A 461,373-nucleotide genomic window follows, 5' to 3' on the forward strand; every position below is an offset into this window, starting at 1 on the left:
TTCATATCCATCAAGTGCTATTGTGTTTACAGATGGAAGTGACGATACATATATCTATGATGCATTTGATACGGTGAATGTAGGCGATACAGTCATTATTGACCTAGATATTATTGCAGCAGACACAGTTGATGGAAAGCTTGTCTTAGATAATAAAGGTTTACGAAGTGATAAGTCAGAATGGGTTATTGGAAATGGAATAAAATCACGACATGTTGAGTTTACAGTGACAGAAGAGTTTAACAGTAGTGACCAATACTTAGCATTAATCTTTGTTGGTGGACAAACGGAAGATACCTTGGTCATTGACAACTTTGAGGTGACTTTTGATCGAGTAGTGATTGAAGAACCAGTGATTGAAGAACCAGTCATAGAAGAGCCGGAAGAAGATCCAGGTGTTAGTAGTTTCTCCGCTCGAAATATTGAATTTATTCAAGGGTCAGATGAAACCTTTGAAACAATTGATTTAACAGCAGCGCAACCAGGTGATACGGTTGTTGTAAAAATTACAATTGGAAGTACTGAGCGTGAGTTAAGTGAATTGTACCTAAACAACACAGGTCTAAGAGAAGGAACAGACTTATGGAAAATTGGCCATGGTGTAAAAACAAAAACATTTGATTTTGTAATAAATGTTGATGATTTAAGAGATTCTGATAAATTTTTGGAATTTATTATTGCCGATGGACAAGCTGGTGAAAGTATTTTTGTAGAAAGAATTGAAGTAACAATTAACTAAATAACAATCGTCAAAAGCCTACCAATTCATTGGTAGGCTTTTTCTTTACTTATAGAAATGAATGTGCTAATCTTAAATTATAAACCGATGGGTAGAAATGAGGGATATTTATGAATAAACGCAAAACAATATTGACGATAGTCTTTAGTTTTATCGGAGCGCTTCTTCTTATTATTATATTAACTTTTATATTTTCAAATACAAATAATATAGAAGGATCGGACAATAAAAAAAGTGAAAACCTTAATGAAGAAAAGATAGTTAGTGACTATCAAGATACTATAGCAGACAATGGGCTAACTTTGGATGTGGAAGTTCCTGTAGACAATACAATATCGCCAAGTGAAAAGCCTGAAAAAGTTGAAGAAGATATAAGAATGTTTTTGTTCTTGGGTATTGACCGTACAGAAGAAAGAGATTCACAATATAGTATTTATCGTGCAGATAGTATTTCAGTTTTGCGAGTGGATGTGGCTAATGCATGGGCAAAAGTCTTGTCTATACCTAGGGACACATATACCTATTTACCGATTAGGGAAAAAAATGATAAAATTAATCATGCGTACGCATTTGGGACATTAAAAGGGCGAGCAGAAGTGAGTATGGTAGAAGCGGTTAATTTGTTACTAGAAGAAGAAGAAATGCGTAAATATTTTACCCTTGAGATGGAACCGATTGCAACAATTGTAGATCAAATTGGGGGCGTATGGATTGATGTTGAAGTAGATATGCATTCACATGGAGCAGATTTGTCAAAGGGATATCAAAAACTTGATGGAGAAGAAGCCTTTGATTATGTACACTGGCGATATTCAGGTGATGGTGATATCGGGCGTATACGACGACAACAACAATTTGCAGTAGCACTCCTTAAAAAACTATCAGAAGAGTATAGTGATACAGATCTTACAAAATTCTTTATAAACAACAGTGAATATACAAATACGAACATACATGTTAACGAATTAGCTGAAGTGACGCTTGCTTTATCCAAAATTGAAGATATAGAATTTAAAACTTTGCAAGGAAGCTCTATAAAAATAGATGGAATATATTATTGGAAATTAGATGAGGACGAACTAGAAGAAGCACTGACATGGTTTTATGACAATAAATAAATATAGGGAGAGAGGATAAAGAAATGCAGAAAATTTTAGTAACAGGTGCGGTAGGCTTTATTGGGTTTCACTTATCGAAGCTTTTATGTAAGCAAGGATTTGAAGTTGTAGGTATTGATAATATCAATGACTACTATGATACGGCACTAAAGCAAGGGCGACTGGATATATTACTAGAAATTGAACAGTTTAGATTTGTAAAGATGGATGTAACAGATGATGTGGCTATTAATACACTTTTTATGGAGGAAGGATTTGATTATGTCGTTCATTTGGCAGCTCAAGCTGGCGTCCGATATAGTATTGAAAATCCAAAAGCGTATATTGATTCGAATATTGTTGGATTTATCAACGTGCTAGAAGCGTGCCGACATTATCCGGTTAAACATCTTTTATATGCATCATCAAGCTCTGTATATGGTGGAAATCAAAAAACACCTTTTTCAACTGAAGATAGCGTAGATCATCCAGTAAGTTTATACGCTGCTACGAAAAAATCTAATGAGCTGATGGCACATACATATAGCCACTTGTATAACATTCCAACAACAGGATTACGTTTTTTTACTGTCTATGGGCCATGGGGAAGACCTGATATGGCTTATTTTTTGTTTGCAAAAGCGATAGTTAATGGCGAGGCAATAAAAGTTTTTAATCAAGGAAAAATGGAAAGAGATTTTACTTATGTGGATGATATTGTAGAAGGAATATCAAAGTTACTTGAACATCCACCACATAAAAACAAAAAATGGAGTGAGACGGATGGAAAAGTGAGTGAAAGTTTTGCTCCTTATAAAATATACAACATAGGTAATAATCAGCCAGTCAAGCTTGAGTATTTTATCAAAGTTATTGAAAATGCTCTTGGCACAAAGGCTGAAAAGGTTTATATGGACATGCAGCCAGGGGATGTATATAAAACATTTGCAGATGTTAGTGACTTATCGGAGACAATTGGCTTTAAACCTCAAACAACGATAGAAGAAGGCATTAATAACTTTGTTCAATGGTTTAAAGAATTTTATAAAATACAGTAAAATATAGAAAATTAAAAGATTGCACCAAAGATATCTGACAATTAAATAACGCAATAAGAAATTGACAAATTCTTTGGATGGGGCTATGATAAGGTTATAGAGATAGAGAAGATTAGAGAGTAATTTAATGAGTACGTAAAGGTAGTGAGGTGGTAAGATGCTAAGGTGGAAGATAAGAATACGTAAACTTACCTATGTATTAGCAGACTTAATCTGCATTTTGGCAGCATATATTTTGGCAGAGATTGCATACTTGGACTTTCAACTCGGAGTATTGACATTGACAGGTTTAGAAAAAATATCGTTTGTAATGTTAGTTGCTTTTTTTCTAATTACTTTTTTCTTGATTTTTGATATATACACAATTACGATTAAAAATTATGGAAATATGTATGTTATGACAGTGTTGAAAATGATGATTTCTCTTCTAGGGACAAATATTTTGCTGGGTGCAGTGATGTTTTACTTAAAAGCAAATTTATCAAGATTGTTTTTGTTAGACTATATGATTGCGCTAATTACATTGGTATTTATTAATCGACTTATACTAAGAAAGTTTTCGTATATCGATGTTAAAGACTATAAACATAGTAAGAATATACTAGTTATTGGATGGTCAAAACGGGGCGAGACATACATCAATGAGATTAAAAGGCATAACTATTTAAATTTTAATTTAGTTGGCTATGTAAGTATCAACGAACCAAGAGAGTATAAAGAACTTAAGCACATTGCAACGCTTGAAGAACTTGATTATATTGTTGATCAGTATGTTATTGATGAAATTGCTGTTGCGCGTCCATTAAGTTATGATGAACGTCTTAGAGATGCATTACATATGTGTCAAGATATGGGGATTACAATAACGATGCTTCTTGATATTCAAGATACACACACGTCAAAAGCCCAAGTCGCAATGGTTGGAGATCTACCAGTTTTAAAATTTCATGTAGTCAGCTTAAATGAAAGCCAATTATTTGTAAAACGTATTATTGATATTTTTGGAAGCTTGATTGGTATGGTTTTATTTGGGCTTGCTTATATCATTGTAGGACCCCTCATTAAGCTTGAAAGTCCAGGACCTATTATCTTTAAACAAGATCGAGTAGGTCAAAATGGACGTGTCTTTAAAGTGTGGAAGTTCCGCTCAATGGGCGTCAATGCCGAAGCTGAAAAAAAGGCGCTAATGGCCTCAAATGAAATGCATGGACATATGTTTAAAATGACAGATGATCCAAGAGTTACAAAAGTTGGAGCCTTTATCCGAAAAACAAGTATTGATGAATTACCACAATTTTATAATGTGTTAAAAGGTGACATGAGTTTAGTGGGAACACGACCACCAACGGTGGCGGAAGTCAAAGCATATGAAAAGCATCATCGACGTCGTATAAGTATTGTTCCCGGAATTACAGGTAAGTGGCAAGTATCTGGAAGGTCCAATATTGAAGATTTTGAAGAGATTGTACGATTAGATTCGGAGTATATTTCTGAGTGGTGTGTATGGTTAGATATAAAAATTTTGTTTAAAACGATACTTGTTGTATTTAAAAGAGATGGAAGTCATTGACTTCCATCTCTTTAATTTTTGTATCAGGATAGGATTATTTGAATTTTGATTGATAGGTTTTAATAAGATGAACTAAAAAATCAACGCTTTCATCAATACCAATACTACTATCAAGAGTGACATGGTAGTTTTGTGATTTTCCCCATTTTTCTTGTGTAAAGTAATTATAATAGGAAGAACGATTTTTGTCTTGCTTATGAAGGTAGTCTTCCCAATTCTTTGCTGTTTCATTGTATTCATGCTCTAAGCGTTCAATACGTGAAGCGATGGGTGCATGAATAAAAATATTGATACAGTTTGGAAAATCCTTTAAAACATAATCAGCGCAACGACCGACAATAACACAAGAATTTTTGTTGGCTAATTCGCGAATTGTTTTTGACTGGGCTAAAAAGATTTGATCAGTTGCAGGCAGTTCTTGTTGGGTCATGTAAAGATTAGTAAAAAAACTAATGCTTTTCTTTTGCTCCATTTTGCTGACAAAACTTTCAGCATATCCAGTTTCATCTGCGGCTAAGCGAATCAGTTCTTTGTCATAAAAATTGATTTGAAGTTTTTCAGCAATTTTTTTTCCTATGAGTCGTCCTCCTGAACCGTATTGCCTTGCGATGGTCACAACATAATTTTTCATGATGATGTCCCCTTTCTTTGATATAAAAATACTATTGAATGAGTGCAGATAGTCGAGCAATCTCTATATCTGTACTGATTTTTGTCTGGAAGGATGCATTGTTAAGTTCAATATTCAATGTAAGTAGGTTTTCCATTGTTTCATCCGTTTGTATGGAGAAATCTTGAATATAGTCTAGCGGGATAAAGGTTTTTCGATAACCATAATCCGCATCCTTTTCAGATTTTACTTCTTGAACACGACTGAGAATAATCAGCTCTATTCCATTGGTTAAAAACATGGAATCTTGTAAAACCGGCTTGCTAATCAAATCGCTAAAAAAACTAAAGGCAGTTGTTTTTTGACGAATCAATTCAATAAAGGGTTGATATTCAATGAGTTTCACCTGATCTGAAGCCAGTTCAGACAATAAGATGGTTTTAAAAATAGGGGAGTGAATACTGACATGTTCATCAAGAGCTTCAATATCAAGGTGCTTAGGCTTATCATAATAACGTTTGCGAATATCCGTGACTAACTTTTCAATAATTTCATGTGACACAGGATTATAAATAATGGAATAGGCTCTATCGGAGGTAGTGATAATAAGTTCTCCAAAAAGCAATTCTTGAAGAGATTGTATCATTAAAATCTCAGATAGAAGAATCGAAGTTTTTTGGATTGTATTGGTTTCGGTTCGGTCAAGGAGTATAAGTTCATCTTGAAAAAATGTAACAACATGATCATATAAAGGCATTCCAGGCTTGGCGTTACGGCGTTCTATTGGGCGAGGAATCTTAAAGGCATATGTAGCTTTTAGAATAAGGTCTTTTTCATGTTCAAATTGGGGTGGTACTTCAGTAGAATCATTGATCATTGCTATCCAAGGTCCAAATTCGTTGTATTCTTTTTTTATAATATCCATATGAATCCTCCTTAATAAATCATAGTTTATATTATCGATAGCTACATTTAATTTTTGGATTATGTTTTGGATATATTGCGGATTAATATCTGTTTCAATAGAAGTAATTAAATACTCATAGAGTTTTCGCTTTTCAAGGTGACGTAAATGAATAAAGTCATGCCCTTTAGAAGTTGGAAGGATTAAGTAGGTTCGCTTATCATCTTGAGAAATCTTGCGTCGAAGATATCCTTGGGTTTCTAAACGATTAAGAACGCTTGTAAGTGTGCTGTTGGGTAGCGTGAGTAGTTGATTGATTTGTTTTACTGAAAGTTCATCATGATAAGTAAACAATTCAAGTACATTGGATTCGAGAGTGCCTAATTTTTTACGTCCCGAAACAGGAAATTGGGTTTCGATGGTTGTCTTGTAGAACGTATTGGTTTTGTAAACCAATCGAATGATTTCATCAATCCAATGCTTGCTATCAAAATCCATCATGTCGCACCTCTTTTCGAATAATAAATAATACGAATATCGTAATATAATTATAACACACCCTATACATTTTTTCAATGGAACAGAAAATAGCTTAACAAAAATAACTTTATTTTTAAGATATAAGATGCTATGCTAAGATAAATATACGCACTTAAGGAGGTCCTATGATTACAATAGATGAAATGGAAATATTAATAGAAGAAATAGTGGAGAGTTTGCCAGAAGATTTGTTTAAAGGCCTTAATGGCGGCGTTATTTTATTACCGGATGAAAAAGAAAATAAGAATAGTCAAAAGAATGATTTATTTATTTTAGGGGAATATCATTCAGGTGGGGTTATGGGAAGATATATTGCGATATACTATGGATCGTTTATGCGCCTATATGGACATCTATCTATAAATAGATTAAGAAAAAAACTCATGCATACTATAAAGCATGAGTTTACCCATCACCTGGAGTCACTGGCAGGAGAAAAAGATTTGGAGATTGATGATGCTGTAAAGATGCAAAAGTACCTGTCAAAACACAAAAAGGATGCTAACTAGCATCCAGTTCTTTATCCAGTTTATGACTTAATAAAAATGGAATAAAAACAAAAGCCGTAACGATAAAAGTAAAAGCATCGGCAATAAGTTGAGAGCTTAAGATGCCATCAGCATCAAAGAACAAAGGGGCAATAAAAATTGCCGGGAGATAAAAAATGCCCTGGCGAGAAATGGATAATATCAAGGATTCAATGCCTTTGCCAATGGCTTGATAAAATATGCTTATACAGTTGGTTACTGCAAGCAGAAGAATCGAACCTGCAAAATATTTAAGACCGCGTATACCATATGCTGTTACCGATGGCGAGGCTTTAAAGATATGCATAAATATTTCGCCCCCAAAAATCAAAAATAGACTAGAAATAAAAGCCAGAATAAGGCTGATGGACAAAGTGTATTTTAGAGCATCAAGAATACGCTTTTTGTTTTTGGCTCCAAAATTGTAGCCGACGACAGGCTGAAAACCCTGACCGATTCCAAACAAGATATATGTTGGAATCATTCCAATACGAAATACAATGCCTACTGCAGCCAATAAGTCGTTTCCACCATATAAAAATGCACGATTATTTAAAAAACCAATAGTGATGCTAAAGAGGGTTTGTCGTAAAAATGTTGGGATTCCAACTTTAAAAATCTCTGTATACATAGCAAGAGAAGGTTTAAAATTCGAAAGTTTTATGGAAAGAACAGAACGTTTCATTAAGTAATGTGACAAAAGAATTAAGAAGGAAAAACCCTGTGAAAGAGCGGTTGCAAACCCTGCACCTGAAACACCCCAGCCAAAGGTAAAGATAAACAGTGGGTCAAGAGCAACATTTAAGACTGAACCGGCAGCCATTCCAAGCATAGATAGCTTTGAACTACCTTCAGAACGCAAGATGTTATTCATAGTCATATTACCCATAGTGAATATGCTACCAATAATAATAAAAAATGCATAATTTTTTGAAGTCTCAATAATTGAATCATTGGCGCCGAAAAGATAAAGTAAATTCTCTAAATTAAGTAAGCTGACAATAACAAAGACTAGCCCTGCACCGACGGCAGTGAAAAAAGAGACGGATGTTGTGATTTGGGCTTTTTTCATATCATTTTGTCCAAGTAATCTTGAGACATAGCTTCCACCACCAATGCCAAAAGCTAGTCCAAAAGCTGAGGTAAGCATCATGATAGGAAGAACGACTTGGGTAGCGCTTGTAGCACTTGTTCCGAGCCATGCAACAAACATAGTATCAACAACATTATATATGGCCATAACAAGCATTCCTATAATAGCAGGAATAGACATTGTATTGATTGCCTTAGATATTTTTGTGTCACGTAGTAATACAATTCTTTGATCATCCATTCTATGTATCTCCTTTTATGCGATTGAGCTTTGTTGTACTTAACAATATGAAAACTAAACAAAGCAGAATAAATGGCGGAAATATGCTCATACTAGTGTTTTGAGCGATCACACCAAAAAGTGGAGGTAAAGTTGCACCACCTAAATATGCCGCAGCAATTTGATAGCCTATAATATCTTGAGAATGGGCTTTTCCAAAACGCTCCGGTGTTTCGTGAATTAGACTTGGAAAAATAGGCGCAAAGCCTAAACCAATAAAAACCAAACCTACAGGAATTACAAAATTAGGTAAAGGTAAAATAAGCATCAAAACGCCGAATAGACTAACAACAATACCGTAGAAAACGAGCTGTTGATTGGATAGTCTAAAAGAAATAAAACCGGAAATAAATCGTCCCAGGGTTATACCGCCATAGTACATGGCAATCCATGTAGCAGCCATACCAATGGAGATGCCTCTAATCTGAACAAGATAACTACTTCCCCAAAGACCAACAGCTGCTTCTCCAGCTACGTAAAACAAAAAAGCAATGAGAGCAAAAGGTACGCCTTTTATACGTAGTTTTTGGGTAAAACTTATTGAACGGTCGGGTTCCACATGCTCTTGAGTTGCATGTGTAGTGGTGTGATGCATCTTCCAAAGAGGGAGGCTAATCAAAAGGATAAAAGCCAAGATCAGCTGTATGGATCCTATAAAACGGTAGCCATATTGCCAGGTACTCATAAGAAGATACTGTCCCATAATAATAGGTCCAATGGTTGCGCCAACGCCCCAAAAAGAATGCAACCAGTTCATATGATGGGATTTAAAGTGAAGTGAAACAAAGTTATTTAAAGCGGTATCAACACTACCAGCGCCAAAACCTAAGGGGATTGCGAATAGAAAAATCCATGAAAAAGAAGGAGACACGGATATGCCAAGGAGTGCTCCTGCGGTCATAAGACAACTAAGAAATGTAACCTTTCCCGTGCCAAAGCGTGCAATGATGCGCCCGCTAAAAAGACTGGATAAAATCGTTGAACCAATTGTAACTGTAGCAATCATTCCTGCATAGTCTAGCGGAAGAGACCACTCTTCACGAATCATTGGCCATGCAACACCTAATAATGAGTCGGGGAGTCCCAAACTAATAAAAGCTAAATAAATAATAAATAGTAATAATATTGTCGTCATTTCGCACCTCATCTTCTAACCTTATATAGGTGCTATAGTAAGCTTTTTCTTATGTTTTGTCAAGTGATTGATTTGTATATTAAATTACGTCTGATTCATATCTGATAATGTCTTAAGTAACCACATTTGATTATGTCCCAAAGGGAAAGGATGTCGTATAATAGAAACTCACTAAACGAACGAGGTTATATTATGCGAAAAATTGAACTTAACATGAAAGAACATCACAAATATGAAATTATCAAGAAACTTGTTGAAACTAACGGTAACAAACTCAATGCTTCCATCAAGATCGGCTGTTCCGTTCGCCATGTGAACCGAATGATTGCCGGCTACAAAGCAAACGGCAAAGGTTATTTCCAGCATGGTAACAAAGGGCGAAAGCCTAGCATCACACTTGATGACGAAACCCGTCAGAAGATTTTGGATCTCTACCGCAACAAGTACTATGATGCCAACTTCTCACATTTCCAAGAACTCTTGGCAAAGTACGAACATATTCAGGTTTCTGCCACAACCATCAACAACATTCTAAGTACCGAATTCATCCTATCACCCAAGGCCAACCGAAAAACCAAACGAAGGATGAAGGAAAGGCTCAAGGCTATGAAAAAAATGGCAAAAGCGAAAAAGGACATCAAAAGAATCGACACTGCCTTGGTCGACATCGATGATGCCCATCCCCGCCGTCCCCGCTGTTCCTTCTTTGGTGAAATGTTGCAGATGGACGCCTCCATCCACCAATGGTACGGTCAGACAAAGTCCCAACTTCACATCGCCATCGATGATGCTACTGGCTCTATTGTAGGCGCCTATTTCGACGAACAGGAGACACTTAACGGCTATTACAACGTATTCCATCAAATCCTATCCAATTATGGAATTCCCTATATGTTTTATACCGACCGACGCACTGTTTTTGAATACAAACAAAAAAGATCCGCTTCTATCGAAGCCGATACCTTCACTCAGTTCAGTTATGCTTGTCATCAGTTGGGAGTTGATATTAAGACCACCAGTATCCCCCAAGCCAAAGGTCGGGTTGAACGGTTGTTCCAGACTTTGCAATCACGCCTTCCAGTCGAACTTCGACTGAAAGGTGTGACAACGACTAAGCAAGCCAACGTATTCTTGAACTCCTACATAAAAGAATACAATGCTCAGTTCGCAATAGACTCCAAGCATATCAAAAGTGTCTTTGAAAAGCAACCCCCTCAGGAAAAAATTAACCTCATTCTTGCCGTGCTTTCTGACCGCAAAATCGATAATGGTCATTGCATCCGTTACAACAAGCATTATTACATGCCAACAGGTCGAGATGGTTTGCCTAAGCACTTTTATAAAGGTACTAAATCTCTAGTTATCCAAGCTTTCGATAACCAGCTCTATACTTCAATCAATGATGAAACCTATGCCCTAAGGCTCATTCCTGAACATGAATACTCTTCGATTAACTTTGACAGCCTATCAAAAATATCCGAGCCTAAGAAGCAAACCATTCCCCCTATCAACCATCCATGGCGCCAGGCTACATTTGCGAACTTTGCAAAACAGCAACGCCATCGGATTGACTTTGAGTCTGCCTGCTATACGCAGGAAGTACTGTCCAACTAGGACGACTCCGGTGCCTGCCTTACGGCGAGGATGGGGACGAAGCACCATAAAGAAAAAAGCCATGCACCTGACAGTGCTAATTATTAATTTTTTTTGGGACATTCTCAAAAACGGTTGACAGTGATTGATTTGTATATTAAATTACGATATAATATTGCTATTCACAGGCATATATAATAAGTAGAAACTAAGGAAAATTTACGGTATATAAACCAAAAGGACAAAAAAAAGGGAGAAAAAAATGAAAATTACAATCGCAGGAACGGGATATGTTGGTCTTTCTAATGCAATTTTACTTGCACAAAATAATGAAGTAATTGCATTAGATATTATTCAGGAAAAAGTGGATATGATTAATCAAAGGCAATCGCCAATTATTGATCCTGAAATTGAAGACTATCTTAAAAATAAAGAATTGAATTTAACGGCAACAACAGATAATTTTTTGGCATATAAAGATGCTGAGTACGTCATTATCTCAACACCGACAAACTATGATCCGGATAAAAATTATTTTAATACGCGAACGGTAGAAGCGGTTATTGCAAATGTACTTTCAATTAATCCAAAAGCGATTATGGTTATAAAATCAACAGTTCCCGTAGGATATACAGAGACGGTTAGAGAAAAATTTGATACAGATAATATTATTTTTTCACCTGAATTTTTAAGAGAAGGAAAGGCTTTATATGACAATTTGTACCCATCCAGAATTGTTGTTGGAGAAAAGTCGAAACGTGCAGAAGTTTTTGCCGACTTGTTACAAGAAGGTGCCCTAAAAGAAGAAATACCTGTTCTATATACAGATTCAACAGAGGCAGAGGCGATTAAATTGTTCGCCAATACATATTTGGCTCTTCGCGTAGCATACTTTAATGAGTTAGATTCATATGCGGAAGTTCGTGGATTGGATACAAAACAAATTATTGAAGGTGTGGGGCTAGACCCTCGTATTGGAACGCACTACAACAATCCTTCTTTTGGATACGGTGGATATTGCTTGCCCAAAGATACAAAGCAGCTATTGGCAAATTATTCAGATATTCCCCAAAATATTATGTCAGCTATTGTGGATGCGAATCGCACACGCAAAGACCATATAGCGGATATGATTATTAAGAAAAATCCGGACGTTGTCGGGGTGTATCGATTGACCATGAAAATGGATTCGGATAACTTTAGGCAATCCGCCATTCAAGGCGTCATGAAAAGGATTAAAGCCAAAGGAATAGAAGTTGTTGTTTTTGAACCTGCATTACAAGAAGAGACGTTCTTTAAATCAAGAGTGATAAAAGACTTTGAAGAGTTTAAAAGGATTTCGGATGTTATTGTAGCCAATCGACTATCAAAAGAATTACTGGATGTAAAAGACAAGATTTACACAAGGGATTTGTTTTCTCGGGATTAGCAAGAGTTAGGAGAAGCTCATGGAACGAAAAATGTTTTGCTTTGATTTAGACAATACATTGCTCAATCATAAAAAATATAAGATATCCGAACGTATCCTTCATGCGTTAGAGAGGCTAAAGCAACAAGGGCATATTGTTGTACTAGCCTCAGGGCGGGATTTTGATACACCTAATAGTAAACCCTTTGCTGACATGATTAATCCTCAAGCGATTGTTCATGCCAATGGATTAAAAGTAACGGCAAATGCGGAACTGCTTTTTGAGCATTATTTTGATAAGCAGTTAATGAAAAAGGTGCTTGATTATGGAACGTATAATAACCTATGCGTTGGTGCGTCCATCGAAGGCGGAGAATACTATACACATTATGAAATTATACGTGAATTTGAAATCAACATGTATGGATATTGTCATAAGACGTATCACGAGTCTTATGAATTATTAAATCGACAGGTCCATTCATTGCATATTGTTGCCGATAAAGAAGAAATTCTTGAGTTGGTTCGAGAGATTCAAGGTTTACATTATTTTTTGTTTAATGGAAACTTTGGTGCAGATTTAATGGATGTTGTTTGGTCTAAAGCAGAAGGAATTCAAGTACTTCATGATTATTACGGCATGACGTGGGAAGATACGATTTGCTTTGGTGATAGTATGAATGACTTGTCAATGATTCAAAAGGCAAAGCGAGGTTTTGCCGTTGAAAATGGGACCCAAATTTTAAAAGATGCTGCGGATATGATTATAAAAAGTGTTGATGAAGACGGTGTTGCTTTAGCAATAGAGACTTTTTTTCTATAATGATATAGGCGCATTGATAGCTCAAGTCAAGAAAGTGTGAATAAATGTTTAAGAATAAATTTAAATTACGATACTGGATTTTGCCTATTTTTTGGATGGGACTTATTTTTATGTTTTCTCATCAACCGGCAACACAGTCAGGAAAACTTAGCTCTTCAATTACAGAGAAAGTACTTCAAGTACTTGAGAACTTTGTTCCAAATATAACATCAGAGCTAGACTGGTGGCATGGATTCATTCGTAAAAACGCACATTTTTTTATATATTTTATTCTAGGGATTTTATTAATGAATCCACTAAAAAAATCACAGGTGAAACGTCCCTATACAGCAGCATTTGTCATATCAGCATTGTATGCGGTTAGCGATGAGACGCACCAGCTGTTTATTGAAGGAAGAGTAGGAACGATTTATGATGTACTTATTGACACATCAGGTGCATTAACAGGGCTCTTATTGTATAAGACATATAAAAAAATTACGCATTAAATGTTATACTACGTCGGTGTTTTCGATACTCAGAAGGCGAAACACCGATATTTTTTTTGAAGATTTTTGAAAAATGGTAAGGGTTTTCATAGCCAATTGAGTTACCGATAGTTCCAATGGCAATATTTGTTGTCGCAAGTAAATATGTGGCTTGTTGCATACGATAGCGGATAAGATAATTTTGCGGTGAATAGCCGGTATATTTTTTAAAAAGCCTGGAAAAATAACTGCGTTCAAGATCGACATAGGAGGTAATATCATCCACACGAATATTTTGAGTATAGTTTTTGGCGATATAATTACAGGCTGAATCAACATAAGGATCACCTTGGGTGGATTCGCGTAATGCAATAAAGTCCGTTGAACCGTTGAGTTCTTGGAATAATTCATCAATAATCAGATGGAGTAACCCAGTGCTTTTGTAATAGGAGCTTAGTGCTCGGGTAGATAGATCGGTTAACTGGGTGATATATTGCCATAACATGTGGGTGTCATTAAAACTTAAAATGGGATGATCAACATCGATGCCAATATTTTCAAGTTGCCAAACGACATCCGTACTTTTAAAACCGACCCAGTAATAATGCCAGGGGTCAAAGGCATCGGCTTCATAGTAGGTGATCACATCAGGAAAAATAATAAAGGCCTGATTCTTTTTGACAAAAAAGGTCTGATTGTTGACGTGAAAGGTACCACATCCTTCTTTGATAAAATGTATTAACACATGGGTCCGGACAAACGGACCAAAGCTATGTTTGGGTGCGCATATTTCTGAGCCTTTATTAAAAAGCTCCAAAGGTTCGTGAGACATTTTCTCCTCCAAAATCACATAAAGACAAATTTAGGTCACATTTTTCAATGTTCATTTTACTCTGTTTTGATTAAAATAACAATAGATATAACAATATTCATTGACTAATAGGAGGAAAATGATGACAAAAATTACGTTTATGGGTGCAGGAAGTACTGTGTTTGCAAAAAATGTGTTAGGGGACTGTATGGTCACTGACAGCTTACGTGATGCAGAGATTGCATTGTATGATATTGATGAAAAACGCCTAAAAGAATCCGAGATGATTCTTAGAAATATTAATCAAAATTCAAATGCAGGTCGAGCAAAAATTATAACGTATACGCAACGAAAAGAAGCGCTTCGTGGAGCAAAGTATGTTATTAATGCTATTCAAGTTGGAGGCTATGATCCGTGTACAATTACTGACTTTGAAATCCCTAAAAAATATGGGTTACGTCAAACCATTGCTGACACATTGGGAATCGGAGGAATATTTCGAGCATTAAGAACGATTCCGGTGATGTTAGATTTTGCAAAAGATATGGAAGAAGTATGCCCAGATGCTTGGTTTTTGAACTATACAAATCCTATGGCAATGCTTACAGGTGCCATGTTAAGAGCCACATCTATAAAGACGATTGGATTGTGCCACAGTGTTCAAGTGTGCCCGCAAAATCTTTATGAAGGCTTAGGTTGGGAAGAAGATAAAGAAATACAAACACTTATTGCCGGAATTAATCATATGGCATGGCTTTTGGAGATAAAAAAAGATGGCGTGGATTTGTATCCAAAGATAAAGGAGCATGTAAAAAACAATGGATTACCTCAAAAAGATGCTGTTCGCTTTGAGATGATGCAAACATTTGGATATTATGTAACGGAGTCAAGTGAACATAATGCAGAATATTTGCCTTATTTTATCAAAAGTAAATACCCAGAACTGATTGAACGTTATCATATCCCATTAGATGAGTACCCACGTCGTTGTATAAAACAAATTGACGAATGGAATAAAACGCGTGAAGAACTGTTAGGTGATGTAAAATTAACACATGAAAGAACCCATGAGTACGGTTCTTATATTATCGAGGCGATGGAGACAAATGTACCATATAAAATAGGTGGAAATGTCTTAAATACAGGATTGATAACGAACTTGCCCTATGACGCCGTTGTTGAAGTCCCTTGTATGGTCGATGCATCAGGTATTTCGCCAACCTATGTTGGAAAGTTACCAGAACAATTAGCTGCGTTAAATCGCACCAATGTGAATGTGCAGCTTTTAACAATAGAAGCTGCACTGACACAAAAGCGTGAATATATTTATCATGCGGCGATGCTCGATCCCCATACGTCGTCGGAACTATCCATGGATGAAATCAAGAATCTTGTTGATGATCTTATACAAGCCCATGGAGACTGGCTGCCAGAATATAGATAAATATCCAAAGTATTAGTCATGTAATGTAAAAGGCATCGCATCATATGTGGCTGAGTTTGGACCAATCATAACAATAAATTGTCCGGGTTCAGATTGATAATCCATTGTAGCTGTGTAGAATCTAAGCATTTCTTCAGAAATGACAAATTCAACAGTTACAGTGGATTGTTTTTTTATATGGATTTTTTCAAATCCTTTTAATTCTTTTACAGGACGTGCAACGCTACCTGCACAATCTCTAATATAAAGTTGAACGACTTCGCTGCCATCAAATTTTCCGGTGTTGGTCACATCAATTGAAGCAGTGATGGTATCGGTATAGCCCATTTCACAACTGGATAACCTTAGGTTGCTATATTCAAAAGTTGTGTAGCTTAAGCCATAGCCAAAAGGATAGAGTGGACTATTTGGCTGATCGATATAGTGAGAGCGATAGCGAAGCCCAGGATCATATGCCTTGCCATATGTATAGTGCTCAGTTTCCAAAGGACGGCCTGTATTAAAGTGATTATAGTATAGAGGAATCTGACCGACACGGCGTGGAAAGGTCATCGTAAGGTGTCCGCTTGGATTGATATCGCCAAAAAGTATGTCAGCGATAGCATTACCGCCTTCAGTACCTGGAAACCAGGCTTCTATAAGGGCAGGAACGTTGGCATCAAACCATTCTAGGTCTAAGGGGCGACCATTGAATAATACGGCAACGGTTGGTTTGTTAATTTCTAAGATGACTTGAGCTAATTGTTGCTGTATATGGGGAATCTGGATATTTCCACGATTGGCGCCTTCACCGGACATATCTTGACTTTCACCTAACGCTAAGATGATAACATCTGCATCTTCAGCTATTTTTTTTGCGTCGTGAAAGGTTGGATCATCTGCTGTAAATATGTCACATCCTTTTGAAGTGGTTACAATCCCATCAGGTCCAAGTTGATTTTTGATGCCTTGAGTTAACGTAACGGTATCCTTATTATCACCAAGAGCGTTCCACCAACCGAGTAAATCACCAGAATCTGCATGGGGACCAATCACGGCAATGCGTTGTGTCGTCTTGGATAATGGAAGTATATTATCATTTTTAAGTAATACCATTGTCTCGCTTGCGACTTCTCTAGCTTCTGCGCGATGAGCAAGAGACAGGTGAAGTTTTTTTTCTTCTTTTTCGTTAGCAAAACGGTAAGGATTATCAAATAAACCTAGATCTTCTTTTAATTGGAGAATGCGTAAAACAGCAGTATCTAGAAGCTCAATAGAAATTGTTTTGTCCTCGACTAAGTTTTTTAATTGAGTATAATAGATGTTTGATGTCATCTCGATATCCACACCGGCAGTGATTGCTTTGTGGGCACAATCATAGCTATCTGTAGCTGCACCATGAACAAGTGCTTCATAAATAGAGTCCCAATCAGATATAATAAGTTTGTCATAGGCCCATTCTTTTCTCAAAATAGTTTGAAGAAGAAATGTGTTAATACTTGCCGGAATTCCATCATATAAATTGAAAGAAGTCATAATCATAGAACTGCCGGCTTCAAGTGCTGCGCGGTAACCGGGCAGATAATATTCACGAAGCCAACGCTCTGAGATATCGACTGTATTATAATCACGACCGCCCTCAGCAGCTCCATACGCAGCAAAATGTTTTGTGCATGCAACCATCGAATAGGGTGAAGCATATGTATCGGTTTGAAAACCTTTAACCGTCGCACTGGCCATTAATCCGTTGAGATAGGCGTCTTCGCCAGGGCTTTCCATGACACGTCCCCAACGTGGGTCGCGTACCAAGTCAACCATTGGGGCGAAGGTTACGTGTTGACCGCTGACACTACCTTCAATAGAGGCAACACGAGCACAGCGCATTGCAGCTTCAGGATTCCATGATGCGCTAAGGGCAAGGTTAATGGGGAAGATGGTCTTATACCCATGTATAATATCATACATAAATAATAACGGAATGGATAAACGATGATTTTTAATATAGTCGGATTGAATTCGAATCATATCAGCGGCTGTCTCAACTGAAAGAAAAGAGCCTACATTATAGAGGTCCTTTTTTTTCATAAGTACTTCACCGGTAGGACCTGTGAAATTTTCTGAAGCATCTTTTTTCCCAATAAGCCCCTCATATGTTGAAGGGTGAATTTGAATCATTTGTCCGATTTTTTCTTCTAAAGTCATTTGTTGTAGTAAGTCTTGTATGCGTTGACTAAACATAGCAACCTCCATTTAAAAATAATGTTATTTCGTTGGGTTTATGATATAGTAATATAGGAGAAAAACATATAAAATGTTCGCAAATGTTAAAAATCTTGTGATGAAAAGAGTGAGAAATATGCATATAAAAAATATTGTGATTGATGCGAGTGAACTGAATCCGACCCTCATGCGCATGTATTTTTTTAATCAATCTCAAGAGTATTTTCCAGGTGAAAAACTTGAAAAACGTCATGTTTTGGATTTTGAATTTGAATTTTTTACGGAAAGTACGGGAGGGATGTATATTGATGATACATATTATACGATTCAAGCGGGGGATGTTGTTTTAAAAAGGCCAGGTCAGTTTACACGTGCTGTCATGCCATATTCATGTTATCTATTAGGCATTGACCCGACAGATAGGGCACAAAAAATCCAGCAAAGTACGCCGTATATTATGAACGGATACTTTGTTCCCTATTATAGGCACCATATTCTTGATCAACTACCGACTCGAATGCATCCAAAACAGCCGCAGATTTTTGCAGGCTTATTTGAAGAAATATTAAAGGAACGTCTAAATCCTAGTAAAATAAGTACAATTAAAATCAAAAATCTGATCATGTCGATTATCATTCACATGTATGAAGAAACGGTTGAAAATAATGTGAATCAACCATCACCATATCGCAAAACATTTCAATTATTTAAAGAATATGTAGAAAATCATTTGGATGAGCAATTAACACTTGATCAAATCGCAAAACAATTGAAAGTGAGTCCGGCGCACTTTCATAAAATTTACAAAAAAACATTCCAACAAACACCGAATGAATATATTCTTCAAGAGCGTCTGAAAAAATCAAAAGAGCTGTTAATTCGATCGGATCAAAAAATTATAGATATTGCACTTACTATCGGCTTTGCTTCAGCAACATATTTTTCGACAGTGTTTAAAAAATATGAAGGGATGACGCCGCGAGAGTATAGAAAACAATATACATATTATTAATATACACAGAGAAAGGAGAACGTGATGAAAAAGAAAAAAGTCGCGCTTGTAGTAGGGGCATCCTCAGGGATTGGAGAAAAGGTCGCTCGGCGCCTTGCTACATCTAAGTGTATAGTTTATGGTGTGGCAAGACGAACCAAACGCTTAGAACACCTAAAAAAGGCAGGCGTACATATAGCTTATATGGATGTGACAAAGACAGAATCAATTGAAGCGGTTATCCGACATATTCTAGATCAGCATGGATATATTGATATTGTTATTAATAACGCAGGTTATGGGGAATATGGTATACTTGAAGAAGTGTCTATTGAGAATGCCAAGCAACAGTTTGATGTTAATCTATTTGGAGTAGCTCGTGTCAACCAGTGCGTGCTACCTGTGATGCGTAAGCAAAAAAGCGGACGTATTATTGTTGTTGCTTCATCAGCTAGCCACGTAGCCACCTTAGGCTCAGGTTGGTACGGGGCGTCAAAACATGCCCTAAAAGGATTGGTAGAAGCCCAGCGAATGGAAGTATACCCTTTTAATATTCAACTCGTTCAAATAGAACCGGGACCGATTAAGACGGAATTTGAAACAACTGCAATCGAGACATTAAATGCTCAAGAAGCTATTGAAGACTATAAGGAATTAAGATATAATTACATGTGGTTCTTAAAGCATATGTTTGCCAAGGCACCAAGTGCTTTTTCAACAGTGGATACAATTGTTAAAGCATCCCTAATCAAAAAACCTAAAAACACCTACCGTACGACAGGCTCAGCAAAATTGCTTCCCATCCTTAGAGGTATTCTTGGAAGTCATATGTATTTAAAAAGTGTTCATCATGTGATTTTGCGTAAAGGAAGAATAAAGTGACAGTGTTGCACATAGCTTGACAGACGGTTCATAATCATAAAGTTGAATGCGAGACAAATAAAGTTTTGTTATCGTACAAATAAGCAAAAAAAAGGAGTAAACAATGAAAACAAACAAATTAACAAGAAGTGCTATGTTACTTGCATTAACCCTCGTTTTTCAAATTGGTTTTAGACAATTTGCGCAACCTTTAGTCGGTCCATTAGTCAATATGATGCTTTTATTATCGACAATGATTGTCGGAATTCCAATGGCTATCGTCATAGGGTGCTTAACGCCTATCATTGCTTTTTTATCTGGAATAATGGGGGTCTTGCCTTTGGTTCCGATGATTGCTGTTGCCAATACAATATATATAGTTGTTTTTGGATTAATCATCAAGAAAAAAGAAGGCATACTATACGAAGCAATTGCTTTAGCTTTAGGGGCAGGGGCAAAGTTCCTCTTTCTATTTATTGCAGTGCGCACGTTACTTCCGTTATTTATTGCACAGGTTAAGCCACCAGTTATTGCGGCATTTTCATTCCCACAATTATGGACCGCGCTTATTGGAGGTCTACTAGCACTTGTTATTATTAAATTATTGCCTAAATCAATGCAATAATTTCGAATTCGTCAAAAATTCATAAATTATTCATATTAAGTTCATAAATCTAACATACCATGAAAATAAGTGTTTAATATCATAGGATGATTATGTGCTGTGTTATTAAAATGGTGGGAGGGAGACGAATGAAAATAATATTGTTTTATGCGACAAAAAATCCTGAAGCTATAAAATTGATTCAACACTTTAACGATAAAATCAAAGAAAAAGGACATGAGGTTACTTTAATTGAAGCAAATAAATACATGCAATTAAATGCATCGATTGATCTTTCTGAGCCGGATACAATGTATGGCTTTGGAATATCGGGTTTAGATGAAGCGTCTAAACGAGAAATTTTATGTTTGGCTAAGATGTTAAAGAATAGATATGTCAATAAGCCAGCGTTTATATATTCAGGAACACATAAGGATTTTCACAAAACGAAGCGTCAATTGCACAAGATTTTAAAAGATAAAAATTTTGATGTTGTCATTAGTCAAGTTAAGACATATAATTTGGTTGAAATGGAAAAAGTAATTGAACGATTACACGATGTATATCGAAAATATTATTTAAGTAAAAGCCGCCAAAGGGATAAATCGATATTGTCTTGCGACATATGTGAGGTTTGTACAGAAAAAACAGAATAAAAAATGTAAATTAAAATAGGCTGTCCACATTTGTGTGGGTGGCCTTTTGTGGTATAATAGTAAAAAAAGGGAAGAGGGAGATGACCATTAAAGAGATAGCGTCGACTATGTTTTTATTAGATGAACAAAGAACCGGACGATTAAAACATCGCATTCATTCATATGAGCTGACACCAGAGTTTTCTTTTACATTACGTGCATATCCACTCAAAGGGCCAGAAGCTTCACCGGTTTTTGATGCAGATGGCAATATATACTTTGCATCCCATGATGGATGCTTTTATTCAATTAGCAGCCAAGGCCAGTTACGTTGGATGTTTAATTCTGGGAAGACAAAAAATTATGGAAGCCCTTCGATATCAGAAAATTATGTGATTTTTACATCAGGAGAGGGGAATGTCCATTGTTTTACAACACAAGGGGAGCTAATGTGGACCTATTATTTGGGTGCATACTTTGATGCAATATCTAATCGGTACTTAAGAAAGATGCGCAAAGGGATTAATGCATTAGCTACATATGATTGGCATACAAAAAAGTTTCGCTTAAATAAATGCTGGTCTTCTCCCCTTATTAATAAAAACCAAATTTTGATTACAGGTTATGGTATCGGACTGCATTGTATTGACTTGATATCGGGTCAATGCGAATGGACATTTGATTTAGGCATGCCTAGATATCCATTAAGTGGTGTAGCCATAGACGAAGACAACAATATCTATGTGGCGGCAAATAGACATCGATTATATGGATTACATGCCAATGGACAAATGAAATGGGAGTATACACTTAAAGAAAACTATATGTTTTGGGGCAATCCAACAGTAGATATAGAACATCAAAGTGTTTATTTTACAGGAGGGATTGGAGAAGATCGGGGCATTGTTTTATGCTTGGGATATGATGGACAGTTAAAATGGAAGAAAGAGCTTGCAGGGGCCATTCGAGGAAGTGTAAGTATATCCTATGAAAACTATGTGGTTTTAGGGACATTAAGCGGCCAATTAATGGCGCTAAATAAAGAGGATGGTTCAATAATCTTTAGTCATCGCCTAACGCAAGCTAAAAGAGGTTTATGGACAACTCCAAGCATTGATTTAGATGGGCATATTCTAATAACAACAAAAGATAGTAATACAAAAGGTCGCATACTGATATTTAATTCAGAAGGAAAACAAAAAAGTTCTTTGGACATAGGAAAAGCCCTTTCCGTTCCTATTGTTGATCAGAAAGGTATTATCTATGTTGGCTCATGGAATGGAACGATGATGGCTATCAGCACAAAAAAAGGGTGAGCGTATGGATTTTAGAGTGACGATGTTGTTACAGGCGTTAAATCAAATCAAGGAGCCAAAGGTTGAATTGTCACATGAACAGTGGAATCAATGCTTACAATTTGCAGCGGAGCATGGATTAGAGTGTGTCTTCTTTGATTATTATCAACTTTTTTTTCCTGACGACTTTAAGCAATCGGATATTTATCAAAAATGGCAAGGAAAAATCATCCATCGTCTATTTTGGACAAAACAATCAGAAAGAAGAGCTAGAGAGGTTTTAGCACAGCTAGAGAAACAAGGCGTCTTTGCCATTGTATTAAAGGGGATTGACTGTGCTTCATATTATATAAAGCCTGAAAATCGTACCATGAGTGATATGGATATTTTTCTTCATTGGGATGATCTAGAGCAAGCGGATAAGGTTTTCCAATCATTAGACTATATACATGCGCAAGATCAAGATACAGATAAAGAATATATATATTATCCTAAAGAGGAAGGGTATTTTTTTGAAGTACATTTTGCATTGTTTAAGAAAGAGCTATCGGATTATACCCAAGCATTTGGGTATAATGCACTGCAAACAGCAGTTCGATCAAAAGATGGGGAATTTAATGTGTTGGAACCAACATTAGCGACAGCTTATATGCTCGTTCATATGGTGAAGCATTTGTACGGAACAGGAATAGGTTTAAAGGGATTATATGACCTGGCTCTATATGTGAGAGCACAAAAAGAGCATATTGATGAACAAAAGCTTAAGTTATATCTGACAAAATTTCACATGTTAAAAACAGGTGCATATATTTTAGCGTGTGCCAATAGATTTTTAGCAAGTGGGTTTGTTCTAGACTATGAAATACAAGATGCGTTTTGCAATAACCTTTTTGGGATTATTGCGCGTTCGGGTGATACAGGGATGCGTGAAGAGTATGTTATAGAACAACGTTATGAAGTTTTGGCTCAGGGACCTTATAAGGGAAAAAAAGATAAAATGCATCTGTTGACATTTGTTTTTTTACCCTTAGACCAAATGAAAAAAAGATATTCTAGTTTAAATAAGCATTCTTGGTTGCTACCTGTGTTTTGGGGCGTTCGGATTGTTCGAGTAGTTTTCAAATCGCGTCAAAATCTAAAAAAATGGATTCGACGCGATATTAATCACCGTAATATTATGACACATCAAGAAACCATAACTTTTTTAAAGGAGGAATAAAATGGAAAAAGGAAGAGTATTTAAGCAAAAACCAGATGTTCAGCCATCAAACCTTGGTGGAGAGCTAGCCATGCTAAATATTGACTCAGGGGAATACTTTGTCATTAATGAAGTGGGCAAAGATATTTGGGAATGTATTAATGGCATACGAAATGTTAGCCAAATTATTGAAGAATTAACACAAGTATATGCAGCAGATTCAGAAGAGATAGCAGATGATGTTATGCGTTTTATTCAAGAGCTTGAAGAGGCGAAGGTTATCGTAGAGGTTGCGTATGAGTAATCTACGATATTACAAACTGTTTGGTCTGAATGTAGAGGCCAATATCAACTTGAATATAATGGAATGCAAACCGTGTAAAGCGGATGTTATTATTGAAGTTGAGGCATGGGAGCCGGCGTGTGTTGATGATGACTTGGGCGAATTTCATATTCATGGAATAAATGATATTGGCGTAGATATTCATAATCTTGCGCGGTTTAGAATTCAAGATGGAAAGTCGATGCTCATAACGCCTCATAAACCAACATATTGGGAAAATGAGTTGGTAACATATATCGTTGGAGTTGCATTTGCAACACTTTTGTTACAACGTGATATTTTTTCCATTCACGGCAGTGCAGTTTGTGCGAATGATTTGGCTTTTATTATTTTAGGGGAAGCAGGTGCTGGCAAGTCTTCACTGGCACGGCAAAGCATTCGATCAGGCTATAAGCTTTTAAGTGATGATTTGTCCGCAATATCTACAAAAAATCAATTGTATGTCATACCAAGTTTTCCTACGCAAAAGATGTGGAAAGATACGATGGATGTCTATGAGTATTTACCAGACCCTAAGAAACAAATTTTCCCAAATGCAGAAAAATTTTATGTGGATATACAGGAGGATTTTGAAGAAACGAGTAAGCGCTTAGGGGCAATTATTTGGCTTGAAGCGAGTAATGTAGACCAAGTGACCTTAACTCGACTGAATAAGACCAAAGCACTCGAAGTGTTATTAACCCATGCATATATTGAAGAAATGGTAGAACGCTTAGCATTGAAGGCACAACAATTGAACCTGTTAAGTTATGTCCTGTCACATGTAGATGTATATCATCTTGAGCGTCCACGGGAAGGCTTTACTTCAAAGGAACAGTTACACTTAATTGAACAGGAACTGTTTTTTCATAAAAAAATGTAAAAAACATTTGAATAAAGTATGAACAAATTGTAAACTTTTTCTTGTGGTTTTTTTTCTTTGATGGTATAATAAACCTATAGCAAATACTTGCTAAAAGTAGTGAGTAACATTTTATTCGTTATAGGAGGTAATATTATGAAAAAATGGGAAGTTCCAAAAATCAAAAAATTAGACATTAAACAAACAGAAATGCGCCCAGGTAACGGCTATGGACGTACACATAGCAATTGGAAGTGGGGACGCGACTAATTATATATATTAAAGAGTATCTGATGATTCAGATACTCTTTTTTTTGATACTATAGGTGCGTTCAATAGTTCTAAAAAGTATGGCCAATAGTTTATATATTATTCGTATGCTTTGGCTGGGACTAATTGCTTTTCTTTGATTTCATAAATTTCATCACATATAGTTAGTAATTGAGTGCCATGCGTGATTGCAATCAATGTGGTATTCGGGTAATAATGGGTAATGTTTCGTATAAGCTGACGCTCGGTTTCACGATCAAGTGATGAGGTGGCTTCATCAAGAATTAAGAACGGTTTATTATGAACGAGCGCACGAGCTATATTGATACGCTGGGCTTGACCTTGAGAAATGCCAACTCCACGTTCGTGGATGAATGAATCAATGCCATTGTCCAACTGACGAATAAACTCGTCGCAGCATGCAGCAGTGAGTGCGGTTTGAATCTGATCAGGGGTTATGGTTTCGTTTAAAAAAAGGTTTTCGCGAAGACTTCCCGAAAACAGCGGGTTTGATTGAGAAACGTAGCTAAAGTAGTTACGTGATGCAAAGGTAAGTGGAAGCTTTTTACCTGAATCAAAAGAAATAAATAAGGATCCCTCAGATGGTTCTATCAGGGATAAGACTAAATGGATGAGGGTGGTTTTCCCACTACCGGAAGGTCCTATAATGCCGATGCGGCGTCCGGAGGTAATGGATAAATTAACCTTATCTAGTACACGGGTATTTTCATCATATGCAAAGGATAAATTATGAATATGTAGCCCGTTGATTGTTTCGTTTTCATTTATGGTATAATGATTTTGTGATGTTTCATCGGGGAGTGCAATAATTTCTTCGATACGTTCTAGAGAAGAAAGGGAAGAGATAAGTCGAGGAATCGAACGTGTCATTTCATGAATAGGTCCTTGTATTTCGCCAACAAGCTGTAAAAAAGCAGTAAATGTTCCAAAACTAATAGCTGATTGAGCTAAGCGATATGCACCTAATGTCAACGCAAAGAAAAAACCAACATTATATCCACTTTCAAGAATAACATTTGCCTTGATGCTTGTAATATTTTTATGTTTGATAAGTTTAAAGCGATTGTTTTGTAAAGTTGAAATCTGGAATAAGTTCTCATGAAGGAAATTGAAGGTTTTTAGTAATATAAGATTTTGTAGCGATTCATTAATTTTTGAACGTTGTATGCCATCAGCATTTTGAATCTTATATTGAATATCGCGAAGCTTGCGACCAATAATAAGACTAATAAGTACAGTAAAAGGTGTGATAAGAAAAGTAAGCATTGCCAGTAACCAGTCAAAATAGGCAAGCATCGCAAAAGCAGCAACAAATTGTAGCAAAAGGGCAATCATTGTCGGAATAATTGTCGTTATGCTTTGAATAACATGGCGGACATCTTCATATAGACGTGTTAATAAATCGCCAGTATTATATTGACTGATTGTTGCCCATTTTTTATGATAGATTTTTGTGAGTACTTTAAGCTGCAAGTCATTAATCATGGTATTTTCAAGTTTCACACTATTGTGTGATAAAAGGCTATACAGGCTTAAATCGATAATTAAAAGTAAGGCGAAAAATATTCCGCTGCGAAGTGCAGCAATGTAGTTGCCATCAATGGCGTAGTCAATCATCATTTTTGTTATAAAGGCAATAAGTACATTAAGTAAAGCCTGTAAAATGCTTAATGATGTGATCAGCATAATTTTTGAACGATATCCGTTGGTATATTGGTATAGTATACGATAGATATTAATATCGATTAACTTTTTTAACTTTTCCAGTGTTTGCATAGAACTCTCCTTTTCATCTGCAAAATATCTATAGTTCTATTGTATGTGAAGTTAAGGCTGGCGTCAATATATCTAAAAACAGGAGGTTAATATGGTAAAAATCAAGCTTGTGTTTTGGTATGGTATTATATATGTGTTGTCTTTTGGTTCATATGTTGCAATTAAGATTATCCCTTTTAAATCCCTCATTACAAGAGTTACAAATACTGAAAAAATTATTGCATCGGATTTAAGCTTAACAAAACGTCAACAACAGCGCCTACTTCGAGTGCAAGAAATCCTTGAACGTGTAAGTGAAAAGGTGCCATGGCGCGTACTTTGTTTTGAACAGGCACTTGTGGCTTTATGGATTGCAAGAGTACTAAAGCTTAATATGAATATATATTTTGGCATTAAACATGAAGAGGGGAACTTATTAGCCCATGCGTGGACTGAGGCGGGAAATCAAATTTTTACTGGGGAACAAGGAAGAGAAGAGTTTTTGCCTGTATATATTCGAGGGTATAAACGTGAGATTCCAACATTTGACAATGAGCCTAAAAAAAGGAGCTGAGCGTCAGCAAATTTTATTTGCTAACGCAACAGCTCCTTTTTGATTAATCGAATAGATCAAATGAACAACGGCTTATAGTTCGTTGAAGTATTTGATTGTTCTAACCATTTGGCTAGTGTATGAGTTTTCGTTGTCATACCATGAAGTTACTTTTACTAATGTTTTGCCATTTCCAAGTGGAGTAGCTTTAGTAAGTGTAGCGTCAAATAATGAACCGTAACGAATTCCGATAATGTCTGAAGATACAATTTCATCTGTAGTGTAACCGAATGATTCATTTGAAGCAGCTTTCATTGCCGCATTGATTTCATCAGCAGTAACTTCTCCGCTAACAACAGCAGTAAGTTCAGTTAATGAACCTGTTACAACTGGAACACGTTGTGCATTACCGTCTAATTTACCTTTAAGTTCAGGAATAACTAAACCGATTGCAGCAGCAGCACCTGTTGTTGCTGGAACGATGTTAGCAGCAGCAGCTCTTGCTCTTCTAAGACCTTTGCTGTGAGGTGCATCAAGTGTGTTTTGGTCATTAGTATATGCATGGATAGTTGTCATGAATCCTGAATCAATAGCAACTAATTTGTTAAGTGCATCTGCCATTGGTGCAAGACAGTTTGTTGTACATGAAGCAGCAGAGATAACTTTTTCTGAACCGTCAAGCACGTTTTCGTTTGTTCCGAAAACAACAGTCTTAAGATCACCTTTAGCTGGAGCAGAGATAACAACTTTTTTAGCACCTGCTTCGATGTGTGCTGATGCAGATTCTAATGAAGTAAAGAATCCTGTACACTCAAGTACAACGTCAACATCTAAGTCGCCCCATGGAAGATCTTTAGGATCTCTTTGAGCATAAATTGTGATTTCTTTACCATCTACAGTGATTGAATTATCAGAGCTTGTGATCTCTTTTTCAAATCTACCTTGAGCGGTATCATATTTTAGTAAATGTGCAAGTGTTGCTGCATCTGTTAAGTCGTTGATTGCAACCACTTCATACCCTTCAGCGTCAAACATTTGTCTGAAAGCAAGACGACCAATACGTCCAAAACCATTAATAGCTACTTTAGTCATTGTAATTCCTCCTAAAATTTAAATTTATCCCAAAGTGAATTGAGATTATTGTTAACTGTATCATATGATACGGTTGTCAACTATTCTTTATACATTACGTATAATCTTATTTAGGTAAATGGTTTTTAATTAAGACGTTTTGCTAAGCGGGCTTAAATTTATCCCAGCTGACGAAGTAAGTCCCATAATATCCTAAATAAATAGCATGCAAAGTCATTATTGAATTCACATAGCTCTATATAATTATAACATTAAGTCATCTAAAATCAAGCGAAAATGATAAAATTTCTTAAAATTATTTTTTTGAACCGATGTCCATAAGTTGGATATCGAAAATCATTGTTTTGAAGAATAATCAGTGATAAGATATAGGCGGAAACATCAAAAAACATCAAAAGATAGAAAGAAAATATGGACTGTATAGTTATTATGCAGTCGTAGAAAATAGAAGGAGAAAAAAGATAATGAGAATAGGACACGGTTATGATGTACATCGTTTAGTTAAGGATAGAGCATTAATTATAGGAGGCGTAAAGATTGACTACGAGTATGGATTGTTAGGACATTCAGATGCAGATGTTGCTTTGCACGCATTAATGGATGCGATTTTAGGTGCATTAGGATTAGGCGATATCGGAAGTCACTTTTCGGATCAGGATGAGGAATTTAAAGATATCGATAGTAAGGTGCTCCTAGAACGGGTAGTAGATATGATGAAGAAGACAGGATATCAAGTGGGAAATGTGGATGTGACGATTATTGCACAACGACCTAAAATGGCACCACATATTCATGAGATGAAAAAAATACTTGCGTCATATCTGGAAGTGGATATAACGCAAGTTAATGTAAAAGCTACAACGGAAGAGCATCTTGGATTTACAGGGCAGCTTGAAGGTATCAAAAGTCATGCTGTATGCCTTTTGATACCTCGTTAATATCTTAAAATGGAGCCGATTCAAAGAATTTCCATGGATTAACATAGACTCCATTATTGTACATAGAAAAATGAAGGTGAGGTCCGGTGGAAAAACCAGTGGAACCAACAGTTCCTATGACATCACCTTTTTCAACATAATCCCCAACACCAACATCAAGTGTTTCAAGATGATAGTACTGACTATAAATTCCAACACCATGATCGATAAAAATAGTGTTACCGGTGATGGCAAGGTGTTCGCTCATACGAACATATCCGCTTTCTGTGGCAAGAATAGGTGTTCCGGTAGGATTGGCAAAATCAATACCATTATGCCTAGAACTTTCAACGGCATCATTGGTATAACGTATAACGCCATATTCTGTGGAAATTCTGCCACCCACGGGTTGCAAAAAAGCGCCTGTCCACAAAGGTTGATCATGGTTTAACTCTCGAGCACGCTTGAAAGCTTCAGCTAAAGCAATTTCATTTTCATTTGAACGTATACTTGCTGTTGTTGAAGAGGTCTTTAATTGTTGAGTTGGAAATTCCTTATCAATAACTTCAATAGGTAATTGTGTTGTTTTTACAGTGTTTCCAGCACGTTCTTCATGTATTTTTAAGACGTACGCACCAGAAGATAACTTACTTGTCAGCGGCAGAAATAAATAATTGGCATCGTCTTGTTTAATCCATGTAAGTTCTTCATGATATATGTCGGATTCAAAAGTGTAGACAGCATCGGAACTTACATGATCTGCTTTTACGACAACAAGATCACCAGGTTCATAAGTGCTATGGTTAAGGGCGTAAGTAGTAGGTAGCTCAATACTAAAGGAAGTATTTTGAGTTAATGTCCCGTAATCCATTTGGGATGTTTTTGGCCAATTATAATCAATGGCTAAATGATAATTTCCATTGGTATTTGGTAATATAATGGAGGCTTTTTTGTTTTCAAAAAGGAGCGCTTTTTGTTCAATGAGATTTTGTGATGCATCATAGAGTGCATAAGTAGCAGAAGGTATGTCCAGTGTCTGGTCAGATTCTACAATGGATAACTCAATGGTTTGAGGTTCTGTTTCAATGACATATGCACTATAGTCTGGTGTTGCAATAAAATCATCGCTGATAATTTCGTGGGAATAATAGGATTGATATATATAATAATTCCATGTTCCGCTAAGCTGTGTATCAAGTTCCTCAAGATTATGGGAAAGGGTTATTTGTGGAAGTTTACGCTTAGGGAAAAAATATTCAAGTATTCCTGATTGAATAAGTTCATCAAAAGATTCATCAGAGTATATGAGCATATCCTTATCCGCAGTAATTTGAAAACGTTGCGTATTAAAATCAATGGCTACAGAATAATTATCATATTTTTTTTCACTGGAAAATGCATTCATCTTTAATGTGAATACATCGTTATCTTCATGAAGCTTGTCCGTTGCATCTTTTGATGGATAGCTTTCTTGGGAAAATGCATTCAATAATTTTTCTAAGGTTACAGATTTAGCAGCATCACTTGCATTACTTGCAACAATCGTTTCAAATAGTTCGCCACTATGATCATAGAGTTCATAAAAGAGGTAAGCTTCATCGGTGATGGAGGTTAATTGCTTATTTGAATTAGTGGTTGTGAAAAAGTGACAGGAAGAAACTAATAGTAATATGCTTACAAGAACAAAGAAAAAAAGGAGCCTTTGTCTTGGTGATTTAAAGTGCTTAGAAAAAAATAGTTTCATTGTAAATCCTCCGTTAAAATATTTGTAGCTGAAATACACCTATTATAGCAGATTTTGAAAGATAATAAAGTAAATAAACTAAATAAATTAGAATTGTTGTAAATTTCGTGATATAATAATCTGTGATTTATATTTACGAAAATTCATGGTTAAAGGAGTTTCAAGATGAGTAATAAAATAAGAACGCGTTATGCACCAAGTCCAACAGGGAAAATGCATGTAGGGAATTTACGAACGGCACTATATGCGTATTTAATTGCAAAACATGAGAATGGAGATTTTTTGTTACGTATAGAAGATACTGATCAGGAGCGATTGGTTGAAGGCGCAACAGATATTATATATAATACGTTAATTGATGCGAAGCTTATTCATGACGAAGGACCGGATAAGGATGGTGGCGTAGGACCATATGTTCAAAGTGAACGTCAACATCAAGGGATTTATTTGGAATATGCAAAAAAATTAGTGGAAAAAGGGGAAGCCTATTATTGTTTTTGCCAAAAAGAGCGTTTAGATGGACTACGCCAAGAGGCAGAAGAAAAAAAAGAGGCATATCGTTATGACAAGCATTGTTTAAATCTGTCAGATGAAGAGATTAAAGCTAAACTTGCAAATAATGAAGCCTATGTAATCCGACAAAATAATCCTATTGAAGGGACTACGGTTTTTTCAGATGTGCTTTATGGAGATATAGCCGTTGACAATAAAGAGCTTGAAGATATGGTTCTTATTAAAACCGATGGATATCCAACATATAACTTTGCCAATGTCGTTGATGACCATTTAATGGGGATCACACATGTAGTTCGTGGAAATGAATACTTGTCATCATCGCCAAAGTATAATCGTTTATACAATGCTTTTGGCTGGGAGGTTCCAGTATATGTACATTGTCCATTGATTACAGATGAAAATCACAAAAAATTAAGTAAACGTTTAGGACATGCTTCGTATGAAGACCTTATAGATTTAGGTTTTTTAAGTGAAGCAATTGTTAATTATGTGGCATTACTTGGATGGAGTCCTTCATCTAATGAAGAAATTTTTTCAATGGATGAATTAATTGAGTTATTTGACTATCATAATATTAATAAAGCACCGGCTGTTTTTGACATGAAGAAGTTTCGATGGATGAACAGCGAATATATTAAACGCATGGATCCAGATGCCTTTTATGAAATGGTGCAGGACCGTATAAAGAAAGTTGTACCAAATGAAGCGTTAGACCACAAGAAGATAGCAGCATTAGCTCAGACACGCCTTGAAACATTAGTAGACATTGATGATATCATCGACTTTTTCCAAGCTGTTCCTGAGTATGATAAGGCTATCTATACACATAAAAAAATGAAGACGAATCCGGAAAATTCATGTGGATTTATGCAGCAAGTCTTACCGGTATTAGAAGCACATGAAGACTGGACGGTTGAAGCACTACATGATGCGGTTATGGCATTTATAAAAACAACGGATTTAAAAAATGGTCAAGTATTATGGCCTTTAAGAACGGCGCTATCTGGTAAACAGTCAACACCAGGAGGTGCATTTGATATTATGGGGATTCTAGGTAAAGATGAATCGATTAAACGTATAAAGGCAGGAATTCAAAAATTACAAGATGAAATGGAGTAAAAAATGAGTAAAGTTTTTATGAATGATTGGCAAGAGCTTCTAAACGATGAACTTCAGCAAGATTATTACATTAAAATGCGTGAATTCTTAATTCAGGAGTACAAAACAAAGCAAATCTTTCCGAAAGCAAAAGACATTTATAATGCATTTCATTTAACACCATATCATGAGGTTAAAGTGGTGATTATTGGTCAGGACCCATATCATAATGATTTTCAGGCACATGGATTGTGCTTTTCAGTTCAAAAAAATGTAGATATTCCTCCAAGCTTACGAAATATATACAAAGAGTTGGCTTCGGATTGTGGATGCTATATTCCAAAACATGGAAACCTTGAAAAGTGGGCGAAGCAAGGCGTATTGCTTTTGAATGCAGTATTAACTGTACGGGCCCATGAAGCAGCTTCACACGCAAAAATTGGCTGGGAGCGGTTTACCGATCATGTGATTTCTGTATTGAATGCACGTGAAGAACCGATTGTTTTCTTGCTGTGGGGGAACTTTGCCCGATCGAAAAAGAAATTAATAACAAATAGTCAACATATCATTATTGAATCGGCCCACCCAAGTCCTCTTTCAGCATCGAGAGGATTCTTTGGGAGCCGACCATTTTCAAAAATCAATACCATATTATCAGAGCGTAATCAAGCAGTCATTGATTGGCAAATCGAGGATGAGTAACCTCTTGTGACTAAGAGGACCAAATAAAATGAGGAGACGGTAAGAGGAGGGTGTATCGTTGAAGGATGGAGAAAAAGAGACAATTGTCATACTAGATAACCATGAGGAAACACTTATTTGGTTATCGCAAATTTTTGAAGAAAATGGGTACAATGTAAATGTAGCAACAAATCTAGAACAATTAATGTTTTGCCTTGAAGAAGAAAAAACAGACTTACTTGTTATTAACTTTTGCTGTGAAGTGAAAAAGAAAAAGGAAATTTTTCTAAAGGTACGTGGAGAAGAAAGATATTTTCAAATTCCTATATTGGGACTTTTTCGTGATGAGCCTATAGAAGTAATAGACTTATACCTTGAATTAGGAGTAGACCATATTTGCACACATCCTTTTTCGAAGAAAAATATCCGTATTCATGCAGAACAGCTTATTGAAGCGGTGCAGACAAGAGAACTCATTGATGATTTAAATCAAAAAAACCTATTTTTGGAAAGAGAAAATGCATATCTAAAAGGAAAAATGGTTCGAAAATAAGAAGACGAATAAAAAGTAGCATTAAAAAGGGAGCTGAGCGTCAGCAAATTTCATTTGTTAACGCAACAGCCCCTTTTATTATTTTTAGAATATTAATATAAGGAACTCATATTGTTTAATGCATATGCGATATATAGTAGAATACTTAGTGTCGATACAATAAGTGAAATGACGAGTGAAATACTGATGTGATCAGTTTTTCGTTTTAAGCGTCGTGTATTGATGATTAATGAAAGTAAAGAAAAGAAAAAGAGTACGACAGCGACGATAAAAGAAATAACCATCATCTGTTCATCCCATACGGTTCGCCTGGATACATCAAAGAGACGATCAAAAAAAGTGGTTTGTTCCGGACGAGCCATGTCAGTGATTAGAAAAAAGGTGCCCAATAGAAGCCAAACGACAAAACTTGATACACGAATCCAGTAAACAAGGAAATCAGGGCCAATACGTTTTTCATAGAAATTAGACCTATGGCTATCCATCATAGTCATGACAAACCCTCCTTTAAAATAAAAACAATCTATGAACATATTATATCATAATTGTGAACAAAATAAAAGATAATATTAAGTGCGCTATAACGCACAAAAATTGTAAAAAAGTGTTTTTTGTCATTGTAAGTTCATTGTATATCTGATATAATGTCTGCAATGAAAGTGATTAAGGAGGTATACAGTGAATATTCAAGTGACTAGAGCAGACAAATTAAAAGAAAAACCCTCTTCAAGTAATCTCGGGTTTGGTAATGTTTTTACGGATCATATGTTTATTATGGATTATACAGAAGGACAAGGATGGCATGATGCTCGTATTGTACCTTATCAGCCACTAACACTAGATCCGGCAACGATGGTCTTTCATTATGGGCAAGAAATGTTTGAAGGGCTTAAGGCTTATAAAAATCCAGAAGGAGATATATTGCTGTTTCGACCAGAGAAAAATGCGGATCGTTTAAACATTACTAATGACCGTATCTGTATGCCGCAATTACCAGTAGAAGATTTTATAGAGGCGGTAAAGGCTGTTGTTGATATAGACCGAGAATGGATTCCAGAAGGGCTTGGCAATGCTTTATATATTCGTCCTTTTATTATTGCGACAGATCCTTTTTTAGGGGTACGTCCATCGTTGACATATAAATTTATGATTATATTATCTCCGGTAGGTCCATATTATAAAGAGGGGATTAATCCTGTTAAGATATGGGTTGAGCAAGAATATGTACGTGCGGTACCTGGGGGAATCGGATTTGCCAAAACAGGCGGAAATTATGTTGCAAGTATCAAGGCACAAGCCAATGCTAAAAACCGAGGGTATGCGCAAGTGCTTTGGTTGGATGGTATTGAGCGTAAGTACATTGAAGAAGTAGGAACAATGAATGTGTTCTTCAAGATTGATGGACGGGTCATTACGCCTAGTTTAACAGGAAGTATTTTAGCTGGAGTTACTAGAGACACAGTTATAGAGTTATTAAAAATGTGGAATGTTCCTGTTTCAGAAGAGCGTATCACTATTGAAGAGCTGATAGAATACGGAAAAAAAGGCCTTCTTGAAGAGGCCTTTGGGACTGGAACCGCAGCCGTTATATCGCCAATTGGTGAATTTAGATATAACGATCAGGTCGTGGTAGTTCATGATGGGATTATTGGAGAATTGTCTCAGAGAATCTACGAAGAATTAACCAGTATACAAATGGGAAAAATCGAAGATACATTTGGCTGGACAATAAAGATTTGATAGAGGTGTAAAGTGTAGGAACTACGTGTGAAAAGTATCCGTATAAAAAGTGCACCGACATTGACGTTTGAAAAGACAAGATATTAATTAGATCATTAGGGTATAGGGTTTTCATTGTAAGATGATAAAAGATTTGGATTTTTTTGAAGTAGTATAGAATTAAAATAAGAAATCGGTACACTTTTTATACGGATACGAAAAATTATATATTTCTGGTGCGAATAACACGTCCTACGATATGGCGACTTAGATTTAATAGGTCGCCTATTTCTTTTTGAGTCAGTTCCGACTCCTGATAAATTCTTCGAATCAGATGGTTACGTATGGGATTTGCTTCTTGAAGCTTATCATAGGATAGTTGATAGGTTTCTAATTCCTCCTTTAATATTTCTTTGGCTTTATTGACACGATGATACAAGTGATCTTTTATATCAAAATTAACAGTTTCATCCATTTCATGATGAATGCTGCTTAAAAGTCTACTGGCTTTTACTGCGTCATTTTTATCAAAAAAATCATAGATAAAATTCTTATGAATCATAGATAAACGGGACGGATCAAGATAATCTTGATAGCTAGAATAAGGATAACTTAATCCAGCGCATAATCCGAGACGCTTTGGCTTTTGGTGAATAAACCGCAAACGGCAAATGAGTTCTTTTCTTAAGTGAATGCTTTCGCTTTGATAACGGCCTGAAAACACAATACCATGGGATGCATATTTTTTTTGATAATATTTTGCGTAGAGTGAAGAAGTCGTTCTTAGTATTATTGGCAAAGAGTTCTTTGTCGTTTCTTCAATAAGAAGATGAATATGATCTTCGACTAAGCAATATGCATATAAATGAAAAGCGTATTGTCGTTGTTTTCCAGCAAGTATCTTTAGAAAAGCTTGATAGTCAGAGTCATTTCGAAAAAGGGATTGGTTTTCTGGTGCCTTAAGTAATATGTGATAAAATTTACTTGATGAGTAGTAGCTTGTTCGACGTGCCATATCGTCCTCCTGTACGTAGTTTTTTTGTTGCGATGAATGTATTATATTACATCTAAAAAAGCTTTTGGTCAGCTCGCAGCAGACAATGAAAAATTTTGTTGCTAAATCAAAAAAGCTATATTATAATTGGCATATAAATCATAGAGATTCTTTTGATTTAAAAAACTTGTAAAACATGCATTTGGAGGTTGTTATGTTAAAGAGTAATAAGAATCATTTTGTGCCTGAATTTGACAAACCAAAACACGCGATGAAAAATTTTGGCGGATATGATGAGTATGATCCGATGTCTGAATTGGATCCGATTGAACTGGGGTTAGAGAGAATAGAAGTAATTAAGCAGTGGCTTGTAAAGGAGAATCGAATTTTAGGTGCATTATTGATTGGCTCTTATGCAAGAAGTGAACAAAGAGAAGACTCAGATATTGACTTGATTTTTATTGTGGAAAACATTGATGAGTGGATTGATACTCCCCAATGGGTAAAACGTTTTGGCCCTGTAATGAGTCAAACCGACGAGGTTTATGAAGATATTAAGGCCTTACGTGTATACTATAAGGATAATGTTGAAATCGAATTTGGATTTACAAGTAAAGCGTGGCTGGACAAACCTTTTAAGGAAACCACAAAAGAAGCTCTTGATGGAGGATATGTAATACTTTCAAATAAACGACATCTTTTAGATGATTTGGGTTGATTTTTATCAACAGATACTTTATAATGCAACTTATCATAATTGAATAGTTCTCGTATAAATTTGACAATATGGGTCAAACGTTTCTACAAACTACCGTAAATAGTTATAGGCTACGAGTTTAATTCTTACACGCAAACTATTTGCGTCTAGAAGAGGGCTCTACTATATTTTAGTAGAGCTTTTTTATCTTTTTAAGGAGAAAGTCAATGAAATTATTACATGAACGTATTAAACAAAATGGTTCGGTTGTATCAGAAGAAATACTCAAAGTAGATTCATTTTTAAATCATCAAATCGATGCAAATCTTATGATGGAAATGGGAAAAGAATTCAAACGACGGTTTGAGGATGAAAAAATTACAAAAATTGTTACGATAGAGGCATCTGGAATTGCTATTGCAGCATTGGCGGCCTTATCCTTTCAAGTTCCCGTTGTTTTTGCAAAAAAAACACAAAGCCGGAATTTGGATGCGCAAGTCTATACCTATCCAGTATATTCATTTACCAAGCAGCAAACCTATGATATTCATATATCAAAAAAATATATTCAATCGACAGACCGTGTACTTATTTTGGACGATTTTTTAGCTAATGGGCAAGCTGTTGAAGGGCTTATACAGCTTGTAAATCAAGGTGGCGGTGAAGTTGCCGGTGTTGGTATTGTTATTGAGAAAGGGTTTCAACCAGGCGGAAAAACTCTCCGTGATCAAGGTGTTCGTGTAGAATCCCTTGCGATTATTGACCGTATGAAAGATGGAGAAATCCATTTTTTATAGATGTGTAGGGGTGACCCTATCAAATTATATCTATGTATAAATTCTAGGAGGAATTATGAAAAAAATCACAGCACTATTACTAATGTTAACAATGGTACTTATGATGAGCGCATGTGGAAATGATGCGCCAGCAGATCAAGCAACAACGGAAACAGGAGCCGGAGCGAATGAGACAGCACAGACAGAAGATGCGGCTGATGCAAGTGATGTAACCGTTGGATTTATTTTAGTTGGACCTGTTGGAGATGGGGGATGGTCATATTCTCACAACGAAGGTCGATTAGCACTTGAACAAGAGTTAGGTGTTAAAACACTATATAAAGAGTCTGTACCTGAAAACCAAGAAGTTGAAGGTGAGATTCGAAATATGATCGATCAAGGTGCAAGTATCATTTTTGCAACAAGTTATGGATATATGAACTACGTGGAAGAACTATCAAAAGAATTCCCAGATGTAACTTTTTTCCACTGCTCTGGATATAAACAAACAGATAATATGTCAAACTATTTTGGGCGTATCTATGAAGCAAGATACTTATCAGGTATTGTTGCCGGTTTAAAAACAGAAACAAATCATATCGGTTATGTAGGTGCATTCCCAATTCCAGAAGTTGTACGTGGAATCAATGCTTTTACTTTAGGGGCACGTTCAGTAAACCCGGACGTAGAAGTAGAAGTAGTATGGACATCAACATGGTATGACCCAGCGATTGAAAAAGAAGCGGCCATTGCATTATTAGATAATGGAGCGGATATTATTGCACAACATCAAGATACAGGTGGTCCTCAACAAGCGGCACAAGAGCGTGGTGCATATTCAATTGGATACCATACGGATATGTCAGATGTAGCTCCAAATGCAGTATTAACATCTGTTGTTTGGAACTGGAATGATTTTTATATTGATCGTGTATCCGCAGTTATTGATGGAACATATGAATCCGAAGCTTATTGGGGTGGAATGGACTCAGGTATGGTCGGCCTTACCGATATTTCTGATTTTGCAGCTGACGGTACACAAGAAGCATTAGATGCAGCGATTGCAGAAGGTGTTCACGTGTTTACAGGTGAGATCAAAGATCAAGAAGGTAATGTAAAAGTTGCTGAAGGCGAAACATTAACAGATGATGAACTTTTAGGTATGTCATGGTTTGTCGAAGGCGTTAAAGGAAAGATTCAATAATTGCCTTGTTGTTAATTTTATATTAGATTGGAGCCAATATGCATAAAGATATATTCGTAAAAATGGAAAATATCAGTAAGAGCTTTGGAACGGTACAAGCCAATGATGGAGTAAGTTTTGAGGTTCAAAAAGGAGAAATACATGCATTGCTTGGTGAAAATGGTGCGGGAAAGAGCACATTAATGAACATGCTGTCAGGTATCTACAAACCTGACAGCGGTTTTATTTATATCCATGGACAGCCGGTCTCTTTTCAAAGCCCCAAAGAGTCGATTCAAAAAGGAATTGGCATGATTCACCAACATGTAAAGCTTGTGGACGTGCAGACGGCACGCGACAACATTATTATGGGGTTAAAAAATACACTTTTTATTAATAAGAAGAAAGTGTCCCATGAACTTAAAGAAAAAGCAGCACATTTTGGTTTGGCTGTTGATCCCGATAAGAAGATATACAATATGTCCATTGGAGAAAAACAAAATGTTGAGATTTTGAAAGTTCTTTACCGAGGCGCGGACATATTAATTATGGATGAACCCACAGCGGTGCTAACACCACAAGAAACCAAAGAGCTGTTTGTCATCATGCGCAAAATGGCACAAGAAGGTTGTGCGATTATCATTATTACACATAAATTAAATGAAGTTATGGAAATTTCTGACCGAGTAACGGTATTGCGTCATGGACGTACTGTGGGAACGTTGGAGACGAAAAATACAACGCCTAAAGAAATGACCGATTTAATGGTTGGAGCGGTTACCGATTTATCTATTAAACGTCCTCAGGTAAAAAGAGGAAAACCTGTCTTAAAAATCAAGGATTTGGTGGCAGAAGACATAGACCATGTACCTGTTCTCAAGAATATTTCATTTGATATATTTGAAGGAGAAATTCTTGGCGTTGCAGGTGTCTCAGGAAGTGGACAAAAAGAATTATGTGAATCCATAGCCGGATTATATCCGATCAAACAAGGGGAGATTCACTATAAGGATGAAAATATTATTGGATTGTCTCCACGAGACATTATTCGTCGAGGCATCAGTATGAGTTTTATTCCTGAAGACCGATTAGGGATGGGATTAGTAGCATCAATGGATATGATTGATAACTTTTTACTCAAAGAATATCACAATCAAAAAGGACCGTTGATTCATCGAAAAACTGTAGAACCACATTGTGAAGACATGATAAAGCGGCTGGATATACGTACGCCGGGAATTTACCATCCTGTGAAGCAACTTTCAGGGGGAAATATTCAAAAAGTATTGATTGGACGTGAGATTGATACAAATCCACATGTTTTAATTACTGCTTATGCGGTACGTGGATTGGATATTGGTGCTTCTCATAATATCTATGATCTTATCAACGAACAAAAAGAAAAAAATGTAGGCATCTTATTTATCGGCGAAGACTTAGATGTTCTTATGGAACTATGTGATCGAATCATGGTGTTATGCGAAGGAGAGATTACAGGAATTGTTCATGCCGCAGATGTAACAAAAGAAGAATTAGGTCTTATGATGGCCGGAGAAAAAATGACGATTAAGGGTGGTGAAGCATCATGAGAATGATTCAAAGAACGAATATATCTAAGAAAAAAGTTATCATGATTCGTGTAGTTTCGATTCTTTTATCACTGCTGACAGCGTCTTTGTTTTTGCAATTTATGGGGCACAATCCTATTGAGGTCTTTGTATCCTTGGCTATCGGAGCTTATGGATCGGCATATCGACTAAGAGAAACGCTAACGACAGCAATACCCCTTGTGGTGACATCCATAGGGATTATGATTGCCTTTAAAATGAAGTTTTGGAATATCGGTGGTGAAGGTCAAATTCTCATGGGAGCTTTTGCGGCAAGCTACATTGCACTTAATTTTAGTACGCTTCCAAAACCTATATTGCTAATGCTCATGTTTATGGCAGGTTTTATTGGTGGTGGCTTATGGGCCCTTATTCCGGCGCTGTTAAAAGTCCACTTAGGTACGAACGAAACAATTATTACCCTTATGCTGAATTATGTTGCCATTAAATGGATTACATATTTACAATATGGTCCTTGGAAAGACCCAAATGGTATGGGGTTTCCACAGATTGCAACATTTGATCAAAATGCGCTTTTACCAAAGGTTTTTGGGATTCATATCGGTTGGATTATTGCAATTATCATTGTTGTGATTGTATCGTTTATTTTAGCTAAAACCAAAAAAGGGTTTGAAATTAGTGTTATTGGTGAAAGTATTGATACAGCAAGATATGCAGGAATGAATGTAAAGCATGTTATTGTATTGGCAATCATATTAAGTGGCGGTATTTGCGGTATTGTTGGCATGATGGAAGCGTCAGGTGTGAATCGAACCTTATCAAGTAATGTTTCAGCAGGATATGGGTTTACGGCAATTATTACAACATGGTTGTCAGGTCTTAAAGCATCTATTATTATTCCTGTTTCTATTTTGTTTGCCGGATTGATTAAAGGCGGAAGTTTTATTCAGACAGCCTATGGAATTCCCCAATCGGCTTCAGATGTGCTTCAAGCACTGATCCTATTTTTTATTATTGGAAGCGAATTCTTTGTACAATATCGGTTGGTGCGAAATACCGTGAAGGAGGCACTATAATATGAATACAAGTTTTTTAGTCGCGGCAGTCATTGCTTCGACACCACTTTTATTGGCAACATTAGGTGAACTACTTACAGAAAAAGCGGGACATCTTAATCTTGGTGTTGAGGGAATGATGCTTCTTGGAGCAGTGGCAGGATTTGCTACCGGATTTTATACTAATAATCCTTTACTTATGCTTTTAGGTGCTGGGGCAGCGGGTGGCTTAGGCGGCTTGATTTTTGGTTTTTTAACCATCACCCTAAGAGCAAATCATACAGTATCTGGCTTGACATTGACAATTTTTGGGACAGGCGTATCAAGTTTTGCCGGAACAACCTTTATCGGACAAAAGATGAGTAGTGAATTTATTGATTTTTTCAAACCGGTACCGATCCCTCTTTTAAGTAAAATACCTGTAATCGGACCGATGTTTTTTCAGCAAGATTTTTTTGTGTATTTAGCATTAGCGTTAGCCGTTTTTTTAGGAATCTATTTATATCGAACACGATATGGAATCAATTTGATTGCTATTGGTGAAAATCCGGGAGCTGCAGATGCATCCGGAATTAATGTTGACTTATATAAATATGTTCATGTTGTTGCTGGAGGAGCTTTATGTGGTCTGGGAGGAGCATATCTTGCAACCGTTGATGTTCCTCAATGGCAAGAGCAAATCACAGCAGGACGCGGTTGGATTGCTATTGCATTAGTTATTTTTGTGTCATGGAGTCCATATAAAGCGGTTTTTGGAGCGCTGCTATTTGGAGGATTAAGTATTGTAGGATTCCGCCTTCAACATTTGAATATTTCACAAAACTTATTAGACGCATTACCTTACCTGGTAACGATATTTGTTCTAGTGATTAGCTCGTTTAGACAATCTAAAAAAAATGCACCGCCTAAGGCACTAGGTGTTCCATATTTTAGAGAAGAACGTTAAGGATATTCAAGTAAAATAAATTTTAACTTCACAAATAGGCTAAAATGCGTTATTATTAGATGTAGAAATTAACGAAGGGATGTTTAAAATGGAAGAAAACAAGAATGAAACAAACAATGTTGTCGAAGAGACAATGGATGATTACAAAGATATGATCGATTCATCAATGATGAAATTCTCCACAGGTGATGTTGTAGAGGGTGAAGTTATTGGTGTTACTGATGAAGAAATACTAATGAACTTTGGATATATTGCTGATGGGGTCATTCCAGTTAATGAAACGTTTGCTGACGCAGAGAATCCATTATCAGCTCAATATCAAGTTGGCGATAAGATCAAAGCGGAAGTCATCCGAAAAGATGATGGTGATGGGAATGTACTCTTATCATTAAAAAAAGCGCAACAAGAGATTATCTGGGACCAATTGCAAGAAATCATGGAAGCAGACAAGCAAGTTGAAGCAACAGTTGTTGAAGTAGTAAAAGGTGGTCTTGTATGTAAAGTATTACAAACAAGAGGATTTATGCCTGGGTCAATGATTTCAACATCCTATGTTCAAGATTTAAATGAATATAGTGACAAAACATTTAATGTAAAAGTTATGGAACTTGATCGTGAGAAAAATCGTGTGATTTTATCCCATAAAGAAATCGAAAAAGTTGAACTTGCAAAACAACAAGATGAATTGTTTGCAACGATTAAAAAAGGCGATGCGTTTAAAGGAACTGTCAAAAAGAATATGAATTACGGTTCTTTTGTGAACATTGGATGTGTAGACGGACTTGTGCATATTAATGAAATGAGTTGGAAAAACATCTCTCATCCTTCAGATGTTGTTAAAGAAGGTGATGTTGTTAACGTTACAGTTGTTAACGTAGATTATGATAAGAAAAAAATCGGTCTTTCGATGAAAAATGCAGAAGACGATCCTTGGAATGTATCTAATGAAAGTTTAAAAGTAGGTCAATCCTATGAAGGGAAAGTAAAAAGAGTCTTAGACTTTGGTGCTTTCGTAGAGATTTTACCAGGCGTAGAAGGACTTGTACACATTTCTCAAATCAGTAACGAGCACATTAATCATCCTTCAGATGTATTAAAAGAAGGCGATACTGTAACGGTAAAAGTACTTGGCATTGATAATAAAGAACGTAAATTACGTCTTAGCATGAAAACAGATGAACAAGAGACAGTACGTGAAGAGTATGTTGATGTTAAAGAATATCAAACAGAAGAGCAAGCAACAACGAGTTTAAAAAATGTCTTTGCTGATATATTAAAGGACATGAAATAGTTTAATTAAGAATTTAAGCGAATAAAGTATAGATAAGGTGACTGCATGATGCAGTCACCTTATTTTTATACACGAGTAAAGATTGTCTTTGGGATAATGGATATGCTATACTTAGAAAAAACATGATTTTACTGGAGAGGACATATATGAAGAAAAGAAATAGTGTAATAATGACATTAGCGATTATTGTAATTTGTATAACAAGCGCCTTGATACTCTATATGTCTGTGTTCCATAAAACAGATGAAGAAAAGTTATCTATGGCTTTTCGCAATCAACGCATAGGTGAATCAATGTCCGTTGCAGGTGCTATCGGCTTTGAAGAACTAACAGTGGAACAAGTGCGTGTTTTTGAAAAAACAATTGTAGAAAATATTATAAAGAATATGCGCCTGCACTATCGATTAAATGTAAATGCAAAACGTACACAGATGGACTTGAGTGGAACATTGGAGCTTAATGGAAGTAATCTTTTGGATATGAACATATATGCAGATGATACACTTATAGCTGTAAGCATTCCCAAACTCTATCACAATACATTGTATATAGCTTGGGAAGATGTAGATGTGGTGCTGCAAAGGTATGGCATACTAGGCGATGAACATCTAAGTGACTTTCCAATTCAAGACATTCTATTTCCTGTAATTGAAGTAATCCTTGATGAGGCAAAAGTATATGAAGAGGAGAATATGGTTATAGCTTTAGACGAATTTATTCATGCAAATTTAGTGAATGTTGAAGAGGCAACGTTCGTATTCGATTCCAGATATATGCTAGAACCAATAAGCCTTGATACGAAAAACTATGTAGTGGAGTCTAGTGCAAAAGCAGCATATGATTTTTATGGAGGAATTGTCTTTCCTCTCTATTTAGATAAATATATGCATACACAAAACAATGTGTTAAAAACACTATATACTACAGAGGCGGTTAAGATGTATGAGGATTTGCTGCGGGATGTATTTGCGGATGCAAGACTTCGAAAAGAGTATAGTCTAATAAAAGGCGATGTGATTGGTAGCGCAGAGACGTTGCATGTGGATGAGACGATTTTAGATGTGCTAAATGGATACAATCCATTTATTGAAGAGCTTGAATTAGATGCAAGTCTTGTGCATCAAAAATATTATATTTATGATGCAGATGTTGTGTTTAAGCAAGTCGATGATCGAGCGATAGATATAGGCAAGGTTGAACCGATGGAGCTTATGAATATTTTTATAGAGATTCAATATAATATCGAACAATTGACGGGGCAGTTCAATTAGTTGACGCATGCGGTGGGGAAAAAGGATGAGTATGTTTTTATATTTAGTTAAAAAAAACCTAATGGAAATCCTACGTGATCTTAAAAAAAATATATTGCTTTTCAGTGTTCCTATTCTTATATTTAGCGCAATCTATACCTATGTTGAAGTTAGTGAAATTGAAGTGGAGTTTGTAAAACCCATTACCATTGGCGTGGTTGTAGAAGATGAATCGCCCTATAGTCAAATGTTGGTTAATGACTTCCAAGGGCAAAAAAACTTATCGGATTTTCTGCAAATTATTGAAGGAGAACCCAGAAATATACAAGATCAATTTGAAAATAAGGCGATAGATGCAATGGTTGTTATTCCCAATGGATATGTGGAAGCATTAATGCGGTTTGAGTACTTGCCAATGGACATACGCATACGCAATGAGGATCCGTTAAAAGCGATGGTTCTATATAATGGATTAAGAGGTTATGAAGCATATATAAGCAGTGTCGAACTAGGAGTGACTGCTTTTTATGATTTGATGCGAGACACGCTGGATGAAAAGACTTACTGGGATTATAATGATGGATTGTCTGTTGAGCTTATCATGACGGTATTACAAAGAAATCAAATCTATAATGATTACGTAATCACCAATATACCTAGGACAACATCGGGAACGTATTATTTTCTAGCCCTTTTGATGACATTCATTATGTATTTATCCTTATTTGGAGCAATAAGTCTGTTAAGAGAGAGCAAAACCATGAGCTATCAACGACTGATGTTGACCGATGTATCTGTTACAACATACCTGTTAGCTAAGAGTGTGACCTATGTAGTAGGCATTGCTTTTTTAACAAGTATATGGACAAATATATTTAATCTATTGATGACATCCGAGACCATAAATTATAGTATTGAATTTATCCTTTTTATTTTTTCAATAATTTTTGTGTCTGTACTTGCGAGCATGTGTTTAACTATTTTTATAAAAGAAGAGGAAGTTGTGCTGCTGTTTTCGGGTGTGTTTATTTTTTTTACGACGATTTTAGGTGGGGCAATCATTCCTATTCATTACATGCCCGAAGGGTTAAAAAACATCGGACAATGGACACCTAATTTTCATATGACGCGTATCGCTTTATTTTTAGGCCTTGAATATGCATATCCTGCGTATATATATATTCAATGTGGGATTGTCCTTCTAGGATGTATTCTGTTTTATATCCTAATTAAGCATTACAAAAAATTCTATATGAAGGGGACGTTATGAGAGTTTTTTTATCGATGTTAAAATTACGTTGTCTTTTGCTTTTACGGTCAAAAGCTTTTTGGGGAGTATATGTAATTATTATACTCAGTGTTGGATATATGTTGATAAACTTATATAGCCAAGTAGATAAAGGGATACTTATTCCGATTGCCATAGTTGACAATGATCAAACACAACTATCTAGGTATATTGTACAAGCAGTGCAAAGCAGTAGTCTATTGGCTGTACATGAAGTGACAGAAAATGAAGGGTTTGATATGCTAGAAAACCAAACGGCTGAATCGCTTTTTATTATTGTACAAGGTGCAGAGGAAAAAATAGATGCTGGCGATCGTCAGGGAATTATGGATGTCTACTCTCTTGAGGGAAATTACTTTTCGGCAATGCTTTCAGATATAGTGGCTGGAGAGTTTTTAGATGAGATAGCGATACGGATTGCGTCTTCGTATTATTATCAAGCGATGGAAAAAGAAGAAAATGTACTTCTTGATGAACAGATATATAATGCTCTATACCTACATGGGCAGACCCTAAAACAACGACAACGGACAAATTATTATTTGGATATAGCTTTTGAAGGCGAAGGAGAGCGACGGGAGCTTTCTTGGTATAATCAACAGCTTTTACTTGAAAAGATAACCACTGGGATTATGTATATTTTTGTAGCCTTCTTTATGCTATATGCAGGAATGTCTATATTACATGATCGAGAATCTTTTATTTATTTTCGGTTTCGGATGACAGGAATGAAGATATTTGATATGATGTTAAGTGAATACTGCACAATGCTAATTAGCGGTTTACTTGCCATACTTCCCTTATCAATTATCAGCATTTTATATGGTTCTAAGGTTATGCATACATTAGGCGTCAATGTGCTTTATATAATAGGGACAAGTAGTATGCTATATCTGTTTTTGCATTTGGTTCATGGAACATTATATTATTTGCTGACCGGATCGACATTGATTATTACGATGGGAATTTTAAGTGGAAGCTTTTTTTCCATTGATACACTGGGCAAGCAGGCAACATATGTTGCACGAATTTTTCCGGTATTTTACAGTATAAAAGCCTATTTTGATGAACCATTTATTAAAGAGTTATTGAATTATACGGTAATATATTCGGTATTAACATTGGGTATCTGTTATTTTTTAGCGAAGTATGGGATGATATTAAAACATTATAGAGGAGTCGAAAAATAGTTATGAAGCGATTTAACCATGTAATAAAACAATTTTCTAAAAAGTTAGATAATCATGAGTTCTCTAAAGAATTATATGAAGAAGTCATTGAAGAAAGTAAAATGAAACTTAACAATTTTCATATGTATTCACTAGGCTTAAAGTATTATAGTTTTTTAGAACGTGAAGAGGATATGGCTAGTGATATAGCAACACAAACATGTGAGCATGTCCACCATCATGATTATCATCATGACCATGATATGGATTTACCTATATCCAATGATGATGAGACTGCATTAGAAAAGAAGCTATGCCCTGAAATCATTGAGGTACAGCAACGTTTACAAGAGATTGTTGACCAATTTAGAGACACAATGATGATTCCAAGTATAGATGAGTTAGATGCCCTAAGAAAGAGTTTGGAAAATCAGGTATTTGCGTTAACCGCGTATGGTGACCAAATTTCCTTATTGGAAAATGTATACTATAAAAGCAGATATAAGAACACAACTATGGTTTCTATGGAAACAGATGAAGTGTTTGCTCGAAAAGTAACAGAGATGCTAATGTCTTTTGAACAATCGGCAGATATTCGAGAGCATCTTAAGTATATCTACCCTGAACTTCCTATGCGAATGCACAAAAATAAATTTTTGGGAATGATTGACCAATACTTTGAGAAGCTAAAAGGCATTGCATATGATGATTTGCATAATCATATAAAAATTCTTAAGGAAAGCTTTGACCCTAAAACAGTTGAAGGCTATGGATTAATTGCTCCAAATATTGCAACGGATTTAGAGAAAATTGAAAAAGTTTTAATTGAAGGCAGTGATGAAGAAAAAGACAGTGCATACCATCATATGTTTCACTTGACTGAGGACAAAAATATATGTCTTGAAAAAGCGCTGGACATTGCTGAGATCATTAACCATTTAATAGGGATTGTCTTGACTTATGACGAGGCTTATTTGAATGTGGATGTATATGAAAAGCTTAAATGTCTACTAACATTAGACACGTCAGAGGACGAACTGGCAGAAGTGTTTAAGCTAGTAGAAGAAAAATATGAACCCCTTGGTGAAGCGATGCTGCATATAGGGATGGTTATTGACCGCATTAACGAGCAGGACGTCTCAGCCCTAGATGATGAGCAGGCACACCTGTTTAATCAACTTCAGTATGCGTTTAACTTGTCAAAAGATGGCTACTTTATTGAACGACCATATGTCAAAGATATGACGGTGCCTTCATATAAAGAATTAATGATGATAAAAAATGATGTTGTCAATACGATGCAAGAACGATTAAATCAAGATAATCGCATGCTTCGCCGTTCAAGAATGAGCCTTATGATGGGAACGCTCCAGATTGTTCATGAAAACGGTCAATCGATATATGATCATATATATCATTCCATATCAGCATGCCATGAGATTGGAGAAAAGGTTATGAGTATGCAAAATATTTATAGCTATCTTAACGATTTTATTGAAGGACCTTATGAAAAATAAGTACGCTTGGGCATAAGGAGGATATATGCGAATAATTGATCCGTTATATTTTGGAGAATCTATTCAAAAGAAGAAATACAATGATATTCGACAATGCATTGAACAGGGACAGTGTTCAAAAATTAAGGGAATGTATATTATTGTTCTATACGATACTAAAGAGACACTATTTGAACAAATATCTACCAAAGAATTTGAACTTCAGTACAGTTTGGATAAAGAATTTGATGTCTTAGGCGTTGTAAATACTGATGAAGAGTTTCAGGAATTTACAATTCAAACGATGGAATTGTTAATGGGAAAATCAAAGGCGATTACCAAAAACAATCTAATAAAACATTACAGGGAGAACGACAATGAAGATGCTAAAATATAGTGGGTTCACCATATTAAATATTGCGCTGTTTTTTGTGTTGTTGTTTTCTTCGGTTCAAGTGATTTCCACATGGGATGCATACTATCGATGGCACTATCATGCCCACAACATTGAAGTGACAACAGCCATGGATGAAGAAAACTTCATGGACGTGACCGATAAAATGATGGATTATTTAATGGGAAAAAGGAATTCGTTGGACATGGAAGCGACCATTGATGGACAGACACAAGAAGTATTTGGTGAGAGGGAAAAAGCCCATATGATTGATGTAAAGGTGCTTTTTCAAAACGGGAAATTTATTCGCAACATATCTGCGTTAGCATTAAGTGTATTTATCCTATTATCTTTGATTAAATGGAAAAAAATATTTTATGAATGGATTAAAAGTTTAAAAGTTTTTTTTATCACAGCATTTATAATCGTCGTGGCTTTAGGGACATTATTTTATTTTAACTTTAGCAAGTATTTTATTGTGTTTCATGAATTGTTTTTTGATAATGATTTATGGCTCTTAGATCCAAAGACAGATGTGCTTATTAATATGGTGCCGGAGATTTTCTTTTTTCAAACAACAATGTTAATCGTTGGTTTATTTGTTATAATGGTTATTGGAACAATGATTCTACGCAAATTACTAATGAACCAAATGCTCAAGAACTGGAGGGCATAATGCTGGCAACGATAGGAACGATTTTAGTTTTCATATTAAAATTGATTGGTATAATTCTCTTATCTATATTGGGACTTATAATATTTGTACTTTTGGTGATACTTTTTGTTCCGTTTAGATATCAAGCAGAAGGAAGCTTTGATGAAAAAATACATATCAAAGTCAGATTTTCTTGGCTACTGCACTTGATTAATGGTTACTTTGTTCAGCAGGATAAAGAGAGCCAGGTTCGGGTTCGTATTGCTTTTTTTCAAATCTTTCCAAAGAAACCTTCTAAAAAAAAGGAAACAGTCCACACGACCTCTCTTCCTAAGGCGCCCGTTGTAAAAGAACAGGCAGCCCAGGCGCCAGAAAAAAAAGTCGTGGAAAAGCCTTCGGCAGATATAGAGATAAAAGAAAAAGAAGAACAGAAAAAAGTTATACAAAAAAAGGTTGAACCCAAAAAGGTCGAACCCAAAAAGGTCGAACCCCAAAAAGTTGAACCCAAAAAGAATGAACTTAAAAAGAATAAACCCAAAAAGGCAAAAAAAGAAAAAGCAGAGGACAAGCCTTCAGCGATTGATCAAATAAAAGAAGTTTGGGAGTTTTTGCAACAAGACAATAACAAGGGATTGTTAAAGCATGTTTTAAAATATGTTGGTCGCTTGATTCGTTGGATTTTCCCCAAAAAAGCCTATGGCAATATCGAGTTTGGTTTAGATGATCCTGCGACAACGGGATATATCACAGGTGCAACTTCACTGATTTACATAAAAACTCGAGGAAATTTTCAGTTCACACCAAATTTTCATGAGCAAGTCATTAAAGGCTCATTCAAAATTAAAGGTAGACTCTATCTTTATCAGCCACTTTATTATATAATAAGAATAATCATTGATCGACGTGTAAGACGAATGCTAAAGTTCTTGAGAAACAGATAATGACGATCATAAACCTAAATCACTAAATAAGGAGGAGAAATAATGGATTCAAACTTTAAAAACAATGTCGATTCCCTTATGACAGGCATGGAGGGATTTATTAATTCTAAAACAGTTGTTGGAGAACCGATTCACATTGATGATACAATCATATTACCCTTGATTGATGTGAGTTTTGGACTTGGAACAGGTGCATCTGAAGGAAAAAAAGCCGATGATCCTAAAGCAATGGGAGCAGGTGGTTTAGGAGCAAAGATAACTCCGAGTGCTGTATTGGTTATTACCAATGGGCAGACACGTTTAGTCAATGTGAAAAAACAAGATAGTTTGACAAAACTTATTGATTTGGTCCCAGATATTATGGATCGATTTAAGGCGCAAGATAAAGAAGCAAAATCTATAGATAACCAGGAGAAAAAAGCATGATACTGGTGAATACCGACTTTATAACAGGAAAAGAGATTGAAACGATTAGTATTGTTAAAGGGTCAACGATTCAATCAAGGCACGCGGGTAAAGATTTTATGAGCGGTGTTAAAACATTAGTTGGTGGCGAATTGACTGCCTATAATGAAATGATGAATGATGCACGTGCCTTGGCAACTAAGAGAATGGTTGAAGAGGCGGAGGCCTTAGGGGCAGAAGGCATTATTAACATCCGCTATGCATCGAGCGCAATTATGCAAGGAGCAGCAGAAGTCATAGCTTATGGTACTGCTGTCAGGTTTATCTATGGATAATCTTGTACAAGCTTTGGCCAAAAACCTTAAAGAGATAAGGGAACAGCGAGGGTTAAGCTTAGATAAACTTGCCTCGATGACCAAAGTCAGTAAGTCAATGCTCGGTCAGATTGAACGTGGAGAATCAAATCCAACCCTAGGCACAGTATGGAAAATTGCCAATGGGCTTCACATCGGATTAACGGAGCTTATTAAAGAAAAGCAAAGCGAATATGTTATCATTCGAAAAGGTGATGTGTCTTATTTTGAAGAAGATATGGGAAAATGTCAGGTGTTTCCATACTTTACCTATGAAGATGGACGACCCTATGAAGTGTATAAAGTGGATATGGCACCCAAAGGCTATATTCATGCAGAACCACATCCCAAAGGCAGTATTGAAATTATCGTGGTACATGAAGGGAGTGTGTCTATACGCGTTGAAGAAGAAGAGTTTATTCTCAATGAAGGTGATGCAACCCGTTTTTTGGCTGATGTAGAACATGTGTATCATAACACCGGTAATACAATAGCGCGACTAGGTGTTGTTATTTATTATGGACAATGAGAGTTTATATTATACAATGAAAAAGCAGATGCAATAGAATATCATGATATTCTATTGCATCTGCTTTTATAGTGTTATGTTTTATACGTTAAATCTAAATAATACAACATCGCCATCTTTGACAACGTATTCTTTACCTTCAATACGTACAAGCCCTTTTTCTTTGGCAGCAGTATAGGAGCCGGATGTGATAAGATCATCATAGGCAACGATCTCAGCACGGATAAATCCACGTTCAAAATCAGTATGGATTTTACCAGCGGCTTGTGGCGCCTTAGTACCTTCTGTAATCGTCCATGCCCGTGTTTCCTTTTCGCCGGCAGTTAGGTAACTGATCAGACCAAGTAGGCGATAGGATGCAGCGATTAATTTGTCTAGACCGGTGTCTGTAATGCCCAAAGCCTCCAAAAATTCTTTTTTGTCTTCTTCGTCTAATGTTGAGATTTCTTCTTCGATTTTTGCGCAAATGACAAAAACCTCTGAACCTTCTTCTTTGGCAAATTCACGAACAGTGGACACGTATTCGTTGGAGTCGCCATCATCAGCTAAATCATCTTCGGTAACGTTTGCTGCATATATAACCGGTTTAGTAGTTAAAAGGTTAAATGTATCAAGTAATGCGTGTTCCTCATCACTGTCAATCTCTAATGTTCTTGCGGACTGACCGTTTTCAAGAACTTCTTTGACACGTTCAAGGAGTTGAATCTCTTTTTGAAGAGATTTGTCACCTTTAACGGCTTTGGTTGATTTAGCTAAGCGGCGTTCAACTATATCTAAATCCGAGAAGATAAGTTCAAGATTTATAGTTTCGATATCTCGAAGTGGACCGATTTCACCGTCGACATGTACAACATTTGGATCGTTAAAGCAACGTACAACATGTACGATGGCATCGACTTCGCGTATATTGCTCAAAAATTTATTGCCCAAGCCTTCACCTTTACTTGCACCTTTTACAAGGCCGGCAATGTCAACAAACTCTATGACCGCGGGAATGGTTTTTTTTGAATCATATAATTCAGTTAATACGTCAAGACGTTTATCTGGCACATATACAATTCCGACATTTGGATCAATCGTACAAAACGGATAATTTGCAGACTCAGCACCTGCTTTCGTAAGCGAATTAAACAAAGTACTTTTTCCAACATTGGGTAGACCAACTATTCCTAGTTTCATAATGACTTCCTTTCGTTCTTAAGAATCTATAATCATCTCACATTATATCATAACTTGATGAAAAGTAAACAAATGAAAATATTGCTTTTTTTGATTTTATAGATTATTATGATATACGTGACACTAAAATTTCTGACAAAAAATAGGAGAAAAATATATGAATACAAAGAGCCCGGACATAGTGTTTCCTAATTTGGGAATAGAGATTCAACATATAGACCCGATTGCATTTACAATTTTTAATATTGATGTATATTGGTATGGCATCATTATTATCACCGGTGTTATTGCAGGGTTGCTCTTGGCAAGGTACCGTGCAAAAAAAAATGGAGAAGACCCTGAAATATACAGTGATTTTTTATTGTATGCTTTAATTAGTGCTATTATTGGTGCGAGATTATATTATGTTGCATTTGCGTGGGAAGATTATAAAGATAATTTAATGGATATTTTTGCCACACGAGAGGGCGGTCTTGCAATTTATGGAGGTATTATTGGTGCGGCAATCGCACTTGTCGTATATACACGTATAAAAAAAATCAGCTTTGCGCAGATGGCGGATACAGCAGTACCAGGTTTAGCTTTGGGGCAAATGATTGGGCGTATCGGGAACTTCATAAATATGGAAGCCTTTGGTGGCTATACAGATTCAGTATTTGCCATGGCTTTAAAAGCTAGTAAGGCGAAGATTCCTGCATCTATGGTAGAACATATTGGTCCCTTGACAGGATATGAAGGAAATTATTTGCAAGTGCAACCGACATTTGCTTATGAGTCGCTTTGGAACTTGGGTGTAGTTATTTTCTTGATGTTATACACAAAACATAAAAAATTTGAAGGGGAAATATTAGCGATGTATTTCTTGCTGTATGGATTGGGCAGAAGTTGGATTGAAGGGCTTCGAACAGACCAATTATTGATTGGAAGTACGAACATAGCCGCATCCCAAGTACTATCAATTGTTTTGGTGATTGCCAGTGCGGTTTTTATTGTATATAAAAGAAAGAAAGTTAACATATAGGACTTTAGTATCATTTTTTAAAAAAGTGTATATAAAAAAGTCTGTGAAAAGCTATATATAGAGGAAAATGAATGTTTTCCCTCTATATATAGCTTTTTTTTTACGAAAGATTACAAAAAGTAAATTAAACTGACAATTTGATTTTTTTTTTGCCCAGATTACTTGATTTCAGCAGAAAGATGGTCTAAAATAGACATAAGGTGTCAAAAAGTGACAAATAATGTCAAAAAGTGGGGAAAAAGTCAGGAGGTGACAACATGTTCAACGGTGAATATAGCCATTCTATTGATAGCAAGGGGCGTATTACGATGCCGGCAAAGTTTCGTGAAGAACTTGGTGAAGAATGTGTTGTTGCCAGAGGATTTGAAGGGTGTCTAAGTGTTTATCCAATACAAGAGTGGGAAAAATTAACAAACTTTTTAATGAGTGCTTCTGAGTTTCAAAAAGAAATTCGTCTGATGCGTCGAGCGATACTAGCGACGGCGATTTCTTGCTCATATGATAAGCAAGGACGGATTTTGATTAGTAATGAGCTGCGTTCTAGAGGAAATCTAACAAAGGAAGTAATGATCGTCGGTGTTGGACCTAAGATTGAACTATGGGATAAAGAGACATGGGAAGAGTTTAATGATATTAGCGACGATGACTTGTCTGCACTTGCAGAAGGAATATTAAATGGAAATCGATCCAGGGACGGAGGCATTTAATGGAATTTAAACACATATCAGTGTTATTAGATGAATGTATAGAAGGTTTAAAAATAAAAGAAAATGGAGTCTATGTAGATGGAACCTTGGGAGGTGCCGGACATGCAAGTGAAATTGCAAAACGCCTTTCAAAAGAAGGGGTTTTCATTGGATTTGATCAAGACTTAGATGCAATTGCCACATCATCGAAAAAATTTGATTCGATGCAATGTCGGGTGGAGTTGGTCCATTCAAACTATGAAGCAATGCGTTCAGAATTGGAGCGACTGGACATTAGCGGGGTAGATGGCATATTACTTGATTTAGGGGTATCCTCCTATCAATTGGACACACCAGAGCGAGGGTTTTCCTATATGCAGGATGCACCATTGGATATGCGGATGAATCAGACGTTAACAACGACAGCAAAAGATGTCGTTAATACCTATAGTGAAAAAGAGTTGACGCGGGTTCTAAAAGTGTATGGCGAGGAGCGATTTGCATCTAGAATTGTAAAGAAAATCATCGCAACGCGAGAGCTAAAGCCTATAGAAACGACAAAAGAACTTGTACAAATTATTGACGGATGTATTCCGACAAAATATAAAATCAATTATGGGCATCCAGCAAAAAGAACGTTCCAAGCACTTCGTATTGAGGTTAACCGTGAACTCGAAGTTCTAGAGAACACTCTATCTGACATGATTGATTTGTTAAAACCAAATGGACGACTATGTGTGATTACATTTCACTCCTTAGAAGATCGCATCGTAAAACATATTTTTAAAGACAATGAGGATCCTTGTACCTGCCCCAAAGATTTCCCGGTTTGTGTTTGTGGCTTAAAGCCAAAAGGGAAGATGAAACCAAGAAAACCGATATTGCCTTCAGAAGAAGAAATGGAGCATAATTCTCGGTCAAAAAGTGCAAAGCTAAGAATATTTGAAAGAGTAGGTGAATAATGTGGGGGAAAGGAAAAAAAATTATTCATATGCATATCGCACAATAGGTAGTAATGCTGTACAAGTTGTTCAGGAAGAGGAAGTTGTAGAAAAAAAAGTAAGACGAAAGCAAGTGTCGAATAAAACAGATGCAATCTACTTAGAAGAGCCTAAACGTCAGATTTCTGCTGACTCAATCAATCGTCTCTGTACTTTTGTTGTTGCTTTTGTTATAATTGCAACGTTAGGTGTATGTGTAACCTATCTTGAGACACAACTAAACATTAATCGATTGAATGCTGAAATCGATAAAGTTAAAACACAAATTTCAAAAGTAACAAATGAGAATAATCAATTGGAACAAGATATTGATAGTATGGTCGATTTGGATCAAGTCTATCAAGAAGCAACGAATCGTTTAGGTATGCGCTTACCAGGTCCGAGTGAAGTGTATTATATCAGTTATGAACCTGTAAGCTATACAACAAAATATAAACAAATTGAAAAAAAATCAGAAAATGTGACGATGGGACAAGTGCTAGGGCATATTTTCAAAGTTGGTGAATAATGTGTTAGAAAAAAGTGAAAAAGGAATGAAAAGAAAGGGTATGTTTCTTTTCATTGCCTTTATTTTAGGGTTTATAGCTTTAATTGGTCAGTTGACGTATATAGTGTTTGTCGAAGGAAAAAATTATAATCTCGCTGTTTTGCAAAATGTTGCTAGGCGAGAAGGTAGTGTTACTTTAAATGATAAACGAGGGCGTATTCTTGATCGCAATGGAATTGTCTTTGCAGAATCTGTGGCTACCTATGATTTAATATTCGATGCCCGATTGCTCAGTGGACAAGAGGAAGAGACGGTTGAAAAAACGATTCAATATCTTAATGATCATCTTGGATTTTCTAAAGCAGAGTTAAGGCAAAAATTAATAGATAATAGTCATAATAGCTATGATATTATAGGAAAAGGTTATAGTTATAATCAATTTAAACAGATCAAGGAAGATATAGATACGTATAAGGTGATCGGTATTTTTTATCGAGAACATTATGAGCGTAATTATCCCTATCCAACAATTGCATCAGATATTATTGGTTTTGTGAACAATGATTTTTCAGGAGCATATGGGATTGAACTTGAGTATGACAAGTTTTTAAAAGGTGACCCAGGTCGAATGTATGGCTCTGTGGGAGATGACAACATGGTCGAAGTGAATGAGGTTCCGGCAGTTAATGGGGATGATGTCACGCTAACGATTGATTATACGATTCAAAAGCATATTAAAGATGCTATTAATACCTTTAGGGAAGATATGGATGCAACGTTTGTCCAAGTTATTGTCATGAATCCAAATACCGGAGAGATTTATGGGATGGTCAATGATCCGGATTTTAGTTTGGAAAATCCATATGATTTGACAGCATATTATGAACCGGATATTTTAGAAGTGATGACCCAAGAAGAAAAGTCAGTAGCATTAAACAACTTATGGAAGAATGAATCCATTACCAATGCATATGAACCTGGAAGTACTTTCAAACCATTTGTTTTTGCTGCGGCGCTTGAGGAACAAAAAACAACCTTAGATCAGACGTATGAGTGTAATGGTTATTTACAGGTAGCAGACCGTAGAATAAATTGTTGGAAAACCGGAGGACACGGAACACAAACCATTGCTCAAGGTCTCGAAAATTCTTGTAACGTTGTGTTTATGCATTTGGGCGAGCAATTGGGACGCGATCTTTTTTATAAGTATCAGCATATGTTTGGCTTTGGAGCGGTGACCAATATTGATCTTAATGGAGAAACATCGGCCAGAAATTTGATTCATAAAGTTGAGAATCTAAATCAAGTTGAATTGGCAACCAGTGCCTTTGGTCAGACTTTTGGAATTACACCGTTACAATTGATTACAGGGTTTTCATCGTTGATTAATGGTGGAAAGTTATATGAACCGCATTTAGTTAAGAATATTCAAAATGAACAGCAGATTGTTGAGACCCATCAGCCAAAACTTGTTCGTCAAGTTATCAGTGAAGAAGTGGCGGAGATTACAAAGTATGCGTTGGCAGGCGTTGTTAATGAAGGTACTGGTCGTAAGGCATCCATCGCAGGCTATGAAATTGGAGGAAAGACAGGAACAGCGGAGACATTAGGACGCGATGATCAACATTATATAGTTTCTTTTATTGGATTTGCACCAATAGAAAATCCAGAGGTTATTACACTTGTTGTTGTGGATGAACCCAAATCGAGTGTTATTAATTCACGCTTTTCTGCGAGTATTTTTGTTGACGTCATGGAAGATGTCATGCCTTACCTACATATTTTTAAAGAGGTTGAACAACCTGTAGAAGAGGAGACAAATATAACAGATGAGGTAGATACTTCAATTACATCAGAATAGGAGGAACTATGAAACTAAAAGGATTGCTAGAAGGACAAAAATATAGAGTTATACAAGGCGATATTAATTGCAATGTCAAAGGAATACAAAATGATTCAAGAAAAATTGAAAAGGGATTTGTCTTTGTTGCTATAAAAGGATTTGAGCAAGATGGGCATGTCTATATTGGCCAAAGCATTATAAATGGTGCGAGTGCAATCGTATTAGAAGATGTATCACTCTATGATGGAGAGATTGCCCAGGAAGTGACAGTGGTGCAAGTTGATAATGCACGAAAAGTACTATCATCAATGGCAACGCATTTTTTTAATCATCCCTCATCACAATTTAAGTTATGTGGTGTTACAGGAACAAACGGCAAGACGTCAACCGTATTTTTGATTAATAATATATTGGAATATATTGGAAGAAAAACAGGGTTGATTGGTACGATATTGAACAAAATAGGTAATGAAAGTTTTGAAACGGAACGTACGACGCCGGAATCCATAGAAGTAAAACGGTTATTTAAGCAGATGGCGGATGCAAATGTTCAAGATGTAATTATGGAGGTGTCCTCCCACGCGCTTGACTTATATCGTGTGGCGTATACACAGTTTGATGTGGCGGTTTTTACGAATTTGACATTAGACCACTTGGACTATCATAAGACAATGGAAAATTATCGCGATGCAAAAATGAAGCTTTTTACTATGGCTAAAACCGGTGTCATCAATATTGATGATGAGGCGGGACGCTATATTTTGAAGCATTCAACATGTTCGCAGCATATCACATATAGTATACTAGATCCTAGTGCTGTCTTATATGCTTCCAATATCAAGAATCATCTATCTGGAGTAGAATTCATATTAAACTATAATCAAAAAATATATCCGGTGAACTTGCAGACACCTGGAGACTTTAGTGTCTATAATGGATTGGCTGCCATTGGTGCTGCCTTGAGCTTGGGTGTCCAAATAGAAGAGATTCTTAATGCGTTGGCGCAAAATAGTCGTATAAAAGGTCGGTTTGAAACCATCGAATCTCCAAAGGGATATAATGCAATTGTAGATTATGCACATGCACCGGATGGTCTTGAGAATGTACTAAAATCCATGAAAGGATTTGCTCCTAAGCGGGTTATTACAGTGTTTGGGTGTGGAGGCGATAGAGACAGGTCAAAGCGTCCGATTATGGGAGAAATTGGAGGACGATATTCGGATTATTGTATTATAACATCGGATAATCCAAGAACAGAAGATCCGGAATGCATTCTTGACGAAGTTGAGGAGGGTATATCAAAGACAACGTGTCCGTATCTAAGAATTGTTGACCGAAGAGCAGCTATCCAGAAGGCGCTTTCTATTGCAGAGCCCAAGGATTTGATATTGGTTGCAGGAAAAGGTCATGAAGATTATCAAATCATTGGCAAAGAAAAAATTCATTTTGACGATGCAGAAGAAATAAAAAAATATATCAAGGAGAATGAAGATGTCAACTAATTGGATAATTCCCCTTATGTTAACCTTTGTCATTACAGCAATCATTGGCCCAAGGTTGCTCCCGATTTTAAAACGCTTAAAATTTGGACAACATGTTCGAGATGATGGTCCACAAACACATCTGAAAAAGCAAGGGACGCCAACGATGGGAGGCGTTATTTTCATTATCGGTATCGTGATTGCTGCTTTTATATGGGGTAGACAGAACGGGGAAATGCTTATTGTACTATTAACGATGCTTTCCTTTGGCATTATAGGTTTTCTTGATGATTGGTTAAAAATAAAAAAACGACAATCCGAAGGTTTGTCAGCAAGACAAAAATTTGGTTTACAAGTTATTGTAGCACTTGCTTATTTATTTATCGGACTAAAAACAAAGTTGCTGACAACGGTAATTATTATACCTTTTGTATATGGTTATGAACTTAACCTAGGGCTGTTTTTTATTCCTATCATGCTTGTTGTAATTTTAGGGACAGTTAATGGAGTTAATTTGACCGATGGATTAGATGGATTGGCGACTTCGGTGACAAGTGTCATTAGTTTCTTCTTTGTGTTGGCGGCTATTATTTTAGAAACCAACCAAGAGCTTATGCCGGCTATTGTTACAGGAGCTTTAATTGCCTTTTTGCTTTATAATACATATCCGGCAAAAGTGTTTATGGGGGACACAGGTTCTCTTGCTTTAGGAGGGTTTGTAGCAGCAATGGCAATTAGCTTGAGAATACCGCTATTTATTTTACTCTTTGGAGTTATCTATCTAATCGAATCACTCTCTGTAATTATTCAGGTGGGATATTATAAAAAACATAAAAAACGTATTTTTAAAATGGCGCCGATCCATCATCACTTTGAATTAAGTGGTATGGCAGAGACACAAGTTGTAACATATTTTACCATTATCACGGTGATCATGTCACTGGTCGCACTATTGGCAATATAGTATTTTGCATGAACGATGAGGATATTCGATGAAAAGAAATAAAAAGAACCATAAAAAATATAATCGTGTATTTATGAGTACACCAACAGAATATAGTGTTATTTTTGTCGTATTGTTCTTGGTAGTTTTTGGAATTATTATGGTTTATTCATCAAGTTTTTATTCCTCTGTATCCGGTGATGCACTAGAACCTTACATGAAGCAAACGATTTATGCTGTAGTTGGATTAATCATTATGATGATTATATCAAGGGTTCAAATTACTTTTATGAATAAGTTTGTTGTCTTAGGATATTTAACGACGGTCTTTTTACTTGTGGCAGTACTTTTTGTGGCGGACAATGTCAAAGGGGCAAAGCGATGGATAGAAATTGGTAATTTTAATCTTCAGCCATCAGAACTAGCTAAGTTTACAATTATTGTTACATTAGCACTGTTCTTAACAATGTTTAAAAAACATTTAAGTGAACCCAAAGTTTTAGGATTGCTTGGAGTAATTGTATTAATTCCTTTAGCCTTAATTGCAAAGGAAGACTTAAGTACAGCAGTTGTTTTTTTGGCTATATGTGGTGCGATGCTTTTTGTCGCATATAGGCATATCATTAAGTTGTTTGTATTTGCGATTATGTTACTTGTAATGAGTAGTGGTTTTGTACTTTTGTCGTCTTATCGTATGGGACGGATTAAAACATACTTAGAAGGCCCGTGGTCAGATCCGGAAGGTGTAGGACGCCAAATCATTCAGTCGCTATATGCGATTGGCTCTGGAGGACTAACAGGAATTGGCTTAGGACAAAGTATGCAAAAGATGGGCTATATATCTGAAGCGCACAACGATATTATCTTTGCAGTCATTTGTGAAGAATTAGGCCTTTTAGGAGGCGTGGCAATCATCGGTCTGTATATGGTTCTTATCTATCGCATTGCCCAGATATCGATTACAGCCAAATCAATGGAACATTATTTGATTGGGGTTGGAGTCATGACACATATAGGGATACAGGCGTTTATTAATATCGGGGTTGCGATTAACTTAATTCCAACAACGGGAATGCCTTTACCATTTATTAGTTATGGAGGGGCTTCAATAATTATGCTGCTCGCTGAAATAGGGCTAGTTCTTAATATAGCGCGACATAATTATATCGAAGCAATGATTGGAGAGTGATGCTATGCGCTTAAAGCGAAAAATAATGCGACGAATAATTGTCATATCAGTTATTCTTATTGGGATTTTGGTGGTTGTTGCCATAAAAACACCCATTGAGGCAATTACCATTCAGGGAAGTACGTATTATACACGAGAAGAAATTATTGCTTTGTTGCCCTATAATGAACAAGCTTCTGTTTTTGACGTCATGCTTAATCGTGTCGATCGTATTACAGATAAAGGGTACATTTCTAGAATGGAAATCTCATATCCGGATTTGAAAAACATAAAGATTCAAATTTATGAAAAAGAAATTATTGGATATGTTGAATATCTAGGAAAATATTTGTGTATTGATAATAATGGTTATATTGTTGATTATACAGATAAACCTAGTGAAAAACCAATTGTTAAAGGGATTGATATATCAGAGTTTACAATATATGAACCTTTAGAAGTAGATAAAGCAATTGTTGATGCAGTATATACTATTTATAGAAACATGGAGGCATTTGACATACCTGTCCAAAGCATTGACTTTTCCTATGGAAAGGATACGCAGATATCTCTTGAATGTGGAAGTTTGGAGGTTTTTATAGGAGATATTGCAAGAATTGAAGAAAAATTCCAATTAATGCGAGAAATAATACATACTTTACCAGAAGGTGAAAGTGGATTTTTATCCATTGAAAATGTTGATCAAAATATCATATTTAAAAGTGATCGTACTACATCTTGAAAAATATTTAGAGTTATAGCATATATTGTATATTTATTACTTGCAAAAATTGCATAAAATACTTATACTAGATACAAAGGTAGAATAGAATAGCTGAATAGAAAAACACGTATATTAGAACGTGAGGAGGATATAAGTTGTTGGAAATTAAAGCAAATGAAACAAATACAGCAGCAAAGATTATAGTCGTAGGTATAGGTGGCGGCGGAAACAATGCAGTTAATCGAATGATTGAAGGAAGTTTGGAAGGTGTGGACTTTGTTGCAATTAATACAGATGCCCAAGCATTGCAGGCTTCAAAAGCACCTGTAAAAATTCAAATTGGAGAAAAATTAACTCGCGGATTGGGTGCGGGAGCAAAACCTGAAATTGGTTTAAAGGCAGCAGAAGAAAGCCGTGATGAATTAGCGGATATGATAAAAGATGCAGATATGGTTTTTATTACAGCAGGAATGGGTGGCGGAACAGGTACAGGAGCGGCTCCGGTTGTTGCGTCAATTGCTAGAGAGATGGATATATTAACTGTTGGTGTTGTCACAAAGCCTTTTGTATTTGAAGGTAAGGCGCGTATGACCAATGCAACAATGGGTATCGAGGAATTAAAGCGATTCGTGGATACACTTATTGTCATTCCAAATCAAAAGCTGTTAAGCGTCATTGATCGACGAACCACTATGCGTGATGCATTTAAGAAGGCAGATGAAGTTTTACAACAAGGTGTCCAAGGGATTTCTGACCTTATATATACTCCGGGTATTATTAACCTTGACTTTGCAGACGTTGCAACGGTTATGAGCAATAAAGGCGTCGCACACATTGGTGTAGGTCATGCCCATGGAGACAATAAAGCAGAAGATGCAGCGAAGCTGGCGATTTCAAGTCCGCTTCTTGAGACGACCATTGATGGTGCACGACATATGCTTATTAATATTAGTGGAGATTCAAACATGTCGATGTTTGATGCTAATGATGCAATACAACTTATCCAAGAGGCGGCAGGCAACAATGCTAACGTTATCTATGGACAAAGTATTGATGATTCGTTAGAAGATCAAATCATTGTTACTGTTATTGCAACTGGATTTGAAGAGACAGATGAGGAGACGCCAGTGGCAGTCCAACCAAGTCAAAGCGCCGCACAAGTTGAAGAAAAAGAAGTGGCAACAGAGCCAGAACAGACAGAGCAAGCAGATCAAACAACGGTAGAAAACACTAACGAACAAGAGGTGCCAAAGCCATCAAAGCCTACAGTAAGCAATACTTATGATCGAATAGAGATACCTGAATTCTTGCAAAAACGCAAAAAGTTCTAGGAGGTACGTATGAGATGTCCATATTGTAACAGTGATGCGATAAGGGTGATTGATTCAAGACCTTCTGAAGAACAAAATGCGATACGCAGGCGTCGACATTGTGAAGAATGTGATCGAAGGTTCACAACATATGAAACCATTGAAAGCGCTCCGCTAATTGTTATCAAAAAAGACCGTTCACGGGAACCATATTCTCGAGATAAGATATTGTCTGGACTGATTCGTTCATGCCACAAACGTCCTATTTCGATGTCACAAATTGACGCAGTTATCGATGCGATAGAAAATAACTTATATAATACGATGAAAAAAGAAGTCGACAGTGCATATATCGGCGAGCTTGTAATGGAACAATTGCGAAAGCTTGATCAAGTAGCCTATGTACGATTTGCGTCTATTTATCGTGAGTTTCAAGATATCAATACTTTTGTTAATGAAATCAATAAAATGATTACAGAAGAATAATGTTTACAAAAAAGATATGTATGTGCCCTGATGTTGTGATGTGCCCATATATATCTTTTTATTATACATAAAAGTCATTGGATACATAACTTATATGTTTAGTATGAGAAAAGTATTGACAAAGAATCTATTCCCTGATACTATAAGTAAAATCCTTTTAACATTCTATCGATAAATAATAGGATGTTAACTGAACCCGTTGATGCATAGATAAGGTGTATAGGAGGTAACAAAATGAATAAAAATTACAAGTTTGACACGTTGCAATTACATGGTGGACAAGAACCTGATCCAACAACAGGTTCACGCGCTGTTCCGATTTATCAAACCACATCGTATAATTTTAAAGATTTTGAACACGGAGAAAATCTTTTTGCTCTAAAAGAAGCCGGGAACATATATACACGTATAATGAATCCGACAACAGCCGTATTTGAGGAACGTATGGCTTTACTTGAAGGCGGTGTGGGTGCATTGGCTGTTGCTTCAGGTTCGGCGGCGATTACGTATTCTGTTATGAATATTGCAGGTGCTGGAGATGAAATTGTTGCTGCAAATACACTTTATGGCGGAACGTTTAACTTGTTTGCCAATACATTGCCACAATATGGAATTCAAACAGTTTTTGTAGACCCTAGCGATGTACAAAATTTTGCAAAAGCCATAACAGATAAAACAAAGGCAATTTTTATTGAATCGATTGGAAATCCCCGAGTGAACCTTATTGATATTGAAAAGGTTGCACAGATAGCTCATGAACATCATATTCCTCTTATTGTAGATAATACATTTGGAACACCGTATCTTATTCGACCCTTCGAGTTTGGTGCAGATATTGTTGTGCATTCAGCTACAAAATATATTGGAGGACACGGAACTTCAATTGGTGGGGTTGTTGTTGATTCAGGAAAATTTGATTGGACAAATTCTAATAAGTTTCCTCGATTTACACAACCGGATTCTAGCTATCATGGTATAGTATATGCAAAAGACGTCGGTGCGGCGGCATATATTACAAAAATGCGGGTAACGCTTCTTCGAGATACGGGTGCTGCGTTAAGTCCATTTAATGCCTTTTTGTTTTTACAGGGATTAGAAACCTTGTCGTTACGTGTACAAAGGCATGTTGATAATGCTCAAACGATTGCCGAGTATCTAGAAAAGCATCCGAAAGTCAAGTGGGTTAATTATCCAGGGCTACCTTCCAGCCCGGATTACGAATTAAAGAAAAAATATTTGCCAAAAGGTGCAGGCGCTATCTTTACTTTCGGTTTAGAAGGAGGATATGAAGCGGCAAAAACGTTTATCAACAAATTGGAACTATTTAGCCTTTTAGCCAATGTGGCCGATGCAAAATCATTGGTGATTCATCCGGCATCAACAACACATCAGCAGCTTTCGGATGAGGCGAAAAAAGAAGCAGGTGTTACGCAAGAGATGATTCGATTATCCGTCGGAATCGAAGATGTCGAGGACTTAATCGATGACCTAAAACAAGCATTAGAAAGTTGAGGGATATGATGACTATTCATAATAATATGATGGAATTAATTGGAAAGACTCCGTTGTTATACATGGATCGTATTGCAAAGGCGCATGGAGCGCTAGGAAGAATTGTAGGTAAGTTGGAGTTTTTTAATCCGGGAGCCAGTGTAAAAGATCGTATTGCATTAAATATGATTCTTAAGGCAGAACAAGAAGGAAAGCTAGACAAGGATACAATAATTATTGAACCGACAAGTGGGAATACGGGAATAGGCTTAGCATCCATTGCAGCAGCACGAGGATATAAAATCATTCTTACAATGCCTGAATCTATGAGTATTGAACGTCGACGCTTGCTAGGAAGCTTTGGAGCAAAGATTGTATTAACCGATAGCACTAAAGGAATGCGAGGTGCAATTGATAAAGCAAATGCGTTAGCTGAAAGTTATGCGAAAGTATTCATCCCTAGTCAGTTTGATAATCCGGCGAACCCGGAAATTCATCAAAAAACAACGGCGGTTGAAATTTTAAAAGACACGGACAAGAATGTAGCAGCTTTTGTAGCAGGCGTTGGAACGGGAGGAACGATTACCGGTGTTGGAAAAGTGCTCAAAGAACAACTATCAGATGTATATGTCGTCGCAGTTGAGCCTAAGGATTCGGCTGTTCTTTCGGGACAAGCACCAGGTCCTCATAAAATTCAAGGGATAGGAGCCGGGTTTATTCCGAAAGTAATGGATGTTCATCTGCTGGATGAAATTATACAAGTGAGCAATGAAGATGCCATTGCAATGGCTAGAGAAATTGCCCGTACTGAAGGTATCTTGGTGGGTATATCTGCAGGTGCAAATGTGTATGCAGCCATAGAACTTGCAAAGCGTGAAACGTTTAGAGATAAAAATATTGTGACCATTATTTGTGATACCGGAGAGCGTTATCTTTCTACAGGCTTATTTGATTAATTCATTGAAACATAGAGACTTTTCATAGTATGTAAAAAGGTGTATCAAAAGACGATGCACCTTTTTTTCGTGCTGAAATAGCCAAAAAGTGTGATTGTACATAAAAAAAAGTGTAGGTATAATCAGCTTAGGAGGACGGCTATGTATTGTAAAATTTTTTGTGGAACACTATTAGGAATTAAAGGGATGCTTATTGATGTTGAAGTTGATATTTCAGAAGGTTTTCCCAAATTAGATATCGTCGGAATGCCGGGCAGTGTTATCAAAGAGGCAAAAGAGCGAGTAAGAACAGGAATAAAAAACTCGGGATATACATTTCCGTATAAACGAATAACGATTAATCTAGCTCCGGCGCATATTCGTAAAGAGGGTGTGGGATTTGATTTGGCCATTGCTGTAGGCATTTTATGCTGTGAGCGTATTATTCCTGTTGCACATCTTAATCAAACGATTGTATTAGGAGAGTTAGCCCTTAATGGAGAGATTCGACCTATAAAAGGAATTGTCTCTTTACTTGACGAAGCAAAGAATGAAGGAATAAAACGTTGTATTATTCCAAAAGGAAATATACATGAAGCGATGCTGATTAAAGATCTAGAGATTATAGGCGTCGATGATTTGCAAGAAGTGGTGGCTTGCATTAAATCGAATTATCTAGAGCATCAACAGGTAATCCATAGTAGCTTATTAGAGAGCTTAGATGGGGGCGCAGAGCCATTAGAAGACTTTTCTCAAGTTATTGGCCAAGAGCATGCAAAAAGAGGGTTAGAGATAGCTGTGAGTGGAATGCATCATGCAATGCTAAAAGGTCCGCCGGGAATCGGTAAGACCATGCTGGCAAAACGGGTTAAAACTATTTTGCCTCCTTTGTCAGATAAAGAAATCATAGATTTAACCAAAATATATTCAGCTGCAGAAAAATTATTAAACAATAGACAGATTATTTATGGACGCCCATTTAGAGATCCCCATCATTCGATTACACGAGCAAGTTTTATTGGTGGAGGTTCATTGGCAAAACCGGGAGAAATTAGTCTTGCACATAAAGGGGTGCTCATGCTGGATGAATTTCCTGAATTTCGTAAAGATGTCATTGAGTCGTTGAGAGAGCCTTTGGAACAAGGCTATATTTTGCTGTCAAGAAATCACCATGTTTTTTCTTTTCCAGCAGATTTTATACTTATAGCGGCTATGAACCCATGTCCTTGCGGATATTATCCACATACAGACAAGTGTCAATGCCTACCTTCGCAAATTGAAAAATATCATACAAAAATAAGTGGAGCCATTATAGATCGAATTGATTTGCATATTGAGATGATGCCTATGAAATATCAGCAACTAAAAGAACATCAAAGTGGTGAATGTTCAAAGAAGATTTTGGAGCGCGTCAAGCAAGTCCATTCCATTCAATCTAAACGCTATAAAAATGAAGAGTTTATTTTCAATGCCAATATTCCCGTAGACAAGATTCCGGTATATTGTCAATTATCCTCTGTGGCCGATGAACTATTAAGAGAAGTCTATAGGACTTTAAATCTAAGTTCCCGCTCATATCATCGTCTATTAAAAGTTGCAAGAACGATTGCAGATATGGACAACAGTGAATATATACATGACCAGCATATTGCCGAAGCCATTTTGTTTAAGCAAGATGCTTGATAAATCTAAGGATTATCGTTATAATGACATAGTTAAGCTATAGATGAATGGAGGAGACAAATGCATCCGATTATAGAGGTGGATCAGAAAAAACTCATTGAGAATCTTGCAAAGGTTCAACGCATTATTCAAGAAAATGTAAAAATTATGGCGATTATCAAAAGTAATGCCTATGGTCATGGGATGTTGGAAATTGCAAAGGCCCTATCCTTTCAAGTGGATTCTTTTGGGGTAGGATTTTTTCATGAGGCTTTATTACTCAGACAACACGGGATTATACAGGAAATTCTTGTACTAGGACCTTCTTATGATTTTGAATTAGCCATTGAAAATAAAGTAACCATAACCATAGAAAGCACTGAACAGGCGATGCGTTTGTTTCAATACATAGAGGCCCAAGTAAAAGGGACGAAAAAAAAGATTCAGATACACCTAAAAGTGGATACAGGGTTTGGACGCTTTGGGCTTGATAAAGAAGGGGTCGCCTCCTTTTTAAAGCACTACATGATGTATAGTAATTATATTGTGATTCGAGGTGTATATTCGCATATATCCATGACAAAGAAAACAGATGCAACGTGGGTAGAGCAACAGAACAAATGTTTTTTAGCGTTTAAAGAACAAATTCAAGCGCAAATAGACACAAAAAATATACTTTTTCATTTAGCGAATTCAGAAATCGCCATTGATTATGCACAGTTACAATATGATATGATTCGAATTGGTAATGCGCTGTTTGGACCAGTGGGAAGTGAAAGACATATTGAATTAAAGTCTATTGCGTCAATAAAACTTCCAGTGGTAAGTGTCCATGAAAGAGGCAAGGGGCAACGCATTGGATATGGGCGACGATATCGCCTAAAAAAGGATAGTAAAATCGGCGTGGTTGAAGCAGGATTTTATGAAGGAATTGGCATTGAAAAAAGTCCGATTGGACAATCAAGAGTGCATCAGCTGCGTTTTTTTGCACGGCGTGTCATTAAAGCATTTTTGCGAAAAGAGTATATGCTTTATCAAGGAAAAAAGCTCCCTATTATTGGTATGGTTAATATGCAGTATACAATGATTGATATTACAGGAATAGATATGAAGATAGGGGACTTTGTAGAATATAAAAAATCACCACTATATTTTAAAGAGAATATTGAACGTCGACATATATTGGAGGAAGACAATGGAATTAGTAACAAATCTTGATCATCAAAGCTATAAACGCTGGAATGAAACACATCAGTATGGACAATTTTTACAGTCTGAAGAATGGGGACAGTTTAAAAGTAAAGGTGCATGGTCATATGAGCTTATAGGTCTAAAAGACCAAGGGGAGCTCGTTGCAGCTTGTATGCTGTTAAAACGTAAGCTACCTTTGATGAATGGTTACATGTATTATGCGCCTCGAGGATTTGTGCTGGATTATTCAAACACAACGGTGATTCGAGAATTTACACAAAAAATTGCTGCCTATGCGAAGGCGAATAAAGGGATTATGGTTAAGATTGACCCTTGTGTCATGTATAGAGAACATGACGCTGAGGGGCACCTTGTTGAGGAAGGGTTTAATCATGAGAATATTATAAAAAGCCTCTGTAATTTAGGGTATCACCACAAAGGGGTTACCCTTGATTTTGATGGGATACAGCCAAGGTTTGTTTATAGACTCCCATTGGATAGAGACTTAGATGAATTGATGAAAAAATTTCACCATAAGACTCGTTATAACATACGCCTTGCAGAAAAAAAGGGTGTCGAAATCTATGAGGGTTCTCGCGAAGAACTTGAAATTTTTGAAAAGATTATGCGTGTTACTGGAGAACGGGATGGATTTATTCCAAGACCTCTTGAATATTTTCAAAGTATGTATGATGTGCTCTATCCAGCCGGAAAACTAAAATTTTATATGGCAAGATATAATGTAGAAAAAGCCTTAAAAACCGTATCACAGCAACTTCAAAAAGAACAAGCAAAAGAAAAATATGATGAAAAACGCTTAGAAAAGCTCCTAAGAGAAGAAAAAGAATTGATGGAATTATCTAAGGAGCATCCAACGGGAATTATTGTTTCAGGAACAATTATGATCATTAATGGGAAAACAGCATGGTATTTATATGGAGCCAGTGATAATGCTTTTCGAAATATCATGCCCAACTATTTAATTCAATGGAAAATGATACAAGATGCTTATAAAATAGGATGTAATATGTATGATTTTCGTGGAATATCAGGTGATCTGAGCCCGGAAAATCCACTACATGGACTTTACCGCTTTAAAAAAGGATTTACGGGTGAGTTTGTGGAATATATTGGAGAGTTTGATTTGATTCTACGTCCAATACGATATAAGCTATTTGAACATGGGGTACCATTGGCTAAAAAAATTATTCGTAAACTAAAAAAATAATCGAGTTCGTCGTTCGTGAGGGAGAGGTATGAATAAGAAAATATATAACATTTGGTTAAGTCAAGCACCCGGGATTACACCTAGAGGTGCTTGGTATTTGTACAAAAAATACGCGTCGATTGAGAAAATTTACCAGATGCCGAGAGCTGAAATTGTTGATTTTTTTCAGTCGATTGAAGGGACATTAGGATCTGGATTTATCCGAAATCATGATGCGCAGGAATGGGAGCGCTACAAAGATAAAATTACAGAGGTTGAAAAATATTATGAAAAAATCTCTAAAAAAAATGTGCAGGTTTTAACACCGGATCAAGAGATATTTCCCAAACGCTTGCGTGAAATAGATGATTGTCCAATTGTGCTTTATGCAAAAGGAAAAGTGGATTTTTCTAAACCGGCGATTGGTATTGTAGGATCGCGAAGAGCAAGTGACTACGGAAAGGCAATGGCTAGGTACTTTGCGAAAGAATTGGCATGTTTTGGAATAAACATTGTCAGTGGTTTAGCATACGGAATTGATGTCAATGCACATATTGGATGTATAGAAGAAGGTTATAATACAACAGCGGTTTTAGGGGGAGGATTACATGCATGCTATCCAAAACGTCATGAGAAATACTTTAACGAGATTCAACAGATGGGTAGTGTTTTATCTGAAGAACCCTATGGAAGAAAAGTAGAGCCATATATGTTTCCAAAACGCAATCGGATTATTAGTGGAATAAGCGAAGGTGTCATCGTTATTGAGGCAGCTAAAAAAAGCGGATCTTTAATTACATCAGATTTTGCATTAGAACAAGGAAGAGAAGTGTTCTCTGTTCCGGGACGATTGTTTGATACATTAAGTGAAGGGTCAAATGCATTAATCAAACAAGGAGCGAAGGCGGTCTTTGATGTCGATGATGTACTTAATGAATTGAGTGAATATGTGCAAAAACAAGTAGGACAAAAAGAGGATTCGGAAAAAAAACTTGAAGAAATAGAGAAAATAGTATATTCTTGTATAAGTTACGACCCTGTTCATATGGAACAAATCCTTCAGCAACTACATGGACAAAAAAGCAACGAGTGCATGTTAAGACAGGACGAAATAATGATGATTCTTTTGAAGCTCGAGCTGAAAGGATTTATTGAAAAAAAATCAGGGTGTTATTATACACGTTTGGAGGTTTAGAATGGCAAAGAACTTAGTTATTGTTGAGTCCCCTGCAAAAGCAAAAACGATTAAAAAGTTTTTGGGTTCAAATTATAAAATTGAAGCATCGATGGGGCATGTACGTGATCTGCCAAAAAGTCAGCTAGGGGTAGATCCTGAAAATGATTTTGAACCAAAATATATAACAATTCGTGGAAAAGGTGAACTCTTGGCAAAATTAAAAAAAGAAGCCAAGAAATCAACAAAAGTATATTTGGCAACTGACCCTGACCGAGAGGGTGAAGCAATCTCTTGGCATTTATATAATGTTTTATCTCCGCTAAATGAAAAGATATATCGGATTACATTTAATGAAATTACAAAAGAGGCAGTAAAAGGTTCAATTAAAGCAGCCAGAACAATTGATATGGATCTTGTTGATGCACAGCAAGCCCGTCGAATATTAGATAGAATTGTTGGATATAAGATTAGCCCTTTATTATGGAAGAAAGTCAAAAAAGGTTTAAGTGCAGGACGAGTACAATCGGTTGCGCTTAAGTTGATATGTCAGCGGGAAAAAATGATTGAGCAGTTTATTCCGGAAGAATATTGGACGATTGATGCAACGATCAAAGCAAAAGGTGTCAAAGAATCTTTTGTTGCGGCTTTCTATGGAAACAAGGAAGGTAAGATAGCGCTTTCAAATAAAGAGCAAGTCGATAAGATTCTAGAGAATATTAATAATCAACCCGTATCCATTGAAGATATTAAGAATTCAGATCGGATACGTAAGCCTAACTTACCCTTTACAACAAGTACCTTACAGCAAGAAGCATCAAAAAAATTGAACTTTACAACATCAAAAACAATGCGTATTGCACAACAGCTGTATGAAGGGGTTGATATTCCAGGGCGCGGGACAACAGGTCTCATTACATATTTACGTACAGACTCTACACGTATTGCTACGCAGGCGCATAATGAAGCCGTTGATTTTATTCAACAAAATTATGGGGAAGAATACGTCAATAGTAAGCCGATTGCTGTGAAAAAAAATGAAGCGGCACAAGATGCGCATGAAGCTATACGCCCAACATATACAGAACTTGAGCCCTTGTCCATTAAGGCGTCTTTGTCTAGAGACCAATATCGTTTGTATCAGCTGATTTGGACGCGGTTTGTGGCTTCAAGGATGAAACCTGCAATTTATAATCGTCAACGTATTACAATGTATATACAAGATTATCAGTTTAGAACAAATGTGCAAACCATAAAATTTGATGGATTTTTAAAAGTATATAAACATGACGATGATGACCAAGATGCTGTGGCAAAAAAACAATTAGAGATTAATACAGATACAAAGCTTTCTATGGAATCTGTTGAAGGAATTCAACATTTTACACAACCGCCGGCAAGATACACAGAAGCCGCGTTAGTCAAAACACTTGAAGAAAATGGTGTAGGAAGACCTAGTACATATGCACCAACGATTTCAACGATTCTGGCCAGGGGATATGTGGGGAAAGAACAGAAAAAATTGTTCCCGACAGAATTAGGCGAGATAGTCTATGAAATCTTAAAAGGATATTTTAATGATGTCATTAATGTTGATTTTACAGCCAACTTAGAAAAAGAACTGGATCAGGTTGAAGACGGAGATATTCCGTGGAAGCATGTTTTAAGAGAATTTTATCCGGGCTTTGAAAAATTGGTCGAAACAGCAGAAGAGGAAGTTAGTAAAATAGAGATTCGCGATGAAGAAACAGATATCCCATGTGAACTTTGTGGACGTAATATGGTAATTAAAATGGGAAGATACGGTAAATTCTTAGCATGTCCAGGTTTCCCGGAATGTCGCAATACGAAGCCTTTATTGGAAAAGGTTGATGATGTTCAATGTCCTCGGTGTGAAGGAGATGTCTTGATTAAAAAGACAAAAAAAGGACGTAGATATTATGGGTGTGAAAACAATCCTGAATGTGAGTTTATGTCATGGAATAAACCTTCGACTGAGAAATGTGAATTGTGTGGTAGCATGATGGTTGAAAAAGGCAAGAAATTATTATGCATTAATGAAACTTGTAAGAACATTCAAGAAAAAAAGGAAGAAGACCCGGAAGATGTGTGAAATTTGTCTACAATTTCCTTGTCTTCTATTCTGGATTAAGATATAATAATGTTTAAGCGTGTAGCGAAATTCTAAGTAGGAGGAAAAAGTAGTGAGTGTTGAACTATTAGACCGCACCCGAAAAATCAACAAGCTATTACAAAAAACTGGAACGGAGCGAGTGGTTTTTCAAGATATTTGTGAAGTGATGAGTGACATTTTAGATTCAACTGTATTGGTACTTAGTAAAAAGGGGAAGTTATTAGCACAGTATTCGAAACAAACGATTGAACCTATTGAAGAGTTGCAAATATCCGAGAATGAGGAAATAATTGATTTGCAGCTGAATGAACGGCTATTAAATATTTTATCAACAAAGGAAAATATTAATTTTCTAACATTGGGAATAAAGAAAATATATACAGAACAAGGATATATTGGAATGGTTGCTCCTATTGATATAGCAGGGGAACGTTTGGGGACGCTGGTGATGTATCGTTTACATACATTTTATGATATTGAAGATATTATTCTAGCAGAATATGGTTCAACGGTAGTCGGATTAGAAATTATGCGCTCGATTAATGAAGAAAATTCAGAAGAGATACGAAAGAGCAATATTGTAAAATCAGCAGTTGGAACATTGTCCTTTTCTGAGCAAGAGGCAATTAAGCATATTTTTGAGGAACTCGATGGAAATGAAGGTATCTTGGTTGCGTCTAAGGTTGCAGACCGTGTAGGGATTACGCGAAGCGTTATCGTCAATGCCCTTCGAAAATTTGAAAGTGCCGGTGTAATAGAGTCGAGGTCTTTGGGAATGAAAGGTACATATATTAAAATTTTAAATAGTATTTTAAAAGATGAAATTGCAAAAATATAAGAAGAGATATAGAATCTCTTCTTCTTTTTGTAAAAAGTAAATTTTATTTACTTTTTACAAAAAAGCGGTTGTGTTCTTAACAATTAACTGATACAATGTATGATAGATTAAAGCGAAAGGAGTAAGGGGATGTCTTTTTTTGATTCTATGAATGTAAGTGCAACAGGAATGACAGCACAACGTTTACGAATGGATACAATTTCACAAAATATTGCCAATGTTAATACGACAAAGGGAAATGATGGGGAAGCGTATCGAAGAAAAACAGTTGTGTTTCAAGAATTAAATGACGGGAAGAATTTTCGCTCGCATTTAAATCGATATATGCAAAGAGGAAGTCAAACAAATACGGGTGGAGTAAAAGTACGACAAATTATCGAAGATAATTCACCATTAACACAAGTTTATGATCCTTCACACCCAGATGCAAATGAGAAGGGATATGTGGAGATGCCAAATGTTAATGTGGTTGAAGAAATGACGAATCTGATATCTGCTAATCGCTCATACGAAGCAAATATTACAGCGTTTAATGCAACAAAGGCAATGGCAGCTAAAGCGTTAGAAATCGGCAGATAATTTGAGGTGAGAATATGGATATACAAAGTATTAATAATTTGGTAGGTGGACTTCCAAAAGTGGGATTGCAACAAAAACAAGCAGATGCAACAATTTTTTCGGATATTTATCACTCGGCTATTAATATGGTAAATGAAACGAATACCTTGCAAAAACAAGCAGAACAATCTGCGTTGAGTTTTGCAATAGGAGATAGTGATAATATTCATGAAGTTATGATTGCCAATGATAAGGCGACAGTTGCTCTTCAATATACGGTTCAAATTAGGGACAAAGTCTTAGAAGCATATAATGAAATCATGCGAATGCAAATATAAATAAATTCAATGAGGTGTAAGAAATGCCCGAGTTTTTGAATCGGATATCAAATCAATTAACAGAATTTTGGAATAAATATTCAACGAAACAAAAAATACAGATGGCCACAACTATTGCAATTGGTATAATTGCGCTAGTTGTTCTTGTTGTGTTTTTAAACCGACCTAAATATGAATTGTTGCAAGGTGATTTGGAACCTTCACAGGTGAATGTTATTGTTGAGACATTAACGGCATCTGGAATTAACAATCAAGTCGGTGAAGATGCAAGAAGCGTGTATGTTGAACAAGGTTCTACACGGGATGCAACGTTGGCTTTGGCAGAAATTGGGATTTTATCAGGTAATGAACTGACGTATGATGATTTATTTGAAAGTTCAATTATGACAACAGAGTCAGAGCGTGCACTTAAACGAAAAGAATTTTTAAAAACAAGTTTGGCGAATACCATTGAGTTGATCGACGGAGTGGAGCAAGCAGAAGTCGAACTTGTTATGCCGGAATCAGATCGAACGATTTTAGATGATGCAAAAGAATCTAAAGCAAGTATACTCATTACAACGAATGAAAAGCTGGCAAGTGGAAGTGTTGAGAGTATTGCAAAGCTTGTTGCTACAGGCGTTGATAATCTTTCTTTGGATAACGTGACAGTCATTGACTCGACGGGAAGGTTATTGTTTGATGGGCAAACAGTGACAGACAGTATCGGTAATATTTCATCAAGAACAGAATATGAGATGCAAAAAGAACTCATGGTCAAAAGTAATGTACGTTCAATATTGCTATCGGCTGGGGAATATGATGATGCTATGGTAACGGTTGACTTAGTGATTGATTTTGATGAACTTGAGCAAGTGACGGAGCGTCATAGTACTCAAGATGGTAGTAATACAGGGATTGTAGTAGAAGATAATACTTATGCAGAAGAATCGACCAATGCAAGCACCGCAGGAGCGCCGGGAACGGATGCTAATGGTGTGACAGATACGATGATAGCTGATGGTAACGAATCAACGGTAACCATTGAAGAGCGAAATGTTGTCTATACATACGACACAGAAGTGGCGACTGCAGTAAAAGCTATAGGTGGAGTGAAGTATGATGACTCCACAGTATCGGTTTCTTTAACAAAGTATCGTATATACGACCAAATGATGCTGGAAAATCAAGAAGATGGTATTTTACAAGGCAGAACATGGGAACAGTTCAAATATGACATTACTCAACAGGGACGAACTAAAATTGAAGAAGTCGACGAAGATATTGTCGAAATGATTCGAATGGCGAGTAATGTAGATAATGTTATGGTATTGGCATATGAGGTTCCTAAGTTTATTGATCGTGAAGCAGAAGAATCCAATATGAGTGATTACTTATTAATTGGAATTATTGTATTGATGATTTTACTTCTTGGCTATGCGGTATATAAAGGAACAGAGCCAGTAGAAATTAAAGAAATAGAGCCTGAATTATCCGTTGAAGAGATGTTAGCTTCGACACGTCAAACTTCAGATTTAGAGGCGATTGAGTTTGATGGAAAAAGTGAGGCAAGAGTTGAAATTGAGAATTTTGTAGACAATAATCCAGATGCGGTAGCCTTGTTATTACGCAATTGGTTAAATGAAGATTGGGAGTGATGCAATGGCTGAGTATAAAGGAATACAGAAAGCGGCGATCTTATTAATTGCTTTAGGTCCAGAAAAATCTTCGCAAATCTTTAAGCATTTAAAAGAAGAAGAGATTGAACAGTTAACATTAGAGATTGCTAATACACGAAGTGTAAGTCCAGAAGTAAAGGACAATATTATCAATGAGTTTTACGAGATTTGTATAGCTCAACAATATATTGCAGAAGGTGGTATTGGTTATGCCAAGGACTTATTAGAAAAAGCTTTAGGTTCGGATAAAGCAATGGAAGTTATCGGACGATTGACGTCATCATTACAGGTGCGGCCGTTTGAATTTATCCGTAAAACAGAGCCAAGTCAATTGTTAAACTTTATTCAAGATGAACATAATCAAACAATTGCTTTGATTTTATCCTATTTGAGTGCGGCACAAGCTTCAATGATATTAGCAGCGCTGCCGCAGGAAAAACAAGCAGATGTTGCACGACGAATTGCCTCGATGGACAGAACGTCACCAGATGTTATAAAAGATGTTGAAGACATTTTAGAGAGAAAGCTTTCTTCCCTCGTAACCCAAGACTACACTATTGTGGGTGGTGTCGATGCGATTGTTCAAATACTCAACTCGGTTGATCGAAGTACAGAAAAACATATCATGGAAACTCTTGAAATTGAAGACGCAGATTTAGCAGAAGAAATTCGCAAGAAAATGTTTGTCTTTGAAGATATTTTATCTCTTGATGATAGATCGATTCAACGTGTTCTTAGGGAAGTGGATAATAATGACTTGGGAATCGCCCTTAAAGGGTCGGCAGAAGAAGTTCAAAATGTTATCTTTAATAACTTGTCTAAACGTTTAGGAACAATGATTCGAGAAGAAATGGAATATATGGGACCTGTTCGATTAAAGGATGTTGAAGAGTCGCAACAAAAAATTGTGAATATTATTCGTAAGCTTGAAGATAGTGGTGAGATAGTCATTAGCCGTGGTGGAGGTGACGAGATCATTGTCTAAAATCGTTAAATCTAGTTTTGTTTCTTTTACAGAACAAAAAAAAGAGATAAAGGTTATATTAAATAATGACCCTAAAATCTTGCAAAGTTCAGTGAAAGCTGTCGATAGAGAAGCAGAAGAAATACTTGAAGACAACCAAGAAAACTTAGAAGAAATTAAGCATCAAGTAAAACAAGAGGCATACGAAAAGGGCTTTGAATTAGGGCAGCAAGAAGGCTATGACGAGGGGTATGAAAAAGGTTATGCGTTAGGTTATGCTGAAGGTAAAAAGCAAAGTCAAGAAGAATGTATGCATAAGTTAGAACAAGAACGCAGTGTGCTGCATCAAGAAGCTGAGCATTTGCAGGAACAGATGGAAAAAGAACTGGCAGAAAGAACCGAGCGCCTTGAACCGAAGATGCTCCATATTATTGATGCCCTTGTTCAAAAACTTGTTGGAACCCAAAGTGTAAGTCAAGGAACTATTCTACATTTGATTCGTAGTGGAATGAATGAACTAGATTTGCATGGAGATTTAGTTATCAAAGTTTCGGCAGTAGATATTGATGAGGTGCTTGAGCACAAAGCAAAACTAACAGAGGGGTTAAGCGAAAAAATTGACGTGGAAATCCTTCTGGACCAACAGTTAGAGAAAAATGAGTGTGTTATTGAAACCAATATGGGAAGTATTGATTGTTCATTAGGGACGCAGATGGAGTCGCTTTTACAAGAACTTCGGTTAATCCGCGACAGTTTGGAAGGTGATGGAACAAATGCCGGAAATTGATTTCAATAAATATGAAAAGCTGATGACTAAATCCTATGTAAAGCAAATGGGACGTGTCGTAAAAATCGTCGGATTGACAATTGAATCTTTAGGACCCCAGGTTTCTGTCGGTGATGCGTGTATGATTACTTCGGTGAAGAATCATAAAAAAGTATTAGCTGAAGTTGTCGGATTCAAAGATAATCGAATTTTGTTAATGCCCTTGGATGATATGGAAGGTATAGGTCCAGGAAGTCATGTTGAATCCATAGGACATCCATTAAAAGTTTCAGTGTCTAATCAACTATTGGGACGTATATTAGATGGTCTTGGAAAACCAATTGATGAAAAAGGACCGCTATATACAGAAGAACAATATACAATAGAAAATGAAGCACCGGATCCATTAAAACGTGATCGCATAAAAAACATTTTACCGCTGGGAGTTAAAGCTATTGATGGAATGCTAACTGTCGGTGAAGGACAAAGAATTGGGATTTTTGCCGGAAGTGGCGTGGGAAAAAGCACCTTGCTTGGGATGATAGCTAAAAATACAAAAGCAGACATTAATGTGATTGCGCTCATAGGTGAACGGGGACGTGAAGTTCGTGAGTTTATTGAACGTGATTTGGGAGAAGAAGGATTAAAACGTTCTGTCTTAGTTGTAGCAACATCGGATAAACCGGCAATGGAGCGTCAAAAAGCGGCTAAGACTGCGACGGCGATAGCAGAATTTTTCCGAGATCAAGGCAAAAATGTATTATTGATGATGGATTCATTGACGCGTTTTTCTATGGCACAACGTGAAATTGGCTTGGCTGTTGGAGAACCACCCGTTAGTCGGGGGTATACGCCTTCTGTTTTTAGCGTGATGCCAAAGTTGCTTGAACGAACCGGAAATTCTGACTGTGGCTCAATCACAGCGTTATATACAGTGCTAGTTGATGGAGATGACATGAATGAACCCATAACAGACGCCGCACGTGGAATCCTTGATGGACATATTGTTCTTTCGCGGCGACTAGCTAATAAAAATCATTATCCGGCTATTGATATATTACAAAGTGTGTCTAGGGTAATGACAGAAGTGGTAACGCCGGAGCATAAAGAATATGCGAATTATTTAACTTCAATAGTAGCTACATATCGAGAATCAGAAGATTTAATTAATATTGGAGCCTATTCAAGGGGAAGCAACCCGGAAATTGATGAAGCGATTAATAACATAAAAGCAATTAATAATTTTTTGCAACAAAAGGTTGATGAGCAATTTAGTATTGACCAGGTCAAACAAGCATTGGAAAATATCTATTCGAATCGAACAAGCGAATGATAGGTGAAGATACATGGCTAAATTTCATTTTTCGATGGAAAAAATACTTCAAGTGAAAAAGAAATTGGAAAAACAAAAACAATTAGAACTTGGCAAAGCTATGCAAGCATTAAATGAGGGGCGTCTGCGCTTAGAATCGATGGAAGTTCATCTATATGAGGCAAATGAAGACTTTAAAATAAAAATAGGCAGTGGACGTGTCCATCATCTTGAAATAAAAAGTGCGCATGAGCGGATTCGATATTATCATGAATCAATCAATGAACAAAAAAAAGAAATACAAAGTCTTGAGGCTAAAGTAGAACAAGCAAAAGACGTGTTGAAAAAAGCCTTGCAAGAGAGAAAAATCTTTGAAAGTCTTAAAGAAAAAGCTTATGAGGCATACATTGAACAAGAAAAAATTGATGAAGCAAAACAGCTTGATGAAATCGTAAGTTATAAATATAGGAATTCATAATTAGGAGGCAGGTTATGGCAGAAGAGATATCACAGAAAAAGAGTGGAGGAAAGATAGGCAGTATCTTAATTTTAGTTGGAGTACTCTTGTTAATTCTATTCGGTATTTTTGTCGCGCTTCTTAAATTTGATGTCGGATCACTTGGAACCAAGGTCATAGGACCGAAGATTCAAAATATTCCAGGAGCTACGTTCATTCTTCCAAAGATGCCTAGTGAAACAGACGGTGAAACACTTACAGATGAAGGCTACCAATCTTTTGAAGAAGTTGTAGAAATATTAAAAGTAACAGAAAATTTACTTAAGGAAAAGGAGGAAGAAGCCGAAACACTTATTGAGCAAATTAATCAACTTCAAAATGAAAATAAACGTCTCAAGACCTTTGAAGACCGCTACTTAGAGTTTGATAAGGAAAAATCAGAGTTTGATCGTTTTATTGTTGAACAATTTGATTCTGAAAGCTATCCAACGTGGTATGAAAAGATGAATCCAGACAATGCAGCCAAGATCTATGAAGAAATGGTAGAAGAAAAAGTTGACAGTGAGCAGCTGCATCAGCTTATTACAACCTATGATTCTATGAAACCGGCAAATGCTGCAGCGATTTTATCTGAAATGAGTACAACACGTTTAGCGATGGTGGCTACAATCATTAAAAACCTAGATGCAGAACAAGCGGGAAAGATATTAGCAGCAATGGATACAAGCGTTGCCGCTAGGATTACAACCTATCTTTATCCCGAAGAATAAGGCAAAGGAGGGAATAAATGAATAGTATTGCTATGAACTTCGTAGCAAACATGTTAAACACACAGACATTTAATGAAGGACATTATGTGAATCGTTCAGAGCAAAGTACAAGCGGGACAAAATTTAAAGACGTCATTCAAAAAACTCAAGAAGGCATTACACGTTCTAATGATACGCAAAAGCCCACAAGAGAGCAAGAATTAAAGCGGTATGAACGCCCAAACGAGCGAACAACCCAATCTCTTGAGGCAAGAGTTGTAGAGAACGAAGAAAGTGTCGTGGGTGACAATGCGAACTTGGAGACGAAAGCAGATATCAAGGAAGTAGAAGTGCTTGATGAAAGCGCTCTATTAAAAGGTATTGAGCAGATGGATACCATTTCATTAGAAATCATGCAAGCCATTGCCGATTTAATGAATGTGTCTATTGATGAGATTCAAGCAACGTTAGAACAACTTGACATGAAAATTGAGGACTTGTTTGATAGTAATCAACTGATGAAGTTTATGACAGCTCAGATGGGATTAGATTCTTCAACAGAAGTATTAACGACTGAGGGAGCAATGACCCAATATAAGCAAGTAGCTTCGTTGATGGAAGAGTTTTCCAAACCATTTATGGAACTTAAGCAGTGGTTAAGCGAACAGGGTGTACAAATGACAGATCAAAGTAAAGAGCAAATTGTTCTTAATCCTGAAACTGTTAGCGAAGTGCAACCGGAGACCAAACAGTCAGATATGAATTTTTCCAAAGAAGAATCATCGGAATTATTTAGTTCAAAAGAGCTTGACAAACCATTGGTTGCGACAGGGACTGAAGATAAGAATGCAATGCCTTCAGGATTTGAAACAACATTAAATCAAGTGGTGACGGAAAAAGTTGAAACGTTAGTTATGAATGGTGAACTAAGAACGGTTTACACGGAAGTTACAACAAAAGATGTGTTTGACCAGATTGTTACAGGTTTAAAAGTAGAAGTTACACAGGGTAAACAAGACATTATACTTCAGTTACAACCTGAAAATTTAGGGAAAATTGCGGTGAATATTTCAAAAGAAAATGGCGTCATGACAGGACAATTTATTGCTGAATCAGAGGCGGTAAAGAGTTTGATTGAAAAAAATGTACCCATTTTAAAACAACAACTTGAAGCGCAAGGTATTGATCTTCGAGATGTGAAAATTGTTGTAGGCGATTCAAAAGCTTTTTTTGCCGGGAAAGATAGTGAACGTGATACACAGAATTTTCAACAGACAATGTCTCAAAACAAAAAACGACACACACGGATTAACCGGGTGGAGCAAATGCTCAATGAACAATTAGAGGAAAACGATGGCTTAGAACAAGCAAGTCATATAGATACTGAAATGAGTTCAATTGAGTTTCAAGCCTAGGAGGTGAATGTATGGCGGCAGTAGACGCAGTACAGCAAATGCTGGATAAATATGGACAAAAAGAAGTGGCCTCAACGCAATCCAATGATTTTTTGGGTAAAGATGCATTCTTAAATCTGCTAGTTACTCAGATGAAATACCAAGATCCGTTGGAACCAACAAGCAATGAAGATTTTTTAGCTCAAATGGCTCAATTCTCTTCACTTGAACAAATGAAAAACTTAAATACAACGGTACAGTTGTCACAAGCCAATAGTTTAATTGACAAATACGTCAAAGGTGTAGCTATAAACAATACATCAGGAAAACAAACAGAAGTTCTTGGAATTGTAGATGCAGTTAACCTGAAAAATGGAGTTCCGTATTTGGTAGTTGGTGAACAAGAAATTGAGTTAAGTAGCGTATCAACAGTTATTAGTGACTTTGGAAGTGAAACAGTTGCAATGATTGAAGCTATTGAAGCAAGTGGAGCTAAAATTGAAGAAATTGAAGCGTTATTAAGAAAGTTGCTTGGAGAAGAAGATCCTGATGCTGGTGATGGAACCGATACAGGTGATGGAACGGATACAGGCGATGGAACAGACACAGGCGATGGCAGTGAAGAAAATATAGTAGAATAGGAGTTGATCCTATGATTATTAATAATCAAATGGCAAAATCGATTCAACAGTTAGGACAAGTAACCCAGACAAATGCAGTGAAACCTACTGGACGTCAAATTGGTCAGGGTGAGTTCCAAAAAATTCTTAATCAACAGTTGGATCAAAAGAATGAATTAAAATTTTCAAAGCATGCAAGTATGCGTTTAGAGTCAAGACGTATCAACTTCAGTGCTAACCAAATAGAACGTTTGCAAAACGGATTGGAAAGTGCTAGAAATAAAGGGGTTAAGGAATCCTTAATGCTTGTTGATGATGTTGCATTGATTGTAAATGTTGAAAATGCAACGGTAGTGACTGCTTTGAATAAAGATGAAAGCAAAGAACACGTTTTTACAAATATTGACGGTGCTTTATTACTGTAGCTGGACCTTAATTAAGGAAGCAAAGCATTCTTGACTGATTGATAGAATGCCGGGTAAAGTCCGTTGACTTAGGAGGTCAATAAATTATGATGCGATCAATGTACTCTGGTGTTTCGGGATTGCGTATTCACCAGACAAAGATGGATGTAATTGGTAATAATATTGCCAATGTTAACACTGTAGGATTTAAGTCAAGTCGTGCGCTGTTTAGTGAGATCTTTTCGCAAACAGTTCAAGGGGCTTCAGGCGCTAATGCAAATAAAGGTGGAACTAACCCTATCCAAATTGGATTAGGTGCTTCACTGGGCTCAATTGATGTGAATATGACAGAAGGGGCATCTCAACGTACAGATAACCCACTGGACTTAAAAATTGAAGGTAACGGATTCTTCGTTGTTGGAGATGTAACAGGGAATAAATTTACTCGTGCTGGAGCCTTTACCATTGATTCAGTAGGAAATTTAGTTAGTTCAGGCGGTCTAAACCTTATGGGATGGGGTGTCGGAAATGACGGAGAAATTCAAAAAGAAAAAGTTCAACCTTTACGTATATTAAGCACGGATAATATATTTTCAGAGCCTGAGATGACCTCTAAAGCAATTATCGGAGGTAACATTAACATGAACGACCCACAGCTAGACCCAGCAGAAGGGGGCGTTCCGTTTACAATGACTATTTATGATTCACTCGGTTATCCATACACAGCTGAGATGCTCGTTCAAGAAACAGGGACACCGAATGAATATGATATTACCATGACAGATGTTACGAATGAAAATGGTGACTCAATTATTGGTGCAGCCACTGGTGCAGTTACCATTACCTTTGATGAAACAACAGGAAAAATCACGAATGATCCGGCGACATTTGATATTACTGGATTAGATACACCAAGCTCTGATTTTTCAGAAATTGAAGTGGATTTTAGTACACTTACAATGTTCTCTGGAAATACAACTGTTGAAGCAAGAGCAGGAGACAAAGATGGACTTGATTCAGGGAATCCGGCAGGAACGATTTCAGGATATGAAATTAGTGGTGACGGAAAAATCCTTGGACAATATACCAATGGGGCTACGAAGTTATTAGGCCAAATTGCAATTGCGGATTTTGATAACCCTGCAGGGCTAAAAAAAGAAGGGAATAATTTATTCTCAGCAACCAGTAACTCAGGAAGCTTTAATGGTATCGGGATTGATATTACCTCCAATGGAGGCGTTATCAACTCTGGAGTACTTGAGATGTCCAATGTTGATTTATCAACAGAATTTACTGAAATGATCACAACACAACGTGGTTTCCAGGCAAATTCAAGGATTATTACTTCCTCAGATGAAATGTTGCAAGAGCTTGTCAACTTGAAGAGATAATGATAAAATAAGGTGATTGTGGTGTCAGCTGATGACTGGCACCACAAATAACTATGGATTGAAGGTGTGTCAATATGATTTATATCACAAAATTTAACCATCAAAAGATTTTGTTAAATAATGATTTAATTGAGCAAGTTGAAGAAACACCGGATACGGTAATTACCTTGACAACAGGAAAAAAATTAGTTGTCACAGAGTCAATGAATGAAATATATGAAAAAGTCATGAAGAGTAAACAAATAGCTAGACAAGATGGGTTTATTACGGACTGACAAGAATACTTGACGCGAGGTGGAAATAGTGGATTTAGCAACTATAATCGGATTAGTTTTGGGGGTCTTCTTCTTTCTCTTTTCTATCATAGTAGATAAGGGTGTTGGTGGAATTGCTGACTTTTGGAATGTGCCTTCGGTAATGATTACAATTGGTGGAACAATTGCTTCAACGATGATTAACTTTCCTATGAATAAATTCGTCGGAGCGTTAAAAGCATCAGCAATTGCTTTTAAAGTTGTCTTGATGAATGAAGGAGAAGTAATCAAAGAAATTATTCGCTTGTCAAATGTGGCAAGAAAAGAAGGTTTGTTGGCCCTTGAAGAGGCGGCAGAAACTATCGAGGATGATTTCTTGAAAAAGGGCGTTCTATTGATTGTTGACGGAACAGATCCTGAATTGGTTCGAAGTATATTGGAGACAGAATTAACTTTTATTGAGACACGTCATAGAGATGTACAAGGCGTGTGGAACCAAATGGGAGCCTTGGCGCCTGCATGGGGGATGATTGGAACCCTTATTGGGTTAATTAATATGCTTGGAAGTCTAAGCGACCCATCAGCGATAGGACCGGCAATGGCTGTTGCCCTCCTGACAACGATGTATGGTTCTATATTAGCGAACTTTATATGTATACCTTTTGCTGGAAAGCTATCTGTTCGAAGCAATGAGGAACTATTGATGAAAGAAGTTATGATTGAAGGACTGTTATCCATTCAAGCGGGAGAAAATCCACGTGTGATTGAAGAAAAACTAAAAGCGTTCTTATCACCAGTACTTCGAGCATCATTATCTGATCAAAGCGCTGAAGGAGAAAGCGAAGGTGAATAATCATGGCTAGAAAACAACATACGGATGATGGACCTAAAGGATCACCGGCATGGATGTCAACGTATGGAGACATGGTGACATTATTGTTATGCTTCTTTGTCCTTCTGTTTTCCATGTCAAGTGTTGATATAGCAAAATTCAAAGCAGCAATGAGTTCATTTGCTGACCAAATTGATGTATTGCCTGGTGGTGAAGCGTTAACAGATGGAGAGTTGCTTAATAATGGAGTGTCGCAACTGAGTGATATTCAAATCATTATTCAAGGAAATATGAACTTGAATCAAAATCAAGATAACACGTTACCAGAAGACCAAGATACAGATATAGATGAAGATGTAGACAGTCTTGAAGAAAATACAGAAGAGTTTATTCGTGCAGGTAAGATTGCACAAGAGATTGAAGAACAAATTCGTAACGAAGGATATAATGCAGATGTCGTAGCAATATCATACACATCGAATTATGTTAAGATGACATTACAAGGTGAATTTTTGTTTGACAGTGGAAAAGCAAATCTTAGATCTGAAGCAGTAAGTGCAATAGAAGTTATTGCAACGATACTAAAAGAACAACAATACAATGCGTATGACATTCAGATTGAAGGGCACACAGATAACTTAAATATAAATAATGCGCAGTTTCCAAATAACTGGATTTTATCCTCATATCGTGCATATGCAGTTTTAGAAGAATTATTGGAAGCTCATGATTTTGATCCTGAAAAAGTCGCTGCGACTGGCTATGGAGAATATCGACCCATTGCAACGAATGAAACCCTTGAAGGGCGGGCACAAAACCGTCGGGTCGAAATTAAAGTAGTATTAGATTCTGATGAAATTCTTATAGGTGACTCAGTAGAAGAAGAAACTGTTATACAAGGAGCTCAAGAGACACCTAATACTGAAACGTTGGAATAAATAGAAAAAGAATGGAGAACAAATATGAGTAAACTTTTACCAATCATTAACGCCGCTTTAACTGGAATTATACTTGTGATTATGATTATTGTTTTAATTCAAGTCGGGAGTATTCGCTCCACATTGAACCCTGAAACTAAAATGGATGAAAATGGTGAGGTTGTCATTCCGTTATCACAACTTGAAGAAGTCAGCCTTGGTGAAGACGATGAAGATGAGCAGTTTATATTGAAATTGATGAATGAGGAAACTGGAAAGAATGCAAATGTGGTTTTAAAAGTTGGCGTTGCGCTTGACACAAAGAACAAAGGTGCTGAAGAATCACGTGAAGTATTAAAAAGCCAGGGGCGAATTATTCGTGATCGTATTTATTCAATTCTTGTAAGTAAAGACTTGTCTTATTATAAAGACATATCTAAGCAAGAAGAATTAAAACAAGAAATTGTTTTAAAACTTCATGAGCTCATAGGAAATGAAGCCGTTGCAGATGTGTATTTTAATAATTTGATTGTAAGCGAATAATAAACCATTAAATAAATTTGGCAGGAGGTGAGGATATGGGTGAGGTGTTATCTCAAAATGAGATAGACCAGTTGCTTAATGCATTAAATACCGGGGAGCTAGACGTTGAAGAATATAAGTCGAACTCCAAAGAAAAGCAAGTTAAAGATTATGACTTTGCTCGACCGAGTAAATTTGCAAAAGAGCACTTACGGACATTAGAAATTATTTTTGAACATTATGCAAGACTTGTATCAACGACGTTACCTGCCTACATGCGAAACTCATGTCAAGTTGATGTAATCAACTCAGAGGCAGTCGCGTATTCAGAGTTTTCTAATGCATTATCAAACCCTATTCTTTTAGGCATCGTTGACTTTTACCCGTTAAAAGGTAATGTGGTTCTTGATATGAGTATTGATATTGGGTATTCAATTGTAGATCGCTTATTAGGGGGCAAGGGAGATGCGCTTGATAAAGCAAGAGATTTTTCTGAAATAGAGTTAGCAATTATTGAAAAAATTATGAACATTCTCGTAGAGCAATTAATTGATCCATGGAAAAATGTTGTGGAGATAGATCCTAGGCTTGAACAGATTGAAACCAACTCTCAGTTTGCGCAGATTATTGCACCGAATGAAATTATTGCATTAATCACGCTTAATCTTCGAATAGGTAAAGTTGAAGGACTATTAAATGTATGTATACCCTACATGAGTGTTGAACCGATCATGGATAAGTTAAATACGAAATATTGGTTTTCATCTTTGCAAGATACAGATGAAGAAACATATTCGGATATTATTGAGCGACAAATTTCAAAGACCCAAATACCAATTAGTGCAGTACTTGGAAGAAGCCATATTAGTGTCGATGATTTTATTAACCTGCAATATGGAGATGTAATTAAGCTTGATGCCAAGGTAACAGATGAAATTGATATTTTGGTGGGAAATATTAAAAAATTCAAAGGAAATCCAGGTGTGTTTGATAAAAATAGTGCGGTTAAAATATCAAAAGTTTTAAGAGAGGAGGACGATTAGATGGATGATATGTTATCTCAAGAAGAAATAAATGCGTTGTTAAATGGTTTGGATTCAGATGATTCGGATTCGTCCAATACAAGCTCACATGTGTCTGTATCAGAAGAAGAAAAAGATGCAATAGGTGAAGTGTCGAATATAAGCATGGGAACAGCAGCAACAACTCTTTATTCATTGGTGAATCAAAAGGTGTTAATTACGACACCAAAGGTAAAAACGCTTCAGTGGGAAGAGTTTACTGAACAATATGAAACACCATGTGTTGCAGTTCAAATTGTTTATAAAGAGGGATTAGAAGGAACAAATTTACTTATTCTAAAAGAAAATGATGTTAAAATTATTGCAGATTTAATGATGGGTGGAGATGGATTATCACCAGATGAAGAAATTAATGACTTACACTTAAGTGCAATAGGAGAAGCAATGAATCAAATGATTGGTTCAGCTGCAACCTCTATGTCCTCAATGTTTAAGAAAAAAATTGATATACAGCCACCTTCATCATCGCATATTAATTTAAATGAAACTTTTGATCCAATTGAAGTAGCAGAATTCTTGACGGAGACATTTATTCAAGTATCCTTTCGGCTTCAGATAGGGGATTTGGTTGATAGTGAGATCATGCAACTTTATCCTATCGACTTTGCGCAAGATATCTACAAAGAATTTATGAATACAAATGAAGAAGTTGTTGAAAAAGCGGCGGGGACTGCTCAGCCTCAAGAGGCTACATCAGGACAAGCGACTCCACAAGTAGCACCACCACCGATTCAGCCACAACCTCAAGTACAACCGCAGCAACCAGCGATGAACTATGCCAATATGGGGAATCAAAATATGCCTATGCAAAATCAAGGAATGCCAAATAGAAATATCGAAGTACAACAAGCACAATTTCAACAATTTGATGTTGGTAGTGTAATGCAGCAGAAGGAAAATATCGATTTGATTATGGATGTTCAACTTGAAGTTACAGTTGAGCTTGGACGTACACATCGATCGATAAAGGATATTCTTGAATTTGCCCCAGGAACAATTATAGAGTTGAATAAGCTTTCAGGAGAACCGGTTGATGTTCTTGTAAATGGTAAAATTGTTGCAAAAGGTGAAGTGGTTGTTATTGATGAAAACTTTAGTATCCGTGTGACAGAAATTATGAAGGGAAAAACAATCCTTTAATAAGAATACATGGACGTGAAGGAATTGTCGTCAATTCTTCACAAAAATGTTGGCGAAAACAAAAAATGTATGCTTAATGATAGGATATATGCTATAATGATAAACAAATACTACATTGATAAGGAGCGATAAAATGGCGGGAAAAAATATACTAATTGTTGATGACGCAGCCTTTATGCGAATGATGATCAAAGATATTTTAGGAAAAAATGGATATAATGTTGTTGGAGAAGCTGAAAATGGAGTGAAAGCAGTTGAAAAATTTTCAGAGTTATCTCCAGACTTAGTGATTATGGATATAACTATGCCGGAAATGGATGGGATTGAAGCGGTAAAAGCTATTCGTGGAATCAAAAGTAATGCAGACATAATTATGTGTTCGGCAATGGGACAACAGGCAATGGTAATTGAATCGATTCAAGCGGGAGCAAAAGACTTTATTGTAAAACCATTCCAAGCAGAACGGGTTATTGAAGCTGTATCAAAAGTCATTGGATAGTGCTCTATGACGAATGTAGGTTTACTTGTATTGGGAGAACGTGATTCGTTAGAGATGCTGTTTTTATTGATACTCTTTTTGATTATTATAATAGCGGCTTACTATGTCACGTATGTCATTGCGCGTGTTCAAAAAGGTACTAGGACGAATAAAAATCTTGAGATTATAGAAGTCATTTCCTTAGGGCAGTCGAAATATCTTGAGTTAATTCGGATTGGAACTCAATATGTTGTCGTTAGCGTCACAAAGCAACATATTGAGACTGTTTTGACATTAACAAAAGAAGAATTGGTATTACTCGACGACAATCAAAAGCAGAAAATACTCCCTTTCCAACAAATTCTTGAAAAATATAAGACGGATAAAGAAAAGGATGTTAAGGATTGTGGAGACGAGAACGATGAAACAAATGATAAGTAAATATAGACCGATATTAATATTTATAGTATTTGCGCTTGTATGGTACAACTTTTCCATGACATCAATCATGGCGGTTGATGCCCAACAAACACCGATTCCTTTTTCTGTAGATTTAAATTTATCTGCAGCAGAAGAGCCGAGTGATGTTGTAAGTAGTTTGCAGATACTTTTTATTTTGACAATTATTGCATTGGCGCCATCAATCTTAATTATGATGACGTCATTTACACGTATTATCGTTGTTTTACATTTTATACGTAGTGCGTTGGGAACCCAGCAGACGCCGCCTAACCAGATTTTAATTGGATTGGCATTATTTATAACATTTTTTATCATGTCTCCAGTGATGACAGAAATTAATGAGAATGCGCTTGTGCCTTATTCGGCAGGAGAGATAAGTCAACAGGAGGCAATAGAACGTGGAATAGATCCGTTGCGTGAATTTATGATGGGGCAAGTCAATGATAAAGACTTGAATTTATTTTTGAGTATTGCTGAAGTCGATGCGATTGAATCCTATGAAGACATACCTACAGAAGTTTTGATTCCAGCATTTATTATCAGCGAGTTACGTACAGCGTTTATCATTGGGTTTATGATTTATATTCCATTTATTATTGTGGATATGGTTGTAGCATCAACCCTAATGTCAATGGGGATGATGATGTTGCCGCCGGTTATGATTTCTTTACCTTTTAAACTATTGCTGTTTGTTGCAGCGGATGGATGGACATTAATAATCAAGCAACTTGTTGAATCGTTCTATTGAGAAAGGGGTTTATTATGTCAGCCGAGATGATTACTGATTTTGCGAGAGAAGCAGTATTTACTACGATATTGTCAGCATTGCCACTATTATTAACAGCTTTGACAGTGGGACTGCTGGTGAGTGTATTCCAAACAATAACATCCATTCAAGAACAGACACTAGCATTTGTACCCAAAATACTGGCTGTTTTTTTAGGGTTGCTTATTTTTGGACCACATATAGGAAGACAAATATTGGAGTTTTTCACCAATACAATGTTGAGCATTAACCAATTTATTCGATAAGCGGTGTGAACATGGAATTATTATTTGCGAATCCATATACATATTTAGATACACTTTTACTTGTGTTTACTCGGACAATAAGTATCATGATTATGATGCCATTTTTAAGCAACCGAAGTATTCCGGCTATTGCAAAAATTGCGCTTGGTTTTTTTTGCTCCGTGATATTAATAAACATCGTTCCACCATTAAGTGTTGATGGAACTTTTACGCTTGTAGATTATGCAGTTTTGATCATCAAGGAATCAGCTACAGGGTGGATGCTTGGATTTGGAGCATATATTGTATTTGCGATATTGACCTTGGCAGGCCAATTTATTGACTACCAGATAGGTTTTTCTATGGTCAATGTGTTTGATCCAATGAGCCAAACACAACTTACGATTACGGGGAACTTTTATTACTTTACGTTTTTATTGATTTTTTTGGTGACACGTAGCTATGGTTATATTTTTCGGGCACTCAAGACAAGTTATCAATTCATTCCGATAGGTCGTATTGCCCCAAGTGATGCGTTGTATGTTTCTTTAATTGAATATTTTAATACATTTTTCTTATTAGCATTACAAATTGCAGCACCTATATTTTTTGTCATGTTAGTGACAAATGTTGTTTTGGGGATTTTAGCAAGAACGGTTCCCCAGCTTAATATGTTTGTTGTCGGATTTCCGATTAAAATTATTTTGGGATTATTTATTTTATACTTTACATTAGCACTATTTGACAACGTGTCTGAAATCATTATTCGAGAAATAAAATTAATGATGGATATGCTGATTCGAGGGATGGCGCCATGATAGAGACAAGTGAAAAAAAGATGCTTACGTTAAATCTTCAGTTTTTTGCCGAGGATTCAGGTGCGGGAGAAAAAACAGAAAAACCCACAAGCCGAAAGAGGGAAAAATCAAGAGAAGAGGGGCAAGTTGCAAAAAGTATTGAGATTACAACAGCATTTTTGCTCATCACCCTTTTTTATACATTAAAAATTATTGGACCTTGGATTGCTAAGCGTTTGATTGACATTATGCGGGAAGCCTTTTCACTTTTTAAATACGATAATTTGGATCAAGTGTTGGCACATCAAATCTACATGCATTTTGCAGAAAAAGTATTATTAATCATTCTACCTATTTTAGGGATATCATTCGTTGTCGCTTTTGTAAGTAATATTGCACAAGTTGGATGGAAACCAACATTAAAACCCTTGACACCTAAATTGAATCGGCTTAGCCCAATTCAAGGGATAAAGCGGATGTTTTCCATGCGTACATTGGTAGAATTATTAAAATCAATATTAAAAATAGTTATTATTTTACTCATTGTCTATTTTACAATTATCGATTTTGAGAATATGATTTATAATTTTTATCGATTACCTGTTTTTGAAGGGTATGCCATGATTATAAATACAGTATTGGATATGGCGATAAGAGTTGGAATGTACTTTATAATTATTGCAGTTATTGATTATTCCTATCAACGCTATAAGCATGAAAAAGATCTAAAAATGACAAAGCAAGAAATCAAAGATGAACGTAAAATGATTGATGGTAATCCAGAGATCAAAGGAAAGATTAGACAAAAAATGCGGGAAGCTGCGATGCGCAGAATGATGCAAGATATTCCAAAAGCAGATGTGGTTATTACAAATCCCACCCATTTTGCGATTGCGATTGCATATGATGAACACCAATTTGGAGCACCACGTGTGCTGGCTAAGGGGGCTGACCTTGTAGCTGCTAAGATACGTGAACAAGCTAGAGAACATAATATTGAAATTGTTGAAAATAAGCCATTAGCCAGAACGTTATATTATACAGTTGAAATTGGACAAGAAATACCACCAGAACTATATCAGGCGGTTGCAGAAGTATTAGCTTTTGTATATTCATTAAAAAATAGGAGTGCTGTTACATGAAACCAGGAGATATCATACTCGGATTATTTATATTATTAGCAATTGTAATTATGATTATTCCTATTGAAGGAGCAGTCATTAGTTTTTTAATTTCATTAAATCTTTTGTTGGCATTAATTATTCTTTTTAATGCCATGTTTGCGCGAGAAGCTTTATCTATGTCAGCGTTTCCTACAATTCTATTGTTTATGACAGTATATCGCCTTGCACTTAATGTGTCATCAACACGTGCAATATTAACAGGTGGTGAAGCAAAAGCTGGAAATGTTATAAAGACATTTGGCTCCTTTGTAGGTGGTTCGAGTCTAATTGTAGGTGTTGTTGTCTTTATGATTTTAGTTATTATTAACTTTATGGTTATAACTAAAGGTTCTGAGCGTGTTGCAGAAGTTGCCGCACGATTTACGCTTGATGCTATGCCGGGAAAGCAAATGGCTATAGATGCTGATTTGAACTCGGGACTGATTGATGAAGTGCAAGCCAGAGAAAGACGACAGAAAATTCAAGACGAAGCTAGTTTTTTTGGATCAATGGATGGTGCAAGTAAGTTCGTAAAAGGAGATGCAATTGCAGGATTGATCATTACATTTATTAATATTGTTTTTGGGGTTATTCTTGGTGTGGTGATTCAAGGCCAGACGTTAATGGATGCTTTTGAAGAATACACAATTTTAACAATAGGTGATGGTCTTGTAAGTCAAATTCCTGCACTGCTTATATCCCTTGCAACGGGAATGCTTGTAACAAAAGTTTCAAAAGAAGTCGATATCAGTGATACACTTATTCAACAGCTTTTTCAAATGCCTAAGGTTATGTTTCTTGCAGGTGGGGCTTTGACCTTTTTGGGAATAGTCACTCCGTTAAGTTTTCCAATCGTTGGTGGAACCGGAATATTGACGTTGATTGCAGGATATCAAATGCATAAGAATCTAGAGTTACAAGAAATTGTTGATGAAATATCAACGGAAGATGTTGAAGCAGAAGAAATCAGAAAGCCGGAAAACGTGGTCAATTTATTACAAGTTGATCCGATAGAGCTTGAATTTGGTTATGGTATTATTCCTTTGGCCGATGCATCGCAAGGGGGAGACTTGCTGGATCGTGTTGTTATGATCAGGCGTCAAATTGCATTAGAATTAGGTACAATTGTACCCATTATTCGTTTAAGAGATAATATTCAGTTAAATCCCAATCAATATATAATTAAAATTAAAGGCAATCAAATTGCAGAGGGTGAGATTTTGTTTGACCATTATATGGCCATGAACCCAGGGTATATTGAAGATGAAATTGATGGAATAGAAACCATTGAACCTGCATTTAACTTGCCGGCTTTGTGGATTACTGAAAGTCAAAGAGAACGTGCAGAAGCGATGGGATATACTGTTGTTGATCCGCCTTCTATCATAGCAACCCACTTAACTGAAATTATTAAAGGACACCTAGGAGAATTATTGACACGCCAAGATGTAAAAATACTTATCAATAATGTCCAGGAAAATCATCCAACTTTGGTCGAAGAGCTTGTGCCTAAAATCATGACTGTGGGAGATATTCAAAAAGTTTTAATGAACTTGCTTAATGAAGGGGTATCCATTCGTGATTTAGTTTCGATTTTTGAAACCCTTGCAGATTATGGTTTGGCAAATAAAGACCCGGATATTTTAACAGAATATGTACGACAATCCTTAAAACGAACCATTAGCAAAACGTTCTTTGATGAAGAGACAAACCAAGTGTTGACGCTTGATCCATCCATTGAACAAATGCTTATGGACTCAGTTAAGCGAACAGAACAAGGAATGTTTTTAAATTTAGAGCCAGATAAAATCGAAAAAATACTCAATGCGACACACGCAGCAGCGCAAAAGCAAGAAGCGATGGGAAGAACTCCTATTATATTGACATCGCCAATTGCACGTGTATATTATAAACGTTTAATCGAAGAAAGATATCCAGATATTGTGGTTATTTCCTATGGAGAAATTGATAATCAAGCAGAATTACAATCAGTAGGGATGGTGAGCTTTTAATGAATATACATAAGTATAAAGGTCAGACAGAAAAGGAAGCAATGACAGCAATTAAAGCTGAATTGGGACCAGAGGCACTTATTGTAAGTGTCAAACACGTTCGACCCAAAGGTATCTTTAAATTATTTAGAAAATCATTTGTTGAAGTGACAGCAGCCATTGATGATCGAAAAATATCTGAAGAAAATGTGGAAAAATCACTTCCTAAAATACGATTAAGCGCATCAACAATTGAAAAAAACAACCAAACATTTAATGGTCACGTAGACAATGATAGTGATGCCCAATTAGATGAATTTAAACGTTTTATTGAAAAGTTTTCTCAAAAGCAGGAACAGCAGGTTGAACAAGAACCCACAATCCAAGAAAATAAAGTGCAAGAAAAAGAGGAACCAATATCTTCTCCTATAAGTAAGCCATTAGATACTGTTAAGCTAGAGGCTATTCAGGTAGATACCCAAGAAGATACATGTGATACTACAGATATTCCCATGCTCCAAGTTATTTATGAACAACTCATTGATAACGAGATTGATGAAAAGTTTGCGAATGAACTGATGATGGGGCTAGTTGAGTATGTTCAAAAAAATGAAACCAATATTGATGATATCGTATCGATTATTTATAAAAGAATCGTTAAAAATATGTCGGATTATGATACAATAGATATTAACAAAATGAATAAAAATATTTTCTTTATTGGTCCTACAGGGGTTGGAAAAACAACAACCATTGCAAAGATTGCTTCGTTGTTTTCGCTTAATCATGGAAAAGATGTTGCCTTGATTACATCCGATACGTATCGTATCGCAGCGGTTGAACAGTTAAGGACATATGCAAATATTCTTGGCATTCCGATAAAGGTCGTTTATTCCAAAGAAGAAATGATGGAGGCTATTGAATATTTTTCGGATAAAGAGCTTGTGCTGATTGATACAGCCGGACGTTCATACAAAAATCAGGAACATCAATTTGAACTAAAAGAGCTTTTGGATGCAGTAGTTGATAAAGAGGTGTTTTTGACATTAAGTGTAGCAACCAAGTACAGAGATATGCTTAAAATGGTTAAAATCTATAAGGCTATGACAGACTTTAGAGTGATTTTTACAAAACTGGATGAAACCATAAGCTATGGAAATATTTTTAACATTCGTAAGGCAACAGGTATCCAATTGTCCTATATCACATTTGGTCAAAATGTGCCGGATGACATCAGTGAAATTAATCCACATGATATAGCCAAAAGTCTTTTAGGAGGTGAAGCCATTGGATCAGGCAACTAATCTCCGAAATATTGTTAAAAACAGTCAGCTTGCAAATCGACGTCGTGCAAAAGTCATAACAGTCACTTCTGGAAAAGGCGGCGTTGGAAAATCTAATATTTCTGTGAACCTAGCCATACAAATGCGAAAAATGGGAAAGAGTGTCGTTGTTTTTGATGCTGACTTTGGTCTTGCCAACGTAGAAGTTATTTTTGGCGTTGTACCAAAATATAATTTGTTTGATATTATATATAACAATAAAACCATTAATGAAGTATTAACCAATGGTCCTTTGGGCATAGAGTTTCTTTCGGGAGGCTCTGGCGTCAAAGAATTACTTAAGTTAGATAAAGTTCAAATTGAGTTTTTAATTAATAAACTGGCGGAGTTAGACCGCTATGCAGATGTTATTATCATAGATACAGGTGCTGGAATCAGTGATGCTGTACTTAGCTTTTTATCGGCTTCACACGAGGTACTTTTAGTTACAACACCAGAGCCCACATCGGTTACAGATGCATATGCGGTTTTAAAAGCGATTCGAAATAACAATATTGAAGAGATTCAAGGACACATCCATGTTTTAGTGAATCGTGTGCGCAGTGAAAAAGAAGGGCGTGAAATCTTCGATAAACTGGACAAAGTAAGCAAAAAGTTTTTAGATGTTGAATTAAGAACAATTGGATTTTTGCCTGAAGATCGATTTTTGCCTCGAGCGGTTATTGAACAAAAGCCAATTTCAATTTTATATCCGAAAGCTAATATAGTTAAAAGTTTTGAAGAAATAGCGTTAAAAATGATGGATAATTACGAGACAGAAGAAAAGACATCACGTGGACTAGGAAACATTTTTGCGAGTTTTTTGCGACATAAAGATTGGAGGTAAATTTATGCAGACTTCTATAAAACTTGGTGACAAAATAGAATTAGTAAAAAAGACGGATTTGCTGGATGCAGACATATATTTTAGTATGATTTATAGTATAGATGATGAATTGTTACGGATACAGGCACCTATTGAAAGTGGAAAAATTATTCCATTAGAATTTGATGCTACATATTATATGAATGTATATACAGAAAAAGGATTATTACGTGCTGAAACGGTATTAGAGCAACGTGAAAAAACGGAGCACCTTCATATTCTTGCGATGAAACCGTTAACGATGTTTAAAAAATATCAGCGTCGACAGTATTATCGATTAAATTGCACCTTAAACCTTATTTTTCAAGATGCTCAAACTAAAGAGGTTGGTGAGGGAACGGTACTTGATATAAGTGGTGGAGGAATGCGGTTTTCAACAGACAAACAACTAAGTGAAGAAGAAGTCATTACGTGTCATCTTTGCCTTCGACTTAAGGAAGAAACAGTCGACCTTGATGTTAAAGGCAAAATTATTCAAAGTAAAATAATTGAACCGGAAAAGATTGCATTTCAAAATAGGCTCGAATTTATTGATTTATCTTTAGAAAAACAAGAGACCATAATAAAGTTTATCTTTGAAGAAGAAAGAAGACGTCGTAAAAAAGAAAAAGGGATGTGAAGACATGGAAACTAAGAAAAAAATACTGGTAATTGATGACTCTGCATTCATGCGAAGGGTAATATCTGATATAATTAATGGAGATACAAGATGTGAAGTCGTTGGTACAGCTGCAAATGGTGAAGATGGTTTAAAACTTATTGCAGAACTTAAGCCGGATGTAATTACCTTAGATGTTCAAATGCCTATTATGGATGGCTTGACAATGCTAAAAACCATGAAGAAAAAATACAACATCCCTGTGATCATGATGAGTACATTAACAAAAGAGGGCGCCACAGAAACTATACAATCCCTTGAACTAGGAGCATTTGATTTCGTCGCCAAGCCAGATAATATTTTTAAAGTAAATTCTCAAGAGATTCGAAAAGAACTTATTGAAAAAATTATGGCAGCAACACAGTGTTGCGTAAAATATGAGGCGCCACAAAAATCAAGAGTAATACGTAAAATCGAACCATCACAAGAAGTCGTAAAACCGACTCAGCGTAAAGTATCTAATGACAAGGTATCAAAATTAGTCGCGATAGGAACATCAACAGGAGGTCCTAGAGCTCTACAGTACTTGTTGCCATATCTTCCAAAAGATATTGATGCAGGTATTGTTATTGTACAACATATGCCGCCAGGATTTACGAAGTCTTTAGCCGATCGGCTGAATAATCTTAGTCAAATTCAAGTCAAAGAAGCGGAAGACGGAGAACGGATACTAAAAGGGACTGCATATATTGCTCCAGGTGACCGCCATCTTGTCGTTAAACAAAAAGGACATGACTATGTTGTCCATCTGTCGGATGGGCCAAAGGAAGGGGCACATAAGCCTTCTGTCAATGTCATGATGACATCTCTTAGCGATATATCAATACAGCACTTGATCGGCGTCATTATGACGGGGATGGGTGCTGATGGACGCGATGGTCTTGCTGCCCTGAAACAAAAACGCGATATTCATGTTATTGCACAAGAAGAAACGTCTTGCGTAGTATATGGGATGCCAAAAGCAATCGTGGAGGCAAAATTAGCAGACGATATCATTCCTCTTGATCAATTAGCAAAAGTAATAACAAAAAAAGTGGAGGTGCTTTAAATGGATGTATCACAATATCTCGAAATATTTATTGAAGAAGCAAAAGAACATTTACAAAACTTAAATGAAGCCTTATTGGAAATGGAAAAGTCAGATGATAATAAAGACTTGGTCAATGAGATATTTAGAGTTGCACACACCCTAAAAGGTATGGCTGCAACAATGGGATTTAAAAAAATGACAGTGTTGACACATGATATGGAAAATGTACTGTCAGAAATACGAAATGGGAAAATCAATATATCCGCTGAGCTTTTAGATGTATTATTTCAATGTCTAGATGCTTTGGAGCAATATATTGATCAAATCATAGAGACGGGGACGGAAGGCGACAAAACAAATCAGCCGATTATTGATCGTCTAAACCTTATTCTAGAAGGAAAAGACGCAAAAGCATCTCAAGAAGACGAAAAGCCTAGTGAAAGTGAAAACTCGCAAGAGCCTCAAGCAGAAGCTCTCAAAGATGATCAAGAGACAATAAAACGTAAGCACAAAATGCTGTCATTTAATGAATTTGAAAAAAATGCAATTCTAAAAGCGCAAGAAGAAAGTTACAATGTATACGGTATTACTATTGTAATTTCAGAAAGCTGCGTTTTAAAATCAGCACGTGCATTTATTATCTTTAGAACGCTAGAGGGATTAGGTCAAATCATAAAATCCCATCCATCGGTTCAAGATATAGAAGATGAAAAATTTGACTTGGATTTTTCGGTTTTCTTAATTTCAAGTGAAAGCCAAGACAAGTTTTTAAAAGAATTAAATTCAATTGCGGAAGTTGAAGAAGTTTACGTAGATGAAATTCATCTTGAAGGAACGGTTCAAAATTTTGAAGCGAAAGAACATAAAGCGCAAGAGGGTGAACAAGAAGAAGATCAAGATGTAAAACCAAGCAAAGAAAAAGCTGATAACAAAGGACAGGCGCCAACGAAACCAAAGGCAAATAGAACCGTTCGTGTGGATATAGAACGCTTAGATAATCTGATGAACCTTGTAAGTGAGCTTATTATTGTAAAAAATGGTCTAGAGACTGTAGAAAATAACAATCAAAATATGAATGAACAAATTGAATATTTAGAGCGTATTACTACGAATCTCCACGACGCCGTTATGAAAGTACGAATGGTTCCTGTAGAGCGTGTCTTTAACCGATTCCCACGACTTGTTCGTGACTTGGCTCGAAAACTAAATAAAAATCTTGAATTGCATATGTCTGGAGAAGAAACTGAACTTGACAGAACCGTTATTGATGAAATTGGAGATCCTTTAGTACATTTAATTCGAAATGCATGCGACCATGGGCAAGAGATGCCTGCTGAACGTAAGAATAGTGGAAAAAGTGAAATCGGAAATGTATATCTTGATGCATACCAAGATGGCAATAATGTTGTCATTGAAGTTGCAGATGATGGTAATGGAATCGATGTTGAAAAAGTAAAAGCCAAAGCACTTAATAATGGTACAATAACAAGAGATCAAGCAGATGCCATGAGTGATCAAGACATTGTTGAACTTTTATTTAAACCAAGCTTTTCTACAGCGGACCAAATATCTGATGTTTCTGGTCGAGGTGTAGGTCTTGATGTTGTGAAGACAAAAATCGAAGCTTTGGGAGGAGATATTGAAGTTAAAACCAAACTTGGTAAAGGATCGAAATTCATTATTCGACTACCATTGACACTTGCGATTATTCAAGCATTGATGGTACGCTTAGAAGATGAAAAATATGCGATTCCACTAAATACCATTCAAAATATCGAAGATGTTAAAGTGTCAGATATTAAATATATTCAAAATCAAGAAGTGATTAACTTACGCGGTCATGTTATTCCTATTATTCGTTTAGATGGTCTATTAGGCATTGAAAGAGAAAGAACAGAAGAGTCTATGACGGTTGTTATTGTTAATAAGGGAGATAAACAAGCAGGATTTGTTGTTGATGGACTTATTGGCCAACAAGAAATCGTCATTAAAACATTAGGAAAATACTTGACGAACATAAAATTAATTGCCGGAGCGACAATCTTAGGTGATGGTGAAGTTGCGCTTATCCTAGACGTCAATTCACTAGTATAAACAGGAGGTGCAATCGGATGGAAACAAAACAAATGAAAAATGAAGATATCAAACAATTTATCGTGGTTAAATTTGGGCATGAGCAATATGGAATTAATATTCAAATTGTTCAAAATATTGTAAGAATGCCAAATATCACACGTGTTCCCAATGCTCCTGCATATATTAAAGGGGTTATTAACTTACGCGGGGAAATTATTCCTGTGATGAGTGTTCGCGTGAAGTTTGAATTAGAAGAAGATCAATTTACACATGCGACTCGAATCATTATTGTCAAAGTTGATGGCAATGCTATTGGATTAATTGTTGACGAGGTTTTAGAAGTTATACAACTATCAGAAGCTCAAATTGAAAAAATTGTCAGCGATGCGGATGATGAAAAGTCAAAATATGTATATGCAGTCGGAAAAGTAGGAGAAGAATTAGTAACGTTGTTAAACGTAGGTTCAATCATAGGGGTTGAAGAATAAGAAAGGTGAGCGAATATGAGCAATTTGGATTATAATAGCTTAGATAGCATGCACCTAGATATTTTACGGGAAATCGGAAATATAGGTGCTGGAAATGCAACAACAGCGCTTTCTCAAATGATTAATAAGAAGATTGACATGGGTGTTCCACAAGTCAATGTATTAGAATTTAAAGAACTAGCAGAAGTGCTGGGAGGAGCAGAGAATCCTATTGTCGGAATTCTTATAGGCGTTGAAGGTCAGATTAATGGAATGATGATGTTTGTCCTTGAACAAAAATCGGCCCATAATCTTGTCAATATGCTTATGGAAAGAGACATAGATCGATTTGAAGATTTTACGGAAATGGATTTGTCTGCTCTAAATGAAATCGGCAATATCATTGCTGGTGCCTACCTTTCATCTCTTTCGACACTTACCAATTTAAAAATTATTGGTACAGTTCCTAATATGGCGATTGATATGGCTGGTGCAATATTAAGTGTTCCGGCAATAGAGTTTGGAAAAGTTGGTGACCGTGCACTTTTGATTCAGACAGATTTCGGTGGCGAACTTGAGCGTGTGTTCGGATATTTTATATTAATTCCCGAATTAGATTCGTATGCTGAAATTTTAAAAAGTTTAGGGATTATTCCAGATGACAATGATTAAAGTCGGAATGGCAGATCTAAATGTTTGTAAGTCACCAGATGCCCTTACTACGCTCGGTTTGGGCTCGTGTATTGGAATTATTCTCTATGATCAAAGAACAAAAGTTAGTGGACTTGCACATATTATGTTGCCAGACAGTACACAAATTAAAAAAAATGAAAATAAAGCAAAGTTTGCAGATACTGCTATTATTGAACTCATAAAGGCAATGGAAAAAATGGGGGCGAGTAAATTACGATTAGTCTCTAAGATTGCAGGCGGGGCTCAAATGTTTTCATTTAGTGGCAATAATGATATGATGCGAATCGGAGAACGTAATGCAGAAGCGACACGAAAGATACTTCATGAATTAAATATCCCAATTCTTTCAGAAGACTGCGGGAAAAATTATGGAAGAACCATTGAGTTTTATGCAGAAACTGGAGAATTGCATATTAAGACAATAGGTAAAGAAATAAAAATTATCTAAGGCTAGGTGAAGATATGCGTATTCGTAATATAAACATAAGTTTGATGTTGATATCAGGTATAATTGTAGCAATATATAGTATTGTGTATAATTATTCGACAATTCGAATAATAATTACAATGCTTATTGTTATGATTTTATTTTTTATCATTGGAACGATAATACAATCTCTATTAAATACTATTATTGAAAAAAACACCTTGGAACAAACAAAAGGAATAAATGAAGAATTAGATGAGGAAGTCAAAGAATTAGAAAATATTACTCCTGATCCTGAGCAAGAAAAAGAGTAGGAATAACATAAGGAGGATAGTATGAATGATGCAGCAAAAAATCGATTATGGGAACAATATTCTAAAAATAAAAATCCACAAATTAAAGAACAACTGATTATTGAATATGCGGGACTAGTTAAACTAGTGGCGGGACGCTTAAGCATGTATCTTGGGAATAATGTAGAGTTTGATGACTTGACAGGGTATGGGGTATTTGGACTAATTGATGCCATTGATAAGTTTGATTACTCGAAAGGGATTAAGTTCGAGACATATGCATCATTAAGAATACGCGGGTCCATTTTAGATAATATACGAAAAATGGATTGGATACCAAGATCGATTCGCAAAAAGCAAAAAATGATTGAAGCAGCAAAACTAAAAATAGAAAACGATTCAGAAGAAAGCATTACAGATAGTCTCATCGCAGAAGAATTAGAGATATCTGTTGAAGAATTATATAAATGGCAAGATCAAACGAAAGCACTGAATCTATCCTCACTGGAAGAATTTGTAGAGCAAGGTGGCGAAGTAACATCGGATAAAGTGATGACAAAAAGATTTGATCAACCGGAAAAAGCACTTGAAGAAGAGGAAATGAAGAAAATACTGATCAAAGCGATCGAAGGACTAACAGAGAAAGAAAGAAAAGTCATTACATTATACTATTATGAAGAATTAACCTTAAAAGAAATTTCTCTCATAATGGAAGTATCAGAATCGCGAATCAGTCAATTACATACACGTTCATTAAAAAAAATGAAAGAAGTCTTAGGCGAGGATGTGGAGATATTCCAAACATGACGATATAATATATATATCAATATAAAGTTCACTGGAGGTTTTACAATGAGCAATACAGCGTTTGATGGATACTATACAATTATTGAAAAGACAGATGGTCACTATCTTGAGATATATGCACCCGTTGACGAAGGTAAGCCCGTAAATATAGAAGCGATTAAAGATGAACTACGAAAAAGTGGAATGCGAAATGTTGACTATGATCAACTTCAAGAAGAGATTAATTCCATGGAAGAAAAACTTGTGATTAAAATTTCAGAATCTGAAGATTTTGCAGAGATCAATGGAAAGCAAAATTCATATCGAATTGAAGTAACCGATAATTGGATGGAAGCATATATCACATTTTATCCGGATGCAGATACAGACAAGATTCCTCTAAATGATGTATTAGATGAGTTGGGACAACGTGGCATTAAGCATGGAGTCAAGCTTGAATATTTGGAAGAAGTACTGATTAATCATGAATATAATATTCCGTATGTGATTGCTAGAGGAGATGACGTAATTCCAGCAACACCAGGAAAAATAGAGATTTTCTTTAAAACCAATACGGATATGAAACCGGAAGTCGATGCCAATGGAAATGTTAACTTTCATAAGCTGAGTGTTATAAGCTTAGTTAAGGAAGGAGACCTGCTTGCGCGTCTGATACAAACTCAGCCAGGTATGCCTGGGATTAATATTAAAGGTCAAGAACTTTTGCCGGCAAAAGGGAAGCCAATACGTATACGCTATGGAAAGAATACGCGTATCAATGAAGAAAAAACAGAATTATATGCAGATAAAAGCGGACTTGTGAAAGTCGTCGATGAAAAAATCATTGTTAACAATATTTATGAAGTTGCAGGTAATGTGGGAAGTTCAACAGGGGATATAACCTTTGATGGATCTATTGTTGTCCATGGAAATGTTATAACAGGTTTTCGGGTTGAAGCGACAGAAGACATTGAAGTTATGGGTGGTGTTGAAGGCGCAACAATACTTGCAGGAGGCATGATAACACTCCATAGTGGGATTCAAGGAATGGGAAAAAGTAATATTCAATGTGGTGGCGACTTGCATACAAAATTCATTGAACAAGCAGATGTAGCGTGTGGAGGGAATATCTATAGTGAAGCTATCCTACATAGTAAGGTGTCTTGTAAAGGTGAGATTATAGTTGATGGAAAAAAAGGAATGATCTCAGGTGGAAATGTACGTGCAGGACAATTAGTCTCAAGTCGAATCTTAGGCTCCCACATGGGTACGGTAACAGAAGTTGAAGTGGGAATTGACCCGGCATTACTTGAAGAATATAATGAACTACGTAAAGGGTTAGGCAAGATAAAAGAAGAAGCACAAAACCTTGAAAAGGTAATTTTGCTCTTGAATAAACGTAAAGAAATGACTGGCGAACTGGATGAAGAAAAGGCAGAAATGTATAAATCAGCAGTACGTAATAAAGTGTTTTTGACGAATAAGATTACGAAAAATGAACGTCGAATTCAAGAATTAAAAGAAGAAGTAGAACACAGAAATTCAGGCTTAGTCAAAGTATCTGGAAATGTATATCCAGGTGTAAGAATTGGTATAGGAAATGTATATTACTTTGTTAAAGAGGAAGTAAAATACGCAGCGTTTTATAAAGATGGTGTTGATGTTCGCATGCGAGCATTATAGAATACGACGGGTAAGGAGTTGATGATATGTCCATAAGACCTTTAGACATGCAAGTTATGGTACCCAAACTTCAGGAGGTATCTCAAATTAAACATGCACAAAATCAGCGGTCAAACCTTGAACAAAGTCATATTGCTTCTCAAAATGAAAAGAATGTACAACACAATCAAAAAAGTGTGGTAAAATCTTTTGAGGACCAAAAAGCAGACCAAGAAGCGGATGCAAAAGAAGAAGGAAAAAACACATATGGATATCAACCACCAAACAAAAAACAAAAGCAGAACAAAGAAAAGAAAAAACCAAAAAGCTATCATAAAATTGATGTACGCATATAGTGAGGAGACGTGATGACAAGTTTTGACGGTTTACTATTCACATTAATTTCCATTGGTGGTTTGTTGATTGTAATTAGTTTTTTTGCCATACGCAGCAATAAAAAACAGAGCATAAAAAATGTGCAGAGTGCTTCTGAACAAGAGGAATCCACCTATGATGAAGTTCGCAACAAGATATTAGAATTAAATGAATACGGAGAATATCTTAAGAGTGAACTTGACGGAAAACATAAGGAACTTTTGTTCTTATATCAAATGCTTAATGAAAAAGATAAAGAGCTACGAGAAAAAAATCAACATGCTCAATCAACAGTGACAGAACATGTGCCAGGGCAAGCGGCAGAGCATGTGACAAAGCAAGTGACAGATATGAATCAGGAAAATGTAGAACAAGAAGATTTTGAACAAGATGAGATTGAGCAATATAGAGATATGCAGTACAATAAAAAAATTATTGAATTATCCATATCCGGATATTCAAATCAAGAAATTGCACGACAATTAAATATTGGAACAGGACAAGTTGAGTTAGTGTTAAATTTATTCAAATAAAGGCAAAAGGGATGAATGTATGAAGAAGGATAATGTTTTATGGTTGATTCAAGGGATAGGTATGGGACTGGTTTTAGCAGGTATCATCCTATTGATTTGGAAAGAGCCATTGGCAAAGAGTTTTCAAGACAACATATCCACAGAAACCATTAAAGAACGCGCTGAAGCACTAGGAATGATCCCTTTAAGTAAAATGGAAGATGTTTACCTTTCTGACGAAACGGTCATTGAAAAAGCAAAAGAGTTAGGGATGGAATTTATTGATTAAAAACTACTTGTGTTTTTTAGAGGTATGTGGTAAACTATCAGACGGGTAAAAAAGCACATATGATGATTTTTGGTAGGGTGCCGAATGGTTTGCCAAGAAGAAGAGTCATATGGAAGAAGATAACCAATGGAGGTAGAAAAATGAGTGTTATTTCAATGAAACAATTATTAGAAGCAGGTGTTCACTTTGGACATCAAACAAGACGATGGAATCCTAAAATGGCTGAGTATATTTATACTGAGCGTAATGGAATCTATATCATCGACTTACAACAAACAACAAAGCTAATTGATAAAGCTTATGATGTTGTTAAAGAAGTTGTTGCAGAAGGTGGAAAAGTTCTTTTTGTAGGAACAAAAAAACAAGCTCAAGAAGCAATTCAAAAAGAAGCAGAGCGTTGTGGAATGTTCTATGTTAACAACAGATGGTTAGGTGGTATGTTAACAAACTTCGATACAATTCAAAGCCGAATCAATCGTCTTAAAGAAATTGAAAAAATGGAAGAAGACGGTACATTTGACGTGTTACCTAAAAAAGAAGTTATTGGCTTACGTCTTGAAATGGAAAAACTTGAGAAAAACCTTGGTGGAATCAAAGAAATGAATGGTGTACCAGACCTTATCTTTATCGTTGATCCTAAGAATGAGCGAATCACAATTCAAGAAGCGCATATCCTTGGCATTCCTCTTATCGGTATCGTAGATACAAACTGTGATCCAGAAGAGATTGATTATGTAATTCCTGGTAATGATGATGCAATTCGTGCGGTTAAGCTTATTACTTCAACAATGGCTAATGCTGTTATCGAAGCAAATCAAGGTGCACAAATGAATGTTGATGAAGAGGCAGAAGTACCAGCTGAATAAGTTCATAACATTTGATATCAGGTTATGTATAATATAAAACTGAATGCTTCAACATATGTTGAAGCATTTTTAATACACATTATGTTTTTAATGGATTTTAATGAATATTAATGAATATATATGGAGGTAATGATTATGGCAGTAACAGCAGCATTAGTAAAAGAATTACGTGAAAGAACAGGCGCCGGAATGCTTGATTGTAAAAAAGCATTAACTGAGACTGACGGAAATATTGAACAAGCAATTGAAGTGTTACGTGAAAAAGGACTTGCAAAAGCAGCTAAAAAAGCTGGCCGTGTTGCAGCAGAAGGTATGGTTGCGGCAAAAGTATCTGATGATCATAAATCAGCAGTTCTTGTTGAAGTTAACTCTGAAACAGACTTTGTAGCAAAAAATGAGAAGTTCCAAGTATATGTTGGACAAGTTGCTGATCAAGCAATGAAAACGACTGCAGCAGACATTGATGCTTTCTTGGCAGAACAATGGATTGCAGATGAATCAAAAACAGTTCAAGATGAACTTAATGCTCAAATCGCAGTGATCGGGGAAAAACTTAGTATTCGTCGTTTTGAAAAAGTAACAATCGACAATGGTGTAGTTGCTTCTTATATTCATGCTGGCGGAAAAATTGGGGTATTAGTTGAAGCTGCAACAGATGTTGTAAATGATGATGTTCAAGAGGCTCTTCGTAATGTTGCTATGCAAATTGCAGCGTTGCCACCAGTATATCTTAGCCGTGATGAAGTGGATGCAGATTATATTGAATCAGAAAAAAATATTCTTAAACAACAAGCAATTAATGAAAATCCAGATAAGCCAGAAAATATCATTGACAAGATGATTATCGGACGTTTAAATAAGCAATTAAAAGAAGTTTGTCTTCTTGATCAAACTTACGTAAAAGACAGTGATTTAACAGTGCAAAAGTACATTGATCAAGTTGGCAAGAATGCTGGTACATCAATTACATTAAAATCTTATGTACGGTTTGAAACAGGCGAAGGTATAGAAAAGAAAGAAGAAAACTTCGCTGAAGAAGTTGCTAAACAAATGCAACAATAATTTGAACTGAAATTGTTGTCTTAGAGGAAGCACCTTGGTGTTTCCTTTAATTTTATCTAGTAATATTGTAGGAATTATGATAAATTATAAATGTGAGGTGTACGATGGAAAAGACCCAAAAAGTGTTATTAAAATTAAGTGGAGAAGCCCTTTCAGGAGAGGCTGGAAAAAGCTTTTCTGAAAAAAATGTACTTGAAGTTGCAAGACAGGTGAAAGAACTCGTAGCCAAAGGTATTCAAGTTGGTATTGTTATCGGAGGCGGAAATTTTTGGCGAGGTCGGACCAGTGAAAATATGGACCGAACAAAAGCAGACCAAATTGGAATGTTGGCAACGGTTATGAATTGTCTATATGCAGCTGAAGTCTTTAGAACCCTTGATTTAAAAACACTTGTAATGACTCCTTTTAAAGTAGGGCAGATGACAGTAGAATTTGACAAAGACTTATGTATGGAAAAACAAGAAGAAGGGGTTGTCACTTTTTTTGCCGGAGGCTTAGGGCATCCATATTTTTCAACGGACACAACAGCAGCATTACGTGCAATTGAAACAGAATGTGATATAATATTATTAGCAAAGAATATTGATGGTGTCTATGACTCAGATCCGAACACAAATGCAAATGCTACTAAATATGATCGCATTTCGTTAAAAGAAGTAATTGACCAAGAGTTGCAAGTTATGGATTTAACAGCAGCAATTATGTGCTTAGAGCATAAAATCAATATGAAAGTTTTCTATCTAAATGATCAAGATAGTATTATCAACGCAATGAACGGTCAAAATAAGGGTACTTTAGTATACGTATAATTTAGGAGGATATTTATGGAGACAGTATTAAAAGAATATCAAGGGAAAATGGAAAAAACAATCCATGTGCTTGAGGAGGAATTTAATAGCATTCGTGCTGGTCGTGCAAACCCTCATGTACTTGATCAAATCAAAGTAGATTATTATGGACAACCATCATCGTTAAATCAAGTGGGTAACATTAGTGTTCCAGAGCCACGTTTGCTACAGATTCAACCATGGGACAAGACAATGTTGGCGGAAATTGAAAAAGCTATTAATATGTCAGACATTGGTATACATCCTCAAAATGATGGAACATGCATCCGTCTATCTTTTCCGGAGTTGACTGAAGAACGACGTAAAGAACTGACAAAAGACGTGAAGAAAAAAGGGGAAGATGCAAAAATTGCTATTCGAAATGTTCGAAGAGATGCAAATGACCACTTTAAGCGTGAAGAAAAAGCAAGCAACATTACAGAAGATGATTTAAAAGAACTTGAAGATAAGGTTCAAACACTTACGGATAAATTTATCAAAAAAATTGATGACCATGTTGCAAAGAAAAGCGAAGAAATCTTAAAAGTATAAAATAAGCCCCTCGAAAGAGGGGATATTACTTATGTTCTAGAGGTGAGAAGATGGTGCCAAAACATATTGCATTAATTATGGATGGGAATGGACGCTGGGCAAAGTCAAAGGGCAAGCCCCGTACTTTTGGTCACAAACAAGGGAGCGAAACACTTAAGCAAATTTGTAAAGATGCGTATGACCTCGGAATTAAATACGTTACAGTTTATGCTTTTTCAACAGAAAACTGGCGACGTTCAAAAGAAGAGGTTTCTTTTTTAATGGGCTTATTGCGGCAGTATTTAAAAGAAAGTATACGAAATTCTCAAGAAAACAATATGCGGGTTCGTGTAATTGGACGACGAAGTGACTTAGATGATGATATTGTTCAAGCTATAGAAGCTTTGGAAGATGCCTCAAAAGATTTTGATGGGCTACAGCTACAAATTGCACTTAATTATGGTGGAAGAGATGAGATCTTACGTGGTGTACACGGTGTGTTTCAACACCTTATTGATGCAGATGCGACGCAAGAGATTTCAAAAAAAGATTTATTACTAGCAATGCAAGAATTAGATGAAGATAAATTTGCATACTATTTGGATACGGTAGGAATTCCTGATCCCGAACTATTGATTCGAACGAGCGGTGAACTGCGTACAAGCAACTTCTTGCTCTGGCAATTGGCTTACACGGAGTTTTATATTTCCGATGTATTATGGCCGGATTTTAATAAGGCAGAGTTAATAAAAGCTATTGATGCATATAATCGAAGAGAACGACGATTTGGAGGGGCAAAAAAATGAAGACACGTATATTATCTGCAATAGTTGCACTGCCTATTGTTATTTTGCCTCTTTATTTTGGGGGTTGGTTGACTACAGCCTTGATCTTGATTGCAATTTCCATTGGATTGTGGGAATTTAATCGGGCATTTAAGATGAATGAAGGGTTTATTTATGGGCTTCAACTTGTGATGACAGTAGGGCTTTTTATTTTACAGCAACAACAGCGCTTGGAATATGTGTTCGTAAGCTTGGTGTTAATGGTTATATTACCCTTTATTTATTATATTGTATGCTATCCAAAAGTTGAACTGCAAACAATTTTTATTGGAATGATTGGATACCTATATATATCCGTTATGATGAGCCATATTGTCCTGGTTCGTAACATGGAACAATATGGACATATTCTTATATGGCTAATATTACTTATATCTTTTGGAAGTGATACATTTGCCTATTTTTCAGGTGTCTTTTTAGGGAAACATAAGTTAGCTCCAAAACTAAGTCCTAATAAAACTATTGAAGGTGCCATTGGGGGAATTCTCGGTTCGGGGATTTTAACGACACTGTATACCTTCTTTTTATCATATACAAATACAGATATCAAAATGCATCATTTTATCGGATTTGCATTAATGGGTGTTATTGGGTCGATTTTTGGACAGTTTGGAGATATGGCTGCTTCTGCAATGAAAAGAGTGACAAAAATTAAAGACTTCGGTACACTAATCCCGGGACATGGAGGGATTGTTGACCGTATGGATAGTATTATTTTTGTTGCGCCGTTTGTGTATTATGCATCAATGCTAATTTTATCCATGTAAATGCACTGGATTATATGCTATCCAAATAGACATTACATAGGAATTATAGGATAAAGAAGATGAGGTAAAGATGAGAAAAAAAATTGGAATACTAGGCTCAACAGGCTCTATTGGTGTACAAACGCTTGAAGTCATTGATTTACATGATACGTTTGAAGTGATTGCATTAACGGCAAATACCAATGTGGATCGGTTGTTTGAGCAATGTCAAAAATATAAACCAAAGCTTGTATCCGTTATGGAGTTTGAAAGTTATAAAAAGCTATGTCAACGACTAGAGCAAGAGAGCGATTTGGATATTGAGGTTCTTCACGGTATGGAAGGATTGATTGCGGCTGCAACACATCAAGAGATGGATATTTTGGTGACGGCAGTTGTTGGAATGATAGGGTTGGTCCCAACGATTGAAGCGATTAAAGCCCATAAAACAATAGCTCTAGCTAACAAGGAAACACTAGTAACAGCAGGTGAAATCATTATGCCTTTGGCAAAGGCCAATAAGGTGGATATTTTACCGGTTGATAGTGAACATTCTGCAATTTATCAAGCGTTACAGGGAAATTTATACACTAAGATTGAAAAAATAATTTTGACAGCTTCAGGAGGTCCTTTTCGAGGAAAGGATAGCCAGGCATTGAAAAAAATGTCTATTGAAGAAGCATTGAAGCATCCGAATTGGGAGATGGGTGCCAAAATTACGATTGATTCGTCAACTATGATGAATAAAGGGCTTGAGGTTATTGAAGCAAAGTGGCTATTTGATGTCAAGCCGGAACAAATTGAAGTTATCGTTCACCCGGAAAGTATTGTGCATTCGATGGTGCAATACATTGATGGTTCAGTTATGGCACAACTTGGCGTGCCGGATATGCGATTGCCAATACAATATGCATTATTTGAAACGCAACGAGAATCAATGCCTTATGAACGATTGGATCTAATAAAATTACAGCATTTAACATTTGAAAAACCGGACATGGATACATTTCGATGCTTAAAATTAGCATATATAGCGTTAGAATATGGAGGCGTAATACCAACGGTTCTTAATGCGGCTAATGAGTATATTGTATCTTTGTGTTTAAATAGAAAAATTCAATATTATAAAATTGCCGAGTACATAGAAGAAGTCATGAATGCATATATTAAAGAGTGCTATGATTCTAAGTTAGAATTGACGTTAGAACAGATTTTAGATGCCCAAAAGTGGGTGGAAAATTATATTGAAAGCAGGTGGCATACATGAGTATTATTTTAGCATTATTTGTCTTTAGTTTTATTGTTTTTGTTCATGAATTTGGACATTATATATTTGCCCGACGAGGTGGCATTGCGGTGGAAGAATTTGCAATAGGGATGGGACCTAAGCTTTTTGGGTTTGAAAGAAAAGGAACACAGTGGACCATTCGTTTGCTTCCTATTGGCGGATTTTGCCGTATGCATGGCGAAGATGGACAAGAAAGCCAAGAAATCGAAGACACACAAAATAAAAAAGAACTCAATGGGGGCGCATTTTACGAGAAATCGGTGGGTGTGAGGATTTCGACTATTTTTGGTGGCCCTTTATTTAATTTCATATTAGCGTTGTTGTTTTCATTTATTTATATCGGAATGACCACAACATATTCTAATGTGATAAGTGAAGTTCCCGAACAATTACCGGCATATGAGGCTGGGATTCGCCCGGGAGATGAAATTATATCCATTGATGGACATCGGATTCTACGCTCAACAGAAGCTAGAATCTATATAAATATGCCCGCAGGAGACCCTCTAGATGTCAAGGTTCGACGTACTGAAAATGGAGATAAGAAAATACTGAATTTTACAGTTATTCCCCATGTGATCGAGCTAGATGAGACGGTTCCGCCAGAAGAAAGTGACAACTATTATGTCATCGGGGTCAACTATGAAAAAGTATCTAAAAATATATTGACAATTATAAAATATGGTGTATTAGAAGCAGCTTCTTGGATTAAAATCGTATTTTATTCTTTAGGTTTACTTGTTACAGGAGAAGTTTCTATGACCGCATTATCAGGTCCGGTGGCTATTGTTGATGAATTTAGTACAGGATATGAAGCGAGCTTAGCATATGGTATAAAAGCCGTTATTTCAAATATTGCATTTTTCATTGTATTACTAAGTGCAAACTTAGGTGTAATGAATTTATTGCCGATTCCGGCTTTAGATGGCGGACGTTTAATTTTTCTCTTCATAGAAGGTGTTCGTGGAAAGCCGTTAGCTCCGGATAAAGAAGGGTTTGTACATTTTATCGGTTTTGCTTTATTGATGTTGTTGATGGTCTTCGTGTTATTTAATGATATTCAGCGGTTGTTTAATTAAGAGTTGTCGGGAGGCTGATTCAAGTGGTTTTAAGAGATGAAACACGAAAAATTAAAATTGGTGATAAATATATTGGTGGAGGAAGTCCTATAGCTATCCAAAGTATGACCAACACCAAAACAGAAGATGTTGAAAAAACAGTAGCTCAAATTATTGCGCTTGAAGAAGCGGGATGTGATATTGTGCGAGTGGCAGTGCCAACAATGGAAGCGGCACAAGCAATTTCAAAAATTAAAGCTCAGATTCACATACCCCTTGTTGCCGATATTCATTTTGACTATCGATTAGCGCTTGAATGTGTTCGCCGTGGCATTGATAAAATCCGTATCAATCCGGGGAACATTGGGAGCCAAGAGCGTATTAAGGAAGTGGTTGATGCGTGTAGGGAACATAAAATACCGATTCGAATTGGGGTAAATGGCGGGTCCCTTGAAAAACATATCCTAGAAAAGTATAAGCACCCAACAGCAGAGGCGCTTGTAGAAAGCGCTTTGTATCATGTTCGAATTTTGGAGTCAATGGATTTTTATGATATAGCCATTTCAATTAAATCATCGGATGTATTGACAGCTGTAGAAGCTTATGAACGCATGGCGGATGCAGTAAGCTATCCGTTGCACTTGGGTATTACTGAAGCTGGAACTAGAGAAAGTGGAACCATCAAATCTTCAGTTGGTTTAGGGGTTATGCTTTCAAAGGGGATTGGAGATACATTAAGAGTCTCCTTAACGAGTGACCCGGTAGATGAAATTCACGTAGCAAGAAAAATATTACAAAGTTTAAACCTATATCCAAGTCAGATTGAATTTATCTCTTGTCCGACATGTGGACGAACTTCAATCGACCTCATACGCATAGCCAGTGAAGTGGAAGAACGCCTGGCTCATATTAAGGTGCCCATCAAAGTGGCGGTTATGGGATGTGCAGTTAATGGACCAGGAGAAGCTAGAGAAGCTGATATTGGTATTGCTGGTGGCAATGGTGTGGGTCTGATTTTTAAAAAAGGAAAAATCATAGGAAAAGTTCCAGAGGATGAACTGGTGGAGGCATTAATCAAAGAAATAAATGTAATGATCGACAAAGTATAGAAGGTGAGCGTAGTGAGGAAAAATTTATTTGATGTATTTGAAGGATTAATTGTAAGTCCAGAAAGTCAAAGTTATGTAAAAGATGCAATGGTTTCTTCAATTGTGATGAATAAGGAGCAAGGGACAGTCAGTATTTCCCTTGCTCTCACTACGATTATCCCTGCACAATATATTGAGCACTTAGAAGAAGCCATTTACCGACACTTGGGTTATCCAGAAGGTATAGCAATTCATATTAATGAGTCCTATCAATTGAATTATGAGTTGTCTTTAAAAGATTTGTATAAAGCATTTGAAGAAGGTTTACTATATAATCTTAAAAAAATCAACCCAGTTGGTGCTGCGGTTATTCGTAGTTCACAAGTAGATATCGGTGAAGCTGACCTAGTGTATCAGGTGAATAAGACAGGATATCACTATATTAAAGATTTAAGCTTTGATGAAAAAATTGCAGTAATGTTTAAGCAGAAGTTTGACCGAACGATTGATATAGAAATCCTTGAAGATGATGCAAATAGCCATATGTATCAAGAATTTATCCGTAATCGGGATTTGGAACAAAAGAATTTATTGAAAAAAAGAGACCGACATCTTCATATCGAAGAAAAAATAGTCATTCAAGAAGAAGATATTACCCAAGAAACATACGAAAATTTAATTCTAGGGAAAAAACCTATTGTTGGTGAAGTATTAAAATTGAAAAATTTTGATGAAGACACGACATATGCAAATATTGATGTTCAAGTCATTAGTAAACCCGATGCAAGGGAGCTTCGCGGGGGTAAGATGATTATGAAGTTTGATGTGACCGATTTTACGGACTCGATATCGGCAAAAGTTTTCGTGGAAAAGGATGACTATCCACGCGTCGAAGCTAATGTCAAAAAAAATAGTACGCTTCGTATACGTGGGCTATACAAATATGATGACTATGATCGTGCTAGAGTTTTTTTTGTCAATACAATCGAAACGATTGAAGCCAATCTTAAGATACAACGTAAGGATAATGCCAAAGAAAAACGTGTTGAGTTACACCTACATACACAAATGAGTGATATGGATGGGGTGATGAGTGTAAAAGACGGTATTAACCAAGCGATTGCATGGGGACACAAAGCCATAGCTATCACCGATCATGGTGTCGTACAAGGGTATACAGATGCCTTCCATTGCGTACATGATGACAATATAAAGGTGCTCTATGGTGTTGAAGCTTATTTGATTGATGATCAAAAACCTGTAGGTTATCATCTGGACAATCGTTCCTTTGATGATGTGTTGATTGTTTTTGATATCGAGACAACAGGACTTCGGGCTCAGAAAGATCAGTTCACAGAGATTGGTGCCGTCAAAATAAAAAATGGAAAGATTGTCGATCGATTTTCTGAATTTGTCAATCCGGGTGTGTCGATACCTCAACATATTCAAGAATTGACCCATATAACTAATGATACGGTAAAAGATGCACCACCGATTGAAGTTGTATTGCCTCAGTTTGTTGAATTTTGTGAAGGGGGAATTCTTGTTGCGCAAAATGCAGACTTTGATATGAGTTTTATTATTCATGCAATGCGTAACCTGGGCATTGACGAGCAGTTCACATATATAGACACCCTAGAAATTGCTCGGCGCTTGTTTCCGGATTTGAAAAATTATCGTCTTAATACATTGGCGGAAGCTCTTGAAGTCAGACTAGTGCAACACCACCGTGCTGTGTACGATGCAGAGGCAACCGCAGGAATTTTGATTAAACTGATAGATATTCTTCGAAGTAAGGGTGTTGAGCGAATGAAGGATTTTCACACATTCGAAAAACAATACTTTGCAAGTTATAAGAAGTTAAGGCCATCACATGCGATAATTTTGTGTAAAAATAGAGAAGGGCTTAGAAATATGTATAAACTCATCTCTTATTCTCATACAGAAACTTTTTTCAAGCGTCCGTTGATTAGCAAGACAATGCTTGATAAACATCGTGAAGGGCTTGTATTAGGCTCGGCGTGTGAGGCGGGTGAGTTGTATCCACTTGTGCTTGAAGGACGCTCAGATGAGGCGATAAAGCGTATTATTGACTATTATGACTATTTGGAGATCCAACCGTCAGGTAACAATGCGTTTATGATTGAAAATGGTAAAGTCAAAGATATCAAAGAAATCGAGGAAGTCAATCGACAAATTTGTGAACTAGGAGAGGCGAACAACAAACTGGTTGTAGCCACTTGTGATGTGCATTTTTTAAATCCTGAAGATGAAGTCTATCGACGGATTTTAATGGCTGGTAAAGGATTTAAAGATGCGGATAACCAGCCGCCGTTATATTTTAGAACAACCAATGAAATGCTTAGTGAGTTTGAGTATCTTGGTGAAGAAAAAGCCTTTGAAGTAGTGGTGACCAATACCAATCTTATTGCAGATTCACTTGAGTATATTGAGCCGGTTGAGCGAGATAAGTATCCACCGGTCATTGAAGGTTCAGAAAAAGAACTGGAAGAGATGTGTTATGCTAAGGCAAAAGCCATCTATGGCGAGCCACTTCCTGAGGTTGTCCAAGAACGCCTGGACCGTGAGCTTAACTCCATTATTAGCAACGGTTTTGCGGTTATGTATATTATCTCTCAAAAGTTGGTAAAAAAATCCAATGATGACGGATACCTTGTTGGTTCAAGAGGTTCAGTTGGTTCTTCCTTTGTTGCAACCATGTCAGGTATCACAGAAGTAAACCCATTATCGCCCCATTATGTGTGTCAAGAATGTAAATACAGCGATTTTGAATCTGAAGAAGTGAAAAAATATGCCGGAAGTTCAGGGGTTGATATGCCAGATAAAACCTGTCCAAAATGCGGTGCTCAATTATTAAAAGAAGGCCATGACATTCCCTTTGAAACGTTTCTTGGATTTAAGGGAAATAAGGAGCCGGATATTGACCTGAACTTTTCTGGGGAATATCAGGCCAAAGCACATAAATATACAGAAGTTCTCTTTGGAGAAGGTCATGTATTTAAAGCGGGGACGATTGGTACATTGGCAGATAAAACAGCATATGGATTTGTTAAAAACTATTTTGATGAACGTGAAATCCAAGTCAAAGAGGCAGAAATTAACCGGATTATTCAAGGATGTGTTGGTGTTCGAAGAACAACAGGACAGCATCCTGGTGGTATTATTGTTGTTCCAAAAGATCAAGAGATTTATACCTTTACACCGATTCAAAAACCTGCGAATGATCAAACTTCCGATGTTATAACGACGCATTTTGACTATCACTCCATCGACCATAATCTACTTAAACTTGATATATTAGGTCATGATGATCCGACGATGATAAGGTTTTTAGAAGATATGACAGGGATAGATGCGACAAAGATACCTCTTGATGAACCAAAGGTGATGTCCTTGTTCCGTTCAGGAAAAGCTTTAGGGGTCAAACCAGAAGATATTGGAGGCATTACATTAGGTTCTTTGGGGATTCCTGAATTTGGTACAGATTTTGTTATGCAGATGTTAATTGAGACACAACCAGCGACTTTTTCTGATCTGATTCGGATCTCTGGATTATCTCACGGAACAGATGTATGGACCAATAATGCCCAACAACTGGTCCAAGAAGGGAAAGCGATTATTTCCACAGTTATCTCTACGCGGGATGATATTATGACCTATCTTATTAATCAAGGACTAGACAAAGAGTTGTCTTTTACTATTATGGAAAGTGTACGTAAAGGGAAAGGACTTCGAGATGAGTGGGAAGCTCAGATGCGAAAGTTTGACGTGCCTGACTGGTACATCTGGTCGTGTAAGCAGATCAAATATATGTTCCCCAAAGCCCATGCAGCGGCTTATGTAATGATGGCTTATCGTATTGCCTATTTTAAAGTTTATTATCCACTAGAGTATTACACGGCCTTTTTTAGTATTCGTGCGTCAAACTTTGACTATGGATTGATGTGCAAAGGGAAAAGTGTTCTTGATGCACATATTCAAGATTATAAGAATCGCTTCAATGAATTAACAAAAAAAGAAAAAGATATGATAAAAGATATGCGTATTGTTCAGGAGATGTATGCAAGAGGGTATGAGTTTTTACCGATTGATATATATCAAGTGGATGCAAAACGCTTCCGAATCATTGACGGTAAAATCATGCCATCGTTGTCATCGATTAATGGAATGGGAGAAAAAGCAGCAGAAGGTGTAGTTGCCGGTCGTGCAGGCGGAGAATTTTTATCCTTAGAAGATTTTAGACTTCGAACTAAAACCGGAAAATCTCTCATTGAACTGTTAAAAAGCGAAGAAATATTAAAAGGACTTCCAGAGACGAATCAGATGAGTTTGTTTTAAAGAAAGGTGCAAAATACGATGAAAAAGATTGATATTTATACAGACGGAGCATGTCGTGGTAACCCAGATGGACCAGGAGGTTATGGCGCTGTGTTAAAATATAAAGATTCAGATGGCAAGGAACATGTCAAAGAATTAAGCGACGGATATTTAAATACTACGAACAATCGTATGGAACTTATGGGGGTACTTTTTGCAATCAAAGCGTTAAAATCTCCATGTTCAATACGTGTACATACAGATTCTCAATATATTGTGAAAGCATTTAATGAAGGTTGGCTTAAGAATTGGATAAAAAACAATTGGCGACGAGGTAAGAAAAAAGAACCCGTTAAAAATCAAGACCTTTGGGAAGCGCTTGTTGAAGCTGTAAAGCCCCATCAAGTTGAGTTTATATGGGTTAAAGGCCACGACGGACATCCTGAAAATGAACGATGCGATGAACTGGCAACCCTTGCTGCGGATAACGAACCACAAAAGGTGGATCAAGACAATCAAAGGAATATTTCTTAAAAAAAAGGAAATTAACGGTTGTTGTTGTATATATAGAAGTATGTATTAATGGTTTTTGTGAATGAACATCTCAGTTAGGAGGTTGTTATGAATTTACGAGAATTACAGGAAGAACGTGAGTTTGAAATTTTAAGCCCATATTCGTCATTTAGTCGAAACAGTCGTGGACGAGAAGTGGAAGAGACACCTTGTGATATACGAACAGATTATCAAAGGGATCGAGATCGTATTTTACATTCCAAAGCTTTTCGCCGATTAAAGCATAAGACGCAAGTTTTTATCGCGCCGGAGGGTGATCATTATCGCACAAGGCTGACGCATACGCTAGAAGTGTCTCAAATTGCACGTACCATTGCTAGAGCATTACGTTTGAATGAAGACTTAACTGAGGCGATTGCCTTAGCACATGATTTAGGACATACGCCTTTTGGACATGCAGGGGAATATGCATTAAACCAAATATCCGAATTGGGATTTAAGCATTACCGCCAGAGTATACGTGTTGTTGAAGTTCTTGAAAACAAAGGAAAAGGATTAAACCTCACCTGGGAAGTTCGGGACGGAATTCTTAATCACCCAACAAAAGGTAAACCGGCAACATTAGAAGGAGCGATCGTTCGTTTATCAGATAAGATTGCTTACATTAATCATGACATTGATGATGCTCTTCGTGGACACATCCTCAGTGAAAATGATTTGCCCAAAGCATTTACCGATGTTCTTGGATTAACATCTAAGGAGCGCATTAATATTATGGTTCATGATATTGTTACCAATAGTATGGATAAAGATAAAATCATCATGAGTGAGCATATTTTAAATGCAATGACAGGTATGCGACAATTTATGTTTGAAAATGTCTATATTGATTCAAAAGCAAAAGAACATGAAGAAAAAGCACAAAATATGTTGACACAGCTCTTTTTATATTTTAAGGAGCATACCCATTTGCTTCCGCCGGAGCTGCTTGTTATGATTGATGACAATGAGCCGGTTGAACGTGTTGTCAATGATTATATAGCAGGAATGACCGATCGATATGCTATTCGTAAATTTATGGATATTTTTGTCCCATCTTCATGGAAAGAACTTTAAAATAGAGGTTAGAAGCTGTGATAATGCAGTTCACCTAAGTGAAAAAGAACGGAGAATGAAAGGTTATGTTTTATCCTGATGAAATAATTGAAGAGGTGCGACTTCACAATGATGTTGTTGATGTCATCGGGGAATATGTACATCTTCAAAAAAAAGGGAGCTCACATTTTGGGTTGTGTCCTTTTCATAATGAGAAAACCCCCTCATTTTCTGTGAGTAAAGATAAGCAAATGTATTATTGCTTTGGGTGTGGGGCTGGAGGCAATGTTTTTAGCTTTATTATGGCCTATGAGAATTTTTCATTTGTTGAAGCGGTCAAACATTTAGCTGAACGGGCCCGGATAGAGTTGCCTGAGCCGGAAGTATCCGAAGAAGTAAAAAAAGCGATTAATTATAAACAGCGTCTATATGATGCCAATCGCTTAGCCGCAAGATATTACTATATGCTATTACGCAAAGAGATAGGCAAGCATGCCTTGACATACTTAGAACAGCGACGCTTAAGTCCGGAAATTATGAAACAGTTTGGTCTAGGTTATGCATCTCAATTTCGAGATGATCTCTATAAGCACTTGCAAAAGCAAGGGTTTTCCAATCAAGAACTCCTCGATTGTGGTTTGCTATTAGAAGATAAAAAACGACAAGGCGAATATTATGATCGTTTTTTTAATCGAGTGATGTTTCCGATTTTTGATGTACATGGAAAAGTGATTGCCTTTGGCGGACGTGTCATGGGAGATGGACAGCCAAAATATTTGAACTCTCCAGAGACCAAGCTGTTTGACAAGAGTAGAAATCTATATGGATTAAATATTGCAAGAAAATCAAGAGAAAATTATATGATTGTTGTTGAAGGGTACATGGATGTTATTGCATTGCATCAGGCAGGATTTGATAATGCAATTGCATCGCTAGGGACGGCGTTCACTAGTGGACATGGCCAATTGATTAAACGTTACGTTGATGAGGTGGTTATCGCCTTTGATAGTGATGGTGCGGGGGTCAATGCAGCACTGCGTTCGATTCCTATTTTAAAGTCTGCGGGCCTAATTGTTCGAGTACTTAATATGGAAACAGCCAAAGACCCGGATGAATTTATTCAAAATCAAGGAATTGAAGCATTTAACGAGCTACTTAAACATGCGACAGCAAGTTTTATGTTTGAAATCAAGCAATTAAGTAAACGTTTTGACTTGACTGATCCAGAATATAAGACGCGCTTTAGTGATGAAGTGGCTAAAAAGCTATTAACCATTGAAGGCAAAATCGAAAGAGATAATTATTTAGAAGCGATTGTTGCAGAATATAAAATGTCAAAAAATGGATTATATGAACTTATGGCCAAGCATGGGAATAATGTGGGGATTGCTCAGCGAGAGCCAAATGTGTTATCAAAAGAGTTGAAAAGTGGTTCCCATAAAAAACGTGAAGAAGGCACTATTTTAGCTCAGAAGCAATTATTAGCCATTATTGTCTCTAACTATAAAATTTTTGCACATATAAAAGACATTATACAACCAGAATATTTCACACAAGATACCTTGCAAAAAGTAGCGTATATTGTGTTTGATATATATAATACTAAACAAGAAATAGAACCTGCTGATGTTATGCGTCGATTCACTCAAATTGAAGATCAAAAAATGATTGCGAATATCTTTAGCGAGGAGTTAAAAGTCGAGAATCAGCAGCAACTAGAAAAATTGTTAAACGACACCATAAGAAAGATCAAAGGTGATTATCTAGAGCAAAAACGCATGAATGTCAATGATCCTGCTGGATTAATGTCTCTAATTCAAGAAAAAAAAGCGTTACTTAATTTTTATCTTCACCTAGATGAAATCGATAGAAGGGATTGAAAAACATGGCAGCAGAAGAAAATGTAAAAAGTTTTGAAGCAAAAATCTTAGAATTGGTCGCAGTAGCTAAAACAAAGAAAAACGTTTTAGAATATAAAGAGATAGAGGCTAGATTCAAAGATGAAGAATTAGAACCGGATAAAATAGAGATTATCTATGAGGTTCTTGAAAAGAGCGGTATTGATGTATTAGGTGAGGTAGAAGAAGAGGAAGAAGAAGAAGAAAAAGAATTAGATTTATCGTTGCCGGAAGGAATTAACATTGATGATCCTGTGCGCATGTATTTAAAGGAAATTGGGAAAGTCCCTCTACTTACCGGTGAAGAAGAGATTGCGTTGGCAAAACGTATGGAAGCCGGGGATGAGATTGCAAAGCAACGGTTAGCGGAAGCAAACTTGCGTTTGGTTGTTAGTATAGCTAAACGTTATGTAGGACGTGGCATGCTCTTTTTAGATCTTATTCAAGAAGGTAACCTCGGTCTGATTAAAGCGGTTGAAAAGTTTGACTATAATAAAGGTTTTAAGTTCAGTACGTATGCAACATGGTGGATTCGACAAGCGATTACTCGGGCTATTGCGGACCAGGCAAGAACAATCCGAATTCCGGTGCATATGGTCGAGACAATTAATAAGCTTATTCGTGTGTCACGACAACTCCTTCAAGAATTGGGTCGAGATCCGGTTCCAGAAGAGATTGCTGAAGAATTAGATATGCCGGTGGATAAGGTTAGAGAGATCCTTAAAATTTCACAAGAGCCGGTATCGCTAGAGACACCGATTGGTGAAGAAGAAGATTCCCACTTGGGAGATTTTATACAAGATGATAACGTTCCGGTTCCGGCAGAAGCCGCAGCATTTACCTTGCTTAAAGAGCAATTGGTTGAAGTGTTAGATACATTGACTGAACGCGAACAAAAAGTGTTACGTTTGCGCTTTGGGCTAGATGATGGTCGAGCAAGGACGCTAGAAGAAGTGGGTAAAGAGTTTAACGTTACTCGTGAGCGAATTCGACAAATTGAAGCAAAGGCGTTAAGAAAACTGCGTCACCCTAGTCGAAGTCGAAAATTAAAGGATTATCTAGAATAAGTATGCATAAAACCATGAATGATAACTATTATTCATGGTTTTATTGAAAGTGGGGATTTTATGGAAATTTCAAGACGTTTAGAATGGATTGCGTCATTTGTAAAACAAGGAGAACGCGTGGCAGATATAGGAACAGATCATGGATATATTCCTATATATTTGGCTCAAAATAAAACATCACCAAAGGTTATTGCGATGGATATTAACTTTGGACCTTTGGATAAAGCAAAAAATAATATTCGTGCTTACCACCAGGAAGATATTGTAGAGGCACGGCTAAGTAATGGATTAATGACCCTTGATGAAGGGGAAGTCGATTGTATTATTATCGCCGGAATGGGTGGTCGCTTGATTGATCAGATATTACGGGAATCAAAAGAAAAATTGATGACATACAAACGGTGGATTATTTCACCGCATAAAGATATAGATATCGTTCGAAAGACATTGCTTGAACTTGGCATTGCTATTATTGATGAAGATATGATGTATGAAGATGGGCATTATTACACAGTGCTTATTGCGATTACAGACACAAAGGATGTGGCATATTTACCTTATTCACCTAATGAAAACCCATTATTTTTTGTCTATGGTAAGTGCCTGGTTACAAAAAAACATCCATTGCTTTTGGAACAGCTCAAGATGAAAAACACTCGAGATAAGCAATTGATAGATATTTTAAAAGAAAAAGGAATCATTAATCGTATAGCAGAGCTAGAACATGATATAGTGATTCGAAATAAGGTGATTAAATGGATGCAATAACAGTTAAAGATATAATGGACTGTATTGAACGTCTTGCGCCCCAGGATTTAGCGCAAGATTATGATAATGTAGGATTATTAATTGGAGATTCAAAGCGACGGGTCAATAAAATTATAGTCGGTCTTGAAGTGACCAATAGTTTAATTGATGAGGCAATAAATAAGGCATGTGATATGATTGTTGTTCATCATCCGCTTATTTTTTCACCACTGAATAGAATCGTGGAACAAGATCCGATTGCGCATAAAGTTATTCGATTAATCAAGGCAGATATTAATGTTTATGTTGCACATACGAACTTAGATATGGCTCAACATGGGCTAAATGATTATCTGTGTGAAGTACTGGACATAAAGCCAAACATTGAAATAGGTTTTGAGCAAAACAGGTTACTTCGCATTTGTGATGTTAAGCAACAAGCCTTTAAACAGCTAGTTTGGCATGTGAAGGAGCGTTTAAACCTAGATACGATTCGCTATGTTGGGCATTTAGACAAACAAATTAAGCGCATTGGACTTTGCTCTGGAAGCGGGATGAGTTTTTTTGATATGGCTATCGAACAAGGTGTTGATGCGTATATCACAGGTGATCTAAAGTATCACGATGCGGTAAAAGCTATGGAGTTAGAAGTGCCAGTTATAGATGCCGGTCATTATGGTACGGAGATTATCTGTCGACAACTTTTTGAAAACATTTTGAAGGAAAACTTTCAAGAGGATATTCAGATTTTTCAACACAATGCATTTTTAGATCCAATTTGTACATTATGACGATGAGAACATTATACGCAGGAGGTATTTGAAGTTGACTTTGAAAATATTTTTAAAACATAATAATACAACCATTGAGGTTGAACAGGGGACATCTTTAAAAGAAATTGCAGCACAGGTAGAAGATGATTTTGATGCACCAATTACGCTAGCTATTGTGGATGGAAAATTAAAAGAAATCTATAAGCAGGTTAAGTCGGATTGTGAAGTGGAATTTTTAGATTTAACGAATAAAGATGGATACCGAACATATCAGCGTTCGTTGACATTACTTTTTATTAAGTCATTGCGAGATGTATATCAGGGATATGGAATCAACCATGTCGATGTTCGGGTACAATTTACAATTCAACGTGGTTTGTATTGTGAAGTGCTTAATGTTGAAGAAAAACCTTTGACGCAAGAGATTATTAAAGAGATTGAAGATCGCATGAAAGCATATGTAGATGAAGATGCAGTGATATACAAAAGTACAGTAACCACAAGCAAAGCGATTAAACTCTTTGCAAAACAAGGCATGAAGGATAAGGTCTGTTTATTAAAGTATCGTAGTGTTTCCAATACCAACATTTATGAGCTGGATGGATTTTACGATTACTATTTTGGCTATATGGTTCCATCTTATGGAAAAATAGGAAAGTTTGAGTTGCACCCACACGATGAAGGGGTCATGGTTCAATACGTATCAAAAGCTGAACCTAAAAAAGTCGCCCCATTTAAACCGGCACTTATGTTATTTGATACGCAAAAGGAAACTTCGCGTTGGGCGCAACTTATGGATGTAACTACTATAGGAGAATTAAATGAGCTTATTGCTGCAGGAGATATTAACGATTTACTTTTAGTGGCAGAAGCACTTATGGAAAAACGTATCGCATCAATTGCTGATGAAATTGTTAACAATCAAAATAAAAAACGCTTTATTTTCATTGCAGGGCCGTCTTCATCAGGTAAGACAACTTTTGCACATCGCTTAGGTATCCAACTTCGTGCTTTTGGTATGAATCCGAAAACGATTTCACTGGATAATTACTTTGTAAATCGTGAGCAGACGCCATTGGATGAATACGGGAACTTTAATTTTGAAACGATTGATGCGATTGATCGTAAATTATTTAATGAAAACATGTTGGAGTTACTTGCTGGGCAGTCTGTGGATATTCCTCACTTTAACTTTATCTCTGGAAAGCGTGAATATCGTGACAATCCGATTGAACTAGGCGATAATGGTATTTTAATTGTAGAGGGGATTCATGGACTTAATGATATGCTTTCCTATGATTTGCCAAAAGAAAATACATTTAAAATTTATATTAGTGCAATGACACAACTAAACTTAGACTATCATAATCGAATTCCGACGACGGATGGGCGCTTGTTGCGACGTATTGTTAGAGACTATCAATACAGAGGTGTTTCAGCGTTACAAACAATCCGTATGTGGGAATCCGTACGTCGTGGAGAAGAAAAATATATCTTCCCATTTCAAGAAAAAGCAGATGTGATGTTTAACTCTGCCTTGATTTATGAAATTGCTGTACTTAAACAATATGCAGATCCTTTGCTCTATAGTATTCCTGATGATTGTCCAGAACATATAGAAGCTAAGCGATTGATAAAATTCCTGGATTATATTCTTGGGGTCACAAGTGAACATATTCCTCAAAACTCACTCATTCGTGAATTTATTGGAGGAAGCTGTTTTAGAACATGATGGGTTACTGAAGGAGGCTATAAATGAAGATAACAAAATTAAAGAAACTATCAAATGGGCTATTTATTTTGAGTGTTATTTTTTCGGCAGGAGTATTATTTAAAAATTGGTTTGATCAGCGAAATCTTCCTGAAGGCGTATGTCCAATTGAAAATAATTCTGAATGGATGATTGCTGCTATAAGTTTATTAGTGATAAGTTTTATTGTAACTTCAATTATAGATTATCGAATTAAGAAGCTTAATAAGGGGGAGAATCCGTTTGAGGGAGAAGATTAAGCGATTAACGGAAAATATGGGGAAGGTAATTGTAGGAAAAGATGAGGTTATTGAGCTCATTACATTGGCATTTATGTGTAATGGACATGTGCTAATTGAAGATGTACCCGGCACGGGCAAGACAACACTTGCCCTTGCGTTGGCAAAATCCGTCGGTGGGCAATTTAGCCGAATATCTTGCACACCGGACGTTATGCCATCAGATATTACAGGTTTTAGTATGTATAACCCAAAACATGAACGTTTTGAATATCATGAAGGGGCGATTATGGCCAATGTATTTTTGGCAGATGAGATTAACCGTACGCCGCCTAAGACGCAATCGGGTCTTTTAGAAGCAATGGAAGAGCATCATGTGACGGTTGATGGCAAGCATTATGAGCTTCCATATCCGTTCATGGTTATTGCAACACAAAATCCTGTAGAGTATTTAGGAACGTATCCGTTGCCAGAGGCTCAAATGGACCGCTTTATTATCAAAATGAATATTGGCTATCCAACGCTTGAAGAAGAACTTTTGATTATGGAGCGATTTAAAGATGATCATCCTTTAAAAGACTTACAACCAGTACTTTCTTTAGAAGAAGTACAACAAATCCAACAAGATATTTTAAAGGTTAATATGGATCCAACAATTCAAAAATACATATTAAAACTAGTTCGACAAACCCGACAAGCCAAAGAGACCTTGCTTGGCATCAGCCCAAGAGGGAGTTTGTTTTTGGGACGCATGGCTAAAGCAAAGGCATATTTTTCTGGACGTCATTATGTGATTCCTGATGATGTCAAGAATGTGTTTATCCCGGTGTGTGCACATCGAATGATGATCAAACCGGAAATGAAATATGAAAATCAATCCAGTGAAGATATTCTTAGAGATATTCTAAAAAAAGTTGATGTTCCGGCAGGTGAGTTTATTGTATAAAAGATGGGGAGTCTATGGTATTACACTTATATGTAGTATGGTTTTTAACCGGAGTTATCCCGGCTATATTTCTAGTGTACTTTTTTATAGCATATTAATGCTTCCGATCATTAGCCTGTTGCATATGGGGTTAACATATACCGTATTTGAACTGTCGCATGATGTGGATCAGCGATTTGTCTCTAAAGGAGATACGCTGACCTATCGATTGAGTTTGTATAACTCTAGTTATTTGATTTTAGCACCTATGCGCGTACATTATATCTCTTCTGAGGACTTATTCCATCTTGACAAGGCATCCCAAAGTGAGTGGTTTGTTATATATCCAAAATCACAGCAAGATCTTCATAAACAATTAACGTGTTTTTATAGAGGAAACTATCCCGTTGGTATTGACTATATTAAAATACAAGATTTTTTTGGTTTTTTTTCAATCGTATATAAAGAAATAGAACAGCATAAGATTTTAGTCTATCCCAATCTTCTTGAATTTAAGTCGAGTGCTATTCGCCAAGTTCTAAGTGAAACAGCAGAGTCGATTGTTGGTCATGATATAACTAATTCAACGGTGTTTACAGATATACGACAATATATGCCGGGTGATGCGCTCAATAAAATCCACTGGAAGCTCAGCGCAAAAAAGGGAACGTGGATATCTAAAGAATATACGGGGCATATTACAAATACGACCTATTTCTTTTTAGATACGTGTGACTTTGAACTCTCAAATGAACAAAGAGTCATTTATGAGGACTATATGATTGAAGGCTCTCTGGCGATGATCTATTCTTTTTTAAAAGAGCGTGTACATCTTAAGTTGTATTATGATTACCATGGAATTAACATGGTTGAGACAAAGCGACAATCCGATTTTGACAAGTTTTACGATGTGTTTGCTCATTTGAGTTTTTATCACGAAAATGCATACTTTGATATGATTTCGAAAGTGATGGGACAAGACCATGAATCCGCGCACCTCATCTTTGCGACGCAGCAAATTCAACCCAATTTAGTGCACTATTGGGTTCAGCTAAAAAATCGTGGACATGAAATTACAGTCATCATGGTTCCTGTGTCGAGGCTAAATCTTCAAAGGTTGAAAAATGTAAGTGACGAGAGATTGCTTCAAGTACTTAATAGTTCAAGCATTCCTATATATTCTATGGGCATAGATGAGGGTTCGCTAAGACTGGAGGTGTTCTGATGGGAATACTTATTGTTTTAGTGTATTCAATGGTGGTGGTTATCTCAGCAACATTTGGCTATGTGTTAAATGAGGTACAGCTTTTTTTTATTGTAGTTGGAGTATATGCTATCTATCGGGTCATTACAACATATAAAAAAGGTGTTGTCATATTTTTAGCAACGGTTTTAAGTGTGTATATGGGCGCTTTGCTTTATTATTATCGACAAGAGCATGTGGAAAAACTTCTGCATCCGATTCGGGATTTTTTTAATGTATACTATTATTCGGTACGATTAGATGGATATTATATTAATACTTTTTATCAAGCCATTTTAATGGGCAGTATTAGTTTGATACTTTTTTTTGTCTATCATTTTTTTTATCGAAGAAAAAGATTGCAAGGCGTTCCTATTATTTTAGGGTTTGGGGTTATTTTCATAGCATTTTTTTCAGATATGTTAACCAGCTCAAAAGATTACCGTAGCTTTATAATTTTTGTGATAGGAAGTATCGTGTATTATTTTGCCATCTATGCTTCGAGAAATATTGAAAATATTCAACGAAGGCAAAGATATTATTTTTATGGAATGGGCATAATTTTTGCAATTGGCATTGTAGGTTCAAGTATGTTGTGGAATCATTACTTTCCAAGTCCTTTTGAAAAAAAAGTGACATCATCTGGTCAAAGCAGTCGTTCTGGAGATATTGATGAGCTGACATTTCAATTTGAACGGACCATTATTGAAAAAATATCGGATGACACATATCAGATAAATGATTCTTTTGAACATGAAGGTATTGCTTTATTTTCTGTGAAGGCAAACACATTAAAATATTATATGACGGACAGTTATGATATATATCAAGATGGGATATGGACGCAGTCAGAACAAGATATAGAGCCAGTGGTAGTAGAGTTTGATGACAATATTCATACGCGAGAAACGGTTGAGATTACTTATGGCAATATTCGAACGAATCGCTTGTTGGTAAGCCCTTACTGGGATACTATACATATTTCTGAGGATATGCAAGCTTTTTTTGATGAAGAGCAGGTATATCAGCGTGGTTTTAATTATACGTTAGAGGCTGTCATTCCAAAATATAGAACAAATGTTTGGATGCAAGCGATTATGCAAGGTGAAAAGGCACAAGATGTCCAAAAAATTGAAGGATACATGCAATTGCCAGAGCAAAGCGAACGTATTCAAACACTGGCAACGGAGATTACATCTGAGGCAACAACAAATTATGAAAAAGCACGACAAATTGAAGCGTATCTGTCATCAACGTATACTTATAACGAAGAACCCCAGTATTTGGGTACATCGGATATGGTTCAGGAATTTTTGTTTGAAGCGGAAGAAGGCTTTTGTCAACAATTTGCCTCGTCAATGGTTCTAATGATGCGAAGTGTAGGTATACCTTCACGCTTTGTTGTAGGATATGTCCTCGATATGGAAGCATATGAAGATATTCCGGATTCGTTAATGTATTCATATGGAGAGATTCCGGATGAAAAAATTATATATGACCATAACGCCCATGCATGGGTTGAAAGCTATTTTCCAGGTGTTGGTTGGGTGCAATTTGAGCCTACTGCAGGACAAAGCTTTTACTCATCAGATGAATCGGATACACTTGACATTAGGCAATATCAACAGATAGGGCGTGAAGGTGATAGCACATGGATAAACCGTACGGTAATAATTTGGGTGAGTATTGGTGTCATTATAGTCTGTATGGCAGTAGGTTTAATTCTTCTTATACAACGTCGCTATGCCAATAGAACCAACTATATAAAGCGTCTGTTACTAGATTATCAAGTATATCTGCTCTATGTACAAGACGCGTCTAGAAAAAAAGAACCGGGAGACTCGATACGTGAGTTTATAGAGCATCTCTATAAGGAGTTGCCATCATTACGCTATCGGTCAAAAGATTTTCTTGAAACCTTAGAGAAAGCATTCTATAATAGGGATGTACCGACCCTAGAAGAAGTTGAAGTATTTGAACAAGAAATTCAACACATGAAAAAAAGGGCAAAGCGACGTTTACCTGTGTTGACTTATTATAAAAAGCAAATTATTGAAATGATGACATATTATAGATAGGAAGAGAACATGGAAAAAAAATTAGTATTATTTGATGTGGATGATACCATTATTGATCATGGGGCGCCAAAATCAATTATACCCGAAGAAACAACATATGCCATTAATGCACTTAAAGAAAAAGGATACTGCGTTGGATTAGCTACTGGACGAAGTTTTCACCATATTACCTATGTTATGAAAGCACTTGATTTAAATACGGCGGTAAGCTTTGGCGGACATCTTGTTACCCATCAGGGTGAAGAGATTTTTAAACAGCCGATTGATCGAGATGAATCAAAACGGTTAATCAAGAAGATTTTTCGAACACCGTTTCCTATGTTAGCTATTGATGAAAAAAATATTTATATTAAAGATTTTTTTGGTCGTCTTCGTAAAGAACTATTCCGCCGTGAAAACATTTTGGAGGGCGAAGAACCTGTGACGCGCTTAACGCCTTTGAAAAAGCTTGACACGACACCAAGAGATTATTTAAGCATGATGATTTTTAGACAAAATATGCTGGATTCTACAGACTATCAAAAACTAGATTTTAATGCTTGGGGGAAAAAGGGCTTTGAAGTCTATGCAAAAGGTGTATCTAAGTTATCAGGGATACAGTTTTTAGCTAATCATTTGGAGATTCCTATGAATCAAGTGTATGTGTTTGGGGATAGTTATAATGATTTGCATATGCTTAAGCATATTGAAAATTCAGTTGCCGTTGGTAATGGTGTAAAGGAAGCTAAAGAAGTTGCATCGTATGTATCTCCTCCCATTAGCGAAGGTGGTATTTTAACAGCATGTTATCACTTAGGACTTTTGGAGGAAAAAGCATGACAAAATTTTTACTGTTTCTTAAAGGATTATTTATGGGAGCGGCAGATATTATTCCTGGCGTTTCAGGTGGAAGTATTGCCCTTATTACAGGAATATATGAGGATTTTCTTGAAGCCATACATTCCATTAACATCGACGTAGTCAAAGATATTTTTTCAGGTAAGATAATAAAAGGAATCAAGCGTATTCATTGGGACTTTTTACTACCATTATTTTTAGGCATCCTTACAGCAATTTTTACAATGGCAAAGTTAATGCACTATTTACTGGAGACTTATGAATTATATACATGGAGCCTCTTTTTCGGATTGATACTTGCTAGTGCATTTGTTATTAGTAAACAATGGGAAATGGAAAAAACCCGTTTTGTAATTTTTGTATTTGGTGGAATCCTTTCTTTTATCATTGTTGGCTTGGTACCTATACAGACACCCGAAGCGCTATGGTTTATTTTTCTTGCGGGAGTGATTGCTATTTGTGCGATGATTCTACCAGGAATATCGGGAGCGTTTTTATTACTGATTATGGGAAAGTACCACTATATTACAGGGATATTAAAAGATCCGTTTCGTATGGACCATATAGTTGTTTTGATCGTTTTTGCTTTAGGCTGTGGTGTTGGAATCATAGGATTTTCAAGAGTCTTAAGGTGGGTGTTACATCGCTGGCATAAGGGAACGTTGGCTTTTTTAACAGGGATGATGTTAGGGAGTCTTCGAAGAATATGGCCGTATAAGGTGATTTTGGAAGAAGAAATATTGGGAGACAAAGTTATTATACTTAAAGAGGCAGCTGTATTTCCATGGCAAATTGAAGGAAATTATCTTTTGAGTTTTCTTTTTATACTGATTGGAATGTTGCTTATACTGGGTCTGGATAAATTCTCAAAGAATAAAATGGGTTAACGGTTGAAAAAACCTGACTTCGGGTGTATAATAGGCATATAAAAGATACCTGAGATGTACGATACTCTCGATATTTTGAACCTACATATTGAATATGGGAATCTTATATTTTATCATTGATGCCATGCCTTAAGTGGAAGGCAGATGTGATAGTGCGGATACCCACCTAGCTACGCTAGGGATCAAAATTCGGGAAACGGCATTTTGGGTTGTAAAATGATGAATAATAAAAGCTGCTTGATAATCAAGCAGCTTTATTTTATATATTATACTAATAAATTTATATCCTCAAAAAATGAGGGATAGGAGATGTCAATGCATTGACTTGCATTAAGCTTAGATGGCGTGGAAGCTGCTAATGCTGCAATAGTTAAACTCATAGCAATGCGATGATCATGATAGGACTCAAGTTCAGCACCAGACAATTGTTTTGTTCCTTCAATAATCATACCATCTTCTGTAGCTTCAATATTGGCGCCCATCTTTTTAAGCTCTGTAACCATCGTATCAATACGATTGCTTTCCTTAACTTTTAATTCTTGAGCATCTTTAATATGCGTTTGGCCCTCGGCAAAACATGCCGCAACAGCAATTGCAGGGATTTCATCAATCAGTGTAGGGATAATGTCGCCACTAATGGTTGTACCTATAAGCTGACTAGAACGTACACGAATGTCTGCTCGGCGCTCTTCATTTAATGTTTGTTCATTGAGATATTCAATTGAACCATTCATCTGTTTTAACACTTTTATAATGCCATCACGTGTCGGATTGATTCCGACATTTTTTAGAATAATATCACTGTCAGGTAAAATCAATCCTGCAACTAGGAAATACGCTGCAGAGCTTATATCACCGGGAATATCTATGGATGTTGCTTCTAAGTAAGGATTAGGCTTAATTGTTACCTGAGTGTTTTGAGTGTGTATATCAGCTCCCAATGACTTAAGCATTAACTCGCTATGGTTTCTTGAGAGACTTGGTTCAATAATAGTGGAAGTCTGATCGGCATAGAGTGTCGCCAAGAGAATACATGACTTCACTTGAGCACTTGCAACCTTTGAATGATAGGTGATGCCATGAAGTTGACTTGGCTGTATGATTAATGGAGCAAGTCCATTGTTCGCCTTGGACGCAATATTTGCACCCATGGATTTTAAGGGTTCAATAATACGATTCATGGGTCGTGTTTGAATGGAAGCATCTCCGGTTAGGGTGCTTGAAAAAGTCTGACCGGCAAGGATTCCAGAGAGTAGACGCATGGTGGTACCGCTATTTCCGACATCTAAGATAGTATCTGGAGCTTTTAGTCCGTGAAGACCTAGTCCTTCTAAAGTTAATGTTGTCGGATTTTCAAAGTGCATTTGTACGCCCATATGCTTAAAAATCTGAGCAGTAGATAGACAATCAGCGCCATTTAAAAACCCTGAAATATGTGTAGTTCCTTTAGCTAGAGCGCCAAACATGATGGAACGGTGGGAGATGGATTTATCACCAGGTACTGTTACAGTACCATTAAGTTTTCCTACAGGATTAATCTGCATAGTGTTCACCTTAACTTTCTATTATTTTATAGTGTGCATTTTCAATGACGATAATAGCATTGGTCAGACTAAGTTCATCATAAAAAAGGATTTCAAGGACACCACCAAAATCTTCACGATTATTGTTGATGCCAATATTCTTAATACTGATACCTTGCTGACTTAAGCGAGTAGCAATATCAGCAATAACTCCCGTCTCATCATTGATATCAACAAATAAAGCGAGGGATTTGTCGATACTGCCTCTGGCTTTATTTTGAAAGGTATTTCTAAATCGTCTTGCTTGCTGAAAAAAATCAAAAATGGAGACGTCATCTTCATCGGTGACTTGCTTACGGATTGCCTTAAGCTGATGGATATATGCATCAAGAATAGAAGTAATGGCTTCATGATTTGCCACACATATTTGTTGCCACATATCTGGAGAAGAAGATGCAATTCGTGTAAAATCTTTGAAGCCTCCAGCGGCTAGAGTGTACATTTCTTTTTCAGGTGTGTCAAGTGCCTCGACCATATTCACCAATGATGAAGCCAAAATATGCGGGACATGACTGATGGCAGCTACGATAAAATCATGTCGCACCGGATCAAGAAGCGTAGGAATAGCATGTAATGTTGCAACTAATTGCGACATGGAATCGATATATTTTTGAGGTGTGGAAGGCTCTGGGGTCAAAACATAATAAGCATTTTCAAAAAGCTCAGCTTTAGTGGCATCAAATCCTGATTGCTCAGAACCTGCCATGGGATGACCGCCAATAAAATAGCCGCTATATTCATATTTGGATAGAGCATCATATATATCGTTTTTTGTACTTCCAACATCCGTTATGATAACATTTTCTTTTAGATAAGGTTTTATAGACTCAAAAAGTTGAATGTTGATATTGACAGGGCAGCATAAAACAATAAGGTCGCAATCTTCTAAATCTTTCCAATTATCTACCATAACATCAATTGCACCTACGTTTTTTGCCTGCATAAGTGCATCTTGATTACGATTATATCCATAAATAGTTGCTGGATAATTGTATTTTTTTAAAGCGCGAGCAAGTGAGCCACCGATTAATCCGAGTCCGAGTATTCCTATTTTTGCAAACATAGATATCCTTTCGTAGAACAGTGTGTTTAATATTACCCCTATATTACATTTTTTTATTAGGCAAGTCAATAAATTCATGCACTAAAGTGAAGACGGAATATTCTGACTATTAAAATAAAGAAGGAATTCTATTCATTATGTAGAATATTAAGAGTATTACCGAGAAATTTTGTTAAAATTCAACGAAACGCAATGCACAGTAATTTGTTCAAAAATCTTACGAATGGGGGAATCCTTATGAAAATTTATTCATCCGAACAAATCCGTAACATTGTCCTTTTGGGACATGGTGGCGCAGGTAAGACAACACTTGCAGAAGCCATGGCCCGTGTTGCAAATGTCACCAAACGACAGGGAAAAGTAACTGATGGTAATACAATTAGCGATTTTGACAAGGAAGAAATCAAACGAGGTTTTTCAATCAATACCTCATGTATTCCACTTGAATGGGAAGAATGCAAAATAAATATTCTTGATACTCCGGGATATTTTGATTTTGTCGGAGAAGCAAAGGAAGCGACTCGGGTAGCCGATAGCGCTATTATTGTTGTGTCCGGAAGATCAGGTGTTGAAGTAGGAACTGAGATTGCATGGGAACATGCAGATGAGATGGAGATTCCAAGAATGATTTTCGTCACCGATATGGATGATGATAAAGCAGATCTTCACAAAATACTTGAACAACTTCAGACATCTTTTGGAAAATGCATAGCACCTTTCCAAGTGCCTATACGTGAAGGTGATCATTTTGTTGGTTTTGTCAATGTCATTAAGATGGAAGGTCGAAAATTTGTTAAAGACCATGTAGAAGCATGTGATATACCACAAGCCCTAAAAGCGGAGATTGAACCTATTCGAGAGATGATTCTTGAAGCTGTAGCTGAAAGCGATGAAGAATTGATGGAAAAATACTTTGCAGGTGAAGAGTTTACATTGGAAGAAATCCAATCAGCACTTCACAATGGTGTCGTTGAAGGATCAATTGTACCTGTGTTATGTGGATCGGGAATAAACACAACTGGCGTAGGCGTACTTATGTCCTCAATCAATAAGTATATGCCGGCACCAAAAGAAGAACATACGGAAGTGATTGGCGTTAATCCGAGCAACGAATCTGAAGAGATTCATGTGATTTGTGAGAAGGATCAACCCTCATCAGCGCTTGTATTTAAAACAATTATTGACCCTTATATTGGGAAAGTATCTTTATTTAGAGTGTATTCTGGAATTATTCGTAAAGATGATGTCTTACTCAATGCAAATAAAGAAGAAAATGAAAAAATTCCTCATATATATCTATTAAGAGGAAAAGAACAAATTGAAGTGGATGAAATTCACGCAGGTGATATTGGAGCATTTGCAAAACTAAATAATGTCAGTACAGGCGATACGTTATGCAACCCTGAACGACCGGTACGATTGCCCGGTATAACGTTCCCGGAATCTCTTGCATATCGTGCGATTGTTCCAAAGACCAAAGGTGATGAAGATAAAATTGCATCTGGATTACATCGTTTAATGGAAGAAGATCCAACAATTAAGGTGTTTATGGATACAGAAAACCACCAAGAATTATTATATGGTGTGGGTGGTCAGCACCTAGAAATTATTACTAGCCGATTGGAAGAAAAATTCAAAGTCTCGGTAGAACTTCTTAAACCGAAGATTCCATATCGCGAGACAATAAAAGCGAAAGTGTCAGTGCGAGGCAAACACAAAAAGCAATCGGGAGGTCATGGACAGTACGGGGATGTTGTTATTGAGTTCGAACCGTCAGGAGACTTGGAGACACCATATGTTTTTGAGGAAAAAGTATTTGGTGGATCGGTTCCAAGAAATTATTTCCCAGCAGTGGAAAAAGGTTTGCAAGAGTCTGTAGGTAAAGGAGTCTTAGCTGGATATCCTTTTGTTGGATTAAAAGCAACCTTAGTGGACGGATCGTATCATCCTGTGGATTCATCAGAGATGGCTTTTAAAATTGCTACCCAAAATGCATACAAGGAAGGGATTGCAAAAGCAAAGCCGACGTTACTTGAACCTATTGCATCGGTCAAGGTTTTAATCCCAGATGATTATATGGGTGATATTATGGGCGATTTGACAAAGCGTCGAGGACGAGTTCTAGGAATGAATCCGATAAAAGGCAAACAAGAAATTGAAGCGGAAGTTCCAATGGGTGAAATGTATGGATATTCTACAGATCTTCGCTCATTGACCCAAGGGCGAGGCGTCTTTTCTTTGACCTTTAATCGTTATGAAGAGGCACCGCGAGAGGTTCAAGAAAAAGTAATTGCTGAACGCGAAAGCGATGAAGAGTAATCTTTGCTAAATGTTGTGGGCTGTTTGGAGTGACTAAACAGCCCACAATTTATGAGAGGAAAGATACTTAAGAGGAAGGAACATAAAAAATGAAGGAACTTAAGTTATCCATGCAACTGACAAAAACCGAAAAAAGTTGGATTATGTATGATTGTGGTAATTCAGCATACTCATTGGCGATTACAACAGCACTGTTTCCGGTATATTTTGCGATGATGAAGCAAGGAAACAGTATGGACCTTGGGTATTTTAATACAATGGCGAGTATATGTGTTGCAATGCTTAGTCCAATTCTTGGAACAATTGCAGATTATAAAAACTTTAAAAAACGATTTTTTACTTTTTTTGCATTATTAGGTATATGTGTCACTGGATTATTAGCGGTCATTCCAGAGGGGCAATGGCTTGTTTTAGCGATAGCCTATGTACTAAGCGCCATAGGATTTGCTGGTGCTAATATTTTTTATGATTCTTTTTTGGTGGATGTGACGGACAATGAACGTATGGATCGTGTATCATCTCAAGGGTTTGCATATGGATATATAGCCAGTGTCATCCCGTTTGTATTAACTTTAGTTGCAGTTTTTCTTCTTGGGATGGATAAGCAAATAGGATACCAATTAGGTTTTATCATTACAGCCCTTTGGTGGGGACTTTTTACGTTGCCATTACTTCGCAATGTCTCTCAGACACATTTTATAGAGCCGGAGGCAAAACCAATACAAAAAAGCTTCAAGCGTCTGTTTTTAACGTTTAAAAATATACGGCAATATAAATTAGTGTTTACTTTTTTGATTGCCTATTTTCTTTACATCGATGGCGTGGATACCATCATCAAAATGGCTGTGCCCTATGCTCAAACAACCCTTGGTCTAGACTCGATGGACACATTTATGCTCTTAGGTATTTTGTTAATTATCAATATCATTGCCTTTCCATGTGCGTTAGTCTATGGCATGCTTGCCAAACGTTTTAGTGCAAAAAAAATGATTGTGGTTGCGATTATGACTTATATAGGTACTACGTTTTTTGCTTACTTAATGACGGAACTTTGGCATGTATTTATTCTAGGAGGACTTATTGGTTCTGCGCAAGGAGGAATACAAGCCCTTAGTCGTTCATACTATGCAAAAATAATACCTAAACATAAGTCCAATGAATTTTTTGGCTTTTATAATATTTTTGGTAAGTTTGCAGCTATTATTGGACCGTTTATTATGGCGTTCACAACGACAGTAACAGGCAATGCAAGATATTCAATACTATCGATTGTCCCATTGTTTGTTATTGGATTATTTGTTTTTACAACATTACCTTCTGAACCTCAAAATATGATATAATATGGATGGAAGGAGTGAACATCATGCCAAGACCGACAAAATGTCGTAAAATAAGTTACGTGCCAAAGCACAAATATTTCAAGCCATCCGAAGTCGACGCCGTCGAAGAATATCAATTAAAATATGAAGAGCTTGAAGCCATGCGACTTAAAGACATAGAAAAACTCTCACAAGAACAAGCGGCTAAATTAATGCAAGTCTCACGTCAAACATTTCAAAATATCATTGAAAGTGCAAGATACAAAGTAGCCTTAGCGCTTGTTGAAGGCAAAGCGATTCGTATTGAAGGTGGTAACTATAAAATAAAGGAATGTAGGATACAATGCCTTCACTGTGGCAAAGAATATCGGCTAGAATATATGAGAGATAGACAATCGTGTCCAATGTGTGCTTCAAAAAAGATTCAATGTAAATCAAAAAAACAATGTTGTAAAATTGCTGAACAAGAGCAAGCATAACTTATATATGTATTAGTTTATTAAATGGAAAGAGGCTTTAGCCAGAAGCTCTTTTCATTTTTTTTTGTTTTTATTTGGAAGATTCTTGACATATAAGAAAAAAGGTGATAATCTATTTTTAGCTTAAATCCTAGTTATTTAGTAGGGATTAAGGAGGTGCGTTATGAGACTGTCAACGAAAGGTCGATATGGGCTTCGTGCAATGCTTGATTTAGCTTTAAATTCCACAACAGATGTGGTATCCATTAAGAGTATTTCTGAGCGCCAAAGTATTTCAGAAAACTACTTGGAGCAAATTATTGCAACATTAAAAAAAGCAAAATTTGTGAAAAGTACCCGTGGAGCCAAAGGTGGATATAGTTTAAACAAAGATCCAAAAGAAATATCTGTTGGTGATATACTTCGTGCATTAGAAGGGGATCTAAACCCTGTCGATTGTATAGCAGTAAATGAAGATAAAGCTTGTGATGAATCGGAAATGTGTGTGACCAAATACGTCTGGAAAAAGATTAGCCAAAGTATTAATGATGTTGTTGATCATATTACATTAGAAGATTTAATAAGGGAACAACATAAAATTGACGAATTATTAAATGAAGAGGTGTAAAAATGGAGAAAAAAATATACTTAGATCATGCGGCTACAACATCAACAAGACCTTCTGTTGTTGAAGCGATGTTACCATACTTCACAGAAGAATTTGGCAACCCGTCGAGTATCTATGAATTTGCGCAAAATGCAAAACAAGCAATTGATGATGCACGTCAGACGATTGCAAATGCTATAGGTGCTGAATCAGCAGAAGTTTTTTTTGTGTCTGGAGGAACAGAAGCGGATAATTGGGCGATTTCAGGTGTCATTGAAAACTATGCAAAAAAAGGGAACCATATTATAACATCAAAAATCGAGCACCATGCAGTACTCCACACATGTGAATATCTTGAAAAAAAAGGATGCGAAGTGACGTATCTTGATGTAGATGCGAACGGTATGATTTCACTGGAAGAACTAGAAAATGCGATTAAAGAAAATACAGTGTTAATTACAATTATGTTTGCAAATAATGAAATCGGAACAATTCAACCCGTTAAAGAGATTGGAGCAATTGCAAAAAAACATAACGTACTTTTCCATACAGATGCAGTGCAAGCGTTTACACATATTCCCATTAATGTCAACGAAATGAATATTGACTTAATGTCATTAAGTGGTCACAAAATATATGGGCCCAAGGGTATTGGAGCCTTATACATTCGTAAAGGTGTTCGTATGAAAGCTTATATTCATGGAGGCGCCCAAGAACGCCGTCGTCGTGGTGGTACGGAAAATGTTCCGGCGATTGTAGGCTTTGGAAAAGCCGTTGCAGAAGCGATGCCAAAGTTAGAGAGCGAAGCGTCACGTGAAGCTAACCTTCGAGATTACTTCATACAAAAAGTCATAGATACGATTCCATATGTTAAACTTAATGGACATCCTACACATCGACTACCCAATAACGCCAATATCAGTTTTGAATTTATTGAAGGTGAATCCTTATTAATTATGTTAGATATGAAAAATGTGTGTGCGTCTTCAGGCTCGGCTTGTACATCAGGCTCACTTGATCCATCCCATGTGCTATTAGCCATCGGACTTCCACATGAGATTGCACATGGTTCCCTTAGGATAACACTTGGAGAAAAGACAACACAAGAAGAACTTGATTATGTGGCAGATGAACTCGTGACAATTGTTAAACGATTAAGAGAGATGTCACCTGTATATGAAGATTACACCCAAGAAAAAATTGAATCTGTCATTGAAACCAAGTATAATCTAACATCAAAAATATAGGAAGAATAGAAAGGAACGATTCTATGTATACAAAAAAAGTTATGGACCACTTTACGAACCCAAGAAACATGGGTGAAATCGATCACGCAGATGGTGTAGGAACTGTTGGAAATGCAAAATGCGGTGATATTATGCGCATTTACCTTAAAGTTGAAAATGATATTATTCAAGACGTTAAGTTTAAAACTTTTGGTTGCGGCGCAGCAGTAGCAACAAGTAGTATTGCCACGGAACTTGTCATGGGAAAAACTATTGAAGAAGCGTTAAAAATAACTAATGATGCGGTTGTTGAAGCCTTAGATGGACTTCCAAAAGCAAAAGTGCATTGTTCATTATTAGCAGAAGAAGCTTTACATGCAGCTATATGGGACTATGCACAAAAGAATAATATTCAAATTGAAGGACTAGAGCCTCCACAAGATACAGATGACTATGATCACCATGTAGAAGAGGAAGATGATTTTGAATAAAAAAGTTGTAGTAGGTATGTCCGGTGGGGTTGACTCATCGGTAGCTGCTTATTTATTAAAAAAGCAAGGCTATGAAGTCATAGGTGTTACGATGCAGATTTGGCAAGATGATGATCGGTCACTTATGGAAGAAAACGGCGGGTGTTGTGGGCTCTCAGCAGTTGATGATGCACGACGTGTAGCTAATGTACTAGAAATTCCGTATTATGTCATGAACTTTAAGGAAGATTTTAAGCGGGATGTTATTGATTATTTTGTTAAAGAGTATAAGCAAGGGCGTACACCAAACCCTTGTATCGCATGTAATCGCTATGTGAAATGGGAGTCGCTATTGCAGCGAAGTATAGCCATTGGAGCTGATTATATAGCTACAGGGCATTATGCCAAAGTTGTTCAATTGGATAATGGGCGTTATACACTTAAAATGTCAAAAACAGCCAGAAAAGATCAAACGTATGCACTGTATAACCTGACGCAAGATCAATTAGCAAGAACGTTGATGCCCGTTGGGGACTATACTAAAGACGAGATTCGAGAGATTGCAGAAAATATTAGTGTGCGTATGGCGAATAAGCCAGATAGTCAAGAGATCTGTTTTGTTCCAGACAACGACTATGCAAAGTTTATTGAAGAGTATTCAGGAGATACATTTGAACCGGGTAATTTTGTCGATACACGTGGTAAAATTATTGGGCGACACAAAGGTATTGTTCACTATACGATTGGACAACGTAAGGGATTGGGTCTTAATTTGGGACGCCCAGGTTTCGTTGTGGATATTAATCCGGAAACAAAAGAAGTTATGGTCGGAACGGATGATGATGTATTTTCAAGTGGCTGTGTTGCAATGGATGTGAATTTAATGGCTGTAGAGTCAATTGAGGATGGACAGGAACTAACGGCCAAAATCAGATATTCCCACAAACCAGCTAAATGTAAAGTGCGTATACGTGAAGATCAAAAAATGGAATGCATTTTTGAGGAAAAGCAGCGCGCGATTACACCGGGACAAGCCATTGTTTTATACGATGATGATGTCGTGGTTGGTGGTGGAACCATTATAAAACGTATTGAATAATTCTCATGTAGCATAGAACTATAAACGATGAAAGTAGGGTTTTCTTTTCACATAAGTTGTGAAATAAGAAAAGCCTGCTTTTTTTAATAGTTCTTTTCCTTCATCAAAATGACGCATAATATCTTTTGGGGTATGGGCATCTGAACCAAGAGTAATAAGTTCTCCACCAAGTTCCCTATAGCGCTTAAGGATAGTGTATGAAGGATGGGGTTGCCCAAGACCGTAGCGTATGCCGGAGGTATTCAGTTCGATACCTTTTCCATGCTGGATGATTGTAGCTAAAATAGAATCTAAAAGTTCGCTATAGTCTGGATAATGGATATGTTTATTTTCAAAATCACCATAGCGTATGACATAGTCTAAATGGGAATAGATATCATAATCTGTATAATGGGTTACATTATAAAGCATATCTTCAAAATACGCTCTGTAACCTTGTTCTTGAGTTCTACCTTCAAAATATTTAGGGTCGAATGGGTCGACACCATCAGCCAAATGATTTGAAGCGAGCACAAAATCAAAAGGATATTCCAGCGTTATCTTAGATAACTGAGGATATATATGGGGTTGAATTCCAAGTTCAATGCCAAAAAGCAGTTGGATTGTGTCAGCATACTGCGCTTTGTATTTTTTGAATTGCTGATAATATGCATTGATATCCAAGGTGAAATCAATACCGACATCTGGAAAATCGATATCATGGTGTTCAGTAAAGCAAAGTCGCTTCATTTTTTTTTGAATGGCGGCTTCAATCATCTGTTGCATAGGGACATTACAGTCCCCACTAAAATCACTATGTAAATGGTAATCAGCTAACATGTTTTTTGTGCCCCTTTCTATATTTCGTGTTTTTAGTGAAAAACACAGCTTGTTTTTTGGTAAAAATGAACAGTTTTGATTCACTAATTCTATCATAATTTACAGAAATTAGGAAGGAAGTATTTCTTGAATTCTTCTTTTATGAATGATAATATAAGGAAGGACATGTTAACATGTCCTAAACACGTAACTAACGTAAAAATAACAAGATAACAGGAGAATGTTATGACGACAGAAATGCTTCATGATGTATTGTTTCAACTATTTTCTTTTTTAGGTGGATTTGGTATGTTCCTTTATGGAATGCATATTATGGCTGAAGGACTTCAAATGTCTGCTGGTAAAAAGATGAAATCATTACTCGCCATGTTAACATCAAATCGCGTTATCGCTGTTGGACTAGGGGCACTTGTAACGGCAATTGTTCAAAGTAGTTCAGCAACGACGGTTATGGTTGTCGGATTTGTTAATGCAGGACTGATGAATTTGTTTCAAGCAACAGGAATTATTATGGGTGCCAACATTGGTACGACAATTACTTCTTGGATTGTATCAAGTTCTGAATGGGCTGCTTTTTTAAAGCCGTCTGAAATTGCCCCTCTTGCAGTTGCAATTGGTGTATCATTGATGTTGTTTGGTAAAAATCAAACAAAAAAACAAGTTGGGGAAATAATTGTAGGGTTTGGTTTACTGTTTATCGGTTTAGAATTGATGAGCTCAGTCATTAAGCCTTATCGTGATAGTGATGTATTTAAACAAGCTTTTATTGTCCTTGGTGAAAATCCATTTTTTGGTGTCTTAGCCGGATTTGTAGTTACAGCGATTATTCAAAGTAGTTCGGCTTCAGTGGGTATACTACAGACATTAGCAATGAATGGTTTAGTTCCATGGGGGGCAGCTGTATATATTATCTTAGGACAAAACATTGGTACATGTGTGACAGCGATGTTATCAAGTATAGGAGCAAATAGAACTGCCAAACGTGCAGCTGTTGTACATTTACTCTTTAACTTGATTGGTACAATAGTCTTTGTCATAGGTACACTCATCTTCTTTAATTGGATCAATACATCGTTGGCCTCTGAAATTGTTAATGCGACAGATATATCGATTTTCCACACGATATTTAATGTGTCAAATACAATTATTATGTTCCCATTTGCTAAGTTTTTGGTTAAAGCGGCTGAACGTATTGTGCCTGGAACAGATGTATTGGATGAATCAGACGAGGCGATTACATTACGTCATTTAGATGAACGTATTTTAGAGACACCAAGCTTTGCGGTTGAAAACTCAATTAAAGAAGTTGTTCGTATGGGACGTATTGCCAAAGAAAATTTGATACTAGCTACAGAAGCACTTATACAAAAAGATATCTCAAAAATTGAGAAAGTTAAGGCGACAGAAAAAGATGTCAACAAACTAGACCAATTAATTACAGGATATTTGATTAAAATTAATAACACTCCGTTAACAGAACGTCAGCAGCTCGTAGTGACCCATTTATTTAATTCGGTCAATGACATTGAACGTATTGGTGATCATGCAACCAATATTGTTGAATTGGCAGAATATAATGTAAATAATGAGTTGGAATTTTCGGATATTGCCATCAAGGAATTGACAGAAATGTCCGAATATACCATTGAGACAGTTGAATATGCATTGTTAGCACGAGAAAATAATGATCAAAAATTAGTCAGTAAAGTGGAAGATCGTGAAGATGAAATTGATGCGATGGAAGAATCTTTACGTGAATCCCATATTCATCGATTATCTACATATGCGTGTCAGCCTCAATCAAGTGTTGTGTTTTTAGATGTCATTAGCAATTATGAACGTATCTCGGATCATGCGTTGAACCTGGCATACTATGTTAAAGATGAAGTCTTATTATAAAAATAGCTTGAAATTTCACTAAGAATTGTTATAATTATGAGAGAGATAATTGTTCTCTCTCTTTTTTTGTAGAGAAAGGGACTTAATTTGTTCGCTGGGACTTAATGGTCCTACAAGGAGAAAGATATGTTTCCCAAAATGACATTGTTATATAAAATAATCCCAAAAGAAATGGATATTCTTAAACGTAGATATTATATGTTAGCAACAATTTATTCGGTTCAACCGATTGGACGGCGTATGATTGCAGCAAAGTTAAATATCGGTGAGAAGATAGTACGCTCAGATATTGAGTTTTTTCGTAAAGAAGGCTATGTAAATGTTTCAACTAGTGGTATGATATTAACAGAGGCTGGTATCAATCTTTTAGATCAATTAAAAGAACTTATGAATGAACTTGAAGGCATTAAACGGTTACAAGAACAGCTAAAAACGGTGTTTGGTTCTACAGATATTCATGTGGTTTCCGGTAACTCAGATGAGGATCCACAAGCCCTTGGCAACATTGGACGAAGTGCTGCAAAATTATTGCAATCACTTATTACGAATACATCTGTGGTGGCTATAACCGGGGGCCATACGATGAAAAGTGTTGTAAAATATATTCAGCCCAATAATCAATCCTTAGAAGAAATGTTTGTCGTTCCGGCAAGAGGAAGCTTAGGCAATAATGTTGAGACACAAGCCAATACACTGGTTGAAGAGATGGCTAAAAAAATCGGCTGCCACTATAAATTGTTGAATTTACCGGATAATTTAAGTGAAAAAGCCATTATTAGCGTTTCAAAGGACCCAAAAATCAGCCAGGTCATTGAACAAATAAAAAAAGCAAATATTATTGTGTTTGGAATTGGTAATGCAGAGAAAATGGCCTATCGACGTGATTTAAATAAAGCAGTAATTGATGTGCTAACTGAGCGTAAAGCTGTGGCTGAGGCTTTGGGCTATTACTTTAATAAGCAAGGACAGATTGTATATGACTCTAAGACAATCGGTTTTCATTTAGATGAACTTAAGAAAAATGTTCACCCTATTGCAGTCGCAGGGGGAGAGAGTAAGGCGCTGGCGGTTTTATCCGTAAGGCATTTTATTCAAAATGGAAGTATTGTCCTTGATGAAGGTTGTGCAAGAAAGGTATTAATGTTATCCAAAGAACTAAATTTATAGATTAACTTTTAGGAGGAAAATTATGTTAAACAAAAAATCAGTAGACGATATTCAGGTAAAAGGAAAAAAAGTACTCGTACGTTGTGACTTTAATGTACCAATTAAAGAAGGGGTTATTACAGACCTTAACCGCTTGAATGGAGCTTTACCTACAATTAAAAAATTAGTAGGAGATGGTGGAAAAGTTATTCTTTGTTCTCATATGGGAAAACCAAAAGGAGAACCAAAACCTGAGTTATCCTTAGCACCGGTTGCAAAAAAGTTAGCTGAACTTTTAGGGCAAGACGTTGTTTTTGCGGCAGATGATACTGTTGTAGGCGACAATGCAAGAAAAGCAATTGATGCAATGCAAGATGGAGATATCGTTTTATTAGAAAATACACGTTACAGAGCAGAAGAAACAAAAAATGGGGAAGCATTTAGCAAAGACTTGGGTTCACTTGCGGATATTTTTGTAAATGACGCTTTTGGAACAGCTCACCGTGCGCACTGCTCTAATGTTGGAGTAACAGAATTTGTTGATACATGTGTTGTTGGATATTTAATGCAAAAAGAAATTGATTTCCTTGGAAATGCCGTTGCAAATCCAAAGCGTCCATTTGTAGCTATTTTAGGAGGCGCTAAAGTATCAGATAAGATTAATGTTATCAATAACTTGCTTGACAAGGTAGATACACTAATTATTGGTGGTGGAATGGCATACACTTTCTTAAAAGCACAAGGATTTTCAATTGGTAAATCATTATTAGAAGAAGATAAAATGGACTATGCTCTTGAAATGGTTAAAAAAGCAAAAGAAAAAGGTGTTAACTTATTGCTTCCTACAGACCATATTGTTGCAACAGAATTTAGTAATGATGCGCCATTTAAAGAAGTTGAAGATGCAGGCGAAGGTATAACAGGGGACTACATGGGACTTGATATAGGTTCACAAACGATTGCAAAATATGCAGCAGCTGTTAAAGATGCAAAAACAGTTGTATGGAATGGTCCAATGGGTGTATTTGAAATGGAAAACTTTGCAAAAGGAACTAAAGCAATTGCTCAAGCATTAGCTGAAACCGATGCAACAACAATTATTGGTGGTGGCGACTCAGCAGCAGCGGTTAATATCTTAGGCTTTGGTGACAAGATGACACACATCTCAACAGGTGGTGGAGCGTCATTAGAATTTTTAGAAGGAAAAGAGTTGCCAGGTGTAGTTGCGGCAGATGATAAATAAAACAACTTATAAACGAGGAATTTGAAAGGACAAAACTTATGAGAAAAATGATTATTGCAGGAAACTGGAAAATGAATAAAACACCTAAAGAAACAGTTGAATTAATTAATGAATTGATTCCTTTAGTAAAAACAGAAGAAGCAGATGTGGTTTTTTGTGTGCCAGCAGTATCGTTAATGGTTGCAACAGATTTAACAAAAGATACGAACATTGAAATCGGTGCTCAAAACATGTATTTTGAAGAAAATGGAGCATACACTGGTGAAATCGCACCAAATATGTTGACAGAAATCGGTGTAAAATATGTAGTTATCGGTCATTCAGAGCGCCGCGAATATTTTGCAGAAACAAATGAAACCGTTAACAAAAAAGTGCTTAAAGCTATTGAGCATGACCTTGTACCTATTCTTTGCTGTGGAGAATACCTTGAGCAACGTCAACAAGGCGTTACAATCGACTTGATTCGTCAACAAATCAAAATCGGATTAAAAGATGTTCAACCAGAAGATGCAAAAAAAGTTGTCATTGCTTATGAGCCAATCTGGGCAATAGGAACAGGCGTTACTGCAACAAGTGACCAAGCGGAAGAAGTATGCGCTGCAATTCGTGAATTATTAGTAGAGCTATATGGACAAGCAGTTGCAGACGAAGTACGCATTCAGTATGGTGGTTCAGTGAATGCCGCAAATGCAGCAGAATTATTTGCAAAACCAAACATTGATGGCGGTCTTGTTGGTGGAGCAAGTTTAAAAGCGGATTTTGGAAAAATTGTCAACTATAAATAGTTTGCTCTATAAGTGGATTAATTTATAGAAAAGGAGCAAAAGATATGAATAAGAAAACTACAGTTTTAATGATCCTTGACGGATATGGAATGAATGAACGTGAAGAAGGCAATGCAGTGGCAAAAGCAACTACGCCAAACCTTGATAACATGAAAGTAACATATCCATTTGTAAAAGGATATGCTTCAGGGATGGATGTCGGTTTGCCTGACGGACAAATGGGAAACTCAGAAGTTGGACATTTAAATATTGGTGCCGGACGTATTGTGTACCAAGAATTAACACGTATAACAAAATCAATTGCAGATAGGGATTTCTTTGAAAACCCTGCATTTTTAGCTGCAGTCGATAACGCTAAAAAACATGATAGTGCTTTGCATCTATGGGGCTTACTATCCGATGGTGGCGTTCATAGTCACAATGCACACCTTTATGCATTATTAGAATTAGCAAAGCAACAAGGACTTGAAAAAGTATATGTGCATTGTATGCTAGACGGACGTGATACACCACCTACATCAGGACGTGGGTATGTAACTGAGCTTCAGTCAAAAATTGATGAAATTGGTGTTGGGAAAATTGCTACGGTTATGGGTCGATATTATGCAATGGACCGTGATAATCGATGGGAACGTACCCAACTGGCTTATGATGCCATGACTAATGGAAAAGGTGTACATGCATCAGATGCAGTTCAATGTGTTGCAGACAGTTATGCAAACAATGTGAATGATGAGTTTGTTCTTCCGACAGTGATTACTGAAGATAGCAAGCCTGTTGGAACCGTTAATGAAAATGACAGTGTTATTTTCTTTAACTTTAGACCGGACCGTGCACGTCAGATTACGCGACCATTTTGTGAAGAAGACTTCACAGGGTTTGAGCGTCAAAAAGGATTCATGCGTTTAACATATGTTTGCTTTACCAATTATGATATTACAATTCCAAATAAATTGGTTGCTTATGAAAAAGTTTCTCTAGAAGGAACATTAGGTGAGTATTTGGCAAGTCTTGGTAAAACGCAATTACGACTTGCGGAGACAGAAAAGTATGCTCATGTGACCTTTTTCTTTAATGGTGGAGTTGAAGAGCCAAATGAAGGAGAAGAGCGCGTGCTTGTGCCCTCACCTAAAGTGGCGACTTATGATTTGCAACCAGAGATGAGTGCAGCAAAAGTTGGAGAAAACCTTGTCAATGCCATTAACTCAGGAAATTATGATTTGATTGTAGTAAACTTTGCAAATCCAGACATGGTTGGTCATACTGGAATTGAATCTGCAGCCGTTAAAGCAGTTGAAGCTGTCGATGCTTGTGTTGGAGATGCGGTTGAAGCAATTAAAAACAATGGCGGAACAATGTTTGTATGTGCAGATCATGGTAATGCAGAACAACTTATTGACTATACAACACATGAAGCCTTTACAGCCCATACAATCAATCCGGTACCGTTTATTCTAGTGAATGCAGATGCAGGCGTATCCTTACGTGAAGGTGGAAAGCTTGCTGATATAGCACCAACACTACTTGACATCATGAATATTGATAAACCAAAAGAAATGACAGGTGAAAGCTTGCTTATTAAAGGGTAATAGAAAACCCATATTGACAATATTATGAAGTCATACTACAATGGTAAGGATATTCAAAGCATTTGGATATCCTTATTTTTGTGCTACTCAACGTTACCTTAATAATGATGATGGGTAGTAAAAATCTTGATAATTGGAGTAATTATGGTCTTTTCAAGTTTGTTTTTCATATTTCTATTTTTACCAATATGTTTATTTTTATATTATATAATTCCTTCGAAAAAGTGGAAAAATGGTGTGCTCATTGTTTCTTCGCTTGTTTTTTATGCGTGGGGAGAGCCGGTATGGGTTGTTCTACTGTTATTTAGCTCGGTCGTAGACTATATTCATGGACGCATAGCTCAACGTTATCTACATCGATGGCAAAGTACAGCAGCATTAATTTCTTCGCTTATAATTAACCTAGGTATTCTAATCTTATTTAAATACTCTGGAATGCTTGCCAACACACTAGATACTTTATTTGGCTTGTCACTAAATTTCACAGGATTTTCCTTGCCAATAGGTATATCTTTTTATACGTTTCAGACAATATCCTATGTGTTTGATGTATATCGTGGAGAAGTAAAAGCGCAAAAATCTTTTTGGAAGTTTTTAATGTTCGTATCCTTATTCCACCAACTTGTGGCAGGTCCTATTGTGCGTTATAAAGACATCGCTAAAGAAATAGAGACACGTTCTTTTTCTGTTGAACAATTTGGAGAAGGCGTTCGTCGATTTATTATCGGACTTGCAAAAAAAGTGTTATTTGCTAATACAGCAGGTGCATTAGCAACGAACTTTTTAGATGGACAGTTAGGTGAACTAAGTATGGGTGGCCACTGGTTTGGAATGACCTTGTTTGCGCTGCAAATATATTATGATTTTTCAGGATACTCAGACATGGCCATTGGGCTAGGACGTATGTTTGGATTCACCTATCAGGAGAACTTTAATTATCCTTATATTTCAAAAAGTGTCACTGAATTTTGGCGCCGCTGGCATATGTCCTTAGGGAGCTTTTTTAGAGACTATTTATATATTCCCTTGGGCGGGAACCGTCGATTTCAATTTCGCAATTTATTTATTGTATGGTTTTTGACCGGATTATGGCATGGTGCAAGCTGGAACTTTGTCCTGTGGGGGTTATATTATGGAGCGTTAAGTGCTTTTGAAAAAATCCTGAGGTGGATTTTTAAATCCTTTCGACTTCCGGCAATGTTTAATTACTTATATATGTTTGCAGTGACAATTTTTGGTTGGACGTTGTTTTATTATGAGGACTTATATCGTGGGATAAGATTCATGCAAGGGTTGGTTAATGTGAACTTTCTTTGGGATACAACGACAGAAGTTATGCTCATGAATAATGCATGGTTTTTATTTGCTGCACTGATTGGAATGACACCTATAGTGATGCTTACCCTTAAAAAGATTGAGGCGGTTATAACCAAAAGCTTATTTAGACCGATATACTCAGTAGTACTATATCCTCTATCAATTATTACAGTATTTATTGTGGCATTTATCATACTTATTGGACAGACATATAATCCATTTTTATATTTTAGATTTTAGATTTGAGGCGAACGTATGAGACGGCATTTAGCAAAACATTGGATTCTTATAATTTTATTTGTGACTATATTGTATGGACTAGGAGCCATGACTTTATTGTCCACAAACACAAGCGAAGTGTCTGAACTTGAAAACAGGCAATTAGCGTCATTTCCAAAATTGAATAGAAAAGATCTTCTTAGTGGAAGGTATTTTCAAGGAATTACAGATTATTATGCTGACCATTTTACCCATAGAGAGAGGCTGCTTATGGTTAGTAAAACCATTGAAGCATATAGAGGAACACAAGGCGAGGATCAAGTAGAGATAGTCTTAGCATCTAATGAAGATGCATATAATCCACCCATAGAAGTACAAGAGGTTGTAATGCACCAAGAAGAGCATAAGCCTATTAGCAGTGTGTATGACTTGAATCAACGTGTGGTGAACTTTGCTTCAGAAGATATTGAGCGTTTTTCAGATATGAATCCTTTAGAAGTAGAAGAAGTTGATAACGACAAAATATTAGAACAGTTAAAGATTACCGATGATGATACGTTGGTTGGACAGCGCAAAAATAGTTTATTGATTATTGAAGATACGATTTATGAGATTTTTGGATACTCCAATAGCGCATGTGAATATTATGCATCAGCTATTAACCAATTTGCTGAAAGTTTTGATGATCAGATGAGTGTCTATTCTATTGTTGTACCTAGTCATATTGAATTTTTAAAAAGTGAAAAATACCGTAGTCTAGCGGATTCTCAAGCAGATGCAATTAATGCCATTAACCAAGCGTTTATCGACCCCATTATTCCTGTACATATTTATGATGCGTTAGGAGAACATATTGATGAATATCTATATTTTCGATCAGACCATCACTGGACCGCTCTAGGCGCTTACTATGCATATACGGTATTTGCTGACAAAATTGGGGACAATGCCTATGGGTTGGATCAGTTTGAAAAAACAGAAATCGAAGGCTTTTTAGGATATCTATATAATAAAAACTTTAATCGTAATGTAAAAAGTAATCCTGATACGGTTGAAGTGTATCATCCTTTTGTTGAATCAGAATATACAATAACAACTCAGGGTAACCGGACAATCAACCTTGATTTGATTAACATGAATTATGCCAAAAAAAGTAATAAATATATGGTGTTTTTAAGTGGGGATAATCCACTAGCTGTTATCGATACAAACCTTGATAATGGACGAAAAATACTCGTATTTAAAGATTCCTATGGAAATGCGTTTGTACCGTATTTAACATCACATTATGATGAAATTCATATCATTGACCCAAGGCATTATAAAAAAGGGGCTGTAACCTATGCAAAAGAGCAGGGGATTGATGAAGTTCTCTTTTTAAATTCCGCGGTAGTTGTCGCTGGGAACAAAGGATTTTCTAATCATATCAAACGTGTTTCTTATTAAGAATTTAAATGCGTAGTATATCTTGAGTAAAATAATAAAAAACTTGAATTTTTTTGTTTTACTGATATACTTGAATAGTAAGTGTTATGACATATAACACAATGAATAGAAGTTTATAATTTACATGGTTGAAAGGAGTTTTATATGAAAAGTTTTTTAGAAATTACAGATATTTATGCACGTGAAGTATTAGACTCAAGAGCCAATCCAACAGTTGAAGTTGAAGTTGTTATAGAAGATACATATGTAGGGAGAGCAGCAGTGCCCTCAGGCGCTTCCACAGGGGCCTTTGAAGCCGTAGAACTACGAGACGGTGGTAACCGCTACATGGGTAAAGGTGTGCAACAGGCCGTTGATAATGTCAATACTGAAATTGCAGATGCGCTTATTGGCTCTAATGCTTTAGACCAACGTGATATTGATATGCGTATGATTGAACTTGACGGAACAAAGAACAAATCTAAACTCGGTGCGAATGCTATTTTAGGTGTGTCCTTAGCAACAGCTGATGCAGCAGCAAAAGCTTTGGGAATGTCTTTGTACCAGTACTTAGGTGGGTTTAATGCATATACATTGCCAGTGCCTATGATGAATATTTTAAATGGTGGAGAGCATGCAGATAATACGGTTGACCTTCAAGAGTTTATGGTTATGCCAGTAGGAGCAACTTCTTTTGCAGAAGCACTTCGTATCTGTTCTGAAGTGTATCATAACTTAAAGAAAGTTTTAAATGATCGTGAACTTTCAACAGGAGTAGGTGACGAAGGTGGATTTGCGCCAGACCTTAAATCTTCTGATGAAGCGATTGAAGTTATTCTTGATGCTGTTAAAAAAGCTGGTTATAAGCCAGGTGACGATATTCGTATTGCTATTGATGCAGCAGCAAGTGAATTGTATAATGCAGATACAGGAAAATACTTCTTCCCAGGTGAGAGTAAGATGAAAGGCGAAGATGTCTATCGAACACGTGAAGAAATGGTGGATTACTATGAAGCACTTGTTGATAAATATCCAATCATATCGATTGAAGATGGTTTAGATGAAGAAGATTGGGAAGGCTGGGGGCTTTTAACTGAACGTATTGGTTCAAAAGTACAGCTTGTCGGCGATGACCTATTTGTAACGAATACAGAGCGTTTAGCACGTGGTATCAAAGACGGTGTAGCGAACTCAATCTTAATAAAAGTTAACCAAATCGGAACATTAACAGAAACGTTTGATGCGATTAAAATGGCAAATCGTGCGGGCTATACAGCAGTTGTTTCTCACCGTTCGGGTGAAACAGAAGATACGACGATTGCAGACATATCTGTTGCGGTTAATGCAGGCCAAATCAAAACAGGTGCACCTTGTCGATCAGACCGTGTTGCAAAATACAACCAATTATTACGTATTGAAGATGAACTAGCAGATGTTGCAGTATATCCTGGTTTAGACGCATGGTTTAATCTTAAGTAGAAAAAAAGTATTGAAAAGGGTTCTGCTTTATGCTAGAATACTACTGTTGTTATTTTAGGAGGTGTAATCATGGGAACAATGTTGGTTATCATTAAAGTACTCTATGTACTTGTATGTATAGCGCTTATCGGAGTTGTATTATTTCAACAAGGTAAGACAGCAGGTTTATCCGGAGCTATTGCCGGTGCAGGTGAATCATATTGGGGAAAGAACAAAGCAAGATCAATGGAAGGCGGCTTACATAAGCTGACTGTAATATTGTCTGTTGTGTTTATCTTCATGACCATGTTGATTAACATACTTGCAGAGATTGGATAAATCATCAATCACCATTCATTGTCCATGACTACGGCGAATGAGATACTGGTGAACAATTACATAATAAAGTAAAGAGTAAGGCTATATCTTTTTTGATATAGCCTTTTTTATTCTTCCCTAGTATATTTTTAGGAAATATATTATAATTAATGTAAAAGGTTGAAGGAGAATATGAATTATGGGAAGAATGATGAAAGGGAGCATCATCGCTGTTTTGTGCCTGATTTTTTCAATGACAGTTGCACATGGGGTTCAAGAGCCTAGTCAATGGGCTGTAACAGAAGTAGAGTCTGCGATTCAGGCAAATATCATACCTGAACAATTTCAAAACAATTATCAACAAAATATTAAACGACATGAATATGTTCTACTTGCACTGAGCATATATGAAAGTACATCAAAAAGGATTGAGGTGACAAAACAACATCCTTTTTATGATGTTATTGACCATCCGTATGAAGAAGACATTGTTAAGGCATATGCGGCAGGTCTTATTCGTGGCAATGGGGATGGAACATTTAACCCGGATGGGGAAATAACCCGTCAAGAAATTGCTTCGTTGGTTGTTCATCTGATAAAAAATCTGAATAGTTCCCTCGAGGTTAAAACAGAAGGTGTGCCGATATATGCCGATCAAGAGATGATTGCGCCATGGGCATATGAGTATATTGCATATTGCTATGAACAAGGGATTATCAAAGGTACAGGTATGGATAGTCAAGGAAGACCAATCATCAATCCTAGGGGAAAGGCAACACGTGAAGAAGCAATCGTCTTATTATATCGTTTATTTAATAATGAAGGGATAATGCATGAGAATTCATTGGGAACGGTGGAGGTTATTGATCCGATTCGTTCTTTAGAGTCTCAACGTATATTTATGCAGACAGATTTAATCCAAGATTTTGCATGGAATTTTGACAAGGACATAGCTCGACATGTTCAGCAACTAAGTCAGGAACAAGCATATACGTTATTGACAATAGATGAGACGTCACTTATTTTAGAACTGCCTCAACAGGCGAGCCTATCCTTAGCGATAGTCAATGATGTACGCTTATATAATCTTTCGTTTTTATTTTATGATGTTCAGGCAGAAAAAATCTTCAAAGAGACTGTTTCTAAGCGTATCGAACAACAGTCCTTATGGACTGCTTACGAACAGCTAAAAGAACAATTAAAAGTACAAGAGAGTGCAACAATACGTATTGACAATCGGTATACGCTTTTTGGACAAAAGGATGAAGTTGTAGAGAATATGTACCATATTGAACTAAGAGAAAACAAATAGGAGGGGAATCGGATGAGGAAAAATGCAAACAAAAAAATAATTGCATGGATGATGAGCTTTTTAATATGTATACTAGGGATGCAAGTGGACAGCTTAGCAGGCAATGTCAATGTGAATGTATATGATTATAAGACGATTCAAGGCTATAGCCTAGGAGATGCGGGAGCCTTTGGAATATTTGCCAATACTTATGAAATCGCTGGCTCGATTGAGTCGAATTTTGCGGCGCAGACGTTTATTCGCCAAGGAAATCATACCGTTGGGACTAAACTCAACAATGGAGTGGCGGGTAATACGGAAACCTACCTATATGTAGGCAACTTTGATGAACTTACCAATGCAGGAATAAATAGTGAATGGGTAGGTCCTATGAATCTTAATGCACCTGTCAGTGTGTTTAGCGTAGGCGAAGATTATGCAGTTGAAAAAAAAGCGGATGGAAAATATTATATTCGTGTACCCAATCATTCCATTGAAAACAAAATATCTGACCACCCGATAGAAGTTCTTGATAATTCCAATAGAACATTTGATGTTCAGATGGTACAAAGTCTTCGTCGCCTGGAAGCAGTTGCGCATAATTATATGCAGCTTGAAGCGACAGCTGGAACGATGTTTGATCGCTCTAGTTGGAACCAAAACAGTGAAGGTGTCAATCTAGAAGATGGAGTTAATGTTTTTCATATTGATGTTATGGATTTAACCAAATATCAAGACCGATCCTTTGTGTTTGATAATATTCACCGAGCAACCCAAGTCATCATTAATGTGAATATTCCAAGAGATTATGAAGAAACAGTTGTGTTGCGAAAGAATATGGATGCACTATCTGTCTATAGTGAAGAGGTTGGAAAAATTCTTTGGAACTTTGGGGATTTTGACGGAACGATTGAAATCGGAGCAATGCGTGGAACGGTTTTAGCACCAAATGCTAGAATAATAGGTTCTTCAAGCGCAACAGCAGGAAGCCTTATAGGAGAATATGTATACACACAAGGAACACATTATAAAAATGATTTTGTAAAGGGAGATTTTGAATTTGAGATTCCCACATTTGACTATAAAGCGACATTTGCAATGGATAAAACAGTAAATCCTTCGATTCTTGAGATGGATTTAGAGAATCCGGAGCTAAATACGATAGAAATCAACTATGAATTAAGTTTTGACCCTGTTCCGGCAGATGTTGTCCAGATAGCAAAACAAAAAGAAGTTGTATTAATTATCGATACCTCGGGAAGTATGGAGTGGGACATTCATGGAGATGAAACACATCAATATGCAAAGCAGCGGATGACTATCGCAAAAAATGCAGCCCACCTTTTTTTGGACTCCATGGCAGAAGATGAAAATACACAAGTTGGTATTGTGAGTTTTTCAACCAATGCTTCGGTACGTTCTGAGATTAAAAACGTTGCAGACAATTTGCAAAACTTAAAAGGAACAATTAATCAATTGCGCTCTGGAGGCGGAACTAATATAGGCGATGGACTTCGTTTGGCAAAAAGCATGTTAAATAATGGGAATGATGCTGAAAAGTATGTTGTTTTCTTAGGAGACGGGAAGCCGACGGGATTTTCTTATGAGCGATATTATACCGACTGGCAAAGTCCGCGGGTCAACTTATTAGTAAATAATCGACGCTGGGAGAGAATGCGCCTATCAGATGTTGACTATTATTATGGAGCCGGTGAGACCGAAAAAACATTGGTCAATAGCGGTCAACTTGATTATGGTAACTATGCTTCTGATTATGCGCGCGTCATGTCCGGTGCACTAGATACCCAACAGATTAAAGGATATTACATTGGCTTTACAAAAGATGCAGATGTAGAAGGCTTGATATTAGACAGTGATACAAAAAACAGTAGCTTCCATTATGCAGAAACAGCCAATGACTTGGAAAAAATATATCAAGAGATTGCTAATGAGATTAAGTCTTCGGTATATTTACAAGATATTATCTTTGAAGAAACGCTGCCCCATGGATTAAAAATTAAGACGATTAATTATTTATCCGATGAACCCAAATTATCGCGTATATCTGAAGACAAAAAAGAGATTCATGCAGAATTTGGTAATAGAATCTATGTTCTTAACGATGAGCAGACAGCATATGTAGCAGATCCGATACGATTTAGCATGATTGTAGATGTTGCGTCTACAGGAGACTATATTATAGGAGCAAATAATAGTTCGGCATTTCATTATATTGATTTTGATACATCCCCAGGACACCAATACTTTGATGAAATCGCTTTTAAAGCGGTTATGAAAAACACAGATAATGTACTTACTATTGATACGCACTTAGATGCACCTACAAATCTTGTGGAAGCAGATAATGATGGCGTATATATACGAGCGACAAGCCAATACTTTGATATTGCAGGGGTTTATGCGACTTATTCTACGTCGGACGATATTAATGCACAAGACTATGAACGCGATCAAGCCACTGGTAATAGCTGGCCTGCCATTAATCCTGCGACCCCTGATAATGTGTATAACGCTACGGAGGCAGACCCGGATAATAATCCGGACACACCAGCGCCGGCAGATGTTGTTATCGGACAAATCCCTGTGAATAAAACAGGATATTATACGGTTTATGCAGTGGACATCTATGGAAACTACACAATACAGACAGTTTATATCATTGTAAAAATTGATTTGCCAGATATAATTTAAACTGTTACAATAGAAAAAAAGAGCACCGTCAGGGTGCTCTTTGCCCGTTAGCAAAAACGAAAAGGAGTGCATATATGTACGAACAAAGAAAAGACATTTTACAAGATCATAAAAAACGTAAAAAAATTCTCATGGATATTATATCCAGTAATGAATATAAACCTTTGAAGCTCAAAGGATTTAAAATACTACTTGGCCTTGATGACCAAGAGGTAAAAGAACTGGAGTTTTTATTAAACGAGCTTGTTACCGAAGGAAAACTCATTGTAACAAATAAACAAAAATATATTCTCAATGAAGATAAAAACTATTTGGTGGGCACATTTGTCTCCCATCCCAAGGGCTTTGGGTTTGTTGAGATTGAAGGACGGGATGATGATATATTTATCCCAGTGGATTTTACCAACGGGGCTTTTCATGGTGACACGGTATCGGTAAACATTAAAGTAGAAAAGTCCGGTGAGCGTCGTGAAGAAGGGGAAGTTGTTCAAGTTCTTAAGCGTGGAATTGATACGCTTATTGGGACGTTTCAAAAAAGTAAAAATTTTGGTTTTGTTGTTCCGGATCATAAAAAACTGACCAAAGATATATTTATACAAAATGGAAAAACCAATGGTGCCGTTAATGGACATAAGGTTGTTGTGAAGATACTTAACTGGGGACGTGAAGGTAAAAATCCAGAAGGTGTTGTTATGTCGATTATTGGACATATCAATGATCCTGAGACAGAGATTAAATCCATAATGATGGCCTATGGTCTAGCGACAGAGTTTTCTCAAGAGTTGATGGAAGAAGTCAAGCAGGTGCCGGATCAATTAACCCAAGAGATGATTGACCAAGAAGGTCATCGAGAAGACTTGCGTCAAGAGATGACGGTGACCATTGATGGTAAAGATGCCAAAGACCTGGATGATGCGATTACCTTAAAGAAAATATCCAAGGGGTTTGAACTTGGCGTTCATATTGCCGATGTGACGCATTATGTGCGAGAAGGGTCAGCCCTTGATCAGGAAGCTTTAGAGCGCGGCACAAGTGTGTATTTGGTGGACAGGGTTATACCGATGTTACCCCATCGCTTGTCCAACGGGATATGCTCTCTTAATGCGGGAGAAGACCGGTTTGCCCTAAGTTGTATTATGGAAATTGACCAAAAAGGAAAAGTAAAAAAACATCGAGTGGTTGAGACCATTATCAATGTGAATGAGCGCATGAATTATGATGATGTCAAACAAATTCTGGTGGACCATGATCTTGAATTGAAAAAGCGATATCATCAGCAGATGGACATGTTTAAAACGATGGAAGAACTACAGAAGATTTTGCAAGAGCGTAGACGTCAACGTGGCTCCATTGAATTTGATTTTCCAGAGGCTAAGTTCAACCTAGATGACAAAGGAAGAATTGTTGATATCTATCCATATGAACGGAGTGTAGCGACCAAGGTTATCGAGGAGTTTATGCTTTTGGCTAATGAAACGATTGCAGAAGAGTTTCACTGGCAAGAGATTCCTTTCCTCTATCGAAGCCATGAAGAACCCGATCCAGAAAAGATTCGTAACTTAACGGAGTTTATCCGTAACTATGGCTATAAATTAAAAGGAAAGGAACTTGAACCGCATCCCAAGGAGATTCAAAAACTTTTGGTTGAGATCGAAGGAAGCGAACAAGAGACTATCATTAGTCGATTAGCTCTTCGATCTATGAAACAGGCGAAGTATACAACTACAAGTGATGGACATTTTGGTTTGGCAACGGACTATTATACTCATTTTACTTCGCCGATCAGACGGTATCCGGATTTGCAGATCCATCGTATTATTAAGGATGTCATCAATGGACGTTTGGATGACAGGCGCTATGAGCATTATGAAGATATTATGGATAAGGTCGCGGCACAGACATCCAAATTAGAACGACGTGCTGAGGAAGTTGAACGGGAAGTATCGAAGTTCAAAAAAGCAGAATATATGGAAGATAAAATCGGACAGATGTTTCGTGGTGTTATCAGTGGCTTGACCAACTGGGGAATATATGTGGAACTTCCTAATACCATCGAGGGATTGATTCCGATGAATCGATTGACCGACGATTACTATAATTATGATGAAAAACACATGACGCTGATTGGAGAACGTAGTGGACGAATCTTTAGGTTAGGCGAACCTGTTATAGTAGAAGTCCTATCCGTGGATAAGCGCATGCGTACCATTGATTTTGGCATTCTCTATGAAGATGTCGACGACGAAGAGTAAAGATGTAGAATTTAGTAATAAAACTGTAATATCAGAACACTTGCATTTTGAGGTGAGTATGCTATAATAAAATGCACGTGTTCTGACACGTTGTGAACATGTAAAGATAGATAAGGTGGTGAACATATTGGCTAAATCAAAAGATGCCTATCGTTTAGTAGCACAAAACAAAAAAGCATATCACGACTATTTTGTCGAAGAAAAATTTGAAGCCGGTATTGTTCTTGCTGGAACTGAGGTAAAGTCTATGCGACAAGGAAAGGCTTCAATTAAAGAAAGCTATGTCCGTATTCGCAACAAAGAAGTCTTTATCCAGGGAATGCACATAACGCCTTATGAAAAGGGTAATATCTTTAACAAAGATCCATTGCGTGAGCGTAAGCTCTTACTTAACCGTTATGAGATTAATAAGCTTGAAGGCGCTATTGCGACGAAAGGTTATACCTTAATGCCGCTAAAAGTATACCTCAAGGGAAGTCTCATGAAGGTCGAGATTGGCCTATGCAAGGGTAAGAAAATCTATGACAAACGTCAAGATATTGCAAAAAAAGATCAACGTAGAGCTGCCGAAAAAGACTTCAAGGTGAAAAACCTATATTAAATCTTTTGGGTAAAAAGCTTGCCAGTACGGGGGTGTACTGGTTTCGACGGGGATTTTGAAGTCAGGGAAGCCATTCGCAGTTCCGGCGTCTGCGTCAACAAGCTGGAAAATATTTAAACGCTGAAGATAATAATTTAGCATTCGCAGCCTAAGGCTGCGTGTCAGCCTCTAATCACCCGCTGTTAGAGAATCTGGCATCGACTTTGCGGGGCACTTGCATGCCTAAGCTTTGCGGCTTGTAAAGACTATCATGAAGCTACTGAAGCGATAAGCCTGTCGGCCGGCGTATCGTAGAGGGAATGTCAAAAGACCAACTATAATGGTAGAAGTCTGATGGACGGATTTTCGGACAGGGGTTCGATTCCCCTCACCTCCACTATCTATATCCCTGCCCACCTTAAAATTAAGATGGACAGGGATTTTTTCGAACTCAAGTATATATTGTAATCTATAAAGAGAGTGTGAGACGAGAATGAAAATACGCGTGCCGAGTTATTACAAGGAGTTTAAATGCATAGCATCAGCATGTGAAGATACTTGTTGTGCAGGGTGGGATGTTGTAATTGATGCTAAAACCTATCAGGCCTATCAGAATATGGACGGTGCCTTTGGAGAACGCTTAAGAAACAAGATGATTGTTGATAAAGAAGGTGACAACATTTTTGTTTTAGATGGTATACGATGTCCGTTTTTAGATAAGGAGAATTTGTGTGACATACATAAAAATCTTGGAGAACAGTATCTTTGCCACACATGTAAGCAATATCCACGATATAGAGAAGAGTTTTTTGGCTTAAGAGAAATGGGGATTTCCTTATCTTGTCCTGAAGCGGCAAGAATAATACTAAGAAATCCTGCAGGAATTGAATTTGAACTTAGCGAAGATAGTGCGGTTTCTAAAGAGCTAAATGAGGGAGAAGAAGATATATTGCAGGAGTTTTTTCGGTGCAGAGAGACTATTTTTCAAATCCTAGAGACCAAGGATATGCCCTTAGGGATTAGAGCAGCGATTGTGCTTAAGTTTGTACAAGAGATTCAAGATAGAATAGATTTTAGTGAACTGAATGTCTTGCCTGAACTTAGACAAAAATATGAAGATAGTCACTTTATTTCGGAATTGGTTCAAAAATTATGTGCTTTTATGGGAGCAGATGACATAAAGTATCATAACGTACATGCGTATTTTAATACATACAGTAAGTTAGAGCATATCAACAGCGAGGATCCCTTAGAGCTCAATAGGATTTTAAGTATATACTGGACAAGTACTAGAGCAGGTCAAGGGCTTTATATTCAAAAGCATAAAGAATTTAATTGGTATTACATGCAGAAGATGGATGCATTTGAAAAGATTTTGGTGTATTTTGTCTATAGGTATTTTATGAAGTCGTTTTACGACTATGATATGTTATCAAAAATTAAAGTGGCACTGATGAGTACAATTATGGTTAAAGAACTGGCTGTCATAAGGTGGATAGAGAAGGGAGAGCTGAGTGAAAGTGATATGGTAGACATAAGTCATACGTATTCAAAAGATATCGAACACTTAGAAGAGAATATAGAAACTTTAGCGACAATTTTTGAAACAGAGGACGTATATACTGTTGATAAAATTATAGAAACCTTGATACATGAATTTTAAGTTGAGCAGACAAGACTATCATTTTCAAAAAACTAGAAAAAATATGGAATTTACGATAAAATAGTATCAACTATAAAATATTCTATAAAAGTAATCCGAGGTTATTTAATGATCAATAAAATGTTTAGTAAAACACCCAACGTATATTCTTATGACATAACAGAAGAAAACATTCAGCAAATTGGGAAAAACATTAAAGCAATCAATTATAAACGATTAGTGATATTTAGTTTTTTAACAATGGTATTAGAAGTTCTGCTAATTGTGTTTAATGATATCCCGGCTTTGACAAATCAAAAACATGGAGAGGGAATTGATCAGGCATACTTTCTCTTGCATGGAATTATATTGATGACTAGTTTAACGGTACTTATTCTTCTTAAGGTCTATAATAATCGCCGTGATAGCTATGTGTTTGATTTTATTGCAGAAGGAACTATTTTCATAGGGATGACTTGCATGGCTTTTATTGGAGTACTAGATCAGCTTGTTGTGGGACAGATTACATCCTATGTAACAATGTTGATTATCTGTGGTATTGCAATTCTTATCAAACCGCCCAAAAATTATATTGTCTATTCGATTCCGCACTTTATTTTTTTAATGCTAACATTTAAATTTCAACAAAACCCAAATATGCTAGTTGATGTTGCTGTCAATAGCACATTATATTACATGTGCGTTTTAGTTATATCAAAAATTGTATATGACAATCAAGTAGAACATATGCTTAAGAACATGATGCTTGAAGCATCAAACAAGCAGTTAGAATATCTATCTAATTATGACCATCTTACAAATTTGTATAATCGGCGTTATTTTGAGTCAGTGATTATACAAGAGATTACCGATAATCCAGCTTATGCATCGAGAAATATTATTGTTGGTATTATGGATATTGACCATTTTAAAAAGGTCAATGATGCCTATGGACATAAGGCTGGGGACAAGGTGCTTCAGGAAATTTCTAAGAGGATTAAAAAACACATAACAGGCAAAAATTCGTCATCAAGATGGGGAGGAGAAGAGTTTAGCTTTGTATTTATAGATATGACACGGGAGCAATGTCATACATTAGTCGAAGAACTTCGTGTTATAATTGAAGATATGATTGTCGAGTTTGAAAAATATTCGATTCGTATTACTTCGAGTTTTGGGTTGGCAAAACTTCAAGGCGTTAGGGAACAAGATGTGTCTATAGGATTTATACAAGCTGACAATGCTCTATATATTGCTAAGGAAAACGGAAGAAATTGTATACAATGGACAGATATTCAGTTGTAAGAATATCTGACTAACAATAATACACTATAAACCAACAATTTTAGACTGATGATATACCCTCTATCTTTATATAATAGTTATATAACTTAAATCGAATAGGGGGTTTTTTTATGAAAAAAATGGTGGTATTTTTGGTAAGCATTGCAATATGTTGGGGATTTATAGGTAATATAACTTTTGGGCAAGAGAATATTGAATCGAGTAATGAGGTGACTGTTTATCCGCTTTCAGATCAAACAAATGATAGGTATTGGGTCCTAGATGAAAACTTATCCGATGAGTTCAACGACCAGGTATTAAATATGGACAAATGGCAACCGATTCCATACACTTGGTCAGGAGCTTGGCGTTGGGAAGATAAGAATGTAAGTGTCTATGATGGTTCGCTTAGGCTAAGAGCGCAGTTTGACCAAAATACTCTATTAGATGAGACTCCAAATGGCTGGAGTAGCCATAATATGTATGATGGAGATTCAATAAATGGAGAATACATTACTTCAATCTATGGAGCTAGATCAGGAGATAATGCGTTGGTATATAGCAATTTTTTTCCAATATGGGTAAGAACGGATACGGTAATTGAAGGACTAGATCCAACAAAAACATATCAATTTTCGGCATATATTAAAAAGAGTGGAAATCAACCTGTGACACAAATGTTTGCAGTCGATCCTTCAAACATTCAAACGGTGCGTACAGAAGGTGTTCTAAATATTTATGAAAGTGTGGATTACGTAAAATATACAATGATAGATGTAACTCCCAGTCAAGACGGAAAATGTAAGATTGGATTTGAGGTGAAGGCAGATCCATATTCAAAAACGATTATTGATGATGTTTTTTTTGCAGAAGAAGGCACAAATACAAATTTGGCACCTAATTCGGGATTTGAAGATGTTACACCAATGAATTACTCTTCAGGTGGAATAATTAGTAGACAATCAATGAAGTATGGTTACATGGAGACACGTGCTCGAGGAGCACAGGTGTTACCGGGAACTTGTAGTGCTATATGGCTTTTAGGACGTACTCAACAGTGGGGGACAGAGATTGATGTCTTAGAGATTGGACAATCAGGTGTTGTCAATCAGATGGAGTATGCACTTCATACATTTAAGACGCCTAATTCTGTTTTAACTCCGATTCAAGATGTGAATCCGCACAGCTCGATTGGTATATATGATCCAAATACTGGAGAAGATGGTTTTAATCCTTCATCAGATTATCATGTATATGGTCTTGAATGGGGACCGGGATATCAGAATTTTTATATTGATGGAAAACTTAATGGACGCTATTATTCATCAAGTGCAGGGCAAGAAGCGATTGCAGGAGATCCGGGATATGTCGGATGGCAAAAACAAACCGAGCATGCAGCTAATATGGATGCGATTCCTCAAAATTTATTATTGTCTTTAGGCTTACGTAATCCGTATTGGAATGTAGGAGACACAACTCCATTAGATACAGTGTTTGATGTTGATTATGTTCGAGTGTGGAGTAATGATAATCCAACAGCGACAGGAAATATTACAAGTATAAATGCAAAATATGGAAATATTGTTGTTCCATATGGAACAACAACAGAAGAACTTAGTACTAAAGTGGATAACATAGTTACAGTGATTCTTAATGATGACAAAGCGCTTGAAAATCAAAAGCATGTTCCGGTAATTTGGGATTTGACGGGATTTGACGGGACACAAGAAGGCACTATCTATGAAATGACAGGAACGTTAACTGACCTTCCAGTAGGCGTAACAAATACCAATGGCATTACAGCTCAATTGCACATATATATCCAACCCAAACCATTTATAGTCGATAAGGATACCTTGCAAATACTTGTTAATAGAGTATATGTCGAAGAAGAGTATAAAAAAGATTCTTGGGAAAATTATCAAATCAATAAAGGTGCGGCACAACTTATACTCGATTTGGAAAATCCAACAGTGATAGAAATTGAGCAAGCATATGAACAATTGATGTTGGCAATCAAGATGCTAGAGCGTTTGCCAAATCTAGAGGAACTTATTATTCAAGAATTTTATGAGGGGAACTATACATCGGTAAGTTGGAGTATATATTCTCAAGCACTGAGCGAGGCGAAAGTGGTAAATTCAAATGAACAAGCAACAGCGCTCGAGATTGAAACAGCATATAATAATCTGAAAGTAGCGATGGATGGACTGGAACGGTTACCAATGGGAACAAACCTTATATTAGGCAAACAAGCAACGTCAAATGTAGCAATAGATTATAGTATGGCTGCTAGTGATGGAAGCATTGATGAAACCCTCGGATGGGGTCCAAGTAGTGATAAGAGTGTTTATACAACAATCAATGCAGGAGTGGAAACAGGAGGAAGTGATAATGGTTATGAACAATGGCCGGGAGCATACCTCCAATATGATTTTGGTGAAGAAAAGGCAGTCAAGCAAGTGGAGGTCTACCGATTCTGGTATAATACAAGTCTAGATACGGTAACGTTTAAAGATTGTATTATTCAGTTAAGCACAGATTCGAATTTTGATCCGACGATGACAACAACAATTTTTGGTGGTGAAACAGGTCAAGACGTTATTATGGGAAGTGATATAGCACCCGATGGCTCGAATCGTAAGGCGCCTCAGATTATTACATTAGATACTCCTGTGCAAGCACGATATATTCGAATTATTGGAAAAGGACATTTCAATCCATGGAATATAAATAGTGCACGAATGAGCTATTCTGAAATCAAAGTATTTGAAGCTAGTAAATAAGGAGTGAATAATCCCAATCTATGGCATATGTGTGTAAACATGGTATAATGAAAAAGAATCAAGCAATTCAAAACACATATGGGAGGGATTATGATGACGATGAACGATGTAATGAAAAAATTAAAGGTACGTGATGCAGATCTTGTTATATATGAAAGATCATATACGCAATACCAACACTGTCAACTCCAAATGATAAGACTGAATAAAGAAAAATATATTGTTATTATAGGAAATGGAGAACTTAAAGATCAACTGGAAGGTGAGATAAATGATGGGTACAAGTTATGCCCATTGACGCATCACAATCGTCTGGTGCTTAATAAATATTTTGAATTTACTAAACCGATGGCATTTGGGCACAAAGGTGCGACCATTGGATTAGGTGATCGCTTGGGACTTGCATCTTCAGGACATATTCAAGCTATTGTAGATAAAAGGATTCATCCTGTGTTAGCGCAACAAAGCATCCGTGAACTAAACTTAACGGATAGGACATATGCGGATGTTCTTGATGCGGCGTGTTTTGCGGTTTTCCAAGAAGGCTATACCGGAGGGTTTGGTGCAGATGGAGACCATTTAAAAAAGGAAGACGATATTCAAAAATCTATTGAGTTAGGTATTAGCATGCTCACGCTTGATTGCACAGACTATATTGATGAACGTTTTAGTGAGACAACAGAAGCAATAATTAGAGCAGGCTTTATGGAACTTTCACAGGAAAAGCGATCTTATTATGAAAGTAAATATTTAGACCAGACATTTAACATAGAAGGGACAGCGCTTCATTTTAATGAGATTAAGCTCATGAAGAATAGCTTAATCTATGGAAAAGCTATTGAGTATATGGAATATATTTATAGAACATATATCCAGACAGCAGACCGAGCTATAGATTTTGAAATATCGATTGATGAGACGATGACTCCGACGACACCGGAAGCACATTTTTTTATAGCAAATGAACTGTATCAACATGGTATTGAAGTCAACAGTATGGCTCCCAGATTTATTGGAGAGTTTCAAAAGGCGATTGATTATATCGGAGATCTCAATGCTTTTGAAGAAACCTTAATCGTTCATGCGCAGATAGCGGATTATTTTGGATATAAGTTGAGTATCCATTCGGGTAGTGACAAGTTCCGTGTGTTTAGTTTGATTGGAAAACACACTCATGGACGTTTTCATGTAAAAACAGCTGGAACAAATTGGCTAGAGGCAGTGCGCTTGGTTGCACAAGAAAATCCGGCACTATATCGAAAAATGCACATCTATGCATTAGAACATTTCCATGAAGCAAAACAGTATTATCATGTGACGACAGATATACATGCGATTCAAGATATTCACCAGGTATCGGATATAGATTTGCCTGCATATATGGATGATGATAATGCAAGACAGCTTTTACATATTACTTATGGACTTTTGCTTCAGGCGAAAGATCAGAATCAAAATTTCATGTTCAAAAATGCGTTTTATAGAACGCTTGTAGAGAATGAAGATAAATATGCTCAGGGGTTAATAAAGCATATTGGTAAGCATATCGCTTATCTTGGCATCAAAGAAAAAGAATAAAATGTAATATATATAATTTATTGTAAAATACTACTAGACACCCAACTTTAATCCAAGAAAAGTTGGGTGTTTCAATGAAAACATAAGGGCTTCAACGTGACAAGTGTAAAAACTTGTGATAAAATATATAAATAAGTAAATACTATCATTGAACTAAAAATAGGATAAAATCATCAAGGGGACATAAGTAATAACCAAAGCAAATGACAAGAGGGAGTGATTTGTTTGAAGGTACTTGTCAAATGGCAAGAGAGAATTAATAAGGTGGTTGTTATTCCATATTTTTCATATCAATTTTCTTTTTCCATATTCGATACGCAAATATATAAAATATAAGACGCACTTGAGTTGTTGAGTGAACGTCAATTTAACTGAACCTTTTTCTGCATGTAAAAAAGGCGGTGAATAATAAGAGGTAACGGATTGAGGAGAGTATTTTGGGGAGCGAAAGGTCAACAAATCATAGATAGACAATCTCTAAAATTCCGAGCTATTTTAAATTTCATGAAGCAATAGAGGAAAATTCTTTTCCTTTATTTCGTGTACATAAAATTCATCAAAATTAAGGATAGGAGGAAGAAAATGAAAAGGTTAATGATTGTAGATGATGCAGCGTTCATGCGAGCAACGATAAAAAGAATGCTTGATAGCCATGAATATGAAGTGGTTGCTGAAGCTCCAGATGGAAGTGAAGCTGTAAAGCTATATAAACAGTATCAACCGGACATTACAACAATGGACATTACCATGCCGAATATGACAGGAATTGAAGCGCTCAAAGCAATAAAGCTATATGATGCCAATGCAAAAATTGTTATGGTTACCTCGATGGGACAAGAAAGTTTTATTCGAGAGGCAATTATGAACGGAGCCTCTTCATTTATTGTTAAACCATTCCAAAAGGAGAAATTGTTAGAAGTATTAGATGGTATAACGAAATAGGAGGAATAGCATGAGTAAGTCGTATATAGATGAACCGATGACAGAAGCTTTTGTTTATGAGACCTCGCAAATCGTAGAGACATTGGAAGAGGTTATTATAGCTAGTGAAAAAGTAGGAATGTTTAGTGCGGAGTCCATCAATGAAATCTTTAGATTTATGCATACAATCAAGGGCTCTTCAGCAATGATGATGTTTAATGATATGAGTACTCTTGCACATCGTTTGGAAGATATATTTTATGTTATTCGAGAAGACATGGAGATATCTTATGATTTTACGGTGCTTATTGATTTAATATTGGAAAGCATTGATTACTTTAAAATAGAATTGATGAAAGTGAAAAATGGGGAGAACCCCGATGGTGATCAATCTGTTTTATTAAGTCAAGTTTCAAGTTATTTAGAGGCAATAAAAACCCCGGATACGACCGTCGTAAAGCCAAAAGAAGAACCACAGCAAAAATATTATATCCGTCCAAACAAAAAAGACCAAAATGTTCAATGCTACCAGGCAATTATATGGTATAAGCCAGATGCAGAGATGGAGAATATACGTGCCTACACAGTTGTTCATAATATCGCTGATTTGGTTGAAGAAGTTGTTTATTCACCAGCAGATATTATTGAAAACGATAAATCCGCAGACGAAATTCGTCAGCATGGGTTTAAGCTTTTGATGCAGACAACCAGTACAAAAGAAGCCATAAAGTCCTATCTAGAAGGCACCATCTTTATGGAAAAGCTGGAGTTTGAATCTATTACAGAGCAACAGTACGCTGAATTTTTAGCAGCACAAAGCCAACCGGAAGAATCCAATGAAATCAAGATTCCGGAAACATCAAAAAAATATGTAGAAAGTCAAGAAAAAAAAGAAAAACAAGATATTTCAATCAATACAAAACAAAGCATGATTAGTGTGAATATCGATAAGTTGGATAAACTTATGGACATGGTAGGTGAGTTGGTTATAGCAGAAGCCATGGTCACTCAAAATCCAGAGATGATTGACCTAGAAATTGAAAGCTTTGATAAGGCGTCAAGACAATTGCACAAAATCACTGGAGAGCTTCAAGATATGGTCATGGCCATTCGCATGATTCCGCTTTCAAAAACATTTATGAAAATGCATCGCATCGTTCGTGACATGACGCGTCGATTAGATAAGCAAGTTCAATTAGAAGTTTTTGGTGAAGAAACTGAAGTAGATAAAAATATTATAGAAAAGATTGCTGACCCATTGATGCATATTATCCGTAATGCTATTGACCATGGGATTGAAAGTGCATCTGAGAGGATAGAGAAAGGAAAATCATCTCAAGGCAGTATTATATTAGAAGCAAAAAATTCAGGTAGTGATGTATTAATTTGTATAAAAGATGATGGAAAGGGTTTGGATAAGAAAAAGTTATATGACAAAGCGATTGATCAAGGTTTAATCAATTCTTCTTTTGGGGAATTATCAGATCGAGAGTTGTATCACTTGATTTTACATCCGGGATTTTCCACAAAAGAAGAGGTGACAGAATTTTCAGGAAGAGGCGTTGGCATGGATGTTGTTGCCAAAAATATTGAAAGTGTTGGAGGAACTGTCCTTGTGGACAGTGTCCCAGGGGAAGGAACAACAATCACCTTAAAGATTCCTCTTACATTAGCGATTATAGAAGGAATGAATATTAAAGTAGGTCATTCAAGATTTACCCTTCCTATCGTGACCATAAGAGAATCATTTAGACCTCAAAACTCAGAAATCATAAAAGATACACATGGACAGGAGATGATTATGGTTCGGGGACTTTGCTATCCGATTGTCCGTTTGAAAGAGGAGTATGATATACCTCATGGAGAAGAAGATGTTGAAAAAGGAATCTTAATCATGGTAGAAGAAGACAATAAATCTTGCTGCATTTTTGCCGATGAATTGTTGGGGCAGCAACAAGTCGTTGTCAAAGCATTACCGGAATATGTTAAAAAATATAAACAAATAAAAGGACTTGGAGGATGTACGCTCTTAGGTGACGGAAGTATCAGTCTCATACTCGATGTTGGAGAATTTAACTTGTCAAACGTTAATGCAAAAGTTCAAGTATAAAGAGGTGAAGACATGAATGAAGAAATGAATATCGTTCAAGAAGATTTAGAAGAGGATACTCAAAAAGGAAAATTTTTAACTTTTTGTCTCGGGGAAGAATCCTATGGGATTGATATCATGTATGTTACAGAAATCGTAGGTATACAGCCGATAACTGTTGTTCCGGAACTACCGGATTTCATTAAGGGCATCATTAATCTTAGAGGAACCATTATTCTAGTAATGGACGCAAGAGTCAAGTTTAAAAAAGAAATAAAGCAATACAACGACCGAACATGCATTATCGTTATTGATGTGTTGGATTTGTCAATAGGGATTATTGTTGATGCTGTCTCAGAAGTGTTGAATATTAGTGAAGAAAATATTGTCCCACCGCCTAATTTAAATGCGGGAGCCAGAAAGTACATTAAAGGTGTGGGAAAGAGCGAAAACAATGTAACATTAATTCTTGATTGTGAAACTTTATTGGATGAAAATGAAATTGATGAGATCAAGGGAAGTAATGAATAGGAGGATGTATATGAAAGGGTTCTTGAACATGAAAATCACAGCAAAACTTATTACTGCATTTGTACTTGTAGCTATTGTCGCTGGAATTGTAGGCCTTGTTGGTATTAATAACATGCGAACGATTGATGCCAATGGTCAAATTATCTATTCGAATATGACAGTACCATTAGCAGAAGCAGCAGAAATGGCTACGTTGTTTCAAAAGGTACGGGTATATACACGTGATATGATACTTGAAGATGATCCGGAAAAGATTGAAGAAAAGTATCGCACCATTACAACGATTGTTGATGAACTTGATGTAATATCAACCTCCTTTGGCAATAAAGCGGTGTCTCAAGAAATGAAAGATGCGTTTGAACATTTCTTACAGACACGAAGAGAATTTGGGGCTATACTACCAATGTTTTATGAATTGTGTATAGAAAATGAAGATGTTAAGGCATATGCCTTAATAAATGGGGATATGCGTATTGCAGCAGACAATGAGCAAGAAGCCATTGATGCAATGGTCGATATGAAGGTTGAAGATGCCGAGAAGAAAGCAGAAGAAAATAATGCGGTTACGCTAGGATCTATTACAGTAATGATGATACTTATTGGCGGAGCAGTTATATTAGCAATAGGATTAGGTATTATTATTGCACGTGTTATTAGTAAACCGCTGGTTCAAATGGTAAACGCCGCGAATCAAATAGCAGAAGGTAATTTAGCAATTGAGATCACAGTTGATCGAAAAGATGAAGTAGGAATGCTCTCAAAAGCGTTCAAAACAATGACGAAAAATATCAATAATGTTATGACGAACATTAATTCTGCGTCTGAACAAGTAGCTTCTGGATCGCGCCAAGTCTCTGATTCAAGTATGTCCTTGTCTCAAGGTGCTACAGAACAAGCAAGTTCCATTGAAGAATTGACAGCGTCAATAGAACAGATTGCTTCTCAAACACGACAAAATGCTTCAAATGCTGAAAAAGCTGAAGAAATGGCGACATCTGCACAAAAATATGCGGAACAAGGAAATACTCAAATGACGGATATGTTAAAAGCCATGGAAGAAATCAATGATTCCTCCAATAATATTAGTAAAATTATTAAAGTCATTGATGATATAGCCTTCCAGACAAATATTCTTGCATTAAATGCAGCTGTTGAAGCAGCGCGTGCGGGTCAACATGGTAAAGGATTTGCGGTGGTAGCAGAAGAGGTTAGAAACCTTGCGGCTAGATCTGCAAGTGCAGCCAAAGAGACAACTGCAATGATTGAAGGCTCAATACATAAAGTTGAAGGTGGTACAAAAATAGCAAATGAAACGGCAGAAGCACTTAATAAAATTGTTGAAGGGGTATCTCAAGCAACGTCTTTAGTTGGATCCATCGCAACAGCTTCCCAAGAACAAGCGTTAGGTGTAGATCAGATTAATCAAGGGATTTCGCAGATTTCAGATGTTGTTCAAACAACAAGTGCGACCGCACAAGAAACGGCTGCGGCAAGTGAGGAACTATCTGGACAAGCCGATATGCTAAAATCGCAAGTTGCAACATTTAAGCTTCGCAACATACAAAAAAGCGATGGCTCAGAAGCAATTGATCCCGAAGTACTAAAAATGCTTGAAAGTATGAAGAATAATGATGCAAATCATAGAGAAAAGAAAAGAAATCGAAAAATATCGCTTAGTGATACGGAGTTTGAAAAATATTAGAGGTACCTGATTATCCATAGCTTATATCCTGCCAACATGGAAAGGGGTTTGTTTATGATAAAAATATCGGATGATGAGTTTAGGGTATTAGCGGATTATATAAAAGAGCATAGCGGCATCCACTTAAAGGAGCAGAAAAAGGCGCTATTGGTGAGTCGTTTAAGCAGTCTCTTAAATGAAATGGGTATGGATAGTTTGATGACTTACTATAAGCATTTAAAAGAGGATCAGGAAGGTGAGGAGCTTAGCCGACTTGTCGATCGAATTACAACAAACCATACCTATTTTATGAGAGAAGCTGAGCATTTTTCTTATTTTTCAGAGACAGTATTACCTTTTTGGGAGAAAAATGCAAAGAATAAAGACTTACGCATATGGTGTGCTGCAAGTTCAACAGGGGAGGAACCATACGCATTAGCCATGTTGCTTGAGGATTATTTTAAAATGAAACCTGTTAAGTGGGATAAAAAACTTTTGGCAACAGATTTGTCCTTAAATGCTTTGTCCAAGGCAAAGCAAGGAGTTTACTCGGCAGATAAAGTAAAGACGTTGTCACGAATTTGGGTATTGAATTATTTTGATAAGATTACCAAAGATGATTATCAGATAAAGTCAAAACTTAAACAAGAAGTGATTTTTAGACGTTTTAATTTGATGGAGCCTGTGTTTAGCTTTAAGAAAAAATTTCATGTAGTCTTTTGTAGAAATGTAATGATATATTTTGACAATGACACCAAAGAGCGACTTATTAAAAAAATATATGATCAGATGGAATATGGAGGCTATTTATTTATAGGGCATTCAGAATCCATTAATCGTGAAACGACAGAGTTTAAGTATATTAAACCTGCAGTATACAGAAAAATATAACCGGGAGGACCGTATGAGTATTCGTGTACTAGTTGTTGATGATAGTCTATTGTTTAGACAAATACTTGCAAAAGGCATTCAAACGGATACGGAGATAAAGGTTGTAGCTACAGCAACGGATCCGTTTGATGCAAGAGACAAAATATTAGAATTTGAACCGGATGTCGTAACTTGTGATATAGAGATGCCAAAAATGAATGGGATTGAGTTTGTCAAACGTTTGATACCTCAGTATCCTGTTCCGGTAATCGTTGTTAGCTCTTTAAATGATAAAGTGTTTGATGCAATGGATGCAGGAGCAGTTGAATTTGTGGTAAAACCAAATGCCGGATCCCCAGAGAGTGTTCAAAAGTTTATTGTGAACCTTATTCAAAAAATAAAGGCTGCTTCCAAAGCGACAGTGGTTGTTCAAAACCCCAAAGACTTGGTTGAAAGCAAAGCAAAGCAAGTAAAAAAACATGAACTTATTGCCATTGGAGCTTCAACAGGTGGAACTGAAGCCATTTACTCAGTGCTAAGTCAATTACCCCTTGGTTTACCAGGGATAGTAATTGTTCAGCATATTCCGCCTGTCTTTTCAAGGATGTTTGCGGAACGTTTGAACAAACAAACACATTTTCATGTAAAAGAAGCTACTAATGGAGATATAATACAGCGTGATCATGTATATCTAGCACCTGGAGACAAACACATGGAAGTGAAAAAAGCAGAACATGGATATTTTCTTAAGGTTTTTGAAGGAGAAAAAGTCAACGGGCATTGCCCTTCAGTAGACATATTATTTCATTCAGTGGCGCAAACGCTTGGAGATCGAGCATTAGGTGTGATTCTCACGGGTATGGGCTATGATGGAGCTAAGGGCATTACAGTAATGAAGCGTAAGGGAGCTGTAACTTTGGGACAAGATGCAGCATCTTCTGTGGTATATGGCATGCCAAAAGCAGCTTATGAGCTTGGGGGAATATCTAAGCAGACGTCGTTAAGTTTTATGGGGCATCATATTATGAAGTTATTGCAATAGTGGTTATATAATGAATCAGAGGTGAGCGTATGTATGACCAGTTAGATTTCTATAAGGTTGTTGACACTCTTGGTGATGGGATTATTTGTGTCAATGATGAAAATAAAGTTGTATATATGAATCAACGGGCTGCAAAAATCATTGATGCCCCGCATAAAATCCAGAGTAACGCTTCGATTGAGACCTGTTTTAATATTTGCACAGAAAAGTCGGGAACAATCATTGCTGATATTATCAGTGATGTTAAGCGTACGATGAAACCACGTGGTTTAGTAAAGGATGCTTTTATTGTTAATCATGAACAGGAAAAAGTATATCTATCAGCGAGTATTTCTCCGATTGAGATGAAGGGAAGTCTATACATTAGCATTAATTTTCGAGAAATTACAAAAATAAAATTATTGGAATTGGAAAATATTGAACAAAAGAAAAACTTTGAGACGATATTTAACCGATTGCCTCTAGGAATTATTATTGTCAATAAAGAATTAAAAGTGCTGCAAGTTAATCCGTTTATGATTCATCATTTCCAAATTGATGTACAGCAAAATATGGATATTATTTTAGGAAAGTTATTGCGTTGCTCGAGAATTGGAGATGAGCGGTGCGGGATTGACCATCGATGTGAAGAATGTCTAATTAAGAAAAACGTGTATTTGTTAACGGAACAAGATGAAGAGTATGTGACAGGACAAGTCAAGTTTGAGCGCAATATCGATGACATGGATATCATTAAACATTATCAAATTGGGTTTGTTCGATTGCAAAGGAAAAAAGAAGAACAGATTATGTTGATTATCCAAGATATTACTGAATTGATTGAAAATGAAAAGCGGATCAATGATGCAAAAGAAGAAGCGGAACGTGCTAACAAACTTAAAAGTGAGTTTTTGTCCAATATGAGTCATGAAATACGCACACCACTTAATGGAATTATAGGGATGATTGATCTATCAAAACGCAGTGTAAAAGATCAAGAGGTCATCGATTATCTTAATACAGCAAAGACATCAAGCATAAATCTGCTTGAAATAATCAATAGTGTTTTGGATATATCAAAAATTGAAGCCGGTAAATTTGTGATTTATCGTAAAATGTTTAATTTAAAAAAAATGTTGGAAGAAGTCTATTTTGAAAATAAGGCGAAAATTAAAAGCACGGCAGTTGAATTACGTATAGATGCTTATAATTATCCAATTGAAGTGTTCAAATCAGATAGTCTAAGAATAAAGCAAGTCTTGAATAACCTTGTTGATAATGCAATAAAATTTACGGAAAAAGGAACAATATATATCGGGTATCAAATAGTAAAAAAGAGTGACACTTATGATTTTATGGTCACCATTAGCGATACAGGCATAGGGATGGATGCATCATATCAGGAAAATCTTTATGAAAATTTTTCTCAAGAAGATGGATCGTATACACGCCAAAAGGGAGGCACGGGCTTAGGATTAGCCATTTCAAAAAGTATTGTTGAAAAGATGCAAGGAAGTATTTTGTGTGAAAGTACGCTTGGAAAAGGTACGACGTTCACATTGCATTTTTATTTAGAAGAACAAGATTCAACGACATTGAGTATGCAAACAGCAGAGGATACCATTGAAGAAAAACCCATGCATATTCCGTCAAGAAAAGGGCGCATTCTTCTTGCTGAAGATGATCCCATAAATCAAAAAATAGTTAAGACACAATTGGAAAATGATGGGCATATAGTAGAAGTTGCAGTTAATGGCAAGCAAGCCGTTGAATATTATGAGAAAAATCAAAATTATGATTTGGTATTAATGGATATCCAAATGCCAGTCATGAGTGGTTTAGATGCAACAGATCATATAAGAAGTCTGCAGGAGAAGAAAAGAATTCCAATTATTGCTCTAACGGCATTAGCCTTAAAGGAAGACAAAGAAAAAATTATGCAGCATGACTTTGATCTATACATAACAAAACCGATTCAGCTTGTACAACTTCAAAATATTGTCATGGATATTTTAAATGTACAGGATATCGATTTATATGATCGGGCAAAAACCAATGACAAGGCTCAACTTTTGATAAAAGAGCTTTTAAAAAGTATGCAATACGAAGGGGAAACTTATGATTTCGTTAAAATTAATAATCAAGCAGAGATTTTGTTTGATGTGATCGATCAGTATCCTTCTGATCAACTAAGGCGCAATGCACTTCGATTAAAGATGAAGCTTAGAAAAAACAATCCAGAAAAAATGAAAGTGTTGCTTAATCAGATGCTGCTAGATTTAGAAGAGGATGTATTGCAAAAGTAGGCATTACAAGTGGACAAGGAGGACGTATATGTTGAAAATATTAATCGCAGAAGATGATATGGTTAGTCGAAAGTTGCTTTGGAAAGTTTTAGATGAATATGGAGAATGTGATTTGGTGGTCAATGGTCTAGAAGCTATTGATGCACATATGATGTCTATAGAAGATCAAGAGTTTTATGACTTGATTTGTCTAGATATTATGATGCCTAAAGTTGATGGCGCGAAAGTATTAAAGACGATTCGAGATCTCGAAATGCAATATGAGGTCAAAAAAAAAGCTAAGATAATCATGATTACAGCACTCTCAGAGACAGAGGTTGTTGATGATACCTTTAGCAAGGGAGCAGATGCATATGCGACCAAACCCCTTGATATTGATAAATTCGTTGAAGTAATGAAGAACCTTAAATTGATTGAGTAGAGGACACTATGAATAATAAATTTGTTGATTATTTTCAGTTATTAGAGGTACATATGTTTGCAAGTGAAGAAGCGATTCGATCAGCATATAAGCGCTTAATTGTAAAATATCATCCGGATAATGATGGAAATAAAGAAAAATTCTTGTTGGTTAAAGAAGCATACAAGACGCTCATAAATTATGAACAACGGCAAGAATACTTTGGAGTATGGAAATACAATGTGCTTTCTCAAGAAGATTGCTGTATGGTGACTACAAAGACATATGAAGATATGGCGTTTAACAAGGTATTAGTCACAGTAAATGCATATATGTTGTATCTAATGAATACACAGTATAAAAAAGCATATGAATTACTTTGCCATGAGTCACAGAGTAGAATTTTTTTGAAAGATTTTATACACTGGCAAGAGCTTGTAAGTGAAATTCATGAGATTACTAAGTTTAGCAGTTCAGTTGATACGGTTGAATTGGATGAGATATATGGGACGAAGGTTATCTGTTGGGTGAAAGTACGAGAGTATAATGTGTTGCTCAATCATTTTGAAGAAGATTTATTTCGACGTGTGTTAGTCTTTGAAAAAGGAGGGTGGAAAATCTATCTTCAAGAGATTAACATACGTCAAGTTATAAAAAAATACAAAAAAATTGTAGCAACATATAAGAAAAATGCTAAAAATAAAAGAGTTAATCTCAAAAATCACTATGTAACGAAGTTTTTAGATGAAGAATCATTTGTTCATAACCTTGAATATGAATTTTTAAGATATCAGCGTTATAAACGAACTTTTGGTTTAATTGGAATTGAAGTAGGAAATATAACAGTACAAAAAATCAATAAAGTTATCCGTAGTATTCATCTGTGTACGCGCATTACAGATTCTTTTTGCACAATAGGTCATAATAAAATCGTTGTACTATTACCTGAAACAGGTGATAGAGGAATAAAAGCGGTGAATCACAAGCTCCAAAATATATTTAATAAAGAAGGACTCTTAGAAATTCGCATTCAGATGGTTATAGTAGATACATCTTTTGAAAGCGTCAAAGAAATATTAAAAGAAACCATAGGTTCTTAAGCGCTTTTTGGGACAGGATAAGGACGCATACATTGACAATTGTCGATGTGTATGATAAAGTGAAACTGAAATTTAATGACCTAAAAAGTGAGGTATAAAATGAAATATAAAGTAGCATTTGTGTGTGTTCACAATTCATGCCGTAGTCAAATGGCCGAAGGATGGGCAAAAAAATTAGGGGCAGATATTTTTGAAAGTTATTCGGCTGGAACGCAAAACTATCCACAGGTAAAACCAATGGCTGTAGAAGTGATGGAAGATGCAGGAGTTGATATGGCAACCCATTACCCTAAGTTGCTATCAGATATTCCGGCTGAACTTGATATATTAATAACGATGGGATGTAATGTGGTGTGTCCACATGTTCCGAATAAGCATATGGAGGACTGGGGATTAGAGGATCCATCAGGAGGCCCGATTGAAGGATTTAGAGAAACGCGAGATTTGATTAAGCAAAAAGTGGAAGAACTTATAGAGCGGGTAAAAAGTGGTCAGATTGACCTATAAATCCAATTGACAAGAATAATGATATAAGATACAATGTTTGTACATCACTAGGGGAGCCGAAAGGCTGAGAAAGTGTTAACTGACCCTCAATAACCTGATACGGGTAGTGCCGTCGAAGGGAAGTGCAGTACAATCAGTTAATACTCCTTAGAATTATAAGGAGGTTTTTTTATGTTTAAAAATTTTACACAAGCACTATCAAGCGGTGATTTACAAGCTGTAATCACCTCAACTATTGGACAAATAATCATTGTAGCGATTGCATTAGTCTTACTGTTATTTGCAGTTGTTTTAGGTGATCGTCACAAGAAAATGTCAGTTAAGGCATTAACATATTCGTCCATTGCGATTGCAATTAGTTTTGTCTTATCGCAGATTAAACTCTTTAGTTTACCTCAAGGTGGATCCATTACACCGTTTTCAATGTTATTTATTATTCTGATAGGATATTTCTTTGGCGTGAAAACAGGTGTTCTTACAGGGATTGTTTATGGATTATTACAACTTGCCTTTGGGGGTTGGGTTATGCATCCAATGCAATTATTATTGGACTATCCATTAGCGTTTGGAGCACTAGGATTGTCGGGTCTATTTGCAAATCAAAAGCATGGGTTGGTTGCCGGAATCTTAGTGGGAAGCATGGGACGGTTTGTATTTCACTTTTTAAGTGGAATTATCTTTTTTGCATCTTATGCACCGGAGACATGGAATCCATTTGTGTACTCGCTGTGGTATAACTTTTCCTATATTGGTGTTGAAGGAATAGTTACAGCAATTGTTGTTCTTATACCATCAGTTGCACAGGCACTTAGAAGTGTAAAAAAAAGTGCAATCAATAATATATAAAAAAAATCGCTTTAGCTATTGGCTAAAGCGATTTTTTTTTGTAAAGAGTTCTGACCTTTACATGGGAAAAAGTTAGTGATAATATATAATGGCATATGCCAATTAAAATCTAAGAAAGGAAAATATAATCTCATTATCCACCAAAATAGAAAGTGAGGTTATACGAGATAAAATGAAATTTAGTTATGAATGCATTGGGTGTCATATTCAACAAATTCTGAAAGTGGCAAAGCTTGTTCAAATGGATGAAATAACAAAAGAAGCCGTAGTTCGAAAGACCCTGAAAAATTTGAGTGAGATGGATTATGATAAGACGAATCCTGAAATGATGAGCGTCACATGGAGGACAATACTAAGTGATATTGATAATAAAGATCCATATCAACACATTAAACGTGAATATAATCAAATGATGCTATCCGTTTATAATGAATTGTTATGCGATATTTTGTCTAGCAAGGATGCGTTTGCTAAGGCGTTGCATCTTGCTATTGAAGGAAATGTGATTGATTACGGTGCAAAGCATCACTTTGTCAAGGAGGGGTTGGTAGAGAAAATCCTTTGTGCTGAGAAAAATCTTTTGGCGGTAGATGAAAGTAATGCACTATATGATGCCCTAGAAAAAGCTGGAAAATTACTCTATGTAGGCGACAATTGTGGGGAGATTGTTTTGGATAAGCTGTTTATTGAAGTTATTAAAAATAAATTTCCGGATTTGCAGATTACATTTGGGGTGCGTGGTGGTGCGATACTTAATGACATTACCTATGACGATGTTGACCAAGTCGGATTGGATGAGTTAGTTGAGATTATTGATGCAGGAAATGATTATCCTGGACTTGTTATTGACATGGCGAGTGAAAAGTTTCGTCATGTTTATGATGAAGCGAATGTAGTTATTGCCAAAGGACAAGGGAATTATGAAGGTTTAAGCCAAGAAAAAGGGAAAGAGATTTTCTTTTTATTGATGGCGAAGTGCGATATGATTGCTGGAGATTTAGGGGTTCGCACAATGGATAAAATATGCAAAAGAGCAAAAAGTTATTGACATATGCCAATAACTGGAATAGAATAATATATAGCATATGCCATAAACGATAGAAAAGAGGTGAGAAGATTGTCAAGACCAAGTAAGCAAAGGTATATTTGTGAATTGCCAAAGTATGTTGCTTTCGGACCGCTAGGTCAAAAAGCATTGCGAGAATCGTGTATTATGATGACGGTCGATGAGTATGAGACGATTCGGTTAATTGATTATGAAGGCTATAATCAAGAAGAATGTGCTTTGCAGATGGAAGTAGCCAGAACAACGGCGCAACGCATTTATAATAGTGCCCGTCGCAAACTTGCGGCCGCACTTGTTGAAGGGCGAAGTATAAAAATTGAAGGTGGACATTATCAAGTATGTAGCGGCCAACGTCAGATGCGTCAAGAAACGAGACGTTGTCAACATAAATGCAGAAGACGCGGGAAAGAAGATTGATCATTATGAAGATAACGGTACTTGCTGAGAACACAACACAAGACAAATACTATGAAGCAGAACATGGTCTGTCTTTATACATTGAAACGGCAAAGCATAAAGTATTGTTTGATACAGGGGCGAGCTCTTGTTTTGCCGCTAACGCTAAAAAGTTGGGTGTCGACTTAAAAGATGTAGATATAACCGTTATTTCCCATGGGCATTATGACCACGGAGGTGGATTAAAGACGTTTATGGAAGTGAATGCCAAATCGACTATTTATGTGAATCATCTCGCCTATGGGCCATATTATTCGAGGACAGGAAACGTGAACCCCCGTTATATTGGTTTGGATGTAACGACAAGACAACCTGATCGAATGCTGTTGACTAAAGAAGATATGGTTATTGATAATGAACTGGAATTGTTTATGAACATTCAAGCGAAAAAGTGTTTTCCAAGTGTGAATCATCGTTTGTTAAAAGAAAAGGACGATGCGCTTGTGCAAGATGACTTTTTGCATGAACAAAGTCTGGTGATACATGAAGGAGGTTACCATGTTCTGATTGCAGGATGTGCCCATACCGGTATCATTAATATTATGGAGCAAATCCATGAACGAAGTCAATATACGATAACTCATGTTGTTAGTGGATTTCATATGTATAATCGTAAAGATAATACAAGTGAAGATCCTAACGTTGTGGATCAGGTGGGTGCATATTTGAAAGCGCATGGAGTGATGGCTTATACGGGACATTGTACAGGCGATAAAGCGTATGCTCAACTATCTGAAATTTTAGGGGAACAGCTAGTAAAACTTTATTCAGGTCAAATTATTAAGGTGTGAGTGCATGGAAAATAAGATTAGTGAAATTGAAAAAATTCTTCAAGAGCATAATTATAACTTGACGAAGCCACGTACAAAAATGATTGAACTATTTTTAAAGACATCAGAACATTTATGTCCGGAAGAAATTTTTAATAAACTTAAAAGTGAATCGATTAGTTTGCCTACGGTTTATCGAAATATAGCCATTTTTAAACAGTTGAGAATTATTAAAGAAATAAATATTAATAATGAGAATGTATATGAATTGAACATGTTTAGTGAAAAGCGACTGCATATGCACTTTCATTGTAAGAAGTGTGACCAAATTATTGAATATAATAATCGAGAGATTTTCAATCAAATGATTAAACAACAACGATATATTGAAAAGCAGTTTGGTGATGTCATTGAAAACTATTCCGTGGTTTTTGACGGGATTTGCCATTCTTGCTACAAACAGGAGGAAATGAAATGAAAATATTAATACCTGTCGATGCAAATATAAAAGAAACCGATGTATGCATGTCGTTTGGACGAGCGCCGTATTATATGCTGTATAATACAGAAGATTCGAGTTATGAATTTATTAAGAACACGGCAGCGACAAGTCCTGGAGGAGCAGGAATACAGGCGGCTCAGACCGTTGTAGATTTGAAAGTAGATGCTTTATTAACGCCTAGATGTGGACAAAATGCTGCGGATATTATATTAGGTGCAAACATAAAAGTTTATAAAACGCTACATCCATCTGTGCAATATAATATTAAGGAGTTTTTGGACAATAAACTAAACCCGTTAAGTGAGATTCATTCTGGTTATCATAACCACGGGAACAATTAAAATGAAGATTGCACTATTAAGTGGTAAAGGTGGAACCGGTAAAACGTTTGTCTCTGTTAATATGGCTTTCGTAGCAGAAAAAGCCATGTATATAGATTGTGATGTTGAAGAACCTAATGGTCATCTTTTTTTGAAGCCCCAAATAGAGGCTGTTGAAGAGGTGAAGGTTGCAATGCCGAAAATTGATCATGAAAAATGCACAGGATGTCGAAAGTGTGTAGAGTTTTGTCGGTTTAATGCGTTGGCGTATGTAAATAATGCGGTTAAAGTGTTCGAAGATGTTTGTCATTCGTGTGGTGGATGCATGTTGGTTTGCCCGGAAAATGCGATTGTAGAGAAAGATAAAACTATTGGCAAGATTGAAAAGGGGCGTTCAGGCGAAGTAAGTGTAAAAACCGGAATATTGAATATGGGTGAAGCGTCAGGCGTTCCAATTGTAAAACAGCTAATTGAAAACGTGAGCATAGAAGAGGCGTTGTCCATTATTGACGCGCCGCCAGGCAGTGCATGTATTGTTATGGAAGCTATTAAAGATGTTGATTATTGTGTGCTAGTTGCAGAGCCGACAATTTTTGGGACTCAAAACTTAAGCATGGTACATGAATTGGTTAAGCTTTTTGACATTCCCTATGGCGTTGTTTTAAATAAATGCTTGGATGATGAAAATCCGGCTGAAAAGTATTGTGAAGAAAATGAAATCCATGTTATAGGTAAAGTGATGTATAGTCATGATTTGGCACTTTTAAGTTCCCAAGGAGAAATCGTATCCCGCGTTGATTCGTCTTATTATGCCAAATTCAAAACGATGTTAGAACGAATTTTTGAGGAGGTGCATCATGGGACAACTTCTCGTGCTTAGCGGAAAAGGTGGTACTGGGAAAACGACGGTGGCAAGTGCATTGATTCAATTATCAAAAGTTAAGCATTTTGCAGATTGTGATGTGGATGCTCCAAATTTAGATTTGGTGATGCATCAGACCGTTGATCCGATAATAACGGATTATTCTGGGCTACCCAAAGCATTTATTCATGAAGAACAGTGTATCGAGTGTGGCCAGTGTCAAAGTCAATGCAGATTTGATGCGATTTCACATGATCAAGTAAAGAAAACGTATGTTGTTGATCTTAATGCATGCGAAGGATGCGGAGTGTGTGAACTCGTTTGTCCGGTAGGAGCTGTTCATTTAGAACCGATTGTAGATGGACACTTGCAGTTGTACAAATCAGAGAGGGTCTTTTCCACCGCTCAATTGAAAATGGGAAGTGGAACGTCGGGGATGCTAGTGACAAAAGTGAAAAGGCAGATGCTAGAGCATGGCGTCGAATCTGAGTGGGCTATCATTGACGGTTCCCCGGGAATCGGTTGTCCGGTTATTGCTTCGATTAGCGGGGTGGACTATGTATTAATTGTTGCAGAGCCTTCTTTGTCTGGTATAAGTGACATGGAGCGTATAGTAACAACTGCTTCACGCTTTGGTGTGAAAACATTTATATGTGTGAATAAATTTGATGTCAATATAGAATATACAGATAAAATTGAAGCATATGCAAAAGCGAAAGGGTTGGACTTTGTCGGTCGGATTCCCTATGATTCACAAGCGGTAAAAGTGATCAATCAAGGAAAAACTATTGTTGAGATTGATTGTGCGTCGGGCCGTGCAGTGCAAGGAATATATGAAAATATAAAAAAAGTGATAGATAATGGAGGAAACTTATGAAAATCGCAGTTGCTAGTGAAAAAAATCAAGTGACACAACATTTTGGACATTGTATCAATTTTAATATTTTTGATGAGGAAAATGGGTGTATCAACAATCATACATCCATTGACAACCCTGGACACCGTCCTGGATTTTTGCCGAATTTTTTGAATGATTTAGGTGTGAATGTAATCATATCAGGTGGTATGGGGGGAGGCGCGGTTGATATCTTTAATGAGCACCATATTGAAGTTATCGTTGGTGCTTCTGGAGATGCAAGAGAGGTAGCACAAGCATATCTTCGAGGTGAGTTGAAGTCAACAGGGTCCGTATGCCATGAGCATCATCATGCAGATGAATGCGGTGAATAATTCGGCTGAAGACAGGTTATAAAATAGTAACAGCCATAAAACAGGAGCATCTAAAGCTCCTGTTTTTGTTATGTGGATTTAGCCCGTTGAACTCACGAAGCATGCAAAATAAAAAACCACCCATTTTACGGGCAATCATGACTTTATGAAAATCCATATGTATATGGAAATCAGATAGATGATAATGACAAGAGGACAAAACAAAAGGATATTGATTTAAAGAATGAACATGTTACTATTAACATAATATATAAATTCTTTGAATTGGAGTGATGAGAGTGAATACAGAAATAAAAGTACAGTCCGTCAAAGTTAATGACCCCTTTTGGTCAAAGATTCAGGGATTGGTGACGGATGTTGTTATTCCCTATCAAGAAAAGATTTTGGGCGATGAAGTTCCTGGCGTAGAAAAAAGTCACGCCTTTGCAAACTTTGCGATTGCAGCAGGTGAACAAGAGGGGGATTTTTACGGTATGGTTTTCCAAGATAGCGATGTGGCGAAGTGGTTGGAGGCAGCAGCATATTCGCTTGCAATAAAGCCCGATCAACATCTAGAACAACGTATGGATAAGATTATTGACTTAATTGGAAAAGCCCAAGGTGCAGATGGATACTTGAATACATATTTTACGATTAAGCAACCCCATCATCGGTGGCAAAACCTACAAGAATGCCATGAACTTTATTGTGCAGGGCACATGATGGAAGCAGGTGTGGCCTATTATGAAGTGACGGGGAAAGATAAACTTTTAAAGATTATGGAAAAAATGGCAGATCATATTTTTGATCGTTTTGGACCAAACAAAGAATTGGGTGTACCTGGTCACCAGGAAATTGAAATCGGATTGATGCGACTTTATTTTGCTACTGGAAAAGAAAAATATAAAAATCTGGCAGAATTTTTTATTAATCAAAGGGGGCAAGACCCGAAGTACTTTGCCAAGGAACGTGAAAAACGTGGATGGGTTCATTTTGACATGGATCCAGCTGATCAAAGATACAGTCAAATTCATGCCCCGGTAAGAGCCCAAACAACGGCAGAAGGACACAGTGTTCGAGCAGTATATATGTATACAGCAATGGCAAGTTTGGCTGCAAATCAAGGAGATGAAACGTTAAAAAAAGCATGTGAAAGATTATGGGAAAATATAACGAAAAAGCGAATGTATGTTACTGGGGCAATTGGATCAACTGTTAAAGGGGAAGCTTTTACCATTGACTATGACTTGCCTAATGATACAATTTATGCTGAGACATGTGCGTCCGTCGGATTGATTTTTTTTGGACGACAGATGTTAGATATGCATACATCAAATGGCTATGCGGATATTATGGAACTCGCATTGTACAATGGCGTCCTTAGTGGGATGCAGCTTGATGGAAAGCGTTTTTTTTATGTGAATCCATTAGAAGTCAATCCAGAGATATCCGGTAAACTTCATAATTATGAACATGTTTTGCCGGAAAGGCCTGGATGGTATGCGTGCGCCTGCTGTCCACCTAATGTGGCAAGATTGGTAACATCACTAGCAAAATATGCTTGGGGAGAAGATGAAGATACAATCTATTCACATCTATATCTTGGAGGAGTGGCAAGCTTTAAAAAAGCGGATATAAATGTGAAAACGAACTACCCCTGGCAGGCCAATGTATCCTATGTAATTCATCCAAAGCAAGAAAAACCTTTTAGCGTCGCCATACGCATACCTGGATGGGCGCAAAAGACAGAGATACAAATTAATGGACAAAATGTTCAAGAAGAAAAGATACAGGATGGATATATATACATTCATCGACAATGGAAAGAAAATGATCATATACAATTGCAAATAGATTTGACAGTACGAAAAGTATTTGCGAATGTAGCTGTTCGTGAAGATGCAAATCAAGTCGCGTTAATGCGGGGACCTATTGTATATGCGTTTGAAGGAATGGATAATCCCTCAGTGTTGCAAGCATTACGCATTAAAAAAGATGGATGGATTCAAATATGTGCCAATGATAAAAAGCTTTTTAAAGATATGGTAACATTGAAAGTTGAGGGATGGCAGCTTGAAAGCGAGGAGGCATTGTATTCGTCAACGCGTCCGACATATATACCGACAACGCTAGAAGCAATTCCCTACTTTACATGGGGAAACCGTGGACTTAATCAAATGCGAGTATGGATGCATGAAGCATAGTTATCGTATTCTTTTGATTTTTAAACAGCTAGGTGTTACTAATATTTGCGTGGTGAGTTAAAATCAACAGGATCGGTATGCCATGAGCATCAACATGCTACAAAGTGCAATCATTGAATAATTTTATTGTGGGTTTTTTAGTATTGATATAAGCTTCAAATGGCTTATAGTTATAGTTTAGAACGACGATGATTGGGTTGCCGGATCGGTTGGTTATCTTGAATGAGGTCGTGACACAGACATCGTTACTTAGTCGAGAACGATACGGTTTTGTTACCCAATCCGAAAGTAAAGGATTGTGCAATCGCGTAAAATATTCTTCGTTACTATGAGAAAAACCTTTAGAATAAAGTCCGAAAAGTTCTTTGTTACGATTGCCAAAACTTGATGTATTGATAAATGAATGGCTCATTTGAATACCATTGGCATCAAGAAAATATGAACTTTCAATAAAATGATAGTTGTTGAGTAAGTCATTCATGACAAAGTCAAGATCTTGAGAACCGATATTTTCAAAAACCGTTTTTAAGTGGCTGTTAAAGTTGACAATATTAATGATGGCAGATTTTTCATCTTTTTCATATCGAGCATTTGTGATTTCGCCAACAGATGCGTAGTCAAAGGCCTCAATAATGCGTAGAATTTTGGGATAATCTAATGCCTCTGTTGGTGAAACATAATAGCCTTGTATCATTTGTGCACCTGCACGTAGAGCCTTTTCTAAATCATATCTTGACTCTATTCCGGTGGCGATGACTAAGATACCCATTTGATGAGCAATGGAGGTAATATGTTTAATCAATAATTTTGTGTAATCGCTAGAGGATAAGCGTTTTAACATTTGCTGATTGATTTTAATGATATCTGGATTAAAGAGCATAATTTTATCAATATTACTGTAGGTTTTTCCAATATCGTCAATTGAAATATAAAACCCTTTTTTACGATGGTGTTCAATGAATTGTTGCGTTAGTGGTAGATCTTTTTCATCGATAGAGAGATTGTCTATATCAATAACAATACGATCAGAAGAAACACCATGTTTTTTTGCGCAAGTTTCTATATAGTTTGATGTAATCGCCGGAACAAAAAAAGAAAGGTTAATGTTGATGTGCAGCATTACCCGGGGATTTTGATTGGCTATCGGAGCGAAGGCTTCGATGGTTTTGCACACGCAAAGCTGATCGAGTTGTTTGGCAACACCCTCTTTATGTGCTACAGAAAACAGTTCACTAGGTGAGATGATTCGTTGGTTTGACGGATCAACTCCGCGAACGAAGCTTTCCACACAAAATGTGTTTGAATCAATAGGAAGTAAAATTACTTGGAATAGTATTTTTATCGAATGGGTTTGAATTATTTTTTTTATATCTATCATAGATTTTTATACTCCTGCCTATCATCTTTTATAGTCATATTGTAACATTACATGTATAAAACATAAAGACCTATATTTTGTTATAAAGAGCAATGAAGCATTGATATGACTTGACGCACTAAGGCGTTTATAGTAAGATGACGGGGAATCTTATCAACAGAGTATACATGGAAAGGTAATAAACATGATTCGTCATTTTAAGCGTTTAAATGATAAGCAACAAGCAGTTTTATATATGATATTTTCAGCATTGGCGTTTTCGCTGATGGGTGTTTTTGTAAAATTAACAGGAGAAGTTCCGGTTATACAAAAAACATTGATTCGTGCAGCGGTTATCGCAAATATTAGTTTTGTAATGTTGAAGTTTCATCACATCTCGGTTTTTCCCATTCGACAACTTAAGTTATTAACCTTACGCTCCTTTACAGGAACGGTAGCCATTGTTATGAATTATTATGCGCTGGACCACTTGATTTTATCGGATGCAACAGTTTTATTCCGTTTAAATACAGTGTTTGTCATTATTTTTAGTTGGATTTTCTTAAAAGAACATATCTCAAAAAGGCAGTTTTCTGTTATTATTATTGCATTTATTGGTGTGTTGTTTGTGATTAAACCAGAACTGTCTTTTGATTTTATACCATATACAATAGCAATATTGGGGGCAGCAGGTGCGGCTTTATCCTATACGATGCTGCGAAAGCTAGGGGAAGGCACACACCCTTCAGTTGTGGTTTTCTTCTTTGCTATGTTCACGTTTGTCTCTTTGCTTCCGTTTGTTATTGCAAGTTATGAACCGATGACAGATATTCAGCTGTTATATGCGATTTTGGCAGGGGTATGTGCTGTTGGAGGCCAATATGGAGTGACTCTTGCCTATAAGCATGCGCAAGCAAAAGAAGTTTCAATATATAACTATTTTGGGGTTATTTTTTCAGCAATCTTTGGATTAATTATCTTCAATTCGCATCCGGACGTTTGGAGTGTTCTTGGATATATTATTATTTTTATATCAGCGGTACGTATGAGAAAAGTACAATAAATTATTAAGGGGTTATTATGTCATATATTGTTTTTGTTATTCTTCACGTATTATTGCCGATTTTTATACCTGTATTTGCAGGGTATTATTTTCATAAACGTTTTACATTGAATGTAGATACGTTAACAAAAATACAATTTTATATTATGATACCTGCTTTTTTATTTATGAATATGTATACGATAAAGCTCGAGGCCAATTTATTTATACAAGTGGTTTCAGTTTTGATCATGGCTTTTGTTATAATGTTTTTCATTGGAGTGATACTTGCAAGAGTTATTGGATATAATAAAAAACATAAAAGTGCCTTGATTAATGCATCATGCTTTTATAATAGTGGGAACTTTTGTATTCCGTTGATTGCTTTATTGTTTAACAATCCATTTGCCTCAGCAATACAGATTATCATTATGTTTATGCAAAATATTTTATTGAATATTTTTGGGATATTTAATACAAATATTGGGCATAAAAGTGTGCGCGAAGCTTTTTTAGATATATTTAAATTGCCAATGATGTATGCAATTTTTTTAGGTTTTGGATTACAAGTGCTAGATATTTCGATTTATCAACCGATTCAAGATGGACTTAACCTTACTGGAGAGGGGCTAGTTCCTGTAGCCTTGATTACGCTTGGTGCACAACTTGCAGATACACAGTTAAAGTTTCGATCAATGCGAGTTTATCTTGCGGGAGCCCTTCGATTAATCATTGCACCAGTCATTACAGGAACATTGTTATGGGGGATTGGGTTAGAAGGGATTCCGGCTCAAGTATTACTTATTTGTAGCGGGGCACCAACGGCAATCAATACAGTGCTTTTAGCTATTGAGTTTAAAAATGAACCGGAATATGCCTCACAGACAGTTTTTTTCTCTACAGCATGTAGTGCACTAACTGTTCCTGTTGTCATTTACTTTGCCCAATTACTGTTCTAGTTTTATAGGGCGCTGAATGGATAATGCCATGGATAGTGCGGCAAAACAAATGATAGACATTATAATAAAGACGGCGATATAATTACCGGTGATGTCATAAGAGAGTCCAAAGGGAATGGTTCCAAAAGCTGAGCCAAAGACAGTGAAAACAGTGGCGACACCACGAATACTTCCGAGGTGTTTACGACCAAAATACTTCACCCAAATAATGTTTAGGGTCAAGTTTTGTACATTTGTGGCACTACCATAGATTAACATAAAAGCTATAGCCATGAACAGGTTGCTGACGATAAGCATAAAAAGCAAATCAAGAGCAATGACAGACAAGGTGATAGCGATGATATACTTAGAGCGATAGCGGTCGATAATCAGTCCGGATACAAGAGGCATAAAAAAACCGGGAAGTGAAATAAGTCCGATGGCAAAAGCAGCAGTTTCTTCTTGGAGTCCCTGAAGGTTCATGATGGAAAAAAAGTGAAACATCATTCCGGTTGTAACCATAGGAACAATCATGCTGATGATGCCAATAAACCAAAATTCTTTGGTGCGCATAGATTCTTTTAATGTAAAGGACTCACGGTCAGTTTTTTCTAGTTCATTCAAAAGATCCTGATGAGAATGGACAGGGGTGTTATCTGGAAGCAACTGGATATCCTCAGGTTTGTCAATGACAAACAAGTAAACTAAAGGCAAAAAGATGAGAATAATAGCTAGACTCCAAAATCGCCATGTGATATCCCACCCATAATTTTGAATCCAATAGATATTTAAAGGAGGAACGATTACATTGGCTAATATGATTCCAAGGCTGGCTAAGCTTACTGCAAATGCTCGCCTTTTTTCAAACCATTGTGGCAAGAGGGCGTTTGGTATCAGTGTCATAGAACCTTGCCCAAGATAGCGTAATAAGAAAAATCCCAAGAAAAGCATGATGACATTTTGTATAAGACTATTAAAGATGCAAGCTATGGAGAGGGCAAGTCCGATAATCAGCGACATCTTGCGTTGTCCCAATTTATCGACATGACGTCCTACAATAAATAAAAGTGAACCGGATAGGACAGTTGCAAATGAATAAATAAAAGAAATATATGTGCGTGAATACCCAAAATCTTCAATATAATAATTGATAAATGTTGAAATGGAAAAACTCTGTCCAGGTGCAGAAAAAAACATGCTAACAGCAGAGATAAACACAATAAACCAACCATAATAAAAATAGGGGTTGATTTTTTTTGCGATTTTATGTGATAACATAGAAGCCTCCTTAAAATAGTCAATATGACTAATACTTTACCTTCTTTACTAAAAAATTGCAATGATTTTGTTGGAGATAAAAGTTGCAATTGACATTTTGTGATTGTATACTTGCATATAAAAACCATATAAATCGTCAAAATCCAAATAAAATCCCCGAAAAATGAAATTATCTATTGATTATCTTGCAGAAATTGTGTATTATTATACAAAAGGTTGTGAGTTTAGGAGGAATGACAAATAGATATGGATTTTTTTAAAGGAAAAACACACGAAGAATTAAAGCGTTATCAAAATGAACTAAAGCAAAAACTCGATCAGTACAAAGGAATGGGACTGAACTTGAATATGGCTAGGGGCAAGCCATGTAAGGAACAACTTGATTTGTCAAATGGAATGATTGATGGTACGGTTGATTATAGTATTAATATTGATTATCGTAATTATGGATTACTTGATGGAATACCTGAAGCAAAAGCTTTGTTTGCTCAAGGAATGAATGTATCTGAGCAAGAGCTTATTATCGGTGGTAACTCAAGCTTAAACCTTATGTATGATACGTTGGTTCGAACATTGCTTTTTGGAACAGTAGATAGCAAGAAGCCATGGAAAGATTACGACAAAATTAAGTTTTTATGTCCGGCACCAGGCTATGATCGACACTTTGGAATTTGTGAAGATTTAGGAATTGAGATGATTTTAATTCCGATGACAAGTGAAGGTCCGGATATGGATCAAGTGGAAGCCCTTGTTCGAGATGACGAGACGATAAAAGGAATCTGGTGTATTCCAAAATATTCCAATCCAACAGGAATTACATATTCTGATGAAGTGGTTGATCGTTTGGCTTCCATGGAATGTGCTGCTAAGGATTTTAGAATTATGTGGGATAATGCATATAACATCCATCATCTAAATAATAATGGGGATGAGTTAAAAGACTTATTAGAGGCATGTAAAAAAAATAATCATGCCAATCGTGTATATATGTTTAGTTCGACATCTAAAGTTACATTTCCAGGGTCAGGAATTGCAGTAATGGCCATGAGTGAAGAAAATGCAGATGACATACGTAAACATATGGGATATCAAACGATTGGATCAAACAAAATCAATCAGCTAATGCATGTTCGATTTTTGCCGACAACAGATGCTATTGAAGCACATATGATGAAGCATGCAGAGATTTTAGAGCCAAAGTTTAATAAAGTGCTTGAGGTAATGGAACGTGAAATCGGAGCATATAATATTGCTAAATGGAACAATCCTAATGGAGGCTACTTTATTAATTTGGATGTAATGGATGGATGTGCAAAATCCGTTGTTAAATGCTGCGCTGAACATGGAGTAACATTAACTCCTGCTGGAGCCACATTCCCATATGGAAAAGATCCAAAAGATTCAAATATCCGTATTGCGCCGACTTTTCCACCTTTATATGAATTGGAATTGGCGATCGAAGTGCTGACGACATGTATTCAATATGTAACGATTGAAAAAATTCTTCAACTTTAAGACAATCCTTATGATACAATCATAAAGTAAACCTGTGAGTAAAATCACAGGTTTTTTGAAAAGAAAATACTTTGACAATCAAAACAATTGACAAGTGCTGGTTTTTTCGATAGAATTTAAATCAAGAATGTTTATAGAGGAGAATTGAATTATGATTATAACACCAAAAGTAAGAGGTTTTGTTTGTACAACGGCACATCCAATTGGATGTAAAAAAAATGTTGAAGAGCAAGTCAATTATGTTCAGACAAATAAAAAAATAGATGGACCTAAAAATGTATTGATTATCGGCGCATCAACAGGCTATGGACTGGCATCACGAATTGTATCAGCATATGGATGCGGTGCAAGTACCCTTGGTGTGTTTTATGAAAAAGAAGCAAAAGGAAAACGTACAGCGTCTCCAGGCTGGTATAATTCTGCGTATTTTGAAGAACAAGCGTTAAATGAAGGCCTTTATGCAAAGAGCATTAATGGAGATGCTTTTTCCAAAGAAATAAAAGATGAAGTACTGGAGACGATTCAAAAAGATCTTGGAAAAATTGATTTGGTAATATATTCTTTAGCAGCACCGCGACGTATTGATCCAGTTACAGGGGACAAATATATGTCTGTTTTAAAGCCAATTCACGAACCATATACAAACAAATCGATTGACATACACAATAAGACAATTAGTATGGCAACAATTGAACCAGCCAATGAACAAGAGATTGAGCAAACCACTAAAGTTATGGGTGGAGAAGATTGGCAGCTATGGATAGAAGCCTTACTTGAGCATGATCTTTTAGCAAAAGGAGCAAAAACAATATCATATTCATATATTGGACCGGAAGTTACGCGTCCGATTTATCGTGAAGGAACGATTGGGCGTGCAAAAAAGCATCTTGAAAATACGGCTGCAGCCCTTAATGATTTATTACAATCGGTGGATGGACAGGCGAGTGTGGTGATTGCAAAAGCTTTAGTGACCCAAGCCAGTGCGGCAATTCCAATTGTACCTTTATACATGGCGGCATTGTATAAGACGATGAAGAAAAAAGGAACACATGAAGGGTGTATTGAACAGATTTATCGCCTTTTTTCGACAAAATTGTATGATGAAAATGTAACGGATATCTATGATGAAAAAGGACGAATTCGCATTGATGATTACGAAATGGATCCAGAGATTCAGAGAGAGACGTTTGAATATTTTGAACAGGTAGACTCAGAAAACATGCAGGAAATGATAGATATCGAAGCATATCAAAAAGAATTTTACAAGCTGTTTGGGTTCTCACGTGAGGATGTTGACTATGATCAAGATATTGATACGGATGTTTGTATCCCAAGTATAGACAATATATAAAGGCTACTAAATTTTGTGTCGTTTATATTGAATTAAATGGAAAGATGTGCTATCATAAATGATAATTATTATCATTTATGATTAAGGAGTGATCTGATGCTTAAAACATCTAAAAATTATACAGTTTATGAGATTTTTTTATTAGACATTATAAAAGAAGCAAAAAACACTTATACATATATTTTTACCAAACCCAAAGACTTATCTTGGGAAGAAGGAGCGCATACACATCTGGCGCTAAACCATTTTAATGAAGAAATGGGATGGTGGGAAAAGAAAAATGTACGCCATTTTTCAATTTGTTCACTGATGGATGAAGATACGCTTAGAATGACAACGCGTTTGCCGGAACCATGTACAGATTTTAAACGCGAGTTAAGAACAGCACGAAAAGGCGATGTGTTCTACTTGTTTAAAGTTGGAAGTCGCTTGGTGCTTCGACGTCAAGACCGCCCACTCATTTTTTTGTCAGCAGGAGTAGGTCTTGCAACCATGCGTCCACTCATCAAAAAATTTATACAAAACACACAGGGTATTTCTAGTGTAACGAGTTTAAATGTAGACTCGAGCACAGAATATTTGTTTTATGATGAGATGCAAGGATACATGAAGCAAGAACGAAAATTCAAGCAATATTATGTAGATTCACGACAGGGATTTTATACAACATTACAAGAATTATTTGTAGATCGCCCAACAATGAAGGAAGGTATATTTTATATTGTAGGTGGCGATGAGTTTTTGGTTCAAGTCCATCAGGAACTAAAGAAAATAGGCGTTAGCCCAGAAGATATGGTGTTTGACAAGAAAGAAGCATTTATTCTAGAAAATTTGTATTAACCTATTGACAATACCCCGAATGGGGTATATGATAGAGTTAGTTGTCTGACAACAGACTGCAGATAACAAAAAGAAGTTTTATTCCCCTAAAAAATTTCAGGGGTTCGTGATTTGTACTAGCTCAACAATAAACGGCCCTTGAAGCTCTCTAAAAACAAATCGGAGGTATTATAATGAAAAAATATGATACATTGAATGCAATCATCGATAGCGGTGTAGTTGCAGTTGTACGTGCAGAATCAAAAGAACAAGGATTAAATATTATTGAAGCTGTAAAAAAAGGTGGAATTAAAGCCTTAGAAATTACTTTAACGGTTCCAGGAGCTGTTGACATTATTAAAGATTTGGTTGAAGAATATAAAGATGAAGATGTTATTATTGGCGCAGGAACGGTTTTAGATCCTGAGTCAGCACGTGCTTGTATTTTAGCAGGTGCAAAATATATTGTAAGTCCATATTTTGATTTAGAGACAGTCAAGATGTGTAATAGATATGCAATCCCTGTTATGCCAGGCGTGATGACACCAAAAGAAGTTGTGGCTGCGCTTGAAGCAGGTGTAGATATTTGTAAAGTATTCCCAGGCAATGCATTTGGACCTTCAATTATTGGAGCGTTTAAAGGACCTATGCCTCAAGGAAACTATATGCCAACAGGTGGCGTTGATCTTGGAAATGCAAAAGAATGGATTCAAAAAGGTGCAGTGGCTATTGGTGTAGGTAGTGTTTTAACCAAAGGTGCAAAAACAGGCGACTATGAATCTGTTACAGAAACAGCAAAGAAATTTGTTCAAGCAGTTAAGGAAGCAAGAGCAGAATTATAATATTGGAGGACTTTTAATATGAAAAAAATTGTTACTTTAGGCGAAATAATGTTAAGATTATCTCCCCCAGATAAACAACGTTTTGTACAAGCACAAAGCTTTGATGTTGTGTATGGTGGTGGAGAGGCCAATGTAGCTGTATCTCTAGCAAACTATGGAATGGATGCAAGTTTTGTATCAAAATTGCCAGATAATCCAATTGGACAAAGTGCAATTAATCACCTTCGCAATTATGGCGTTAACACAGAACACGTTGTTCGTGGCGGTGACCGTGTAGGTATATACTACCTTGAGCATGGTGCATCAATGCGTGCGTCACAAGTTGTTTATGACCGTGCAAACTCTTCAATTGCAGAAGCAACAGCAGCTGATTTTGATTTTGATGCAATTTTTGAAGGGGTAGACTGGTTCCATTTTTCAGGAATTACACCTGCGCTTAGTAAAGAAGCGGCGATACTAACTGAAGAAGCATTAAAAGCAGCAAAACGTCATAACGTTATGGTTTCTGTTGACTTGAATTACCGTAAAAAGCTTTGGACTCCAGAGGAAGCAAAAGCTTGCATGACAAACTTAATGCAATATGTGGATGTTTGTATTGGTAATGAAGAAGATGCTGAAAAAGTATTAGGATTTAAACCTGGAACAACAGACGTTACTTCAGGTGAATTGGAATTAGATGGATATAAGAGTATTTTTAAACAAATGAAAGAACAGTTTGGATTCAAATACGTTGTCACAACACTTCGAGAAAGCCACTCAGCATCAGATAATGGCTGGTCGGCACTGATCTATGATGGAAATGAATTCTATCAATCAAAACACTACGATATTCGTATTGTTGACCGTGTGGGTGGTGGAGACTCATTTGCAGGTGGATTGATTTATGGATTGTTATCAAGTGATGACTTCAAGTACGCATTAGAATTTGCTGTTGGTGCATCCGCATTAAAACAAACGATTTTTGGTGATGCAAACCTTGCAACAGTAAGTGAAGTTAAAACACTTATTGAAGGCGATGCATCTGGACGCGTTCAAAGATAAGCTAGTATTTGACACGAACAGAAAATACATAGTATAATATCAGGCAGGCTTAATAACTGATATTGGGTCATGGTGCTCAATATCAGTTTTTTAATGCAAAAAGTATATAGAGAAAACTTTTTAAATATGAAGGCTATCTCTTTGAAATAACGCGATATAGTCGCTTTGTTCTAGCGATATATAAAGGGAGGAAAAGATGGGAATATATGATAAAGGTATTCTATCTGAAAAAGTTGCTGATGATATTCGACAAATGATTATGGAGAAAAATCTTGAACCCGGAGATAAATTGCCCAACGAGATTGAGCTATCAGAGGTCATTAATGTCAGTAGGTCAACCGTTCGTGAAGCAATTAAGATTCTTGTTTCAACGAATGTTTTAGAAGTTAAACGAGGGAGAGGAACATTTGTTACAGATAATCCGGGGGTATCGAATGATCCGTTGGGGCTATATTTTATGGAAGAAGATAACTTATTGCTCCATTTTTTTGAGATGCGCTTAATTTTAGAACCACAGATGATTCGACTTGCAGCAATACGAGGAACAGATGAAGAAATTATCCATATACAAAAGGCTTATGAACAAGTATGCGAAAAAATAAAAGCTGGAAAAAACCATACCGGTGCAGATATTCGCTTTCATAATTCTATTGCCCAAGCAACACATAACCCTATCATGAATCGTATCATTCCAATTATTAATAATGGAATCAAAGGTGGGTATGCCAAGACAAAGGATAATCCTGAAATGAGTGAAGTCGTTTTAGCGGATCATAAAAAAATTATGGATGCCTTGCTTGAACGTGACCCCGAAAAAGCATATCAAGCTATGGAACAGCATATTAAATATGGTATGGAACGGTGTAAGGTGCATTATTCATTGTAACGATGACAAGTAATATAAAAATGAAAATAGAAACCATCTGTTGACAAATAGGTGGTTTTTTTGTATTATTATTTTATCAGCACTCTAACGAAGAGAGTGCTAAAGAAAGGAGTGGTGTTATGAATACTGAAAAAATGACACAGAAATCATTGGAAAGCATCGAAACAGCACAAAAGATGGCTATAAAATTTAATCACTCGCAGATAGATACACTACATTTACACTACGGATTACTTGAAGATGTACATGGACTCATCTCCAACGTACTTAGCTCTAAAAATATATTTGTCGATAAATATAGAGAACATTTATTAGACGCGCTGGAAAAAGAACCTCAAGTGCAAACTAACCAAAGTGAACTTTATGGGTCAAGAGATCTAAACAAAACCTTAATCGAAGCAGAAGAGATTGCTAAAAAAATGCAAGATCAATACATTAGTGTTGAGCATATATATTTAGCAATTATTGATCATTCGCGGGGCGTTAATCGTAAGATAATCACTGACATGGGAATTACAAAAGATATATTTTTAGAAGGTCTAAAGGCAGTACGAGAAAACAAACGCGTTACATCGCAAAATCCTGAAAATGCCTATAATGCCCTTGAAAAGTTTGGACGTAATTTGGTTGATATGGCCCGTGAAGGAAAACTTGATCCGGTGATTGGAAGAGATGAAGAAATCCGACGTGCGATACGTATTTTATCTCGACGAACAAAAAATAATCCCGTATTAATTGGAGAGCCGGGAGTCGGTAAAACGGCTGTGGTTGAAGGCCTTGCACAACGCGTTCTTGCAGGGGATGTTCCCGAAGGACTAAAAGACAAAAGTATTTATGCACTTGATATGGGAGCGCTTATCGCAGGGGCAAAATATCGTGGCGAGTTTGAAGAACGCTTAAAAAGTGTGTTATCAGCTATAGAAGAATCAAATGGGAAGATTATTCTTTTTATTGACGAGTTACATACAATTGTTGGAGCGGGAAAAACAGAAGGGTCGATGGATGCAGGAAATTTGCTTAAGCCTATGTTGGCTCGTGGAGAGTTGCGATTAATCGGAGCAACAACCCTAGATGAATATCGAAAATATATTGAAAAAGATGCTGCGTTAGAACGCCGTTTTCAACCCATTATTGTCAATGAACCTTCTGTTGAAGCAACGATAGCCATCCTTCGTGGATTAAAGGAACGCTTTGAAATCCACCATGGTGTACGCATAACAGATGGTGCGATTATTGCATGTGCAAAACTATCGCATCGCTATATTCCTGATCGATTTTTGCCGGATAAAGCAATTGATTTGATGGATGAAGCTTTAGCAATGCTACGTACAGATATTGATTCAATGCCACAAGAAGTCGATGCGTTATCAAGAATGATTATGCAAAAAGAAATTGAAAAAGAAGCAATGGTAAAAGAGACGGACCAAGATTCGGCTCTTCGACGCGAGGAATTGGAACGTGAAATCTCAGCGCTAAAAGAGGAGTTTCATATACTAAAATCAAAGTGGGAAGTTGAAAAAGCCGCAATAACTAAGGAAAAAGAAATTAAGAAGCAGATTGAAGAAGTTAAGCACCAGATTGAACAAGCAGAGCGAAACTATGATTTGGAGAAATTAGCACAGCTTCGTTATGGTACTTTAGCTGAGCTAAATAAACAACTCGAAGATATTCAAATGGCTCATAAGCAACCCCAAAAAGATGCTCTGCTTAAAGAAGAAGTGACAGAATTTGAGATTTCCCAGATTATATCAAAATGGACAGGGATACCTATAACCAAATTAGCAGAAACAGAAAAAACCAAATTGCTTAATTTAGAAGATATTTTGCATGAGCGCGTCATTGGTCAAGACGAGGCTGTTACAGCAGTCAGTAATGCGGTCATACGTGCTAGGGCTGGTCTTAAGGATCCTTCCAAACCTATTGGATCATTTATTTTTTTAGGACCGACAGGTGTTGGGAAAACGGAGCTTGCAAAAACATTGGCAGAAGCGATGTTTGATGATGAAAACAACATGGTGCGTATTGATATGAGTGAATACATGGAACGTCATGCCGTATCTAGATTGATTGGAGCGCCACCGGGATATGTGGGCTATGAGCAAGGAGGACAACTCACAGAAGCCGTGCGACGTAAACCATATAGTGTCATTTTATTTGACGAGATTGAAAAAGCGCATCCAGAAGTGTTTAATGTATTACTTCAATTACTTGATGATGGACGATTAACAGATAATCAAGGGCATGTTGTTGATTTTAAGAATACAGTGGTTATTATGACATCGAATATTGGAAGCAACGTATTACTGGATTATATGGCTCAGGCAACAGCTGACCAAGACATACCTATAGAAATTAAAGAACAAATTATGAACCTTATGCATCAAACGTTTAAGCCGGAATTGTTAAATAGAATTGATGAAATTGTTCTCTTTACACCATTGACAATCGAGGCAATTAAAGGTATTGTTGATTTGGTGCTTGATCAATTAAGACATCGCTTAGCTGAACGACATATGACACTTGAAGTGCGCCCGGTAGCATTAGAAAAAATGGCACAAGACAGCTACAATCCTGTCTTTGGCGCAAGACCTGTTAAGCGGTTTGTTCAGTCAGTTATTGAGACACAGCTAGGTAAAGCGTTGATTGCTGACCGATTCAAAGAAGGCGATGACATAATTATTGATTACCGTGATGGAGACTATCAATTTACAATAAAGGAGTAAACGATGATTACAATTTATTGCTACCCAAAATGCAGTACGTGCAAAAAAACTTTGAAATGGCTTGATGAACATGCCATAGACTATGATGAAAAAAACATTACAACACAAACGCCAGATCAAAGTATGCTTATAGATATAATACAACGCAGTGGTTTGCCTATACGACGATTTTTTAATACTTCTGGTATGATTTATCGTGAACGAGGTTTAAAAGACATTGTAGACACGCTCTCTATTGAAGAAGCAGCAGAAATGTTGTCCCAAGAAGGCATGCTTATTAAGCGCCCTCTAATTATCGGTGAAGACCGTATTATATTAGGATACAAAGAGAAAGAGTTAATAAAATTATAATATTCTTTAGAAAAAGATATGTTATAATATAAATAATAAAAGATACGAGGTGATAATATGGGACGAAAAAATTTAGGAAAATTAGTTGTGTTAAGTTCAGTCTTAGGTGCAGCTGCTTGGGTATACAAAAAATACGATACGGTACGTACAATGTACAATAAAGTATATATGTTTAAAGGAGAACAATTAGTGTATGACCATTTTGATGGTAATGCAATGGCTACAATGTTCTCAGGCGTTGAAATCAATTTAGCGGATGCCCAATTTGAAGAAGATGAAGTATATTTAGACATCTATGCACTTTGTAGTGGAGTGAAGGTTATCGTGCCACCACATGTGGAAGTTATCTGTGATGGTCGTATTAAAGCAAGTGGAGTTCAAATTCATCAAGATGAGTTTACCGAAAAAACAGTGCAGTTATATTTGAATTATGATCTTACAGCGTCTGGCTTAATGGTTACGGATGCATCGTTACCGACAAGTGAAGTGGACATGCAATTAGATGTAGAAGAAGTTGTAGAAGATGCCGTAGAAGATGTTGAAGAAATAACAGAAGATATTGAAGAGGCTATAGAAGAAACGGCAGAGGAAATAATGCAACCAGAAAATAAATTAGACAAGTAGGTATACTATGAAGTTTTTAGATCGTTTACAGCGTAAGTTTGGTCGAGTGGCAATACCGAACTTGATGCTATATATTGTATTTGCCAATGCCGCCGTATTTATTTTAGATCGGCTAGACCCCACACCCTTGACCTATCTTTTGATGCTGATTCCTGAACGGGTGTTTGCGGGTGAGATTTGGCGAGTATTTACATTTATTATGATTCCACCAACAAGTAGTTTAATCTTTATTATTTTTGTGTTGTATTTCTATTACTTGATTGGCAACACACTTGAACATGCATGGGGAAGCTTTAAGTTTAATGTATACTATTTTACCGGTGTGATTATGCTGATAGCTACGAGCTTAATTTTTGGTATTACAGCAAGTTCTACATATTTGAATATGACATTATTTTTTGCGTTTGCCCGATTACATCCAGAGTTTCAAGTGCGAGTTTATTTTATTTTGCCGGTCAAAATTAAATATTTAGCATATTTTAGTGCGGGGTTATTAGCCTTCCAATTTATTATGGGGGGACCAGCGACTAAAATTAGTGTCTTGGCAGGGGTATCTAACTTCCTTTTATTCTTTGGTAAAGATATAATTACTAATCGCAAGACACATGTTAAGAATCAAGTAAGAAAACAGCAGTATGAAAGAGGTATAACGCCTAAATCTAAACATGCACATAAATGTACAGTATGTGGCATTACAGAGCATGACGATCCGACAATGGAATTTAGATATTGTTCTAAGTGTGAAGGATATCATGAGTATTGCATGAAACATTTAACAGAACATGAGCATATACAAGGGAACAATACTACTCAATAAGCGGTAAAGATAAAGTATAGAGGATGTCGTTTGTGTCTACAAGTGACATCCTTTGTTGTATGCTGTGAATGATAATGGTATCTCGTAGGTCCTTTGGATGTAAAGGATGGTGACCTGCATAGGTTAGAAGACGTTGAGCTTCTTCTAAGCTTGGGTGAAGAGATAAGATGATGGCGATGACCTTTGCCCGCGATGGATTTTTTTGTCCTGAAAAAATTTCATAGGCGTATTGACGCGATATGTCTGAACGAAAAATCAGCGCACTTTTAGACATATCGTATTTTTTTAATAAAAAATTGAGATAATCAGCAAGTGAAGGGCGATAGAGTTGATCAGAATTTTTTTCGATAAAACGATAGATATTGGAAGTTTCTTTTATTTCTTTAAATAGAATCTCTGTATCTTTATTAGTTAATTGTTTGTTTTTTTGATTGGCCATAGTATATTCCCCTCTTTGAATATTTATAAAAATAGTATATCATAATAATATATAAAGACAAAGAAAGGAAAGAGAAAAGTGTTAAAAAATGCATTATCAAATTTGTTAAGTCCAATGATTGACCCAGAAGGAGAACTTGGATCCTTTATTATTTTTGTTTCGTTAACCGTTTTAGCCTTGATTTTTGCCCTTATTATTGATCGCATAGCTACAACTGTTGTTCAGCGGGTTATACGTAAAATTGTATTAAAAACGCCGACAAAAAAAGATGAAATGATCTATGATAGAAAAGTCTTCCATTGGCTTGCCCATTTTGCAACGATTATTATTTTGTATGTTTTTAGTTTCTCCTACGGGGACATGGGGCGAGTTATCCGACATATTCTTGTCTATTCCGGAATAGCAATTACGGTAGTTGCCGTATTTAAGCTTTTGGATGCTGTTAATGATATCTATAATTTAGAACCCTATGCCAAGGATATGCCGATTAAAGGGCTTCTTCAAGTAGTTAAAATCGGAGTATTTATTTTTGCATTAATTATTGGATTAGTTAATTTTAGCAACAGTGGTTCTGCACTTGCGCTCCTTTCGAGTGTTGGTGGAATGTCGGCAATTCTTTTACTGGTATTTAGAGATAGCATATTAGGATTTGTTGCAGGGATACAACTATCGACCAATCGCTTGTTAAGTATTGGTGACTGGATTGAAATGCCGCAGTTTAGAGCCAATGGAGCCGTTATTGATGTTTCCCTTACTAAAGTTTCTGTAGAAAATTGGGATAATACAATTACACATATTCCCGCCTATAAATTTATTGAAGAAGCATTTACCAACTGGGAAGGCATGAGCAAATCTGGAGCACGACGGATATCTCGACAAATCATACTTGATGGAGGCGATGTTCGATTCTTAGATGCTGAGCAGATGAATGCATTGAAAAAGGTAGAACTGCTAAGAGATTACATTGAACAAAAAGAACAGGATATTAATGCGCATAATGCAAAGATTGCATCTACGCATCCACTCAACAAACGTGCATTGACAAATATAGGTACATTACGAGTATATATCAATGAATATTTGAAAACACATCCATCCATTAGTCAAGACTTTATTATTATGGTTAGGCAATTAGAATCTACGGGGCAAGGGATCCCTTTACAGGTTTATTGCTTTAGTAATGATATTCGTTGGAAGTATTATGAAGAAATACAAGCGAACATATTTGAGCATATATATTCGGTATTGCCATATTTCGGGCTTTCATTATTTCAGGTACCTACGGGGCAAGACTTTAAAAAGATTCAGAAATAAACTCTTGTAACGTATTGAAGTATATGATAAAATGTTAACAGTGTACGCGCGAGATATACGTATGTATTTCTGTGAGAAACTCAGACGCATTATTACATGAACATATAACGGCGTAGCCAACAAAATTCTGACAAATAGGAGTGATAATAATGGAACGTGTTTATAATTTTTCAGCTGGACCATCAACGTTACCTGAGGAAGTATTAAAAATTGCTGCAAGTGAGTTAGTCAATTATCAAGACTCAGGTATGAGCGTCATGGAGATGAGCCACCGATCAGCAGTATATAGTAAGATTATTGAAGAAGCAAAACAAGATTTTATAGATTTATTGTCAATACCGGACAATTATGAAGTGCTGTTTTTACAAGGTGGTGCGTCGCTTCAGTTTGCAATGATTCCATTAAATATTGGTAATAAAAATAAAAAAGCTCAATTTATTAATACAGGAGCATGGTCAAAAAAAGCCATTGCAGAAGCAAAAAAATATATGAATGTTGAGGTGTTGGCTTCATCGGAAGATAAAACCTTCTCCTATATACCAGATTTAGATAAGATTAGCATTGATCCAGACGCGGACTATTTTTACATTACGTCAAACAATACCATCTATGGTACGGAATTCACAAAATTGCCGGATACAAAAGGCGTTCCGGTTGTAGCCGATATGTCTTCAAACATTCTTTCAAAGCCTATTAATGTATCGGACTATGGCATTATCTTTGCCGGCGCACAAAAAAATATGGGACCAGCTGGTGTAACGGCTGTAATTATAAGAAAAGATTTAATTCAAGAGGTTCCTGAATCGGTTCCGACGATGTTAAGATATTCAATTCATGCGGATAATGATTCGATGTTTAACACACCACCAACATATAGTATTTATGTTGCAGGACTTGTGTTTAAATGGCTCAAGCAAAATGGTGGACTCGAAGCGATTGAAAAAACAAATATCCAAAAAGCGGACCTTCTCTATAATTATCTTGACTCAACAGATTTTTATATAGCGCCTGTAGATAAGCAAAGCCGTTCGAAGATGAATGTTACCTTTATTTGTAAAGAGGATGCATTAAATGCACAGTTTATTAAAGAAGCTGCAAATCAGGGCATGGTTAATTTAAAAGGACACCGAAGTGTTGGCGGCATGCGTGCAAGCATTTACAATGCAATGCCAATTGAAGGTGTACAAAAACTTGTTGATTTTATGAAAGCATTCGAAGCAAAACACGCATAAGACAATAAATCAAGAAAAGTGGAGGATATGATGTTTACAATAAAAACGTTAAATAAAATTGATGAACAAGGATTGAATTTGTTATCGGATCAATATAGAGTCATTGATGAAAACGCCGAAGGCGATTACGAAGGAATAGTACTACGAAGCTTTAAGTTACATGATTATACAATGTCAAATAATGTAGCTGCTATTGCAAGAGCAGGAGCAGGAGTGAACAATGTTCCTGTTGACCAATGTTCGCAAGAAGGGATTGTTGTCTTTAATACGCCAGGAGCCAATGCGAATGCGGTTAGAGAATTGGCATTGGCTGGTTTGCTTATGTCTTCACGGGACATTCCAGGTGCCATTGATTGGGCAAAAACGCTGAAAGATCAAAGCGACATCGCTAAAAAAGTTGAAGCAGGAAAAAGTAATTTCGCAGGACCGGAGATAATGGGCAAAACATTAGGTATCATTGGACTAGGTGCTATCGGAGCACTTGTTGCCAATGCGGCAATATCCTTAGGTATGGACGTATATGGATATGACCCTTTTATTTCTGTCGATGCAGCATGGGGATTAAAACGTGTCGTACATAAAGCAAGTAATATGGATGAATTGTTGGAAAAATCCGATTACATTAGTGTTCATGTACCTTTAATGGATGAAACAAAAGGAATGATTAATACAGACTTAATCGATAAGATGAAAGATGGCGTTCGTATTTTGAATTTTTCACGAGGTGAATTGGTGGATGATGATGCTATTGAATCTGCATTAAAATCTGGAAAAGTCAGCCGATATGTTACGGATTTTCCAAATGAGCGAACAATTGAAATGGACGGTGTCATTGCAATTCCGCATTTAGGTGCATCGACTCCAGAATCAGAGACAAACTGTGCAAAAATGGCAGTAGCACAATTAAAAGATTATCTTGAAAATGGTAACATATGTAACTCAGTGAACTACCCAGCAGCGGACTTAGGTGTATGTAATTCGATAGCACGATTGAGTGTCTTGCATAAAAACATTCCTAACATGGTCGGACAGATAACGTCTGTTTTGGCAAATGCCAACCTTAATATTTCGGACATGCTAAATAAAAGTAAAAATGGTAATGCATATACATTACTTGATTTAGAAGATGTTGTGACAGAATCGGTGGTTGCAAAACTTAAAGCGATTGAAGGTGTATTAAAAGTTCGTGTAATCAAATAGATTTAATAGGAGGCAATCATGGCAACAATCAATCCATTTAAAGCATTAAGACCAGCAGCGCATCTAACACAAAAGATTGCAGCATTGCCTTATGATGTGTATAACCGTGTCGAAGCGATGGAAGTGGTCAAAGCGAATCCATTGTCATTTCTTCAAATTGATCGCGGTGAGACGTTACTAGATAATCAAATTGATATGTATGATAGTCAAGTATATGAAGCGGCAAAAAAGCGTTTTAATCAAATGATACATAATGGGCAATTCGTTCAAGATGAGCAAGAACAGCTATATATATATGAACTTGAACGTTTTGGCAAGATACAAAGAGGAATTGTTGGATGTGTACTTGCAAAAGAATACCTTTCAGGTATGATAAAAAAGCATGAAAATACACGCGAGATAAAAGAAAATGATCGTATACAACATATAGATACACTTCAGGCACATACAGGTCCTATATTTCTAACGTACAAAAATACAAATACTATGCAGATGCTTTTTGAACAGGTACGACAAGAAGCACACGTTATATTTGAATTTACAGGAGAAGATGGGGTACGCCATAAAGGGTATGCAGTCAAGAAAACAGAAGATATAATAAAAATACAGAACGAAGTTCAGAAAATGAACAATCTGTATATTGCAGATGGGCATCACCGTGCAGCATCAGCGGCAAAGATAGCTCAAAAGTACGCTTTTGAAGGTGAAGCAGCACAATTTTTAGCTGTAGTTTTTCCGGATTCTGAACTTGAGATTCTTGATTATAATCGTGTGGTTACAGATTTGAATCAATTATCTGTGGATGAATTCTTATCAAAAATCGAACAAAACTTTTCGATTATTTCAAAGTCCATTAATCCCTTTTCACCACAGGAAAAAGGAACATTTGGGATGTACTTAGAGAATGTATGGTATGGACTAGCGTTTAAGAAGAAGGATACTATGAATAATGATCCGGTAAAGGAATTGGATGTCTCAATTTTACAAGATTACATTCTAGAACCAATTTTAGGAATTCAAGATCCAAGAACAAGTGAGCGCATTGATTTTGTTGGAGGTATACGGGGGTTAGGAGAACTTGAGCGACGTGTACATCATGATATGAAAGTGGCATTTTCAATGAAACCAACATCAATTCATGAATTGATTGATGTCTCAGATGCAGAACGTTTAATGCCGCCAAAATCCACTTGGTTTGAACCAAAGCTACGTAGTGGACTCTTTATTCATCGAATACATATAAACTAATAGACTAAAACTCGGATATGTGTCCGAGTTTTTTTTATTAAAAACCAGAATTCAATTTTATAATCTTATATGGCGAATCAATTATAAAAAAATAATAGGATTTTAATAGATAGACGTTGAGAGTATGATATAATAAATAAAGCACAAAAAAGGAGGAAACATAATGAACCAGCAATTTTACAATAAAGATGATGACAATGTTGTTGATATTGACATGCGGTCAATGCGTAAAAAAATCTTTACCATTGGACCGATTATTATCATTATAATTGCGTTAGCCTTTATTTTATTAAACAGCATTTACATGCTTGAAAACCAGGAAAATGCAGTTGTCCTACGTTTTGGTCGAGTCAATGAAGTAGTAACAGATCCAGGGTTACACTTTAAAGTCCCGTTGGTAGATCAAATTGAAAAAGTCGATGTTCGTGCCATCTACAATATGGAATATGGATTTAGAACGGATACGCCGGGGACAGAAAAAGCTTCTCCAGTACATTCAGAAGAAGAAGCGGAAGCACGAATTATCGTTGATGGGGCAAACAATAATGCATCCATTGCCTTAATTGAATTAGTTATTCAATATCGAATAAATAATCCGGTGGACTATTTATTTAAAGTCGATGATCCGGAAGGTACATTACGCCTTGCCCTTGAAGATGTTCTTCGCGCAAGCGTTCAGTCTTTAACATTAGATGAAGCGAAGACACAAAAAGAACTGATTGATGCTGCTGTTTTACCAGAATTACAGCAAAAAATGCAAGAATATGAATCAGGACTTGAGATTCTTTTAGTAGCAACACAAAATGTTCAGTTTTTGGACAATGTAGAAACGGCATACCAACAAAAAGAAAATGCAAACCAATATAAAAACGGTAAACGTGAAGATATTGAAAAGTATAACAATACAGTTATTCCACAAGCCCGAGCAGAAGCTACAAAGCTGGTCGAAGAAGCGAATGCGTATCGTGCAGAAGTTATTGCATCAGCTAATGCAGGGGTTGCAGAGTTTAATGCTTTATATACTGAGTATGTCAATAATCCGGATATTCTTAAGGAACGATATTATATTGACGCAATGACCGCATTTTTAGGTAATAATAAAATAATTGTTGACGGAGCCTCAGGCAGTGATGTCTATAAATTTTATAACTTGGATGATAGTGCAATTAAGCAATCTATTGTTGAGTAGGAAGGAGGAAAACGATGAAAAAAACAGGAATTATTGTTGCGATACTCGTTGTTGTAGGACTATTTGTATTAGCAAATTCACTATATATAGTTAAAGAAGATCAAGTAGCAGTGATAAAAACATTTGGAAAAATTAATGATGTTATTATTGCTCCAGACGATGAAGCTAAAGTACGCGAGAACTTGGAACGCAACAATTATAACAATATTCAAGTGATTTCAGAAAAAGGTTTACATTTTAAACGACCTTTTATTGATACAGTCAACCATTACTCAGCAAAGTATTTGACTTATACGTCAAACACCAAGCTGATTAATACAAATGACGAACGACGTATAGAAATAGAAATGTATGCACAATACCGTGTACTTGATCCGGTAGTCTATAGCCTAGCTGTAGGCAATAAATTTGAAGCGAATAAACGTATGGATGAATATGTCTATAAGACGGTTATTAACTCAGCTAATACACTAAAGTTTGATGAATTCTTTTATCAGAACACATTAGAGGAACTGCTTGATTCTAAAAAAGAAACATTAAATGAACAGCTGGTTTCTGAATATGGATTGTTTGTGACGGATATCGGGATTAATCGAAAAAACTTTCCTCAATCAAACATAGCCAATATTGAGGAAAAGATGGCAAAAGAGATTGAAAAAGAGTCTGAGAAGCTTATTGCAGAAGGTGATAGTGAATATATAAAGGCTCAATCAATGACTGATCGTCAGCGTGCTGAGATTATTAGTAAGGCAGTTGAAGAGGCGGCTGTTATTAAAGCGGAGGCAGATGCTGAATCCATTCGTATTTATCAGGAATCCTTACAAAAAGACTTAGAGTTTTTCCAATTTATTAAACGTATGGAGATTTATGAAAATATTAAAGGAAGTACTATTTTCCTTGATAATGATAATGCCATCTTTAATTATATCAGCGGATATCCAGAAGGTATTCAGCCCAATTAAAAAATTAAATGATGTTGCTCAAAAAAAGATGCTTTTATTTTTAAAAGCATCTTTTTTAGTTCGTCATTGCTATTTTATGGGATTAGAGATAAAATAAATATAGATAATAATTTCACTTGTTTGGACTAAGGAGGGGCCTTATGAAATCGTACATAAATATAGACGAAGTGCAAAGCATAACGGAATCACGTCATCAAAATCCACATCATTTTCTAGGAATACATCAGCTAAAAGATGGAAGTGTATATATTAATGCATATCAGCCTTATGCAAAAAAAATTGAAGTCATTGACATAGATAATGATGAAGTATACTCAATGTCTTCAATTAATGAATCAGGTGTCTTTACACTTGAATTGAAAAAAATAATTTCCTACAAATATAGATATACAAACTATGAGGGAGAAAGTTGGGAAAATTATGATCCGTATTGTTTTGAACCAACGATTTCAGAACTTGATATGTATTTATTTGGACAAGGAACCCACTATGAGATATATAACAAACTCGGTGCGCATCCATTAACCATTGATGGCGTGGAAGGTGTTGCCTTTGCTGTATGGGCGCCAAATGCTTCTAGAGTAAGCGTTGTGGGGCATTTTTGCGGATGGGATGGACGCATATACCCAATGCGCTTACTAGGGAATTCAGGGATATATGAAGTGTTTATTCCGGGGCTTGGCGTTGAAGAAGTATATAAATTTGAGATCAAAACACGTGATGGTGTTATTATTGAAAAATCTGACCCATATGCGTCTTATGCTGAGTTACGACCAAGAACGGCTTCAGTCGTGTGGGATAGCTCCCAATACACATGGAAAGACCAACGCTGGCAAGAAAATAAATCAACGACGGATAGTTTAAAGCAACCAATGTCAATATACGAGTTGCATTTAGGGTCTTGGAAGCGCAATAAAAGTGAGCATGGATTTTTAAATTATCGTGAACTAGCACATGAGCTTGTAGAGTATTTACAACAGATGCATTATACCCATATTGAGTTAATGCCTATCTTAGAACATCCATTTGATGGTTCGTGGGGGTATCAGGTTACAGGATACTTTGCACCGACCTCACGCTTTGGCAATCCAGATGATTTTATGTATTTTATAGACTACTTGCATCAACATGATATTGGGGTTATATTAGACTGGGTTCCGGCACATTTTCCTAAAGATGCCCATGGCTTAATGCGTTTTGATGGCTCTGCGTTATATGAACATGAAGATGCAAGAAAAGGTGAACATCCACATTGGGGAACGATGATTTTTAACTATGGGCGTAATGAAGTAAAAAACTTTCTTATAGGTAATGCTTTGTATTGGATTGAAAAGTATCACATTGATGGCTTAAGAGTCGATGCAGTAGCATCGATGCTTTACTTAGATTACGGAAAAGAGTCAGGAGAATGGATTCCAAACCCTCATGGAGGAAGAGAAAACATTGAAGCAGTTGAGTTTTTTAAACACATGAATTCGGTGATTTATGGCCGTAATCCGGGAATTGTCATGATTGCTGAAGAATCAACAGCTTGGCCGGGAGTATCTAGACCAACGAATATGGGGGGACTAGGTTTTGGGCTAAAATGGAACATGGGATGGATGAATGACTTTTTGCGTTATGCTTCAAAAGACCCGATTCATAAGCAATACCATCATAATGATTTAACCTTTAGTCTTGTCTATGCCTTTACGGAAAACTTTATTTTGGTGCTTTCTCATGACGAGGTTGTACATGGCAAAGGCTCGATGATTAACAAAATGCCAGGCGATTATTGGCAAAAATTTGCTACTTTACGCTGTTCATATGGATTTATGTATGGACACCCGGGGAAAAAGCTTTTATTTATGGGATCTGAGTTTGCGCAGTTTGATGAATGGAGCGAAGCAAAGAGCTTGGATTGGAATCTGTTAGAATATGATAAACATCGAGAAATACAATCCTATGTTGCAGATTTAAACAAACTGTATCGAGAAGAAAAAGCATTGTGGAGTGAAGACTTTACTGGACAAGGATTTGAATGGATTAATTGTACAGATGCGGTAGAAAGTATTGTGTCCTTTGTTCGAAAAGACGATCAAGATGATGAACATATTGTTGTAGTAAGTAACTTTACACCGGTTCCAAAACTTATGCACCGTATTGGCGTACCACGTGAAGGTAGGTATCAAGAGATTTTAAATTCAGACGATTTTAAATATGGAGGTAGTGGAATTGTAAATGAAAATCCCATACAAACCCATAGTCTGTCATGGGATGACAAACCCTATGCTTTAGATATTAAAGTGCCACCACTAGCAACGATTTACTTAAAACGTATATAAAAAAAGAGCGGCTATAGACATTCAGTCTATAGTCGCTTTGTTTTTATTTGAGTTATATGAAGATAAACAATGTTTGATTAAATTAAATACTTGGATAGTCACATAAGTATGTTGCGGCGTATGTATTGACTTTTTCCATCTGTTCTTTTGCAGGACCACCAATGACCTGACGTTTGTTGACGCATGTATCCAGTGATATGGCATCAAAAATATCTTCTTCAAAGAGTGGTGAGAGATTTTGATACTCTGACAAAGACAGTTTGCTAAGGTTGGTGTTGTTGTTGACACAATAGAGTACGAGTTTTCCAATAACTTCATGGGCATCTCTAAAGGCAAGTCCTTTTTTAACAAGATAATCGGCAGCATCTGTTGCGTTTGTAAATCCACCTTCGGCACCAGAGCGCATCACTTCTTTACGGACAGTCATTGTATCAAGAAGCTTCGTGAAAATAGGGAGACACATTTTTAGTGTATCAATGGCATCAAAGGTAACTTCTTTGTCTTCTTGTGTGTCTTTGTTATAGGCAAGAGGTAATCCTTTCATCGTAGTTAAAAGAGACATCAAATCTCCATAAACACGACCGGTTTTTCCACGAATTAATTCTGGAATATCAGGGTTTTTCTTTTGTGGCATTATAGAACTTCCGGTGCTATATGCATCGTCTAAATCAATAAAACGAAATTCATGTGAACACCACAAGATAATTTCTTCAGAAAATCGGGACAGGTGCATCATAATCATGGATAATGCGTATAATACATCAAGCAAAAAATCTCTGTCACTTACGGCATCCATGCTGTTTAAACAAATAGCATCAAAATCAAGAAGTTCTGCCGTCATATTTCGATCAAGAGGGTAAGTTGTTGTAGCGAAAGCACCAGCACCAAGAGGGGACTGATTCATTCGATGATAACTTGTTGCCAATCGGTCACGATCGCGTTTGAACATTTCAAAATATGCCATAAGGTGATGACTCAACGTGGTAGGCTGAGCTTTTTGTAAATGGGTATATCCAGGCATGATAGTTTCAATATGCTCTTGAGATAATTTTAAAAGTGTCTCAAGGAGTTTAAAGACATCTTGGTCGATGGCTTGCACTTCTTTTTTTATATAAAGGCGCATATCAGTAGCTACTTGATCGTTACGGCTGCGACCGGTATGCATTTTTTTTGCTACATCACCAATTTGTTGAATAAGTAAGGTTTCAATATTCATATGAATATCTTCAGCACTTATATCAAATTCGACTTCATTGTTTTCAATAGATTTTTCTAAGTCTTTGAGTCCGTGAATAATGGTGTCGCGTTCGCTTTCAGAAAGAATTTGCACTGCAGCAAGCATAGTCACATGGGCAATACTGCCTTGAATATCTTCTCTGAATAATCTTTGGTCAAAACGTATGGAAGAATTAAAATCATCAACGACCATATCTGTACTTTTGGAGAAACGTCCTCCCCATAATTTCATAGTGTCACCTCAACTATTCTTTATCGTTTAATTGCTTCATCATCGCACGTACTTTTAAAGGTAGACCAAAGAGATTGATGAAACCTTCTGCATCATGATGATCATATAGATCTCCAGTGGTAAAGCTTGCGATGTCTTCATTATAAAGTGAGTATGGGCTTGTTGCACCTGCAGGAATAATATTTCCTTTGTAGAGTTTTAACTTAACTTGACCAGTAACTGTCTTTTGGGTATCAGTCACAAAAGCTGTTAATGCCTCACGTAGTGGAGTGTACCATTCGCCGGAATATACCAATTCAGCAAACTTGATAGCCACTTGATTTTTGTACGCAATTGTTTGCTTGTCTAAACACAGATATTCCAATTCATTGTGTGCAAAGTAAAGAATGGTTCCACCAGGTGTTTCATATACACCACGTGACTTCATTCCAACCACACGGTTTTCAACGATGTCAATAAGTCCGACGCCATTTGCTCCACCAATTTCATTAAGCTTTTCAATCATTGTAGAAGCTTTCATGGCTTCGCCATTTAATTTTTTGGGAACACCTTGTTCAAAATCAATAGTTACGTAGGTTGCTTCATCTGGAGCTTGTTCTGGAGTGACGCCCATTTGCAATAACTCTTCATAATTAGGCTCATTTGCAGGATCCTCCAAATCAAGACCTTCATGACTGAGGTGCCATAAGTTACGGTCACGACTATAGCTGTCTTTTTTCTTCATAGGAGCTTCGATGTTTCGCTCTTCCAAGTAGGCGAGGGCATCTTCACGAGACTTGATATCCCAAATTCTCCATGGAGCAATAATCTTTAGTTGAGGAGCAAGTGCTTTAATGGTAAGTTCAAAACGTACTTGATCGTTACCTTTTCCTGTAGCCCCATGACAAATGGCTTCAGCGCCTTCTTGCAATGCGATTTCAACGAGACGCTTTGTGATGACAGGTCTTGCCATAGAGGTGCCGAGCAGATATTTTCCTTCATAAACTGCATTGGCTTGCACTGTGGGAATCACAATATCATCAATGAACTCATCTGTAATATTTTCAATATATAATTTTGACGCACCTGTTTTTAAAGCGCGTTCTTCTAAACCGTCAAGTTCTTTGCCTTGTCCAACATCAATACATACGGCAATAACCTCATAATCATAATTTTCTTTTAACCAAGGAATGATAACCGTTGTATCCAATCCACCAGAATATGCCAAAATAACTTTCTTATTCATAAAAATGCCTCCTTATTTCTTTGTTTTGATTGATTATACATTATTATTTATAAATATGCAAGGGCTTTTCTGTTTTATTTTTCTTATAGAACAGGTGAAAACAAGCGGGAGATTGCTTCTTTACATTTGATCCAAAAAGAGCGTTTGTCATAAACTGTTTGGGTTAATGGGCGGCAATAACGTAAATCTTCATCAAATTCTTTTCGAAGTCCAATGGCAGTGCGACGCTCATAGATAAAAGCATTGGCTTCAAAGTTTAGTTTAAAGCTACGAATGTCAAAGTTACATGAACCAACAGAGGCGATAGTATTATCTGAAACAATCATTTTTGAGTGTAAAAATCCCCGTTCATAGATATAAAACTTAACACCATAGGGAATCAAGTCACCACAATACGAATAGGTTGCCCAATAGACAAACGGATGGTCAGGCATTTGAGGAATCATAATTCGAACATCCACGCCTGAAGCGGCTGCGATTTTTAATCCTTCAAGAATACTTTCGTCAGGAATAAAATAAGGTGTCTGTATGTAAATATATTTTTGTGCTTTGTGAATGATTTGAAGATAACCTTGCTTAATTTGTTGGTTGATGTTATCAGGTCCAGAAGAAACAATTTGAATCGCTGTCTTTGAATTTGAAGCAACTTGACGCAGATATTTAGCGGTTGTTGCTAATTTTTCACTAGATGCATTACGCCAGTCAAGGATAAAGCGTAGTTGTAGGGATAAGACACTGTTTCCACATAGACGTAAGTGGGTATCTCGCCAATAGCCAAAGCGCTTGCTCTTGCCAATATATTCATTCCCAACATTTAATCCGCCGATATATCCGATGGTTCCGTCGATAACAACGATTTTTCGATGATTGCGATAGTTTCCTTTCAAGTTAAAATATTTTAATTTTGAAGGAAAGAAAAAAGCTAGTTGTATTTGACTGGCATTAATTTTTCGGATTAGCTTTCGGGAAAGTGTACGACCACCGACATGATCAACAAGCAGACGGACTTCAACGCCTTCAGCTGCCTTTTGAATAAGACGGTTGATGAGCTTATTGCCAAGCTCATCATTTTTTATGATAAAATAAAGTAAATGGATGTGTTCCTTAGCATTAGAAATATCTTCAAACAATTGATGAAACAAATCATGACCATTGTTGTAGATATCAACATGGTCATTGGTTGACAAAAGCGCATTAGATAAGCGGTTATGGAAGAGAATCATATCCTTATATTGATGCGTCTCATCATTGCTGTATTCAAATTGATCTTCGCTAATAGCATGTTTTTGCTGATTAAGGACTTTTCCAAACAAGCGTTCTTCTTCTTTAGAATAAGCAAAAATTTTTCGCTTGGAAATATTTTGTGACAAGAGGATATAGAAAAAAAAGCCAATACCTGGAACCAAATTCAAGAAGAAAAGCCAAGCCAAAGCAGCTGTAGAATTTTTGCGCTCCAATAAAATAACAATTGTTGATAAAACTAAATTTAATGTGATAAACAATGCATAGTCAAACGTAAATGATTGAATAAAATCCAGCATATCAATACCTCACCTCATGATCGATTTATATATTTTTATGAACTCTAATTGTACCATAATTCATTTGAATAGACAAAAAAAATCGAAATCAACTTGCATAATTATTAAATGAAATGTATAATAATAAAAAAGTAAAAAAGGAGTATGCGTTATGAAATGGATAAAAGATGGAATTACGGCACCTATAGGATTTAATGCGGCAGGTATTCACTGCGGAGTCAAACGGAAGAACAAAGATTTAGCAATGCTATTTTCAGATAAACCCTGTGCATATGCAGGTGTATTCACTAAAAACATAGTTAAGGCTGCTCCGGTTCGATGGAACATGGAATTATTAGAACAAAAAAAGGCAATTCAAGGAATCATCATTAATAGTGGGAATGCAAATGCATGTACCGGAGAAAAAGGGTATCAAGATACTAAGCTTATGGCGAAAGCTTATGCAGAGCATATGGGAAAAAATCAAGAGAATATTTTAGTTGCCTCAACAGGAGTGATTGGTCAAGTGTTGCCAATGGATAAGATTCTTGACGGGATTAAATCTATTACAGCAGACTATGGCACAGAGCGTGACTATGCATCTGCAGCGGCACAAGGTATTATGACTACAGATACATTTGTCAAAGAAAAATCCCTTCAGATAAAATTAGGAGAGAAAACAGTGACCATTTCTGGGATGGCGAAAGGTTCTGGAATGATTCATCCGAATATGGGGACGATGCTTTCTTTTATTACAACAGATGCAGCGATTGATCAAGAAACGTTACAAGTACTCTTAAAAGAGACTATTGATGATACATACAATATGATTAGTGTGGACGGCGACACATCAACCAATGATATGGTGCTTGTGTTAGCTAATGGTATGGCAAAAAATACGGCTATTTTACAAGGGACAAAAGAATACACTGTTTTTCAAGAAGCTTTTTATCAACTTAATCAGGAATTGGCTAAGTTGATTGTTAAAGACGGTGAAGGTGCAACCAAATTTATTGAAGTCACAGTAAAAAATATGCATGATAAACACGAGGCACGAAAGATGGCTCATGCAGTGATAACATCCAACTTAGTCAAAACGGCTTTTTTTGGAGAAGATGCGAACTGGGGACGAATTTTATGTGCTCTTGGCTATTCAGGGGCAGAATTTAATCCGAATTTAGTTGATGTCGATTACATCAGTGATGCAGGTGCCATAAAACTTCTTCAAGAAGGACAACCCATAGGGTTTGATGAAGAATATGCACTAGAGATATTAAAGGAAAAGGAAATCCGAGTGGTTGTTGATTGCCACCAGGGAGATGCACAGGTGACTGGATGGGGATGCGACTTAAGTTATGAATATGTAAAAATTAACGGCGAGTATAGAACATGATGGAGGATTAAGATGGAAAAACTTATTGAAAAAGCAAAGATTTTAGTTGAAGCACTTCCTTATATCAAACAATTTAATGGAAAGATTGTTGTTATAAAATATGGTGGTTCAGCAATGGTGGACGATAAGATTAAAGAAACAGTGATTGAAGATATTGTCCTTATGAAACTCGTCGGTTTTAAACCGGTGATTGTCCATGGCGGTGGAAAAGAAATCTCCTCTACTTTAAAAAGCATGGGTATAGAGACGGAATTTTTTAATGGACTTCGCGTGACAACACAAGAAGCGGTCGAGGTTGTTGAGATGGTGCTTAGTGGCAAGGTAAATAAAGATGTTGTGCAATTAATTCAAAATCATGATATTAATGCGGTTGGTATTTCAGGTAAAGACGGAAAGACGCTAAAGGTCAAGAAGAAATACGTAGAAGGGCAAGATATAGGCTTTGTCGGGGAAGTAAGTTCAGTAGATACAACATTAATCTATTCATTGCTGGACAATGATTTTATACCTGTCATTGCTCCGATTGGAACGGATGTGGATGGAGCCACGTATAATATTAATGCGGATTTTGCAGCAAGTGCTATTGCAGGAGCCCTAGATGCTGAAAAATTAATTTTTTTGACAGACGTGGAAGGCGTTTTACGCGATGTTGACAACAGTAATTCGCTTATATCAAAAATAAATATTGATGAAGTGGACCACTATATTAATACAAACGTGATTTCCGGAGGGATGATTCCAAAAGTCATGTGTTGCGTTGAAGGAATTGAAAAAGGGGTAAAAAATGTTCATATATTAGATGGACGAGTTGAGCATAGCCTATTGCTTGAAATTTTTACTAAAAATGGTGTAGGAACAATGTTTGGAAAAGACTTATAAGGAGGCGCCTATGGAAACGAATAAATCATATATAATGCACACATATAATCAATTACCAAATGTGTTCACTCATGGAGAAGGACTATATCTTGTAGATGAACAGGAAAATCGCTATTTAGACTTTGTTGCAGGAATTGCAGTTAATGCCCTTGGTTATAGCCACCAAGGACTAAGGCAAGCCCTTCATAAACAAGTGGATGAATTTTTGCATTGCTCTAACCTATATTTTAATGATGAACAGCTTAAAGCGGCGAAAAAAATAACTCAGGCAACACAAATGGACCGCGTGTTCTTTTGTAACTCAGGAACAGAGGCTGTTGAAGCATCGTTAAAGTTGGCGAGAAAATATGCTAAATTTAAAGGGAATCCAGAGCGCTATGAAATTATTACTATGAAAAATTCTTTTCATGGGCGTACCTTGGGAGCGATTTCAGCAACGGGGCAGACAAAATACCAAGAGGGACTTAACCCTTTGCTACCAGGTATAAAACACGTTGAATACAACAATATTAAAGCTCTAGAAGAAGCAATTTCAGATAAGACTTGTGGAATCATGATGGAAGTTATTCAAGGGGAAGGCGGCATAATTGCTGCTCAGAGAGAATATATCGAAGCTGCTCGTAAGCTGTGTGATAAAAATGGATGCGTACTTATTTTTGATGAAGTTCAGACGGGGATTGGACGAACAGGTGAGGTTTGTGCATATATGCACTATGATATTAAGCCGGATATCATAGCTTTAGCTAAAGGACTTGGCGCAGGGGTAGCGGTTGGGGCGATGTTAGCATCAGAAGAAGTTGCCAAAGGATTTAAGCCCGGAGACCATGCCGCAACTTTTGGTGGAAATCCATTAGCAATGTCAGCTGTAAATGTGGTCCTTGATAATGTCATGTCGCCAGATTTTTTAAACCATGTGCAGGCGATGGGGGCCTATTTATCCCAACAATTAAATAGGCTAAAAGAAGAGTTTGATTCAGTCAAAGAAGTTCGTGGAATGGGACTAATGCAAGGGATTGTTATTGATGAGCAGCCGAGTGCTATTGTAAAAAAAGCGTATGAAAAAAAGTTGTTGATTGTAGGCGCAGGTAGTAATGTTATACGTTTTGTCCCGCCATTAGTTGTCCACAAAGAACATATTGACATATGTATGCAGACCTTAAGAGAGGTGTTGTTATGATTGCACGCATAATGCTGGAAGATGGAACGCTTTTGGAAGGAAAAAGCTTTGGAAGCCAGGGGACAGTCTATGGTGAGGTCGTTTTTAATACAGGTATGACAGGGTATCAAGAAATATTGACAGATCCTTCCTATGCAGGCCAGATTGTGACGATGACTTATCCCCTTATTGGAAACTATGGAATTAATGCCAAGGATATGGAATCGACTTCGATTAAAGTTTCGGGTTTTATTGTAAAAGAATATAGTACCCATCCTAGCCATTGGCAGATGCAGACCGATTTGGCAGGCTATTTGGCTGAGAATAATATTATGGGGGTATATGATATAGATACCCGCATGCTTACTAAACGCATTCGAAATCATGGGGCAATGAAGTCGGTTATTACAACGGATGCTTCACTGAGTCTTTTACAGTTGCAAGAAGGGATAAAAGCCTATACGTTTCCAAGGGATATTGTTAAAAAAGTTTCAACACCATCGGTGATACAATATATGCCTACAAAAGGAAATGGTAAAATGCACCTGGGCGTTATTGATCTTGGTATAAAGCAAGGAATTGTTCAACAGCTTTTGGACCATCAATGCAAAGTGACGGTTTTTCCATCGGATATATCGATAGAGAACATTGAAGTGAACATGTTTGATGCCATTCTTTTTTCCAATGGTCCGGGAGACCCTAAAGAATGCGTTGAAGCTATTGCCTTAGCCAAGGCCTTAAAAGGTCAGATGCCATTATTTGGTATTTGTCTGGGACATCAAATTCTTGCGCTCAGTCTTGGCGGGGATACATATAAACTTAAATTTGGCCATCGAGGTAGTAACCATCCGGTACTGGACTTAAGAACACAAAAAGTATATATGACAGCACAAAATCATGGATACGCCGTTGATCGAAACACGATCCCATCAGATCTTCAATTGACTCATATTAATGTGAATGATGATACCGTTGAAGGGATAATCAGTGAAAAATGGTCAGTAGAATCGGTTCAGTTTCATCCTGAGGAAGGACCTGGACCGACAGATGCAACAGTAATTTTTAAAGAGTGGTTAGACAAAATCGAAAGGAAAAAAGCAGATGCCATTAGATAAATCGATTCAAAAAGTTATGGTTATCGGTTCGGGACCTATTATTATCGGCCAAGCTGCAGAGTTCGATTATGCGGGAACCCAAGCCTGTAAATCACTAAAAGAAGAAGGGCTTGAGGTTGTACTTGTCAATAGTAATCCCGCAACTATCATGACCGATGATAATATTGCAGACCATGTATATATCCAACCCTTAACCGTAGAAAGTTTAGAATATATTATTAGTAAAGAACGCCCGGATGGCTTGTTGCCAACCCTTGGAGGACAAACAGGCTTGAATATGGCGGTGGAATTGACGGAAGCCGGAGTCTTAGACAAGTATGGTGTACAACTGCTTGGGACCAAGCTTGAAGCCATTAAACAGGCTGAGGACCGAGAAGAGTTTAAAAATCTTATGATAGCCATTGGCGAGCCGATTCCTGGAAGTGAAATTGTAAGTTCTATTGAGCAAGGATTGGCGTTTGCAGAGACGATTGGATTCCCAATTATTGTTCGACCAGCATATACGATGGGAGGTTTAGGTGGTGGTATTGCCAATAATTTAGAAGAATTAAAAGAAGTGCTTCATACAGGGCTTATGCATAGCCGAATACATCAAGTGCTTTTAGAGCAATCCGTGGCTGGTTGGAAAGAAATAGAATATGAAGTCATGCGTGACAAAAATGATACGTGCATTATTATATGTAATATGGAAAACTTTGATCCGGTTGGGATTCATACAGGCGATAGTATTGTTGTAGCGCCATCACAAACACTAACAGATAATGAATACCATATGTTGCGTCAAGCCAGTGTGATAATTATTCGTGCATTAAAAATCGAAGGTGGATGCAATGTTCAATTAGCGCTTAATCCTAAAAGTAAAGAATACATCGTTATTGAAGTTAACCCACGAGTAAGTCGATCATCGGCTCTTGCTTCAAAAGCTGCAGGTTATCCGATTGCCAAAATCGCAGCTAAAATTGCTGTGGGTTTGCATCTTCATGAGATACCAAACTCGGTGACAAAAAAAACCAAAGCATCTTTTGAACCAGCGCTTGATTATGTTGTAACCAAAATACCTAAATGGCCTTTTGACAAATTTGATTACGCGAATCGTCGACTAGGAACTCAGATGAAAGCTACAGGCGAAGTCATGGCAATTGATCGAACCTTTGAAAGCTCATTGCTCAAAGCAGTGGTCTCTCTTGAAGGTAAAGAAACTGGGTTGAGAAAAGAATATATGTCGAATTGGTCGTTAGACATGTTGAAAAAAAATCTTGTTGATGTCGATGATGATCGTATCTTTGTTATTGCACAAGCTCTTCGACATGGATTAAGTGTAGATTATATTCATGAACTCACAAAGATCGACCCATGGTTTTTAGAAAAAATACACAATATAATTCGTATAGAGCAAAAGTTAGCAACTGAGCCGATGACGGGAGAACTTTTACAGACAGCAGAAAAAATGGGCTTTACAGACACAGAAATTATTGCATTATCGGGTAATACATATGAAATTATTGATGCCATTCGAAGAGCCCATGGAATGTATCCTGTCTATAAAATGGTAGATACGTGTGCCGCAGAGTTTGAATCATCAACGCCGTATTACTATTCAACATATGAACAAGAAGAAGAAAATGTCATCAGCCGTGGTGAAAAAATTATTGTTATCGGGTCGGGACCTATTCGCATAGGTCAAGGTATAGAATTTGACTACTGTTCAGTCCACGCAGTATGGGCGATTCAAGAACTTGGATATGAATCTATCATTATCAACAACAATCCTGAAACAGTGAGCACAGACTTTGATACATCAGATAAACTTTACTTTGAACCCCTGTTTATTGAAGATGTCTATAATGTTATACGTAAAGAAATGCCAAAAGGCGTCATTGTACAGTTTGGTGGACAGACAGCCATTAATCTAGCCCCAAAGCTGGTTAGCCGCGGTGTGCAGATTTTGGGAACATCTGTTGAAGCTATTGATGTTGCTGAAAATCGTCAACGTTTTGAGCGTTTACTTCGAGAATTACATATTCCTCAACCTAAGGGAACGGCAGTCACCTCAATCGCACAAGCGGTTGATGCAGCACAGGAGATAGGTTATCCGGTCCTTGTACGTCCGTCATATGTCATCGGCGGTCGAGCGATGATGATTGTCTATAACGATCGTGAACTATCAGAGTATGTTCGTGAAGCGACAGAACTATCGACGGAGCATCCAATTCTTATTGATGAATACATCGAAGGACTTGAAGTGGAAGTCGATGCAATTTGTGATCGTGAAGATGTATTGATTCCAGGGATTATGGAACATATTGAACGTACTGGCGTGCACTCGGGAGATAGCTTCTGTGTTTATCCGCCGCAAACGTTAAGTGAAGAAATTATTCAAACCATTGTTGAGTATACGAAAAAAATATCTATTGCATTGCAAGTAAGTGGACTTGTAAATATTCAATTTGTAGTTCGAGGCAAACATGTCTATATTATTGAAGTAAATCCTAGAGCTTCTCGAACGGTACCTATTTTAAGTAAAGTGACTAAGATTCCAATGGTGCGTATTGCAATGGATGTGATTTTAGGTAAACGCCTTCGAGATTTAACTTATGGAACAGGTTTGTTAGCGACCACTAATCTTGTTGCTGTAAAAGCGCCAGTTTTTTCCTTTGTCAAACTACATGATGTAGATGCAGCCTTGACACCTGAGATGAAGTCCACAGGAGAAGTCTTAGGGATAGATACATCCTATGAAAAAGCGTTGCTAAAGGCATTTTTAGGGGCAGGATTTTCGTTCCCGGAACAGGGGAATGTGTTGATATCTGTTGCAGACAAAGCAAAACCTGAAATGTTAAAATATGCTAAGGCGTTTAAAAAACTAGGCTTCGGATTAATGGCCACAAAGAAAAGTGCGGCGTATTTGGATCAACACGCTATCGAAGTCACATCGGTTGATGGAAGTGCATTGACAACGATTCAAGAGCTGATGAAAGACAAAACCATAACAATGATGATCAATATCCCGACAAAGGGAAAAGATGTAGGACGTAACGGCTTTAAACTCAGGAGTTTGGCAGAACACTTGAACATACCGAATTTTACATGTTTAGATACGGTAGAGGCATATATAAAAGCCTTGCAGACAAAACGTAGTCAACAACCAATCGACTACGATACGATTGACTTTTATCGTTGAATATTAAGGGACTATTGAATTCTTGAAATATTGGTGTTATAATTTGGGAAGTTAATAGGATAAAGGGAATAACGAAAGGAAATAAACATGTATAAAATTTTAGAAAAAGAAATTTTAAATGATGTCGTCCAAAAGATGGTCATCGAGGCTCCCTTTGTTGCAAGAAAATGCGAGCCGGGGCAGTTTATTATATTACGTGTTGCTGAAAACGGTGAACGTATACCACTAACGATTACGGACTTTGACCGAGAAAAAAATTCGGTTTCTATTGTATACCAAGTTCTTGGCTATACAACGCAATTGTTGGCACAAAAGCAAGTGGGGGATGAACTTATTGATTTTGTAGGGCCCCTTGGAAAAGCGGCGCCAATGAAAAAACATAAACGTGTCCTTGGAATTGGTGGAGGTGTTGGAAGCGCACCTTTATATCCGCAACTTAAAAAAATGGCTTCAATGGGTACAAAAGTTGATGTCATCCTTGGCGGACGCGATGAAAATCTTGTCATTCTCAAAGATGAGTTTAATAAAATATGTGATAATGTCTACTATGCTACAAATGACGGATCTTTAGGGCATCAAGGGTTTGTAACGGATGTGTTAAAACAGCTCATTGACAAAGGGGAACAATATGATGAAGTGATTGCGATTGGTCCATTGATTATGATGAAAGCTGTTGTTGATATAACTAAACCTTTGAACATACCAACAGGTGTTTCTTTGAATCCAGTCATGATTGATGGAACAGGAATGTGTGGAGGGTGTCGTGTTACGGTAGGTAATGAGACCAAGTTTGCTTGTGTTGACGGACCGGACTTTGATGGTCTATTAGTGGACTTTGATGAAGCAATGCAACGTCAAGCACATTTTGTGGCAGAAGAAAAACATGCATGTCGATTGGATGGTGTAAAAAATGGCTAATATGAAAATGACAAAAACACCGATGACAGAACAAGACCCGCTAATTCGTAATAAGAATTTCTTAGAGGTTGCTTTAGGCTATACATTGGAAGAAGCGATGGAAGAGGCCAATCGTTGTATTGAATGTAAACATCAGCCGTGTAAAAAAGGTTGTCCTGTAAATATAAAGATTCCTGAGTTCATTAAAGAAGTAAAAGCAGGCAATATAAAGGCTGCATATGATATTATTACTGAAGATAATGGGCTTCTGGCGATTTGTGGACGTGTATGTCCTCAAGAGAGCCAATGTGAAAGCGTCTGTGTTCGAGGGATTAAAGGTGAACCGGTAGGTATAGGACGTCTTGAGCGATTTGTTGCAGATTGGGTAATGGCCAATGCAAAACCTGAACCGCCACATATTCAACCGAATGGAAAAAAAGTGGCAATCGTGGGAAGTGGTCCGGCAAGTCTGTCATGTGCATCGGACTTATCACGCCTTGGATTTGAGGTAGTGATGTTTGAAGCTCTACATGAGCTAGGCGGAGTATTAATGTATGGAATTCCAGAGTTTCGATTGCCTAAAGATTTGGTTAAACGAGAAATCGACCTTGTCTTAGATCTAGGGGTACATGTTGAAAAAAATGTTATTATTGGAAAATCCTTAGACATTGAAGATTTATTTGATGATGGCTTTGATGCTGTGTTTATCGGGAGTGGAGCAGGATTACCGAAGTTTTTAAATATTCCTGGAGAAAACCTAAATGGGGTATATTCATCCAATGAGTTTTTGACTCGGGTTAACCTTATGAAAGCCTATGATTTTCCGAACAATCATACACCGGTAAAAATGGGGGATAAGGCCATTATCGTTGGTGGTGGTAATGTAGCTATGGATGCGGCAAGAACGGCGCAACGCCTAGGTGCAAAAGAAGTACATGTTGTCTATCGTCGTGGTATGGAAGAATTACCGGCAAGAAAAGAAGAAATTCATCATGCGATTGAAGAAGGCATTATTTTTGATTTACTTAACAATCCATTAGAGATTATTGGTGAAGATGCAAAAGTATCTGGGATGAAAGTGATTGAGATGGAACTTGGAGAACCGGATGCTTCTGGACGTCGCCGACCTGTTGAAATTCCAGGAAGTGAAAAGGTCATTGATGCAGATACGGTTATTATTGCAATTGGACAAACGCCTAATCCACTATTAACCGATGCAACACCTAATCTTGAATTGAATAAATGGAACTGCCTGCAAGTTAATGAAGAGACAATGGAAACAACTGTTCCCAATGTTTATGCAGGTGGAGACGCTGTTACAGGGGCTGCAACGGTAATCCTTGCCATGGGCGCAGGGAAAAAGGCTGCAAAGGCTATGTACAACAAATTAATATTAAATCAATAAAAGCTATTTAAAAAAGGCTTGTATTAGTAAATGAATTTACTAATACAAGCCCTTTTTTATGTATTCTTTTTTGTTTTTTGAGAGGTTAAAGATTAAACAGTTCTATAAAGTGTGGGACAAAGATGATTAATCCAATAATCACAGCAGCGATGGCGCTAATCAATACACCACCCGCACATATATCTTTAACTACTTTTACAACATCATGGTGGTTGGGTTCAAGCCAATCCAGAGTTTTTTCAATGGCGGTATTAAATATTTCAGAGATAATGACCAGCGCTGATACAAGATGCAAAAAAAGCCACTCCAATATACTAATGCCTAAAAACAAACTAAGAATAACCATGAAACAATAAACGCAAATATGGATACGAAAATTGCGCTCAGATTTAAAGGTGAATATAATGCCATCAATTGCATGACGCATACTTTTTTTAAACATAGGCGATACCTCTTAATTGGTGCATTTTTTTAGTGGGGAAGTACTATTGTCAAGTGAAGTGCTTTCATGAATAATAGTAAGCATAGAGTTAATTATAGTGTTCATGAATTGACTCTAACTCTTCAAGCCATAATGTTGCAACAGCATCACTTGGCATCCTTAAATCCCCACGTGGAGACAAACAAATAGAACCGACTTTTGGACCATCTGGCAAAGCACTACGTTTAAATTGTTGTGCAAAAAAACGTCGGTAGAACACAGATAGCCATTTATAGATGATCGTTGATGTATAAATATCTTTAAAGGCGTGGGTTGCAAGATACATAATTTTAGACGGGCTATAGCCAAAGCGCATCATGTAATATAAGAAAAAGTCATGCAATTCATATGGTCCGACGACTTCTTCTGTTTTTTGAGATATTTTGCCATCACTTGAAGGCGGAAGCAGTTCTGGAGAAACCGGTGTATTTAATATATCGCATAATATAAGTTTGGCTTCTCGAGTTTCTTCATGTAAAGAGACCCATTCGACAAGATAATGAACGAGTGTCTTAGGAATGGAGGTATTGACACCATACATGGACATATGATCCCCATTATAGGTTGCCCAGCCAAGCGCTAATTCGGATAAATCACCGGTACCAATCACCAAACCTTTATATTTATTCGCTAAGTCCATAAGGATTTTTGTACGCTCACGTGCCTGAGAGTTTTCATACGTAATGTCATGTGTATTAATATCATGATCAATATCTTTAAAATGTTGTGTGACAGCATCAGAAATAGGCACTTCAAGAATAGTAATGTGAAGAGCTTTCATTAAGTCCATAGCATTTTTATACGTGCGTCCGGTTGTCCCAAATCCCGGCATTGTGACACCAATAATATCTTTTCTTTTGCGGTTGAGTAAATCAAATGTTTTTACAGTCACAAGTAAAGCAAGAGTAGAATCTAATCCACCAGAGATACCGATAACAGCCTTGGGTTCGCCAATATGGTTTAAACGTTTTGCCAAACCATGTGTCTGTATATTAAAGATCTCTTCACACCGTAGTGTACGATCATGTTGGGATGAGGGTACGAATGGATGCTTTGGAATATTATGAATGATATCACGATGCATACCGCCTTGATCAAAATGGATGGTTCGACATACTGCCTCGGAGGTTAATGTTTTTTTACATTCTCTATACGTGCTAGAGTGTAGACGATCGTATCTTAAATGATCGAGATCAATATCGTGATATAGGAACTGGTTTTTAAGTTCAAAGCGATTATTTTCAACGAGAATTCTTCCGTTTTCTGCAATAAGTGCATGTCCGCCATAGACCACGTCTGTTGTAGATTCCCCATAACCGCATGATGAATAAACATACGAAGAAAAATGTCGAGCTGACTGACCTTTAACAAGATCGCGACGATATTCATATTTACCTATTCGTTCATTACTTGCAGAAAGATTGCCAATAACTAAAGCACCGGCTAAAGCAGTAAAGGTACTTGGAGGAACCGGTGCCCACAGGTCTTCACAAATCTCTATTGCAAAAGACAGATAAGGGGCTTTTTTACTCTTGAAAACAAGATCGGCACCTACAGGAACTGTTTTTTCATTATAAGTTAAGGTATCAATAGTTAGATGTTCTGCTCGACCAAACCAACGACTTTCATAAAATTCATTATAAGTGGGAAGGTAACTTTTTGGAACGATGCCTAGAAGTTCTCCTTGATATATTATGGCGGCCACGTTATACACAGATTCATCTATAAGCATCGGTAGACCCACAACAAGTATTGTATGTCGGCCAAGTGAGTAGTTGAGTAACTCATCAAGTCCTTTTTTTGCATGATTTAATACACTAGACTGATGCAGTAAGTCTCCCAGTGAGTAACCGGTTATGCACAGTTCTGGCATAATAATTAAATCGACATTGTGATTACATGCTTGATCATATATATTTTTTATTTGTTGAAGGTTATAGTTGATATCCCCTAATTTTATTATTGGAATTCCATTTGCAACACGAGAAAATCCATAAGAATTCATTGTACACCATCCTTTTAATTAACTAAAGTTAAATTCGTTCTTTCTCTATTATTTTAACATATTTTTATATAAATTGTTGTATGTAATTGATTTATTTTGTAGAATATAAAGGAGACTATTATTTATGATAAAAAGTAAAGCTATATTTGTCTGTGCCGGTTTATTATTCGTCTTGATTTCAGGGATTATATATATTATGATGGCATCGACGGATGCCGTTGTTTTTCAATCGGAGATTGAAAATGATGAACGTATAACAAAAGAAGGCGTTATTGATACGGATATTAATCATCTTGATGAGGAAAATGTGGATGCAGAGCTAGACATTACTCAAGAAATCGTCCATAATGATATTGTTGTCTATATATGCGGTAGTGTTACAAATGAAGGTGTATATTCACTTCAAGAAGGCGCGCGCGTATATGAGGCACTTGAACTAGCGGGAGGAATGACGCAAGAGGCGCAGCAAGGACATATTAACTTAGCCCGTGTACTTGTAGATGGTGAGAGTATATATTTTCCCACGCAAGACGAAGTCAAAACCATAGGGCTAACATGGAGTGAACAAACACAACCAGAAGATGCGCGAATTAATATTAATACTGCATCTGAAGAAGAATTAACACAGCTTCCTGGAATTGGTTTAGCAAAGGCCAAAGCGATTATCGCATATCGAAAAAACAATAGTATGTTTAAAAAAATAGAAGATATAATGGAAGTTCCAGGAATCAAAAAAAATACTTTTGAGAATATAAAGGAACAAATATCCATTTAAAATAGAATAAGGATGGTTATCATGAAAAAGAGAATTTTAGTGGTGGATGATGAAAAAACAATAGTAAAAGGAATACGATTTAGCTTAGAACAAGAGGGGTATGATATTGATAGTGCATATGATGGGGAAGAAGCCTTAAATTATGCCAAGAATCATCAATATGATTTGATTGTCTTGGATGTCATGCTTCCTAAAAAAGATGGACTGGAAGTGTGCCGTAATATTCGGGAATTTTCCACGGTTCCAATTATTATGCTGACGGCTAAAGGCGAAGATATGGATAAAATATTGGGACTTGAATTTGGCGCAGATGATTATATGACCAAACCGTTTAATGTACTTGAACTGAAAGCTCGAATTAAAGCGATTATTCGAAGAAACAAATATGTCAATAATGAAAGTGAAGATCAAATGAAGTCACTTCATAAAGGTGACCTTGAAATTCAAAAGGAAAGTCGACGTGTTTTTGTCAAAGAAAGTGAAGTGAATCTAACAGCAAAAGAGTTTGATTTGTTGGAATTATTCTTAACACATCCAAATAAAGTCTATTCAAGAGATCAGTTATTAAGCATTATATGGGATTATGATTATCCTGGAGATGCACGTACTGTTGATGTGCATGTGCGAAGGTTACGTGAAAAAATTGAAGAAGTTCCTAGTGAGCCTAGATACATTCATACTAAATGGGGAGTGGGTTATTATTATCAACAATAAGCGCTTTCAAAGTATACGTGTTAAGTTATTTATGAGCTTTATGCTTATAGGTATTATTACAACAATCGTCTTGTCAATTGCATTTATCTTTACAATACAACAACGCTATTTGACAGAAAAAAAACGTGAGCTATATCGACAAGCCAATACAATTGCTATTAGCCTTGTGACAACAGGCTATTTTTCTGATGAACACAATAATTCCTATTTAATGACTGTTCAAGCAAGTGTTAGTGGACGAGGAATGATTATTGACCGAAATGGAAGCATTTTGTTTGATTCGAATCATCTTGACGAAGGGAAGTCCCTTGTCAATGCAGAAGTGTTATCTGCGCTGCGTGGCAAAAGTTCATATACATTTTTAGAAGAGATGAATATTGGAGCTGTCACCGTTCCTATTGTTGATTTGGATTATCAAACAGTTTTAGGAGCCGTTGTTGTTTCAGATTCTTTTAATGATATTACATATTCGATTAAATATTTATGGAATATTGCACTGTTTTTCATTGTTGGATTAACGGTGATTATTTTTATGCTTAGTTATTATCTGAGCGGATCCTTTAACCGACCGTTCAGACAATTGTTAGATCATATTAACCGTATAACCGATGGACATATTGAAGAAAAAGTTCAAATTAAAGGGAATACAGAGATTGAAGAGATAACAACAGCATTTAATCATATGTTTGAACGCATTGAAGCGATTGAAAGTCATCGCCAAGAGTTTGTTGCCAATGTAAGTCATGAGTTAAAAACACCGATGAGTTCAATTAAAGTATTGGCAGAATCGTTAATACATCAACCCGATACCCCCATCGAAATTTATCAAGAGTTTTTATATGATATCAATGAAGAGGTGAATCGCGAGACAAAGATTATTAATGATTTGTTGACGTTGGTGACTTTAGATAAAAAGGATAATTCACTACGTATTAAAGAAGTGGATGTTAATCAGTTAATCGTGGATGTGATGAAGCGCTTAAAACCTTTAGCAGACTTAAAAAATATACAGATGCTTTTTGAAAGCTATCGAAATGTTCAAGCGGAAATAGATGATACAAAAATGGAACTTGCCATTACCAATCTTATTGAAAATGCCATTAAGTATAACAAGGAATATGGGTATATTAATGTGAGTTTAGATACGGATTTTAAAAACTTTTTCATTAAAATAAAAGATACAGGGGAAGGAATTTCTCAAGAACATATTGATCAAGTGTTTAGACGGTTTTATCGAGTGGACAAAACCCGGTCAAGAGATACGGGCGGAACGGGTCTTGGATTATCAATTGTTCAAAAAACCATATATATGCATCAAGGAAGTATAAAATGTAAAAGTGAGCTTGGTCAGTGGACAGAATTTATTGTGACGATGCCAATTAAACATATTAAACGAACGTATGAAGAGGAGTAAAAAATGGTAAAAAAAATACTGCTACTTGGATTATGTTTTTTGATGATTACCGGATGTCAAGCTTCATCTAATCGTTTTCTTCAATCCAGTAGCGAAGCACAGATTTATTTGTTTAATGAAGAGACGCTGGATATTGAACCGGTGGATTTGTATTTAAAAGATATTATTGATATTCAAAATGTCAATCAAGTGACACACTATGTACTTAACATGTTATCCCAAGGTGCCAAAAGCTCATCATTAAGTCCAACATTAAAAAAAGAAGTGGAGCTTGAGTACTACGTATTTAGTGAGGGGAATATGCTTTTGAATTTTAATGAGGCTTATGCTCAGATGAATTCGTTGGAAGAATTAATCGCAAGAAGTTCGCTGGTACTGAGTCTGACATCCTTTGATATGATAAGCTCGGTAGAAATTGTTGTGGGGGAAGAGGCCCTTATTGATCAAATGGGGAATCGTATTGGACGAATGCGAAATGAAGATGTCTATTTATCCATGTATGCATCGGCAAATACTACGGTGGATACTCAATTTACTATTTATTGTCCTGCAGATAATCGACGATATTTAAAAGAAAAAGAAGTGACAATAACGTTGCACCCGAACAAGCACAAAGAAGAGCTTATAGTAGAATACTTAATTGAAGAATCGTCATGTCAGTTTTTGCCGGAAGAGACCAAAGTATTGGATGTGCAAATTCATGATACGACATGCTATGTGAACTTTAACGAACAATTTTTAACCTCATACCTGCCTGAAGGCATTACAAGCCCGGTAGCAATTTATGGGATTGTTAATACACTGACTGAACTGAGTAATATTTCGAAGGTTCAGATTTTAGTTGAAGGTGAAATCGTTGATAACTTTCAAGGAACATTTCCTTTAAATGTACCTTTAAGCAAAAACTTTCAACTTGTTCAATAATAGGAGGTGATGTGAATCAAAAGATATATCCTGAAAAAGTATAGTATACATATTTTACTTGTATTATTATCTATAATTCGTGTATGGCAATATACGGATGCCTATTTTGAGGCACTAGAATATATTGAATCCATAGATTCAATAGAAATAGAAGTTCAAATAAATGATATCCGGCAAACTCAATATGGATATTCATGTCATTTTACAATTCTAAAGCCGATGAAGACCGCTTCTCTAGCAAATTATACCGGTTATTTTTATTTAAATAAACAGCAGCAATCTAAATATTTTCCAAATCTCAACCAAGAAAAACATAAATACATACATCAAAAATACCGTCTTCAGGGACAATTTGAAAAAGCATGGTATCCAAGAAATCCGGGGCAGACCCACCCGCTTATTTATTTGATGGGCAAAAAAGCTTTTGGGGCATTTGACTATGAGCATTTAGAAAAGATTGTAGTACAGCAAAGCTCAAGACAACATTTTATCAGCAGCCTGAAGAAAAAAAGTGCATTTATTCGATTGCGCAGTATTAAAAAAATTGAGCAACAATTGGCAGAGTGTTTTGGAAAAGTAGAGTATGGCTTGCTAAAAGCAATGATTTTAGGAGATAAGTCGTCATTAGATGCTGATATTGTAACAAAATACTCAAACCATGGATTGTCACATATATTGGCTATATCCGGTCTGCATATTATGATTTTTATTGGATGTCTGGAGTATTTTTTTAGAAGCTTGTTATTGCCAAAAACATATAGATTATGGCTGGTTTTTTTGCTCTTAGTTATATATATATGGATGCTTGGATTTATTGTTAGTGCTATTCGTGCCATTGCGTTGGGAACAAGCTTGATTTTTTCGATTGCATATGATTATACATATAATCGTCACCGTATGCTTCTTTTAATCTTAAGTGCTTTTCTTATTATAACACCTTATGTGTTGTTTTCTATAAGCTTTATGCTTTCCTTCGGAGCGGTGTTTGCTTTATTTTTTCTTTATCCGATTTTGAAGAGATCATATCAGTCGCTTCATACAAAATTCCTTATCCGTTTTATTCTAGACTCACTCAATGTTAGCTTTAGCATTTCGCTGATGACATTTCCCATTCTCCTATATTTTTTTAGAGGGATTTCCTTATCTAGTTTCATCGTAAATATTTTTGTGTTACCCAGTATTCCTTTGTTTTATACAGCATCGATAATCGCACTTGGAGCAAGTTTTATCCATCAGATGCTTGGACGCTTTTTGGCAGGGACGGCAACCATTTTTTCGTCTTATATATTAGCGGTTATTGAATTCTTTAATCATAAGTATAATTTTTTGAACCACAGAGCATTATCGTTACCAAGTGTTTTGCTATATTATTCGGGACTCATTCTTCTTATTTTTATTTGCCATATGAAGGGAGGAGAAGATGATTAAAGTTGGACGTCAACACGAGGACAAAATTCTCAAGAAAAAAACCTTGTACTGCTGCCGTATACTGTTAAAAATAATTGGGATATTCAGTGTTATTTTTATAATGATGCATAGTATCGTTATCATGTATCAAAAAGATACAACACGGCTGTTTTTTTTAGATGTAGGTCAAGGCGATGCATGTGTGATTACCCATAACGAACAGACATTTCTCGTTGATGGTGGAGGCAATAGGTATATGGATGAAGAAAACAATATGGGAATGCGTGTTATTTATCCGTTTTTGTTATATAAAGGGATTGATAATATAGATGTAGCTTTTATAAGCCACATGCATTATGATCATATCAAAGGCGTGTTAGAACTTTTTGATGAGATTAAGATAAAAAAAGTAGCAGTAAGTCATGTATATAAGAGCATTGTAGAAGATGAACAGCAACTTCAAGAACATGTACTTTTAAATGAACTAATCAAAAAGTGTAAACAAACAAATACAGAATTGATTTTTGTTAAAGAAGGAGATGTGTTTTTAGGTGATGGCATAAAATTTGTCTGTCATTATCCTTTTTCGGAAACAGAATATGAAGAAGATGAAAATAAAAACTCCATGGTTTTAGAATTAAAGACATGGCAACAACAGATATTATTTACGGGTGACATAGAGGCTGACGTAGAGGAAGCTATTGAAAAAAAGGATGTAGATATTTATGGAATGGATGTATTAAAAGTAGCACATCATGGCTCAGCAACTTCATCCTCGCAACAATTTTTAGAAAGGACACATCCGACAGTAGGCATTATTAGTGTCGGGGAGAATAGGCACGGACATCCTAGCCAAGAGGTCATTGCACGATATAACAAATTAAAAATTCCCGTGTATCTCACTATGGATTATGGTATGATAGAGGTTAGTATAAATCGTAAACATTTAAAAATAAAGACGCATTTAAGAAGGAATAATGATGAAACAGTTAAAAGAAGATATAAAAAATAGAATATTTCAACCAACATACTTATTTACAGGGGAAGAAAAATATCTGCTTGATGTGTATGTCAAAAGAATATGTGATAAAGTTTTTGAAGGACAAGATTCGATGATGAACCTTGATCAATATACGGTGGATCAAAAAGATTTTGAAGTGGTTATTGGAAGTCTTGAAACGTTGCCCTTTTTTGCGGAGAAACGTGTAGTGATTTTGTGGAACATGGATTTGTTTAACAGTAAAAATAAGGAGAAGGCAAATCAGCTAGCAGGCAAGTTGGATCAATTAGGGGAGACCGCAATTTGTATTGTTGTCGAAGACAAAATAGACAAACGCAGCAAATTATATAAAAAAATAAATAAGTTGGGAGCATTTTATGATTTTAAGCACCTCAATGAAAGTGCCCTGATTCATCATATAGGACGACGCCTGGCCAAAGAAAAACTAAAAATCAGTACAGGTGACGCAAAATTTTTTATTGAACGTGTAGGATATGAATTGAACACAATAGAGCAAGAATTATCCAAGGTGATTGATTATTGTGTGGGAGAAGAAATTGTCGTAAGAGAAGATATAATACAAGTTACAACAAAGCATATTGAGGCCAAGATATTTGAACTAGTCGATGCCATCGGAAGCAAAAAACGTGAAATCGCGCTATACTTATATCAGGATATGATTTCTTTAAAAGAACCACCAACACGTATACTTTTTATGATATCAAGACAAATGATGCTTATTCATAATATCAAACTTATGCTTCAAGGTAAAATGGGACAACAACACATGGCATCAGAACTTAAGATACCGCCTTTTGTTGTCAATAAACTTATTGGACAAAGCCGTCAATTTGATTTGGCAACACTGCGCCAAATATTGGCGCGTTTACTTGATTTGGAATACCAATTTAAACAGGGTAAAATGGACCTTACTATGGGAATAGAGATATTTATTTTAGAACAAAGTTGATTATACAGATAAAAAAGCATAATAAAAAAGCCACAGAAAATCTGTGGCTGATATTTATGTGCTTATTTTAATTCGTTAACAGCTTTAGTTAAAATAGAAATCTTTCTTGCTGCTGTATTTTTATGGAAAATACCTTTAGAAGTTGCACTTGAAATAGCTTTGATTGCTTCAGTAAGAGCTACGTTTGCAGCTGCTTTATCACCATTAGCTACAGCGACGTCAACTTTTTTAATAATTGTCTTTACGCGTGATTTAATGCTTTTGTTATGAGCTGTTTTTGTTGCGATAACTTTAATTCTTTTTTTAGCAGATTTAATATTAGCCATGATTTCACCTCCAAAATAAATTTCTTATATTATTGTACAAATAGAGGGTGAGTACAATAAGATAAACGCAAGAATCTAGTGGGGTAGAAACTTACGATACAATCACATTTGCATACCTACATATTCTAAGGTATAAATCACAAGAAGTCAACAGATATTTGGAAAAAGATTCAAATTGAAAGAAAATCCGTTCTGTGTTAATATAGGAATATACTATTTAAGGAGAAGATGTATGGAAACCTATATGTGGCGGGAGATATTGATTCCTTATGAACAAGCAGTCAATGAACTTGTTATAAAGTTTGAGAGTATTGTTAATGAAAGTCGCCGTCTTGGAACCTATTCACCAATTGAATTTGTAACAGGACGTGTAAAAAAAATATCTAGTATTTTAGATAAAGCAAAAAAGAAACAGTTAAATATGTCTTATATAGAAGAAGAAATTGAGGATATTGCTGGTATACGCATTATTTGTCAATTTGTTGAAGATATTGACCGTGTGGTGCAGTTAATTCATGCACGTAATGATATGGAAGTAAAATATGAAAAAGATTATGTCCAAAACACAAAAAAGAGTGGATATCGTAGCTACCATATTATAGTATACTATAATGTGCATACTGCATTAGGAGAAAAAAGGATACAAGCAGAGATACAAATACGTACCCTTGCCATGAATTTTTGGGCGACGATTGAGCATTCGCTTCAATATAAATATGGGCATAATATTCCGGTTGCTATTCAAAATCGCTTGATTCGTTCGGCAGAGGCAGCGCATATGCTCGATCAAGAGATGTCAAAGATTCGGGATGAAATCATGGATGCGCAGAGTTCGTTCCAGTACAAGTCAAATATTATTGCGGATATTTTGAATAATTTACAAAACATTAAGAAAAAGTGTGATGATGTGCATGAGCTTGATCAATTGCAAGATGAATTTTACCGGTTATGGGAAGAAGGAAATCTCGATAAGCTTGTTGCATTTAACAAACACTTAGATAATATTGCAGAAGTATATCGAGTGCAGAGTTTATAAAGCCAATGGACAATCCATTGGTTTTATATTTGGTTCAAAAGGACAAATGGAAAACGAGGAAAAAGATGAAAGAAAAAAATACAATAATGCGAATTGACAAATTCTTGAGTAATCAGGGAATTGGTAGCAGAAGAGATGTTCGAAAGCTTATTCAAAAAGGCAATGTTTATATCAATGGAACGTTAATTAATAAAATAGATGTGAAGATTGATGCTACTATTGACGATATAGAATGTAACGGACAAAAAGTGACGTACCAATCGGGAGTTTATTTGATGCTCAATAAACCTAAAAATTGTATTACAGCAACCGAGGATAAACACCATAAAGTGGTTATGGATTATATAGAACATCCACAAAGACGTCATTTATTTCCGGTAGGACGATTAGATAAAGATACAACAGGACTTTTGATTATAACAGATGATGGGCAATTGGCACATGATCTGTTAGCACCAAAAAAACATGTGAATAAAACATACCATGCAAAACTTGATAAGGAAATTACCCCAAGCATTATTGATGCATTTTATGCGGGGATAGAGCTTGATGATGGATACAAAACACAACCCGCCACGTTAAAAAAAATAGAGGATACGGAGCAACCATATGATGTTGAAGTGGTTATTCAAGAAGGAAAGTATCATCAGATTAAACGCATGTTTAGTGCCTGTGAATGTGAAGTGCTTGAACTAAAAAGGGTTCAGATGGGCAGTGTGAAACTCGATGTTCAATTAGCTGAAGGTGAATATCGCGAATTAACGCAAGAAGAAATATTGCAATTACGTGAAAGAAAATAAGAGGTGAAAGATGTTTGATAAAATAAAAGCGGCTATCTTTGATATGGATGGAACATTGGTTGACTCTATGTGGCTATGGAAAACCATCGATATAGACTATTTAGCCAAGCATAATCTTGAATTACCAGAGGATTTGCAAGAATCCATCGAAGGAATGAGTTTCTCAGAAACTGCAGCATATTTTAAAAAGCGGTTTGTCATTGAAGATGATGTTGAAACCATTAAAGAAGAATGGAATACAATGGCGGCAGACTATTATCAAAATAGAGTGCCATTAAAAGAAAATGTATTGGAATTTATACAACATTTGCGTGACCGAGATATTAAGTTGGGGATTGGAACAAGCAATTCAAAAGAGTTAGCACAAATGATTGTTCAAAAGTATGCACTTGAATCCCACTTTGATTCTGTTCGAACATCTTGTGAAGTCAATAAAGGAAAACCACATCCAGACATTTTCTTAAAGGTCGCACAAGATTTAGGTGTTCATCCATCGGAATGTATTGTTTTTGAAGACATACCTAATGGATTGTTAGCAGCAAAAAGGGCAGGAATGCGAGTTGTTGCTATTGATGATGATTTTAGCAAAGAACTTGTTGAAGAAAAACGTGAATTATCTGATTTTTTCATTTATTCATATAATGAAGCAATTCAGGTTTTATTGAAAGGAATATAATAGATGAATCGATTTTTACCAACAACACGTGAAGAAGGAAAAGAAAAAGGTATCGATATCTTTGATTTTGTTTTTGTAAGTGGAGATGCCTATGTGGATCACCCTTCTTTTGGGATTGCAATTATTTCAAGACTGCTTGAAGCCAACGGATATAGTGTTGGTATTATTGCCCAGCCAGACTGGAAAGACCCAAACTCAGTTACGATTCTTGGGAAGCCACGTCTTGCTTTTTTGGTTTCTGGTGGGAATATCGACTCCATGGTTAATCATTATTCGGTTGCGAAACGACGCCGAGATCATGATGCCTATACACCTGGAGGAAAAGCGGGGGCCCGCCCTGACCGAGCAACGATTGTTTATGGGAATCTTATTCGCCAAACATATAAGCAGACGCCAATTATTTTGGGCGGAATTGAAGCAAGTCTAAGGCGATTGGCTCACTATGATTATTGGGATAACAAACTGCGACGCTCAATTTTACTTGACTCAGCTGCGGACATTCTTGTCTATGGAATGGGTGAGAAAGCTATTTTAGATATTGCCTCATCATTGGACAATGGGATACCGATTGAAGAAATAGGATATATTAAAGGAACGGCTTATCGAAAAAAAACACTGGAAGATCTAGTGGACTATATTGAATTGCCGTCATATCCCAGCTTGCTTCAAGATAAGAAAAAATATGCACAAAGTTTCTTGACCCAAACCCAAGAGGGGAATTTTGCGCTTGGGAAAACACTTGTTGAATCGTATGATTCAAATAGCTATGTTGTTGTTAATCCCCCCATGGCTCCAGTAACGGAATCTGAGTTTGACTATTATTATAGTCTCCCATATACTCGAGAAGTCCATCCGATGTACACAGAAAATGTGCCGGCGATTGAAGAGGTACAATTTAGTGTGATTAGTAATCGAGGCTGCTTTGGAAATTGTAACTTCTGTGCATTGACCTTCCATCAAGGGCGTACAATACAGGCAAGATCGCATGCGTCAATTCTACGAGAGGCACAGGCAATCTCATGGGATGTGAATTTTAAAGGATATATACATGATGTAGGCGGACCTACGGCGAACTTTCGAGCGCCATCATGTGAAAAACAATTAACAGTGGGACCATGTAAGAATAAAAACTGCTTAGGTTCAGATCCTTGTAAACAAATGACCGTTGATCATTCCGATTATTTGCAATTGCTTAGAAAAATGCGCGAACTCCCGAAGATAAAAAAAGTCTTTGTCCGTTCAGGAATTCGATTTGACTATTTGCTCTACGATAAGGACGATACTTTTTTCAAAGAATTGGTTCAACATCATATTAGCGGTCAACTAAAAGTAGCACCGGAACATGTATCAAACCGAGTTTTAGATTATATGGGAAAACCACATCATAAAGTCTATAAAGAGTTTACCCAAAAATATAATCAATTAAATAAGCACTATGGCAAAAAGCAATTTATTGTACCTTATCTCATGTCTTCACACCCGGGGTCAACGATTGATGACGCAATTACTTTAGCAGAATTTTTGCATGCTGAAAACATTGTCCCTCAGCAGGTACAAGACTTTTATCCTACACCAAGTACTATGTCAACGGTCATGTATTATACCGAAATTGATCCGCGAACGGGACAATCCGTTTATGTGGCAAAAAATCCTCATGAAAAAGCTATGCAAAGGGCTTTGATTCAGTACCGGAATCCTAAAAATTACCGCCTGGTTCAAGAAGCGCTGATTATAGCTGGGCGAGAAGATTTGATTGGTTCGGCTAAAAAATGCTTAATCTATGCTAAAGGCAATTACGCCAAGAACATCAAGACAAATCAACGTACAGCCAAAACACCAAATAAAAAAGGGAAGAAAAAGACGATTCGTAATCTTCATAAGAAGAAAAAGTAGGTCTGTTGACGAATGTTAGCACCTCATGTATAATACTAAAGAAACCTAAGAAAAGAGGAAAATTATGATTAGAAGTATGACAGGTTTTGGACGGGGTGAAGCTGTCAATAATAATCGAACAATAACGATTGAAATGAAAAGTGTGAATCATCGTTACTGTGATATTAATATTCGTATGCCAAAAGTCCTTTTTCATATTGAAAACAAGTTGAAGAACATTATTAAAGAAGAAATTCATCGTGGTAAAATCGATGTGTTTATTAATTATGACGATCGAAGTGACAAAGCAAACAGTATTAGGTATAATAAAAATTTGGCTGAGCAATATATGGATCAGTTTAAGCAAATAAGCCAAGAATTTCACATTGAAAATGATATTAAAGTTTCGCATTTATCTAGATATCCAGAAGTGCTTGTTTTGGAAGAGCAAGATCAGTGCGAAGAAGAAGTTATCGAAAATCTAGCATTTGAATCGCTTCGAGTAGCATTAAGCAATATAAAAGAAACGCGATCTAAAGAAGGACAAATGCTAAAGACAGATTTAAAATTAAAACTAAATGATATGTTAGAATATGTTGAGCAACTTAAGTCAATCACGCCAAAAGTTATTGAAGATTATCGTATTAAGTTGACAGAACGTATATCTGAACTTACAGATCAAGCGCTTATCGATCCTGAACGCATTGCAATGGAAGTTGCAATATATGCAGATAAGAGCTGTATTGACGAAGAAATAGTTCGTTTGGAAAGTCATATAAAACACATGCGCGATACATTAGATGCCGATGAAGCCATTGGGCGTAAGTTAGACTTTATCTCACAGGAAATGAACCGAGAGGCAAATACCGTCTTAAGTAAAGCCAATAATATAGAAGTGTCAAATCATGGTATTGAGCTTAAAACCCTTATTGAAAAAGTTAGGGAGCAAATACAGAATATAGAATAATATTAGAACGGAGTTTGAAATGGAAAAAAAAGGATTGCTTTTAATTGTTTCCGGGTTTTCAGGAGCGGGAAAAGGAACAATCGTTAAGGAGTTTATTAATCGCAATGAGGATGTGCGATTATCTGTTTCAGCAACAACAAGAGAAATGCGCCAAGGAGAACAAGACGGTGTCCATTATTATTATATTTCACGAGAAAAGTTTGAACATATGATTGATAATGGAGATATGATTGAATATGCGTCATATGTTAACAATTATTATGGAACGCCTAAGAGTTTTGTTATGAAACAGCTAGAACAAGGGCATGATGTAATACTTGAGATAGAGATGCAAGGTGCATTGCAAGTGAAGCGTATGTATGAAGAAGCCATTTTGATTTTTGTTGTTCCACCACATGCAAAAGATCTTGAAGATCGTTTGTTTGGACGTGGAACCGAGACGGCAGAAGTTATAAAAAATAGGTTGCGACGTTCGTGTGAAGAAGTTGATTTGATACCACATTATGATTATATTTTGGTTAATGATCAGCTTCCAGATAGTGTAAACATGTTAGAAAATATTCGTAGTGCAGAACATTTAAAGGTGAAGCATTACGAAAATCTAATTGATAAATTGAAAAAAGAGTTACAAAGCATTATAAATTGAAAGGAGCATACCTATGTTACATCCATCTTATTCTGATTTAATGGGCGTTATCAATGATCGTAGTGAAGAAAGCGGTACAAAAGTAAAGAGTCGATATTCGGTGATTATTGCAACATCCAAGCGTGCACGTCAATTAATCGAAGAGAATCAATCATTTGAAGAAAGAGAAGATGATTTTAAAGCGAAGAAAAACCCAATGCGTATTAAAGAATTATCTTGTGCAGTTGAAGAATTATATGAAGGAAAAATAGACATTATATAGCTATAAGACAAAAAGACGCACATGCGTCTTTTTGTCTTATAGCTAAACGTTTAATAGGAGCGATATTTATGGAAAGCGTTCAAGTGATTATTGGTATATCAACCAAAGCTTTGGACAGACCATTTACATATATTTTACCCCCCAAATTAAAAGACCGTGTTGAAGTTGGGTCTGTAGTTTTAGTGCCATTTGGAAAAGGCAATGCGCTAAAGGAAGCATATGTAACGGAACGGGGATATCTGATAAAAGAACCTGATTTTGAACTCAAGGAAGTCTATGAAGTCATTGAAGATGTAAAAGTAGAAAAGGAACTTATAAAACTTGCCTACTGGATACATAAACGTTATGAATGCAGTATTACTTCGGCTCTAAAATTGATGGTTCCAACAGATGTCAATGCAAAAGTGAAGACAGAAAAGTTTGTAAGCATGTCAAAGATCCAGGCTACAACTGCTGCAAAAGACTTGCAATTAGAGAGTAAAGAAGGTTTGACAAAAAAAAGGCGCGAAATACTAGCGGCGTTTTTGGGTCAAATGGATGAACAGAACTTGTCGGCAATAAAACTTCCGATGAAACAAGCGTGTCAGATTATGGGAACGACAACCACATTATTAAAAACATTACAAGAACTTGGCTACCTTAGTATTTCAGATGATGAGGTGGGCAGGGATATTGGTGTACTTAAAAACCGTGCGATGGGCCAAGAGCTGATTCTTAATGAAGAGCAAGAAAAATGTGTCAATCAAGTATCTCATTCATTAGAAAGCCAAGGGACATTTTTGCTTCATGGAGTGACTGGAAGTGGAAAGACAGAAGTCTATATGCAACTGATTCAGCAAGTTTTAGAACAAGGGAAAAGTGTTATTGTCCTTATTCCGGAAATTGGGCTGACGTCCCTTACGACGCAAAGGTTTATTGAACGATTCGGTCAGGTTGTGGGAGTACAGCATTCAAAGCTGAATTTAGGTGAGCGATATGAACAATGGCTAAAAGCCAAACGTGGTGAGATTCAGATTATGGTAGGCGCGCGCTCGGCTATCTTCACTCCATTTACACGTATTGGATTGATTATTATTGATGAAGAGCACGAGCATACATATAAGTCAGAGCAAAACCCAAGATATCATGCGCGTGAGATAGCCATTAAAAGAAGTATGGACCATCAATGTCCGGTTATTCTTGGGAGTGCAACCCCTTTAATTGAAAGCTATTATAAGGCCCAAGCAGGTCAATATACACTGCTTGAACTTAATAAGCGGGCAGTTGTAGGTTCAAATCGCAAAGTTACAATGATCGACATGCGTCATGAATTAGAAAATGGCAATACAAGTATTTTGTCCCATGATTTAGAACAGGCTATAGCCAAAGCGCTACAAAAAAAAGAGCAGATTATATTATTTATCAATCGTAGAGGTTTTGCCAATTTTGTCAGTTGTAGACAATGCGGTTTTGTATATACGTGTAAACATTGTGATGTCTCGATGACATATCATGCCAATAACAAACGTATGATTTGTCATTATTGTGGTTATTCGCTTCCGGTTAACAAGACGTGTCCTGAATGTGGCTCGTCCTATTTAAAAGCTTTTGGAGCAGGAACCCAAAAAATACATGCATATATAAAAAAACAATTTCCAGAAGCCAATATTGCTCGGATGGATCAAGATACGACCCAAAAAAAACATGGACATGAGATTATTTTGAATGCATTTGATCAAAAGGAAATTGATATATTGATTGGAACACAAATGATTGCAAAAGGACATGATTTTCACAATGTATCTGTTGTAGGTGTACTTGCGGCAGATTTATCCTTGCACATAGATGATTTTCGTGCAGCAGAGCGAACGTTTCAATTAGTTACACAAGTTATTGGTCGAACAGGTCGAGGGGAAGTTGATGGACATGCCTATATACAGACATATAGTCCAGACCATTTTGCGCTTACCTATGCACTAGAAGAAAACTATTTAGGCTTTTATAATGAAGAAATTTTATTTAGGAGAGCAATGATTTACCCTCCGTTTTGTCATATACTGCAGTTGATTACTTTCTCAGAACGTGAAGAAATCGGAATGAAATTTTTGAATGAATGTCTAAAAATGCTTGAACACTACGGACAAAACAATGAGCAATTAGGTGACATTATTGTCTTGGGACCGGCAAAGGCAAGCATTGGAAAGGTTAAAGGTAAGTATCGACATCGTCTATTAATCAAAGGAAGTTCATATAGACAGTTGACGAATATTAGAAAAGAACTCTATAATAGTATAGATAGTAAAATTAAAAATGAATTGCAAATGCATGTGGATATAAATCCGATGATTATGTATTAATAGAAAAGGAGAATTAAGATGGCATTAAGACAAATACGAATAGAAGGCGATGAGATTCTTCGCAAACACGCAAGAAAAGTTGAAGAGATAACTCCAAAGATAAAAGAACTTGTTGAAGATATGATTGAGACAATGTATGATGCGAACGGTGTGGGACTTGCGGCACCTCAAATAGGTGTGCTAAAACGCATCGTTATTATTGATGTCGGTGAAGGGCCTATTGTTATGATTAACCCTGAAATCATTGAACGTGCCGGGGAGCAAGAAGGTGTTGAGGGCTGCTTGAGCGTACCTGGAAAATCAGGAATCGTTAAACGTCCAAACTATGTTAAGGCACAAGCGATGAATGAAAAAGGTGAAGTATTTACCGTTGAAGGGGAAGAGCTTTTGGCAAGAGCAATTTGCCATGAGCTTGATCATCTTGATGGTCGCTTATATATTGATATTGCCCAAGAGATGGTCGAATATGACCAAGAATAGGAGGCTGCAATGAAGATTATTTTTATGGGAACGCCTGAGTTTAGTGTTCCAACATTAAAGGCACTCATTGATTCAGAACATGACATTGTGGCCTGTTATACCCAGCCAGATAAGCCCAAAGGACGTGGGAAAAAAATGATGATGCCACCGGTTAAACAGGTATGTATCGAACATGATATTCCGGTATATCAACCGACACGCATTCGGCATTTAGAACATGTAGAACAGTTTCAAGCTATTGAAGCGGATGTAGCCGTTGTTATTGCATATGGTCAGATTTTACCTAAAGCTATACTTGAAGCGCCAAAATACGGATGTATTAATATTCATGCATCGTTGCTTCCCAAATACCGAGGCGCAGCTCCATATCAGTGGGCTGTGATTAATGGTGAAAAAGAAACTGGGATTACAACGATGCAGATGGATGTAGGGATGGACACTGGAGACATGTTATTAAAGACAAGCCTACCGATTGCTCCGGATGAAACGGCAGGTAGCCTTCATGATAAGTTAATGACTTTAGGGGGACCGTTAATACTAGATACACTAAAAAAAATAGAAGCACAGTCCATTACGCCTAAGGTGCAAGATGAAGAGCAAGCAACGTATGCCCCTATGTTGAAAAAAGAATCCGGCCAGATTGATTGGTCATGTTCTGCAAAGACAATAGAGCAACTCATTCGCGGATTAAATCCATGGCCTAGTGCGTTTAGTCATCTTAATGGTGCTTTGATTAAGCTTTGGAAAGCGGATGCTGATGGGGACAATGCAACACTTGATGTTGCTGCGTTTAAACCGGGAACTATTTGTCACATTGATAAAAAAAAGGGAATTGGCATATGCTGTGGAGAAGGAGTCCTTTACATAAAAGAACTCCAACAACAAGGGAAAAAGCGCATGAATGCAACCGATTACTTGAATGGGCATGTATTATGTGTGGGAGACCAGTTTGACAGTTTATAAGGAGAAGTGAATATATGTTTTATAATTATACATGGTATGCATCCTATATCGTTTTAATTCCGGCGATTTTATTTACATTATATGCAAGCAGTAAAGTAAACTCAACATTTAAAAAATACTCGAAATACGCCAACCGAAATGGATATACGGGAGCGGAAGTTGCGCGAAAAATTCTTGATGACCAAGGATTATATGATGTAAGAATAGAGCATATACCAGGAGATATGACCGACCATTATGACCCGCGAACAAAGGTGGTTCGTTTGTCGGATACGGTGCATAGCAAAAATTCGTTATCGGCAATTAGTGTGGCAGCACATGAGTGTGGTCATGCCATACAACATCAACAACAATATGTATTTTTATCCATACGACATGCCATTGTGCCAGGGGTTAACTTGGTCAATAAAATGTCCATGCCTATGATTATGATTGGTGTTATTTTGGGTGGATTTGGTGGCAACTCTTTCGTTGGGTATCTAATGATACAACTGGGTATTCTCTTTTTTGCGGGAGCTGTTCTTTTTCAATTTGTAACATTGCCCGTTGAATTTAATGCATCAAAACGTGCATTACAAATTCTGGATGCAGAGCGCATGCTAAGTGATGAAGAGATGGGACCGGCAAAAAAAGTATTAAATGCAGCGGCGCTTACATATGTGGCGGCAGCAGCAACAGCTGTCTTAAGTCTTATTCGCCTTATTTTAGTGTTTGGAGGACGGCGTGATGACTAATATAAATGAGCGTCATATTGCGCTGAAAGTACTCGAAGACGTTGAGGGAAAGGATGTTTTCGTTCGTCAAGTGCTGGATGGGTACTTTCAACAACAGGAGTTGACGAAGCCCCAGCGCAGTTTTATTTCAAAACTAGTTTACGGAGTTATTGAAAATCAACTTCTTTTGGATTATTTTATTAATATTTCTTCGAATGTGAAAAAAAACAAAATGAAACCGGTAATACGCCATATTTTGCAGTTAGGTATATATCAACTTCTTTTTTTAGATAAAATACCAAATCATGCAGCAATCAATGAGACGGTTAAGCTGGTAAAGAAACGAAAGATGTTTCAGTTAAAAGGATTTGTCAATGGTGTACTTCGTAACATTGAGCGTAATCAAGACGCGTTATTTGCAAAAGTTGAAGCACTACCGCTTAAAGAGCGAATGTCAATTGCGTATTCAATGCAACAAGATTTAGTTGACTATCTACTTAAGATGTATGAGCCACAAGAGCTGGAGGCATATTTACAAGAAAGTATGCAAGTAAAAGACACATGTATAAGAACCAATATTCATAAAATTGATCCCCATATACTTAAGGAAAAACTATCGAAAAAGTATACGCTACGACCTGGATATTTTTTTGAAGAAGCATTTTATCTGACAGGATATGATCGACTTGAAGAAGTTGAAGGATTTGAACAAGGATATTTTCAAGTACAAGATGAAAGTTCAATGTGTGTGGCTAAATTGGTTGGTCAAGATGCTACAGACATTATTGATGTGTGTTCAGCTCCGGGAGGAAAAGTCACCCATTTGGCTGAACTTAAAGGTGATAAGGCAAAAATCATTGCTTGTGATGTTTCAAATAAAAAAATTGAAAAAATTGAGGAAAACTGTAAGCGACTTGAGTTACATTCCATTACGCCACAGGTGGCTGATGCGACACAGTATAATCCTTCGTGGAAGGAAGCGTTTGACTGTGTATTAGCAGATGTTCCATGCTCAGGACTTGGAATACTAAGAACAAAACCGGATATTAAGATGCATATGTCCTTAGAAAAGATTGAGTCATTGATTAAAATTCAAAAACAGATATTGGATAATGTGCATCAATATGTTAAAATTGGTGGCGAGTTGATTTATAGTACGTGTACAATTAATTCTAACGAGAATGAAAAACAGATCAATTGGTTTTTAGATAAATATCCAAACTTTGAAAAAGTAGATATAGGTAAAGAAGGCTTAGGCGAACATATCAATAGTTTTGTCCAAGATAAAAACATACAGTTATTAACACATAAATCAAGGACAGATGGATTTTTTATATCTAAGCTGAGGAGAAAAAGTTAAGTATGAACACATATGATATTCAGTCCATGACAATCAATGAGATCAATGATGTTGTTACCCAATGGGGCGAAAAAGGATTTCGATCAAAACAAATTTTTCAATGGTTGCATGAGAAAAAAATAAACACATATGATGCAATGAGTAATTTACCGAGTGCGTTGCTGGACAAATTAAAACAAGCATATCCGATACAGCATCTTAAAGAAGTTGCAAAAAGTGAAGATGCAAAAGATCAAACAGTTAAGTACCTTTTTGAACTTGAAGATGGACAATTGGTTGAGACGGTTTTAATGGTCTACAAATATGGGTATTCTGTATGCATTTCTTCCCAAGTGGGTTGTCGCATGGGATGTACGTTTTGTGCATCAACTCTTAATGGGCTTACAAGGCAATTAAAACCTTCAGAAATGCTAGAGCAAATATATGTTATTGAACGTCAATTAAAAGAACCGATACACAGTGTTGTTATTATGGGAACAGGAGAACCTTTTGACAATTATGCGAATGTGCAACGATTTATTGAATTGATTTCTCATGAAAAGGGAAGGCATCTTTCGCGCCGCCATATTACGGTGTCAACATGTGGAATTGGAGATAAAATCATGCGATTTGCACAGGACTCACCGCAAGTGAATTTGGCGATTTCCTTGCATTCTCCATACCAATCCCAGCGTCAGACAATGATGCCAATTGCAAAAAAATATCCTTTGGATGAATTGATGAAGACGTGTCATGATTATGTTCAAATAACAAAGCGACGTATCTCTTTTGAGTATAGTTTGATTCACAATGTTAATGATACAAAACAGCATGCCATAGACTTAGCCCATCTACTTGAAGGATTATTATGTCATGTCAACTTGATTCCGATTAATCCGGTAGATGAGAAAGATCAAAAAGCTTCAGACATGCAACATGTCTTAGCTTTCCAAAAACAATTAAGCGAATATAATATTGTATCAACCATTCGAAGATCATTGGGGCAAAATATTGATGCGGCGTGCGGACAACTACGCAATCAATATCGCAATAATCGTCAGGATTAAAGAGGAGGAGCTATGCAATCATATGGTTTAAGTCATAAAGGATATATACGAAAAGTAAATCAAGATGCTTTTTTTCACCAAGATACGTCCATTGGCCCCTTAAGTAATTTATATGTTTTGGCTGATGGTATGGGCGGGCATCGTGGTGGTGAAGTGGCTTCAAAGCTTGCTGTGGATACAATTATTCAAAGTATTCAAAAAGCAAAAGATTCCATGGAACCGGCGCAAATTTTAGAACAGGCAATTTCAGATGCAAATCAGCGTATTTTTAATGAAGCAATAGAAGATTCAACATTATACAATATGGGAACAACTGTGATTGCTTCATGTATGATTGACCGAAAAATATATGTAGCACACGTTGGAGATAGCCGATTTTATGTTTACATCAATAATCGTTTAGAACAAATCACTAAAGATCACTCGTATGTCCAAGAACTCGTGGATGTAGGAGCCATTACCGCGGAAGAAGCAAAACATCATCCACAAAAAAATCAAATTACTCGAGCGGTAGGCATCAACGCTACAATTCAAGTGGATATATATACAATAGATTTAGATACAATTGACAATGTCATTGAATATATTCTTATATGTACAGACGGACTAACGAATATGGTTAGTGAATTGGAAATTATGCAGGTAATCAAAGAACAAAAATCTAACCGAGATATTTGCGAAAAATTGATTGAAGATGCGCTTAGTGCAGGTGGGACTGATAATATTACGTGCATAATTATTCAAAATAATTAAAGGTGGTGGAAAAATGTTACAACTCGGTTCAATTCTTAATGAACGTTATGAAATTATAGAAAAAATTGGCTCAGGTGGAATGAGCATTGTATATAAAGCAAAAGACACAAAGCTTGAACGATATGTGGCCATCAAAGTATTGCGTGAAGAATTTTGCTTAGATGAAAATTTCGTAAGAAAATTCAAAGTCGAAGCCCAGTCAGCTGCAAGTTTATCGCATCAAAATATTGTTAACATATATGATGTAGGTAACGAAGGGCGTACGCATTTTATTGTTATGGAATACTTAGAAGGCCAGACGCTTAAGGAGTATATTAAAGAGCAAGGGCAGATTCCGGAAGAGTACCTTTTAAAAATTGCACTCAGTATTGCATCGGCATTGGAGCATGCGCATGTCAATCATATTATTCACCGGGATATAAAACCTCAAAATATTATTTTAACAAAAGATGGAAAAGTTAAAGTGGCAGATTTTGGGATAGCGCGTATTGCAACAGATCAAACATTAGATGTGCCGGAAAATCCCTCAGGAAGCGTCTATTACATTGCGCCAGAACAAGCCCGAGGTGGATATCAAGATCATAAAAGCGACATATATTCTTTAGGAATAACCATGTATGAAATGGCAACAGGCAAACTGCCATTTGTTGGGGAAAACCCTGTCAATGTGGCGCTTAAACAGATACATGACCCCATGCCGAAACCTTCGGATATCAACCACAACATATCACCAAACGTGGAGACAATTATCCTGAAAGCAACGGAAAAGAAAACATCCATACGTTATCAAAATACACAAGAATTAATCGAAGATTTAAAGCTTGTTATGAAAAATCCGGAAGATATTCTTGTATATACCAATGATATAGCAATGGATGAGACGTTAGTACTTCGTAATGAAGAGATGAAACATATATGGAACAAACAAGAAGTTGACGCATATACAAAAGAAAAAGATCCGCTTGAAAAAGTCGTCGTTATTGGAGGTATATTGCTGTCGTTTATTATTGTGTCCATTCTTGTAATTTTTGTATACAATAATTTTGCAAAGAAAATGATTCCGGAAGAAATTGAAGTACCTAATATTAAAAATATGGAACTTAGCCAAGCAAGTGATACATTAAGTGAACTTCAACTAGATATTAATGTTATTGGAAATGAATATGACACTCAAGTAGAAAAGGATCATATCATTACTCAATCACCTGAAATGGGTACACTTGTACTTGCAGACACTACAATTGAAGTTACTGTTAGTAAAGGTATACAGTTATTTACAGTAAACAATGTAGTGGAGCAAATGTATGATGATGCAACAAAAATGCTTGAAAACAGTGGATTTGTTGTAGAAGTTGTTCCAGAATACAGCGATAGCGCTCCAACAGGAACGGTTATTCGACAAACACCAATGGCAAATGAATCAGTTGTTGAAGGAACTGTTGTTACACTTTATGTTAGCCAAGGACCAGAAGTAACATATGTTGAAGTTCCAAAACTAGAGAATTTGGACATAGCAGAAGCGCAGAATGTGCTTAAGAGCTTGAATTTGGAAGTGGGTAACATTACTTATATTCACCATGATACAGTGGAAGAAAATAAAGTGATCAGTATGTCGGTTGACGCGGGTAGAGAAGTTGCAGAAGAGTATGTCATTGACCTAGCGGTAAGCCTGGGACGTGAGATTGTACTTGAGACAAAATCTTTTGTAATTAACAATATTTTGGATCATAATCAAGAACAGTGTGAGCTTAAAGTTGTCTTAGCAATCAATGGCGAAGAAAAAACACTCTATAATGATGTGGTAACGGATACTGATTTTCCAATGACCCTTAGCGCCACGGAGACAGGCGAAGGGATTATACACGTCTATAATGATGGGGTGCAACAGTATGAATTTTTTGTACAATTCACACAAGATACTCCCAATACGAACACTCAAGATGCAAACGGAGGAAATGAATGATAGGAAAGATCGTTAAGGGTATTGCCGGATTCTACTATGTTGATGTTAATCAGGTTGGAGTTTACCAATGTCGTGCACGCGGTATATTTAGGAATCAAAAAATTAAGCCGCTTATTGGAGACAATGTGCGTATTGAAGTGACTCACGAACAAGACATGGAGGGAAATGTCCTTGAGATTTTGCCTCGAAAAAATGCTTTGATTCGACCGACAGTATCAAATGTTGACCAAGCCTTTGTGGTTTTTTCAGTGGCTCATCCTGAACCAAATTTAAACTTGTTGGACCGTTTTTTGATTGCGGTTATGTCCAAAAACATTGAAGCCATCATCTGTTTTAACAAAATTGATTTGTTAAATAGCTTGGATAATGAAGTTGTTAGTATGTATAAACATGCAGGTTACAAGGTAATTATGATGAGTGCTGTCAATGATGAACAAAGGCACTTGGAAAAACGTGTGGAACGCATTGAAGAGATGATGAAAGGCAAGACAACTGTTTTTGCCGGACCGTCGGGGGTTGGAAAATCAACGATTATTAACTTGATTCAAGAACATACGCATATGGAGACAGGAAGTATAAGTGATAAAATAAAGCGTGGAAAGCATACGACTCGTCATGCCAACCTTATTCCAATTGACCAGCAATCTTATGTCGTTGATACGCCTGGGTTTAGTTCGCTGCAACTTGATGACTTAGAACCAGAACAGGTAAAAGAGTACTTTATTGAATTTGCCAGCTATGAACCGATGTGTAAGTTTGCAGGGTGTAATCATATTAACGAGCCTAAATGCGGCGTTAAAGAGGCACTGGCTGCTGGAGATATTCACCCAGTACGGTATGAAAATTATTTGCATATTTATAATGAATTAAAAGAAAAACGAAAATATTAAACTAATGGTATTAAAAGGAGATAAACATGATTAAAATAGCACCATCAATATTATCAGCAGATTTTTCAAAATTAGGGAGCGAAATACAGCGTATTGATGCAGCCGGTTGTGATATGGTTCACATTGATGTAATGGATGGACAGTATGTTCCAAACATAACCTTTGGTCCACCAATTATCAAATCCGTACGTAAATATACAGAAAAAGTGTTTGATGTACATTTGATGATCGATCAACCAGAACGCTATATTAGTGAGTTTGTAGATGCAGGGGCTGATATTATTACAGTTCATGCAGAATCAACAACCCACCTTCACCGAACAATTCAATATATTAAATCATTTGGAGTAAAAGCAGGTGTTTCGTTAAATCCGGCATCGCCTTTAAATCTTTTGGATTATGTTATTGACGATGTGGATATGGTTTTAATCATGACAGTAAATCCTGGGTTTGGCGGTCAAACATTTATTCCTTCAATGTATGATAAAATTAAAAAAATAGCAAAAATTCGAGAAGAACACAAAAAAACATTTGATATACAAGTAGATGGTGGTGTGGGACTTGATAATTTAAAAAAAGTGGTTGATGCAGGTGCTAATGTAATTGTTGCAGGTTCTGCAATCTTTAATGCCGATAATCTAGAACTTCAAATAGAAAATTTTAAATCCATTAACTTATAAGAGGTCAAAAATGATGAAATGCTTAATTGTCAGTGGAGGAACCATTGAGGCGAACGATTTAGTTAATTATATAAATGCCCAAGAAGTAAAACCATATATTATCGGAGTGGATGGTGGATGCCAAGTTCTTTATGAGCTTGGCATCGTACCAAATACAATTCTAGGAGATTTTGATACACTGGATCAGCAGGTTAAAGGATACTTCGCTAGGCAACAAGTGCCGATTCATCAGCTTGATCCTATCAAAGACTACACAGATACACATGCAGCCTTTGAAGAAGCGAAAGCTCTTGGGGCAAATGCCATTGATGTCTTTGGTTTTTTTGGGTCACGCCTAGACCATTCATTAGGTGCTTTGCTAACAGCATTTAAATATTCCGCACAGATAACTATACGCTTTTATGATAAGCATAATATTGTTTTTGTTGTGGATGGGGCATATGAACTTACCATTTATAAAACATCAAAAAACTTGAAGCGTGACTTCAAATATTTGTCGATTATTCCAATCGAGAAATCTTACATTAACGAAACACGGAATTTAAAGTATCCACTTAAAAATGCATGGCTCTTTGCATATGATAGTTATGGTGTAAGTAATGAAATTATAGAAGAACAGGGAACAATAGATGTGCAGTCGGGACGACTGTTTGTGATTCAATCGAATGATTGATGCGTTTTTATAAGCGTTTACAACAATGAAAAAATAGGACCTGCAATCCTTATTGCATAAGCAATAGAAATTGCAGGTCCTATTTTATCGTTTTTTCAACTTCATATCCAGTAATTAAGCTCTTTCAACTTTGCCTGAACGTAAACATTTTGTACAAACGTCTAGCTTTTTAACACTACCATCAACGATTGCTCGAACAGTTCTTACGTTTGGTTTCCATTGTTTGTTTGATCGTCTATGAGAATGGCTTACTTGGTTTCCGAAGTGTACACTCTTATCACATACTGCACATTTTGCCATTGTTGCACCTCCTTACTTCTTCCTATATCAATACAACAATCCAATTTTAACAAAAAAAGCGTTAGAATGCAAGACAAAGATTTGGAAATTTTAAAAAAAGTTAAATTATAATTTGAAATCATAGGAAAAGATGATATAATGAAAAAACAGTATAGTGAAAAAGGAGGCTTACCATGGTTGGAAATATGGAAAATGCGCTTGGAAAAGTAGTTATTGAAAATGAAGTTCTTGCAAAAGTTGCTGGATTATCCGCAATTGAATGTTATGGCGTTGTTGGAATGGCTATGGTCAATTTTACTACAGGACTAACAAGATTACTTAAACGTGAGAGTCTTACCAAAGGAATTGACTTACAGGTTAATGAGAATATAATCTCAATAGAATTACATATCATTATTGAATATGGCGTAAATATTAAAGCTGTAACTGATAGTCTAATCAGCACGGTAAAATATAAAGTCGAAACGTTCTCAGGTATGGAGGTTGATAAAATCGATGTGTTTGTGGAAGGTGTTCGCGTAGACGAATAATAACTTGAAGGAGGAAGACCAGTGACTTTAGAGACAATTAATTCGAACGTAATTAAAAATATGTTCATAGCTGGTGCTAAATATTTAGAATCAAAAAAGAAATATGTGGATGAGTTAAATGTTTTCCCTGTACCTGATGGGGATACAGGAACCAATATGACATTAACAATTTTAGCTGCAGCAAAGGAAGTGGATAAAGCTGAAGGTTCAGATATGGCAGCAATTGCCAAGGCAATTTCATCTGGATCCCTTCGAGGTGCTCGTGGAAATTCAGGGGTTATCTTATCACAGCTTCTACGCGGGTTCTCAAAAGAAATCAGTGGACATGAAGAACTGGATACTATTATCCTTGCAAATGCCATGGAAAAAGGTGTTCAAACAGCTTATAAAGCTGTTATGAAGCCCAAAGAAGGGACAATTCTTACCGTAGCCAAAAAAATGGCGGAAAAAGCAGCAGAAGTAGCTGTGGAATCCCAAGATATATTATTCTTATTAGAAGAAGTTTTTGCCTATGGAAATGAAGTCCTTGAACAAACACCGGATATGCTTCCGGTATTAAAAGAAGCAGGTGTGGTTGATGCAGGGGGACAAGGCCTTATGTACATTATACAAGGTGGCATGATGGCACTAAAAAATGGAACGGATGTCACGCTTGAATTAGATGATGAAAGTTTATCAGATAATGAAGAGCCAAAAGTTTCTATTGTTCATGTAGAGAAAGAAATTAAATTTGGGTACTGTACCGAATTTATTATTGATACAGGCGATCGTCATACCCTTGAAGAAAATGAAAAACATGCCAATGATTTAAAACGGTTTTTAGGAACGATCGGTGATTCGATTGTTTCGGTAGCAGATGAAGATTTAATTAAAATTCATGTGCATACAAACGAACCGGGAACAGCAATGCAGCGTGGACTTGTCATTGGTCAATTAATGAATATTAAAGTTGATAATATGCGGTTGCAACATGCTGAACATGTCATTCAAAATGTAGATGGATATCTAAAAAAAGACGAAGCAAACGTTGAAGCCGTTGTTCAAGAAGAAAAACCTTATGGATTTGTTGTGGTATCTGTCGGGGATGGTATGAACACGATTTTTAAAAGCCTTGGAGCGGATTACGTTGTCACAGGTGGTCAAACGATGAATCCAAGTACAGAAGATTTTGTTAAGGCTGTTTCTGAGATTAACTCTAAAGTCATATATTTGTTGCCAAATAATAAGAATATTATTTTGGCGGCAGCGCAGGTCAACGAATTGGTCGAGGATAAAGAAGTATATGTGATTCCGACAAAGACAATACCACAAGGCGTATCAGCACTTATTGCATTTGATACAACAGTTTCGCCTGAGGAAAATGTTGAAGCAATGACACAAATGAGCCGTGATGTAAAAACCGGACAAGTGACATTTGCGGTACGAGATACAAGTATTGACTCAAAGCCGATTCAAGCAGGTGATATTTTAGGAATATCAGATAATGGAATTGCAGTGGTTGATAAAGATATCAAAGCATGTACCTTTGAACTTATAAAGACTATTGTTGACGCATCTAGTGAGCTTGTTACCATCTATTATGGCGAAGAAATTAATGAAGAGCAAGCAAATGCAGTGGCAGCTTACATAGAAGAGACTTATGAAGATGTAGAAGTTGAAGTGCATTATGGTGGCCAGCCATTATACTATTATGTTATTTCAGTAGAATAACAGTATATAAATGTTGATGAATGTTATTAAAATAGGTTGCCGATGGCAACCTATTTTGTAGTATAGGATAGTTGAAAGATAGACAAAAAAGGTGATTATAATGAATTTGCTTCTCAATGATGTTGAGACATTAAAAAAAGTAGGACCAAAATCTAAGCAAGCACTTAATCGCATGGGCATTTATCGGGTATCGGATTTAATTCACTATTATCCTAGAGATTATGAGGTTGTTGAAGGAATAAGAGCCATTGCATCACTTCAGCCAGAGGAAACTTGCTATGTAGAAGGGACTATAACATCGTCTGTTACACTTTCAAGGTTTAACGGACGAGTGATGGTGCGTTTTACCCTTAGTGATAGTACAGGGCGCATTCAAGTGATGTTTTTTAATCAACCCTATATAAAAAAAGTGTTACATCAAGATGAACGGGTGATTTTAAAAGGGAAATATGTCATCAAGAATAATCGTAGGATGATAACAAATCCAAAAATAATCAAACCAGAAGAATTTGAGCAATTATCTAAACTTAAGCTTAAACCGATTTATCCATTGTCAAAAGAAGTTAAACTAAAGCAACTTACAGGTTATGTGAATCAATCCCTTGAAATCATGAAACATCAGATTACAGATTATCTTAAAGAGGATATTCGCGAAAAATACCAGCTGGCAGCACTCGATTTTGCCTATGAAAAGATTCATTATCCAGTAGATGATAATAATTTAAAGATTGCAAAACGGCGGCTGGCCTTTGATGAGTTTTTTTTGTTTCAAGTGGCGATGCGTCGGGTACGCGAGAAAGTCAAAAAACAAAATAATGCATTTAAAATAAAGAAAAATCGAGAAATAGATCGCTTCATATCAGACCTTCCTTTTCGATTGACAGATGTCCAGAAAAAAGCATTGAATGATGTATTTGAAGACATGGATGGTCATGCGACGATGGTTCGACTCATTCAAGGGGATGTAGGAAGTGGAAAGACGATTATTGCAACTATTAGTATGCTAAATACAGTGCTTAGTGGCTATCAATGTGCAATGATGGCGCCGACAGAAGTTTTAGCAAAGCAACATTATCATAGTTTATCAAATCAACTTGCGGCTTTTGGGGTTACAGTGGGGCTGTTGACAGGCAGTATGACAAAAAAGCAAAAAGAAAATATGTCTCAACAAATTAAAGAGGCAAGTATAGATATTGTTATCGGAACACATGCACTGATTCAGGAACATGTAGAGTTTAATGCACTTGCATTAGTGATTACAGATGAACAGCATCGTTTTGGCGTTATGCAAAGAGAAGCTTTGGTTAATAAAGGAAGGTATCCCCACACATTAGTCATGAGTGCAACACCGATTCCAAGGACATTAGCCCTCATTGTTTATGGCGACTTGGACATAAGTATTGTTGATGAACTGCCAGCTGGACGTAAAAAAATAGATACGTTTTTGGTGCCGTCTTCTTATCGTGAACGTATATTTAACTTTGCACTTAAAGAAGTTCGGGCAGGACGAAATGTATATTTTGTTTGTCCGATGGTGGAAGAAAATGAAGAGATGCCTTTGGCTAATGTTGAGAATTATATAGAGACGCTTAAAGAATTTATGCCAGAGGATATTCAAATTGGCATGCTCCATGGACGGATGAAAGCTAAAGAAAAAAATAAAATTATGGATGATTTTTTGAGCTATTCTACACAAGTATTAGTATCCACAACTGTCATAGAGGTGGGCGTTAATGTTCCAAATGCAACATTAATGATTATTGAAAATGCAGAACGCTTTGGTCTGGCTCAACTTCATCAGCTTCGAGGACGGGTTGGGCGATCAGATTTACAATCCTATTGTGTGCTGATATCCGATACGCAATCGAAAGAGACGAAGAAGAAATTGTCATTCTTAAGAGATCATGAGGATGGATTTGAGCTGGCAGAATATGATTTGAAAACTCGTGGACCGGGACAGATTTTTGGTTTCGCTCAATCAGGGGTTCCATTTTTTAGGCTGGCAAATCTCTATGATGATAAAGAACTCCTAGAAATTACACAAGCATTGGTTGAAGAAATAGAGGTTGACAGAGCGATAGATGAACAGTTAGAATTATTTTATTATAAATTTGAAGGGAATATCGGGATATAAGGAGATGTTATGCGAGTAATTGCAGGAAGTGCCAAAAGATTGTTATTAGAATCACCACCACAAGGGGTTCGACCGACAACAGATAGGACAAAAGAAACGCTGTTTAATATTATTAATTATAGACTTTTTGATGCATATGTTCTTGATTTGTTTTCTGGAAGTGGTGCATTAGGCATTGAATCATTAAGTCGGGGTGCCAACAGTTGCGTCTTTAATGATATGAATAATAGTTCCATTGAAATTATAAAAAAAAATTTAAATCATACAAAACTTATTGAAAAAGCAAGGATTATAAAGTATGATTATGTTAGTGCACTTAATGCATTACATCAACAAGGAGACTGTTTTGATCTTATCTTTATTGATCCTCCATATAATCAAGGATATGAGATGGAGGCGTTAAAACAGATTGATATGCTAAAGTTGATACGTAATCAAGGGCTGATTATTGTTGAAAGTTCTATAGAAACAGAACTTGATGATAAATCTTTCACGAATTTAGAGATAGTACGTGAAAAAACATATCGTACAAATAAGTTCACATTTATAGAGTATAAGAAAGGTGAAATAGAATGAAAATAGGTGTATATCCCGGGAGCTTTGATCCGACTACAAATGGACATATGGATATAATCGAACGCGCGTCAAAGTTAGTGGACCTGTTAATCGTTGGTGTATTAAATAATCCGGATAAAACACCTTATCTTGATGTGGATCAACGTGTTTCGTTATTAGAGGATTTAACCAAAGATTTGGATAATGTAAAGATTGAGCCGTTTACAGGATTGCTTGTTAATTTTGTAAAACAAAAAAATGCGCAAATGATTTTTAGAGGTTTTCGTGCGATTTCGGACTTCGAATATGAATTGCAATTAGCTCAAACAAATCACATGCTAGATGAAACAATCGAAACTGTTTTTTTAGTTTCGAGAACAGAATATGCGTATATTAGTTCAAGTATGGTAAAACAGTTGATTCAATTTGGAGGCGATATTTCTCGCATGGTTCCCAAAGAAACTGAGTATGTGCTGCTAGAATCAATTAAGAAGCAATGACAGGAGGGGTAATATGGATTCGATAATGTTGTTATTAGATGAGATGGAAGGTTACCTGCAAGAATGTAATAATTTGCCTTTTTCCAGTAAAGTTGTCGTAAATATGGAAGTGTTATACGAATTTATGGCAGACCTTCGAATGAAGTTGCCGGAAGAAATTAAACGTTCAAAGCGTCTGATTGAAGAGAAAGATAAAATAATTGGAGAGGCAGAATCCGTGGCAACAGGAATCGTTGAAGAGGCTAAAAATCAAGCAGAAAGAATGCTTGATGAACATGAAATACGTCGACAGGCAATTAAAGAGGCAGAAGCTATGTTGGCCCAAACAAAACAAACGGCAAATGAAATAACAGAAAGCGCATATGAATATGTGGATGCAATATTAGCGCAAAGTCAGCAAGTTATTCAAGATATGCTGCAAAATAGTGAACAGCAATTTGCATCATATGATCAGTATATGCGCGATCAGCTTGAGGTTATTCATAACAACCGAAGTGAACTAAAAATCTCAGATAAATGAGAAAAGACTATAGAATGATTATTGGTTGAGAATAGTCATTCTTTTTTATATGATTGCTTTTTTGAAGAAGGAGTTCATTGTAGAGGTTAGTAAACTTCACCTCATCATGCAGCATTTTTTTACCATCTGCTAGGAGCTGTTTTTGATGATCGGCTACGTTAGTGATTAATGGTAGACGAGCATTGTTTTTTAGTAAAGCAAGTACAGGAGAGGCCGATTTTTTAAAGCCAAGAATTTTTATATAATGATGTAACTGAGTGTTGTTTTCTTGGATATTTGTCGTGGTTATATTTAAAAATTGATGTAACAAAGCACGTTGTATCGTTGTCTTAGTGTAGTTTTTGGATTGGGCAGCATCAATAAAGTGTGCATAGTTTTCGGATTGAAGCATGATTTTTTGGAGACGATTGTTAAGCTCAACAGGAAAGTCGTAAATATTTTCTACACTAGGGTTATTTATCGTTAGCAAATAACGATAATAGGGGAAATAATCTTCTGGATATATTGAAAAAACTGAATGACCGAGCGCATCAAGTAAATAGTCAAAACATGGAAGCGGTATAGTTGCATCAACAGCATTTGGGTTATCCTTTAATGCTAGGCGAATGGCCGTCGCAGAAGCGTAGGTTGACTGAAGTTTGGTTTCAAGGTAGGATGAACCTACACGTTTAAGTGTAAAGGGCGCTATTGAGGAATCGGATTGGAGTAAAGCCTTTAAGTATTCAATAGCTAAAATATTATTGGACCCTTTTAATAGCGTCTCATACTCTGGATAAAGGGTTGAAGTGGCTAGGCTTCTTGCTTTTGGGAAAGAAAAACCTTTTTTTAAATTGGCTTTTAGATGGTGCTGAAAATGAGGTGATTCATTTAAATAAAGCTGAGCCAGTGTAGTGAGTGGGTTTATATCTCCGTGTTCACTTCCAAAACTTAAGTAGTCAATGATATTTAATTGGTTGAGCAAATCAACTGCACCTTTTGCAAAAAGCTCGGCAGAGGCAGTCGAGTAAAGGGTCGGAAGCTCGATAACGACATCGACACCCCCAAGCAGGGCTAAACGCGTACGTGTCCACTTATCAAAAATAGCGGGTTCTCCACGTTGTACATAGTTACCGCTCATAATGGCAACGACAAAATCAACACCTAGCGTTTCCTTCGTACTACGGATTTGATACGCATGTCCATTGTGAAATGGATTATATTCTGAGATAATTGCAGCAATTTTCATGGTTTGACCTCCTGTATTTACTTAATACTATCGGTTTCAATGAGAAAGTGCAATAAGGAATCTAAAAAAAAAGCAAAAAGATATTGTATACAATGAACAATTTGTTTATAATGGAGTTGAAGGGTATGATTACATACACGAAAGGAGCAATAAAAGTGAGTTTTATTGAAAGAATTAAAGAAAGAGCAAAAGAAAACATTCAAACAATCGTATTACCTGAGTCACTTGAGTTAAGAACTTTGGAGGCAACAGACCAAATTCTTAAAGAAAAAATTGCCAAGGTTATTCTTATTGGTAAGGAAAAAGAGATTAAAGAAAAAGCAGGTGATTTAGATATTTCAGGAGCGACAATTATTGATCCAGATCGATTTGATGAAATGGATGATTACATTGCAACGCTTGTAGAACTTCGAAGCAAAAAAGGAATGACAGCTGAAAAAGCGCAGGAACTATTAACTCAAGATCCTTTATATCTTGGTGTAATGATGGTGAAAAAAGGCTTGGCAGGCGGTATGGTTGCAGGTGCTGTTAATTCAACGGCGAACGTATTACGACCATCATTACAAATATTAAAAACGGCACCAGGAACAAAACTTGTGTCTGCATTTTTTGTCATGGTCGTTCCAAATTGTGAGTATGGTGCGAACGGTACATTTATTTTTGCAGATAGTGGATTGGTACAAAATCCAAACTCAGAAGAATTAGCTTCTATTGCGGGAAGTTCAGCCAAATCTTTTGAAATACTGGTTGAAGAAAAACCAGTTGTTGGTATGCTTTCACATTCAACAATGGGAAGTGCTAAACACCCAGATGTGGACAAAGTGGTTGAAGCAACACGTCTTGCAAAAGAACAATACCCAGACTATGCAATTGATGGAGAGTTCCAATTAGATGCAGCGATTGTTCCAAGTATTGGACAAGCAAAAGCGCCAGGTAATGAAGTGGCGGGTAATGTCAACGTTCTTGTATTCCCGGACTTGGATTCTGGTAATATTGGATATAAATTAACACAAAGATTAGCTAAGGCAGAAGCATATGGACCTGTAACTCAAGGTATTGCAAAGCCTGTTAATGACTTGTCACGAGGATGCAGTTCTGAAGATATTGTAGGAGTCGTTGCAATCACAGCAGTCCAAGCCATTAACCAAAGCATATAGAAGGAGTCTATTATGAATATTCTCGTACTCAATTGTGGAAGCTCGTCACTTAAGTACCAACTAATAAACATGGATGATGAAAGTGTTTTAGCGATTGGAATTTGTGAACGTATTGGGATTGAAGGGTCACAGATAAAGCATGAATCAGCGGGAAAAGAAAAAATTGTTTTGAAAACAGAGATGAAAAACCATGAAGATGCAGTGCGCTATTTGATTAAGGCACTTGTTGATGAAACCCATGGTTGTATTCAGTCAATGCAAGAAATATCAGCTGTAGGACATCGAGTTGTTCATGGCGGAGAGTTTTTCTCGGATTCAGTAGTTATTGATGAAAAAGTTATTGAAGTTATTGAAGAGTGTGTAGAACTTGCACCGCTTCATAATCCTGCTAACCTTATTGGTATTCGTGCATGTCAAAGCATTATGCCCGGAGTTCCGATGATTGCTGTATTTGATACGGCGTTTCATCAGACAATGCCGGAAAAGGCATACCTATATGCAATACCATACGAATACTATGAAAAGTTTAAAATACGACGTTATGGATTCCATGGAACATCCCATAAATTTGTTGCTCATAGAGCGGCAGAAATGTTAGGCCGACCTATTGAAGAGCTTAAGATTATTGTATGTCATTTGGGAAATGGTGCGAGTGTGTGTGCAGTTGATGGTGGGAAATCTATTGATACATCGATGGGATTAACTCCACTAGAAGGACTTGTAATGGGAACACGCAGCGGAGATATCGATCCGGCAATTGTAGATTATATTGCTCAAAAAGAAAATGTGTCGGTACATGATGTTATCGAAATATTAAATAAAAAATCAGGAGTTCTTGGACTATCAGGAATCTCCAGTGATTTTAGAGATATACGTTCAGCAGCCAATCAAGGTGATCAACATGCTATTCGAACAATGGAAGTTTTTGAATATCGCGTAGCTAAATATATTGGCTCATATGCAGCGACACTTAATGGATTAGATGCCTTAGTATTTACAGCTGGTTTAGGAGAGAATAACATATCCGTACGTGCTAATATATGTAAACAATTAGGCTATCTTGGTATTGATGTGGATGATGAACTTAACGATTGTTCAGGTATTGAACGTGACTTTAGCAAAAAAACAGCGACATGTCACTCAATGGTTGTTCCAACGAATGAAGAGTTGATGATTGCACGTGAAACCCTAAAATTAGTATAAGTTTTATGAACTTGATATAAAATGGTTGACAAACAAATTGCTAATGGTTATAATAAATTTTGGTGATTTAACATCAGGCAATACCGAAAAGAAGGTGAATATATGTTACTACATTTAGTTGAAGCATTTATTCGAAGTGATCAAATAACATTACAGCAGACTTTTAATGATGTTGTTTTTGAAGATGGGTTACATGAATATCAAGTAGTCGAACCTTTGTCGTGCGACTTAATATTCAAGCGCATTAACGAAAAAGACATTTTGATAGAAGGCATAGCGAGCATAGGGTTGAATATTCCATGCGATCGTTGTACTGTGGATGTTATGCAAAATGTGAAGGTTCATATTCATAGATCCGTATCCCTTCATGACAGCGAAGAATTTGCCTACATACAAGGGGCAGAACTTGATGTGGAAGATTTTTTATTAACAGAACTGTTAATTGAATTTCCGCAAAAAGTATTGTGTTCTGATGAATGTAAGGGTCTATGTGAACAATGTGGCGCAAACCTCAATGAGCAAGAATGTTCATGTGAAAAAGGTCATGTTGATATTCGAATGGCTCATTTAAAAGATTTGTTTGAGAGCAAATTTAAGGAGGTGTAACTAAGATGGCAGTACCAAAAAGAAAAGTATCCTCAGCACGTAGAGACAAGCGTCGTGCTCAAAGCTGGACGTTATCAGCTCCAAATTTGGGAAGATGCAGCAAATGTGGTGAGTTAGTGATGCCACACAGAGCTTGTAAAGCATGTGGAACATACAAGAATAAAGTAGTTGTTGAAAAAGAGTAATATGATTTTTAAAGGCAGGAGGACCTATGGTTTTCCTGCTTTTTTTATGGCGGTTTGCTTGAAAAGTTTGCAAAAAAATAGTATAGTAATCTAAGAACTTATTGAAAGGGGTACGCTATGAAGCAAGTGAGTATTGCAGTTGATGCAATGGGAGGGGACCATGCACCAGATATTGTTGTTGATGCGGCAATTATGGCAATGGAACAAGAGCCGAATATCATATTGACATTATTTGGTAATGAAGCTATGATTAATGATAAGTTAAACGGACGAAGTTATGACCAGAACCGATTGCATATTATCAATGCAACGGAAAATATAGATAATAACGAATCGCCTGTCTTAGCTATTCGCAGAAAAAAAGATTCATCCATTGTTAAGGGCTTACGCTATGTCAAAGAAGGACATGCAGATGCCTTTGTGTCCGCAGGGAGTACGGGAGCGGTCTTGGCAGGAGGTACATTGATTATTGGGCGCATAAAGGGCATTGAACGACCGGCGCTTGGTTCTTTTATTCCTACTGCAAATGGAGTGACGCTTTTGATGGATTGTGGAGCAAATGTAGATTCAAAACCAATGTATTTACATCAGTTTGCTAAAATGGGATCAAGTTATAGCCAATCCTTTACAGGAAAATCCAAGCCAACAATTGGATTGCTTAATGTTGGCGATGAAGAGAAAAAGGGCAATAGCTTAACAAAAGAGACATATGCGCTTTTAAAGCAAGATACTTCTTTGAACTTCATCGGAAATATTGAAGGACGCGATATTGCTTTAGGAAAAGCGGATGTCATCATAGCGGACGGATTTACAGGCAATCTGATCTTAAAACATACAGAAGGTTTAGCGATGTTTTTACTTACTCAGATTAAGCAAGCAATTACGTCGACCTGGTATTCAAAAATAGGTGCACTACTTATAAAAGGTCCATTAAAGAAAATGTTAAAATCTTTTGACTACACTGAATACGGCGGCGCACCTTTATTAGGGCTTGAGGGGCTTGTTGTCAAGGCACATGGAAGCTCGGATGCAAAAGCATTTAAAAATGCCATACTACAATGTAAAACTTTTTCTGACGAAGATGTAAATAAAAAAATAAAACAACAACTTATATAATATGGAGGAAATACGATGGACGAAAAAAAACTTTTAGAAATTATTGCGGAATTTACAACATATGAAGCAGACGACATTGATGAATCAATGGATTTTGTAGATGATTTAGGTATTGATTCATTAGACTTAGCTCAAATTATCTTAAGTGCAGAGTCGGCATTTGATGTTGATCTTGAAGATGATATGATGGAAAATGTAAGTACTGTCGGAGATGCTATGGAGATGTTAAGAAACCGTATCGAAGAAATGGAATAAGGGATTAACGAACAAGTCGCCTTAGTACTTGTTCGTTTTTTTTGATGTGTTATATAATGAGGAGGAACCCATGAAATATAAAAAATTACATGAGTTTGAATCAGTAATTTCATATCCGTTTGAGAATATGAAATTACTGATTCAATCTCTAACCCATAGTTCATATGCTAATGAACATAATCTAAAAAAAATTGAAAATAATGAACGGTTGGAATTTCTTGGAGATGCAGTTCTTGAAATTGTAACAAGCGATTATTTATATCGAAAATATCCGGATAACCTTGAAGGTGAGTTAACAAAATTAAGGGCAAGTTTGGTTTGCGAACCGACACTAGCAACTTTTGCTAGAGAAATCTCGTTAGGCTCATACCTATTGTTGGGAAAAGGTGAAGACGCCTCTGGTGGACGAGAGCGAGATTCCGTTTTATCCGATACAGTTGAAGCGCTGATTGGAGCAATCTATTTAGATGGCGGTATTGATAAGGCTAGGACATTTATTGAGCGTACATTATTATCAGACATCCCGTCAAGACAACGTTTTGTAGACAGCAAAACACAGCTTCAAGAATATATTCAACAGTTTAGTGAGCAGCCTATTGAATATCGCGTGATGAGTGAAACAGGACCGGATCATGATAAACATTTTGAAGTGCATGTATATCACAACGAGGCGGTTGTCGGACAAGGATCTGGGCGAAGTAAAAAAAGTGCGGAACAAAGTGCGGCCATGGATGCGTTATCAAAAATCGAAAATAAATAAGAGGGTAGTTTTATGTATCTAAAAAGTATTGATTTATATGGCTTTAAATCTTTTGCCAACAAAATGATTTTTAAATTTGATAAAGGAATTACAGGCATAGTCGGTCCTAATGGCAGTGGGAAAAGCAATGTAGCAGATGCTGTTCGCTGGGTATTAGGAGAGCAAAGTGCAAAACAGTTACGTGGAAGTAAGATGGAAGATGTTATTTTTGCAGGGACTGAAACACGTCGAGCATTGGGATATTGTCAGGTAGATTTAACGATAGATAACAGCGATGGTAAAATGCCAATAGACTATCGTGAAGTGACTGTTTCTAGGCGCGTATATCGTTCAGGCGAAAGTGCATATTATATTAATGGGACTGCTTGTCGGTTAAAAGACGTTCATGAACTATTTATGGATACGGGTGTTGGGCGTGAAGGATACTCGATTATTGGACAAGGACAGGTAGATAAAATCCTTTCCTCAAAACCCAATGACCGTAGAGACTTATTTGATGAAGCCGCCGGAATCGTAAAATATAAAACGCGAAAACTAGCAGCAACAAAAAAACTGGAAAGTGGAGAGACCGACTTAGAACGGATTTCCGATATTATTGGTGAACTTGAGACACAAAAAGATGGATTAAAAGATCAGGCAGAAGTTGCAAGAGTCTATTTGGATTATCGTGAAGAACTAAAAAAGCTGGAAATTAACAGCTTTATTCGTCTTATTGATGAGTTTGAAGTAAAACTCAAAGAACTCAAAGAAAATGAGCAGCGCATTCAAAAAGAATATGAAGAAAAAAATGCAACGCATAAGCAATTGCAACAAAAGTATCACGAATATGAAGAACAGTTTAAAGTGATTGAAGAAGAGCTAGATACATATCGTGATGATATTACATCGACGTCTTTGGCTATTGAAAAACTGCAATCAACGATGCGTCTGTCGGAAGAAAAGACAAAAAACAGTGTAATACAAATTGAAAAGTTAACCAATGAGATTCAACGACTTGAAGACATGGAGATGCGCCGTCGGATAGAACTTAATGAAATTAAGGATTTAAAAGAAAAACAAGTACATAAGATAAAACTTCAAGAAGAAGTAATTAGTGAGCATCAGAAAGTCTCAGAGCATATACAGCAAGAAATCACGTCCTATGAAAATGAAATAGACACGATACAAACGGATATGATACAACGCCTTAATGAAGGGTCAAATATAAAAGGACAAGTGCACCGCAGCGAGGTCATGATAGAAAATAATCGCTCACGTTTGGAACAGCTGTCCTCACGTAAGGTCATTGCCATGGAAACAGTTCAAACATTGGCCCAGGAATTGACCAATGCACAACATGCTTTAGATGCCTTCGAAAAGAAACAACAAGAGTTGCTAGATCAAAAGCTTAAGATTCGAAGTGTCATAGGAAAAAACGAAGCAACACTTGTAAATGAAAAGAAAAAGGCGCAAGAAATCATCTATGAGCTTAACAAAAATCAATCCAAATTGGATGCAATTAAAGGTATGGAAGAACAGTATGATGGATATTTCTTCAGCGTAAAAAAAGTCATGGAGTTAAAAGATCCAGGAGCGTTGGGGGTTGTTGCAGAATTGATTCGTGTGCCATCAAAATATACGGCGGCTATTGAACTGGCATTAGGGTCGAATCTACAAAATATTGTGACAACCAATGAACAAAAAGCGAAGGGATTTATTGAGTATCTTAAAAAAAATAAATATGGACGAGGAACTTTTTTACCGCTTACGACAGTTAAAGGTCATTGTATTCAATCGTTTAAGAAAACAGATGGATTTATAGGGATTGCAAGTGAATTAATTGAGTGTGATGAAGCGTATAGACCAATTATACGTCAGCTTTTAGGGCGTATTCTCGTGGTTGATCATATTGAAAATGGTATAAAGCTTGCAAAGGCTAATCAACAAAAAGTACGTATCATAACCCTTGAAGGGGAAGTAATCAATCCTGGGGGAGCTATGAGTGGTGGTGCCTTCAAAAATGAAAAGGGACAATTGCTTTCCAGAAAGAATGATATTGAGTCCTTAGAAGCCAATATAAAAGCCATGCAAGAAACTGTGAACACAAAGCAAAAAGAAATCTTAAGTGCTGAAGATGAACTCCAATCGCTAAAAGATAACATTGAGTCTATACAGGCGCAAGAGCAAACGATGAATATCGAGCATCATACGATGATAACTCAGATGAATACCAACCAAAGCGAACATGTGAAGTTTCAGCAAGAATTAAAAAATATAAGTGCTGAAGTTGAGACGTTAAAAGCAGAGACAGAGCAACTGCGTGAAGAGAAAGAACAGCTGTCCTCTCAATTAAGTACTTCTCAAATTGATCATGTTGATGCGGAGTCACGCGTCGAAACCCTTAATGAGAAAATTCAAGTGCTTAAAGAAGACTTGAAGCTGATTATGGAAGACTTAACCAGCGATAAAATGGCATTGACAACGCTACAAGAACAAATGCGCCATTATGAGGAAAATATTAAACGCCTCATTGAAGGGTTGGAAGACCATACGGACTCCATTCAACGTATTCGTGAAGAAATTCAAGGGTATGAGTTAAGCAACTTAAAAGAAACCCAAAATCTTCAAAAAAGCCAAGAAGAACAAATAATAGAAAAAGAAAAATTACTTGAGTTAAATACAAAAGTTAATGAACTTAAGTTTCAACGTCAAGATATTCAAGTCCAAAAAGGACAGATGGATGCAAAGCGTGAGATGGCTTATGAAGAGTTTAATCAATTAGAAAAAGAATTAATTCGTATCAGTGGTAATATTGAGCGAAATGAAATGCAAAAAGAAACACAAATCAATTATATGTGGGATGAATACGAACTAACATATACAAAGGCATTGACGTTTAAAACAGAAATAGAATTAGCAGAATCAACCATTAAAAGTAAAATTGCATCGATTAAAAGTGAAATCAAGCAACTGGGTGATGTAAATGTTCATGCTATTGAAGAATACCGACAAGTAAAGGAACGCTATACATTTTTATCTTCTCAGCGTGAAGATTTGATAACCGCCAAAGAAAAACTCTTGGGGATTATTCAAGAGCTGGATGAACAAATGACCGCTCAGTTTCGGGAAAAGTTCAATGAAATCAATGCTCAGTTTAACACTGTTTTTAAAGAACTCTTTGGTGGAGGAAAAGGATTTTTAGAGTTGACAGATGATGAAGATATTCTGTCAGCAGGAATTACTATTATTGCGCAGCCACCAGGCAAAAAACTTCAAAACATGATGTTGCTCTCTGGTGGAGAAAGAGCGTTTACAGCAATTGCATTATTGTTTGCCATCCAAAGTCTACGTCCTTCACCATTTTGCGTATTAGATGAAATTGAAGCAGCACTTGATGATGCCAATGTAGATCGTTTTGCGACATATTTGCAAAAACTTACACATCAGACGCAGTTTATTGTTATCACCCATAGAAAAGGGACCATGGAAGCCGCGAATGCACTGTATGGAATTACAATGCAAGAAAAAGGCGTGTCAACCCAAGTATCCGTAAAATTAATACAAGATCAGCTTGATCATACAACAAAAGAATAGCGAGGTTTATATATGGCAGAAAAAAAAGGTTTTTTTAGTAAATTAGTAAGTGGATTAACCAAAACACGTGATCAATTTTTAGGTGGAGTTGAGGATGTTCTAAAAAATTTCAAATCGATTGATGAAGAATTTTATGAAGAGCTTGAAGAAGCATTAATTATGGCAGACTTAGGTGTGCCTACAACCATGACAATCATTGAAGATTTGCGAAAAAAAGTGAAAGAACAGAAATTGACCAATACAGAACAGGTGCGTCAGCTCTTAGCAGATGAACTGAAAGAATTAATGCATGTAGATCATGATGCCTATGCCTTTACAGAACAAAAAACAGTTGTTCTTGTTATTGGCGTTAATGGTGTAGGAAAAACGACATCAATTGGAAAGTTAGCAAGTCAATATAAGGCTGAAGGGAAAAAAGTCATGCTTGCAGCTGCAGATACATTCCGTGCAGCAGCCATTGATCAGTTACAAGAATGGGCTAGTCGTGCCGATGTTCCAATTATTGCTCAAGGAGAAAATTCAGACCCGGCAGCAGTGGTTTATGATGCTGTCCAATCAGCAAAGGCTAAAAATACAGATATACTTATCTGTGATACAGCCGGACGCTTGCACAATAAGAAAAATTTGATGGATGAGCTGAATAAGATTCATCGCATAATTGCGAGGGAATATCCGGATGCGCATAAAGAAGTACTGCTAGTCCTAGACGCCACTACGGGGCAAAATGCTTTGCAGCAAGCAAAATTATTTAAAGAAGTCGCAGATATTACCGGCGTAGTTTTAACAAAACTTGACGGTACGGCTAAAGGTGGAATTGCCATTGCGATTCAGTCCGATCTAAAACTACCTGTTAAGTATATTGGAGTGGGAGAAGGAATTGATGATATGCGCCCCTTTGATTCAAACGATTTCGTCGACGCTTTATTTAATATTGAATCGGATAAAATTTCTGTTGACAAATAGGTTTTTTATCTGTATAATACCGTCTGTAAAGTAATTGTACTTGACAGGCAAGGTGGAAGCAATGGATGATTTAGGATATAAAACAATGTTATATGATTTCTATGGAAATATGATGACACAACGTCAAAAAGAAGTCTATGAAGAATATTATCTTAATGATCTTTCTCTTGGAGAAATTGCTCAAAAATTGAATATTAGTCGGGCAGCTGTCCATGATAATATAAAACGCAGTGAAAAAGCACTTGTAAATTATGAACAATCTCTTGGATTGATACATCAGTTTCAAGAAAATCAGATTCTCTTGGAAAAGATTTTAGAATTAACTAAGGAAGAAGATACCAAATTTGCACTTGAATCAATACGTGGATTAGTATCCGAAGTTCTTAAAAATTTATAGTACTATAGATTGTCGGCATAGAAAGGATTACACATGGCATTCGAAAGTTTATCAGATAAATTTCAGAATATATTTGCGGGATTAAAACGTAAAGGAAAACTCAGTGAAGCAGATGTAAAAGCTGCTATGCGCGAAGTTAAGATGGCTCTTCTTGAAGCGGATGTTAACTTTAAAGTGGTTAAGCAGTTTGTTAACAGCATCCGTGAACGAGCGATTGGCGTTGAAGTCTTGGATTCGTTGACCCCTGGTCAACAAGTCATTAAAATTGTTAATGAAGAGATGGTCAAACTGATGGGTGATGAGACCGATGAAGGTTTGACATTTGCCAGTGAACCGCCAACGATCTATATGATGGTTGGATTACAAGGGGCTGGTAAGACAACATCAACAGCAAAAATAGCAGGTCTTTTAAAGAAAAAAGGGAAAAAACCTTTATTGGTGGCTTGTGATATTTATCGACCGGCAGCTATTAAGCAATTGCAAGTTGTCGGTGGACAAATTGATGTTCCGGTCTTTGAGATGGGACAGAATAATCCTTTAGACATTGCAAAAGCAGGAATTGAACATGGGAAAAAAAATGGCAATGATGTCATTATTCTAGATACAGCCGGACGTTTGCACATTGATGAAACGATGATGGGTGAACTAGTTGAGATCAAAACCACAGTAAATCCTCATCAAATTTTATTGGTTGTGGACGCAATGACAGGGCAAGATGCAGTTAATGTTGCCGAAACATTTAATGCACAGCTTGAAATTGATGGAGTGATCTTGACAAAATTGGATGGAGATACTCGAGGTGGTGCTGCTTTATCGGTAAAAGCTGTTACAGGTAAACCGATTAAATTTGCTTGCGTTGGTGAAAAACTTACCGACGTAGAAATATTCCACGCCGATCGAATGGCATCACGTATTCTTGGCATGGGGGATGTACTTACGCTCATTGAAAAAGCAAGTGAATCCATTGACGAAGAAAAAGCCAAAGAAATGGAACGCAAGTTTAAAAAAGCGGAATTTTCGTTTGAAGATTTTTTAGATCAGATGCAGCAAATTAAAAAAATGGGATCACTCAATGATCTTATGGGGATGATTCCTGGTATGGGACAACAGATGAAAAATGTCCAAGTCGATGAAAAAGAGCTTGCCAAGATGGAAGCGATGATTTTATCTATGACTCCGGCAGAACGCCAAAATCCTGATTTGATTAATGTGGCACGCAAAAAACGTATTGCAGCCGGGTCGGGTAATGAGATGGCAGCAGTCAACCGATTCATCAAACAATTTGAGCAATCCAAAAAAATGATGAAACAAATGAGTGGTATGATGAAAGGTAAAAAGGGTAAAAAAGGAATGTTTAATATGCCCTTTATGAAATAATACGGTATTAAGCAATTATGCTTTATATATATTCTTGATTGATAAAATCAAATTACTATAATAGGAGGTGAAAAACATGGCAGTAAGAATGAGATTGAAAAGAATGGGCGCTAAAAAAGCACCTTTTTATAGAATCGTAGTAGCTGATTCAAGATCACCAAGAGATGGTAAGTTCATTGAGCAAGTAGGTTACTATAATCCTACAACTGAGCCTGCTGAAATCAAGGTTGACGAAGAAATCGCGAAAAAATGGCTTGCAACTGGAGCTCAACCTTCAGAAACAGTAAAAAAATTACTTAAAATTGCTGGTGTAACTGAGTAATAGTGTCATTTGCCAAAAGGCAAGGAGGTTCAACTTATGAAAGAACTTGTTGAAGTGATTGCAAAAGCACTTGTTGATAATCCTGATGCAGTTGAAGTTCGAGCCGTAGAAGGCGAAAAATCAACAGTACTTGAATTAAAAGTTGCTCCTGAAGATATGGGAAAAGTTATCGGCAAACAAGGTCGAATTGCTAAGGCAATTCGTACCGTTGTTAAGGCTGCAGCTACAAAATCTGATAAACGTGTTGTTGTTGAAATTATGTAGCGTAAATTTGATAAACATTTCCTATCATGTATCGCAGCTTAAACCAAGTACCAAAAGTATATCGTGTTGTGAACCGATAAATACTTTTGGTACTTTTAGGATATAAAGAAAGTTTAGAGGTAGTTGAATGGAGTATATCCAAATTGGAAAAGTAGCCAATACACATGGTGTACGAGGTGACTTGAAGATTTTTCCACTCACGGATGATATAACGCGATTTGAATTATTGGACCAGATTCGTATTGAAAATAACGGTCGAATTTACTCATGTACGATTACAGGCGTTAAATATTTTAAAAATCTTGTGATTCTCCAACTCAAAGAAATCCAAGATATGAATGAAGCGTTGGCGCTTAAAGGAGGAACCGTATTGATTCCGATAGAACAAGCCCTTCCTCTTGCAGAAGATGAAAACTATATTTTTCAAATGATTGGTCTTGTTGCCCAAGAAGAAGATGGAACAAAGCTTGGTCCATTAACGGATGTCATGCAAACAGGGGCACATGATATCTATGTTATTGATGATGGTAGTAAGCACGGGCTTATGATTCCGGCGACAAAAGAATTTATACGTGAAGTTAATGTAGACAAAGGTTACTTGATTGTGAAGTTAATTGAAGGATTGAAAGGGTTATAATATGAAATTCCATGTATTAACACTTTTCCCTGAACATATAGATGAAGGTTTAAACAGTAGTATTATACGTCGGGCACGCGAAAATGGCCTCATTGACTTGAATTTAGTTAATATACGTGATTTTTCAAAAAATAAGCATAAAACTGTAGACGATTATCCTTATGGTGGCGGGGCAGGTATGGTGATGCAGCCCGGTCCGATTATAGATGCATATGCACATGTAAAAAAAGAGAACCCAAAACTTAAGCGCGTGATTTATCTTTCGCCTCAGGGGCAGACGCTGAATCAAGAAAAAGTACTTGAACTGGCCAAAGAAGAGGAGCTTCTCTTTATTTGTGGACATTATGAAGGAATTGATGAACGTGTAATTGAGTCAATCGTTACAGAAGAACTCTCTATAGGGGATTATGTCTTGACGGGTGGAGAAATGGCTGCGATGGTTGTCATAGACGCTGTGAGCCGTCATGTTGACGGGGTGCTCTCCAACGCGGTATCAAAAGATATTGAATCCTTTGACAATGGACTGCTTGAATATCCACAATACACGCGACCGGCTGACTATAATGGGCAAAAAGTTCCGGAGGTTTTATTATCGGGAAATCATCAAAAAATTGATGCATATCGACATGAGCAGGCTTTGCTTCGAACGGCAAAAAAACGACCGGATTTATTGGCACATGCAGAGCTTTCTAAAGAGGATAAAATCTTCTTAAAAAAAGCTTGTCATATAGACACAAATATGTTATAGTATGTAACTGTGAGTACGGATGTTCCGCTGGTAAGACGTTTATTAAAGAACATCTATGATGGAAGGAGGTAGACTCATGAACGCAATTATTAGAGAAATTGAACAAGAACAAATCAGAACAGATATTGCTGATTTTAATCCTGGAGATACAATTCGTGTTTACGCTAAGATTAAAGAAGGTACACGCGAGAGAGTTCAGATGTTTGAAGGAACAGTTCTTAAGAGACAAAACGGCGGCAATAGAGAGACATTTACAGTACGTAGAATCTCTTATGGCGTAGGTGTTGAAAAAACTTGGCCTTTACATTCTCCAAATCTTGATCGTATCGAAGTGATTCGCCGTGGTAAAGTTCGACGTGCAAGACTTCACTACTTACGAGACAGAATCGGTAAGAAAGCAAAAGTTAAAGAAAAAATGTCATAAAAGAGTTATTGAAAAAGAGCTATGCAATAGCTCTTTTTTTAATGTTCGTAATATGGTATTATGTAGTAGACAAAAAATTAACGGATGGAGGAATTGCGATGAAAGAAAATAAACTTCTTGGAGAAGTAAAAACACTTGTCAAAGATATTCTTATCGTTATTGTAGGTGTCTTTCTGGTTAGTTCCTTTATCGCCCAACCAACAACAGTTGAAGGAAATTCCATGTTACCAACCCTTTATGACGCAGACCAATTGATTATAGAAAAACTAAGCCAAAACTTTAGACCTTTTGAACGTTATGATATTGTTGTTTTTCCATATAACAGTGATCGGAGTAAATTTTACATTAAGCGAATTATAGGTTTGCCGGGTGAAGAAGTGAATATAAAAGGTGGAAAAGTACTTATTAATAACGCAGAACTACAAGAGCCGATTATTCTAGAAACCATTAAGGATTTAGGGACACAGCAGTATCCGGTGCTTATTCCGGAACATACGTATTTTGTTATGGGTGATAATAGAAATCACAGTCGAGACAGTCGCTATCTAGATGTAGGGTTGATTAAAGAAGAAGATATTGTTGGTAAAGGTTTTTTAAGGATATATCCATTTTCAAATTTTGGATTTTTAAAAATAAAAGAATGAACATGAAGGAGAACAAATGAATATACAATGGTACCCAGGACACATGACCAAAGCAAAGCGAATGATGCAAGAGAGCATAAAACTAATTGATTGTGTGGTTGAGCTCTTAGATGCAAGAATACCTATCAGTAGTCAAAATCCCGACTTACCTAAAATAGCCAATGGTAAACCACGGTTAATCTTACTCACCAAAATGGATTTGGCTGATCCAAACCAAACACACCAGTGGGTTGAGTATTTTAAAGCCCAAGGAATCGTTGCAATGCCTGTAAATGCAAGAGATGGACAAAACATGAATAAAGTTATTCCACAAATTCATGAAGTATGTAAGGAAAGAATTGAGCGCAATAAAAAAAGAGGGTTAATTAACAAACCATTGCGAATTATGGTTGCAGGTATACCCAATGTGGGCAAGTCCACCTTTATCAATAAGCTTGTTGGAAAATCAAGTACCAAAACCGGGAATAAACCGGGCGTCACCAAAGGGAAACAATGGATTAAAATCAAAAAAGGATTAGAGCTTTTGGATACTCCGGGTATCTTATGGCCTAGATTTGAAGACCAAACCGTTGGTGCGCATTTGGCATTTGTAGGGAGTATAAAAGATGACATATTAGATACTACAGCATTGGCATATGAATTAATTAGTCATTTAATGCAGTTATATCCAAGTGCATTAAAAGAGGCATTTCCAAATGTTGAATTTATGGAGGGTGATGAGCTAAAACCCGCCTATCAATTATTGGAAGCATTTGCAATAGACCGACACTTTCTACAAGAAAAAAATTCGCCAGACACAAATCGAATGGGGAAAAACATTCTAGATGATTTTCGTGCAGGACGCTTTGGCAGAATGTCTATCGACATAATACCAAGTCAAGTGTAATTGCACATATAAATTTAAGAGAGAAAAGGAGAGCTACAGGATGGGAAATAAAACAATAAAAAAAGTTGTAATCATTGGTAATGGTATTGCTGGAGTTACAGCAGCAGAGACAATTCGTAAAGAGGACAACGAAGTTGAGATCATCATCATTGATAGAGAGAACTATCCGGTATATTATAAACCGATGTTATCAAAGTTTATAGGACAAGACAAACTTCCGGGAGCTTTTTTTGTTCGAAAAGAAACGTGGTATGAAGAAAATAATATTCAGTGGTTGAGAGAACATGAAGTGACATCTATTAATGATGACGCAAGGGAACTTGTAGTGTCAAATGGAAAAGAAAGTCGTTCGATAGTATATGATAAGCTGATTATCGCCACGGGAAGCTATTGTTTTGTTCCACCTATTGAAAATAATCATTTGGACAATGTATTTACACTGCGTACTTATGATGATGCACTTCACATTAAAGAGGTCATGAAAGAGCATAAAAAAGCGACCGTTATTGGCGGAGGATTGCTTGGTTTAGAGTTAGCTGCACAACTGTATCAAGCAGGTATGGAAGTAACGGTGGTTGAGATTATGGAACGCTTATTGCCTAGACAACTTGATCAAAAGGGGGCAGAAATTCTAGAAAACGTATTTGATGTGGAGCGAATGAATGTGCTCAAGGCAACAGGGGTAAAGCGCCTTATTGGGGAAGATAAGGTAACAGGAGTTGAGACGCTTGATGGACGGATGATAGAATCTGATCTTGTAATGATATCCGCTGGTGTGCGTATTGATCCGAAGCTGGCACAGATGGCAGGTGTTGATTTTGACAAAGCGATTATTGTCAATGAATATATGCAGACGAGTAAAGAACATATCTATGCATGTGGAGATTGTGCTTGCTTTGAAGGGCATAACTTTGCCATATGGCCAGAAGCGATTTCACAGGGGCAAATAGCAGGGGCTAATGCGATCGGACAACAGCAAGTGTATGAAAACTTTGTGCCATCAACTATTTTGCATGCCATGGGACTTAACATTTTTTCAATAGGTGAAATGGATGTTGATGAAGATGAAGAAGGCATTGCAATTTTAAATTATGAAGAAAAACATGCCGGCGTTTATAAGCGTATGAATTTTAAAGATAAAAACCTGATAGGTGGCATTTTAGTTAATGACCAACGTAAAGCGAAGTTTTTAATTAAGGGAATGAAAGTAGAGACCACATTGGCAGATTTATATGAGGTGCTTGAATAATGACAGAGACAGACTTGTATGCCCCTGTGCAAAAGTATTTTGCGCAATTAGGTTATACAATTGATGCTGAGGTTAAGGATCTGGATGTGCTTTGTATTCGTGAAGAACAAAGTGTTGTGATTGAATTGAAAAATGAGCTGAATCTAAAAGTAATTACCCAAAGTGCTTTACGTCAAAAAATGTTTGACTGGGTATATGTTGCGATATGGACGCCTAAAAATATGCGACAGCAAGCATTTAAGGACAAGGTGTATCTTTTAAAGCGTTTAGGCATAGGGCTGATTCTGGTTTCGCCGCATGCATTGAGCGTCGATATTTATCATGAACCTATGATGCATCCGATTGAAGAGTATCAACGCAGGAATCGCAAGAAAAAAAAGAAGATAATCGAGGAATTAAAAAAACGCAGGACGCACATGAATATCGGGGGAACCCATCGAAAAAAAATCATAACTGCTTATAAAGAAGATGCCTTAATTATATTAGATTATTTAAAAAAACATGAGTCTATGCCCCTCTCTCAAATAACTCAAGACACGCAAATCAAACGTACAGGAACAATTGTACAAAAAAACTTCTATGGTTGGTTTAAGCGAGTTCAAAGAGGGGTCTATGCCCTTACAGATGTTGGACTAGATGCCCACGAAGAATATACTCACGTCATTGCTAAAATACGAAATGCTGATCAATAATGGAGCGAATATGAATATAATAACTTTAGATGATTTTTATGATGCAAAACAGATGGTTGACAAGATTATCAAAAAAACGCCACTTATGTATTCGGATTTTTATAGTCAAGAATATGATGCGGATATATATTTGAAGCCTGAAAACCTGCAACGTACAGGGGCATTCAAGATTCGTGGGGCATATAACAAAATAATCCGGTTAACAGAAGAAGAAAAAAAGAAAGGGCTGATTGCTTCGAGTGCAGGCAATCATGCGCAGGGAGTTGCCCTGGCGGCAAAGGCCTGTGGTGTAAAAGCCACCATTGTTATGCCTTCAAACACCCCTTTAATTAAAGTTGAGGCGACTAAAAAGTACGGAGCAAATGTTATTTTATCAGGTGAGTGCTATGATGATGCTTTTCGGGAGGCAAAATCATTAGAAGAAAAGTATGGATATACCTTTATCCACCCATTTGATGATGATGACATTATATTAGGACAGGGAACGATTGCTCTTGAGATATTGGAAGAGATGCCAACAACAGATATTCTTATTGTACCCATTGGAGGCGGTGGATTAATCAGTGGTATAGCCATGGCAGCAAAGCTGATAAAGCCAGAGATTGAAGTTATCGGAGTAGAGCCCCAAGGAGCACAAACCCTTAGAAATTCAATTAAAAATGGCCATATCGTTGAGCTGAAAAATGTCAATACAATAGCAGAAGGCGTTGCAGTCAAACGAAGTGGGATAAAAACTTTCGAATATGTAAAGCAGTATGTGGATCGTATTGTGACAGTTAATGATGTTAATATTATGGAAGCTTTTTTACTTGTAGCAGAAAAAGAAAAAGTGATTGCAGAAAATGCAGGTGTGTTGTCGGTTGCAGCTTTACGTAAACTTGATGTAAAAGGGAAAACCGTGGTATCTTTGATTAGTGGTGGAAATATAGACGTGGTTACAATATCTGAATTGATTAGTCGTGGACTTGTCGTTAGGGGACGAGTGTTCTGTTTTTCAGTAGAGCTATCGGACACACCGGGACAATTACAGATGATTGCAAGTATCTTATCAGAAGTTGGAGCTAATATCATTCAGCTAGACCATAACCAATTTAAAACGGTTGATCGCTTTAAGCGGGTGCACTTGGAAGTTACATGTGAGACCAATGGAAAACGTCACGTTGCTCAGATAAAACGTGCGTTAAGGCAAAAAGGTTATGATGTAAAAGTTGTCTATTAAGTTTAGCTTAAGTTAATTCCTTTGAAAAGTGTAGAATATTCTAAAAACTGTGATATAATATAATGGTTAACACAAATAGAATACTTACAAAAGGAGGAGTTTTTTTTGAAAAAGTCACTCAGTATTATGTTATCACTTATGATGTTATTTTCAGTTGTATTTTCAACAACCGTATTGGCTGAAACAACATATTCTGTGCAATCAGGTGATGTTCTTTGGAAAATCGCAGACGAATATGGGCTAGAATGGGAAGAGCTAGCAGAGTTTAATGCATTAGAAAATCCACATTTGATTTTCCCGGGACAATTAATACGAATTCCAAGTGAAGATACTGTGGAAGAGGTAACGCCGGAAACACCAGTAACACCAGAAACACCAGAAGAGGTTCCACAAGAGCCTGTAGTTGAAAGCACTAAACTTACTGTACTTCATACCAATGATATGCATGGATTTTTTGTTGAAGGTGCATATGATGGAATGGGTGCTGCGAAGTTAGCAGCGTATTATAATAGTGTTAAGGCAGACAATCCTAATACTTTAATTTTAGATGCAGGTGATGCAACACAAGGACATAACCTTGTTACTTTGTCAAAAGGTGAAAAAGCAATGCCTATATTAAATGCTCTAGGATATGATGCAATGGTTACCGGAAACCATGAATTTGACTATGGTCAAGAACAATTGCAAAAAAATGTTGCATTAGCAGATTTTCCAATTCTTGCGGCCAACATCGTGGATGAAGACGGAGAAGATTTCTTATCTCCATATATTATCAAAGAAATGAATGGCTTATCTATTGCAATCTTTGGATTGGCAACACCAGAGACAAAGTATAAGTCACATCCAGATAATACTGTTGGATTAACCTTTAATGATCCAATTGAGACGGCAAAAATGTTGGTACCAACATTAAGAGAACAAGCGGATGTTGTTATTGGATTAGTGCATTTAGGTGATGAAGGAACAATGACATCAGGTGCGTTAGCAGAAGCGGTTGAAGGCATTGATCTAATTATTGATGGACATAGTCACTCAACATATGAAAAAGGCATGCTCGTTAATGATACACTTATTGTCAGTGCAGGAGAAAAAACGAAAAATGTTGGTCATGTTGATATAACATTAGTAGAAGATAAAGTAACCTCTGTACAGGCGACGTTATTTACAAAAGAACAATCATTAGAACTTATAGATGATGTAGTAGTAGCTGATTTGGTGAAGGCAGTTCAAGAAGAAAATGCCGTCATTGAAAATGAAGTGGTAGCTACAGCACCTTATGAGTTGAATGGCGAACGAGAGTTCGTACGTACAGGAGAAACAAACCTTGGTAATATGATTACAGAAGCTTTGCTTGATATTAGTGGAGCAGATGTTGCGTTGACCAATGGTGGAGGAATTCGTGCATCGATTGAAGCAGGAGAAGTAACAAAAGGTGATGTACTCACTGTACTACCTTTTGGAAATACTGTACGTATTATTGATGTAACGGGTGCGGATATTATTGCGGCATTAGAAAATGGATTGTCAACATATCCTGAAGCTTTGGGTGCGTTCCCACATGTTGCAGGGATGATGGTTCAATTTGATTCGTCAAAAGAAGCGGGTAGCCGTGTGGTTTCTGTTATGATTGGCGATGAGATGCTTGATGAAGAAGCGGTTTATTCTTTAGCAACAAATGATTTTATTGTTGCCGGAGGCGATGACTACACAATGTTTATCGGTGCCAACGTAACAGCAGAATTTGGTGCTATGGATGAAGTGTTAATTGACTTTATTGCTGAAAACGGATTTGATGCATCTGAAGTGACAGGACGTATTCAAGATGTTGCACAAGAAGATGTTGAAATGGATGACGCGGCATAAAAGTGCATAAAAAGTTATCCTAAAAATATAACTTAAAGAGCGCAACGACATTTTTGTCGTTGCGCTCTTTTGAATTGAGCTTGTTGTTATGCTAAGTGACCATAAAATTTTATCGATTTGGTGTTATCGTACTGGACACACACCAGATTCGCAACCATCATCACCAACATCCAGTTCTTGTTCGTTGGATTCGTATTTGGAAAGAAGTGCAGGAACAAAGGGGCGCATTTGTTCGACGCGCGTATTGTATTCTGCTTCATCAATAGCTTCATAAGGTAGAAGCTGGTAAAAATTATCATCCAGTGATAGGAAGGAAACTGCAACAATATCGTCCCATTTTTTGTAGACCCACTCTTCAACATCATCCCATTCGTGATCACGAACGTGAATGGTGATAGAGCAGTTATGGTCAACATAGTTTTCCATAAAGAGTTTATAGTTTTCAAGTTGCTCAATTGCACTAACATCATATTTTGTAATGCCTTCTGGTGCTTTTACAGGGAACTCAATGACTTTTGTCGTACAATTTTCAAGTGTTTGTCCTACTTCAGGATATATAGGATAATTAAGCTCCTCGCATACTTTAACTAAAGGATCAGAAGAACTGATTCGAACTCGGCGAATGTAATAAGGAGAATGTGAATAATGTACACCAGAAGAAACCGTTGGAAGCTGACTAAGAGTACCTTCAGGTTTTACAGTGGTGACAAGTAGGGATTCGTTTTCTCCGATTTCGCAAGAGTATTCTTTAACAGCTTCTTGAGCGGTACTACGAAGTTGACGAAGTACTTTGGCTTGATCATCTCGTGAGAGTGCAGCTTTATTGACCATATCTTGCCATCCGGTTAAAGAACAACCTGTAAGTTTGTCGCGTTGTTGTACGTTGTTCCATTCTGGAATTTCCAAATCAACACAAGTCATTCGATATCCAGCACGAGCAGACAGGCGCTGTGCTTCGAGTAGACCATCATAATCCAATGAACCGTCTTCATTTACAAAAGCATAAACATTAATGGTCGTTAAATTACAAAGACCTTGAGAGTCAAGAAGAATTTCTCCACAAGGATTTACGCCGTTCATATTGGGGCGACGTTTTGCACCGGCAACTTCATTTACCCATCCAGGTTCTCCGGAATAACGCATTTGTTCAATTTGCCAATGTAGCATTTCGCGTTCGGGTTTACTTGTGTAATAGATGGAATTATTACTCATTTGACGATGAATAATTTCTTGGTCGACAATCCATTGACCGTCGATTTGTTTATATAAATTATTTTTAGCTTCGATACACTCTTTGTCATCAGCGTCAACAAGAACGATTTCAGCTGTTCGACGTACACCACCAACAACAACGTTTTCACCAATAATATTGGCGATATCCAAGCAATCAATCGGATGAAGTTTTACAAATTGGTGTTCATCATAGATGGCACGTTTTTTTATGACTTTGACAATTTTTATAAACATGTTTTTAATGGATTGATGTCCGCTGGCTGTTCCACCAAAAGACTTAAGTCTTTCGCCTTTTGGACGCACATGATTGTAATTAATAACAATTGTATTAACATTGCGATACTCAGAACTATGGACAATTTTTAAAAAGTAGTCCAGTGCTTGCGTCCATCCTTCTTTTGAATCTCCAATAATTATTTTACATACATTATTATGAGAAAATGCAAGGCTGGTAGAATCTTCGCGTTGATTCATGGGAGTAGGGGTATAGTCTTCATGAATGACTTCAAAATCAGCACGAACTTTGGGTAGTTTTTTGACATCGGACTTAAGAACACGAACTCCAACACCGGCACCAACCATAAGTAAATAAAAAAGATCTTTAAAGGCACTAAAGTTGTCGATGACTTGGAATGCGCAATTATAGTTACTCATCGGATAATTCTTGGACACGGTAGTGCCACCAACCCAAAACGTTCGACCTGAAAGAAATTGGCGCAAGTGGAAGATGTTATCAAAGAGTTTTTCCGCTTCTTCACGTGTTGTAGGAACAAGGCTACAGTTGTATTCAACGGCACGTCGAACGGTTTCCCACCAATACTCTCGGCGATTTTCTTCTTGAAGCCATCGTGAATAGGTTCGATAGTAGACAAAACTTCCTAATTGTTGCATTGGATTTGTCATATGTTTATATTTACTGATAAAATCATCGCTTAAAATACGATTTGAGGTACTTTTACTGCGTTTTTCTCTTGTTTTATCACGTTCATAACGATACAAAATATATTTTTTTGCAACATCTTTACGGGTAGATTCCATAAGTTTTTCTTCAACAGTGTCTTGAATGATATTGACCGAAAAAGGAGAAGAGTAATTTTTTAAAGCCTCTTCAACACTTTCAGCAATGTCTGTAGCTAATGCTTCATCAATGCCGTCTTTGGTTTCAGACATGGCTAATATAATGGCATTTCTTATTTTATCATTGCTGTACTCAACGACTGAGCTATTACGTTTGATAACGTTCATATAATCTCTCCTATACAATATATTGTGCTTGTTAGCATAATCAGCACACTATATATTGTATCACGATTCAATGAAATATCAATAGTAAGATGGAATTATATTCCTAAATTGTTGCAAAACAATGACTGTGGTATAATGAGAATATATGAAAGGGAGGCGGTGTTTTTTTGAGTAAAGAAAGCAAAGGAATCAAGAAAAAAGTGTATGAAGAGCAATTGCATATGTTGCAAATTGAGTTGGTCAAGCTTCAAGAATGGGTTAAAAAAGAAGGACTAAAAGTCGTGGTTATTTTTGAAGGTCGAGATGCAGCCGGAAAAGGGGGCGTCATTAAACGAATAACAGAAAAATTAAATCCTCGGGTTTGTCGCGTGGTTGCATTAGGTGTGCCAACGGAGCGAGAAAAAAGCCAATGGTATTTCCAACGTTATGTTCAACATCTACCGGCAGCAGGTGAGATTGTTCTTTTTGACCGCAGTTGGTATAATCGTGCGGGTGTAGAAAAGGTCATGGGATTTTGCACGCAACAAGAATATGATGAATTTCTTCGTAGCTGTCCTGAATTTGAGAAAATGTTAGTTCGTGCAGGGATTATCTTGATAAAATACTGGTTTTCCGTAAGTGATGATGAACAGGAACGTCGTTTTCAAGCGCGCATCAATGACCCAACGAAACGATGGAAAATCAGTCCTATGGATTTAGAGTCAAGAAAATATTGGGTAGAATACTCCATAGCAAAAGACATGATGATGGACTACACAGATATTAAGCAAGCGCCGTGGTTTGTTGTTCCATCGGATAATAAAAAACATGCGCGGTTAAATTGTATTCATCATTTACTTGAACAGATTCCCTATGAAGATATTCATAAGGAAAAACTTAAGCTTCCAACGCGCCAGGAAAATGACTTCTATAAGCGTCCGCCATTTGAAGAACAAACATTCGTTCCGGATTATGCGTCCCAGTTTGTTACACAGACATAACCAAAAATATTGAATTTTTATGTGAAGTCCGTTATAATGAAATAGCTGTCAAGGTTTTTGATAGCTATTTTGCTATGTCTATTAGGAGGACCAAATGAAAAGAGAACCCATTATTTTAAACCATGATACGGACGAGGGACTCCGTCAAAAGAAAATTATAGAGAGATTAAGAAAGAAAAATGATGCACATGAACAAGCGACAGGTAAGAAAAAGAAGATGCATATTGCAACCTTTGGATGCCAGATGAATTTTCATGATTCTGAAAAGCTAAAAGGTGTATTGGAAGAAATTGGCTATGAAGAATGTGATACAGAAGCCGAAGCTGACTTTGTCGTCTACAATACATGTGCCGTACGAGAAAATGCAGAGACACGTGTATTTGGTCGTATCGGTCACCTTAAGTCATTAAAAGAGAAAAACCCGAATATGGTTATTGCTCTTTGTGGTTGTATGATGCAGCAAGACACGGTTATAGACAAATTAAAAAAATCCTATCCACATGTGAACATTGTTTTTGGAACACACAATATCTACAAACTTGCAGAACTTCTAGAAACATATCTTGAAACAAAAGAAGCGGTTTATGACATATGGGATTCGTATCAAGACATTGTAGAAGATTTACCGACCGTTAGAAAATACAAATACAAATCTAGTGTAAATATTATCTTTGGATGTAATAATTTCTGTAGTTATTGTATTGTGCCATATGTTCGCGGGCGAGAGCGCAGCCGTGAGCCAGAAGATATTATTCAAGAAGTAAAAGCACTTGTTGCAGATGGCGTTATAGAGATAACGTTCTTAGGTCAAAACGTTAACTCCTATGGGAAAAATTTAAAACACCCGATGAGTTTTGCTGGGTTATTAGAAGAAATTGAAAAAATTGATGGGTTAGAACGAATTCGTTTTATGACTTCACATCCAAAAGATTTATCCGATGAACTCATTGATGTGATGGCAAAATCAACGAAAATATGTAAGTCGTTGCACTTACCATTCCAATCAGGAAGCACAAAGCTTCTAAAAAAAATGAATCGAGGATATACAAAAGAAGGATATCTAAATCTGGTCAATAGAATAAAGACAGCAATACCTGATATTGCTATAACTACAGATATTATTGTAGGCTTTCCAGGAGAGACAGAAGATGACTTTTTAGATACAATGGATGTGGTCAAACAAGTCGAATATGATAGTGCCTTTACATTTATATATTCAAAACGTACGGGGACTCCTGCCGCAACTTATGAAGATCAAGTGGATGAGGCCATCGTAAAAGACCGATTTAATCGCTTGCTAGACGAAGTTAATCAGATTGCAAACAAAAAAAGTGTGGCGCATATTGGCAAGGAATATTTGGCGCTTTTTGAAGAAGAAAATACAAGTCGAAAAGGATATATGTCAGGTCGTTTAGATAATGGACATTTGGTCCATGTAAAAGGTGATTCGTCTTTGGTAGGGACAATTCGACGTGTAAAAATTACTGATGCAAAGACATTTTATTTAGTAGGAGAGATTATTAATGAGTAACACGTTAACACCTATGATGCAACAATATATGAACATAAAAGATAAATATAAAGACTGCATTCTCTTTTATCGTTTAGGTGATTTTTATGAGATGTTTTTTGATGATGCGATTGAAGCATCAAGGGAATTAGAAATCACATTAACGGGAAAAAATTGCGGTTTGGAGGAACGTGCACCAATGTGTGGCGTTCCTTATCATTCTGCGGAAAATTATATCAATCGATTAATTGAAAAAGGATATAAAGTAGCTATAGCAGAGCAAATTGAAGATCCGGCGATGGCCAAAGGCATTGTAGAACGTGATGTTATTCGTGTTGTTACGCCGGGGGCAAATCTTAATATGCAAGCCCTTGATGAAACAAAAAATAACTATCTGATGTGCCTATACTCGGACATATCAAGATATGGCGTGAGTTATATTGATGTCACGACTGGAGAATTTCAGACAACGATTTTAACCAGTTATGCTGCAATGCTGGATGAGATTGCCAAAGTGCAGCCGGCAGAATGTATTATTAACGAAACGCTACAGGAAAATACTGAATTTATTGCTTGGATGGAGCAAAATGTCCATGCGTTTATTAATAATTATGAAGATTGGTTTTTTGATAGTAAACGAACAAAAGCAACATTGCTTAAACATTTTGAAGTGGCAAGTTTAGATGGACTAGGCATAGGTGAACATGATGAAAGTGTAATTGCATCTGGTGCGCTTTTGGACTATCTATATGAAACACAAAAGTCAGGGTTATCTCATATTGATCACATTCGCTATTACGAAACAGGCAAGTATATGCTTCTGGATGTATCTACACGGCGTAATCTAGAGCTTTTGGAGACGATGCGTGAAAAAGAAAAAAAAGGATCCCTCCTTTGGGTCCTTGATCATACCAAAACAGCAATGGGAGCAAGAAAATTAAGACATTTTATTGAGCAGCCGTTAACATCAGTCAATAAAATCGAAGAACGTCTAGATAGTATTGAAGAATTGGTTGGAGACTTGATGGCTCGTGAAGAGATTCGAGAGTTATTAACGCCTGTATATGATATGGAACGCCTAATGACAAAGATGACTTTACAGACGGCTAATCCAAGAGACCTTCTTGCTTTTCGTCAATCGATTCATGTACTTCCGGACATAAAAATGCTGTTAAAAAATCTGAAGAGTCCATTGCTAAAGCGTATGGGGGATACTCTCGATATGCTCCTTGATTTAGATAAGCTTATAGGTGATAGCATTATGGAGGAGCCGCCAATTGCCCTTAAAGAGGGAAGAATCATAAAAGATGGTTTTAGCGAAGAGGTGGATAAGCTTCGAAAAGCATCAACGGATGGAAAATCCTGGCTAACGTCCCTAGAGGCAAAAGAACGGGAAGCAACAGGGATTAAAAATCTGAAAATCAAATATAATAAGGTGTTTGGCTATTATCTTGAAGTGACAAAATCCAATCTTCATATGGTTCCACAGCGATATCAGCGCAAACAAACACTTGCAAATGCAGAACGATATATTACACCAGAGCTTAAAGAAATTGAAGATACTGTTTTAGGAGCTCAAGATAAGTTGATTGAACTTGAATACTCGTTATACGTTAAGATTCGTAATAAATTAGCTGAACATGTGTTACGAATAAAAGAGACTGCTCGAAAAGTAGCGCAGTTAGATGCACTACAATCTTTAGCACATGTAGCAGTGACCAACCATTACGTACGACCGACCTTTAATGATCGCGGAACGATTGAAATTGTGGAAGGGCGCCATCCGGTGATTGAAAAAATCATGGGACATGAGCAGTTTATAACTAATGATACACTTATGAATACCCAAGAACACCGCTTTTCTATTATAACAGGTCCTAATATGGCCGGAAAGTCAACGTATATGCGCCAAGTGGCTCTTATAACTTTGATGGCGCAGATAGGAACCTATGTACCAGCAACTTCAGCTAATATTTGTCCGGTAGACCGAATCTTTACACGTGTTGGAGCGTCAGATGATTTATCTTCAGGAAAAAGTACATTCATGGTTGAAATGAGTGAAGTGGCGAATATCTTACGTAATGCAACGGTCAATAGTTTGGTTATTCTTGATGAAATCGGTCGGGGGACATCGACCTTTGATGGTCTAAGTATAGCCTGGGCAGTTGTTGAATATCTCGTTCGGGAAAAAACAGTGGGAGCTAAAAGCTTGTTTGCGACCCATTATCATGAATTGACGGAATTAGAAGGCAAAATTGAAGGTGTCCAAAACTATTGCATCACAGTAAAAGAAAAAGGTGATGACATCATTTTTTTACGTAAAATTGCAAAAGGTGGAGCAGACAAAAGTTATGGGATACAAGTGGCTAAAATTGCAGGTGTTCCGCAACATGTTATTGAAAGGGCCAAAGAAATCTTAGATGATTTATCGGATGCAGACATTACCAAAAAAGCAAAAGACGTACAGATTCCAAAAGAACCATTGCAGCTTAATTTTTTTGAAGAGCCAAAAGATGAAATCAAAGAGCGAATAAAAAAAATTAATATAAACCAAGTAACGCCAATAGAAGCGTTAAATATTCTCAATGAATTAGTGACTTTAACGCAGAAATAGAGGTGACTATGAGCCGAATACATCTTTTAGATCAAGATACGATTAATAAAATAGCAGCAGGTGAAGTGGTTGAGCGCCCTTTGTCTATTGTAAAAGAATGTGTAGAAAACTCGATTGACGCAAAGGCGAATGCAATTACTGTGGAAATTGAAGATGGCGGGTTGAAAAGCATTCGAATCACAGATAATGGTATTGGTATGTCAAAAGAAGACGTCGAGTCTGCATTTTTACGCCATGCAACCAGTAAAATTACAGATGCAGATGATTTGGATCATATCAGATCATTAGGTTTTCGTGGAGAGGCGTTAGCAAGTATTGCAGCGGTCTCGATGGTTGAATGCATTACAAAAAATGAAGATGCATTAACAGGCGTACGTTATTTGATTGAAGGGGGGCAAGAAAAGCAAATTGAAGATATCGGATGCCCAAGTGGTACCACATTTGTCGTTCGAGAACTTTTCTATAATGTCCCTGCGCGCAAAAAGTTTTTAAAAACGCCACGTACAGAAGCAGGATATATTACGGACTTAATTTATCGCTTAGCATTAAGTCATCCAGGTATTTCGTTTAAATATATTGTGAACAAAAAAGTGAAACTGCATACCTCAGGCAATTATGCATTATTGGACTGTGTTTATCAGGTTTTTGGGAAAGAATATGCAAAAAAAAGTAAGGAAGTCAATTACACGTTTGGAGAATATACAGTTACAGGGTATATTGGAGAACCTGAATTAAGCCGAGGTAATCGTCAATATGAAATCTATTATGTAAATAATCGTTATATTAAATCAAAGTGGATTCAAGAAGGCATTGAAGAGGGATTTAAAGAAGCCATGATGATTAATCAGTTTCCTTTTGCGGTGATGTTTTTAAAGTGCCCAACACACCTGTTGGATATCAATGTACATCCGACCAAGATGCAAGCACGATTTGACGATGAGATGCTTATACGCCAGATTTTTAAAGAGGCGGTGATACATACTCTTCGTCAAAAAGAGCCGGTTGTTGATGTGACGCTTAGTGAATCAAAGGATGAAAAAGAACGAATACGCAGTGAAAAAAAACAACATCAAAAACTCATTAAGGAAGCACCGGAACCTTTTGAAGTTAAACGTCGAGAAACGTATACGCAACCACCAACAGAATATATAAAACCTCAGATACAAAACAAAAATGTTGAATCGTCTCAACCAAGTCGGCCAAACCCAAAGCAGACTCAGCCAAACTCAAAACAGCCTCAGCCTAACCCTATGTTTCAAAACACACAAACGGCAGAACCGGTATCGATGGATTTGTTTTTAGACGAACAAAAAGTGCAAAAACATCGTGTTATCGGACAGCTTTTCAAGACGTATTGGCTGGTAGAGTATCACAAAGAATTATATATTATTGATCAACATGCTGCCCATGAAAAAGTGCTTTATGAATCCTGGGTTGAAAAAATTGAAAAGCACAATATTTCTTCTCAGATGCTTTTAGAATCAAAGGTATATGATTTGTCCGATCGTGAGTTTGAACTGTTTCAAGAACATCAGCAGGCGATTGCGGATTTGGGATTTGATGTGGAAGAATTTGGTGGAAATTCAATCGTGCTAAAGAGTGTTCCATATCTATTGAATGCACCACTTACAAATATGGATTTTATTCATTTTTTTGACCAATTGCGTTCAGGACTCCAAATGAAAAAGCAAGAACGTTATCTTCATGAATTAGCAACAATCGCTTGTAAGGCAGCGATTAAAGGTCGGGATAAAATAACGGTCTTAGAATATCAAAGCTTGATTGAACAACTTTTGCAACTTAACGATCCGTACCATTGCCCTCATGGTCGACCAACAATGATTCGAATGAGTGAGCAGGAACTCGAAAAAAAATTCAAACGAATTGTATGATATGAAAGTGTGTAGTGATGATGGATAAGAAAAAATTAATTGTTGTTGCTGGTCCGACAGCTAGTGGAAAAACAGCTGTCTCAGTAGCGCTTGCAAAAAAAATCCAAGGAGAGATTATCTCTGCAGATTCGATGCAGGTATATAAATATATGGATATAGGGTCAGCTAAAATTACTAAAGAACAGATGGAAGGTGTAGCCCATCATCTCATTGATGTTTTGGAGCCGGATGAGGACTTTAGTGTACACCGGTTTCAAATGATGGCTAAAAAGGCCATGGATAGTATTTACGCAAAGCAGGCGACGCCTATTATCGCAGGAGGGACAGGCTTTTATATTCAATCTGTTGTTAATGATATTGATTTTTCACAAACAGATGAGCAAGCCCATGTCCGACGACAAGTAGAAGAGTATTTTGAAAAGTACGGAGGAGATGGCTTACATACATGGCTTGCAAAAGTTGATGCACAAAGTGCTTCAAAAATTCACCCGAACAATGTTAAACGGGTTTGTCGAGCATTAGAATATTACTTACTCACTGGCGAAAAAATGAGTGCGCATAATGCAAAGCAGCAAGCAAAATCTTCACCCTATGATGTGACGTTTATTGTATTGACAATGGACAGAGGCTTATTGTACGAACGAATTAACCAGCGGGTAGATCAAATGATTGAACAAGGACTTGTTGATGAGGTCAAATACTTACGAGAAAAAGGTTACACCAAGGAAATGACCTCTATGCAAGGGCTTGGTTATAAAGAGATTTTTGATTATCTCGAAGGACGCATTACATTAGAAGAAGCTATATATATTATAAAGCGCGATACACGTCGTTTTGCTAAACGACAATTGACATGGTTTCGTCGTGAAAAAAATGTCCAATGGATTCATGTAGATCAATTTGCATTTGATGTAGAAGCTATAGCAGAAGCGATCATGAAATTAATAGGATAAACCGATATTTGTATTGAACTATTTGTAAATATACTATAGAATAAGAGTAGAATACTTTCGAAAAGGGGGATTACCGATGCCAAAACCAGTAAACTTACAAGATATGTTTTTAAATCAAGTACGAAAAGATAAGATTGTGCTTGTCGTATATTTGACCAATGGATTTCAATTAAAAGGAATCGTAAAAGGGTTTGATAATTTTATTGTTGTTTTAGAAACAGAAGGAAAGCAGCAGATGATATACAAGCATGCGATTTCAACTATAATACCTTCAAAAGAAATTCATTTTAACATTGAAGTTGAGGAGTACTAGAAAAGGAACTTACATTATGACCAACACGATTTATGAACAACTTGGAATAAGCAACCAGGTCCTTTCCGTAAGCAATGCTGTGGAAAAGGACCTGGAACGACGTTTTAGGGAAATAGACCGTATAGCTGAAGCCAATCAATTAAAAGTATTACATGCAATGCAAGTACATCGATTAAGCGATATGCATTTTAACCAGACCAATGGATATGGGTATAACGATATTGGACGGGATACCTTGGAAAATGTTTATGCTTCCGTATTTCATACGGAAGCTGCTTTAGTTCGTCCTCAATTAATTTCGGGGACACATGCACTGACAGTTGCCTTAAGTGGAAATTTACGGCCGGGTGATGAAATTTTAGCACCTGCTGGAAAGCTCTATGATACATTGCAAGGGGTTATTGGAATTATACCTACAAAAGGGTCTTTAAGTGAATATGGTATAACATATGCACAGGTAGATTTATTAGAAGACTTTTCATTCGATTTTGAAGGCATAAAACATGCTATTAATGATCGAACAAAATTGATTTCGATTCAAAAATCGAAAGGATATGATTGGCGACCGACTTTTTCCAATAAACAAATTGGTGAGCTGATTGATTACATTCGTCAAATCAAACCTGAGGTCATTATTATGGTAGATAATTGTTATGGAGAGTTTGTTGAGTATGATGAGCCTAGTGATTATGGTGCTGACTTGGTGGTTGGATCGTTAATAAAAAACCCGGGAGGAGGAATTGCTCCATCTGGTGGCTATATTGCCGGTAAACAAGAATATGTTGAAAATGCGGCCATACGTTTATCCGCTCCAGGTCTTGGAAAAGAAGTCGGTGCTTCTCACGGAATGACACATAGTTTGTTCCAAGGGTTATTTTTGGCTCCTACCGTTGTAGCATCAGCACATAAAACAGCTTTATTTGCATCCAAATTATATGAAAAACTAGGTTTTAATGTGATGCCACAAAGTAGTCAGCCGCGTTATGATATAATACAAGCGATTGATATGGGGACAAAAGAAAATGTCATTGCTTTTTGCCGTGGAATACAGGCTGGTGCCCCTGTGGATAGCTTTGTAACGCCAGTGCCATGGGAAATGCCAGGATATGACGCTGAGGTGATTATGGCAGCCGGTGCTTTTGTGCAAGGCTCTTCCATTGAACTTAGTGCTGATGCGCCAATCAAGCCACCGTTTACCGTGTATTTTCAAGGTGGGCTAACGTATCATCATGGTAAATTTGGCGTAATGAAGTCGCTACAAGCAATGGTGGATGACACGGACTTTGAATTGAAAGTGTAAAACCATTGTTTGACAAATACGTAAAATTTCATTATAATTTTTCTAATATATTAACTGGATCAGGAGGCGTAAATTCGTGAAAAGCTATGGAGTAAACGAACTAAGAAAAATGTATCTCGAATTCTTTGAAAGCAAGGGCCATCTTCGAGCCGATAGTTTTCCTTTGGTTCCTAAAAATGATAAAAGTTTGTTGTTAATTAATTCAGGAATGGCACCATTAAAACCTTATTTTACAGGTCAAGAAACACCCCCAAAAAATCGAATGACAACATGCCAAAAATGTATTCGTACAGGCGACATTGAAAATGTAGGAAAAACAGCTCGTCATGGAACATTTTTTGAGATGCTTGGAAACTTTTCTTTTGGAGATTATTTTAAAAAAGAAGCAATTGCATGGGCTTGGGAATTTTTTACGCAAGTTTTAGAAATTCCTAAAGATATTCTATATGTATCGGTGTATGAAGAAGATGATGAAGCGGAAAAGATATGGCACGAACAAGAGAACGTTCCAATGGACCGTATTGTACGCATGGGCAAAGAAGATAACTTCTGGGAACATGGACTCGGACCATGTGGACCATGTTCAGAAATCTATGTAGACCGTGGAAAAGAATATGGATGTGATGATCCAAACTGTACTGTTGGTTGCGAATGTGACCGTTTTGTTGAGATTTGGAACCTTGTGTTTACCCAATTTGAAAAAATGGAAAATGGCGACTATGTACCACTAAAAAATCCTAATATTGATACAGGAATGGGGCTTGAACGTCTGGCTATGATGATGCAAGGGGTCAACTCATTTTTTGATGTGGATACGATGCAGGTTATTCGTGATGCAATATGTAAAAAAGCAAAGGTGACTTATTTAGAAAATAAAGAGACGGATGTTAGCATTCGTGTAATTACAGACCATATTCGTTCCGTGACTTTTATGACTTCAGATGGTATTTTGCCTTCCAATGAAGGGCGTGGATATGTACTTCGTCGTTTGCTTCGTCGTGCGGCGCGTCATGGTAAACTTTTGGGAATTCAAGGCGCTTTTTTGAAGGAATTAGCACAAATTGTTATTGAATCTAGCAAAGATGGCTATCCGGAATTAAAAGAAAAAGAAGCGTATATTCTGAAGGTGCTAACAACAGAAGAAGAACGTTTTGCAGAAACGATTGACCAAGGAATTGCAATTTTAAATACATACCTAGATGAATTAGAAGATCAGACAGTATTAAGTGGGGAAAAAGCATTTAAACTATATGATACATATGGTTTCCCATTAGATTTAACGATTGAGATTGCTGAGGAAAAGGGTGTTCGAGTTGATCAAGAAGCTTTTGCCGAAGAAATGAAAGCTCAAAGAGATCGCGCGCGTAATGCCCGAGAAGAATCCAACTATATGGGCGCAGAAGAAACTGTATACCATAAGTTGGAAATCGGAATTGGTGAAAAATTTGTAGGATATCAGCAACTAGAAATGGTCAGTGAAATTACTGGATTAACTCAAGGCAACCATGTTGTTACAAGTATTTCAAGTGGAGAAAAAGTGAGTGTTATCGTACATGAGACACCTTTTTACGCAACAAGTGGTGGACAGCAAGCTGATATTGGATATATGGAAACGGCAACAGGAAAAGTGCGTATTGATGATGTCATCAATGTAGTTGGAAATAATATTGCACATATCGGTGAAGTGGTCGAAGGCGATTTAGAAATCGGACAAGAGGTTCGCTTAAGTGTTGATGAGAATCATCGCTTTGCAACAGCGAAAAACCATAGTGCAACACACTTGCTTCAAAAAGCTTTAAAGACAGTTTTAGGCGATCATATTGAACAAGCAGGTTCAAGTGTATCAGCTGATCGGTTACGGTTTGACTTTACACATTTTGAGGCCATTGGAAAAGACGATCTTAAAGCCGTTGAAAACTTAGTCAATGAACAGATTCAAAAAGGACTTAGTGTTCATATAGAAGAAATGTCGATTGCTCAAGCAAAAGAGTTGGGCGCGATGGCATTATTTGGAGAAAAATATGGAGAAACGGTTCGTGTGGTTAATATAGATGGATACAGCATTGAACTGTGTGGTGGAACACACTTATCGAACATCTCTGAAATCGGATTATTTAAAATTGTATCTGAAGGTGGTGTTGCTGCAGGTGTACGTCGTATTGAAGCTTTAACTGGTCAGGGAGCGATTAATTACTATCACTCGATCGAACGTACATTAAATGCTGTAGCAGAAAAAGCGCGCTGTGAAGTGGGACAAGTTGAGACGAAGCTACAAACGCTACTCGATGAAATTAAGGAATTGAAACGAGAAAATGAACAACTAAAATCAAAGGCAGCTTCTTCTATTGTCGATGACTTATTGACCGATAAAATATCTATAGGAGATATTGAAATCATTACAGCTGAGGTTGAAGGTTTTGATGCGAACCGTCTAAGAGACTTAGGCGATAAGCTTCAAGAAAAATTGAACCAAGGAGTCGTTGTTCTTGCATCGAATAATAATGGTAAAGTATTGTTAAGTGTCATGGCAAGTGATTTTGCGGTTCAAAAAGGCGCACATGCCGGGAAAATCATATCCGCCATTGCAAAAATTGTTGGCGGTGGTGGTGGTGGAAAACCACAGATTGCTCAAGCCGGAGGAAAAGATACAAGCAAAATAGCGCAAGCGCTTGAAAAAGCTGTTGAGTTGCTTGGAGAGCAAGTCAATGCTTAAAATAGTTAAGAGAAAAGCAATCATTAAGGTTGCTTTTCTTTTCATGTTCTTTTTCATTGGAGGATTGACAGGATGTGGGTCAGATGATCTTGAATTGAAGGCAAACTTCACACGAAGAGCGCGGTCAAATGCAGATATTCATGCAAAAGTTGAAAGGAATATTATACGACAAAATCAAGAAAATCGCATAAATACTGTTTCAATAGGTGCAGTCGGTGACTTAATGTTTCATAATACCCAGATTTCACGTGCCTATGATGAAAAAACAGGTCAGTATGACTTTTTGGATAGTTTCACACATATAAAGCCGTATTTACATGAGGTGGATTATGTATTTGGAAATTTTGAAACAACATTACCTGGGAGTGAGTATTCAGGTTATCCGTTATTTAGAACACCAGATACGGTTTTAGATGCCATAACAGATGCCGGTATTGATTTTTTAGCAACAGCAAATAACCATAGCTTAGATAGTGGTGAATATGGAATGCAGCGTACGATTGAACAGCTGAATATGCGCCAGATTCCTTTTACAGGAACGTTTAGTTCTTGGGAAGAACGCGAACCGTATAAAATAGTTGAGGTGGAAGAGATTAGCTTTGCAGTCGTCAATTATACATATGCCACCAACGGTCTTACAATTGCCGGGAAAATGGATCAGATTAATACACTCGATTATTATAACAAAGACAAACTTGCAGAGCTTTATTTGGATGTAGCTGCTGCAGAAGCGTCCGGATGTGATTATGTGATTGTAATGATGCATTTTGGATATGAGTATGTTAGTTTGGAAAGTGAACGTATTCAACGAGATATTGTAAAAGAATTGATTGCTAATGGTGCAGATATTATTTTTGGTGGACATCCCCATGTTCTTCAACCTGTTGAACTTTTTTATGAAGTCGATGGAACGATATTCGAGGAACCTAAAGTGGTTATTTATTCCCTAGGTAATTTTATCGCTTCTCAACGAAATGTAGAGAAGCTTGGTGGAAATACAGATCTTGGAGTTATTTTTAATATTTATTTCAAAACGTATGATTGCCAAAGACCAAAAATGACAGGTATTGGATTTTTACCGACATATACTTTGTGGCAGACGGATACCATTACAACAATTCCCATAACAACAGATTTGTCCTTGTTGGATCAGTATAATCTTGATATTGATACATACAGATATACACCATGGGATGACAACCGAATTGCATTTGGGAAAAAATATACAGTGGCACATTTGATGCGATATATTGATAGTGAAATAGATACTCAGGACAAAATATATATGGATAAAGGCTTTTATCGTTATGATTTTGAATAGGAAGAGATATGAATATTAGCTAGAAAGGATAAGACATGTTAGATGCGTTCTCCAAAATCATACCCATTTTACTTTTAATTGGATTTGGATTTTATTTAAATAATCGGCATACAATCTCAGACGAAGTCATTAGCGGCTTACGAAAAGGTATTGTCAATATTGCATTACCTGCAGTACTATTTTTAACGTTTAAAAATATGGTCATTGAAAAAGAATTCTACTTAGTTACACTCATTACATTTGTTATGTTAATTTTGTTTTATAGTTTGGGATATTTTATCTCCAAAACACCGTATATGCATACGAATTTGACACCTTTTTTTATGACATCAACGGCCTTTGGAACGATAGGAATTACACTATATTCAGCAGTTTATGGAATGGAATACTTGGATCAATATACGATTTTTGGCATAGGGCATGAATTTTTTGTTTGGTTTATTTATATAACGTTGATTCGACAACATTTTGAAAAAAGTCGCTTTTCATGGAAGACGATTAAGGGTTTTGCTGAATCGCCGTTAATTATTGCCATTGTTTTAGGAATTGCATTAAACCTTACAGGAATAGGGCGACAGATTGAGACGAATTTTATTTGGTTAGGTATAGAAAATACCCTAGAGTATTTGGCGGGGTTAATTACGCCATTACTTTTGATTATTATTGGCTTTACGCTTAAAATCGAGCGGCAATATCTTCAAGAAGCAGCAAAACTAGTGTTTGTTCGACTGGTTATCATGTTATCCATAGGATACTTGGTGAAATTTTTTTGGATCAATAATTTAATAGAGACCAATCCGTTTTTTGATTTTGGGTTTTTTACATTTCTCATTTTACCACCACCATTTTCACTGCCTGTATTTATAAGTGAATATGAGACGAAGGAAAGTGAAGCCATTTTGTCGAATGCCTTAGTTTTGTCGACAATTGTTTGTGTGATACTCTTTATTAGTGCATTTATTTTGATTCAATAAGGCATTAAAATTTATTGCTTATTCTTGAAATAATAGTTGACGTACCGTCATTTTGTGCTATAATTATCTATAGTGCTTAAATGAGGCCCTATAGTTGTAGGATATAGCACGAAATTGCAACTGGAGGGAGGTTGGAAAGAATGTCAAACGTAACGATTAAAGACAACGAAACCTTAGATAGCGCATTAAGAAGGTTCAAAAGAAACTGCGCCAAAGCGGGTATTATGCAAGAAATTCGTAAAAGAGAACATTACGAAAAACCAAGCGTAAAACGTAAGAAAAAGTCTGAAGCTGCTAGAAAGCGTAAGTTTAAATAGTACAGAAGGATGATTATATGTCACTAAAAGAACAACTCTTCACGGACATGAAAGATGCCATGAAGGCCAAAGATTCTTTGAGAAAAAATACCATTCAATCTGTCAGAACTGCTGTGCTTCAAGAGGAAAAAGACAATAAAATTGTTTTGTCTGATGATCAAATAATTGGCGTTATTGCCTCGCAATTAAAGAAGCGTAAAGCAGCGCTGCCGGAATTTGAAAAAAGTGGTAGAGAAGATTTAATTAATGAATTAAAATCTGAGATCAAAGTGCTTGAAAGCTATTTACCTGAACAATTATCTGAAGACGAAGTTACACGTATGATTCAAGAAGTTATTGATGAAGTAGGTGCAACATCAATGAAAGATATGGGTAAAGTCATGCAAGTAATGACTGATAGAGCTACAGGTCGCGCAGACAACAAATTGGTCAGCCAAATTGTTAGAAAATTACTGGCATAGATAAAAAGCTATCGAATGATTTCGATAGCTTTTTTTACTTATACGTTTCAGATGTCAAAAGCATCGCACGAGATAATTACAACTGAAATGTAAATGGAATTTACAGGAGGGAAATATGGCAATATCAGAGACATCGATGCATGTAGAGCATGAGTATTTACCAGCTTTATTTGGTGACTATGATACGCATGCAAAACAAATTGAAGGTGCATTAAAAGTATCCTTGAGCAATCGAGGAGAAAAAATACAGATTAAAGGGACACATCATAGTGTGAAGACAGCTGAAATTGTCATTAATGATTTATTAGCGACACTAAAAAAAGGTGTGAATTTATCTGAGGATAATATTCAATATGCTATCAACATGGCATTGGAAAAGCGTAAAACATCACTCGCAAGTATCAGCTCTGAGTATATATGTGTTACGCCGAATGGAAAATATATTCGTCCTAAGACACAGGGGCAAAAAAAATATATGGATTTAATTCGTAATAAAATGATTGTGTTTGGTGTTGGACCGGCAGGAACGGGTAAAACATATATGGCTATGGCTCATGCCATTACTGCGTTTAAAAAAAATGAAGTTAATCGAATTATATTAACACGACCAGCCATTGAAGCGGGTGAAAAATTAGGCTTTTTACCAGGAGATTTGCAAAGTAAAGTAGATCCCTATTTAAGGCCTCTTTATGATGCGCTTTATGAAATTATGGGGACGGACAGCTTTTTAGCCAATATGGAAAAAGGGTTGATTGAAGTTGCGCCTCTTGCATATATGCGAGGAAGAACATTGGATAATGCGTTTATTGTATTAGATGAAGCGCAAAATACAACACCTGCCCAGATGAAGATGTTTTTGACACGTATTGGGTACGGTTCAAAAGCCATTATTACTGGAGATATTACCCAAAAAGATTTGCCGGGCAGTACACGCTCTGGTTTAGAGGTGGCTATGGGCATATTAAGAGATATTCCGGAAATAGGGATGTGTCGTTTGACGAATAAAGATGTTGTTCGACATCCGCTGGTACAAAAAATTGTTGAGGCATATGAAAATAACAAACATTAATGTTAGGGGGTTTTTAAGTGAAAGGTCAAGAGAGGTTTAAACGAACCATTCCTATAATTGGAATGTTAATATTTATTGTTGTTGCAGTTATTGGAATGATAAATGAAAGTGTAAATATTGCAGAATTAATTACCCGTTTAATTTTGGTCGGCACTATTCTTACATTGGTTGCATATATTTTTAATGTGTATTATGAACCTACACTTTTTTCGAAAAATTTACATCTGATGTATTGGACTTTTGTTTTAGTTGGCTTTATACCTTCAGTTTTTTTGTTGCCTTTTAACGCCTACATACTCCCATTGCTTTTAACCACAGCACTTATTTCAACAATGATTGATTCGAAGCTAGCGTTAATGACACATTTTGTGATATCCTTTTTATTACTTATGATTGTGGCATTACCGCTAGAGATATATATGATGTATGTTGTTGCAGGCTTGTTTATTAATTATGTTATGCCTTATGTGAAAAAAAGGCAGCAAATTGTTTATGTGGCGATTTCAACAACATTGTTGATGATGCTATTGGTTGTTGTCGGGCATTTAATGCAATTTGGACATTTACTAGGATTTTCTTATGGTAACATGTTTTTAGCAGGATTAAACGGAATGCTGGTGATTGTTTTGGCACAAGGAAGCGAGCCCATGTGGGAAGCTGTTTTTAATATTACGTCTGAAGCGCAGCTTATTGAACTAGGTAGTGCAAATCAGCCCCTGATGAAACGATTGCTAGTAGAGGCTCCGGGAACGTACCATCATAGTATGATGGTGGCTAACTTAGCAGAAAAGGCGGCATTAGATATTCAGGCGAATTATCAATTAGCTAGAGTTGGAGCTATGTATCATGATATTGGAAAAATTGAAGAGCCACAATATTTTTCGGAAAATCAAAATGGAAAGAATATCCATGATGATTTATCACCGGATGCAAGTGCACATTATATCATTCGCCATATCGAAAAAGGCCTTGCTCTAGCAAAAGAGTATAAATTACCAAAAAACATTGTAAATATTATAAAAGAGCATCATGGGGATTCGGTTGTGGCTTATTTTTATAATAAAGCAGTATCACACAGTGATGGATTTACAATTGATGTTGAAGAATTTAAGTATGAAGGACCTAAGCCACAAACGAAAGAAGCAGCGATTGTCATGTTGGCAGATTGTGTGGATGCAGCGACAAAAGGTCTTGATTTAAATGAACGCGATAAGGATCAAATTATACAATTGATTGATCAAGTGATTTTAACGGTTATTACGAACCATCAATTAAATGAAAGTCCGTTGCGCTTTGATGAGCTTCCCGTTATTGCAAATGCATTTCTTCAAGTATATAATGGACTGTATCATGAGCGTGTAAAATATGACAGGGAGTTGATAGAACAATGATTTTTTTTGACGATGAAGATATAGCACTAACAAAAGAGCAAAAGAACTTAGCAACAAAGACGATTGAAACAGTTCTTGATTATACTAAATTTCCATATGAGGTGGATGTTACGCTAACCATTACTGATGATACATATATACACCAATTAAATTTAGAACATCGAGGAAAAGATAAAGCTACAGATGTCTTATCTTTTCCAATGATTGATTGGCCAAGTCCCTGTGCATATGCCTATTTAGAAACCCAAATAGATGGTTTGGTAAATCCTGAGATGGGTTATGTGATTTTAGGGGATATAGTATTATCTATGGATCATGTCAATGCACAAGCAGCAGAATATGGGCACACTTTTGAACGGGAGTTTTCGTTTCTAATTGTTCATAGTATGTTACACCTTTTGGGCTATGACCATGAAAATCCAGATGACGAAATTGTAATGATACGTGAACAAAAAAACATTATGCCAAACATATAATTGATAACAGAAAGTGATGAGATGAGATGAATTTTTTGAAAAATAAAAAACAACGTACTATAGTTATTCTTGCGATTATCCTAGTTGTTATTCTTGGGGTTATTGTAGTGAGTCTACTTAAGGCAAAAAGTAATGAAGCTTCTCGTGTACCAGATGAACCTGTGAGTGAAGCTGAAACCATTGTGGATACAGAACCTGAAGTTGAGCCGGAGCCAGAACCGGAACCGGAGCCAGAACCAGAGCCAGAGCCAGAGCCAGAGCCAGAGCCAGAACCTATAGGGCCTTTAAGCTTGTATACAGGCTTACCAACTTCAGAAGAAGTCTATTTACGCCGTCCAATTGGGATTATGATCAGCAACATTAAATCGGCGCTTCCACAATATGGAATATCCCAAGCAGATATCCTTTATGAAACAGTTGTTGAAGGGGGAATCACCCGACTTTTGGCCGTTTTTCAGGATTTTGATGCGGAAAAAATAGGACCTATTCGTAGTGCGCGTCATTATTATATGGACTTTGCATTGGACCATGATGCGATTTATACCCATGTAGGTCAATCAACCTATGCAAAGACAGCTTTTAGAGAGCTTGATGTTAACCGGTTTTATGGATTAAGTCACTTAGATGAATTGTTTACATTTTTAGATCCAAAACGGGTGCGTCCACATAGTACATTTACATCCTACGAACTATTGATGAATACATGGGATGTATTGGAATATCCAAAAGAAATTGATATTGATGCAAAACGAAAATTAAACTTTATTGAATGGACAGGTGAAGTCGAAGGCACAACAGAGACAGAAAACACAGCTATTCAAGAGAATGGGTTCATAAACAAATTGTCCTTGGATTATTCAGGAGCATATGGGACAAATCCTGAGTTTATCTATAATGACGAACTAGGTGTATATGAACGCTATCAATTCGGGAAAAAACATATAGATGCCCTAAATGACCAGCAGCTAGCTTTTGAAAATATTATTTTGCAATACACGTCAATATGGACGATTAAAGGAGATCCTCTCGGTTGTATGGACATGACGCTTTTGACTGAAGGCGAAGGTTTATATTTGGCGGATGGAGTTGCTGTACCTATTACTTGGAGTAAAACTAGTCATAATTCACCAACACAGTATTTTACAGAAGATGGTGCCCCATTATTATTGAACCCGGGAAAAACATTTATTAGTGTTTATCCTAAACACCGTACTGACTATATAACAATGGAGTGATATGATGAAAAAAGAGCAAAAAGAATTGATGGATAAAGTATTATTACAAGAAGCAAAACATGCAAGAGAATATGCGTATGCCCCTTATTCAGGGTTTCAAGTAGGTGCAGCCCTTCGTACGAAAAGCGGAAAAATTTATCGAGGATGTAATATTGAAAATGCTGCGTTTAGTGCAACCAATTGTGCAGAAAGAACTGCTATCTTTAAAGCTATATCTGAAGGGGATACAGAGATTGATGCAATTGCAATCGTTAGTTCGGCAGAAGATGTTACCTATCCGTGCGGAGTTTGTCGACAGGTAATGAGTGAACTTATGCCGGATGCGACAATCTATTTTGAAGATGCGAAGGGGAACACAGTGGTGTCAAGTGTTAAAGAAGTGATGCCATACATGTTTGATAATGCCATTCCAAATAAAAAGAAATAAAAGGAGAGGAACATGGAGCATCGTTCAAAAAAAAGTAACTTACTTTTACAAGGTTCAATATTAGCCATAGCCGGACTTATTGTCCGGCTTATTGGTCTATTATATCGTATCCCTTTAATTAATATTTTAACGGATGAAGGAAGTGGATACTATGCAAGTGCATATACGGTATATTCCTACTTGCTTATATTGTCCTCCTACGGATTCCCAGCAGCAATATCTAGAATTGTATCGGCAAAACTGGCGAAGAAAAAATACCGAGAAGCCCATTTGATTTTTAAATTTTCGCTAGTGTTTTCGTTAATTATTGGTATTGTGTTTACAGCTATCCTTTATTTTGGCGCACAAATGATTGCAAACTTTATTGAGATTCCTAATGCGGCGGTTGCATTACAAGGTCTTGCGCCGGCACTCTTGATTTTTAGTATGCTGTCTGTTTTTCGAGGATATTTTCAAGGCATGAACACAATGGTTCCAACAGCGATTTCTCAAATTGTTGAACAAGTGTTTAACGCTGTCTTTAGTATTGTACTTGCCATGCTTTTGTTAAAGCATGGGTTTGAGTATGGTGCAGCAGGATCGAGTTTAGGAACCGCATTTGGTGCAATGTTTGGATTGATTTTTATTGTTTTTGTCTATATTGCATCCAAACCAATGATTTCACGGCGTATTGAGCGTGATCAAAATCCTTATGTAGATCATGCGGTATTTTATTATTGGAAGTTGTTGCTGATGACTTCTATTCCGATGGTCATTGGAACATCAACGTTTCATCTGACCAACCTTATAGATACGATTATGTTTAACAAAGCGCTTGCATTTCATGGGTACATACCAGATCAAATCGCAATGTTATATGGTATTTTAGAAGGAAAGTATAAGATTATTATTACACTGCCTGTGTCGATTGCTTCGGCTATGGCAACAGCATCCATTCCTAGTGTGACCTCATCGCTGGTTCGTGGAGATTCAAAGCTACTTGCAAAAAAGATTGATTTATCTATTCGATCGGTTTTGATGATTACATTTCCGTCGATGATTGGAATTATGATTTATGCAAAACCAATTTTAGAACTTTTATTTACGAATTTAGATCATTTGGCAATGACCACATCAATTTTACAGATTGGGTCGCTTTCAATTGTGTTTTTTGGCGTCTCTACAATATCTATTGGGCTATTGCAGGGATTAAATCGACTTAATATCCCGGTGAAAAATGCATTGATTTCCTTAGTGACAAAAGTTTTGTTTAATATTGTTCTTTTGTATGTTTTTGATTTAAATCTATACGGAGCTGTTATTACAAATATTATTTTTGCAGGGGTATCTGCATTTTTGAATTTTCGAGCAGTGCGTCAAGAGATTCCGTTTCGTATCGACATGTACAAAACGCTTATTGCCCCATTGATGAGTTCGCTGATTATGGGAGGGGTTACACTTATTTGCTACAAGCTATTGACCATAAAGATGTTAGGAGAACATGCGTTGCTTATCATTTTGCCTTTAGCAGTTCTAATTTATGGAGTTAGTATTTTAAAATTAAAGGCATTTAATCAAAAAGAGTTAGAAGAGATTCCTTTTGGGAATAAATTCAAACGTTTTTTATAGGAGAAAAGAATGGCAAAGAAAAAAATAATCATTATAGGCGGTGGCATGGCTGGAATGACAGCCGCAATTATTGCTGCTCAAAACGGTGCAAAAGTCACTTTGTTTGAACGTAATGATAAAATTGGAAAAAAACTGGCGGTTACGGGTAATGGTCGGTGTAACATATCCAACCAACATATATCCTCACAACATTATCATTCATCAACAGTCAATATATTTCAAAATATTTATTCCCAGTTTGATTTAAGTCAGACCGTTCTTTTTTTTCAATCAATAGGTATTGATTTGGTCGAATTAGAAGAAGGGAAACTTTATCCTCAGAGTTTACAGGCAAGTAGCGTGGTCAAAGCGTTATTATATAGAGCAACAGAGCTTGGGGTTGAGATTATTTATCATCAACGAATATTAGATATTGAGTACACTAATAAGTTTCGTGTGTATGGACAAGAGCAAACTTTTTATGGCGAATACCTCATCATAGCTACTGGAGGAAAAAGTTATTCCGCATCAGGTTCTACTGGAGATGGATATGCTTTGGCAAAATCTTTTGGTCATCAGATTATAGAACCCATGCCATCCATTGTCCAGCTAGTAACGAAAAGTATCTATAATAAGAGCCTAAAAGGACTTAAAGTACAAGCTAAAGCTCAACTTGTTTGTGATAAGACACAGACAGTTCTTCGTGAAGAAGTAGGAGAAGTTCTTTTTACAGAGTATGGATTGTCAGGTCCGACAATTTTGCAATTATCAACACTTGTTGCGCCTCTACTTAAAAAGGGGATGTCGTTGTCGGTTCATTTAGATTTTTTTCCGGAAAAAACACATGAAGAAATTGATGCATATTTGACTACACGTTTTACACAATTTCCAACTCGTAGCTTGGAGCAGGTGCTTAATGGATATATTAATCAGCGATTAATTATACCGCTTATAAAGTATCTGGAGTTAGATCACCTTAAACAGGCGGCAAATATAACCAAAAAAGAGCGGCATGCCCTAGCAAAAGGATTAAAGAATTTTTGGCAGACCATTGAAAGTACGTATATTTGGAATCAAGCCCAAGTTACGAAAGGTGGCGTTAGCTGCTATGAAGTTGACCCGCAAACGCTAGAATCTACAAAACAAAAAAAGCTTTACTTTATCGGTGAAGTTTTAGACATTGATGGAGATTGTGGTGGCTATAACCTACAATGGGCTATAAGTAGTGCTGCTGTTGTGAGCCAAGATATTTTACAAGGATAAAAGAAGGGAAAACCATGTTAATAAAAGTACCAAATATAGTCATAGAGATTCAACCAGAAAAAGGATATCTACATTCCGATAAGACGTTGATTCGAATGTTGTCAAAGAAACTGCGCATACAAGAGTCAAGAATTCGTGGTGTGTGTATTGACAAATTTTCGATTGATGCAAGAAAAAAACCACAGTTAAAAGGTGTGTATACACTGATTGCTGATGTTATGGATGTGCTTGATAGCCTTGCACTAAAAAAGGTAAATGCCACTAGTTATTCTAAGAAGACCTATGTTTTTCCGCAAAGAAAAGAAGCGCTTACACAACGACCTGTTATTATCGGTTCAGGACCAGCAGGGCTATTTGCGGCCTATGTGTTAGCAACCCATGGACATTGTCCAATTATCATTGAGCAAGGCGAGCAAGCCTCGGTTCGTCAACATAAAATACAAGAGTTTTTTAAAAATGGACAACTTGATGAGTACAGTAATATTCAGTTTGGCGAAGGTGGAGCGGGAACCTTTTCAGATGGGAAGTTAAATACAGGGGTAAAAGATAAATTTTTGCGAAAACAATTTATTTTAGAAACATTTGTTGAACATGGCGCAGACCCTTCGATTCTTTATATGAATAAACCCCATGTAGGAACTGATTACCTAATTAAAATTGTAGAGAGTATGCGCAAAAAAATCATTGAACTTGGTGGCGTGTATCATTTTAACACCTTTTTTGAGAAACCCATAATTAACGAAGGGAAAATCATAGGAATTGAATGTGTTGACATCAAAAAGGATGTTAGAAAAAAGATTCCTTGCGATCAACTCATACTTGCTATTGGCCATAGTTCACGACGAACATTTGAATGCTTATACCAATTAAATGTTACAATGGAAGCAAAGCCCTTTGCAGTGGGGCTTCGCATTGAACATCCTCAAGAATGGATTGATGGAGCACAATACGGAGTGGAAAATATAGGATACGACTTGCCGGCGGCAGATTATAAGTTGACTTATCAAGCGACAAACGGACGCGGTGTGTATTCGTTTTGTATGTGCCCAGGAGGATTTGTTGTTAATGGTGCGTCAGAGCCGGAGGCTGTTGTGTGCAACGGCATGAGCCTGTTCGCTCGTAATGCATCAAATGCCAATAGTGCTATTATTGCTACAGTGTCCAAGGAAGATTTTCAGGATGATTCTCCTTTGGCGGGAATTGAGTTTCAAAGAAAATGGGAAAGACAAGCATATAAAATTGCAGGAAGCGATTATAGTTTACCAACACAAGATTATGTAAACTTCAAGCGTGATGTCATAGGTGAGACCATAGCCGATACAGTTGTTAATACAACGATACATCAAGAAGATTATATTAAAAGCACCTGTGAAAATCCATTAACAGAAGCCCCATTACATGAATGTTTACCTTCTGGCGTTGCATGTGCACTAGTTGAAGGGATTGAATACTTTGGCAAGATTATCGACGGATTTAATCATCCCAAGGCGCGGCTTATTGGAGTTGAGACAAGAACATCGTCACCGGTGCGCATTATTCGTAATGAACAGGGGATGAGTAATATATATGGGTTGTATCCGGCAGGTGAAGGGGCTGGATATGCTGGTGGAATAATGTCAGCAGCCATTGACGGAATAAAGATTGCAGAAAAAATAGTCACTAATTAATAAATGAGTCTAATGTAAAGGATGAGACCATGCGTTTATTTAATTTACTTAAAAAGTACTATGCAAAGATACCGTTAAGCGTTACCAATATTTTAGGATACCTTTCAAACATTATACCTGCGTCTAAACGCTTTGGAAAGGTTTTTGAACAGCAATTTAAGCAATTGGAACGTGATCAATACGCGACAAAAAAAGAGCAAGATATAGCTGTTGATCATTTGTTTTTAGCGTTAATAGATCATGCCTATAAACATGTTCCTTATTACCGCGAACTTTTCGACAAAGAGAATATACGGGTAGAAGACTTTACAGGTATTAAGGATATTAAATATATCCCTTTTTTAACGCGAAAAGATTTAATGGTTAATCGAGAACGTTTAGTTGCGCAAAATGTGGATAAGAATACGTTGATTTATAAGACGACATCCGGAACAACTGGAAATCCAGTAGGATTTTACCTGGATGCAGATACGGTGATGAAAGAATGGGCGTATATCAATCATATGTGGACGCGTGTAGGCTATAAGGCTAATAGTTCACGTCTTGTGCTTCGAGGAGCTGTTTTTCGTGAACAGGCACAAAAAGGCAAAAACTGGCAATATGACGCACTGCGTAAGGAACTTAGCTGCAATATTTTTGATATGAATGTAGAAAATCTTAAAGAATATTGTCGTGTTATTGAAAAGTATCGACCGGAATTTATTCATGGATATATGTCAGCTATCATTATTTTGGCAAAATTTATTGGGCACAATGGGATAGAACTTAAGCATAAATTCAAAGGTATATTAGCTATTAGTGAAAATATTATTGATACACAACGTGCATATGTTGAAGAAATATTTGGCTGTCGTGTCTTTGGATTCTATGGACATTCAGAGCGGCTTGTTATTGCCGGCGAGTGTGAAGAAAGTTATGCTTATCATGTAGAACCAAGTTATGGCTATATTGAGATTATCGATGAGAATGGTCAAGTTATCGAAGATGATCGTGTTGGAGAAATTGTGGCTACAGGATTTTGTAATCAAGGGATGCCGCTTATTCGCTACCGCACAGGAGATATGGCTAGTTGGTCAATGCAACCATCCTGTTCCTGCGGAAGGAGTCATCGACGTTTAGAAGATATCCATGGACGGTGGCGTCAAGATGTCTTAATTAATCAAGACCATTCTTTTGTATCACTTACATCATTAAATATGCATTCGGATGTTTTTGACCAGATTATTCGATATCAATATTACCAAGATACGGTGGGAGAGGTTGTTTTAAAATTAGTGGTAACACATCCTTTAAGTGATCACGATACGAAGAAAATAATGATGCAATTACATGAAAAAACACAAGAAAAAATCGCCTACACAATTGAATATGTAGACGATCTTCCGGTAAAAGCCAATGGAAAATATTCGATGATTGACCAGAGACTCAATTTAGATTCTTTCTTTAAGATTATAGAGTGATTGATATTTTTTTGTAAGGTAATCCGTAAAGAATTTTGGATTAAAGGCTTCGCCGCTAGCGCCTTCAATAATCTTTGCAGGTGTTTGTGTGGAGCCGTATTGATGAATATGTGAGGAGAGCCAAGCAAGGATTTCCTCCATTTTTCCTTCTTCTAGACAGTCTAAAACATCTAAATCTTTTTGCATTGCATGTTCAAACTGTGCAGCATATGCACTTCCAAGAGCATAGGATGGGAAGTAGCCAAATAGACCTTCTGACCAATGGACATCTTGAAGAATACCGTTAGCATCGGTGGTTGGTCGAACACCGACATATTCTTCATATTTATCGGCCCAGCGCTTAGGTAAGTCATTGATATCAAAAGCGTGTTCCATTAACTCTTTTTCCATTTCATAGCGTACCATAATATGAAGTGGATAAGTAACCTCATCGGCATCTACACGAATAAGAGAAGGTTCAACTTTGTTAATTGCTTTTATAAAGGTCTCTACAGAGATAGACCCTAATACATCTGGAAACAATTCGACTAACTTTGGCATATGTCTTTTCCAAAAAGCTTGATTGCGTCCAAAATTATTTTCGTATAGACGTGATTGGGATTCATGAATTCCCATAGATACACCTGTTGCCAAACAGCTAAAGCCAATTTCTTTGGATATATTTTGTTCGTATAGACCGTGACCTGTTTCATGAATAGTCGAAAAAATAGGGTTAATTAAATCTTGTTCATGAAAATGGGTTGTAATACGCACATCATCTGGACTCATGTTTTGAGTAAATGGATGTTCGCTTTCGGATAAACTGCCACCATCCATGCGAAAGTCCAGTGCTTCCATAATATATAATGAAAATGCTTCTTGCTCAGCAATGGGAAAGGTTGCGTTTAGAAACGAGGTCTCAGGTGTAGGCTGCGCTTGAATTTGTTGAACTAGAGGAACGATAGACGCTTTAAGTTCGTCAAAAAACTCGTCAAGCATCTCAACAGTTGCACCAGGTTCATAATCATTTAGCAAAGTATTATAGGGATGTCCGGTGTAGCCTCGATAGTTTATAAAACGTTTGGTTGTTTCGATAACTTTTTCGAGATAGGGTGCAAAAAGATTATAATCATCGGCTTTTTTTGCTTTTTCCCATGCGTTGGAAGACTCGACAAGCAGGGACTGATAATCAGCGTATTCTTTAACAGGAATAGGGCTGATTTTTTCGTATTCACGTTTAAAGTGTTGGAACTTGGCTTGTGTGAGAGGATCAAGCTGATGGCTTATCGTCCCAAGTTCGTGTAGAAGCTTATCAACAGTTGGATTAATTAAAGTATTAAAATATAAGGTTGAGACAAAACTAATGACTTCGGAACGTGCAAAGACACCATCTTTAGAGGCGGTTGTCATTGAGTCGAACCCTAGAAGTGACTCCATATACGTAATTGCGGCCATATCATGGTCAAGATCGTTTAATTGTTCAGTAAGTTTTTTCAGTGTGTCATTCATCCTAAATTCCCTTTCTTTGTTTATTAAAAACATTGTATCAGATATATAATAGATGTCAAAGTAAAAAGGGAACAAATTGAAAAATATTTCGTCATATAAGTGTAACATAAACCTATTTAGGATTGTTCTAGATAGTGTTATAATAAAGATAAGGGAGAACCTTATAAACACAGAGATAAAAAAGGGAGGAATTATGATGAAAGGACGCATGAAAAAAAGTATGCTGAGCTTGGGAATCGTTCTCATACTCATGAGTATGATTGGATGTGCATCAGGAGATAAGAGCTCGAGTGTTATGGACCAAGAGGCCGGCAACATGACAGAAGAAACCAGCGATACATCAATGGATTATGATGCGGTTGATGATTATGAAGCTAAACCAATGGAAGATGAAAATTATGGTGTGGATGGCTCGAGTAATGTCCCGGTAGGTATGAACCTAGATGATTCACGTAAGTATATTTTAACGTATAACTATGAAATGGAAACATTAACGTTTGATGAGACCCAGACACGGTTAAATCAATTAATTAATATGCATAGTGGATACTATGAATCTACACAAATTTCGGGACGTAATATGCGTGCGAATTATACGCAGCGACGATATGGAAACTTTACAATTCGCATTCCCAAAGATCAAATTGTTGGTTTTCTAGAAGGGCTTAAAACCATTGGGGCCAATATACTAAATGAAACCAGCGACCAAGATGATGTGACCAATCAATACTATGATTTGGATGCACGTATCAAGACGCTAGAAGTTCAAGAAGAACGTCTAATTAGTATTTTAGAGACGGCAGATGAGTTAGAATATATTATAGAACTTGAGCGAGAATTATCAGATGTACGTTATGAAATCGAACGTAACATGTCCTCGTTTCGTAATCTGGAAAACCGTATCAGTTATACCACTGTACATTTAAGCTTACAAGAGGTCATTGAAGAGACCGTGATTGATGAAGAACCAACATCTTTTATTGACAAAATGAGTTATGGGTTCAAACAAAGTGTAAAAGCAGTTGGAAGATTTTTTGAAGCATTGGCACTATTCTTTATCACACAAAGCCCAATTTTACTTGTTGTCTTTATTTTTGGATTTGTAGGATATAAAGTTATTCGATGGATGATAAAGAAAATATTTCAATCGAAAGATAAAATGAAAGAATAAGGATTGAATATAAGGCGTATTTCGTGTATGATGTTTTTATGATTTGCTATATGCAAATCATAAAAACTATTATATGTATATGAGTATAGGAAGTAACTCTATACTTAGAAGGATGGATTATGGAACATAGAATACACTTAAATGAAGCACAGCGAATTGTAATAAAGATAGGATCGTCATCACTTACCCATGAAAAGACTGGACATATTAATTTACGGCGTGTAGAACATTTTGTTCGCCAAATCTCAGATTTAAAAAATTCGGGAAAAGAAATTATTGTTGTTAGTTCAGGCGCACAAGCGGTAGGAATCAGCGCTATTCACTTAGATAAAAAACCAACAACACTACCGGAAAAGCAGGCAATTGCTGCTATTGGTCAAGCTTCACTTATGATGCTATATCAAAAATTATTTCATGAGTATAACCATTTAGTGGGACAAGTATTACTGACAAAAGATATTCTTGATGATGATGAACGTTATCGTAATGCAAAAAACACAATGGAAGCATTACTTAAAATAGGCGTCATTCCTATTGTTAATGAAAATGATACGGTTTCTACAGATGAAATCGAATTTGGTGATAATGATCGTTTATCTGCTATGGTTGCAGTACTATCCGATGCGGATTTATTGATTTTACTTTCGGATATCGATGGTCTATATGATAAAGATCCAAAAGTGTACCCTGACGCTAAAATTGTCGAGGTTGTGCATGAAGTGGATGATTTTATATATGAAATGGCAGGTGTATCAAAATCTAAATTAGGTACAGGAGGAATGTTGACAAAACTCATGGCAGCAGAGATGGTCAACAATTCAGCCATAGACATGATTATCGGAAATTCAAAAACACCCTATGTATTACAAAAGATTCAAGATGGAGAAGTGATTGGAACCATATTTAAAGCAAAGGAAATCTAAATCAGATTTAAATCCCCTTCATTTGATGGTATAATAAATATACTATGATAATGGAGGTTTTTCTATGTTGAATACACTTTTTGGTGAAACTTTGTATCGTCGACTTAAACCTTTAGCAAAAATCATTTGTTACCACAAATATAATGTCGCAGAAGGTGACTATACGCTTCCACAAGAGGAAGCCTATGTTCTTGTTGGACAACATATTAGTGGAATCGATTCGATGATTATTAATTGTTTTTCTAATCGTTTGATTCGTTTTTTGTATGAAGACTATACACCGATGCCTACATTACAGCGACTATTTTTAGAACGTTTTGAAATGATTCCTTTTCAAAAACATATGACAGAATACGAGGCAGTGCAAAGGATACAAAAACATTTGCTGGCAAACCATCCTGTAGGTATTTTCCCGGAAGTTGGACCAACATGGGAAAACCATGAGCAAGTGACAATCCCGGCCATGGCAAAGCTGATTAAGCAGATGGGGGTTGGGGTTTATGGTGTGCGCTTATATGGAAGCTATTTATCTAAACCAGAATGGGCAAGACACTCTCGCCGTGGACAGATAAAGATTGAAACGTTTCTTGTCCTTTCAGCACAAGATGTACAAACATTATCCATCCAACAAATTAAAAAGCATCTATCTGCAGCAATAGAATATGATGATTATATATGGCAATCTGAAGCCGATGTCATGTTCAAAGGCAAGCGTCGCGCTGAAAATATTGAACGCCTTTTATATGTATGTCCAGAATGTAACGCCTTTAATACGTTTACATCCCACAAGCATGAGTTTATATGTAATTCTTGTGATACACGTTTTTCTTATTCTATGTATGGAACGATTGAACAAAAAAATCAACCCTATAAAATGCAGATAAATACATGGACAAAATGGCAGGCCACTCGGTTGGATAAGATAGATTACTTTCCCGAATGTCGTCAAATGGAAAGCTATATTGATGAAAGTCCTTATATTGGACCGATCGTCATATCAAAAGAAGGAATACATGTTCAAACATTTATTCCCTATAAAGAAATGCAATACCTTCGAAGTATAGGTGCTTTTGCAATCGTTTTTTATTACAAGGATAAAAAATATCGACTTGTTTTTAAAGAAGGAGCAACGGTGTCTGTTAAATTTATCTATGATTATATCAGGCTACATCAAAATTGCATTTGATGACGCTTCGTGGTATCATATTTGATTATAATTATATGCCAATATATTAAACAATATTTATAAAGGAGAATCTCATGAACCCAAATAAACTTAATCGTATTAATGCACTATATAAAAAGTCAAAAGAAGAGGGACTTACAGAAGCTGAGAAGAAAGAACAGCATACGTTGCGTCAAGAATATATTCAATTAGTCCGAAAGAATCTTAGAGGAACTTTGAATAATACGACCATCCAATATCCAGATGGGACACAACAAAAGCTTGAGAAAAAATATGAACACTAACTCAAAACAGTTAAAAGAAAATATTCGAACCACATATTTAGCGAAAAGAAATATGCTATCAAAGGATACAATTAGAATATCTAGTCAGGCCATTATCAAGAAAATTTTGCACAGCGATCGGTATTTGCATGCAAAAAAAATATTTTGCTATTATCCAAATCAAAATGAATGCAACCTTCTTGAACTTGCAGAACATGCCCTTAATGCAGACAAAATTGTCGCATTTCCTAAGTCTTCTTCTAAAAGGCACATGGATTTTTTTCAAGTCAATGCATTGGACAATTTTACACTAGGACGCTTTGGGATTATGGAACCTAGCACTAGCTGCTTAGTTCATCCGGACGAGGATACATTAATTCTTGTTCCAGGGATTGCTTTTGATGACAAGAATTATCGTATTGGACATGGAGGAGGATACTATGATACGTATTTTCATCGGTTTTCTCATTCACCGTACAAAAAAATCGGTGTTTATTACCAATGGCAACAAACACCGAGTATTCCCGTCGAATCACATGATATACCTTTAGATGCGATTATTGTTGATTAATGGCTATCTTGAAGGGATAAAAAAGTTTTGGATACAAGTTCAAATTCCTCATCTTCATCAATCATCTCAAGATTTATTGAGTGATCGTCATTCTCATCAAAGCGATATAATAACGCGCGATGATTATCTGGGTGAAGTAAAGCGATATATGTTTGTTCATTAATTGTAAATGAATCAATAATTTGACATACGAGTGTTGTATCATCCTCTAATGTTAATGTGATACTTTCTTTTTCATGTCCAGAGCAATCACATGAATGTTCAGAACATGAACAATCGCCATTGCAATGGTTATGGTCTTTGGTTGCCATAGGAACTCCTTCCGCAAACAATCCGCATAGCGGAGCGAGGGATAGCCTCTTTGTTTAAATTATTTATAGTGAATTGTACATTACCATTCTTATTATACTGAATGTCAATTGAATGTCAACCAAACAAATGTTGTATATCTTTTGAACATGGGATATAATGTAAGGTAAAGAAACACTGGAGGATTATTATGATAAGTTATATTCACGGTATACTGGTTGCAAAGCGTGAAGATTCAGTAATTATAGAATGCCAACATATTGGCTATGAAATTTTTGTTCCTTTAAGCGTCATAAGTCAGCTGCCAAGTATTGGATCAGAAGTAAAAATGCATACGGAACTTTATGTACGCGAAGATGTTCTACGACTTTATGGGTTCATATCGGATGACGATATTGATGTGTTTAGAAAACTCATTAGTGTATCGGGGATAGGACCTAAAGGAGCGCTTGGTATTTTGTCGACGCTGACCCCTGATGATTTACGGCTTGCGATTATGACAGATGATTCAAAGCGAATAAGCCAAGCCAAAGGAATCGGAAAAAAAACGGCCGAAAAACTTATTATCGAATTGAAAGATAAATTAAAAGTTGTTGATCTAGAAGTGCTAAGCGCTTCAACGGAACAAACGTTACACAGTACGTATATTGATGAAGCTTTGATGGGCTTGACAGGTCTTGGGTATACAGAGACAGAGGCGCTTCATGCAATTAAACATGCACAACACGCCGACTCAACGTCAGAGCTCATAAAGCAGGCACTTATTTTCTTAGCTAAGGAGTAGACATGAAAAAACGATTAATAACCAATCAAATGATAGAAGAAGACATTGCTATAGAAACGTCGTTACGGCCCACATGTCTTGATGAATACATAGGGCAAGAAAAGGCTAAAGAAAATATACGTGTATTTTTAGAGGCGGCAAAAAAACGTAATGAACCTCTTGACCATGTATTACTCTACGGTCCTCCTGGCTTGGGAAAAACCACACTAGCATCCATAATCGGCCATGAAATGGGTGTTAATTTAAAAATTACTTCGGGTCCGGCTATTGAACGCCCGGGGGATATTGCTGCGCTGCTTAACAATCTCCAGGAAGGTGATTTGCTTTTTATTGATGAGATACATCGATTGAATCGTCAAGTGGAAGAAGTTATGTATCCGGCGATGGAGGATTATGTCATTGATATCCTTATAGGAAAAGGCCCGGCGGCAAAATCAATTCGCTTAGATTTGCCTAAGTTTACACTAGTAGGAGCAACGACACGTGTAGGTCTCCTTTCATCACCGCTTAGAGACCGTTTTGGCGTTTTACATAAGCTTGAATTTTATACACCTCAAGAATTAGCGACAATCATCCACCGTAGTGCAAAGGTTCTTAATGTTGAGATAGATGCAAAAGGCGCTTATGAGATTGCACGTCGATCAAGAGGAACTCCGCGCTTGGCTAACCGTTTGCTTAAACGTGTACGGGATTTTGCGCAGGTAAAGTTTGAAGGGGTAATATCTGAAGAGGTCGCAAAAGCTTCGTTGGATATGTTAGATGTTGATCCCTTAGGATTAGATAATAATGACCGTAAAATGTTGTTAACGCTCATAGAAAAATATCAAGGCGGTCCGGTAGGGTTAGATACTCTAGCGGCAACGATTGGAGAAGAATCAGATACCGTTGAAGATGTCTATGAACCATTTTTATTGCAGTTAGGCTTGTTAAACAGGACACCGCGTGGGCGTATGGTAACACCTTATTGTTATAAACATTTTGGATTAGTTATGGATAATTAGTATAATTAGGGGGATATATGGATAAAGAATTAATTTTATTAAATATCATTGAATCCGATGGAAATGTTAATCAACGTGTATTGGCAAAGGCTTTAGATGTGAGCTTAGGGACCGTTAATCATATGTTGCAAGAGTATGAAGAAGAAAATATAATGACGCCGATTCGCAAAAAAAATCGTAAAGTAGAGTATCTATTGACAGATTATGGTAAAGAATATCATAATAAGTTATTAGTCGATTATATTTCTTCATGTTTTGAAGCGATTGCACATATTCGTAAAAAAGTAAAAGAGCAGATATATTTGTTGCTAGATCAGGGTATCCGACAGTTTTTTATACAGGGAAATACAGATGAAATTAGTCGAGTGGTAAAGATGTGTTTAATTGAAATCAGCCGTGAACAGACAATATCATATGAACTAATTAAAGAAGAGCAAGCATTTGATGAAATGCTACAAAGCATGAAAGCAGATGAGAAGACATGTTCAGCTGTCATTGGATGGTCCGTTTTTCCTAATCAAGATTATAATGAAGTACTATATAAAAATTTATTATCCTAAAAACTATAAGGGGGTTATTGTATGGCACAAAAGAATGAGTCGAAGGTATTGATCGGTGGAAATGTGTATACGTTAAGTGGTGATGAAAGTGAAGAATACTTACAGCATGTTGCGCTATATATCAATAAAAAAATGCAAGAAGTTCAAAATTCAGAGAACGGAAAAAAGTTGAATACACGCTTGCAATCGGTTCTTTTGGCGATTAACATTGCAGATGACTATTTTAAAGTGAAAACCAGTCTTGATGAAAAAGAACGTCAAATTGAAGAACTAAAAAAAGAAACAGATAGGTTGAAAAATGAACTTGATGATTACATTGATTTATTTGAACATGATGATTTGTAATATAGGAGGAGCTTCATGTTAAGTAAAGAAAAACGCCCTGAAATATTAGCACCGGTGGGACATATCGATGCATTTTATGCAGCAATCAAAGCCGGCTGTGATGCGCTATATTTAGGAGGGCTTGACTTTGGAGCAAGGGATTATGCAAAAAACTTTGATCATGATACATTGATCCAAATTGTTCGCTATGCACATTTACGTAATGTAAGAGTGTATTATACCTTAAATACATTAATTAAGGATATCGAGTATAAAAAATTAGATACGGAGTTAAAATTTTTAGATACACTTTGTCTTGATGGCTTAATCATACAAGATTTAGGTGTTTTTGAATATATACGGAAAAACTATCCTACGTTTATACTTCATGGAAGTACCCAATTAAATATTCATAATGTCGAAGATGCACGTTTTTTTTATGAACTGGGATTTGAACGTGTAGTGTTGGCAAGGGAATGTCAACTAGGTGATGTTGAAGCAATTTGTTCTCAAGTTCCCATTGAAGTTGAGACATTTGTTCATGGTGCGCTATGTTATGCATTTAGTGGTCAATGCTTTATGAGTAGTTTTTACGGAGGACGAAGCGGTAATCGAGGTAAATGTGCAGGCCCTTGTCGCCTACCTTTTACAGTGGATAATGCAGATGGATATTTTCTTAGTATGAAAGATCAAATGACGCTTAGTATATTGCCGCAATTAATTCTTGCAGGAATTGATTCCTTTAAAATTGAGGGGCGGATGAAAAATGCCGATTATGTATTTCACGCAACACGTTTATATCGAAAATATAGAGAACTTGCACTTACATGTATCCATGAGAATCGAGTCCATGAATATAGTGTCGAACAAAAAGATATCAATTTATTAAAGGTTATCTATAACCGCGGGGACTTTACACAAGGCTATTATTATGCCCAACCATCTAGCCAAATATCAATCGAGCATCCAAAGCACCTTGGACTGAAGGTGGGAAGCGCAAGACTTGAGAAGCAATCATTAACGCTTACCTTACATGAACCTTTGACAAAGGGAGATGTTCTTGAATGGCATGTACCGACAGAATATATGCATAAGGCAGAACATCCCACAAGTACATTGGATATGGATTGGACTCAAAAACAACTGAATCTTAAGAAAAACCTACCTATAGTTAAAGAAATTCTGGCTTTGTGTAAAGATAAAAAAATCAGTTTTCCGATATATAAAATATATGATCCGGCATTTTCAAAAGATTATTATGCGGCGCATATGGAGCCAATAACTTGGGTTGATGTTCAGGTGAAGGCTAATGTTGGTGAGCCCTTAACTATGAATATGATCTTCATTGATGATCAAGGGATGGAACAATCCTTTCATGTAGAGGGGGTTGTTGTTGAACCGGCTAAAAAACGTCCTCTGGATGAACAACAGTTAAAAAAGCAAATCAATAAAATGGATGAACAAGTGTTTCAATTCAATAAGATTGATGTGTCAATGGGTGGTGATGGATTTGTACCTCTTGGGGCAATCAATCAACTGCGACGCGATGGCGTAGCACTATTAGAAGCGCATAAGCTTAAAATGCAATGGGAGCAAAGAAAGCCTTATCAACTAAAAAACTTACTGCAAAAACAAGTGGAGTTAAAAAAAGAAGATAGAGCGATAAGAAGCCAGCCTCAGATACGTGTGCGTATTGCAACTACGGCTCAATGGAAAGGTCTTAAGGCAAGCTGTCAAAAAGAAAAAAAGGCAATTATTGAGCGAATATATATTGATTATACGGACATGCGTATTGACGAAATCAATAGCATCTTAATAGAGAAAGAGTCGATAGAGCCCAAGGCACAATTTTACTTGGCTTTACCACATGTTGTTTTGACCGCATCGAAAAAAAAGATGCTAGAAGATTTTAAGCAAATAGACATGCAAAAAATAGACGGATTTTTAGTACGCAGCCTTGGACAAATTGAATTGTTAAAAGCATATCAGAAACCCTTGGCCTCAGATTATAATCTACATGCTTTTAATCAAGAGAGTGCTAATTTTTTATCAGACTATTTTGATACGGTCACACTGTCTATTGAATTAAATGCAAGGGGAATGGAAGACATCATTAAACAAGCTCCAAAATTGGACATCGAATGGATTAGCTATGGGCACATTGCATTGATGCACTCTGGCACCTGCGTTTATAAAAGCCGCTATGGAAAATGTGACTATACTTCAAAAGGCCATTCAATGACCCTACAAGACCGTAAGCAAGAAGTGCAGCATGTCATGTGCCATTGTAAGTTTTGTTATACAACAATATATAATGCAAAAGCAACGAATTTACTTGACTATACACAGCAACTCAAAGGTAAACATCGCATTGAATTTACGTATGAATCCGAAGAAGAAGTATATCAAAAAATGATAGAACTTTATCGCAATAATACGATTGGATTTGACGAGAATAAAATGACAAAAGGTCATATTCAACGCGGTGTAAAATAGGTGGATTATGCAAAATCTAAGTATTGTGCTTAACTATATTTATGTTATTATGTTGGCGGTTTTCACACTGAATATAATGGTCACATACAAACTCTCAACAGATGAAAAAAAAGCTTCGTTAACAATGGAGCAAATCATATTGTTTGCTATGTGCTTTTTGGGCCATGGCTATATTCTCTTTAATAATGCAGTCGATCAAAAAGGCTTAACTATATTAGGTCTAAACGTCATTGCTATTGGTTTGTTTGTGTATGGAAGTCAACTTTCCAATTATCTCGAACCGATTGTATGGCATGTTATTGCCATGCTTCATTTAATCGGCTCCATTATGTTGCACAGATTAGATCCGGACCTTGCTTTAAAGCATACTTTATTTGCATGTGTTGGCTTTATAGTGATGGTTGGTGTATTAGCAATCGTTCGCCGCATGAAAAAGATGGACAAACTAACATGGGTATATATCATCTTATCGGTGGCATTATTGTTTAGTGTTAATGCAACCGTCAATGGTGCGACAAACTGGGTCAATATTCGAGGCATTACATTTCAACCTTCAGAAATTGTAAAAATATTGTTTGCATTTTCTTTGGCAGCTATTTTTCACAGTCAGAAAAACTTCTTAGGACTTGTCAAAGGATCTATGTATAGCGGTATGCTTATTCTTATCCTTGTATATCAAAGAGACCTAGGAAGTGCCCTTTTGTTTTTTGTTACCTATATTGTCTTGTCGTATATGTACTATCAAAAAAGATGGTTGCCCTTTGCACAAATCGGTGTGTTAAGTGTTGCAAGCGTTGTTGCATATCAATTATTTTCGCATATTCAAGTACGTATTATCTCATGGTTATATCCATTTAATTATATCGACCGAGAAGGCTATCAAATTACTCAATCCCTCTTTGCATTTGCCCGTGGAAAATGGATGGGCACCGGATTGATGCAAGGGATGCCTAAACGAATCCCGGTAGTAAATTCAGACTTTATTTTTGCAGCAATTGGTGAAGAACTTGGAAGCTTTTTTGTTCTTCTTACTATTTTTTTGTTTTATATGCTGATTATCATGTTGCTTGCCCAATGTCAAAAGAGTAAAAGACGATTTTTTCTATATGCAGGTGTTGGTATGACGGTGATGCTTGGATTTCAGGGCTTTTTGATTATTGGAGGTGTCATTAAGTTGGTGCCCCTTACAGGAGTGACCTTTCCCTTTGTAAGTTATGGAGGAACATCGTTATTGACTTCTATAGGTATGGTTGGCTGTATTGACTTAATGAGCAAATTACCATGTCGAAAAGAAAAATATAGCTATAATGCCCATACATTGATTTCGTTAAAAGTTGTTATGACTATCCTTTATATGGCGCTTATCGGATACTTTATGTTCTTTATCGTTGTTCAAAGTGAAGATGTACAGTTAAATAGTTATAATAAGCGTTTAGAATTTATTGAAAAAGAAATTATTCGTGGATCCATTTATGATAGTACGGGAGAGGTGCTAGCATATACAAAAGTTGAAGGCGATACTCAACAGCGTATTTATCCGTTTGGCAATAGCTATGCCCATGTCGTTGGTTATACGAATCCCGGAAAAACGGGAATTGAAGCAGATTTAAACATGCAGCTTCTAGATAGCAACCAAAACTTCTTACAGCAATTGCTTCGCAATGTCAAAGCACAAGAGCGCCGCGGAAGCGATATACATCTTACACTTAACCATACATTGCAACAAATTGCAGATACTAGTCTTGGTAATCGAAAAGGGGCTGTTGTAGCTATGGATCCGACCACAGGTAAGATCTTAGCAATGGTTTCAAAACCGGACTTTGATCCTAATGTTCTCTATCAAACATATGGCCAATTGTCTACAGATGCTAAAGAGGCAACGTTGCTTAATCGTGTGACGAATGGATTATATCCTCCAGGCTCAACCTTTAAGGCATTGACAGCGTTGACCTATATACGTGAACATTCAGAGCCCTTTTCTTATGTATGTAAGGGGGCGCACCAATTTGCAGAAAAAACAATTCATTGTTATGGTGACACGGCGCATGGTGAAGTATCCATTAAAGAAGCTTTTGCATATTCGTGTAATACAGCTTTTGCGGTCATGGGAGAGGCTGTGACAACAGAGCAGCTTGAAGAGACTGCCAATGATCTGTTTTTTAACCAAGCACTTCCTTATGCGTATAACCATAAAAGAAGTCAATTTGGCTTCCCGGAATATGTGTCTGCTGCACTGCGTGCTGAGACCGTTATTGGGCAAGGAGAAACAATGATTACTCCTTTGCATAATCTAATTATTACAAGTGCTATTGCGAATGGAGGATTGATTGTAGAACCGTATTTGGTTGATTATATTGAGAATCCGAACGGAAAAATTGTTGAACAAACATTACCTAATGGTTATGAGACAACGCTGACAGTTGATGAAATCAAAGCGTTGCGGGAATATATGGTAGCCACAGTTACAATGGGAACAGGAAAAAAACTGCGTAGTGACCACTATAGCGCTGCAGGTAAGACTGGGGCTGCAGAGAATCCTTTTGGAGCGACACATGCATGGTTTGTTGGATTTGCACCCGCACAAGAGCCGCAAATAGCGGTGTCTATTCTGGTTGAAAACGCAGGGTCCAGTGGTGCTAACGCAGTGCCAATCGCAAAAGAGTTGTTTGATGCATATTTATTGAATTAGTGAAAAATTTGTTGCGTGAACACATAAAAGAATGTATACTCTATGTAAGACTTAATCTAGATTAGCACCCAATTACAAGGAGGCATACAATGACTGAAGCAGTAAGTTGTGGCGGGGTGGTAATCCACAGAGGAAAAATTCTATTACTCTATAAGAATTACAAAGGCAGATACGAAGGATGGGTCTTACCCAAAGGTACTGTCGAAGAAGGCGAAGAGTATAAAGACACTGCTCTACGTGAAGTGCAAGAAGAAACAGGCGTTAAAGGTAATATAATTAAATATATTGGTAAAAGCCAGTATTCCTTTCGGGTTGCCAATGATACCGTACTAAAATATGTACACTGGTACTTGATGAAAGCCTACAATTATTACAGTAAGCCGCAAAAAGAAGAATATTTTGTGGATTCAGGCTATTATAAATTCCATGAAGCCTACCACTTGCTTAAATTTCCAAATGAAAAGCAGATATTGGAACAAGCTTATGCGGAGTACCTAGAGTTAAAAAAATGTAATATGTGGGGAAACAAGAAGTATATGTAAAAGACCGTTTATCGGTCTTTTTTCTATTGCTTTTGTTTATGCTGATTCTAGGCAATCAGGAATTAATGGATGTTTTTTTATATAAAAAAAATATGTATTTTTTATATGAGTGGTGTACATAGTGATGTACGACCTTACAAATAAAAATACATATATCTCTCAAAGCAGTGCGGATGGTGGGAGTCGAACCCACACGATGTCACCACCGCAGGATTTTGAATCCTGTGCGTCTGCCTATTCCGCCACATCCGCATGTCTGACGCTTAATGATAATAACATAGGATGGCTTTTTTGGCAAGTACTTTTCTGGAAAAAATTATAAAAATTCTGATTCATATCTGATAATGTCTTAAGTAACCACATTTGATTATGTCCCAAAGGGAAAGGATGTCGTATAATAGAAACTCACTAAACGAACGAGGTTATATTATGCGAAAAATTGAACTTAACATGAAAGAACATCACAAATATGAAATTATCAAGAAACTTGTTGAAACTAACGGTAACAAACTCAATGCTTCCATCAAGATCGGCTGTTCCGTTCGCCATGTGAACCGAATGATTGCCGGCTACAAAGCAAACGGCAAAGGTTATTTCCAGCATGGTAACAAAGGGCGAAAGCCTAGCATCACACTTGATGACGAAACCCGTCAGAAGATTTTGGATCTCTACCGCAACAAGTACTATGATGCCAACTTCTCACATTTCCAAGAACTCTTGGCAAAGTACGAACATATTCAGGTTTCTGCCACAACCATCAACAACATTCTAAGTACCGAATTCATCCTATCACCCAAGGCCAACCGAAAAACCAAACGAAGGATGAAGGAAAGGCTCAAGGCTATGAAAAAAATGGCAAAAGCGAAAAAGGACATCAAAAGAATCGACACTGCCTTGGTCGACATCGATGATGCCCATCCCCGCCGTCCCCGCTGTTCCTTCTTTGGTGAAATGTTGCAGATGGACGCCTCCATCCACCAATGGTACGGTCAGACAAAGTCCCAACTTCACATCGCCATCGATGATGCTACTGGCTCTATTGTAGGCGCCTATTTCGACGAACAGGAGACACTTAACGGCTATTACAACGTATTCCATCAAATCCTATCCAATTATGGAATTCCCTATATGTTTTATACCGACCGACGCACTGTTTTTGAATACAAACAAAAAAGATCCGCTTCTATCGAAGCCGATACCTTCACTCAGTTCAGTTATGCTTGTCATCAGTTGGGAGTTGATATTAAGACCACCAGTATCCCCCAAGCCAAAGGTCGGGTTGAACGGTTGTTCCAGACTTTGCAATCACGCCTTCCAGTCGAACTTCGACTGAAAGGTGTGACAACGACTAAGCAAGCCAACGTATTCTTGAACTCCTACATAAAAGAATACAATGCTCAGTTCGCAATAGACTCCAAGCATATCAAAAGTGTCTTTGAAAAGCAACCCCCTCAGGAAAAAATTAACCTCATTCTTGCCGTGCTTTCTGACCGCAAAATCGATAATGGTCATTGCATCCGTTACAACAAGCATTATTACATGCCAACAGGTCGAGATGGTTTGCCTAAGCACTTTTATAAAGGTACTAAATCTCTAGTTATCCAAGCTTTCGATAACCAGCTCTATACTTCAATCAATGATGAAACCTATGCCCTAAGGCTCATTCCTGAACATGAATACTCTTCGATTAACTTTGACAGCCTATCAAAAATATCCGAGCCTAAGAAGCAAACCATTCCCCCTATCAACCATCCATGGCGCCAGGCTACATTTGCGAACTTTGCAAAACAGCAACGCCATCGGATTGACTTTGAGTCTGCCTGCTATACGCAGGAAGTACTGTCCAACTAGGACGACTCCGGTGCCTGCCTTACGGCGAGGATGGGGACGAAGCACCATAAAGAAAAAAGCCATGCACCTGACAGTGCTAATTATTAATTTTTTTTGGGACATTCTCAAAAACGGTTGACAGTACTTTTCTGGAAAAAATTATAAAAATGTAATTATTTTTTTGATTTACACGAACACTTAATGCAAAAGCATAGTGAATATGGTATAATTGTTTAGAATTTGGGATTACAATGAAGGGAGGCGTTTGGATGGATACAGTTGAAGAAAAACTGATAAAAAAAGCCCAAAAAGGTAATGTAAAAGCTTTTGAAAAATTAATACTTCAACATGAAGATCATATATATGCTATTGCACTCAAAGTGCTTAAAAATGAAGCGGATGCATATGATGCAGCACAAGAAATATGTCTAAAGATATATCAAAAAATAGATCAGTTCAAATTTGAATCGGCATTTAGCACATGGGTGCATCGATTAGCGATAAATACAGCGATTGATGAATATCGTAAAATCAAAAGAAAGCAACAAAAAGAATACTCCTACGATCAGCCAATTACAGATGATAATAATACGATGAAAGATTTTATTGAAGATACAAACGATACGCCGGAGAATAGTGTTGTTCGTCAAGAACAAATTCAGATGGTTTGGCAAGCGTTGGAAAAATTAAAGGAAGAACAGAGAAATATTATTATAATGAAAGATATTGAAGGTCGGTCTTATCAAGAGATTAGTGAATCCTTACAAATCAATATGGGGACGGTCAAGTCACGCTTAGCTCGTTCGAGAATAGCCTTAAAAGAGGTTCTAAAAGACTCATGGGAACAATCTAGCGTTTGAGACGTCTAACAATTGAAAGGAGGAACGGATATGACTGTTTGTAATGAAAAATATAAAGAGCTCATTGCGTTGTATTCAACAGGTGCGTTGACATCTGAAGAAGAAGATGTAGTAAAAAAACACATCAAAGAATGTGATGAATGTAAAGAAGAGTTTGAGATATATCAGGCAATTGAACATGAATTGGATTTATCCATGTATCAGGCACCTAAGACCTTGCATGACGATGTAATGAAGCGTTTACCCCATAAAAACGAAACTAGAGTTGTACGTTATCAGCCATATTTTAGTGTGGCAGCAGCCGTTGTATTTGTTGTTTTGTTGGGTGTTGTTGGCTTAATGAATCCAAATATTCGACAAACAACTTCAGATGAAACGGCAATAGAATATGATATGGCAACAGGAAGCGTTAATGAAGATAATACACAAATGAAAGATAGTGCTCTAGAAGAGGAAAATAGTGAAGTAGAAGCATTTAGTGCAGAAAGTTCTATGTCTATCGCTCAAGACGAAGAGGTGACAGAGGAAGCGGCTGCAGATGATTCTATTGATGCCGGGAATGCACAAGAAAGTATAGAGACAAATGTTATAGTCGAAGAACAAATCATAGAAGACACACCTCAAGCAACGCCTAGAATGGCGATGGAAGCGGTGGAGAATGATGTGGATGAACAAGCGGATGATAATTATCAGATCGTGTTTATCCTAGCGGCAATTATTTTAATAGGCATCGGCGGTGTCTTGATATATCGAAGAGCAAAAAAAAGATAGGAGATTCACATGAATAAATTGTTACTAATTGACGGAAATAGTATTATGAATCGGGCATTTTATGGACTGCCTTTATTGTCAGATGCCAAAGGAAGATATACAAATGCAGTCTTTGGTTTTTTAAATATCTTATTCAAGACTATTGATGATGAGGCGCCTACACATCTTTTGGTTGCATTTGACAGCCACGCGCCAACCTTTCGTCATGAGACATATAAGGAATATAAGGGGAATCGAAAAGGTATGCCAGACGAGCTTCGTAGCCAGATGCCTCTTATTCGTGAAGTTTTAGATACAATGAATATTGCAACATATGTGGAAGATGGAATTGAAGCAGATGATATTCTTGGAAGCTTGTCTTTGCGCTTTGAAGATGAAGGAGAAGTCACGGTGTTGTCAGGAGATCGAGACTTACTCCAGCTTGCAAGTGAAAAAACAAAGATTTCCATTCCTAGAACTAAAGGTGGAACAACAACGACCGAACATTATGACTATAATAGTTTTATGGAAACATATGGATTTACCCCGACACAATTTATTGATGTGAAAGGAATGATGGGGGATTCTTCTGATAATATCCCAGGAATTCCAGGTGTGGGAGAGAAAACGGCACATAAATATATAAAAAAATATCAAACTCTAGAAGGTTTATATGAACATATCGATGATTTAAAAGGCAAGACAAAAGAAAAAGTTGAAGCAAATAGGGAACTGGCTTTTGTTAGTCGAGATTTAGCTACAATTAAGCGAGACTGTTCAATTGAAATTAATCTAGAACAGATGCGTCTAGAAGATTATTTGAATGATCAAACATTCGACCTCTTTAAAGAGCTTAATTTTACACGTTTACTTACACGCTTTGACTTTAAAACAATCGAGGCGGCAAATGATGTAAAAGATTTAGAGTTTAAGGTTTTTGACCAATACCCTTCATATATAGAGACCATAACAAAAGAAGCCAAAGCGCATAAGATAGCATTTTATGCTTATCAAGAAGAAGATTACCTTGGCTTAGTGTGCTTGGTGAAAAAAAGTTCGAAAAATATCCAACGTTTTATTTATGAACAATCGACGCCACTAGCGGATGACTCTAAAATAGGACAAGATTTACTTGCAGTATTTTCTCAAGCCGAGCAGGTGCTTTTTTATGATATTAAAGCATGGATGCATGCGTTTCATATTCCTGAAGAACAAGTAAAATTTGCATTTGATGATGTACATCTAATGTTTTATTTAGCTAAACCCAACAAAGGCGATTATCCACTACTTGATCTTGGATTAAGCTATACAGATATTACATTACATACCTTGGATGATTTATTAGGCAAAGGGAAGAAGAAAGTGGCTATTAACAGCATCGATGCGAGTAAGCGACAAAACTTTTTAGCCCAATGCGTCAGTATCATACATGATAGTTTTAAAGGCCTTACTCAGGCACTGGTTGAAGATGAGATGCTTGGATTATATAATACGCTTGAAAAACCCCTTCTACTTATTTTATACAGTATGGAAAAAGAAGGGATCTGCGTTGATAAACAGGTTTTAACACAATTAAGCGAACGCCTTGAGGTAGAGATCGCAGAGATTCAAAAGCATATTTTTACATTGGCAGGGCATGAGTTTAATATTAATTCACCCAAACAACTAGGGGTTATTTTATTTGAAGAACTTGGTCTGCCAGTAATCAAAAAAACAAAAACAGGATACTCAACGAATGTGGATGTGTTAGAAAAACTTGAGAGCAAACACCCTATTATAAGAGAGATATTACACTATCGACAGTTGACTAAACTAAAGTCAACCTATGCAGATGGATTGTTTCCATATGTATTGGAAGATGGTAAAATACATACAACGTTTAATCAAACGATTGCAAGCACAGGACGGTTGAGTAGTACAGAGCCTAACCTTCAAAATATTCCTATAAGACTTGAAGAGGGACGCCTGATTCGAAAAGCATTTGTACCAAAGCAAGGGCATGTGTTTGTTAGTGCGGATTATTCTCAAATTGAATTGCGGGTTTTAGCGCATTTGTCCCAGGATGATTTATTACTGGAGGCATACAGGGAAAATAAAGATATTCATCAATTAACCGCTTCCCAAGTATTTCATGTACCTTTTGATGAGGTTACCAAAGCAATGCGGCGTAATGCCAAAGCGGTTAACTTCGGTATTGTCTATGGTATAAGTGATTTTGGACTTAGCCGTGACTTAAATATTCCAATCTCGGAAGCCAAAACATATATTCAGGCATATTTTGATAAATATCCAAAAGTCAAAGCGTTTTTAGATTTGACAGTAGCCAAAGCTTATGAAGATGGATATGTGGTTACAATGTATAACCGTAAACGATTAATTCCTGAGTTGTCAAATAGTAATTATATGCGACGTTCATTTGGTGAACGTATTGCTATGAATACACCGATTCAAGGAAGTGCAGCAGATATTATCAAAATCGCGATGATTAAGGTGTATAATCGCCTAAAAAAAGAACAACTAAAGTCAAAAATGCTATTACAGATTCATGATGAATTAATTATCGAAGCGCCGATACAAGAGCAAGAACGTGTGAAGAATTTGTTAATTGAAGAGATGGAAAATGCGGTAATTCTTTCGGTTCCTATGGTAGCAGATGCATCGATTGCAAAGAATTGGTATGAGGCTAAGTAATGCAAAAAGCAAAAATTATTGGTGTTATCGGGGAAACGGGAAGTGGAAAAAGTACATTTTCAAGGTATATACAAAATCTTTATACCTGTTTAGTCATTGATACCGACCAAATCGGACATGACGTCTTAGAAGAAAGCGATATCAAGCAGGCATTGGTTGATCGTTATTCTGAGGCGATTTTATGTCATGGGCTTGTTGATCGCAAACATCTAGGAACGATTGTTTTTCAAGATAAAAAAGAATTAACCTATTTGAGTCAATTGACGCATCCAAGAATACGTGAACATATCGTTCGAAAAATAGAGGAGAATATGCAAGACTATGCCATAATCCTTGTGGATGGCGTTGCACTCGTGGAGGCGAATATACACTTGTTGTGTGATTATATTATCTATATACACACAGCAAAAGAGATTCGATTAAAAAGATTAGTTGAAAAACGTAATATTCCATATGAACGTGCTGAATCTATGATTGCTTCACAAAAATCAGAAGCATTTTATGCGAATAATTCGGATTACACGGTGTCTTTGGATCAGGGGATCGAGTCTAAAAAAAAGGAAATCCAAAATTTGTTACAGGAGATATTATGAAGTATAAGGCAATAGTCATTCTATTTTTAGTATTAATAAGCTCTACTTTTACTGGATGTACGACAATTCAAAGAATCGCTGAATTTAATTTAGATCATTTAACCGTTGAAAAAGAAGTTGTAGAGATAGAATATGAAAAATTACCTGAATCAACCTATGTAAAAGATACGATTGAGCTTTCGATGGATAATGTAAAGACCCTTAATCCTTTAGATGGCGTTGCCTATAATGTGGATCAAGGGTTAAAACTCGTCTATGAAGGGCTTTTTGTTCCGGATGCGTATTATGCGATTGAACCGGTTTTAGTATCCACATATGAACAAATCAATGATACAACATATCGTTTAACATTAAAAGAGCACGTTCAGTTTCATAGTGGAGAAGCACTAAAGGCCGAAGACGTGGTTTATTCCTATAACTACATACTCTTGCAGCTTAATAGTGGATATAGATATGTGAATACATATATTCAGTCGATATCCGCTGAAGATGACCAAACACTTTTGGTAGAATTCAAAAAAAAGGATCGCTATAACCTATATGCACTAACATTTCCAATCATATCTAAGGCATATCTTGAGTCGGCGACATATAATCCAACACTGCCCATAGGAACAGGACCATACCAGTATGAGAAGTTTCAAAATATGATTGAGCTAGTTTTAAAAAAGAATGTGGACTATCATGGTGAACTAGCTAATGTTGAGAAAGTGCGTTTTACCTTCGTTCGAGAATTTGAAGAACAATACAATATGTTTGTGTCAAAACGTATCGACTTAATTGCACCTGTACTAACTGAATGGTCCAACTATTCAGATGATCAAAGTATTCATAAAAAGCTTTTTTTAAGTCCCTATTATTACTATATTGGTTTTAACCATTCAAGGGCGCTCTTTCAAGATGTAAATATGCGCCGATACTTTATGAATGCGATGGATTATAAGACTATTGGTCGAGATATATTTTTAAATCACTTGTTTTTTACGCCGCTACCTATTCATCTTGAGTCTGATATTCAAGGACAATTGGCTTCCTTTGATTTGAACTCAAAAGACACGGTACAAATGCCTGCAACTGCACAGACACAACCTTATCGATTTATATATTTACTTGAAGATGAGAATCAACGTAAAATTGCTGATACCTTTGAAAAATCTATAGATGCTATAGAGGATGGGAAGATGGATATTCTCTTTGAAGGGCTTGCCCGACAAGACTATGAAGCGGCTCTAAAAGAAGGGGATTTTGACATGTACTTGAATGTGTATCAAACAAGTCTTGTCCCTTCATTAACGCAAGTGCTTGGAAGTAACGCTACATATAATTATGGGAAGTATACGAACCCAAATCTTGATGGACTATTGGCCTCATATCGACAAGTCGAAACAGATGAGCAGTATGTTAACCAACTTAATGCATTAGGGGAGCTTATCATGAGTGAACTTCCAATTATACCGATAGGATTTGTCGAAAATGGGATGTTTATCCATGATAAAATTGATGGATTAATCACACCAAATTATTTTCATTTGTATAAAAATATTCAAGACATAAAGATTACAGACCAATAAAAGTATGTTATTATATACATAATGTGGTTTTAAATTCACTGGAGGAAGGAATAAATTATGCAGCAGATGGATAATAATCTGATTTTTGGATTAGATATAGGAACGCGTTCAATTGTAGGAATCTTAGGCTATGAGCGAAAAGATGGTTTTCATGTTGTTGCATCACATATGGAGTTGCATAAGACGCGTTCGATGATTGACGGACAAATTCATGATATTGATCAAGTTGCAATGACGATAAGAAAAGTAAAAGAGGCGCTGGAAAAAAAATCAGGGCAAGAACTAACCAAGGTATGCATTGCTGCGGCAGGTCGTGTCCTTGAAACGATGGAGACATCCGTAACTATTGATATCGATGATACAACAGAAATATCAGAGCAGCTTATACAATCCTTAGAACTTCAAGGAATGGAAAAGGCCATGCACCAGATTAATTATCAAGAGAGTGCAAAGGAGCTGCCTTTTTACTGTGTAGGCTATAGTGTGACAAAATACTACCTAAATAATTTTGAAATGACGAATTTGTTGGGGCATAAAGGTTCAACTATTGGTGTAGATGTTCTTAGTACTTTTTTACCGACAGAAGTGGTTAATAGTTTATATAAGGTTATGGATCTAGTTGGACTTGAAGTCTATAGCTTGACATTAGAGCCGATTGCGGCAATTCAAGTAGCTATACCGAAGGAATTTCGCCTGCTCAATATTGCTTTAGTGGATATCGGAGCCGGTACATCAGATATCGCAATTACAAAAGGTGGAAGCATTATTGCTTATGGGATGATTCCAACAGCAGGAGATGAGATTACCGAAAGCATAGTGCACAAATACCTTGTTGATTTTGCGACAGCAGAAAAGATAAAGATTAAAGCTTCTGGACGAGGCAAAACCGTATCTTTTAAAGATGCAATCGGACTTAAACAAACCATTGAATTACATGAGGTCCGTGAAACGATTGCCCAATCTCAAAAGAATTTGGCAACCCTCATAAGTCAAAAAATTAAAGAATTAAATGGAGATAAGCCAACAAATGCTGTATTTGTTGTTGGTGGTGGTGGCCAACTTAGTGGATTTACTGATTTAATTGCCGATGCATTAGGTATTGTTAAGGAACGTGTAGCATTGCGAGGACGTGACGTTCTAGCAAAAGTAAGCGCAGATGATAAAAATTTTAAAAAAAATCCAGAATACGTTACACCAATAGGGATATGTCTAACCGGACTTAAGAACAATCAACATGATTTTGTTGAGGTTTTTTTAAATGATGAAGCCATTCGAATTTTTAATACAAATCGTTTGACCGTAATGGATATTGTAGCGCTTAAGGGGATTGATCCAAAGTCGTTTATCCCTAAGCGTGGTCAAGGGATACAATATATCTTTGAAAATGAAGAAAAAGTAGTGCGAGGACAAGTCGGTGAGCCGGCACACATATATATCAACCAAAAGGAGGGCGATTTATCCTCTCCTATAACCATGCATGACTATGTGACCATTATTCCTGCAAAAAAAGGAGCCGATGCAAAGGTAAGCGTGGATGCTCTTTTGAAAGGACAAAAATATATTTACATTAATGGGGAACAAAAACTGCTAGAGGTTGAGATTCTTGTCAATCAAATGAAAAAATCACGTATGTATTCCATTCAAAATGAAGATCATATTGAGATTATATATCCTACCTTAAAAGATGTGTTAGCGGCGTTTTCTGTTTCATATACGTCGGTTTTTGTTAATGAAGAACAAGCCAAAGAACAGCAACGGATCTATTTTTCGGATTATATCCATACGTTTGATGAACATATAGAATCAGAACACAGTGAGACGCAACAGATTAAAGTAAAACATGAAGAACCAGAAAATTCCATTTATATAACCGTTAACCAAGAACCCATCGAGTTATCTGGAAAAATGGAGTATGTTTTTGTGGATGTATTTGACTATATTGAATTTGATCGTACAAAATCAAAAGGGACTCTTGTCACAAAAATCAATCAACAAAAAGCAGGCTATATGGATGCTATAAAGCAAGGGGATCATATAGAAATTTATTGGAAAAAATAACGTTGAGGTGTACCAATGAAAGCGATAAATCGGCTACAACACAAAGTGTTATATGCACATCTCCATTTTTTATCCATTTTATTTTTGTATTCGGGATATATCATTATTAATGAGTATAGCTCTAATTCCGATCTATTATTTTTTGGATATCTTTTTATATACTTAATATTGAGTGCCGTTTTTATTTATAAAAAACTTCTTGAGAAGCTTTGGACATATATTCTTGTTCGTTTTGGCTTTTCAATAGGCATTGTCTTTTTTGTGCCCAAAATTTCTATGGTATTTCAACTTGTTGGGATACTTCTTGTGTTGTTGTATTTTTTTGAAATGTTTGTTCGAATTCCCAATGATGACTTTGATTATAAAATTCTTATCGGTTTTTTAGTTGTTGTCCTATGGATTCCCGGGTTTATGCTTACGGTCCCTCAAAGTAAATTTACCATTGAAGTCTTATGTAGCCTTATGGCATTTAGCCTTTTTGTATCATGTGCATACAAAATGTATGCCATATTGGAACAAGATGTAGAATTTCGACTTTCGACGCATCAAAGTATGTATCGTAAATCTGAGGCGCAAAATGAAGAATTGCGCTTATCTCAAGAGCGTTTTAAGCTTATTCATGATCAAATGGCAAAACAAAAATACGATTTAGAACGTGCAAATGAACGGTTGAACCGAATTACAGGTGAAATATATATACAAAATGAATTGTTAAGGTATATTAGCACGGCACTTGATATTCGGGAACTTATTGAGCTTGTAACAGATGCAATCATCGGAACAACCGGGGTGGATACATGCTCGCTTGTATTATTTGATGAACGCAGTGAGAAGTATTACTATAAGATGGAATCAAATCATGAAGGCAACTATTTACGCCAATTGATTGAGGATGTAGAACAGGGAAGGCTAAAGGAATATTTTGAAAATCATCGTGTCCTATTAGATAATAATGTGGAAAAAGATGCTTATGAATTTATTCACACACGACCTGTCGGCTCATTAGCCATTATCCCTCTAATTCGTGATACGATTGTCTATGGATTACTTATTGCCGAGCATTCCTCAAAAAATATGTTTACGGATGCGAACATTCAATTTTTTACAGGGATTAGTACACAAATTACCATTGCGATCAATAATGCCAACCTTTATGCGCAAATGGAGGAATTGGCAGTTAAAGATGGACTGACATGTATATATAATCGTAAATATTTCATTGATCATATTGAGGAACTTATTCAAGAAGCTGATCAAAAGAATCAGCCTTTATCGGTTGCCCTTTTCGATATTGATCATTTTAAATCAGTCAATGACAAGTATGGGCATTTGTTTGGTGATGAGGCGATAAAACTATGTGCATCCATTACGGATCGACTGGCCCGAGAATACGATGGGCTTGCGGTTCGCTATGGAGGAGAGGAATTTGTGCTTGTACTGCCCAATAAAAGTAGTACAGAAGCTGAAAAAATCGTTCGACAGCTCCACAAGAATATTAAAGAATCTATGTTGCTATATGAAGGGAAGGAACATGTAGAAGAGGTCTATATTGATATAAGTATTGGGGTAAGTTCCTATCCTGAGATTGCAAAAAATAGCCAAAAACTATTGACGAGAGCTGATAATGCCATGTACTATAGTAAGAAACATGGCCGTGGTCGTGTTACAATAGACTCAAGTGACCTTGACAAAGTAATATAGAAAGAGGAAAATAAATGATACAATTGTGCAGTCTTGCAAGTGGCAGTAGCGGTAACAGCATATATATAGGAACAGAACAGGCGCATATACTTGTAGATGCCGGCGTCAGTGGCAAGCGAATTGAGCAGGGACTTACTGCAATTCAAATTGATCCAAAATGTTTGCAAGGGATTCTTGTCACACATGAACATTCAGACCATATTTGCGGATTAGGTGTAATGGCACGACGTTATAAAGTACCACTGTACTTAACATTTCGAACATGGGAAACAATAAAAAAAGCAAATAAAATAGGAAAAGTCGATGAGGCGTTACTACGGTTTATAACACCGGATGAACCATTTACGGTTGCGGATTTAACAATAAAACCCTTTCGTACATCACACGACGCCGTGGAATCGGTATGTTACGTGTTTGAAAATGCAGATAAGAAAATAGGGTTTGCGACGGATTTAGGTGTTTATGATGAATATATTGTTGAACAATTAAAACATTCAAATATATTGTATGTTGAGGCCAATCATGATATAGCTATGCTTGAAGCAGGGTCTTATCCATATTATCTTAAGCAGCGTATTTTAAGTGACTTGGGGCATTTATCCAATGAGTCCTCGTCCCAATTGATTTTTGACGTTCTCAGTGAACGACTTGAACATGTGATTTTGGCACATTTAAGCAAGGAAAATAACCACCCGGATATTGCATATATTACGATCAAGAATCTTCTTGATGAAATATATAGAGAAACCAAACAACAAATACAATTAACAGTGGCCAACAGAGATTATCATTCAAATCCCATTGTGGTTCATTAGGAGGCAGACATGAATAAAGGTATTATTACAGTAGTCGGAAAAGATACCGTAGGTATTATTGCAAAGGTATGTACATATCTAGCAGAAAATCAAATCAATATTCTAGATATTTCACAGACAATCATTCAAGATTATTTTAATATGATGATGATTGTTGATTTATCAAAAGCAAGCGTTAATGTATCGGAAATTATTGATCACCTTGATGGCATTGGGAATGATTTGGGTGTTCGTATTCAATTGCAACGCGATGAAATTTTTGACAGCATGCACCGAATTTAAGAAGGATAGGTGAAAAAATGATTAACATTAATGAAGTAGTAGAAACGAATCAGATGATTCTTGAAGACAATCTAGATGTTCGTACGATAACAATGGGGATTAGCTTGCTTGATTGTGCGTCTACAGATTTAAAGACATTCAATCAGAAGATATATGATAAAATCACAAAAAGTGCAGAAAATTTAGTGAAAGTCGGCGAGGATATCTCCAAGGAGTATGGGATTCCGATTGTAAATAAACGTATAAGTGTTACTCCGATAGCCTTAGCTGCTTCAAGTACAGGTGCAACGGACTATGTAAGTATTGCAAAGGCGATGGACCGGGCGGCTAAACAAGTGGGGGTAAATTTTATTGGTGGGTATTCTGCGCTAGTTCACAAAGGAACAACACCAAGTGATCAAATTCTCATTCAATCGATACCGGAAGCACTGAGTGTAACAGATAATGTATGTAGCTCGATTAATGTCGGATCGACAAAAACTGGGATTAATATGGATGCCGTTCGAGACATTGGAACAATGATCAAAAAAACAGCTTTTCTTACGAAAGATCGAGACTCGATTGGTTGTGCAAAATTCGTTGTCTTTTGTAATGCACCAGATGATAATCCATTTATGGCAGGAGCTTTTCACGGTGTCAGTGAAGCGGATAAGATTATTAATGTCGGTGTCAGTGGACCCGGTGTTGTTAATAAAGCATTAGAAGCATGTCAAGGAACAGACTTTGAACATTTATGTGAGACGATTAAAAAAACAGCTTTTAAAATTACACGTGTAGGACAGCTTGTGGCAAAAGAAGCGTCAAGACGTTTGGATGTGCCGTTTGGAATTATTGATTTATCATTAGCTCCGACACCTGCAGTGGGTGATAGTATTGCTGAAATATTAGAAGCAATGGGCTTAGAATATGTAGGAGCACCGGGAACAACGGCTGCGCTTGCTATGCTTAATGATCAGGTGAAAAAAGGTGGTGCTATGGCATCGTCTTATGTCGGTGGTTTAAGTGGAGCATTTATCCCGGTAAGTGAAGACCAGGGGATGATAAAAGCTGTCAACAAAGGTGCTTTGACAATTGAGAAACTTGAGGCGATGACGTGTGTATGTTCTGTTGGTCTAGATATGATTGCAATTCCCGGAGACACTTCAGCGTCAACAATCTCAGGGATTATTGCCGATGAGATGGCTATTGGAATGATTAATCAAAAAACGACAGCGGTACGTATTATACCTGTAGAAGGCAAAAATGTTGGAGATATGGTTGAATTTGGTGGCTTGCTTGGTTATGCCCCGGTTATGCCTGTCAATAATTTTTCTTGTGAAGCCTTCATCAATCGAAGAGGACGTATACCTGCACCAATTCATAGCTTTAAAAATTAGGGTAAAGATTTTTCAACATCAATAGAAACGAGGAAATAAAATGAATATATATGATTTAGAACCACAATCCGTAATGAAGTTTTTTTATGAAATCAACCAAATTCCACGTGGAAGTGGCAATGAAAAGCAAATCAGTGACTATCTAGTTGAGTTTGCAAAAGAGCGCCAACTTGAAGTGGTTCAAGATGACGCGCTGAATGTTTTAATACGAAAAGCGGCAACGCCAGGCTATGAAAATCATAAAGGTGTGATTATTCAAGGGCATATGGACATGGTTTGTAGTAAAAATGCAGGAGTGGATCATGATTTTGAAAAAGATCCCATTGATATGTTAATAGATGGTGACTATATTACAGCCAATGGAACAACGCTTGGAGCAGATAATGGTATTGCAGTTGCTATGGGGTTGGCATTACTTGATGCACAAGATGTTAAACATCCTGAACTAGAGGTGATTATTACAACTGATGAAGAGGTTGGCTTAAACGGGGCTATTGCTTTTGATGCAAATCAGTTGCGTGGTGGCTACTATCTTAACCTTGATTCAGAAGAAGAAGGCGAATTTACCATTGGTTGTGCAGGTGGCTTAAAATCTATCATCAATCTACCGGTATATAAAGAGACGATCGAGACAGACTCTTTAATATGCAAAGAAGTAGCAATTACCAAATTGTTAGGTGGACATTCGGGGGTGGATATAGAAAATTATCGTGCCAATGCAGTAAAGTTAACGGGAAGAATATTATGTAAACTAGATGAAGAGTTTGATTTTTCTCTATTGGATATTTATGGGGGAGACAAAGATAATGTTATTCCACGAGAAGCCTTTTTTACGATTGTCTTTTCCAAAGAAGAGCAAGAACGTTTTGATCAAGTTCTAGATACGATTGCACAAAAAATCCAACACGAGTACCAATCATCTGATCCAAATATTGAAATCGTAAGTAAAACAATAGATGTGGAAAAAACGGTTGAAGTTTTGGCAGAAGCATCATTAGAATCATTGATTTTCCTATTAATGACAGTACCTAATGGTATTCAAACGATGAGCCCAGAATTAAAAGGATTTGTTGAAAGTTCATTAAATATTGGAAAAGTTGCTGTTGAAGATGATCATGTAGTCTTTTTATTTGCAGTACGAAGCAGTATTGCGAGTCTTAAAGAGCATATTACCAATCAACTAAAATGTTATGCCAATTATTGCAATGCTGAGTTCATTAAAACAGCTGAATATCCTGAATGGCCAGTTAAAAATGATACAGAACTTCTGAAAAAGGCCGTTGAAGTATATACAAATATGTATAAAAAAGAACCGATTGTAAAATCGATTCATGCCGGACTAGAAGGTGGAGTCTTCATGGAAAAATTACCACACTTAGAAGCAATTAGCCTAGGACCGGATATGGATGGGGTACATTCACCTGATGAGCGTGTAAGCATCTCATCCATTCAACGTACCTATACATACCTTATAAATTTAATAGAAGCACTGTAAAGTGCTTCTATTCATTACTTTATATAGTCTGCGTATTCAGAATCAACTTCTAATATATGGTAGATGAGCCAATCACTTAAAAAATTCAAGATATCATAATCAACTAATACATCATCGTTTTCATATTGCTCCTTAAGCTGAGCAATTTTATCAATAAACGCTTGATGTAATTTTTTGTGCTCTTCTATTTTGGGAAAATTATTTTGTTCCATTAGTTTTTCTTCTTCAGTAAAATGAAAAATAGCATACATATGAAGCTCGCTAATGACTTTAGCTGTGGAATAAATGGGCGTTTTATTCTCTTGGTCAATAAGATTAAACATTTCGTTGCACAATTCAAATAATCGTTTATGATGCTCATCTAATGTTGTATTGTGTACAGAAAATTTTTCGTCCCAGAGTAGTAAGTCCATAAAATATTACTTCCTTTCTTTATTAACACTAATTATGTTATATCATACTCCTAAGCAGATTACAAGAAAAGCCTTTGACAATCTGTACAATCTACTTTATTATTACGATAGAAACCAATCGTTGGAGGAAATCAATTGAAAAAATTATCAGTACCACCACAACTACTTTTAAGTGTCGAAAAGCCGGCACAGTATATAGGTAACGAGATTAATGCAGTACATAAGGAAAATGGAACGTTTTCGACACATTTTGCACTTTGTTTTCCAGACTTATACGAAATTGGTATGAGTCATCTTGGACTGTCCATCTTATATAATTTGATGAATGCGCGAAACGATGTTTATTGTGAACGTGTTTTTTCGCCCATGCAAGATATGGAAAAATTACTTGAGGATTATGATATACCTTTGTTTTCGTTAGAATCACAAACACCGGTTCAAGCGTTTGACTTTTTAGGATTTACACTACAGTATGAGATGAGCTATACCAATATGCTTAATATTCTTAAACTTTCCAAGTTGGCGTTACGAAGTGCGCAGCGTGATGTAATGGATCCTATCGTTTGTGCAGGAGGTCCCTGTGTCTATAATCCGGAGCCGATTGCACCATTTGTTGACTTTTTTTATCTAGGAGAAGCTGAGGCGGCTTTACCACAGATATTAGATTTATATGAAACAATGAAAAATGACCCGAGCATCGACCCAAAAGAGCGAAAAGCATTGTTTTTAGAGCGTTTGTTAGATGTGGACGGCGTCTATGTACCCCAGTTTTATGATGTAAGTTACCATGAAGACGGAACTATTAAGGAGCGACATTTACTTCATGAAAAGGCAAAACCAACCATTAAGAAGCAGTTAGTGGTAGATTTAGATACCATGCCTTATGCCAGTAAACCAATTGTTCCATATCTTCAACCAGTACATGACCGTATTGTTTTGGAACTTTTTCGGGGATGTTCGAGAGGGTGTCGTTTTTGTCAGGCAGGCTTTGTCTATCGTCCGGTTCGTGAAAAGTCTTTAGATACGTTAAAGGAACAAGCCAGTGAACTTTCTACACAGACGGGTCATGATGAGATTTCTCTTATATCTCTTTCAACAAGCGATTATAAAGAGCTATCTCCCTTATGTGACTTTCTCATTGATGACATATCCAAGGAGAAGAAGGTGAACTTGTCTCTTCCTTCCCTGCGTATTGATTCATTTTCTTTGGAGCTTATGAACAAAGTCCAAGACGTCAGAAAGAGCAGTTTGACCTTTGCACCGGAAGCCGGTTCGCAGAGGATGCGTGATGTCATTAATAAAGGGATCTCAGAAGAAAATATATTACATGGGAGTAAAGAAGCCTTTTTAGGTGGTTGGAATCGTGTAAAATTATACTTTATGCTTGGGTTACCTTCTGAGACCGAAGAAGATATACTAGCCATTAGTAAGCTAGCTGATGATATTGTGCGAACTTATTATAGTATTGATAAGGAACAACGTCCTAAAGGCGGCGTCCAACTCATTGTGAGTACAAGCTTTTTTATTCCGAAACCTTTTACACCGTTCCAATGGGTGGGACAAGATACCTATGAGACATTTATGGAAAAACAGGCTCTTTTGAATAAGGCAATTAATAAAAAGCGAATTAAATACAACTCTCATGATGCAAAGCTTAGCATGCTTGAAGGCGTTATGGCTCGTGGAGATCGAAAAGTTGCGGATGTTATTGAAGAAGCCTTTTTATCAGGTGCAAGCTTTGATGCATGGAGTGAACACTTTAATTTTGAGCGTTGGCAAGAAGCATTTGCAAAATGTGGCGTTGATCCTGCCTTTTATGCCAATCGTCATCGCAGTTTTGATGAGGTTTTACCTTGGGACTTTATTGATATCGGGGTAACACGTCGCTTTTTGGAAAAAGAGTATTTACGAAGTATGGAACAGGTAGTCACACCAAATTGTATGGATAAATGTATGGCATGTGGAGCTACATGTTTTAACGGAGGAATATGCTATGAAGATAAGAATTAAATTTAAAAAAAATGGATTAATGCAGTTTATTGGCCATTTAGATTTTATGCGCGCTTGGCAAAAATTCTTCCGACAATCCGGGATACCCATTGCCTACTCTGAAGGGTTTAATCCACATCAGGTTTTTTCGATTGCGGCGCCGCTAGCCGTTGGAACAACCGGTGATGGGGAATATTTAGACCTTAAGTTAAGTGTTCAAGACTATGATATGGACTTATTTAAGCAACAAGTGGCTTCGGTTTTGCCGGAAGGCGTTGAACTTGTTGATGCAATTGTCTTGCCTGAAAAGGCAAAAGCTGGGATGGCTGCATGTTATGCTGCAGATTATCAATTGACCCTAAGTGATGAATTAAAAGTTCGTATGTCCGATGAACGTAAGATGAACGAATTTTTTTCACAAGAATCTATTGTCGTTAAGAAGAAAAATAAAAAAGGGAAAATTAATGACTTTGACTTGTCTCCAGGAATATTTTCATATCAGCTACAGGGGCAGACAATCTTATGTAGACTGGCAACAGGATCTTCGCTTAATATTAAACCTGAACTTTTGATGGGAGCGTTGTTTGAATATATGGGAATTGAAGTTGAGAAGTTTACAGATACGATATATTATCTGATTCATCGTTATGAGATATATCAGAGCCTAGAACCGCAACGAACGCTCATTGAATTTGATTAAAATGGGGAGATTACATGAATGAATTGATTATTAGCCAAAAAGATAATACGATTATTATGGCTTTAATGGATACGTTTGATAAACTGGTTGAGATTAAACCCTATTCATTAAAACATACTGGCCAAGTTGGCTGGGTTTTCCTAGGCATTGTTCGTAAAAAAGTCAAAGGAATTCAAGCGTATTTTGTTGATTTTGGGCAAGAAAAAGATGGATATCTTCCTTTTAGTGAAGTGGAAAAGCCCTTAAGTATGGGAGAAACGGTCATGGTTCAAGTGGCAAAAGACAGCTATCAAACTAAAGGCGCAAAGCTGACAACCCGTATTAGCTTTAGTGGAGAATATACGGTCTTTGTCACCGATTCCAACAAAATACATTTTTCATCAAAATTGCCGGAAGATGTATGGACAAAGTCAACGAAAAAGGACCTTCTTGAACTCAAAAAAAATACAGCCATTAAAAATTGGGGGCTTATTGTACGTACAAATGCATACGGATGTGATAGTCAGCAGCTTATGGATGAAATCAAACACTTTATAGAGCGGTATGAACAACTTTTATATATTCAAAAATATCGACCTTCTAAAGCCTGCATCTACGAACCTAAAGATCAATGGCTAACCTATGTTCAAAATATGAACAAATCAGAGCTTAAGCACATCTTTGTGGATTCAAAAGAGATATATGAACGTTTGCAGACTTATTTTTCCACCTTGCAATTGCTTGATGCTATTGAGATTACATTGGTGACCAAAGACTTGTTTTTACAATATGATCTACCCAAAAAAATACGTAAAGCACTGGCTCGTAAAGTATGGCTTAGTTCGGGGGCGTCGATTATTATTGATCGTACAGAAGCTATGTACGTTGTTGATGTGAACTCTGATAAAAATGTCAGTAAGACGAAGAGTTCACGTAATATTTTAAAAATCAATTGTGAAGCAGCAAAAGAGATTAGTCGACAAATCCGTTTACGTAATATGTCAGGTATTATTATTATAGATTTTATCGATATGGACAGTCAGGCAGATAAAAAAGAATTGCTGGAACAAATCGAAGGGTTTTTAAAAGAAGATCGAATACGTACACATGTCCATGGAATGACGCGACTTGGACTTATGGAGTTAACTCGTAAGCGGGTTGAGCCTTGCTTAGAAGATTTATTAAAAGAAAATGGATTTAAGCTTGACACAATAGGTATCCTATGATAAAGTATCTTAGTGGTATACCGCGCGAATAGGTTATAAGTACTATCGTAAACATAAGTTTTAGTTTAGAGGATAGTCACCGTAGTCGGCGAGTCTTAAAACGAGGAGGTGCCAATATGTACGCAATTATTACTACAGGTGGAAAACAATACAAAGTTGTTGAAGGCGAAGCAGTCCGTGTAGAAAAGTTAGAGCTTAACGAAGGTGACGCAGTGACTTTTGATCAAGTTTTACTTGTATCTAACGATGGAGATGCTAAAGTTGGAAGTCCATACGTTGCAAATGCAACTGTAACAGGAACTGTAAAAGCTAACGGTAAAGCAAAAAAAATTACTGTTTTCAAATACAAGCCTAAAAAACACTACAGTAAAAAACAAGGTCATAGACAACCATATACTGAAGTTGTTATTGACAAGATCAACGCATAGGCGATGAAATGATTAAAGTAACGATTTATAAAACTAAAGCCAAAGTGTGCGGTTATGAAATATCTGGTCACGCAGGCTATGCAGTTACAGGAAAAGATATTGTATGTGCTGCTGTATCTGTATTAGGAATTAATACAGTGAATGCCATTGAAGCGTATACGAATGCCAAAGTATTGACAGATGTCGATGAATCCGGCTATTTAAAAGTGATGCTTCTAGATACAATAGATGATAAGGCCCAAGTGTTGCTTGATGCATTTTCGCTTGGTGTTCAAGAGATTTATAATGATTATGGTAAGACATATATACATGTTGAATTCGAGGAGGTGTAAACCATGTTAAAAATGAATCTTCAATTATTCGCCCACAAAAAAGGGGTTGGATCAACAAAGAACGGTAGAGATTCTGAATCAAAAAGATTAGGTGCTAAGCGTGCTGACGGACAATTTGTTAAAGCCGGTAACATTCTTTTCAGACAACGTGGAACTAAAATTCATCCAGGTGAAAACGTAGGACGCGGTGGAGATGACACATTATTTGCTTTAGTTGATGGTGTTGTTCGTTTTGAAAGAAAAGGTCGCGATAAGAAGCAATGTTCTGTATATCCTAAAGCGCAATAGTAAATAATATAAAAGTTTCAAGTGAATCTCACTTGAAACTTTTTTTGTATTATCGTTTTGTGTTATAATGAATAAGAACTTATTTTACTATTAGAATTGAGGAATGTAAATGATATTTGTAGATCAAGCAAAAGTAAACATACAAAGTGGAAAAGGTGGCGATGGTTGTGTAAGCTTTCGTCGAGAAAAGTATATCCCTAATGGCGGTCCTGATGGTGGAGATGGCGGAAAAGGCGGAGACGTTATTTTAGAAGTCGATGAGAATATGAATACGCTCTTTGACTATCGTCATGTCAAGCACTATAAAGCTCAAAATGGTCAACCAGGTATGGGAAGCAATTGTCATGGAAAAAATGGTGAAGACCTAATCTTGAAATTACCCAAAGGAACAGTGGTAAAAGAAGCAGAGACAGGAAAAGTTATCTGTGATATGACAAAAGAAAATTCAAGAGTTGTTTTATTAAATGGTGGTCGTGGCGGAAAAGGGAATCAACACTTTGCTACACCAACCATGCAAATTCCAAAATATGCACAACCGGGACAAAAGGCTAAAGAATTGTGGGTTACTTTTGAATTAAAATCCATTGCAGATGTAGGCTTAGTCGGGTTTCCTAATGTCGGAAAATCCACATTGTTATCCAGAGTATCCAATGCAAAGCCCAAAATTGCTAACTATCATTTTACAACCTTAAATCCTAATTTAGGTGTTGTTGAGTTATATGGAGATAGTTTTGTTATTGCCGATATTCCTGGAATTATTGAAGGTGCTTCAGAAGGTATCGGTTTGGGGCATGAATTTTTAAAACATGTTGAACGGACAAAAGTTTTGCTACATGTGGTTGATGTAGCCTCAACGGAAGGTCGCAATCCGATAGAAGATATTGAATTAATACTTAATGAACTCAAGGCATATAACCCTAAACTCTTAGATAAGCCTCAAATTATTGCAGCAAATAAGATTGATGCAATGTTTGATGAAGAGAACTTAATCGCATTACAAGAGCATTTTAAACCCCAAAACATTGATGTATTACCTATTAGTGGGGTAACGGGGGCAGGAATGAAAGAGCTGTTAACCCAGCTACATAAGATGCTCCAAGACCTTCCAAAAGAAACCTTTGAATATGCGCCTGAATTCACCTTTGATGATACACCTGAATATGAAGAGCCTATTCAAGTATTTATCAATGAAGATGGCAATTATGCAGTGGAAGGGCGAAAAATTGAACGTATGTTAGGATACACAAATCTAGAAGATGAAAAAGGATTTATGTTTTTTCAAAATTTCTTGAAAGAAAATAATATTCTTGATAAACTAGAAGAACTAGGGATTGAAGAAGGGGATACGGTTGTTATGTATAATCTCCAATTCGATTATTATAAATAAAAAGGAGAATTTATTTGAATATTAATAGTAAACAACGTGCATTTCTTAGAAAAGAGGCGCATCATCTTGATTCCATACTCCATATTGGTAAAAATGGTGTGACACCAGAATTAACAGAGGCGGTTAATGAAGCATTGGAAAAACGCGAATTAATTAAGATCAATGTTTTAAAAAACTGTTTTGAAGAACCTAAAGATCTTGCAGAACTTATAGGTGAACGTACACGCTCAATTGTAGTTCAGGTTATGGGGCGACGCATCACTTTATATCGTGAATCTCAAGATAATAAAACAATAGAATTACCTAGGAAGTGAGATTTTCATGAATAAAAGGATTGTGATAGTCGGAGGAACATTTAACCCGATCCATAACGGGCATATTCTTGCGTTGCACGCATTATATGACTCGGGACATTTTGATGAAATCTGGTTAATGCCTTCAGGGACACCTCCCTTTAAAAAAAATGAAAAACAGAGTAAGGCACATCGACTGCAGATGTGTCGCTTAATTCAACAAGAATTGGAGTTTGTCAAAGTTTCTGAGTTGGAAATTGTCTCGGATGATGTTGCATATACTTATAAAACGTGGACACAACTAAGCCGGAATCATCCGGAGGATACTTTCTATTGGATGATTGGCGATGACCATGTGTTTCATATTGAACAATGGAAACACAGTCAGGACCTTCTAAGGGACGTTTCGCTAGTGCTTGTTAACCGTGGAGGTTATGATCCAAAAGCCGTTGATAAGCAATGCGCATACTTAAAGGAGACATATCATGCCCAGATTCTGCAGGTGTCTATGCCAAAAATCGAGATATCTTCGACGCGAATCCGAGAACGCGTTTGTAATCAGCAATCTATTGTTGGCTACACGCCGCAAAGTATAATTGATTATATTGAGCAACATAATTTATATGGAGGAAACCCATGCAAATAAATCATCAATATAAAAACTTGCGAGAAAAAATAATTCAAAGACTAGAGAAAAAACAGTCCCAAAAACGCTTTAAACATACATTGAATGTTGAAAAGACAGCGGTTGAGTTGGCTGCCATTTACGGGGTGGATCATGAGAGGGTTTCTTTAGCCGCATTATTGCATGACTATGCAAAAAACTACTCAACGGAAAAAAAAGAGCAACTGTGCCAAAAATACGCAATTGCTTTATCAGAGCTTGAACATGAAAATATGGATTTAGCACACTCAAAACTCGGAGCTGCAATTGCTAAGGAAAAGTATCATATTGAGGATGAGGATATTCTCAATGCGATTTTATTCCATACGACAGGGCGGCCCCATATGTCTCTTATTGAAAAAATCATCTACATATCTGACTTTATTGAGCCTGGACGTAAAGAATTTCCTGGACTTGTTAAAGCAAGAAAACTCGCATATGAAGATATTGATAAAAGCCTTATTAAGGTTTTGTTATTATCAATTAATCATTTGGTGGATCAGGAAAAACCTATTGATCCAGTAACAGAGCAAGCTTATGAATATTATTATCAACGATATAATGAAAAAGTTGTATAGGTAAAAGAAAGAAGGTTTTCGAATGAATGAATTTTTAAAAAGTGCTGTAAAAGCTATTGAAGATAAGCAAGGTCAAGATATTCGTGTCATTGATATTCGTGATGTGTCGGTTCTTGCGGACTATTTTATTATTGCGCATGGGAAAAACACACCACAAATTCAAGCAATTGTTGAACATATTGACTTTGTGTTGAGTAAACAAGGGCATGAACCTTTAAGTGTAGAAGGTGGACGTAATGGCGGCTGGAATTTGTTGGATTACGGTCACACAATCATTCACATTTTTGGTGTGCAAGAGCGATTGTTTTATGACTTGGAACGATTGTGGGTTGATGGTAAACCTGTAGTTATCGAAGAGTAGAGTAGACGAAGAGTAACATAAAAAAGATAAAAAAACTCCGACTATGTAAAATATAGTCGGAGTTTTTTGGCTTTTTATTAAAGGTATACTTCATTAAAATTAATAATTACGGTATAGCCCAACAACTTTTCCAAGAATCTTGACATCATGGACATATATTGGTGCCATGGAATCGTTTTCTGGTTGTAAGCGTATGATATTCTTTTCTTTGTAGAATGTTTTTACAGTCACAGAATCATCTAAAAGAGCCACAACAATATCGCGATTATCTGCAACCTCTTGTTGGCGGACAATAAGCATATCATCATTAAAAATCCCAGCATTAATCATACTGTCTCCTTGAACTTGAACCATAAATAGGTTTTCATCATTTCCGGAGATATAATCTGCAGGAATTGGAAAATAATCTTCAATATGTTCAATGGCTAATAACGGTTCACCTGCAGCCACTTTTCCAACGATGGGAATATTAATCATCTCATGGCGAATGGGGGTAAACCCATCTTCCATAATTTCAATCGCTCTTGGCTTTGTAGGATCACGGCGAATATACCCTTTTTTTTCAAGACGTTCTAGATGTCCATGTACCGTTGAAGTTGATTTTAAGCCAACGGCCTCACATATTTCTCGTACGGATGGCGGGTAGCCTTTATTTAATTGTTCGTTGCGTATAAAATCTAATATACGGCGTTGTTTATCACTTAATGTATCTGCCATAGTTTACACCCCTTAAAAAGAACTATTATATTTTTCTGCTTCTATAGTATAGCATATTTTCACAATGGCATCAAACGTTTGTTCGTTTTTTTGATAAAATCTATTGACAACAAACAGGTGTTCGTATATAATTAAAACACAAACAAACGTTCGAGGTGATTGATATGAATAGACGAATAGCCAAAAAACGACAGAGAATACAACTAACAGTGATCCTTAGCATAATACTACTGAGTCTCCTTATCCTAATGCTTATGCGCTTATTTAGCAACACAATCCTTGCAGCACCGGATATCGAGCAGACATATATAAGTGTTCAGATTCAAAAGAATGATACATTGTGGGGATTGGCAACAACCTATAATTGCTTGGAGTATTATACGCATGAAGAATATATAGAACAAGTCATTAAGATTAATGATTTGAAAACAGAAACATTATATACAGGTTCGCGTTTAACCTTGCCTGTGACTCCAAGTTATACTGCAATGAAGTCTGACTAAGATGTATGGACTATTAAGACGGATTAAGAAAGCATTTTAGACGCGTGAAGGCGTTTAAAGTGCTTTTATGCTTATATATAGGAAAATTTGCGCAAGAATAGAATTAGTGTTATGATAAAAAAGACCAAGAAAATGAACAAAAACTATAAATCCCAAACAAGATTTAGGAGGTATATCATGGATATAATTTATGAAAAAGATACAGATAAATCTTTAGATGATGCACTAAAGGCATTAAAAGCCAGCTTAAAAGATCAAGGGTTTGGCGTCCTATGGGAATTAAATTTTAAAGATAAGTTACAGGAAAAAGGGCTGGATTTTGAAGATCCCTTTGTTGTGCTCGAAGTATGTAACCCTAAAAAAGCAAAAGAAGTGTTAGAGAAAAATATACATGTTGGATATGTATTGCCTTGTAAAATGGTCGTTCGACGCGATAAAAACACCACATATATTGGTATGTTGCGGCCTGAGCGCTTAATGGCTCTATTTGATGAAGAGACATTAACATCTGTTGCACAAAATGTTGAAGCTTCATTAATGAAAGCCATTGAAGCGTCTATTTAACCCCAAACCGCCTTAAAGATCTTAAGGCGGTTTTTGTCATTTTACGAAGGATGTGCGAATAGACTGTAAAAAAGGAGGAGAAATATGAACCAACACAGCCATGAGAACCAAGATAACCATCATAATCATCATCAGATGATGATTAATGATTTCAAAAAACGTTTTTACATATCTCTTATTGTCACAGTTCCGGTATTAATTTTATCGCCGATGATTCAGGAATGGACAAATATAACACTAGATTTTAAGGGAAGTCAATACCTATTGCTGGGACTTGCGACCTTTATATATTTTTATGGTGGATGGCCATTTTTAAAAGGCTTGTTTAGTGAACTCAAAGAGAAGAATCCTGGTATGATGACATTAATAGCCATGGCTATTTCAGTTGCCTATTTTTATAGTAGCGCAACAACGTTGGGACTTGATGGAAAGGATTTTTTCTGGGAACTAGCAACGCTTATTGATATTATGCTTCTTGGACACTGGATAGAGATGAAATCAGTTTTAAGTGCTTCAAAAGCACTAGATAAACTTGCAGAATTAATGCCGGATACGGCACATCGGATGGATAATGGAAATATTACAGATGTTAAAGTCAATACACTAAAACCGGATGACAAAATTCTTGTCAAGCCAGGAGAAAAAGTTCCCGCTGATGGTATTATTGCAAAGGGAACAAGTTATATAAACGAATCTATGTTAACAGGAGAATCAAAACCTATTGAAAAAAACAAAGGGGACAAAGTCATCGGAGGTTCATTAAATGGAGATGGTGCATTAGAGGTTGATGTCCAAGGTACAGGGGATGACTCCTATCTATCCAAAGTAATTGCTATGGTGACAAGTGCCCAAAAATCAAAGTCCAGAACACAAAACTTGGCGGATAAAGCAGCTTTTTGGTTAACAATCGTTGCACTTACTATTGGATTTGTAACGCTAATTATTTGGTATATGCTAACCAAGGATTTTACATATGCCATCGCTCGAATGGCCACCGTTATGGTCATTACCTGTCCCCATGCACTTGGGTTAGCAATGCCGCTAGTTGTAGCTAGTTCCACAGCGCAAGCAGCTGAAAGCGGACTTTTGATTCGTAATCGAACACAATTTGAGAATGCCCGTAAGATTGATACTGTAGTTTTTGATAAAACGGGTACATTGACCTATGGTGACTTTAAAGTAAACTTTATTGAAGTATTTGATGAAAACTATTCAAAAGAGCGGGTTATTACTTTGGCTGCAACACTGGAACATCATTCTGAGCATCCTATTGCGAAAGGAATTATCGAAAAATTTAATGCGATGGAATTGACCTACCTAGAAAGTCAAGATTTTCAAGCGATTAAAGGCAAAGGTATTGAAGGTACTATTGAAGGTCATCAAGTGATGGTGGTTAGTCCTGGGTACTTGGAAGAGAATAATCTGACTCTTCCAAAAGAGCTTCCTGATCAAGGCGTATCTACAAATGTTTTTTTGCTAGTCGATGAGAATATAATTGCGGCGCTTGGGTTGGCAGATGGGATACGAGAAGAATCTTATGCAGCGATTAAGCGGCTAAAAGGTGAAGGTATAAAGACATGGATGTTGACTGGAGATAACGACGCAACTGCAAAAAAAGTTTCTGAAGAATTAGGACTTGATGGATATTTTGCCCAGGTCCTTCCCGAACAAAAACAAGAGAAGATTAAAGAGCTTCAGGCACAGGGACGCTTTATAGCTATGACAGGTGACGGGGTTAATGATGCACCGGCGCTGGCGCAAGCGGATGTTGGCATTGCCATTGGTTCCGGAACAGATGTGGCTGCAGAAACAGCAGATATTATTTTGGTAAATTCCAATCCCGAAGATGTAGCTATATTAATTGACTTTGGACAGGCGACTTATCGCAAAATGATACAAAACCTTATTTGGGCGACGGGATATAATATTGTGGCTATTCCTTTGGCCGCAGGAGTATTATCAAGTGTTGGGATTGTTATTTCGCCTGCGATTGGTGCAGTCTTTATGTCTTTAAGTACTGTCATTGTGGCGATTAATGCAAAATTATTGAAGTTAAAATAATATATTTGTGCTATACTATATCTAATATAATATAAGGAGGTATCCAAGGATGAATAATGATATATTCCTATTTATGGGAACCGGCTCCTTAAGGCTACAGTAAAACAGTTGAACGTACTTTGTACGGAGCCTAAGCACATTAAATTTATACGTTAACTGTCTGTATTCTTTGAGCCTGAGCCCAAGCAAATAGAATAATACATAAAAAGGAGTACAGAATGAAAGCTTTTATAAAAAAAGAACAATATAATGCAATTAATAAACATATGAAGGAACTTGCTTCGGTTTTAAAGTTTTGTCCAGATACACAGGTTGTTGAGTCCAACAAACTTCATTGCGAACTTCAGATTTTTAATTTGTTTGAAGACTTGGATGATCAACAGATGAAACAATTGGAGTTAATATCGATAGATAGTGTTAAAAAAATCGAAAACTATTTAGCAAATCTCGATGAATATGTCTATGGTATGGATGGAACCACACCGATGCAGCTTAAGAAGTTATTTAAAAAGGAAAAACATCTTAAGTTGCCTTCAGATGAGATATTAACGACTCGAAAGGTATATCTGGGATGGCAAGATACTTCGAATAAAAAATTATATATGGCTTATTATCATCACAATACACTATTAGGAATGGCCTGTAAGATCCAGCCAGCTAAGCCGACGGCTGCCAATATATGTAAGTTATGCAATCACGTTGGTGGAAGCAGTGAAGTAGCTTTTGTTTCACCTGTATGCAAAAGCTCAAGTGATGGTTATCGCTCCATTGGGTTTTATGCATGTCTAGATAGCCAAAAGTGCAATGAGCGTATTACATCTACAACCAATCTGGTGAACCTATTTTTAAAAGTAACAGATTAAAAAGATATAATATAATCTAAAGAACGAGCCATCAAATTGATGATGGCTCGTTTTTGTTGAGTGGTAAAATAGATGAACCGGGCTCAATAAAAACAGACCTTGCACGCGCATATAAGGCAAATCTACATTTATGATTTGTCGGAAGACTTTTCTCGGCGTAAGATAACGGATTTAGCTGCTTTTCTACGGCGTTCATCTTCAATGGCTGCATAGTGTTTTTTCGTTGTATTAACGTCTTGATGCCCCAGAACATCGGCGACAAGGTATATATCTCCGGTCTCTTGGTACAAGGCGGTACCATAGGTGGAGCGTAATTTATGGGGAGAGATATTTTTTAAGGACGTTACTAGTTTGGAATACTTTTTGACCAAATTCTGTACACTGCGAACGCTTAGGCGCCGATCTTGCAATGACAGGAATAAAGCGTCCTCATGACCGGAGTTTGGGATGATTTTTTTGCGTTCTTGAAGGTAATCTTTTAATGCGTCAGCAACTTCATCACCAAAGTAAATGATGACTTCATTACCACCTTTTCGTATAATTCGTAGACCATTTTTAGAAAAATCAATATCAGCAATATTAAGACCGACGCATTCGCTAACACGAAGACCGGTGCCTAAAAGAAGGGTAATCAACGCTAAATCTCTAGTTTTAGTCTTTTTATGATACTGTTTTTCTTTTTTGGTTAAAGCATCACCGGATTCAACAATATCTAAAAAGTCTGCAACTTCATTAGCTTCTAAACGAATGATATGCTTCTCGTGAATCTTGGGTAAGTCCACCAGAACGACCGGATTAAAGGTTATTTTTTGCTTCTTATAGTAATAGTTGTAAAAACTTCTTAAAGAGGCTAATTTGCGTAATTTAGCCCGCTCTTTATTGCTTCTTTCCGGTAAAGAGGAGTCGTTGGTGGAGGAGGACGTATCATTATAGTAGGAGAGATAGTCCAGGTAATATTCAATATGATCTGGTGTCACATCTTCAAGGCGTTTGACGGGAAAGGTCTGAATCGATATATCCTTAAATTCCTGTAACTGAGTAGTTATAAATGTAAAAAACACATTCAAATCATAAGCATATGCAATACGAGTTTTAGAACTGGTTGTATGTTCAATACCACGGAAAAATTCAAATGTAAATGGCGGTAGTTTTTGTATTAGACGTCGCAATTTAAGGGTATCATTATGTAGAGATTGTTCATGATAATTAGCCATAAGCCATTCCTTTCATATAGGTTTTCCTATAACACTTCGTTAAAGTTGTGTTTCGCGCATAGTTAAGTTTAACATGATACGATAGTACTGTCAAGCTCTTCTATGCATTGACTGTACTATCTCTCTTTACAAGTGTTCCAGATACATATGTTTTTATATTCCGATAATCTTTATTCTGAATGGTTTTTTGTAACAGATCCATGGCAAGTTCGCCAATGAGTTTTTTATTGATGTTCATTGTAGTTAATGTTGGCGACGCAATCGCTGCATATGGTATGTCATCAAATCCAATAATGCTTACATCTTGAGGAATTTTATAACCATATTCGACTAAGGCTTTAATGGCTCCTAAGGCAATTGTATCATTATCTGCAAATACACAATCGGCGTCTAAGCTCTTTTGGTCAAGATATTGTTTCATATGCTCATAAGCGCCTAATAATGTGGGTGCAATATCATATTCCATGGTCATATCCAGACCCAAATTACTTACAGCCTCATAAAAGGCTTTTTTACGTTCGTTAAAATTATGACATGGATAATTGCTTCTAAAATAAGCGATACGTTTGCCGCCAAGGCTTTTTAAGTAGCTAATAGCATGAAAAACAGTTTCTTGATTGTTGAGAGTCACTGCATTACAGTTGATGTTAGGGATTTCATTATCGATAACCACATAAGGTGTTTTTAGTGTTTCTAGAGATGTATACCCTTTTGTGTCAAGTTCTGTGCCTAGAATGATAATACCTTCATAATCTTCAAACGGGATGGATTCAAATGTAGTATTAAGATTATTGGAATTTAACACATTCAAATTATAGTTCTTGTTTCGGCACTCTTGTTCAATAGAATCCATAATTACGGAGACAAACCCGGCATTTTCTTCAACAATAAAGCCGGTAGTACAATATTTGATAAAGAGAATATTATTTTTTTCCACCGGCTTATTGACTTGATAACCATATTGTTCAAGTAGTTGTGTTACCGATGCCCTTGTGGCTTCCCCTACACCTTTTTTGTTATTTAAAACGATGGATACAGCTGCTTGAGAGACCCCTGCTATTTTTGCAATTTCTTTTAATGTCATCGATAACACCTCTTCTTTATTATTATATTTAGGATTAGATTAAATTGATTTGGTCAATGCTTGCATCATTAAAGCGGCTACATAGGCGCCGGGATCTTTTAATCGCCTGGATGCCTCACCACGAGTTGCAGCGCGTCCATGTACCGCAACCATGGTTGCGGTGTTTTCATATCCATCTTTTGCCGCTTGATATGCCGTATTGGCTACAATTACTAGGTTGTCTGAAGTTATGGGTTCGGCTTCTTTTAATACTTGTATGGCTGGATATAGACCATCTAAGAAGGTTTTTTCACCTATTTTTGCCTTTCCTCTATTAGCGACTCCATCAAAAAAGCTCTCAAAAAATAAAGTCCACTGGGAAGGTTCAAAATTTTCATACCCTTTAAAAGCTTTTCCAACCTGCATAAATCCTGAAGCCATTAGAGTTCCCATGGTTGAAGGAACTTTTACGGACATAGCTTTACCGGCACCATAGATGAGTTTGCCGATATCCTGGGTATCAGTGCTGGCAACAAACCGATTGGCTTCTTTAAATCCATCACCCATGGTTAGTCCTAAGTCCCCATCACCAACAACGCTGTCAAGCTCAATTAAATAGTCACGATTTGCATTCATAATAAGATCAAGTTGCTCAAAATATCGTAGAATCATATCTTTATTCATGACGGCTCTCCTTTACTTTTGTATGAAAAATGGTGTCTCAGCTTCTGCAAAGAGTAATGGCTTAAGTTCATCGTCTAATTTGAATAAAGAAATTGAAAATCCGGCCATTTCAAGGGAGGTTGCATATTCTCCAATATAATATTTGGCAACTTTGATGCCCTTATCAGCTAAAACCTTGTCAATTCGTCGTGTAACAATATATTGTTCATCAAGCGGTGTGGCGCCAAGTCCGTTAACAAGAACTGCTACTTCATCGCCGGACACATAAGGAATATCTTGTATAATTTGTTCCAGCATTTCATCAACAATTTGATCAGCAGGTTCAATCTTTCCACGGCGAATACCTGTCTCTCCGTGTATTCCCATACCGATTTCCATTTCATCGTCTTCAATAGAAAAACCAGCTTTACCAACACGCGGTACAATACATGGGGTTAACGCAACACCCATAGTTCGCACGTTTTGAGATGCTTTTAGAGCAATACGCTTAACTTCGTCAAGACTCAACATTTGATCTGCTGCGGCTCCGGCACATTTGTATACGAAAAAGATACCGGCAACACCTCGACGTGTGTTTTTTTCTCCCTCTTTTGATGGTCCGGCTGAGGCGACGTCCTCACCACAGACAACAGATTCAACACGTATATCATCTTCAAAATCAGCCATTTCGCCAGCCATATCAAAGTTAAAGATATCGCCGTTATAATTTCCATAGATATATAATACGCCAGCACCAGAGTCTATATATTTCGTAATTGCATGCATTTGCTCAGCACTAGGTGACTGAAAGACATCCCCGACAGAACATCCGTCCAACATTCCTTTTCCGACATAGCCTAAAAATAAAGGTAGGTGTCCGGAACCGCCACCTGTGGCAATACCTACCTTCCCCTCTTTCTTATTCGAAGTCACAAGACAACAAAGATCATCGTTAGTATAGGTAATTAAATCAGGGTGAGCAATATAAAGTCCTTCAAGCATTTCGTGTACATAATTACTAGGTTGATTAATTATTTTTTTCATTGAAGTATCTCCTTAGCTTTTGATTGAATTTAGCTCTTTGGAGTCAATGCATTCGAAAATATTATACCATGTTTTGACTGGATAGAGCTATTAATTATAAAAAGTAACGATTACAATTTGTGAAGCCGAATAGATTCACCTCCTGTTTAGTAGAATATAAGTTATATTTAGCATATATTTATCATATCATTAGTAATAAAAAATGTCAAAATAAACTTTTTCACTGAAATCTAGGGTTCTATTTATAAATTCAAAAAGATAATATATAATTCAACCAAATAAGCTTACTAAATAATACTAATAATAACTAAATTCCAATAAAAAACCCAAAGTCTCTGTATTTAAAAAGACTTTGGGTAATGTATATTACTTTTATCCATCGGTTCGATATAATTTTCCGTTAACCAAGGTATATTTGACTCTCCCTTTAATAACCAGACCATCATAGGGAGAATATCTAGCTTTTGACTTAAACTTTGAAGCATCAATATAATAATCTTCATTAGGATTAAAAATAGTTAAATCAGCGGTAGAACCTACTTGTATGGTTCCTTTATTTAAGGTAAGGATTTGTGCCGGTTTGTGTGACATTTTATCAATCAATTGTTCCATGTTTAGATGACCTTGCTCAACTAAGTATGTGTAAGATAATGAAAAAGCTGTTTCTAGACTTGATATCCCAAACGAAGCCAATGTATATTCCACTTCTTTTGAGTCAATCGTATCTGGACAGTGATCCGAGCTAATGGTATCAATAATACCGTCGCGTAAGCCCTTAATAATAGCTTCGACATCAGCTGCAGTTCGAAGTGGCGGGTTGACTTTGACAAGAGTATTGTAGCCCATGGCAGCTTCTTCGTTTAGTGTAAAATATTGTGGTGACGTCTCACACGTTAATTTAAATCCTTGTTTTTTAAATTGGCGTATCATTTCTACAGACTGTGCAGTGGAAACATGTGTGATATGTAATTTTGTACCAAACTCATTGGCAAGTAAAATGTTACGCGCCAAATGGATGGTTTCTGCAGTAATCGGAGCGCCTTGGATTCCCAAATACGTTGAAATAGCACCTTCGTTGATTTCATTTCCGTTTGAAATCAATCGATTTTCGCAATGGGCAATCACAGGAATATCAAACATGCTGCAATAGTTGCATAAGTTGCGCATAAGATCTGTATCTTGTATTGCATGGTCTCCATCCGATACAGCGGCTATACCAGCTAACTGCATTTCGCCGATTTCAGACATGACCTTTCCTTCACCGTTACGTGTAAGGTTACCATAGGGCACGACCTGTACAGGACACTCATTTTTTGCTTTAGAGATAATATATTCAACAATAGCCTTATTATCAATTCGCGGAACTGTATTGGGATTGATGGTTAATGTTGTAAAACCACCATTTATGGCGCTTTGACCTACCGTGAGCATCGTTTCTTTATAGTCAAATCCAGGATCTTGTATGTTACAATGTAAGTCAATTAATCCAGGAACAATATAGCAATCAGTTGCATCAATGACAACAGCTTCATCATCTTCAATACCTGTGTCCATTTGAATGATTTTTTTATCCTCAATCAATATGCTTTGGTTATAAATAGTTTTATTGCTTGTAACAATAATCCCATTTTTTATCAATAACTTATCCGACAATGTTATGCCCTCCTCCTTTTTTATTGAGCAGATGAAATAGTGCCATGCGTATGGCAACACCATTGACCTGCTGTTTCGATATTAAAGAGCTTTCTCCATCGATAACCTCAGAAGATATCTCAATGCCTCGATTAATAGGACCAGGATGCATAACAATGGCATCTTCTTTTGCATAACTTAAGCGTTGAACATCAAGTTTGTACAATTTCTTGTATTCATTAATGGAAGGAATCAAACGATTATATTCATTTTTATCGCTCATACGCAGGGTCATAATGACATCAGCATCAATAATGGCATCAGCGACAGAAGTGTGTATTTCGACACCTGTAGACTCAATTCCATAGGGTAATAATGTTGGCGGTGCGACAACAGCAACTTGTGAGCCTAGCTTTTTTAGTGCCCATATGTTACTTTTTGCTACACGATTATGCATAACATCGCCGATAATAACCACCTTTAAATCTTTGAAATTTTTTTTCTGGTCTTGTATCGTCATTAAGTCAATCAAAGACTGGCTAGGATTTTCATTCATACCATCGCCTGCATTAATAATTGAAGCTTTAACGTATTTGCTCAAGTGATGTGGGCTTCCTGAAACTTCATGACGGATAACGATAAAGTCAGCGCCAATCTGATCAATATATCGTCCAATATCTTTGAGGGATTCGCCTTTTTTAAAATGTTTGTCTGTATGTAGATGAATTACCTTTGCACCAAGGTTTAAGGCAGCTAACTCATAAGAAAGCTTTGAACGGCTACTTTCTTCGTCAAATAATGTTGCAACGGTTTTACCTTTTAGGTATAGTGGCTGCGAAGCACTTTTTGATAATAATATATACTTCATTTTTTGAGCTGAGTTAATAACATAGTTTATCTCGGCTTCTGTTAATGTTTTTAAGTCTAAAAAATGTTTTTTATTAAAAGACATTTCATCCCTCTTTTCATTTATTCTGCTAAAATTATACTTTTTTCGGATTCAATAACTTCACTATAATAGTAAACCCGATTCTCCTTTTTGTAAAGTTTAAAAGGTAAGTTTGTGTTCGTTGCTAATATATGTTCAGTACCTGAACGTAAATTATATTCATACAATACGATTTTTTCTTCATCATCAAGAATCGAATAAAAGACTTTTTCGCCTACTTCATCAATATAATAATCCGTACTATTAAACGAATAAAAATCGATGCTTACCTCCTCCAGATTTGAGTAATCTACAGTATATATACCATTAAGTTCTGTCTTAGTGCTATCATTTATTGAAGCAATAATGGAACATGACTTTTCAGGCTTATCTGTATAAATATATTGATCTTCAAATAATTGAAGATACGCATTGCTATCATGCTCATTTAAGGGGAATTCTTGAATAAGGGTCGTATCATAATGGATAAATGCTAGCGCTTCATTAGTGACAACAATGGAGTATTCTGATGCCCGATTTAGATCAAAAGCAATGTTTTCAGCAGTATATAATAATCTTGGAAGTCCTCCATTTTCATAAAGATAGAGTTTTTCCAATGAGTAGGTATTTTCTACATCTTCATAATTATTCACCATAAAGACAAGTTCTTCATCTATTTCATAATAGTGCTTTGAATCGGTGTTGATTCTTAAGAGTTTATTAGACTCTGAGGCGATACGTTTACGAATTGAGATTTCAGTATCTAATTTTTGACGCAACTGCTCGATTTCGCTTAAATGTGTGCTAGTGGTATCTACATATTCATCAATTGTCGATCGTAGCTCATCGATTGTCAATTGTTTTTCAAGTAATGAAGCACGCAGTACTTCCAATTCTATATTGGTTGGATCTTCATTTGAAGATAAGCATCCTGTTAAAAAAACAAGAATAAGTAATAGTGATATAAGGACTTTTTTATTCAACACGCCTTCCCCCTTTTTTCTGCGGTGAACAATATCTCTTTGAGATAACGAGGCTTAAGTCTCGTGTTCTTTATTTAGTGTTATTCTATCAAATAAACGATAAAAAAACTACCTCATAGAGGTAGTTTTTTTATTTAAGATGCAACAAAAACAATGTTGCATAGAAAGTTATATTTCTTCTGGAAGAATCTTGTTAGCAATTACACCAACAACAGCTGCAATGGCTAAACCACTCATAGTGATGTTACCAATAGTAAGTCCTGCTGAGCCGATTCCAATACCTAGTACAAGAATCACCGCTGAAATCATAAGATTACGACTGTGTGAGAAGTCAAGGTTTGCATTAATTAGAATTCGAACACCGACAGAAGCAATCATACCAAACAAGATAATACTTACTCCACCCATAACCGGCCCCGGAATTGTACGTAATAAGGCAGCCAAATGGCCAATCATACTAAATACAATTGCAAAAACTGCAGCAATCCGTAAGATTTTGGGATCATATACTTTGGTAACAGCAAGTACGCCTGTATTTTCTGAATAGGTTGTGTTTGCAGGACCACCTATGAAACCTGCAAAGATTGTTGCAACCCCATCACCAAGCATTGTTCTATGTACACCTGGATCAACAAGAAAATTCTTTCCAACAACAGCGCCATTGGTTGTAATATCACCTATATGTTCGATGAAAACAACAAGTGCAATCGGAGCGATTGCCATAATAGACTGAACATTGAAATTAGGAGGTGTAAAAATTTTTGCTCTAAAGTATGGATCGCCCAAAGAGAAGAATTCAATATTTTGTAATGCGCTAAAATCATAAACACCAAGAATAATTGATGCAACATATCCAACGATTACAGAAATAAGGATTGGAACTAATTTGAAGAACCCTTTAAAAAAGATGGAGACAGTAATCATTGTAATAACAACAATAGATGAAATGACAATAAATTTGACATCAAGTGCACCATTGTTATAGAATGCGCTATTAATAGCAACAGGTGATAGATTTAATCCGATAACCATAATAATCGGTCCGGTAACAATTGGAGGGAATAATTTTTTTACTGCATCCACACCAATAAAACGAATAATCAATGCAATAACTGAGTAAACAATACCGGCAGCTATAATTCCACCCTTAACATTAGCCAAATTCTCCAAATAATAGGCACTGTTTTCTGGACTGGTTAATGCGACTAAATCCATTCCATCAGGATTCAGTGTAACAGCAATAGCACCGATAAATGCAAAGCTTGAGCCTAAAAATACAGGAACCTTACCTTGTGCACATAGATGAAAAAGAAGCGTACCCACACCGGCAGCTAAAAGAGCGATAGCGGGATCAAGTCCAGTCAAAAATGGAACAAGTACTGTAGAACCAAACATTGCTAAAACATGTTGTAATCCTAGAATTAATTTTTTGTTTGTTGAAATGTTACTTGTCATGATAATCCTCCTAATAATTCATTTTTTAGTTTTACTCTATTGTTTTATTGCAATACTACTCGGTCTTCGCCATCAATTTCTTCAAAATTGACGTGGACGATTTCACTGGTTGATGTTGGAACATTCTTTCCAACAAAATCAGGTCTTAAGGGTAATTCACGGTGACCTCGATCAATTAAAGCTGCAAATTGAATTTTGTTAGGGCGACCTTGATCAATAATAGCGTCAATGGCAGCACGACAAGTACGCCCGGTAAAAACAACATCATCAGCAATGATAACAGTTTTGTCTTTAACATCAATTTGATCGAGTTGATGTATTACAGGACGTTCCGATTTTTTTTGCAAATCATCGCGGTAAAATGTGATATCAATGGTTCCCATCGGTAGCTTTACCCCTTCAATCTCTTCGATACGTTCAACAATACGTGAGGCTAATGGGATACCGCGAGTTTTGACGCCAATGATAACTAAATCATGTGTACCTTTGTTTTTTTCGATAATTTCATGGGAAATTCGTGTGATTGCACGACGCATAGCTTGATTATCCATCAAAATTTTCATAAAAAAAACTCCTCTCTTAGAGAAGTATAAAGTTTGACAAAATAAACCTATAGATATGTCAATCTTTATAGTCTCTCTGTACTATATTAAAGATTTCTATAATAAGATATCATAAAAGAATTCAGTTGTAAAGATAAATTAACGTTTTCTTAAAATATCTAATACATGTTGAAAATCATCGGGAGGCTCCACAGAAAATTTCATAAATTCATGGCTCTGTGGATGAATAAATCCAAGTTCTTTTGCATGGAGCATCTGCCCTTTTTTGGCAAAACTTGCCTTTGACGGTCCATATGTTGGATCTCCGACCAAAGGATTGCCTATGCTGGTCATATGAACTCTAATTTGATGGGTACGCCCTGTTTCTAACCTAAGAGCGACATGAGTAAACTGATGATGGTCCAGGCGTTCAAGAACGGTGTAATGGGTTCTGGCTTCTTTTCCGTTCTTATAGTTTATAGCCATTTTTTTCCGATCATTAACAGAACGTCCTATCGGCGCATCAATAACTCCTTCATCTTCAAGGATATTGTTATAGACAATAGCTTCGTACAATCTATGGCTAGAATGGTCTTTAAGCTGCGCTGCGATACTTTGATGTGCACGGTCCGTTTTACAGACGACTAATAGTCCAGTAGTATCCTTATCGATACGATGTACTATCCCTGGACGGATAACGCCGTTAATCGTTGATAAGCGGTCCTTACAGTGATACATGATACCATTAACTAGGGTATTATCATAATTACCGGGTGCTGGATGAACAACTAATCCCCGTTGTTTGTTGACGACTAAAAGGTCATCATCTTCATATATAATGTCTAAAGGTATTTCTTGAGGTGATATGTCTATAGATTTTGGCTCAATATTGCCTACATGAATAATAACGCCCTCTTTTAGCTGATAATTTGGTTTTACAATTTTGCCGTCAATAGACACGAGACCCTCTTGTATTATTTTTTGGATATATGAACGGGTGTATTCTTCAAAATACTCCGATAGATACTTATCAACTCGCATCGATTTAGTTTGAGTGTATGTTATCTCCATATTATATCTCCAAATCCCTATACTTTGTTAACAATAAGATCATCAATAGTATTGCCGAACACGTCACATAGATGTCGGCAACATTAAATACAGGAAATTCAAACCAAATAAAATGTAACATATCGATAACGTATTTTAATCGAATTCGATCGATAAGGTTTCCTATAGCTCCGGCAATAATAAAAAGAGATAAAACATGCAAAGGTCTGTATTTTGAGGTCATTGGAAGCTTACGTTTAAAATACAAGATGGCAATCAAAATGACAATGACTAGGAATGTCAACAAAAGTGTGGCATCTTGAAATGATCCAAAAGCTGCTCCAGGGTTTTTAACAAAGGTTAACTCAAAGACCCCGTCAATAACTGTAATGGCATAATCTTTGCCGGCAAGATGTTGGACGGCCAATAATTTAGTGTATTGATCAATACCAACAAGAATTATAACGAAAATAATTTCAAATATCATAAAAACTCCTCTATTTAGATAATATTGTGTCCATCACTTGATCAATTGTTTGGCGATCAATCGTTTTTGTACTTAAAAAACTATCACCTAATTTATTGAGCAAAGCAAAAACAATGCGATTATGTGTTGTTTTTTTGTCGTAGAACATTTCCTGATATAAACTATCAGGATCAATACCTGAAGCGTATATGGGTAAATCATAGGCTTGAATCAGTGCAAGTCCTTTCTTGACATCATCTGAAGAAATCAAATTCAAGAGCCTAGATAATTCTAATGCCCCATGCATACCTATGGCGACGCATTCACCATGTAAATATTCAAAATCTTTAAGGCGCTCGATACTATGACCAAAGGTATGGCCAAAGTTTAGAAGTGCACGAACACCACTTTCCCTTTCGTCTTGATCTACAATAGATTTTTTTATTCCACAGGATTGATAAATCATGTCGATGAGCAAATCTTTATCAAGGTCTTTAATTTTTTGTGCATTATCAATTAAAAAATCATAGTACTTGATGTCGCTGATCAAAGCATGTTTTATAACTTCTGCCATTCCAGACATAAATTCTCGCTTTGGCAAAGTGCTTAATGTACTTACGTTTATATAAACCAGCATAGGTTGGTAAAATGCGCCAACAATATTTTTGTAACTATTAAAATCAACGCCGGTTTTTCCACCGATACTACTGTCCACTTGTGCTAGTAGAGACGTAGGAATTTGTATGAAATCGACACCACGCATATATGTTGCAGCTGCAAAACCTGCCATATCACCAGTAACACCACCACCTAAAGCAATAACAAGAGTACTTCGGTCACAATTATGCTCAATCATATTTTGATAAAAGGTTTCAATGGTTGTCAAAGTTTTTGAATGTTCACCAGGTATAAATGACGCAACAATTATCTCACGCTCAAAAGACGTCAGTGCATTCATCACATCCTTTGTATACAAAGGATTAACATGATCATCTGTAATAATCATAAAGCGGCTATACGTTTTATTTAAAGATTTGATAGCATCTGTCAGAAAATCGAATCCCGTTGTAAAGTATATCGGGTAATCTCGACTACTCGTATTGACGGTCATCATTTTCGGTGATGTCATCTTCAAATCCTCCTTCTTCTTGTTCATGCATTTGTTGATGTTCATGATTTTCTAATTCGGATTCAATTTTTTGTACATCTTCTAACGCTTGATTTGAAATAATATCATTTTGACGTATTTCCAATTCATTACGTTCAACCATTTCCATTTGAGCTTTTAAAAATTGACGAATTTGGATTTTTGAAGCATCATAAGCTTTAATTAACAATTGGCGGGATTGATCAATTTGATGAATTTCTTCTTTAGCGCCTTTGATAATTTTTTCGGCATTAATTTCAGCTTCTTTTTCAATACTTTCTGCACGGCTACGTGCAGCACTACGTGTTTCTTCAGCTGTTTTTTCTGCGAGAAGAAGAGTGTTTTGTAAAGTGTTTTCAATCGTTTTATAATATTGAATACCTTCATTGAGCATATTTATTTTATCTTTCATCTCAATATTTTCTTTATAGATTTTTTCGTAACTCGTCAAAATTTCATTCATAAATTGTTTGACTTCAGCTTTGCTATATCCACCTAATGATGAACTAAATTCTTTTGATTCAATATCTAATGGCGTTAACATATGTTACCTCCTATATATACTGTAATGTTGTTATCCATATTCTTCCTTTTTTTGATGCATTGCCAATCGTTTCTACTTTGTATTTACCTCGACCACGAACAGAGATAATATCTTTTTCATTAATGATAAAATGCCGTTTGGTCACTTCTTCTTGATTGACGCGAACCATTCCTCGAAGAATATATTGTTGACAATCTGCTCGCGATATATTGAGCATGGCTTTTAAGACATTATCCAATCGAAGTGAAGGAATTGTTGTTGAGGTGGCCTTTGTTTTTGGCCTTAATGTAGCTAAATAATCCCAGTCTTTAAATAAAGAACATGTTACCCTATGAGAACCAATAAGTATAAGATCGTCAAGAAGCATTTGGTGGATACGTTCGTGACAAGCAAAAAAAGCGCTTGAATCATTAAAAAGCATATCACCCAAAAGTCTACGATCGATTCCTTGAGCTAAAAGAGCCCCTAATAGGTCACGATGGTTAAATAGAATCTGTGCTGCATCGAGCATCTGAACTTGAATGACACATACTGGAAACAGTTCTAAGATGTTCGTATCCATATATTCAAGAAATGCCTTTGGAAAAAAGCCAAGCATTCTACGTTCATCATCTGCAAAAACGTTAGATTCAATAGCTACAATATCAGCAGTTATCGTTTTATATGTATTACGACAAAGGGATAATTGATGTAAATCTAAAAAATCCGTGAATTCTGGATACTGAAACTGTTGCGCACGAGTTATCCGATCATCAATTTGATTTAGAAACTGATTCATCGGATAAACCTTAATACATACGATTGCATCAGTTGTAGAAAAATAAATGCAATCAAAGGCGAAATATCAAGAATCATTCCACCTTTTCTTCCACCAAAAATAGAAGCATCAATTAGCTTTCGTATAGGTGCTAAAATTGGCTCTGTCAGTGTATACAATAATTCAATTAATACATTGTTTGGGTTTAATCTAAACCAAGACAGTATAACCCTTAAAAATAATATCATTTGCATGATATATAGGGCATAATATATTGCCGTTAATAATAAATTGGTCATATTGTGCCTCCTAAACTTCTGTCATTGTTATGCAAACATCAAGCCTTACTTGTCCCATCGTATGATCCCATTCGATTTTAATTCTTCTTGAAAGTCGCCCAAAATATCAACATTTTCAGGTGCAATCAAGAAAATATTATTGGTTACGCGCTGCATATTTCCATCTAATGTATAGCATGATCCGCTGACAAAATCCATAATGCGTTGGGCAATTTCATGTTCAACATTTTCAAGATTTATTATGCAGGCCTTTTTTGATTTTATGTGATCACAAATCTCTTGGGCTTCATCATAGGTTGTTGGTTGCATAACAACCACTTCCATCTGTATGCTTGCTTGTAAATTCATAACTTTTGACTTACCACCTGTATATGCTTTAAAATTACGAGGTTCTTCCTTTCTAACGGGTTGTGGGGTGCCTGTAAATGTATTAAATTCATCGTCTTCAAAATCTACATCGGTTTCATCTTCATAATCACTAAGTTTCATAATATCCATTACTTTATCAAATAGTTTTGCCATAACATCACCTTTCTATCTTTACATTTTACTTATTATAATTTCTTTCTCCGAAAAGTCCTGTACCTACACGAATATGCGTTGCGCCTTCTTCTATGGCAACTTCATAATCACCTGTCATTCCCATAGATAGAATATTCATATTAACATTATCAATGTTTTTACTTTTTATGTCAATAAGTAATTCGTTTAATTGACGGAAAAGATGGCGATTGTCTTCAGGATTTTCTACATAAGGAGCGATTGTCATGAATCCTTGAATATGAATGTGACTCATGGCTCCGATTTCACGTACAGCTTGCTCCAGATTTTCGGCTAAAAATCCTTGTTTTGAGGTTTCTTTACTAATATTAACCTGAAGAAGTATATTTACATGGCATTCTTTTTTTATTGCTTGTTCATTGAGTTGTTGAGCAAGCTTGAGTGAATCAATCGAATGAATGAGTTCACATGTTGTTAAGACATATTTGATTTTATTGCTTTGTAGATGACCAATCATATGCCACTTTACTGGGGTTGAAATTTCATTGGTCTTATCGCGAATTTCTTGAGGCTTATTTTCACCAAATTCGGTCATACCAATATCTATTGCCATCTTGACTGTCTCTACAGGTTTGGTTTTTGATACTGCAATGAGTGTAACATCTTCAGGGTTACGCCCACTACGTTGACAAGCGTTTTCAATATTGCATAAGACAGATTGATAATTTTCTTCCATTTGTTTTTTATTCATTTAAAACACATCCTTTACTTTAATGTTGTAAATTCTTCAATGCCACGGCTGTCTGCCACAATTTTATCATATAGTCCGACACTATATTTAAGTTGTGAAGTAATAATTCTAAAATCTTTATCCTCATAAATCGTTTCTACACGACGAAAATCTGTGTAACCTTTATTGACAACATATACGCCCTCAATCGTAGTCGGCGGCTCGAGTGTATAGGTTCCCATATCACTAACGGCTGCATTTTCATCGAGGACATAAAGAATTTTATCCTGCGTATTTAATGTCGTCTCAGAATCGATGCTTCGAACATAGGAGAATTCGCCATCAGAATAGTATTCTTTGATATCAATGGGGACAAGTTCTTGTTTATTGGATTGATCAGCAAAAGAGAGACTTTTTTGCAGCTGATAACTTCCTTTGTTGTATTGTATAGCGCTTTTAGGAACTTTATATACGTCTTTGGTGGTCATTGCTTCATTGGGGATTTTTAGTCCATCATATTGATTATAGATAATTTTGTAATTGATTTTACGATCTGAAAAAAACAAATTAAAGTATCGATCAAATTCATAAACAGCGAAAATCTTGTCACCGTCACGGAATGTTGAATGGACTTTTACATCAACACTTATATTTTTGGTTGGAAAAAACAAACTTACATACGAACGGTTTTCCAAATGTTTTTCACTATATGGATCAATCTCGGAGACTAAATAATATAGATAATTATCCACCACTTTATATAAGGGGTCCCCGCTCGAGATGGATTGCTTTTTGGTGATATCAACAGTAGTAACTTCCTGTGCAAAGACTTGCGGCGTCAACGTGTCTATCGTAATATCTTCAAACCCATCAATAGTATAACTGATAACACCACTTTTTGCCATTTTGTAGTACGTACCATTTTGAAGTTTTTTACTTTGACCGGCTTGGATCTTTTTTTGGATTTGATCAAAAAGGTCTTGGTCCGTGACGCGAACCGTTTGGGAAATATCATATAGCGTTGCTTCTAGATTGTCCCGGGCAATAGAAGCGTAACTAAGATCGTTCTTCTTTTTTTCCACAACATAAGAACGAATTCGATCTTTTAAAATGCTATAATCTTCATTCGTATAATCTGAGGCACGATTGAGTTGGCTTAGGTGTTCATTGACCTGTTCGTCAAGTATTCGAGCCATTTCTTCATCTTGATTGATAACACATACATATGTATTTAGGCGAACTTTATCTCCTTCAGGGACAAAATATTTTACCGGTCCATTGGTATTGCTGTAAACAATGGTTTCATCGCGTATAAATACGCCATCAAACGAACCTTCATTTAGTATTTCACCAGCTTCTGCATACACATAATGAATGGTATCTTTGGTTAATGAATGGTATACGATAAAAAGTAAATAGGCCATTAAAATTACATAAACAACAACAACAAAGTTAATATGCTTATTTGCTTTTTCTTCTCTCTTTTTCTTTTTTGCACTTGCCTTATATCGATTGTTTGCCATAACTATCCTCTTGATAATAAATTCCTTGACTTAATTTATGGGTATCTAAATAGTCCATAATTTGATTGTATATTTTCCACCAGCTTGCATCCCAATTTGAAAAAACTGCATCGTCTTTTGGAATTCTTGACACTAAACGTGCAAGTGCGATGTCAGGATTCAAATGGGTTATAAACGCTACGACACGATCAACATAATCTTCTACGCTTCCAACATGAATTTTACCTTCCAAAAACTGTTTTTCATACAGGCTGTCCTTAGCAATATATAAAGAATGTAGTTTAACCACATCGGTTTTAACTGTGTTCATGAGTTTTGCTGTATTAAGAACATCGGTCATTGTTGAATCGGGTAAATTTAAAATAAGATGGGTACATATATCAAAGCCATGAGATTTAAGTTTTATAGCGGTTTGCTCATAGTCTTGTACACTATGGCCTCGATGTGTTGCATTTAAAATACTATCATTTGCGATTTGCAGTCCTAATTCAAAGGTAATATTGATAGCGTATTGAGCCTTTATTTTTTTTAGGGCATCAATATATGCATCCGATATGGTATCGGGGCGCGTAGCAATATCAATTCCTACCAAATCACATTCAAGGGCTTGTTCTACATAAGAGATAAATGTCTCGACCGGCATGTAGGTATTGGTATAATTTTGAAAATAGCCGATAAATTTTTTGGCCTTATAGCGAGCTATCATTTTATCTCTGGCTGCATTGATTTGCTCGGCTATAGGCACCATATTGTGATGGGATTCAAATCCCGTTCCTTTTGCGCTACAAAATGAACAGCCGTGATGACCTAATGTTCCATCACGATTTGGACAGGTTGAAGGAATATTAATGGGGCATTTGTATGTTTTTGCCCCATATTTATGCGTAAGATATTCATTATATGCGTATATTTTTGTGCTTAACATGAGTTCACTTCTTTCTTAAAGACTTCTATCGGAACGTGATATCGCCTTTTTATTCTTTGATAATAGCATAATTGTCAAAAAAGTAAAATAAATAAACGAAAATATTTCGAAAAATAAAAAGGATTTGTATAATTTTCATAGAATATATATATATATCAATTGATCAACCAGCCCATTTATTTTTTTAAGGAGGAGATTATCATGATACAAGTTATTTCAGGTGATACTGGTGAGGGAAAAACAAAAGAGCTAATTGAAGCAGCCAATGCAAAGTTAAAGGAAACAAGTGGGAACATCGTTTATATTGATGCAGACAATACCCATATGTACGATTTAAAACATGAAATACGCTATATAAATATTTCAGAATTTCCAATTGACAATTATCATGAATTCTATGGTTTTATGTGTGGTATCTTATCCGAAGACAATGATATTGATTATATTTTTGTTGATGGCCTCTTGCGAATGGCGCATCTGAATAAAGTTGATAACTCAGACGAATTAATAAATAAATTAAAAACTATTACCAACAAATTTGGCGTAAAACTTGTTGCAGGTATTAACTGCAAACAAAGTACTCTACCTCATTTCCTTCAAGAATTCTCAATGGCTTAATGCTGTTTGTAAAAAAGCTGGTGTCTAGTGACACCAGCTTTTATTATGCATTGGTATGTACTTAATAAAGATACAATGTAATCACCTTAGCACATCACGCCATTCAATATCCCCACGTTCTAACGCACGTATTAATAACTCTGCAGTAGCTAGATTTGTAGCTACAGGGATATTATGGATATCACACAAACGAATGAGCGATCCCATCTCGGGTTCATGTTCTTGACGAGATACAGGATCACGTAAAAAAATCATCACATCAATTTGATTATGAGCAATTTGTGACCCAAGTTGCTGTACACCACCTAAGTGTCCGGTAAGATATTTGTGGATACTTAAATTCGTCACTTCTTCAATTAATCTTCCTGTTGTTCCCGTTGCATAAAGGTCATGCTTATGCAAAATATTCCTATATGCAATGCAAAAATTTTGCATTAATTTTTTTTTGGTATCGTGTGCTACTAGTCCGATATTCATAAGAACCCCCTATTTGTTTGTTTTTCGCTGGATACTTAAGTTAAGTACAAGACCTAACATGAGCATATTGCTCCACAATGCACTTAAACCATAACTAATAAATGGTAAAGGCAATCCAGTATTTGGAACAATATTTGTTGTGACTCCAACATTAATAAATGTTTGAAAACCAAGGACAGCAACAAAGCCAGCACATAAAAGCTGCCCCATTAAGTCCTTACTGTCTTTTGCGATATATAAAACACGAAGCATTAATGCTAACATGAGGAGCAAAACAACAGAACAACCGATAAATCCAAATTCTTCACCAATAATCGAGAAAATAAAATCGGTTTGTGATTCTGGTAAATAATTATACTGATTAAGTTTTCCGTTATATATTCCTTTTCCAAACAATTGCCCGGAGCCTATTCCTTGAACAGAGTTTTGAGTCTGAAGGGCAATCGATAATTCGTACTCTTCTGGATTAATCATGGCCATAATTCGACCTAATTGATTATCACTTAATAATACTTGGTCAGGCTGTTGTATATACCATAATACACCAAACATCATTACAATTGCAATCCCTAATAAAATAAAAATATAACGATATTTAATACCTGCGGCAAATAACATAATGCCTAACAAAAAAACTAAAACCAGTGCAGTCGATAAATCCGGCTGCTTTCGTATAAGCATCATAGGTATAACAATAAGTATTCCGGCACCAAGCCACACAAAAACAGAATTAATGTGTTTTTGAAACCGATCAAAATATTTTGCCAATACAATGACCATAAAAAACTTGCTAAATTCGCTGGGCTGTATTGTCATCCCTAGCATTTCTATCCACCGTACTGCACCATTAACTTCTTTACCAAACATTAGTACAGCAACTAATAGACCGACATTTAAAAGATAAATTGGGATTGCTAATTTTCCCAATAGATGATAATCAAAAAAGGATACCAGTAACATCAATACTAATCCAATTGAAAATCCCATTAATTGTCGCTGTGCATAATAATCTGTTCCTTCAATACTATTGATACGTGTGGCACTACCAATTACAAAATAGCTAATGGTAATTAGTAAAAACATAAGAATAATACTTAGGAAATCATAACGTTTATAATTATAACTTCGAAACATGTGTTGCCTCTATTCTCGTGGCTTTTTTATATTGGTTATGGGTATGTTCGCATAAAGAGCAGGAATGACATTTCCTGATGTCTCAGAACGTGTGGACCCAACTTTTACTTCCAATTCACCTTCATCAAAATCCATATATTTACTGATGGTTTTTATAATATCAGCACGCATCATTTCTAATACATCTGTTGAACAATTGACACGATCATGAATTAAAACCAATTTTAAACGGTCTTTTGCCACCGTTTTAGAGGTTTTCTTTCTAGAAAAAATTCCCATTATTCCACCTTCCTAACCTTTCATTCCCATAATTGTACGTAACTTACCAAAAAATCCAGTTGGAGTATCTAAATCTAAATAGGGCACTTCTTCGCCAGTAATACGCTTACACATATTCATATAGGCTTTTCCTGGAATCGTACTTTCGTTGGCTGCAATTGGTTCGCCTGTGTTAGTTGAGATAACAATATTTTCATCATCAGGCATTACACCAATCAAATCAATAGCTAAGATTTCTATAACATCATCAATCCCCATCATATCACCACGCTTAACCATATCAAAACGAATACGGTTCACTACGAGACGAATGTCACGGATTTCATTTGCTTCTAATAATCCAATAATTCGATCTGCATCACGAATTGCAGAGATTTCTGGAGTAGTAACTACAAGTGCTCGATCGGCTGCGGCAATTGCATTTTTAAACCCTTGCTCAATTCCGGCAGGGCAATCAATAATGATATAATCATAGTCTTTTTTTAGGGTATCACAAAGCTCCTTCATTTGCTCAGGAGTTACAGCGTCTTTGTCACGTGTTTGTGCTGCTGGGAGCAAATAAAGTGTAGGATTTTTTTTATCTTTTATTAAGCCTTGGCTTAATTTGCAGTTACCTTCAACTACATCAATTAAATTATATACAATTCTATTTTCAAGCCCCATGACAACATCAAGATTACGTAAACCGATATCAGCATCGATAAGAACTACTTTTTTCCCTAACATAGCTAATCCGGTTCCAATATTAGCGCTGGTTGTTGTTTTACCAACCCCGCCTTTTCCTGATGTGACAACAATAACTTCACTCATTTAATTCGCTCCTTTTATCTAATTTGTATCGTTAATTAAGTCTCTATAGACTTGATTGTGAATGTTTTCAATAACGATTCGTCCATCTTCTTCATAGGCAATTTGAGGTTCTACAGATTTAGAGACTTTGTCCACTCGATCTGCAGCACGTCCAATAGCGTTGCCGATTTTTAATTGCACCGGTGTCATATCTAAGGCAAATACAAAGCCTCGTTGCCTTGGATCAAGTCCGGCATGTACAACACCCTTTAGGCGACCTAATACAATAACTTTGCCACCAGATTCAATTCTAGATCCGTTATTGGCATCGCCCAGTATGACCACGTGACTTTTGGTAATAATCTGTTGACCTGAACGAAGATTGGAAAAGTGAAAAACAATTTGTTCGTCTTGTTCTCGAAATTTTTGCTCTTGAGTACGCAACTGTGATTCCAACTGTTCGATGTAATCTTTATATGCTTTGATTTGCGGTTCGACAGATTCGTTGGCAACACGTTCAATGCGCTCTGTAACACTGTCAAAGTCAAATTCCTTGTGAAGCGAACAAATAATCTGAAGATTGGTTTCGCTAGATACCAATCGTGTAAGTTTGTCCATTTCTTTTGAAGTGAGTGTTTTCCCTTCGAAGGACAAAACCACTTTGCTGTTACCAAAAAAGTTTTTTCCATCAATTAATTTTTGTTTAAGCGCTTCATAGATAAGATCAAATTTGGCATTCTCATCTACATGAATCGACAAACCGAATTGATTCCCCTTAATTAGAATAATATCCTTCATATATTACCTCGTTTAATTTGCTAAGGTATTTATACCTTATGTCATATTATACATAAAAACAAAAACAATGTATAGACAAATCTGAAAATGTTTTAATTTGTGTCAATATTTCCTTCATCTGCGAATTCTCCCATATAATTATAGGATGGATATTCTTTATAAATGTCATAATATGCCCCATAAAGATCACGGGTTAGCGTTCCAACAATGTATCCTGAAGAAAAGTTTGCTGTATAGCTAAAAGGTATGACAACTGCAATGGCTATTTCCGGGTCATTGGCCGGAGCAAAGGAACCAAAAACAGCATGGGATGCTCTAGATTTGTTTTCCTGTGCACTTCCGGTCTTACCTGCAACCAAAATCGGAAAATTCGCATAAAAACTTCGAGCTGTACCACGGGAGCCTGAAGTTACATCAATCATTCCTTGATGAACCAATTCAATCGTTTCTTCATCAAAGTCATTGACTTGTGTTACGGTAGGTTCATTGATCTCATACACAGAACCATCAGAATTATAAATGCGATCAATTAACGTTAATTCATATAGGGTTCCTCCATTCGCAAGTGTGGCAAGAAAACGTGCGATTTGGGTTGGTGTATAGGAATTAAATTCTTGACCCATGGCTGCTGTCACAGGGTTTGGATAGCCAGTGGTTGTATTTCCTGGTAATGATGGTGGCGATTCTGTTAATTCGATTCCAGAAACTGAGTCTAGCCCAAACATAGCTGCATACTCAGCGAGTTTGTTCGTTCCGATTTTAGGATTGTACAATCCATCCTCTGTCATACCCATGCGATACCCGATTTCATTAAAAAACGAGTTGCAACTTACGGCTATAGCAGTAACAACATCAACATTTCCATGCTGTCCTCCACTTGCTGCAATCCAACATGCAACAGAAGGTGTGATTTTTGTAAAATGTCCTGTACAGTTAAAATGTGTATGTGCGTCAATAATTCCTTCTTCAAGTCCAGCTACAGCAGAGACCATTTTAAATGTTGACCCAGGTGCGGTTTTTCCTTGAGTTGCAATAGGATAAAGTGGACGACTGGGATCTCTTAACAGATCTTGATAATAGTTATAATCAGAGATACGGTTGTTGTCATAACTTGGGTAGTTAACTAGTGCAAGGACTTCTCCTGTATGTACATCGGTAATCACAATACCGCCAGTTGAAGGATCAAGTGCTATTTGTTGAGGCGTCAATTCAATATTGGCAATGACTTCTTTCATAAAAGCAAGTGGCGATTGTTGACGATTGGATAATGCATCATAGCGTGTTTGATCAAAAGCAATCACGTCAATTTCCATGAGCATTTTTGATAAATCAACATATGAGAATTGCTCATTTTCAATCATTTCTAGAAATGTGTTGAGCTTGAATTGATATCGGTCAACATAATCACCTAAAATCACCTGGTTCACCAGATATGCATACACTTCATTATCTGTCAGCTGTTCAACATCTATAGATGTATCATCACTATACTTTTCAAAGGAGAGATACTCTTCTTTGATATAATAATTAAGTAAACCACGGAAACTAATGATTTGATTGTCGTAATCTAAAAATCCACTGCTACTTGTATGGTTGTCTTTTAATAAACCATCACTTATAAGTGTAGATAAGATATAGTCATTATAACGTGAGAGTTTTTCATTCTTAGATACGTCACTTGTTTCTAACTGTTCACGTATATTCTCTACACGAAGATCGCGATAGGTAGAATATTGTTCTAAAATAGTCTGTGTAGATGTATCGGATTCATCAAAAGATAATAATGTATCTAGTTCGATCGTTTTATTTTCAAATAGTGAGTAGTATACTTCCCACAATTCAGGCACCCGTGTTTCACCGTATGAAGGTTTTTTCATAACAAGTTTTTGTGAGATCAGATGGGCTAACTGCTTTTCAAGGAGTTCTTCACTACGTTTTTGAAGTTCTAAATCTAAAGTAAGATAGACGTCTTTTCCTGCTACAGGGTCTATTTGTTCAATGACATTCATGGTTCGTCCAAGATTATCAACTTCAACCGTCTGTTTGCCATCTTGAGCATGTAGATATAACTCCATGGATTTTTCAATGCCGATACGCCCAATAATATCATTTTGATCGTAACCATATTGCTTATATTCTTCTAAAGCTTCATCGCTGATACGCCCAGTATAGCCAAGGATATGTGACATCAGTTCAGGGTACAAGTATTTGCGAACCGGGTCCTCGACAATCGTTACTCCAGGTAAAATATCCTTGTTTTCTTTGAGTTCCGCTAAAGACTCAAGACTTATATCTACTGCAATTTCTTGAGGAATAAATTTATAATATGCTTTTTTCCATAACGCATAGCGGATAGAGAGCAAGTCAACCAGTTCCTGTTTTGTAATTTCTTTTTCTTGAATCTCTTCTTCACTAATGGCAAAAAAAGTCGGACTACATAGGTATTCAATAACTTCATCCGGAGTTTGATCCAAAGCAAAATCCGGGTCTTTTGCGCGCTGACTTGCATATATATCCCTTAAAAAACGATTTAACGCACCTGTATTGTCTTTAAATTGATACAGATTATCAGAGTCTATATATAAAGGGAATTCGATACTAAGGGCATCATTATTATCCTTTAAGATACGAATCATGGTTAACAGAAGTTGATTACGGTCAACCGTATATACGCTATTGTCATATTTGACGGTATATGCAATCTCATTAATTGCCAGTGGAGTGCCTTTTCGATCATATATGAGTCCACGCTGACCTTTGATATCAATTTCTCTTAAAATACTCAGTTCAAATTCTTCATCTAACTTGCTTCCATTAATGATTTGCAATTCAAAAAGGCGAGATAAAAGAATGGATATCATTAAGATTAAGACAAGACTTAAAACAAATAGACGATGGGTTAAAAATGTAAATATGTATTTAAAAATCTCCTTCATTAAATGCGTCCTCTCCTTTTCGCTTCTTTGTATGTGTCATACGTAAAAAGTTAAAATAGATGATATAAAGTCTGTAAAAAAGCACCCCAATAAATACAGTATAGGTAACTTCAGGTGCGATAATAAATCCAAAATAATATCCCAATTCCAGCCGCCCTCGAAGCAAATAGGTGAAAATAAAAATAACCAGATTATAAAATAAATCCGATAAACCGATAACAATAAGCGGTATCATCATACTTTCGGCATAATAATTTCGGTATAGGTATCCAGATACATATGCGATAATCGCATAGACAAGAACATAAAATCCAACGACACCACCAAATTGAATATCTTGCACCACGCCAAAAAGAATGGCATAGAGTAATCCATCCTTTCTTCCCATTAATGCACTAATCGATACAATTGTAATAATAAACAGGTTTGGTGTAGTGTTATTAATACTCAATTGTTGAAAAAGGGTTGTCTGTAAAATAATAATAAAAATTATAATTAATCCGGTTGATATTTTTTTGATCATAAGAACCTCTTAGTCTGTTGCTTTAAGATTAATGACAAGGACTTCTTCTAAATGTTTGAAATCGACGACAGGTTCAAGTATTGCGGTCTTGGTCAATTTATTTGGATTAGACTCAATACTTTTAACATAACCGATAAGGATTCCTGGTGGAAAATATTCTCCTAAATGGGATGTGACAATTTCATCACCTTCAATGATATTTACATCTTCATGAATATCTTCAATGAGACACAACCCATCATCACCCAATTTTTTATCTCCACTGACGGTTGCTATGTCTGATGTACGAATGATTTTTGCACTGACACTAGAGGTGTCATCAATAATTGAACGAACCTTTGCGTAATTTGGTGCAACTTCTATTACGCGTCCGACTAAGCCACTACCTGCCATTACAATCATATTAACTTCCAGTCCATCGTCACTACCTTTATCAATAATAAAAACTTCATACCAATTTCCAGGGTCTTTCCCGATAACTCTTGCTCCGGTTTTGGGATAATCAGCGTATTGTTGATCCAGTTCATAGAGTTCACGTAAACGTTCGAGTTCAACCTTATCGAGTTCTAAAAGTTTATTTTCATAACGTAACTGATCGACTTCTTCTGTAAGGTAGGCATTCATTTTTTCAAGTTCATTGATGTTTTTGACAAAATCGACTTTGTCCTTGACCCAATCTCCAAAATAGGTTGCCCCTTTTTGAAAGGGAACAATGATATAAGTGATGCTTTGCTCAATAGGAGATGTGGATTGGCGCATTTCCCAAGTAAATACCATGGAAATAGCAGAAATGATAAATAATATAATCATAAAATTTTTGATTGTAAATCGTGATTGTCTTTTCATCGTTCCTCCTAGGTTAAAAACCTAAACTTTGTTCCTTAAGACTTATATAATTCCCATCTCCAATAATGATATGGTCTAATATTTCAATACCAAGTACGTGACCTGCCTTTACCATACGCTTTGTGACATCGATATCATTTTGACTTGGCGTGGGAATACCGCTTGGATGATTATGCATTAAAATTAAATGAACCGCTTTATACATTAAGGCCATTTTAAATATTTCACGCGGGTCAACCAAGGAAGCGTTAACTGTTCCAATAGAAATATCCTCATCTCCAATGATGGCATTTTTTGTGTTCAAAAAAATAACTTTAAAATGTTCCCTTTCGTGGTAACGCATTTCTTCCATGTATATCTTTGCAATGGAAGATGGTGAATTAATGCATAGTTTTTCAATACTGGTTGATTTCGCCATGCGTTTTGATATTTCCGATAACGCTTTTAACTGTAAGGCTTTGACACGACCTACTCCGTTAATTGACATGAGTTGATTCGTGTCCAAAATATGTATAGCAGCTAAGCCTCGTTGATCTAGACTTAAGATGCGACTGGCTAATAGCGTAGATGCTTCTTTTCTAGAGCCGGTTCGAATAATAATTGCAAGTAATTCTGCGTCGGTTAACGCAGCGGGACCGTATTTTTCTAATTTTTCATAAGGTCTTTCTGTTAAAGGCAATTCTTTTATGTTATAGGACATAGGTTTCTCCTTTGTAACCATAACATATATTACAAATCAATTTGCATTTGTTTGAACATATGTACAGTCAGATTTAATGGAAGCCCTACAATATTAAAATAATCGCCATGGATTTCTTTAATATATCGAGCACCTATACCTTGTATACCATAAGCACCTGCTTTATCAAATGGTTCTTTTGTACTGATATACTCGTCAAAATCGTGTTCATTAATTGTATCCATAACTACGGTGGTTACTTGAGAACATACCATTTTTTTTGCACGTGCTTGATCGATGATACATACCCCTGTATAAACTTGATGTTCTTTTCCAGAGAGTAAGTTAAGATATTCATAAGCTTGCTGTGGATTTTGAGGCTTGCCTAATATGTGCCCCTCAATCACGACAACCGTATCAGCTCCAAGTATAATTTGATTGTCTATCCCTTGACACGAAAGAAACTCTGCCTTTTTAAAAGCCAGAGTTTGAACATATTCTTTCGGGTCAACATGTGTTTTCGATATTGAATTTTCATCAAATTCACTTGGTATAATGGTAAAATCTATTCCAATTTGTCGGAGTAAATCAGCTCTTCGCTCTGATTGCGATGCTAAAATTATTTTTTGTTTTCTTTTCATAATCGACTATACGTGAAAATAGCAATTGCTATCCCTACGATACTGGCAACGGTGATGTCAAAGGTGATTTTAAATAGAATTGAAACAATTTTTAAATCAAGTGCAATAGCATCTTTTAAGCCAAAAGTATATCCTAAATTTAACCATTTTAAAAAAGGAGCGCCTGATGCTAATTCACCGATTAATCCTCCGATGACAATACCTGCTAAAAGTAATAAAAATAAAGTCCAACCGTTTTTGCCGTTACGCGAGTTATATGCCACTGTCTTTCCTTCCCTTCCTTTAATGTTATCTTATTCTAACATAATCATTAATGTTAATCAATAAAGGAACTTAAAGAACTTATGATAAATGTGAAATCGCATTTGTCGGACATTTTTCAACACATGCACCACATTGGGTACACTTTTCATAATCGATTTTTGCAAGATTATCCGTCACATGAATGGCGTCAAATTCACATGCTTTTACGCAAAGTCTGCATGCGATACATCCGACTGCGCAGTTAGATTTAACATCTTTTCCTTTATCTGCGGAATTACATGCGACACGAATTTTTGAATCATTAGGGACCATTTCAATAATTGCTTTTGGACATGCATCAACACATTTTCCACAGGCAACACAGTTGTCGTTAATGACAGCAACACCGTCAATTATATCAATTGCGTTAAACTCGCATGCAGCAACACAACTTCCTAATCCTAAACATCCATATTCACAGCCCTTGGATCCACCACCTTGTAAAAAAGCAGCATTTTTACAATCCGTCACACCGGCATAAATATATTTTTCTTTGGCCTGTTCACAGGTTCCGTTACATTTAACATAGGCTACTTGGCGTGCTGTTTCTTTGGCTTCAACACCCATAATCTTTCCAAGTGCCGCCGCTGTGTCACTACCACCTACAGGACAACCGTTAATCGGAGCCTGTCCTTCAACAATACCTTTTGCAAATGCGTCGCATCCTGCAAATCCACATGCCCCGCAGTTTGCTCCTGGTAATGCATCTCTCACAACAGGAATGAGTGGGTCAACTTTAACTTCGAATTTTTTTGCTGCATAACCTAAGCCAAGACCAAAGGCAAGACCTAAGCCACCGATGCTTGCAGCAGAAAAAATAATACTTGATATATCCATCGTCTACCTCTACTTTCTCTATTTAATCATTCCGGAAAAACCTAAAAATGCAATTGCCATCAATCCAGCTGTAATTAAAACAATTGGATAACCTTTAAAATGTTTTGGTATTGGATTATATTCGATACGCTCACGAATACCTGCTAACAAAACAATTGCAAGAGTAAAACCAACAGCTGTGCCTAGTCCGTTAATTACAGAATGAATCAAACCGAAATCACCGTTTGTTTGAATACTTTTTTGCATATTAATTACAGCAACACCAAGTACTGCACAGTTTGTTGTAATTAGTGGTAAAAACACACCTAATGCTTGATACAAAGATGGGCTTGTTTTTTGGATAACCATCTCAACCAATTGAACCAGTGAAGCGATAACTAGAATAAATGCAATAGTATACAAATATTCGATTTCTAAAGGTTTTAAAATTGCATAAAATACAATATGTGAAATCAAAGATGCTAAGGTCATAACAAAAGTTACGGCCATGCCCATACCTATAGATGTTTCGATTTTTTTTGAAACACCTAAGAAAGGACATATACCTAAGAATCTCGATAATACGACGTTATTAACTAAAACCGCACTTATAAATAATAATACAAATTCCATATGCGCCTCCTACCCTTTCGTACCTGATGCTTTGATCTTATTAAATGCAGCAAACATGAACCCTAAAACAAGGAATGCACCTGGAGCTAATATAAAAATTGTTACGGGTTGATACCATGACAATTTTAATAATTGAAAACCAAAAATACTTCCTGCACCAATGATTTCACGAATTGCACCAAGGATAGTCAAAGCTAACGTAAAGCCAAGTCCCATACCAACACCGTCAAAGATAGCATGTAAAGGACCATTTTTGGATGCAAATGCTTCCGCACGACCAAGAACAATACAGTTTACCACAATCAGTGGAATAAAAAGTCCAAGAGAGTCATAAAGTGCTGGTATATACCCTTGTAATAATAAATCAACAATCGTAACAAACGTTGCGATAATTACAATGAATGCTGGTATACGTACTTTTGCAGGGATGATTTTTCGTAGTAATGAGATAACAAGGTTTGAACCAAAAAGAACACTGGTTGTTGCAAGTCCCATTCCTAAACCATTTGTCGCACTTGATGTTACTGCGAGTGTCGGACACATTCCAAGGACTTGAACTAAAACAGGGTTTTCATCAAAAAGTCCATTTTTAATCAATTTCATTAGTTTTGCCATTAGTTCCCCTCCTTAATGATGTCATTATAATAGATAATTGCTTCGTTCACAGCGGCAGTTACTGCTGAGGACGTAATCGTTGCGCCACCTATAGCATCAATGTTTTGACCATCGCTATTTCCTTTTACAAGGGTTAACAAGGATGCTGCTTTTTGAACAAATTGATTTTTAAAGGGGGCATCATCAGCTTTTGCTCCGAGACCCGGTGTCTCTGTATGACTGATAATATCAATTCCATTAAGTGTTCCATCGGCATTGATTCCTACCATCATATTGATCGTTCCATCATAACCTTCTGTCGTTGCTAGTTGAAAAGCATACCCTTTAACATCACTCGTATCTTTATCCGTAGCTTCATATACTTTGGTGATAAACTTCACCTCACCTTGGATATCTGTTTCTTCAAAAGAAGCGTTTTCCATAACTGCAGCCAATGCGTTTTCTGTTTTGATACGTGTTTGTTCTGCAATAGCGTCTAATGTAAAATTATATGTAAGACCTAAAAGTAATCCGGCAATCAATGTAATTCCACATAAAATGAGTGCATTTTTTAATATCGAATCTTTTTTCATTTTACTTCTCCTCCCCAAAAGCTCGTGGTATTGTATAACGATCTATGAGTGGAACAGCAAGGTTCATAATTATAATTGCAAAAGAGACACCTTCTGGATATGCTCCGAATAATCGAATCAATGCGGTTATAACTCCACATCCTACGGCAAAAATAATTTGACCGATACTTGTCATGGGAGAGGTTGTATAGTCTGTTGCCATAAAAAATGCACCAAGCATCAAACCACCACCGAATAAATGATAACCGACTAAACTTAAGTCGAGACCGCCGTTGAATATGCTATATAAAAGAACGAAGATTCCAACAGTACCTATGTAGAAAACCGGAATTCTATAGCTGATGACTTTCCGAGCGATTAAGTATAGCCCCCCGATTAAAATGGCAAGTGCTGATACTTCACCAATACTTCCGGACACAGTCCCAATAAAGGCTTCAAATACGCTTTGATCAACAACCCCACCTTCTTTTAAAGAACCAAGAATTGTAGCGGATGCTACTGTATCAACTTCTGGCCAGGTTGTCATATGCTCTGCAAAAGAAATAATTAAAAATGCCCGAGCTGCAAGTGCTGGATTCATGAAGTTATTTCCGATGCCTCCAAATAATTGTTTTACGACAATAATGGCAAATAAACTTCCGATAATTGGGACAACAATTGCAAGCATGTAAGGCATATTCGGCAAGGCTGCTGGAAGGTTTAACCCTAATAACAATCCTGTAACTGCCGCTGAACCGTCATTGATGCGAACAGGTTCATGCATAAGCTTTTGATATAGATATTCAAAAAATACCGCTGATACAGTTGATATGAGCACTGTAAAAATAGCCGCCACTCCAAAGACATAAAATCCAACAAGTGTTGCTGGAATTAAGGCAATAATAACATCTCGCATTATGTGGCTTGTTGTATCGTTTGAGCGCACATGGGGAGATGATGAAACAATTGTAAGTTCTGACATGATAATCCTCCTTCTACTTTCTACGCTCAGCCATGATTGTGCGTCGTGTCGTTCGAATGGATTGCACAATATGACGCTTTGAAGGACATACAAATGAACATGAACCACACTCAATACAGTTCATACCCTTATATGTTTCAAAAGCTTCATTGGCGTTGTTACGAGCAAATCGATCTAAATCCAGTGGCAACAGGTTCATTGGACATGCATCAACACATTTTCCGCAACGGATACATGGACTCTCCTCGCCTGAATGCAATTCTTGATCCGATAACAATAAGATGGATGAGGATGTTTTTATAATTGGGATATCAATATCAAAGATTGCGATTCCCATCATCGGACCACCTGAGATGATTTTTTTTGTGTTTTCAAGATCACCGCCTGCATATTCAATGAGTTGACGATAGCTAGTACCTATTTTAACTTTATAGTTTCCAGGATTTTTTACATTTTCGCCAGAAAGTGTTACAATGCGTCGCATTAAAGGTCGACCTCTAAAGAAGGCACGATGAATAGCAACTACAGTATCAATATTTTGTACGATGCATCCAGCATCGGCAGGAAGCTTACCAGCAGGAACTTCGCGTTTAGTTACGGAGTAAATTAATTGCTTTTCAGCTCCTTGAGGATATTTTGTTGCCAACGTTGCAACTTCCATGTTTTTAGCAATCTCTAAGTTCGATTCTTTTTGAAATGCAGCTAGTGCATTTTTCATTGCTTCAATAGCATCCGGCTTGTTATCTTCGATACCGATAATTCCCTTTGCCTCAGGGTATAAGGTCAAGATAACCGACAACCCCATAATGACACGATCGGCTTCTTCAAGCATAACACGATGGTCTGATGTTAAATAAGGTTCACATTCAGCACCATTGACAATAATATAGTCAATCACCTTATCTTTTGGTGGATTTAATTTTATAAATGTTGGGAATCCTGCACCTCCCATTCCTACAATACCAGCTTCGCGTATTGTTGCCAAGATGTCATCCTTACTCATGGTATATGGATCTTTTGGTGTCATGTCGACTTCATTGTACAATCCATCATTTTCAATGATGATTCCACTGCTTTTTGAGCCGTTTGGATGTAATACATCCATAATTTTTTTTACTTTTCCAGATACAGTACTGTGTACCGGAGCGCTAACAAAACTTTCCGAATCACCAATCTTTTGGCCGACAAGTACTTCATCACCGACTTTTACCAGTGCAGAACATGGCGCACCAATATGCTGTTGCAGCATAATCGTTACGTCACCTTCTGGAAGAACGTATTCGATTGCCTTGTCTTTCGTGAAATTTTTAGCGTGTTTTGGGTGAATCCCTTTTTTAAATGTTAAACTGGACATTCTAGACCCCCTGTCTAATTTTTTTCAAATTTATCATACTTATAATAAAACATTTTTCCTTTATTTACAAGGTGTGTTAATAAACTGTCAATTACCTAAGAAGCAATAAAAATCAAGGTTTTCCGCTATTTGCACATTGTATACAATATTCATGTCAAATAAAAGAGTAAAAAAACTTTGGAATATCCTGTTTTTTACTCTTCTTTGTTAATTCATTCACTATTATGTAAAGCAGAAATGTTCTCAGAAAGATACTCTCGTATCCATTGCGATATTTCAGGCGTACTTAATGGGATATCTCCCAAAATATCTTTTAGCATTTGAGTACTTAATGAAAAGGACTGATTGTCAACAGTGTATGAAAACTGAATCTGTATCGTCTCATGGGAAATAAGTAGTGTTAAAATTGTTGAAACAAGATTTCCCATAGGTGGTCGATCAATATGTGATAGCTCCATTGTTGCCTTAAGGCAAGTTCCTTTTCCGGGTTCACTATCAATCGTTAGCCTTCCACTACAATTTTGACACGTATCATTTAGTAAAGGGATGCCAAGACCAACCTTTCTTGTCGTTCGACTGGTAACGAATGGATTTTTGATTTCTTTTAAAATCTGGGGTGGTATCCCCTTTCCATTGTCAATAATAGTTAATTCTAAGGTATCCTTTTCTAAGTCTTCGCTGACATTAATGGTAATGTTTGTTGCATTTGCTCGTATGCTGTTGTTGGCAATATCTAAAATATGATATGAAAGTTCTTTCATATTTATATGCCCAATTGTCCAAGTTTTTTTGCAATCGCATAGGAAGACTCTTCGGATGATAAGAGAACAACATTTTCTTCAACGGCTTTTTGAATGGCTTCATCATCAATGACGAAACCTTCAGATACAATGATACAACCAATATCTGCCAATGTTGCAACTGCAACGATGTTAATATGGCTTTGAACAGTAACCCAGACACATCCTTCTGGCGCTTTGCCCATGACAACACTGAGCAAGTCACCAATATAACCTGTTTCAATGGTTTTGTCGAGTGCATTCTCCCCTGTAACGACTTTTAAATTGAGTGGGGATATAATATCTTTTATTTGCATGATAGACCTCCTGTTTTATTGTTTATCTATATGTCGAATGGATGGTGGCATCTTTCCAGCAAGGCTCACCATATTTTGCGCGACATCACGAACTTTTTCCCTTAACATGAAAATACAATCTTCAATATTTGCATTGCCTTGAACAATATCTTCAGCTAAAGCATGACATGTTGGCGCACCGCATGAGCCGCAATCGATCTGTGGCAATGTCTTAAATATTTTCTCCAGGCGTTCCATCTTATCCAAGGCAACAACCATATCATCATCAAGCTTTAATACTTGCTTATTGGTTAATGAATATTGCCAATCAAGTTCAATGTTGTCGCGATACATATCTAGCTCACGTGTTTTTCCCAGCGAATTAATATATTTTTTGACCTTTGCCATACGATTAGTAGCAACAAATGAATTTTCCACAGTTAGCGGACCACCCAGGCATCCATTGGTACAAGCAAGGCACTCAACAAATTCAACATCCAGCTTGTTGTTTTCAACACGTTCAAGAATCTCTATAACATTTTCAATACCATCAACAGCAACATGGTTATACACCTGAGACGCAAGACCTTCACCGCCAGTTGCTGCCCACCCTATTCCTCGACTAGTTGAGGTTTGAAGTATTTCTACTTCATCAGGTTGCATGTTTTTTATGATTGGAAGCATTAATTTATACACATCCTTAATCGATATGATTCCATCGACTTCAGAATGATCAAAGGTATCCGGATATCTTGAGTCTGTTACTTTAGCCGCGCATGGGCTGATAAAGAAAATTCCAATATCTTCAGCAGGAATGCCCTTTTGAATCAAATGCCGACGAGCGTATCTGGCACTGGCTTCTTTAGGAGAAATGACCGGCAATACATTAGGAATCAACGAAGGAAAGCGCATCTCAACTAGCTTGACAATTGCCGGACAAGCACTTGATATGATTGGAGATACAACTTTTTCCTGCTCCATGATATGGCGGCTATATTCAGTGACTATCTCAGCTGCACGTGCCACTTCATACACTTCGTCAAAACCTAATTTTTTTAAGGCGGTTAAGATCACATTCGGGTCTCTAATTTTTTTAAATTGTGTATAAAGCGTTGGTGCAGGTATGGCAACTTTGTACTTATAGTCATAGATTTTTTCAAAAGAATCTGTCATGGCTTTTTTGGCATGACTTTTACAGACACGAATACACATTCCACAGTCAATACAACGAGCATCTGTTATCTCTGCTTTTGAATTGTGAACACGTATTGCTTCGGTCGGACATCGTTTAATACAGTCAGTACATCCAATACATTTTTCCCAATCTAATGTAACTGAATGCGAAGTTCCCATAATCACTTCCTCCTAAATTATATCATTATAAATCAAAAGATATTTCAACTACCGTACCTACATTGACTTCGGAATGCACTTGAAGAAAATCACTATAGCGCTTAATATTAGGTAAACCCATTCCGGCACCAAACCCCATAGTTCTTGCCTGTTCTGAAGCCGTTGAGTATCCGGCCGTCATGGCAAGATCAATATCTGGGATACCAGGACCTTGGTCTTCAAGTCGTACATAGATTTTGGTCGGTGTCACTTCAGCAAGAATCTCTCCTCCATTGGCATGAATGACCATGTTGATTTCAGCTTCATACATTGCAATGGCAATTTTTCGTATAATTGTTGAAGGAATGCCTAGTTGCTGGAGTGCTGTTTTGAATTTTGAGGATGCAACTCCGGCATCAATAAATTCATTTCCCTCGACTTCATAAGTGAATTTCATCGTGAGCTATTTCCTCTCCTAATAATCCGTGTTGAAAAAGTAATCCTGAAGCTGTAAATAAGGAGTGACTTGTGCGAATCATTACAATGCTGCGTTCATTTGCCATACGAATCATATCTTCAGACGGCGATTTGCCCCGAACGATTAAGATGGCTTTAATATCCAACATCTCAGCAGTACGTATGACTTGTGGATGGACAAGTCCTGTTAATAACAAAACATTGTTTTGTACATAGGCTAACACATCGCTCATTAAATCGCAACTATATCCATAATCAATCTCTTCCATGAGCAATGCCTCCGTGCCGCAAATTAATTCGCCTTGTAAGATCTCCAATATTTGTTGTATTTTCATAAATACCTCCTTAGGAATATGTTCATATTTTATCAGCAAAACAAAATAAAGTAAATAAATACTTGAAAATCCAGAAAACTATGTTATAATAATAACAATAAAAATAATGCTTTCATCGTCTTATACGCTATTTTCTGTAAAAAGCATTATATTTTTTCAAGAAGCTCGTTATTTATTTAACGTATAGGGGGTCAAAATATGTGTCAAGTGTGTAAACCATTTAAAAAGTATGAAACCGTTCAATCCCATGACCAATTGTTAAAAATTAAAGATGAAGCACTCAATTTTGTTCAACAAGGATTACTTCAAATCGCATACGAATATGTGGATCACAATGATTATCAAGAAACACAGTTTTTTTGCTCGGAATGTGGATGTAAGCATATATTATGGTTACACTCTAAATACTTGTCCTGTGGCGGTGAATGGCGTACTTTATCGCATCAAATGGCGTAAAATATTAACTGGCAATTTATAAGGAGCATATTTAAAAGGAAGATCAATCCAGTTGGCCTTTTTTAATATGCTTTTTTTATGTGAAAAAGTATCAAAAGATGCTTTTCCATGATATGCCCCCATTCCACTATCGCCGATTCCTCCAAAGGGTAGATGGTGATTGGCAATATGAATTAAAGTATCATTGACAACACCTCCACCAAAATGTATGTGGTGTATAAGGCGATTAATATTTCGGGTGTTTTCACTAAATATATAGCAAGCTAATGGTCTTGGTCTCTCGTTCACATAATGAACAACATTTTTTAGGTGTGAATATGCAATAATCGGAAGAATAGGACCAAAAATCTCGTCTCCCATCACTTGAAAGTTGTCATTCGGAAGATCAAGCAACGTAGGTTCAATTTTTGAACGATCAATGTTTGACTTGCCTCCATAATATATTGGTGCATCTTTCATTAATTCTATCAATCGATTAAAATGTTTTGTATTAATTATTTTAGGGTAATGTCTATTTGCACATGGGTTTATACCATACATATTTTGTATGGCTATTTTTAACTCATGCATAAATCTTTTTTTGACACTGTGATGTATGAGTATATAATCAGGTGCAATACATGTTTGCCCTGCATTTGTAAATTTTCCCCACGCGATACGCTTTGCCGCTAATGCTAGATTCGCCGTATGATCAATAATACATGGGCTTTTTCCACCAAGTTCAAGCGTAACCGGTGTCAAGTTCTTAGCTGCAGCTTTCATGACATGTCGACCGACATCTGTACTGCCTGTAAAAAAGATATAATCGAAGGTATTGTTCGTAAGTTCCGAAGATATATTTGCATCACCCAAAATGATTTGTACATATTCGCTATCAAAGCAGTCCAATAATATCTTCTCAAGAAGTTCTGCAGTTGCAGGAGCGTATTCAGAAGGTTTTAACGTGACACAATTACCTGCGGCCAATGCACCGACTAAAGGCTGCAATGCAAGTAAAAAAGGATAATTCCAAGGGGATAAAATAAGAACAACACCAAATGGTTTTGGATAGACATAGCTACTTGCCGGTTGATGAACTAATGGTGTCTGTTTTCGTTTTTTATGCATCCATTTTTTCAAATGGCGTATGGTATAATTGAGTTCTTTATAAAAAACACCTAGCTCCGTTGCATAAGCTTCAAACTCTGATTTGTTCAGATCGTGATGCAAGGCTTTTATAATTTCACTTTCATAAAATCGAACGACCGCCTTTAATTTTTTTAGTTGGGTTAATCGAAACGCATACGGCAATGTCTTTCCGGTATGAAAAAAATCCCGTTGTTGCGTAACCATACGTGTTAATACGTCCATTGTACTCTCCTGCCTTCTTCTGTCTTTTATTCAATAATTTCTTCTACACAGCTTATCAAAGGAATGGGGATGGAATCAATATATTTTAATATTGATTTTCCGGTTCTTTGCAGATTAAAAACAGATAATTGTCCACTTTTTTGATTTGCTACAAAGATTTCTTTTTCATTGCGACTTAAAGCGACTAATCTGGGCCAATCTCCCATACAGTCAAGTTCATCAATCTTAGTGACTTTGTCGTCTTTTACTTTAAAAAGTGACAATGTATTTGGTCCTCGATTTGGAACAATCAATATAGAATAATCCTTTGTCATAACACTTGTTCCTATAGCATTAGGTACTTGATCTGAAACTTGAATAGTATTTACTATTTCTATTATTTTGCCACTTTCATGATCAAAAGATAAAACAAAGATACTATTATCAAATTCATTAAAGCAATAAATATACTGGTCATTTTTTGATAAAAGAAGTTGCCTTGGACCACTTCCTTTTGGCAAGTCAAATCGTTGATGCTCTAAAAGGGGCGCTTTGTGTATTGTCTTCATATCAAATACACGGATACACTCATGTCCTAGGTCAACTAAAAATAGCCACTGCTCTGAATGTGATAAAATCGAGCCATGTGCTCGTGGCGTGATGGTATGATCTTCTGGAGAAAATGTATTCATAAATTTTTTCTTATCTTTACTATACACATGTAAATGACCGCTTTCATAGCATGATACAAAAATATATTGAAGATTTTCCTGTGTGTACATATGGCATGCTCCACCACCGGTTGTTGATGCCTCATGACTTTTAAATACACTTATGGGATCTTTAAAATAGCTGTAGGTCGATAATTTAACCGTATCATCCAACTCATGTAATACATAAAGATTCGGAGATTCCCACGTTAAGAATGAAGGATTTTCATTGTCAAAAATACCGTATCTATAATGCAGGCCGCTTTCATCAAAGCGAATAATATTTACATCATGGTGTTGCTTTGCCCCACTATAACTTCCGGTGAATAAAGTTTTCGTATCAATGAGTTTTTTTAATCGTTTCAATACATTCAGATCCTTTCTTGGTTTATATTTATGAAAAAATCTTTCCGTCAAACCATAAACGTTCTTAACTTACATTATATCTTATCAAAGTAATGGATGCAAGCCAGGCAAATATAGCGTTGTATTATAAAAGCGACTCCATCTATTTATGAAGTCGCTTTATAACTTTATTTATTCGGTTACGGCTGAATATCCGTGATTAATCCAACCATGCGGAGCATTGCTATCCATTCCCATACCACCATTAAGTGAAACAGCATCATAACCTGCCAAACGCATAGCTGCAACAGCTTGTCCTGCAGTTTGACCTGTATAGCAATAGACAACAACTTTTTTATCCTTAGGAACATCACTTGTACGTATACCCGCCATCATGTCATTACCAAAAGGAATATTTTTTGCACCTTGAATATGACCTTCGTCATAAGCATCAGCTCCACGGATAGATAATAGATAAAAGTCTTCACTATTTTCAATCATCGTGTTCAAATCATCTTCAGATATCTTATAGTTGGCAAAAGTCGTTCCCTTAACATCGTCTAATCCGTTATAATAGCTATCTAAAGCTGTCTGAACTTCCGAATCTACTGTATAGAGAGTTTCATCAAATGTTGCAGGCTCTGTTGTAGTGAGTGCATCTACACCTTCAACAGTAGATATGCCAAGCATCCAACCAAGATTTACACTACGCGCATTGATTCCTGCAATGTTCATCGTCGCAACCGCTTGTCCTGCAGTTTGACCTGTATAACAATAGACAAAAACTTCCTTATCTTGAGGAATCTTTGCTAGATTGCTTGCAATAGCCGGTCCCCAAGGTACGTTGATAGCGCCTTGAATGTGTCCTTCGTTATAGGCGTCAGCACCACGAATATCAAGAATAACCATATCATCACCTGCGATAACCTTATCAACAAAATCTTTTTGACCTATTTTATAAATGTGCTCAGGCATATTGGCAAAATAATTGTCAACCAATTCATCAATGGAAGCTGCTTCCTGTACAACGGTTGAATATCCGTGATTAATCCAACCATGCGGAGCATTGCTATCCATTCCCATACCACCATTAAGTGAAACAGCATCATAACCTGCCAAACGCATAGCGGCAACCGCTTGTCCTGCAGTTTGACCTGTATAGCAATAGACAACAACTTTTTTATCCTTAGGAACATCGCTTGTACGTATACCCGCCATCATGTCATTACCAAAAGGAATATTTTTTGCGCCTTGAATATGACCTTCGTCATAAGCATCAGCTCCACGGATAGATAATAGATAAAAGTCTTCACTATTTTCAATCATCGTGTTCAAATCATCTTCAGATATCTTATAGTTGGCAAAAGTCGTTCCTTTAACATCGCCTAATCCGTTATAATAGCTATCTAAAGCTGTCTGAACTTCCGAATCTACTGTATAGAGAGTTTCATCAAATGTTGCAGGCTCTGTTGTAGTGAGTGCATCTACACCTTCAACAGTAGATATGCCAAGCATCCAACCAAGATTTACACTACGCGCATTGATTCCTGCAATGTTCATCGTCGCAACCGCTTGTCCTGCAGTTTGACCTGTATAACAATAGACAAAAACTTCCTTATCTTGAGGAATCTTTGCTAGATTGGTTGCAATAGCCGGTCCCCAAGGTACGTTGATAGCACCTTGAATGTGTCCTTCGTTATAAGCGTCGGCACCGCGAATATCAAGAATAACCATATCATCACCTGCGATGATTTTATCAACAAAATCTTTTTGACCTATTTTATAAATGTGCTCAGGCATATTGGCAAAATAATTGTCGATTAGAGTATTCAAATCTGCCACGTCACCAGTTGCTTCGTCATCGCTTGATGTAGTATCATCAGAGGATTCACTGACGTCTTTTCCACCGGTTAAATCCATAGAATATTCTTGTGTATCCTTATTATTACATGCTGACAACCCAATAATCATACTTACAATGAGTAAGAGTGTCATTATTTTTTTTGCGTTTTGCATAAACTATCCTCCATTACTATTAAATTATTACGAACCGTCGGCAGCAGAAGGTGTGACCACTTCATCAGACTGTTCTTGCATTGGAACATCTTTAGTTGACCATTCAAGCCATGCTCCGTCATAAACGATAATATTTTCATACCCTGCTTCTTCTAATAGGAGCGCTGTTTGAGCAGCTCGAACAGAAGTCTTGCAAAAGATGATGATAGTATCATCACGATTTAAGCCTAAGTCTGAGTAATCGTTGTAGGTATCTCTTGAAGATTTGAATGTTCCATCTGTATAAACGTTGTTCGTATGTGGATAAAGAATACTTGTTGGAATTGTTCCTTCTGCATATTCTGCATTTGAGCGTACATCAAGTATTTTTGCCTGTTCGATTCCTTCAACCACTTCCAACACTTCATCTGTTGTTGCTATCATTGAAGTATTCATATCTTTAGCAGTATATTGCACAGGCTCAATTTCTGGAATGTTCATGGATAGTTCAAGTCCTTCTTTAACAATGGCAACTTCGCCACCATTGACCACCTTCACATTTTCATGACCATATACTTTCATAACCCACCATATACGAGCGGCATATATTCCGTCTTTGTTATCATAGATATAAACCTCTGAATCCGGTGTGATACCTTTGCTACCTAAAACTGCTTCAACCTGTTCTTTTGGCGCTATAATTCCAGGAACAGGTTCAGAAATACTTACTTCGGCAGAGGTTAAGTTAATTGCTCCTGCCAAATGACCCTTTGCATAATCTTCTTCGCTTCGAGCGTCTATTACAACGACATCGTCTTTTGAAAGTAATGGACCTAACTGGCTTGCTTCAATGATGTGTGGACTTTCATTGTAGGTTGTCGTGTTACAGCCAACGATTGTTAATAAAACAACAAACACAAGCGCAAGTATAGCCCCTTTCTTTATCATTATGTTCATAGTGAAACCTCCTAAATACGTGAAAGATTGTTAAATTTTGCGCAAATCTGGGAATTATACGCGACACATTTCACTTACTCTTTATTATAGAGCATATTTTTGAATTTAGTCATAAGTATTTTTAATACACTATCCAAGAACCAAATATCAACCTAGACAGAAAACGAAATAATAAAAACATGTTATAATGAGGAATAAAGTTTTGGAGGATCACAAGATGAAACGTAAACTATTTTTAAGTATATTATTGTGTGCATATATTTTTATCCATATTAAAACACTGCTTACATTTCCACTAATGCATTCGGATGAGGCTTGGCTTGGAGGGCTTTCGCTAGAGTATCTTATTCAAAAGTCCCCTTTTGTAACCGAACCCTTCTTTGACCTTTTTCCAAGAAGCCCACATTTACTCAAAGTTTTTTTTCATGGAATTCAAGCTATATTTATTGCTCTCTTTGGCTATGGTCTATTTCCGCTACGCTTAATCAGTCTTATATTTGGACTTATTGGATTATATGTTTTTTATCGTATATTGATACAAGTAAAACTTCGTCCCGATTTTGCCTTATTAGGCGTCTTACTTCTTGCAACCAATATTCAATTTATCTATGCAACACATTTTGCTCGTCAAGAAATCATTTTATTTACGCTACTTGTTTTTTGTTATTACCTTGTTGTAGAAAATAGTAAAACCACTATTTTAGCTTCAGGGCTTATCATTGGTCTTGGTGTTGGATTTCATCCCAATGCGTTTATCCTCTCCTTAATGATTGGAACATGTATTTTGCTTAATGTTATTTATGGAAAACTATCTTTTAAACTACTACTGTTCTGGGGAAGCATTGTTGGAGTGGTCGCATTGATTTTTCCTTTGACGACACTAGCGATAAATCCATCTTTTGTTCAGGACTATTACGCCTATGGAAAAACTTTGTCCGTTGACGCCCCGTTTTTACAACGGTTTGCGAATATGGTTGCATTTTATCAAAAAATATTTTGGCAAATATCTGGAACCTATTATTTGCCAAATGTTCGCCCGGTTTTTTATAGTTTGTTTTTTTTATTTATTTCTAGCTTTTTTACAAAGTCATATCAAAAGTTATATTGGCGCCATGCTTTTGGAATGCTTATAGCATTTAATGCTGGCGTATTCATCATAGGACGATATAATACTACCTCTATTGTTTTTATAATATTTCCATGGTGTCTGATGGTGGCACTTGAAGTCACCACCCTTGTTAAAAAAATACCGCTATTAAAAAGGTATCGTTTTTGGAGTGCATTCGTATGTGTATGTGTACTTAGCATAAGTTCCTTACTTCCTCTATATAAGGATATAAATGCTATGTCCTATGCAAATTACGCAGTATATGAACAGCAAATAAAAGAACACCTGGCTACAGAGGGCGCTATTCTTGGAAATTTAAGTAGTGGGTTTGTTTTTGCCGGACGGGATTTTTATGATATTAGAAATCTTGCCTATTTAGATAAAAATATGCTTGGCAAGTATATTGCCAAGCATAATATTCAAACGATTATATATTACGAAGAATATGATTATATTCATCGCAATACTATGTGGGAGATTCTATATGGATCAGATGATCACTACTATGACCAAATGCAGGAATTTTTGAGTCAATACGGAACAAACGTCTATGCGTTTGAAGCACCTTATTATGGTACACGCATCATTCGTTATATGGGAGATTATCCATGGAAAATATATATCTATCACATTCAAGACATGCCTACATATTGAATTTTGGCAAAAGATAGCCTTCAATGAGCAAACCGATAAGCATGACAAAAATAATGCCAGCATACATTCCCGGCGTATCCATAAATGATCTGCGTTCATACATATACCACCCCAATCCGCCAATTTGGCTGATGGCTCCAAAGATCATTTCTGAGCTAATTAACCCTCTCCATCCTCTAGACCATCCAATGTGAACGCCCGTTTTAATGTGCTCTGTAGATAAAGGTAATAAGACATAGCGTAGCAATTGCCACTGACTGGCACCATTATTTGAAGCCACTTCAATATACTCTTTGGGAATGTTTTTAAATCCATTTTTTGTACTAAGGTAAAATGACCAAACAACATTATGAATAATGACTAGGCAAATCCCTTCGACTCCAACACCTGCAAATAAAAGAACAATGGGTAAAATGACAACACCAGGTAGAGGGTGAAGCATGGTAGCCAATAGTTCAAAAAGAGCTTGTAAAGGCGATGAAAAATAATCCAAGCAAGCCATTAAAAGGCCAATAAGACATCCAATACTTAAGCCGATAAGGACAATCGTTAAGGAATGAAGCCCTTGAATTAATAACGTTCCATCCTTTATACCAAGAACTAATCGGATAAGAACCGTTGAAAATTTTGGAAACACTAAAGGATGTACCCATTCAAAGTAGCCAATGATTTCCCACAAGATGGCAAGGAGTATTAGCCATAAAATTTTTTTGCGATTTTTTATTTTTCTTTCCATATGACCTCTTTTACTTCCCACTGTTTGTTTAAATACTCTTGAGCATACATAAACTCAATAAAGCGCGTTACGCCCTTGATGTTTGTTGTATAAACCATCTGTTCGTCGTATAGATAGGAACGCAAGGTTTCCCGGTCGATTTCATAGGCTTGACTTAAGATATCTAATGCTTCTTCGGGAGAATCATATAAAAAGTTTATTGAATCTTCTAATGCGCACTGAAAGGCGTCATATTGCTTTGTATCCTCATAAAAGCTTTCTCTACATACGCCCACAATAAAGGTAAAAGGCTCGCCCATTCCTTCGCCGCCGCTTGCAAGTAGATGGGCATCTTGTTCTTTAAGCTCTTTAAATAAATAAGGCGGTGCTGTATAGTGTGCAACGACGGTATCGTCAACAAGTAAAGCCTGATAGCCATCAGGATGATTCATGGAGATGAGTTGATGATCGAAGATGTTGCTTTGCCCTAATTTTTTTTCAGCCTCCATACTCAAAAGAATATGTTGAATGCTCCCTGGCTGAGGCAATGCTATTTTGCCGGCATCAACTAAATCTTCAAGCGACTTAATTGAAGGGTCATTTGTTATTAAACCTAAAGGGCTTTCAGATAATCCGCTCATCATCTTCCACTCCATTCCTTGATCAAGACCAATCAAAAAAGGTGGAATCCCCATAAACCCAACATCTAACCCATCAGCTAACATGGCTTCACGTATGGCGGTTGTGTTGCCCAGTTGTACCCATTCGACATTTACTGTATCCTCTAGATAGGCATCTAAAAAATTTTTTTCCTGCATGATTTGCAGAGGTGCATAGGCAATGCCGTATTGTTTAGCAATGACAAGGGTATTATCCTCTTGTTTTGTACAACTTGAACTTATCAGTACCATTAATATAAGGATAAATATTAAAAAGATAGAATGTAATAATGTACTTTTTTTATAGTGGACTATGAATGACATGGTTTTCCCCCTTTGCATCAGTTATTTTTAATAGTTGATAAAAACGTGTCAATGTTTGGTGCACTTTAGCTGAACTTGTTCCAATGATAACGGCATATCCCGCTCGTTGTGTAGCATTTTCAATGGACGTGATTGTATCACCAATCTCAACATGATAGCCGACATCAATAACGCCGGGAATAGCCTTTAATTGATGGATATCCGTAAGCCCAACGATGGTTGTTGGTTTGACAAAAAATAATTGCACCGATACATGATATGGATTTTTCCTAACATCATATGTATTTAATATCTCTTGTGGATATTGTTGCCCAAGAGCAAGTGCAATTTGAGCCTTAACAATATCAAATCCTGTAACCTTTGGTATGAAAACCGCTTCATGCGCCCCACCGATTCGGCAAGCAATTTCATTGACTTTGATTCCTTCTTCTCCGAGCAAATATTGAAAATATATAGGACCATTTTCTATATTAAAGGTATGAACAATTTGATGGGTAAGCTTGTGGATTGCATCGCCATATCTAGAGCTATGCTTTGATGGAAGCCTATGGGCCAAACATACACCAAGTTGACGTTTAGATGAAAAGGTTATGCGATCGGTAACGGTAAGCAATGTGCACTGACCATTAACAACCCAACCACTCACAGTAATCTCATCATGTGGGTAGTACGTCTCAACTAAGATTTCTTTTTGCCGACTATGCATAATCACAGATGGATAGTGGTCTATAACTTCTTGAACTGTCTCCAGATAAAAAATCCCCCGCTGTCCTTGAGAATCAACCGGTTTTACAACTACTGGATATGTCAATGTCCTTAGGTCGTGTTCATTAACGCCTTTTTCATAGATAACATAATGTGCTGTCGGAATTTGGTGCTTTACAAACATTTTTTTCATGGCAATCTTATTGGTAACCTTTAGCGCTGTCTCGCATGTCAAGGCAGCTGGAAGTGCAAGGGCTTTTGAGGCAAGCATTGCACTTAGGACAGGTTGATCTGTGCCTAAAGTCATTATACCCTGAACCTGATGTTGGGCTGCGCATTCTATAACTTTTTGACTATCAAATGTAGAATCATAGCATTGACCATCGCTATATTGGTGACCAATAGCATGGGTGAGATAATCAAGGGTAATCACTTGATGGCCCATCGCTTTTGCTTTTAGAATCCCCGGAAGTTGTGCATTGGATGCACCTAATACAAGTAGCTTCATTCAAAAATCTCCTTAATAATATATTGGCAATTCTGTTTTGATTTATAAGAAAACTTATTGAACCGAGTATAGTTAAAGATGACTTGAAGCATCAGTTGTACAAGTTTTTTTGTACTGTAGCGTGTATACATATTATGCTCACCGGGATTTACAGGATGGTTTTTAATATGAATGTTCATCTGCAAAATACGTGCAGATATGTAGACGTTTGGAACACAATCTTTAATAATATACTCTACAACAAAACGACGCATACCTCGGTAACTGGTTAAACAAAGGTTCCTAGGTTTTCCTAAAAAACGGTAAAAAAACCATTCTTTAAACCTTGTTCCCCAAAAACGCATTGGCTTTTGATTGGGCTTAGATATATAGCCATAAACTACGTCACACCCTGCGTCCAAATGTTTTTTCAGTTCAAAAATAGACTTTGGATCGTATTTTAAATCATCATCATAGGTGAAGATATAATCATACTTTGCATAACGTAATCCAGCTAAGGTTGCATTTTGCTGACCAACATTTTCAGCTAGAATGAGACTGTGTATTTGAGCATATTGCTTTGAATATTTTTTTAAGACCTCTGTTGTATGATCTTGACTTGCATCATTAACGACAATAATCTCATAATCAAACGCATCGGATGTCCTTTGTGTATTCATGATGCACATAAGTTCATCTAATGTATGGGATATATGCTTTGCATGATTGTAGGTAGGAATTACAATCGAAATCATTGGACCCCTCCCCAAAAATAATCACAACATAGTTGTATTTTTTGGATAGATGCTCTATCCAAATCCGGATAAATCGGTAATCGAATAAGTCGTTCACCTAAAGCTTGTTCTTCATTTGATGTGAATGTTGAGATTGCCACATGCTGGTTAGCCATATGACTGTTCGATAAAGGAACAAAATGACTTCTTACATCAATATCATGAAGCATCATATGACTTTTAAAGACTTGGGCATCTGCCACATCTTCAAACAAAAGATAAAAAGTATGCCCATTGGTCTTCGTTGTAGCATCCTCTTGACTAAAGGATACATGTGCATATCTTTTTTCTTCAAAATACTGTTGATAGCAAGCAAAGATTTCACGGTTTTTCTGTACAATAATATGGCTTTGCTCTAACTGACCATATAAAAGTGCCATAAGCAACTCCGATGGCGAATAACTCGAACCAAGATCTGTCCATTCGTAAAAAGCAACATGGCCTTGCAGGAACTCATCTCGATTTGTTCCCTTATGGCGAAAACGTTTAGCATAGGCATAACGTTCATGATCCTTTACAAATAGGGCGCCTCCTTCACCGCATACAACATCTTTGGTTCCATGAAAGCTATAGCAGATATAATCACCAAAATCCTTAGGTTCACGTTGTGTTGGATTTAAAAAACATTGCGCACTATCTTCAATTACTTGTAGTTGATGACGCCTTGCAATCTCCATAATAGATTCCATATCGGCTAGAAAACCTCCATAATGAATGACCAAAATAGCTTTTGTGTGCGCGGTTATTTTTTCTTCAATACGAGCAGGATCTAACGTTAAATGTTGGTGTTCAACTTCTGAAAATACAATTTTGCCTCCGGCTAATAGCACTGCATTGGCAGCGGATGGAAAATTATATGAAGGCATGATAACTTCATCGGTTGATGATAGATTCAAGCACTGACAAGCACACTCGAGGGCATGTGTTCCTGAAGTCATTAACAATAAATTATCGAAACCCAGTTTGCTTTTTAACCAAGATTGACATTTTTTTGTATATTCTCCATCTCCCTCTGTTCGTCCGCTATCTAATACGTCCATTATATATTTTTTACTATGCGCTAAAGCATATGGCTTATGAAATCTTATCATTTGAAACCTTCCCTTGACTTTTTTTGTCGATAAAGCTATTGTAATTATAAAGTAGAATGCTACATAATTCAATTTGAGATATTAAAGGAGACAAGTACATGTATAAGGTTGATTGTTTTGGTGATTTTTGTCCTGTCCCACTTATAAAAGCTGAAAAAACATTTGAAAAACTCGCCGTTGGCGAGTCCTTTATGCTATGCACAGATCATAGTTGCGTTGTTGAATCCGTACATGAATATTTTAAAAATCGTCAACATAAAATTATTGTGGATGAAGTACTTAACGGTGTCTGGGAAATTACAATTATGCGAACTCACTAACACTAAACTAACAAAAACTCTTTCGCCCAATTTCAATAAGATATTCGCGTGATAAGCGTGCAGATTGTGATAAATCTTTTGGCTTTTTTGAGAGCATGTAGATATCATAGTCTAAACTCAAGTCCTTGACCTCAATAAGCTTGATGGATTTTTCATATAGTTCGTGCTTAACCGATTCATATGGGACAAATGCCATTCCATATCCGTTAAGTACAGAAGACTTTACGGCGGTAAGTGAATCCGAATTAAAGATAATATTTAAGTGGTGCATGGTTTTACTTCTAGAGAGCAATGCTTTTTCTAAATGATCACATGTCTTGCTGTGCATCGTACACATAATAAGCTCCACTTTTAATAATTCGTTAAGATCAATGGTGTCTTTGACCGGATAATCTTCTTTGGCAATCAATACGACTTTCTCTTGTCCCATCTTATGGTAGGAAAAAGCATCAATATCATCTATTTCTTCAATTGGAACATCAATAAAACCAAAATTAATCATATCATCTTTTAAGTCTTGAATAATCTCATGGCTATTTTTAGCTTCCAACTCATAATTATATTCTGGAAATTTCTTTTTGATACGATACATCATACATGGTAGTGAGTATGCGGATAAAGACAATGTTCCGCTAATAATTAATTTGTTATGGTCAGAATCATAGTCATTAAGTTCTACAATCATCTTATCAAAGCTTTTAATGAGCGTATTCGCATATTTTAAAACAATTTCACCGGTCGGTGTCAAAGACACGCCTCGATTACTTCGATGAAGTAACTGATGACCCAAATCCTCTTCAAGCTTTTGAATCATTTGACTCAATGCAGATTGAGACATATGGGTCTTTAAAGCTGCTTTGGAAATACTTTTTTCATGGACAACGGTTAAAAAATAGCGTAAAGCATCAATTTGCATAATTCACCTCTTAATTTTATTCATTTTGTCAATTTTGTCAACCTTGTCGTTATTATATCACAACAAATCAAATAATAGAACACTGTCATAAGTAATACTTATACTGCATAAGAAAGCGCATTGAGCACGATAGCAGATAATATGATAATATATTAACGGGAATTATATTACGACTAAAATCACTGAATCACTAATAATAAGACACAAGTTTGTTAATTTATTATTAATATTAAAGTGAAATATTTTTTAAGGAGTGAATTGACATGAGTGATACCGGAACAACATCTTCTATCAGAAGAAGTTCCTCAAGAGCTGGTTCAAGACGACGCAAGCCGAAAAAAAGTCAATTGCATTTTTCGATACTTGCAATCGTTGCGGTTACCGTTCTAGCACTATTTCTCTATCAAAGAGGTAATAGTACTGCCTGGTTCTTAATTACCGGATTAGCGTTTGGATATATTCTTCAACGTTCACGCTTTTGCTTTACTGCATCGATGCGAGATCCGTATTTAACCGGTGGAACTTCTCTTACACGGGCAGTCTTAGCTGCATTTGCAATGACGACCATTGGATTTACCGCAATTAAATATGGTTATTTTGCAAAAGGTCTCCCTATCCCCGGCATGGGATATGTGGTCCCTATTAGTTTTGCAACCATCATCGGTGCATTTATGTTTGGCGTCGGTATGGTTATTGCTGGTGGATGTGCATCTGGAACCCTAATGCGTGTGGGGGAAGGATTTTTTATGCAAGTACTTTCCATGATCTTTTTCATTGTCGGCTCTCTATGGGGTGCACATGATTTTGGATGGTGGAAATATCATGTAATTTCAAAAGGAAAAGCAATCTTTTTACCGGATATCTTTGGCTGGTTTGGTGCTGTAGTTGTCCAATTACTGATTATTCTTCTGCTCTATATGGCAGCAGAAAAATATCAAAAAATTCGAGCAGAAAAATAAAAATCAATGTAAATTATTTAAAATCTTAAGGAGGATTATATTATGAATGAAGTAGTAATCGATTGTTTAGGAGAAGCGTGTCCAGTACCTTTAGTAAAGGCTCAAAACAAATTAAAAGAATTAGCTGTTGGTGACATTTTAATCGTTCAAATTGACCATAGCTGTGCAATGAAGAATGTACCTGAATGGGCACGTGAAGACGGACACAACGTAGAAGTTGAAGAAGTTGACGACGGTGAATGGGAAGTAATTATTGAAAAAGTAAAATAATTAGACGTACACAGTCTATTAGGAGGTCTAATAGTGAGTCAATTTAAAGAAGCAATGTTAAAAGTGACAGAAAATGATGTATATAAACGTTGGCTTAAAACAGCATGGCCTTATTTAACAGGCGCGGTCTTACTATCGCTGTTTCAGATTGTCACCCTCGCCACTACATCCAATCCATGGGGAGTCTCCGGCGTCTTTGCCAATTGGGGCGCTTGGATTTATGAAGGGCTTGGTGGAAGTGTTGACAAATGGTACTATTTTTCAAGTGAAGGTGCTCAAGCAACATTGAACAACGGTTTTTTAAACCACCCAGGGACTTGGAGAAATATAGGTATTATATTAGGTGCTTTAATCGCTGTTTTATTAGCTTCTCAGTTTAAAATCAAAAAAATCAAATCGAAAAAACAAGTAGTTGCTGCTATTTTAGGTGGTACTATGATGGGATACGGCGCACGTATAGCCTTTGGATGTAATATTGGGGCTCTTTTTAGTGGTATTGCCTCCCTCTCTTTATCTGGATGGGTCTTTGGAATCGCAATGTTCTTTGGCGCCATGGTCGGCAGTAAATTGCTTGTAAAGTTTTTCATGTAGAAATCGGAGGAAATAATGGCAAGAGAAAAAAAGATTGAAAATTATGATGTGGTCGTTATCGGCGGCGGTGCTGCAGGACTAACAGCTGCCATCTATGCCGGTCGTGCCCGTCTAAAAACAATTCTTATTGAAAAAGCACTTGTTGGTGGTCTTGCAACTTATACCAACGAAGTTGAAAACTATCCTGGTTTTCCCAATAAGCCTAAAGGTGAAGATATAACCAACCTCATGAAAGAACAAGCTAAAAATATGGGGGTTACATTTAAACTGACCGATGTAAAATCCGTTGATTTAAAAGGTGAAGAAAAAGTCGTAGAAACCTTTAGAAATAAATACATTGCAAAAACGGTTGTTTTAGCAACAGGTGGTCGCCCTCGAATCACCAAAGCTGAAAATGAAGAAAAATACCTCTTTGATAAAGGGATTTCCTTTTGTGCAACCTGTGATGCGGCAGCAAATACCGACAAAACGGTTGTTGTTATTGGTAGTGGTGACGCAGCAATTGAAGAAGGTATGTTCTTAACAAAATTTGCAAAAAAAGTCATCGTCTCTGTACTGCATAACGAAGGCAAGATGGATTGTAATGAAATCGCTAAAGAAGCTGCATTAAAAAATCCCAAAATGGAGTTTATATGGAACTCCACTGTCAAGCGCTTTGAAGGCGAAGGACATCTTGACACAGTTGTGTTGCGAGACCTTCGCACCGACGAAGAAATTCCAGTCACCTGTGACAACTGTTTTGAGTTCATTGGATATGTTCCGAATACGGAAATATTTAAAGACCAAATCAAGTTAACTGGTGCCGGATATATTATGACCAATGAAAAAATGGAAACAAATATTGAAGGAGTATTTGCCTGCGGGGATGTACGTGACAAGTGGTTAAAACAAGTTGCTACTGCTGTTGGTGATGGCGCTATTGCTGGATTTGCGGCTGAAAAATATATTGCAGAAAGTGAAACTTTCCATGAAGTGATTATGCAAAAAGATAAACCTGGCCTAACCTTTATCTATAATGCAGTCGATGCTGAAAGCCGTGAATTTCTTATTGAAATCGAAAAAATTGAAAACCATTTTAAAGATCGAATTATTGTTAACCGCATAGATATCTACAAATCCAGTGGGATTGCCGATCGTTTAAATGTGAGTGAATTTCCAGCAGTCATATTAACGGTAGATGGAAAAGTTAAAGAACGTTTTATCGGACACCTTGACAGCGAACATATTAATAAGCAGCTAGATAGTATTTGCAGTGAATGTAAATAATTTATCTAACCTCCATAAAAAAATGAGCAACCACATAACGTATGTTACGTGGTTGCTCTATTTTTATAAGCTATTTTGCCTACTTAATATCGCATGATTGCTCCTGCTTCTATCATATCACTAGTATGAAGTTCAAATACTTCTCCACCATTTTTAAGGGTATGGTATACTGCAAAGTCATAAACATCTTCATCCATTTGTTGATGTTCAAAATGAATATTGACTTCAGTATCGGTAATGTTTATATTACCCCAACGCATTTTTTTCTTAGGAATAAAAAGCTGATCTACTTGTTTATAAAAGGATGCGACAGCTATTTCTTTCAGTTCCGTTAATATTTTTTCAGTGCCTTGATAGGCATTAAATTTTTGATAGGCTTTTTGCATACGCTCTTGTTTATATGGACTTAAGATACTATTGATATGCTTATGTACATAATCATCTGAAAATTCATCCGGGTTTCCCTCGATAAATTTATCTAATAAATGTTGGTGTGTATTAGCCTCTTTATAAATTGGAAATAGATATTGTACGCCCATAAAGATTACTGGAATCGGATTGTCTTGAACAAATGGCTTCATCGCTTGATCGATTTTTCTGAAAAACTGAAAAAGGTTTGCTCGTTCATGTTCATCAATTCCTCCATGTCCATGAATGCCTTTGCTTCCTCCATTGCGCTGAAGATGACGTTCAGGTGTATCATAGCCAAGCTCATCCCAAATATTTTGTGGAAAATCTTTAGGTGTAATATCTTCAATCTCATAAAGGGTCCATTGTAAAAGTTTTACACCTTTTTGACTGACACCAACAACATAGGCTTGATCTATTGAATGCATCATTTGCACCAAAGGCTTTATATAAAATCGATGATTAATCATCATTACCTCATCCACTTCAATGGGAAGCTGATAATAGAAAAAAGCATCTGGAGATATAAAAATAGCCAATGCTTCACTTTGATGTTTCCAAAATGGAATATCATCGACAAAAGCTTTTGCCGGCTTGAGTAGCGCATCAATAACTTCTAATTTATATTTTTTTTGTTTTAACTCGTGAGTAATGTTTTCCAGCATATTTTTTAAGCGAATACGCCCTTGTTGGGCTTCGTTTCCCACTTCTTGTGTCGGTACGAAAATGGATATACATAATTCGCTTTCATGATTGAGTAGAATTGCTAAGTCATTTTTTAGAAATTTTCTCATCCAACATACCTCCCGTATACGAAAAAAATTATATGATACACTTTCTATTATAACATAGATAAAAAAAAGATGCCGCATTTTCATGCGTGCATCATTTATTTTAAAACTGTTTTAATTCGGTCATATCCTGATAAACTAATCAATGTATTGTACTTTAACTGGTTTTGAGCGAGATAAACCATCTCTGTTTCTGCATTGACATTATTACCGTCTTTACGATAACTAAGTGAAGGTTGATCCGTAATCGTTGGAAATTCTATTTTGTCAAGTTCTCGTGAACTGGTTTTATTGTTGCGAAGTGCACGTTTTAAAGACCGTTCAAAAGAAATATCTTTTCGCTTATAATTAGGTGTATCAACATTGGCAATATTTTCGCTTATAAGTTTGTTCCGTTGCCATGTTCCATCTAAAGCCTTATGAACAATATTTTTACTTTGGCTATTAAACATATTTTCTATCACACTATCACCTCCATCACATAAAACTTACATTCTAAATAAGTTTAGCATATTTTGGGATATTTTACAATATGACGAAAACACTATTTATGTTAAAATAAAAGAAAACTTTTGAAAGGAGATCTTCATGTCACTTAACCTTGCCTTTTTTATCTTACTTGTGCTTATATCTATATATTTGTTTATAATAGAAGTATTTACAGTTATTTTTATGCTTACAGGTTTGTCCCATACCCGTTCGGTTTTTCAAGTGATTTCATTATTAACCAACTCTGGATTTACAACAAACGAAAGTGAAGTCATTGTAACCTCTAGGCGCCGTAGAAAGCTAGCCATTATTGTCATGATTATTGGGAATCTACTTAACGTGTCTGTCATTTCCACATTGGTTAACATTACAATTACCATATACCGAGATCCAACATTTAACTATGCTCAAGCATTTGTCGGGTTGTGTATTTTTGTATTGATTATTATTATGCATCGACGCGTTCCCTTTATTCGTACACATTTAAATACATTAATAAAAAATATTGCTAATCGCTGGATGTATTCTAAAAAATCCAACCCACTGTTAGTACTCGACAATTTTCATGGATATGGCATTGTTGAAGTCAAGATTATTGAAGTTCCAAGCATTTTAGCCGATAAAACAATTTTTGAATCACGTATCAGCAATAATTTTGGAATTCGTGTACTGTTTATTAAACGCGGGGATACATATATTGGCGACATCGACGATGAGCAGATTATCCTTCCCCTTGATCGGGTCATTATGTTTGGTCCCATCCATCATATCACCCATTTATTTACACCAGATTAATTATGAACGCGGACGATAGATAAGGTTATCTATCGTCTTTTTCCAAGCTCTTTAAAAATCTCATCCCATGTGGCGCCTTTTTCGACAATCAAAACGGTTAAGTGATACAACAAATCACTGATCTCATAAATTATTTCGTCACAACCTTCATTTTTGGCACCGATTATAACTTCTGCCGTTTCTTCTCCAACTTTTTTAAGAATTTTGTCGATACCTTTATCAAAAAGATAGTTGGTATACGAGCCCTCTTTAGGATTGTTTTTACGGTCTAGAACCACTTGATATACTTCTTCAAGAACTCTTGCCGTCGTAATTTCTTGTGCTTGCATATCGTCTGCCGTCATAATTTCTCTATAAAAACATGAAAAATTCCCGGTATGGCATGCGGCCCCTTCTTGGCGTACCTTAAGAATTAAGGTATCGCTATCGCAATCAATTAAGATGGATTGGACATGTTGGATATGGCCACTTGTTTCACCTTTAAACCAAAGGGTTTGACGACTACGGCTATAATAATGCGCCTTCTTTGTAGACATAGTTTGATTAAAGGCCTCTTCATTCATATATGCAAGCATAAGAACTTCATTGGTTACATAGTCTTGGGTTACAACAGGGATAAGCCCTTGTTCATTCGTCTTAAAATTTGAAAAATTCATGATATCTCCTCCTAGAAAATGTCTTTACTTCATACGCATAGGAATCCCTTCATTTTTAAGATATTCCTTTAAATCCCTAATTTCAATTTCTTTAAAGTGAAACAGTGAAGCGGCAAGAACCGCATCAGCTTTTCCTTCAAGAATAGCTGACTTAAAATGCTCCATCGTTCCTGCTCCGCCACTTGCAATAACAGGAATATTAACGGCCTCACTTACTTTGCGTGTTAGCGCATTGTCATATCCTGCCTTTGTACCATCTTGATCCATACTTGTTAGTAATATTTCACCGGCACCACGATTAGCAACCTCTATGGCCCATTCAATTGCGTCTAATGTCCGGTTTTGTCGTCCACCGTGTGAATAGACATCCCAACTTTTACGTTGTGTGTTATATTTGGCATCTATAGCCACAACAACACATTGGGAGCCAAAGCGCTTGGCTGCTTCATTAATCAAATCCGGACGTGCAATTGCCGCTGAATTAACAGAGACTTTATCTGCTCCAGCAAGAAGTATTTCACGGAAATCTTCAAGGGTTCTTATGCCCCCACCAACCGTCAGGGGTATAAAAATTTCCTGAGCAGTTTTTCGCACAATATCAAGTAGTGTACCTCTTTGTTCATGCGAGGCAGTAATATCTAAAAAAACCACTTCATCTGCAAGGCTTTGATTATATGCTTTTGCAACTTCTACAGGATCACCGGCATCAATTAAATCGACAAACTGCACACCTTTGACCACACGCCCTTTATCTACATCTAGACATGGAATAATTCGCTTGGACAGCATCTACTCACCTCTTTCAAAAAGTGTAATTGCTTCATCTAATGCAATAGCATTCAAATATAAGGCTTTGCCGATAATCGTTCCCTCCACACCAATGACCTGTGTTTGTTCTAAGTCTTGCATCTTCGACACGCCACCTGAAGCAATAATGTCCATTCCCGTTTCTTTAATGAGCGCTTGGGTTTGTTGAATATTTGGTCCCATCATGGTTCCGTCTTTACTGATATCGGTATAGATGATAACATTTACGCCCATGGATTTCATGGTTTTTGCAAAATCAATAGCATCAATATTACTGACGGTTTCCCAACCATGGGTAGCAACCTTACCATTTTTGGCATCAATGCCAACGGCAATATGACTTGAGCCAAAGCGCTGAATTGCCTGCTTTACAAAGTCGGGATTTTGTATAGCCATTGTTCCGATAATAACCCGTTCAATACCCATATCAAGACGCATCTGAATATCTTCTAAGGTTCTTACCCCACCACCGGTTTGAATCGGGACATCAACGACATCGATGATTTTTTGAATGGCATCTTGGTTAATCCATTGCCCATCAAGTGCTCCGTCCAAATCAACAACATGTATGTAGCTTGCACCTAGCTCTTTCCACTTAAGAGCCACTTCATAAGGATGTTCGCTATAGACGGTTTCTTGATCAAACTGCCCTTGATATAAGCGCACACACTTTCCATTTTTTATATCTATTGCTGGATATAGTTGCATATTAACCTCCATTTATTGTGTTGATAGGTTGATAAAATTTTGTAAAATCTGAAGTCCGACCTCACCACTTTTTTCAGGATGAAATTGAAGAGCATATATGTTTTCATATTGGGCAGCGACTTGAATCTCTTTGCCATAGACTGTCGTTGCACTGACAATATCTTGATCTGTCTCCAGATGATAGGAATGTACAAAATAGACATATGCTTCATCAGATAATCCTTCAAAGAGGGGGGATCTTTTCTTGATCGTTAATTGATTCCATCCCATATGGGGAACTTTTAAAGGAACATCTAACGGGATTATTTTTCCTGGCAACAACCCAAGTCCTTGATGATGACCAAACTCTTGTGAAGAGTCAAATAGAAGCTGCATTCCTAGACAAATGCCTAAAATTGGAGTATTTGACATATTGGCATTTACTAAAAGCTGATCAAACTTTTTTTGTCGAATGCGCGTAATGGCATCCTTAAATGCACCGACTCCCGGTAAAATAAGTTGGTCTGCTTGACTTAGCCGATTATAATCATCACTAATAAAGCAGTTGCCACCTAAAAATTCAATTGCATTTGCAACATTTTTCAAGTTGCCCATACCATAATCAATAATTCCAATGGTCATTGTCATCCTCCTAGTCAAAAAGTCCTTTGGTTGAATGTGCCCCCTGAATGCGAGGATCAATTGTTTTGGCTTCATCAAGTGCTTTGCCAAAAGCTTTAAAAATACCTTCTGCAATATGGTGATTATTCTTACCATATCGAACCTCAATATGACAATTCATTTTTAGATGGCTTGATAAAGCACGGAAAAATTCTTCCACCATTTCTGTTTCCATATCCCCAAGTCGGTCCGTTGTAAACGGCGCATCAAATTTTAAGAAGGCTCGTCCCGACAAATCGATGCTACAATATACCAGTGTCTCATCCATAGGAACCCCAGAAAATCCGTAGCGCTTGATTCCATCTTTTGTTCCCAACGCTTCAGCTAAACAAGAGCCAAGGACAATTCCTGTATCTTCAATTGTATGATGTGAGTCTATATGTGTATCTCCTTTGGCCTCAATAGTCAAATCAATAAAGCTTTGTTTTGCCAAGTGACTTAACATGTGATCAAAAAAGCCTATCCCTGTCTGAAGGTTATAGCATCCGCTTCCATCCAAGTTAGCCTCAACAAGGATCTTAGTCTCTGCTGATTGACGTGTAGTTTTTGCATAGCGTTGATTAGTCATTTTAAACCTCCCTTATCTTTTGCAAAATCTTTTGGTTCTCTTGTGGTGTGCCGATAGTAATACGAATACAACCAGCTAGATTTCCTGTAGGTGGATAATCCCGTATTAGAATGGAGTCCTTTTCAAGCATTTGTTGAATTCCATTGCGATTGACTCGAATTAAAAGAAAATTCGTATCACTGTCATATACTTTTTCAACAATAGCTAATGCTTCTAATGCCTGTTTCATCTTTTCGCGCTCTATTTTGATGGCCTCTACCTGTTCCATATAAAAGCTATGATGGTCTAACACAAAGATGGATGCTTCTTGAGAATAGTTGGATAAATTATACGGGGGCTTTCCAACATATAATGTATCTATCATATCTTTGCATGCAATGGCATAACCCGTACGTAATCCTGCAAGGCCATATGCTTTTGAAAATGATCGTAAAATAATCATATGCGGATATCGATCCAGTAAATCAAGCATGGTCTCACCAGAAAATTCGGCGTAGACTTCATCAATAATAACGGGACATTTTGCTTTTTCAAGTACTTGAATAATGGATTCACGCTTTAGTAATCCACCAGTGGGATTATTGGGTGTACACAAAAAGACAAGCTTAGGTGCTTCAATCTCTATGGTCTCCAACAATCTAGGGATATCATATTCAAATGTATCCGTCAAAGGATATTCATAAACATAGGCATGATTTAACAAACCTGCGAGTTTATACATGCTAAATGAGGGCGTGGGAACTAAGATAGTTTCCCCTGGTTCAACAAAAACCTTGATGATGATATCAATAATTTGATCGGAACCTACACCACATAAAACATTCTCTGCCTCAATTTGAAACTCATTAAAATGCTTGGCAATACGTTTACGAAGCAAGAGAGCATCTGTATCTGGATATCGTGTTATATTGTCCTTGTTTTGCATCCATTGATACATATGGTCAATAAATGCCTGATGATGCGCATATGGGCTCTCATTGGCATCGACCTTTATCTCATAAGGTTTAATTGGCGAATGATAGGGCTGATAAAATTGTAAATCCTTACGCATGTATTTATTCATCTAAAAACCTCACTTTAATGGCATTGGCATGGGCAGTTAGGGCTTCATTTTCTGCAAAGGTAACAATATCTTCTTTTAATGTTGCAAGTGCCTCTTCATTGTAATATATGATGCTGCTCTTTTTGATAAAATCATCCACAGATAGGGGAGAAAAAAATCGTGCAGTTGCATTGGTCGGCAACACATGATTAGGACCTGCCATATAGTCTCCAAGGGGTTCAGGAGAATAATTCCCTAAAAAGATTGCGCCTGCATGGTTAATTTTGTTCATCACCATGACTGGTTCTTTTGTACATATCTCAAGATGCTCCGGGGCAATTTGGTCCGAAATATGAATAGCATCTTCTAGAGAATTTACCAATATGATAGCACCATAATTTTTAAGGGATTCTAACATAATCTGGGTTCTTGATAGTGCCTTAGCCTGTTGTTCCAGTTCACGACTTACATCGTCCGCTAATTGCGCACTTGTGGTTACAAGGACAGAAGAAGCTAGAACATCGTGTTCGGCTTGAGACAACATATCCGCCGCTACATATTTAGCCTTAGCTGTCTCATCAGCAATTATAAGAATCTCTGAGGGACCTGCAATCGAATCTATCCCCACCTGACCAAATACTTTTTTCTTGGCGAGCGCGACATATATATTGCCAGGACCCACAATCTTATCTACCTTTTGGATTGTTTGAGTCCCATAGGCTAAGGCGCCAATGGCTTGGGCACCGCCAACTTTAAGAATTTTTTTTATGCCACAGATGTCTGCTGCAACGAGTGTTGTCGGATTGATTTGTCCGTTTTTTAGCATAGGCGTCGTCATGGTAATATCCGCCACTCCTGCCACAAGTGCAGGAATAACATTCATCAAGACGCTGGATGGGTATACTGCTGTTCCGCCCGGAACATAGACACCAACCCGCTCAATCGGTGATATTTTTTGACCGAGCATTGTGCCAAAAGCATCTGTATCAAACCAGGAATATTTTTTTTGCTTCATATGATAACTATAGATTTTTTCATAGGCACGCTTGATGACACGAATAAGGTCGGTATCGACTTGCTTATATGCCTCTTTGATTTCGGCTTCTGAAACAAAAAGCGTCTCTTGGGTAAGTTTTACTTGATCAAACTGCTCGCTGTATTTGATTAAAGCAGCATTCCCTTTGTTTTTGACCGTATCTAAAATTTGACTTACACTTTGTTCATACTCTTCATAGGAAGTCTGTTCACGTGTTTTTAAAAAATCATCAATAATCAATTTTTTGTTGTTGCGTAAATCATATCTTTTCATTGGCTACTCCTCATCTATTGCAAAGTATCTCGCAATTGTGTAATCATCGCATTAATCCGCTCACTTTCCATTTTCATACTCACACGATTAACAATCATACGTGCTGATAATGGACAAATCGTCTCTAAAACAACAAGACCATTTTCCTTAAGTGTTGTACCTGTTTCAACAATATCGACAATAACTTCAGACAATCCAACAAGAGGTGCAAGCTCAATCGAACCATTGAGTTTAATGATTTCTACTTTTTGATTTTTTTTATTATAAAAATAATCTTTGGCAATATTAGGATATTTGGTTGCAACACGAATGGAGTTATTGTATTTAAGTTGTTCTTTCATCTTTTGTGGACCGGCAACCACCATATTGCACTTACCAAATCCAAGGTCAACCACTTCATAAAGATTACGTCGTTCTTCTAGAATCGTATCTTTTCCGACAACACCTATGTCAGCCGCACCATATTCAACATAGGTTGGTACGTCGCTTGCTTTTGCCAAAAAAAACTTTAATTTTAGTTCTTCATTTACAAAAATAAGTTTACGTGTATCCGTATACATCTCTTCACAGGTGATTCCTTGTTCTTCCAGTAATTTTAAAGCTTTCTTGGCTAAACGGCCCTTTGCAAGAGCAAATGTTAAGTAGCGCATTATAGGCCTCCTTTTGATAAGTCACTTAAGTTTACCGTATTGGTTTCATCCGTTGACAAATTAATGAGTTCAACTGTATCTGCAGCATTAATATACATAATCCCGCCAATATTTTTATTCTTTCCATATTCTTTAGCTATATCCAACGCTTGGTTTTTGGTATCCAATTCCACGGTCATTTTCTGGCGTCGAAGAACTTGAGCGAGCTCAATAGCTGTTTTTCTATAGGCTTTATTATAAACAATCAGCGTATTGGTGGATGGAACATCAATTGCTATCATTTGACGCATAATAGCGCTTAACAACTCGTCTATACGTATGGCAAAGCCAACCGCCGGCATATCATAGGCAAAAGTGCTTAGTAGCGCATCGTATCGACCACCATCAACAACACTTACACCTGTTCCATAGGTAAAACCCTTAAAAATAATCCCGGTATAGTATTGTAACTGTGAGACCATTCCTAAATCAAAAGATACATAAGAGCTTAATTTATATTCCTTAAGAATGTTATACACCTCTTTGATTCGCTCGATGGCTTCAAGGGCAGTAGTGTTGGTCGTTAGTTCCTTTGCCCGTGCTAATACTTCTTCTTGACCAAAGAGCTTTGGAAGCTCAAGCAACCCGTTTTTTGCAGCACTTTCTATTTTTAAATCTTCCAAAAGCTCCTCAAGAGCAATGTAATTTTTTGCATCAATAAGGCTGCGTACTTCCTCTCGCAGTTCATCACTTAACCCTGCTTCAGCAGCTAAACCTTTAAAAAAACCTGCATGGCCTATATCAAGTTGAAATTCTTGTAAGCCTGTAGCAAGTAAAGCGTTAATGGCTAATGCAATGCTTTCGGCATCGGCATCGGCATTGCCAATACCAATACACTCAACTCCTGCTTGCGTATATTCTCTTAACTTTCCTTGATAGTTTTCATTATTGTAAAAAACATTTCCCAAATATGAAAAACGTTTGGGTGAACGTTCATGATTATAAAATGTGGCTGTATACCTAGCAATACTTGGCGTCACATCTGGTCGTAGCGACAAGATATCCCCTTCCCGATTAAAAAATTTATAGAGATTTTTGCTATCTTGTGTCCCTCGCTCATAATGATAGATATCAAAATATTCAAACATCGGCGTTTGAACTTGTTCATATCCATATTGATTAAAGACATTGAGGATCTGTTGTTCAATATGTTGTTTTTTACGAGTATCTAATGGATGAATATCTCTTAGTCCTTCTACCGTGTGTAAAATTTGCTTGGTCATAACGTCACTCCTTAACTTTATCATGGCGCAGTGCTAATTTGCTAATTTATTAAACTTGCTATTTATTATATGGGATGAACAAGACCTTGTCAATTGTTTTCTCACATTTTTATGAATCATGAAGGTATTGATCTAGCGCATCGATATAGTGAACGATATATCCATCTTTATTATGGACTTCAATACACTCTTTAAATGCTTCAAAAGGTATGGACTTGGGTCCGCCGTTATTGGCAAGTGTAATTTTTTCAACAATGAATGAAAAAGGAACAAAATATATCTTTTCTTGAGAACTAAAATAAATCAGAAAAAAAGACGTCCCCTCGTGTTTTTCAAAGTCTTTCATAAAATCAATCTGGTGATGGTGAATGTTTTTTAACGGGAAGCGTTTAAGTTTTGTTTCTTTTGCATCAAAGCAAATAGGATAACCCTGTACAAGGCCAATATAATCAACCGTGGAGCGTTCTTCAAAAAAAGCCTTTTTGATATTTCCATGTGCCGGGTCCAGTTCTACCGGTTTAATGGGTGTTGGTATTTTTTGTATTAACCCCAGTTGGTGCTCGCGATATTTTGTGTTGGTCAAATTAATATATTCTTCCAAGGCACTTCCTCGAAGTCCTCGACTACGATAATAAGCCATCTTACTTGCCTTCTCTTTCTTTTAGTATTTGTTGTATGTTACGCTTAAAGCGTTTATTACCAATCCACCCTGCAGATGTTTGTCCGAATTTATTTTTAAAGGAACGATTCGATAGTTGCATGAGTTCATCAACAGATTGAATCGGTTCCACGAGCATAGGACGCCGATAGTCCTCTAAGGATATACCGTTAAGTGGACATACACGCTGACATGTGTCACAACCATAGACATAGCCATCTAATGTTAATGTCGGATCGATTTCGTCTAAAAAAGTGTCCCAATGCTTTGATTGGGTTAAATACGAAATACATCGATGGGAGGTTAGTTGTCCAAAGTTTACAATTGCCTGATTGGGACAGCTTTTAGCGCAGCGACCACAGGTCTGACAGTAAGGGTGAAAAAAACTACTGTAGTCTAAAGGACTTTGTAGCGGTGGAACCATCGGAAGTTCCAGTGGTAAATCGGTGAGAATATAGCCGATATAAAAACGTGTTCCAAACTTTGGATGAATTAACAAACTGCTGCGTCCGATTTTCACTAATCCTGTTTGAAGTAGAATTGATTTATCATTTAGTGGTCCCATATCAGCATAAGCTTTCGTTTTTGCATTATAATTTGTTTGAAGATAGGCTTCTAAATGGCTGCATTGTTCGAGTATTTGCGCATGGTAATCTCTAGATATAGATGCCTTAGAGATTCGCACTTGGTCGTGGGTTAAATTATCTTGTCTTGAAAACTCCATGGCATAGGGATAGATGATGACCAAAATAGTCTTTGCCCCTTGGACATAATGGGAAGGATCATAGACTTTAGATGATGTTGTCGAAAAGTCCGTATCCAGATAGCATTTGGATTCTGTTTTTCTTTGTTGAATAAAATTGGCATAACCAATGTTGGGTTCTGCGGTGCAAAACCCAAGATCAGCTATACCAATTGATTGTGCGTATGCTTGTATTTTTTTTATTTGTGTCATAAAGCCTCACCTTTTCCTAGAAACGCATTAAATATTTTGGGATAAGGAGCTATAAATTGTTGCTTATTCAAATAAGCGAGAGGTTCTTCGATATGTAAAAAAGTATAGGAATAACTATGCAAAAGTTGGTTTTGAACACCGTATTTTTTATAAAAATATGTATTCTTATCTTCAACACCATACTTTAGATCACCAATGATTGGATGATGAATACTCGATAGATGGTGGCGAATTTGATGGGTTTTCCCCGTCATTAGTTCGACTTCAACTAACGTCCAATCTTCATCCGAATCATATGCCATCGGATGGATAATAGTATGGATATAATCTCCAGATGCGTTAGAAACCATACGCACCTGGTTATCCCTACCCTTTTTTTGATATCCTTTTAGCTCAATGGTTGCATCAAGTCGCCCAAGCACAATCGCTCGGTAGCGCTTATCGACTTGGTGGGACTTAATGCTTTGATTTATAGTACGTAGTGCCAATGCATTCTTACCAATCAGTATTAATCCCGTTGTATTACGATCAAGACGGTTGCATACGCCGTATCGGTCCAACACGTCTTGATAGACAATGTTGTTCTTTTTAGCATAAGCGCTATATTGCTCTACAATGTTATCATCTTTACCATTAGGTTGTGATAAGATTGCCTTAGGTTTATTATACACTAAGATATGTTCATCTTCATAGATAATATTTTCCTGAAGTAACGGCGATTGATTTTTTATTACTTCTGATTCGGATGTATCACCTGCACTAAACTTTTGAAAGGTTTCTTTTGAAAAATAAAATTGAATTTCGTCGTTAAGTGCACACCGTTCATCCCCTTTGATTTTTTTTCCGTTAAGCACAATATTCTTCTTGCGAAACATTTTAAAAACAAAAGATTTTTTGGCATTTTTTAAAACCTTAAAACAAATTTTATCGATACGTTCTCCTGCATATTGGTTTGTGATTTTTATTGATTCCATATATGTTATCCAATCATTAATGTGCTTTGATAATTAATGCTTCAGCTATACGTTCCATTTTTTCTGAATCCATCTTTTGAGCCTGAGACTTAACATTTGTTTTTAATTGTTTATAGAGGCTATCAAAATCATTGTAGATTTTTACAGGCTCATGATGTCCTTTTGGACGAATAATACTTTCAATAATTTGCTTGGTATCTTTAGTATTTTTTTTCGGTGGGATAAGGACAAATACTCCGACACAGGTAATAACAATGGCTTCACAAAAATACGTTGTCTTTCCACGGATGATGGGAAGTTCTCCAAGTACAAGAAATTGTGGACTCAGTTTTTCTAACAATATAAACTGTTCTTCCTCGAGTGGTTTATATCTTGAAAAACTGATAGCTTTTGCAAGATATTGAGCAAAGGGAAGAATAAGTAACGCACTGACAACCATGAATAATGGTTCAATTTCATAAAAGAGTGTTTTTCCAACACTAAACACAGCCAGGCAAAAACCTAACATAATAAATGTCCACTTATAATTGTGTCTTTTTATATATTGGGTATACCCATATTCTCCTCTTAAACGTTGCTTATTTTCCCGTGTGTCCAAATCCACCTTCACCTCGCACACTCTCTTCTAATTGGTTAGTTTCAACGAAAACACCATGAACAATGGGGTTAAATACCATCTGCGCAATACGCTCTCCATGTTGAATGACAAACCCCTCACTTCCATGATTAATCATAATAATTTTAATTTCCCCACGATAATCCGCATCAATTGTACCTGGAGAATTGACCAAGGATATCCCATGTTTTAATGCAAGGCCACTTCTAGGGCGTATTTGTGCTTCATAACCATCCGGAATAGCTATTTTTATTCCTGTTGGAACTAAGGTAATCTCTCCTGGTTCAAGTACTTTTTCCTTGTCTAAGCAAGCATATAAATCCATTCCTGCGGACTGCTCCGTTTGATATTGGGGTAATCCCAGTGTTTTTCCAGCTTCGGTCCGTTCGATAAATACATTAATTTTTTCCATGTGTTCTCCTTTGTATGTGTCTTAGCCTAATTTATCAATATCAACCTCATTAGGTGTCGCCAATGTAATACTTTCTTTATTTAGATTAAAGGTTTCATGTATCAGTCGATTTACATCGTCTAAGGATACATTATTAATCCCTTCAATTAGATCATCCATTGATTTGATGTGTTTTTTTAATAATGAACCTTTTCCATAATGGGACATACGTGCTCCCATATTTTCCATACCAATAATAGTATTGCTTTTTAATTGTTCTTTTGTCTCTAATAGTTCCTGTGCAGTAATGCCTTCAGCTAGTAAAAGCTCCGTCTCTCCACGAATTGCTTCATATAAACGTGGGATTTGGGATGCACTAGTTGCAGCATAGGTCGTAAATAAACCGGTTTGATAGAAGGTTTCAATATAGCTATATATCGAGTATGCCAAACCTTGTTCTTCTCGAATGCTTTGAAACAAACGGCTATTTAATCCGCCACCGACAATTGCGCTCAAAATATTCATTCCATAGACATCCTCATGGAAATAATTAATTGATGGGTAGCTGATGGCTAAATGCCCCTGTTCGATATCTTTTTTAAACGCTTTTTTTCCAGGAACATATACAATAGGTGCCACACGATGTGTTGGCTCTCCTGAGACAATATCCGAAAAAGCTTTTTCTATTTTTTGTGATGCTTGTTCAAAATCTATTTTACCGACAATGGATATTACAATATTATCCCCGACATAGCGAGATTGAATATAATCTTGCAGCATCGTAGGGTTCATGCTTTTTATCGTATCTTTTGTTCCGATGATATTATATCCAATGGCATGATCTGGCCAAACGGTTGAATGCATTTCATCTAAAACAATCTCTTCAGGACTGTCTTCATACATTGAATACTCTTCCAGGATAATTCCTTTTTCCTTTTCAATATCTTCTTCATAAAAATTCGAATGTTGAATCATATCGGATAAGATGTCAATGACTTCATCAAGATGTTCATCCAGTACATGTGCATAAAAACACACATATTCCTTTGAAGTATATGCGTTAATTCTTCCTCCGATGCGACTCATGGTATCCGCCAATTGTCTAGCTGTATAGTTTGGCGTTCCTTTAAAAAACATATGCTCGATAAAATGTGTAATTCCATTATTGATCAATGTTTCATCAACAGAGCCGACTTTAATATAGATTCCGATCGATACGGAACGGACAAATGGCACTTCTTCGCCAATAACACGTATATGGTTTGAAAGTTCTTTGTTGTATAGCAAGTATTTCCTCCTATAGCTAAACATAAATTTCAGGGAAAACACAAACAATGTCATGTTTTCCCTAAGATTAGCTATTTATTCAATGTTGTCTTTTATGCTTAATCTTCTAATAAAGCTTTTCTTGAAAGATTAATTCGTCCTTGACTATCAATTTCCATAACTTTGACAGAAATGACGTCTCCTACTTGAACGACATCTTCAACTTTGTTGACACGTTCTTTTGCAAGTTTACTAATATGTACAAGTCCATCTTTACCTGGAGCTAATTCGACAAAAGCACCAAAGTTTGTGATGCGAACAACAGTTCCGTTATAGATTGCTCCCACTTCAATGTCTTTACCAATGGTTTCGATAATATTAAGGGCTTTTTGAACCATTTCATGATCTTCACCACAAATAAATACACGTCCATCATCTTCAATATCAATTTTAACACCTGTTTCATCAATAATTCGGTTGATTGTTTTTCCGCGTGGTCCAACAACTTCTCCAATTTTTTCAGGATCAATTAATGTTTGAATGATTTTTGGTGCATACGGTGATAATTCTTTTCTTGCTTCGCTGATACACACATTCATAACATCATCTAAGATAATCATACGAGATTTTTGTGTGTTGTAGATGGCTTTTTCTACGATTTCATTGGTAAGTCCTTGAACTTTCATGTCCAATTGGATTGCAGTAATACCATCTTTTGTTCCGGCTACTTTAAAGTCCATATCGCCAAAGAAATCTTCTAATCCTTGAATATCTGTTAACAATACAAAGTCATCATCTGTCTCACCGGTTACAAGACCACACGTGATTCCAGCGACTGGCTTTTTAATTGGAACACCTGCTGCCATTAAGGATAATGAGCTGGCACAAATACTACCTTGTGATGTCGACCCATTGGAGCTTAAAACTTCAGACACTGTACGTATTGCATAGGGGAACTCTTCTTCTGATGGTAATACAGGAACCAATGCTCGCTCCGCCAAAGCTCCATGTCCAATCTCACGTCGACCTGGACCTCTTGATGGTCGGCATTCACCTACTGAATAGGATGGGAAATTGTAATGATGCATATAACGCTTTCCAGTCACCAAATCATCAAGACCTTCAATACGTTGTGTATCGCCTAGCGCTCCTAAAGTGGTGATATTTAACACTTGTGTCTCACCACGTGAGAACAGTCCACTACCATGAGTTCTTGGTAATATATCAATTTCTGCACTAAGTGCACGGATTTCGTCTAATGCTCGACCGTCTGGACGTTTATGGTCTTTAAGAATCATTTTGCGTACAGTTTTCTTTTGATATTGGTATAAACCTTCATCAACAAGTGCCAACCAGTCTTCATTTTCAGCATAAGCTTCTTCTAAGCGCTCTTGAAATACACCCAGACGCTCTTGGCGTTGCTGTTTATCATCGGTAAATACCGCTGCTTCCATTTCTTCTGTTGGAATAAGCTCTTTCATTGATGCAAACATTGCTTCTGGGATACCGACAACTTCATATTGTTGTTTTGGTTTTCCTTCTTTTTCGACAATTGAATTAATAAATGCAACCAATTCTTTATTTAACTCATGTGCCTTAAAAATAGCTTCTATCATAAGCGCTTCAGGAATTTCATTTCCATCGGCTTCAATCATTGTGATTTTTTCGGCTGTTGAAAATACAATCAAATTCATGTCGCTTTTTTCGCGCTCTTCTGCGGTTGGATTAAAGACAAGCTCTCCATCAACCAAACCAACAATAGTCGCACCTGTAGGACCCATAAATGGAATATCTGATATTGCAAGTGCAATGGATGTACCGTTCATAGCAACAAGTTCGGGTTGATTATCTTGATCAACACATAATACGGTATTAACAACCGCACAATCGTTTCTGTAATCTTTTGGGAATAATGGACGAATCGGTCGGTCAATCACACGTGACGTTAATATTGAATTTTCACTTGGACGTCCTTCACGTTTGATAAATCCTCCTGGAATTTTACCGATGGCATAAAACTTTTCTTCATAATCAACACTTAATGGGAAAAAATCAATTCCCGGTCTTGGTTTTTCAGAAGCAGTTGCTGTAGATAAAACAACGGTTTCTCCATAGGTAACAATACATGCTCCGTTTGCTAATCCTGCTACTTTGCCGATTTCAACACTAAGGGTTCTTCCGGCTAGTTCTGTTGAATATACTCTTGACATAAAATGTCTCCTTTCTTTATGCCCTGAGTTCTTAGTCTTTAGTGTCTATTCTCCACGTCTTTATTTGGAGAACAAAAACTAAAAACTAATAAAATAAAACTTCAGGGCGTGTTGTATTAATTATACTCGATATACGACTATTTGTATAGGTTTGACCCAAAAAATATAGAGCGGAAAAAATCCGCTCTATAAAATTTACTTTCTAAGACCTAATCGAGCAATCAATTCACGGTATGCTTCAATATCTGTATCTTGTAAGTATCTTAATAAGTTTCTTCTGTGACCAACCATTTTAAGAAGACCACGTCTTGAATGATGATCTTTTTTATGCATTTTTAAATGCTCGTTAAGTTCGTTGATACGTGTTGTTAATAATGCGATTTGAACTTCTGGAGAACCTGTATCGTTTGGTGTTCTACCATAGTCTTTCATGATTTGTTGTTTTGTTTCTTTGTTCATAATATGAACCTCCTTTTGTTTTATAACGCTATTGCCAAGAAATCGGACGGAGATTCCAAACCCCTAGCATTAGCTTAACTTCCAATTTAAAATAATAGCATACTTCCTCTTGCTTGTAAAGGAGAAAGCTTATTTCTTCTTGTTTTTTTTCTTGTTCTTCTTGTCTTTTTTGTCTTTTTTCTTTTTAGCTTTTTTCTTTTTTGAGGGTTTGTCAAGATCTTTGGTTTCAAGTAATGGACAGTGACTACAATATTTTCCTTTTTTCTTCCATTTTCCGCAGCATTTAGCCATAGGCTTCATCCTTTCAAAGGTTGTAATATGCTCTGAGATCTTTTTCGTCTTCTTTCATTTGAGTGACAAGTTCTTCAAGTGAATCATACTTTTCCTCGGTGCGTAAAAACTTATGAAATTTTACAAGAATACGTTCGCCGTATATCTCTTGATCAAAATCGATGATGTATGTTTCCACTAATATTTCATAGATATTTTCGTCAATTGTGGGTTTGGTTCCGACATAGGTCAACCCATAGTAGGTTTGTCCAAGGACATCAACTTCGGTTGCATAGATTCCATTGCGCGGAAGCTGTTTATGTCCATCCGGCTTAACGTTAGCTGTTGGATACCCTATCGTACGTCCGAGTTTAGCACCTTCAATCACAATGCCGGTTACAAAATATGGCCGTCCCATTAAGGTCTCGGCTAAGTCCATATCTGCTTCTTGTATCGCTTCCCGTATCCATGTACTGCTAATAATACGATTATTATATGAGATTTTTTTCATAGCATGTAGACTATAGCCATACTCATGTGAATACTGTTCTAGCATTTCAATATTCCCTTTGCGCATTTTTCCAAAAGCATAATCTTCGCCAACGACGACTGCTTTGGCGCCTAAGTGTTCATGTAGAATACTTCGAATAAACTCTTCTGGCTCCATACCTGCAGTTTCTTTGGTAAAAGGAAACTGAATATAATAATCCATACCTTCGTTTTCAGCCACATGTTGTTTTTCCATATCCGTATTGATAAGTGCAACTTCATGTTTTGATAACACATGGGTTGGATGTGGATAGAATGTAAAAAAAGCAGTTTTAAGCTGTTGCTCTTTTGCAATTTCTTTTGCTTTAGCTAAAAGTGTTAAATGTCCTTTATGCAAGCCGTCAAAATTTCCAAGGACAACAACGGTGTTTTTTAAAGTACTTTGTTGAATATTATTAATAAATTTCATCCCATACCTCACTAGTAAAACATTTTTTCAACTCTTAATATTGGAGTGTCATTCTGTTCATCTATAACATAAAGACCGACAAAACGTTCATTTGAATCATAAAGTCGATACCTTTTATTCTTGGTTATATCAATCGTGTTGAGTGCTACTTGTTGATTGACGAACACGTTTGAAAGTTTGTTTCCGTTATGAATGCACGCATCATATTCTGATGATACAATAATCTTAGGGCATTCGTCAAATAAGGATTCAATGGAATAAAGCTTTGTCGTTAACTGTTGCTCAAGCATGGCTTGCTTAATCGCCTCTATATGTAATGCATCGTTAATGTTAAACTCGCCAACACGGGTTCTAATCAGCTCAGTCATACATGCTCCATAACCTAGTTTTTGTCCGAGGTCGTGGATTAACGTTCGAATGTACGTTCCTTTTGAACATGTCACATCAAAACGATAGCAATGGTTCCCTAAGGAAGTAAACTGTTCAATCTGGAAGATGTGTACTAAACGAGGTTCACGTTCAACTTCAATTCCTTGTCGTGCCAATTCATATAAGCGTTTACCATCTTTTTTTATGGCAGAATACATCGGAGGTACTTGCATATACTCTCCTAAAAAAGTCATCAAAACTTCGTGTACTTTTGCATCATCAACAGATATCTCTCCATGATACTGATGAAGAACTGTTCCGCTTATATCTTGAGTGTCTGTTTCTATGCCTAGCTCTAATGTTGCGCGATAGGTCTTATTCATATTTGTTAGTAAATCAACGACTTTTGTTGCTTTACCTACACAAATAGGTAAAACACCCGTCGCATCCGGATCAAGTGTTCCTGTGTGACCGATGCGACGAATATTTAAGATACGTCGTAGTTGTGCAACAACATCAAAAGAGGTCATGCCTTTATCTTTGTATACATTAAGAATTCCGTTCATATGCATCAACCAACTCTCTTGTAAATAACTTGATAATATCATCTAATTGTCCGTCTATTGAACATCCGGCGGCTTTCACATGCCCACCACCTTGATATTTTTGTGCAATTTCACACACATTAATGCTTGAATTCGAACGAAAGCTAATCTTATATTTATTATAATCTAATCCTAAAATAAAGCAACTAACCTTAGCGGTATCAACTTCAATAAGCTGATTTACAATCGACTCTGTATCACTTTTTTCAAGAGCATGTTCACACATCTGTTCATGGGAGATGTATGTTAAGACAATATGTCCTTGTTGTATAGCTTGAATATTAGAGAGTGCTATTTCAAGTGCCTTTAAAGATTTTAGGGTTTTGGTAAAATATAGCTTATTGATCAAAAATGTTTGATCGACGCCACCATCAACTAGTTTAGCCGCTATAAGATGGGTTTCTTTACGGGTACAGTCATGTTTAAAAAGTCCTGTATCGTAGATAATCCCTGTGTACAGTGCTGTTGCTACGTTCAAATCTTGAATGGTGCCATTTTTATCTAGATTAAGCATCATTCCGATGACTTCGCAAGTAGAACTTGCATCGACATCGACATGTTGATAATCACCAAAATGTGTGTTGCTGCTATGATGATCAATGTTAAACGTACATGTTGCTTTATTAAAAAGCTCAAGGAAAGGTTCAATTCGACTTAAGTCTCCTGAATCAACAACAATAAGTTGATATGGAGCATTAAGGAGACTTTCTTTGTTCTGCTGATATTCCTCTTGAGTGATAATATCAGCATAGCCCTTTAAAAAATCATAGCCTCGCGGCCTATTTTCAAGCACAACGCTTACACGATATCCTGTATGATCTAAGAGATGATACATTGCCAAAGCAGCTCCAATACAATCGCCATCAGGATGAATATGCCCTGTAATATAGACATGCTCATCCATTGACAAGTGCGTAGTTAAATCAACGTAGTTCATTTTATCACCTGCTCTTAGTCTTCATCGTGATGATTGACTTCATCAATTAATTTGCTCATCTTAACGCCATATTCAATTGAATGGTCAATGACAAAAATCAATTCCGGAGTATTCCTTAAGTTGACTTTTTGTGCCAACTGACGACGAATAAATCCAGCTGAATTTTTCAAGCCTTCCAAAGTCTCTTGATGTTTTGTTTCATCACCAAGCGTACTAAAATGCACTTTGCAAAACTTTAAATCAGGTGTAGTATCCACATGGACAATACTCGTTAGTGTGTCAACCCGCGGGTCTTTTAATCCGTTACGGATAATCGCACTGATTTCATGCTTAATTTCTTCATTGATTCGTATAATTCGGTTGCTGTTTTTTTTCATAATTATCACCTTCTTAACTTCAAATCGTTATCTTGGTATTTCTTCCATGATAAAGGCTTCGATGACATCACCTGTTTTTATATCATTGTATTTTTCTAGCATGATACCACATTCATAGCCTGTCGCTACTTCTTTTGCATCATCTTTAAAACGTTTTAATGACGCTAGGGCACCTTCAAATAATACAATTCCATCACGTACAAGACGTACTTGACAGTTTCGTTGGATTTTCCCGTCCGTTACATAGGAACCAGCTATTGTACCGACATTGGATACTTTAAAGGTATCACGAACTTCTGCATGTCCAATAACTTTTTCTTCATAAATCGGGTCAAGCATTCCCTTCATTGCAAGTTCAATGTCTTCAATTGCATTGTATATAACGCGGTATAGACGAACATCAATTTTTTCACGGTCTGCAGTAATTTTTGCATTTGACTCCGGTCGGACATTAAATCCTATTATGATGGCGTTGGATGCACTCGCTAACATTACATCCGATTCATTAATGGCACCTACTCCACCATGGATAATATTTATTATTACTTCCTCGTTTGAAAGCTTCATTAAACTTTGTTTTACGGCTTCAACAGAACCTTGAACATCCGCTTTTACAATTAATTTAAGTTCTTTCATTTCACCTTCATGAATTTGATGGAACAAATCATCTAAAGTTACTTTTTGAGGTGTGTTTTGTATCATTTTTTCACGAACATTTGATTGGAGACGCTCAGATAACTGTCGTGCTTCACGTTCGTTATTGGTTTGATAGAAAGCTTCTCCTGCAGAAGGAACTTCGCTAAGACCTAGAATCTCAACCGGAGTTGAAGGTCCTGCAGTTCGTACACGCTTACCTTGATCGTTAATCATCGCTCGTACTCTACCATGTGTTGTACCAGCTAAAATTGAATCACCAATTTTTAAGGTTCCGTTTTGTACCAAGACTGTAGCAACAGGTCCTCGTCCTTTATCAAGTTGAGCTTCTACAATCGTTCCACGAGCCGCACGTTTTGGATTAGCTTTGAGTTCACCCAATTCTGCAACGAGAAGAATCATTTCCAGAAGTTGATCAATTCCAGTATGCTGAATCGCAGATACATGAACACAAATTGTATCTCCTCCCCAATCTTCTGTTACAAGACCATATTCAATAAGCTCTTGTTTTACTCGATCTGGATTTGCGCCTTCTTTGTCAATTTTATTAATGGCAACAATAATTTGTACACCGGCTGCTTTTGCATGGTTAATCGCTTCAACCGTTTGTGGCATAACACCATCATCAGCTGCAACAACTAAAATAGCGATATCCGTAGCCATTGCACCACGTAGACGCATGGCTGTAAAAGCTTCATGTCCTGGTGTATCTAAAAATGTAATCTTTTCATTATTTAATTCAACAGAATATGCACCGATATGTTGTGTAATACCACCATGCTCGCCTTCGGTAACGCGTGCTTTTCGGATGGCATCTAGAAGAGAAGTCTTCCCATGGTCAACATGTCCCATAACGACAACAACCGGAGGACGTTTCACTAAATCTTTTTCGTCATCGATATCATCTTCAGCGAAAAATTCTTCAATAAAATCCTTCTCTTGTTCTTTTTCAATCAGAACTTCATACTCTAGTCCGATTTCAACGGCTAAATCAAAATTAATCTCTTGATTGGCAGTCGCCATAATTCCTTTTAACATAAGATATTTTACAATCTCTGATATGGGGCACTCGATTTTTTCAGCCAATGCTTTTACAGAAATTTCTTCTCCGATGTAGATAACGTCTTCTTTTTCTTCAACTTCAACTTCTTTACGATGTTTTTTTGATGTCTTTTGTTTTTTGTTTGGCGCTTCATCGGCTGAGGTATTTTGCTTTACTTGTTTGCCTGTTGTTTTAGTTGTAGTTTGTGTGTTTTTTGTCGAAACTTCTTTTTTAGGTTCTATATTTTGACCCACCTTATTCGATTCATTTTTTGTTTCATCTTCATTATAATATTCGATAACAATTTTTTGATCTTCTTCTTTTATCGAACTCATATGATTTTTTACGGGTATATCAAAGTCTTTTAGCGTGTTGATTAGATCTTTTGAATCTATTCCCAGATCTTTTGCTATCTCGTGTACACGTCTTTTTGACATCCTTTCACCTCCATGTTTTTTCAATGCTCATTGCAAATTGTTCATCTGTAACACAAATCGTCGCACGAAACTGCTTTCCGATTGCATGACCTAATTCCTCTTTATCAAATGCTATGATATAGGGGATTTGTCTATAGTTACACATATTCACAAATTTCTTTTTTGTATTATCTGATGCATTATCGGCAATAACAACCAGGTGAGCATGACCTGCTTTTATTGCTGTCTCAACAGAAAATTCTCCAGAAGCGATTTTTCCTGCTTTTTGACATAATCCAATCATATTTAAGGTCTTATTCAAGTTTATCTAGCGCCTCCTTTAGATTTTCACCAATCTCTTGAGGGATTTTACACTTAAATGAACGTTCCAGTCCTTTGTTTTTCAAAGATTTTTCCAAACATTCTTTGGACTTACAGATATATGCGCCTCGACCATTCGCTTTGCCGGAAACATCGATTAAAAAATCGCCCTCGGACGTTCGAACGACACGTAGCATCTCGCGCTTATCTTTTAACTCTTGACATCCTGTACATTTACGTAATGGCTTCTTCTTGGTCATAATTACTCCTCAAATAATGATTCATCAAATGGATTGATTTCTACTTCAACGTCTTGTCTGCTATTCGCACTCAAAAATAATATTTCTGGATTATCTAAATCTTCTTCTGTGATAAATCCGATTTCTTTTGCCTGCGTTTCACTTTTTATATCAATACGATATCCGGTCAACTTTGCCGCCAGACGAGCATTTTGACCTTCCTTACCGATGGCAAGGGATAATTGATAATCCGGAACGATGACTTTCGCACTTTTTTCCGCCTTATTAACCGCAACTTGAACGACTTTAGAAGGACTAAGGGATGCGGCGATAAATTCAGCCATATTATCATTCCAAGGAATAATATCAATTTTTTCACCATTTAATTCATCAACAATTATACTGACTCTTGAACCATTATGCCCAACACATGAACCGACAGGATCGACTTCATCCTTTGTAGAATACACTGCAATTTTTGTTCGTGAACCTGCTTCTCTAGATATTGACTTGATTTCAACAGTTCCATCATGAACTTCCGGAACTTCGCTTTCAAAAAGGCGTTTGACTAAATCCGGGTGAGTTCTTGATACATATATTTTAGGTCCTTTTGTCCCTGACTTTACTTCAATTACATAGACTTTAATTCGTTCATTAATTGAATAAGTCTCACCTGGAACTTGCTCTTTGTCAGCAAGGATTGCATCAATTTTCCCAAGATTTACGATAACACTGTCTTTGACGCTGCGTTGGATAATTCCAGTCACCACTTCTTTTTCTTTTTCTTGATAAGAATTTAATAGCAAATCACGTTCAGCTTCACGAATTTTTTGCACGACAACTTGTTTTGCCTTTTGTGCCGCAATTCTTCCAAAATCCTTAGGTGTTACCTCAATTTGGACATGGTCTTCGACATCAAGATTTGCATCAATTTCTCTTGCCTCGGCTAAAGAAATTTGCAATTCTTTATGTTCTACATTTTCGACAACTTCTTTTTCAGCAAGAACAATAACATTGCCCTTTTCTTTGTCAATAGTCACTTGAATATTTTGGGACGTCCCAAAATGGTTCTTACAAGCTGTTAGCAAAGAGTTTTCAATTGCTTCCAGCAAAACCTCTTTGCTAATATTTTTTTCTTTTTCAATTTGTTCCAATGCTTGAATGAATTCAGCATTCATTGTTTTATCCTCCTTAAACCTACCTTAAAAGATGATTGCTAGGCGTATGATTGCAATATCTTTTCTTGGGAAAGCTTGTGCATTTCCTTCGATATCAATCGTTACTGTTTCGTCATCATAAGCTATGAGTTCACCTGAAAATTCTTTGTTTTTGTCGATCGCTTTATAAAGTTTGAGCTCTACCATATCTCCTAGATGCCTTTCAAAATCTTTGTCTTTTTTTAAAGGGCGATCTAGTCCTGGAGAACTCACCTCCAAAATATAAGGGTCTTTGATTGGATCTTTTACATCCAGCTTCTTTTCTAATGCTCGGCTAACGAGCTCACAGTCATTTACTGTGATACCTTCAGGTTTGTCCAGGTATACTCTCAAATACCATTGATTCGCTTCTTTGATATACTCAACATCTACACATTCAAATCCGTTCTCTTGTAGAATAGGCTCAAGAAGTTTATACGTTATCTTTTCGACTGAATCCTTCGATGCCATAGCAACACATCCTTTCCTTCTGCAAATAAAAGAGTGGACATATGTCCACTCCTTTCGCATTAATCACTTATCTGCTACATTATATCATAATTCATATGATATTACAAGTTTTCAAATTTCTTTTCCCGGTTCATTAGCTCAGAGACGGCAATCTTAGGATTGCTTTGCTCAAACAAGACTTCATTCACCTTTTCGATAATCGGCATATCCACATCGTATTTTTTGGCTAATCCTAATGCTGCTTTTGCTGAATACACCCCTTCTACAACCATTTTCACTTCTTCAAGTGCTTCATCAAGGGTTTTGCCTTGACCAATAAGAATTCCCGCCCGTCGATTTCGACTGTGCATGGAGGTACAGGTAACAATCAAATCTCCGATACCCGACAGACCATTAAAGGTCATTGGATCGGCACCCATTTTTTCACCCAAGCGACTGATTTCAGAAATACCACGAGTCATGAGTGCTGCTTTTGTATTATCACCATAGCCCAAACCATCTGAAATACCTGCCGCTAGCGCTATGACATTTTTCAATGCGCCGCCAAGCTCTATTCCTAGTAAGTCAGAACTTCCATAAACACGAAAATTCTCATTCATGAAGGTATCTTGAACTTTTTTTACTACCGCATCGCTTTTTGATCCAACGACAACAGAGGTCGGAATCCCGCGGGCAACCTCTTCTGCATGAGAGGGTCCAGATAAAACAGCAACTTCAGTATGAGGAATTTCATCTAAGATGACGTCTTCTAATGTTTTGAAACTTATATCTTCAATACCTTTAGCAACGTTGACAATAATTTGATCTGATGTTACAAATGGACACATTGCTTTTGCGGTCACACGTACAAAGCTTGAGGGAACAGCCATCACCAAAATCTCTTGCCCTTTGATGGCTTCTTCTAGATTCGATGTATAACGTAGTGTCTCTGGCAAAACAATTCCTGGAAGTTTTGCTGTATTTTCGTTATTTTTTTGTATTGCTTGAACTTCTTCCTCAAATTTTGACCAAACGGTCACTGTATGTTGATTATCATCAAGCACCTTTGCTAAGGCACATCCCCAGCCTCCGGCACCGATTATACTTACGTTCATATTCTCACCTCGTTATTCTTTACTTTTACTTCGTCCAATTTTATTTTCATTCCCATTAAGTAAGCGTTTGATGTTGGCGCGATGCTGATAAATCGCCAGAAGCATGAGGGTCAAACTTACGCCGAAAACTTCTATATTCATTCCTTTAAACAAATAGAATAATACGGGCATCAGAATGGCCATCAACAAAGAACCTACAGATACATATCTTGTAATAAAGATAACTAAAGCCATCAACAGCATCATGATCAATCCGGCGCGATAATCAACAGCATAGATAAGCCCAAGGGTTGAAGCAATACCTTTACCCCCTTTGAATTTCAAAAATACCGGCCAATTATGACCAAGGATAACCCCTAAACCAGCATAAATCGCTATGGATATATCTCCGTCTGCCCATTGATAAATAATATAGTAAGCTACAATCGCTTTTAATAAATCACCGATAAAGGTTAATCCACCAAGTTTCCACCCCATAACGCGAATGGCATTTGTCGTACCTGAATTTTTACTTCCATACTCTCGAATATCAATATGTTCTTTAAAGTGACCAATTAAATAAGCAAAATTAATACAACCGATAAAATATCCAAGGATTACGGCAACTATTCGCAGCATATTACTTCTCCTTTCGTTCCCTTGCAATTAAGCGAATTGGAGTTCCTTTAAAGCCAAAAGCTTCACGAATTTGGTTTTCAATATAGCGTGTATATGAAAAATGCATTAATTCCTTGTCATTGATAAATAAAATAAATGTTGGCGGCTTAATGGATACTTGTGTCATATAGTATATTTTAAGGCGCTTTCCTTTGTCAGAAGGCGGTTGATTCATTGCCATGGCATCATAAAGAATCTCATTCATAACCCCGGTTTGAACACGCATGGATTGATTTTGAATGACCATATCAATTGTCTCAAAGAGTTTATTAATACGAAGACCTGTCACTGCTGATATAAAAACAATCGGTGCATAGGTCATATACGCAAGGGTTGTTTGAATGGAATCTAAGAAACGATACATTGTCTTGTCATCCTTTTCAAGTGCATCCCATTTGTTTACAACAATAACGGCTCCTTTGCCTCGGTCATGGGCAATTCCAGCTATTTTTGCATCTTGTTCTGTAATGCCTTCTGTTGCATCAATCATAATAAGTACTAAATCCGACTTTTCTACGCTAGCTACAGTTCGAACAATTGAATAGCGCTCCAAATCTTCTTTGATCTTATTTTTTCGACGAAGTCCCGCTGTATCAATAAGGCGATACTGTTTGTCATCGTAGGTAATCAAAGTATCTATGGCATCCCGTGTTGTTCCTGCGATATCACTGACAATCAATCGATTTTCGCCTAAGATCTTATTAATTAACGAAGATTTTCCTACATTGGGTTTTCCCACAATAGCGATGCTTGGGATTTCATCTTCTTCATCATCTTGCGCACTAGCATCAATGATAAAGTGCTCTACAACTGCATCCAACATATCGCCAAGTCCTTGTGCATTGGATGCGGCAACCGGATGCGGTTCGCCTAAACCAAGATTATAAAACTCAAAAACATCATATTGATATTTTTTAAAGGAGTCTACTTTGTTAACACATAAAACAATAGGTTTATTTGAGCGTCTAAGCATGTCAGCAACTTTTGCATCGGAATCAGTAAGTCCTGTCTGAACATCCACCATAAAGATAATTACATCGGCAGTTTCAATGGCAATCTCAGCTTGAGTACGCATATGGCTCAAAATCAAATCTTGACTATCAGGTTCTATTCCTCCGGTATCAATTAATGTAAAATCATAGTTTAACCATGATACATCTGCATATATACGGTCACGTGTTACACCTGGTGTATCTTTTACTATGGAAATATTCTCTCCTGCCAATCGGTTAAATAGCGTTGACTTTCCAACGTTTGGTCTACCAACCACAGCAACTATCGGTTTACTCATATTCAATCTCCTTACCCGTCATTACATTAAATAATAGAGTACCATCAATACGTATGGGAACAACTTTTGTATTTAATGCTTCACTTAATTCTTCTAAAGTAATATCATCTAAAAAAATCTCTTCATCTGATTTTAACATATTATCAGGGATATATACACATTCACCTAAATCAAATGTAGCGCATTGTTTAATAATATCTTGTCCTGTCACAAGTCCGGACACTGTAATTCTTGGTCCGAAAAAATTGTTTTCAATTCCAAAAACTTGTGTTTGAGTTGTAATCGCCTCTATATCTCGAACCTGCATACTAAATTGTTCCATAACTGGCTGAAACAATTTTCCTGAGATCATACTGATTTTTTTATAACGATTGTTTTTTTCTGCATCAAAGCTATAGCCCTTGATTGCTTCTTGAAATTCATTTTTTAATAGACGTGTCATTCCTACGCCATTTTCATATTGCAGATATCCATCATACGTCTTTTCACTTGGAACATCTTGACCTGCCAAAAAATAAAACTCATCGGCAGCATGAATAAAATGTGAACCACTTTGTTCATAAAATTGACGTTGATACTTTTCAACCAGTTCAACCACTTGCTTGGCATCTTCAGACGTAAATGGCTCCAACTTTTCCAGATGGTCTCTATATTTGGACAAACCAACGGGTACAATGGATACACTCTGAAGATGTGGTGCATATTGATACATTTTACGGATGGAATAATCCAACTCCTCTTGATCATTGATTCCTTTGCACAGAACGATTTGACCATTCATGGTAATTCCGGCTGCATATAGCTGGTCCATATAATCAATAAGCTTGTCTGCAAACCGATTATGCAACATGGCTTTACGCAGCTCCATATTCATTGTATGAATCGAAATATTAATCGGAGAGAGTTTATATTCAATAATGCGTCGAAAATCTTTGTCTTTCATATTTGTCATGGTAATATAGTTACCTTGTAAAAACGACAGACGTGCATCATCATCTTTAAAATACATTGTCTCACGCATACCCGGAGGCAATTGATCAATAAAACAAAAAACACATTTATTGTGGCAGGATTTATAGTCATCCATCAGACCAGACTCAAATTCAATACCTAATGTATCATAGGCTTCTTTTTCGATAAATAATTCCCATTCTTCGTTTGTTGAGGATCGATACACAATAAGTTCTATTTCTTCATCGTTTTCAATATAACGATAATCAAGAACATCCTCTATTTCTTGACCATTGATTGAAATCAATTCATCACCTGGCATAAGTTCTAATTCCTCAGCAATGCTGTCTTTTTCAATGGATTTGATAATATGTTTGCTCATAGTACACCTCTTATCTTAGAGCGAATATTGCAACGTGACTTCCTCTTGATGCACCCATGCGTCGATGTGAGAAAAATAATTCATCATGGCAAGATGTACATAATGAACTCACTTCAATATTTGACGCCTTAACACCTGCTTCTTTAAACATCAATTGATTGGCTAATTTTAAATTCAGCATATATTTTTCCGAGTTCTTAGGTGTGGGAGACATAATCTTTGCTATTATATCATCATTAAAGGATAAATCAAACTCTTTTTTTACATCTTTGGATACTTCATAACAACATTGACCAATGGCAGGACCAATACCTATTAGCACTTCTTCTGGATTTGTCCCATAATGTTGTCGCATTTGATCCAAGGTTTTTAATCCAATCTTTTTTACGGTACCTCGCCATCCACTATGGCTTAGAGCGATGGCCTGATGTATCGGATCATAAAAAAATAAAGGAACACAGTCTGCATAAAATGTCGTAAGCCCAACCCCCGGCTTATCTGTCATCAGTCCATCAACGCCCTTTATCTGACTTTTTTTGGTGATTCCCATACCTAAATGACGTTCATCTACAGCCATAACTACATCTGAATGTATTTGATCAGATAAAACCAGTTGTTGTGTAGATAATCCTAATGTTTTTGTGACACGGCGGTAGTTTTCGATGACATTTTCCTCTGCATCACCTCGGTTAAACCCCATATTAAGGGAAGCAAAAGCTCCTTGACTTGCCCCCTCTAGTCGTGTTGTATATCCATGGGTTATATGTTTATGTTGTTTAAAAAGTTCAAATTCAATCAAGTTATTCATGATAATCAAATGCTCCTTTATGGTATTCCAATGTATCGCCAATCCAACAGGCAACGTCAAATCGAATAGGACAATCAAACTTTTGTGTGTTTTTAATATACCAAATGGCCGTTTGAATGATTTTATGTTGCTTACGATAATCAACCGCTTGAGAAGGGTGTCCATAATTTAGTGATGTTCGATATTTAACTTCAATAAAAACCAGATAGTTTTTATCTTGTGCAATAATATCGACTTCTCCACATTTACAGCGATAATTCATTTCAAGAATCTTCATAGAATGGTTTTTAATATAGTCGCTTGTTTTCTCTTCATAGATTGTCCCTAATTCACGTTTGTTCATTTTACACCATCTTATCTTTCAGTTTATCTAAATCCGAAACAAAAATCATGATCTGTGCAACAATCTGATATAGTTCTTCCGGTATTTGGTCACCAAGGTCTAACCGACTTAATTCCTCAGCAAGTTCGGGGTCTTTATAAATGGGCACATCCGATTCAATCGCTTTTTCCAAAATGTTTTGTGCAACAATCCCCTTGCCGCTAGCAAGTATATTCGGTGCTTGATCGCCTGGAGTGTATCCAATGGCTGTTGCTTTTTTTCGTTGTTTCATTTTATCACGCCCTTACATCAAAAGTAAATCGCTTTGGCTCTGTTTTGGTTTTTTGGGGGTCAAAATATTCACGGATTTCCTGTACATCTGCATCGTGTAAACGTATTCCCAGCCCAACGATATTAAAGGATTGGTTAATCAGTTGTTTATACAGTTGCGTTGTATTTTCTTGCAATAACGTCTCCGTATCTTGTCCATCAACATAAAATGTTATATCGACATTTTTCATGTGTTTTGCAATATATATATCCATATGCCCAAGATTTCTAAAATCTAGGCGTAACAAAGCAGTGATTCTTTCATCTGAATTTTTTCGCGTTCCTTTTTTATTCATTATATAAAGTTGACTATTAATAAATTGTTGATTTAGCATAATCGGCAAATGAATGAATTGATAATTTTGCTGTAGCTGATTCATAACATCCATTCCCGTCTTTAATTGTTGTGCCTGTTTTAAGACCTTTTCACCAGAGCTGTTGAGCTCTTGTTGACTTGCCGTCTCAATCAAATCACTTAAACGTTCATACACTTTATTAAAATGCTTTGAAATACGTTCATGCTGTTCCAAATCTTTTCGACCAAGAAGGAGGTTTTGGTTTAACACCTGTTCTGTTAGACGTTGGGCTAATGTTTCCTTTATATGTTCTTTTTCTATAGGAAGTGCTTCAAAAAAATCTAGTAATCCTTGAAGCGTTTTTACATTCTTCAACTGAGTTAAAGCGTCAGAAAGCACAGTTTGGTCTTTGGCGGATAGTTGAGGAAGAACCTGTTGTCTAAGGGTCGTCTCAACCTGTTCAAGCTGTTGTGGATGAATGGGTTCGTTTTGGTGAACCTCTTGTCCTTCTACAAGCGCTAAAGCGCTCTTAAGCATTAAGTGCGATGAAGGATTGTCTCGAACAAGTGCTTCCAAGAGCATAAAAACCTGGGGTTCTTTTATTGCCTGAGAAGCCATTTGACTAAAGGAAGCTAATGCTTTTGACATATTTTGTTGATCCGCTAGCAAAGAATCTATATGTTGTATGGATTCTTTAGAAATTATGACATCGTTTTTTTCCATAAAAATCAGGGTTTCTAATTTTGCTTCAGGAAACCGTTTGACAAATCGATGCATTTGCAGAACACTTTCTTTATTGACTGGCATACTGTTTTCTAATAACGCTTTCACAATATCCATATTTTCAGACGTTTGGTCAAGACCTGCATTAGAAAGAATTTGGGCGCTATTAAGTTCAAGCGTTTGCTCTTGAATGATTGGCTTTAAGGTCAATTGGTCCTGCGTAGAATCTTTTACTTCAAACAATAAATTGTCACCTATTTTAAATGGCATTGCTTCTAACATTTTTGCACTCATCTGTTGACCGTTTAATAATTGAATCGTTACTCTACTTTGTAGAATATCTAAAATTTTCCCTTCAAGTATCTGCCCTTTTTCAGGTAATATATATTTTCCTGTCATTGCCATTGTCTTTGATGTTTTTGCTGAAGTATTCGATTTATCCGATGGGTTTAATATATTTGAAATATCAATACGCAATAGATCACTCCTTAATGAACAAAATTTTTGATGAAGCTCTTTCGATGAATAGGGCATGGGCCTATGTTCTTCAATTGTTTAATATGCTCTGCTGAACCGTACCCTTTGTTACTCTTAAACCCATACTCTGGATAGAGTTCATCGTACGCAAGCATCAAACGATCTCGTGTCACTTTTGCTAAAATACTCGCCGCCGCAATCGATAAGCTTTTGGAATCCCCTTGAATTATTTTAGTCTGTGGAATAGAGACATCAGGGATGATAACCGCATCGTTAAGCAAATGATCCGGTGCGACCTGACACTGATTAATCGCATGTTGCATTGCTTTATAGGTTGCTTGCAAAATGTTGATTGAATCAATATCTTCTTCTGATACAACGCCGATTCCATACGCCGTTGCCCGCTGGATGATTTCTTCGTATAATGCATCTCTTTTTTGGGAAGTTAATTTTTTAGAATCATCTATATATAATATCGGATCTTTTGGATTTAAAATAACTACTGCCGCGACAACGGGTCCTGCTAAAGGCCCACGACCTGCTTCATCAATCCCGCCAACACAATAGTCTAAAGGCAATTGACGTTCATATTCAAGCATACTCTCTACACGCGCCACTTCATCTATGTATGCCTGCTTATCTTTTTGGGCGCGCTTTACCAAATGAATAACACCCTTTCTTGTATCCTCTCGGTAAGTCTGAATAAACTGATCAAGTTCTTCTGTCGAAGTCCTTGCTAAAATTTCTTTGATTGATGTAATGGATTCTGGCTTCAAAATATCTCCTTTATTTGACACGATAATATGATCCTAGGACAACAACATTATATTCATTCATTACTTTAATAACAGCTGCCCTAACTTTTTCATTGCGCTGATAACACCCTTCTACATCAATAAAAAAGTTATAGTTTCCGAGTCCTTTTTTTGTTGGACGTGATATAATGGATACTAAGTTTATTTGTTCTTTGGCAAAGACATTCAAAATGTCTACAAGTAGACCCGGTCGATCTTGGTCGTCATGAATAACCAACAGTGTTTTCCATTCTTTGCTTGGGTTGATTTCTTCATTATGGTGTGTTGCCAAAACAATAAATCGCGTCTCATTTTCAAGGGAATCTGCAACATCATCCAACTCTAACATAAACGATTGATCTTGGTGTAAAAAATGCATTGGAACAATTGCACCGTCTGTACGCATTCCTTCATTAAGTTTTTGGTAAGATGCAGAGTTACTTTGCGTTGTAATGATTTGATCTTCTCGAAAATTTTCCAAAAAATCCAGACATTGATTTTGCGTCTTAAATTGTGTAAAGACTCGGTCTACGTCAGAAAGTTTTTCCGTATTCGCAATAAATCCAAAACGTATAGGAAGTACAATCTCATGAATAATTTTAAGTTTTGAATGTGTGAGTAAATCTAGGATAATTTGAACAAATCCATCCAGTGTATTTTCAATTGGAATAACTCCATATGTACATTCTGTTCCTATTGCATCTAATGTTTTACGCATTGAAGAGTAATAATTTAATTCACCGCTTAACCCTTGACAGTGCATATATTCTTTGGCCGCTTTTTCTGTATATGTACCCTTTGGCCCAAGGACTGCTATATTCATAGTTTACCTACTTTCATTAATGTTCTGCTTTGTTCTATTGTTTATTATACATTGAAATCTTTTATCATACAACGTATAATAGATAAGATGTTATTCGTTGTTTTGAAAGGATATGTCATGCAAATCATTCATAAAAAAATACATGAAACTGAGTATAAATCTATTTTAGAGATCCCATCTTTTTTTGATAATAGCTGTTATATTGATATAGAAACCACTGGGTTTGATCGAAAACGACATATGATTTACTTGGTCGGATTGATCTATAAGCTTGATGGAATATTTTATTTGGAGCAATACCTTTGTGATAAATCATCCGATGAATACGAACTTTTATATCGATTGAACGAAAAACTAAGCCAATATGACTACTTGGTTCACTTTAACGGGCAAAGTTTTGACCTACCTTTTATCCACGCACGACTTAAACTATATAATATTCCAACTCAAATGGATGCATGTACATCAATTGATTATTACCACGCTTTAAAGCCCTATAAGCATTTGCTAAAAACAGATAACCTAAAGCTTAAAACCCTTGAACGCCTTTTGGGATTTCAGCGGTCGGACCCTTTTGATGGCGGACAATTGATTGAATTATTTAATAGTTATGTCCAAGGGGACGTTCAGCTACGCCCGGCATTATTGTTACATAATGAACAAGACATGATTGGACTATATCTTTTAAATGCTTTTTATCCATTGTATGTATTGACATATACAAAGGAACTCCCCACGAAATGTGCAACATTAAACACAGATAAAATCATCCTTACAAAATCGTTGCCTGATAGTCACGGATACTATTTGTTTGAGCATTTTTCCCCTTATGGCAAGGTAAATGTAAATATGGATAGGATCGAATGTTCTCTTATGTTATATGAAGGTGTTTTAAAATATTTTTATTCGGATTATACCCAATATTATTATTTGCCTGTAGAAGATTATGCCATTCACAAATCAGTTGCTAATTATGTCAATCAGCAATACAAAAAGAAAGCTACCAAAGCTACTGCCTACGTAAAGAAAAAAGACATCTACGTACGATGTCCTTTGAGCGAAAAAGAAATTATTCAATTACAAACAACGGAAAATCCTATAACTGTTTTTCATATGGATTATGATGAAACACACACCTATATTCAAATCGATACGTTTAAAAAAATATATCCTCATGTGTTTACTCCGTTGTTAAAAGCTTTACTTTCTTAACGGTTGACTTCACCATCTTTTTTATAAAAAAATGTGTAGTCCGAAGAAAAATTATATCGATGGGATTGAATGATTTGTTCTGTACTACCGACAAATAATATCCCGTCTTTTTTTAACGACTGATTAAAGCGTGTATAAATCTTGTCTTTTGCCTCTTCCGTAAAATAAATCAAGACATTTCGACAAACAATCAAATCACACTGCTTTGGATAAGAATCTTTTAATAAGTCATGTTGTCTAAACTCAATGCAACGCTTTAAATTATCGTTTATTTTATAGGACCGACCGACTTGGGTAAAATACTCTTTTTTAAATTCTTCAGGTACGCCGGCAATGGATTTTTCGTTATACAATCCGACTTTAGCTTTGGAAAGAATTTGTTGATCAATGTCGGTTGCAATAATCTTAATATTGCTTAACGGCATAAATTTACTCAAAACCATCGCTAGAGAATATGGCTCATCACCTGTTGAACATGCAGCAGACCATATTGTGATTTTTTTTCCGAAGCGTTCAAACAAATAAGGCAAAATTTGTTTTTCCAATACATCCCATTGCGTTTTATTTCGAAAAAACTCTGAAACATTGATGGTCATATAGGTAATAAATTCTTCATAAACTTCTTTATTTGATTTTAACGCAGCTACATAGTCGTCATATCCCTTAAACCCATTTTTTCGGATTAGGGAGTCGAGTCGACGCTTCATTTGCCTTTCTTTGTATGCATTTAAATCAATCGTTGAAAGCTTAAAAACCGCTTCTTTAAATTGTTCATAGTCTTTTATCATTATTCCGCTCCTAATTCTAAAAAATATGCCACTATCTTAAGATAATGACATACTTAATATATATTTAATTCTATAAATTACTCTTCTGTATCTACTGCTTCTTCAGCTTCTACGACTTCTTCAGCACCATCTTCATCAACTTTTTCAAGTTCTTTAACAGACAAGCTGATTTTCTTTTCGTCTAAGTTTAAATCTGTTACTTTTGCAGTAACTTGCTCACCTACAGATAATACGTCTGAAGGTTTTTCAACATGCTTAACAGAGATTTGAGATACATGTAATAATGCATCAACACCTGTTTCAAGTTCAATAAATGCACCGAAATCTGTCATACGAGCCACACGACCAGTAACAACATTGCCTACAGCATATTTTTCTTCAGCATCATTCCAAGGATTTTCATCTTTGAATTTCATTGAAAGAGAAATTTTCTTTTTGTCTTTATTGATATCTAAGATACGTACTTTAACTTCGTCACCAACTTTAACAACATCTTTAGGTGAACGAATACGTCCCCATGATAATTCAGAAATGTGAACAAGACCATCAACGCCGCCTACATTAACAAAAGCGCCATAATCTGTAATGTTTTTAACAACACCGTCCATAACATCGCCTACTTGAATGGTTTCAAATATTTCATCCATTTTTAAGTTCTTTTCTTTTTCAATTAAGATACGTCGATTACCGATAATACGATTTTTCTTCAAGTTAAACTCAGTAATAACAAAAGATAGTTCTTCATTCTTAAATTGTTCAAGGTCTGATACATATTCATCGGACACAAGAGACGCAGGAATAAATACACGTACTTCTTTAATGATGACAACTAAGCCACCTTTAAGTACAAGATTCACCTTCGCTGTAACAACTTCTTTTGAATTAAATAGTTCTTCTACATAATTCAATCCTTCTTCTGCTTTAAGACGCTTGTACGTTAATAATACTTGTCCTTCTCCGTCATTAACTCTTAAAACTTTAGAGCGAATTTTTTGACCTACTTCAACTTCTTTTCGCAGATCGACTGTTGGAAAATTAGAAAATTCACTTTTAGGAATGATACCATCGGATTTATAACCGATGTTAACATAAATCTCATCAGCATTGACACCAATTATAGTACCCTCTACTATCTCTCCTCTATGAATTTGGATTATTGAATCTTCCAACATTTGTTCAAAATTTTGCATTTCTGACATTTGAAATGACCTCCTCGATTATGTTCTTCGGAGTTGAAGCTCCCGCTGTAATACCTATAATATCATTATCTTTGAAAACATTCAACTCTAATTCTTCTATAGTTTCAACGTAATATGTATCCTTACATTGACTCTTACAAATTTCATACAACTTTTGTGTATTTGAACTATTTTTGCCACCAATTACAATCATTTTTGTGACTTTTTCCGAAAGTTCTAAGGCTTCTCTTTGCCGCATAACAGTGGCTTGGCAAACAGTCTCGTTAATAATAACACGAATAGATTTTTTTTGCAATTTTTTTAATATAAGTTTATATTTTTCTACGTTAAACGTTGTCTGTGCGACAACTGTATATGTCTTGTTCTTATCCCATTGTATTTGGTCAATCTCATCCACGTCTTTGATGATAATAACCTCTCCTTTTGCCCATCCTGCAATGCCGATGACCTCTGGGTGATTTTCATCACCAATGATGAGGATTGCATCCCCTGAAAGGCTGGCTTTTTCAACAATTCGATGGATTTTTTTTACGTATGGGCAGGTACTGTCAACAATGGTGAATCCCCGTTCTTGGATTTTCTTTATCGTTTCTTCCGATACACCGTGACTTCGGATTAATAGCTCTCCTGGCGGATACGTATCCAACTCGTCAAGAGTATGGATTATGGTAACGCCTTGATTATTAAAATGTTCTACAACCTGAGGGTTATGAATAACCGGGCCGTATGAATATATATGTGTATTTTGCGATGTATGCTCATCAAGCATTTTTTCAAGATGTTGAACGGCTCGATTGACACCAAAGCAAAACCCTGCTGTTTTGGCAACAATAATTTCCATAGTTTACATTCCTAACTTTTTTGCTTGTTCATATATGGTATTAACAACTTCATTGATTCCCATATTCGACGTGTCAATAACAACCGCGTCCTGTGCTTGTTTAAGCGGTGCATACTCTCGATGCATATCCCTATAATCACGGGCTTCAATTTCTTGTTGGATTTGTTCTAAGTTGGGACTTTCGCCCTTCTCTTCAAGTTCTTTATATCGACGTAATGCACGAACGTCTACACTTGCCGTTAAAAAAATCTTAAGCGGCGCATCGGGCAGTACATGTGTACCTATATCACGTCCATCCATAACAACAGATTTTCGCTTTGCTAATTTTTGTTGTTCTTTGACTAAAAACAGTCTAACATATTTGTTCGTAGAAATAATAGAGGCAATATGTCCTATTTCTTGAGTACGAATTTTTGATGTTACATTTTCGTCTTGTAAAAAAATCTGTTGCATCCCATTTTCATACCCAATATTTACGTTGATTTTTTCGATATGCGTATCAATGAATTGATTGCGCTTTTCTTCATCATGTATATCTTCGCCCATATGTGTATATATATAGTATCCTATCGCTCGGTACATAGCTCCTGTATCTACATAAATGTAGGACATTTTTTTTGCAAGGGCCTTGGCAATAGTGCTTTTACCTGCGCCAGCCGGACCATCAATGGCGATATTTAAAGGTGTTGCAATATCCGGTCTTAGTTTAACCGCTTCCCCCAAATAGATATGTCGTACGCTGTTTTGCTCTATTTCACTGTTTACATGAAAAAGAACACGAATACATTGGCTTAAACTTCCTTCAACATACATTTCTTGACAACAAATCAATGAAGCTTCTGTCAACCCTAATTCTCTTGCAGCTACAGCAGGATATACTTGAGTCAAATCCTTTGTTGCTGTAAAAATAATTGAAACGATTTGGGAAGGGTCCAACTGATTTTGTTCTATAATTTGTTGCAGTAATTGTTTTGTACTTTCAAGAATTGCTTCTTTTGTATTTTCTTTTACTGTATTGGCACCACGAATGCTAATCATTTTTTTGTTCTTCCTTTCTAGTCGAGTGTACTCATGCCTGCTAAGGCACCTGTAGAAAATGCGATTTGCAGATTAAATCCTCCCGTTAACGCATCCAAATCTAAAACTTCACCTACAAAATATAAACCTTTGATATGCATTGACTCCATGGTATGAGGATTAATATCTTGAACATCAACTCCGCCTCGGGTAATGATGGCTTCATTAAACTTTCGAAACGCTTTAACATGTAACGTAAAGTTCTTCATCTGTTGACCAAGCATCATACGTTCTTCACGGGTAATTTGATCAATCGATTTCATAGGGTCAATCTGGCAACGTTTTAAAAGGACAGGAATCATTTTTTGTGGTAACAAGCCTTTTAAAACGTTTTGAATAGCTTTTTTTTGATGTTCATTAAAATCACGTAATATACGCTTGTCTAATTTTTCGTTATCCAGTCCAGGTTTTAAGTCAATAACGACTTCAACTGTTTTAAGCGCTATATTGCGTGCTATATAACTACTTGCAGATAAAACAAGTGGGCCGCTAACGCCAAAGTGGGTAAACAGCATTTCTCCAATTTCACTATAATATTCTCTTTGGCTATCTTTTGCTGTTAAACGCACATTTTTAAGCGATAACCCTTGCAATTCATAGATATCTTCTTCAACAGTCTCTATCGGAACAAGCCCTTGTAACAAAGGAACAATCTTATGTCCTAATGTTTTGGCAAAGGTATGTCCATCACCTGTTGATCCGGTCATACTGTAGGATACTCCGCCTGTAGCTATGATAACATGTTGAGCATTCAGTGTCTCTTTTGTGGACAATTTTACCCCTTCAATCTGGTTATGTGACGTCATAAGTTCTTGAACCGTGCTATGAAGCATCACTTTGACACCTCTTTTTCGCATCGCATTTTCTAATGCTTTTATAACATCAGACGATTTATCACTTGCCGGAAAAACGCGCTGTCCACGTTCAACTTTTAAAGCTAATCCCTCTTCTTCCAAAAAAGACATGACCATAGCACTGTCAAAAGAGTAAAAGGCACTATATAAAAACTTTGCATTACATGTTTGTTGCTTTAAGTGATATTCTACATCACTTGCGTTTGTTACATTACAACGTCCTTTTCCTGTGATATATAATTTTTTTCCGAGTTTTTCATTTTTTTCGATGAGCAAAACCGATTTTCCGGCATCACACGCCTTGATTGCCGCCATCATGCCAGCCGGTCCACCACCAACTACGATTGTATGATACATGTTTTTCTCCAAACTTTTATTGTTCTCGTCTTAGACTATAATTTATATTAATGTCATCATCATTTTCATACACTTGATATTCGTTCCATATATTTTCTAATCGTTCCAAACTTTCCACAATTGTATCTTTTTTACGCATAGATAAGGCTACAATGATAGCATTAATGACGCTTAACGGCGCAACTAAAGAATCCACAAACGAGACCATTTCACTTCGTGCCACTAAACTAACATCTGAAAATTGAACCATAGGAGAAATAGGACTATCAGTAATAGTAATAACACTACTTTTTCTTGATTGTGCATATTCCATGGCTTTTAGCGTTCGCTTGGAGTATCTTGGAAAGCTAATGCCAATCATAACGTCCTCATCGGATATACGATGAATCTGTTCAAACATTTCACTGACACTATTGGTATGGATCAACTTTACATTATCAAACATAAGATTAAAATAGAAGCCTAAGAAGCCAGCTAATGACGCACTGCTTCGAACGCCAACGATATATATAGTCTTGGCATCCATTATATAGTCGATTGCTTTATTAAATTGATCATTATCTATTTCTTCTAAAGTAACCTTTATCTTTTCCATATCTGCATGCAAGACATGTTTTAATATTTGATCTTGATCTATGCGATCTGAGGTTACATTGACACGCTGAATTGAAGTTAGTTTGTTTTTAACCAGCTCTTCCAATGCCCGCTGTAATTTTGGATATCCGTCATACCCCAATTCATTTGCAAAGCGTACCACTGTAGACTCACTGACACCAACAATAGTACCTAATTTTGCAGCAGTTAAAAAAACCGCTTTTTCATAATGGTTCGATATATAATCTGCAAGCAGCTTTTGACCTTTACTTAATTGGTTGTAATGGGAATTTATCCGTTTAATTAAATCATTTTGTCGTGACATAATTTCCTCCTGCACAATGCACGTTTTCCTTCAATTATATGAAAAATGAATGAAAGACCTTTTCATCTTTCAATATTTTTCTATTATAGCCTACAAATTATGAATTTACAAGGCTATATTTTCAAAAAAATGAATACTTTTTTTGGGTTTACGTCAAAAAATAGCACCTCAAATGTGAGATGCTATTCGTAGATTATTGAATCCGCAATTTATACCGGATACGCCTTATGTTGTATACCTGGTTGTTTAGGGTCAACTTTCGACTGTTGCGCTTCACGATACTCAAAATATTCTTTGGCAACTTGTGGGAAAAGCGCATAGGATAAAACATCTTCATCTTGTTGCGCCCATCGCATCGTTTCTTTTCGCAATGGCTCTAGTTCTGGCGCAAGCAAATCTGCCGGTCTACACGTTATGGTTTCTTCATCACCGATAATTTTATTTTTTATCTCTGTAGAAATCTCCATAGGTGTTCTTCCGTACTCCCCGCGAACTAACGCTTTGGATTCTTTGGAAATCATCTTGTAACGTTCACCACCAAGGACATTAAGAACCGCTTGGGTTCCAACAATCTGACTCGAAGGCGTAACTAACGGCGGATAACCAAAATCTGAACGTACACGCGGTATTTCTTCCAAGACATCATAAAATTTATCGCTGGCCCCTTGCTCATTTAGCTGGCTAACAAGATTAGACAACATACCACCTGGAACTTGGTATAACAACGTTTTTATGTTAACGCCAAGTATTTTAGAGCTTAACAAGCCACTTTCTAATGCGTTTTCACGAATCGGTCTAAAGTAATCTGCAATCTCTGCAAGAAGTGTTTCATCAAGCCCTGTGTCATAAGGTGTTCCCTTAAATGTTTCGACCATTACTTCCGTTGCTGGTTGTGCAGTTCCCATCGAAAAAGGACTCACTGCACAATCAATAATATCTGCTCCCGCTTCAACTGCTTTTAGGTAAGCCATACTCGCAACTCCTGAAGTATAGTGGGAATGTACTTGAAGTTCCAAATCCGTCACTTCTTTTATTTTTGTTACAAGCTTTGTTGCTTCATAGGGTACAAGTAATCCTGCCATATCTTTAATACAAATTGAATCTGCACCCATATCTTCAATACGCTTTGCCAATTCAGCATAATAGTCGATTGTATGAAAGTCAGATAACGTGTATGCAATGGCCACTTGTGCATGTCCACCTTCACGTTTGGTTGCATCAAGTGCTGTTTTAACATTTCGCATGTCATTAAGTGCATCAAAGATTCGAACAATATCAATACCATTTGCAATAGCTTTTTGGACAAAATACTCAACCACATCATCGGCATAATGACGATATCCTAATAAGTTTTGCCCCCGTAAAAGCATTTGCATTTTTGTGTTTTTAAAACCACCTCGTAGTAATCGTAAGCGTTCCCATGGATCTTCTTTTAAAAAACGAAGACATGAATCAAAGGTCGCTCCGCCCCACATTTCAACGGAATGATATCCAACACGATCTAATTTTTCAACAATAGGTAGCATATCTTCTGTACGCATACGTGTCGCAATTAGAGATTGATGGGCGTCGCGTAATATTGTATCTGTTATTTTAACAGGTTTTTTAATGAGTTCTGACATATTGACCTCCTTCTATAAGTCGTTTTTGTAACATTATAAGTATAAGGATAAGAATACACCTGCAGCAACTGCAGAGCCTATAACTCCTGCAACATTAGGGCCCATCGCATGCATAAGCAAGAAGTTCGAAGAATTTTCTTTTTGTCCTACTTTTTGCACAACACGCGCTGCCATTGGAACAGCAGATACACCGGCCGCACCAATCAATGGATTAATCTTTCCGCCAGATAATTTACACATAACCTTACCTAACAATACACCGGCCGCAGTCCCAAATGCAAAAGCCAAAAGACCTAAAATCAAGATAAAGAGCGTAGATGTGTTTAAAAAATCTGCAGCTCGAGTTGTTGCCCCAACTGTAATACCTAAGAAAATAGTAATCGTATACATTAGTGGTCCAGAGGCTACTTCTGCTAATTTTTCCGTCACCCCAGATACCTTAATCAAGTTTCCAAACATTAACATTCCAATAAGTGCTGTTGTTGAAGGTAAAATCAAAATAACGAGCAACGTAACAATAATAGGAAAGAGTATTTTTTCAAGCTGTGATACCGGTCGTAATTGCTGCATTTTGATCATTCGCTCTTCCTTCGTTGTCAACGCACGCATGATCGGCGGTTGTATAATGGGAACCAAGGACATGTATGAATATGCAGCCACTGCAATAGGTGCCAGCAAATGTGGCGCTAGCTTAATCGCTGTATATATTGCTGTCGGTCCATCTGCACCTCCAATAATTGCAATGGATGCGGATTCGCCATTGTTAAATCCAAATGCCAACGCTCCAAAAAATGCTAAAAATATACCAAACTGCGCTGCTGCTCCTAATAAGAAGCTTTTAGGGTTTGCTAATAATGGCGCAAAATCTGTCATAACACCCACACCCATAAAAATTAACGGTGGGAAAATTCCTAATTTATTTCCATAATAAATATAATACAATAGCCCACCAGGAATTTCTTTTGCGTGATCATAAAAATTCGCCCCGGTTTGGGATTCAAAGACAAGCGCAACTCGTGAAGCTACTTGTGTTAGACTTCCTTGAAATTCTTGGGTCACGCCCTCAAATGTCAATTGCGTAATAGGTCCATCCATAATCCCTGAAATAGGTAGATTAACTAAAAACATACCAAAAGCAATGGGCAATAAAAGTAATGGTTCAAATTCTTTTTTTATTGCTAAATACATAAGTATAAAAGCAATAATAATCATCAATAAGTTTCCAAGACTTCCGGAAAAAATATAGTTAAAATCAAACCCTCGATCCAAGTTCATATTTTGAACAAACCAATTTATTCCTGAAGAATCTATAAACCTTCCAAAAGCCTCGGCGAGTCTTTCTAACATGTTCATGAATAAATCCTCCCTATGCTTAGTTTAGAGAAGCGATTAAATCTCCTGCTTCTACTGCTTGGCCTGATGTCACATTAATACTTGCAACTGTTCCTGCACTCGGTGCAACAATTTCATTTTCCATTTTCATTGCTTCGAGCACAGCAACAACATCGCCCTCATTAACTGCATCACCAACAGCAACTTTAACAGAAACGATTTTTCCTTGCATCGGAGCTTCTAAAAGGGTGTCTCCATTACCGGTAGATGGGCTTGCTTGAGCAACAGGGTTTGACGGCGCTACACTTTTTGTCGGTTGACTAACAGGAGCTATACTTGCTCCGCCGCTTAGTTCCTCAACATCCACCTCATATGTATTTCCATTTACTGTAACTTGAAATCTTCTCATGGTAGTTCCTCCTATCGACTATATTGATTTTTGGTCGTAATACGTCTAAATGATTTTACATGCAACTGATCCGTTGTTGTCTCTAATGAAGCAGCTATAGCTGCAGTAATAACAGCAACAAGTACTTCCTCCTCGTGTTTATCGGTAACTTCATGAGGTTTTTTTTCGACAACGGCTGTAATTTTTGATTGTTCGTGGGGATGAACAATTTCTCCACGCTTAATGTATTTGAATAAGGTAATGATTAAGGAGATAAGGATTAAAATAGCAAATACAGTAGCCATACCGCTAATAAGTGCGATAAGACCTTCTTGTAAACGCTCTGATGTTGATGTTAAAAAAAATAAATTATTAAAAACCATGCTATCCTCGCTTTCCTTATATCGTACTATGTTTTCGATCTATATGAGGTACCCGTTTAGTATATAGCATTTCTAGCGCTACTATAACACGCTTGCGTGTTGCGGCCGGTTCAATAATATCATCAATATATCCTCGACTTGCCGCAGCATAAGGAGAAGATTGCATATGTTCAAACTCTTCTTGTTTTGCATTTTTTTCTGTGCTTGTAAGCATTCCTTCTGAAATCTCATCGTTAAACATAATACGAACTGCACTCTTTGCTTCCATCATGCCTACCTGGGCACTTGGCCATGCAAGTACAACATCAGCCCCTACATGCTTTGAATTAAAGCTTACATATGCCGATCCATATCCACGATATAATATCAGATTGATTTTAGGAACACTCGCATGAATAAATGCATGGGTCATTTTTGCTGCCATTTTTGCTAATCCTTGACTTTCATCAGCACCTTTTGTAGCAAATCCTACAATATCTGTTAATGTAACCAACGGAATATTAAATCCATCGCAAAAAGACACAAAGTTCGTTACTTTTGACAATCCTTGTGCACTTAGTCGACCATCACCATCTTGCGTTTGATTTCCAATAAACCCAATGGTCATTCCATTCATTTTTCCAAATGCAACGATCACTTCTGTTGCATAATTTTGTTTTACTTCAATAATATGATTGTGGTCACTAATAGAAAGGAGGGCTGCTCTGCAATCAACTCCTTGACTAGATACTATAGAATTAAGCTCAGGAGAAACCCGGTTCAAATCATCGGACACTTGTTCAAATGGCGCTTCTTCTGTATTGTTGGCCGGTAAGAATTCAACAAGTTGACGCATATCTTGAATTAAACCCTGTTCATCTTGGCAAATAAAATCAACTAAACCTGAAACCTCTAAATTATATTGTGCAGAACCAAAAGCTGTCGTATCTTTTGTATCATCATAGGTATTTGGACTATTGACAAACAATTGACCATTTTTATCCGTTATAAATGTAAAGTCACTTAATCCGGCAATGATCGCTGCTCCACCGCCACATGTTCCCACAACACCTGTTATTTGAGGAATGACGCCTGAAGCCATGGATTGCTTCATATAGATTTGCCCAATAGCATCTAAAGCATCAGTAGATTCTTGTAGCCTTAAGCCAGCGCTATCTAGAAGTCCAATGATAGGCGCTCCCATTTTTATAGCCAAATCATATAGTGTAACTATTTTTTTTGCGTGCATTTCGCCAATGGCACCACCGACTAATGTAGCATCTTGACTATATGCATAAACCAATCGTCCATTAATGGTTCCGTAACCTGTAACTACGCCATCAGCAGGAACGGTTTTTACATTCAAATTAAAATCTGTTGCCCGTTGCTGTACAAATGCACCGACTTCAACGAAACTATTTTCATCAAAAAGCTGCTGCATACGTTCACGTGCAGTTTTTTTGTTCATTGCATGTAATTGATCAACCGCTTCTTGTCCGCCTTGAAGTTCGATGTGCTTTCTACGAGTATGTAAATCATTTAACTTCTCTTGGAAACTCATATTAACCCTCCATAGATTTATTTTAACAGTGCACTTTTCTCAAGCTTCATTCTACATAAGAAACTAACAAAAATCAAGTTAACTGTTAATAGTTTTTGTTACATTAATGGTGCGAAGACACGTAAAAAATCCTGTGCCAAACGCGACAAAACATTTCCTTTGTAATCATCCTCCTTAATTAACCTTGACTTATCAAGTGTTTTCATAAAATCATTATATATATCATGAATAGCAGAATTATCAAAGAGCACTACGCCACATTCAAAGTGCAGGTATAGACTACGAAAATCTAGATTCGTTGTTCCAACCGTAGCAATGCTATTATCTGAGACAAACGTCTTTCCATGATTGAATCCATTCGTATATTCATATATTTTTACGCCAGCTTTAATAAGCTCACGATAATATGAACGTGTTGTTACATGTACAATCCACTTATCATATTTATCCGGTGTAATAATGCGTACATCAATTCCGCTTTTTGCTGCAAGGCACAAAGCCGATACCATACTATCATCAATAATTAAATACGGAGTATTGATATACACATATTCCTTTGCATTATTGATAATTTGTAAGTATACATGTTCTCCTACATTTTCATCATCTAACGGACTATCTGAATACGGTTGCACCAACCCATCCGTCTCTATGTTGCATGGATCATATTTCCATGGATAAAACGCTTCATAATCTTCTTCAACATTCGAAGCCAAATACCACATCTCTAAAAAAATCAACGTAAAACTCCATGCGCCATGTCCATCCAATTGAATAGCAGCATCTTTCCAATGTCCATACTTTTCAATATGATTGATATATTCATCTGCAAGATTTACGCCGCCGGTAAAGGCGACTTTTCCGTCAATTACTAAAATTTTTCTATGGTCCCGATTATTTTGTGTTGCTGATAAGATAGGATTAAACCGGTTAAACGCAATGCACTTTATTCCAAAAGCTTCCAATTGTTCAGGGTAATCCTTAGGTAATAAAAAAAGACATCCGACATCATCATAGATTAATCGTACATCAATTCCTTGCGCCGCCTTTTCTTTAAGGATTTCTAATATACTATCCCACATCAGTCCAGACTCTATTATAAAATACTCTAAAAAAATGTATTTTTCTGCTTTTTTTAATTCAACGAGCATAGCCTTGAACTTAGCTTCTCCTGACGGAAGATATTGTGTCTTTGTATGATTGTATATCGGAAAACCTGCAAAATTTTGCAAATAATTTACTTGCGGCAGATATTTTCTTTGAATAACATCTTTGGCCTTATATAAGTTTCCCGTAAGTAAGTATAAAGGTTCAGTAATATATTTATAATGATTAATACGTTTGTTATACTTCATCCGTGACATTTGGAATTTAAATAACACATAAAATAATCCTCCAAAAATCGGAAAAAGTAAAATCTGAAAAACCCAAGTCAGCTTATAAGCACCTTTTGTGCGATTGGCAATGATTTTTACAGCTACAATAACACTCACCGTTGTCATTAAACCGTTAAATATCCATGAGTTTTTACTTCGATATAACAATAGCACCACAATAACGGCTATTTGAAGAAGTAATAAAAAAGTAACTGCCACGCGACGCCTAAATAAAACTCTAAACCATTTTTTCTTCATGCCAACCACCTCGTAACTAGTATACACTAATCATCCAAAAATTCAAATGATTATTCAAATTCTTAAGAACATTTTACCAAGGCACTTTTGTATTATAACTCATTGTCAGTTGTCTGACAACACCTTTTGTAAATTAAATATTGTTTCGGTGCTCTTTCACTACGATTGACATATTGCATTTTTAAAACTTCAAATTCTTTTGCCGGCAATTGTTGCAATAGTCGCTCAATTTCACAATCTTCATACGCCCCTTCTTCGTGTCCCGGATAGGTTACCAAAGAGATAACACCATGGGGCTTGATGAGCTGAAGACTTTTTTTGACTGCACGTAGTGAAGATTGCATTTGGGTAGTCACCTGTTTATCCGCACCGGGTAAATACCCAAAATTAAACATGATACAAGCAATCCGATTGGCTTTGGCTGCACTTTTAATCTGCATAAAATCAATATTTTCATGGGATAGATGCATCAAGTAAATCCCCGAATGTACAACAAGCTGCTCATCGGCTATATCATCAACGATAATGACCGAGTGGTCAAGTTCTTCATGAATTCGCAAACAGGTCGCTTCTAACGCCTTTTTTTGAATATCAAAGCCAATAACGGTCCCTTGGGAGCCAACATGCTTTGCAAGAAAAAGGGTATCATTTCCATTGCCGCTTGTCCCATCAATGACTACATCTCCTTTATGTATATAAGGGGCGAGCATTTGATGGACACGGTCTGTAATACGAATGTCAAACATAAGTCCTCCTTATAAACCGGCTAGTTTCTTTATATATGCGACCTCATCGGCTGTTAATCTTCTGGATTTTCCAAGGCGCAATCCTTGCAAGGTCAATTCTCCAATAGCGATTCTCTTTAAGGTAACAACCTCGCATCCGATAAACTCGAACATATTACGTACTTGTCGATTTTTCCCTTCACTGATAACGACTTCATATGTTCCGGTATTTTCTTCTTCAT

At 36.6% G+C, this 461,373-nt stretch carries 449 protein-coding genes, 1 tRNA gene, 2 other RNA genes, 2 pseudogenes and 2 riboswitches (2 of these 456 cut by a window edge); of the genes and pseudogenes, 317 read left to right on the top strand and 137 right to left on the bottom strand.

What is annotated here, in order from left to right; genetic code table 11:
* From pelA to QBE53_06815, 4 genes are all read left to right on the top strand, one after another.
* Positions 1 to 739 carry the 3' end of a pectate lyase gene (gene pelA, locus QBE53_06800; protein ID WZL82811.1) on the top strand. The gene continues 2,114 nt to the left of window position 1, outside the view, so the window shows 739 of its 2,853 coding nt (coding positions 2,115–2,853); its start codon lies off the left edge, out of view; its stop codon occupies positions 737 to 739.
* 110 nt (positions 740 to 849) lie between these two features.
* A complete protein-coding gene (locus QBE53_06805; protein ID WZL82812.1) occupies positions 850 to 1,857 on the top strand; it encodes an LCP family protein in 1,008 nt (335 codons plus the stop codon).
* A 23-nt stretch (positions 1,858 to 1,880) separates the two neighbouring features.
* Positions 1,881 to 2,894: an NAD-dependent epimerase gene (locus QBE53_06810; protein WZL82813.1), complete on the top strand. Its 1,014-nt coding sequence runs from the start codon at positions 1,881 to 1,883 to the stop codon at positions 2,892 to 2,894.
* Between the two features lie 157 nt (positions 2,895 to 3,051).
* Entirely contained in the window at positions 3,052 to 4,464 is a 1,413-nt protein-coding gene (locus tag QBE53_06815) for a sugar transferase (protein WZL82814.1), read from the top strand.
* Positions 4,465 to 4,498: 34 nt separating this feature from the next.
* Here the strand turns inward: QBE53_06815 and QBE53_06820 are convergent, their stop codons facing one another.
* The gene (locus QBE53_06820) at positions 4,499 to 5,095 is read right to left on the bottom strand and encodes a cytidylate kinase-like family protein (GenBank protein WZL82815.1); all 597 of its coding nucleotides are present in this window, start codon (positions 5,093 to 5,095) and stop codon (positions 4,499 to 4,501) included.
* A 31-nt stretch (positions 5,096 to 5,126) separates the two neighbouring features.
* On the bottom strand, positions 5,127 to 6,479 hold the full coding sequence (locus QBE53_06825; protein WZL82816.1) for a MarR family transcriptional regulator: 1,353 nt from the start codon (positions 6,477 to 6,479) through the stop codon (positions 5,127 to 5,129).
* A gap of 164 nt (positions 6,480 to 6,643) precedes the next feature.
* On the opposite strand from QBE53_06825, the gene QBE53_06830 reads away from it, so the two are divergent.
* Entirely contained in the window at positions 6,644 to 7,027 is a 384-nt protein-coding gene (locus tag QBE53_06830; protein ID WZL82817.1) for a metallopeptidase family protein, read from the top strand.
* Here QBE53_06830 and QBE53_06835 read toward each other — a convergent pair.
* Together QBE53_06835 and QBE53_06840 are read right to left on the bottom strand one after the other, a co-directional pair.
* Complete coding sequence (locus QBE53_06835) at positions 7,020 to 8,378, bottom strand: MATE family efflux transporter (GenBank protein WZL82818.1); 1,359 nt, start codon at positions 8,376 to 8,378, stop codon at positions 7,020 to 7,022. The two genes, QBE53_06830 and QBE53_06835, sit on opposite strands and share 8 nt — an antisense overlap.
* A 1-nt stretch (position 8,379) precedes the next feature.
* Complete coding sequence (locus tag QBE53_06840) at positions 8,380 to 9,552, bottom strand: MFS transporter (GenBank protein ID WZL82819.1); 1,173 nt, start codon at positions 9,550 to 9,552, stop codon at positions 8,380 to 8,382.
* 192 nt (positions 9,553 to 9,744) lie between these two features.
* Between QBE53_06840 and QBE53_06845 the strand changes: the two genes are divergently transcribed.
* From QBE53_06845 to QBE53_06860, 4 genes are all read left to right on the top strand, one after another.
* Positions 9,745 to 11,166 carry an ISNCY family transposase gene (locus QBE53_06845; protein WZL82820.1) on the top strand — a complete coding sequence of 474 codons (1,422 nt, stop codon included), beginning with the start codon at positions 9,745 to 9,747 and terminating at the stop codon, positions 11,164 to 11,166.
* Between the two features lie 241 nt (positions 11,167 to 11,407).
* A complete protein-coding gene (locus tag QBE53_06850) occupies positions 11,408 to 12,574 on the top strand; it encodes a nucleotide sugar dehydrogenase (protein WZL82821.1) in 1,167 nt (388 codons plus the stop codon).
* A 19-nt stretch (positions 12,575 to 12,593) separates the two neighbouring features.
* On the top strand, positions 12,594 to 13,376 hold the full coding sequence (locus tag QBE53_06855; protein WZL82822.1) for an HAD family hydrolase: 783 nt from the start codon (positions 12,594 to 12,596) through the stop codon (positions 13,374 to 13,376).
* A gap of 44 nt (positions 13,377 to 13,420) precedes the next feature.
* Positions 13,421 to 13,864 (top strand): VanZ family protein, encoded by a 444-nt coding sequence (locus tag QBE53_06860; GenBank protein ID WZL82823.1) that lies wholly within the window; start codon positions 13,421 to 13,423, stop codon positions 13,862 to 13,864.
* Here QBE53_06860 and QBE53_06865 read toward each other — a convergent pair.
* Positions 13,854 to 14,675, bottom strand: a complete 822-nt coding sequence (locus QBE53_06865) for an AraC family transcriptional regulator (protein WZL82824.1) — start codon at positions 14,673 to 14,675, stop codon at positions 13,854 to 13,856. The genes QBE53_06860 and QBE53_06865 overlap by 11 nt on opposite strands.
* A gap of 121 nt (positions 14,676 to 14,796) precedes the next feature.
* Between QBE53_06865 and QBE53_06870 the strand changes: the two genes are divergently transcribed.
* On the top strand, positions 14,797 to 16,098 hold the full coding sequence (locus QBE53_06870; GenBank protein WZL83272.1) for an alpha-glucosidase/alpha-galactosidase: 1,302 nt from the start codon (positions 14,797 to 14,799) through the stop codon (positions 16,096 to 16,098).
* Between the two features lie 12 nt (positions 16,099 to 16,110).
* Here QBE53_06870 and QBE53_06875 read toward each other — a convergent pair whose 3' ends face one another.
* Positions 16,111 to 18,315 carry a glycoside hydrolase family 3 N-terminal domain-containing protein gene (locus QBE53_06875; protein WZL82825.1) on the bottom strand — a complete coding sequence of 735 codons (2,205 nt, stop codon included), beginning with the start codon at positions 18,313 to 18,315 and terminating at the stop codon, positions 16,111 to 16,113.
* 118 nt (positions 18,316 to 18,433) lie between these two features.
* Here QBE53_06875 and QBE53_06880 point away from each other — a divergent pair, with 118 nt between their 5' ends.
* The 8 genes from QBE53_06880 to QBE53_06915 all read left to right on the top strand — a co-directional run bounded on the left by QBE53_06880 (position 18,434) and on the right by QBE53_06915 (position 25,086).
* On the top strand, positions 18,434 to 19,309 hold the full coding sequence (locus QBE53_06880; GenBank protein WZL82826.1) for an AraC family transcriptional regulator: 876 nt from the start codon (positions 18,434 to 18,436) through the stop codon (positions 19,307 to 19,309).
* A 24-nt stretch (positions 19,310 to 19,333) separates the two neighbouring features.
* Positions 19,334 to 20,170 (top strand): SDR family NAD(P)-dependent oxidoreductase, encoded by an 837-nt coding sequence (locus tag QBE53_06885; protein ID WZL82827.1) that lies wholly within the window; start codon positions 19,334 to 19,336, stop codon positions 20,168 to 20,170.
* A gap of 103 nt (positions 20,171 to 20,273) precedes the next feature.
* Complete coding sequence (locus QBE53_06890; GenBank protein WZL82828.1) at positions 20,274 to 20,774, top strand: ECF transporter S component; 501 nt, start codon at positions 20,274 to 20,276, stop codon at positions 20,772 to 20,774.
* Between the two features lie 128 nt (positions 20,775 to 20,902).
* Positions 20,903 to 21,409: a hypothetical protein gene (locus tag QBE53_06895; GenBank protein WZL82829.1), complete on the top strand. Its 507-nt coding sequence runs from the start codon at positions 20,903 to 20,905 to the stop codon at positions 21,407 to 21,409.
* Between the two features lie 80 nt (positions 21,410 to 21,489).
* Positions 21,490 to 22,704, top strand: a complete 1,215-nt coding sequence (locus QBE53_06900; GenBank protein ID WZL82830.1) for a PQQ-binding-like beta-propeller repeat protein — start codon at positions 21,490 to 21,492, stop codon at positions 22,702 to 22,704.
* A 4-nt stretch (positions 22,705 to 22,708) separates the two neighbouring features.
* Complete coding sequence (locus QBE53_06905) at positions 22,709 to 23,902, top strand: nucleotidyltransferase family protein (protein WZL82831.1); 1,194 nt, start codon at positions 22,709 to 22,711, stop codon at positions 23,900 to 23,902.
* Between the two features lies 1 nt (position 23,903).
* Positions 23,904 to 24,185 carry a PqqD family protein gene (locus QBE53_06910; protein WZL82832.1) on the top strand — a complete coding sequence of 94 codons (282 nt, stop codon included), beginning with the start codon at positions 23,904 to 23,906 and terminating at the stop codon, positions 24,183 to 24,185.
* Positions 24,178 to 25,086 carry a hypothetical protein gene (locus QBE53_06915; protein WZL82833.1) on the top strand — a complete coding sequence of 303 codons (909 nt, stop codon included), beginning with the start codon at positions 24,178 to 24,180 and terminating at the stop codon, positions 25,084 to 25,086. The genes QBE53_06910 and QBE53_06915 overlap by 8 nt, the downstream gene beginning before the upstream one ends.
* A 348-nt stretch (positions 25,087 to 25,434) precedes the next feature.
* Here QBE53_06915 and QBE53_06920 read toward each other — a convergent pair whose 3' ends face one another.
* Positions 25,435 to 27,132 (bottom strand): ABC transporter ATP-binding protein, encoded by a 1,698-nt coding sequence (locus tag QBE53_06920; GenBank protein ID WZL82834.1) that lies wholly within the window; start codon positions 27,130 to 27,132, stop codon positions 25,435 to 25,437.
* A gap of 91 nt (positions 27,133 to 27,223) precedes the next feature.
* Here QBE53_06920 and QBE53_06925 point away from each other — a divergent pair, with 91 nt between their 5' ends.
* Positions 27,224 to 27,685, top strand: a complete 462-nt coding sequence (locus QBE53_06925) for a lasso peptide biosynthesis B2 protein (protein WZL82835.1) — start codon at positions 27,224 to 27,226, stop codon at positions 27,683 to 27,685.
* Between the two features lie 72 nt (positions 27,686 to 27,757).
* On the opposite strand, the gene gap is transcribed toward QBE53_06925, so the two are convergent.
* Positions 27,758 to 28,756 (bottom strand): type I glyceraldehyde-3-phosphate dehydrogenase, encoded by a 999-nt coding sequence (gap, locus tag QBE53_06930; GenBank protein ID WZL82836.1) that lies wholly within the window; start codon positions 28,754 to 28,756, stop codon positions 27,758 to 27,760.
* A 464-nt stretch (positions 28,757 to 29,220) separates the two neighbouring features.
* Between gap and ispF the strand changes: the two genes are divergently transcribed.
* Positions 29,221 to 29,694 (top strand): 2-C-methyl-D-erythritol 2,4-cyclodiphosphate synthase, encoded by a 474-nt coding sequence (gene ispF / locus QBE53_06935; GenBank protein ID WZL82837.1) that lies wholly within the window; start codon positions 29,221 to 29,223, stop codon positions 29,692 to 29,694.
* 4 nt (positions 29,695 to 29,698) lie between these two features.
* Here ispF and QBE53_06940 read toward each other — a convergent pair whose 3' ends face one another.
* On the bottom strand, positions 29,699 to 31,417 hold the full coding sequence (locus QBE53_06940; GenBank protein WZL82838.1) for a M23 family metallopeptidase: 1,719 nt from the start codon (positions 31,415 to 31,417) through the stop codon (positions 29,699 to 29,701).
* Positions 31,418 to 31,582: 165 nt separating this feature from the next.
* Between QBE53_06940 and gltX the strand changes: the two genes are divergently transcribed.
* Genes gltX through QBE53_06955 form a run of 3 tightly spaced genes read left to right on the top strand, consistent with a single transcriptional unit; the run spans position 31,583 to position 34,265 of the window.
* On the top strand, positions 31,583 to 33,052 hold the full coding sequence (gene gltX / locus QBE53_06945) for a glutamate--tRNA ligase (GenBank protein WZL82839.1): 1,470 nt from the start codon (positions 31,583 to 31,585) through the stop codon (positions 33,050 to 33,052).
* 3 nt (positions 33,053 to 33,055) lie between these two features.
* Complete coding sequence (locus QBE53_06950; protein WZL82840.1) at positions 33,056 to 33,733, top strand: uracil-DNA glycosylase; 678 nt, start codon at positions 33,056 to 33,058, stop codon at positions 33,731 to 33,733.
* A 58-nt stretch (positions 33,734 to 33,791) separates the two neighbouring features.
* Positions 33,792 to 34,265 carry a hypothetical protein gene (locus QBE53_06955; GenBank protein ID WZL82841.1) on the top strand — a complete coding sequence of 158 codons (474 nt, stop codon included), beginning with the start codon at positions 33,792 to 33,794 and terminating at the stop codon, positions 34,263 to 34,265.
* 92 nt (positions 34,266 to 34,357) lie between these two features.
* On the opposite strand, the gene QBE53_06960 is transcribed toward QBE53_06955, so the two are convergent.
* The gene (locus QBE53_06960) at positions 34,358 to 34,759 is read right to left on the bottom strand and encodes a hypothetical protein (protein WZL82842.1); all 402 of its coding nucleotides are present in this window, start codon (positions 34,757 to 34,759) and stop codon (positions 34,358 to 34,360) included.
* A 184-nt stretch (positions 34,760 to 34,943) separates the two neighbouring features.
* Here QBE53_06960 and QBE53_06965 point away from each other — a divergent pair, with 184 nt between their 5' ends.
* Positions 34,944 to 36,005, top strand: a complete 1,062-nt coding sequence (locus QBE53_06965; GenBank protein WZL82843.1) for a branched-chain amino acid aminotransferase — start codon at positions 34,944 to 34,946, stop codon at positions 36,003 to 36,005.
* Positions 36,006 to 36,207: 202 nt separating this feature from the next.
* Here the strand turns inward: QBE53_06965 and QBE53_06970 are convergent, their stop codons facing one another.
* The gene (locus tag QBE53_06970) at positions 36,208 to 36,999 is read right to left on the bottom strand and encodes a transposase (protein WZL82844.1); all 792 of its coding nucleotides are present in this window, start codon (positions 36,997 to 36,999) and stop codon (positions 36,208 to 36,210) included.
* Positions 37,000 to 37,192: 193 nt separating this feature from the next.
* Here QBE53_06970 and QBE53_06975 point away from each other — a divergent pair, with 193 nt between their 5' ends.
* The 17 genes from QBE53_06975 (at position 37,193) to QBE53_07055 (ending at position 52,974) form a co-directional block, all read left to right on the top strand.
* Positions 37,193 to 37,696: an aminoglycoside 6-adenylyltransferase gene (locus QBE53_06975; protein WZL82845.1), complete on the top strand. Its 504-nt coding sequence runs from the start codon at positions 37,193 to 37,195 to the stop codon at positions 37,694 to 37,696.
* A 30-nt stretch (positions 37,697 to 37,726) separates the two neighbouring features.
* Positions 37,727 to 37,829: riboswitch (purine riboswitch) on the top strand.
* Between the two features lie 73 nt (positions 37,830 to 37,902).
* A complete protein-coding gene (locus tag QBE53_06980) occupies positions 37,903 to 38,472 on the top strand; it encodes a xanthine phosphoribosyltransferase (protein WZL82846.1) in 570 nt (189 codons plus the stop codon).
* Positions 38,473 to 38,527: 55 nt separating this feature from the next.
* Positions 38,528 to 39,655: a BMP family ABC transporter substrate-binding protein gene (locus QBE53_06985; GenBank protein ID WZL82847.1), complete on the top strand. Its 1,128-nt coding sequence runs from the start codon at positions 38,528 to 38,530 to the stop codon at positions 39,653 to 39,655.
* A 38-nt stretch (positions 39,656 to 39,693) separates the two neighbouring features.
* Positions 39,694 to 41,223 (top strand): ABC transporter ATP-binding protein, encoded by a 1,530-nt coding sequence (locus tag QBE53_06990; protein WZL82848.1) that lies wholly within the window; start codon positions 39,694 to 39,696, stop codon positions 41,221 to 41,223.
* On the top strand, positions 41,217 to 42,278 hold the full coding sequence (locus QBE53_06995; GenBank protein ID WZL83273.1) for an ABC transporter permease: 1,062 nt from the start codon (positions 41,217 to 41,219) through the stop codon (positions 42,276 to 42,278). The genes QBE53_06990 and QBE53_06995 overlap by 7 nt, the downstream gene beginning before the upstream one ends.
* Before the next feature lies 1 nt (position 42,279).
* Positions 42,280 to 43,203 (top strand): ABC transporter permease, encoded by a 924-nt coding sequence (locus QBE53_07000; protein ID WZL82849.1) that lies wholly within the window; start codon positions 42,280 to 42,282, stop codon positions 43,201 to 43,203.
* Between the two features lie 88 nt (positions 43,204 to 43,291).
* Positions 43,292 to 44,494: a 30S ribosomal protein S1 gene (gene rpsA, locus QBE53_07005; GenBank protein ID WZL82850.1), complete on the top strand. Its 1,203-nt coding sequence runs from the start codon at positions 43,292 to 43,294 to the stop codon at positions 44,492 to 44,494.
* Positions 44,495 to 44,640: 146 nt separating this feature from the next.
* The gene (locus QBE53_07010; GenBank protein ID WZL82851.1) at positions 44,641 to 45,765 is read left to right on the top strand and encodes a hypothetical protein; all 1,125 of its coding nucleotides are present in this window, start codon (positions 44,641 to 44,643) and stop codon (positions 45,763 to 45,765) included.
* 25 nt (positions 45,766 to 45,790) lie between these two features.
* Positions 45,791 to 47,014: an ABC transporter permease gene (locus tag QBE53_07015; protein ID WZL82852.1), complete on the top strand. Its 1,224-nt coding sequence runs from the start codon at positions 45,791 to 45,793 to the stop codon at positions 47,012 to 47,014.
* A complete protein-coding gene (locus QBE53_07020) occupies positions 47,011 to 48,222 on the top strand; it encodes an ABC transporter permease (protein ID WZL82853.1) in 1,212 nt (403 codons plus the stop codon). The genes QBE53_07015 and QBE53_07020 overlap by 4 nt, the downstream gene beginning before the upstream one ends.
* Positions 48,223 to 48,224: 2 nt before the next feature.
* Entirely contained in the window at positions 48,225 to 49,718 is a 1,494-nt protein-coding gene (locus QBE53_07025; protein ID WZL82854.1) for a hypothetical protein, read from the top strand.
* 25 nt (positions 49,719 to 49,743) lie between these two features.
* On the top strand, positions 49,744 to 50,094 hold the full coding sequence (locus QBE53_07030) for a hypothetical protein (GenBank protein WZL82855.1): 351 nt from the start codon (positions 49,744 to 49,746) through the stop codon (positions 50,092 to 50,094).
* Positions 50,075 to 50,767, top strand: coding sequence for a TIGR01906 family membrane protein (locus QBE53_07035; protein ID WZL82856.1), 693 nt, complete (start codon positions 50,075 to 50,077; stop codon positions 50,765 to 50,767). Before QBE53_07030 ends, QBE53_07035 begins: the two co-directional genes overlap by 20 nt.
* Positions 50,767 to 51,687: a DUF2953 domain-containing protein gene (locus QBE53_07040; protein ID WZL82857.1), complete on the top strand. Its 921-nt coding sequence runs from the start codon at positions 50,767 to 50,769 to the stop codon at positions 51,685 to 51,687. The genes QBE53_07035 and QBE53_07040 overlap by 1 nt, the downstream gene beginning before the upstream one ends.
* 42 nt (positions 51,688 to 51,729) lie before the next feature.
* A complete protein-coding gene (locus QBE53_07045) occupies positions 51,730 to 52,113 on the top strand; it encodes a GerW family sporulation protein (GenBank protein ID WZL82858.1) in 384 nt (127 codons plus the stop codon).
* On the top strand, positions 52,110 to 52,427 hold the full coding sequence (locus tag QBE53_07050) for a YbjQ family protein (GenBank protein ID WZL82859.1): 318 nt from the start codon (positions 52,110 to 52,112) through the stop codon (positions 52,425 to 52,427). Before QBE53_07045 ends, QBE53_07050 begins: the two co-directional genes overlap by 4 nt.
* Positions 52,420 to 52,974 (top strand): XRE family transcriptional regulator, encoded by a 555-nt coding sequence (locus QBE53_07055; protein ID WZL82860.1) that lies wholly within the window; start codon positions 52,420 to 52,422, stop codon positions 52,972 to 52,974. The genes QBE53_07050 and QBE53_07055 overlap by 8 nt, the downstream gene beginning before the upstream one ends.
* 81 nt (positions 52,975 to 53,055) lie before the next feature.
* On the opposite strand, the gene ychF is transcribed toward QBE53_07055, so the two are convergent.
* Positions 53,056 to 54,153 (bottom strand): redox-regulated ATPase YchF, encoded by a 1,098-nt coding sequence (gene ychF, locus QBE53_07060; protein WZL82861.1) that lies wholly within the window; start codon positions 54,151 to 54,153, stop codon positions 53,056 to 53,058.
* A 157-nt stretch (positions 54,154 to 54,310) separates the two neighbouring features.
* Between ychF and lgt the strand changes: the two genes are divergently transcribed.
* The 82 genes from lgt (at position 54,311) to ssrS (ending at position 135,587) form a co-directional block, all read left to right on the top strand.
* Entirely contained in the window at positions 54,311 to 55,174 is an 864-nt protein-coding gene (gene lgt, locus QBE53_07065) for a prolipoprotein diacylglyceryl transferase (protein WZL82862.1), read from the top strand.
* A gap of 257 nt (positions 55,175 to 55,431) precedes the next feature.
* Positions 55,432 to 55,881 carry a division/cell wall cluster transcriptional repressor MraZ gene (gene mraZ, locus QBE53_07070; GenBank protein ID WZL82863.1) on the top strand — a complete coding sequence of 150 codons (450 nt, stop codon included), beginning with the start codon at positions 55,432 to 55,434 and terminating at the stop codon, positions 55,879 to 55,881.
* On the top strand, positions 55,881 to 56,822 hold the full coding sequence (rsmH, locus tag QBE53_07075) for a 16S rRNA (cytosine(1402)-N(4))-methyltransferase RsmH (GenBank protein ID WZL82864.1): 942 nt from the start codon (positions 55,881 to 55,883) through the stop codon (positions 56,820 to 56,822). The genes mraZ and rsmH overlap by 1 nt, the downstream gene beginning before the upstream one ends.
* Position 56,823: 1 nt before the next feature.
* Positions 56,824 to 57,369 (top strand): septum formation initiator family protein, encoded by a 546-nt coding sequence (locus tag QBE53_07080; GenBank protein ID WZL82865.1) that lies wholly within the window; start codon positions 56,824 to 56,826, stop codon positions 57,367 to 57,369.
* 1 nt (position 57,370) lies between these two features.
* Positions 57,371 to 59,209: a penicillin-binding transpeptidase domain-containing protein gene (locus QBE53_07085; GenBank protein WZL82866.1), complete on the top strand. Its 1,839-nt coding sequence runs from the start codon at positions 57,371 to 57,373 to the stop codon at positions 59,207 to 59,209.
* An 8-nt stretch (positions 59,210 to 59,217) separates the two neighbouring features.
* The gene (locus QBE53_07090; protein WZL82867.1) at positions 59,218 to 60,693 is read left to right on the top strand and encodes a UDP-N-acetylmuramoyl-L-alanyl-D-glutamate--2,6-diaminopimelate ligase; all 1,476 of its coding nucleotides are present in this window, start codon (positions 59,218 to 59,220) and stop codon (positions 60,691 to 60,693) included.
* Positions 60,683 to 61,636, top strand: a complete 954-nt coding sequence (gene mraY / locus QBE53_07095; GenBank protein ID WZL82868.1) for a phospho-N-acetylmuramoyl-pentapeptide-transferase — start codon at positions 60,683 to 60,685, stop codon at positions 61,634 to 61,636. The genes QBE53_07090 and mraY overlap by 11 nt, the downstream gene beginning before the upstream one ends.
* Before the next feature lie 28 nt (positions 61,637 to 61,664).
* Positions 61,665 to 62,804 (top strand): putative peptidoglycan glycosyltransferase FtsW, encoded by a 1,140-nt coding sequence (locus tag QBE53_07100; GenBank protein WZL82869.1) that lies wholly within the window; start codon positions 61,665 to 61,667, stop codon positions 62,802 to 62,804.
* Positions 62,805 to 62,808: 4 nt separating this feature from the next.
* Positions 62,809 to 63,525 (top strand): hypothetical protein, encoded by a 717-nt coding sequence (locus QBE53_07105; GenBank protein WZL82870.1) that lies wholly within the window; start codon positions 62,809 to 62,811, stop codon positions 63,523 to 63,525.
* Positions 63,526 to 63,662: 137 nt separating this feature from the next.
* On the top strand, positions 63,663 to 64,838 hold the full coding sequence (gene ftsZ, locus QBE53_07110) for a cell division protein FtsZ (GenBank protein WZL82871.1): 1,176 nt from the start codon (positions 63,663 to 63,665) through the stop codon (positions 64,836 to 64,838).
* A 9-nt stretch (positions 64,839 to 64,847) separates the two neighbouring features.
* Complete coding sequence (gene nrdR, locus QBE53_07115; protein ID WZL82872.1) at positions 64,848 to 65,303, top strand: transcriptional regulator NrdR; 456 nt, start codon at positions 64,848 to 64,850, stop codon at positions 65,301 to 65,303.
* A 234-nt stretch (positions 65,304 to 65,537) separates the two neighbouring features.
* Positions 65,538 to 66,815, top strand: coding sequence for a homocysteine synthase (locus tag QBE53_07120; protein WZL82873.1), 1,278 nt, complete (start codon positions 65,538 to 65,540; stop codon positions 66,813 to 66,815).
* 5 nt (positions 66,816 to 66,820) lie between these two features.
* Positions 66,821 to 67,750, top strand: a complete 930-nt coding sequence (cysK, locus tag QBE53_07125; protein ID WZL82874.1) for a cysteine synthase A — start codon at positions 66,821 to 66,823, stop codon at positions 67,748 to 67,750.
* 141 nt (positions 67,751 to 67,891) lie between these two features.
* Positions 67,892 to 69,412 (top strand): YifB family Mg chelatase-like AAA ATPase, encoded by a 1,521-nt coding sequence (locus QBE53_07130; GenBank protein ID WZL82875.1) that lies wholly within the window; start codon positions 67,892 to 67,894, stop codon positions 69,410 to 69,412.
* A 60-nt stretch (positions 69,413 to 69,472) separates the two neighbouring features.
* Complete coding sequence (gene alr / locus QBE53_07135) at positions 69,473 to 70,609, top strand: alanine racemase (protein ID WZL82876.1); 1,137 nt, start codon at positions 69,473 to 69,475, stop codon at positions 70,607 to 70,609.
* Entirely contained in the window at positions 70,587 to 71,810 is a 1,224-nt protein-coding gene (locus QBE53_07140) for a peptidoglycan bridge formation glycyltransferase FemA/FemB family protein (GenBank protein ID WZL82877.1), read from the top strand. The genes alr and QBE53_07140 overlap by 23 nt, the downstream gene beginning before the upstream one ends.
* Positions 71,811 to 71,838: 28 nt before the next feature.
* Positions 71,839 to 72,984: a DNA-processing protein DprA gene (gene dprA, locus QBE53_07145; protein WZL82878.1), complete on the top strand. Its 1,146-nt coding sequence runs from the start codon at positions 71,839 to 71,841 to the stop codon at positions 72,982 to 72,984.
* Between the two features lies 1 nt (position 72,985).
* The gene (gene topA, locus QBE53_07150) at positions 72,986 to 75,076 is read left to right on the top strand and encodes a type I DNA topoisomerase (protein WZL82879.1); all 2,091 of its coding nucleotides are present in this window, start codon (positions 72,986 to 72,988) and stop codon (positions 75,074 to 75,076) included.
* A gap of 91 nt (positions 75,077 to 75,167) precedes the next feature.
* Positions 75,168 to 75,935 carry a GTP-sensing pleiotropic transcriptional regulator CodY gene (gene codY, locus QBE53_07155; GenBank protein ID WZL82880.1) on the top strand — a complete coding sequence of 256 codons (768 nt, stop codon included), beginning with the start codon at positions 75,168 to 75,170 and terminating at the stop codon, positions 75,933 to 75,935.
* A gap of 129 nt (positions 75,936 to 76,064) precedes the next feature.
* Positions 76,065 to 76,514 carry a flagellar basal body rod protein FlgC gene (gene flgC / locus QBE53_07160; protein WZL82881.1) on the top strand — a complete coding sequence of 150 codons (450 nt, stop codon included), beginning with the start codon at positions 76,065 to 76,067 and terminating at the stop codon, positions 76,512 to 76,514.
* Between the two features lie 14 nt (positions 76,515 to 76,528).
* Positions 76,529 to 76,831, top strand: a complete 303-nt coding sequence (fliE, locus tag QBE53_07165; GenBank protein WZL82882.1) for a flagellar hook-basal body complex protein FliE — start codon at positions 76,529 to 76,531, stop codon at positions 76,829 to 76,831.
* 23 nt (positions 76,832 to 76,854) lie between these two features.
* Entirely contained in the window at positions 76,855 to 78,468 is a 1,614-nt protein-coding gene (gene fliF / locus QBE53_07170) for a flagellar basal-body MS-ring/collar protein FliF (protein WZL82883.1), read from the top strand.
* Positions 78,469 to 78,472: 4 nt separating this feature from the next.
* On the top strand, positions 78,473 to 79,474 hold the full coding sequence (gene fliG / locus QBE53_07175) for a flagellar motor switch protein FliG (GenBank protein WZL82884.1): 1,002 nt from the start codon (positions 78,473 to 78,475) through the stop codon (positions 79,472 to 79,474).
* Positions 79,467 to 80,240 (top strand): FliH/SctL family protein, encoded by a 774-nt coding sequence (locus QBE53_07180; protein WZL82885.1) that lies wholly within the window; start codon positions 79,467 to 79,469, stop codon positions 80,238 to 80,240. The genes fliG and QBE53_07180 overlap by 8 nt, the downstream gene beginning before the upstream one ends.
* Entirely contained in the window at positions 80,227 to 81,552 is a 1,326-nt protein-coding gene (fliI, locus tag QBE53_07185) for a flagellar protein export ATPase FliI (protein ID WZL82886.1), read from the top strand. Before QBE53_07180 ends, fliI begins: the two co-directional genes overlap by 14 nt.
* Positions 81,553 to 81,565: 13 nt before the next feature.
* Complete coding sequence (gene fliJ, locus QBE53_07190) at positions 81,566 to 82,009, top strand: flagellar export protein FliJ (GenBank protein WZL82887.1); 444 nt, start codon at positions 81,566 to 81,568, stop codon at positions 82,007 to 82,009.
* Positions 82,010 to 82,023: 14 nt separating this feature from the next.
* Positions 82,024 to 82,758: a hypothetical protein gene (locus tag QBE53_07195; protein ID WZL82888.1), complete on the top strand. Its 735-nt coding sequence runs from the start codon at positions 82,024 to 82,026 to the stop codon at positions 82,756 to 82,758.
* A 17-nt stretch (positions 82,759 to 82,775) separates the two neighbouring features.
* A complete protein-coding gene (locus QBE53_07200; protein ID WZL82889.1) occupies positions 82,776 to 84,152 on the top strand; it encodes a flagellar hook-length control protein FliK in 1,377 nt (458 codons plus the stop codon).
* Positions 84,153 to 84,163: 11 nt separating this feature from the next.
* Entirely contained in the window at positions 84,164 to 84,772 is a 609-nt protein-coding gene (locus tag QBE53_07205; GenBank protein ID WZL82890.1) for a flagellar hook capping FlgD N-terminal domain-containing protein, read from the top strand.
* A gap of 11 nt (positions 84,773 to 84,783) precedes the next feature.
* A complete protein-coding gene (locus tag QBE53_07210; GenBank protein ID WZL82891.1) occupies positions 84,784 to 85,176 on the top strand; it encodes a TIGR02530 family flagellar biosynthesis protein in 393 nt (130 codons plus the stop codon).
* An 86-nt stretch (positions 85,177 to 85,262) separates the two neighbouring features.
* Positions 85,263 to 86,546, top strand: a complete 1,284-nt coding sequence (locus tag QBE53_07215; protein WZL82892.1) for a flagellar hook protein FlgE — start codon at positions 85,263 to 85,265, stop codon at positions 86,544 to 86,546.
* A 74-nt stretch (positions 86,547 to 86,620) separates the two neighbouring features.
* Positions 86,621 to 86,821: a flagellar FlbD family protein gene (locus QBE53_07220; protein ID WZL82893.1), complete on the top strand. Its 201-nt coding sequence runs from the start codon at positions 86,621 to 86,623 to the stop codon at positions 86,819 to 86,821.
* Between the two features lie 28 nt (positions 86,822 to 86,849).
* Positions 86,850 to 87,653 (top strand): MotA/TolQ/ExbB proton channel family protein, encoded by an 804-nt coding sequence (locus QBE53_07225; protein ID WZL82894.1) that lies wholly within the window; start codon positions 86,850 to 86,852, stop codon positions 87,651 to 87,653.
* 2 nt (positions 87,654 to 87,655) lie between these two features.
* Entirely contained in the window at positions 87,656 to 88,570 is a 915-nt protein-coding gene (locus tag QBE53_07230; GenBank protein WZL82895.1) for a flagellar motor protein MotB, read from the top strand.
* 24 nt (positions 88,571 to 88,594) lie between these two features.
* Positions 88,595 to 89,092, top strand: a complete 498-nt coding sequence (locus QBE53_07235) for a flagellar basal body-associated FliL family protein (protein WZL82896.1) — start codon at positions 88,595 to 88,597, stop codon at positions 89,090 to 89,092.
* Between the two features lie 35 nt (positions 89,093 to 89,127).
* The gene (gene fliM, locus QBE53_07240) at positions 89,128 to 90,114 is read left to right on the top strand and encodes a flagellar motor switch protein FliM (protein ID WZL82897.1); all 987 of its coding nucleotides are present in this window, start codon (positions 89,128 to 89,130) and stop codon (positions 90,112 to 90,114) included.
* Positions 90,115 to 91,293: a flagellar motor switch phosphatase FliY gene (fliY, locus tag QBE53_07245; GenBank protein WZL82898.1), complete on the top strand. Its 1,179-nt coding sequence runs from the start codon at positions 90,115 to 90,117 to the stop codon at positions 91,291 to 91,293. It begins immediately after the preceding gene.
* Positions 91,294 to 91,426: 133 nt separating this feature from the next.
* Positions 91,427 to 91,792, top strand: coding sequence for a response regulator (locus QBE53_07250; GenBank protein ID WZL82899.1), 366 nt, complete (start codon positions 91,427 to 91,429; stop codon positions 91,790 to 91,792).
* A gap of 6 nt (positions 91,793 to 91,798) precedes the next feature.
* Complete coding sequence (locus QBE53_07255; GenBank protein ID WZL82900.1) at positions 91,799 to 92,212, top strand: flagellar biosynthetic protein FliO; 414 nt, start codon at positions 91,799 to 91,801, stop codon at positions 92,210 to 92,212.
* The gene (gene fliP / locus QBE53_07260; protein ID WZL82901.1) at positions 92,193 to 92,981 is read left to right on the top strand and encodes a flagellar type III secretion system pore protein FliP; all 789 of its coding nucleotides are present in this window, start codon (positions 92,193 to 92,195) and stop codon (positions 92,979 to 92,981) included. The genes QBE53_07255 and fliP overlap by 20 nt, the downstream gene beginning before the upstream one ends.
* A 14-nt stretch (positions 92,982 to 92,995) precedes the next feature.
* Positions 92,996 to 93,265 (top strand): flagellar biosynthesis protein FliQ, encoded by a 270-nt coding sequence (gene fliQ, locus QBE53_07265; GenBank protein ID WZL82902.1) that lies wholly within the window; start codon positions 92,996 to 92,998, stop codon positions 93,263 to 93,265.
* 11 nt (positions 93,266 to 93,276) lie between these two features.
* On the top strand, positions 93,277 to 94,062 hold the full coding sequence (gene fliR, locus QBE53_07270; GenBank protein WZL82903.1) for a flagellar biosynthetic protein FliR: 786 nt from the start codon (positions 93,277 to 93,279) through the stop codon (positions 94,060 to 94,062).
* Positions 94,059 to 95,183, top strand: coding sequence for a flagellar biosynthesis protein FlhB (gene flhB / locus QBE53_07275; GenBank protein WZL82904.1), 1,125 nt, complete (start codon positions 94,059 to 94,061; stop codon positions 95,181 to 95,183). The genes fliR and flhB overlap by 4 nt, the downstream gene beginning before the upstream one ends.
* Positions 95,180 to 97,216, top strand: a complete 2,037-nt coding sequence (gene flhA / locus QBE53_07280) for a flagellar biosynthesis protein FlhA (GenBank protein WZL82905.1) — start codon at positions 95,180 to 95,182, stop codon at positions 97,214 to 97,216. The genes flhB and flhA overlap by 4 nt, the downstream gene beginning before the upstream one ends.
* Positions 97,216 to 98,499: a flagellar biosynthesis protein FlhF gene (flhF, locus tag QBE53_07285; protein WZL82906.1), complete on the top strand. Its 1,284-nt coding sequence runs from the start codon at positions 97,216 to 97,218 to the stop codon at positions 98,497 to 98,499. Before flhA ends, flhF begins: the two co-directional genes overlap by 1 nt.
* Positions 98,483 to 99,364, top strand: coding sequence for a MinD/ParA family protein (locus QBE53_07290; protein WZL82907.1), 882 nt, complete (start codon positions 98,483 to 98,485; stop codon positions 99,362 to 99,364). Before flhF ends, QBE53_07290 begins: the two co-directional genes overlap by 17 nt.
* A gap of 4 nt (positions 99,365 to 99,368) precedes the next feature.
* A complete protein-coding gene (locus tag QBE53_07295; GenBank protein WZL82908.1) occupies positions 99,369 to 100,022 on the top strand; it encodes a PilZ domain-containing protein in 654 nt (217 codons plus the stop codon).
* Positions 100,023 to 100,026: 4 nt separating this feature from the next.
* Entirely contained in the window at positions 100,027 to 101,109 is a 1,083-nt protein-coding gene (locus QBE53_07300) for a chemotaxis response regulator protein-glutamate methylesterase (protein ID WZL82909.1), read from the top strand.
* Entirely contained in the window at positions 101,110 to 103,185 is a 2,076-nt protein-coding gene (locus tag QBE53_07305) for a chemotaxis protein CheA (protein WZL82910.1), read from the top strand.
* 17 nt (positions 103,186 to 103,202) lie between these two features.
* Entirely contained in the window at positions 103,203 to 103,655 is a 453-nt protein-coding gene (locus QBE53_07310) for a chemotaxis protein CheW (GenBank protein ID WZL82911.1), read from the top strand.
* Between the two features lie 15 nt (positions 103,656 to 103,670).
* Positions 103,671 to 104,306, top strand: coding sequence for a chemotaxis protein CheC (locus tag QBE53_07315; protein ID WZL82912.1), 636 nt, complete (start codon positions 103,671 to 103,673; stop codon positions 104,304 to 104,306).
* A complete protein-coding gene (locus QBE53_07320) occupies positions 104,293 to 104,775 on the top strand; it encodes a chemotaxis protein CheD (GenBank protein ID WZL82913.1) in 483 nt (160 codons plus the stop codon). The genes QBE53_07315 and QBE53_07320 overlap by 14 nt, the downstream gene beginning before the upstream one ends.
* Before the next feature lie 14 nt (positions 104,776 to 104,789).
* Entirely contained in the window at positions 104,790 to 105,068 is a 279-nt protein-coding gene (locus tag QBE53_07325; GenBank protein ID WZL82914.1) for a hypothetical protein, read from the top strand.
* Between the two features lie 21 nt (positions 105,069 to 105,089).
* Positions 105,090 to 105,854: a FliA/WhiG family RNA polymerase sigma factor gene (locus QBE53_07330; GenBank protein ID WZL82915.1), complete on the top strand. Its 765-nt coding sequence runs from the start codon at positions 105,090 to 105,092 to the stop codon at positions 105,852 to 105,854.
* A 45-nt stretch (positions 105,855 to 105,899) separates the two neighbouring features.
* Positions 105,900 to 107,516, top strand: a complete 1,617-nt coding sequence (locus QBE53_07335; protein WZL82916.1) for a FapA family protein — start codon at positions 105,900 to 105,902, stop codon at positions 107,514 to 107,516.
* A 26-nt stretch (positions 107,517 to 107,542) separates the two neighbouring features.
* Positions 107,543 to 107,851 (top strand): hypothetical protein, encoded by a 309-nt coding sequence (locus QBE53_07340; GenBank protein ID WZL82917.1) that lies wholly within the window; start codon positions 107,543 to 107,545, stop codon positions 107,849 to 107,851.
* Between the two features lie 12 nt (positions 107,852 to 107,863).
* The gene (locus QBE53_07345; GenBank protein WZL82918.1) at positions 107,864 to 108,403 is read left to right on the top strand and encodes a DUF6115 domain-containing protein; all 540 of its coding nucleotides are present in this window, start codon (positions 107,864 to 107,866) and stop codon (positions 108,401 to 108,403) included.
* A 19-nt stretch (positions 108,404 to 108,422) separates the two neighbouring features.
* Positions 108,423 to 108,671: a hypothetical protein gene (locus QBE53_07350; GenBank protein ID WZL82919.1), complete on the top strand. Its 249-nt coding sequence runs from the start codon at positions 108,423 to 108,425 to the stop codon at positions 108,669 to 108,671.
* A gap of 140 nt (positions 108,672 to 108,811) precedes the next feature.
* On the top strand, positions 108,812 to 109,537 hold the full coding sequence (gene rpsB / locus QBE53_07355) for a 30S ribosomal protein S2 (GenBank protein WZL82920.1): 726 nt from the start codon (positions 108,812 to 108,814) through the stop codon (positions 109,535 to 109,537).
* A 135-nt stretch (positions 109,538 to 109,672) separates the two neighbouring features.
* Positions 109,673 to 110,599 carry a translation elongation factor Ts gene (tsf, locus tag QBE53_07360; protein WZL82921.1) on the top strand — a complete coding sequence of 309 codons (927 nt, stop codon included), beginning with the start codon at positions 109,673 to 109,675 and terminating at the stop codon, positions 110,597 to 110,599.
* A 104-nt stretch (positions 110,600 to 110,703) separates the two neighbouring features.
* Positions 110,704 to 111,408, top strand: coding sequence for a UMP kinase (gene pyrH, locus QBE53_07365; GenBank protein WZL82922.1), 705 nt, complete (start codon positions 110,704 to 110,706; stop codon positions 111,406 to 111,408).
* Between the two features lie 15 nt (positions 111,409 to 111,423).
* Positions 111,424 to 111,978 carry a ribosome recycling factor gene (frr, locus tag QBE53_07370; GenBank protein WZL82923.1) on the top strand — a complete coding sequence of 185 codons (555 nt, stop codon included), beginning with the start codon at positions 111,424 to 111,426 and terminating at the stop codon, positions 111,976 to 111,978.
* A 50-nt stretch (positions 111,979 to 112,028) separates the two neighbouring features.
* Positions 112,029 to 112,763: a polyprenyl diphosphate synthase gene (gene uppS, locus QBE53_07375; protein WZL82924.1), complete on the top strand. Its 735-nt coding sequence runs from the start codon at positions 112,029 to 112,031 to the stop codon at positions 112,761 to 112,763.
* Positions 112,760 to 113,569: a phosphatidate cytidylyltransferase gene (locus tag QBE53_07380; protein WZL82925.1), complete on the top strand. Its 810-nt coding sequence runs from the start codon at positions 112,760 to 112,762 to the stop codon at positions 113,567 to 113,569. The genes uppS and QBE53_07380 overlap by 4 nt, the downstream gene beginning before the upstream one ends.
* A 70-nt stretch (positions 113,570 to 113,639) precedes the next feature.
* Positions 113,640 to 114,815 carry a 1-deoxy-D-xylulose-5-phosphate reductoisomerase gene (locus tag QBE53_07385; GenBank protein WZL82926.1) on the top strand — a complete coding sequence of 392 codons (1,176 nt, stop codon included), beginning with the start codon at positions 113,640 to 113,642 and terminating at the stop codon, positions 114,813 to 114,815.
* Positions 114,812 to 115,915 carry an RIP metalloprotease RseP gene (rseP, locus tag QBE53_07390; protein ID WZL82927.1) on the top strand — a complete coding sequence of 368 codons (1,104 nt, stop codon included), beginning with the start codon at positions 114,812 to 114,814 and terminating at the stop codon, positions 115,913 to 115,915. Before QBE53_07385 ends, rseP begins: the two co-directional genes overlap by 4 nt.
* Positions 115,916 to 115,929: 14 nt before the next feature.
* Positions 115,930 to 117,003, top strand: a complete 1,074-nt coding sequence (gene ispG, locus QBE53_07395) for a flavodoxin-dependent (E)-4-hydroxy-3-methylbut-2-enyl-diphosphate synthase (protein WZL83274.1) — start codon at positions 115,930 to 115,932, stop codon at positions 117,001 to 117,003.
* A 12-nt stretch (positions 117,004 to 117,015) separates the two neighbouring features.
* Complete coding sequence (locus QBE53_07400; GenBank protein ID WZL82928.1) at positions 117,016 to 121,341, top strand: PolC-type DNA polymerase III; 4,326 nt, start codon at positions 117,016 to 117,018, stop codon at positions 121,339 to 121,341.
* A gap of 18 nt (positions 121,342 to 121,359) precedes the next feature.
* Complete coding sequence (gene rnhA / locus QBE53_07405) at positions 121,360 to 121,854, top strand: ribonuclease HI (protein ID WZL82929.1); 495 nt, start codon at positions 121,360 to 121,362, stop codon at positions 121,852 to 121,854.
* Positions 121,855 to 121,941: 87 nt separating this feature from the next.
* Positions 121,942 to 122,949, top strand: a complete 1,008-nt coding sequence (locus QBE53_07410) for a deoxyguanosinetriphosphate triphosphohydrolase (GenBank protein WZL82930.1) — start codon at positions 121,942 to 121,944, stop codon at positions 122,947 to 122,949.
* 65 nt (positions 122,950 to 123,014) lie between these two features.
* The gene (gene dnaG / locus QBE53_07415) at positions 123,015 to 124,808 is read left to right on the top strand and encodes a DNA primase (GenBank protein ID WZL82931.1); all 1,794 of its coding nucleotides are present in this window, start codon (positions 123,015 to 123,017) and stop codon (positions 124,806 to 124,808) included.
* 5 nt (positions 124,809 to 124,813) lie between these two features.
* Entirely contained in the window at positions 124,814 to 125,893 is a 1,080-nt protein-coding gene (gene rpoD / locus QBE53_07420) for an RNA polymerase sigma factor RpoD (protein ID WZL82932.1), read from the top strand.
* A gap of 60 nt (positions 125,894 to 125,953) precedes the next feature.
* Positions 125,954 to 126,661 carry a class I SAM-dependent methyltransferase gene (locus QBE53_07425; GenBank protein WZL82933.1) on the top strand — a complete coding sequence of 236 codons (708 nt, stop codon included), beginning with the start codon at positions 125,954 to 125,956 and terminating at the stop codon, positions 126,659 to 126,661.
* Positions 126,649 to 127,431, top strand: a complete 783-nt coding sequence (locus QBE53_07430) for a Nif3-like dinuclear metal center hexameric protein (GenBank protein WZL82934.1) — start codon at positions 126,649 to 126,651, stop codon at positions 127,429 to 127,431. The genes QBE53_07425 and QBE53_07430 overlap by 13 nt, the downstream gene beginning before the upstream one ends.
* Positions 127,432 to 127,471: 40 nt before the next feature.
* Positions 127,472 to 129,145: a nucleoside kinase gene (locus tag QBE53_07435; protein WZL83275.1), complete on the top strand. Its 1,674-nt coding sequence runs from the start codon at positions 127,472 to 127,474 to the stop codon at positions 129,143 to 129,145.
* A 23-nt stretch (positions 129,146 to 129,168) separates the two neighbouring features.
* Positions 129,169 to 129,423: a hypothetical protein gene (locus QBE53_07440; GenBank protein WZL82935.1), complete on the top strand. Its 255-nt coding sequence runs from the start codon at positions 129,169 to 129,171 to the stop codon at positions 129,421 to 129,423.
* A 16-nt stretch (positions 129,424 to 129,439) separates the two neighbouring features.
* Positions 129,440 to 130,348 (top strand): MoxR family ATPase, encoded by a 909-nt coding sequence (locus QBE53_07445; GenBank protein ID WZL83276.1) that lies wholly within the window; start codon positions 129,440 to 129,442, stop codon positions 130,346 to 130,348.
* Positions 130,341 to 131,552 carry a DUF58 domain-containing protein gene (locus QBE53_07450; GenBank protein ID WZL82936.1) on the top strand — a complete coding sequence of 404 codons (1,212 nt, stop codon included), beginning with the start codon at positions 130,341 to 130,343 and terminating at the stop codon, positions 131,550 to 131,552. Before QBE53_07445 ends, QBE53_07450 begins: the two co-directional genes overlap by 8 nt.
* Entirely contained in the window at positions 131,552 to 133,648 is a 2,097-nt protein-coding gene (locus tag QBE53_07455; GenBank protein WZL82937.1) for a transglutaminase-like domain-containing protein, read from the top strand. Before QBE53_07450 ends, QBE53_07455 begins: the two co-directional genes overlap by 1 nt.
* Before the next feature lie 9 nt (positions 133,649 to 133,657).
* On the top strand, positions 133,658 to 134,467 hold the full coding sequence (locus QBE53_07460) for an HAD family hydrolase (GenBank protein ID WZL82938.1): 810 nt from the start codon (positions 133,658 to 133,660) through the stop codon (positions 134,465 to 134,467).
* Positions 134,464 to 135,372, top strand: coding sequence for a DUF368 domain-containing protein (locus QBE53_07465; protein ID WZL82939.1), 909 nt, complete (start codon positions 134,464 to 134,466; stop codon positions 135,370 to 135,372). The genes QBE53_07460 and QBE53_07465 overlap by 4 nt, the downstream gene beginning before the upstream one ends.
* Before the next feature lie 43 nt (positions 135,373 to 135,415).
* A non-coding RNA gene (ssrS, locus tag QBE53_07470) (6S RNA) lies at positions 135,416 to 135,587 on the top strand.
* A 51-nt stretch (positions 135,588 to 135,638) separates the two neighbouring features.
* Here the strand turns inward: ssrS and aroA are convergent.
* Together aroA and QBE53_07480 are read right to left on the bottom strand one after the other, a co-directional pair.
* Entirely contained in the window at positions 135,639 to 136,916 is a 1,278-nt protein-coding gene (gene aroA, locus QBE53_07475; GenBank protein WZL82940.1) for a 3-phosphoshikimate 1-carboxyvinyltransferase, read from the bottom strand.
* Between the two features lie 10 nt (positions 136,917 to 136,926).
* The gene (locus QBE53_07480) at positions 136,927 to 138,018 is read right to left on the bottom strand and encodes a prephenate dehydrogenase (GenBank protein ID WZL82941.1); all 1,092 of its coding nucleotides are present in this window, start codon (positions 138,016 to 138,018) and stop codon (positions 136,927 to 136,929) included.
* A 237-nt stretch (positions 138,019 to 138,255) separates the two neighbouring features.
* On the opposite strand from QBE53_07480, the gene fusA reads away from it, so the two are divergent.
* The 7 genes from fusA (at position 138,256) to mnmA (ending at position 145,516) form a co-directional block, all read left to right on the top strand.
* On the top strand, positions 138,256 to 140,337 hold the full coding sequence (fusA, locus tag QBE53_07485) for an elongation factor G (GenBank protein ID WZL82942.1): 2,082 nt from the start codon (positions 138,256 to 138,258) through the stop codon (positions 140,335 to 140,337).
* A 110-nt stretch (positions 140,338 to 140,447) separates the two neighbouring features.
* Positions 140,448 to 141,677, top strand: a complete 1,230-nt coding sequence (locus tag QBE53_07490) for an MFS transporter (GenBank protein WZL83277.1) — start codon at positions 140,448 to 140,450, stop codon at positions 141,675 to 141,677.
* Between the two features lie 23 nt (positions 141,678 to 141,700).
* Complete coding sequence (locus tag QBE53_07495) at positions 141,701 to 142,135, top strand: DUF134 domain-containing protein (protein WZL82943.1); 435 nt, start codon at positions 141,701 to 141,703, stop codon at positions 142,133 to 142,135.
* Between the two features lie 163 nt (positions 142,136 to 142,298).
* The gene (locus QBE53_07500; GenBank protein WZL82944.1) at positions 142,299 to 142,742 is read left to right on the top strand and encodes an Rrf2 family transcriptional regulator; all 444 of its coding nucleotides are present in this window, start codon (positions 142,299 to 142,301) and stop codon (positions 142,740 to 142,742) included.
* A gap of 2 nt (positions 142,743 to 142,744) precedes the next feature.
* Positions 142,745 to 143,968 carry a cysteine desulfurase NifS gene (gene nifS / locus QBE53_07505; GenBank protein ID WZL82945.1) on the top strand — a complete coding sequence of 408 codons (1,224 nt, stop codon included), beginning with the start codon at positions 142,745 to 142,747 and terminating at the stop codon, positions 143,966 to 143,968.
* 23 nt (positions 143,969 to 143,991) lie between these two features.
* A complete protein-coding gene (gene nifU, locus QBE53_07510) occupies positions 143,992 to 144,438 on the top strand; it encodes a Fe-S cluster assembly scaffold protein NifU (protein WZL82946.1) in 447 nt (148 codons plus the stop codon).
* Positions 144,425 to 145,516 carry a tRNA 2-thiouridine(34) synthase MnmA gene (gene mnmA, locus QBE53_07515; protein WZL82947.1) on the top strand — a complete coding sequence of 364 codons (1,092 nt, stop codon included), beginning with the start codon at positions 144,425 to 144,427 and terminating at the stop codon, positions 145,514 to 145,516. The genes nifU and mnmA overlap by 14 nt, the downstream gene beginning before the upstream one ends.
* Before the next feature lie 18 nt (positions 145,517 to 145,534).
* Here mnmA and QBE53_07520 read toward each other — a convergent pair whose 3' ends face one another.
* A complete protein-coding gene (locus QBE53_07520) occupies positions 145,535 to 146,335 on the bottom strand; it encodes a histidinol-phosphatase HisJ family protein (protein WZL82948.1) in 801 nt (266 codons plus the stop codon).
* A gap of 225 nt (positions 146,336 to 146,560) precedes the next feature.
* On the opposite strand from QBE53_07520, the gene QBE53_07525 reads away from it, so the two are divergent.
* The 38 genes from QBE53_07525 to QBE53_07710 all read left to right on the top strand — a co-directional run bounded on the left by QBE53_07525 (position 146,561) and on the right by QBE53_07710 (position 191,520).
* Entirely contained in the window at positions 146,561 to 148,234 is a 1,674-nt protein-coding gene (locus QBE53_07525; protein ID WZL82949.1) for a Na/Pi cotransporter family protein, read from the top strand.
* 126 nt (positions 148,235 to 148,360) lie between these two features.
* Complete coding sequence (locus tag QBE53_07530; protein ID WZL82950.1) at positions 148,361 to 149,401, top strand: sugar-binding domain-containing protein; 1,041 nt, start codon at positions 148,361 to 148,363, stop codon at positions 149,399 to 149,401.
* 19 nt (positions 149,402 to 149,420) lie between these two features.
* Positions 149,421 to 150,623 (top strand): phosphoglycerate kinase, encoded by a 1,203-nt coding sequence (locus tag QBE53_07535; GenBank protein ID WZL83278.1) that lies wholly within the window; start codon positions 149,421 to 149,423, stop codon positions 150,621 to 150,623.
* A gap of 38 nt (positions 150,624 to 150,661) precedes the next feature.
* Entirely contained in the window at positions 150,662 to 151,408 is a 747-nt protein-coding gene (tpiA, locus tag QBE53_07540; protein ID WZL82951.1) for a triose-phosphate isomerase, read from the top strand.
* A 44-nt stretch (positions 151,409 to 151,452) separates the two neighbouring features.
* Positions 151,453 to 152,997, top strand: coding sequence for a 2,3-bisphosphoglycerate-independent phosphoglycerate mutase (gpmI, locus tag QBE53_07545; GenBank protein WZL82952.1), 1,545 nt, complete (start codon positions 151,453 to 151,455; stop codon positions 152,995 to 152,997).
* A 237-nt stretch (positions 152,998 to 153,234) separates the two neighbouring features.
* Entirely contained in the window at positions 153,235 to 154,554 is a 1,320-nt protein-coding gene (locus QBE53_07550) for an MBOAT family O-acyltransferase (GenBank protein ID WZL82953.1), read from the top strand.
* A gap of 15 nt (positions 154,555 to 154,569) precedes the next feature.
* Positions 154,570 to 155,979 (top strand): DHHW family protein, encoded by a 1,410-nt coding sequence (locus tag QBE53_07555; protein ID WZL82954.1) that lies wholly within the window; start codon positions 154,570 to 154,572, stop codon positions 155,977 to 155,979.
* 144 nt (positions 155,980 to 156,123) lie between these two features.
* The gene (gene eno / locus QBE53_07560; protein WZL82955.1) at positions 156,124 to 157,437 is read left to right on the top strand and encodes a phosphopyruvate hydratase; all 1,314 of its coding nucleotides are present in this window, start codon (positions 156,124 to 156,126) and stop codon (positions 157,435 to 157,437) included.
* Positions 157,438 to 157,506: 69 nt separating this feature from the next.
* Entirely contained in the window at positions 157,507 to 157,755 is a 249-nt protein-coding gene (gene secG, locus QBE53_07565; protein ID WZL82956.1) for a preprotein translocase subunit SecG, read from the top strand.
* A gap of 178 nt (positions 157,756 to 157,933) precedes the next feature.
* On the top strand, positions 157,934 to 159,046 hold the full coding sequence (locus QBE53_07570; GenBank protein ID WZL82957.1) for an S-layer homology domain-containing protein: 1,113 nt from the start codon (positions 157,934 to 157,936) through the stop codon (positions 159,044 to 159,046).
* A 12-nt stretch (positions 159,047 to 159,058) separates the two neighbouring features.
* A complete protein-coding gene (locus QBE53_07575; GenBank protein ID WZL82958.1) occupies positions 159,059 to 161,737 on the top strand; it encodes a VWA domain-containing protein in 2,679 nt (892 codons plus the stop codon).
* Positions 161,738 to 161,811: 74 nt separating this feature from the next.
* Complete coding sequence (gene rnr / locus QBE53_07580; protein WZL82959.1) at positions 161,812 to 163,989, top strand: ribonuclease R; 2,178 nt, start codon at positions 161,812 to 161,814, stop codon at positions 163,987 to 163,989.
* A 127-nt stretch (positions 163,990 to 164,116) separates the two neighbouring features.
* Positions 164,117 to 164,590 (top strand): SsrA-binding protein SmpB, encoded by a 474-nt coding sequence (gene smpB / locus QBE53_07585; GenBank protein ID WZL82960.1) that lies wholly within the window; start codon positions 164,117 to 164,119, stop codon positions 164,588 to 164,590.
* A 28-nt stretch (positions 164,591 to 164,618) separates the two neighbouring features.
* Positions 164,619 to 164,969, top strand: a transfer-messenger RNA (tmRNA) gene (ssrA, locus tag QBE53_07590).
* Positions 164,970 to 165,062: 93 nt separating this feature from the next.
* A complete protein-coding gene (gene fliB, locus QBE53_07595) occupies positions 165,063 to 166,232 on the top strand; it encodes a flagellin lysine-N-methylase (protein ID WZL82961.1) in 1,170 nt (389 codons plus the stop codon).
* A 108-nt stretch (positions 166,233 to 166,340) separates the two neighbouring features.
* On the top strand, positions 166,341 to 167,516 hold the full coding sequence (locus QBE53_07600; GenBank protein WZL82962.1) for a GGDEF domain-containing protein: 1,176 nt from the start codon (positions 166,341 to 166,343) through the stop codon (positions 167,514 to 167,516).
* A 110-nt stretch (positions 167,517 to 167,626) separates the two neighbouring features.
* On the top strand, positions 167,627 to 170,281 hold the full coding sequence (locus QBE53_07605) for a family 16 glycosylhydrolase (GenBank protein WZL82963.1): 2,655 nt from the start codon (positions 167,627 to 167,629) through the stop codon (positions 170,279 to 170,281).
* Between the two features lie 90 nt (positions 170,282 to 170,371).
* Positions 170,372 to 171,859 carry a tagaturonate epimerase family protein gene (locus QBE53_07610; GenBank protein WZL82964.1) on the top strand — a complete coding sequence of 496 codons (1,488 nt, stop codon included), beginning with the start codon at positions 170,372 to 170,374 and terminating at the stop codon, positions 171,857 to 171,859.
* Between the two features lie 582 nt (positions 171,860 to 172,441).
* On the top strand, positions 172,442 to 172,801 hold the full coding sequence (locus QBE53_07615) for a response regulator (protein ID WZL82965.1): 360 nt from the start codon (positions 172,442 to 172,444) through the stop codon (positions 172,799 to 172,801).
* A 10-nt stretch (positions 172,802 to 172,811) separates the two neighbouring features.
* Positions 172,812 to 174,890 (top strand): chemotaxis protein CheA, encoded by a 2,079-nt coding sequence (locus tag QBE53_07620; protein WZL82966.1) that lies wholly within the window; start codon positions 172,812 to 172,814, stop codon positions 174,888 to 174,890.
* A gap of 12 nt (positions 174,891 to 174,902) precedes the next feature.
* Positions 174,903 to 175,400 carry a chemotaxis protein CheW gene (locus tag QBE53_07625; GenBank protein ID WZL82967.1) on the top strand — a complete coding sequence of 166 codons (498 nt, stop codon included), beginning with the start codon at positions 174,903 to 174,905 and terminating at the stop codon, positions 175,398 to 175,400.
* Positions 175,401 to 175,410: 10 nt separating this feature from the next.
* Complete coding sequence (locus tag QBE53_07630) at positions 175,411 to 177,102, top strand: methyl-accepting chemotaxis protein (GenBank protein ID WZL82968.1); 1,692 nt, start codon at positions 175,411 to 175,413, stop codon at positions 177,100 to 177,102.
* A 54-nt stretch (positions 177,103 to 177,156) separates the two neighbouring features.
* A complete protein-coding gene (locus tag QBE53_07635) occupies positions 177,157 to 177,972 on the top strand; it encodes a protein-glutamate O-methyltransferase CheR (GenBank protein WZL82969.1) in 816 nt (271 codons plus the stop codon).
* Between the two features lie 13 nt (positions 177,973 to 177,985).
* Positions 177,986 to 178,993: a chemotaxis response regulator protein-glutamate methylesterase gene (locus QBE53_07640; GenBank protein ID WZL82970.1), complete on the top strand. Its 1,008-nt coding sequence runs from the start codon at positions 177,986 to 177,988 to the stop codon at positions 178,991 to 178,993.
* Between the two features lie 29 nt (positions 178,994 to 179,022).
* Positions 179,023 to 181,278: an ATP-binding protein gene (locus tag QBE53_07645; GenBank protein ID WZL82971.1), complete on the top strand. Its 2,256-nt coding sequence runs from the start codon at positions 179,023 to 179,025 to the stop codon at positions 181,276 to 181,278.
* Between the two features lie 28 nt (positions 181,279 to 181,306).
* A complete protein-coding gene (locus tag QBE53_07650; GenBank protein WZL82972.1) occupies positions 181,307 to 181,699 on the top strand; it encodes a response regulator in 393 nt (130 codons plus the stop codon).
* An 8-nt stretch (positions 181,700 to 181,707) separates the two neighbouring features.
* On the top strand, positions 181,708 to 182,778 hold the full coding sequence (locus QBE53_07655) for a DnaJ domain-containing protein (GenBank protein WZL82973.1): 1,071 nt from the start codon (positions 181,708 to 181,710) through the stop codon (positions 182,776 to 182,778).
* Positions 182,779 to 182,877: 99 nt separating this feature from the next.
* Positions 182,878 to 183,285 (top strand): arsenate reductase ArsC, encoded by a 408-nt coding sequence (locus QBE53_07660; GenBank protein ID WZL82974.1) that lies wholly within the window; start codon positions 182,878 to 182,880, stop codon positions 183,283 to 183,285.
* A 39-nt stretch (positions 183,286 to 183,324) separates the two neighbouring features.
* A riboswitch (TPP riboswitch) is annotated at positions 183,325 to 183,423 on the top strand.
* 33 nt (positions 183,424 to 183,456) lie between these two features.
* The gene (thiT, locus tag QBE53_07665) at positions 183,457 to 184,131 is read left to right on the top strand and encodes an energy-coupled thiamine transporter ThiT (GenBank protein ID WZL82975.1); all 675 of its coding nucleotides are present in this window, start codon (positions 183,457 to 183,459) and stop codon (positions 184,129 to 184,131) included.
* Positions 184,132 to 184,303: 172 nt separating this feature from the next.
* On the top strand, positions 184,304 to 185,179 hold the full coding sequence (locus QBE53_07670; GenBank protein WZL82976.1) for an ARMT1-like domain-containing protein: 876 nt from the start codon (positions 184,304 to 184,306) through the stop codon (positions 185,177 to 185,179).
* 69 nt (positions 185,180 to 185,248) lie between these two features.
* Positions 185,249 to 185,614 carry a DUF134 domain-containing protein gene (locus QBE53_07675; GenBank protein ID WZL82977.1) on the top strand — a complete coding sequence of 122 codons (366 nt, stop codon included), beginning with the start codon at positions 185,249 to 185,251 and terminating at the stop codon, positions 185,612 to 185,614.
* A 5-nt stretch (positions 185,615 to 185,619) separates the two neighbouring features.
* Positions 185,620 to 186,444, top strand: coding sequence for an MBL fold metallo-hydrolase (locus tag QBE53_07680; protein WZL82978.1), 825 nt, complete (start codon positions 185,620 to 185,622; stop codon positions 186,442 to 186,444).
* Positions 186,445 to 186,448: 4 nt separating this feature from the next.
* Entirely contained in the window at positions 186,449 to 186,901 is a 453-nt protein-coding gene (locus QBE53_07685) for a Fur family transcriptional regulator (GenBank protein ID WZL82979.1), read from the top strand.
* Positions 186,898 to 187,266, top strand: coding sequence for a NifB/NifX family molybdenum-iron cluster-binding protein (locus QBE53_07690; protein ID WZL82980.1), 369 nt, complete (start codon positions 186,898 to 186,900; stop codon positions 187,264 to 187,266). The genes QBE53_07685 and QBE53_07690 overlap by 4 nt, the downstream gene beginning before the upstream one ends.
* A gap of 1 nt (position 187,267) precedes the next feature.
* Positions 187,268 to 188,125, top strand: coding sequence for an ATP-binding protein (locus tag QBE53_07695; GenBank protein ID WZL82981.1), 858 nt, complete (start codon positions 187,268 to 187,270; stop codon positions 188,123 to 188,125).
* Positions 188,103 to 188,984 carry an ATP-binding protein gene (locus tag QBE53_07700; protein WZL82982.1) on the top strand — a complete coding sequence of 294 codons (882 nt, stop codon included), beginning with the start codon at positions 188,103 to 188,105 and terminating at the stop codon, positions 188,982 to 188,984. The genes QBE53_07695 and QBE53_07700 overlap by 23 nt, the downstream gene beginning before the upstream one ends.
* Positions 188,981 to 189,337 carry a NifB/NifX family molybdenum-iron cluster-binding protein gene (locus QBE53_07705; GenBank protein WZL82983.1) on the top strand — a complete coding sequence of 119 codons (357 nt, stop codon included), beginning with the start codon at positions 188,981 to 188,983 and terminating at the stop codon, positions 189,335 to 189,337. Before QBE53_07700 ends, QBE53_07705 begins: the two co-directional genes overlap by 4 nt.
* 278 nt (positions 189,338 to 189,615) lie before the next feature.
* Positions 189,616 to 191,520: a glycoside hydrolase family 127 protein gene (locus tag QBE53_07710; GenBank protein WZL82984.1), complete on the top strand. Its 1,905-nt coding sequence runs from the start codon at positions 189,616 to 189,618 to the stop codon at positions 191,518 to 191,520.
* A gap of 97 nt (positions 191,521 to 191,617) precedes the next feature.
* On the opposite strand, the gene QBE53_07715 is transcribed toward QBE53_07710, so the two are convergent.
* A complete protein-coding gene (locus QBE53_07715) occupies positions 191,618 to 192,898 on the bottom strand; it encodes an EAL domain-containing protein (protein WZL82985.1) in 1,281 nt (426 codons plus the stop codon).
* A gap of 184 nt (positions 192,899 to 193,082) precedes the next feature.
* Here QBE53_07715 and QBE53_07720 point away from each other — a divergent pair, with 184 nt between their 5' ends.
* Together QBE53_07720 and QBE53_07725 are read left to right on the top strand one after the other, a co-directional pair.
* Positions 193,083 to 193,940 (top strand): DMT family transporter, encoded by an 858-nt coding sequence (locus tag QBE53_07720; GenBank protein WZL82986.1) that lies wholly within the window; start codon positions 193,083 to 193,085, stop codon positions 193,938 to 193,940.
* 17 nt (positions 193,941 to 193,957) lie between these two features.
* Positions 193,958 to 194,878: an AEC family transporter gene (locus QBE53_07725; GenBank protein ID WZL82987.1), complete on the top strand. Its 921-nt coding sequence runs from the start codon at positions 193,958 to 193,960 to the stop codon at positions 194,876 to 194,878.
* On the opposite strand, the gene QBE53_07730 is transcribed toward QBE53_07725, so the two are convergent.
* On the bottom strand, positions 194,867 to 196,135 hold the full coding sequence (locus QBE53_07730; protein ID WZL82988.1) for an MFS transporter: 1,269 nt from the start codon (positions 196,133 to 196,135) through the stop codon (positions 194,867 to 194,869). The genes QBE53_07725 and QBE53_07730 overlap by 12 nt on opposite strands.
* 246 nt (positions 196,136 to 196,381) lie before the next feature.
* Between QBE53_07730 and QBE53_07735 the strand changes: the two genes are divergently transcribed.
* From QBE53_07735 to QBE53_07780, 10 genes are all read left to right on the top strand, one after another.
* Positions 196,382 to 197,650, top strand: coding sequence for an aminotransferase class I/II-fold pyridoxal phosphate-dependent enzyme (locus QBE53_07735; GenBank protein ID WZL82989.1), 1,269 nt, complete (start codon positions 196,382 to 196,384; stop codon positions 197,648 to 197,650).
* A gap of 151 nt (positions 197,651 to 197,801) precedes the next feature.
* A complete protein-coding gene (locus tag QBE53_07740) occupies positions 197,802 to 199,001 on the top strand; it encodes a trans-2-enoyl-CoA reductase family protein (GenBank protein ID WZL82990.1) in 1,200 nt (399 codons plus the stop codon).
* 96 nt (positions 199,002 to 199,097) lie between these two features.
* Positions 199,098 to 199,841 carry a hypothetical protein gene (locus tag QBE53_07745; protein WZL82991.1) on the top strand — a complete coding sequence of 248 codons (744 nt, stop codon included), beginning with the start codon at positions 199,098 to 199,100 and terminating at the stop codon, positions 199,839 to 199,841.
* Between the two features lie 173 nt (positions 199,842 to 200,014).
* Entirely contained in the window at positions 200,015 to 200,662 is a 648-nt protein-coding gene (locus QBE53_07750) for a bifunctional 4-hydroxy-2-oxoglutarate aldolase/2-dehydro-3-deoxy-phosphogluconate aldolase (protein ID WZL82992.1), read from the top strand.
* Positions 200,663 to 200,680: 18 nt separating this feature from the next.
* Positions 200,681 to 201,703 carry a sugar kinase gene (locus tag QBE53_07755; GenBank protein WZL82993.1) on the top strand — a complete coding sequence of 341 codons (1,023 nt, stop codon included), beginning with the start codon at positions 200,681 to 200,683 and terminating at the stop codon, positions 201,701 to 201,703.
* 196 nt (positions 201,704 to 201,899) lie between these two features.
* Positions 201,900 to 202,589, top strand: coding sequence for a FadR/GntR family transcriptional regulator (locus QBE53_07760; protein ID WZL82994.1), 690 nt, complete (start codon positions 201,900 to 201,902; stop codon positions 202,587 to 202,589).
* A gap of 119 nt (positions 202,590 to 202,708) precedes the next feature.
* Positions 202,709 to 205,312 (top strand): ATP-dependent chaperone ClpB, encoded by a 2,604-nt coding sequence (gene clpB / locus QBE53_07765; GenBank protein ID WZL82995.1) that lies wholly within the window; start codon positions 202,709 to 202,711, stop codon positions 205,310 to 205,312.
* A gap of 3 nt (positions 205,313 to 205,315) precedes the next feature.
* On the top strand, positions 205,316 to 205,663 hold the full coding sequence (locus tag QBE53_07770) for an arsenate reductase family protein (protein WZL82996.1): 348 nt from the start codon (positions 205,316 to 205,318) through the stop codon (positions 205,661 to 205,663).
* A 57-nt stretch (positions 205,664 to 205,720) separates the two neighbouring features.
* Positions 205,721 to 206,287 carry a hypothetical protein gene (locus tag QBE53_07775; protein WZL82997.1) on the top strand — a complete coding sequence of 189 codons (567 nt, stop codon included), beginning with the start codon at positions 205,721 to 205,723 and terminating at the stop codon, positions 206,285 to 206,287.
* Between the two features lie 7 nt (positions 206,288 to 206,294).
* On the top strand, positions 206,295 to 207,104 hold the full coding sequence (locus QBE53_07780; GenBank protein ID WZL82998.1) for a hypothetical protein: 810 nt from the start codon (positions 206,295 to 206,297) through the stop codon (positions 207,102 to 207,104).
* On the opposite strand, the gene QBE53_07785 is transcribed toward QBE53_07780, so the two are convergent.
* Positions 207,094 to 207,543, bottom strand: coding sequence for a hypothetical protein (locus tag QBE53_07785; protein ID WZL82999.1), 450 nt, complete (start codon positions 207,541 to 207,543; stop codon positions 207,094 to 207,096). The genes QBE53_07780 and QBE53_07785 overlap by 11 nt on opposite strands.
* Positions 207,544 to 207,621: 78 nt before the next feature.
* Here QBE53_07785 and QBE53_07790 point away from each other — a divergent pair, with 78 nt between their 5' ends.
* The 7 genes from QBE53_07790 (at position 207,622) to glgB (ending at position 217,012) form a co-directional block, all read left to right on the top strand.
* Positions 207,622 to 208,857: a mechanosensitive ion channel gene (locus QBE53_07790; GenBank protein WZL83000.1), complete on the top strand. Its 1,236-nt coding sequence runs from the start codon at positions 207,622 to 207,624 to the stop codon at positions 208,855 to 208,857.
* Between the two features lie 149 nt (positions 208,858 to 209,006).
* Positions 209,007 to 210,089, top strand: a complete 1,083-nt coding sequence (gene serC / locus QBE53_07795; protein ID WZL83001.1) for a 3-phosphoserine/phosphohydroxythreonine transaminase — start codon at positions 209,007 to 209,009, stop codon at positions 210,087 to 210,089.
* Positions 210,090 to 210,119: 30 nt separating this feature from the next.
* Positions 210,120 to 211,289, top strand: a complete 1,170-nt coding sequence (locus tag QBE53_07800; GenBank protein WZL83002.1) for a phosphoglycerate dehydrogenase — start codon at positions 210,120 to 210,122, stop codon at positions 211,287 to 211,289.
* 18 nt (positions 211,290 to 211,307) lie between these two features.
* Positions 211,308 to 212,537 (top strand): DUF1015 family protein, encoded by a 1,230-nt coding sequence (locus tag QBE53_07805; GenBank protein ID WZL83003.1) that lies wholly within the window; start codon positions 211,308 to 211,310, stop codon positions 212,535 to 212,537.
* 163 nt (positions 212,538 to 212,700) lie between these two features.
* Positions 212,701 to 213,726 carry an FtsH protease activity modulator HflK gene (gene hflK / locus QBE53_07810; protein WZL83004.1) on the top strand — a complete coding sequence of 342 codons (1,026 nt, stop codon included), beginning with the start codon at positions 212,701 to 212,703 and terminating at the stop codon, positions 213,724 to 213,726.
* 14 nt (positions 213,727 to 213,740) lie between these two features.
* A complete protein-coding gene (locus QBE53_07815) occupies positions 213,741 to 214,688 on the top strand; it encodes an SPFH domain-containing protein (protein ID WZL83005.1) in 948 nt (315 codons plus the stop codon).
* 140 nt (positions 214,689 to 214,828) lie between these two features.
* The gene (gene glgB / locus QBE53_07820) at positions 214,829 to 217,012 is read left to right on the top strand and encodes a 1,4-alpha-glucan branching protein GlgB (GenBank protein WZL83006.1); all 2,184 of its coding nucleotides are present in this window, start codon (positions 214,829 to 214,831) and stop codon (positions 217,010 to 217,012) included.
* An 82-nt stretch (positions 217,013 to 217,094) separates the two neighbouring features.
* Here glgB and argH read toward each other — a convergent pair whose 3' ends face one another.
* From argH to cls (QBE53_07835), 3 genes are all read right to left on the bottom strand, one after another.
* Entirely contained in the window at positions 217,095 to 218,480 is a 1,386-nt protein-coding gene (argH, locus tag QBE53_07825; protein WZL83007.1) for an argininosuccinate lyase, read from the bottom strand.
* A gap of 13 nt (positions 218,481 to 218,493) precedes the next feature.
* Entirely contained in the window at positions 218,494 to 219,705 is a 1,212-nt protein-coding gene (locus QBE53_07830; GenBank protein WZL83008.1) for an argininosuccinate synthase, read from the bottom strand.
* Between the two features lie 83 nt (positions 219,706 to 219,788).
* Positions 219,789 to 221,246: a cardiolipin synthase gene (cls, locus tag QBE53_07835; GenBank protein ID WZL83009.1), complete on the bottom strand. Its 1,458-nt coding sequence runs from the start codon at positions 221,244 to 221,246 to the stop codon at positions 219,789 to 219,791.
* A gap of 151 nt (positions 221,247 to 221,397) precedes the next feature.
* Between cls (QBE53_07835) and argJ the strand changes: the two genes are divergently transcribed.
* From argJ to gltA, 7 genes are all read left to right on the top strand, one after another.
* Positions 221,398 to 222,618 carry a bifunctional glutamate N-acetyltransferase/amino-acid acetyltransferase ArgJ gene (gene argJ / locus QBE53_07840; protein ID WZL83010.1) on the top strand — a complete coding sequence of 407 codons (1,221 nt, stop codon included), beginning with the start codon at positions 221,398 to 221,400 and terminating at the stop codon, positions 222,616 to 222,618.
* Positions 222,619 to 222,630: 12 nt separating this feature from the next.
* Positions 222,631 to 223,497, top strand: a complete 867-nt coding sequence (argB, locus tag QBE53_07845; GenBank protein WZL83011.1) for an acetylglutamate kinase — start codon at positions 222,631 to 222,633, stop codon at positions 223,495 to 223,497.
* A 10-nt stretch (positions 223,498 to 223,507) separates the two neighbouring features.
* Entirely contained in the window at positions 223,508 to 224,674 is a 1,167-nt protein-coding gene (locus tag QBE53_07850; protein ID WZL83012.1) for an aspartate aminotransferase family protein, read from the top strand.
* On the top strand, positions 224,671 to 225,768 hold the full coding sequence (gene carA / locus QBE53_07855) for a glutamine-hydrolyzing carbamoyl-phosphate synthase small subunit (protein ID WZL83013.1): 1,098 nt from the start codon (positions 224,671 to 224,673) through the stop codon (positions 225,766 to 225,768). The genes QBE53_07850 and carA overlap by 4 nt, the downstream gene beginning before the upstream one ends.
* Entirely contained in the window at positions 225,755 to 228,949 is a 3,195-nt protein-coding gene (gene carB, locus QBE53_07860) for a carbamoyl-phosphate synthase large subunit (protein ID WZL83014.1), read from the top strand. Before carA ends, carB begins: the two co-directional genes overlap by 14 nt.
* Positions 228,950 to 229,036: 87 nt before the next feature.
* Complete coding sequence (locus tag QBE53_07865; protein WZL83015.1) at positions 229,037 to 229,867, top strand: sulfide/dihydroorotate dehydrogenase-like FAD/NAD-binding protein; 831 nt, start codon at positions 229,037 to 229,039, stop codon at positions 229,865 to 229,867.
* Positions 229,860 to 231,251, top strand: coding sequence for an NADPH-dependent glutamate synthase (gene gltA / locus QBE53_07870; GenBank protein ID WZL83016.1), 1,392 nt, complete (start codon positions 229,860 to 229,862; stop codon positions 231,249 to 231,251). Before QBE53_07865 ends, gltA begins: the two co-directional genes overlap by 8 nt.
* An 85-nt stretch (positions 231,252 to 231,336) precedes the next feature.
* On the opposite strand, the gene QBE53_07875 is transcribed toward gltA, so the two are convergent.
* Both QBE53_07875 and QBE53_07880 read right to left on the bottom strand, forming a co-directional pair.
* Positions 231,337 to 231,693, bottom strand: coding sequence for a diacylglycerol kinase family protein (locus tag QBE53_07875; protein ID WZL83017.1), 357 nt, complete (start codon positions 231,691 to 231,693; stop codon positions 231,337 to 231,339).
* 88 nt (positions 231,694 to 231,781) lie between these two features.
* Positions 231,782 to 233,737 (bottom strand): NAD(+) synthase, encoded by a 1,956-nt coding sequence (locus QBE53_07880; protein ID WZL83018.1) that lies wholly within the window; start codon positions 233,735 to 233,737, stop codon positions 231,782 to 231,784.
* 124 nt (positions 233,738 to 233,861) lie between these two features.
* Between QBE53_07880 and QBE53_07885 the strand changes: the two genes are divergently transcribed.
* The 7 genes from QBE53_07885 to holA all read left to right on the top strand — a co-directional run bounded on the left by QBE53_07885 (position 233,862) and on the right by holA (position 240,941).
* On the top strand, positions 233,862 to 234,512 hold the full coding sequence (locus QBE53_07885; protein ID WZL83019.1) for a helix-hairpin-helix domain-containing protein: 651 nt from the start codon (positions 233,862 to 233,864) through the stop codon (positions 234,510 to 234,512).
* Positions 234,513 to 234,533: 21 nt separating this feature from the next.
* A complete protein-coding gene (locus QBE53_07890; GenBank protein WZL83020.1) occupies positions 234,534 to 235,226 on the top strand; it encodes a response regulator transcription factor in 693 nt (230 codons plus the stop codon).
* Positions 235,147 to 236,640 (top strand): HAMP domain-containing sensor histidine kinase, encoded by a 1,494-nt coding sequence (locus QBE53_07895; protein WZL83021.1) that lies wholly within the window; start codon positions 235,147 to 235,149, stop codon positions 236,638 to 236,640. The genes QBE53_07890 and QBE53_07895 overlap by 80 nt, the downstream gene beginning before the upstream one ends.
* A gap of 3 nt (positions 236,641 to 236,643) precedes the next feature.
* Complete coding sequence (locus tag QBE53_07900; GenBank protein WZL83022.1) at positions 236,644 to 237,564, top strand: GerMN domain-containing protein; 921 nt, start codon at positions 236,644 to 236,646, stop codon at positions 237,562 to 237,564.
* Positions 237,565 to 237,783: 219 nt separating this feature from the next.
* Positions 237,784 to 238,992, top strand: a complete 1,209-nt coding sequence (locus tag QBE53_07905; GenBank protein WZL83023.1) for a ComEC/Rec2 family competence protein — start codon at positions 237,784 to 237,786, stop codon at positions 238,990 to 238,992.
* On the top strand, positions 238,985 to 239,983 hold the full coding sequence (locus QBE53_07910) for an MBL fold metallo-hydrolase (GenBank protein ID WZL83024.1): 999 nt from the start codon (positions 238,985 to 238,987) through the stop codon (positions 239,981 to 239,983). The genes QBE53_07905 and QBE53_07910 overlap by 8 nt, the downstream gene beginning before the upstream one ends.
* Positions 239,949 to 240,941 (top strand): DNA polymerase III subunit delta, encoded by a 993-nt coding sequence (holA, locus tag QBE53_07915; protein ID WZL83025.1) that lies wholly within the window; start codon positions 239,949 to 239,951, stop codon positions 240,939 to 240,941. Before QBE53_07910 ends, holA begins: the two co-directional genes overlap by 35 nt.
* 62 nt (positions 240,942 to 241,003) lie before the next feature.
* Here holA and rpsT read toward each other — a convergent pair whose 3' ends face one another.
* Complete coding sequence (rpsT, locus tag QBE53_07920; GenBank protein ID WZL83026.1) at positions 241,004 to 241,267, bottom strand: 30S ribosomal protein S20; 264 nt, start codon at positions 241,265 to 241,267, stop codon at positions 241,004 to 241,006.
* Between the two features lie 232 nt (positions 241,268 to 241,499).
* Here rpsT and QBE53_07925 point away from each other — a divergent pair, with 232 nt between their 5' ends.
* From QBE53_07925 to QBE53_08010, 18 genes are all read left to right on the top strand, one after another.
* Positions 241,500 to 242,303: a GTP pyrophosphokinase family protein gene (locus QBE53_07925; GenBank protein WZL83027.1), complete on the top strand. Its 804-nt coding sequence runs from the start codon at positions 241,500 to 241,502 to the stop codon at positions 242,301 to 242,303.
* Between the two features lie 65 nt (positions 242,304 to 242,368).
* Entirely contained in the window at positions 242,369 to 243,103 is a 735-nt protein-coding gene (locus tag QBE53_07930) for a pseudouridine synthase (GenBank protein ID WZL83028.1), read from the top strand.
* 10 nt (positions 243,104 to 243,113) lie between these two features.
* Positions 243,114 to 243,779, top strand: a complete 666-nt coding sequence (locus QBE53_07935; GenBank protein ID WZL83029.1) for an HAD family phosphatase — start codon at positions 243,114 to 243,116, stop codon at positions 243,777 to 243,779.
* Positions 243,780 to 243,782: 3 nt separating this feature from the next.
* Entirely contained in the window at positions 243,783 to 245,672 is a 1,890-nt protein-coding gene (locus tag QBE53_07940; GenBank protein WZL83030.1) for a YgiQ family radical SAM protein, read from the top strand.
* A 64-nt stretch (positions 245,673 to 245,736) separates the two neighbouring features.
* Positions 245,737 to 246,618 (top strand): YicC family protein, encoded by an 882-nt coding sequence (locus QBE53_07945; protein WZL83031.1) that lies wholly within the window; start codon positions 245,737 to 245,739, stop codon positions 246,616 to 246,618.
* A gap of 19 nt (positions 246,619 to 246,637) precedes the next feature.
* On the top strand, positions 246,638 to 247,264 hold the full coding sequence (gene gmk / locus QBE53_07950; GenBank protein WZL83032.1) for a guanylate kinase: 627 nt from the start codon (positions 246,638 to 246,640) through the stop codon (positions 247,262 to 247,264).
* Between the two features lie 13 nt (positions 247,265 to 247,277).
* Positions 247,278 to 247,526 carry a DNA-directed RNA polymerase subunit omega gene (gene rpoZ, locus QBE53_07955; protein WZL83033.1) on the top strand — a complete coding sequence of 83 codons (249 nt, stop codon included), beginning with the start codon at positions 247,278 to 247,280 and terminating at the stop codon, positions 247,524 to 247,526.
* A gap of 68 nt (positions 247,527 to 247,594) precedes the next feature.
* Complete coding sequence (priA, locus tag QBE53_07960) at positions 247,595 to 249,862, top strand: primosomal protein N' (GenBank protein WZL83034.1); 2,268 nt, start codon at positions 247,595 to 247,597, stop codon at positions 249,860 to 249,862.
* 18 nt (positions 249,863 to 249,880) lie between these two features.
* Positions 249,881 to 250,342: a peptide deformylase gene (gene def, locus QBE53_07965; protein WZL83035.1), complete on the top strand. Its 462-nt coding sequence runs from the start codon at positions 249,881 to 249,883 to the stop codon at positions 250,340 to 250,342.
* Between the two features lie 9 nt (positions 250,343 to 250,351).
* The gene (fmt, locus tag QBE53_07970; GenBank protein WZL83036.1) at positions 250,352 to 251,305 is read left to right on the top strand and encodes a methionyl-tRNA formyltransferase; all 954 of its coding nucleotides are present in this window, start codon (positions 250,352 to 250,354) and stop codon (positions 251,303 to 251,305) included.
* 14 nt (positions 251,306 to 251,319) lie between these two features.
* Positions 251,320 to 252,039 (top strand): zinc metallopeptidase, encoded by a 720-nt coding sequence (locus QBE53_07975; GenBank protein WZL83037.1) that lies wholly within the window; start codon positions 251,320 to 251,322, stop codon positions 252,037 to 252,039.
* Positions 252,032 to 253,378: a 16S rRNA (cytosine(967)-C(5))-methyltransferase RsmB gene (gene rsmB / locus QBE53_07980; protein ID WZL83038.1), complete on the top strand. Its 1,347-nt coding sequence runs from the start codon at positions 252,032 to 252,034 to the stop codon at positions 253,376 to 253,378. Before QBE53_07975 ends, rsmB begins: the two co-directional genes overlap by 8 nt.
* A 2-nt stretch (positions 253,379 to 253,380) precedes the next feature.
* Complete coding sequence (gene rlmN, locus QBE53_07985) at positions 253,381 to 254,424, top strand: 23S rRNA (adenine(2503)-C(2))-methyltransferase RlmN (GenBank protein ID WZL83039.1); 1,044 nt, start codon at positions 253,381 to 253,383, stop codon at positions 254,422 to 254,424.
* A 12-nt stretch (positions 254,425 to 254,436) separates the two neighbouring features.
* Positions 254,437 to 255,177, top strand: coding sequence for a Stp1/IreP family PP2C-type Ser/Thr phosphatase (locus tag QBE53_07990; GenBank protein ID WZL83040.1), 741 nt, complete (start codon positions 254,437 to 254,439; stop codon positions 255,175 to 255,177).
* A gap of 13 nt (positions 255,178 to 255,190) precedes the next feature.
* The gene (pknB, locus tag QBE53_07995) at positions 255,191 to 257,140 is read left to right on the top strand and encodes a Stk1 family PASTA domain-containing Ser/Thr kinase (protein ID WZL83041.1); all 1,950 of its coding nucleotides are present in this window, start codon (positions 255,191 to 255,193) and stop codon (positions 257,138 to 257,140) included.
* Positions 257,137 to 258,030: a ribosome small subunit-dependent GTPase A gene (gene rsgA / locus QBE53_08000; protein WZL83042.1), complete on the top strand. Its 894-nt coding sequence runs from the start codon at positions 257,137 to 257,139 to the stop codon at positions 258,028 to 258,030. Before pknB ends, rsgA begins: the two co-directional genes overlap by 4 nt.
* Before the next feature lie 26 nt (positions 258,031 to 258,056).
* Positions 258,057 to 258,710, top strand: a complete 654-nt coding sequence (gene rpe, locus QBE53_08005) for a ribulose-phosphate 3-epimerase (GenBank protein WZL83043.1) — start codon at positions 258,057 to 258,059, stop codon at positions 258,708 to 258,710.
* A 10-nt stretch (positions 258,711 to 258,720) separates the two neighbouring features.
* Positions 258,721 to 259,383: a thiamine diphosphokinase gene (locus tag QBE53_08010; GenBank protein WZL83044.1), complete on the top strand. Its 663-nt coding sequence runs from the start codon at positions 258,721 to 258,723 to the stop codon at positions 259,381 to 259,383.
* A gap of 114 nt (positions 259,384 to 259,497) precedes the next feature.
* On the opposite strand, the gene rpmB is transcribed toward QBE53_08010, so the two are convergent.
* The gene (rpmB, locus tag QBE53_08015; protein WZL83045.1) at positions 259,498 to 259,683 is read right to left on the bottom strand and encodes a 50S ribosomal protein L28; all 186 of its coding nucleotides are present in this window, start codon (positions 259,681 to 259,683) and stop codon (positions 259,498 to 259,500) included.
* Between the two features lie 173 nt (positions 259,684 to 259,856).
* On the opposite strand from rpmB, the gene QBE53_08020 reads away from it, so the two are divergent.
* From QBE53_08020 to QBE53_08045, 6 genes are all read left to right on the top strand, one after another.
* Positions 259,857 to 260,213, top strand: a complete 357-nt coding sequence (locus tag QBE53_08020) for an Asp23/Gls24 family envelope stress response protein (GenBank protein ID WZL83046.1) — start codon at positions 259,857 to 259,859, stop codon at positions 260,211 to 260,213.
* Positions 260,214 to 260,234: 21 nt separating this feature from the next.
* Positions 260,235 to 261,923 carry a DAK2 domain-containing protein gene (locus QBE53_08025; GenBank protein ID WZL83047.1) on the top strand — a complete coding sequence of 563 codons (1,689 nt, stop codon included), beginning with the start codon at positions 260,235 to 260,237 and terminating at the stop codon, positions 261,921 to 261,923.
* 100 nt (positions 261,924 to 262,023) lie between these two features.
* Positions 262,024 to 264,057: an ATP-dependent DNA helicase RecG gene (gene recG, locus QBE53_08030; protein ID WZL83048.1), complete on the top strand. Its 2,034-nt coding sequence runs from the start codon at positions 262,024 to 262,026 to the stop codon at positions 264,055 to 264,057.
* Positions 264,058 to 264,066: 9 nt separating this feature from the next.
* On the top strand, positions 264,067 to 264,633 hold the full coding sequence (gene rsmD / locus QBE53_08035; protein ID WZL83049.1) for a 16S rRNA (guanine(966)-N(2))-methyltransferase RsmD: 567 nt from the start codon (positions 264,067 to 264,069) through the stop codon (positions 264,631 to 264,633).
* Positions 264,630 to 265,112, top strand: a complete 483-nt coding sequence (gene coaD / locus QBE53_08040; protein WZL83050.1) for a pantetheine-phosphate adenylyltransferase — start codon at positions 264,630 to 264,632, stop codon at positions 265,110 to 265,112. Before rsmD ends, coaD begins: the two co-directional genes overlap by 4 nt.
* Positions 265,113 to 265,125: 13 nt before the next feature.
* Complete coding sequence (locus QBE53_08045; GenBank protein ID WZL83051.1) at positions 265,126 to 265,632, top strand: hypothetical protein; 507 nt, start codon at positions 265,126 to 265,128, stop codon at positions 265,630 to 265,632.
* Positions 265,633 to 265,639: 7 nt separating this feature from the next.
* On the opposite strand, the gene QBE53_08050 is transcribed toward QBE53_08045, so the two are convergent.
* Positions 265,640 to 266,857 carry a nucleotidyltransferase gene (locus QBE53_08050; GenBank protein WZL83052.1) on the bottom strand — a complete coding sequence of 406 codons (1,218 nt, stop codon included), beginning with the start codon at positions 266,855 to 266,857 and terminating at the stop codon, positions 265,640 to 265,642.
* Between the two features lie 155 nt (positions 266,858 to 267,012).
* On the opposite strand from QBE53_08050, the gene pta reads away from it, so the two are divergent.
* From pta to QBE53_08160, 22 genes are all read left to right on the top strand, one after another.
* Positions 267,013 to 268,014: a phosphate acetyltransferase gene (gene pta, locus QBE53_08055; protein ID WZL83279.1), complete on the top strand. Its 1,002-nt coding sequence runs from the start codon at positions 267,013 to 267,015 to the stop codon at positions 268,012 to 268,014.
* Positions 268,015 to 268,026: 12 nt separating this feature from the next.
* A complete protein-coding gene (locus QBE53_08060) occupies positions 268,027 to 269,217 on the top strand; it encodes an acetate kinase (protein WZL83053.1) in 1,191 nt (396 codons plus the stop codon).
* A 102-nt stretch (positions 269,218 to 269,319) separates the two neighbouring features.
* On the top strand, positions 269,320 to 269,823 hold the full coding sequence (locus QBE53_08065) for a DUF177 domain-containing protein (protein ID WZL83054.1): 504 nt from the start codon (positions 269,320 to 269,322) through the stop codon (positions 269,821 to 269,823).
* 5 nt (positions 269,824 to 269,828) lie between these two features.
* Positions 269,829 to 270,008: a 50S ribosomal protein L32 gene (rpmF, locus tag QBE53_08070; protein ID WZL83055.1), complete on the top strand. Its 180-nt coding sequence runs from the start codon at positions 269,829 to 269,831 to the stop codon at positions 270,006 to 270,008.
* 117 nt (positions 270,009 to 270,125) lie between these two features.
* On the top strand, positions 270,126 to 271,124 hold the full coding sequence (gene plsX, locus QBE53_08075) for a phosphate acyltransferase PlsX (protein WZL83056.1): 999 nt from the start codon (positions 270,126 to 270,128) through the stop codon (positions 271,122 to 271,124).
* 15 nt (positions 271,125 to 271,139) lie between these two features.
* A complete protein-coding gene (locus QBE53_08080) occupies positions 271,140 to 271,379 on the top strand; it encodes a phosphopantetheine-binding protein (GenBank protein ID WZL83057.1) in 240 nt (79 codons plus the stop codon).
* Positions 271,380 to 271,449: 70 nt separating this feature from the next.
* Complete coding sequence (gene rnc / locus QBE53_08085; GenBank protein WZL83058.1) at positions 271,450 to 272,139, top strand: ribonuclease III; 690 nt, start codon at positions 271,450 to 271,452, stop codon at positions 272,137 to 272,139.
* Between the two features lie 12 nt (positions 272,140 to 272,151).
* Positions 272,152 to 275,712 carry a chromosome segregation protein SMC gene (gene smc, locus QBE53_08090; protein WZL83059.1) on the top strand — a complete coding sequence of 1,187 codons (3,561 nt, stop codon included), beginning with the start codon at positions 272,152 to 272,154 and terminating at the stop codon, positions 275,710 to 275,712.
* Positions 275,713 to 275,724: 12 nt separating this feature from the next.
* Positions 275,725 to 276,675 (top strand): signal recognition particle-docking protein FtsY, encoded by a 951-nt coding sequence (gene ftsY / locus QBE53_08095; protein ID WZL83060.1) that lies wholly within the window; start codon positions 275,725 to 275,727, stop codon positions 276,673 to 276,675.
* A 61-nt stretch (positions 276,676 to 276,736) separates the two neighbouring features.
* Complete coding sequence (locus QBE53_08100) at positions 276,737 to 277,072, top strand: sigma factor-like helix-turn-helix DNA-binding protein (GenBank protein WZL83061.1); 336 nt, start codon at positions 276,737 to 276,739, stop codon at positions 277,070 to 277,072.
* A gap of 33 nt (positions 277,073 to 277,105) precedes the next feature.
* Positions 277,106 to 278,449 (top strand): signal recognition particle protein, encoded by a 1,344-nt coding sequence (ffh, locus tag QBE53_08105; GenBank protein ID WZL83062.1) that lies wholly within the window; start codon positions 277,106 to 277,108, stop codon positions 278,447 to 278,449.
* Between the two features lie 76 nt (positions 278,450 to 278,525).
* Positions 278,526 to 278,771, top strand: coding sequence for a 30S ribosomal protein S16 (rpsP, locus tag QBE53_08110; protein WZL83063.1), 246 nt, complete (start codon positions 278,526 to 278,528; stop codon positions 278,769 to 278,771).
* Positions 278,772 to 278,807: 36 nt separating this feature from the next.
* Positions 278,808 to 279,035 carry a KH domain-containing protein gene (locus tag QBE53_08115; GenBank protein ID WZL83064.1) on the top strand — a complete coding sequence of 76 codons (228 nt, stop codon included), beginning with the start codon at positions 278,808 to 278,810 and terminating at the stop codon, positions 279,033 to 279,035.
* 127 nt (positions 279,036 to 279,162) lie between these two features.
* Positions 279,163 to 279,672, top strand: coding sequence for a ribosome maturation factor RimM (rimM, locus tag QBE53_08120; GenBank protein WZL83065.1), 510 nt, complete (start codon positions 279,163 to 279,165; stop codon positions 279,670 to 279,672).
* Position 279,673: 1 nt separating this feature from the next.
* A complete protein-coding gene (gene trmD, locus QBE53_08125; GenBank protein ID WZL83066.1) occupies positions 279,674 to 280,420 on the top strand; it encodes a tRNA (guanosine(37)-N1)-methyltransferase TrmD in 747 nt (248 codons plus the stop codon).
* A 76-nt stretch (positions 280,421 to 280,496) separates the two neighbouring features.
* Complete coding sequence (gene rplS, locus QBE53_08130; protein ID WZL83067.1) at positions 280,497 to 280,844, top strand: 50S ribosomal protein L19; 348 nt, start codon at positions 280,497 to 280,499, stop codon at positions 280,842 to 280,844.
* 98 nt (positions 280,845 to 280,942) lie between these two features.
* Positions 280,943 to 281,488 carry a signal peptidase I gene (lepB, locus tag QBE53_08135; protein ID WZL83068.1) on the top strand — a complete coding sequence of 182 codons (546 nt, stop codon included), beginning with the start codon at positions 280,943 to 280,945 and terminating at the stop codon, positions 281,486 to 281,488.
* A gap of 16 nt (positions 281,489 to 281,504) precedes the next feature.
* Positions 281,505 to 282,374, top strand: a complete 870-nt coding sequence (ylqF, locus tag QBE53_08140) for a ribosome biogenesis GTPase YlqF (protein WZL83069.1) — start codon at positions 281,505 to 281,507, stop codon at positions 282,372 to 282,374.
* Positions 282,375 to 282,414: 40 nt separating this feature from the next.
* On the top strand, positions 282,415 to 283,623 hold the full coding sequence (locus tag QBE53_08145) for an FAD-dependent oxidoreductase (GenBank protein ID WZL83070.1): 1,209 nt from the start codon (positions 282,415 to 282,417) through the stop codon (positions 283,621 to 283,623).
* Positions 283,623 to 284,315: a DUF2161 family putative PD-(D/E)XK-type phosphodiesterase gene (locus QBE53_08150; GenBank protein ID WZL83071.1), complete on the top strand. Its 693-nt coding sequence runs from the start codon at positions 283,623 to 283,625 to the stop codon at positions 284,313 to 284,315. Before QBE53_08145 ends, QBE53_08150 begins: the two co-directional genes overlap by 1 nt.
* Positions 284,316 to 284,325: 10 nt before the next feature.
* Positions 284,326 to 285,534, top strand: coding sequence for a threonine ammonia-lyase (gene ilvA / locus QBE53_08155; protein WZL83072.1), 1,209 nt, complete (start codon positions 284,326 to 284,328; stop codon positions 285,532 to 285,534).
* Between the two features lie 105 nt (positions 285,535 to 285,639).
* Positions 285,640 to 287,397: a 5'-nucleotidase C-terminal domain-containing protein gene (locus QBE53_08160; GenBank protein ID WZL83073.1), complete on the top strand. Its 1,758-nt coding sequence runs from the start codon at positions 285,640 to 285,642 to the stop codon at positions 287,395 to 287,397.
* A 123-nt stretch (positions 287,398 to 287,520) separates the two neighbouring features.
* On the opposite strand, the gene nrdJ is transcribed toward QBE53_08160, so the two are convergent.
* Positions 287,521 to 289,875, bottom strand: a complete 2,355-nt coding sequence (nrdJ, locus tag QBE53_08165) for a ribonucleoside-triphosphate reductase, adenosylcobalamin-dependent (GenBank protein WZL83074.1) — start codon at positions 289,873 to 289,875, stop codon at positions 287,521 to 287,523.
* A 167-nt stretch (positions 289,876 to 290,042) separates the two neighbouring features.
* Between nrdJ and ppk2 the strand changes: the two genes are divergently transcribed.
* The 21 genes from ppk2 to QBE53_08270 all read left to right on the top strand — a co-directional run bounded on the left by ppk2 (position 290,043) and on the right by QBE53_08270 (position 315,798).
* Entirely contained in the window at positions 290,043 to 290,855 is an 813-nt protein-coding gene (gene ppk2, locus QBE53_08170; protein WZL83075.1) for a polyphosphate kinase 2, read from the top strand.
* Between the two features lie 94 nt (positions 290,856 to 290,949).
* On the top strand, positions 290,950 to 292,386 hold the full coding sequence (miaB, locus tag QBE53_08175; protein ID WZL83076.1) for a tRNA (N6-isopentenyl adenosine(37)-C2)-methylthiotransferase MiaB: 1,437 nt from the start codon (positions 290,950 to 290,952) through the stop codon (positions 292,384 to 292,386).
* The gene (mutS, locus tag QBE53_08180) at positions 292,379 to 294,979 is read left to right on the top strand and encodes a DNA mismatch repair protein MutS (protein WZL83077.1); all 2,601 of its coding nucleotides are present in this window, start codon (positions 292,379 to 292,381) and stop codon (positions 294,977 to 294,979) included. Before miaB ends, mutS begins: the two co-directional genes overlap by 8 nt.
* Before the next feature lie 8 nt (positions 294,980 to 294,987).
* Positions 294,988 to 296,871, top strand: coding sequence for a DNA mismatch repair endonuclease MutL (gene mutL, locus QBE53_08185; GenBank protein WZL83078.1), 1,884 nt, complete (start codon positions 294,988 to 294,990; stop codon positions 296,869 to 296,871).
* Between the two features lie 20 nt (positions 296,872 to 296,891).
* Positions 296,892 to 297,824: a tRNA (adenosine(37)-N6)-dimethylallyltransferase MiaA gene (gene miaA / locus QBE53_08190; GenBank protein ID WZL83280.1), complete on the top strand. Its 933-nt coding sequence runs from the start codon at positions 296,892 to 296,894 to the stop codon at positions 297,822 to 297,824.
* Positions 297,825 to 297,900: 76 nt separating this feature from the next.
* On the top strand, positions 297,901 to 298,137 hold the full coding sequence (gene hfq / locus QBE53_08195; protein WZL83079.1) for an RNA chaperone Hfq: 237 nt from the start codon (positions 297,901 to 297,903) through the stop codon (positions 298,135 to 298,137).
* Between the two features lie 16 nt (positions 298,138 to 298,153).
* A complete protein-coding gene (locus tag QBE53_08200) occupies positions 298,154 to 299,437 on the top strand; it encodes a methionine gamma-lyase family protein (GenBank protein ID WZL83080.1) in 1,284 nt (427 codons plus the stop codon).
* A 76-nt stretch (positions 299,438 to 299,513) separates the two neighbouring features.
* Entirely contained in the window at positions 299,514 to 302,150 is a 2,637-nt protein-coding gene (alaS, locus tag QBE53_08205) for an alanine--tRNA ligase (protein WZL83081.1), read from the top strand.
* A complete protein-coding gene (locus QBE53_08210) occupies positions 302,143 to 303,471 on the top strand; it encodes a CapA family protein (protein WZL83082.1) in 1,329 nt (442 codons plus the stop codon). The genes alaS and QBE53_08210 overlap by 8 nt, the downstream gene beginning before the upstream one ends.
* A 35-nt stretch (positions 303,472 to 303,506) precedes the next feature.
* Positions 303,507 to 304,445, top strand: a complete 939-nt coding sequence (locus QBE53_08215; protein ID WZL83083.1) for a malate permease — start codon at positions 303,507 to 303,509, stop codon at positions 304,443 to 304,445.
* A gap of 140 nt (positions 304,446 to 304,585) precedes the next feature.
* Entirely contained in the window at positions 304,586 to 304,762 is a 177-nt protein-coding gene (rpsU, locus tag QBE53_08220; protein WZL83084.1) for a 30S ribosomal protein S21, read from the top strand.
* Positions 304,763 to 304,779: 17 nt separating this feature from the next.
* Positions 304,780 to 305,223, top strand: coding sequence for a GatB/YqeY domain-containing protein (locus QBE53_08225; GenBank protein WZL83085.1), 444 nt, complete (start codon positions 304,780 to 304,782; stop codon positions 305,221 to 305,223).
* A 115-nt stretch (positions 305,224 to 305,338) separates the two neighbouring features.
* Positions 305,339 to 306,292, top strand: a complete 954-nt coding sequence (locus QBE53_08230) for a PhoH family protein (GenBank protein ID WZL83086.1) — start codon at positions 305,339 to 305,341, stop codon at positions 306,290 to 306,292.
* Between the two features lie 17 nt (positions 306,293 to 306,309).
* On the top strand, positions 306,310 to 307,683 hold the full coding sequence (locus QBE53_08235; GenBank protein WZL83087.1) for an HDIG domain-containing protein: 1,374 nt from the start codon (positions 306,310 to 306,312) through the stop codon (positions 307,681 to 307,683).
* Positions 307,680 to 308,159, top strand: coding sequence for an rRNA maturation RNase YbeY (gene ybeY / locus QBE53_08240; GenBank protein ID WZL83088.1), 480 nt, complete (start codon positions 307,680 to 307,682; stop codon positions 308,157 to 308,159). The genes QBE53_08235 and ybeY overlap by 4 nt, the downstream gene beginning before the upstream one ends.
* Positions 308,160 to 308,194: 35 nt before the next feature.
* Positions 308,195 to 309,394 (top strand): DUF3048 domain-containing protein, encoded by a 1,200-nt coding sequence (locus QBE53_08245; protein ID WZL83089.1) that lies wholly within the window; start codon positions 308,195 to 308,197, stop codon positions 309,392 to 309,394.
* Positions 309,395 to 309,422: 28 nt separating this feature from the next.
* A complete protein-coding gene (gene cdd, locus QBE53_08250) occupies positions 309,423 to 309,821 on the top strand; it encodes a cytidine deaminase (protein WZL83281.1) in 399 nt (132 codons plus the stop codon).
* Between the two features lie 12 nt (positions 309,822 to 309,833).
* On the top strand, positions 309,834 to 311,429 hold the full coding sequence (locus tag QBE53_08255; GenBank protein ID WZL83090.1) for a polysaccharide biosynthesis protein: 1,596 nt from the start codon (positions 309,834 to 309,836) through the stop codon (positions 311,427 to 311,429).
* A 9-nt stretch (positions 311,430 to 311,438) separates the two neighbouring features.
* Entirely contained in the window at positions 311,439 to 312,671 is a 1,233-nt protein-coding gene (locus QBE53_08260) for an NAD(P)/FAD-dependent oxidoreductase (protein WZL83091.1), read from the top strand.
* Between the two features lie 14 nt (positions 312,672 to 312,685).
* A complete protein-coding gene (locus QBE53_08265; protein WZL83092.1) occupies positions 312,686 to 314,338 on the top strand; it encodes an FAD-binding protein in 1,653 nt (550 codons plus the stop codon).
* Between the two features lie 29 nt (positions 314,339 to 314,367).
* Positions 314,368 to 315,798 carry a phenylacetate--CoA ligase family protein gene (locus tag QBE53_08270; protein ID WZL83093.1) on the top strand — a complete coding sequence of 477 codons (1,431 nt, stop codon included), beginning with the start codon at positions 314,368 to 314,370 and terminating at the stop codon, positions 315,796 to 315,798.
* On the opposite strand, the gene QBE53_08275 is transcribed toward QBE53_08270, so the two are convergent.
* The gene (locus tag QBE53_08275; protein ID WZL83094.1) at positions 315,769 to 317,286 is read right to left on the bottom strand and encodes a carboxypeptidase M32; all 1,518 of its coding nucleotides are present in this window, start codon (positions 317,284 to 317,286) and stop codon (positions 315,769 to 315,771) included. The genes QBE53_08270 and QBE53_08275 overlap by 30 nt on opposite strands.
* 193 nt (positions 317,287 to 317,479) lie before the next feature.
* Between QBE53_08275 and QBE53_08280 the strand changes: the two genes are divergently transcribed.
* The 5 genes from QBE53_08280 (at position 317,480) to QBE53_08300 (ending at position 321,400) form a co-directional block, all read left to right on the top strand.
* Positions 317,480 to 318,457, top strand: a complete 978-nt coding sequence (locus QBE53_08280) for a DUF4349 domain-containing protein (GenBank protein WZL83095.1) — start codon at positions 317,480 to 317,482, stop codon at positions 318,455 to 318,457.
* Between the two features lie 119 nt (positions 318,458 to 318,576).
* Positions 318,577 to 319,380, top strand: coding sequence for a glutamate 5-kinase (gene proB, locus QBE53_08285; protein WZL83096.1), 804 nt, complete (start codon positions 318,577 to 318,579; stop codon positions 319,378 to 319,380).
* A 64-nt stretch (positions 319,381 to 319,444) separates the two neighbouring features.
* Positions 319,445 to 320,566 (top strand): 1-acyl-sn-glycerol-3-phosphate acyltransferase, encoded by a 1,122-nt coding sequence (locus tag QBE53_08290; protein WZL83097.1) that lies wholly within the window; start codon positions 319,445 to 319,447, stop codon positions 320,564 to 320,566.
* Positions 320,567 to 320,640: 74 nt separating this feature from the next.
* Positions 320,641 to 320,850, top strand: coding sequence for a DUF896 domain-containing protein (locus QBE53_08295; GenBank protein WZL83098.1), 210 nt, complete (start codon positions 320,641 to 320,643; stop codon positions 320,848 to 320,850).
* The gene (locus tag QBE53_08300; protein WZL83099.1) at positions 320,840 to 321,400 is read left to right on the top strand and encodes a 5-formyltetrahydrofolate cyclo-ligase; all 561 of its coding nucleotides are present in this window, start codon (positions 320,840 to 320,842) and stop codon (positions 321,398 to 321,400) included. The genes QBE53_08295 and QBE53_08300 overlap by 11 nt, the downstream gene beginning before the upstream one ends.
* Here the strand turns inward: QBE53_08300 and QBE53_08305 are convergent.
* Positions 321,397 to 321,711, bottom strand: a complete 315-nt coding sequence (locus tag QBE53_08305; protein WZL83100.1) for a DUF1292 domain-containing protein — start codon at positions 321,709 to 321,711, stop codon at positions 321,397 to 321,399. The two genes, QBE53_08300 and QBE53_08305, sit on opposite strands and share 4 nt — an antisense overlap.
* 188 nt (positions 321,712 to 321,899) lie before the next feature.
* Between QBE53_08305 and ruvA the strand changes: the two genes are divergently transcribed.
* The 7 genes from ruvA (at position 321,900) to QBE53_08340 (ending at position 330,105) form a co-directional block, all read left to right on the top strand.
* Positions 321,900 to 322,493 (top strand): Holliday junction branch migration protein RuvA, encoded by a 594-nt coding sequence (gene ruvA, locus QBE53_08310; protein ID WZL83101.1) that lies wholly within the window; start codon positions 321,900 to 321,902, stop codon positions 322,491 to 322,493.
* Between the two features lie 2 nt (positions 322,494 to 322,495).
* Positions 322,496 to 323,494 (top strand): Holliday junction branch migration DNA helicase RuvB, encoded by a 999-nt coding sequence (ruvB, locus tag QBE53_08315; protein ID WZL83102.1) that lies wholly within the window; start codon positions 322,496 to 322,498, stop codon positions 323,492 to 323,494.
* Positions 323,495 to 323,511: 17 nt separating this feature from the next.
* Complete coding sequence (locus tag QBE53_08320; protein WZL83103.1) at positions 323,512 to 324,054, top strand: winged helix-turn-helix transcriptional regulator; 543 nt, start codon at positions 323,512 to 323,514, stop codon at positions 324,052 to 324,054.
* A gap of 21 nt (positions 324,055 to 324,075) precedes the next feature.
* Positions 324,076 to 324,399: a cell division protein ZapA gene (locus QBE53_08325; GenBank protein WZL83104.1), complete on the top strand. Its 324-nt coding sequence runs from the start codon at positions 324,076 to 324,078 to the stop codon at positions 324,397 to 324,399.
* 15 nt (positions 324,400 to 324,414) lie between these two features.
* Entirely contained in the window at positions 324,415 to 326,874 is a 2,460-nt protein-coding gene (locus tag QBE53_08330) for a DUF3656 domain-containing protein (GenBank protein WZL83105.1), read from the top strand.
* A gap of 7 nt (positions 326,875 to 326,881) precedes the next feature.
* Positions 326,882 to 329,563 carry an FtsW/RodA/SpoVE family cell cycle protein gene (locus QBE53_08335; GenBank protein ID WZL83106.1) on the top strand — a complete coding sequence of 894 codons (2,682 nt, stop codon included), beginning with the start codon at positions 326,882 to 326,884 and terminating at the stop codon, positions 329,561 to 329,563.
* An 89-nt stretch (positions 329,564 to 329,652) separates the two neighbouring features.
* Positions 329,653 to 330,105, top strand: coding sequence for an NUDIX hydrolase (locus tag QBE53_08340; GenBank protein ID WZL83107.1), 453 nt, complete (start codon positions 329,653 to 329,655; stop codon positions 330,103 to 330,105).
* Positions 330,106 to 330,273: 168 nt separating this feature from the next.
* Here the strand turns inward: QBE53_08340 and QBE53_08345 are convergent.
* Positions 330,274 to 330,357: transfer RNA gene (locus QBE53_08345), tRNA-Leu, on the bottom strand.
* Between the two features lie 177 nt (positions 330,358 to 330,534).
* Here QBE53_08345 and QBE53_08350 point away from each other — a divergent pair.
* The 12 genes from QBE53_08350 (at position 330,535) to QBE53_08405 (ending at position 346,127) form a co-directional block, all read left to right on the top strand.
* Positions 330,535 to 331,956, top strand: coding sequence for an ISNCY family transposase (locus QBE53_08350; protein ID WZL83108.1), 1,422 nt, complete (start codon positions 330,535 to 330,537; stop codon positions 331,954 to 331,956).
* Between the two features lie 248 nt (positions 331,957 to 332,204).
* Positions 332,205 to 332,795: a sigma-70 family RNA polymerase sigma factor gene (locus tag QBE53_08355; protein WZL83109.1), complete on the top strand. Its 591-nt coding sequence runs from the start codon at positions 332,205 to 332,207 to the stop codon at positions 332,793 to 332,795.
* 30 nt (positions 332,796 to 332,825) lie between these two features.
* The gene (locus QBE53_08360) at positions 332,826 to 333,566 is read left to right on the top strand and encodes a zf-HC2 domain-containing protein (protein ID WZL83110.1); all 741 of its coding nucleotides are present in this window, start codon (positions 332,826 to 332,828) and stop codon (positions 333,564 to 333,566) included.
* Positions 333,567 to 333,575: 9 nt separating this feature from the next.
* Positions 333,576 to 336,236 carry a DNA polymerase I gene (gene polA / locus QBE53_08365; protein ID WZL83111.1) on the top strand — a complete coding sequence of 887 codons (2,661 nt, stop codon included), beginning with the start codon at positions 333,576 to 333,578 and terminating at the stop codon, positions 336,234 to 336,236.
* Positions 336,236 to 336,829, top strand: coding sequence for a dephospho-CoA kinase (coaE, locus tag QBE53_08370; protein WZL83112.1), 594 nt, complete (start codon positions 336,236 to 336,238; stop codon positions 336,827 to 336,829). Before polA ends, coaE begins: the two co-directional genes overlap by 1 nt.
* The gene (locus QBE53_08375; protein WZL83113.1) at positions 336,826 to 338,400 is read left to right on the top strand and encodes an ABC transporter substrate-binding protein; all 1,575 of its coding nucleotides are present in this window, start codon (positions 336,826 to 336,828) and stop codon (positions 338,398 to 338,400) included. Before coaE ends, QBE53_08375 begins: the two co-directional genes overlap by 4 nt.
* 57 nt (positions 338,401 to 338,457) lie before the next feature.
* Positions 338,458 to 340,458, top strand: coding sequence for a cell division protein FtsA (locus tag QBE53_08380; GenBank protein WZL83114.1), 2,001 nt, complete (start codon positions 338,458 to 338,460; stop codon positions 340,456 to 340,458).
* 15 nt (positions 340,459 to 340,473) lie between these two features.
* On the top strand, positions 340,474 to 342,159 hold the full coding sequence (locus QBE53_08385; protein WZL83115.1) for a sensor domain-containing diguanylate cyclase: 1,686 nt from the start codon (positions 340,474 to 340,476) through the stop codon (positions 342,157 to 342,159).
* 14 nt (positions 342,160 to 342,173) lie between these two features.
* Positions 342,174 to 342,974 carry an MBL fold metallo-hydrolase gene (locus QBE53_08390; GenBank protein WZL83116.1) on the top strand — a complete coding sequence of 267 codons (801 nt, stop codon included), beginning with the start codon at positions 342,174 to 342,176 and terminating at the stop codon, positions 342,972 to 342,974.
* Between the two features lie 9 nt (positions 342,975 to 342,983).
* Positions 342,984 to 343,256, top strand: coding sequence for an ACT domain-containing protein (locus QBE53_08395; protein WZL83117.1), 273 nt, complete (start codon positions 342,984 to 342,986; stop codon positions 343,254 to 343,256).
* 17 nt (positions 343,257 to 343,273) lie between these two features.
* On the top strand, positions 343,274 to 344,632 hold the full coding sequence (locus QBE53_08400) for a PFL family protein (protein ID WZL83118.1): 1,359 nt from the start codon (positions 343,274 to 343,276) through the stop codon (positions 344,630 to 344,632).
* Between the two features lie 40 nt (positions 344,633 to 344,672).
* Positions 344,673 to 346,127 carry an aminoacyl-histidine dipeptidase gene (locus QBE53_08405; GenBank protein WZL83119.1) on the top strand — a complete coding sequence of 485 codons (1,455 nt, stop codon included), beginning with the start codon at positions 344,673 to 344,675 and terminating at the stop codon, positions 346,125 to 346,127.
* 14 nt (positions 346,128 to 346,141) lie between these two features.
* Here QBE53_08405 and QBE53_08410 read toward each other — a convergent pair whose 3' ends face one another.
* On the bottom strand, positions 346,142 to 346,540 hold the full coding sequence (locus tag QBE53_08410; protein WZL83120.1) for a bacteriohemerythrin: 399 nt from the start codon (positions 346,538 to 346,540) through the stop codon (positions 346,142 to 346,144).
* A 135-nt stretch (positions 346,541 to 346,675) separates the two neighbouring features.
* Between QBE53_08410 and QBE53_08415 the strand changes: the two genes are divergently transcribed.
* The 11 genes from QBE53_08415 (at position 346,676) to rsfS (ending at position 354,765) form a co-directional block, all read left to right on the top strand.
* On the top strand, positions 346,676 to 348,550 hold the full coding sequence (locus tag QBE53_08415) for a TIGR03960 family B12-binding radical SAM protein (protein ID WZL83121.1): 1,875 nt from the start codon (positions 346,676 to 346,678) through the stop codon (positions 348,548 to 348,550).
* On the top strand, positions 348,534 to 349,229 hold the full coding sequence (locus QBE53_08420; protein WZL83122.1) for a TIGR03936 family radical SAM-associated protein: 696 nt from the start codon (positions 348,534 to 348,536) through the stop codon (positions 349,227 to 349,229). Before QBE53_08415 ends, QBE53_08420 begins: the two co-directional genes overlap by 17 nt.
* A 14-nt stretch (positions 349,230 to 349,243) precedes the next feature.
* Positions 349,244 to 350,434 carry a ribonuclease E/G gene (locus tag QBE53_08425; protein WZL83123.1) on the top strand — a complete coding sequence of 397 codons (1,191 nt, stop codon included), beginning with the start codon at positions 349,244 to 349,246 and terminating at the stop codon, positions 350,432 to 350,434.
* A 116-nt stretch (positions 350,435 to 350,550) separates the two neighbouring features.
* Positions 350,551 to 350,862, top strand: coding sequence for a 50S ribosomal protein L21 (gene rplU, locus QBE53_08430; protein WZL83124.1), 312 nt, complete (start codon positions 350,551 to 350,553; stop codon positions 350,860 to 350,862).
* An 8-nt stretch (positions 350,863 to 350,870) separates the two neighbouring features.
* Positions 350,871 to 351,194, top strand: a complete 324-nt coding sequence (locus tag QBE53_08435; GenBank protein WZL83125.1) for a ribosomal-processing cysteine protease Prp — start codon at positions 350,871 to 350,873, stop codon at positions 351,192 to 351,194.
* 3 nt (positions 351,195 to 351,197) lie between these two features.
* Entirely contained in the window at positions 351,198 to 351,482 is a 285-nt protein-coding gene (rpmA, locus tag QBE53_08440) for a 50S ribosomal protein L27 (GenBank protein WZL83126.1), read from the top strand.
* Positions 351,483 to 351,594: 112 nt separating this feature from the next.
* Positions 351,595 to 352,869, top strand: a complete 1,275-nt coding sequence (gene obgE, locus QBE53_08445; protein ID WZL83282.1) for a GTPase ObgE — start codon at positions 351,595 to 351,597, stop codon at positions 352,867 to 352,869.
* A gap of 20 nt (positions 352,870 to 352,889) precedes the next feature.
* Positions 352,890 to 353,183, top strand: coding sequence for a ribosome assembly RNA-binding protein YhbY (gene yhbY / locus QBE53_08450; protein WZL83283.1), 294 nt, complete (start codon positions 352,890 to 352,892; stop codon positions 353,181 to 353,183).
* 7 nt (positions 353,184 to 353,190) lie between these two features.
* Positions 353,191 to 353,808: a nicotinate (nicotinamide) nucleotide adenylyltransferase gene (gene nadD, locus QBE53_08455; GenBank protein ID WZL83127.1), complete on the top strand. Its 618-nt coding sequence runs from the start codon at positions 353,191 to 353,193 to the stop codon at positions 353,806 to 353,808.
* Positions 353,799 to 354,404, top strand: a complete 606-nt coding sequence (gene yqeK, locus QBE53_08460) for a bis(5'-nucleosyl)-tetraphosphatase (symmetrical) YqeK (GenBank protein ID WZL83128.1) — start codon at positions 353,799 to 353,801, stop codon at positions 354,402 to 354,404. Before nadD ends, yqeK begins: the two co-directional genes overlap by 10 nt.
* Positions 354,405 to 354,426: 22 nt before the next feature.
* The gene (rsfS, locus tag QBE53_08465) at positions 354,427 to 354,765 is read left to right on the top strand and encodes a ribosome silencing factor (protein ID WZL83129.1); all 339 of its coding nucleotides are present in this window, start codon (positions 354,427 to 354,429) and stop codon (positions 354,763 to 354,765) included.
* A 99-nt stretch (positions 354,766 to 354,864) separates the two neighbouring features.
* Here rsfS and lexA read toward each other — a convergent pair whose 3' ends face one another.
* On the bottom strand, positions 354,865 to 355,482 hold the full coding sequence (gene lexA, locus QBE53_08470) for a transcriptional repressor LexA (protein WZL83130.1): 618 nt from the start codon (positions 355,480 to 355,482) through the stop codon (positions 354,865 to 354,867).
* 164 nt (positions 355,483 to 355,646) lie between these two features.
* On the opposite strand from lexA, the gene QBE53_08475 reads away from it, so the two are divergent.
* The 4 genes from QBE53_08475 to QBE53_08490 all read left to right on the top strand — a co-directional run bounded on the left by QBE53_08475 (position 355,647) and on the right by QBE53_08490 (position 359,473).
* On the top strand, positions 355,647 to 355,985 hold the full coding sequence (locus QBE53_08475; GenBank protein WZL83131.1) for a LysM peptidoglycan-binding domain-containing protein: 339 nt from the start codon (positions 355,647 to 355,649) through the stop codon (positions 355,983 to 355,985).
* A 177-nt stretch (positions 355,986 to 356,162) separates the two neighbouring features.
* On the top strand, positions 356,163 to 356,549 hold the full coding sequence (locus tag QBE53_08480) for a DUF302 domain-containing protein (protein WZL83132.1): 387 nt from the start codon (positions 356,163 to 356,165) through the stop codon (positions 356,547 to 356,549).
* An 84-nt stretch (positions 356,550 to 356,633) separates the two neighbouring features.
* Positions 356,634 to 358,610 (top strand): copper-translocating P-type ATPase, encoded by a 1,977-nt coding sequence (locus QBE53_08485; GenBank protein ID WZL83133.1) that lies wholly within the window; start codon positions 356,634 to 356,636, stop codon positions 358,608 to 358,610.
* A 218-nt stretch (positions 358,611 to 358,828) separates the two neighbouring features.
* Complete coding sequence (locus tag QBE53_08490) at positions 358,829 to 359,473, top strand: FBP domain-containing protein (protein ID WZL83134.1); 645 nt, start codon at positions 358,829 to 358,831, stop codon at positions 359,471 to 359,473.
* A 128-nt stretch (positions 359,474 to 359,601) separates the two neighbouring features.
* Here QBE53_08490 and QBE53_08495 read toward each other — a convergent pair whose 3' ends face one another.
* From QBE53_08495 to QBE53_08585, 19 genes are all read right to left on the bottom strand, one after another.
* Positions 359,602 to 360,687 carry a tyrosine-type recombinase/integrase gene (locus tag QBE53_08495; GenBank protein ID WZL83135.1) on the bottom strand — a complete coding sequence of 362 codons (1,086 nt, stop codon included), beginning with the start codon at positions 360,685 to 360,687 and terminating at the stop codon, positions 359,602 to 359,604.
* Between the two features lie 100 nt (positions 360,688 to 360,787).
* Positions 360,788 to 361,771 (bottom strand): LacI family DNA-binding transcriptional regulator, encoded by a 984-nt coding sequence (locus QBE53_08500; protein WZL83136.1) that lies wholly within the window; start codon positions 361,769 to 361,771, stop codon positions 360,788 to 360,790.
* Positions 361,772 to 361,810: 39 nt separating this feature from the next.
* Positions 361,811 to 362,434, bottom strand: a complete 624-nt coding sequence (locus QBE53_08505) for a dihydroxyacetone kinase subunit L (protein WZL83137.1) — start codon at positions 362,432 to 362,434, stop codon at positions 361,811 to 361,813.
* A 12-nt stretch (positions 362,435 to 362,446) separates the two neighbouring features.
* Positions 362,447 to 363,457 carry a dihydroxyacetone kinase subunit DhaK gene (locus tag QBE53_08510; protein WZL83138.1) on the bottom strand — a complete coding sequence of 337 codons (1,011 nt, stop codon included), beginning with the start codon at positions 363,455 to 363,457 and terminating at the stop codon, positions 362,447 to 362,449.
* Between the two features lie 372 nt (positions 363,458 to 363,829).
* Positions 363,830 to 365,110 (bottom strand): dihydroorotase, encoded by a 1,281-nt coding sequence (locus QBE53_08515; protein ID WZL83139.1) that lies wholly within the window; start codon positions 365,108 to 365,110, stop codon positions 363,830 to 363,832.
* Entirely contained in the window at positions 365,100 to 366,041 is a 942-nt protein-coding gene (locus QBE53_08520; GenBank protein ID WZL83140.1) for an aspartate carbamoyltransferase catalytic subunit, read from the bottom strand. Before QBE53_08520 ends, QBE53_08515 begins: the two co-directional genes overlap by 11 nt.
* Before the next feature lie 17 nt (positions 366,042 to 366,058).
* Positions 366,059 to 367,003: a hypothetical protein gene (locus QBE53_08525; GenBank protein ID WZL83141.1), complete on the bottom strand. Its 945-nt coding sequence runs from the start codon at positions 367,001 to 367,003 to the stop codon at positions 366,059 to 366,061.
* Positions 367,004 to 367,168: 165 nt separating this feature from the next.
* Complete coding sequence (locus QBE53_08530; GenBank protein WZL83142.1) at positions 367,169 to 368,455, bottom strand: uracil-xanthine permease family protein; 1,287 nt, start codon at positions 368,453 to 368,455, stop codon at positions 367,169 to 367,171.
* Between the two features lie 44 nt (positions 368,456 to 368,499).
* Positions 368,500 to 369,018, bottom strand: coding sequence for a bifunctional pyr operon transcriptional regulator/uracil phosphoribosyltransferase PyrR (gene pyrR / locus QBE53_08535; protein ID WZL83143.1), 519 nt, complete (start codon positions 369,016 to 369,018; stop codon positions 368,500 to 368,502).
* Between the two features lie 138 nt (positions 369,019 to 369,156).
* Entirely contained in the window at positions 369,157 to 370,068 is a 912-nt protein-coding gene (locus QBE53_08540; GenBank protein ID WZL83144.1) for an RluA family pseudouridine synthase, read from the bottom strand.
* A gap of 1 nt (position 370,069) precedes the next feature.
* A complete protein-coding gene (lspA, locus tag QBE53_08545) occupies positions 370,070 to 370,534 on the bottom strand; it encodes a signal peptidase II (protein ID WZL83145.1) in 465 nt (154 codons plus the stop codon).
* A gap of 10 nt (positions 370,535 to 370,544) precedes the next feature.
* The gene (aroB, locus tag QBE53_08550; GenBank protein WZL83146.1) at positions 370,545 to 371,642 is read right to left on the bottom strand and encodes a 3-dehydroquinate synthase; all 1,098 of its coding nucleotides are present in this window, start codon (positions 371,640 to 371,642) and stop codon (positions 370,545 to 370,547) included.
* On the bottom strand, positions 371,605 to 372,204 hold the full coding sequence (locus QBE53_08555) for a DivIVA domain-containing protein (GenBank protein WZL83147.1): 600 nt from the start codon (positions 372,202 to 372,204) through the stop codon (positions 371,605 to 371,607). The genes aroB and QBE53_08555 overlap by 38 nt, the downstream gene beginning before the upstream one ends.
* A gap of 10 nt (positions 372,205 to 372,214) precedes the next feature.
* Positions 372,215 to 372,982, bottom strand: coding sequence for a YlmH/Sll1252 family protein (locus QBE53_08560; protein ID WZL83148.1), 768 nt, complete (start codon positions 372,980 to 372,982; stop codon positions 372,215 to 372,217).
* Positions 372,979 to 373,260: a YggT family protein gene (locus tag QBE53_08565; GenBank protein WZL83149.1), complete on the bottom strand. Its 282-nt coding sequence runs from the start codon at positions 373,258 to 373,260 to the stop codon at positions 372,979 to 372,981. The genes QBE53_08560 and QBE53_08565 overlap by 4 nt, the downstream gene beginning before the upstream one ends.
* Positions 373,261 to 373,305: 45 nt before the next feature.
* The gene (gene sepF, locus QBE53_08570) at positions 373,306 to 373,782 is read right to left on the bottom strand and encodes a cell division protein SepF (protein WZL83150.1); all 477 of its coding nucleotides are present in this window, start codon (positions 373,780 to 373,782) and stop codon (positions 373,306 to 373,308) included.
* 25 nt (positions 373,783 to 373,807) lie between these two features.
* On the bottom strand, positions 373,808 to 374,512 hold the full coding sequence (locus tag QBE53_08575) for a YggS family pyridoxal phosphate-dependent enzyme (GenBank protein WZL83151.1): 705 nt from the start codon (positions 374,510 to 374,512) through the stop codon (positions 373,808 to 373,810).
* Between the two features lie 14 nt (positions 374,513 to 374,526).
* Complete coding sequence (locus tag QBE53_08580) at positions 374,527 to 376,014, bottom strand: HlyD family efflux transporter periplasmic adaptor subunit (GenBank protein ID WZL83152.1); 1,488 nt, start codon at positions 376,012 to 376,014, stop codon at positions 374,527 to 374,529.
* Entirely contained in the window at positions 375,995 to 376,939 is a 945-nt protein-coding gene (locus QBE53_08585) for a TIGR01212 family radical SAM protein (GenBank protein ID WZL83153.1), read from the bottom strand. The genes QBE53_08580 and QBE53_08585 overlap by 20 nt, the downstream gene beginning before the upstream one ends.
* Positions 376,940 to 377,140: 201 nt before the next feature.
* Here QBE53_08585 and QBE53_08590 point away from each other — a divergent pair, with 201 nt between their 5' ends.
* The gene (locus tag QBE53_08590; protein WZL83154.1) at positions 377,141 to 377,557 is read left to right on the top strand and encodes a twitching motility protein PilT; all 417 of its coding nucleotides are present in this window, start codon (positions 377,141 to 377,143) and stop codon (positions 377,555 to 377,557) included.
* An 81-nt stretch (positions 377,558 to 377,638) separates the two neighbouring features.
* On the opposite strand, the gene mgsA is transcribed toward QBE53_08590, so the two are convergent.
* The 22 genes from mgsA to QBE53_08700 form a co-directional block, all read right to left on the bottom strand.
* Positions 377,639 to 378,034 carry a methylglyoxal synthase gene (gene mgsA / locus QBE53_08595; GenBank protein ID WZL83155.1) on the bottom strand — a complete coding sequence of 132 codons (396 nt, stop codon included), beginning with the start codon at positions 378,032 to 378,034 and terminating at the stop codon, positions 377,639 to 377,641.
* A gap of 9 nt (positions 378,035 to 378,043) precedes the next feature.
* Positions 378,044 to 379,168, bottom strand: a complete 1,125-nt coding sequence (gene rodA, locus QBE53_08600) for a rod shape-determining protein RodA (GenBank protein WZL83156.1) — start codon at positions 379,166 to 379,168, stop codon at positions 378,044 to 378,046.
* Between the two features lie 9 nt (positions 379,169 to 379,177).
* Positions 379,178 to 379,447, bottom strand: coding sequence for a cell division topological specificity factor MinE (gene minE / locus QBE53_08605; GenBank protein ID WZL83157.1), 270 nt, complete (start codon positions 379,445 to 379,447; stop codon positions 379,178 to 379,180).
* Between the two features lie 12 nt (positions 379,448 to 379,459).
* Entirely contained in the window at positions 379,460 to 380,257 is a 798-nt protein-coding gene (minD, locus tag QBE53_08610; protein WZL83158.1) for a septum site-determining protein MinD, read from the bottom strand.
* A gap of 18 nt (positions 380,258 to 380,275) precedes the next feature.
* Complete coding sequence (locus tag QBE53_08615) at positions 380,276 to 381,034, bottom strand: septum site-determining protein MinC (GenBank protein ID WZL83159.1); 759 nt, start codon at positions 381,032 to 381,034, stop codon at positions 380,276 to 380,278.
* A 92-nt stretch (positions 381,035 to 381,126) separates the two neighbouring features.
* Positions 381,127 to 383,970 (bottom strand): penicillin-binding transpeptidase domain-containing protein, encoded by a 2,844-nt coding sequence (locus tag QBE53_08620; protein WZL83160.1) that lies wholly within the window; start codon positions 383,968 to 383,970, stop codon positions 381,127 to 381,129.
* Positions 383,954 to 384,493, bottom strand: a complete 540-nt coding sequence (gene mreD, locus QBE53_08625) for a rod shape-determining protein MreD (GenBank protein WZL83161.1) — start codon at positions 384,491 to 384,493, stop codon at positions 383,954 to 383,956. The genes QBE53_08620 and mreD overlap by 17 nt, the downstream gene beginning before the upstream one ends.
* A gap of 9 nt (positions 384,494 to 384,502) precedes the next feature.
* On the bottom strand, positions 384,503 to 385,339 hold the full coding sequence (gene mreC, locus QBE53_08630) for a rod shape-determining protein MreC (GenBank protein ID WZL83162.1): 837 nt from the start codon (positions 385,337 to 385,339) through the stop codon (positions 384,503 to 384,505).
* Between the two features lie 13 nt (positions 385,340 to 385,352).
* On the bottom strand, positions 385,353 to 386,039 hold the full coding sequence (gene radC, locus QBE53_08635) for a DNA repair protein RadC (GenBank protein WZL83163.1): 687 nt from the start codon (positions 386,037 to 386,039) through the stop codon (positions 385,353 to 385,355).
* Between the two features lie 29 nt (positions 386,040 to 386,068).
* Positions 386,069 to 386,659 carry a Maf family protein gene (locus QBE53_08640; protein WZL83164.1) on the bottom strand — a complete coding sequence of 197 codons (591 nt, stop codon included), beginning with the start codon at positions 386,657 to 386,659 and terminating at the stop codon, positions 386,069 to 386,071.
* Complete coding sequence (locus QBE53_08645) at positions 386,656 to 386,922, bottom strand: DUF4321 domain-containing protein (protein WZL83165.1); 267 nt, start codon at positions 386,920 to 386,922, stop codon at positions 386,656 to 386,658. The genes QBE53_08640 and QBE53_08645 overlap by 4 nt, the downstream gene beginning before the upstream one ends.
* A 79-nt stretch (positions 386,923 to 387,001) precedes the next feature.
* Positions 387,002 to 387,799, bottom strand: a complete 798-nt coding sequence (locus QBE53_08650) for an RnfABCDGE type electron transport complex subunit B (protein WZL83166.1) — start codon at positions 387,797 to 387,799, stop codon at positions 387,002 to 387,004.
* Between the two features lie 18 nt (positions 387,800 to 387,817).
* The gene (gene rsxA / locus QBE53_08655; protein ID WZL83167.1) at positions 387,818 to 388,411 is read right to left on the bottom strand and encodes an electron transport complex subunit RsxA; all 594 of its coding nucleotides are present in this window, start codon (positions 388,409 to 388,411) and stop codon (positions 387,818 to 387,820) included.
* A gap of 9 nt (positions 388,412 to 388,420) precedes the next feature.
* The gene (locus QBE53_08660; GenBank protein WZL83168.1) at positions 388,421 to 389,026 is read right to left on the bottom strand and encodes an electron transport complex subunit E; all 606 of its coding nucleotides are present in this window, start codon (positions 389,024 to 389,026) and stop codon (positions 388,421 to 388,423) included.
* The gene (locus QBE53_08665) at positions 389,026 to 389,598 is read right to left on the bottom strand and encodes an RnfABCDGE type electron transport complex subunit G (GenBank protein ID WZL83169.1); all 573 of its coding nucleotides are present in this window, start codon (positions 389,596 to 389,598) and stop codon (positions 389,026 to 389,028) included. The genes QBE53_08660 and QBE53_08665 overlap by 1 nt, the downstream gene beginning before the upstream one ends.
* A 1-nt stretch (position 389,599) precedes the next feature.
* Entirely contained in the window at positions 389,600 to 390,559 is a 960-nt protein-coding gene (locus tag QBE53_08670; protein ID WZL83170.1) for an RnfABCDGE type electron transport complex subunit D, read from the bottom strand.
* Positions 390,560 to 390,572: 13 nt separating this feature from the next.
* A complete protein-coding gene (gene rsxC, locus QBE53_08675; protein ID WZL83171.1) occupies positions 390,573 to 391,913 on the bottom strand; it encodes an electron transport complex subunit RsxC in 1,341 nt (446 codons plus the stop codon).
* A gap of 212 nt (positions 391,914 to 392,125) precedes the next feature.
* A complete protein-coding gene (locus tag QBE53_08680; GenBank protein ID WZL83172.1) occupies positions 392,126 to 392,674 on the bottom strand; it encodes an ATP-binding protein in 549 nt (182 codons plus the stop codon).
* Between the two features lie 2 nt (positions 392,675 to 392,676).
* Positions 392,677 to 393,009, bottom strand: a complete 333-nt coding sequence (locus QBE53_08685) for a DRTGG domain-containing protein (protein ID WZL83173.1) — start codon at positions 393,007 to 393,009, stop codon at positions 392,677 to 392,679.
* A gap of 15 nt (positions 393,010 to 393,024) precedes the next feature.
* Positions 393,025 to 394,341, bottom strand: coding sequence for a [Fe-Fe] hydrogenase large subunit C-terminal domain-containing protein (locus tag QBE53_08690; GenBank protein ID WZL83174.1), 1,317 nt, complete (start codon positions 394,339 to 394,341; stop codon positions 393,025 to 393,027).
* 25 nt (positions 394,342 to 394,366) lie between these two features.
* Entirely contained in the window at positions 394,367 to 394,777 is a 411-nt protein-coding gene (locus QBE53_08695; protein ID WZL83175.1) for an ATP-binding protein, read from the bottom strand.
* Positions 394,761 to 395,132 (bottom strand): DRTGG domain-containing protein, encoded by a 372-nt coding sequence (locus QBE53_08700; protein WZL83176.1) that lies wholly within the window; start codon positions 395,130 to 395,132, stop codon positions 394,761 to 394,763. Before QBE53_08700 ends, QBE53_08695 begins: the two co-directional genes overlap by 17 nt.
* Positions 395,133 to 395,330: 198 nt before the next feature.
* Between QBE53_08700 and QBE53_08705 the strand changes: the two genes are divergently transcribed.
* The gene (locus tag QBE53_08705) at positions 395,331 to 395,588 is read left to right on the top strand and encodes a hypothetical protein (GenBank protein WZL83177.1); all 258 of its coding nucleotides are present in this window, start codon (positions 395,331 to 395,333) and stop codon (positions 395,586 to 395,588) included.
* On the opposite strand, the gene QBE53_08710 is transcribed toward QBE53_08705, so the two are convergent.
* The 4 genes from QBE53_08710 to QBE53_08725 form a co-directional block, all read right to left on the bottom strand.
* Positions 395,568 to 396,938, bottom strand: coding sequence for an aldehyde dehydrogenase (locus QBE53_08710; GenBank protein ID WZL83178.1), 1,371 nt, complete (start codon positions 396,936 to 396,938; stop codon positions 395,568 to 395,570). The two genes, QBE53_08705 and QBE53_08710, sit on opposite strands and share 21 nt — an antisense overlap.
* Positions 396,939 to 396,964: 26 nt before the next feature.
* Complete coding sequence (locus tag QBE53_08715) at positions 396,965 to 397,993, bottom strand: beta-propeller fold lactonase family protein (GenBank protein ID WZL83179.1); 1,029 nt, start codon at positions 397,991 to 397,993, stop codon at positions 396,965 to 396,967.
* Positions 397,994 to 398,164: 171 nt separating this feature from the next.
* Positions 398,165 to 399,988, bottom strand: a complete 1,824-nt coding sequence (locus QBE53_08720) for a rhodanese-like domain-containing protein (GenBank protein ID WZL83180.1) — start codon at positions 399,986 to 399,988, stop codon at positions 398,165 to 398,167.
* A gap of 27 nt (positions 399,989 to 400,015) precedes the next feature.
* The gene (locus QBE53_08725; GenBank protein WZL83181.1) at positions 400,016 to 400,924 is read right to left on the bottom strand and encodes a rhodanese-like domain-containing protein; all 909 of its coding nucleotides are present in this window, start codon (positions 400,922 to 400,924) and stop codon (positions 400,016 to 400,018) included.
* A 217-nt stretch (positions 400,925 to 401,141) separates the two neighbouring features.
* Here QBE53_08725 and QBE53_08730 point away from each other — a divergent pair, with 217 nt between their 5' ends.
* Entirely contained in the window at positions 401,142 to 402,686 is a 1,545-nt protein-coding gene (locus tag QBE53_08730) for a glycosyltransferase family 39 protein (GenBank protein ID WZL83182.1), read from the top strand.
* Here the strand turns inward: QBE53_08730 and QBE53_08735 are convergent.
* The 5 genes from QBE53_08735 to QBE53_08755 are packed head-to-tail and all read right to left on the bottom strand — an operon-like array spanning position 402,676 to position 407,461.
* On the bottom strand, positions 402,676 to 403,422 hold the full coding sequence (locus QBE53_08735; protein WZL83183.1) for an ABC transporter permease subunit: 747 nt from the start codon (positions 403,420 to 403,422) through the stop codon (positions 402,676 to 402,678). The two genes, QBE53_08730 and QBE53_08735, sit on opposite strands and share 11 nt — an antisense overlap.
* Positions 403,407 to 404,384 carry an ABC transporter substrate-binding protein gene (locus QBE53_08740; GenBank protein WZL83184.1) on the bottom strand — a complete coding sequence of 326 codons (978 nt, stop codon included), beginning with the start codon at positions 404,382 to 404,384 and terminating at the stop codon, positions 403,407 to 403,409. The genes QBE53_08735 and QBE53_08740 overlap by 16 nt, the downstream gene beginning before the upstream one ends.
* Positions 404,362 to 405,597: an ATP-grasp domain-containing protein gene (locus QBE53_08745; GenBank protein ID WZL83185.1), complete on the bottom strand. Its 1,236-nt coding sequence runs from the start codon at positions 405,595 to 405,597 to the stop codon at positions 404,362 to 404,364. The genes QBE53_08740 and QBE53_08745 overlap by 23 nt, the downstream gene beginning before the upstream one ends.
* Complete coding sequence (locus tag QBE53_08750; GenBank protein WZL83186.1) at positions 405,594 to 406,331, bottom strand: glycosyltransferase family 2 protein; 738 nt, start codon at positions 406,329 to 406,331, stop codon at positions 405,594 to 405,596. The genes QBE53_08745 and QBE53_08750 overlap by 4 nt, the downstream gene beginning before the upstream one ends.
* Positions 406,328 to 407,461 carry an aminotransferase class I/II-fold pyridoxal phosphate-dependent enzyme gene (locus QBE53_08755; GenBank protein ID WZL83187.1) on the bottom strand — a complete coding sequence of 378 codons (1,134 nt, stop codon included), beginning with the start codon at positions 407,459 to 407,461 and terminating at the stop codon, positions 406,328 to 406,330. The genes QBE53_08750 and QBE53_08755 overlap by 4 nt, the downstream gene beginning before the upstream one ends.
* 98 nt (positions 407,462 to 407,559) lie before the next feature.
* Between QBE53_08755 and QBE53_08760 the strand changes: the two genes are divergently transcribed.
* Positions 407,560 to 407,781: a sulfurtransferase TusA family protein gene (locus QBE53_08760; GenBank protein WZL83188.1), complete on the top strand. Its 222-nt coding sequence runs from the start codon at positions 407,560 to 407,562 to the stop codon at positions 407,779 to 407,781.
* Between the two features lie 7 nt (positions 407,782 to 407,788).
* On the opposite strand, the gene QBE53_08765 is transcribed toward QBE53_08760, so the two are convergent.
* Positions 407,789 to 408,697 carry a LysR family transcriptional regulator gene (locus tag QBE53_08765; protein WZL83189.1) on the bottom strand — a complete coding sequence of 303 codons (909 nt, stop codon included), beginning with the start codon at positions 408,695 to 408,697 and terminating at the stop codon, positions 407,789 to 407,791.
* A gap of 263 nt (positions 408,698 to 408,960) precedes the next feature.
* Here QBE53_08765 and QBE53_08770 point away from each other — a divergent pair, with 263 nt between their 5' ends.
* The 4 genes from QBE53_08770 to QBE53_08785 are packed head-to-tail and all read left to right on the top strand — an operon-like array spanning position 408,961 to position 411,783.
* On the top strand, positions 408,961 to 409,656 hold the full coding sequence (locus QBE53_08770; protein WZL83190.1) for a YeeE/YedE thiosulfate transporter family protein: 696 nt from the start codon (positions 408,961 to 408,963) through the stop codon (positions 409,654 to 409,656).
* 42 nt (positions 409,657 to 409,698) lie between these two features.
* Positions 409,699 to 409,926 carry a sulfurtransferase TusA family protein gene (locus QBE53_08775; protein ID WZL83191.1) on the top strand — a complete coding sequence of 76 codons (228 nt, stop codon included), beginning with the start codon at positions 409,699 to 409,701 and terminating at the stop codon, positions 409,924 to 409,926.
* A gap of 54 nt (positions 409,927 to 409,980) precedes the next feature.
* Positions 409,981 to 410,517: a YeeE/YedE thiosulfate transporter family protein gene (locus QBE53_08780; protein ID WZL83284.1), complete on the top strand. Its 537-nt coding sequence runs from the start codon at positions 409,981 to 409,983 to the stop codon at positions 410,515 to 410,517.
* Between the two features lie 15 nt (positions 410,518 to 410,532).
* Positions 410,533 to 411,783 (top strand): FAD-dependent oxidoreductase, encoded by a 1,251-nt coding sequence (locus tag QBE53_08785; protein ID WZL83192.1) that lies wholly within the window; start codon positions 410,533 to 410,535, stop codon positions 411,781 to 411,783.
* Positions 411,784 to 411,866: 83 nt separating this feature from the next.
* On the opposite strand, the gene QBE53_08790 is transcribed toward QBE53_08785, so the two are convergent.
* The gene (locus tag QBE53_08790; GenBank protein ID WZL83193.1) at positions 411,867 to 412,985 is read right to left on the bottom strand and encodes a hypothetical protein; all 1,119 of its coding nucleotides are present in this window, start codon (positions 412,983 to 412,985) and stop codon (positions 411,867 to 411,869) included.
* Between the two features lie 95 nt (positions 412,986 to 413,080).
* Positions 413,081 to 413,446, bottom strand: coding sequence for a flagellar basal body rod protein FlgB (flgB, locus tag QBE53_08795; GenBank protein ID WZL83194.1), 366 nt, complete (start codon positions 413,444 to 413,446; stop codon positions 413,081 to 413,083).
* A gap of 124 nt (positions 413,447 to 413,570) precedes the next feature.
* Here flgB and QBE53_08800 point away from each other — a divergent pair, with 124 nt between their 5' ends.
* Positions 413,571 to 414,266, top strand: coding sequence for a TrkA C-terminal domain-containing protein (locus QBE53_08800; GenBank protein WZL83195.1), 696 nt, complete (start codon positions 413,571 to 413,573; stop codon positions 414,264 to 414,266).
* 29 nt (positions 414,267 to 414,295) lie between these two features.
* Here the strand turns inward: QBE53_08800 and hisIE are convergent.
* The 37 genes and pseudogenes from hisIE to QBE53_08985 form a co-directional block, all read right to left on the bottom strand.
* Positions 414,296 to 414,925: pseudogene (gene hisIE, locus QBE53_08805) on the bottom strand (bifunctional phosphoribosyl-AMP cyclohydrolase/phosphoribosyl-ATP diphosphatase HisIE).
* A 21-nt stretch (positions 414,926 to 414,946) separates the two neighbouring features.
* The gene (hisF, locus tag QBE53_08810) at positions 414,947 to 415,711 is read right to left on the bottom strand and encodes an imidazole glycerol phosphate synthase subunit HisF (GenBank protein WZL83196.1); all 765 of its coding nucleotides are present in this window, start codon (positions 415,709 to 415,711) and stop codon (positions 414,947 to 414,949) included.
* On the bottom strand, positions 415,712 to 416,437 hold the full coding sequence (gene hisA / locus QBE53_08815) for a 1-(5-phosphoribosyl)-5-[(5-phosphoribosylamino)methylideneamino]imidazole-4-carboxamide isomerase (GenBank protein ID WZL83197.1): 726 nt from the start codon (positions 416,435 to 416,437) through the stop codon (positions 415,712 to 415,714).
* A gap of 12 nt (positions 416,438 to 416,449) precedes the next feature.
* Positions 416,450 to 417,058 (bottom strand): imidazole glycerol phosphate synthase subunit HisH, encoded by a 609-nt coding sequence (hisH, locus tag QBE53_08820; protein ID WZL83198.1) that lies wholly within the window; start codon positions 417,056 to 417,058, stop codon positions 416,450 to 416,452.
* Positions 417,059 to 417,068: 10 nt separating this feature from the next.
* Complete coding sequence (hisB, locus tag QBE53_08825) at positions 417,069 to 417,665, bottom strand: imidazoleglycerol-phosphate dehydratase HisB (protein ID WZL83199.1); 597 nt, start codon at positions 417,663 to 417,665, stop codon at positions 417,069 to 417,071.
* 1 nt (position 417,666) lies between these two features.
* Positions 417,667 to 418,728 (bottom strand): histidinol-phosphate transaminase, encoded by a 1,062-nt coding sequence (hisC, locus tag QBE53_08830; GenBank protein WZL83200.1) that lies wholly within the window; start codon positions 418,726 to 418,728, stop codon positions 417,667 to 417,669.
* Positions 418,721 to 420,016: a histidinol dehydrogenase gene (gene hisD, locus QBE53_08835; GenBank protein WZL83201.1), complete on the bottom strand. Its 1,296-nt coding sequence runs from the start codon at positions 420,014 to 420,016 to the stop codon at positions 418,721 to 418,723. The genes hisC and hisD overlap by 8 nt, the downstream gene beginning before the upstream one ends.
* Before the next feature lie 14 nt (positions 420,017 to 420,030).
* Positions 420,031 to 420,666 (bottom strand): ATP phosphoribosyltransferase, encoded by a 636-nt coding sequence (hisG, locus tag QBE53_08840; protein ID WZL83202.1) that lies wholly within the window; start codon positions 420,664 to 420,666, stop codon positions 420,031 to 420,033.
* Complete coding sequence (gene hisZ, locus QBE53_08845) at positions 420,666 to 421,928, bottom strand: ATP phosphoribosyltransferase regulatory subunit (protein WZL83203.1); 1,263 nt, start codon at positions 421,926 to 421,928, stop codon at positions 420,666 to 420,668. The genes hisG and hisZ overlap by 1 nt, the downstream gene beginning before the upstream one ends.
* Before the next feature lie 109 nt (positions 421,929 to 422,037).
* Positions 422,038 to 422,568, bottom strand: coding sequence for a Holliday junction resolvase RecU (locus tag QBE53_08850; protein WZL83204.1), 531 nt, complete (start codon positions 422,566 to 422,568; stop codon positions 422,038 to 422,040).
* A 1-nt stretch (position 422,569) separates the two neighbouring features.
* A complete protein-coding gene (locus tag QBE53_08855; GenBank protein ID WZL83205.1) occupies positions 422,570 to 423,541 on the bottom strand; it encodes a DUF1730 domain-containing protein in 972 nt (323 codons plus the stop codon).
* Positions 423,538 to 424,515: an RluA family pseudouridine synthase gene (locus tag QBE53_08860; GenBank protein WZL83206.1), complete on the bottom strand. Its 978-nt coding sequence runs from the start codon at positions 424,513 to 424,515 to the stop codon at positions 423,538 to 423,540. Before QBE53_08860 ends, QBE53_08855 begins: the two co-directional genes overlap by 4 nt.
* 16 nt (positions 424,516 to 424,531) lie before the next feature.
* Entirely contained in the window at positions 424,532 to 425,113 is a 582-nt protein-coding gene (locus QBE53_08865; protein WZL83207.1) for a hypothetical protein, read from the bottom strand.
* Positions 425,094 to 425,543, bottom strand: a complete 450-nt coding sequence (gene dut / locus QBE53_08870) for a dUTP diphosphatase (GenBank protein ID WZL83208.1) — start codon at positions 425,541 to 425,543, stop codon at positions 425,094 to 425,096. Before dut ends, QBE53_08865 begins: the two co-directional genes overlap by 20 nt.
* A 21-nt stretch (positions 425,544 to 425,564) precedes the next feature.
* On the bottom strand, positions 425,565 to 426,809 hold the full coding sequence (locus tag QBE53_08875; protein WZL83209.1) for a pitrilysin family protein: 1,245 nt from the start codon (positions 426,807 to 426,809) through the stop codon (positions 425,565 to 425,567).
* A 98-nt stretch (positions 426,810 to 426,907) separates the two neighbouring features.
* Entirely contained in the window at positions 426,908 to 428,998 is a 2,091-nt protein-coding gene (locus QBE53_08880; protein WZL83210.1) for a polyribonucleotide nucleotidyltransferase, read from the bottom strand.
* A 195-nt stretch (positions 428,999 to 429,193) separates the two neighbouring features.
* Complete coding sequence (gene rpsO / locus QBE53_08885; protein WZL83285.1) at positions 429,194 to 429,460, bottom strand: 30S ribosomal protein S15; 267 nt, start codon at positions 429,458 to 429,460, stop codon at positions 429,194 to 429,196.
* Between the two features lie 126 nt (positions 429,461 to 429,586).
* Positions 429,587 to 429,748, bottom strand: coding sequence for a hypothetical protein (locus QBE53_08890; GenBank protein WZL83211.1), 162 nt, complete (start codon positions 429,746 to 429,748; stop codon positions 429,587 to 429,589).
* Between the two features lie 13 nt (positions 429,749 to 429,761).
* Positions 429,762 to 430,685 carry a bifunctional riboflavin kinase/FAD synthetase gene (locus QBE53_08895; protein WZL83212.1) on the bottom strand — a complete coding sequence of 308 codons (924 nt, stop codon included), beginning with the start codon at positions 430,683 to 430,685 and terminating at the stop codon, positions 429,762 to 429,764.
* A gap of 11 nt (positions 430,686 to 430,696) precedes the next feature.
* On the bottom strand, positions 430,697 to 431,626 hold the full coding sequence (gene truB / locus QBE53_08900) for a tRNA pseudouridine(55) synthase TruB (GenBank protein ID WZL83213.1): 930 nt from the start codon (positions 431,624 to 431,626) through the stop codon (positions 430,697 to 430,699).
* Positions 431,604 to 432,596 (bottom strand): bifunctional oligoribonuclease/PAP phosphatase NrnA, encoded by a 993-nt coding sequence (locus tag QBE53_08905; protein ID WZL83214.1) that lies wholly within the window; start codon positions 432,594 to 432,596, stop codon positions 431,604 to 431,606. Before QBE53_08905 ends, truB begins: the two co-directional genes overlap by 23 nt.
* Positions 432,597 to 432,610: 14 nt before the next feature.
* Positions 432,611 to 432,973: a 30S ribosome-binding factor RbfA gene (gene rbfA / locus QBE53_08910; GenBank protein WZL83215.1), complete on the bottom strand. Its 363-nt coding sequence runs from the start codon at positions 432,971 to 432,973 to the stop codon at positions 432,611 to 432,613.
* 27 nt (positions 432,974 to 433,000) lie between these two features.
* Entirely contained in the window at positions 433,001 to 435,106 is a 2,106-nt protein-coding gene (gene infB, locus QBE53_08915; protein ID WZL83216.1) for a translation initiation factor IF-2, read from the bottom strand.
* A 4-nt stretch (positions 435,107 to 435,110) separates the two neighbouring features.
* Positions 435,111 to 435,413, bottom strand: coding sequence for a L7Ae/L30e/S12e/Gadd45 family ribosomal protein (locus QBE53_08920; GenBank protein ID WZL83286.1), 303 nt, complete (start codon positions 435,411 to 435,413; stop codon positions 435,111 to 435,113).
* Positions 435,400 to 435,666: a YlxR family protein gene (locus tag QBE53_08925; protein WZL83217.1), complete on the bottom strand. Its 267-nt coding sequence runs from the start codon at positions 435,664 to 435,666 to the stop codon at positions 435,400 to 435,402. The genes QBE53_08920 and QBE53_08925 overlap by 14 nt, the downstream gene beginning before the upstream one ends.
* 2 nt (positions 435,667 to 435,668) lie before the next feature.
* Positions 435,669 to 436,823, bottom strand: a complete 1,155-nt coding sequence (nusA, locus tag QBE53_08930) for a transcription termination factor NusA (protein WZL83218.1) — start codon at positions 436,821 to 436,823, stop codon at positions 435,669 to 435,671.
* Positions 436,824 to 436,847: 24 nt separating this feature from the next.
* Complete coding sequence (rimP, locus tag QBE53_08935; GenBank protein ID WZL83219.1) at positions 436,848 to 437,312, bottom strand: ribosome maturation factor RimP; 465 nt, start codon at positions 437,310 to 437,312, stop codon at positions 436,848 to 436,850.
* A 101-nt stretch (positions 437,313 to 437,413) separates the two neighbouring features.
* Positions 437,414 to 438,406, bottom strand: coding sequence for an NAD(P)H-dependent glycerol-3-phosphate dehydrogenase (locus QBE53_08940; protein WZL83220.1), 993 nt, complete (start codon positions 438,404 to 438,406; stop codon positions 437,414 to 437,416).
* Positions 438,407 to 438,418: 12 nt separating this feature from the next.
* Entirely contained in the window at positions 438,419 to 439,024 is a 606-nt protein-coding gene (gene plsY / locus QBE53_08945; protein ID WZL83221.1) for a glycerol-3-phosphate 1-O-acyltransferase PlsY, read from the bottom strand.
* Position 439,025: 1 nt separating this feature from the next.
* Positions 439,026 to 440,354, bottom strand: a complete 1,329-nt coding sequence (der, locus tag QBE53_08950; protein ID WZL83222.1) for a ribosome biogenesis GTPase Der — start codon at positions 440,352 to 440,354, stop codon at positions 439,026 to 439,028.
* Positions 440,347 to 441,687: a DUF512 domain-containing protein gene (locus QBE53_08955; GenBank protein ID WZL83223.1), complete on the bottom strand. Its 1,341-nt coding sequence runs from the start codon at positions 441,685 to 441,687 to the stop codon at positions 440,347 to 440,349. Before QBE53_08955 ends, der begins: the two co-directional genes overlap by 8 nt.
* Before the next feature lie 10 nt (positions 441,688 to 441,697).
* Positions 441,698 to 442,495 carry a peptidoglycan editing factor PgeF gene (gene pgeF / locus QBE53_08960; GenBank protein WZL83224.1) on the bottom strand — a complete coding sequence of 266 codons (798 nt, stop codon included), beginning with the start codon at positions 442,493 to 442,495 and terminating at the stop codon, positions 441,698 to 441,700.
* A complete protein-coding gene (locus tag QBE53_08965) occupies positions 442,488 to 442,838 on the bottom strand; it encodes a YraN family protein (GenBank protein ID WZL83225.1) in 351 nt (116 codons plus the stop codon). Before QBE53_08965 ends, pgeF begins: the two co-directional genes overlap by 8 nt.
* 1 nt (position 442,839) lies before the next feature.
* Positions 442,840 to 443,109, bottom strand: coding sequence for an EscU/YscU/HrcU family type III secretion system export apparatus switch protein (locus tag QBE53_08970; protein WZL83226.1), 270 nt, complete (start codon positions 443,107 to 443,109; stop codon positions 442,840 to 442,842).
* Between the two features lie 4 nt (positions 443,110 to 443,113).
* Positions 443,114 to 444,643, bottom strand: coding sequence for a flagellar hook-length control protein FliK (locus QBE53_08975; GenBank protein WZL83227.1), 1,530 nt, complete (start codon positions 444,641 to 444,643; stop codon positions 443,114 to 443,116).
* Between the two features lie 11 nt (positions 444,644 to 444,654).
* A complete protein-coding gene (locus tag QBE53_08980) occupies positions 444,655 to 445,395 on the bottom strand; it encodes a ribonuclease HII (GenBank protein WZL83287.1) in 741 nt (246 codons plus the stop codon).
* A gap of 34 nt (positions 445,396 to 445,429) precedes the next feature.
* Positions 445,430 to 446,260, bottom strand: coding sequence for a prephenate dehydratase domain-containing protein (locus QBE53_08985; GenBank protein ID WZL83228.1), 831 nt, complete (start codon positions 446,258 to 446,260; stop codon positions 445,430 to 445,432).
* A gap of 117 nt (positions 446,261 to 446,377) precedes the next feature.
* Here QBE53_08985 and QBE53_08990 point away from each other — a divergent pair, with 117 nt between their 5' ends.
* On the top strand, positions 446,378 to 447,472 hold the full coding sequence (locus tag QBE53_08990; GenBank protein WZL83229.1) for a ribonuclease H-like domain-containing protein: 1,095 nt from the start codon (positions 446,378 to 446,380) through the stop codon (positions 447,470 to 447,472).
* Here the strand turns inward: QBE53_08990 and QBE53_08995 are convergent.
* The 15 genes and pseudogenes from QBE53_08995 to QBE53_09065 all read right to left on the bottom strand — a co-directional run.
* Positions 447,469 to 448,260, bottom strand: a complete 792-nt coding sequence (locus QBE53_08995) for a protein-glutamate O-methyltransferase CheR (protein ID WZL83230.1) — start codon at positions 448,258 to 448,260, stop codon at positions 447,469 to 447,471. The two genes, QBE53_08990 and QBE53_08995, sit on opposite strands and share 4 nt — an antisense overlap.
* Positions 448,261 to 448,337: 77 nt before the next feature.
* A complete protein-coding gene (gene rpsA / locus QBE53_09000; protein WZL83231.1) occupies positions 448,338 to 449,459 on the bottom strand; it encodes a 30S ribosomal protein S1 in 1,122 nt (373 codons plus the stop codon).
* The gene (gene ispH / locus QBE53_09005; GenBank protein WZL83232.1) at positions 449,437 to 450,300 is read right to left on the bottom strand and encodes a 4-hydroxy-3-methylbut-2-enyl diphosphate reductase; all 864 of its coding nucleotides are present in this window, start codon (positions 450,298 to 450,300) and stop codon (positions 449,437 to 449,439) included. Before ispH ends, rpsA (QBE53_09000) begins: the two co-directional genes overlap by 23 nt.
* Positions 450,301 to 450,303: 3 nt before the next feature.
* Entirely contained in the window at positions 450,304 to 450,993 is a 690-nt protein-coding gene (cmk, locus tag QBE53_09010; GenBank protein ID WZL83288.1) for a (d)CMP kinase, read from the bottom strand.
* Positions 450,994 to 451,002: 9 nt separating this feature from the next.
* Positions 451,003 to 451,338 (bottom strand): annotated as a pseudogene (aroH, locus tag QBE53_09015) (chorismate mutase).
* 17 nt (positions 451,339 to 451,355) lie between these two features.
* Positions 451,356 to 452,588 (bottom strand): NAD(P)/FAD-dependent oxidoreductase, encoded by a 1,233-nt coding sequence (locus QBE53_09020; protein ID WZL83233.1) that lies wholly within the window; start codon positions 452,586 to 452,588, stop codon positions 451,356 to 451,358.
* 16 nt (positions 452,589 to 452,604) lie between these two features.
* Positions 452,605 to 453,507: a MurR/RpiR family transcriptional regulator gene (locus QBE53_09025; GenBank protein WZL83234.1), complete on the bottom strand. Its 903-nt coding sequence runs from the start codon at positions 453,505 to 453,507 to the stop codon at positions 452,605 to 452,607.
* 209 nt (positions 453,508 to 453,716) lie between these two features.
* Complete coding sequence (locus QBE53_09030; GenBank protein ID WZL83235.1) at positions 453,717 to 455,129, bottom strand: oxaloacetate decarboxylase subunit alpha; 1,413 nt, start codon at positions 455,127 to 455,129, stop codon at positions 453,717 to 453,719.
* 33 nt (positions 455,130 to 455,162) lie between these two features.
* The gene (locus QBE53_09035) at positions 455,163 to 456,404 is read right to left on the bottom strand and encodes a sodium ion-translocating decarboxylase subunit beta (GenBank protein ID WZL83289.1); all 1,242 of its coding nucleotides are present in this window, start codon (positions 456,402 to 456,404) and stop codon (positions 455,163 to 455,165) included.
* Between the two features lie 97 nt (positions 456,405 to 456,501).
* Positions 456,502 to 456,870: a DUF2118 domain-containing protein gene (locus QBE53_09040; GenBank protein ID WZL83236.1), complete on the bottom strand. Its 369-nt coding sequence runs from the start codon at positions 456,868 to 456,870 to the stop codon at positions 456,502 to 456,504.
* Positions 456,871 to 456,881: 11 nt separating this feature from the next.
* The gene (locus QBE53_09045; protein WZL83237.1) at positions 456,882 to 457,232 is read right to left on the bottom strand and encodes an OadG family transporter subunit; all 351 of its coding nucleotides are present in this window, start codon (positions 457,230 to 457,232) and stop codon (positions 456,882 to 456,884) included.
* 16 nt (positions 457,233 to 457,248) lie between these two features.
* Entirely contained in the window at positions 457,249 to 458,679 is a 1,431-nt protein-coding gene (locus tag QBE53_09050; protein WZL83290.1) for a carboxyl transferase domain-containing protein, read from the bottom strand.
* 191 nt (positions 458,680 to 458,870) lie between these two features.
* Positions 458,871 to 460,406, bottom strand: a complete 1,536-nt coding sequence (cls, locus tag QBE53_09055) for a cardiolipin synthase (protein ID WZL83238.1) — start codon at positions 460,404 to 460,406, stop codon at positions 458,871 to 458,873.
* A 92-nt stretch (positions 460,407 to 460,498) separates the two neighbouring features.
* Positions 460,499 to 461,152 carry a class I SAM-dependent methyltransferase gene (locus QBE53_09060; protein WZL83239.1) on the bottom strand — a complete coding sequence of 218 codons (654 nt, stop codon included), beginning with the start codon at positions 461,150 to 461,152 and terminating at the stop codon, positions 460,499 to 460,501.
* Positions 461,153 to 461,161: 9 nt separating this feature from the next.
* On the bottom strand, positions 461,162 to 461,373 hold the 3' portion of the coding sequence (locus QBE53_09065) for a pseudouridine synthase (protein WZL83240.1). It continues 511 nt past the right edge of the window; only the last 212 of its 723 coding nucleotides appear in the window; the start codon falls outside the window, past its right edge; the stop codon is at positions 461,162 to 461,164.

This window comes from Vallitaleaceae bacterium 9-2 (assembly GCA_038396585.1).
GTDB lineage: Bacteria > Bacillota > Clostridia > Lachnospirales > Vallitaleaceae > UBA1351.

What these genes read in the sequence shown, in the direction of transcription:
- QBE53_06875 (WZL82825.1), bottom strand. Translation starts at nt 18,315, where the DNA reads ATGTTTAGTCAACGCATACAAGACTTACTACAACAAATGACTTTAGAA.
- QBE53_06870 (WZL83272.1), top strand. Translation starts at nt 14,797, where the DNA reads ATGACAAAAATTACGTTTATGGGTGCAGGAAGTACTGTGTTTGCAAAA.
- QBE53_08895 (WZL83212.1), bottom strand. Translation starts at nt 430,685, where the DNA reads ATGAAATTTATTAATAATATTCAACAAAGTACTTTAAAAAACACCGTT.
- QBE53_08695 (WZL83175.1), bottom strand. Translation starts at nt 394,777, where the DNA reads ATGAAATTCACTTATGAAGTCGAGGGAAATGAATTTATTGATGCCGGA.
- secG (WZL82956.1), top strand. Translation starts at nt 157,507, where the DNA reads ATGGGAACAATGTTGGTTATCATTAAAGTACTCTATGTACTTGTATGT.
- dut (WZL83208.1), bottom strand. Translation starts at nt 425,543, where the DNA reads ATGGAAAAAATTAATGTATTTATCGAACGGACCGAAGCTGGAAAAACA.
- QBE53_07035 (WZL82856.1), top strand. Translation starts at nt 50,075, where the DNA reads ATGAAGATGCTAAAATATAGTGGGTTCACCATATTAAATATTGCGCTG.
- QBE53_07025 (WZL82854.1), top strand. Translation starts at nt 48,225, where the DNA reads ATGAAGCGATTTAACCATGTAATAAAACAATTTTCTAAAAAGTTAGAT.
- def (WZL83035.1), top strand. Translation starts at nt 249,881, where the DNA reads ATGGCATTAAGACAAATACGAATAGAAGGCGATGAGATTCTTCGCAAA.
- QBE53_08475 (WZL83131.1), top strand. Translation starts at nt 355,647, where the DNA reads ATGAATAGACGAATAGCCAAAAAACGACAGAGAATACAACTAACAGTG.
- QBE53_06925 (WZL82835.1), top strand. Translation starts at nt 27,224, where the DNA reads ATGGTAAAAATCAAGCTTGTGTTTTGGTATGGTATTATATATGTGTTG.
- QBE53_07615 (WZL82965.1), top strand. Translation starts at nt 172,442, where the DNA reads ATGAAAAGGTTAATGATTGTAGATGATGCAGCGTTCATGCGAGCAACG.
- QBE53_08305 (WZL83100.1), bottom strand. Translation starts at nt 321,711, where the DNA reads ATGGCAACCAAAGACCATAACCATTGCAATGGCGATTGTTCATGTTCT.
- fliE (WZL82882.1), top strand. Translation starts at nt 76,529, where the DNA reads ATGGATATACAAAGTATTAATAATTTGGTAGGTGGACTTCCAAAAGTG.
- QBE53_07745 (WZL82991.1), top strand. Translation starts at nt 199,098, where the DNA reads ATGCTTAAAACATCTAAAAATTATACAGTTTATGAGATTTTTTTATTA.
- QBE53_08490 (WZL83134.1), top strand. Translation starts at nt 358,829, where the DNA reads ATGAAAGCTTTTATAAAAAAAGAACAATATAATGCAATTAATAAACAT.
- QBE53_07720 (WZL82986.1), top strand. Translation starts at nt 193,083, where the DNA reads ATGATTCGTCATTTTAAGCGTTTAAATGATAAGCAACAAGCAGTTTTA.
- QBE53_08255 (WZL83090.1), top strand. Translation starts at nt 309,834, where the DNA reads ATGGAGCATCGTTCAAAAAAAAGTAACTTACTTTTACAAGGTTCAATA.
- QBE53_06980 (WZL82846.1), top strand. Translation starts at nt 37,903, where the DNA reads ATGAAATTATTACATGAACGTATTAAACAAAATGGTTCGGTTGTATCA.
- QBE53_07230 (WZL82895.1), top strand. Translation starts at nt 87,656, where the DNA reads ATGGCTAGAAAACAACATACGGATGATGGACCTAAAGGATCACCGGCA.
- infB (WZL83216.1), bottom strand. Translation starts at nt 435,106, where the DNA reads ATGTCAAAAAGACGTGTACACGAGATAGCAAAAGATCTGGGAATAGAT.
- QBE53_07910 (WZL83024.1), top strand. Translation starts at nt 238,985, where the DNA reads ATGATTAAAGTTGGACGTCAACACGAGGACAAAATTCTCAAGAAAAAA.
- QBE53_06950 (WZL82840.1), top strand. Translation starts at nt 33,056, where the DNA reads ATGAGTAAAGTTTTTATGAATGATTGGCAAGAGCTTCTAAACGATGAA.
- QBE53_08575 (WZL83151.1), bottom strand. Translation starts at nt 374,512, where the DNA reads ATGAATAAAAAACAAATGGAAGAAAATTATCAATCTGTCTTATGCAAT.
- QBE53_07905 (WZL83023.1), top strand. Translation starts at nt 237,784, where the DNA reads ATGAAGACCGCTTCTCTAGCAAATTATACCGGTTATTTTTATTTAAAT.
- QBE53_07605 (WZL82963.1), top strand. Translation starts at nt 167,627, where the DNA reads ATGAAAAAAATGGTGGTATTTTTGGTAAGCATTGCAATATGTTGGGGA.
- QBE53_06880 (WZL82826.1), top strand. Translation starts at nt 18,434, where the DNA reads ATGCATATAAAAAATATTGTGATTGATGCGAGTGAACTGAATCCGACC.
- ispF (WZL82837.1), top strand. Translation starts at nt 29,221, where the DNA reads ATGAGAATAGGACACGGTTATGATGTACATCGTTTAGTTAAGGATAGA.
- cls (WZL83238.1), bottom strand. Translation starts at nt 460,406, where the DNA reads ATGAAGAAAAAATGGTTTAGAGTTTTATTTAGGCGTCGCGTGGCAGTT.
- rplU (WZL83124.1), top strand. Translation starts at nt 350,551, where the DNA reads ATGTACGCAATTATTACTACAGGTGGAAAACAATACAAAGTTGTTGAA.
- rpsT (WZL83026.1), bottom strand. Translation starts at nt 241,267, where the DNA reads ATGGCTAATATTAAATCTGCTAAAAAAAGAATTAAAGTTATCGCAACA.
- QBE53_07800 (WZL83002.1), top strand. Translation starts at nt 210,120, where the DNA reads ATGTTTACAATAAAAACGTTAAATAAAATTGATGAACAAGGATTGAAT.
- QBE53_07645 (WZL82971.1), top strand. Translation starts at nt 179,023, where the DNA reads ATGTATGACCAGTTAGATTTCTATAAGGTTGTTGACACTCTTGGTGAT.
- fliJ (WZL82887.1), top strand. Translation starts at nt 81,566, where the DNA reads ATGGCTAAATTTCATTTTTCGATGGAAAAAATACTTCAAGTGAAAAAG.
- QBE53_07385 (WZL82926.1), top strand. Translation starts at nt 113,640, where the DNA reads ATGAGAAAAAAAATTGGAATACTAGGCTCAACAGGCTCTATTGGTGTA.
- miaA (WZL83280.1), top strand. Translation starts at nt 296,892, where the DNA reads ATGGATAAGAAAAAATTAATTGTTGTTGCTGGTCCGACAGCTAGTGGA.
- rbfA (WZL83215.1), bottom strand. Translation starts at nt 432,973, where the DNA reads ATGAAAAAAAACAGCAACCGAATTATACGAATCAATGAAGAAATTAAG.
- QBE53_06855 (WZL82822.1), top strand. Translation starts at nt 12,594, where the DNA reads ATGGAACGAAAAATGTTTTGCTTTGATTTAGACAATACATTGCTCAAT.
- QBE53_08705 (WZL83177.1), top strand. Translation starts at nt 395,331, where the DNA reads ATGTGTCAAGTGTGTAAACCATTTAAAAAGTATGAAACCGTTCAATCC.
- QBE53_08385 (WZL83115.1), top strand. Translation starts at nt 340,474, where the DNA reads ATGAAAGCGATAAATCGGCTACAACACAAAGTGTTATATGCACATCTC.
- hisB (WZL83199.1), bottom strand. Translation starts at nt 417,665, where the DNA reads ATGACTAATCAACGCTATGCAAAAACTACACGTCAATCAGCAGAGACT.
- cls (WZL83009.1), bottom strand. Translation starts at nt 221,246, where the DNA reads ATGCTGGATTTTATTCAATCATTTACGTTTGACTATGCATTGTTTATC.
- QBE53_07050 (WZL82859.1), top strand. Translation starts at nt 52,110, where the DNA reads ATGATACTGGTGAATACCGACTTTATAACAGGAAAAGAGATTGAAACG.
- QBE53_07130 (WZL82875.1), top strand. Translation starts at nt 67,892, where the DNA reads ATGTATTGTAAAATTTTTTGTGGAACACTATTAGGAATTAAAGGGATG.
- QBE53_06830 (WZL82817.1), top strand. Translation starts at nt 6,644, where the DNA reads ATGATTACAATAGATGAAATGGAAATATTAATAGAAGAAATAGTGGAG.
- rpmF (WZL83055.1), top strand. Translation starts at nt 269,829, where the DNA reads ATGGCAGTACCAAAAAGAAAAGTATCCTCAGCACGTAGAGACAAGCGT.
- QBE53_07760 (WZL82994.1), top strand. Translation starts at nt 201,900, where the DNA reads ATGGGAATATATGATAAAGGTATTCTATCTGAAAAAGTTGCTGATGAT.
- QBE53_07330 (WZL82915.1), top strand. Translation starts at nt 105,090, where the DNA reads ATGAATGATGCAGCAAAAAATCGATTATGGGAACAATATTCTAAAAAT.
- QBE53_08905 (WZL83214.1), bottom strand. Translation starts at nt 432,596, where the DNA reads ATGAACTACGTTGATTTAACTACGCACTTGTCAATGGATGAGCATGTC.
- QBE53_06835 (WZL82818.1), bottom strand. Translation starts at nt 8,378, where the DNA reads ATGGATGATCAAAGAATTGTATTACTACGTGACACAAAAATATCTAAG.
- QBE53_07010 (WZL82851.1), top strand. Translation starts at nt 44,641, where the DNA reads ATGAAGAAAAGAAATAGTGTAATAATGACATTAGCGATTATTGTAATT.
- QBE53_07805 (WZL83003.1), top strand. Translation starts at nt 211,308, where the DNA reads ATGGCAACAATCAATCCATTTAAAGCATTAAGACCAGCAGCGCATCTA.
- aroA (WZL82940.1), bottom strand. Translation starts at nt 136,916, where the DNA reads ATGCAGATTAATCCTGTAGGAAAACTTAATGGTACTGTAACAGTACCT.
- rsmB (WZL83038.1), top strand. Translation starts at nt 252,032, where the DNA reads ATGACTAATATAAATGAGCGTCATATTGCGCTGAAAGTACTCGAAGAC.
- QBE53_08520 (WZL83140.1), bottom strand. Translation starts at nt 366,041, where the DNA reads ATGTCTTTTAATAAAAAACATTTTTTAGACTTAAAAACATTAACAGAA.
- QBE53_08200 (WZL83080.1), top strand. Translation starts at nt 298,154, where the DNA reads ATGACCAACACGATTTATGAACAACTTGGAATAAGCAACCAGGTCCTT.
- QBE53_07775 (WZL82997.1), top strand. Translation starts at nt 205,721, where the DNA reads ATGGGACGAAAAAATTTAGGAAAATTAGTTGTGTTAAGTTCAGTCTTA.
- QBE53_07455 (WZL82937.1), top strand. Translation starts at nt 131,552, where the DNA reads ATGGGAATACTTATTGTTTTAGTGTATTCAATGGTGGTGGTTATCTCA.
- QBE53_06915 (WZL82833.1), top strand. Translation starts at nt 24,178, where the DNA reads ATGAGTAATCTACGATATTACAAACTGTTTGGTCTGAATGTAGAGGCC.
- QBE53_07040 (WZL82857.1), top strand. Translation starts at nt 50,767, where the DNA reads ATGCTGGCAACGATAGGAACGATTTTAGTTTTCATATTAAAATTGATT.
- QBE53_08380 (WZL83114.1), top strand. Translation starts at nt 338,458, where the DNA reads ATGCAGCAGATGGATAATAATCTGATTTTTGGATTAGATATAGGAACG.
- QBE53_09045 (WZL83237.1), bottom strand. Translation starts at nt 457,232, where the DNA reads ATGGTTTTTAATAATTTATTTTTTTTAACATCAACATCAGAGCGTTTA.
- pyrH (WZL82922.1), top strand. Translation starts at nt 110,704, where the DNA reads ATGGAAAAGACCCAAAAAGTGTTATTAAAATTAAGTGGAGAAGCCCTT.
- gap (WZL82836.1), bottom strand. Translation starts at nt 28,756, where the DNA reads ATGACTAAAGTAGCTATTAATGGTTTTGGACGTATTGGTCGTCTTGCT.
- QBE53_08010 (WZL83044.1), top strand. Translation starts at nt 258,721, where the DNA reads ATGATGAAATGCTTAATTGTCAGTGGAGGAACCATTGAGGCGAACGAT.
- QBE53_06825 (WZL82816.1), bottom strand. Translation starts at nt 6,479, where the DNA reads ATGATGGATTTTGATAGCAAGCATTGGATTGATGAAATCATTCGATTG.
- QBE53_08320 (WZL83103.1), top strand. Translation starts at nt 323,512, where the DNA reads ATGGATAAAGAATTAATTTTATTAAATATCATTGAATCCGATGGAAAT.
- QBE53_08965 (WZL83225.1), bottom strand. Translation starts at nt 442,838, where the DNA reads ATGAACAAACGTGAATTAGGGACAATCTATGAAGAGAAAACAAGCGAC.
- rseP (WZL82927.1), top strand. Translation starts at nt 114,812, where the DNA reads ATGAGTATTATTTTAGCATTATTTGTCTTTAGTTTTATTGTTTTTGTT.
- QBE53_08995 (WZL83230.1), bottom strand. Translation starts at nt 448,260, where the DNA reads ATGATAAAAGACTATGAACAATTTAAAGAAGCGGTTTTTAAGCTTTCA.
- mreC (WZL83162.1), bottom strand. Translation starts at nt 385,339, where the DNA reads ATGAAAAGACAATCACGATTTACAATCAAAAATTTTATGATTATATTA.
- QBE53_08225 (WZL83085.1), top strand. Translation starts at nt 304,780, where the DNA reads ATGTCACTAAAAGAACAACTCTTCACGGACATGAAAGATGCCATGAAG.
- recG (WZL83048.1), top strand. Translation starts at nt 262,024, where the DNA reads ATGAATTTGCTTCTCAATGATGTTGAGACATTAAAAAAAGTAGGACCA.
- QBE53_07310 (WZL82911.1), top strand. Translation starts at nt 103,203, where the DNA reads ATGGAAACAAAACAAATGAAAAATGAAGATATCAAACAATTTATCGTG.
- argJ (WZL83010.1), top strand. Translation starts at nt 221,398, where the DNA reads ATGAAATGGATAAAAGATGGAATTACGGCACCTATAGGATTTAATGCG.
- QBE53_08145 (WZL83070.1), top strand. Translation starts at nt 282,415, where the DNA reads ATGGGAAATAAAACAATAAAAAAAGTTGTAATCATTGGTAATGGTATT.
- ffh (WZL83062.1), top strand. Translation starts at nt 277,106, where the DNA reads ATGGCATTCGAAAGTTTATCAGATAAATTTCAGAATATATTTGCGGGA.
- rnr (WZL82959.1), top strand. Translation starts at nt 161,812, where the DNA reads ATGTACGAACAAAGAAAAGACATTTTACAAGATCATAAAAAACGTAAA.
- QBE53_07525 (WZL82949.1), top strand. Translation starts at nt 146,561, where the DNA reads ATGACGACAGAAATGCTTCATGATGTATTGTTTCAACTATTTTCTTTT.
- rpe (WZL83043.1), top strand. Translation starts at nt 258,057, where the DNA reads ATGATTAAAATAGCACCATCAATATTATCAGCAGATTTTTCAAAATTA.
- QBE53_07335 (WZL82916.1), top strand. Translation starts at nt 105,900, where the DNA reads ATGAGCAATACAGCGTTTGATGGATACTATACAATTATTGAAAAGACA.
- QBE53_07305 (WZL82910.1), top strand. Translation starts at nt 101,110, where the DNA reads ATGGATGTATCACAATATCTCGAAATATTTATTGAAGAAGCAAAAGAA.
- dnaG (WZL82931.1), top strand. Translation starts at nt 123,015, where the DNA reads ATGTTTTATCCTGATGAAATAATTGAAGAGGTGCGACTTCACAATGAT.
- argB (WZL83011.1), top strand. Translation starts at nt 222,631, where the DNA reads ATGGAAAAACTTATTGAAAAAGCAAAGATTTTAGTTGAAGCACTTCCT.
- QBE53_08230 (WZL83086.1), top strand. Translation starts at nt 305,339, where the DNA reads ATGGCAATATCAGAGACATCGATGCATGTAGAGCATGAGTATTTACCA.
- topA (WZL82879.1), top strand. Translation starts at nt 72,986, where the DNA reads ATGGCAAAGAACTTAGTTATTGTTGAGTCCCCTGCAAAAGCAAAAACG.
- lgt (WZL82862.1), top strand. Translation starts at nt 54,311, where the DNA reads ATGAATACAAAGAGCCCGGACATAGTGTTTCCTAATTTGGGAATAGAG.
- QBE53_07655 (WZL82973.1), top strand. Translation starts at nt 181,708, where the DNA reads ATGAATAATAAATTTGTTGATTATTTTCAGTTATTAGAGGTACATATG.
- QBE53_08540 (WZL83144.1), bottom strand. Translation starts at nt 370,068, where the DNA reads ATGGAGATAACATACACTCAAACTAAATCGATGCGAGTTGATAAGTAT.
- QBE53_06885 (WZL82827.1), top strand. Translation starts at nt 19,334, where the DNA reads ATGAAAAAGAAAAAAGTCGCGCTTGTAGTAGGGGCATCCTCAGGGATT.
- QBE53_07880 (WZL83018.1), bottom strand. Translation starts at nt 233,737, where the DNA reads ATGAATTCTTATGGATTTTCTCGTGTTGCAAATGGAATTCCAATAATA.
- QBE53_07020 (WZL82853.1), top strand. Translation starts at nt 47,011, where the DNA reads ATGAGAGTTTTTTTATCGATGTTAAAATTACGTTGTCTTTTGCTTTTA.
- QBE53_07600 (WZL82962.1), top strand. Translation starts at nt 166,341, where the DNA reads ATGATCAATAAAATGTTTAGTAAAACACCCAACGTATATTCTTATGAC.
- QBE53_08890 (WZL83211.1), bottom strand. Translation starts at nt 429,748, where the DNA reads ATGGCTAAATGCTGCGGAAAATGGAAGAAAAAAGGAAAATATTGTAGT.
- hisD (WZL83201.1), bottom strand. Translation starts at nt 420,016, where the DNA reads ATGAAAAGATATGATTTACGCAACAACAAAAAATTGATTATTGATGAT.
- QBE53_07445 (WZL83276.1), top strand. Translation starts at nt 129,440, where the DNA reads ATGGGGAAGGTAATTGTAGGAAAAGATGAGGTTATTGAGCTCATTACA.
- QBE53_08405 (WZL83119.1), top strand. Translation starts at nt 344,673, where the DNA reads ATGAATATATATGATTTAGAACCACAATCCGTAATGAAGTTTTTTTAT.
- rsfS (WZL83129.1), top strand. Translation starts at nt 354,427, where the DNA reads ATGAATGAATTTTTAAAAAGTGCTGTAAAAGCTATTGAAGATAAGCAA.
- mutL (WZL83078.1), top strand. Translation starts at nt 294,988, where the DNA reads ATGAGCCGAATACATCTTTTAGATCAAGATACGATTAATAAAATAGCA.
- QBE53_07850 (WZL83012.1), top strand. Translation starts at nt 223,508, where the DNA reads ATGGAAACGAATAAATCATATATAATGCACACATATAATCAATTACCA.
- yqeK (WZL83128.1), top strand. Translation starts at nt 353,799, where the DNA reads ATGCAAATAAATCATCAATATAAAAACTTGCGAGAAAAAATAATTCAA.
- QBE53_08435 (WZL83125.1), top strand. Translation starts at nt 350,871, where the DNA reads ATGATTAAAGTAACGATTTATAAAACTAAAGCCAAAGTGTGCGGTTAT.
- QBE53_08045 (WZL83051.1), top strand. Translation starts at nt 265,126, where the DNA reads ATGGATTCGATAATGTTGTTATTAGATGAGATGGAAGGTTACCTGCAA.
- argH (WZL83007.1), bottom strand. Translation starts at nt 218,480, where the DNA reads ATGAAATTATGGGGAGGACGTTTCTCCAAAAGTACAGATATGGTCGTT.
- pyrR (WZL83143.1), bottom strand. Translation starts at nt 369,018, where the DNA reads ATGAAAATTTTGATGGATAATCAAGCTATGCGTCGTGCAATCACACGA.
- ruvB (WZL83102.1), top strand. Translation starts at nt 322,496, where the DNA reads ATGAAAAAACGATTAATAACCAATCAAATGATAGAAGAAGACATTGCT.
- holA (WZL83025.1), top strand. Translation starts at nt 239,949, where the DNA reads ATGATGAAACAGTTAAAAGAAGATATAAAAAATAGAATATTTCAACCA.
- QBE53_07575 (WZL82958.1), top strand. Translation starts at nt 159,059, where the DNA reads ATGAGGAAAAATGCAAACAAAAAAATAATTGCATGGATGATGAGCTTT.
- QBE53_07935 (WZL83029.1), top strand. Translation starts at nt 243,114, where the DNA reads ATGTTTGATAAAATAAAAGCGGCTATCTTTGATATGGATGGAACATTG.
- QBE53_08340 (WZL83107.1), top strand. Translation starts at nt 329,653, where the DNA reads ATGACTGAAGCAGTAAGTTGTGGCGGGGTGGTAATCCACAGAGGAAAA.
- gltX (WZL82839.1), top strand. Translation starts at nt 31,583, where the DNA reads ATGAGTAATAAAATAAGAACGCGTTATGCACCAAGTCCAACAGGGAAA.
- QBE53_07865 (WZL83015.1), top strand. Translation starts at nt 229,037, where the DNA reads ATGTATAAAATTTTAGAAAAAGAAATTTTAAATGATGTCGTCCAAAAG.
- hisZ (WZL83203.1), bottom strand. Translation starts at nt 421,928, where the DNA reads ATGACCAAGCAAATTTTACACACGGTAGAAGGACTAAGAGATATTCAT.
- QBE53_07480 (WZL82941.1), bottom strand. Translation starts at nt 138,018, where the DNA reads ATGTTTGCAAAAATAGGAATACTCGGACTCGGATTAATCGGTGGCTCA.
- QBE53_07495 (WZL82943.1), top strand. Translation starts at nt 141,701, where the DNA reads ATGCCAAGACCGACAAAATGTCGTAAAATAAGTTACGTGCCAAAGCAC.
- carB (WZL83014.1), top strand. Translation starts at nt 225,755, where the DNA reads ATGCCATTAGATAAATCGATTCAAAAAGTTATGGTTATCGGTTCGGGA.
- tsf (WZL82921.1), top strand. Translation starts at nt 109,673, where the DNA reads ATGGCAGTAACAGCAGCATTAGTAAAAGAATTACGTGAAAGAACAGGC.
- QBE53_06990 (WZL82848.1), top strand. Translation starts at nt 39,694, where the DNA reads ATGCATAAAGATATATTCGTAAAAATGGAAAATATCAGTAAGAGCTTT.
- QBE53_07530 (WZL82950.1), top strand. Translation starts at nt 148,361, where the DNA reads ATGTTTCCCAAAATGACATTGTTATATAAAATAATCCCAAAAGAAATG.
- QBE53_06815 (WZL82814.1), top strand. Translation starts at nt 3,052, where the DNA reads ATGCTAAGGTGGAAGATAAGAATACGTAAACTTACCTATGTATTAGCA.
- QBE53_07440 (WZL82935.1), top strand. Translation starts at nt 129,169, where the DNA reads ATGAAGATAACAAAATTAAAGAAACTATCAAATGGGCTATTTATTTTG.
- QBE53_06850 (WZL82821.1), top strand. Translation starts at nt 11,408, where the DNA reads ATGAAAATTACAATCGCAGGAACGGGATATGTTGGTCTTTCTAATGCA.
- rpsU (WZL83084.1), top strand. Translation starts at nt 304,586, where the DNA reads ATGTCAAACGTAACGATTAAAGACAACGAAACCTTAGATAGCGCATTA.
- nrdJ (WZL83074.1), bottom strand. Translation starts at nt 289,875, where the DNA reads ATGAACGTTATCAAACGTAATAGCTCAGTCGTTGAGTACAGCAATGAT.
- QBE53_07250 (WZL82899.1), top strand. Translation starts at nt 91,427, where the DNA reads ATGGCGGGAAAAAATATACTAATTGTTGATGACGCAGCCTTTATGCGA.
- QBE53_08765 (WZL83189.1), bottom strand. Translation starts at nt 408,697, where the DNA reads ATGCAAATTGATGCTTTACGCTATTTTTTAACCGTTGTCCATGAAAAA.
- QBE53_07300 (WZL82909.1), top strand. Translation starts at nt 100,027, where the DNA reads ATGGAAACTAAGAAAAAAATACTGGTAATTGATGACTCTGCATTCATG.
- QBE53_08740 (WZL83184.1), bottom strand. Translation starts at nt 404,384, where the DNA reads ATGTCATTCATAGTCCACTATAAAAAAAGTACATTATTACATTCTATC.
- QBE53_09050 (WZL83290.1), bottom strand. Translation starts at nt 458,679, where the DNA reads ATGAACAAAAAAACTGCACGTGAACGTATGCAGCAGCTTTTTGATGAA.
- hisF (WZL83196.1), bottom strand. Translation starts at nt 415,711, where the DNA reads ATGCTGTCCAAGCGAATTATTCCATGTCTAGATGTAGATAAAGGGCGT.
- QBE53_07570 (WZL82957.1), top strand. Translation starts at nt 157,934, where the DNA reads ATGGGAAGAATGATGAAAGGGAGCATCATCGCTGTTTTGTGCCTGATT.
- flhA (WZL82905.1), top strand. Translation starts at nt 95,180, where the DNA reads ATGAAACCAGGAGATATCATACTCGGATTATTTATATTATTAGCAATT.
- rodA (WZL83156.1), bottom strand. Translation starts at nt 379,168, where the DNA reads ATGTTTCGAAGTTATAATTATAAACGTTATGATTTCCTAAGTATTATT.
- rsmH (WZL82864.1), top strand. Translation starts at nt 55,881, where the DNA reads ATGGAATTTAAACACATATCAGTGTTATTAGATGAATGTATAGAAGGT.
- QBE53_08375 (WZL83113.1), top strand. Translation starts at nt 336,826, where the DNA reads ATGAAGTATAAGGCAATAGTCATTCTATTTTTAGTATTAATAAGCTCT.
- ruvA (WZL83101.1), top strand. Translation starts at nt 321,900, where the DNA reads ATGATAAGTTATATTCACGGTATACTGGTTGCAAAGCGTGAAGATTCA.
- fliR (WZL82903.1), top strand. Translation starts at nt 93,277, where the DNA reads ATGGAATTATTATTTGCGAATCCATATACATATTTAGATACACTTTTA.
- QBE53_08585 (WZL83153.1), bottom strand. Translation starts at nt 376,939, where the DNA reads ATGTTAAGCACAAAAATATACGCATATAATGAATATCTTACGCATAAA.
- QBE53_07205 (WZL82890.1), top strand. Translation starts at nt 84,164, where the DNA reads ATGGCGGCAGTAGACGCAGTACAGCAAATGCTGGATAAATATGGACAA.
- nifS (WZL82945.1), top strand. Translation starts at nt 142,745, where the DNA reads ATGGAGAAAAAAATATACTTAGATCATGCGGCTACAACATCAACAAGA.
- plsX (WZL83056.1), top strand. Translation starts at nt 270,126, where the DNA reads ATGAAGCAAGTGAGTATTGCAGTTGATGCAATGGGAGGGGACCATGCA.
- QBE53_07105 (WZL82870.1), top strand. Translation starts at nt 62,809, where the DNA reads ATGCGCTTAAAGCGAAAAATAATGCGACGAATAATTGTCATATCAGTT.
- lepB (WZL83068.1), top strand. Translation starts at nt 280,943, where the DNA reads ATGAAAGAAAATAAACTTCTTGGAGAAGTAAAAACACTTGTCAAAGAT.
- QBE53_08100 (WZL83061.1), top strand. Translation starts at nt 276,737, where the DNA reads ATGGATGATTTAGGATATAAAACAATGTTATATGATTTCTATGGAAAT.
- cysK (WZL82874.1), top strand. Translation starts at nt 66,821, where the DNA reads ATGATGACTATTCATAATAATATGATGGAATTAATTGGAAAGACTCCG.
- minD (WZL83158.1), bottom strand. Translation starts at nt 380,257, where the DNA reads ATGAGTGAAGTTATTGTTGTCACATCAGGAAAAGGCGGGGTTGGTAAA.
- QBE53_06895 (WZL82829.1), top strand. Translation starts at nt 20,903, where the DNA reads ATGAAAATAATATTGTTTTATGCGACAAAAAATCCTGAAGCTATAAAA.
- QBE53_08300 (WZL83099.1), top strand. Translation starts at nt 320,840, where the DNA reads ATGAACACTAACTCAAAACAGTTAAAAGAAAATATTCGAACCACATAT.
- QBE53_08760 (WZL83188.1), top strand. Translation starts at nt 407,560, where the DNA reads ATGTATAAGGTTGATTGTTTTGGTGATTTTTGTCCTGTCCCACTTATA.
- hisG (WZL83202.1), bottom strand. Translation starts at nt 420,666, where the DNA reads ATGCGCTACTTAACATTTGCTCTTGCAAAGGGCCGTTTAGCCAAGAAA.
- QBE53_08400 (WZL83118.1), top strand. Translation starts at nt 343,274, where the DNA reads ATGATTAACATTAATGAAGTAGTAGAAACGAATCAGATGATTCTTGAA.
- QBE53_08955 (WZL83223.1), bottom strand. Translation starts at nt 441,687, where the DNA reads ATGAGCAAACATATTATCAAATCCATTGAAAAAGACAGCATTGCTGAG.
- QBE53_07520 (WZL82948.1), bottom strand. Translation starts at nt 146,335, where the DNA reads ATGTTAGCTGATTACCATTTACATAGTGATTTTAGTGGGGACTGTAAT.
- QBE53_08215 (WZL83083.1), top strand. Translation starts at nt 303,507, where the DNA reads ATGTTAGATGCGTTCTCCAAAATCATACCCATTTTACTTTTAATTGGA.
- alr (WZL82876.1), top strand. Translation starts at nt 69,473, where the DNA reads ATGCATCCGATTATAGAGGTGGATCAGAAAAAACTCATTGAGAATCTT.
- QBE53_08080 (WZL83057.1), top strand. Translation starts at nt 271,140, where the DNA reads ATGGACGAAAAAAAACTTTTAGAAATTATTGCGGAATTTACAACATAT.
- QBE53_07925 (WZL83027.1), top strand. Translation starts at nt 241,500, where the DNA reads ATGGAAACCTATATGTGGCGGGAGATATTGATTCCTTATGAACAAGCA.
- polA (WZL83111.1), top strand. Translation starts at nt 333,576, where the DNA reads ATGAATAAATTGTTACTAATTGACGGAAATAGTATTATGAATCGGGCA.
- QBE53_08530 (WZL83142.1), bottom strand. Translation starts at nt 368,455, where the DNA reads ATGACAAGTAACATTTCAACAAACAAAAAATTAATTCTAGGATTACAA.
- QBE53_08580 (WZL83152.1), bottom strand. Translation starts at nt 376,014, where the DNA reads ATGGCAAACAATCGATATAAGGCAAGTGCAAAAAAGAAAAAGAGAGAA.
- QBE53_08150 (WZL83071.1), top strand. Translation starts at nt 283,623, where the DNA reads ATGACAGAGACAGACTTGTATGCCCCTGTGCAAAAGTATTTTGCGCAA.
- QBE53_08495 (WZL83135.1), bottom strand. Translation starts at nt 360,687, where the DNA reads ATGGCTAATTATCATGAACAATCTCTACATAATGATACCCTTAAATTG.
- QBE53_09040 (WZL83236.1), bottom strand. Translation starts at nt 456,870, where the DNA reads ATGAGAAGATTTCAAGTTACAGTAAATGGAAATACATATGAGGTGGAT.
- QBE53_09030 (WZL83235.1), bottom strand. Translation starts at nt 455,129, where the DNA reads ATGTCAGAACTCATTAAAAAACCTGTTAAAATAACAGATACAATATTA.
- QBE53_07900 (WZL83022.1), top strand. Translation starts at nt 236,644, where the DNA reads ATGGTAAAAAAAATACTGCTACTTGGATTATGTTTTTTGATGATTACC.
- QBE53_07430 (WZL82934.1), top strand. Translation starts at nt 126,649, where the DNA reads ATGGATGCAATAACAGTTAAAGATATAATGGACTGTATTGAACGTCTT.
- rlmN (WZL83039.1), top strand. Translation starts at nt 253,381, where the DNA reads ATGAACACATATGATATTCAGTCCATGACAATCAATGAGATCAATGAT.
- QBE53_07670 (WZL82976.1), top strand. Translation starts at nt 184,304, where the DNA reads ATGAAATTTAGTTATGAATGCATTGGGTGTCATATTCAACAAATTCTG.
- QBE53_07255 (WZL82900.1), top strand. Translation starts at nt 91,799, where the DNA reads ATGACGAATGTAGGTTTACTTGTATTGGGAGAACGTGATTCGTTAGAG.
- coaD (WZL83050.1), top strand. Translation starts at nt 264,630, where the DNA reads ATGAAAATAGGTGTATATCCCGGGAGCTTTGATCCGACTACAAATGGA.
- rplS (WZL83067.1), top strand. Translation starts at nt 280,497, where the DNA reads ATGAACGCAATTATTAGAGAAATTGAACAAGAACAAATCAGAACAGAT.
- rpsA (WZL83231.1), bottom strand. Translation starts at nt 449,459, where the DNA reads ATGTCAGAAATGCAAAATTTTGAACAAATGTTGGAAGATTCAATAATC.
- QBE53_08620 (WZL83160.1), bottom strand. Translation starts at nt 383,970, where the DNA reads ATGAAGGAGATTTTTAAATACATATTTACATTTTTAACCCATCGTCTA.
- QBE53_08680 (WZL83172.1), bottom strand. Translation starts at nt 392,674, where the DNA reads ATGAAAGAACTTTCATATCATATTTTAGATATTGCCAACAACAGCATA.
- QBE53_06860 (WZL82823.1), top strand. Translation starts at nt 13,421, where the DNA reads ATGTTTAAGAATAAATTTAAATTACGATACTGGATTTTGCCTATTTTT.
- QBE53_08745 (WZL83185.1), bottom strand. Translation starts at nt 405,597, where the DNA reads ATGAAGCTACTTGTATTAGGTGCATCCAATGCACAACTTCCGGGGATT.
- hflK (WZL83004.1), top strand. Translation starts at nt 212,701, where the DNA reads ATGAACCAGCAATTTTACAATAAAGATGATGACAATGTTGTTGATATT.
- QBE53_08800 (WZL83195.1), top strand. Translation starts at nt 413,571, where the DNA reads ATGTCACTTAACCTTGCCTTTTTTATCTTACTTGTGCTTATATCTATA.
- QBE53_08210 (WZL83082.1), top strand. Translation starts at nt 302,143, where the DNA reads ATGCTTAAAATAGTTAAGAGAAAAGCAATCATTAAGGTTGCTTTTCTT.
- rsgA (WZL83042.1), top strand. Translation starts at nt 257,137, where the DNA reads ATGATAGGAAAGATCGTTAAGGGTATTGCCGGATTCTACTATGTTGAT.
- rsmD (WZL83049.1), top strand. Translation starts at nt 264,067, where the DNA reads ATGCGAGTAATTGCAGGAAGTGCCAAAAGATTGTTATTAGAATCACCA.
- miaB (WZL83076.1), top strand. Translation starts at nt 290,950, where the DNA reads ATGAAAAGAGAACCCATTATTTTAAACCATGATACGGACGAGGGACTC.
- QBE53_07045 (WZL82858.1), top strand. Translation starts at nt 51,730, where the DNA reads ATGGATTCAAACTTTAAAAACAATGTCGATTCCCTTATGACAGGCATG.
- rpmA (WZL83126.1), top strand. Translation starts at nt 351,198, where the DNA reads ATGTTAAAAATGAATCTTCAATTATTCGCCCACAAAAAAGGGGTTGGA.
- pgeF (WZL83224.1), bottom strand. Translation starts at nt 442,495, where the DNA reads ATGAATAACTTGATTGAATTTGAACTTTTTAAACAACATAAACATATA.
- QBE53_09060 (WZL83239.1), bottom strand. Translation starts at nt 461,152, where the DNA reads ATGTTTGACATTCGTATTACAGACCGTGTCCATCAAATGCTCGCCCCT.
- rpsA (WZL82850.1), top strand. Translation starts at nt 43,292, where the DNA reads ATGGAAGAAAACAAGAATGAAACAAACAATGTTGTCGAAGAGACAATG.
- hfq (WZL83079.1), top strand. Translation starts at nt 297,901, where the DNA reads ATGCCAAAACCAGTAAACTTACAAGATATGTTTTTAAATCAAGTACGA.
- QBE53_09020 (WZL83233.1), bottom strand. Translation starts at nt 452,588, where the DNA reads ATGTATCATACAATCGTAGTTGGTGGTGGACCGGCTGGCATGATGGCG.
- QBE53_06905 (WZL82831.1), top strand. Translation starts at nt 22,709, where the DNA reads ATGGATTTTAGAGTGACGATGTTGTTACAGGCGTTAAATCAAATCAAG.
- QBE53_07650 (WZL82972.1), top strand. Translation starts at nt 181,307, where the DNA reads ATGTTGAAAATATTAATCGCAGAAGATGATATGGTTAGTCGAAAGTTG.
- QBE53_08860 (WZL83206.1), bottom strand. Translation starts at nt 424,515, where the DNA reads ATGGAATCAATAAAAATCACAAACCAATATGCAGGAGAACGTATCGAT.
- ychF (WZL82861.1), bottom strand. Translation starts at nt 54,153, where the DNA reads ATGAAACTAGGAATAGTTGGTCTACCCAATGTTGGAAAAAGTACTTTG.
- QBE53_06805 (WZL82812.1), top strand. Translation starts at nt 850, where the DNA reads ATGAATAAACGCAAAACAATATTGACGATAGTCTTTAGTTTTATCGGA.
- QBE53_09025 (WZL83234.1), bottom strand. Translation starts at nt 453,507, where the DNA reads ATGTCACGACAAAATGATTTAATTAAACGGATAAATTCCCATTACAAC.
- uppS (WZL82924.1), top strand. Translation starts at nt 112,029, where the DNA reads ATGGTGCCAAAACATATTGCATTAATTATGGATGGGAATGGACGCTGG.
- rnc (WZL83058.1), top strand. Translation starts at nt 271,450, where the DNA reads ATGAAATATAAAAAATTACATGAGTTTGAATCAGTAATTTCATATCCG.
- minE (WZL83157.1), bottom strand. Translation starts at nt 379,447, where the DNA reads ATGGGAATTTTTTCTAGAAAGAAAACCTCTAAAACGGTGGCAAAAGAC.
- QBE53_08855 (WZL83205.1), bottom strand. Translation starts at nt 423,541, where the DNA reads ATGACACAAATAAAAAAAATACAAGCATACGCACAATCAATTGGTATA.
- rpsB (WZL82920.1), top strand. Translation starts at nt 108,812, where the DNA reads ATGAGTGTTATTTCAATGAAACAATTATTAGAAGCAGGTGTTCACTTT.
- fliY (WZL82898.1), top strand. Translation starts at nt 90,115, where the DNA reads ATGGATGATATGTTATCTCAAGAAGAAATAAATGCGTTGTTAAATGGT.
- QBE53_07885 (WZL83019.1), top strand. Translation starts at nt 233,862, where the DNA reads ATGATAAAAAGTAAAGCTATATTTGTCTGTGCCGGTTTATTATTCGTC.
- QBE53_08565 (WZL83149.1), bottom strand. Translation starts at nt 373,260, where the DNA reads ATGACCAATTTATTATTAACGGCAATATATTATGCCCTATATATCATG.
- QBE53_08395 (WZL83117.1), top strand. Translation starts at nt 342,984, where the DNA reads ATGAATAAAGGTATTATTACAGTAGTCGGAAAAGATACCGTAGGTATT.
- QBE53_06985 (WZL82847.1), top strand. Translation starts at nt 38,528, where the DNA reads ATGAAAAAAATCACAGCACTATTACTAATGTTAACAATGGTACTTATG.
- ispH (WZL83232.1), bottom strand. Translation starts at nt 450,300, where the DNA reads ATGGAAATTATTGTTGCCAAAACAGCAGGGTTTTGCTTTGGTGTCAAT.
- QBE53_07830 (WZL83008.1), bottom strand. Translation starts at nt 219,705, where the DNA reads ATGAATAAGAAAGTTATTTTGGCATATTCTGGTGGATTGGATACAACG.
- QBE53_07725 (WZL82987.1), top strand. Translation starts at nt 193,958, where the DNA reads ATGTCATATATTGTTTTTGTTATTCTTCACGTATTATTGCCGATTTTT.
- QBE53_08710 (WZL83178.1), bottom strand. Translation starts at nt 396,938, where the DNA reads ATGGACGTATTAACACGTATGGTTACGCAACAACGGGATTTTTTTCAT.
- QBE53_06920 (WZL82834.1), bottom strand. Translation starts at nt 27,132, where the DNA reads ATGCAAACACTGGAAAAGTTAAAAAAGTTAATCGATATTAATATCTAT.
- gpmI (WZL82952.1), top strand. Translation starts at nt 151,453, where the DNA reads ATGAATAAGAAAACTACAGTTTTAATGATCCTTGACGGATATGGAATG.
- trmD (WZL83066.1), top strand. Translation starts at nt 279,674, where the DNA reads ATGAAATTCCATGTATTAACACTTTTCCCTGAACATATAGATGAAGGT.
- QBE53_07630 (WZL82968.1), top strand. Translation starts at nt 175,411, where the DNA reads ATGAAAGGGTTCTTGAACATGAAAATCACAGCAAAACTTATTACTGCA.
- QBE53_07685 (WZL82979.1), top strand. Translation starts at nt 186,449, where the DNA reads ATGGAAAATAAGATTAGTGAAATTGAAAAAATTCTTCAAGAGCATAAT.
- clpB (WZL82995.1), top strand. Translation starts at nt 202,709, where the DNA reads ATGAATACTGAAAAAATGACACAGAAATCATTGGAAAGCATCGAAACA.
- QBE53_08485 (WZL83133.1), top strand. Translation starts at nt 356,634, where the DNA reads ATGAACCAACACAGCCATGAGAACCAAGATAACCATCATAATCATCAT.
- QBE53_07730 (WZL82988.1), bottom strand. Translation starts at nt 196,135, where the DNA reads ATGTTATCACATAAAATCGCAAAAAAAATCAACCCCTATTTTTATTAT.
- QBE53_08265 (WZL83092.1), top strand. Translation starts at nt 312,686, where the DNA reads ATGTTAATAAAAGTACCAAATATAGTCATAGAGATTCAACCAGAAAAA.
- QBE53_07690 (WZL82980.1), top strand. Translation starts at nt 186,898, where the DNA reads ATGAAAATATTAATACCTGTCGATGCAAATATAAAAGAAACCGATGTA.
- QBE53_07680 (WZL82978.1), top strand. Translation starts at nt 185,620, where the DNA reads ATGAAGATAACGGTACTTGCTGAGAACACAACACAAGACAAATACTAT.
- nifU (WZL82946.1), top strand. Translation starts at nt 143,992, where the DNA reads ATGTATACAAAAAAAGTTATGGACCACTTTACGAACCCAAGAAACATG.
- QBE53_07215 (WZL82892.1), top strand. Translation starts at nt 85,263, where the DNA reads ATGATGCGATCAATGTACTCTGGTGTTTCGGGATTGCGTATTCACCAG.
- QBE53_07780 (WZL82998.1), top strand. Translation starts at nt 206,295, where the DNA reads ATGAAGTTTTTAGATCGTTTACAGCGTAAGTTTGGTCGAGTGGCAATA.
- rpoZ (WZL83033.1), top strand. Translation starts at nt 247,278, where the DNA reads ATGTTACATCCATCTTATTCTGATTTAATGGGCGTTATCAATGATCGT.
- QBE53_08290 (WZL83097.1), top strand. Translation starts at nt 319,445, where the DNA reads ATGTTGAATACACTTTTTGGTGAAACTTTGTATCGTCGACTTAAACCT.
- frr (WZL82923.1), top strand. Translation starts at nt 111,424, where the DNA reads ATGGAGACAGTATTAAAAGAATATCAAGGGAAAATGGAAAAAACAATC.
- flhF (WZL82906.1), top strand. Translation starts at nt 97,216, where the DNA reads ATGAATATACATAAGTATAAAGGTCAGACAGAAAAGGAAGCAATGACA.
- QBE53_07815 (WZL83005.1), top strand. Translation starts at nt 213,741, where the DNA reads ATGAAAAAAACAGGAATTATTGTTGCGATACTCGTTGTTGTAGGACTA.
- smc (WZL83059.1), top strand. Translation starts at nt 272,152, where the DNA reads ATGTATCTAAAAAGTATTGATTTATATGGCTTTAAATCTTTTGCCAAC.
- QBE53_06900 (WZL82830.1), top strand. Translation starts at nt 21,490, where the DNA reads ATGACCATTAAAGAGATAGCGTCGACTATGTTTTTATTAGATGAACAA.
- QBE53_07055 (WZL82860.1), top strand. Translation starts at nt 52,420, where the DNA reads ATGGATAATCTTGTACAAGCTTTGGCCAAAAACCTTAAAGAGATAAGG.
- QBE53_08505 (WZL83137.1), bottom strand. Translation starts at nt 362,434, where the DNA reads ATGAATAAAGATATGATTCTACGATATTTTGAGCAACTTGATCTTATT.
- QBE53_06975 (WZL82845.1), top strand. Translation starts at nt 37,193, where the DNA reads ATGTTAAAGAGTAATAAGAATCATTTTGTGCCTGAATTTGACAAACCA.
- QBE53_07785 (WZL82999.1), bottom strand. Translation starts at nt 207,543, where the DNA reads ATGGCCAATCAAAAAAACAAACAATTAACTAATAAAGATACAGAGATT.
- QBE53_08670 (WZL83170.1), bottom strand. Translation starts at nt 390,559, where the DNA reads ATGTCAGAACTTACAATTGTTTCATCATCTCCCCATGTGCGCTCAAAC.
- QBE53_07220 (WZL82893.1), top strand. Translation starts at nt 86,621, where the DNA reads ATGATTTATATCACAAAATTTAACCATCAAAAGATTTTGTTAAATAAT.
- QBE53_07740 (WZL82990.1), top strand. Translation starts at nt 197,802, where the DNA reads ATGATTATAACACCAAAAGTAAGAGGTTTTGTTTGTACAACGGCACAT.
- QBE53_08780 (WZL83284.1), top strand. Translation starts at nt 409,981, where the DNA reads ATGTTAAAAGTGACAGAAAATGATGTATATAAACGTTGGCTTAAAACA.
- rsxC (WZL83171.1), bottom strand. Translation starts at nt 391,913, where the DNA reads ATGTCCAGTTTAACATTTAAAAAAGGGATTCACCCAAAACACGCTAAA.
- mutS (WZL83077.1), top strand. Translation starts at nt 292,379, where the DNA reads ATGAGTAACACGTTAACACCTATGATGCAACAATATATGAACATAAAA.
- rimM (WZL83065.1), top strand. Translation starts at nt 279,163, where the DNA reads ATGGAGTATATCCAAATTGGAAAAGTAGCCAATACACATGGTGTACGA.
- aroB (WZL83146.1), bottom strand. Translation starts at nt 371,642, where the DNA reads ATGACATCACCGAAAATGATGACCGTCAATACGAGTAGTCGAGATTAC.
- QBE53_08335 (WZL83106.1), top strand. Translation starts at nt 326,882, where the DNA reads ATGCAAAATCTAAGTATTGTGCTTAACTATATTTATGTTATTATGTTG.
- QBE53_08555 (WZL83147.1), bottom strand. Translation starts at nt 372,204, where the DNA reads ATGTTAACGCCATTAGATATTGAATCAAAAGAATTTAGTTCATCATTA.
- QBE53_08590 (WZL83154.1), top strand. Translation starts at nt 377,141, where the DNA reads ATGATACAAGTTATTTCAGGTGATACTGGTGAGGGAAAAACAAAAGAG.
- fliP (WZL82901.1), top strand. Translation starts at nt 92,193, where the DNA reads ATGAAACAAATGATAAGTAAATATAGACCGATATTAATATTTATAGTA.
- pknB (WZL83041.1), top strand. Translation starts at nt 255,191, where the DNA reads ATGTTACAACTCGGTTCAATTCTTAATGAACGTTATGAAATTATAGAA.
- QBE53_07620 (WZL82966.1), top strand. Translation starts at nt 172,812, where the DNA reads ATGAGTAAGTCGTATATAGATGAACCGATGACAGAAGCTTTTGTTTAT.
- QBE53_08500 (WZL83136.1), bottom strand. Translation starts at nt 361,771, where the DNA reads ATGACATTAAAAGAAATTGCAAAAATAGCAGGGGTCTCTCAAGCAGCT.
- QBE53_06910 (WZL82832.1), top strand. Translation starts at nt 23,904, where the DNA reads ATGGAAAAAGGAAGAGTATTTAAGCAAAAACCAGATGTTCAGCCATCA.
- nrdR (WZL82872.1), top strand. Translation starts at nt 64,848, where the DNA reads ATGAGATGTCCATATTGTAACAGTGATGCGATAAGGGTGATTGATTCA.
- nusA (WZL83218.1), bottom strand. Translation starts at nt 436,823, where the DNA reads ATGAATGCTGAATTCATTCAAGCATTGGAACAAATTGAAAAAGAAAAA.
- QBE53_07755 (WZL82993.1), top strand. Translation starts at nt 200,681, where the DNA reads ATGAAAAAAATTGTTACTTTAGGCGAAATAATGTTAAGATTATCTCCC.
- QBE53_07990 (WZL83040.1), top strand. Translation starts at nt 254,437, where the DNA reads ATGCAATCATATGGTTTAAGTCATAAAGGATATATACGAAAAGTAAAT.
- carA (WZL83013.1), top strand. Translation starts at nt 224,671, where the DNA reads ATGATTGCACGCATAATGCTGGAAGATGGAACGCTTTTGGAAGGAAAA.
- QBE53_07660 (WZL82974.1), top strand. Translation starts at nt 182,878, where the DNA reads ATGAAATATAAAGTAGCATTTGTGTGTGTTCACAATTCATGCCGTAGT.
- fliG (WZL82884.1), top strand. Translation starts at nt 78,473, where the DNA reads ATGGCTGAGTATAAAGGAATACAGAAAGCGGCGATCTTATTAATTGCT.
- QBE53_08665 (WZL83169.1), bottom strand. Translation starts at nt 389,598, where the DNA reads ATGAAAAAAGATTCGATATTAAAAAATGCACTCATTTTATGTGGAATT.
- priA (WZL83034.1), top strand. Translation starts at nt 247,595, where the DNA reads ATGGAAAGCGTTCAAGTGATTATTGGTATATCAACCAAAGCTTTGGAC.
- QBE53_07410 (WZL82930.1), top strand. Translation starts at nt 121,942, where the DNA reads ATGAATTTACGAGAATTACAGGAAGAACGTGAGTTTGAAATTTTAAGC.
- QBE53_09035 (WZL83289.1), bottom strand. Translation starts at nt 456,404, where the DNA reads ATGAACTTGGATCGAGGGTTTGATTTTAACTATATTTTTTCCGGAAGT.
- thiT (WZL82975.1), top strand. Translation starts at nt 183,457, where the DNA reads ATGTTTAAAAATTTTACACAAGCACTATCAAGCGGTGATTTACAAGCT.
- QBE53_08115 (WZL83064.1), top strand. Translation starts at nt 278,808, where the DNA reads ATGAAAGAACTTGTTGAAGTGATTGCAAAAGCACTTGTTGATAATCCT.
- lspA (WZL83145.1), bottom strand. Translation starts at nt 370,534, where the DNA reads ATGATATTTGAAATTATTTTCGTTATAATTCTTGTTGGTATTGATCAA.
- ybeY (WZL83088.1), top strand. Translation starts at nt 307,680, where the DNA reads ATGATTTTTTTTGACGATGAAGATATAGCACTAACAAAAGAGCAAAAG.
- mraZ (WZL82863.1), top strand. Translation starts at nt 55,432, where the DNA reads ATGTTCAACGGTGAATATAGCCATTCTATTGATAGCAAGGGGCGTATT.
- QBE53_08510 (WZL83138.1), bottom strand. Translation starts at nt 363,457, where the DNA reads ATGAAAAAAATAATTAATCAACCTAGTAATTATGTACACGAAATGCTT.
- cdd (WZL83281.1), top strand. Translation starts at nt 309,423, where the DNA reads ATGGATAAAGTATTATTACAAGAAGCAAAACATGCAAGAGAATATGCG.
- rpsP (WZL83063.1), top strand. Translation starts at nt 278,526, where the DNA reads ATGGCAGTAAGAATGAGATTGAAAAGAATGGGCGCTAAAAAAGCACCT.
- QBE53_08060 (WZL83053.1), top strand. Translation starts at nt 268,027, where the DNA reads ATGAATATTCTCGTACTCAATTGTGGAAGCTCGTCACTTAAGTACCAA.
- QBE53_07295 (WZL82908.1), top strand. Translation starts at nt 99,369, where the DNA reads ATGCAGACTTCTATAAAACTTGGTGACAAAATAGAATTAGTAAAAAAG.
- QBE53_07890 (WZL83020.1), top strand. Translation starts at nt 234,534, where the DNA reads ATGAAAAAGAGAATTTTAGTGGTGGATGATGAAAAAACAATAGTAAAA.
- QBE53_07340 (WZL82917.1), top strand. Translation starts at nt 107,543, where the DNA reads ATGTCCATAAGACCTTTAGACATGCAAGTTATGGTACCCAAACTTCAG.
- QBE53_08985 (WZL83228.1), bottom strand. Translation starts at nt 446,260, where the DNA reads ATGAATATAGCAGTCCTTGGGCCAAAGGGTACATATACAGAAAAAGCG.
- QBE53_08050 (WZL83052.1), bottom strand. Translation starts at nt 266,857, where the DNA reads ATGAAAATTGCTGCAATTATCTCAGAATATAATCCATTTCACAATGGA.
- QBE53_07000 (WZL82849.1), top strand. Translation starts at nt 42,280, where the DNA reads ATGAATACAAGTTTTTTAGTCGCGGCAGTCATTGCTTCGACACCACTT.
- mraY (WZL82868.1), top strand. Translation starts at nt 60,683, where the DNA reads ATGTCAACTAATTGGATAATTCCCCTTATGTTAACCTTTGTCATTACA.
- truB (WZL83213.1), bottom strand. Translation starts at nt 431,626, where the DNA reads ATGCATATGAACGGAATTCTTAATGTATACAAAGATAAAGGCATGACC.
- fmt (WZL83036.1), top strand. Translation starts at nt 250,352, where the DNA reads ATGAAGATTATTTTTATGGGAACGCCTGAGTTTAGTGTTCCAACATTA.
- QBE53_07315 (WZL82912.1), top strand. Translation starts at nt 103,671, where the DNA reads ATGAGCAATTTGGATTATAATAGCTTAGATAGCATGCACCTAGATATT.
- ftsY (WZL83060.1), top strand. Translation starts at nt 275,725, where the DNA reads ATGGCAGAAAAAAAAGGTTTTTTTAGTAAATTAGTAAGTGGATTAACC.
- QBE53_08065 (WZL83054.1), top strand. Translation starts at nt 269,320, where the DNA reads ATGTTACTACATTTAGTTGAAGCATTTATTCGAAGTGATCAAATAACA.
- QBE53_08660 (WZL83168.1), bottom strand. Translation starts at nt 389,026, where the DNA reads ATGGCAAAACTAATGAAATTGATTAAAAATGGACTTTTTGATGAAAAC.
- fliB (WZL82961.1), top strand. Translation starts at nt 165,063, where the DNA reads ATGAAAATACGCGTGCCGAGTTATTACAAGGAGTTTAAATGCATAGCA.
- QBE53_08420 (WZL83122.1), top strand. Translation starts at nt 348,534, where the DNA reads ATGAAGATAAGAATTAAATTTAAAAAAAATGGATTAATGCAGTTTATT.
- QBE53_07715 (WZL82985.1), bottom strand. Translation starts at nt 192,898, where the DNA reads ATGATAGATATAAAAAAAATAATTCAAACCCATTCGATAAAAATACTA.
- fliI (WZL82886.1), top strand. Translation starts at nt 80,227, where the DNA reads ATGCCGGAAATTGATTTCAATAAATATGAAAAGCTGATGACTAAATCC.
- QBE53_08720 (WZL83180.1), bottom strand. Translation starts at nt 399,988, where the DNA reads ATGCAAAACGCAAAAAAAATAATGACACTCTTACTCATTGTAAGTATG.
- fusA (WZL82942.1), top strand. Translation starts at nt 138,256, where the DNA reads ATGAAAATTTATTCATCCGAACAAATCCGTAACATTGTCCTTTTGGGA.
- rimP (WZL83219.1), bottom strand. Translation starts at nt 437,312, where the DNA reads ATGGCATCGAAGGATTCAGTCGAAAAGATAACGTATAAACTTCTTGAG.
- fliQ (WZL82902.1), top strand. Translation starts at nt 92,996, where the DNA reads ATGTCAGCCGAGATGATTACTGATTTTGCGAGAGAAGCAGTATTTACT.
- QBE53_07610 (WZL82964.1), top strand. Translation starts at nt 170,372, where the DNA reads ATGATGACGATGAACGATGTAATGAAAAAATTAAAGGTACGTGATGCA.
- QBE53_07750 (WZL82992.1), top strand. Translation starts at nt 200,015, where the DNA reads ATGAAAAAATATGATACATTGAATGCAATCATCGATAGCGGTGTAGTT.
- glgB (WZL83006.1), top strand. Translation starts at nt 214,829, where the DNA reads ATGAAATCGTACATAAATATAGACGAAGTGCAAAGCATAACGGAATCA.
- fliM (WZL82897.1), top strand. Translation starts at nt 89,128, where the DNA reads ATGGGTGAGGTGTTATCTCAAAATGAGATAGACCAGTTGCTTAATGCA.
- QBE53_07875 (WZL83017.1), bottom strand. Translation starts at nt 231,693, where the DNA reads ATGTTTAAAAAAAGTATGCGTCATGCAATTGATGGCATTATATTCACC.
- QBE53_07490 (WZL83277.1), top strand. Translation starts at nt 140,448, where the DNA reads ATGCAACTGACAAAAACCGAAAAAAGTTGGATTATGTATGATTGTGGT.
- QBE53_08295 (WZL83098.1), top strand. Translation starts at nt 320,641, where the DNA reads ATGAACCCAAATAAACTTAATCGTATTAATGCACTATATAAAAAGTCA.
- QBE53_08275 (WZL83094.1), bottom strand. Translation starts at nt 317,286, where the DNA reads ATGAATGACACACTGAAAAAACTTACTGAACAATTAAACGATCTTGAC.
- QBE53_07695 (WZL82981.1), top strand. Translation starts at nt 187,268, where the DNA reads ATGAAGATTGCACTATTAAGTGGTAAAGGTGGAACCGGTAAAACGTTT.
- QBE53_08880 (WZL83210.1), bottom strand. Translation starts at nt 428,998, where the DNA reads ATGTCAAGAGTATATTCAACAGAACTAGCCGGAAGAACCCTTAGTGTT.
- QBE53_08355 (WZL83109.1), top strand. Translation starts at nt 332,205, where the DNA reads ATGGATACAGTTGAAGAAAAACTGATAAAAAAAGCCCAAAAAGGTAAT.
- QBE53_08925 (WZL83217.1), bottom strand. Translation starts at nt 435,666, where the DNA reads ATGACCAAGAAGAAGCCATTACGTAAATGTACAGGATGTCAAGAGTTA.
- QBE53_07345 (WZL82918.1), top strand. Translation starts at nt 107,864, where the DNA reads ATGACAAGTTTTGACGGTTTACTATTCACATTAATTTCCATTGGTGGT.
- mgsA (WZL83155.1), bottom strand. Translation starts at nt 378,034, where the DNA reads ATGAATATCGGACTAGTAGCACACGATACCAAAAAAAAATTAATGCAA.
- QBE53_06970 (WZL82844.1), bottom strand. Translation starts at nt 36,999, where the DNA reads ATGGCACGTCGAACAAGCTACTACTCATCAAGTAAATTTTATCACATA.
- QBE53_07140 (WZL82877.1), top strand. Translation starts at nt 70,587, where the DNA reads ATGGAATTAGTAACAAATCTTGATCATCAAAGCTATAAACGCTGGAAT.
- QBE53_08730 (WZL83182.1), top strand. Translation starts at nt 401,142, where the DNA reads ATGAAACGTAAACTATTTTTAAGTATATTATTGTGTGCATATATTTTT.
- QBE53_06810 (WZL82813.1), top strand. Translation starts at nt 1,881, where the DNA reads ATGCAGAAAATTTTAGTAACAGGTGCGGTAGGCTTTATTGGGTTTCAC.
- QBE53_07380 (WZL82925.1), top strand. Translation starts at nt 112,760, where the DNA reads ATGAAGACACGTATATTATCTGCAATAGTTGCACTGCCTATTGTTATT.
- QBE53_08480 (WZL83132.1), top strand. Translation starts at nt 356,163, where the DNA reads ATGGATATAATTTATGAAAAAGATACAGATAAATCTTTAGATGATGCA.
- coaE (WZL83112.1), top strand. Translation starts at nt 336,236, where the DNA reads ATGCAAAAAGCAAAAATTATTGGTGTTATCGGGGAAACGGGAAGTGGA.
- mreD (WZL83161.1), bottom strand. Translation starts at nt 384,493, where the DNA reads ATGATCAAAAAAATATCAACCGGATTAATTATAATTTTTATTATTATT.
- QBE53_08330 (WZL83105.1), top strand. Translation starts at nt 324,415, where the DNA reads ATGTTAAGTAAAGAAAAACGCCCTGAAATATTAGCACCGGTGGGACAT.
- QBE53_08325 (WZL83104.1), top strand. Translation starts at nt 324,076, where the DNA reads ATGGCACAAAAGAATGAGTCGAAGGTATTGATCGGTGGAAATGTGTAT.
- QBE53_06890 (WZL82828.1), top strand. Translation starts at nt 20,274, where the DNA reads ATGAAAACAAACAAATTAACAAGAAGTGCTATGTTACTTGCATTAACC.
- QBE53_07940 (WZL83030.1), top strand. Translation starts at nt 243,783, where the DNA reads ATGAATCGATTTTTACCAACAACACGTGAAGAAGGAAAAGAAAAAGGT.
- QBE53_07640 (WZL82970.1), top strand. Translation starts at nt 177,986, where the DNA reads ATGAGTATTCGTGTACTAGTTGTTGATGATAGTCTATTGTTTAGACAA.
- QBE53_08775 (WZL83191.1), top strand. Translation starts at nt 409,699, where the DNA reads ATGAATGAAGTAGTAATCGATTGTTTAGGAGAAGCGTGTCCAGTACCT.
- QBE53_07195 (WZL82888.1), top strand. Translation starts at nt 82,024, where the DNA reads ATGGCAGAAGAGATATCACAGAAAAAGAGTGGAGGAAAGATAGGCAGT.
- eno (WZL82955.1), top strand. Translation starts at nt 156,124, where the DNA reads ATGAAAAGTTTTTTAGAAATTACAGATATTTATGCACGTGAAGTATTA.
- QBE53_08770 (WZL83190.1), top strand. Translation starts at nt 408,961, where the DNA reads ATGAGTGATACCGGAACAACATCTTCTATCAGAAGAAGTTCCTCAAGA.
- serC (WZL83001.1), top strand. Translation starts at nt 209,007, where the DNA reads ATGGAACGTGTTTATAATTTTTCAGCTGGACCATCAACGTTACCTGAG.
- QBE53_07555 (WZL82954.1), top strand. Translation starts at nt 154,570, where the DNA reads ATGAGACGGCATTTAGCAAAACATTGGATTCTTATAATTTTATTTGTG.
- QBE53_07090 (WZL82867.1), top strand. Translation starts at nt 59,218, where the DNA reads ATGAAACTAAAAGGATTGCTAGAAGGACAAAAATATAGAGTTATACAA.
- QBE53_07320 (WZL82913.1), top strand. Translation starts at nt 104,293, where the DNA reads ATGACAATGATTAAAGTCGGAATGGCAGATCTAAATGTTTGTAAGTCA.
- QBE53_08390 (WZL83116.1), top strand. Translation starts at nt 342,174, where the DNA reads ATGATACAATTGTGCAGTCTTGCAAGTGGCAGTAGCGGTAACAGCATA.
- QBE53_08750 (WZL83186.1), bottom strand. Translation starts at nt 406,331, where the DNA reads ATGATTTCGATTGTAATTCCTACCTACAATCATGCAAAGCATATATCC.
- QBE53_07635 (WZL82969.1), top strand. Translation starts at nt 177,157, where the DNA reads ATGATAAAAATATCGGATGATGAGTTTAGGGTATTAGCGGATTATATA.
- QBE53_07975 (WZL83037.1), top strand. Translation starts at nt 251,320, where the DNA reads ATGTTTTATAATTATACATGGTATGCATCCTATATCGTTTTAATTCCG.
- QBE53_07325 (WZL82914.1), top strand. Translation starts at nt 104,790, where the DNA reads ATGCGTATTCGTAATATAAACATAAGTTTGATGTTGATATCAGGTATA.
- QBE53_08360 (WZL83110.1), top strand. Translation starts at nt 332,826, where the DNA reads ATGACTGTTTGTAATGAAAAATATAAAGAGCTCATTGCGTTGTATTCA.
- QBE53_08640 (WZL83164.1), bottom strand. Translation starts at nt 386,659, where the DNA reads ATGAAAAGAAAACAAAAAATAATTTTAGCATCGCAATCAGAGCGAAGA.
- QBE53_06865 (WZL82824.1), bottom strand. Translation starts at nt 14,675, where the DNA reads ATGTCTCACGAACCTTTGGAGCTTTTTAATAAAGGCTCAGAAATATGC.
- QBE53_07625 (WZL82967.1), top strand. Translation starts at nt 174,903, where the DNA reads ATGAATGAAGAAATGAATATCGTTCAAGAAGATTTAGAAGAGGATACT.
- QBE53_07700 (WZL82982.1), top strand. Translation starts at nt 188,103, where the DNA reads ATGGGACAACTTCTCGTGCTTAGCGGAAAAGGTGGTACTGGGAAAACG.
- flhB (WZL82904.1), top strand. Translation starts at nt 94,059, where the DNA reads ATGATAGAGACAAGTGAAAAAAAGATGCTTACGTTAAATCTTCAGTTT.
- QBE53_08350 (WZL83108.1), top strand. Translation starts at nt 330,535, where the DNA reads ATGCGAAAAATTGAACTTAACATGAAAGAACATCACAAATATGAAATT.
- QBE53_07235 (WZL82896.1), top strand. Translation starts at nt 88,595, where the DNA reads ATGAGTAAACTTTTACCAATCATTAACGCCGCTTTAACTGGAATTATA.
- QBE53_08940 (WZL83220.1), bottom strand. Translation starts at nt 438,406, where the DNA reads ATGAACGTAAGTATAATCGGTGCCGGAGGCTGGGGATGTGCCTTAGCA.
- plsY (WZL83221.1), bottom strand. Translation starts at nt 439,024, where the DNA reads ATGCTGCGAATAGTTGCCGTAATCCTTGGATATTTTATCGGTTGTATT.
- mnmA (WZL82947.1), top strand. Translation starts at nt 144,425, where the DNA reads ATGATTTTGAATAAAAAAGTTGTAGTAGGTATGTCCGGTGGGGTTGAC.
- rsxA (WZL83167.1), bottom strand. Translation starts at nt 388,411, where the DNA reads ATGGAATTTGTATTATTATTTATAAGTGCGGTTTTAGTTAATAACGTC.
- QBE53_08615 (WZL83159.1), bottom strand. Translation starts at nt 381,034, where the DNA reads ATGAAGGATATTATTCTAATTAAGGGGAATCAATTCGGTTTGTCGATT.
- hisC (WZL83200.1), bottom strand. Translation starts at nt 418,728, where the DNA reads ATGAATAAATACATGCGTAAGGATTTACAATTTTATCAGCCCTATCAT.
- QBE53_08650 (WZL83166.1), bottom strand. Translation starts at nt 387,799, where the DNA reads ATGGATATATCAAGTATTATTTTTTCTGCTGCAAGCATCGGTGGCTTA.
- QBE53_07425 (WZL82933.1), top strand. Translation starts at nt 125,954, where the DNA reads ATGGAAATTTCAAGACGTTTAGAATGGATTGCGTCATTTGTAAAACAA.
- QBE53_07200 (WZL82889.1), top strand. Translation starts at nt 82,776, where the DNA reads ATGAATAGTATTGCTATGAACTTCGTAGCAAACATGTTAAACACACAG.
- hisA (WZL83197.1), bottom strand. Translation starts at nt 416,437, where the DNA reads ATGCAACTATATCCAGCAATAGATATAAAAAATGGAAAGTGTGTGCGC.
- QBE53_08970 (WZL83226.1), bottom strand. Translation starts at nt 443,109, where the DNA reads ATGAAACAACGAAAAAAAGCAACAGCCATTGGATACACTCCAGGCGAT.
- flgC (WZL82881.1), top strand. Translation starts at nt 76,065, where the DNA reads ATGTCTTTTTTTGATTCTATGAATGTAAGTGCAACAGGAATGACAGCA.
- QBE53_08850 (WZL83204.1), bottom strand. Translation starts at nt 422,568, where the DNA reads ATGGCTTATTATCGTAGTCGAGGACTTCGAGGAAGTGCCTTGGAAGAA.
- QBE53_08560 (WZL83148.1), bottom strand. Translation starts at nt 372,982, where the DNA reads ATGAATCAGTTTCTAAATCAAATTGATGATCGGATAACTCGTGCGCAA.
- QBE53_07930 (WZL83028.1), top strand. Translation starts at nt 242,369, where the DNA reads ATGAAAGAAAAAAATACAATAATGCGAATTGACAAATTCTTGAGTAAT.
- QBE53_08690 (WZL83174.1), bottom strand. Translation starts at nt 394,341, where the DNA reads ATGGGAACTTCGCATTCAGTTACATTAGATTGGGAAAAATGTATTGGA.
- rpmB (WZL83045.1), bottom strand. Translation starts at nt 259,683, where the DNA reads ATGGCAAAATGTGCAGTATGTGATAAGAGTGTACACTTCGGAAACCAA.
- QBE53_06820 (WZL82815.1), bottom strand. Translation starts at nt 5,095, where the DNA reads ATGAAAAATTATGTTGTGACCATCGCAAGGCAATACGGTTCAGGAGGA.
- QBE53_08725 (WZL83181.1), bottom strand. Translation starts at nt 400,924, where the DNA reads ATGAACATAATGATAAAGAAAGGGGCTATACTTGCGCTTGTGTTTGTT.
- QBE53_07350 (WZL82919.1), top strand. Translation starts at nt 108,423, where the DNA reads ATGAAGAAGGATAATGTTTTATGGTTGATTCAAGGGATAGGTATGGGA.
- QBE53_08280 (WZL83095.1), top strand. Translation starts at nt 317,480, where the DNA reads ATGATGAAAGGACGCATGAAAAAAAGTATGCTGAGCTTGGGAATCGTT.
- QBE53_06960 (WZL82842.1), bottom strand. Translation starts at nt 34,759, where the DNA reads ATGACTATGATGGATAGCCATAGGTCTAATTTCTATGAAAAACGTATT.
- QBE53_06840 (WZL82819.1), bottom strand. Translation starts at nt 9,552, where the DNA reads ATGACGACAATATTATTACTATTTATTATTTATTTAGCTTTTATTAGT.
- QBE53_08425 (WZL83123.1), top strand. Translation starts at nt 349,244, where the DNA reads ATGAATGAATTGATTATTAGCCAAAAAGATAATACGATTATTATGGCT.
- QBE53_07120 (WZL82873.1), top strand. Translation starts at nt 65,538, where the DNA reads ATGAATAAAAATTACAAGTTTGACACGTTGCAATTACATGGTGGACAA.
- QBE53_08790 (WZL83193.1), bottom strand. Translation starts at nt 412,985, where the DNA reads ATGAGAAAATTTCTAAAAAATGACTTAGCAATTCTACTCAATCATGAA.
- QBE53_07735 (WZL82989.1), top strand. Translation starts at nt 196,382, where the DNA reads ATGGATTTTTTTAAAGGAAAAACACACGAAGAATTAAAGCGTTATCAA.
- QBE53_08260 (WZL83091.1), top strand. Translation starts at nt 311,439, where the DNA reads ATGGCAAAGAAAAAAATAATCATTATAGGCGGTGGCATGGCTGGAATG.
- QBE53_08785 (WZL83192.1), top strand. Translation starts at nt 410,533, where the DNA reads ATGGCAAGAGAAAAAAAGATTGAAAATTATGATGTGGTCGTTATCGGC.
- der (WZL83222.1), bottom strand. Translation starts at nt 440,354, where the DNA reads ATGAGTAAACCGATAGTTGCTGTGGTTGGTAGACCAAACGTTGGAAAG.
- QBE53_08735 (WZL83183.1), bottom strand. Translation starts at nt 403,422, where the DNA reads ATGGAAAGAAAAATAAAAAATCGCAAAAAAATTTTATGGCTAATACTC.
- rnhA (WZL82929.1), top strand. Translation starts at nt 121,360, where the DNA reads ATGAAAAAGATTGATATTTATACAGACGGAGCATGTCGTGGTAACCCA.
- nadD (WZL83127.1), top strand. Translation starts at nt 353,191, where the DNA reads ATGAATAAAAGGATTGTGATAGTCGGAGGAACATTTAACCCGATCCAT.
- fliF (WZL82883.1), top strand. Translation starts at nt 76,855, where the DNA reads ATGCCCGAGTTTTTGAATCGGATATCAAATCAATTAACAGAATTTTGG.
- QBE53_08020 (WZL83046.1), top strand. Translation starts at nt 259,857, where the DNA reads ATGGTTGGAAATATGGAAAATGCGCTTGGAAAAGTAGTTATTGAAAAT.
- ilvA (WZL83072.1), top strand. Translation starts at nt 284,326, where the DNA reads ATGAATATAATAACTTTAGATGATTTTTATGATGCAAAACAGATGGTT.
- lexA (WZL83130.1), bottom strand. Translation starts at nt 355,482, where the DNA reads ATGGCAGATACATTAAGTGATAAACAACGCCGTATATTAGATTTTATA.
- QBE53_08700 (WZL83176.1), bottom strand. Translation starts at nt 395,132, where the DNA reads ATGAAAATACAACAAATATTGGAGATCTTACAAGGCGAATTAATTTGC.
- QBE53_07100 (WZL82869.1), top strand. Translation starts at nt 61,665, where the DNA reads ATGAAAAGAAATAAAAAGAACCATAAAAAATATAATCGTGTATTTATG.
- QBE53_08755 (WZL83187.1), bottom strand. Translation starts at nt 407,461, where the DNA reads ATGATAAGATTTCATAAGCCATATGCTTTAGCGCATAGTAAAAAATAT.
- QBE53_07945 (WZL83031.1), top strand. Translation starts at nt 245,737, where the DNA reads ATGATTAGAAGTATGACAGGTTTTGGACGGGGTGAAGCTGTCAATAAT.
- QBE53_07015 (WZL82852.1), top strand. Translation starts at nt 45,791, where the DNA reads ATGAGTATGTTTTTATATTTAGTTAAAAAAAACCTAATGGAAATCCTA.
- dprA (WZL82878.1), top strand. Translation starts at nt 71,839, where the DNA reads ATGAATAAGAAAATATATAACATTTGGTTAAGTCAAGCACCCGGGATT.
- QBE53_08410 (WZL83120.1), bottom strand. Translation starts at nt 346,540, where the DNA reads ATGGACTTACTACTCTGGGACGAAAAATTTTCTGTACACAATACAACA.
- QBE53_07210 (WZL82891.1), top strand. Translation starts at nt 84,784, where the DNA reads ATGATTATTAATAATCAAATGGCAAAATCGATTCAACAGTTAGGACAA.
- QBE53_07500 (WZL82944.1), top strand. Translation starts at nt 142,299, where the DNA reads ATGAGACTGTCAACGAAAGGTCGATATGGGCTTCGTGCAATGCTTGAT.
- ylqF (WZL83069.1), top strand. Translation starts at nt 281,505, where the DNA reads ATGAATATACAATGGTACCCAGGACACATGACCAAAGCAAAGCGAATG.
- QBE53_07705 (WZL82983.1), top strand. Translation starts at nt 188,981, where the DNA reads ATGAAAATCGCAGTTGCTAGTGAAAAAAATCAAGTGACACAACATTTT.
- proB (WZL83096.1), top strand. Translation starts at nt 318,577, where the DNA reads ATGGAACATAGAATACACTTAAATGAAGCACAGCGAATTGTAATAAAG.
- gmk (WZL83032.1), top strand. Translation starts at nt 246,638, where the DNA reads ATGGAAAAAAAAGGATTGCTTTTAATTGTTTCCGGGTTTTCAGGAGCG.
- hisH (WZL83198.1), bottom strand. Translation starts at nt 417,058, where the DNA reads ATGACCATTGGAATTATTGATTATGGTATGGGCAACTTGAAAAATGTT.
- QBE53_07030 (WZL82855.1), top strand. Translation starts at nt 49,744, where the DNA reads ATGCGAATAATTGATCCGTTATATTTTGGAGAATCTATTCAAAAGAAG.
- sepF (WZL83150.1), bottom strand. Translation starts at nt 373,782, where the DNA reads ATGGCAAAACTATTTGATAAAGTAATGGATATTATGAAACTTAGTGAT.
- QBE53_07770 (WZL82996.1), top strand. Translation starts at nt 205,316, where the DNA reads ATGATTACAATTTATTGCTACCCAAAATGCAGTACGTGCAAAAAAACT.
- QBE53_08685 (WZL83173.1), bottom strand. Translation starts at nt 393,009, where the DNA reads ATGCAAATAAAAGATATTATATCCCCACTCAATTTAAAAGTCGTTACA.
- QBE53_08270 (WZL83093.1), top strand. Translation starts at nt 314,368, where the DNA reads ATGCGTTTATTTAATTTACTTAAAAAGTACTATGCAAAGATACCGTTA.
- gltA (WZL83016.1), top strand. Translation starts at nt 229,860, where the DNA reads ATGGCTAATATGAAAATGACAAAAACACCGATGACAGAACAAGACCCG.
- QBE53_07465 (WZL82939.1), top strand. Translation starts at nt 134,464, where the DNA reads ATGACAAAATTTTTACTGTTTCTTAAAGGATTATTTATGGGAGCGGCA.
- tpiA (WZL82951.1), top strand. Translation starts at nt 150,662, where the DNA reads ATGAGAAAAATGATTATTGCAGGAAACTGGAAAATGAATAAAACACCT.
- rpoD (WZL82932.1), top strand. Translation starts at nt 124,814, where the DNA reads ATGGCAGCAGAAGAAAATGTAAAAAGTTTTGAAGCAAAAATCTTAGAA.
- QBE53_06845 (WZL82820.1), top strand. Translation starts at nt 9,745, where the DNA reads ATGCGAAAAATTGAACTTAACATGAAAGAACATCACAAATATGAAATT.
- radC (WZL83163.1), bottom strand. Translation starts at nt 386,039, where the DNA reads ATGTCCTATAACATAAAAGAATTGCCTTTAACAGAAAGACCTTATGAA.
- QBE53_08990 (WZL83229.1), top strand. Translation starts at nt 446,378, where the DNA reads ATGCAAATCATTCATAAAAAAATACATGAAACTGAGTATAAATCTATT.
- QBE53_06940 (WZL82838.1), bottom strand. Translation starts at nt 31,417, where the DNA reads ATGAAACTATTTTTTTCTAAGCACTTTAAATCACCAAGACAAAGGCTC.
- QBE53_07460 (WZL82938.1), top strand. Translation starts at nt 133,658, where the DNA reads ATGGAAAAAAAATTAGTATTATTTGATGTGGATGATACCATTATTGAT.